This is a genomic window from Streptomyces sp. NBC_01296 (assembly GCF_035984415.1).
Taxonomy (GTDB): Bacteria; Actinomycetota; Actinomycetes; order Streptomycetales; family Streptomycetaceae; genus Streptomyces.
This window is the reverse complement of the sequence record NZ_CP130720.1, coordinates 5,005,381-5,463,067: the sequence shown is the minus strand read 5'-3', so window position 1 is coordinate 5,463,067 and position 457,687 is coordinate 5,005,381. Positions and strand designations below refer to the sequence as shown.

The window sequence follows — 457,687 nt, the reverse complement described above, 5'->3', positions numbered from 1 at the left end:
GTCCACCACACCTGGTGCACCACCAGCAACAACACCACCACGCCCACGGTGACGGCCAGTTCGGCGACGCCCCACAGCACCCCGGCGAGACCGACCCCCCGCCCCCGCCGTCCACCCCCCTGCACCACCACACGCATGTGATCCCGCACGGGCCGCACCTTAAGTCCTCCCCCTTCAACAGACCAGCGGCAGTACGGTGTGAACCATGCGCCCTGACACGCCTGCCGAGCACATTGCCGAAGCCGAGCGCCTCATCCGCACGGCGACCCGTTACCCCGAGGACCAGGAGCCTTTGCTCCTCCAGGCCGCGGCCCACCTCGAACTGGGTGACGCCCGGGACCGCGCCAGCGCGCTGTACGACCAACTCCTCGCCGCCTCACCCGCCGACCCCCACCTGATCAAGGCGCTCCAGGCCGCGAACCTGTGGGAGTACGGCCACGAGCCCGAGGCCCGCGCCCTCATCCAGGGCATCCGCGCGGCCGCGCCCGCGGACCCGGCCCCCTGGGAGGTCATCGCGGAAGCCCTCGAGGCCCACGACGAGTTGACCACCTCGGAGGAGTGCTTCACCCAGGCGGCCACCCTCCTGATCACGGAGAGCGCACCCTTGACCCCCGCCACGACGGCCCTCCTGACGGGACGCCACCGGGTCCGCCGTCTCCTCGGACTCCCGCACGACGACTGGGACATGGTCGCCGACACCCGCCACATCGGCCCGATCCCGCTGGACGAGCTCCACGACCCGAAGCGCATCTGGGCCCTCGGCTCCGACGACCCGGCCGAGCTCCGCGCCGAGATCGCCCGCCTCCGCGCCGAACTGGGCGACCGCCGCGCCGCCCTCTCCCGCCCGTTCCCGGTGGCCATCCTCCACTGGCCCCAGCGAGAACTGGCCGAGCTCCTCACGTCGTACCCCACCCTGGCGGCGGAATACCCCTCGCACGCTGCGCACCTCGCGCACATCGAGACGTCCCTGCGCGCCCTGGCGGCCTCGGGCACGACGAACCTCGGCATCGTGACGGCGAGCGTCCCCTCGTACGAGGCCTTCGCGGCATCGGAGAAAACCTCCCCGGCCTCCCCGTCCCTCCTCCCGGAGTACGCCACGACCCTGGCAGCCCGCGGCAAAGCCACCTCCTGGCCCCCCACCCCCACATCCCCGTGCTGGTGCACCTCGGGCAAGCCGTACGCGGAGTGCCACGGCACCTGAGTGCGCGCCCTCAGCGACCGGCGGGTGACCGTTCGCCATTTCCCCCTGCCCACGGCCTGGCATGAGCACTACGCTCATGCCAGACACAGATCGACTTCAGGGCAGGAAATGACCGATCGTTGGCAGTTCGAGGTACCGACCAACGGAACCAAGCACCTTCCCCCGGATGCCCGCTACATGAAGGCGCTGAGCAGCCAGGGATACGGATTCGAGGCGGCGATCGCCGACCTGGTCGACAACTCGATCGACGCCGGTGCACGCGACGTGGTGATCCACTTCCTGCGTGATGCCGACCGGCTCGTGAGTCTGCTCGTGATCGACGACGGCAAGGGCATGACCGAGGAGGAACTCGACGTCGCCATGACCGTCGGTGGCCGGCGCGACTACGACGCCAAGGCCCTGGGCATGTTCGGAACCGGTCTGAAATCCGCCTCGCTGAGCCATGCCTCCGCGGTCACCGTCGTGACCAAGACGCGTCGCACCCGAGCGGTGGGACGGCGGTGGCTCATGGAGCGCGCCGTGAGCGGCCACCAGTGCGACATCGTCGACCAGGACTACGCGCAGACTCTGATCGACCGCTATTCCGAGCGGCCGATCGTCTGGCAGGGCACTGTCATCCGCTGGGATGGGGTGAAGAACTTCCCCCAGCACGGCGGAGGCGGACAAACCGACCGATATCTGCATCGCACGATCAATCGGCTGGGGCTGCAGCTGGGGCTTTGCCTCCACCGCTTCCTCGCCCGCGACGACTTCAACATCACGATCGCCGTGGAAGACGTCAACACCGGCCTCGAATACATGAACTTCGGAGTCGACCCGCTGGATCCCTTCGGGTACCCCAAGGCCGGGCACCCGGCATACCCGAAGACGTTCACCGCCTCGATCCCCTCGGTGGGGGAGGTGCCCCTCCACGCGCATGTCTGGCCGGCCAAGTCCACCCTGGACGAGTACAAGGCGGTCGGCTCCGTGCTGGACCGTCAGGGGTTCTACTTCTACCGCCACAACCGCCTGGTCCAGGCGGGCGGCTGGAACAACTTCCGGCAGCCCGACCAGTACCTCTCGCTTGCGCGCGTGGCCGTCGACCTGCCCGACACGGCAGACGATGTCTTCCGGCTCACCGTGAAGAAGGAGGGAGTCGACACCTCTCCGGAATTCGCCGACGCCCTGAACGAGGCGGTCGACACCGAAGGGTGCCGTTTCACCGAATACATCGGCGCCGCCGATGCCGCGTACCGCGAGGCCCGGAGGAGGGCCGGCACGACACGCAAGGCAGTGATCGGACCGGGAAAGGGATTCGACCCCTCGCTGCGCGAGGCCATGGAGGACGAGCTCCCCTTGATGCAGGGCGAGGAGCCCATCTCCGTCCGCTGGCAGAAGCTCGACAACGGGAACTTCTTCGACATCGACCGCGAGGATCGGGTCATCGTGCTCAACCAGCACTACCGTTCCGCGGTGCTGGGTGGGCGACGTGGCGGGCTCAACGACGCCCCGACGGTCAAGTCGCTGATGTTCCTGCTCCTGCACCAGATTTTCGAGAAGGAGTACAGCGGCTCGCGGGAAAAGGACAACCTCCAGCTGTGGCAGTCCATCCTGGTCGCCGCAGCACGCGCCGAGCTGGAGCGTATGGCAGACGATGAGTGACCCGGCATCGTTCCCGCAGCTCGCCTGGTCCACCGTCGAGCACTATCTCGGCGTACGGCAGGAGACCAGCTACCCCCTGTCGCCGCCGAGGTCGGAACGACTGGTCTCCTACGAGATAGGCGACGGCGGCCACGGGATCTCCCTCCACGTCGAGCTGGACCGGAACCAGTCGCCGCCACGGTCTCCCGTGCCGTCGATCACGATCGACCAGGTGGCCCACCGCGGCAGGCGGATGGCCCGCGTCCGCACGACCCAGACCGAGCTCATGCGCGACTTCCACGATCTGCTGATGGCGGTCGCCGATCGAGTCGTCACCGGCGACCGCGATCTCGGGCGGGCACTGGACGAGACCGTCGATGCCTGGGCCGGGCTCCTTCACCGGCCCCGCGGACTCGGAGCCGAACGACGCATCGGCCTGCACGGTGAACTGGCGGTGCTGCGCGCGGTGGCCCGTGTGCGGGGCTGGGAGAGTGCAGTCGACGCCTGGACCGGGCCACGGGGAGAACAGCACGACTTCGGTCTGCCCGATTCGGACGTGGAAGTGAAGACGACCTCGTCCGAGGACCGGCAGCACACCGTGCACGGCATTCGGCAACTCGAGGAATCACCCGGACGCCCGCTGTGGCTGGCTTCCCTGCAAGTGACCCGTGGCGGCGCCGGCGGTCGGACCCTGGGCGAGTCCGTGGCCGCCGTCGTCCGGGACGCCCACGCCGCGAGCCGCATCGCCGGCGCACGTCTCGAAGCCGCGATCAATCGATCCGGTTGGAGCCCGACCGAGCAGGACGACGAACGGTGGACCCTGCGCGGCGACCCGCTTCTCGTCCCCGCCGACAGGGTTCCGCGTCTCACCCACGCCGTGCTGCCGCCGGATGTGCGTGATCACATTCTGTCGGTCGACTACCGCATACGCCTGAATCACCTGTCCCCCGAGCCGGGGGCTCCGGTTGACCTGACCGACTTCCGTCTCCCGTGACGAACCGAGGACCCGCGATGACCGCCCCCGACGAGCTGCGACTCGAACTGCACTGCGCCGTGTTGGCCGACCTGGACGGCAGCCGGCCGAAAAGCCTCGAAAAGGCGCTCGTCTATCAGGTCGACGACATGGCTCCGGAGGCGGAGGCGCATGCCACGGAGACCGACTTCCGAACGGCTCTGTCGTCAGCCCACGCCACCGACCGATTGGTCGAGCTCTGGCGACGCCAACTCACCACGTGGGACTACGCCGAGGCGCCCGCCTGGTCTACGACCTCGCCGCGCACCGACGAACGGCGGTCGGAGGTCTACGGTCTGCTGAGGATCGAGCGCGGCACCTGCACCCTCCTCGACAACCTCATCCCCGTGGTGAAGGCCGCGGGCCCCGTGGTCATCAGCGACACCTTCAAACCCTGGTACACCCCGGAGTCACAGCGGAGCCGTTCTTACTACTGGCCGGCGTATCGCAGGCTGCTCACGGACAAGGGCTGGCCCGCACAGGCCGTCGCCGATCTGGACACCGCCACCGACCGGGTGGTCGAGCGGCTCTCCGATCCGACCGGAGAGGAGGCCTACCAGTCCAAGGGCCTCGTCGTGGGCTACGTGCAGTCGGGCAAGACGGCGAACTTCACCGGCGTGATCGCGAAGGCGTTCGACGCCGGGTATCGCCTCGTGATCGTCCTCGGCGGCACCATCAACACGCTCAGGGCCCAGACACAGCGGCGGCTGGACATGGAGCTCGTGGGCCGGGAGAACATTCTCCGAGGCAGCGCCGAATCGGAGTCGGACTATGCCGACGACCCGGCCTGGCGGGAGGGGCGGTTCCTCGCCTTCGGGGATCTTCCATCGGCCCTCGGTGCGTTCGACATCGTCCGGATGACCACGCGCGACAACGACTACAAGAGCCTGCTCCAGGGCATCACCGCGTTGGAGTTCCACAAACACAAGCCCGGTCGGCCGCTGTACGACCCCGACAACCTCCACGGCTGCGCGGCGCGGCTCATGGTCGTGAAGAAGAACAAGACCGTGCTCGCGAAGCTGGTCAAGGACCTCGGCAAGATCAAGACTCCACTCGATCAGATCCCCGTCCTGATCATCGACGACGAGTCGGACGAGGCGTCCGTCAACACGACCAAGCCGGAGGTGGAGAAGCGGAGCGCCATCAACGAACAGATCGCGAAGCTCCTGAAAATGCTCCCGCGCTCCCAGTACGTGGGCTACACGGCAACCCCGTTCGCCAACGTCTTCGTGGATCCGAGCGACACTGAGGACATCTTCCCCAAGGATTTCATCCTCTCTCTGCCGCGCCCGGCCGGGTACATGGGCGCCCGTGACTTCCACGACCTGGACTCCGCGCTGGAACCGGGCGAGGCCACGTTCGCCAACTCCAACGAGAAGGCGCACGTCCGTGTCATCGGCGCCGGCGCCGATGACGACGACACGTGTCTTCAGGAGGCCATGGACATGTTCGTCCTCACGGCCGCCGTGAAGCTGTACCGGGAACGTGTGGACGGGCTCCAGGACGGCCACTTCGAGCACCACACCATGCTGGTCCACGAGTCCGTGCGCACGAACGACCACAGAGAGCTGCACGACAGGATCCTCGGCCTTTGGGACAATGCCGGGTACACCGGGCCCCGCGGTCACGGCCGCCTCCGCAAGCTGTTCGAGACCGACATCGCGCCGGTGTCCGCCGTACGCGCAGACGGCCATGCCGTGCCCGAGACGTACGAGGAGCTGATGCCCTTCGTCGGTGTCGCGGCCATGCGCATCGGCAGGGACGGCAAACCGGTCATCGTCGTCAACGGTGACAAGGATCTGGAGACCGGCGACGCCGACTTCGACAAGCGGCCGATCTGGAAGATCCTCATCGGCGGTCAACTGCTCGCCCGCGGCTTCACCGTGGAAGGGCTCACCATCTCCTACTTCCGGCGTCGGGCCGGAAACGCGTCGTCGTTGATGCAGATGGGTCGCTGGTTCGGCTTCCGGCGCGGCTACCGTGACCTGGTCCGTCTCTACCTGGGACGCAGCGAGGCCATGGGCGACAAGGAGATCGACCTGTACGCCGCGTTCCACGCGCTGTGCCTGGACGAGGAGTCGTTCCGCGGCGAACTGGAACGCTACGCGGTGCTGGTGGACGGATACCCGCAGATCACACCGGCACAGGTTCCGCCGTTGGTGTCGCAACACCTTCCGTGGCTGAAGCCGACGAGCCCCAACAAAATGTACAACGCGCGCCTGAAGCTGGTGCGATCCGCCGGGCGATGGGAGGAGCCGACGGCCTACCCGCAGAAGAAGGCGTCCCTCGTTCGCAACACCGAACTGTGGGTGCCCGTGCTCGAGTCCCTCGACCGGGACGCGAGCGCATACGCCTACCACTTCGCGGAGGAGAACACGGTCCACCGCTACCGCGCGCTGACCGGAACGCTCGCTGCCGACGGCCTGCTGTCGATCCTCGGCCGCCTGGAATGGGAGCATCCTGATCACTTCTCCCCCCATCTGCGCTACATCGAGGAGATCACGAAGAACGGTCTCGTCGAGGACTGGGTGGTGCTCGCGCCCCAGCACGCAGGTGCCCACGGGAAGGCCCTGAGGCTCGGCTCGGAGGGGCGTCGGTACTCCTGGTTCGAGCGGGACCGCCGACGGGACCGCCACGGCCTCTTCGGCGCGATCAGCGACAAGAAGCACCGCGGGGTGGCGCACCGCATCGCCGGTGCACCGGGCCACTCCGGTGACCCGACAACGGAGTCCCTGGTCGCGGAGCGGAGGGGGGCACTGGTCCTCTATCCGATCGTGGAGCGCCTCCACCGAGATGCGTTCGACGGCGAGCGCATCGATCCGGGCAAGGTCGTGTTGGCCTTCTCGTTCGTGGCACCTGCCGCCGCCCGCGGTGCAAACGGCCAGGTTGTCCAATTCACGACGATCTCCCCGACCGCCGATGCGATCATCGACGTCACGGAGATCGACCACGGTTGATCTCCACGTGGGGGTTCGGCGGAGATCACCGGGGGCGGGATGAACGAGTCGGGAGGGGAACGCTTGCGCTCCCTGGACGTGTGCTCCGGGGCGGGGGGCCTGACACTCGGGCTGGAGCGAGCCGGATTCGATCCGGTGATCGTTCTCGACAACCGGGACGTCGCGTGCGAGACACTGCGGCTGAACCGGCCGCAGTGGGACGTGCACGAGACGGATCTGCTGTCCTTCGATCCGTGCGAGCACACCCAGACGTATGACGTCGACCTGTTGTCTGCCGGGCTCCCCCGGGTCAAGGCGACGGCCTCCGTCAACCGGAGGGACAGTGACGCCGAGACCAGACTGCTCGAGGCGACCATGCTGCTGCTGCACGGCGTACAGCCGCGAGCGGTGCTCCTCGAGAACGTTCCGCACCTGGTGACCAGGCCGGAGTACCAGCCCCTTCGCGATCACATTGCCGAGGAGCTGGACCACCTCGGGTACCGGCACCGGTGGTTCGTGCTCAACGCCGCCGATTTCGGGGTGCCTCAGGTTCGCCTCCAGGGAATCATGGTCGCGTTCAAGGGCGATGCACTGGACGCGTTCCTGGAACCTGCGCCGACCGTGGAGCACCATCGAACGGTCGGAGAGGCGCTTGGCTCCTCGATGCAGGCCCGCGGCTGGCCGGAGGCCGATCGATGGGCCCGACAGGCGAACGAGCCGGCCCGCACCCTCGTCGGAGGGTCGTGGAACCGCGGTGGTGGCGACCTCGGCCCGAAGGGAACGAAGGCGGCATGGGCCCGCATGGGCATCGACGGCGGCACCGTGGCCGACGCCGTGCCGGACGCGTCCTTCGTGTGGGACCCCGCCCTGGGACGAAAGGGCATGCCGGCGCTCACCGTGGAACAGGCGGCCATTTTGCAGTCGTTCCCCGCGGACTGGACGTTCGCCGGACGCAAGACGGCCCGGTATCGCCAAATCGGACACGCGTCACCTCCGCCTGTCGGGCACGCCCTGGGAGCGGCGATCGCCGCGGCACTCCGCGCCTGAGTGTTCGTCCCGAGCTCCGACGAGCCCACGATCACAGCCGTTGGCGGTGACTACACTTGGCCCTCATGACCAGCACGCAGCCCCCCACATCACAATCCGGACAGATCAAGGTGATGGATCTGTTCGCCGGGGCTGGCGGATTTTCTGCCGGTTTTGGAGCGTATGCGCCGGAAGTGGGAGAGAATCCGTTCACCTCCGTCGCGGCCGTCGAGTTCGATGCGGCCGCCGCATCGACCTACGCGGCCAACTTCGGCGGGGCCCACGTCTACCCCGGCGACATCGCGCGGTTCGATCCCACGCCCTTCAAGGGGCAGGTCGACGTGATCATGGGCGGTCCGCCCTGCCAGGGCTTCTCCGGTCTCGGCAAGGAGGATCCCGACGATCCGCGCAACGATCTCTGGCAGGAGTACGTCCGTGTCGTTTCCAAGGTCCACCCCAAGCTGTTCGTCATCGAGAACGTCGACCGGTTCCTGAAATCCGCCCAGTACCGGGATCTGTGTGCCGCGTCGAACACCCCCGGACACCCGTTGCACGACTACACCGTGATCCCGGCCCTGCTGAATGCCGCCGATTACGGTGTTCCGCAGGCCCGCAAGCGGGTCATAGTCATCTGCACGCACAAGGACTTCAAGACGCCGCTCCACCACCCCGAGACGACCCACGACAAGAACGGATACGAGTCCGAGGCCGCCGCCGACGCGCAGGCTGCGCTCTTCCGGCCCGACGGCGACGGATCTCGCAAGCCCCGGTGGGTTTCGGTGAAGGGGATCTTCCAGAGGTCCGAAAAGCTTCAGGTCGAGACCGGTCTCCGCGAACCTCGCGAGGGGGAGGCCCCGCTCTCGCACGGCGTACCGGGCCACTACCTCACGACCGATCTCCATTTCGGACGCAACCCGGTCGAACTCTCCAGGGCCCGGTACGCGGCGATCCCTCCGGGTGGGAATCGAAAGAATCTCCGAGGAATCCACTACCGACTCAACGGAAAGAACGAAATCGTACTCTCCACCGATCCCGGATATCGACGCCTGAAGAGCCAGGAGCACTATCTTTCCACGGAAAGCTGGGACAATCACAATTCCGGTTCGGGCGATGTGATGGGACGTCTTCGAGTGAACTCACCCTCGGTCACCATTCGCACCGAGTTCTACAAGCCGGAGAAGGGGCGCTATTTGCACCCCCGGGAACCCCGTCCCATCACGCACTACGAGGCGGCGCTGATTCAGGGCTTCCCCGAGAGGTTCAAGTGGTTCGGGACGAAGACGGACATCGCGCGGCAGATCGGCAACGCCGTGCCCGTCGGACTCGGCCGGGCACTGGCCGAGTCCATCCACCGATTCCTCGCGGACCAGGACTGATCTTCCGGGTCCCGGCAGTCAGTGTCCGTCGGTCGCCTTCACCAGCGACACTCCTTCGGGAAGGCGCGCCGCCGGGACACTCCGCCGCCTCGACCGGTCGCGCAGCGGCGCCTCGTCGAGGAGCCGCTCGAAAATCGGGATCAGATCGTCGATCGAGCGGCTCAGCACCCGTCCGTCGTCCGGGCCGTCGGGCAGGGTGTCCCAGGGCACCGGTGGAGCGTCCTCCGAGTCGTCGATCCAGTCCCGCAGGGCATCCGTGTCCGGTGCCTCGTCAGGCGCCAACACGTCGTACACCAGGGTGCTCCCCGCCGCATTGACGGCTGCGGAAAGGGCGTTGACCTGATCCCCGGGGCGCGCGGCGCCCTTCGCAAGGCGGCCTTCTATGACCCTCACCATCGCCTGGGCCGTCGGCCTGTGGTCGACCACGTCCATGCGCATCGTGGTCTGGAGGAAGTCCTGAACCCGGCACACGCCCTCCACCGGGCCGTAGTCGGAACCGTTGCGGAACAGCTCCGCCGCCCACCACAGACGCGAGAACGCCTGCGTGTAGTGCGCTCCTCGGAAGCGAGCCGCCGGCACTGTTCCCCGATCTTCTTCCGAGTCTGCACCCCGATGGCGCCAGACCACGTAGTCGGGGGCCACGACCATCGCGAGGAAGTTCCACAGGCGGCTGTCGGCGGCCTCCGCGCGCGTCATGCGCAAAGTCGCGTGCAGGCGCGGGGCCAGCCAGCCGTCGGCCTCTGTTCGCCGCACGTCGAAACGCTCCATGGCCTTGTCGACCAGCTCTCGCACGGGCTCTGCCTGCCACCGTCGGGCGCTTCCGAGCACCTCCGATGCCCGGCGGAGCGCGACCTGCGGAGGTCTCTGTTCCCCGGTCTGCACCACCAGGGACAGGTGCCGGGCAGCCGCCATGTCGGGAAGCAACCCGAGAGTCGGCGGAATATCGTGGTTCCTCCGGCTCACCGGGGCTCTCCTGCCTCGCCTGCGGCGCCCAACGAGCGGACCGCGGTCGTCAGATGCCGGCTGTTTCGGCTGCGCCGACCCGCCGCGAATTGCACGCTTGTCTGAAGCTCCGCCCAGCCGTAGCCCTTCTCCCGGCGCTGCAGAATTTCGTGCAGGGCGTCGGTGGGCTGCTGCCCCGGCAGCACGTCCGGCAGCATGGACCGCAGAACGGCCTCCCGCCAGCCGCTCGGCATGATCGGCGTCCCGTCCTCGTCCGTATCCAGATCGCCCGCCGCGCTGTGGAACATGGCGATCCAGGCGTCCTGGGCAATCATGCTGTGGGTCATGTCCCGGAGTGCGCGCTCAGACGGCATCCCCCCACGGCTGTGGAGGAGCGCCATCAACCCCTCCACGGAACCGGTGTTCAGGTAGATCGTGGGCATGTCACCGGTCGTATCGACGACCCAGGCCGAGTCCTGGTAGGCGCGCAGCCACTCGTGGGCACCCTCACGGAAGTCGGCCTCGACGATCTCGATCTCCTGACGCCGCTCCGGCGCCGACGCCCGAAGATCGACGTACCAGGAGTCCTTGGCGGAGCCGATCAGACGTCCCGGAACGTCGCCGACGGTCGCGACCACGGATACGGCCAGCGTGACCCGGTCGTGGTGCCGCGCCCGGGCCAGTTCGACGGTGCCCTCGACGGTCCCGTCGTCCGTCCGCCTCAGTACGGCGGTCGTCCGGGCATTGGTGGACTTCTCGGACAGGACCGCGAGGAAAACGACATCCGACCAGGGACCCTCGGCCAACTCGCCCTGCGGAAAGTCGACTGCGACCCGGAGCCGGGCCCGTTCCCAGGACTCGCGCCCTGCCCTGTGCAGGGCGACGGTCCTGTCCGACGCGGAGATCATCGTGTAAGGGAGCTCATCGCCGTCGACCCTCACGGACAGGACTCTGACGGTGACGTCGCCGAAGAGCACGGTGTAGGGGAAGGCAACGGTCACGCGACACCTCCACGAGCCTTCTGGACCTCGATGACGAGACGGGCCAAAGCCCCGCGCACAGGGTGTGTGGCCGGGTCGGTGACACCGTGGAACACCGCCCGCCGCACTCCGGCATCGACAGCGAGATTGCCGCGCTCGAGGCGGCAGTTGTCCGTGGCGGCCAAGCTCGCCCAGTCGACCACCGGCCTCCCACCCGAGCGCACGTCGAACTTCGCGACCGGCGTCAGCAGCCAAGGGTCGTCGGCATGGGGAAGCTTCACCGTCACGGCCACGCTCCACGCTCCGGACGGCTCCAGCGTGGCGTTGAGCCGGTCCACGATCGGGAAAGGCGCGGAACGGCGCTGCGTGGGTCCGCTGTAGTCCAGGCGCAGCAGTTCCCGCAAACCCGCCGGGCCCTCCGCACGCGGAGCCGTCTCCCGCTGAACCAGGCCTCGTGCGGCCTTGTCGATCTCGGCCCGAAACTCCTTCAGCCGCGTGAGCGCCCCCCGCACGTACAGCGAGGTGAGCTCTTCGGTTCGATCCCATCGATCGTGTTCCGGCGGTTCCGACGCCCGGAGGAACGCCTCGGCGAGAGCAACGTCCTGTCCGTCCCGCTCGGTCGCGTATCCGGCGAGGAGTACCGCTTGGAAGGGAATGGAGCCCGGAGGCAGCTCACGCGGGCGGTGCTCGGTGATCGTCATGCGGTTGCCCCGCATGCACACGACCCGGCTGTGCTTCTCGTCCCCGTCGGCAGCGGGCGTCAGCAGCAGCACCGCAGCATGCCGGATCCCCTTCTCCCCAACCTGCCCCTTGCGCGGCGACACCACGATCGGGACCTCGACCGCGGCCACCTGTTCCTCGGAGGTGAGAGCGTCGACCGTCTCCTCGTCGAGGTACGCCCGGAGCGCCCGACACAGGGCGGGGTGCCTCGCGAAGGGATCGACCCGCTCCTCGGGAACAACCACTTGGCCGTCCCTCAGGGTCCGCACGGTCGCCTCCAGCAACGGACCGGCGCGCCGGCCGCCGACCATGGCGGCCCAGAACCCGTCCGCCAGGGACCTGACGATTTTGTCGTGGATATCGCGAAGATCCTCGGCATCCCCCGACGCGTCATGGGCGCCGACGATGAGGAACGACGTGCCTGGGGCGGCGCCGCTGCGTTCGAGATGCAGGTCCCGCACGGTGTCTTCGGCGGCCCACCACGAACGGGCCACGTTTCTGTGATCCGGGGCGGTGTCGGGCTCGCCGAACCAGGCGGGCCCGGCATAGGCGGCACCGTCGACCTCGTGCCACGGAAGGTCGAGTCGACCGATCACCCGTCGCTCGGTCCGACCCTCGTGAGCCTCGGACAGAGTGGAGTTGACCAGAACGAGACCGAAACGGCTGGTCGCCCACAGGGTGGCCTTGCCCAGGCCGTACGAGCCGCCCGCCCGACTGCCGGATGTCTTGTGGCTGTCCAGCTGTCGACGGACGACTGCCGCGAAGCGGCCGTCCGCGTACTCCGGGCCGGTGAGGCCGGTCGCGTTGCAGTCGTCCACCCGAAGCAGGAGGAGGGAATCCCCGGTCGCTAGGTCGTCCAGCGCCGCGCGGAGGCTGCGGGACACCTTCTGCGGCGCGCCCGCAGCCTGCTCGTAGTGCGGGAGGAGCTCGTCCCAGTGCAGCGCGTCGAGGAATTTCTTCAGGCGGCTGCCGGTGAGCTCGTGGAGCGTGTACGCGACCCGGACCGGAGCCCCTGTGTCCAGTCGTTCGTCGAGCGAGTTCTGGGTGGCCTCGCGGGTGAGGACCGCCATGTCTGCGTCGAAGGCGAATGCGGCGGCGTTTCCGTACTCGCGGCCGCCGTCGGCATGCGCCCGTCGGTGGTGCCAACGCAGGGGCAAAGTGGTGACGACGTCACTCACGCGAGCCTCCAAGGATGCCGCATCCGTTCCGAATACCTCGGCGAGGAGCCGTTTCGTGTCATCCCTGGGTTCCGAACGGCCGTTCACCCAAGCAGAAACCGCCGCGCGCGTGAGGCCCACACGGTCGGCCAGTTCGTCCTGGGATATGTCCATCCGACTCAACTGACGTGCCAGCCAAGGCCCGAACTCCTCACCGCCCACTCGAACGGATCCCCTCCCCCGTCACCGCCATGCAAGACGATCGGCAATGCGCAGCCTAACAGCGGTATTTGACATTCTCTCTCTGTCAAATAACTTCGCTGCGGCCATTTCTCACAGGGGCACCGAGCGCCTCACGACGTTCCGCAACCGTGGCGATGACCCGCTCCGCCGCCTCGGCCGGGTCGTCGTGCTCCCAGATCCGCACGGAAAGCCAGCCGGCATCGGAAAGGCGGGCGTCCGTGTCGAGGTCCCGGCTCCGGTTGCCTTCGATCTTCTTCCGCCAGAAGTCTGCGTTGTTCCGAGGCCAGGTCGCATGCTCCGGGCAGCCGTGCCAAAAGCAACCGTCGACGAAGACCGCCACACGCGCGGGCCCGAACACGATGTCCGCCTCCCGGCGAACGCCCTTCACGGGGCGCCGGTGAATCCTGTAACGCAGCCCGGAGCCATGCAACAGCTTGCGCAGGGCAACCTCGACCCCGGTGTTGCGGCTCTTCTGGCGGCTCATGCGCCGACGCACCACGGCCGTCGTCTCGAGTGTCTCCACACATCCATTGTCGCCGCCCCGAACCGCTTGATCACCACCCGAGGGGAAAGGCCAGCTGTTGGTGGCCGCGGGCTTGGGCTGTGGGTGGGGTGGGGCGGGTGGTGGCCAGGGTGAGGAGGGTGCGGAGGGCTGCGATGACCTCGGTGGGGGTGTCGCGGATCATCGACGGGGTTGCGCTGATCACCAGGATGCCGTGGGACTCCAGGCACAGGCGGCGCAGGAGGGTGGCGTGCCAGGCGTCGCGGGTGTAGTGGTACTCCGCCGAGTCGATCTCCAGGGCTACGCCCTCGTCGGGCCAGTACGCGTCCGGGCTGGCCAGGAAGGTGCCGTCCGGGGTGTACAGGCGGGCGTTCCACAGCGGGGTCGGGAGGTCCGTAGCCGTGAGGGTGTCCCGGGCCAGGGCCTCGGCGATCGAGCGGACCCCGGCGACGAGTTCCGACGCGGCGGCGCGGATCGCCGGGCGGGTGAGGAGGCGGGCCGCGCGGAGCTCGGCGTGCAGGTCCTGCGGGTGGCACCAGCCGGCCTGGACGACATGGGCCAGGGTCGAGCGGATGCGCGCCGGATCCCCGGCCCGGGAGGCGAAGTCGGCCGCCGCCCGCACCGGGCGGGTGCTCGGGACGCCGGACACCGCGATGGTGCGCGGCCAGCGCGCGGTGGCCAGCGGGCGGACCTCCGGGATGCCGGTGAGCCGGCGCGGGGCGCGGACCAGGACGTCGGCCGGTGTGTGCGGGACGTCGCGGATGCCGAGGAGGGCCAGGGCGGCGGCGCCGGTGAGGACGGCCGTCTCGCCGGACAGCGGGTCCGCGGCGGGCTCGGCGGCGTACAGGACGGCGGCGAGGGCGCGTTGGCGGTGGTCCGGGGGCCCGGTCTGGAGCAAGTAGACCCGCGGCAGTAAGCGTTGCCAGGGCCCGCCCGGGCGGGTGCGGGAGGTGATCGTGCCGTCCGGGATCCCGGACGCGGCGAGCTGGTGGCGGGTGGCCAGGTTGAGTTGCCTGCGCAGCAGCGGCTTCGGTGTGATCATGCCGCGGGTATGCCCGGCGTGAGCCGCCGACACCCCCGGGCCGGCCTTCCGGTCACGCCCGGTCACGCCGGATCAGCCCTGGTCGTTCGGTGCTCGTATCGGCGCGCTTCGACGACGGCACAACGGCGCGAGGTGTGTCGCGTCGGGCCGAAGACACCTCCCTAGCGGCCCGGGTGGTCCGGGGACAGGAAGACGATCACCCCTGTCTGCGTGCCCGGCCGGGCCGTGACCTCGTGCCAGCCCAGGCGCCGGTACGTGGCCACCGTGTCGGTCGCCAGGCGGGAGGTCAGCAGCCAGGCCCGCCGGTCCGGGGCGTCGGCGGTGATCTCGGTGAGCAGGGCCCGGCCCGTGCCGTGGCCGCGCGCGTAGGGGCGTACGGCGAGCTCGCCTATCTCCAGCGCACCCGTCAGGAGTTCCCGCACCCGCTCCGGGCCCAGCTGCGCCGCGACCTGGGTGTACCCGCGGGCCTTGGGGAAGGACGCCGGGGTGAGCCAGCCCGTGGCGAAGCCGTCGATGCCGGCCGTCGACTGGGCGAGAGCCGTACGGAAACCGCGGCGCCGGGCGTCGGCCTGGAGGCGGACCGCGAACTGGCGAATGGTTTCTTCGTCCTCGTTCCACGGCGGAGCGGAGAAGACGTCGGCATAGGCGTCGACCAGTTCGTCCGCGAGGTCGAGGACGGCCTGTCCGTAGCAGATCACGATGTCCGAGCTCCTCTTTTTCCCGTTTGGGATGGGAGAGTCAATCTATGCCGGACCGGTTCCTGGAGCACGTATCGCACGGATCCGGCGAGTGTGCGACAAATCCCCTCCCCGCACTCCGTGTCGGGGGGACCCGCGGCGCGTTGAGCAACCCGTGTACGGACTCGACAGACTGCTTCGGGCCACCGGCCGGTGCGTGCTCGCCTTCCTTCTCGTCCTGGGCGTGGTGGCACTGCTGCCGCGCGCCGTCAAGGACGCCGTGCCGGACGGTGTGATCGGCGGGGCCGTGCTCGTGCTGGGGGCGCTGGGGGCCCGCCGGGTGGTCAAGCCCCCGCGTTAGCCTCGTAGCACTCGCAGGAGCAGTACAAGTGAGATCCGTCAGATCAGACGACTTGAGGAGTGGGCAAGTGGGCATGGCGCGCGTACCGAGTTCCGCAGTGGCGGCCGCCGGACTGGTCGGCGGGTACGCCGTCGCCCGGTGGACCAAGAAGCGTCCGCTGGGCGGTGTCGTGCTCGGCGCCGCCGGGCTCGCCGCCGGGCGGGAATGGCACCGGCGCGGCGGCACCCCCGCGGCGGCCGGGCTCGGCGCGCTGTACCTCGCCGGCTTCGCGGGCGCGCACCCGCTGGCCAAGAAGGTCGGGGCCTGGCCGGCCGTCCTCGGGGCCGCGGCCGTCGTGGCGACCGCGTCCTGGGCCGTCGCCGACCGCGGCTGAGGCAGCCGGGCCGGGTGGGCGGCGGCTGCCCGGCTACGCGCCGAACGCCTGCGACACCGCGTAGATCAGCAGTCCGGCCAGGGCGCCGACCACCGTGCCGTTGATGCGGATGAACTGCAGGTCCCGGCCGATGTGGGCCTCGATCTTCCGCGATGTGTGCTCGGCGTCCCACCCGGCCACCGTGTCCGTGATCAGCGAGGTGATCTCGGCCCGGTAGTTCGTCACCACGTACACCACCGCGCCCTCGATCCAGCCCTCCACCTTGTCCTGGAGCCGGCCGTCCGTCGCCAGCCGCGCCCCCAGCGACAGCAGCGAGGAGCGGACCCGCAGCCGCAGCTCGCTCTGCTCGTCCTCCGCCGCCGAGATGATCATCGACCGGATCGCGGTCCAGGCGGAGGCGATCACGTCCTGGACCTCCTCGCGCTGCAGGATCTCGGACTTCAGGCGCTCCACCCGGGCCCGGGTGTCCCTGTCCGACTGGAGGTCGGCCGCGAAGTCCGTCAGGAACCGGTCCACCGCCCCGCGCGCCGGGTGCTCCGGCATGTCCCGCATCTCGGTCAGGAAGCGGAGCAGTTCCTTGTACACGCGCTCGCCGACCTTGCGGTCCACGAACCGCGGGGTCCAGCCGGGCGCGCCGCCCTGGACCGCGCCCATCACCGACTCCCCGTGCGTCACCAGCCAGTCGTGGGCCTTGACGCAGACGAGGTCGACGACGCGGCGGTGCCCGCCGTCCGCGACGACCTTCTCCAGCGTCTTGCCGATCCCCGGCGCGATCTCGGCGGTCTCGGCCCGCCGGGTGATGGCCTCGCCCACGACGGCCTGCACATCGGAATCGCGCAGTACGGTCAGGGCTCCGCGCAGCGCGGTGGCCAGCTCGGCCGTGACCCGGTCCGCGTGCGCGGGCTCGGCCAGCCAGGCTCCGAGCCGGCTGCCGATCCGGAGGGCGTGCAGGCGGGCGCGGACCACGTCCGGGGAGAGGAAGTTCTCGCCGACGAACTCTCCGAGGGAGACGCCGAGCTGGTCCTTCTTGGTCGGGATGATCGCGGTGTGCGGGATGGGCAGGCCGAGCGGGCGCCGGAACAGCGCGGTGACGGCGAACCAGTCCGCGAGCGCGCCGACCATGCCGGCCTCGGCGGCGGCCCGGACGTAGCCGGCCCAGCCGCCGGCTCCGGAGTGCTCTGCCCAGGTGGTCAGTACGTAGACCAGCGCGACCAGGATCAGCAGACCGGTGGCGGTGGTCTTCATCCGGCGGACGCCGCGCCGGCGCTCCTCGTCGGCCTCGCTGAACACGAAGCCGCCGGTTCCAGTGCCAGTGCCTACGGCGTTGGTGCGGTTGTCCATGTGCTCCTCCCTTCCCCCGGGCGCCGGTGTCTGCATAGCATCCGACTCCCCGGAGGTCCGAGGAGTTCCCGGCACGCCGATTTCACCGCCCGCGAGGGGCCGGGCGGCCCGTACGGCCCGACCGGGCTCGGCGACACACGCCCCCGCCCCGATCCCCGCTACAGCTCCTTGCGGAGGTTCGGGCCGCCGGGCAGGGGTTTGGGGCGCTTGGGGGATTTGGTTTTGATCTCGACGCCGCCCCAGAAGGCGAAGCCCGTCACGACCACCCGCGGGGCACCCGGGGCGACCGGGCCCGGGGTGTCGCGCTGATCGAAGGCGCCCATGAAGCCGAAGCCCCGGACGTCGACGTCCACGCCCGGCGGGACGGTGATCTGGATCCCGCCCATGATCGCGACGCAGTTGATGACCACCTCCCGCTGCGCGAAGTTCGCCTCGCGCAGGTCGAGCTCGCCGCCGCCCCAGAACGCCACCGCGTCCAGGCGGGCGGGCACCGTCCAGTTGCCCTTGCGCTGGAACGACGACATGACCGCGACGGCCGGCGACGATCCCGCCGGCAGACCGGCGCCCCCGATCCTGGACGTCCACGAGCCGTCCCCCGAAGCAGGCACCGGGGCCGGGCCCGACGCAGCAATCGCCATCGAGGGTGCGCCCGGTGCCGGCAAGTCGCTGGTCAGCGGTTCCAGTTCGGCGTACGTCTTCGACTTGTACGCAGCCTCCAGCCGCTCCTCGAACTCCTCCATGTCGATCCGGCCCTCGGCGACGGCGTCCCGCAGACGCTCCACCACCCGGTCACGGTCGGCGTCCGACGCCCTCAGCTCCGGCAACGGCTTCTCCGGCCGCTCGTCAGTCATGGGGAACAGCCTATGCAGCCACGCAAGGGAGTTGTATGGCCCCAGCCCTGGCTCCGACCCCCGCTCGCCCCTGATTTATCCCTTATCCCTTAGCCCTCAGCCCTTAGCCCTTAGCCCTCAGCCCGGGCCACCGGCCCCCCGGGCCACCCGGACCGCTCCCGCCCCCTCACCCCCGCCCCGCGTACATCCGCGCGATCACGTCCTCGATGTCCGGCTCCCGGACCGACAGGTCCAGCAGCGGGTACCGCGCCGCCACCTCCGCCACCAGGGGCGCCGCCGAGGTCCCCGCCGGGAACGCCAGCCACTGCCGCGGGCCGTCCACCTTCACCACCCGCGCCCCCGGCACGCTGATCTCCGGAAGCTCCCGCTCCAGGTCCACCACCAGCGTCCGCTCGCCGCCGCCCTCCCCCATCGAGTGCAGACCGCCCAGCGCCCCGTCGTACATCAGCCGCCCGTGGTCGATCACCATCACCCGCTCGCACAGCTGCTCGATGTCCTGCAGGTCATGGGTCGTGAGCAGCACGGTCGTGCCGAGCTCCGCGTTCAACTGCCGCAGGAAGCCCCGTACCTTCGCCTTGCTCACCACGTCGAGCCCGATCGTCGGCTCGTCCAGGTACAGCACGTCCGGATCGTGCAGCAGCGCCGCCGCGATGTCCCCGCGCATCCGCTGGCCCAGCGACAGCTGCCGCACCGGTACGTCGAGCAGCTCGGCCAGGTCGAGGCGGTCCACGCAGCGCTCCAGGTTCTCCTTGAACCGCGCCGCCGGGATCCGGTACATCCGCCGCATCAGCCCGTACGAGTCCTTCAGCGGCAGGTCCCACCACAGCGTGGTCCGCTGCCCGAACACCACCCCGATCCGGTGCGCCAGCCGCATCCGCTCCCGCGCCGGGTCGATCCCCGCGACGCGCAGCCGGCCGCCGCTGGGGGTGAGGATGCCGGTCAGCATCTTGATCGTGGTCGACTTCCCGGCGCCGTTGGGCCCGATGTAGCCGACCACCTCCCCCCGCGCCACCTCGAAGCTGATCCCGTCAACCGCCCTGACCTGCCGTTTCTCCCGCCGCATCAGGCCCACCCGGCGCCGTACGTCGAAGACCTTCTCGACCCCGTCCAGCTCGATCAGCACATCCGTGCCCACAGCCGCTCAGCTCCCCGTACTCCGGTACGAACGAAGACCCGCACGCCACACCAGCGACGCGGGTACGAACACCACCACCGCCACCAGCGGGCTCAGGAACGCCACCCACCCCGGCAGCCCCAGCGGATCGGGCCGCCCCAGCACGTACAGGGCGGGCAGCCAGTTCACGAAGGCCAGCGGCACGACGAAGGTGACCCCGCGCAGCAGGTCCTTCCCGAACACCGTCGGCGGGTACTGGAGCATCGTGTTCCCGCCGTACGTGAAGGAGTTCTGCACCTCCGCGGCGTCCCCGGCGACGAACTGGAACGCCGCCCCGGCCACCATCACCGCCCCGAAGATCGCCGCCCCGGCCACGACCATCACCGGCATCAGCCACACCTTCCCGGCCGTCCAGTCCACGTCCAGCTCGGAGACCGCCCAGACCAGCACCGCCAGGCCCTGCGCGATCCGCCCCACCCGCCGCAGCGCGAAGCGGTCCGCCGCGACCTGCGCGAGCACCGGGACCGGGCGCACCAGCATGGTGTCGAGCGAGCCGTCGCGGATCCGGACGCCGATGCGGTCCGTATTGCCGAGGAGCAGGTCCGCGAGGCCCAAGGAGGCCGAGGCGGAGCCGTACAGCAGGGCGATCTCGGGCAGCGCGAAGCCGCCGAGCACGTCCACGTGCGAGAACATGATCCAGATCGCGACGAAGTCGAGGAGCGTGATCGCCGCGTTCCCGAACGTGGAGAGCAGGAAGGACGTCCGGTACGTCATCGTCGACCGGACCCACATCGCCACGATCAGCCCGTAGCCGCGCAGCCCCTCCACGGTCCGGTTCCGCGGCGGTACGTCCGCGAGTTCCCCGGGCCGCCGCGCCGCGGCCACCACCGCCTCAGCCACCCTGGACCACCACCTTCCGCGTCGCCGCCGACTGCAACAGCCGTCCCGTGCCCAGCAGTACGAACGCCCATCCCGCCTGGAAGCCCAGCGCCCGCACCGCGCCCCCGGCGCCAAAGTGCACGCCCATCAGCACGTCCAGCGGCACCTGGATCATCGCCGCCCACGGCAGGACGCGGACGATCTCGCCGAAGCCGCCCGGGAACACCGTCAGCGGCAGCAGCATCCCGGAGCAGAAGATCGTGACGACGACGGCCATCAGGTTGATCCCGGTCCCGTCCATCAGCCAGAACGCGGCCAGCCCCAGCAGGTACCGGATCCCGAAGCTGACGACCAGCGCGAGCAGGACGGACACCAGGAACAGCAGCCAGCGCACCGGATCGACGGGCAGTGCCAGCTCGAACGCCAGCGCCCCCGCGAGCAGCGGCACCACCCCGCGCCCGAGCAACTGGAAGCCCGCGCGCCCCAGATCGGCCGCGAGCCACCACATCTGCAGATCGGCCGGCCGGTACAGGTCGACGGCGATGTCACCCGTACGGATGCGCTCCTGCATCTCTTCCTGGAAGCCGCCGCCGATGAGCGCGCCCGCGGCGAGCAGCGACTGGCTCACCCAGACGAACGTCAGCGCCTGCGCCTGGTCGTAGCCGCCGAGTCCGGGCCGCTCGTCCCACAGCGCGATGTACGTGTACGCGAGGATGAAGCCGAAGACGGTGTTGGTGAACACCCCTGCCGCCGTCGCCGTCCCGTACGTGGCGTAGCGCCTGAACCCGCCGGCCGCGACGGCCGGATAGAGCCACGCTCTGCGAGCCATTGCCTGGCGCACCGTATCCCTCCGTTTTCCCCGGTCGTTCCTACGTCGGCCAAAGCGCGCGAGCTTAGTGCGGAGGGGCGATCCACGCGACCGATTTACGCCCGTCCGAAGCGGAATGAGCGGTCATCAGGTAGACAACACGGAGTACAGATGTGGATATTTCGTACGGCGTCGAGGAGTCCTGGCGATGAGCGACCAGTCACCACCACCGGGCTGGACCCCTCGTGACCCGGACACCCCCGCAGGACCTCCCGCGCAGGAGTCGCAGCAGCCGAGGAAGCCGCAGCGGCCGTCCGGCGAGAAGCAGTCGCGCAGAGCCGCCGAGAAGGCCGAGCGGAAACGGAAGCGGACCGGCTGGCGCCGCCTCGTCCCCACCTGGCGCATGGTCCTCGGCGCCGTCCTGCTGCTCGCCCTGCTGGTCATCGGCGCCCTCATCGCCGGCTACCTGCTGGTCCGCATCCCGCCCGCCAACGCAGCCGCCACCGCTCAGTCCAACCTCTACCTCTACGCCGACGGCTCCCAGCTCGCCCGCGACGGCGAGGTCAACCGCGTCAACGTCCCGCTCTCGCAGATCCCCCGCACGGTCCAGGAGGCCGTACTGGCCGCGGAGGACCGGGACTTCTACTCCGAACGGGCGGTGGACCCCAAGGCGATGATCCGCGCCGCCTGGAACACGGCGACCGGCAAGGGCACCCAGTCCGGCTCGACCATCACCCAGCAGTACGTCAAGAACTACTACCTGGGCCAGGAACAGACGATCACGCGCAAGGTCAAAGAGTTCTTCATCGCGATCAAACTCGGCCGCGAAAAATCGAAGGACTACATCCTCGAGGGCTACCTCAACACCAGCTACTTCGGCCGCAACGCCTACGGCATCCAGGCCGCCGCCCAGGCCTACTACGGCAAGGACGTCGGCAAACTCACCACCGCCGAAGGCGCGTACCTCGCCACGCTCCTCAACTCCCCCAGCGCCTTCGACGTCGTCGCGCACCCCCAGAGCCGCACCCGCGCGCTCGCCCGCTGGAACTACGTACTCGACGGCATGGTCAAAAAGCAGTGGCTGCCCGCGGGCGAGCGGACCGCGACGCAGTTCCCCGAACCCGGCAAGGTCCGCCCCGCCGCCGGCCTCTCCGGACAGCGCGGCTACCTCGTCGAGGCCGTCAAGGACTACATCGTCGAACACAAGATCCTCGACGAGAAGACCCTCGCCGAGGGCGGCTACCGCATCACCACCACCATCGACAAGCGCCGCCAGAACGCCTTCGTCGACGCCGTCGACGAGAAGATGGTCAGCAAACTCGACCCGGAAGCCCGCAAGGCCGACCGCGTCGTACGGGCCGGCGGGGTCTCCATCGACCCGGCGACCGGCAAGGTCGTCGCCATGTACGGCGGCATCGACTACACCAAGCAGTACGTCAACAACGCGACCCGGCACGACTACCAAGTGGCCTCCACCTTCAAGCCGTTCGTGTTCGCCGCCGCTGTCGAGAACGACTCGCGCACCCAGGACGGTCGCCTGATCACCCCCAACACCCTCTACAACGGCGACAACAAGCGCCGCGTCGTCGGCACCCGGACCCCGTACGCCCCCGAGAACGAGGGCCAGTTGTCGTACGGGAACATCCCCGTCACCACCGCCACCGACCTCTCCGTCAACGCCGTGTTCGCCCAGATGGTCGTCGACGTCGGCACCGCCAAGGTCAAGAAGACCGCCATCGACCTCGGCATCCCCGAGAACACACCGAACTTCGTGGCGAGTCCCGCCATGGCCCTCGGCACCATGCAGGCCAGCGTCCTGGACATGACCCAGGCCTACGCGACCCTCGCCGACCACGGCCGCTACACCCCGTACACCCTCGTCGAGAAGGTCACCAAGGGCAGCGACAGCATCCGCCTGCCCGACCGCACCCCGAAGCAGGCCGTCAGCCGCGAAGCCGCCGACACCACCACGTCCATGCTGGTCAGCGTCGTCGACAACGGCACCGGTACGGCCGCCCTCGCCGCCGGACACCCGTCCGCCGGCAAGACGGGCACCGGCGAACTGGACCGCTCCGCCTGGTTCGCGGCGTACACCCCGGACCTGGTCACGGTCGTCTCGATGATGGGCCAGGACCCCGACACCGGCGCCCTGGAATCCCTGTACGGGGCGCTCGACGAGGCCCGGATCGGGGGCGGCGGCTACCCGGCCCGGATCTGGGCGCAGTACACGAAGACCGCCCTGGAGGGCAGCGACCCGCTGGACTTCGACCTCGAACTCCAGCCGGGCGCCGCCCCGTCCCCGCCGCCGTTCATCCCGAGCAGCCCGGAACCGACGCCGGACGAGAGCGCCCCGGAGTCCCCGGCACCGCCGAGCCGGCCGAACCGCCCGAACCGCCCGAACCGGCCGACACCGCCGGACGGCGAACAGGACCAGGGCGGCCGGAACCAGGGGCAGGACACCGAGGGCGGGACCACGGAAGGCGACACGACCGGAGGCCAGAGCAACGAGGGCACCACCACCGGGACGACCACCGGGACCACCGGGACCACCGGCGCCACGACATCGGGCACCACGACCGGCGCCGCCGCCGGCGCCCTGGGCGGCGTCACCGGCGGCCGCCTGCGCAGCCGCCCCCCGTCGGAATACCTGGAATAGCCGCAACAGCCGCAGCAGCCAAAATCCCGGAAGTACCCCGAACGGGGGGCGACGGATCAGTGACCGGAGGTCGCCTTCAGCCCCACCACGGCGACCAGCAGCAGGCAGATGAAGAAGATCCGGGCGGCGGTGACGGGCTCACCCAGCACCGCCATGCCCAGCACCGCGGCACCGGCCGCACCGATGCCCACCCACACGCCGTACGCGGTACCGATCGGCAGGGTCTTGGCGGCGTACGAGAGCAGCACCATGCTGGCGACGATCCCGGCACCTGTGAACACGCTCGGCCACAGCCGGGTGAACCCCTCCGTGAACTTCATGCCGATCGACCAGCCGACTTCGAGCAGGCCGGCGACGAGAAGCAGAACCCAGGCCATGACAGGCACCTCCGGAACGAGAGCGAACGGGGTGCGTCGTCTTGTCGTACAGCCACGGCTACCCGGTACGGCGCGTCTCGTCGGGGGTTCCCCACCACCGTAGCAAAGCGCAGGCAAAAGGGCCGGTGACCCCGGTCACCGGCCCTTCGACGATCGATCCACTACAGGTACAGCCCGGTGGAGTCCTTGGACCCCTCCAGCCTCTCCGCGGCCACGGCGTGCAGATCCCGCTCGCGCATCAGCACGTACGTCGCACCCCGCACCTCGACCTCGGCCCGGTCCTCGGGGTCGTACAGCACCCGGTCCCCCGGCTCCACGCTGCGTACGTTCTGCCCGACCGCGACCACCTCGGCCCAGGCCAGCCGCTTGCCCACGGCAGCGGTCGCCGGAATCAGGATGCCGCCGCCCGAGCGCCGCTCACCCTCCGGCAAGTCGGACTTCACGAGCACACGGTCGTGCAGCATGCGGATGGGCAGCTTGTCGTGGGTGGTGGTGTTGTCGCTCACGCCACGAACCTACCCGTCCGCGCCCGGTCCGTGCGCCGCAGGGTCATCAGCGCTTGCGCCGCGCCGACGCCACGAGCAGGCCGACCACACCGACCGCGACCAGCGCGATGGGCGCGATCCGCTCGAAGCGCGGGGCGCCGTCCTCGTGGCGCAGGCTGTCCCGTACGTCCGTCAGGAGGCGGTTCACGGCGACGACGGCACGCCCGGCGGTGTGGTCCACGGTCGAGGCGACCCTGGCCTTCGCGTCCCCGATGATCGTCTTCGGGTGGAGGCGCACGCCGATCTCGTCGAGCGTCTCGGCGAGCTGCTCGCGGCGGCGGACGATGTCCGCCTCGATCTGTGCGGGGGTCCTGGCTTCGGGCACGGGCACCGCGCTGCCTCCGTCGTCGTCGGGTTCGAATAGGGGGCGTAGCCCACCATGAACAGTCTGTCAGCTTAGTCTCGGACCGTACCGATCCCCTCCCGAGGAGACTGTTGACATGAGCGAGCGACTCCAGCCGGGCGACACCGCCCCCGCCTTCACCCTGCCCGACGCGGACGGCAACGAGGTCTCGCTCGCCGACCACAAGGGCCGCAAGGTGATCGTGTACTTCTACCCCGCGGCGCTGACGCCGGGCTGCACGAAGCAGGCCTGCGATTTCACGGACAACCTGGCGGTGCTGGCCGAGGCCGGCTACGACGTGATCGGGGTGTCCCCGGACAACCCGGAGAAGCTGGCGAAGTTCCGCGAGAAGGAGCACCTGAAGGTCACCCTGGTCGGCGACCCCGAGAAGAAGGTCCTCGAGACCTACGGCGCGTTCGGCGAGAAGAAGCTGTACGGCAAGACGGTGACCGGGGTCATCCGCTCCACGGTGATCGTCGACGAGGAGGGCAAGGTCGAACGCGCCCTCTACAACGTCAAGGCCACGGGCCACGTAGCCAAGATCATCAAGGACCTCGGCATCTGACGACACTCACCCTCCCCGGCAGCGGCCCGCACCCACCCGGTACGGGTCGCTCCGCTTATCGGACGAAACAACCCGTAACTGTCCGACTATCGCCCCGCTACTCCGTACGAGAGCCGCACACGTGGCCGGGAACGGAGGGGGCCGGGATGCCGATCAGCCCGTACACGGAGGAACGCCTGGCGGAGGCGGCGAGGACGTCGCGGACGCTGACGGAAGCGCTGGAAAAACTGGGGGTGGACCCGAAGAGCGGCTCGCGCCGCTACCTCCACGATCGGATGCGGCGACTGGGGGTGGACGTCTCGCACTTCGAGCAGGAGGGCGCGAAGTGGACGAAGGAGGTCCTCCAGGAGGCGGTATCCGCTTCGACGAACATGTGCGAAGTACTGCGGCGCCTGGGGCTGGAGAACGTGGGCGGCCACCACACGCACATCAGCCGCAAGGTGAAAGCCCTGGCGCTAGACACCTCGCACTTCACGACGGCTTCCGGTGCAGGCCGGTACCACCCCCGCAGGACGCCGGAGTCGCTCCTCGCGGAACAGACACCCGAGCGGGCTCGCCGGGTCCCCGGCGAACGGCTCAAGCGGGCCATGGTCGCGCTCGGCGCCGAGGAGCGCTGCGCCGATTGCGGCACCGAGCCCGTCTGGCTGGGCGAGCCGCTCCCACTGGAGGTGGACCACATCAACGGCGACTGGCGCGACAACCGCCCGGAAAACCTGCGCCTCCCGTGCCCCAACTGCCACTCCACGACGGACTCGTACCGAGGGCGCGGGAAGGTCGGCCGATGAGCCGCAGCAATGGCTACACGCGGGACGTGCCGGCCGATGCCGCCGCGCGATGCGGCGGCATCGACGAGGTGATCGCGCACCTCGGCACACCGCCGTACGGGTACCTCGGGCGATACCTGATGAAGCGCTTCGCCCACTTCGGCATAGACGTCTCCCATTTTCGGCCGTCGGGTGGTCGCGACCGCCCTTCCAAGGAGCTGCTCCGACAGGCGATAGCCGAGTCCCTCAGCATCGCCGGAACTCTTCGACGACTTGACTGGCCGGACACCAGCCGACAACGCGCACGCCTGCACGGTTGGGTCATGGACGACGGCCTGGACACGTCGCACTTCCTGGGGCAGGCGCACCAGCGCGGAAAGCCCGGCCCCACACCGGTCAAAACGGCGGAAGCCATTCTCGTCAGGCATGAGGGCAAGCAGCGCACAAAGACGCGACTGCTGCGCCGGGCCCTCCACGAGACCGGCGTCCCTGAGGGGTGCGACCGCTGCGGTACGGCTCCGGAATGGCGGGGGCGCCCCATGACGCTGGAGGTGGACCACATCAACGGCGACTGGAGGGACGACCGTCGCGAGAACCTGCGACTACTCTGCCCCAACTGCCACGCCATCACCACCACATGGTGCCGGGGAGGCCGGCGGCGCAATGATGTCGACCGCCAGACCTCCGCAGTCGTAGACTGAGCGCAGCCAGTCTGACCCAATGTCCGAATTGGTCAGATATTGGCGGCCGTGGTGGAATTGGCCTACACGCAACTTTTAGGTAGTTGTGGGAGAAATCCCTTGAGGGTTCGAGTCCCTCCGGCCGCACCCTGAACGAAGGCCCCGTGCGCGAGTACCGCGTGCGGGGCCTTCGGCGTGTTCGGGGGACGGGCTCAGCCCAGCAGGGCGCGGATGAACGGGACCAGGGCGCGGAAGGCCTTGCCCCGGTGGGAGATGGCGTTCTTCTCCGCCGGGGTGAGTTCCGCGCAGGTGCGGGTGTCGCCCTCGGGCTGGAGGATCGGGTCGTAGCCGAAGCCGCCGGTGCCTGAGGGGGCGTGGCGGAGGGTGCCCAGAAGGCGGCCTTCGACCACGCGTTCGGTGCCGTCCGGGAGGGCCAGGGCCGCCGCGCACGCGAAGTGGGCTCCGCGGTGTTCGTCGGCGATGTCCCCGAGCTGGGCCAGCAGCAGGTCCAGGTTCGCCTTGTCGTCGCCGTGCGCGCCCGCCCACCGCGCCGAGAAGATGCCGGGGGCGCCGTTCAGGACGTCCACGCAGAGGCCGGAGTCGTCGGCGATCGCGGGCAGGCCGGTGGCCTGGGCCAGGGCGTGGGCCTTGAGGAGGGCGTTCTCCGCGAAGGTGACGCCCGTTTCCTTGACGTCCGGGATCTGCGGGTACGCGTCCGCGCCGACCAGCTCGTGCGGCAGGCCGGCGTCGGACAGGATGGCGTGGAGCTCGGCGATTTTGCCCGCGTTGCGGGTGGCGAGGATCAGGCGGCTGGTCATGCCGCCCATTATCCGGCCCCCTTCGAGCGGGGGTGGCGGCTCAGCCCGGGGTGCAGACCTTCGACAGTTCCTTCGCCGCGTCGGCGACCGGCTGGATGTCCGGGGTGGCGTTGCCGTTCTCGATGGCCGTGCGGACGTTCTTCACCGCCGTGGTCATGGAGGAGACGGCCTTGCTCAGGTCGGCGTTGTCCGTCTGGTCGCCGACCTTCTTGAGGTTCGTCTCGATCTGGTTCAGCGCGTTCTGGGCGTCCTGCGGGCTGTTGCCGGCCTGGGAGACCGCCTGCTGGAGGTCGTTCGCGCCGTCCGTGATGGCCACCGCCGTGTTCGCGCAGTCCATGGCCGTCGAGATCGCGTCACAGGACGTCAGCGCCGGGACGGCGAGAGCCGCGGCGAGCACGACCGCCGCTATGCGGTGCTTCGGGTTCATGGTTCGGGTCTCCCGGGGATCGACACGGATGCGAGGACGGGCGCACGGCTTTGACACCGTGCGCCCGTAACCAGGGGGACGCAGCAGCGGCCCCTGTGGTTCTGTCTAGAGCTGGAGCGCGCCGAGCTGGATGGCCTCGAGGTCGGCGCAGCCGCCGGCGGCCAGGTCCAGGAGGGCGTTGAGCTCCTTGCGGTCGAAGGGCTCGCCTTCGGCGGTGCCCTGGACCTCGACGAAGCGGCCGTCTCCGGTGCAGACCACGTTCATGTCGGTCTCGGCGCGCACGTCCTCCTCGTAGCAGAGGTCGAGCAGCGGCTCTCCGTCGACGATGCCGACGCTGACGGCGGCGACGGTGCCGGTGAGCGGCTTGCGGCCGGCCTTGATCAGCTTCTTCTGCTGGCCCCACGCGACGGCGTCGGCCAGCGCCACGTAGGCGCCGGTGATGGCGGCGGTGCGGGTGCCGCCGTCGGCCTGGAGGACGTCGCAGTCCAGGACGATGGTGTTCTCGCCGAGCGCCTTGTAGTCGATGACGGCGCGCAGGGAGCGGCCGATGAGGCGGGAGATCTCGTGCGTGCGGCCGCCGATCTTGCCGCGTACGGATTCGCGGTCGCCGCGGGTGTTGGTGGAGCGGGGCAGCATCGAGTACTCGGAGGTGACCCAGCCCTCGCCGCTGCCCTTGCGCCAGCGGGGGACGCCTTCGGTGAAGGAGGCGGTGCAGAAGACCTTGGTGTCGCCGAAGGAGATGAGGACGGAGCCCTCGGCGTGCTTGCTCCATCCTCGTTCGATGGTGACCGGGCGGAGCTGTTCGGGCGTGCGGCCGTCGATGCGAGACATGCGTCCGAGCCTAGTCGGTACGCGGATACGCGAAGACCCCGTCCGGGTACGTGCGGGACGGGGCCTCGTGGAGGGGTGTGCGAGCGGGAACTCGGCTCACACCGTGCTCATACCGTGCTCACATCATGTCTTCGATGTCGGCGGCGATCGGGTCGGCGTCGGTGCCGATGACGACCTGGATCGCGGTGCCCATCTTCACGACGCCGTGGGCGCCGGCGGCCTTCAGGGCGGCCTCGTCGACCTTGCTGGGGTCGATGACCTCGGTGCGCAGGCGGGTGATGCAGCCCTCGACCTCTTCGATGTTGTCGATGCCGCCGAGCCCGGCGACGATCTTCTCAGCCTTGGTGGCCATGTGTTTCTCCCTGAGTTCTACGAAGAACGAGTCTCGGCGGCCCTGTTCCAGCCAGCGCGGTCCGCTTTGTCACGGTAGCCCACTGTTGGCCCAGCTACGCGAGCGCGGGTCCCGCTTCTGTCGAATGATGACGATCAGCAGCAACCTGCCCTCCGGGCGGGTGAATGCGACCGCATCATAAGTGGTCTACACCAGTGTGCCGCACCGGACGCACGTGCCCAAACGGGCCTGCCAGGGAGGACGCCGATGAGCGCGAGCAGCGCCGCAGCAGCACCGCAGCCGAAGTGGTGGAGCGGCTTGTACCCCGGGCTGCAGAAGATGGGGCGGAGCCTCCAGCTGCCGATCGCGGTGCTGCCCGCGGCCGGGCTCCTCAACGGGCTGGGGCAGCCCGGCGTCTTGGGCGAGGACGGCCTGAACTGGACGATCGTGGCCAAGGTGATGGTGGCCGCGGGCGGCGCCCTGCTGAACGCGGACATCGGGCTGCCGCTGCTCTTCTGCATCGGTGTCGCGATCGGCATGGCCAAGAAGGCGGACGGTTCGACGGCCCTCGCGGCGGTGGCGGGCTTCCTCGTCTACCGGGGCGTGCTGCACGCCTTCCCCAACATCTGCCCGGTCGGCACCACGGACATCGGCGGCGGCTGTCTGGGACCGAACAACACCTTCGTGGAGTTCACGTACCAGAACCCCGGCGTGTTCGGCGGCATCATCATGGGCCTGCTGGCCGCCTGGTTCTGGCAGCGCTTCCACCGGGTGAAGCTGGTCGACTGGCTGGGCTTCTTCAACGGCCGCCGGCTGGTGCCGATCATCATGTCGTTCGTGGCGATCGGGTTCGCCGCGCTCTGCCTGTGGATCTGGCCGCCGGTCGGCAGCGCGCTGGAGAGCTTCTCCGACTGGCTGGTGGGGCTGAGCTCCTGGGGCGCCGGCATCTTCGGTGTGGCCAACCGCGCGCTGCTGGTGATCGGCTTGCACCAGTTCCTGAACGTGCCGGTGTGGTTCCAGTTCGGCAGCTACACCAAGCCGGACGGGACGACGGTGCACGGTGACATCAACATGTTCCTGGCGGGCGACCCGAACGCCGGGCAGTTCCTGACCGGCTTCTTTCCGATCATGATGTTCGCGCTCCCGGCGGCGGCGCTGGCGATCACCCATTGCGCGAAGCCGCAGCGGCGCAAGGAGGTCGCCGGCCTGATGCTGTCGGTCGGCCTGACCTCGTTCGTCACGGGCATCACGGAGCCGATCGAGTACTCGTTCCTCTTCGTCGCGCCGGTGCTGTACGCGATCCATGCGGTGCTGACGGGCGTGTCGATGGCGGTGACGTGGGCGCTGGGCGTCCACGACGGGTTCAGCTTCTCGGCGGGCCTGATCGACTACCTCATCAACTTCGGCCTGGCGACGAAGCCCTTGCTAATCATTCCGATCGGCCTGTGCTTCGCGGTGGTGTACTACGCCGTATTCCGCTTCGCGATCACGAAGTTCGACATCCCGACCCCGGGCCGGGAATCGGACGAGGAGATCGCCGCGATGGAGGCGGACAACACCAAGGCGTAGGGCACGAAGGGGTAACGAACCCCGCGCCGCGCAAGGCCCTCGGATCCACGGATCCGGGGGCCTTCCGCTTGTCCCGGACTCCCGGTCGCCCCCGTGGGTCAAGTGTGGCGTAGACCACAGGAAATCGAAGGTTCCTTATCTATCCCCGACCATGCTACAACTGGTCTACACCACGGATTGGTGTAGACCACGCAGGCCCGGTTCGGAGCTCGCGTACCCCCATTTTGAGACGCCGCCATCCCCCGTTTGTACTCCCTGGGCGGCGCCTTGCCTTCTGGAGGAACCTCATGTCCACAGCCACCGCTGCGGAAAAGAAGAAGGGCGCGGGCGTGATGGCCGTCATGCAGCGCATCGGCCGGAGCCTCATGCTCCCCGTTGCGGTGCTCCCGGCCGCCGCGTTGCTCGTCCGCCTCGGCGACAAGGACATGCTCGGCGACCCCTCGCTCCCGGGCTTCCTCACCAAGATCGCCGGTTACATGTCGGCCGGCGGCGGCGCGATCCTCGCCAACATGGCCCTGCTGTTCGCCGTCGGCATCGCGATCGGCTTCGCCAAGAAGTCCGACGGCTCGACCGCACTCGCCGCGGTGACCGGCTACCTGGTCTTCTCCAAGGTCCTGGGCACCTTCACGGACCCGAACCTGCCGCAGGTCGAGACGGTCGTCGACCACAAGGTCGCCCTCGTGGACGCCCCCGTCGACGCGAAGGTGCTCGGCGGTGTCGTGATGGGCATCGTCGTCGCGCTGCTCTACCAGAAGTTCTACCGGACGAAGCTGCCCGAGTGGGCGGGCTTCTTCGGCGGCCGCCGCCTGGTACCGATCCTCTCCGCCTTCGCCGGACTCGTCATCGGCATCGTCTTCGGCCTGATCTGGCCGGTCCTCGGCACGGGTCTGCACAGCTTCGGTGAGTGGCTGGTCGGCTCCGGCGCGGTCGGCGCGGGCATCTTCGGTGTCGCCAACCGTGCGCTGATCCCGGTCGGCATGCACCACCTGCTGAACTCCTTCCCGTGGTTCCAGGCCGGCGACTACCAGGGCAAGAGCGGCGACATCTCCCGCTTCCTGGCCGGCGACCCGAGCGCCGGCCAGTTCATGACCGGCTTCTTCCCGATCATGATGTTCGCCCTCCCGGCGGCCTGCCTCGCGATCGTCCACTGTGCCCGCCCCGAGCGCCGCAAGGTCGTCGGCGGCATGATGTTCTCCCTCGCGCTGACCTCTTTCGTCACCGGTGTCACCGAGCCGATCGAGTTCACGTTCATGTTCATCGCCCCGGTCCTGTACGCGATCCACGCGGTGCTGACCGGTGTCTCCATGGCGCTGACCTGGGGGCTCGGCATGAAGGACGGCTTCGGCTTCTCCGCCGGCGCCATCGACTACCTGCTGAACCTGGGCAAGGCCACCAACCCCCTGGGCCTGGCGGTCGTCGGCCTGTGCTTCGCGGTGGTCTACTACGTGGTCTTCCGCTTCGCGATCACGAGGTTCAACCTCCCGACGCCGGGCCGCGAGTCCGACGAGGAGCTCGCGGAGCTGCTCAAGGCCGAGGCCAAGTAGGCAGACCGGCCGTACGTACGACGAAGCCCCCGCTCTCCCGGAAGGGAGGACGGGGGCTTCGTCGTACGGCGGTACGGCGGTACGGCGGTACGGCGGTACGGCGGTACGGCGGTGCTCAGACCTCGTAGACGGCGCCCGCGTACGCGAGGTCGACCGGGCCGTCGTGGACCGCGCGGGCGTCGGCGAGGTTCTGGCGGGCGTCCGTCCACGGCGGGATGTGCGTCAGGACGAGCCGGCCGACCTTGCCGCCGCGCGCGAACTCCCCGGCCTCGCGGCCGTTGAGGTGGAGGCCCGGGATGTCCTCCTTGCCGTGCGTGAAGGAGGCCTCGCACAGGAACAGGTCCGCGCCCTCGGCGAGCATCCCCAGCTCGGGGCAGGCGCCCGTGTCGCCCGAGTACGCGAGGGAGCGGCCGCCGTGCTCGACGCGGATGCCGTAGGCCTCGACGGGGTGGGCGACCCGCTCGGTGCGGACGGTGAAAGGTCCGATCTCGAAGCTGCCGGACTTCAGGGTCCGGAAGTCGAAGACCTCGCTCATGGAGCGCTCGTCGGGGACGTCCTCGTAAGCGGTCGTCAGGCGCTTCTCGGTGCCTTCGGGGCCGTAGACGGGGATGGTGCCGCAGCGGCCGCCCTCGTGCCGGTAGTAGCGGGCGACGAAGTAGGCGCACATGTCGATGCAGTGGTCGGCGTGCAGATGGCTCAGGAAGATCGCGTCGAGGTCGTAGAGACCGACGTGGCGCTGCAGCTCGCCCAGGGCGCCGTTGCCCATGTCGAGGAGCAGCCGGAAGCCGTCGGCCTCGACGAGGTAGCTCGAACAGGCCGATTCCGCGGACGGGAACGACCCCGAGCAGCCGACGACGGTGAGCTTCATGGAGCGAGAACCTCCGGGGACGGTCCGTGGACGGAATGCGGGCCGTGCGTGGGTCGAGCGTAAGGCGCGAAACGTCAGGTCGCTCCTCCGCGGCAGGCCGTTGTGGGGGGAATCACCTGTGCTGTCACCCGGGGGAGCGACGGTGGGCACGGGCGTGCCGGTACCTGCCGTGCTGAGGGGTCCGGGCGCGGCTACCTTCGGAATATGGACACGTCCTGGTGGCCCGCGGCGGCCGCGGTGGTGGCCGTGGTGCTGGTGGTGCTGGTCGCGGGGCGTCGGCCGGGGATGCCCCGGCGGGCCCCGCCGCCGCACGGGCCGGGTGCGCCGCCGCGGCCGCGGGCGGGTGAGCTGTGGTGTCTGGCGGACGGGCGGCTGTGCCTGGTGCTGGCGGTGTCGTCCGTACGGGCCCACCGGGCGCGGGTCGCGTGGATCACCGGGAAGTACGACGACCGGCGGGCCGGGGTGATCCCGCTGCCGCCGGGGACGGTGGGTGCGCAGGGCCGGGCGAGCTTCCTGGAGGCGGACCGGCCGGCGGAGGTGTGGGTGTGGGAGTTCCGGAGCCGGCTGGGGGTGCTGGACCCTGCGGTGTGGGACGAGGTCAAGGGGCTCGGAGGTGGCGGCTGATGGGGCGGGTGCGGCGGGTGGTGCGAGTGCGGCGGGTGTACGACCCTCCGGCGCCGGAGGAGGACGGCGTACGGGTCCTCGTGGACCGGCTGTGGCCGCGGGGCCTGGCGAAGGCGGTGGCGGGCGTGGACGAATGGCCCAAGGCGGTGACGCCGTCCGGGGAACTGCGCAAGTGGTACCACGGGGGCGGGGGCACGGCGCAGGAGTTCCGGGCCCGCTACGAGGCGGAGCTGGCGGCGCCGGAGGCGGTGGCGGAGCTGGACCGACTGCGCGCGCTGGCCGCGGATGGCCCGATCACCCTCCTGACGGCGGTCAAGGACCCCGCGTCGAGCCACGCCGCCATCCTGTCGGACCTCTTGTCCGGCTGATTCCCGGCACAGGTATCCCGGCCGGGCCGTCCGGACCCCCTTGCGTGTGAGGCGCGGGGGCCGGCCCCGAACCCCGCGCCTCACACACCGGCGGGGCCGGGTTCCACGAGGCGGGGGATCCCGGGGCCGGGGCCCCTTGCGTGTGAGGCGCGGGGGCCGGCCCGGCGGTGCGAGGGGGGCCTGCAGGACCAGGGGCTACGCCCAGAGCTGGCCCTGGAGGGTTTCGATCGCTTCCTCCGTCGTGGCGGCGGTGTAGACGCCCGTCGAGAGGTACTTCCAGCCGCCGTCGGCCACGACGAAGACGATGTCCGCCGTCTCGCCGGCGTCCACCGCCTTGCGGGCCACGCCGATCGCCGCGTGCAGGGCGGCTCCCGTGGAGACGCCCGCGAAGATGCCCTCCTGCTGGAGGAGTTCCCGGGTGCGGGTCACCGCGTCCGCCGAGCCCACCGAGAAGCGGGTCGTCAGGACCGAGGCGTCGTACAGCTCCGGGACGAAGCCCTCGTCCAGGTTGCGCAGGCCGTACACGAGGTCGTCGTACCGCGGCTCCGCCGCGACGATCCGTACGCCGGGCACGTGCTCGCGCAGGTAGCGGCCTACGCCCATCAGGGTGCCCGTCGTGCCCAGGCCCGCCACGAAGTGGGTGATCGAGGGGAGGTCCCGCAGGATCTCGGGGCCGGTCGTCGCGTAGTGGGCGCCCGCGTTGTCCGGGTTCCCGTACTGGTAGAGCATCACCCAGTCGGGGTGCTCCGCGGCCAGCTCCTTGGCCACCCGGACCGCGGTGTTCGATCCGCCCGCCGCCGGCGACGAGATGATCTCGGCTCCCCACATGGCCAGGAGGTCACGCCGCTCCTGCGAGGTGTTCTCCGGCATGACGCACACGATCCGGTAGCCCTTGAGCTTGGCCGCCATCGCGAGCGAGATGCCGGTGTTGCCCGAGGTGGGCTCCAGGATCGTGCAGCCGGGGGTCAGCCGGCCGTCCTTCTCGGCCTGCTCGACCATGTGGAGCGCGGGGCGGTCCTTGATCGAGCCGGTCGGGTTCCGGTCCTCCAGCTTGGCCCAGATGCGGACGTCGTCCGAGGGCGACAGGCGGGGCAGCCGGACCAGCGGCGTGTTGCCGACGGCGGCCAGCGGGGAGTCGTAGCGCATCAGACGGAGCCGCCGGCGACCGCCGGGAGGATGGTGACGGAGTCGCCGTCCTTGAGGGCGGTGGAGATGCCGTCGAGGAAGCGGACGTCCTCGTCGTTGAGGTAGACGTTCACGAAGCGGCGCAGCTTGCCGCCGTCGACGATGCGCTCCTCGATGCCCTTGTGGCGCGTCTCGAGGTCCGCGAAGAGCTCGGACAGCGTGGTGCCCTCACCGTTGACGGCCTTCTCGCCGTCGGTGTAGGTGCGGAGGATGGTCGGGATGCGGACCTCGATGGCCATGGCAGGCTCCAGTTGTGAAGTAAAGCGGGAGGGGCTAAGGGCGCGCGGCGCATGGCCCCCGCGCGAGGGCCTGTGGTGCTCAGGCGGCAGGACAGATGCTGCTGGCGAGGCGGCACAGGTCGACGTGCAGCCGCGCCACAAGCAGCAGCCTGCTGGGCGTCTCGATGCTCACGTCGTGGGGAACCATGCGGTCATGTTAACGATTCCCGGTCCCCCGTTTGGAGTGTGATCCCGCATCGTGGACGCAAACCGCTCACATCGTGGTCAGTAGGCCTCTACGACCTGCACTTCCTCCTCCGTGATGACCCCTTCGACGATCCGGTACGAGCGGAACTGGAACTCCCCGAGGCCGTCGGTGTCCCGCGTGGAGACCAGGACGTAGTGGGCGCCCGGCTCGTTCGCGTACGTGATGTCCGTACGGGAGGGGTAGGCCTCGGTCGCGGTGTGCGAGTGGTAGACGATCACGGGCTCCTCGTCCCGGTCGTCGAGCTCGCGGTACAGCTTCAGCAGATCCTTCGAGTCGAACTCGTAGAACGTGGGCGAGCGGGCCGCATTGAGCATCGGGACGAACCGCTCGGGGCGGTCGGTGCCCGCCGGTCCGGCCACGACACCGCACGCCTCGTCCGGGTGGTCCTTGCGGGCGTGCTCGACGATCTGGTCGTACAGCGCCTGGGTGAGGGTCAGCATGAGCGACAGGATAAGCAGACGGGCCCTCCCGTACCGAGGCGTGGTACGGGAGGGCCCGGATGCTGGACAGGATCGGTCAGGCGACCGGCTCCGAGGCCCTGTCGGCCTTGTTGAAGGCGGCTCCGGCCGGGTTGCGCTTCTTGAGCACCAGGTAGGAGACGCCCAGGATCAGGCCCCACAGCGGCGCGCAGTACAGCGAGACGCGGGAGTCCTTGTCGATGCCCATCATCACGATGACCATGCCGATGAACAGCAGGGCGAACCAGCTGCTCCACGGGGCGCCGGGCGCCCGGAACGGGGACTGCGGCAGCTCGCCGCGGTCGGCCTTGGCGCGGTAGCGGATCTGGCAGACGAGGATCATGATCCAGGCCCACATGCCGGAGATGGTGGCGAAGGAGACGACGTAGTCGAAGGCCTTGCCCGGGGCGACGTAGTTGATCCAGACGCCCACCAGCATCAGCGCGGCGGAGAAGGTGGTGCCCACGAGCGGGGTGCCGCTCCTGGTGAGCTTGGTGAAGAACTTCGGGCCCTGGCCGTTGAGGGCGAGGTCGCGCAGCATGCGGCCGGTGGAGTACATGCCCGAGTTGCAGGAGGACAGCGCGGCGGTCAGGACGACGAAGTTGACGATCGCGGCGCCGACGCCGAGGCCCATCTTCTCGAAGGCCAGCACGAACGGGCTCTCGCCCGCCTTGAAGTTGGACCACGGGATGACCGACATGATCATGATGAGGGCGCCGACGTAGAAGACGGCGATGCGCCACGGCACGGTGTTGATGGCCTTGGGCAGGGTCTTCTCGGGGTCCTTGGACTCGCCGGCGGTGACGCCGACCAGCTCGACCGCGAGGAAGGCGAACATGACGATCTGCAGCGTCATCAGCGTCTCGCCGATGCCGTTGGGGAAGAAGCCGCGGTCGCTCCACAGGTTGGAGACGGAGGCGGTCGCGGCCGCGTCGGAGAAGCCGACGGTGAGGATGCCGGCGCAGATCAGGATCATGCCGACGATGGCGGTGACCTTGACCATCGAGAACCAGAACTCGAGCTCGCCGAAGAGCTTCACCGAGATCAGGTTGGCGGCGTAGAGGATGACCGTGAAGATCAGCGCGTAGGCCCACTGCGGGAAGCTGTCGTGGGTCCAGTACGACATGTACTTGGCCGCCGCGGTCACCTCGGTGATACCGGTGACCACCCAGAAGAGCCAGTACGTCCAGCCGGTCGCGTACCCCCAGAAGGGGCCGAGGAACTCTCGGGCGTAGTCCGAGAAGGAGCCCGAGACCGGGCGGTACATCAGCAGCTCGCCCAGGGCGCGCATGATGAAGAAGATGACCAGGCCCGCGATGGCGTAGGCCAGGATCAGGCTCGGGCCGGCCTTCGAGATGGCCTTGCCGGCGCCCAGGAAGAGGCCGGTGCCGATGGCTCCGCCGATCGCGATCATCTGGATCTGGCGGGCTCCGAGTGCGCGGTGGTAACCCTCGCCGCCCTCGGCCGCGGCGTCCTCGCCGGGCGTCCTGTCGTGCTGCTCGACCTGCACAGAGGTCATGTCTTGGTGCGCCTTTCTCCACGCCGACCCGCGCCTTCGAAGGCAGCGGATCGGGTCCTCGATCCCCCCGGATACGGATGGAGTTGCACCCGGCGGTCAGCCGGTTCAAGCGGCCGGGGGACATGGGTGGCGCCCCGTCGGCGGTCGTGAAGATTTATCACGGGCTTACGGGTGGCCGCGGCGCGGAAAAGTGACCTGAGGCACATCGAATTCAGGACAAAGATCCAAAAAAGAATCAGATCACCGCATCGCGGTGATCTGATCGTTATCCGGATTTGAGCGTCCGCTGAGCGAACACTGCGCGAACAGTGTTCGCATTTGAGGCTTTCCTGAGGGTTCCGAGGGTTCTCAGAGGGTTTCGATGAGCGTTTCCTGGAGGCCGCCGAGCCACAGGTAGGCCATCACCATCGGCTTGCGGGGGTCGTCGTCCGGCAGCCGGAAGAGCATCGCGCCCTCGTCGTCCTCGGTGATGTCCAGGCGGGCCGCGATGGTCAGGCGCAGGTCGTTGAGCGCCCCCAGCCAGCGCAGCGGGAGCTCCCCGGTGAGCTCGAGCACGGCCGCCCCGTCACCGCCGGGGGTGAGCGCGTCCAGGCTGCGCACGACGGCCAGCGCGTCCTCCCGCTTGCGGCTGCGCAGGTCGTTCTCGGTGAACCGGCGGAATTCCGCCGACCGGGCGGCGAGCTCCTCCGGGTCCACCTTCCGGTCCTCGGGGCCGGGGCCGCCGTAGGCGTCGGGGAAGAGCCGGATCAGGGCGGGGTCGGAGGGGCGCTCGGTGGGCCCCTCGTTGCCTTCGGCGAACAGCACGGCCAGCGGGTCGGCGTCCTCGTCGGGCTCGGGCGCGCCCGGACCGATGAGCTCCAGCAGCTGGACGGCGAGGGAGCGCAGGATGGAGATCTCGATCTCGTCCAGCGCGACGGTGGCGCCGCCGCCCTCGAGGGCTTCGAACATCCCTGCGGACCGCCCCATCAGATGCGGTCCTGGGAGAGGGTCGCCCACAGGCCGTAGCCGTGCATGGCCTGCACGTCGCGCTCCATTTCCTCGCGGGTGCCGCTGGACACGATCGCCCGCCCCTTGTGGTGGACGTCGAGCATCAGCTTGTGCGCCTTGTCCTTGGAATAGCCGAAGTACGCCTGGAACACGTACGTCACGTAGCTCATGAGGTTGACCGGGTCGTTGTGCACCAGGGTCACCCAGGGAACGTCGGGTTCGGGGACCGCGAAGGTCTCTTCGGCCGACTCGGTGCGTTCGATCTCAATGGGAGCAACACTCACTTGTCCCATGCTGCCACTGCGACCGGCCGGTCGCACAAACGGGTCCCGAGATCTCGTCACTTTGACGAAATGTGCGCTAGCATCCGTGACATGAACCCTGCGGACCTGGGCCTGCCGGTGGACGTGCCGTCGACAGCGCTCTTCACGGATCATTACGAGCTCACGATGCTGCAGGCCGCCCTGGCGAACGGCACCGCCGACCGCCGGTCGGTCTTCGAGGTCTTCACCCGGCGGCTGCCCGAGGGGCGGCGCTACGGGGTGGTGGCCGGCACCGGCCGCGTCCTGGACGCGGTGGAGAACTTCCGGTTCGACAGCGCGGTGCTGGAGTTCCTGCGCGAGCGGGCCGTCGTCGACATGCGGACCCTGGACTGGCTGTCCTCGTACCGCTTCTCGGGAGACATCTGGGGCTACCCGGAGGGCGAGGTCTACTTCCCCGGGTCGCCGGTCCTGCGCGTCGAGGGCAGCTTCGCCGAGTGCGTGCTGCTGGAGACGGTCATCCTGTCGATCCTCAACCACGACTCGGCCATCGCGGCCGCGGCCTCGCGGATGGCCTCGGCGGCCGGCGACCGGCCGCTGATCGAGATGGGCGCGCGGCGCACCCACGAGCTGGCGGCGGTGGCGGCCTCGCGCGCCGCGTACGTCGGCGGCTTCACCTCCACCTCGGACCTGGCGGCCGGCTTCCGGTACGGGATCCCGACGGTCGGGACCTCGGCGCACGCCTTCACGCTGGTGCACGACACCGAGCGGGACGCCTTCCAGGCCCAGGTGGCCTCGCTGGGCAGCGGGACGACCCTGCTGGTGGACACGTACGACGTGGCGGAGGCCGTGCGGACGGCCGTCGAGGTCGCCGGTACGGGGCTGGGGGCGGTCCGGATCGACTCCGGCGACCTGCTGCTGGTCGCGCACCGGGTGCGGCAGCAGCTGGACGAGCTGGGGGCGACGGCGACGAAGATCGTGGTCACCTCCGACCTCGACGAGTACGCCATCGCCTCGCTGGCGGCGGCCCCGGTGGACGCGTACGGGGTCGGCACGCAGCTGGTGACGGGCAGCGGGCACCCGACGTGCTCGATGGTCTACAAGCTGGTGGCGCGGGCCGCGTCGGCGGACCCCAAGGCTCCGCTGGTGCCGGTGGCGAAGAAGTCCACGGGCGGGAAGACCTCGATCGGCGGCCGCAAGTGGGCTGCGCGGCGGGCGGACGCGGAGGGGGTCGCGGAGGCGGAGGTCGTCGGGACCGGGCAGGTGCCGACGGCGCTGGCGGACACGCAGCTGCTGGTCCAGCTGGTCAAGGGCGGTGAGGTGGTGGCGCGGGAGTCCCTGGAGGCCGTGCGCGAGCGGCACCGCGAGGCCCTCGCGAGCCTCCCGCTCTCCGCGACGCAGCTGTCGCGGGGCGAGGCCGTGATCCCCACCGAGTACGCGTAGCGGCCCGCCCGGGGACCGGGGGCGGCGCCCCCGGTTTCGGGGAGGGGCGGGGCGGGGGAAGAGCCCGCGCAGCGGCACATACGACAACCGAAGGACACGCGACATGCACCGCGCACTGATCGTCGTCGACGTACAGAACGACTTCTGCGAAGGCGGCAGCCTCGCGGTCACCGGAGGGGCCGACGTCGCCGCCGCGATCACCGAGCTGATCGGCCAGGCCACGGCCGGCTACCGGCACGTCGTCGCCACCCGCGACCACCACGTCGACCCCGGTCCGCACTTCGCGCACCCCCCGGCCGAGCCGGACTTCGAGACCTCCTGGCCGGTGCACTGCGTCGCCGGCACCGAGGGCGTCGGGTTCCACCCGAACTTCGCGCCCGCGGTCGCCTCCGGGGCCGTCGCCGCCGTCTTCGACAAGGGGGCGCACGAGGCCGCGTACAGCGGGTTCGAGGGCGCCGACGAGAACGGCACCCCGCTCGCCCGGTGGCTGCGCGACCGCCAGGTCACCGAAGTCGACGTCGTCGGGATCGCCACCGACCACTGCGTGCGCGCCACGGCCCTCGACGCCGCCCGCGAGGGCTTCGCCACCCGCGTGCTGCTGGACCTGACGGCCGCCGTGGCCCCCCACACCGCCGCGCGGGCGGTCGAGGAGCTCCGGACGGCCGGGGTCGGGCTCGTCGGCGAGAGCCCCCGCCAGAGCCCGTGACGGCCTAGCCGCCCAGCAGGGCGCGGATCGGGTGCCAGAGCTCCTGGGCCCGGTCCGGGGCTCCGCGCCACAGCAGCCCGTCCGGGTGGTGCAGGACGGCCGTGACCTCGTCGGGGGTCGGCGGCTGCGCGTTGCCGCGCAGGTACACGGCCCGCATCCCGAGGTTCCGCAGCCTGGTCAGGGCGCGGGCCCGGTTCGCGGCGTGTACCAGCACACGGACGTTTCCGCCCTCGCCGCACGGCCTCGGCAGCGTGAGCGCGACCACCACGCTGCCGCCCGGCAATCTGACGAAACCTCCACCTGGCATGATCTTCAGCTCCCCCGTCAATAAGAAAACTCGCACCCGCATCTAAACGCGATCGGCCGCCGCCCGCTAGAGGGCGACGGCCGATCATGCTTTGACCTGCAGGTTTACCGAATTACTTGGCGGCGGGGCCGACCTCGACCGTCATCTGGAGACCGTCGTACGGCTCCTTCACGATCTTGATCTTGGTGTTGGTGTCAGCGACCTTCACCGAACCGGTCGGGTTCTCGTCGTAGTAGTACTTGCCCTTGTGGTCGTCGAAGACCAGGTTCGTGGGCTTCGGCTTCAGGAACAGCGACTCACCGTTCTTGTGCAGGGTGAACGCGTCCGTCGAGTACGCGCTGAACGTCGCGTCGTACGGCTGGATCTTGTTGCGCAGCAGGGTGCCGTCCGCCCACTTCATCGGCTTGGCGTTGGCGTCGATCGGGAGGATCAGACCCGAGCCCGGGTGCTGGCTGGTGTTGTTGTCCTTCTGGGACTTGTCCCACAGCCAGATCAGCAGGCCGTCCTGGTACGGGTAGTGCTCGACCCAGCCCGGCTTGGAGTTGGCCCAGCCGAAGTTGTACGGGCCCACCTTGAGGGTGGAGTCGTACGAGACGTAGCGCCGGTTCTCCGCGATGTAGTACTGCGGGTACTCCTTGGTGAACCCGGAACCGACGCGGGAGAAGCCCTTGCCGGTCCAGCCGTTGTCGCCGTTCTCGGCGCCGTCGGTGAACAGGGTCTGGCCGTCCGCGGTGATCGCGAGGGCGTCGGCGGTGAAGCCCTTGCCGCCCGCGCCGCCGTCCGTCTGGTAGCGGAAGCGGAGGTCGATCTTCTTGCCGGCGTAGGCGTCGAGCGGGAACTTCAGGTCCTGCCAGCCGCCCGAGACGTCGGTCAGACCGGCGTTGCCCGCGGCGTCGGCCGGGATGGCCTTGCCATTGGCGGTGCCGTTCAGGACGGTCCAGGTGGCGCCCCCGTCGGTGGACACCTCGGTGTAGAGGTAGTCGTAGTCCTTCTCGATGTCCCACCAGCCCTTGAGGCCCAGTGCGGCGGAGGACTTGCCGGTCAGGTCGACCGAGCGGGTGAGGGTGTTCTTGAGGTCGTCACCCATGTTGCTCCACCACTGCGAGGAGCCCTCGGCGGGAGCGACGATGTCGGTCTTGACCTGCTTCTTCGGCAGCTCGACGACCAGCGCCTGCTTGTCCTTGGTGTTGAACTCCGAAACACCCAGCTTGTGGGTGGACTTCGTCGCGGCCTTGGCCGTGTCGTAGTTCAGCCAGCCCAGCTGGAGCTTGTCCCAGGCGGTCATGTCGCCCGGCATGTCGCCTATGGAGTCCTTGCCCTCGCCGAGCCAGGAGCCGGCGGACATCAGGGACCAGAAGCCGACCGAGTTCTCGCCGCCACCGGAGGTGTCGTAGAGGTCCGGCAGACCGAGGTCGTGGCCGTACTCGTGCGCGAAGACGCCGAGGCCGCCGTTCTCCGGCTGCATCGTGTAGTCGCCGACCCAGATGCCGGTGTCGCCGATCTGGGTGCCGCCGGCCTTGTTGCCGGCCGGGCCGGTCTTGCCCGCGTCGGTGCCGTAGGCGTACCAGCGGTGCGCCCACAGCGCGTTGGTGCCCTGGACACCGCCGCCGGCCGACTCGTCCTCGCCCGCGTGGACGATCTGGAAGTGGTCGATGTAGCCGTCGGGCTCGTTGAAGTTGCCGTCGCCGTCGAAGTCGTTGCGGTCCCACTGGTCGTACTGCGCCAGCGTGGCCTTGATCTCGGCGTCGGTCTTGCCGGCCTTCTTCTGGCCGGCGACCCACGCGTTGACACCGTCACGGACGGTGTCCCACACGTTGGCGCAGTTGGTCTGACCGCAGTAGTTCGAGCCGTAACGGGCCTCGTTGTTCGGGATCTTGACCCAGTCGGCGACCTGGCCGTCGACCGAGTAGCGACCCGAGGAGGTCTTCTCGTAGTAGGTCTTCAGCGAGTCCTTGCCCTGACCGGTACCGAAGTACAGGTCCTGGAAGTAGTCGCGGCTGAAGTCCTTGCGCCAGGCCGTGCTGTTGTTGTTGGCACGGTCGGGCTGCGCGATGGTGTTGTGCAGCGGACCGGGGGTGCCGCCGTACTTCGGGACGGCCGGCTTCGGGCCGTCCGGACCGTCCGGGTCGAACATGGTCGTGCTGTCGACCTGGTCGCCGAACTCGACGAGGATCGTGAAGATCTTGTCGGTCTTCTCGCGGCCGAGCTCGACGTACTTCTTGTCGTCGAGCTTGACGACCTTGGAGGCGCCCCGCTGCTCGACGGTCTTCTTGCCCGACAGCACCTGGTCAAGGGCGGCTTCGCGGGCCTGGGCCTGCTGGTCGCTGAACGGGCCCTTCAGGTTGTGCTGGACCTGCTCCTTCGCGGGGGCGGCCGGGTCCTGGCGCTCCACGGTGGCCGCGGTCGACGGCTTGTCGGAGGCCTGGGCAGTGACGAGGAAGGCGCCGGAAGCCGCAGTCGCGGCCAGGGTCACACCGACGGCTGCGGCACGCAGCGCTCGTCGACGGCTGGAATTGCTGGTCACTTGATGTCGTTCCCCTCCCGCGGCCGCGACACAGGTCGGAACGTCTCCAAAGGAGTGGGGGGTTCCGCGCGGCGCGCGTCTCAAGTGACGACATTTGACCGGAGAGTCTAAAGAAAAGACAGACCTTGACTTCTTCCTTACAACTGCACTATGCGGTCAGGGAGTTCCGGTATCCGGACGTTCCTCTGCCATATAGGACGAAGGGCGCGTCCTGACCACACTGTGGGACGGGTGGGTGAACCCGTGCGCCCCCCGTGCTCCGGGCACCGTGGGTTAGGTCACGCTTACTGGCGGTTCCGCTCGGGAATCCCCCGACGTAGAGTCGCTTGACGCGCGACCTAGTTGAGCAGACTCCCCCTCCCCGCCTTGAGGACGGATACCGCCATGCCGCGTCCGACTGCCGCCCAGTTGTTCTACGGGTCCGCCACCGTCGTCGTGTCGACGATCGCCATGCTGCTGCTCTCGCAGACGGGCACGGGGCGCGGGATCGCCGTCATCACCACCGCCGCACTGGCCCTCGGACTGCTCGTCGCGCTCACCGCCGCGAGCCCCCGCCGCCGCGGCCGGCACGCCGCCCCCGCCGGAGCCCCCGCCCGTACCCCTGCCGTTTCCCCCGGTGTTGCCGAAATCACGCCCGAACCGGTCCCCGTGGGCCCCGCGGACGCGGCGGCCGCCCGGGTGCCTGAGCCCCGGGCGGCCGCCGTCGAACAGCCGGTGCACCACTGAGCCGCAGGACGCCCAGCCGCACGCCGGTCCTCCTCGTCGCTACGCCGCACTCACCACCACGGTCTTGCCCACCTTGTCGTGCAGGCCCTGCTTGTACGGTTTGTCCACGAGGATCGACACGATCAGCACGATCTGCCACAGGCAGGGGCAGCACAGGAGCGCCGGCAGCCAGAGCATGGCGGCCCGCCCGAGGGCCGCGCCGGACTGCGGGACGCTGCCGTCGTTGAGCATCGCGACGCGCAGCCCGAGGGCCTTCTTGCCGATGGTCCTGCCGTCCTTCTTGGCGAACCACCAGTCGTAGCCGACGAACAGGACGATCGAGATCAGCGTCATGGCCAGACCGCTGCCGCTGTACGACTTGGTGAAGACCTGGCTGACGTCCTCCCCCTTGTTCGTCTCGACCGCGTAGCGGTTGGTGCCGAACGCCAGCTGGATCAGGAACAGCGGCACGAGCACGATGACCACGTCGATGATGCGGGCCCCGAGCCGCTTGCCGAAGTCGGCCAGCGGGGGCATCCCCGCGAGCGGATCGGGCATGCCGTAGCCGCCGCCCCCGCCGTACGGGTCACCCGGGCCGCCGCCGTGCGGGGGCGGCGGGGGCGGGTATCCGCCGCCGCCCGCGCCGCCGTAGGGGCCTCCCGGCGGCGGAGGGGCGCCGCCCGGGGGCGGGGTCGGGCCTCCCGGCGGCGGGCCGTACGGCGAACCGCCCGACGGAGGCGTCGGTTCCTGGGGCTTCTTGAGGAACGGGTCGTCCTCGGGCGGCTGGCCCGGCGGCGGCTGATCGGTACTCATGGCCCGAGTCGAACCCGGCCCCGCGAACCCTGCAACGGGACGGCGTCCGTTCGGGGGAAGGCGCCCCCCGGCGGCCGCCCCCGGCGTCCCCCCGCGGCCCCCTGCCGGGCCTCAGCGGGCCACGTACGTCCTGGCCGCCCGGTCGTGCCAGCCCCGGCGGCGGGGCCGGTCCACCAGGCACCAGAGGCTGCCGGGGAGCCCGAGGAACGCGTACACCAGCCAGCGGCGCAGGGCCGCGCCGAACGTGGGCGGGCGGAGCGTGGCGGCGGACAGCACCCGGATCCCGAGGAGCTTCTTGCCGGGGGTGCGGCCCCAGCGGGCGGTGGGCAGCGCCTCGTAGAACACCCCGAAGAGCAGTACGGCGCCCAGGACGAGGCCGAGGTATCCGGCCATGGTGCTGTCGAACAGCCACACGGTGGTGGTCCGGCCGCTGCCCTTCGCGGCGTCGACCTTGGCCTCGAGATGGGCGGTGGCCGCGGGTACGAGGGGCCAGGCGGTCCCCACCGCGACCGCGCCGAGTACGAGGGTGTCCAGCGTGCGGGCGAGGGCCCGGCGCACCAGCCCGGCGGGGCGGACGGCCCGCTCCGCCATCCGCTCGAAGACGGCCCGCTCGGTGGGCCGGGGGGCCGTGCGGCCGGCTTCCGGTGCCGCCGGCGCCTCGAGGTCGTGATCCGCCTCGGCGGGGGCGGCCGCCTGCCGGGGGGCGGGGGCCGAAGCCGGGGCGGACCCTGCGGCGGGCCGACGGACCGCCGGGGCCTGCGCAGACGGCGACGGCGACGGCGACGACGGCGCATGCACGGACCGGGCCGCTGCCGAGGCGGCGGCAGCCGGGTCGCGCCGGACCGGCGTCTCGGGCTCGGGGCGCGCCACCGGGTCGCGGAGCATCGGGGCCTCTGGCTCAGGCCGCGCGTCCCAGGCCGCCGGGGCCTCGGGCTCGGGCCGGGGCGCCACCGGGTCGCGCCGCGGTGCCGGGTCGCGCCGCAGCGGGGTCTGCGGCCACGAGGAGGTGAGCCCGGACGGCCCGGCGCCGGCGCCGGGGGCGGCGGGCCACTCGGGCTCGACGGGAGCGGGAGCAGGCGCCGGGGCCGGGGCCGGAGCAGGTGCGGGAGCCGGAGCAGGCGCCGGGGCCTGGGCGGCCGGGGAGCGCGCGGACAGGATTCCCACGCCCTCGGCGGAGCCCCGCGCCGCGGCCTGCGCGGGGAACCGCTCCGCGGTGGCCGCCGCCGCGGCGGACGGCGTACGGGCGAAGGACACCCCCGGCCCGCGCTCCGGCCGTTCGGCCGCGTCCAGGGGCTCCGGGCGCGGCCCGCGGCCCAGCGAGACCCCCGCCGAACGGGCCGGCGCGTGCCCCGGGTCGGGCTCCGGCAGCGGCGGGCTGCCCCAGGACACCCGGTGGTCGCGGGGCCCGCCGAAGCCGGACTGGTGCAGCGGGTCGGCCTGCCAGGCGGGCGTCGCCGCGGGTGCGGGTACGGCGGGCCGGGCGACGGGTGCGGGCTCGGGTTCGAGCTCGGGTTCGGGCAGCGCCTCGGTCACGCCGGTCTCGTCCAGGAACACCGGGCCCGTCTCGTCGGACCGGGCGGCAGGGCGGCTCGTACCCGGGACCCAGTTGAGGCCGTTCCAGTACCGGACGAACCCGGGGATGGACGGATCGGGGTAGTAGCCCTCGCGGGCCGCGTGCTCGCCGTCACCAGGGGAGGCCGTCAATGTCCCCAACTCCGATCGTGGCTTGAGGCTTGTGCAAGGGGAGGACCATAGCCAAGAACCGTGCCCCGACAGGTCCGGTAACGGGAGAAACCAAGCCTTTGAGCGAACGCCGCCCCATACGGCTGTTTTCGGTCACCCAACAGGATCCGGCCAATCCCCGATTCGGTGCGCGAAGTCGCGTCATACCCGGGCACATCGGCGCTCTCACCGGGTGTGGGGCGCGAACCCGGCCCTGCGACACGAACCGGAGATCCCGAAGTGAGGCCGCCATGCACCACCCCGTCATCGAGCGCGAGCTGGAACTGAAGCTGGTCCTGTCCCCTGAGCGCAGCGTCGCCGTCCCCGCCCGGCTGGTCTACCTGACGGACGACCCGTACGCCGTGCACGTCACCTTCCACACCGGCTCCAGCACCCCGGTCAACTGGACCTTCGCCCGCGAGCTGCTGGTCGAGGGGGTGTTCCGTCCGTGCGGCCACGGAGACGTCCGGATCTGGCCCACGAAGGTCGACAACAAGGCCGTCCTCTGCATGGCCCTGACCTCCCCCGACGGCGACGCGCTGCTGGAGGCCCCGGCCGGCTCGGTGTCGGCCTGGCTGGAGCGCACGCTGCGCGTGGTCCCGCCCGGCACCGAGGCGGACCGGCTGGGCCTGGACGACGCGCTGGCGGAGCTGCTCACGCCGACCCCGGCCGACGACCTGTGGATGCGGGACCCGTGGCCGTCGGACGAGTCGGCGGACGGCGACCTGTGATGCGGATCCGCCATCTCAGCCTCGTGCGTTCCATACCCGGCGTACGGTCAGAAGAGCTTGCCGGGGTTGAGCAGGCCGAGTGGATCGAAGGCCTGCTTGACCGCTCGCTGCATCTCGAGTCCCACCGGCCCCAGTTCCCTCGCGAGCCACTCCTTCTTCAGGACCCCGACCCCGTGCTCGCCGGTGATGGTCCCGCCGAGCGCCAGTCCCAGCGCCATGATCTCGTCGAAGGACTCGCGGGCCCGGCGTGTCTCGTCCTCGTCGGCCGGGTCGAAGCAGACCACCGGGTGGGTGTTGCCGTCGCCGGCGTGCGCGCAGACCCCGATGAGCAGGTCGTACCTGTGGGCGATGGCGGCCGTGCCGTCGAGCATCTCGGCGAGCCGCGAGCGCGGTACGCAGACGTCGTCGATCATCGTCGCCGGCCGCAGGGTGTCCAGGGCGGTCAGCGACATCCGGCGGGCCTGGAGCAGCAGTTCGGACTCCGCCTCGTCCTCGGCGGGGACGACGGCGGTGGCTCCGGCGGCCGTGCACAGCTTCCCCACGGCCGCGAGGTCGTCGGGCGCGTGCGGGGTGTCGAAGGCGGCCAGGAGCAGGGCCTCGGTGGTGTCCGGCAGGCCCATGTGGCCGAGGGCGTTGACGGCGCGGACGGTCGTGCGGTCCATCAGTTCCAGCAGCGAGGGCGTGAGCCCGGCCTCCATGACGGCGCAGACGGCCGCGCAGGCGGCCGCGGCCGAGGGGAACTCGGCGGCCAGCGCGAGCTGCCGGGGCGGCGCAGGGCGCAGCGCGAGGACGGCCTGGACGACGACGCCGAGGCTGCCCTCGGAGCCGACGAAGAGCCGGGTGAGGTCGTACCCGGCGACGCCCTTGGCGGTACGCCGGCCCGTGCGCAGCAGCCGCCCGTCGGCGAGGACCACGTCGAGGCCGAGCACGTACTCGGCGGTGACCCCGTACTTGACGCAGCACAGGCCGCCGGACGCGGTGCCGATGTTGCCGCCGATCGTGCACTGCTCCCAGCTGGAGGGATCGGGCGGGTAGTACAGGCCCTGCGCGGCGACGGCCCGTGAGAGCACCGCGTTCACGACGCCGGGTTCGACGACGGCGATGCGGTCGACGGTGTTGATCTCGAGGATCCGGTCCATCTTGACGAGGGAGAGCAGGATGCAGCCGTCGGAGGCGTTGGCGGCGCCCGACAGACCCGTGCGGGCGCCCTGCGGGACGACGGGGACCCGTAGGGCGGTGGCGGTGCGCAGCACGTGCTGCACCTGTTCGACGGTGCGGGGCAGGACCACGGCCGCCGGGGTGCCGGCGGCGCAGAAGTTGGCCATGTCGGTGGCGTAGGAGGCGGTCACCTCGGGATCGGTGAGGAGGGCCTCGGCGGGGAGCCCCTCCAGGAGGCTCGCGCGCAGACGTACGGAGAGATCGTCGTCCATGACATCCATGGGCCCAGCGTGACACCGGGGGCCATCGGTGTGAACACGGCCGCGACGGGCTTCGGACACCTCGGCTAACTCATCATATTGACGCACAGTGACCCCATGGACCGTATCGACCGAATCGACGAGGAAGCGCAGCAGCCCGCGCCACCCGTGACCTTCACCGGCCGCAAGACGCTCGTGGCGGCCGGGGTCGCGGTGGTCCTGATCGCCGGGGCCCTGCTGATCCGGCCGGCCCGCCAGGGCGACGACGCGCGCCCGCCCGGGCCCACCGAGCGGGCCGCCTCGGCGGTCGGCATGGGTGCGCCGGCGGCGGCGGTGGACCTGACGGCGCTGGTCGCGGACCGGGAGAAGTGGGTCGCGGGGCACGAGAAGGACGACGCGTCCTGGGCGGTGCTCGGGGCGGCGTACCTCGAGCAGGCGCGCCGGACGGCGGAGCCGGCCTGGTACCCGAAGGCGGAGAAGGCGCTGAAGCGGTCGCTGGAGATCCGCCCGGCCGAGAAGGGCAACTTCGACGCGATGACGGGCATGGGCACGCTGGCCAACGCCCGGGGCGACTTCGGGACCGGGAAGAAGTGGGGCGAGCTCGTACGGGCGCAGGCGCCGAAGCGGTGGACGGCGTACCCGGTGCTGGTGGACGCGTACACGGGCCTCGGCGACTACAAGGCCGCCGAGCGGTCGATGGAGCGGCTGGTGGACCTGCGGCCGGGGCTGGCGGCGTTCATCCGGGCCTCCCAGGTGTACCGGGACCGCGGCTGGCGCGAGGACGCGACGATGGCGATGGAGCACGCGGGAGGCGCGGCGAAATCGCCGGCGGAGAAGGCGTACGTGCTGTTCCGGCTCGGGGAGCTGGCCTGGGAGCGGGGGGACGCCGCGGAGGCGCTGCGCCAGTACGAGGGTGCGCTGCGGGCGGACCCGGCGCAGGCGCAGGCGCTGGGCGGCCGGGGCAGGGCGCTGGCCGGGCTGGGCCGGGGCGGGGAAGCGGTCCGGGACTACCGGATGGCGCTGGGCCGGGCGCAGGAGCCGCGGCTGGCGCTGGAGCTGGGCGAGCTGCTGGATGCGCTGGGGCGCGGCGAGGAGGCGAAGGCGCCGTACGAGATGCTGCGTGCTGCGGCCGGGCGGGGCGCGGCGGACGGGGTGAACGAGGCGGTGGTCCTCGGCCTGTTCGAGGCGGACCACGGGGATCCGGGGGTGGCCGTGCGGCGGCTGACGCAGGAGTGGTCGCGGCACAAGAACATGCAGGTGGCGGATGCGCTGGCGTGGGCGCTGCACAAGACGGGCGACGACGCGGGGGCGCTGGAGTACGCGAAGAAGTCGACGGAGCGGGGGGCGCGGAGCGCGGACTTCGCCTACCACCGCGCGATGATCGAGCGGGGTCTGGGCGACGACGCGGGGGCCCGGCGCCACCTGCAGGAGGCGCTGCGCACGAACCCGCGGTTCTCCCCCGTCCGGGTCCCGCTGGCGAAGGAGGCACTCGCCTCGATCGGCCAGCCGCCGGCGGGCGGCCCGGAGAACATGCAGCCGACCAAACCATGGGTGGCCCCGGACCTCCCGAAGGCGGCCAAATCCAAGCCCCCGGCCCCGGCGGCCAAACCGAAACCGAAGCCGAGCCCGTCGCCCGGCAAACCCAGCCCAGCCAAAGCCTGAGGCAGCCGGCCGATCCGGCCCCGCCGGCGCTCGAGGCGCGGGGGTCTGGGAAGCCCCCGGCAACGGCAGAGCCCCCGGCGCCGAAGGCAGCGCCAGGGGCCCGGGACCCGCGACCTAGAGGTTGCCCCGCTTCTCCTGCTCCCGCTCGATCGCCTCGAACAGCGCCTTGAAGTTGCCCTTGCCGAAGCCCATCGAGCCGTGCCGCTCGATGATCTCGAAGAACACCGTCGGGCGGTCCTGCACCGGCTTGGTGAAGATCTGCAGCAGGTAGCCGTCCTCGTCCCGGTCGGCCAGGATCTTCAGCTCGCGCAGCTCGTCGATCGGCACCCGCGTGTCACCGACCCACTCGCCGAGCGTGTCGTAGTACGAGTCCGGGACCGACAGGAACTGCACGCCCGCCGCGCGCATCGTGCGCACGGTCGCCACGATGTCGTTCGAGGCCAGCGCGATGTGCTGGACGCCGGGGCCGCCGTAGAACTCCAGGTACTCGTCGATCTGCGACTTCTTCTTCGCGATCGCCGGCTCGTTGATCGGGAACTTGACCTTCTTGGTCCCGTCCGCGACCACCTTCGACATCAGCGCCGAGTACTCGGTCGCGATGTCGTCGCCCACGAACTCCTTCATGTTCGTGAAGCCCATGACCTTGTTGTAGAACGCGACCCACTCGTTCATCCGGCCGAGCTCGACGTTGCCCACGCAGTGGTCGATCGCCTGGAAGGTCCGCTTGGCCGGCGGCGCCACCATCGGCTCGACGGCGACGTAACCCGGCAGGTACGGCCCGGTGTAGTCGGCGCGCTCGACCAGCGTGTGGCGGGTCTGGCCGTAGGTCGCGATGGCGGCCAGCACGACGGTGCCGTGCTCGTCCTTCATCTCGTACGGCTCGTCCAGCCCGCGCGCGCCCTGCTCGACGGCGTACGCGTACGCCGCCCGCGCGTCCGGGACCTCGATCGCGAGGTCGATGACACCGTCGCCGTGCTCGGTGACGTGCTCGGCGAGGAAACGGCCGTGGTCCGTCGTCGGCTTGATCACCGAGGTCAGGACGAAGCGCGCGGAGCCGTTGGTCAGGACGTAGCTGGCCGTCTCGCGGACGCCGTTCTCCGGTCCGGAGTAGGCGACGAGCTTCATGCCGAAGGCGGTGGAGTAGTAGTGCGCGGCCTGCTTGGCGTTGCCTACGGCAAAGACGACCGCGTCCATGCCCTTCACCGGGAAGGGGTCTGCCTCACGCGCGGTGTGCGGGGTGGTTTCGAGGTTCGTCAGAGACTCAGTCATGAGCGCAGAGTCCCGCCGATCCACAAGCTGCGCAATAGTTTCCTGTTTGGCTGTACAGACTGACCAGCCGAGGCGGAGGATGGCTGAGAGATCTGTGCAGTATGACCAGCCGATCGAGGGAAGGCTTCCATGGGCATCGACGAACTCGACGGCCGGCTCATCGTCCTGCTCGCCCGGGAGCCCCGGATCGGGGTCCTGGAGGCCTCGCGCCGGCTCGGCGTGGCCCGCGGCACCGTGCAGGCCCGGCTCGACCGGCTCCAGTCGAACGGGGTCATCCGCGGCTTCGGCCCGCAGGTGGACCCGGCGGCCCTCGGGTACCCGGTGACCGCGTTCGCGACGCTGGAGATCAAGCAGGGCCAAGGGGCGGACGTGCGGGCGCACTTGAACGGCGTGCCGGAGGTGCTGGAGCTGCACACCACGACCGGGCACGGGGACATGCTGTGCCGGCTCGTGGCCCGGTCCAACGCCGATCTGCAGCGGGTGATCGACCGGGTCGTCGGGTTCGAGGGGATCGTGCGGGCCTCGACGGCCATCGTCATGGAGAACCCGGTACCGCTGCGGGTCATCCCCCTGGTGGAGCAGGCGGCGCACGAGGGCTGAGCCGTCCGGGTGGTTCCCAGAGGTTCCAAAGAAGACGTTGCAAAGAAACCCTTGCATAGAAGTCTTTGCAACTCTACGGTTGAGCCATGCCCGAAGAAGCGAACACAGAAGGACCCAAGGTCCGTACCCTCGACGCCCGCTCCCTGCGCGGCCTCGCCCACCCGCTGCGCATCCGCATGCTGGCCACACTGCGCCACGAAGGCCCGGCCACGGCTTCGCAACTGGCGGAGCGGCTCGGGGAGTCCAGCGGCGCCACCAGCTACCACCTGCGCCAGCTCGCCGCGCACGGGTTCGTCGAGGACGCGCCGGAGCACGGCAAGGGCCGCGAACGCTGGTGGCGGGCCGTCCACGACGGCACTCGGTTCGACGAGCAGCTGATGTACGCCGAGGACCCGGACACCCGCGGTGCGGCGGACCTCTTCCTCCACGAGATCGCGACGATCCACACGCAGGAGCTGAGCACCTGGCTCGGCACCGCCTTCAGCTGGCCCCAGGACTGGCGGCGCGCCTCGGAGGTCAGCGACCACACGCTGCGCCTGACGGCCGACCAGACCCTCGAGCTGATCCTCCGGATGCACGACTTGATCAACAGCTACCGCGACCTGCCGCCCTCGGACGACACGAAGACGGTCCGCCTCCACTCGCACGTCTTCCCGCGCTCCGGCGAGTAGCCGCAACCTCGCCCCCGCCTCGCCCCCGCTTTCCTCCCGTTCCCGCAGAAGGAGTCCTGCCGTGCACGCCTTCCCGCCCGCCGAGATCCACGCCGAGACGCACGCCGCCCGTACCGCCGAACTCGCCGCCGCGGCCGCCGCCTGGCACCTCGCCCGCGAGACCGCCCCGGCCGCCCCCTCCCTGCGCAACCTGCTCGGCGAGGCCCTCGTCAGCGCCGGGACCCGGCTGATCCAGCCTGCCCACCTCCACGCCCGCATCCCGCACGCCGCATGAGCCGTCGCCCGTTCGCGGCCGTCCTCGCCGCCAACACCGTTTCGATAGCCGGGAGTTCACTCACCCTGATCGGCGTCCCGTGGTTCGTGCTCCAGACCACGGGCAGCGCCGGCCGGGCCGGGGTCGTCGCCTTCTGCGCCACCCTGCCCGTCGTCGTCGCCGCGCTCGTCGGCGGCCCCGTCATCGACCGGATCGGCCGCCGCCGGGTCTCGGCGGCCTCCGACCTCATCTGCGCCGTCTCGGTCGGCGCGATCCCGCTGCTGCACTACGCGGGCGCGCTGGAGTTCTGGATGCTGTGCGCGCTGATGGCCGTCGGGGGCCTCGTCCACACGCCCGGCCTGACCGCCCGCGGCGTCCTGCTGCCGGACCTCGCCGAGCACGCCGGCACCACCGTGGCCCGGGCGGCGAGCCTGTACGACGCCGTCTCCCGCGGAGCCCGGATGATCGGGGCCGCGCTGGCCGGCGTACTGATCGCGGTGTTCGGGGCCGAGTCCGCCCTGCTGCTGGACGCGGCCACCTTCGCCGTGTCGGCGCTGCTGGTCACCGCGTTCCTGCGCGGGGTCCCGGCCGCGGAGCCGCAGCGGGCCACCGGGAAGATCTCCTTCGCCGGCTACCGGGCCGAACTGGCCGAGGGCTGGAGCTTCCTCACCCGCTCGCGGCTGCTGGCCGGCATCACCGTGATGGTGATGATGACCAACGGCCTGGACCAGGGCTGGTCCGCGGTCCTGCTGCCCGTGCACGGCCGCGAGGCCCTCGGCGGCGCCGCCGCGGTCGGCCTGCTCGTGTCCCTCTTCGGCGGCTTCGCGCTGCTGGGCGCCCTGCTCTACGGGGTGTGGGGCGAGCGGTTCTCCCGCCGGACCGTGTACACGACGGCCTTCCTGCTGTGCGGTGCGCCCCGGTACGCGGTGGCCGCCTTCACCGACACCCCGCTGCCGCTCGCGGTGACGATGGCGCTGTCCGGGTTCGGTGCGGGCATGCTCAACCCGATCCTGACCACCGTGCTGTACGAGAGGGTCCCGGACGAGCTGCGCAGCCGCGTCTCGGGCGTGACCACCGCGGGCTGCGAGCTGACCATGCCGCTGGGCGGGCTCGCGGCGGGCCTGCTCGTCGACGGGCTCGGGGCGACGCCGGCCCTGCTGCTGTTCGGCGGCGTCTATCTGCTGACCACGCTCGCGCCGCTGGTCTTCCCGGCCTGGCGCACGATGGAGCGCGCACCGGAGCCGGTCGGCTCCGCCGCCGCCACCGAGGTCAGCAGGACGGAACCGGCTCTCCCCGGCTGAGCGCACGCAGCGCCTGCACCGCGTCCGTCAGCGTACGGACGGGGACCAGCCGGAGCCCCTCGGGGAGTTCGGTCTGCGCGTCGGCGCACTCGGCCTCCGGTACGAGGAACACGCTCGCCCCGTCGCGCTGCGCGGCCTGGGTCTTCAGGGCCACGCCGCCGACCGCGCCGACCTTGCCGTCCGCACTGATGGTGCCCGTACCGGCGATGGTGCGGCCGCCGGTCAGATCGCCGCCGCTGCCGTCGCCGTCGAGCTTGTTCACGATGCCGAGGGAGAAGAGCAGGCCGGCGCTCGGGCCGCCCACATCGGCGAGGTTGAGCTGGACCTTCACGTCCTTCGGGTCCTTGTGGAGGTAGCCGAGGGCGGCCTGGGTGGCCGCCGACTGCGACGTGGCCATTTCCTCCAGGTTGTGCGCCTCGATCTCCTTGTCGCTTCCGCCCGAGGGGTAGACCGCCTCCTTGGGCATGACCGCCCGGCTGCTGTCGAACCAGTCGTCGACGAGCTCGGGCAGGGTCACGGTGGTGGAGGGACCGGTGGCCTGGATGGTGGTCATCCGGAGCTGGCCCGTGGTCTGCCGGGTCGGGGCGCCCGTCACGGTGATCACGGGCTTGCCGTCGCGGGCGCCGAGCACGTCGGCCGTGAGGCCCGGCTGGGCGATCACGAAGGGCAGCGGCGCGAAGGCCGCGGCGGCGAACAGCCCGAGCACGGGCACGGCGCAGACGGCCAGGGCGGCGGGACGCGGCAGACGTGTGAGGCGAGAGAGCACCCGCCCAATCTATCGGGCGTCCCCGACGCGCCCACGCCCCGCCATCCCGCCACCCCCCGGCGCAGGGCGTCAGCGCAGGGCGTCGGCGACCTCGCGGGCTGCGTCCACGACGCGCGGGCCGACCCGCTCGGGCACGGCGTCGGCCAGCATCACGACGCCCACGCTGCCCTCCAGTCCCGTGATGCCCACGAGGGGCGCTGCCGCGCCGCTGGCGCCCGCTTCGAGCTCCCCGTGGGTGAGCGTGTAGCCGGGCTCGGTGAGCGTGCCCTGACGGGCCGCCAGAATGGCCCGCCCGGCTGCCCCGCGGTCCAGCGGGTGACGGAATCCGGGCCGGTAGGCCACGTGGTAGTCGGTCCAGGTCGGCTCGACGACGGCCACGGCGAGCGCCTCGGTGCCGTCGACGAGGGTCAGGTGCGCGGTGGCGCCTATGTCCTCGGCGAGGGACCGCAGCGCCGGCAGGGCCGCCTCGCGCACGAGCGGATGCACCTGCCGCCCGAGCCGCAGCACCCCGAGCCCGACGCGGGCCCGGCCGCCGAGGTCGCGGCGGACCAGGGCGTGCTGCTCGAGGGTGGCCAGCAGGCGGTAGACCACGGTGCGGTTCACACCGAGGCGGTTGGAGAGCTCGGTGACGGTCAGACCGTGGTCGGTGTCGGCGAGCAGTTTGAGGACTCTGAGCCCTCGGTCCAGAGTCTGGGAGGTTTCCGCGGTCACGACGCCTCTCCCTCTCTCGGTGAGCGGCGGTGACTCTCGGGATGGAACGACGCCGGTCCCACGGCGACGCACGGAGAGGCCGCCGGTAGCGGCCATGGCACCGGCTGCGCTCCCGCGGCGGCGCTGCCACGGGGCGTTCGATGCGGGGACAGTAGCGAGCGGGTCCGCTCAGCGGAAGGCCTCGTCCAGAATCCGGGCGCCAACTACCCCTTTGTGCCGGTTCAGGATCGCCCGCGGAGACGATTCGTGACCTCGGCCCGCCGGCGGTGCCTGTGCGATCCCCCCGACGCCGGTCCCGAGTCCGCGACCCCCGCAGCGCCGTACGCGGACCCGCCGGCGGACACGTAACGTGACCGGGGTCCGTGCGAACCTCCGCACGGACCCCGGGTCACAGTCCGTACGAACAGAGGACGGAAGGACGGAAGGACGGGAAGAAGGGGACGACGGGCTCACCGCATCCGCGTGGCCCACTCCTGCACCTTCTTGATCCGCTCCCGCAGCTGCCCCGCCGTCGCCTCCGCGCTCGGCGGCCCGCCGCACACCCGCCGCAGCTCGGTGTGGATCACGCCGTGCGGCTTGCCGCTCTGGTGGACGTACGCCCCCACCATCGTGTTCAGCGACTTCCGCAGCTCCAGCAGCTCCTTGTGCGAGACCACCGGCCGGCGGTCGGCCGGCAGCTCCAGCAGGTCCGCCTCCGCGTCCGGCTTGCGCCGGCTGTGCGCGATCTGCCGCGACTGCCGCTTCTGCAGCAGCATCTGCACCTGGTCCGGCTCCAGCAGACCCGGGATGCCGAGGTAGTCCTGCTCCTCCTCGCTGCCCGGGTGCGCCTGCATGCCGAACTCGGCGCCGTCGTAGAGCACCCGGTCGAAGACGGCGTCGGACTCGAGTGCCTCGAAAGACATCTGCTCGTCCTCGCCGGTGTCCTCGTCCTCCTGCCGGTTCGCCTCGTCCATCTCCTTCTCGGACTCGGCGTACGGGTCGTCCTCGCCCTTCTTCTTGGGCTTGTCGAGGACGTGGTCGCGTTCGACCTCCATCTCGTTGGCGAAGCCGAGGAGATAGGGAATGGTCGGGAGGAACACGGAAGCCGTCTCGCCGCGCCTGCGCGACCGCACGAAACGCCCGACGGCCTGGGCGAAGAACAGCGGGGTCGAGATAGTCGTCGCGTACACGCCGACCGCGAGGCGCGGTACGTCGACGCCCTCGGACACCATGCGGACGGCGACCATCCAGCGGTCGTCGTTGGCGCTGAAGGTGTCGATGTTCTTCGAGGCGCCGGTGTCGTCGGACAGGACGAGGGTGGCCTTCGTCCCGGTGATCTCGCGGATCAGCTTGGCGTACGCGCGCGCCGAGTCCTGGTCGGAGGCGATGACCAGCCCGCCCGCGTCCGGGATGCCCTTGCGGACCTCGGTCAGCCGCTGGTCGGCGGCGCGCAGCACGTTCGGCATCCAGTCGCCGCGCGCGTCCAGCGCGGTGCGCCAGGCCTGGGAGATGGCGTCCTTGGTCATCGGCTCGCCGAGCCGGGCGGCGATCTCGTCGCCGGCCTTGGTGCGCCAGCGCATGTTGCCGCTGTAGGACAGGAAGATCACGGGCCGGACGACGCCGTCGCCGAGGGCGTTCCCGTACCCGTAGGTGTAGTCGGCGGAAGACCGCCGGATCCCGTCGTTCCCTTCCTCGTACGTGACGAAGGGGATGGGGTTGGTGTCGGACCGGAAGGGCGTACCGGTCAGCGCGAGGCGCCGGGTCGCCGGGTCGAAGGCCTCGAGGCAGGCCTCGCCCCAGGACTTCGAGTCACCGGCGTGGTGGATCTCGTCGAGGATGACGAGGGTCTTGCGCTGCTCGCAGCGGTTGCGGTGCAGCATCGGCCGCACGCCCACACCCGCGTACGTGACGGCGACCCCGTGGTAGTCCTTGCTCAGCGGCCCGGCGGAGTACTCCGGGTCCAGCCGGATGCCTATCCGGGCGGCGGCCTCGGCCCACTGCTTCTTCAGGTGCTCGGTCGGCGCGACGACGGTCACCTGCTGCACGACATGGTGGTGCAGCAGCCAGGAGGCGAGCGTCAGCGCGAAGGTCGTCTTGCCTGCGCCGGGCGTCGCGACCGCGAGGAAGTCGCGGGGCTGGGTCTGGATGTACCGGTCCAGCGCACCCTGCTGCCAGGCGCGCAGCTTGCTGGCGGTACCCCAGGGGGCACGGCCCGGGAAGGCGGGTGAGAGGTGGTGGGAGGCGGTAGTAGTCACGGTCTCCGGTTCGGGCTCTCGGCGGCTGGCGGCGGCGGTCGTACGTAGGACAACCGGGCCACCCTACCGGGGCCGGCCGGCCCCTCGCGGAGGGACAGGCCCGTGACCTCGGCGGGTGCGGTGAGCGTCACATCCGGCGCAACCGCTCGGCGATACGGGCCACATCGGCCTCGCCGCCGGCCGCGCCGTCGATGACCAGGCCGTACGCGGCGTACCGGACATCCGGGCCCGCGGCCGGTGCACGGCGGACTCCAGCAGACGGGATGCGCGCAGCGCGACGCTCTGAGCGCCGGCGAGACAGCGCCCCGGGCCGGATCCGGCACCTCGGCGTGGATCAGACGCCGCACGCCGCATGCCGCATGCCGCACGCCGATCCCGATCCCGATCCCGATCCCGGTCACGGTCACGGTCACGGTCACGGTCACGGTCATCCGGCCCGCCGGGCCGATCCAGCCCCGCCGGCGTTCGAGGCGCGGGGGTCCGGGGGCGGAGCCCCCAGCGGCCCGCGGCAGGGTCCGCCTACGCCTGCGCCTGCGCAGGCACCGGCCCGGGTCGGGACCCATCGGCGTGGAGGCGGGTCGCAACCCAGGCCCCCACCAGCGCCACCGCGGCCATCGGCAGGAACACCACGACGAACGCCCCCGGGTGCGAACCCGACGCCGCATCACCGGTCACGGCATGTGCGGCCCCCACCGCTCCCCCGCCCAGCGCGGCGAACGCCGCGCCCCCCGCCGCCAGCAGCACCACATTGGCCAGCGCGTCCGAGATCTGCAGCGCAGCGGAATTGGCCCCCGCCTCCTCCGGCGCCGAGAGCTTCAGCAGCAGCACGCTCGTAGAGCCGATCACCAGCCCCATCCCCAGGCACCCCACCGCCCACGCGGCGGCCAGCGTCCACACCGGCACGGACTCGATCAGCACGGCCGGGGCCGCGGCGATGGCGAAGGCCACGAGCACCATGCCTGCGACCATCAGCCGTTCCCGGTACGGCGCCATCCGTCCCTTCGACTGCAGCCACGAGCCGCCCGCCCAGGTCACCCCGCCCGCCGCCAGCGAGAACCCGGCCAGCGTCGGGCTCAGCCCCCGCTGGGTGACCAGCATCAGCGGCACGAAGCTCTCCGCCGCGATGAACGACCCCGCGGCCACCCCGCGCAGCAGCACCACCGACGGCAGCCCCCGCCGCGCCAGGTAGGTCCCGCGCGGCAGCAGCCCCCGTACGGCGGGCACCAGCAGCGCCGTACCGGCCGCGGCCGGGAGCAGCGACAGCCACCGCAGGTCCTGGGCGGCGTACTGCAACAGCCCCGCCCCGACGGAGATCCCGAGCGCCAGCCGGATCCGCCGCCGGTCGAGGGCGGCGGGCGGCGCGTCCGGATCCACCGGCCCGGACGCGGTCCGCCGTATCGCCGGCAGGGCCACGACCAGCGGGACGACGACCAGCGCCGGTATGCCGAGGAACACCCAGCGCCAGCCGAGGTGCTCGGTCACGGTCCCCGCGGCCAGCGGTCCGACGATCGACGGCACCACCCAGCTCGCGGCGAAGGCGGCCATGATCGCGGGCCGCAGCCGCTCCTCGTACGCCCGGCTCACCACGACGTACAGGGCGACGATGACGAGCCCGCCCCCGAACCCCTGCACGGCCCGCCCGAGGACGAACACCCACATGTCCCCGGCGGTGCCCGCGAGCACCAGCCCGGCGGCGAAGCCCCCGATCCCGACGGTCAGCGGCCGCAACGGCCCCTCCCTGTCGGCCCACTGCCCGGACAGCACCATCCCGAAGAGGCTGGTGGTGAAGTAGGCGGAGAAGGCGAAGGCGTACAGCCCGATCCCCTCCAGCTCCCGCGCGGCGACGGGCATGGCCGTCCCCACGGCGGTCGCCTCGAAGGCGATCAGAAAGATGACGGAGATGATCCCGATACTGAGCGTCCGGTACGCGGACCCCAGAATCCCGCCCTGGGGCTGGGGCGGGACCGGCACGCTGCGCTGTGGCACGCGGGGTTCAAGGGCACTCATCGCCCCAGAGTAAGGCGCAAGCCTGGGTTGCGCCCCTGTCAATTCGGCGGATTCCCCGGTAGGCCGCGGGACCTAGGACCACACCGACCACGAACGCAGCACGGCAGTCGCATTGCACCCCCGGCGCCCCCTTCCCACCCCCCGGCACGCCTCGTACGGCCATAGTGCTGTCGGTTCTCTACCCGGCCGGGACGGCGCCGGCGCCGGGTGTCGGGCTCGCGCCCGATTCGGGTTCCGCTTTCGGCAGGCCTTCGGGACGTTCGGGCAGGCCTCCCCGGGCATCGCAACCCAGCTCCTTGGCGACCGCGAGCGCCGCGGAGTGGGCCAGCGCCACATAGTCGGGGGCAAGAGCGGGTTCGCCCGCCCGCCCCTTGTCCCATTTGCTGTGGAATTCGGCAGTGATCCGGAGAGGGACCCCGCTCGTGGAGCCGACGCGGGAGCTGACGCAGTCGAATGCGACCGTGTACTCGCGGAAGCCCGCCCAGCCCTTCGTGCCCGCGTCCTTGGCTCCCGGCATGTAGTCCGGGACATCCGCGTCCTTGCTGGTGGCGCGGAAACGCAGATAGGCCGTCGGGTAGTACCTGTCGGAATCGACATCCTTGACAGCACCGGAGATGTCGCACGACGGGATGGACGTATCGCGCACCTTCCTGCCGTCGCGGTAGGCGCTCTCCAGCGCCTTCGCGATCGAGGAGACGTCCGCGTTCTCCTTGTCCTCCCGGATCACGAAGCGGGAGGACTCCAGGACCCTCTCCAATGACGGACCGGCGGCCGGGGAGACGAGACCACCGCCGCAGACCTGTATCGCCGAGACCTGTTCGGGCTCGCTCGGCGTCGGCGTTTCGTCCGGCGTGGACCCACTGCACCCTGCGGCCGCCAGGCCGAGTACCACCACCCCGACCGCGGTGGACGCCGCGTACGGCAGCCTTCTTCTGCTCGTCACTCCTTCTTGCCCGTCTCGGGGGCGTGCCCCTGCTGCTCCGCACGTGAGTTGCCCGCCTGGTACCCGGCGAGCATCGACTCGGTCAGGTCGTTGCCGAGGACACTGGTCGGAGCGACGGCGTGACGCTCCATGAACTCCTTCATGGGCGCTCGGGCACTGTGCTCCCCGGCCTGGTACATCGCCTTGGTGGTGGCGTGTGTCTTCTCTTCGCCGTCGTCCTTGTGCTTTTCCACCGCACCGTCCGACCATTCGCCGACCACCTGGGAGGCGACCTGTTCCACTGCGCCACTGCCGAGATCCACCGCCAGCGGAACCACGATCGCCGCGGCACCGGCAGCCACCGCCGTGGCCGGCAGGAATGCCACGCCGCCCGCGATGGCCGCGGTCGTGCCGAACTCCACCCACGCCGACTGCTTCTCGTGTGCCTTCTCGTACTCCTCGTGCTGCTTCTCACCCATGGCCTTGACCTGTTCGGCCCGGGACTCGTCGAGCATGCCCTGAATTTCGGCGCCCGTACGGATCGACGCACGGGCTCGGCCCTCGTCGACCTGGCCGTCGTGAAACCCTTGCGTCTCCAGCACACTGGCCGAGTAGATGCGCTCCGCCGTGGACACGGCGGCGTAGGAATCCGGGTGTTGGCCCAGGGCGCTCAGCAGGTTCCGCGCGTCCTCCAGTTCGAGGTCCACGTGGCCGGCCTTGGCCGTGGGCTCGAAGACGCTCTCCCCGTCCTGGTTCGCGATCGCCCGGTTGACGTCGTCGATGTAGCCCGCGGTCATGTTGCCCACGCTGTCCGCAAGTGACTCTTGGGCCTTGAGAAGACCGGCATCCCCTCCGTACTTCTGCACGACCGCCTCCATCACCCTGGCGCCCTGCTCGGTCCGGTGGAGGTCCGGCCTCGGGTCGTCCCAGGCGTGGCCCAGGGTTGCCGCCTCCAGGGCATGGCCGAGGGCGTCCGGCATGTACTGCTGGACTTTCTTCAGGTCGTCCGGGTTCGTGCCCTCCATGTCGATGGTGAAGTCGTACTTCGCGTTGCCGAAGAAGTCGAGGTAGTTCTTGATCGGCTTCTTGCCCGCGCCCTTGCCCAGGTCGGCGGGGCCGGACTTCTCCGTGCCGTCCTGGTTGTACGTGTGCGGGGGCCGGTCGGGGTCGAAGAACTGGGCCGACGCCTCCGGGCTGTGCCCCAGTGCCTCCAGGAAGCTGACCACCGGGTCGTAGCCCGCGCCGTTGACCCCTGAGGGGTTGAAGAGGTTCTTGCCGTAGCCGTTCAGCTGCCGGGTCTGGTTGAAGAAGTCCGGATCCTTGGCGTGGATCTGCGTGGCGTGCTCGGCGATCGGGACCAAGAACTTGGGGTCGTAGTTCCCGTACCGCATGATGCCGCCGAGCAGCTGGTACCCGTACGGCGGGTGCTGGTCGTACTTCGCGAGCGGGATGTGCTGGGTGCCCAGCTTGCGCAGGTCCTGCGCGAAGCTGTCGGGCAGGTGGGGCTCGCTCTTGGAGTTGGTGGCGGTGGCGAGGTTCAGTCCCAGGTTCTTCTGGAGCTCCTGGACGTCCTTGAGCCGCTGCTCGTCGAGCTTCGAGTAGTCGTACGTGTCCGTGGACATGTACCCGAAGAACTGGAGGGCGCCCTTGGGGCCGAGTGTCTCGTAGAAGTCCTTGGAGAACTCGGGGGCCTTGGCGTTGTCCGCCAGCAGTTCGTTGAGCTCGACGAGCTCGGCGTGCGTCAGGTCCCGGCCCTTCTTGGCCAGGTCTGCGGCATGGCCGGCCTGCTCGGCGTCGAGGCCGGCGTACTTGGGTCCGCTGAAGTCGTGGCCGTCGGTGACATTGGCGGCGAGCAGGCGAGCCAGCGACTGGTCGACGTCGTCGCAGTTGTCGATGATGTCGTCGATCTTCTTCTGCCACAGCCCGCGGTTCTCCCGGATGGACTGCTGGTAGTCGGGATCGTGGCGTGCCGCGTTCCGCTCCCCCTCGGTGGCGAGCGGGGTGGCGGAAATCCGCCCGCCCGCGTCCACCTGGAAGCCGGCTGCCGGTGCCTCCTCGGCTGCGATCTTCTTCAGCTGCTCCTTGGAGGACTTGAAGACGGCGAGCCCCTCGGTCAGGGCCTTGTGGATGCCCTTGGCCTCTTTGGCCGCGTCTTCGAACTCCTTGGCCGTCTTGTCGACGAACCCACGCGCCACGCCGGCGGTGACACCGCTCCACTGGGCCTTGTCCGACTTGGCCTTCATCCCGTTGCGGGCCGACTCGGCCAGTTCGTCGAGCTTGCCGGCCATCGCCTTCCAGTCGGTGACGGCCGTCTGGAGCTTGTCGACGGGCGCGTTGAGCACGTTCTCGTACGTCAGCATCGTGGGCCTACTTGAGGTACTTGTCGATGGCGGAGGCCGTGAAGTCGGCTTGGAGCTGCTGCTCGTCCTTGGCATGGGAGGAGAGCGAGTAGTTCAGTCCGTTGGAGACGTTCGCGCAGGCGGCCACCAGGGTCTTCACCTGGCCCTCCCACGCGGTGTTGGCCTTGGCCAGAGCGGCACCGCTGGCGAAGCTCTCCTTGGAGAGCGCCCCGGCCGCCTCGGCCGAGGATGCCGCGGCGTGCTTGCCGTCGGTCAGGAGCCGGGAGTGCAGCTTGTAGGCCTCGGTCCCGATGGCGCCGATGTGGTCCTGGTTGATCTCGAGATCACCACCGCCGGGATCGGTGGGGACGTGGTTGAGTCGCGTCGAGACGCTGGCCGCGGCGGTGGCGCGCGCGGTGGACCATTCCTCGTCGAACGACATCGCGTGCTTTTCTCCTCGTGTCACATCAGCGTCTAACACGTTGAACGGTGCTTGTGGTTACGGCTCCGGCTCCGGCTCCGGCGATGAGCAGGCAGGCTCCCATCCCGGGGGCGGCCCGGGGAAGGCCTGGGGAAGGCGCCTGCTGGTGTCTGTCTGGTTCTGTGCGTGGGGTGCGGAGGCGGGGCCGGGTTGCGTCGGCCTGGGGCCGGTGAAACGGGTGGCATGGATGCCGCCGTCTCGGAGACGTCCGCCGGATCTGGTCGCCGGGGGTCTCCCCGTCGCCGACCGCGGGAAGGATGGGCTTGCCCTCGTGCAGGGCGTACGGGACGGCCTCGCTCTGACCCGGTCCGCCGACGGAGTCCACCGTGCAGCGGATCGCCTCGGTGCTTCCGCCGCCTATGGGGACGCGGAGCGGGTGGATTTCCCGCCTCCTGGGGCCCGGTCGCTTACCGGTGCCCGCGCTCGTCGCCGTCGTACCCGTGAGAGACGTCCCCGGACAGGAGCAACTGGCCCTCGAGTGCGGGGATCCGGCCGAGGCCGGTGTCCATGACGCCCTTGCCGGTGCTGGTCTTCCAGGTGTCGATGGGCTTCACGGCATCGAGATGCCGCTGCTGGGGCCGAACCGTCTCGGCGCGGGCGGCCGGGGCGACCCCGGCCGGCAGGAGAACCGCCGGGCCGAGATCGTCCCTCGCATCCGCGTCGGGCGCCGTCAGGAGTTCTTGCGCCGGACCACGACCGCGGTGACGGCTCCCCCGATGAGGACGCAGGCTCCCAGGCCGAGCCCGATCCAGAGGAGGTTGCTGCCGCCGTCCTTCTTGGCTTCTGCCTGGGGTGCGCTGGACTCGGGCTTCTTGCCGTCGGCCGACGGGGCCGGCGAATTCTTCCCGTCCGCCGCCGCCAGGTCGGGCAGCGGGAAGACATCCGCCGGACCGGGGTCGCCGGGCGTGGGCACGGCGATCCGGGGCCGGACGATGCCGTAGCCGATGTAGTCGTTGCGCGGAGCACCGTCATTCGGCTTACCGGCGGTGTTCAGGAGGACCCGGAGGACCTGATTGTTGGTCCAGTCGGGATGCGCGGACCAGAGCAGGGCGGCGGAGGCGGAGGCGAGGGCCGTAGCGTCGCTGGTGCCGTGGGTGGTACACAACCCTGTCTTGCCCTTGCAGGCGGTGACGATGTCGATGCCTGGGGCAGCCATGTCGATCTGCGAACCGTGCTGCGATTCCTTCGTCGCCTCGCCCTTCGCGTCCACGGCGCCGACAGCCACTACTCCGGGGGTTGCGGCGGGGTACTTGATCTCGTTGAGCGTATCCCCGTCATTGCCGGCACCGGCAAAGATCAGCTTCCCCTTCGAAAGCGCATACTTCACCGCTTCACGACGAGCTTCGTCGTCCTTCGGCGTGCCGACAATGGCCAGGGAAATATTGATGATCTTGGCGTCCGAATCGGCCGCGTACCGAATGGCTGCGACCCAGGAGGGGGTGTTCAGCCCCTCCAGCATGTCGGGCACCCGGATCGGGAGGATCTTGACCCCAGGGGCAAGCCCGTAGGCCCCATCACCGCTCGGGTGCTTTCCAGTGGCAGCGATCATAGAAGCGACGCCGGTTCCGTGCCCGCCATAGTCGTTGTCTCTGCCAGTCGCAGCATCACCAACAGGAAAGGCCGTGCCCGGAAGGACCTGCCCTTCGAGCTCCGGGATCTGGTCGACACCGGTATCGATCACTGCGACGGTGACACCCTTGCCGTTGCTGATCTTCCAGATGTCTTCAGCCTTCATGGTGTCGAGATGCCATTGCTTCGAGCGAATGGTCTCCGCATGGGCCGGGGTCGCGGCGACCCCGGCCAGCAGCAGGCCCACCAGGGCCGCGGTCGCCTTGCGCATGTGCATCTCGTACAAAGTCCGTTCTGCTCAGTCGATCACCGGCGGAGCAACACGACGGTCGCCCTGCCAGGTCTCTTCGTCCTCGACCAGGTAGTCGGGGCGTTCGCCGCCCTGGTCCTCACGTCGCCTGCCCGGAGCATGCGTGCCTGCACCCGCGTGGCCCATGGCACTGCCGCTGTTGCGTACGAGACCCGAGCCGCCCTGGGTGAACGGCTGACCGCCGGTGGCCAGACGTCCGCCTGACGCAGCCTGCCGGCCGCCCACGATGCCGCCCGGCTCCGAGGCCAGCCGACGTGCCGTCGGGGAACCGCTCACGCCGCCGGCGTGGGCGCCGCCACCACCGTGGGGACCGCCCATCATGCCTCGGCCCGTCTGCGTGCCTTCGGTGCCGATGACCGTGCCGCGCGGGATACCCGCGTTGGGGCCGCTGGTCGGCACGGCGCGGCCGCCCATGATGCCGGAATCCCGCGGGGGCGGCCCAGCGATCGGGTTGACCTTGCTGAGGCCGTTCCCGCCGGGACCGAGGTTCGGCAGCTGACCGAGCCCCGGACCGAATCCGGGAATCGTCTTCCCGGTGATCGGAGGGAGCCCCAGGGGCGGGAGCGGAGCGACAGGGCCGGGTCCGGGGCCCACGGGGAGGTTGGGGACCGGTGTGCCCGTCGTCGGGGGCAGCGTCGTGGGCGGCGGCAGGGTCGCAACGTGGTCGAGGCCCACGTCCACGTTACGGTCCGGGATCCCGGGCAGGGTCGTGGGCACAGTCGTCTGAGGCGGGGTACCGTCCGCCTTCGGCTGATGGCCCGGCACCCAACCCGGTTCGTTCGAGGAGGACTCAGGGGCCGGAGGCGCGTACGAGTTCGAACCGGCAGATCCAACGCCTCCGCCGGATCCCGGCCGCTCCATGTCCTCGCTGCCGTAGACATCCTGCGGCACGAACCGCGCCGGCGGCGGCGGGAAGGTCGGGATCTCCGCCTTGTTCATCTCGCCGTACGACAGCTCGTACGACTGCGCCAGGTTGTTCATCAACCTGATGGACTCATTGTGTTCTTTGTCGAGCTTGCTCCGCTCCTGCTGGGCAATCTGCTGCGCGTCCGGGTCGTTGTGCGCCTTGAGAGCTGCTGCCAGGTTCTCGGCGGACCTCGTGTCGTAGGCGGGCATGTCCCGCGCCTCGATCATCTTCTGAACGGTCTCACCCATCCAATGGGCGCCCGTCGCGCTGTATTCGCTCAGCCGTAGCGTCGCGTTGCCGGCCCGGCCCACCCATTCCTGGAAGACCGTGGCCGCTTCGCCCTCCCAGCCGGTGACGCGGTGGTTCTTCAGCTTCTCCGCGATCTTCGCGATGTCCTTTGACGCCTGCTGCAGGCGGTCGGCACGGTCCTTGACCGCAGTCGGGTCCAGCGAGGCCCTCATCTCGCGCAGCTTCTGGTGCGAGTAGCCTTCAAAACTCGTTGCCATCAGTAGGTACCCCCCTTCGCGTTGCCACCGGTGCCAGGAGTTGCGGGGCCAGGGTGCTGCGAGGCCGCCAGCTTGCGCTGCTCCTCCGGATACGGATCGCGCTCCCGAACGTAATGTGCCTCTGCCTGCTTGGCGATGGCTACCATCCGTCGCTGCGTTTCATCGTCCACACCGCCGTAGCCTTTGCCCGCCGTCAGGATCGCGATGCCCAGGCCCTCGATCTGTTCCGCCAGGCCCTTCGAGAGCTTCTGCAGCTCCGTGATGACCGTGCCGTACGACTTGAAGAGGGCGTCCGCCTCAGGGAATCCCGTGCCGAGCTTGCCCGCCGGCAGGGTGTCGTTCGCCAGCTTCTTGTGGTCCGCGTTCGAGCCGGTGAGGTCGTCCAGCAGGTCCTTCACCATGTTCTGGTACCCCGACAGCGTGTCGTATTCGACCTTCAGCGCTGCCGCTTTCGCCTGCGACGCAGCCTGCGCCCGGATCGCGTCCGCCACACCCGTAGTCATGCCGCCCAGACCCGCCAGCCCGCCCGGCGCCTGCTCCTCTGCCACGATGGCCTCCCCGACTCCCCGAAATCCCCGTGGTTGCAGCGTTTCCGCTGCTCCCCGTCCCCGTTCGCACCCGTTCGCACGCGCACGTACTACGTCTTAACCGATCACTCTAGCGACCGGTTCCGACAGCCCCAAGCTCGGGGTTGCACGTGCAATGGGGGTCACACGGTCATGAGTTGGGCGCCGCGACCGCCGCCGAGGGGCGGATCGGGAGCCTGTTGACCGGGCGGCCCGTGGCCGACCGTACCGCCGAGGCTACCGCTGCCGGGGCCGTCACCACAGGGATCGCGCTGGCCGCTTTCGCCCCGAACGGGGCCACCACGTCCCGCTCTTCGACCAGTTTGACGATGCGGACCACCGGGGCGTCCAGCGCCGTCGGCAGCGCATAGCCCGTCAGGTCGGGGTGGCGGATCAGGCCCGAGGCCGAGCGGAGGTTCTCCGTCAGCGCCGCGCCCACGCCCTGCGTGACGCCCGCTTCGATACGGGCCTCCAGCTGGCGGGGGTTGAGGATGCGGCCCACGTCCTGGGCCACGGCCAGTTCCACCACACGGACGGCACCGAGTTCGATGTCCACGTCCACCACCGCGCGGATCGCGCAGAAGGCCAGGCCCACGAAGGCGTCGCCCTGGCCGTCGCCGTCCAGGGGCTCCGTCGGGTGGGGGCGGCACTGGGCCGTCGCCCAGAGTTCCTTGCCCGCCATGGCCTCGGAGACCGTCGTGGAGAAGGCTCCGTCGTACGAGGTGATCCGGCCGTCCTGGATCTGGAGGAGTTCCGTCGACATGCCCAGCTTGTGGGCCATCGGCTGGAGGAGTTGGGTGCGGACCATCTTGGCCGCCCGCTCGACCGCGCCCCCGCTCACCCACGTGTGGCGGCCGTGCGCCGCCGGGCCCGCCGGCGGCTGGTCGGTGTCGACCGGGGCCGTCACCACCTCGTCCACGCCCAGCGTCTCCTGGACGATCTGGCGGGCGAGGGTGGAGAAGCCCTGGCCGGTGTCCACCGCCGCGCAGATGACCGTCGCCGACCCGTTGACGACCTTGACCGTCGCCGTCGAGACCTCGTCCGTCCCCTCCGCGCCGAGCATGTGGACCATGCCCACGCCGTACCCGACGCCGCGCCGCACCGCGCCCGGCTCGCCCGCGCCCTCCGGGCCGCCCGGCAGCAGCCACTCGTCCTCCGGGGTGTCCTTCGGGAGGGAGGGGAGTTCGACATCGCGTACCGCGCGCAGGAGCTCGGCCACGGGGGCCGGGCAGGTGACCGTCTGGCCCGTCGGGAGCAGGTCGCCCGTCGCCAGGACGTTGCGCAGGCGCAGTTCGGCGCCGTCGATGCCGAGCGCCGCGGCCAGTTTGTCCATCTGGCCCTCGTACGCGGCGCAGACCTGCATCGCGCCCTCGCCCCGTACGTGGCCGGAGGGGGGGTTGTTCGTGCGGACCGCCCAGCCTTCCACGAAGGCGTGCGGGACCACGTACGGGCCGCACGCGAACGCCACCGCCGCGGCCAGCGATTCGGAGGACGAGTCCGCGTACGCGCCCGCGTCCATCAGGATCTGGGCCTCGACCTTGACCAGGCGGCCGTCCGCGTCCGCGTGGTGGCGGTAGCGCAGCAGCGTCGGGTGGCGGTGGGTGTGGCCGAGGAAGGACTCCTCGCGGGTGGCGGCCAGCTTCACCGGGTGGCCGGTGCGCAGGGCCAGCAGGCCCAGGGGGAGCTGGAAGGCCGCGTCCTCGCGGTCGGCCGTGGCGCCCGGGACTCCGGTGACGACGACGCGGACGCGGTCCGGTTCGAGGCCGAAGCACGCCGCCGCCAGGTCGCGGTCCAGGTGGGGGTCGGTGGAGGCGGTGTAGATCTCCACGCCGCCGTCGGGCCGCGGCACGGCCAGCCCGGCCTCGGCGCCGATGGGCGCGGGGTCCTGGCGGCCGATCCGGTACAGGCCCTCGACGACGACCTCGCCGGTGGCCTCCGGGTCGCCGTAGCGGAGCGGGATGTGCCGGATCAGGTTGCCGTCGGGGTGCAGGGCGGGGGCCCCGAAGGACTGCTCGGGGTCCGTCACCGCGTCGAGCAGCTCGTACTCGACGGCGATCGCGGCGGCGGCGAGGCGCGCGGTGTCCGGGTGGTCGGCGGCGACGGCGGCGATGGGCTCGCCGTGGTGGCGTACGACGTCGTGCGCGAAGACGGGCCGGTCGGCGATCCGGCGGCCGTGGGTGGTCGCGCCGGGGACGTCGGCGTGGGTGACGACGGCGCGTACGCCGGGCATGGCGGCGGCCGCGGAGGTGTCGACGGAGAGGATGCGGGCGTGGGCGTGCGGGGAGCGCAGCACGGCGGCCCACAGGAGGCCCTCGGCCCACAGGTCGGCGGCGTACGGGAAGGTGCCCTCGCTCTTGGCGCGCGTGTCGGCGGCCGGTACGGAGGCTCCGATTCCGTGCGGTACCTCCTGCTCGCCCGCCTCGGGCGGCGCGGCGGCCGAAGCGCTCGTGGAGACCGTTACCGTCGCCGTTGCCGTGGCCGCGTCGTGCCCGCTCACGCCATGCCTCCGTGGTGGTGGATCCCGCCCTCGCCGGGCGGCGCCTGGTGCGGAATGCGCGCCTCCGGGCCAGAGCCGTTCCCGTTCCCGGTCCCGGCCCCGCTCCCGGACGCAGGCGCGTCGGCCGCTGCCGTCGCCCCGCGCTCCGCGACGACCTCGCGGACGGCCTCGATGACGCCCTTGTAGCCGGAGCAGCGGCAGAGGTTCCCGCACAGGGCCTGCCGGGTCTCCAGCTCGCTGGGGGCGTGGTTGCCCTCCAGCAGATCGTGGATCGTCATGGCCATGCCCGGCACGCAGAACCCGCACTGCACCGCACCCGACCTGCACAACGCCTGCTGCACGTCCGAAAGTTCCCCGCCGCTGGCGAGCCCCTCCACCGTGCGGACCTCGCTGCTCGCCGCCGTCGCGGCCGGGACCAGGCAGGAGGCCACGAGCCGCCCGTCGACCTGCACCGCGCACGCACCGCATTCGCCCTGCGAGCAGCCGTCCTTGGCGCCGGCGAGGCCGAGGCGCTCGCGCAGCACGTAGAGCAGCGACTCGCCGATCCACGCACCGGTGACGGGCCGGTCCGCGCCGTTGACGCGCAGGACGTAGGAAGCCAGCGGGTGCTCGTGATGGGCGACGGCCTCGGCAGTCGCTTCTTCTTCGTACGTCGGCCCCCCGATCGGGGGACCTCCGGCCGTTCCCGCGTCCGGCGTCGCCACGGCGCTGTCGGCGGTGTCCGCACCCGGCGCGGCCGCAGCCCCGGCTTCGCCGGGCTCGATTCCGCGTCCGGGCCCGGCTGCGAAGCCGCGCCCGTCCGTGCCGGCGGGCTCCGCCGTGAACCCGTGTTCACCGGGCTCACCGGCCGGCCCGGGCTCCGCCCCGGCGGCGCCGTGGCCGGATGCCGTGAAACCGTGCCCGTTCGTGTCGCCGGGCTCGGCGAAGCCGCCGGTGCCTCCGACGCCGCCGATGCCGTCTGCGCCCGGACCACCCGCGAGGGCGTACTCCGCCGCCGCGACGGCGCTCACCACGCGCTCGCGCTCCGCGGCCGGCTCCGCAGCCCCGGCCGCGTCCGCCCCGGGCGCGCCCACGGCCACCGCCGGCAGCTCGGGGGCCTCCGCCCCCGGATGCGGCCGCTCCGCCGTGACCGGCGTGGCCGCCGGGCCGTGGGCGGCCTCGATGTCATGCGGAGCCGGATGCGCCGGCTCCCCCTCCGGGAGCGTGCCCACGCCGGGCCCGCCCAGCACCCTCGGGCCGCGCCCGGGGCCGCCGACACCGGGGCCGCCGAGCCGCCGCAGGCCCGCGCCCGAGGTGCCCGCGTCATCCGCGTCGGACCGCGCGTCGGGCAGCACGCCCGAGCTCATCACAGCACCCGGAACAGCACCCGCAGCGGCATCCGCCGCGGTACCCGGACGCGCGGCTGCCGCGGCCTCGAAGTCGGGGTGGCTCGCCCAGGGGGCCGCAGCTCCGCCCGGCAGCGTCGCCGGAGCCTGGCTCCAGTCGGCCTCCAGACCGCCGCGCCGGAACTCGCCGGTCTCCTCGGCGAGTTCCGGGAGGGTCCACTGGCCGGTGGTCACGGGCTCGGAGTCCTGCACGGCCTCCGGGAAGCGCCACTCGGCGGTCGCGCCGGGATCGTGCCCGGCCTCGGCCGAAGCCGGACCGTGCCCCGCAGCCTGACCCTGACCCTGGGCCTGGGCCTGGGCCTGGGCCTGGGCCTGGGCCTGGGCCTGGGCGTGAGCCCGGCCCTGCCCGAACTCCTGGCCGTGGCCCGAAACCTGCCCCTGCCGCTGATCCGCGAACGCCGCCGCCACCGACGCCGGAATCGGGATCGAGGCCGGGATCGGCCCGCCGACCGGCGCCGGAGCAGGCGCGCCCGCACCACCGCCGCCGCCGGCCCCCGTACCGGCCTGAGGCGTCGTTCCCGCCTCCGGCCACTGCACCGGGATCGCCCACGTCCCCGTCGCCGCCGGATCCGCACTGGCGGAGCCCAGCGGCACGATCATCGGCGGCGGCACGTAGCCGTGCCCGGGCGCCGCGAGCGGCTCACCGGTGCCGAGCGCGTCCAGCATGTCCTGCGGCAGCTTCACGAAGGCCGTCGCGTCGGAGTCGTACTCGCCGCCCTGCGGCACCGGCTCCCAGCCCCAGCCGGCGTCGGTCCGGCCCGCAGGCCCTGCGGGTCCCGCGGGACCCGCCTCCCCCGTCGTTCCGCTCACGTTCTCGTTCTCACTCATGAGGTCAGCGCCCTCCCCAGGGCCCTCCGTGCCAGCACGGCCACCGTCCGCCGCAGATGCAGTACACCGGGAGCCACCGGTTCCCCCTGGTCGGGCACGCAGGCGGCCGCGACGTACTCGCCGAAGGCCTCCAGCGCCTCGGGGGCCAGTGTCCGCCCCCCGTCCCAGTCGATCAGCGAGGCCACCCACTGCTCGGCCTCCAGCGGCCGCAGCGGCATCGGGGCGACCGCGCCGATCGCGCAGCGCACACCGCGGCGCGCGGGGTCCAGGACGAGCCCCACGGACGCCACGGCGCGCCCCGGCCCCGTACGGCCCGTGGCCTTCAGGAAGACCTGCGGCGCGTGCAGCAGCGGCACCCGTACGAAGCCGATCAGCTCGCCGGGCCGCAGCATCTCGCGGCCGGCCAGCAGGTGCGAGACCGGGATCTCCCGGCGCGAGCCGCCCGGGCCGTGGATGACGAGGATCGCCTCCAGCGCGGCCAGTACGGGCAGTGCGTCGCCCGTCGGCGCGGCGGTGGCGATGTTGCCGCCGAGGGTGCCGGCGTTGCGGATCTGCGGGGGCCCGGCGGCGCGTGCGGCCGCGGCCAGCGCGGGGATCAGAGCGGCGAAATCCGGCCGTCCCATCCGCGCGTGGGTGAGCCCGGCGCCGAGCAGGGCGTGCCCGTCCTGGTACTGCCAGCCGCGGATCTCGTTGATCCGGCCCAGGCCCACCAGCGCGGCGGGCCGCAGCAGCCCGGCGTTGACGGCGGCCATGAGGTCGGTGCCGCCGGCGACGGGCACGGCAGCGGGCATGGCGGCGAGCGCCGCCACGGCCTCGTCGAGCGAGGCCGGCAGCGTCACGGACTGCGCCGCCTGCGGCCCCTGAGATGAATGCAGTGCATGCGGTGCGTGCGTGGTCAACCCAGCTGCCCCTTCCCGATGTCCCGGTCCCGGCGCTCACGCCTGTCCGCCGTACGGTACGTCCTCACCGCCGGGACGTGGCAACTCTGGCACATCTTCCCCACCGCCCGGCGCCAGGGTCCGGCGGGCGCCCCCTGGAGCTCCAAGCCGTCCGGTTTCCCCCGTATCCACCGAATCAACCGAATCGGAAGTATTCGCCGAATACACCGAAATCGAGCAAGAGTTCCCGACAACCCCCAAGGACGAAGGACGTCCCGGAAGCCTCCGGAGTTCCGCAGAAGTCCGAAGGATTCCGAACAGCTCCGAACTGTCCGGAAGGCCGTACGAGGCCCCCGCGAGCGCCGCGCAAGGGGCGTGCGAGGGCACGGGAGGTGCGCGGAAGGGCACACGAGGGCGCGGAAAGGTTCCGGCCACCGGCCGCCGCCCGTCCCCATCCGCGTCACACGTTCGGGGGCTCCCCTTCGATCGGACGCCCGAGCACCCCGGGCCGCCGCTGCCACGGCAACGGGCCGCCAGGCGGCCGGTAGTCCACGCCCAGCGCGTCCAGCCGCCGGTAGTGCGTGCCCATCCTGGCCTCGAAGCCCGCGTAGTCCCGCTCGCCCGGCTCCGGCAGCCGGGACCACACCACCTCCGCGAAGGCCGCCAGCCGCGGGAACACCTGGTAGTCGACGCGGCCCTGGTTCTCCATCACCTCGGTCCACACGTTGGCCTGCGCGCCCAGCACGTGGGACGCGGCCTGCGGCGACAGCTTCGGCGGCACCGGCTCGAAGCGGTACACGTCCTCCAGCGAGCGCACGTACCCGATCGGCATCGGCTCGTCGGGACCGTCCGCCTGACGGTGGTCCAGGTACACCTGCTGCTCGGGGCACATCACCACGTCGTGCCCGGCCTCGGCGGCGGCGATCCCGCCCGCGTACCCGCGCCACGAGGACACCGCGGCGCCCGGCGCCAGCCCGCCCTCCAGGATCTCGTCCCATCCGATCAGCCGCCGCCCGCGCTCCGCGAGCCAGCCGTCGAAGTGCCGGATGAACCAGGACTGCAGCCCGTCCTCCCCGTCCACCCCCAACTCCCGGATCCGCTCCTGCGCGAGCGCCGACGCGCGCCACTGCTCCTTGGGGCACTCGTCGCCGCCGACGTGCACGAACGGCGAGACGTCCGCCGGGAACAGCTCCAGCAGCTCCTCGAACACGCCCTCGTAGAAGCGCAGCACGGCCTCGGTCGGCGCGAGCACGTTCTCGTTGATCCCCCAGTCGTCCCACACCTCCAGCGCGCCGGTGTCCACGACGTCGGTGTTCCCCAGCTCCGGGTACGCGGCGATCGCGGCCTGCGAATGCCCGGGCACGTCGATCTCCGGGACCACCCGCACGTGCCGCTCGGCGGCGTACGCGACGATCTCGCGGATGTCGTCCTGCGTGTAGAAGCCGCCGTGCGGGGTCTCGTTCCACAGCGGCGAGGCCCGGTGCCCCCAGCGGCTGCGCGGCCGCCACGCGCCGACCTCGGTGAGCCGCGGGTGGCGCTTGATCTCGACCCGCCAGCCCTGGTCGTCCGTCAGGTGCAGGTGCAGCACGTTGAGCTTGTGCGCGGCGAGCAGGTCGACGTACCGCAGCACCCCGTCCTTCGGCATGAAGTGCCGGGCCACGTCGAGCATCATCCCGCGCCACCCGAAGCGGGGCCCGTCCTGGACGCCTCCCACCGGCAGCCGCCACTCGCGGCCGGGCGCGGCGGGCGCGCGCCGGTGGGCCTCGGGCCCGAGCAGCTGACGCAGCGTCTGCGCGGCGTAGAAGAGGCCCGCCGGGTCGGCGCCTTCGAGCAGCACCCACCGCTGCGTGACGTGCAGCTCGTACGACTCCGGGCCGACGCTGCGCGCGAGCTCGGGGCGGAGCACCAGCCGGATCACCGCGCGTTCGCCACAGGCTTCCCCCGCCGCGGGCGCGGGCAGCTCCCAGCCGGTGGCGGGGCCGAGCTCCCGGCGCAGCCAGCGGGCGGCGCCCTCGGCGCCGGGGCCGACGTCGAGCAGCGGATCGTCCAGCACGCACGTGCCGGCGTCGCGGGCGAATCGCGCGTACCGCGGCTCCGGAATCAACTCGGGCATGGCCTCGGCCCCTCCACCGTCCGGGCGTTGCAGTATGCGCAACGCGCGTTTCGCATGGCGCGCCTGACGCCTGCGCTGCGGCCGACCCTAACCCTCCCCCCGGGCACGGCAAAGGCCCCCGGACGCGCACCTGCGCATCGGGGGCCTTCGAGGGCCTCGCCCCTGCCGAAGAGGGGGCGGAACGGACCGGACCTACTTGTCCTTGCCGCCCTTGTCCTTGTCCTTGTCCCCGCCGGGACCCATCGACTCGTAGATCTCCTTGCACATGGGGCAGACCGGGTACTTCTTCGGGTCCCGGCCCGGCACCCAGACCTTGCCGCAGAGCGCGACGACGGGGGTCCCGTCGAGGGCGCTCGCCATGATCTTGTCCTTCTGGACGTAGTGGGCGAAGCGCTCGTGGTCGCCGTCGCCGTGGGACACCTGCGGCGTCGGCTCTACGAGGGTCCCCGTACCAGTCCCGCGCTCGGGCTCAAGAGTGCTCATAAAAGCCAGGGTACCGACCCCCGAGCGGGTCAGTTGAGCGACGGGTCGTCCGGATAGGTGGCGACCATCGCGAGCTCGCTGCGCTGGCGGCGCAGCACCGCGCGCCACAGCCTCTCCGGGTCCGGGAAGGACACGTCCCCCGGCTCCGACTCCACGACGTACCAGGCGCCGTCGCCGAGCTCGACCTCCAGCTGGCCCGGGCCCCAGCCCGAGTAGCCGGCGAAGATCCTCAGCGAGCCCAGGGCCGCGGCCAGCAGCTCCGGCGGGGCCTCCAGGTCGACCAGGCCGATCGCCCCGTACACGCGGCGCCATCCGAGTGGCCCCTCCTCGCCCGGGATGACGGCCACCCCGAGGGCCGAGTCCAGGCCCACCGGGCCGCCCTGGAAGACGACGCCCGGATCGCCGGCCAGCGTCGCCCAGGGCAGCAGGATGTCGCCGACGCCCACGGGGGTGGGCCGGTTGAGGACGACGCCGAGCGAGCCCTGCTCGTCGTGGTCGAGCAGGAGCACCACCGCGCGGTCGAAGTTCGGATCCGCGAGGGCTGGGGTGGCCACGAGCAGCCGCCCTGTGAGGGAGGACACCTCGGTCATGCCGACATGATCTCGCACATTCGCCCTTCAGGGGGAGCGGGCGGAGGGATCGGATCGAACGCAGCTCAGGGCGCACGGCAGCAGGAAGGAGCGCGCGGGGCCGGTACGGGCGGAATGCGACACTCCGCCACGGGGTGGGCACTGAGGGTGTTGTGGCTAATTCATGACAGTCCTATGGCCGCGTCGACCTTACGAACAAGGGGGTCGCGCCCCTTACCCTTTTCCCTGGCCCCCTGCCCACCCTCCTCTGGCTTCGCCGGGGGAGCCCCTCTCCGGAACGCGAGATTCATGAGCGGCACAGACAGAGACGACGTACTACTTGTCCATGGCGGTACCCCGCTCGAGGGCGAGATCCGTGTCCGCGGTGCGAAGAACCTCGTGCCCAAGGCCATGGTCGCCGCTCTGCTCGGCAGCGAACCCAGCCGGCTCCGCAACGTTCCCGACATCCGCGACGTCCGGGTCGTGCGCGGGCTGCTCCAGCTGCACGGGGTGACCGTGCGCCCCGGCGAGGAGCCGGGCGAGCTGGTGCTCGACCCGACGCACGTCGAGAGCGCGAACGTTGCGGACATCGACGCGCACGCGGGCTCGTCGCGCATCCCGATCCTGTTCTGCGGCCCGCTGCTGCACCGCCTCGGCCACGCGTTCATCCCGGGCCTCGGCGGCTGCGACATCGGCGGCCGGCCGATCGACTTCCACTTCGACGTGCTCCGCCAGTTCGGCGCGACCATCGAGAAGCGCGAGGGCGGCCAGTACCTGGAGGCCCCGCAGCGCCTCCGCGGCTGCAAGATCCGCCTGCCCTACCCCTCGGTCGGCTCGACCGAACAGGTGCTGCTGACGGCCGTCCTGGCCGAGGGCGTCACCGAGCTCAGCAACGCCGCGGTGGAACCGGAGATCGAGGACCTCATCTGCGTCCTGCAGAAGATGGGCGCCATCATCTCCCTGGACACCGACCGGACCATCCGGATCACCGGTGTGGACCGTCTCGGCGGCTACAACCACAAGGCGCTCCCGGACCGCCTGGAGGCCGCGTCCTGGGCTTCCGCGGCGCTGGCGACCGGCGGCAACATCTACGTGCGCGGCGCGCAGCAGCGCTCGATGATGACCTTCCTGAACACGTACCGCCGCGTCGGCGGCGCGTTCGAGATCGACGACGAGGGCATCCGCTTCTGGCACCCGGGCGGCCCGCTCAACGCGATCGCGCTCGAGACGGACGTGCACCCCGGCTTCCAGACCGACTGGCAGCAGCCGCTGGTGGTGGCCCTGACCCAGGCCGCGGGCCTCTCGATCGTCCACGAGACGGTCTACGAGTCCCGGCTGGGATTCACCTCGGCCCTCAACCAGATGGGTGCACACATCCAGCTGTACCGGGAGTGCCTGGGCGGCAGCGCCTGCCGCTTCGGCCAGCGCAACTTCCTGCACTCGGCGGTCGTCTCCGGCCCGACGAAGCTGCAGGGCGCCGACCTGGTCATCCCCGACCTGCGCGGCGGGTTCTCGTACCTGATCGCGGCCCTGGCGGCCGAGGGCACCTCGCGCGTCCACGGCATCGACCTCATCAACCGCGGCTACGAGAACTTCATGGAGAAGCTCGTGGAGCTGGGAGCCAAGGTCGAGCTCCCGGGCGGCGACCTCGTCTGAGGCGTCTGCGAGGCGAGTTCGAGGCGGGCGCCCCCGAGTGCGGCGCCCGCACCTCGCGCCGCCGGCCCCGGCAAGGGCCCGCCAAGGCCCTGCAAGGGCCCCTGGACAGGCCGAAGGGCGGCCACCCACCCGGGTGGCCGCCCTTCGGCGTTCTCTGCGTACTGCTGCCGTCCCGAGGGCCGGTGCGGCCCTCGGCACAAGGGCGGACTACTTGCCCTTGGCGGCTTCCTTGAGCTTGGAGCCCGCGGAGACCTTCACGCTGAAGCCGGCCGGGATCTGGATGGGGTCGCCGGTCTGCGGGTTGCGCGCGGTGCGAGCGGCACGGTGGGTGCGCTCGAAGGTCAGGAAGCCGGGGATGGTGACCTTCTCGTCGCCCTTGGCGACAATCTCGCCGACGGTCTCGGCGAGCGCGGCCAGAACGGCGTCGGCGTCCTTGCGGGTCACCTCGGCGCGCTCGGACAGAGCGGCCACCAGCTCACTGCGGTTCATGTTGTACTCCCGTGTTCAACTTGCCTTAGAGGCGTGAGATCGAAGCCGATGCTGCCAGGGCCCTCGGACAGTCCCCGGACCCGGGTCTGAACGTCAGACCCTCTCGCCCGGTTACGCATCCTGCCCCCACCAGCGGCGGGAAAGCCAATCCGGCACCCGCCAGGGTCACACGAAAAGCGCCACAGTCACGCCGCGGTGACGCTCCGTCCGCACTTGGTGGATGCGGACCGCGGACCTCGCGGGCATCCCCGCAACCCTAGAGGCGGCCCGGCGGGCCCGCATCTCGCGACGCGCCGGGATCGGCAAGCCGTGAGGGCCGTCACAGCGGCCCCCCACGCCCCTTGCCGGACCCTGCGTCAGATCGCCGAGGCGGCGGCCTTGCGGACGGCTCCGGCGACCGCGCCGGCCACCTTGTCGTTGAAGACCGACGGGATGATGTAGTTCGCGTTCAGCTCGTCCTCGCCGACGACGTCCGCCAGCGCAGTCGCCGCGGCCAGCATCATGTCCGTGTTCACCGTGCGGGACTGAGCGTCCAGCAGGCCGCGGAAGACGCCCGGGAAGACCAGCACGTTGTTGATCTGGTTCGGGAAGTCGGAGCGGCCGGTGGCCACGACGGCGGCGGTCTGGCGGGCGATGGCCGGGTCCACCTCGGGGTCCGGGTTCGCGAGCGCGAACACGATCGCGCCTTCCGCCATGGCGGCCACGTCCTCGCCGGACAGCACGTTGGGGGCCGAGACGCCGACGAACACGTCCGCGCCGACCACGGCCTCCTTCAGAGTGCCCGTGTAGCCCTCGGGGTTGGTGTTGTCGGCGATCCAGCGCAGCGGGGAGTCGGCGTCCGCGTCGACCAGGTCGGGGCGGTCCGCGTGCACGACACCGTGGATGTCGGCGCTGACGACGTTCTTGACGCCGGCCGCCAGGAGCAGCTTGAGGATGGCCGTACCGGCCGCACCGGCCCCCGACATGACGACCTTGACGTCGCCAACTGCCTTGCCCACCACGCGAAGTGCGTTGGTGAGGGCGGCGAGGACGACGATGGCGGTGCCGTGCTGGTCGTCGTGGAAGACGGGGATGTCGAGGGCCTCGCGCAGGCGGGCCTCGATCTCGAAGCAGCGCGGCGCGGAGATGTCCTCGAGGTTGATGCCGGCGAAGCCCGGGGCCAGCGCCTTGACGACGGCGACGATCTCGTCGGTGTCCTGGGTGTCCAGGCAGATCGGCCATGCGTCGATGCCGGCGAAGCGCTTGAAGAGGGCCGCCTTGCCCTCCATGACGGGCAGAGCGGCCATGGGGCCGATGTTGCCGAGACCCAGGACGGCGGAGCCGTCCGTCACGACTGCGACGGAGTTGCGCTTGATGGTGAGGCGGCGCGCGTCCTCGGGGTTCTCGGCGATGGCCATGCACACGCGGGCGACGCCCGGGGTGTAGATCATCGAGAGGTCGTCGCGGTTGCGGATGGGGTGCTTGGACGCCATCTCGATCTTGCCGCCGAGGTGCATCAGGAAGGTTCGGTCGGAGACCTTGCCGAGGCTGACGCCCTCGATCCCCCGGAGCTTGCCGACGATCTCGTCGGCGTGCGCGGTGGAGGTCGCGGCGATGGTGACGTCGATACGGAGCTTCTCGTGACCGGAGGCGGTCACGTCGAGGCCGGTGACCGACCCACCGGAAGACTCCACGGCGGTGGTGAGCTGGGAGACCGCGGTTCCGCTCGCGGGCACTTCCAGGCGGACCGTCATCGAGTACGAGACGCTGGGCGCCGTTGCCATGGCCGTGTTCCTCTGTTCTGTCCCTGGTTCTTCTGTACACACAGGGTCCCGCTGCACGCCGGGTGCGGCAGGACCTGTTGTCCGATCGTCCCACCTACCAGCCAGTACAAGGTAACCAGCTACAAATTTCGGAAAGACACTTCCACCATACGAGATAGACGGGGTGCGGGGAAGCGTAGCCGCGTACGAAAAAGGTCCGCGCCCCTCGGTGACCGAGGGGCGCGGACCTGTATGAACGTCTATGACACCGACCCGCCATGCTCGCCTCGCGGCAAGTGGTCGCTCTAAGCGACGAAGGTTGGGCCCGGGGGCTTGGATCGAGTCGGTGCCGTACCCAGGCTAACAAAGGATCGCCGGAAGCGATCCCCCTCCAGGGGCTTGACCTCGCCCCACCACGCCGTTGGCTGCGAGCCATCCGGTCGTACGGGGCGGGTCCGGCCGGTCTACGGCCTCAGCAGCGCGGGCACGCCCGCCGCGTCGGGCTCGTCGCGGCCCGTCGAGACCACCGTCAGCTGCTGCGTCGCGCGGGTCAGGGCCACGTACAGGACGCGCAGGCCCGCCGGGGACTCGTCCCCGATCTCCGCCGGGGAGACGACCACCGTGGCGTCGTACTCCAGGCCCTTCGCCTCGAGGCTGCCGAGCGCCACCGCCCGCTCCCCCAGGTCCGCCAGCCAGCCCGCGGCCTCCGTACGCCGGTCCATGGCCACGACCACGCCGACCGTGCCGTCCACCTGCTCCAGCAGCCGCCGGGTCTCCTCCCGGACCGCCGCGCGCAGATCGGCCCCGGCAGCCGTGAAGCGGGGCTCCAGGCCCGTGGAGCGGACCGCCGTCGGCGGCTCCATGCCCGGCATCGCCAGCCGCAGCACCCGGGCCGCGACCTCAGCGACCTCCGCCGGGTTGCGGTAGTTCACCGTCAGGGTGAACCGCCGGCGGGGCCGGGACCCCAGGGCCTCGTCCCGCGCGGCGGCGGCCTCGTCCGGGTCCGTCCACGAGGACTGCGCCGGGTCGCCGACCACCGTCCACGTGCCGTGCCGGCCGCGGCGGCCCACCATCCGCCACTGCATCGGCGTCAGGTCCTGCGCCTCGTCCACGATCACGTGCGCGTACTCGGTACGCTCCGCCGCGATCCGCTCCGCCCGCTCCCACTGGGTCTCCTCGCGGGTCGGCATCAGCTCCTCGAGCCCGCTGAGCTGGTCCAGCGGGTCGAGCTGCCGCTTGCGCTTGGGCCGCGCCGGCGCGCCGAGCAGCAGCTGGAGCTCGTCCAGCAGCGCCACGTCGTGCACCGACAGCGGACCCTTGCCGTCCGGGCCCACCCGGCGCAGCGAGCGCGCCAGCTGGCGGGTCTCGCGCGGGTTCAGGACCCGCCGCGACCAGCGGCCGAGCCGGCGCTCGTCGGCCATCGCGGCCAGCACCCCGCGCGGGGTCAGCTCCGGCCACCAGGCGTTCAGGAAGTCGATGAAGGCGTCCTCGGTGGAGATGTCCTCGTCGAACGCGGAGCGCAGCTCGGCGGCCAGCTCCGGATCGCTGTGCCGGCCGGCCCCGCCGGATCTCGAGTACAGGGCGTCGAGGAGCAGCTTGCGGGCGCGCGGGCGCAGCAGGTTCACCGGCGCGGTGCCACTGAGCACGTTCTGCCGGATCCGGTTCAGCTCGTCGGCCTCCAGCTCCTGGCGCCGCCCGAAGGCCACGACGCGCAGCCGCTCGGGGGCGGCACCGAGTTCCAGTGCGCCCCGTACGGCCTTGTGGAGCACCTTGCGCATGCGGGAGGAGCCCTTGACCCGGGCCACGGCCGGTTCGTCGTACGTCGTCGCCTCCGCGCCGTCGACCAGGGAGCCGAGCGCCCGGATGGCGACCTGGCCCTCCTCGCCGAGGGAGGGCAGCACGCCCTCGGTGTACGCGACGAGCAGCGGGGTCGGCGAGACGATCAGGATGCCGCCGGAGTAGCGGCGCCGGTCCTGGTAGAGCAGGTAGGCGGCGCGGTGCAGGGCGACGGCGGTCTTGCCGGTGCCCGGCCCGCCCGCGACCTCGGCGACCGAGGCGGCGGGGGCCCGGATCACCATGTCCTGCTCGGCCTGGATGGAGGAGACGATGTCCCGCATCGAGTGCGTACGGGCCCGCCCGAGCGCGGCCATCAGGGCGCCGTCGCCGATGGCGGGCAGCTCCCGGCCGTCGAGGGAGGCGGTGATCTCCGGGCGCATCAGGTCGTCCTCGACGCCGAGCACCTTGCGGCCCTTGGAGCGGATGACGCGGCGCCGCACGACCCGGCCGGGGTCCTTGGGCGTGGACCGGTAGAACGGTGCGGCGGCCGGCGCGCGCCAGTCGATGACCAGCGGCGCGTAGTCGGCGTCGAGCACGCCGATGCGCCCGATGTGGAGCGTCTCGGCGATGTCGGCGGTGAGGTCCTCGCGGATCGCGTCGTCGGCCGGCTGGACGGAGGTGTACGCGCCGTCCGGGCCGCGCTCCCCGTCCTTGCCGAGGACCAGGTCGATCCGGCCGAAGAGGAAGTCCTCGAACTCGTTGTTCAGCCGATTCAGGTGGATGCCTGCCCGGAAGACCTGTGCGTCGCGCTCGGCGAGCGCGCCGGGCGTGCCGACCTGACCTCGCTTGGCCGCGTCGTTCATCAGGAACTCGGCCTCGTCGATCTTCTCCTCGAGGCGGCGGTACACCTGGTCAAGATGCGTCTGCTCGACCGCGATCTCCCGATCGCGGACGGAATCCGCCGTGCTGTCGACAGCGGCATTCTGCGCGGCCACCAAGGCCCCCTTCTGACGTGCATGGGCGACCGTCAACCGTACGCGAATCCGCACCCTGTCCGCACGCCCGTTCCGGTGACCGGGCGAAGATCACTGTCCGGCGGCTACCCGGGGCGGGCCGCGAGGACCCTGCGGCGGTGCCGGGCGACCCGCTCGCGGTTGCCGCACAGCTCGCTGGAGCACCAGCGCCGCCGGTGCCCGCGCGAAGTGTCCAGGTAGACGCGGGTGCAGCCGTCCCCTTCGCAGGACCGCAGCAGGGCCCGCTCGCCGGGGTCGGTGAGCAGTTCCACCGCGTCCCGGGCGACGGCGGCGAGCAGCGCACCGCACTCCACCCCGCCGCACAACTCCCGTACGAGGTGACCCTCTTGGTCCTGTACGGCACACAGTCCCGGGGGTGGACCGGCCGCCAGCGCGTTGACCCGGGCCAGCGCGCCCTCGTCGGGACCGGCCCCGGCGAGCTCGGCCCGCACGAGGCTCCCCAGGTCGCAGCGCAGCGCCCGGAAGGCCTCCACCCAGTCGGGGCCCACCCGCGCGATCGGCGTCCGGTCGGGCACGAGCCCGGCTCCGGCGAGCCACAGCCGCAGCTCGTCGCCGTCCTGGATCTCCTCGGCGCCCGCGGGGGCGGCGAAGGTGGCCACCAGGTCCAGGCAGACCCGCCCGGAGTCGAACCACATGCCCGTCACCGCCTCTTGCGCCGGACACCCCCTGGGGGCGTGCCTCTCAGAGTGCCGCGCGCGGCTTCGATGCGGAACCCCCCGTACGGGGGCCAGGGAGTCCCCTAGAGGGGCGGGTCGTCGTGCAGGAGGCGCTGGAAGAGGCGGTGGTCGCGCCAGGCGCCGTCGATGTGCAGGTAGCGGGGCGCGAGCCCGTACTGCTCGAACCCGGCCTTGGCCAGGACGCGCTGCGAGGCCACGTTGTCGACCAGGGTCCCGGCCTCGACGCGGTGCAGCCCGAGCTCTTCGCGGGCGATCCGGCAGACCTCCTCCAGGGCGGCGGTGGCCAGCCCCTTGCCGGTCCAGGCCCGGTCGACCCAGTAGCCGACGCCGCCGCTGCGGAAGGGCCCGAGGGAGATGCTGCCGAGGTTGATCGTCCCGATGGGCGCGCCTGTGTCGGCCTCGACGAGCACGTACGGCGCGACGCGCCCGCCGTCGCGCTCGGCGAGCAGCGCCTCGACACGGGCGATCTGGCCCTCTTTGGTGAAGAACACCTCGGACCGCCACGGCTCGAAGGGCGCCATGTACGCCCGGTTCCGCGTCAGCACGTCGGCCAGCCCCCCGGCATCCCCGACCTCGACGCCCCGCATCTCCACCCCGTCAATGATCATGCCCGCATCATCGCAGCGCCGACGCCGAAAATCAGCCCTGCCGGAGCCGGAGCCAAATCCAGCCCCGCCGGCGTTTGAGGCGCTGGGGGCGCCTCCCAGCGGTGGCCGGGGGAGGTCCGGGGCGGAGCCCCGGCAACGGCGCCGCACCCACCCCGTTCAACCGGCGGAGCCGGTGGCGCACTCCCCCGCGTCCAGGGCCAGCCGGTATCCCCTCTTCACCACCGTCTGGATGAGGTTCGCCGCGCCCAGCGCCCCCCGCAACCGCGCCATCGCCGTCTCCACGGCATGCTCGTCCCGCCCCGCCCCCGGCAGCACCCGCAGCAGCTCCGGCCGCGCCACCACCCACCCCGGCCGGCGCGCCAGCGCCCGCAGCAGGGCCATCCCCGCCGGCGGCACCGGCCTCAGCTCCGCGTCCACGAGCACCCCGTGCCCCCGGATCTCCAACCGGTGCCCGGCCACCGGCAGCACCCGGGCCCGCCCCGGCAGCTCCTGGCACAGCAGTTGCACGAGCGGGCCCAGCCGGAACCGCTCCGGCTGCACGGTGTCCACCCCGCGCGCCTGCAGCGGCAGCGCCGTCACCGGCCCCACGCACGCCGAGAGCACGTCGCCCCGCAGCCCCGCGAGCACCGCCTCCGCAATCCCCCGCTGCTGCGCCCGGGACAGCAGCGAGGCGGCCGCCGGAGCCGAGGTGAAGCTCACCGCGTCGACCCCGCCGCAGGCCACCGCGTCGAGCAGCCGGTCCAGCGGTCCGAGGTCCTCCGGGGCCATCCACCGGTACACCGGGACCACGACCACGTCGGCCCCGCCGGCCCGCAGCGCCTCGACGAACCCGGGCAGCGGTTCCCCGTGCAGCTGGAGCGCGATGCGCCGCCCGGCGACCCCGGCGGTGAGCATCCGGTCGAGCACCTCGGCGAGGGACTCCGACTCCGGGGACCAGGTCTCCACCAGCCCGGCGGCCCGGACGGCGCCCTTCACCTTCGGTCCGCGCGCCAGCAGTTCGGCGGCCCGCAGCCGCGCGAGCAGCTCCTCGCCGATGCCCCACCCGTCGGCGGCCTCGATCCACCCGCGGAATCCGATCGCGGTGGTGGCGACCACCGTGTCCGGTGCGCAGTCGATCAGTTCCTTCGTGGCGGCGAGCAGTTCGCTGTCGTCGGCCAGCGGCACGATCCGCAGGGCCGGGGCGTGCAGGACGGTGGCGCCCCGCCGGCGCAGCAGGGCGATGAGCTCGTCCGCCCGCCGGGCTGCGGTGACTCCCACGGTGAATCCCGCCAGCGGGCCCGCCGTCGGGGCGATGCCGGTGTGCGTGTCGTCCATGGTGACCTGCCTTGCCCAGTGGGTCGGTATCACATCGCGCGATCACGTGTCGCGTGAACGGGACCGAGCCTGTCAAGTCGGCATGTCAGGCTCGGTTCCGTCGTATTTCGTGTCCGTAAACCGCCGTTACACCGAGGTGAGCTGCGGCTTCGCCTCCGCCCCGGCCGCCGGGAGCGCCGTGGGGGCGGGCCGGCGAAGGTATACCGCCCACGTCACCGCGCAGCAGGCCGCGTAGAAGCCGAGGAACGTGACGAAGGCGGCCGTCCCGGAGCCGGAGGTCGAGAACGCCTCCCGGAACACCAGGTTGATGCCGAGTCCGCCGAGTGCGCCCACCGCTCCGATGAGCCCCATGGAGGCCCCGGACAGCCGGCGCCCGTACGCGGCCGCGGCTTCGGCGTCCAAACCCTGCGCCAGCCCCTTGGCCTGGAAGATGCCGGGGATCATCTTGTACGTGGAGCCGTTCCCCAGCCCGCTCAGCACGAACAGGGCCACGAATCCGACGAGGAAGACGGACAGCGACTTCTGACCGGAGGCGTAGACGACGACCCCGGTCGCGGCGGCCATCGCCACGAAGGTCGCGAGGGTGATCCGCGCCCCGCCGAACCGGTCCGCGAGGGCCCCGCCGACAGGCCGGATCAGCGAGCCGAGCAGCGGCCCGATGAAGGTGAGCGAGGCGGCCTGCAGCGGGGTGCGGCCGAACTGCGTCTGGAGCACGAGCCCGAAGGCGAAGCTGTAGCCGATGAAGGACCCGAAGGTGCCGATGTAGAGGAAGGCCATGATCCAGGTGTGGGCGTCCCGGGCCGCCTCGCGGACGGCGCCCCCGTCGCCCCGTACGTGCACCAGGTTGTCCATGCGCAGCAGGGCCAGCGCGGCCGCGGCCACGATCAGCGGCAGGTAGACCGCCAGCAGCAGCCTCGGGTGTCCGGCCCCGGCGGCGGCGATGACCAGCAGGGCGACGAGCTGCACCACGGGCACGCCGATGTTGCCGCCGCCCGCGTTCAGGCCGAGCGCCCAGCCCTTCTTGCGCAGCGGGAAGAAGGCGTTGATGTTGGTCATCGAGGAGGCGAAGTTCCCGCCGCCCACACCCGTCAGCGCGGCCACCGCCAGGAAGGTCCCGTACGAGGTCCCGGGCTCCATGACGACCAGTGCGGCCACCGTCGGCGCGAGCAGCAGCAGGGCGCTGACGACCGTCCAGTTCCGGCCGCCGAACCGGGCGACGGCGAAGGTGTACGGCACCCGTACGAGGCCGCCCACGAAGGTCGCGGTCGCGATGAGGAAGAACTTCCCGGCCGGGTCGATCCCGTACGCGGGGCCCATGAACAGGACCATCACCGACCACAGGGACCAGATGGAGAACCCGATGTGCTCGGAGAGCACGGAGTAGAGCAGGTTCCGGCGGGCGATGCGCTCCCCGGACTCCTTCCAGAACGTCTCGTCCTCGGGTTCCCACCGCTCGATCCAGCGGCCCCCCTTGCGCGGTGCGGTCGTACCGTTCATCACACGCCTCCACAGCTGTCGCGTCCGTGGTGACGACCGTAGGGACGGCGCGTTTCGGCCCCGGTCCCCGCCGCATGACCGGTGGGAAACCTTGCACTCACCCGCCGCCGGGAGCGCCTGTGAGCGCGGCGGGGCGCCAGCTCGCCGGGGGCACGTCCAGCCAGCCGCGCTCGGCGGCGATCCCGGCCGCGGCCTGGTGCAGCGCGTCGAGCCCGGGGTGGCTGAAGCCCTTGCGCCAGACCATCGACAGCGGGGAGAGCGGCAGCGGCTCGACCAGCGGCCGTTTCACGCACCCTGGCAGATCGAGGAAGTCCACGGTGACCAGGACCGGATTGCGGGTCTTGGCCATGACCCGGCGGAACTCCTCCTTCCCGATCGCCACGGGTGCGGGCGGCGCCAGGGCGATGCCGCGCCCGGCGAACAGTTCGCGGGCGAGCCCGGTCCACTCCAGGGTCCGCGGGTTGCCGGCCCCCGCGTACACGGTCTCGCCGGCCAGCGCATCGAGCGGTACCTCGGCCCGCGTGCCCAGCGGGTGCCCGTCGGGCAGCAGCACCGCGAGCGGCTCGTACCGTACGGGCCGGTGCGCGAGGCGGGCCCGCAGCGCCGGGTCCAGCCCGTGCGCGTACCCGAAGGACACGTCGAGGCGCCCGGCGGCGACCTCGGCGGCGGCGTGGGTGAGCCCGCTCTCGAAGCGGGCCATCAGCTCGCAGTCCGGGGCGAGCTCCCGGGCCCGCTCGAGCACCGCACGGGCGGTGCTCGGCCCGTCGGTGTTCAGATCCACGAGCAGCGGCCTGGGGCCCGCGCAGGCGAAGGCGGCGGCGAGCGCCTCGTGCGCGGCCAGCACGCGCCGGGCCAGCGGCAGCAGCCGCTCCCCGTCGTCGGTGAGCTCGACGGCGCGGGTCGTCCGTACGAACAGCCCTGCGCCCAGGGCCGCTTCGAGCCGCCGTACGTCCCGGCTGAGCGCCTGCTGGGCGACGTAGAGGCGGGCAGCGGCGCGGGTGAAGTGCAGCTCCTCGGCCACGGCGACGAACCCGCGCAGCAGCCGGGGTTCCACATCACGGGGATTCACCCGAGGAGACTAACAACGGAAGCGGGTGAATGGCCCCGGAACAGGTGTTGGACGCCCGGGCACCCCTGGCCGGAGCCTTGGATCATGCCGCAGACCACCTCCGCCCCGCTGATGACCGTGACCGGTTCCACCCTCGTGATCGCCCCCGCCCCGCGTCGGCGGGAGGCCCGCGCGCCGGGCCCGTACGGGCGCCTGTTCGCCCTCCCCGGCACCCGCGCCTTCACCGCCGGGAACCTCATCGCCCGCCTCCCCATGGGCATGTTCGGCATCAGCGCGGTCATGATGATCGCCGGCCAGCGCGGCTCGTACGCCCTCGCCGGCGCGGTCACCGCCACCGGGCTGGCCGCCACCGCGCTGGTCGCGCCGTGGACGGCCCGCCTGGTCGACCGGTACGGCCAGGCGAGGATCGCCGTCCCGGCGACGGTGATCGCGGTGCTCGGCTCGGTGGCGCTGATCCTCTGCGTCCGTACGCAGGCCCCCGCATGGACCCTCTTCGCCTGCTACGCCGCCACCGCGACCACCCCCAACATCGGCGGCATGTCCCGGGCCCGCTGGACCCACCTGCTGCGCGAGTCCCCCGCCGCGCACCACACGGCGATGTCGTTCGAGCAGGCCGCCGACGAGCTCTGCTACATGTGCGGCCCGGTGGTGGCGGCGTTCCTCTGCTCGGCCGTCTTCCCGGAGGCGGGCACCCTCACCGCGGCCGCCCTCCTGCTCATCGGCATGCTGCTGTTCACGTCCCAACGGGCCACGGAGCCGCCGGTGTCGGCGCCCGGCCAGGGCACCTCACCGCTGCGCGCGGTCCGCCCCCTCCTCGTGCTCTTCGTTCCGCTGGGCCTGCTCTTCGGCTCGATGGAGGTCACGTCGATCGCCCACCTCGACGCCCGCGGCCTGGGCGCCGCCACCGGCCTGGTCCTGGCCCTCCAGGCGGCGGGCTCCTGCGCGGCCGGCCTGCTCTACGGCGCCTTCCGCCCGCGCAGCCTGCGCACCTGCCTGATCGCCCTGACCGCGGCCCTGACCCTCCCCTGGGCGGCGGCGGCCACGGGCTCCCTCCCCCTCCTGGCCGCCGCCCTGCTCCTGGCGGGCATGGCCACGGCCCCGACGATGGTCACGGCGATGTCCCGCATCCACGCGGTCACCCCGGAGGGCCGCCTCAACGAGGGCATGACCCTGGCGGTCACGGCGATCCTGGCGGGCATAGCCCTGGGCTCGGCCGCGGCCGGCACCCTGATCGACCACCTGGGCCCCACGACCCCCTACGCCCTCCCGGCGGCGGCGGCCCTCCTGGCGCTCATCGTCAGCCAGACGGTACGACTTTCCGGTACGAGTCAGGTACCGTGAAGTGGTACCACTACCGGAGGAGCGGACCGTGTCCATAAGCGCCAGTGAAGCCAGGGCGACCCTGTTCCCGCTGATCGAACGGGTCAACACCGACCACGCCCCGGTGCGCATCACCTCCAAGAACGGCGACGCCGTCCTGATGTCCGCCGACGACTACGACTCCTGGCAGGAGACCGTCTACCTGCTGCGCTCCCCGGCCAACGCCCAACGGCTGATGGAAGCCGTGGCGCGCGACCGCGAGGGCGCGGCGTCGGTCGCCAAGAGCATGGACGAGCTGAGGCAGTTGGCCGGAGGGGAGGAGTGAGGAGTGTTCACTTCGACCCGGCCGCGTGGGAGGACTTCCTGTTCCGGCTGTCCTCCGACATGAAGATGGCCCGCCGGATCACCCGCCTGATCGGCGAGATCCAGCGCGACCCGTTCACCGGGATCGGCAAGCCCGAACCGCTGAAGGGCGAACTGTCCGGCTACTGTTCCCGCCGCATCGACGACGAACACCGCCTCGTGTACCGGGCGGACGACAAGGAAGTGAAGGTGCTCAAGGCCCGCTATCACTACTGACACGGCGGACGCTTCGGGCATGACGAAGGCCCCGCAGCCTGGCGGCTGCGGGGCCTTCGCCCACATGGGATGAGTGGAGATGGCGGGAATCGAACCCGCGTCCAACGGTGCAGAAGCAGGGCTTCTCCGAGCGCAGTCCGCTGCGCTTTTCTCGGCCCCGGAGATCACACGGACAAGTCTCCGACGGGCTCAGTCACTGTTTGGTTTCCCTCCAACCCCCGTGACCGGGGCTAGAGGTTTAGATCCCTAATTGACGCCAGGATCCGGACCGGGACCACTTCCGGGCTGACGCTCCTCACAGAGGCTTCAGCTCACTGTTATTAGGCAGCGAGGGTGAAGCGGGAGTTATCGCTCTTGGAGTTGGCGATTATTTTTTGCGACATGTGGTTAGCGAGATCATTGCCGCTTCCTCGGCTCGCTTCCCCTGCATCGACATCCGCTGTCGAAACCGATCATCCCCATGTTTCACGCTGTTCAATTAGATACTTCACAAGCTGCTCCGACCCCGAAGGGGCGGTGCTGACGCCATGGTACGCGAAGTGGACCACGGGATGCCAGGAGATTACAGCTGACCGCGCTCCTTGCGCTTCACGGCCGAGATCACCCGGTTCGTCTCGCGCGTGTCCTGCTTCTCGCGCAGGGCCTGGCGCTTGTCGTACTCCTTCTTGCCCTTCGCCAGCGCGATCTCGACCTTCGCCCGGCCGTCCTTGAAGTACAGCGAGAGCGGCACGATCGTGTTGCCCGTCTCGCCGGTCTTCGAGTCCAGCTTGTCGATCTCCTCGCGGTGCAGGAGGAGCTTGCGCTTGCGGCGGGCGCTGTGGTTGGTCCAGGTGCCCTGGCTGTACTCCGGCACGTGCACGTTGTAGAGCCAGGCCTCGCCGCTCTCCACCGACACGAAGCCGTCCACCAGCGAGGCACGGCCCTGGCGCAGGGACTTGACCTCGGTACCCGTGAGCACGAGGCCGCACTCGTAGGTGTCGATGATCGCGTAGTCGTGCCGCGCCTTCTTGTTCTGGGCGATCAGCTTGCGCCCTGTTTCCTTAGCCATAGTGAGGTCATTTTCGCACTACGGACCCACCCCGAGGCCACCCAATACCGTGCGGGCCCGTTCCTCGGCGCCGTCGCCCGCCGCCAGGTCCGGGGTGATGCCGCTGCCGTCGAGGCTGCGGCCCGCCGGCGTGCGGTACGTGCCCACCGTCAGCTCCGCCACCGAGCCGTCCGGGAGCGGCGTCGGCATCTGTACCGAGCCCTTGCCGAAGGTCCTCGTGCCCACCGCCACCGCGCGGCCGCGGTCCTGGAGGGCGCCGGTCACCAGCTCCGCCGCGCTCATGGTGCCGCCGTCGACCAGCGTCACCAGGGGTGTCGCGGTGTCCCCGCCCGGGCTGGCGTACAGGGCGCGCTGGGCCCCCCGTACGTCGTACGTGGCCACCAGCCCGCCGTCCAGGAAGGCGGAGGCGGCGGTCACGGCCTCGGTGACCAGGCCGCCCGGGTTGCCGCGCAGGTCGAGCATGAAGCCGGCGCCGGCCGGGGCCGCGCGGACGGCGGCCCGGACCTGTTCGCCCGAGCCGCGGGTGAAGGAGACGACCTTGATGACGGTGATCCCGCCCGGGAGCTCTCGTACGGTCACGGGCTCGGCGTGCAGCTGCTCGCGGCGCAGGGTCTCGGTGCGGTCGACGCCGTCCCGGGTGAGGTGCAGGACGACGGGGGTGCCGGCCTCGCCGCGCAGCAGGGCGACCACGTCGCAGACGCGCAGGCCGGTGACGGCGTTGCCGTCGATGCTCAGCAGCCGGTCCCCGGCGCGCAGGCCGGCCCGGGCGGCGGGGCTGCCGGGCTGGACCTTGTCGATGTCGATGCGGCCGTCCTGGCGGCGCTCGGTCCAGAGCCCGACGCCGGTCCAGCGGCCGTCGAGGTCGTCGGTGAAGGCGGCGTACTCGCCCTGGTCGTAGACCATGCCCCAGCGGTCGCCGCTGCGGCTGACCACCTCCTGGGCGGCCTTCTTGCCGGACTTGCCCTCGGCGACGGCCTCGGCGGCGGCGCGGGCCACGGCCTCGCGGTCCGCGGTGCCGCCCTCCCGGGGCGCCTCGGACACGGCCGCCGCGGGGGTCTGCGTACCGGCGGCCGTTAACCCGCCGCCGGCGGCCCCCACGGCGTCCGCGCGGTCCCAGCAGCCGGTGCCCGCCGCGGCGCCGACGGCCGCGATGAAGGCGAACGTCAAAACGGCCCCGCGACGCAGGTCGCGGGGCCGGAGACAAGAGGCGGCAATACTCGGCAAGCCCAGCATGGCGCCGAGTCTAGGACAAGCCCCGTGGAGGCACGGCGCGTTGGCCGGACCTCACACGGGGCGCTTGTCACACCTTCAGGTACTTGCGCAATGCGATGAAGGCGGCCAGCGAGGGCATCAGCACCCCGATGACCAGCACCAACGGCAGCTTGGTCAGGACGGAGTCCCAGCCGATGAAGTTGATCAGCTCCATCTTGACGCGCAGCGAGGCGCCGTGGTCGATGACGAAGTACTGGCCGGCGCCGAGCATGACGCAGGCGAACACGCCGCCGATGAGGCCCGCGAAGGCGGCCTCCATGATGAACGGCACCTGGATGTAGAAGCTGGAGGCGCCGACGAGCCGCATGATCCCGGTCTCCCGCCTTCGGCTGAAGGCGGAGACACGCACGGTGTTGACGATCAGCAGCAGGGCCACGATCAGCATGATCAGCATGATGCCGAGGGCGGCCAGGTTGAGGTAGCCGAGCATCGTGAAGAGGTTGTCGAGCTCCTGGTGCTGGTCCTCCACCGACTGCACGCCGTCGCGGCCCGCGAAGGCGGTGGTGATGACCTTGTACTTCTCGGGCTGCTCCAGCTTCACCCGGAAGGATTCGGGCATCTGGTCCGGGGTGATCACCGAAGCGAGCGCGGTGTGCCCGAAGCGCTCCTTGTAGTGCTTGAAGGCCTCGTCCGAGGACTCGTAGTGGACCGTCTCGACGAGGTCCATCTTCTTCAGGTCGGCCTCGATCTGCTGCTTCTGCTCGGGCGTGACCGCGCCCTTGGCGCAGGCCTTGCCCCCGCTCTCGCTGTTGTCCTCCGCGTCACTCTTGTTGCAGAGGTAGACCGAGACGTTGACCTTGTCGTACCAGTAGCCCTTCATCTGGCTCACCTGGTCGCGCATGAGCAGGGAGCCACCGAACAGGGCCAGCGACAGGGCCACGGAGATGATGACCGCGAAGGTCATGGTGAGATTGCGACGGAGACCGACGCCGATCTCCGACATGACGAACTGGGCGCGCATGACGTCTCAAAGCCCTTCAGTGCTGGTAGCCGTAGACGCCGCGCGACTGGTCGCGTACGAGTCGGCCCTGTTCGAGTTCGATGACGCGCTTGCGCATCTGGTCCACGATCTGCTGGTCGTGCGTGGCCATGATCACGGTGGTGCCGGTCCGGTTGATCCGGTCCAGCAGCTTCATGATGCCGACCGAGGTCTGCGGGTCGAGGTTGCCGGTGGGCTCGTCAGCGATCAGGAGGGCCGGCCGGTTGACGAAGGCGCGGGCGATGGCCACGCGCTGCTGCTCACCGCCGGAGAGCTCGCCGGGCATCCGGTCCTCCTTGCCGCCGAGGCCCACGAGCTCCAGGACCTGCGGGACGGCCTTGCGGATCTCGCCTCTCGGCTTGCCGATGACCTCCTGGGCGAAGGCGACGTTCTCGGCCACGGTCTTGTTGGGGAGGAGGCGGAAGTCCTGGAAGACGGTCCCCAGCTGGCGCCGCATCTGCGGGACCTTCCAGTTGGAGAGCTTGGCGAGGTCCTTGCCGAGCACGTGGACCTGGCCGTGGCTCGCCCGTTCCTCGCGCAGCACCAGCCGCAGGAAGGTGGACTTGCCGGAGCCGGAGGAGCCGACCAGGAAGACGAACTCGCCCTTCGCGATGTCCAGGGAGACATCTCTGAGTGCAGGACGGTTCTGCTTCGGGTAGGACTTGGAGACGTTGTCGAATCGGATCACGGGTGCACCACGGTCGCCGGGAGTAGGTGTGCGGAGTCGGTGTGCGTGACCATACGCGAACGGGCGGTGGGTGGGGACCCGGCGTCCGGAGTTGCCCGATATATCCCCTGGTCCGGGAGGGGCCGGGCCGTGATTGCCCGGACGGGCCGCGCCGAATGTCGCGAGAGCTGGCACAGTGGTAGGGGAACGGACTCGTTCCGTCAGGCGTTGTTCAAGGGGACGAGAGGAGGAGAGCGCATGACATATGACCGGCTCGTGTGCGCGAACTGCGCCGCGCCCGTCAGTCAGGGTCGCTGCCCGGTGTGCCGGGCGAACCGGGAGCGCCTCCAGCAGGAGCGCCCTTTCGCCGGCCTGAACCCCATGGCGCTCATCTTGCTCCTGGTGGTCCTCGTGGCGGCTCTGGCCTGGGTGGCACAGCAGACGGCGTAGCCTCCCCGCGTTCCGATCATGACGTTCCGGTACGGGAAGGGCCCGGACACCTGAGGTGTCCGGGCCCTTCCCATGCCGTTCGCCTGCCGTTCGCCGCTTTACGCGGTCTGCTCCTGCTGCTTGCGCCAGCGGATGCCGGCCTCGAGGAAGCCGTCGATCTCGCCGTCGAGGACCGCCTGCGGGTTGCCGACCTCGAACTCCGTCCGCAGGTCCTTGACCATCTGGTACGGGTGCAGGACGTAGGACCGCATCTGGTTGCCCCAGGAGCTGCCGCCGTCCTTGAGGGCGTCCATCTTGTCCTTCTCCTCCTGGCGGCGCCGCTCGAGCAGCTTGGCCTGGAGGACGTTCATGGCGCTGGCCTTGTTCTGGATCTGCGAGCGCTCGTTCTGGCAGGAGACGACGATGCCGGTCGGCAGGTGCGTGATGCGCACCGCCGAGTCGGTGGTGTTGACGCCCTGGCCGCCGGGGCCGGAGGCGCGGTACACGTCGACGCGCAGCTCGGCCTCGTCGATCTCGACGTGGTCGCTGGTCTCGACGACCGGCAGCACCTCGACGCCCGCGAAAGAGGTCTGGCGGCGGCCCTGGTTGTCGAAGGGCGAGATGCGCACGAGGCGGTGGGTGCCCTGCTCGACGGAGAGGGTGCCGTAGGCGTACGGGGCCTTGACCACGAAGGTGGTCGACTTGATGCCGGCCTCTTCCGCGTACGAGGTCTCGTAGATCTCGGTCGGGTAGCCGTGGCGCTCGGCCCAGCGCAGGTACATGCGCTGCAGGCGCTCGGCGAAGTCGGAGGCGTCGACGCCGCCGGCCTCGGCGCGGATGTTGACCAGCGCCTCGCGCTCGGCGTACTCGCCGGAGAGCAGGGTGCGGACCTCCATCTCGTCCAGCGCCTTGCGGACGGAGGTCAGCTCGACCTCGGCCTCGGCGAGGGTGTCCGCGTCGTCCATCTCCTGGGCGAGCTCGAACAGCACCGCGAGGTCGTCGATCCGGCCGCGCAGGGTCTCGGTCTTGCGGACCTCGGCCTGGAGGTGCGAAAGCTTGCTCGTGATCTTCTGAGCGGCCTCCGGGTCGTCCCACAGGGACGGCGCGGCGGCCTGCTCCTCGAGCACGGCGATTTCTGCCCTCAGCTTGTCGAGGTCCAGGACGGCCTCGATCGACCCCATGGTCGAGGAGAGGGACTTCAGCTCTTCGGAAACATCGACGACTGCCACGGGTCCAGCGTAGCCGGTCCGCGGACGGCGCCGTCCGGGCAGGCCGGATCACCCGTTCTGATGAACAGGGGAACGGGCGTACGCTCACGGTATGACTCTCCTCCTCGTCAAGCGCCGCCATGTGGATCACATGCGTGTCACGACGACGAGCTGTCTGCCGCCGGACCATCCCCAAGCCTGATCCATCCCGATCCGACTTGGTCCTGTACGCGGCCCAAGCGGCTCCGGCGCCATCCCTGCCGGCGGCCCTCCCCATCCGCTGCCCCGACACCCTTTGGGGAACAGGACCCCGTGACATCCGAAACGGAGCCGTCATGCCGTCCGCGCACACCTCTCTTCCCGTCATCGATCTCTCCCAGGCCGACGACCCGACCCAGCGGGCCGACTTCCTGAAGCAGTTGCACGCGGCAGCCCGGGGCACCGGCTTCCTGCACCTGACCGGGCACGGCATCACCGATGCGGAGACCGCCCGCATCCTCGAGCTGACCAGGGCCTTCTTCGCCCTGCCCGAGGCCGATCGGCTCGCCGTGAGCAACCTGAACTCGCCGCACTTCCGCGGCTACACCCGCATCGGCCACGAGCTGACCGGCGGGGCCTCCGACTGGCGCGACCAGCTGGACGTAGGCGCCGAGCGGACTGCGCCGGTGGTGGGCCCCGACGACCCGCCGTACCTGTGGCTGGAGGGCCCGAACCAGTGGCCGCGGGCCCTGCCGGAGCTGCGTCCGGTCGTACTGGAGTGGCAGTCCCGGCTGGCCGCGGTGGCCCACCGCCTGCTGCAGGAGCTGCTGACCTCGATCGGCGCCCCCTCCGACTTCTTCGACGAGGCCTTCGCGGACCGGCCGCACCTGCACACGAAGCTGATCCGCTACCCCGGCTCCTCCCCGACCGGCACCGACCAGGGGGTCGGGGCCCACAAGGACTACGGCTTCCTGACGCTGCTGCTGCAGGACTCGGTGGGCGGCCTGCAGGTGCGCCAGGGCGACGGGTTCCTGGACGTCCCTCCGATGCCGGGGGCGTTCGTGGTCAACCTGGGCGAGCTGCTGGAGATCGCGACGGAGGGGTACCTGGTGGCCACGGACCACCGGGTGGTCAGCCCGCCGGGGGCGGTGGAGCGGTACTCGGTGCCGTTCTTCTACAACCCGCGGCTGGATGCGGTGGTGGAGACGGTCCCGGGCGAGTACCTGCGGTCGGCGCCGGGGGTGGCGCACGATGCGACGAATCCGCTGCACGCGGAGTACGGCCGCAACGAGCTGAAGGGCTGGACCCGGGCCCACCCGGCGGTGGCCCGCCGCTGGCACCCGCAACTGGTCCAGGCCTAGCTGCCGCTGCGCGGGGCCTCTCCCGCCCCGGACCCCGGTCCGGGGCGGAGCCAGGGGAGCGGTCCGGCTACGGCTTCGGCTTCGACGGGGCCGAGTGCTTGCCGTCCTGCGGCGGTGGCGGCTCGTCGCCGGAGGTGGCCAGCCAGGTGCCCACGCCCAGCGCGGCGGCCAGCGCGACGGCCCCGGCGGTCAGCGCCAGGCGGCGCTTGCGGGCCGTCTCCGCGCGGTGGCGGGCCGAGCCCGGCCGGTGGCCGCCCGCGGGGCGGGGGACGCGGGCGGTGCCCAGCGCGCCCCCGGCCAGCTCGTCCGGCCCCGGCACCCGCATCGAGGTGTGCGTGTCCCGGTTCGAGTCGGTCGCGGAGCCCGGCACCAGCGGGACCACCCCCCGGCGGCGGACCGGGCCGTCGGCTTCCACCGGCTCCGCCGATTCCGGCTCCGGGTCCGGTTCGTCCGGCTCGTCCACGTCCAGCGGCGGCATGCCGGCCAGGAGGGGGAGCAGGTCCCGCAGGCGGACCGACAGCTCCGACGCGCGCAGCCGCGAGGCCGGCGCCTTCGCGAGGCACTGCACGATCAGCTGCCACAGCTCGTCCGGGATGCCGGGGAGCGGGACGACGGTTTCGGTCACGTGCCGGCGCAGCACCGCGCCCGGGTGGCCCCCGCCGAACGGCGTGAAGCCCGCCAGCAGCTCGTACAGCACGGTGGCCAGGGCGTATATGTCCACCGCCGCCCGCGGCGGCAGGCCCTCCACGATCTCCGGCGCCAGGTAGTCCGGCGTGCCGATGATCCGGGTCGTCGGGGCCGAGGCCCGCGCGCCCGGCGCCGCGGCGGCCCGGCGCGGCGAGTCGATCAGCTTGGCCACGCCGAAGTCGGTCAGCAGCGCCGGATGCGATCCGCCCGGCCCCAGCGGACCCTGCATGTCCAGCAGGACGTTCTCGGGCTTCACGTCCCGGTGCACGACCCCGGCCGCGTGGGCTGCCGCCAGCGCGTCCGCGACGTCGGCGACGATCGCCACGGCCGCCTCGGGGGCGAGCCGGCGCTCCCGGTCGAGCCGCGTGCGCAGGTCCGTACCGCGTACGAGGTCCATGACCAGGGCCAGGTCGTTGCCGTCGACGACGAGGTCGCGGACGCAGACGATGTGCGGGTGGTCCAGGCCGAGCAGCGCGCTGCGCTCCTGGACGAAGCGTCCGACCAGCTCCTGGTCGGACGCGAGGTCCTCGCGCAGCAGTTTGACGGCGACGGGCCCGTCCGGCCCCTCGCCCAGCCACACCGTGCCCGCGCTGCCGCGCCCCAGGATCTGGTGCGCGGTGTACCGGCTGCCGATCTTCCGTGCCACGACTGCTCCCTCAGCGGCTGGCGTACGCACCAAAGCTACGCGGCCGGGTGGGGGTTGGACGCCCCGGAACACCGTGACCTTCACTTCTGGGCGCGAAATCACGTCCCAGAAGTCGACAAATCCACGAAGTCGGCTCTACGAGGGCCCGGTTCAGGGCGTGCCGCCGCCCGAACCGCCGCCCGTGGAGTCGCCGATCGCGCCGACCCAGTCGACGATGTCGGAGCCCCAGGTCCACAGCTGGTCCCACCAGCCCTTGCCGGTGCCGACCCACTCCTGGAGCGGGGTGAGCTCCCAGACCAGCCAGCCCGCCACGACGAACAGCAGGATCAGGACCAGGCAGCCCTTGAGGCAGCCCAGGCCCGGGATCTTGACCGGGTTGGCGCTGCGGCGGCGCGGCTCTCGCGGCTCCCGGGGGGCGCGCTGCTGCGGCGGCGGGCCCTGCGGGGGCTGCTGCTGCGGGGGTGCCTGGCGCTGGGGCTGCCGCTGGGGCTGCTGCTGGTACGGGGGCTGCTGCGGCTGCTGGTACTGCTGGGGCGGCGGCTGCGGCTGGTAGTACGGCTGCTGCTGCGGGGGCTGCTGGTACTGCGGCGGCTGGGGGCGCTGCTGCTGGTACGCCTGCGGCGGCGGGCCCTGCCGGTACTGCGGGGGCTGCTGCGGCCGTTGCTGCGGCGGCGGGGGCGCCTGGCGCTGCGGGCGCCGGCGCAGCGGGTCCTCGCTCGGGTCGAGGTAGTGCATCTGCGTCTGCTCGTTGCGGTCGCGCGCGGCCTGCATCTGCGACTGCCACGGGTGCGGCTGGTCCGGCTGCTGCACCGGGGGCATGACGGAGGTCGGGTCCGCGCCGGGGCCGCCGGGGCCGCCCGTGCTGGGCAGCACGGAGGTGGCATCGGCGGCGCCGATCGGCGGGAGCACGCTGGTCATGCCGTTCGGGTCGTACGCGCCCATCGGCGACGCGGCGGCGGCGCGGCCCGGCAGCACCTGGGTCGGGTCGGCGGCTGCGCCGCCCGCGGTCTCGGGGACCGGCGCGGGCGAAGGGTCGGGCGCGAGCAGCGCGCCGACGCCGAGGGCGGCCTCCACCTCGGCGGGGGCGCTGTGCACGCCGATGCCGGAGGCGACCACGCGCAGTCCGCGGGCCAGGTTCTCGGCGCTGGGGCGCTCGTTCGGCTCCTTGCGCAGGCAGCGCTCGATGACGATCCAGAGCGGCTCGGGCACGTTCGGCGGGCGCTGCGGGTCCTCGCTGAGGTGGCGGTGGAGCACCTCGAGGGCGGTGCCGCCGGCGAACGGCGGGCGTCCGGTGACCAGTTCGTAGAGCAGGATGCCGGCGCCGTAGATGTCGACGGCGGAGGTCTGCGGGCGGCCCTCGGCGGACTCGGGGGCGACGTAGGCGGGGGTGCCGACGAACTCGTGCGTGCGGGTCAGGCCCGGGGAGTCGGCGAGGCGGGCGATACCGAAGTCGGTGAGCATCGGCTTCATCTGGCCGCCGCGCTCGTCGAGCAGGACGTTGGCGGGCTTCAGGTCGCGGTGGACCACGCCGTCGGCGTGGCTGGCGGCGAGCGCGTCCGCGATCTGGGCGGTCAGCAGGCTCGCGGCGACCGGCGTGAAGGGGCCGTTCTGCCGGATGTACTTGTGCAGGTCCGGGCCGTCGATCAGGTCCATGACCAGGGCGAGGAGATCGCCCTCGACGACGAGGTCGCGGGTGCGCACGATGTTGGGGTGCGTCAGGCGCAGCAGGACGGAGCGCTCGCGCAGGAAGCGCATGACGATGTCCGCGTCCTGGGCCAGCTCCTCCTTGAGGACCTTGATGGCCACGGTCTCGCCGGGCTGCCCGGCGACGGCCGCCTCCGCACCGGCGGTCTCCCGCTGGCGGGCACGCCAGACGGTGCCCGTGGCGCCGCGTCCGAGCGGCTCCTCGAGCAGGTACTTGCTGCCGACTGGCCGCACGTCTCGCGCTCCCTGCTGTCGTCCTGCTGTGGTTCGTTTTTCCGGCCCACTCTAGGGGGTGTCCCCGGGGAAGACGCGGGGTGCCGGAGGTTGGTTGCCGCACATATGTGCGAAGAGTGACGTTTGACGGGGTATGCCGGGGGCGATTTTCCCCCGGGTTGCCCGGCGCCCCCGGCCTTCGTCGGCTTGTATGTCCGGATGCCTGCCTGGACGAATGCCTCGCACGGACAGAGGGGTGCGATCATTCAAGATCATTTATTGGCCGGTGCCGGGCGTGTTGTCCGTGACAGGTGCGAGGATGCACCCGTACGGAACGGCCGGGACGGGAGCCCCGCCTTCCGGGCAGACCTGACCGGACGACGCGCCGTGCCGGGTGGGGGGTTGATCGGGCAGGCATGCCCGTCGTACCCCTGCCGGGCGCACGCACCGCGCACCGCGCAGAAGGGACCGCTGACGGCGATGCAGATCCGGCTGACCGTCCTTGGGTCGCGCAGCGGCCACCAGACCGCGCCCGCCGGCTGTGACGTGCTCGTCACCGCGCCCGTGGGCACCGCGCTCGCCGCCGTGGCCTCCGGCCTGGCGGCGACCGTCGGCGGGCCCGACACCGGCGGCACGGTCGTGCTGTACGCCGGTACGGAGCGGCTCGACCTCCAGCGGCGGGTGCTCGGGGAGCCGCCGCTCGTGGACGGGGCGGTGCTGGGGCTGCACGCGCCGGTGCCGGACGTCCTGCCGGACGGGACGGACGGCGCGCAGCTGCACGTGGTCGCGGGCCCGGACGCGGGCGGGGTGCACCTGCTGCACCCCGGGGCGATCAGGATCGGGCGCTCGGCCGATGCCGATGTGCCGCTGGACGACCCGGACGTGTCGCGGCTGCACTGCGCGGTGACGGTGCTGCCGGACGGGCGGGTGGCCGTGGCCGACCTGGACTCGACGAACGGCACGACGCTGGACGGCGCGGTGGTCGGGGCCCGGCCGGTGGCGCTGGCGCCGGGCGCGCTCCTCCGCATCGGCGAATCGACCCTCCGCCTGGCTCCCGACGCGGCGTCCCCGCTCCCGGTCGTCCCGGACCTGGAGGGCCACCTCTCCCTGGCGGGCCCGCCCCGGGACACCCCCGCCGAGCCCGGCCCGGGCCGAGAACCCGGCGCGGGCCGGACCGGCGGGCACGGCGCGCCGGCCGACGGGGACCCGGCGCCCTCCCGGCCGGGGACGGCCGGCTCCGGATCGCTCCCCCACCCCGCCCCCTCCCGGAGCGGGGGCTCCGCCCCCGACCCCACGGGGCCCCGACCCGCCCCGGCCGCGGCCCCCGGCCGCCCCTCCGGGGCAGCCCGGACCGGCGAAGCAGGACCCCGCCCGGGCGGGGCTCCCGGCGCCCCCTCCGGGGCCGCTTCGGGCACGGTCCGGGCACCCGGCACACCGCCCGGCGCGGGCCACGGGCTCGGCCCGGGCTCGGCTCCCGGCGGGCCCTCGGGGGCCACTTCCGGCGCGGGCCTGCACACCGGCGCAGCCGGCACAGCCGGGGAATCCGGCGCCGGCGGGCAGAAGGCGGGGCGGAAGCGGGGGATCGGAGCCTGGGCCCGGAAGTGGGTGCGGGGGGAAGAGGGACCCGCGTACGGGAGTGCGGCCGCCGCGCCGGCCGTCGCCGCGCCCGATGCCGATGATCCCGCCGCGCTGCTGCTGGCCGCGCTCGGGCCGACCCGGCGGTTGTGGTCCCGTACCCGGGGGCAGCTCGACGTCGGCCTCGGGGCCGGGAGCCGGATCGCGTTCCAGGACGTCGGCTCGCTCGGCATCGCCGGGCCCCGCGGACGGCTGACCGGGGTCGCCCGGTCCGTCGTCGCCCAGCTCGCCGGGCTGCACGCGCCCGGGGAGCTGGAGATCGTGCTCCTCGCCGCCGACCGGGCGCGCGGTGTCGCCGAGCGGCGCGGCGACTGGGGGTGGCTCGGCTGGCTGCCGCACGTGCGCGCCGCGCACGGCCAGGACTGCCGGCTGCTCCTGGCGTACGACCGCGACCAGGCCACCGCCCGCACCGGTGAGCTGACCCGGCGCCTCGACGACAGCCCCCTCGGCCCCCACTGGGCCGCCGCCGACCCCCACAGCGTCCGCGAGGCCGCGTACGCCCACCAGGGCCCCTACACGCTGCTCGTCGTCGACGGCGATCCCGGCTCCGGGGCGCTGCGCGACATCACCGGCCGACTCGCCTCGCACGGGCCGGCCGCCGGGATCCACGTCCTCGTGCTCGCCGAGACGCCGGCCGCCACGCCCGCCTCCCCGCTCGCCGAGACGTACGAGGCCGCCTGCGCGAGCAGCCCCGCCTTCCGGGACTGCGGCGCGGTGGCCCTGCTCAGCGGCGATGTGGCCACGACCGTCAGGACGTTCACGGTGACCGGCGGCAGGCCGGCCCCGCCCGGCACCACCGCCACCGCCGACGCCGTCTCCGCGGCCTGGGCCGAGCGGTTCGCCCGGGCCCTGGCCCCGCTGCGCGCCGAGCCCTCCCCCGCCGCGCCCCGGCGGGCCGTCGCCGCCGCGCTGCCGAACACCGCCCGGCTGCTGGACGAGTTGGGGCTGGCCCGGGCCACCCCGGCCTCGCTGATGGCCCGTTGGGCCGCCGCCACCGACCAGGGGCAGGAGGTGGGCGGCCGCGCCGAGCTCGTGCTCGGCAGCGGGCGGCGCGGGCCCGTCGGGGCCGAGCTGGTCCAGGACGGGCCGCACCTCCTCGTCGAGGGGCCCGCCGGCAGCGGCCGTACGGAGCTCCTGCGGTCGGTGGCCGCCTCCCTCTCCGCGGCCGCCCGGCCCGACCGGCTGGGCCTCGTCCTGCTGGACGGGGCCGGCGGCGAGCGCGGCGACGGGCTGCAGCCCTGTACCGAGCTCCCGCACGTCGCCGCGCACCTCGTCGCCTCCGACCCCGTCCGGATGCGGGAGTTCGCGCAGGCCCTCGGCGCCGAGCTGAAGCGCCGGTCCGAGCTCCTGGACGGGATCCCGTTCGCCGAGTGGCACGCCCGGCACGAGGTGTCCGACCGGATGGTCTCACCGCGCCGGCCCAGCCCCGGCGAACTGCTCGGCGACGTCGACCCCCAGCGCACGGGCACGCTCCGGCTGCGCACCGCCGCCCCGCGCACCGACCCGGCGGGGCCGAGCCCGCTGCCCCGGCTGGTGGTGCTGGTGGACGACTTCGACGCGCTGGTCGCGCCCGGGCTCGGCAGTACGGGCCGCCCCGCCGCCGGCTCCGTCGTACGGGCGCTGGACGCGGTGGCCCGCGACGGCGCCCGGCTCGGCGTGCACCTGGTGGCCGCCAGCGCCCGCCCGGACCGTACGGCCGACAGCGAGCTGTCCCGTACGAACCCGCTCCGGATCCATCTGGACGCCCCCGACCAGCCGGGCCCCGGCCGCGGCCTGCTGCGGTACGCCGACGGGCGGACGGTCCCGTTCCAGGCCGGCCGGGTGACCGGCCGGATCCCGCGGACGGCGACGCAGCGGCCGACCGTGGTGCCGGTGGAGTGGGAGCGGATGGGTGATCCTCCGGCCCGCCGCCCCGTGCGCGAGCTGGGCAACGGCCCGACCGACCTGGCGCTGCTGGCGAGCGCCCTGGACCGGGCCTCGCACCTGGTCTCGGCGATACCCGTGCTGTTCCCGCCGGCCCCGCCGGCCCCGCCGGTCGCCCCGGCGCCGTGAGCCCCGAGCTCCGGGCCCTGCGCCGCGCGCCTTGGGCCCGCGACACGCGGCGACACGGCTGAGGCGGTATTGCGGGGGTGCGCGGCTCGGCGTAGACCTTGTGGGACCAGTCACACCACGGGCATCGGGGGCAGAGCCATGCGCAGGCAGGGAACGAGCCGTACGACGAACCGTAGAAGCAGCCACGCCGCCGCCTGGACGGCACTCGCGGCCGCGGGCGCGCTCGTGCTGAGCGCGTGCGGGGACGGCGGGGACAAGAAGGACGGCCCGCCGCAGGGCGGGGAGGCGACGGCCGGGCAGCGGGTGGAATTACCGAAGCTGACCGGCCAGAAGCTGGAGGTCGCGGCGGTCTGGACGGGCCCGGAGCAGGCGAACTTCACGAAGGTCCTGAAGGAGTTCGAGAAGCGGACGGGTGCCACGGTCACCTTCGTCCCGGCCCAGGACCCGATCGTCACCTTCCTCGGCACGAAGATCGCGGGCGGCCAGCCGCCGGACGTGGCGCTGCTGCCGCAGGTCGGTGCCCTGGTGTCGGCGGTGCAGAACAAGTGGGTGCAGCCGGTCGGCCCTGAGGCCAGGGCGCAGCTCGACAAGAACTACTCGGACGGCTGGAAGAAGCTGGGCGCGGTCGACGGCACCCAGTACGGGGTGTACTACAAGGCCGCCAACAAGTCGCTGGTCTGGTACAACGCAAAGGCCTTCGAGGCGGCGGGCGTGCAGCCCCCGAAGACCTGGAAGGAGCTGCTGGCCGCGGCCGACACCCTCTCCGCGTCCGGTACCCCGGCCGTCTCGGTGGCCGGTGCGGACGGCTGGACCCTGACGGACTGGTTCGAGAACGTCTACCTCTCGCAGGCGGGCCCGCAGAAGTACGACCAGCTCGCCAAACACCAGATCAAGTGGACGGACGACAGCGTCAAGCAGGCGCTGACCACCCTCGGGGAGCTGTTCGGGCGCAAGGACTTCCTGGCGGGCGGCCCGAGCGGGGCGCTGGCCACCGAGTTCCCGAAGTCGGTGACGCAGACCTTCACCGGGGGCGACCGGCCGGCGGCCGCGATGGTCTACGAGGGCGACTTCGTGGCGGTGAACATCGGGCAGACCGAGGCGAAGGTGGGCGAGGACGCCCTCGTCTTCCCGTTCCCGGCGGTCGGGGCCAAGGCGCCGGTGGTCTCGGGCGGCGATGTCGCGGTCGCGCTGAAGCCGTCGACCGGGGCGCAGGCGCTGCTGACGTTCCTGGCCTCCCCGGACGCGGCGGAGATCCAGGCGCGTGAGGGCGGTTTCGTCTCCCCGAACAAGTCGGTCGACCCGAAGGCCTATCCGAACGACATCCAGCGGAACATCGCCAAGGCCCTGATCGCGGCGGGCGACGACTTCCGCTTCGACATGTCGGACCAGGCCCCGGCGGCGTTCGGAGGGACGCCGGGCGCGGGCGAGTGGAAGGCGCTGCAGGACTTCCTGGCGAACCCGTCGGACGTGGCGGGCATCCAGGCCAGACTGGAGGCGGACGCGGCCAAGGCCTACGGGAACTGATCCCGTGCCGGCCACCGGGTCAGCGGCCGCCACGGCCGCCTCTCCCTCACGGTCCGCGGAGGCCCGGCGCCGCCGCCTCGTCGCGGCGGCGTTCCTCCTGCCCGCGCTGGTGCTGCTCGGCGCGCTCGTCGTGCACCCGATCGGCTACTCGGTCTACCGCAGCTTCTTCGACCGTTCGGGTGACACGTTCGTGGGCGGCGGCAACTATCGGGAGATCCTGCACGACGACACGATCCGCACGGCCCTGAGGAACACGGCCCTGTGGGTGGTGCTGGCGCCGACCACGGCCACCGCCCTCGGCCTGATCTTCGCGGTGCTCACCGAACGGGTGCGCTGGGGCACGGCGTTCAAGCTGCTCGTGTTCATGCCGATGGCGATCTCGATGCTGGCGGCGGGCATCATCTTCCGGCTCGTGTACGACCACGACCCCGACCGGGGGGTCGCGAACGCGGTCTGGGTCGGGGTGCACGACACGTTCGCGGAGTCCTCGGCCTTCCCGAAGGCCCGTCCGGGCCGCGACTCCCCGCTGGTCCCGGCCACCGGAGCCGCCGCGGGCGGCTTCACCACCCGGGATCCCGTACGGGCGGGCGCGGCGGTGCTGCTCCCGCTGGTCGGCGTGGCCCCGGAGGACCTGCCCGAGGGGACCCGTACGGCCCGGGCCGCGCCCGCGGAGCCCGGCAAGGTCACCGGGACGGCCTGGCAGGACTTCACCCGGGGCGGCGGCGGCCGGACGAACGCGGTCGACCCGACCGAGTCCGGCTTCGCGGGGATGCGGATCGAGGCGGTCAAGGACGGCAAGGTGGTCGACTCGGCGACGACCCGCGCCGACGGCACCTTCACCCTGTCCGCGAAGGCCGACGGGGCGCTGCTGCGGCTGCCGGCGTCGAACTTCAGGGAGCCGTACGCGGGGGTCGAGTGGCTCGGCCCGACGCTGGTGACCCCGGCGGTGATCGGGGCGTACGTCTGGATGTGGGCCGGCTTCGCGATGGTGCTGATCGGGGCCGGGCTGGCCGCCGTACCGCGGGAGCTGCTGGAGGCGGCGCGGGTGGACGGGGCGAACGAGTGGCAGGTTTTCCGCCGGGTCACGGTGCCGCTGCTGGCGCCCGTGCTGGCGGTCGTCCTCGTCACCCTCGTCATCAACGTGATGAAGATCTTCGACCTGGTCTTCGTGATCGCTCCGGGCTCGGTGCAGGACGACGCGAACGTCCTGGCCCTGCAGCTGTACCGCACCTCCTTCGGCACCGACGCCGATCCGGGGCTGGGCAGTGCCATCGCGGTGCTGCTGCTGGCGCTGGTGCTCCCGGTCATGCTCTACAACATCCGCAGGCTGCGGAAGGAGGGTTCCCGATGAGCACCTCCGCCCAGGCCCGCCGGGGAGCACGACCCGGTGCCCGCCCCGCTCCCCGCGCCGGTGCGCGGGCCGGCCGGCTCGCGGCCGGCGCGGCGGCGGGGGCCGTCCGCGTGTTCCTGGTCCTGGCCGCGCTGTTCTGGCTGCTGCCCACGCTCGGGCTGCTGATCTCCTCGTTCCTCTCCCCCACCGACCTGAACAAGGGCGGCTGGTGGCAGGCGCTGACCGCGCCGACGCGGCTGACGGCCGACAACTACGAGCGGCTGCTGACCAACGACACCATCACGAACGCGCTGCTCAGCACGGTGGCCATCGCGGTCCCGGCGACCGTGCTCGTGGTCGCCCTGGGCTCGTTCGCCGGATACGCCTTCGCCTGGCTGGAGTTCCCGGGACGGGACTGGCTGTTCCTGGTCGTGGTCGGGCTGCTCGTCGTCCCCGTGCAGGTGGCGCTGATCCCGGTGTCGCAACTCTTCGGCGCCATCGGACTGTTCGAGACCACGGCGGGGGTGGTCCTGTTCCACACCGCGTTCGGGCTGCCGTTCGCCGTCTTCCTGCTGCGCAACTTCTTCGCGGAGATCCCGCGCGAGCTGCTGGAGGCGGCCCGTCTGGACGGCGCGGGCGAACTGCGGCTGTTCGCCCGGGTGGTGCTGCCGCTGGGCGCGCCCGCCATCGCCTCGCTCGCCATCTTCCAGTTCCTGTGGGTGTGGAACGACATGCTGGTCGCGCTGGTCTTCGCGGATTCGGCGCACCCGCCGGTCACGGTCGCCCTCCAGCAGCAGGTCCGGCAGTTCGGCAACAACATCGACGTGCTGGCACCCGGCGCGTTCCTGTCGATGGTGGTGCCGCTCGTGGTGTTCTTCGCCTTCCAGCGGCAGTTCGTCACGGGGGTGATGGCGGGGGCGGTCAAGTAACTCCCACAACCCCGTTGACGTGCGGCGTTGACGCTCGGTAACCCGAATGCCACACGCTGCGTAACCCGATCGCCACGCCGGGGGTTCCTTGGGGGCAACCCCCGGCGGTGGCCGGGGGAGCCATATGCCCGCGCCGACCCCTGGATGTGCCGTGCCCCGGTTCAGCGTCATCGTGCCCGCGTACAAGGTTCAGGCGTACCTCCAGGAGAGCCTGGACTCGGTCCTGTCCCAGTCGTACCCGGATCTGGAACTGATCGCGGTGGACGACGCCTCCCCGGACGCCTGCGGCTCGATCATCGACGAGTACGCGGCGCGGGACCCGCGGGTCACTGCCGTGCACCTGGCGCACAACCTCGGCCTGGGCCCGGCCCGCAACGCGGGCCTGGCCCGGGCGACCGGCGACTACCTGCTCTTCCTCGACGGGGACGACACCCTCGCCCCGGGCGCCCTGCAGGCCATCACCGACCGGCTCAAGGACACCGGCTCCCCGGACGTCCTCGTCTACGACTACGCGCGCACCTTCTGGACCGGGGAGCTGGTGCGCAACCGGCTCGCGCACCGGCTGTCCGAGGAGGGCCCGGCCAGCTTCCGGCTCACGGACCGCCCGGCCCTGCTCGGCATGCTGATGGTCGTCTGGAACAAGGCCTACCGCCGCGAGTACGTGGAGCGCGAGGGCCTGGAGTTCCCGCCGGGGTTCTACGAGGACACCCCCTGGACCTACCCGGCGCTGCTGGCCGCCGAGTCCCTCGCCGTCCTGGACCGGGTGTGCGTGCACTACCGCCAGCGGCGCACCGGCTCGATCCTGACCACCAGCAGCACCCGCCACCTGGACATCTTCGACCAGTACGACCGGGTCTTCGGGTTCCTCGCCGGCCGCCCCGAGCTGGAGCGCTGGCGCCCCACCGTGCACCGGCGGATGGCCGAGCACTTCTGCGCCCTGTACGCCGACCCGCGCCGCCTCCCGCGGACGAGCCGCGCCGAGTTCTTCCACCGGGCGTCGGGACTGCTGCGCCGCTACCGGGCCGCCGGCTCGCGGCCGCTGTCCCTGTCGCGCACCGACCGGATCCGGCACACCCTGATGCGGTTCGGGGTGCGCCGGACGTACCGCACGCTGTCGCTGCTCCGCTCGGCCGCGCTGGCGGCGGGGCGCGCGGGGGTGTCGCTGTGGCGGGGCCTGCGCGAGAGCGCGCTGCGCCTGCACTACCGCGTCCAGCGGCTGCTGCCGCTGCGCCCGGAGCTGGCGGTCTTCTCGGCGTACTGGCACGGCGGCTACGCCTGCAACCCGGCGGCCGTCGAGGCCAAGCTGCGCGAGCTCGCGCCCCGGATGCGCACGGCGTGGATCTGCGACCCGCAGCACGCGGCGACGCTCCCGCCGCAGACGGCGATGCTCCGCCCGGGCTCCGCGGCCTACTGGACGGCGCTCGCCAGGGCCACGTACCTCACCACGAACGTCAACTTCGACCGCGCCCTGGTCAAGCGGCCGGGCCAGGTGCTGCTGCAGACCCAGCACGGCACCCCGCTCAAGCGGGTCGGCCTGGACCTCCAGGACCGGCCGGCGGCCACGCCCACCACGGATTTCGCGGGCCTGCTGCGCGGCGCGGACCAGTGGGACTACCTGCTCTCCGCGAACCGGCACTCCACCCTCGTGTGGGAGAAGGCGATCCCCTCCTCGTACGCCACGCTCGAGTACGGCTACCCGCGCAACGACGCCTTCCACCGGGCCGGCCTGGACGACGTCCTGGCGCTGCGCGAACGCCTCGGCATCCCGGCGGGCGGGGTGGCGGTCCTGTACGCGCCGACCCACCGCGACTACCGGCGCAGCCGGCCCGAGCACCTCGACTTCGAGCGGGTGCTGCGCGATCTGGGCCCGCGCTTCACGATCCTGACGCGTACGCACCTGACGTACGGGGACGCACCCTCCGGGCCGGTGCGCCACCCGCGCCTGGTCGACGTCTCCGCGTACCCGTCGGTGGAGGAGCTCTGCCTGGCCTCGGACGCACTGGTGACGGACTACTCGTCCCTGATGTTCGACTACGCGGCGCTGGACCGGCCGATCGTGATCCACGCGGACGACTGGGAGGCGTACGAGGCCGCCCGCGGCACCTACTTCGACCTGCGGTCGTGCCCGCCGGGTGCGATCGCCCGGACCGAGGACGAACTCGTGGACATCTTCGCCACCGGCCACTGGCAGGGCTCGCGCTCCGCGCAGCTGCGGGCGGCGTTCCGCTCGCGGTTCTGTTCGTACGACGACGGCCACGCGGCCGAGCGCGTCGTCCGCCGCGTCTTCCTGGGCCAGCCGGCGGCGCTCCCGCCCGTCGTCCCGCTCGCGGAGCGCAGCCCCGCTCCGGCGGCCCCTTCCCCGGCCCCGTCCGTCACCCCGGAACCCACACTGGCCCCGCTGACAACTCCCGGTCTCCGGCCCTAGCCGTCCCGTTCTTCCGTTCCGATTAATCCGCCCGCGGACCGGCTTCTTCTGGGCCACTATGGGAGCGCCTTGCTTGTGTGTTGATCGTCGGGCGTCCCCACACGGAAGAGGTATCACCATGGCGTTGACCGGACCGTGGAACGCTGAGTTAGCCAGCCAACTCGTGGAATCGAACTTCGTTCAATGGCAGTACGGTGCGCGGTTCCTGCCCACCGCGTCCGTCCCCCTGCACCCGGCGGTCGAGGAGGCGAGCCGGCTGGTCCCCGAAAGCGGGGTCGAGCGGCACCCGTTCTTCGCCCTGGCCGGGGCGTCGCGGCCGGCCCTGGAGTTCTGGGTCGCGCAGGAACTGTTCGTCACCGGGGTGTTCGCACAGCTGCTCGGCCTCACGTCGAGCGCGCTGGTCAACGTTCACCAACGGGCCCGTTTCAACCTGGTGTTGCAGGGGGAGCACGGAGGCGTGAAGGACGGGATCGCACGCGCGTCGCACCCGTGGCTGCTGCACAAGCTGGCGGACAGCATGGGCATCGCGCCCGACTCCGTCGCACCGGCCGAACCGACCTACGAGTTCCTGCGGGACCTGGCGTCCTCCATGAGCTCCCCGATCAGCGCGCTGGGCGCGCTCGGAGTGGGAAACGAGCAGATGCTGGTCCCCGAATACGGGGCCGTCAAAAGCGCTTTCGAAAGCGCGGCACCGGACGTGGACCACGGCGATTTCCTGAACGCCAACATCTATGAGGATACGGAACACTCGGCGCTCATCGCGCATATAGCATCCGAGCTGATCGCGCACGATCCGTCACTGGCCGAGGACTACTTGACGGCCGCCCGCAGCTCTGTCACCGCGCGGATGCGGTATTACGACAGGTTGGCCGATCTCTTCACATGACCATCAGTCACTATCCGACGTTTGGGGTATCGCGTGGCCGATCTGGGAAAGATCCTCGTAACGGGCAGCAGCGTGGCGCAGAAGCACCTCGACCGGCTGTCCGAGTCCGGCTTCCGGGTGCACTCGGTCCCGGGCCTGCTCAGCGAGGACGAGCTGGGCACGGAGCTGGAATCGTGCACCGCCTATCTGCTGGGGGGGGATGAGTTCGCCTCCCGCGCGGCGCTCACCCGGGCCAAGTCGCTGAAGGTCGTCGGCTTCCTCGGGGTGGGCTACCAGTCCTTCGTCGACGCCGACGCCGCCGCCGAGCTCGGCATCGCCGTGACGAACACCCCCGGAACCCTCACCAACAGCGTCGCCGAGTTCACGGTGGGCCTGCTCCTCGCCCAGCGGCGGCAGATCCCCTCGTACGCCGACGACTTCCGCTCCGGGCGCTCCGGAGGCGAGGAGAAGCAGCACGACCTCGCCGGGCACCGGCTCGGCATCATCGGCCTGGGCGCGATCGGCACCCGCATCGCCGAGATCGGCGCGCTGGGCCTGGCGACGGAGACGGCGTACTACTCCCGGACCCGCAAGCCGGAGGTCGAGGAGCGCTTGGGCATCGCGTACAAGGACCTGCCGAGCCTGCTGTCCTGGGCCGAGAACGTGGTCGTCATGGTGCCGGACACGGCCGAGACGCGCGGCATGATCGGCGTGGACGAGGTCGCCCTGCTGCCGGCCGGCGGGATCACCCTCGTCAACACGGCGCGGCCCTCCGTGGTCAGCCCGGCGGCGCTGCTGCAGGGCCTGAAGAGCGGGCGCATCCACACGGCGGCGTTCGACGGCTTCTACGACGCGGACGTCCCCGAGACGGCGGAGCTGCTGGCCCTGCCCGCATCGAAGCTGCTGGTCACCGGACACATCGGGTCGCTGACCCATGACGCCCGCGATGCGATGGCCGTCAAGTGCATCCAGTCCATCGTCAACGTGGTGACGGGAGAACAGGACTCCTACGTCGTCAACCGGAGCAGCTGAGCATGGGCTCCGCACTCGTCGTCGTCGGAGCGGGCGTCATAGGCTGCGCGGTCGCCGCCGCGGCGAGCGACCTCTTCGACAAGGTCGTGCTCCTGGACGCCCGGCCGGACACCGGGCTGGCGGCGAGCTGGGCGGCCATCGGCGGGATCACACCGCAGAGCGACGACTTCTGCCGCGGCCCGCTGCGGCAGTTCGCCGAAGCGAGCCGGCGGATGTACCCGCAGTGGCTCGCGGGGCTGGAGGCCGGATCCGGGATCGCGGTGCCGTTCCTGGACTCCGGGCTCCTCCAGGTGGCCCTGGACCCCTCGGAGCAGCAGCGGGTCAAGGAGCAGCTGGTCCCCCAGTGGGTGGAGCAGGGCTTCCGGGTCGAGCAGCTCGATGCGCGGACCACGGCGCACGCCGAGCCGCTGCTGTCGCCGGCGGTGCTGTCGGCCGTACGGCTGCCCGGCGAGGGGGCCCTGGAGCCGCGGGTGCTGATGTCCGCGCTGCGCGAGGTGCTGCGCCGCAACCCCCGGATCGAGGTCGTGGCCCGGGCCCGGGTACAAGCCGTCACGCCGGGCGCCGGGGGGGTCGAGGTGCTGCTGGAGGGCGGCGGCGTCGTCCGCGGGGACCGGTGCGTGGTGGCCGCGGGGGCGTGGAGCTCGGAGCTCGTGCCGACCCGGCCCGGCGGGCAGTTCCCCGTACGGGGCCAGGCCGCCGAGCTGGTGGTGCCGGGCGGCGGGGGCTACCCGCTGCGCCATCACGTGTACTGCAAGGTCGCCCTGGACGACACCACGGTCTCTTCGTACGTGGTCCCGCGCCACGACGGCCGGGTGGTGGTCGGCGTGACGTACGACCAGGGCCGCTGGGACGAGGAACCGGAGGACCATGCGACCGAGCGGCTGCTGGCCGCGCTGCGGCTGGTGGTGCCGGCCTCGCGGGACTGGAGGCTGACCGGTTCCTGGGCCGGGATCCGGCCCGGGACGGCCGACGGCTACCCCCTGGTGGGGAACGCCGACGCGGACGGCAGGGTCGTCATGGCGACCGGGCACTTCGGCGTCGGGATCACTCTCGCCCCGATCACGGCGGCGCTGGTACGGAGCATCCTGTCCGGGGCCGCGCTGACGGCAGGCCAGGCGGATGCCCTGCGTGTGATGGACCCGCGGCGATTCCTGTGAGGTGCGTACCGAGTGGCGGCAGCAGATCTGAAGGCCATATGGCGTAGCGGGGCGATGCGCTGGGGGCTCCTGGCCGCGGTGGTCCTGCTCCTGTCCCTTCCGCTGTGGGGGCTGAAGCCGTACGGGGGCCACTTCGACCACGACACCGCGGGGACGTGGGGGGACTGGGTCAGCGGGGCGGGGCAGGTCGGCGCGGTCACCGCCGCCGTCGGCACGGTGATCCGCTCCGAGAATCGGGAGCGCCGCAGGCAGCGCACCGCCGCGGCCGCGTGGATGACGGTGCTGTCCGACGCGGGCCAGCCCTACTGGGCGGTGCAGGTGGAGAACTCCACCGCCCTGCCGGTGTTCCGGTGGCGGGCGGACAGCCCGGACGGCTCGGTGCACCTGTGCCACGAGGACCTGGGGCCGCTGGTCCCGGGCCGGTCGGACTACGAGGTCCCGCTGGACGTGCAGGCGGACCAGAGCCGGGCGCTCCCGCTGAAGTTCGTGTTCGTTGACAGTGATGGGCGGTTCTGGAGCCGGTCGGAGCTGGGGGGCATCACCGCCGTCCCCGAGCCCGTGTCCTGGCATCCGGCCGGCCCGTGATGGGTGAGTGAGGTGACATGGCCCCTGAAGAGGGTTCCGGGCCCCAGGACACGCGCCGGGCCCGGCGCATCGACCCGTCGGCGCCGCGCGGGGCGGGCGGCCGCGTACCGGACCAGCCGGCCCCGGCGGGTCCGGCGGCCCCGGCAGGTCCGGCAGATCCGGCGGGCCCGGCCGCGCCTGCGCCCGCCGCGGCAGCGGGCCCCGCGCCGGACACGGCGGCGCCGCGCGAGCTCCCCGTGGAGCTCGTCCACTACCTGGGCGCGTTGCGCGCCCTGTCGGCGACCAGCCAGGAGGGCGCGGAGGCCGTCGCCTTCCCCGACCGTCCGCTGGATGCGGTCTGGATCCCCCGGGAGGTGCGGGAGATCGACGCCCTCGCCCGGACCGCCCCGCCGGGCGACGAGGACACGCCGGGACTGCCCCTCGACGGCATCGTCCTGCACGGCGCGGGCCGCTCCGTGGTGCTCATCGGGCCGCCGTGCTCCGGGCGCACCTCGATCTGCACGCACTACGCCTCGCTGCTCGCGGAGCGGGCGCTGGACGGCGACGCGGAGGCGCCCGTACCGCTGCTCGTCAACGCCCTCGACGTGCCCGCGCAGGGCGATTTCGCGGCGACCGCCGAGGCCATCACGGACGCCGCCGTCACCCGTTCCGGGATCGGGGTCTACGGCGGCACCGCACGCACCCTGCTGCGGGGCTCTCTCGACCGGGCGTTCCTCTTCGTGGACGGCGTGGAGGACGTGCCCCTGCACGGCCACGCGAGTTCCGCCAACTGGTCGCCGCGCACCGTCCTGCAGACCCTGGCGCAGCTCCACGTGCACTACCGGAACCTGCGCGTCCTCGTGACCATCTCGGATTCGGGCTGGTTCTCCGCCGAGTGCGCGAGGGCGCGCGACGTCAGCGCCTATTTCCTCCGGCCGCCCAAGCAGCGCGACCTCGAGAACTACATCACCGGATGGTTCACCGCCTGATGACCCCTCACGAAGGAAAGCTCTCGGAGCGGCTCATCGCCGCGATCCGGGGCGACAGCGCTCTCGCCTCGGCCGCGCGCGTCCCGTACCTGCTGCACCTCCTGGTCGTCTCCACGGAGCGCAACCACGAGGTCCCCACGTCCGTCGGGCACTTCTGCCGGCTGGCCTCGGAGGAGTTCCTGCACAAGCGTCCCCGCAGGCGCGCCGCGGCCGCCGCGGAGCCGTGCCTCCTGCGGCCCGGTTACGACACCGAGATCCAGCGGATCATCGAGGAGGTCGGCTTCTCCATCACCTCGTTGAGGTCCGCGCGGCCCGGGGCGAACTCCATCTCCGCGGCGGCCGTCCACGAGCCGATCCTGCGGGCACTGGGCGAGGAGCGCGAGTTCCTCGACGCGTACCCGGCCGTGGTCGACTACGTGCAGTTCCTCAGGAAGGGCCACGGCATACTCGCCGTCGACACGGCCACCCAGCTCTCCTTCAGGGAGAACCTCTTCCGCGACTACTTCGCCGGCTGCGCGCTGGCGCGCCGGGACTCGGAGACCATCGTCGGCCTGTGCCGCGATGCCATCTGGCACGCCCCGCTGCGCTACTGGGCCAGCGCCCAGACCACGGCCGAGGGGCACCGCCTGGTCACCGGCACGGCCGCCGAGCTGGCGGGCGCCGCGGAGGAGGCCGGGGACGAGGGGCTGCCGCTGTGGCTGCTCGCCGGGGAGCTCCTCGTGATCCTCGCGGCGGCCCGGCCGAACGCGGAGCCGTCCGGGCTCGTACGGCAGCTGCGGCGCTCGGTCTCGGACGCCGTCGCCGTCGCCCGCGGGGACCGGGGGCAGGATCTGGAGACCCGGGCGCGCGCGGCCACCGTGCAGGCGCAGCTCAACCCGTCCACGTGGGAGGAGAGATCGCGCTCGTTCCTCGCCCGGAGCTGTGTCATACCGGCGGGCGAGTACCCCATCGGCTCCACGACCCCGCTCAACTCGCAGGACGACAAGTACCGGCACATCGACTGGTTCCCGCAGCGCATCGAGACCATCGGCTCCTTCCGGATCTCCACGCTGCCCGTCACCAACCGGGACTACGCGCAGTTCGTCGCCTCGGGCGGGTACCGGGACCTCGACTGCTGGCCGGACGGACCCGCACGGCTGTGGGTCGGACACGACCCGTCCTTCATCGACGCGCCGGACGGACCGCGCGCCGGGTCGACGGACACCCAGCGGATCCATCTGAGCAAGGAGATGCGGGAGGGCATCGTCGACGAGGAGTCCCTCCAGGAGTACGTGGACCAGCTGCTGCTGCGGCAGGTGCCGCTCTACTGGTGGGACCCCCGCTACAACCAGCCCACCCAGCCGGTCGTCGGGGTCAACTGGTGGGAGGCACTGGCGTACTGCCGCTGGCTGACGAAACGGCTGCGCGAGCGGAACGTGCTGGACGAGCACGGCTACGCGGACATCCCCACCGAGGCCGAATGGGAGTGCTCCGGCCCGGGCCGGCCGGCGTCGGACCCCTATCCGTGGGGGAACGAGTGGCAGGAGGGCATGGCCCATGTCCGCACGGCGCAGGGCTGGACCCAGCGCTCCGTGCCCGTGGGCCTCTTCCCCTGGGCGGCCCGGGAGGGCGGGCCCCAGGACATGATCGGCAACGTGTGGGAGTGGACGCGGTCCCTGGCCTGGTCGTACGACGACACCCGGCCCGGCCGCGAGGACCTGCGGGCCCCGGGCGACCGGATCGTCCGCGGGGGCTCCTGGTTCTCCCGCGAACAGCGCGCCCGCATGATCCAGTTCCGCTCGTACGACCCGCCCCAGAACGCGTACGTGGACCTGGGCTTCCGCGTGGCGTTCTACACCCGCTAGCCCCCGGCTCCGGCGGCCCCCGTCGTCTGCGTCAGGACGCGGACGACGTGGCCGTCAGGCCCGCCACCGCCGATCGGGCCAGGTCGTCCAGGTACTCCGCCGGCACGGCGTCGCGTACGACCACCTGCCGCCAGTAGAGCGGGCCGATCGCCAGGTCCAGTGCCCGGCCCGGATCCGTTCCCGCCGCGAGTTCGCCCCGCGCCACCGCCTCCGACACGATCCCCTCGGCCATCCGCCGCTCCCCCTCCAGCAGGGCGCCGCGCACCGCGTCCGCGATCTCCGGGTTGCGGGCCGCCTCGACCAGCAGGTCCGGGATCACCGCCGAGGCGACGGGGTGCCGCAGCACGTGTGTCATCACCTCGAGCAGGGCCCGTACGTCCCCGTACAGCGATCCCGTCGCCGGCACCGGCAGGCCGTCCACCGCGAAGGCCCCCACCAGGTCCAGCACCAGGTGCAGCTTCGACTTCCAGCGCCGGTAGACGGCCGTCTTGCCGACGCCCGCGCGCCGGGCGATCCCTTCGATGGACATCCGCGAGAACCCGACCGCGGCCAGTTCGTCCAGTACCGCGGCCCGGATCGCCTCGGTCACGTCCTCGCGCAGGACGGCGGCCCCGGCGGGGGCGCGGCGGGCGGGGGCGGGGGCTGGGGCGGTGCCGGCGGCGGGGTCGGTGGTCATGCACAGAGCATAGCCGGGCACGCCGGGACCAGCTCGTCACGACGATACGGTTGCGTTCCGACGTGTTGCGCCCTAACCTCGCCGTAGCGACGATACGGACCCGTCCCATCGCTGGACAGCCGACGCCCTGACCCCCGTCGAAAGCGACCCCCGTGACCTCCGTGACCGAGACCACCCCGCCGGCGGAACCCGCCGCGCCGGCTGCGGCCGCCGCGGCCGCCCTGCCCGCCCCGCCCGCCTCGCCCGCCTCGCTCGCAGAACTGGCGGCGGCCCACGGCCTGACCATCAGCGGCGCCCGCCCCCCGCTCCCGAGCTACGTGCGCCAGCTCTGGGGCCGCCGCCACTTCGTCACCGCGTACGCCACCGCCCGGATGCACGCCACGTACAGCACGGCCAGGCTCGGCCAGGTCTGGCACCTGGTGACCCCGCTGCTCAACGCGGCCGTCTACTACTTCATCTTCGGCATCGTCATGAACGCCAGCCACGGCGTGGCGGACTACATCCCGTTCCTGATCACCGGCGTCTTCGTCTGGGACTTCATCGGCAGCTCCATCAACGCCTCGACCCGCGCCGTGCACAGCAACCTCGGCCTGGTCCGCGCCCTGCACTTCCCGCGCGCCAGCCTGCCGCTGTCCACCGTCGTCCAGCTCTTCCAGCAGCTGCTCGTCACCATGGGCGCGCTCGTCCTGCTGCTGCTCGCCTGCGGCCAGACCCCGACCCTCAAGTGGCTGACGGCCGCGCCCGCGCTGGCCCTGATGGCCGTCTTCTGCGCCGGCGTCGCCCTGGTCATGGCCCGCATCGGCAGCAAGAGCCCGGACGTCAGCCAGCTGATGCCGTTCATCCTGCGCACGTGGATGTACTCCTCCGGGGTCATGTGGTCCATCGACCAGATGCTCCGCAAGGACCACCTCGCGCACTGGGTCACCGTCGTGCTCAAGACCAACCCGGCAGCCGTCTACATCGACCTGATGCGCTACGCGCTGATCGACAGCTTCGACGCGCACGCGCTCCCGCACCACGTGTGGGCGATCGCCGTCGGCTGGGCCCTGCTCGCGGGCGTCGGCGGATTCATCTACTTCTGGAAGGCTGAGGAGGAGTACGGCCGTGGCTGACACCGCAACCACCCCCGCACACCGCGCACCGTCCGTGGCGGTGCCCGACACCCGCGTGCCCACCGTCATCGCCGACGACGTCCACGTCGTCTACAAGGTGCACGGCTCCGGCGCCCGCAAGGGCGGCGCCACCGCAGCCCTCAGCCGGATCTTCTCCCGCAAGCCCGCCCCCGGCATCCGCGAGGTGCACGCCGTCAAGGGCGTCAGCTTCATCGCGTACAAGGGCGAGGCCATCGGCCTGATCGGCACCAACGGCTCGGGCAAGTCCACGCTGCTCTCCGCTATCGCCGGCCTCCAGCCCGTGGCCCGCGGCAGGATCTACTCCCACGGCCAGCCCTCGCTCCTCGGCGTGAACGCCGCCCTGATGAACGACCTCACCGGCGAGCGCAACGTGGTCCTCGGCGGCCTCGCGATGGGCATGTCCAAGCAGCAGGTCCGCGAGCGCTACCAGGGCATCGTCGACTTCTCCGGCATCAACGAGAAGGGCGACTTCATCTCCCTGCCCATGCGCACGTACTCCTCCGGGATGGGCGCCCGGCTGCGCTTCTCCATCGCCGCCGCCAAGGACCACGACGTCCTGATGATCGACGAGGCCCTCGCCACCGGCGACGCCGCCTTCCAGCGCCGCAGCCAGGCCCGCATCGAGGAGCTCCGCGAGCACGCCGGCACCGTCTTCCTCGTCAGCCACGGCATCGGCACGGTCCGCGAGACCTGCGACCGGGCGATCTGGCTGGAGGCCGGCGTCCTGCGCATGGACGGCCCCTCCGCCGAGGTCTGCGACGCGTACGAGGAGTTCACCGCGGGCCGCTGAGGCCGGGGCCGCCCTACGGAAAACGGGCGGCCCCGGGACCATCAGGTCCCGGGGCCGCCCGTTTTGCCGTTGCGGCCGAGCGCAGCGGCTAGGCGTGGGTCCGCAGCAGCGAGCGCATCGTCCGCATCGCCACGGACAGGTTCGCCAGGTCGAAGTCGTCCGATCCCCGGATCTCGTCCAGGGTCGTCCGGGCCCGGCCGATGATCGCCGCGTTCTTCTCCTCCCACGCCTTGAAGCGCTCCTCGGGAGTCGAATCGCCGTTGCCCACCGCCAGCACGTCGGCGGTCAGCGCGGCGTGCGCCGCGAACAGGTCCTCGCGGATGGAGGCGCGGGCCATGGACTGCCAGCGGTCGGCCCGCGGCAGATCGATGATCCGGTCCATCAGCTGCGTGATGTCCAGGCGGTCGGCGAGGTCGTAGTACACCTCGGCGACACCCAGCGGGTCGACGCCGGTGCGGTCCGAGATCGCGACGATGTCCAGCGTCGGGAAGGCCGAGGAGAACCCGGCGACCTTGGCCGCCAGCTCCTCCGGCACGCCCTCGCCGATCAGCTCGTCCATGATCGACTGGTACCACTCGAGGTCGGCGCCGCGCACCAGCTTGGGCAGCTCGTCCCAGACCTGGCCCACCCGGTCACCGAAGAGCTCGATGGTCTCGGTGATCTGGAGCGGCTGCGGCCGGTTGTTCAGCAGCCAGCGGGTACCGCGCTCGACCAGGCGCCGCGAGTGCAGCCGCACCCGGGTCAGGACGTCGGCCGCGACCTTGTTGTCCAGCGCCTCGACCGCGTCCCACACCCCGGCCAGGCCGAAGATCTCGCGGGCCGAGAGCTGCGCCCGGACGATCTCCTCCGTGGAGGCCCCGGTCTCCTCGCGCAGCCGGTGCAGGAAGGTCGAACCACCGGTGTTCACCGTGTCGTTGACCAGCAGCGTGGTGACGATCTCGCGGCGCAGGGCGTGCGAGTCGATCTGCTCGGGGAACGTCCCGCGCAGGGCGGCCGGGAAGTACGCGTGCAGCAGGCGGCGCAGGTACGGGTCGTCCGGCAGCTCGGTGGCGATGAGCTCGTCCGCCACCGTGATCTTGGTGTAGGCGAACAGGACGGCCAGCTCCGGCTGGGTCAGGCCCTTGCCGTTGTTCAGCAGCTCGCGGATCTGCCGGTCGGTGGGCAGGAACTCCAGGCTCCGGTCCAGCAGACCGGCCGACTCCAGGCGGCGCATGAAGCGCTGCTGGGCGTGCAGCAGGCTCGGGGCCTGGGCGATGCCGTTGGCGAGGGCCACGTTCTGCGCGTAGTTGTTGCGCAGCACCAGGTGGCCGACCTCGTCGGTCATCTCCGCCAGCAGCTTGTTGCGCTGCTTGACGGTCATGTCCCCGTCCGTGACCACCGCGTTGAGCAGGATCTTGATGTTCACCTCGTGGTCGGAGGTGTCCACGCCCGCGCTGTTGTCGATGGCGTCGGTGTTGACCTTGCCGCCCTCGCCGCCGGCGCCGATCCGGGCGAACTCGATCCGGCCGAGCTGGGTCAGGCCCAGGTTGCCGCCCTCGCCGATGACCTTGGCCCGGACGTCCCCGCCGTTGACGCGGATGGCGTCGTTGGCCTTGTCGCCGACGTCCATGTGCGTCTCGGTCGACGCCTTGACGTACGTACCGATGCCGCCGTTCCACAGCAGGTCCACGGGGGACTGCAGGATCGCCTGCATCAGGTCGGCCGGGGTCATCTTGGTGACGCCGCCCTCGATCCCGAGGGCCTCGCGGACGTGCGCGTTGACCGGGATGGACTTCGCCGAGCGCGGGTGGATGCCGCCGCCCGCGGAGAGCAGCTCCGCCTTGTAGTCGGCCCACGAGGAGCGCGGCAGCTCGAACAGGCGCCGGCGCTCGGCGTACGAGGTCGCCGCGTCCGGGGTCGGGTCGAGGAAGATGTGCCGGTGGTCGAAGGCTGCGACCAGGCGGATGTGCTCGGAGAGCAGCATGCCGTTGCCGAACACGTCGCCGGACATGTCGCCGACGCCGACGACCGTGAAGTCCTCGGTCTGGGTGTCGTGGCCCAGCTCGCGGAAGTGCCGCTTGACGGACTCCCAGGCGCCGCGGGCGGTGATGCCCATGCCCTTGTGGTCGTAGCCGGCCGAGCCGCCCGACGCGAAGGCGTCGCCCAGCCAGAAGCCGTACGCCTCGGCGACGCCGTTGGCGATGTCGGAGAAGGTCGCGGTGCCCTTGTCGGCGGCGACGACGAGGTAGGTGTCGTCCTCGTCGTGGCGGACCACGCCGTTCGGCGGCACGACCACGCCGCCGACCATGTTGTCGGTGATGTCGAGCAGCGCCGAGATGAAGATCTTGTACGAGGCGATGCCCTCGGCGAGCCACGCGTCGCGGTCCACCGACGGGTCCGGCAGGTTCTTGGCGACGAAGCCGCCCTTGGCGCCGACCGGCACGATGACGGTGTTCTTGACCATCTGCGCCTTGACCAGGCCGAGGATCTCCGTACGGAAGTCCTCGCGGCGGTCGGACCAGCGCAGGCCGCCTCGGGCAACCTTGCCGAAGCGCAGGTGGACGCCCTCGACGCGCGGGGAGTACACCCAGATCTCGAAAGCCGGGCGCGGAGCCGGGAGCTCCGGGATGGCCTGCGGGTCGAACTTCATCGACACGTACGCGTGCTGCTCGCCCGCGTCGTTGAGCTGGAAGAAGTTGGTGCGCAGGGTCGCGTTGATCAGGGTGAGGAACGACCGCAGGATCCGGTCCTCGTCCAGCGAGGCCACCTGGTCCAGTGCCCCGGCCAGCTCCTCCAGCATGGCGTCGATGAGCTCGGTGCCGGCGGACTGGCGGCCGGGCGACAGCCGGGCCTCGAAGAGCGAGACCAGCAGCCGGGTGGTGTGGACGTTGTTGCGGAGGGTGTCCTCCATGTAGTCCTGGCTGAAGTTCACGCCGGCCTGGCGCAGGTACTTGGCGTACGCGCGCAGCACCACGGCCTGGCGCCAGGTGAGCCCGGCGCTCAGCACCAGGGTGTTGAAGTTGTCGTTCTCGGCGTCGCCCTGCCAGACCGCGGAGAAGGCGTCCTGGAAGCGCTCGCGGGCGTCGTCGCCGAGGTAGGTGTCGCCGTTGCCGGCGGGCAGCGGCATCCGCAGGCCGAAGTCGTAGATCCACGCGTTGGTGCGGTCGCTGCAGCGCAGCTCGTACGGGCGCTCGTCGGTGACCTCGACGCCGAGGCGCTGGAGCACGGGCAGCACCGCGGACAGCGAGACCTGCTCACCGGTGCGGTAGATCTTGAACCGGCGCTCGCCGGGGGCCGCGCCGACCGGCTCGTACAGCGAGAGGGCGAACTCCCGGTCGCTGGCGGAGAGCCGCTCGAGGTGGCAGAGGTCGGCCACGGCCGCGCGCGGCTTGTGGTCGGCCTTGTAGCCCTCGGGGAAGGAGGTGCCGTACTTGCGCAGCAGCTCGGCGGCGCGCTCCTCGCCGACCTCGGAGACCAGGGCCTCGCCGAAGCCGTCGGCCCAGGAGCGGGCGGCCTCGACCAGGCGGGTCTCGAGGCGCTCGACGTCGGCGTCGGTCAGGGCGGGCAGCTCGGTGCCCGGCGGGACGCGGACGACGAAGTGGATGCGGGAGAGGATCGACTCGGTGTTCCAGGCGGTGAAGTCGACGTTGGTGCCGCCGAGCTCCTCCTTCAGGATGTCCATGAGGCGCAGCCGGACGCCGGTGGTGAACCGGTCGCGCGGCAGGTAGACGAGCGCCGAGTAGTAGCGCCCGTACTCGTCCTGGCGCAGGTACAGCCGCAGCCGGCGGCGTTCCTGAAGGTACAGGACCGAGGTGGCGATCTCGCGGAGCTTGTCGACCGGGGTCTGGAACAGCTCGTCGCGCGGGTAGGTCTCCAGGATCTGCAGCAGGTCGCGGCCGTCGTGGCTGCTCGGCGAGAAGCCGGCGCCTTCGAGGACCTCGGCGACCTTGCGGCGGATGACCGGGACGCGCCGCACGGACTCGGTGTACGCGGCGGAGGAGAACAGGCCGAGGAAGCGGCGCTCGCCCACGACGTTGCCCTCGGCGTCGAACCTCTTCACGCCGACGTAGTCGAGGTACGAGGGGCGGTGCACGGTGGAGCGGCTGTTGGCCTTGGTCAGCACCAGCAGGCGGTGCTCGCGGGCCTTGGCGCGGGCGTCGGCCGGCAGCCGGTTGAAGGACGGCGAGACCGGGTGGCCGTCGTCCTTGCCGCTGTGGTGCGGGTCGGAGCGCAGGATGCCGAGGCCGGTGCCGGGGACGGCGGCCAGCGAGTCGCCGTCGACCAGGTTGTACTCGCGGTAGCCGAGGAAGGTGAAGTGGTCGTCGGAGAGCCAGCGCAGCAGCTCACGGGCCTCTTCGAGCTCGTACTCGCGCAGGTCCGGGGCGACCGGCTCGTCGGGCAGGGCGTCGGCGATGCGCAGCGCGGCGTCGCGCATCTTCTCCCAGTCCTCGACGGCCTCGCGTACGTCGGACAGGACGCGCTTGAGGTCGTCGGTGATCTGCTTGAGGTCGGCGCGGTCGGTCTCGCGGTCGGTCTCGACGTGGATCCAGGACTCGACGAGGGCGTCGTGGGGGCGCGCGGTCTTGGGGCCGTGCGCGTCGCAGTCGGGTCCGAGGATCTCGATCAGCTTGCCGGTGAGGTCACGGCGGACGACGACCTGCGGGTGGATCACGACGTGGATTCCGCGGCTCTGCCGGGACAGCTCGTTCGTCACGGAGTCCACGAGGAAGGGCATGTCGTCGGTGACGACCTCGACGACCGAGTGGCTGGACGTCCAGCCGTTCTCCTCGACCGTGGGGGTGTGCACCCGCACGTTCGCGGTGCCCTGCGGCCGGTTCTCGGCGAGACGGTAGTGCGAGAGCGCCGCCCCGAACACGTCGACCGGGTCCCGGTCGAGGAGGTCCTCCGGGGCGGTGTGCAGGTAGTAGCGCTGGAGGTAGGCGAGAGTGGTGTCCCGGTCGGGGCGCTCTCCCTGCTCGGACCCAGTCGGAAGTAGCCCCCCGGCCGGGCTGTGCTCAGCTACCCGGGCCGCCCGCGCGAGCAGCTCGGCCTTTGCTTCGTCCAGCTTGGTCTGCATGTCCTCTGGCTCCTGTCGCGCGCCATTGCGTGACGTAGGTGAAGGAAGGAATGGCGTGGCGCCGCGACGCGGGGTGACCGCTGGGGATCGGCGCTCTGCCGTGATGAGAGGCGACCGGGAAGGAACTGGCCATGATCGGCTGCGGCTCCCGGCAGCAGGGATCAGCGAAGGCCCGGGCACGGTCGTGCGCCGGGCGCTGGCCGGGGGCGTCAATGCCCCCGATGACTATCGCGCTGATCACGGGTACCAGGCTATCTCGCCGGACCCCCTGTCCGTCACGCACTGGATCTGTACAAAAGCAGGTCCTGAACTTTGACGTTGTGCGCAGTGACGGGGGCATATTCTGGGCGTACTTATTCAGCCAGTCGGCGAGCAGCGGATACGGCTTCTGCCAGCGTGTCGACGACGGCGACACCCGCCGATTCCAGACTGCGTCGGCTGTGCGAACCACCCGTGTAGAGGACGGCTCTCGCACCCACGTGCGCGGCGGCCAGGGCATCGTCCACGGCGTCCCCGATGAGGACCGTACGGGTGGCGGTCACGCCCGTCTCCTCCAGGGCCGCCAAATGGCGTACGAGATGTCCTGCCTTGCTGGTGTGCGAGGGGCCGGTCCGGCCGTCGACGCGCAGGAAGTGCCGCTCGATGCCGTGCGCCTGCACGAGCGGTACGAGCTTCTCGTGGGGCGCGAGGGAGAGCAGGGACTGCGTGAGCCCCTCGGCCTGCCAGTCGCGCAGGAGCTCGCGAGCCCCCTCGGTGAGCCCGGCGGCATCGGCGGCGGCCCAGTAGTACCGGTGGAAGGTGGCGTCCATGACCTCCCACTCGGCGTCGGTGGGCAGCCGTCCCATCAGCCGCTCGTAGAACTTCGGCACGGGTACGACGTACAGCTCGCGGTAGCGCTCCAGCGTGATCGGCGCGAAGCCGAACTCGGCGAAGGAGGCGTTGGTGGCCGCGATCACGGCGTCGATGTCGTGCAGCAGCGTGCCGTTCCAGTCCCAGACTATGTGGACGGGGGCGGCGGCGGGGTCGCCCGGGGTACGGGAAGCGCTCACTTCAGCAGCCCCGGGATCTCCTGGATGCCGAACCACAGCAGCTCGTGGTCCTCGGCGCCGTCCACGGTGAACCGTGCGTCGTCGTCCCCGCCGTCCGCGGCCTCCAGGGCAGCGGCGGCGGCCGTCACGTCGCCCAGGGCGTCGTCGGCGTCCACGTGCACGGCGGCGGCCACGGAGAGCCGTACGGCCCCGGCGAGGGTCACCTGGCCGAGGGTGGCCTCGTCGACCCCGGGGGTCGCGGCGGCGGCCTTGTCGTCCACGTCCACGGCGACGACGACCCGCTTGCGCGGGGCGGCCCCGTCCTCGGCGAGCATCCGCAGGGAGGCCGCGGCGGCCCGGCCGAGGGCGGCGTACTCCAGCTCCTCCAGGTCGTCCGACACGTACCACTCCCGCAGGCCGGGCGTGACGGCGTACGCACGCAGCGGGGCGGGGCCCAGCTCACCCGCCTGGTGCGCCTCGGCGAGCCCGGGGAGGGTCAGGGGGACGTACACGCGCATGGCCGGCTGCTTTCGGTAGTCGGAAACGCCCTCAGGATACGACTTGGCGGAACTCCGCCGGGTGACGGCGCCCGTCCCCCTTCGGGCTGCCGAGCGACGGCCGGGTTCCGTCCACCGCGTGCCGCTCACAGGCGCGGGGACCGGCCGGGGGCCGCGCAGCGCCCACTCGGATAGGTGAACGGGTCCCGGCCCGCGCGGCCCGCGGAGCGGCCGTTGCGGAGGGTGGTCACGGACCGTAGAAGTCCCCTAACAAGTTACCGCCCGGTACCGCTCCGGGCCCGGACTTCTCGGGGACGACCGCCATGACCAGGACCAGGAACACCACCCGGCCCCCCGGCCGCCACGACCAGCGCCGCCCGCACACCCCGCGGGGCCCGCACGACTGGTTCGCGGAGCGGCTGCTGGCGGTGGTCAGCGGCCAGCGGCCGGTCCACTCGCTGCTGGGCCACACGGTCGGCCCGGCCTACGACCAGCTGGTCACCCTGGCCCCCACGGGCCCTTCCCCGCGCCCTTCGGGCTGGGCAGACCCCACGCGCGACCGGCTCCGCCCGGTCCTGCGCCAGTGCGGCCGCTTCCACCCGGGCCCGGGCGTGATCGAGGCCTTCGCCCGCATCACGACGGGCGACCGCGTCTCGGCCATGGCGTTCCGCCTGGAACAGGGCCCGGACCTCCGATGGCGCTGCGCAGCCGTCGAAATGGCCCCTCTGCCGTGACCGGGAAAAGCCGGCGGGGCCGGACACCGTGTGGTGTCCGGCCCCGCCGGGGGTGCCCGTACGGGCAGGGGTCACTTCTTGCGGCGGCGGCCGCCTGCGGCCTTCTGGGCCTTGCGGCGCTCGGCCCGGGTCATCCCGTCGCCGGCCTCGTCGGCGTCGAAGTCGCCCTCGACGACCCCGCCCTCGCCGTCCACCGTCGGCGCCGAGAAGTGCAGCCGGTCCGGCCGCTGCGGGGCGTCGAGCCCCTTGGCCCGGATCTCCGGCTTCGTCAGCGACGGCGCCGCGTCCTGCACCGGAAGCTCCTCGACCTGCTGCTCGACCTGGACCTCCAGGTTGAACAGGTAGCCGACGGACTCCTCCTTGATGCCCTCCATCATGGCGTTGAACATGTCGAAGCCCTCGCGCTGGTACTCGACCAGCGGGTCCTTCTGGGCCATCGCCCGCAGGCCGATGCCCTCCTGCAGGTAGTCCATCTCGTACAGGTGCTCACGCCACTTGCGGTCCAGCACCGACAGGACCACGCGCCGCTCCAGCTCGCGCATGATGTCGGAGCCCAGCGCCTTCTCGCGCTCCTCGTACTGCTCGTGGATGTCGTCCTTGACCGACTCCGCGATGAACTCGGCGGTGATGCCCGCGCGGTCGCCCGCCGCGTCCTCGAGCTCGGTGACCGTGACCTTGATCGGGTAGAGCTGCTTGAAGGCGCCCCACAGCCGGTCCAGGTCCCACTCCTCGGCGAAGCCCTCGACCGTCTCGGCCGCGATGTACGCGTCGATCGTGTCGTCCATGAAGAAGCGCACCTGCTCGTGCAGGTCCTCGCCCTCCAGGACGCGGCGGCGCTCGCCGTAGATGACCTCGCGCTGGCTGTTGAGGACCTCGTCGTACTTCAGGACGTTCTTGCGCGTCTCGAAGTTCTGGGTCTCGACCTGCGACTGGGCCGACGCGATCGCGCGCGTCACCATCTTGTTCTCGATCGGCACGTCGTCCGGCACGTTCGCCATCGACATGACCCGCTCGACCATCTGCGCCTTGAACAGGCGCATCAGGTCGTCGCCCAGCGACAGGTAGAAGCGGGACTCGCCCGGGTCGCCCTGACGGCCGGAGCGGCCGCGCAGCTGGTTGTCGATACGGCGCGACTCGTGCCGCTCGGTGCCCAGCACGTACAGCCCGCCGAGCGACTTGACCTCTTCGAACTCGGCCTTCACGGCCGCTTCGGCGCGCTTGAGCGCGGAGGGCAGGGCGTGCGCCCACTCCTCGATGTGCTCTTCCGGGTCCAGGCCCTGCTGGCGCAGCTCCGCCTCGGCCAGGTCGTCCGGGTTGCCGCCGAGCTTGATGTCGGTACCGCGGCCGGCCATGTTCGTGGCGACCGTCACGGCGCCGCGGCGGCCGGCCTGGGCGACGATCGAGGCCTCGCGCTCGTGCTGCTTCGCGTTGAGCACCTCGTGCGGGATGCCCCGCTTGGAGAGCTGCTGCGAGAGGTACTCGGACTTCTCGACCGAGGTGGTGCCGACGAGGATCGGCTGGCCCTTCTCGTGCTTCTCCGCGATGTCGTCGACGACGGCGGCGAACTTCGCGACCTCGGTCCGGTAGATCAGGTCCGGCTGGTCCTTGCGGACCATGTCGCGGTTGGTCGGGATCGGGACGACACCGAGCTTGTAGATCTGGTGGAACTCGGCGGCCTCGGTCATGGCCGTACCGGTCATGCCCGACAGCTTGGAGTACAGGCGGAAGAAGTTCTGCAGGGTGATCGTGGCGAGGGTCTGGTTCTCGTCCTTGATGTCCACCCCTTCCTTCGCCTCGATCGCCTGGTGCATGCCCTCGTTGTAGCGGCGGCCGGCGAGGATACGGCCGGTGTGCTCGTCGACGATCATGACTTCGCCGTCGATGACGACGTAGTCCTTGTCCTTCTTGAACAGTTCCTTCGCCTTGATGGCGTTGTTCAGGTAGCCGACGAGCGGGGTGTTCACCGACTCGTAGAGGTTCTCGATGCCGAGCCAGTCCTCGACCTTGGCGACACCGGCCTCGTGGATGGCGACCGTGCGCTTCTTCTCGTCGACCTCGTAGTCGCCGGTCTCCTCGATCCCCTTGAGGGGCTCGCCGGGCTCGCCCTTCTTCAGGCGGGTGACCAGCTTCGCGAAGTCGGCGTACCACTTCGTGGCCTGGTCGGCCGGGCCGGAGATGATCAGCGGGGTGCGGGCCTCGTCGACCAGGATCGAGTCGACCTCGTCGACCACGGCGAAGTTGTGGCCGCGCTGCACCAGCTCGTCCGCCGACCACGCCATGTTGTCGCGCAGGTAGTCGAAGCCGAACTCGTTGTTCGTTCCGTACGTGATGTCGTTGCCGTACTGCTCCCGGCGCTGGGCCGGGGACATGTTCGCCAGGATGCAGCCGACCTCGAGACCGAGGAACTTGTGCACCCGGCCCATCATCTCGGAGTCGCGCTCGGCGAGGTAGTCGTTCACCGTGATCAGGTGGACGCCCTTGCCGGACAGCGCGTTCAGGTACGCGGGCAGCGTGCCGACGAGGGTCTTGCCCTCACCGGTCTTCATCTCGGCCACGTAGCCGAGGTGCAGCGCGGCACCGCCCATGATCTGGACGTCGTAGTGCCGCTGGCCGAGGACGCGCTTGGCGGCCTCGCGGACGGTCGCGAAGGCCTCGGGCAGCAGGTCGTCCAGGCTCTCGCCGTCCTGGTAGCGCTGCTTGTACTCGTCCGTGAGCGCACGCAACTCGGCGTCGGAGAGGTTGACGAAGTCCTCTTCGATGGAGTTGACCTGGTCCGCGATGCGGTGCAGTTTGCGCAGGATCTTGCCTTCGCCTGCACGCATGAGCTTGTTGAAGACGGACACCGAGGTTTGTCTCCTTGCCGGTCGGGCCTGGCACTGGTTCGTACACGGGCACGGAGGGTGGGCCCCACCGCAACGGCCATCGTAAGCGAGGACGCGGTCGCGTCGGGAGGTCCGCACCTTCCGCAGGGCGCGAGCGCCCGGAATGAGAACGTACGGGGGACACGGAAGGTGCCGTTGCGGGCGAAAACCGCTCGCCCGGGTTACCCGGGGCGCCCCACAATCCGTCCATGGAGCCGACCACGCTGACCACCGAACGCCTCTTCCTGCGCCCCTTCGCCCCCTCGGACGCCGAGGAGGTGTACGCGGCCTGCCAGGACCCCGACATCCCGCGCTGGACCATGGTCCCCTTCCCGTACGAACGCGATCACGCCCGCGGCTTCGTCGGCGAGCTGGTCCCGCGCGGCTGGCGCGACGACACCGCCTACTCCTTCGCCGTCCGCCTCGGCCCCGGCGGCCCGCTGGTCGCGGCCGTCGGCGTCCACGTGCACGAGGTCTTCGGGACGAGCGCGTACGAGATCGGCTTCTGGGCGGTGAAGGAGCACCGCGGGCAGGGCTTCATGACCGAGGCGGTGACCGCCGTCGCCCGCTGGGCCTTCACCGAGCTGGGCGCCGCCCGCCTGGAATGGCGCGCCGAGGTCGGCAACGCCGCCTCCCGGGCCGTCGCCGTGAAGGCCGGCTTCCGCATGGAGGGCCTCCTGCGGGCCTCCCTGCACCGCACCGACAGCGTCCGCGACTGCTGGGTCGGCGCCCTGCTCCCCTCCGACCTCGGCCTGCCCTCCCGGCTGCCCTACCTGCCCGCTGTCAGTGGCACGGCCTAGGCTCGCGGCATGACCGAGACCGTGCTCGCCCTGTCCGCCGACGACGCGCGTCGGATCGCCCTGCGCGCACAGGGCTTCCTCGGGGCGCCCGACCGCCGGGGTGGGGGTACCCCCGGCGGAGCCAGGGGGAGGGTCCGGGGGGTGCTGCGCCACCTGGGCGCCGTCCAGCTCGACACGATCTCCGTGCTGGCCCGCTCGCACGAGCTGATCCCGTACGCGCGCCTCGGCGCGGTCGGCCGCCCGGCCGTCGAGGCGGCGTACTGGTCGGACCGGCACGCCTTCGAGTACTGGTCGCACGCGGCCTGCATCCTGCCCATCGAGGAGTGGCCGCACTTCGCCTTCCGCCGCCGGATCAAGCGCGCGCACGGCTACCGCTGGCACAGGATGAAGGACAAGGAGGGATCCTGCCGCCTCGTCCTGGACCGGCTGCGCGCCGAGGGCCCGCTGACCTCGACCGAACTGGGCGGCGCGAAGAACGGCGGCCCGTGGTGGGACTGGTCCGAGACCAAGATCGCCGTGGAGTGGCTGCTGGACGCCGGCGAGGTGGTCGTCACCGAGCGCCGCGGCTGGAAGCGGGTCTACGACCTGCCCGAGCGGGCGGTCCCCGGCGCGCTGCTCCACGACGACCTGGACGACCGCGAGTGCCTGCGCCGCCTGGTCGCGCTGGCCGGCCGGTCCCTCGGCGTCGGCACCCGCGCCGACATCGCGGACTACCACCGCCTCAGGGGCGAGCAGTTCGACGCCGTGGTCGAGGACTCCGGACTCGTCCCGGTCGAGGTCGAGGGCTGGTCCAAGCCGGCCTGGGCCGACCCCTCGGCCCTGGCGACGGCGCCGCGCGGCCGCCACCGCACCACGCTGCTGTCCCCGTTCGACTCCCTGGTCTGGGACCGGCCCCGCACCGAGCGGGTCTTCGGCTTCACGCACCGCCTGGAGGCGTACGTCCCCAAGCCCAAGCGGATCCACGGCTACTTCGCGATGCCGCTGCTCGCGGGCGGGCTGCTCCAGGGCCGCGTCGACCCGGCGCGCGAGGGCACCACCCTGGTCGCCCGGCAGGTCTCGCTGACGTCCCCGAAGGCCGCCGGTCCGATGGCCCGGGCCCTGCGGGAGGCCGCGCAGTGGGTCGGCTGCGACGCGGTCCGTGTGGAGCGCGCCCAGAGTCCCGGGGAGGCCGCCGCCATCACGGCGGAACTGGCCGCCCTGTAGGCGCGGCCGGGGGCCGGGGCGCCCCGGCCCGCCCGCGCGCTTCGGCTAGCGGATCTCGAGGATCTTCTCCCGCATCGCGTAGACCACGGCCTCCATCCTGGAGTGCAGCTGCAGCTTCTCCAGGATGTTGCGGACGTGGTTCTTCACGGTGTTCTCGGAAATGAACAACTCCTTCGCGATGTCGCGGTTGTTCATCCCGGTCGCCACCAGCTTCAGCACCTCCAGCTCGCGGTCCGTCAGCCTCGGCGCCGGCACCAGCCGCCGCTCGTCCGTCCGCTGGATCATCGACTTGAACTCCGTCAGGAGCTTCGAGGCCATCGACGGGCTGATCTGGGACTGCCCGTCGGCCACCGCGCGGATCGCCGTGGCCACCTCGTCGGTCGAGATCTCCTTCAGGAGGTACCCGGTGGCGCCCGCCTTGATCGCGTCGTAGAGGTCCGCCTCCTCGTCACTGATCGTCAGCATGATGATCTTCGCGGAGGGGGCCACCTCCTTGATCGAGGTGCACGCCTCGATACCGCCGCGCCGGGGCATCCGCACGTCCATCAGAACGATGTCCGGCAGCAGGTCCGCCGCCTTGTCCACCGCCTCCGCGCCGTCCCCCGCCTCACCGACGACCTGGATGTCCTCCTCCTGCGCGAGGACGATCTCCAGCCCGCGCCGGAACAGGGCGTGGTCGTCGACGACGAGCACCCGGATCGGCTCGCCGCCCTCATCACCGCGCACCGGCCCGAAGCTGTCCGCCATCGTTCCTCCCCCTGCATGTACCGAGCTGCCGAGTCAACCGGACCGCGATCCGCGGCGGTTGACTGCCCGCCATGATTCCATGCCCGCGCCACCCGGCGGGGAGCCTGCGACGGCCACCTGGCGCATACGAGTCATACAGGGGCCTCCGGGGACGCTGCTGCATCCCCGGAGGCACTCACCGAAATTCAGGACGCGGCGTCAGCCACCGAGCGCCCCGCCCGCGCCGGAGCCGGGCTCACCCGAGCTGGAGGCCTGGTCGGAGTTGAGGTGGATCACGCCGTAGTCATAGCCGTGGCGCCGGTAGACGACGCTGGGCATCTTGGTGTCTGAGTCGACGAACAGATAGAAGTCGTGGCCGACCAGTTCCATTTCGTACAGAGCCTGGTCGAGCGACATGGGTGCTGCCGAGTGCGTCTTCTCGCGGACGATGAGCGGGCCTTCGCCCTGCACTTCCAGCGACCCGATCCGGGTGGTCGGGATCGCCTCCGCCTTCTCCCCCGTGAACAACTCGCCGTTCCCGTTCAGCTGGGCCACGCCCGGCACCACGTCGGCGACCTCTGCCGCCGAGAGCCGGCCGTTGCCACGGCGGGTGTAGCGCTTGTCGTGCTGCTTGCGCAGCCGGGCTTCAAGCTTCTCCTGTGCCAGGTCGAGCGCCGCATACGGGTCCGCGGCGGCGGCCTCGGCACGGATCACCGGGCCCCGCGAAATCAGAGTGATCTCCACGCGGTCGGAACGGTCGGCCTGGCGCGGGTTGTGCTCCTTGGACACCTCGACGTCCAAGCTGATCACCTTGGCGTCGAGCTTCTGGATCCGCTCCGGATTCAGCTTCTCGGCCACGTGCTTGCGGAACCGCTCGGGCACCTCGGTCTTGCGGCCCTTGACGACGATGTCCACGCAGAACTCCGTTCCCGGATAGCTCCGCCTCATGGGGCGAAGCGTCTCCCTTTCGCACCAGGCCCCGGTGAACACCGGAGCCCCGGACTGGCGACTTTCACCTCCGAAACGTGCGATCCGATGCCTGTAGCCAGGACTCGCCAGTTCCTTACAACCGAACATATCCCTCCATGCCGGTTGTCGGCACCCGCTACCGGACCGTACCTCCGTTCAGGTGGCTGTTCTCTCTTACTACCTGCAACGATGCGCCTTCCCCAAGAGTTCCAAATCTATTCACAAGAGGGTTGCTCTGTACGGGTTGTCGACCGATTTCTTACGAAGGATCCCGTCGGAGCCGCCACCACGGCCGCCCCCGCCACCGCTCCGGCCGCCGTCACCGCCCGCACCGCCCGGGCCGCCTCCGCGAGCGTGGCTCCGGTGGTGATCACGTCGTCCACCAGCACGATCCGGGCACCGGCCGGCAGCCGCACCGCGCCCCCGCGGCGCACCCCCATGGCCCCTGTGAGGTTCTCCCGCCGCTCCCGGGCCCCCAGGCCCGCCTGATCGGCCACGGGCCGGACATGGCGCAGTACGGGCGCCACCCGCGCGGGAAAACCGGCCCGCCGCAGCCGCGCCGAGGCCGCCAGGGCGATCCTGCGCGCCGGATCGTGCCCGCGCGCCCGCACCTGCCGCCGCGCCGACGGCACCGGGACGAGCACCAGCTCCTCGCGCGCCGCCCACGCCCGGCCCCCGCGCACTCCCCCGCCGAGACACCCGCGGACGGCCGCCGCCAGGGCAGCGCCGAGCGGCCCGGCCAGCGGCAGCACCCCGCGCTCCTTGTGGGCCAGTACGGCCTCCCGTACGGCGCCCTCGTACGCGGCGGCCGCATGCACCACGGGCAGCCCCGCAGGTCCCGCAGACGGCCGCACACACCCCGCCGCGGCCCCGCTCAGCGCCTGCGCGCAGCCCGCGCACAGCAGCACGCGGGCAGCCCCGCAGCCGGTGCAGTCGACCGGCAGGACCAGCCCGGCGAGCTCCTGCCACCACCCCCGCATGCCCACCACTGTGCCGGGCCGGCCGGGCACTCCGCCACCCCTGTGGACAACCGGGAAACCGGTATGAAAGCGCAGGTCAGCCGGGGTAGACCGGAGCCCGGCCGCCCGCCGCCACCGTGCGCCACTGCGCCCCCGGCGGCAGCCACACGATCCCGTCCTCCTCCGAGTACGCGACCACCGGCTTCTTCTCGTCCTCCGTCGCCGCGACCGCGTCCAGCCCGGTCGCCCCGGGCAGGCTCGCCGCGACCATCGAACCGTCGGCCAGCATGTACCGGGCCTGCACGACCCCGCCGCTCTCCCGGCCCACCACCAGCAGCCGGCCGCGCGGCGCCCAGCTCAGCGCCGTCACGCTCGCCATCTGCGGGGCCGCCGGACGCAGCTCGCGCACCGACACCGGCGCCGCGTCGCCCTTGCCCTCGGGCCGCTCGATCCGCCCGATGTAGAGGTTCTTGCGGCCGTCCTTCTCCACCAGCAGCGCGATCCGCACCCCGTCCGGCGACGCCTTCAGCGCCCTGATCCGCCCGTTGTCGAGCCCGGCCACGTCGATCTTCTGCGGGGCCCCGGTACCGCCCGGCACCCGGTACAGCCCCGCACTCTGCGGGTCCTGGTCCGCGATCCACAGGTCGCCCGCCGTGTCCCAGCTCGGCGCACCCAGCCCGTTCGGCTTGACACCCTTGCTGGTCAGCACCGGCTGCGGCACGGGCCCGGCCGTCGTCAGGTTCACCAGGTACAGCCCGTGCTGGTCCTCGGAGACCACCGCCGCGCGCTTCTCGTCGTACGAGACGGCCGCGGAGCCGACCTTGAACCCGGGGCTCGTGGCGGTCGGGGACAGCGGCCCCGGCACCGGCTCGGGCTTGTACTGCTGGTCCTCGCTGGAGATGTCGAGCTTCATCCGCACGAGCCGGCTGTCGCTGTCCACGTAGTACTGGTACTCGGGGCTCGGCGCCCGGTGGGCGATCCCCCCCGCCATCGCATCGGTCACCGAGCACAGCGAGGACCGGTCCGAGCGCAGCAGCTCGACCCGCGCCAGCCGGGAGGCCGTCAGATCCTGCACGGTGTACAGGAGTTGCGCGGCCATCTTCTGGCACTGCGGCTGCGCGACGTTGTCGGCCTTGTCGTTGAGCGGCACCTTCAGAGCGTTCTGGCCGTCGTACGCAAGGGACTTGGTGCCCTCGCGCAGTTCCGTCCCGGTGGGGAAGCTCGAAGTCACCACGGGCCCCAGCCACTTGGAGGGCCCCGCCAGCAACGACTGCACGGTCTGCGTGGTCGGGTCCATCCGCGAGTCGGGGTCGCTGCGCTGGCGCACGTACACCGGATCGGCGACGAGGCTGCCGCCCGCGAAGTAGTACTTGTTGACCGGCATGTAGATGCGCTGGAAATCGGACTCGCTGAGCACGAGGCTGCTCGGCGGCGTCGCGATCCGCCACTGCTTGTTCTCCTGGACCAGCTGGAGGAACTCCTCGTAGCGCGCCCCGGTGGTCTCCGGCTGGTACGCGCTGCGTTCGTCCACCGTCGCGAGCTTCGTGCCGGTCATCTTCCAGCGGGGGCCCGCGGGGTCCTTCTCGCCCTGCACGGAGAACCGGTCGATGCCCGCGGAGAGCACGGTGACGGCGGCGCCGGGCTTCCAGTTCTTCGCCGCCTCTTCGGTGAGGTACTTCCGGGCGGTCTGCAGCTGCGGGTCGTCGCTGGTCATGGCCTCCAGGAAGCCGTCGACGATGTCGGCCGCACTGGCCTTGTCGGCCGGCGGCACGCCGAACACCCGCACCTGCGAGTCGACGCCCTGCGAGGCCCGCACCTCGCGGATCTCGCCGTGGTCGGGCATGGAGGCGCAGCCGGCCAGCAGCAGCCCGGCCGCGCCGAAGGCGTACGCCCGCACCGCCCGCCACCGGCGGCGGCCGTCCCTGCGTACCCGTGCGGGGTCAGCGTCCACCTGCTCCATCCTCCTGTGCTGCTGCCTGGTCGGCCGCGTCGGCCCGGTCGGCCGCTGCCCGGTCTGCCGCCGCTCGGTCCGCCGCCGCCTGGTCGGCCGGGCGGGCCACGACGCGGGCCCCGTTGCCCGGCAGGGCCGTCGGGTCCGCGGGCACCGGCAGCGCCCCGGCGACCGCCGACCGGGGCGGTATCGGCGAGCGGTCGGCCCGCCCCGGGGCGGGCGGCGCCTGCGGGGGCGTGCGGGAGCCCGCAGCCTCGGCCGCGGCCCTGGCCCGGTTGCCCCGGGAATCCTCCGGCTCCAGCGGGATCGGGGACCCGCGCAGCGGCTCGTCGGCGGTCCGCGGCAGGGTCAGCCGGAACTGCGAACCGCCGCCCGGCTCGCCCCAGGCCTGGAGCCAGCCGCCGTGCAGCCGCGCGTCCTCGACGGCGATCGACAGGCCGAGGCCCGTGCCGCCGGTGGTGCGGGCGCGGGCCGGGTCGGCCCGCCAGAAGCGGTTGAAGACGCGGGTGGCCTCGCCGGGCTTGAGCCCGACGCCGTAGTCCCGTACGGCCACCGCGACTGCCCCGCCCGCCGATGCGAGCCGGACCACCACGTCGCGGCCCTCACCGTGCTCCACGGCGTTGACGACGAGGTTGCGCAGCACCCGCTCCACACGCCGGGAGTCGGCCTCGGCTATGACGGGCTGGGTGTCGCCCAGCACCCGGATCCGGGTGCCCTTGTGCTCGGCGAGCGGTTCGGCGCCGTCGATGACCCGGCGTACGACCTCCCGCAGGTCGATCGGCTCCGCCTCCAGGGCCGCGGCCCCCGCGTCGAACCGGCTGATCTCCAGCAGGTCCGCGAGCAGCGACTCGAAGCGGTCGAGCTGCCCGGCGAGCAGCTCGGCGGAGCGGGCCGTGATCGGGTCGAAGTCGACCCGGGCGTCGTGGATGACGTCGGCTGCCATCCGTACAGTCGTCAGCGGCGTGCGCAGCTCGTGCGAGACGTCGGAGACGAACCGGCGCTGCATCCGCGACAGGTCCTCCAGCTGCTGGATCTTGAGCTGGAGATTCTGGGCCATCTTGTTGAAGGCCTCGCCCAGACGGGCGATGTCGTCCTCGCCGGTGACCTTCATCCGCTCCTGGAGCCGCCCGGCCGAGAGCCGCTCGGCGATCCCGGCGGCCATCCGCACGGGCGTCACGACCTGCCGTACGACGAGCCACGCGATCGCGCCGAGCAGCACGACCACGAACACGCCGGCGGTGGCGATGGTGACCTTGATCAGGTTGAGGGACTCCTCCTCCTGCGTGAGCGGGAAGAGGTAGTACAGGTCGTACGGGTCCCCGTTGATGTCGGTGAGCCGCTTGCCCACGACCAGCGCGGGCTCGGGCGCCTTGTCCCCGGCCCCGGCGGTGTACCGGATCTGGGAGAAGGTCTTGAAGGTCCCGGTGGCGTGGTTGACCTCCCGCCGCAGCTGCGGGGGAACGCTCGCCGTCGGGTCCACGTTGCCGGAGGCGCGGGCGCCCTTGACGCCCGAGACGGTGGGCCCGTCGGGCTGTCCGCCCGCGCCGGGGCCGGCGCCGAGCGCGACCACCTCGAAGGCGGTCTGGCCGCCACTGGCGAGCTGCTTGACCAGCGAGTTCATCCAGGTGCTGGCGTCCCGCCCGACCTTGTTGTCGGTGGCATCGGGCCCGTCCACCGTGGAGGGCGTGTTGGCCTTCTCCTGTGCGACCGCGAACCCGCCCGCCGCCTGGCTCTGCGCGGCCTCCTCCTTGGCGTCGAGGAGCCCCTTGCTGACCTGCGCGATCACGACGAAGCCGAGCGAGAGGACCACGGCAAGCGACATCAGCAGGGTGGCCGCGACCACCCGGAGCTGGATGTTGCGCCGCCACAGCCGGACAGCCGGAAGCAGCGGTCGGCGTACGAGGCGTACGAACAACCGCAGCACAGGGCCGCCGGGCGCTCCGTCGGCCATCTGACGGAGCTGCCGGCCGCCCCTCAGGGCCCCCCAGCGGGACCCGCGCCGGGGCCTGCCGGGCTGCACGTCAGCTCGGTCCGGCCTTGTAGCCGACACCGCGCACCGTCACGACGATCTCGGGGCGCTCCGGGTCCTTCTCGACCTTGGAGCGCAGACGCTGCACATGCACGTTGACCAGGCGGGTGTCCGCCGCGTGCCGGTAGCCCCAGACCTGCTCCAGCAGCACCTCTCGGGTGAACACCTGCCAGGGCTTGCGCGCGAGGGCGACCAGCAGGTCGAACTCGAGCGGGGTCAGGGCGATCGAGGCACCGTCCCGCTTGACCGAGTGCCCGGCCACGTCGATGACCAGGTCACCGATGGCCAGCTGCTCGGGCGCGGGCTCCTCCGAGCGGCGCAGGCGGGCCCGGATACGGGCCACCAGCTCCTTCGGCTTGAACGGCTTGACGATGTAGTCGTCGGCCCCGGACTCCAGGCCCACGACCACGTCCACCGTGTCGCTCTTCGCGGTGAGCATGACGATCGGTACGCCGGACTCGGCCCGGATCAGCCTGCAGACCTCTATGCCGTCCCGTCCGGGCAGCATCAGGTCGAGCAGCACGAGATCCGGCTTCGCCTCGCGGAAGGCCGCCAGCGCCTTGTCGCCGTCCGCTACGAACGACGGCTCAAAACCTTCTCCACGCAGCACAATGCCGAGCATCTCGGCCAGCGCGGTGTCGTCGTCGACGACAAGGACTCGTCCCTTCATGCTTGACATCATCCCATTAGCTAATCGTTACCTGTCGGTGAGCTGTCCCACAGCCAAAAGGGCTGGAAATCGCCCCTCGGACCTGCGTGGAGATCAGACCGACCAGTCTGCCCCGGATCCGGGCGACAATTGAAGGCGCGGGCCGCCGGAGTTCCGGGGGACGGCCGGTCCGCTCAACGTTCCCACGTGGCACGATGGCAGCCGAATGGGGGGGTGTCTTGTGCGTCGGGCCGGAACCGGGCGCCGCGAGCCCGGCCCGACCCGCAAGACACCCCCTTGACGCCCCCGCCCCGCAGTGCACGTGAAGGAGCGACGATGAACGACTCTCCGGGCTGGGCCGTGCCCGGACCCTCCCCGTCCGACGGCGAGCGGCCGGGCGCATCCGACGGCCGGGACGGCGCCGAAGGCGGCACACCGCCGCCCGCCGGCGGACCGAAGTGGTCCGCCGAGCAGCCGCCCCCCGGCGAGTGGTCGAGCCCCGGCACCCCCCAGGCCCCGAAGGCCCCGCAGCAGCAGCCGCAGCCGGGCGCGGGCTGGGGATCGTACGGCGGCCCCCAGGGCCCGCAGGGCGGCCAGTACGGCTACCCGGGCACCCCCGGCCGGTGGGGCAAGCCCCCGGCCGCCAAGCCCGGCGTGATCCCGCTGCGCCCCCTCGACCTGGGCGAGATCCTCGACGGCGCGGTCGCCACCATGCGCACCCACTGGCGGACGGTCCTGCCGATCACGCTGGTCGTGGCCACCGTCGTCCAGGTCATCAGCGTGTTCGTGCAGAAGTACACGTCCGCCGACCTCGCCGTCACCTCCGGCCCCGGATCCGGGGACAGCCTGAAGGACGTCGTCGACTCCCTCGGCGGCAGCATGGCGGCCCTGCTCGCGACCGGCTTCGTCCAGCTCATCGGGACCATCGTCGCCACCGCCATGCTCACGATGATCTTCAGCCGTGCCATTCTCGGCCACGGCTCCTCGATCGGCGAAGCCTGGCGCGAGTCCCGCCCCCAGCTGCTCCGCCTGCTCGGGCTGACCCTCCTGCTGGCCCTCGGCGGCATCGTCATCGTCCTCGTGCTGCTCCTGCCCGGCATCGCCCTGGGCAGCCGCGGCATCGCCGTCGTCGGCGGCGTCGCCGCCCTCCCGCTGCTCCTCTGGCTCGCACTCAAGTTCAGCCTGGCCTCGCCCGCGCTGATGCTGGAGAAGAGCAGCGTCATCACCTCGCTGCGCCGCTCCTCGCGGCTCGTCGAGGGCTCGTGGTGGCGCATCTTCGGCATCACCGCCCTGACCGCGCTCATCACCACGTTCGTCTCGGCGATCATCGTCGGGCCGCTGACCGCCGTCGGGCTCGCCATCGGCCTCGCCGACAGCGGCGTGGAAGGCCTGGAGAACGGCACCGCCGCCACCGGCTGGGCCGCGCTGATCCTCTCCGCGGTCGGCGCGGTCATCGCGCAGACCGTCACCATGCCGATCCAGTCGGGCGTCACCGTCCTCCTGTACGTCGACCAGCGCATCCGGCGCGAGGCCCTCGACCTGGAGCTGGCCCGGGCGGCAGGCCTGGAGAACTACGGCCAGGACGCCACCGCACCGCCGACCGGAGGCTGACGCACGGATGATGAGCACGGGGGGCCTCATCACACTCTCCGCGGCGCTCCTGCCGGCCGCGGAGCAGCCACCGGTGACGACACCGCGCGACCCCGCCCGCGAGGCGGCCGAACGCGAACTGTCCAAGCCGATGTACCACCAGGACGACCCGGGGCTGTTCCAGCGCGCCCTGGACCGGTTCTGGGAATGGGTCGGCAACCTCTTCGACCACGCCTCGGGCGCCACCCCCGGCGGCACCCTGGGCCTGGTCGCCATCGCCGTCCTGGCCGCCCTGGCCCTCGCCGCCCTGTGGTGGCGGCTCGGCTCCCCCCGCCGGACCGCCACCGCGTCGGCGGGGGTTTTCGGCGAGACCCTGCGCAGCGCCGCCGACCACCGCACCACCGCCGCCGCGCACGCCGCCGCGGGCCGCTGGACCGAAGCCGTCCAGGAGCGCATGCGGGCCGTCGTCCGCTCCCTCGAGGAACGCACCCTGCTGGACCCGCGCCCGGGCCGCACCGCCGACGAGGCGGCGGCCGAAGCCGCGCTCTCCCTCCCGGACCACGCCGCGGCCCTGCGCACGGCCGCCCGCACCTTCGACGACGTCACGTACGGCGGCCGCCCCGGCGACGAGGCCATGTACGCCCGCCTCCACACCCTCGACACCACCCTGGCCCGCACGAAGCCGATCCTGACGGGACCCCCGGCATGACCGCCCCCGCCCCCGGCCCCGGCACCCCCGGCAGCACCCCGGGTACGCACGTCCCCGCCCCGCCAGCCGCCCCGCAGCCGGGCGACAGCGGCGCCGCGATGCCCGCCACCGCCCCGCTCCCCGGCGCAGCCCCCGGCACGCCGTACGCGGGCAGCGCCCCGCCAGCCGCCGCGGCACCCGGCCCAGCCGCCGGCCCGCGGAGGACCGCAACCCCCGCCCCGGCATCCGCACCCACACCCGGCGGAGCAAGCGGCACGGCCGCCCGGGGGACCACTCCCGCCGCCGTGTGGCGGCGCTCGCGCGGCGTGCTCATCTGCCTCGGGATCCTGCTCGTCGGGGCCGTCGTCCTCGCCGCCCTCGGCTCCGGGAGCCGGCACGGGCGGCTCGACCCCCGCTCCGCCGACCCCGACGGCAGCCGGGCCGTCGCCGAGCTGCTCCAGGCCCGCGGGATCACCACCCGCGTCGTCACCAGCGCCCGCGAGGCCGCCGCCGCGGCCGGCCCCGGCACCACACTGCTGGTCACCGACCCCGACCGGCTCGGCGACACCCAGCGCCGCGCCATCCGCTCCGCGATCGACCTCTCCGGCGGCCGTACCGTCCTGCTCGCCCCCGGCAGCATCAGCCTCCCCGACCTGGCCCCGGCCGCCCGCACCAAGGGCGACGCCCTCGACGGGAACCTCGACCCCGGCTGCGCCCTGCCCGCCGCCGTCACCGCCGGCCGCGCCACCACCGGCGGCGGCCACCGCTACACGAGCACGGCGGCCGCCTCGGCGTGCTACCCCAGCGGCGGCCACCCCACCCTCCTCGTCCTCCCCTCCGGCACCAGGGGCGGCGACACCGTCCTCCTCGGCTCCGAGACGCTCCTGCTCAACAAGAAGCTCGCCTCCGAGGGCAACGCCTCGCTCGCCCTCCAACTCCTCGGCTCCCGCCCCGACCTCGTCTGGTACCTGCCCTCCCTCACGGAGGTCCAGGACGAGGACCCCGCCCAGGAGAAGGGCTTCTTCGAGCTCGTCCCCCGCGGCTGGGGCTGGGCCCTCCTCCAGCTCTTCACCGCCGCCGCCCTCGCCGCCCTCTGGCGCGCCCGCCGACTCGGCCCCCTCGTCACCGAGAAGCTGCCCGTCGCCATCCGCGCCTCCGAGACCACCGAGGGCCGCGCCCGCCTGTACCGCAAGGCCGGCGCCCGCGACCGCGCCGCCACCGTGCTGCGCGCCGCCGCCCGCGAACGCCTGGCCGCCCTGGTCGGCGTACCGCCCGCCCGGGCCCACGAACCCGCGGCCCTGCTCCCCGCCGTGTCCACCCGCCTGACGGACGGACAGACGGACGGACGCCGGGACCTGACCGCCCTCCTCTTCGGCACCACACCCGCCGACGACGCGGCACTCGTCGCGCTCGCCGACCACCTCGACGCCCTCGAAAGAGAGGTCCGCACCTCATGACGGCCACCACGGACAGCGCCCGCTCCTCCCTGGAAGCGATCCGCACCGAGATCGGAAAGGCCGTCGTCGGCCAGGACTCGGCCGTCACCGGTCTCGTCGTCGCCCTCCTGTGCCGCGGTCACGTCCTCCTCGAAGGCGTACCCGGCGTCGCCAAGACCCTCCTCGTACGGGCCCTGGCCGCCTCACTCGCCCTCGACACCAAGCGCGTCCAGTTCACCCCGGACCTGATGCCCAGTGATGTCACCGGTTCGCTCGTCTACGACGCCCGCACCGCCGAGTTCTCCTTCCAGAACGGCCCGGTCTTCACCAACCTCCTCCTCGCGGACGAGATCAACCGGACCCCGCCCAAGACCCAGTCCTCCCTCCTCGAAGCCATGGAGGAGCGCCAGGTCACCGTCGACGGCACCCCGCGCAAGCTGCCCGAGCCGTTCCTCGTCGCCGCCACCATGAACCCGGTCGAGTACGAGGGCACTTACCCCCTCCCCGAAGCCCAGCTGGACCGCTTCCTCCTCAAGCTCACCGTGCCCCTGCCCTCCCGCGCGGACGAGATCGGCGTCCTGACCCGGCACGCCGCCGGCTTCGACCCCCGCGACCTGCAGGCCGCCGGCCTGCGCCCGGTCGCCGGCGCGGCCGAACTCGAAGCCGCCCGCGACGCCGTCGCCAAGGTGTCCGTCTCCCCGGAGATCGCCGGGTACGTCGTCGACATCTGCCGCGCCACCCGCGAATCGCCGTCCCTCACCCTCGGCGTCTCCCCGCGCGGCGCGACCGCCCTGCTGGCCACCGCCCGCGCCTGGGCCTGGCTCACCGGCCGCGATTACGTCACCCCCGACGACGTCAAGGCCCTCGCCCTGCCCACGCTGCGCCACCGCGTCCAACTCCGCCCGGAGGCCGAGATGGAGGGGGTCACGGCCGACGCCGTCATCACCGCGATCCTGTCCCACGTCCCCGTCCCGCGCTGATGGCCCTCACCGGACGCGCCGCCCTGCTGGCAGCCCTCGGCAGCCTCCCCGTCGGCCTCCTCGGACCGAGCTGGACGGGGATGCTCGCGGTCAACGGCGCCCTCGCCCTGGCCTGCGCCGTCGACTACGCCCTCGCCGCTCCGGTCCGCAGGCTCAACCTCACCCGCACGGGTGACGCCTCCGTCCGCCTCGGCGAACCGGCGCAGGTCCACCTCACCGTCACCAACCCGGGCAGCCGCACGCTCCGGGCCCGCATCCGCGACGCCTGGCCCCCCAGCAGCTGGCTACCCGGCACCGAGTCCGAAGCCTCCCGGCACACCCTGACGGTCCCGGCCGGCGAACGCCGCCGGATCACCACCCGGCTGCTCCCGACCCGCCGCGGGGACCGCCGCGCCGACCGCGTGACGATCCGCTCGTACGGACCGCTCGGCCTGCTCGCCCGCCAGGGCACCCACAGCGTCCCCTGGACGGTCCGGGTCCTGCCGCCCTTCACCAGCCGCAAGCACCTCCCCTCGCGCCTGGCCCGGCTGCGCGAACTGGACGGCCGTACAAGCGTCCTGACGCGGGGTGAGGGCACCGAGTTCGACAGCCTCCGCGACTACGTCCCCGGCGACGACACCCGCTCCATCGACTGGCGGGCCACCGCTCGCCGGCACAAGGTCGCCGTCCGCACCTGGCGTCCGGAACGCGACCGGCACATCCTGATCTGCCTGGACACCGGCCGCACCTCGGCGGGCCGCGTCGGCGACGCCCCCCGCCTGGACTCCGCAATGGACGCGGCCCTGCTCCTGGCCGCGCTGGCCTCCCGCGCGGGCGACCGCGTCGACCTGCTGGCCCACGACCGCCGCACCCGCGCCCAGGTCCAGGGCCGCTCGGCCGGCGACATCCTCCCGGCCTTCGTCAACGCCATGGCCACCCTGGAACCGGAGCTCGTCGAAACCGACGCCCGCACCCTGGTCTCCACCGTCCTGCGAAACGCCCCGCGCCGGTCCCTGGTGGTCCTTCTGACGAGCCTGGACGCGGCCCCGATCGAGGAAGGCCTGCTCCCCCTCCTCCCCCGCCTCACGCAACGCCACACGGTGCTGCTGGCCTCGGTGGCCGACCCCCACATAGAGGAGATGACCAAGTCCCGCGGCACGCTCGACGCGGTCTACGGGGCCGCGGCCGGCACCCAGTCCCAGGCCGCCCGCCGCCGCACGGCGGAGCAGCTGACCCGCCACGGAGTCCACGTGGTGGACGCCACCCCGGACGCCCTGGCCCCCGCCCTGGCGGACGCCTACCTGTCCCTGAAGTCCGCCGGCCGCCTCTAGACAGGTCGTCCGGCTGGATACGCTGGCGGTGCACCCACCAGGAGGACACCATGGCCGACCTCACCCCCGAGCAGATGCGCCGCATGCACGATTTCGCGGAGCAGCTCGCTGAGCTGGCCGAGCACCAGGAAGACCAGTGGAAGGTGCAGACCACCGACGGTCAGATCTTCCTCACGATGATGAGCCCCACGGCTCCGCACGGGCTCAATGTGGTGCGGCTGCGCCGTCAGATCGAGGCTCAGACGCCCGAGGTCATGTCTCTCAACGACACGAACATGGGCGACCCGGTGACCGGCCTGACCAAGGTCCCCGACCTCATGGTCATTGCGGAAGAGGACACCGACGACACGGCGAAGGTCGTCAACTCCCGCGACGTCCTGATGGTGGTGGAAGTCGCCTCCCGCACGAATTCCCTCACCGACATCCGCGACAAGCTGCACGACTACCCGCGCATGGGGGTCCCTCTGTACGTCGTCGTGGACCCCCGCAAGGACAAGAAGACCGTCACGGTGCACAGCGACCCCTCAGAGGGACCCGACGGCACCCGCTACCGCAAGAAGGTCCCGTACGCCTTCGGCGACACCGTCACCGCCGGCCGCTGGACACTCGACACCAGCACCCTCAAGAGCTATCCGGCCGACTGGTAAGGCAGTGGGCGCCGCGCCGCGCCCACACCAATCTGCCCGTAAACGCAGAAAAGCCCCGTACCGGATCCCGGTACGGGGCTTTTCTACAATGATTGTTCGGCGGCGTCCTACTCTCCCACAGGGTCCCCCCTGCAGTACCATCGGCGCTGAAAGGCTTAGCTTCCGGGTTCGGAATGTAAACCGGGCGTTTCCCTAACGCTATGACCACCGAAACACTATGAAATTTGAACGCTGGCCGACAACACAGCTGTTCGTTATTTCAGAACTAACACAGTGGACGCGAGCAACTGAGGACAAGCCCTCGGCCTATTAGTACCAGTCAGCTCCACCCGTTACCGGGCTTCCACATCTGGCCTATCAACCCAGTCGTCTACTGGGAGCCTTACCCTCTCAAGGAGGTGGGAATACTCATCTTGAAGCAGGCTTCCCGCTTAGATGCTTTCAGCGGTTATCCCTCCCGAACGTAGCCAACCAGCCATGCCCTTGGCAGGACAACTGGCACACCAGAGGTTCGTCCGTCCCGGTCCTCTCGTACTAGGGACAGCCCTTCTCAATATTCCTACGCGCACAGCGGATAGGGACCGAACTGTCTCACGACGTTCTAAACCCAGCTCGCGTACCGCTTTAATGGGCGAACAGCCCAACCCTTGGGACCGACTCCAGCCCCAGGATGCGACGAGCCGACATCGAGGTGCCAAACCATCCCGTCGATATGGACTCTTGGGGAAGATCAGCCTGTTATCCCCGGGGTACCTTTTATCCGTTGAGCGACGGCGCTTCCACAAGCCACCGCCGGATCACTAGTCCCGACTTTCGTCCCTGCTCGACCCGTCGGTCTCACAGTCAAGCTCCCTTGTGCACTTACACTCAACACCTGATTGCCAACCAGGCTGAGGGAACCTTTGGGCGCCTCCGTTACTCTTTGGGAGGCAACCGCCCCAGTTAAACTACCCATCAGACACTGTCCCTGATCCGGATCACGGACCGAGGTTAGACATCCAGCACGACCAGAGTGGTATTTCAACGGCGACTCCACAACCACTGGCGTGGCTGCTTCAAAGTCTCCCACCTATCCTACACAAGCCGAACCGAACACCAATATCAAACTATAGTAAAGGTCCCGGGGTCTTTCCGTCCTGCTGCGCGAAACGAGCATCTTTACTCGTAGTGCAATTTCACCGGGCCTATGGTTGAGACAGTCGAGAAGTCGTTACGCCATTCGTGCAGGTCGGAACTTACCCGACAAGGAATTTCGCTACCTTAGGATGGTTATAGTTACCACCGCCGTTTACTGGCGCTTAAGTTCTCAGCTTCGCACGCCCGAAAGCGCACTAACCGGTCCCCTTAACGTTCCAGCACCGGGCAGGCGTCAGTCCGTATACATCGCCTTACGGCTTCGCACGGACCTGTGTTTTTAGTAAACAGTCGCTTCTCGCTGGTCTCTGCGGCCACCCCCAGCTCACGGAGTAAATCCGATCACCAGTGATGGCCCCCCTTCTCCCGAAGTTACGGGGGCATTTTGCCGAGTTCCTTAACCATAGTTCACCCGAACGCCTCGGTATTCTCTACCTGACCACCTGAGTCGGTTTAGGGTACGGGCCGCCATGAAACTCGCTAGAGGCTTTTCTCGACAGCATAGGATCATCCACTTCACCACAATCGGCTCGGCATCAGGTCTCAGCCTTAATGAGGGACGGATTTGCCTACCCCTCGGCCTACACCCTTACCCCGGGACTACCACCGCCCGGGCTGGACTACCTTCCTGCGTCACCCCATCGCTTACCTACTACAAGTCTGGTTCGTCGGCTCCACCACTTTCCTTTCCCCGAAGGGTCCGGAACGGCTTCACGGACTTAGCATCGCCTGATTCGATATTGGGCGTTTCAAAGCGGGTACCGGAATATCAACCGGTTGTCCATCGACTACGCCTGTCGGCCTCGCCTTAGGTCCCGACTTACCCTGGGCAGATCAGCTTGACCCAGGAACCCTTAGTCAATCGGCGCACACGTTTCTCACGTGTGTATCGCTACTCATGCCTGCATTCTCACTCGTGAACCGTCCACAACTAGCTTCCGCTGCTGCTTCACCCGGCACACGACGCTCCCCTACCCATCACAGCGGGCGTTGGCCCTATTGCTGCAATGACACGACTTCGGCGGTACGCTTGAGCCCCGCTACATTGTCGGCGCGGAATCACTTGACCAGTGAGCTATTACGCACTCTTTCAAGGGTGGCTGCTTCTAAGCCAACCTCCTGGTTGTCTCTGCGACTCCACATCCTTTCCCACTTAGCGTACGCTTAGGGGCCTTAGTCGATGCTCTGGGCTGTTTCCCTCTCGACCATGGAGCTTATCCCCCACAGTCTCACTGCCACGCTCTCACTTACCGGCATTCGGAGTTTGGCTAAGGTCAGTAACCCGGTAGGGCCCATCGCCTATCCAGTGCTCTACCTCCGGCAAGAAACACGTGACGCTGCACCTAAATGCATTTCGGGGAGAACCAGCTATCACGGAGTTTGATTGGCCTTTCACCCCTAACCACAGGTCATCCCCCAGGTTTTCAACCCTGGTGGGTTCGGTCCTCCACGAAGTCTTACCTCCGCTTCAACCTGCCCATGGCTAGATCACTCCGCTTCGGGTCTAGAGCGTGCAACTCAATCGCCCTATTCGGACTCGCTTTCGCTACGGCTTCCCCACACGGGTTAACCTCGCTACACACCGCTAACTCGCAGGCTCATTCTTCAAAAGGCACGCAGTCACGACCCATTGGGTAAACCCAATGAGCGACGCTCCCACGGCTTGTAGGCACACGGTTTCAGGTACTATTTCACTCCGCTCCCGCGGTACTTTTCACCATTCCCTCACGGTACTATCCGCTATCGGTCACCAGGGAATATTTAGGCTTAGCGGGTGGTCCCGCCAGATTCACACGGGATTTCTCGGGCCCCGTGCTACTTGGGAGATTCTTAAGCAAGCCGCTGATGTTTCGTCTACGGGGGTCTTACCCTCTACGCCGGACCTTTCGCATGTCCTTCGACTACATCAACGGTTTCTGACTCGCCGACCGGCCGGCAGACCGATCAAAAGAATTCCCACAACCCCGCATGCGCAACCCCTGCCGGGTATCACACGCATACGGTTTGGCCTCATCCGGTTTCGCTCGCCACTACTCCCGGAATCACGGTTGTTTTCTCTTCCTGAGGGTACTGAGATGTTTCACTTCCCCTCGTTCCCTCCACACTGCCTATGTGTTCAGCAGTGGGTGACAGCCCATGACGACTGCCGGGTTTCCCCATTCGGACACCCCCGGATCAAAGCTCAGTTGGCAGCTCCCCGGGGCCTATCGCGGCCTCTCACGTCCTTCATCGGTTCCTGGTGCCAAGGCATCCACCGTGCGCCCTTAAAAACTTGGCCACAGATGCTCGCGTCCACTGTGTAGTTCTCAAACAACGACCAGCCACCCATCACCCCACCAGACAAGCTGGCGAGTTCACTGGGGCCGGCACTGAAGACATGACCTTACGGCCGTACCTTCAGGACCCAACAACGTGCCAAGCACGATCCCCTCCACTTCACTGTTTTCCACGCCGAAGCAGTACTTACAGAGAGTTTTGGAAACCGTGCCAACTAATCAACGTTCCACCCATGAGCTGACCGTGCAGAACGTTTGTCTGCAATCGGTACTGTGCTCCTTAGAAAGGAGGTGATCCAGCCGCACCTTCCGGTACGGCTACCTTGTTACGACTTCGTCCCAATCGCCAGTCCCACCTTCGACAGCTCCCTCCCTTACGGGTTGGGCCACCGGCTTCGGGTGTTACCGACTTTCGTGACGTGACGGGCGGTGTGTACAAGGCCCGGGAACGTATTCACCGCAGCAATGCTGATCTGCGATTACTAGCAACTCCGACTTCATGGGGTCGAGTTGCAGACCCCAATCCGAACTGAGACCGGCTTTTTGAGATTCGCTCCACCTCACGGTATCGCAGCTCATTGTACCGGCCATTGTAGCACGTGTGCAGCCCAAGACATAAGGGGCATGATGACTTGACGTCGTCCCCACCTTCCTCCGAGTTGACCCCGGCGGTCTCCTGTGAGTCCCCATCACCCCGAAGGGCATGCTGGCAACACAGGACAAGGGTTGCGCTCGTTGCGGGACTTAACCCAACATCTCACGACACGAGCTGACGACAGCCATGCACCACCTGTATACCGACCACAAGGGGGGCACTATCTCTAATGCTTTCCGGTATATGTCAAGCCTTGGTAAGGTTCTTCGCGTTGCGTCGAATTAAGCCACATGCTCCGCTGCTTGTGCGGGCCCCCGTCAATTCCTTTGAGTTTTAGCCTTGCGGCCGTACTCCCCAGGCGGGGAACTTAATGCGTTAGCTGCGGCACCGACGACGTGGAATGTCGCCAACACCTAGTTCCCAACGTTTACGGCGTGGACTACCAGGGTATCTAATCCTGTTCGCTCCCCACGCTTTCGCTCCTCAGCGTCAGTAATGGCCCAGAGATCCGCCTTCGCCACCGGTGTTCCTCCTGATATCTGCGCATTTCACCGCTACACCAGGAATTCCGATCTCCCCTACCACACTCTAGCTAGCCCGTATCGAATGCAGACCCGAGGTTAAGCCTCGGGCTTTCACATCCGACGTGACAAGCCGCCTACGAGCTCTTTACGCCCAATAATTCCGGACAACGCTTGCGCCCTACGTATTACCGCGGCTGCTGGCACGTAGTTAGCCGGCGCTTCTTCTGCAGGTACCGTCACTTTCGCTTCTTCCCTGCTGAAAGAGGTTTACAACCCGAAGGCCGTCATCCCTCACGCGGCGTCGCTGCATCAGGCTTTCGCCCATTGTGCAATATTCCCCACTGCTGCCTCCCGTAGGAGTCTGGGCCGTGTCTCAGTCCCAGTGTGGCCGGTCGCCCTCTCAGGCCGGCTACCCGTCGTCGCCTTGGTGGGCCATTACCCCACCAACAAGCTGATAGGCCGCGGGCTCATCCTTCACCGCCGGAGCTTTCAACCCCCGCCCATGCAGGCAGGAGTATTATCCGGTATTAGACCCCGTTTCCAGGGCTTGTCCCAGAGTGAAGGGCAGATTGCCCACGTGTTACTCACCCGTTCGCCACTAATCCACCCCGAAGGGCTTCATCGTTCGACTTGCATGTGTTAAGCACGCCGCCAGCGTTCGTCCTGAGCCAGGATCAAACTCTCCATGAATGTTTACCCGTAATCGGGTGCACACGCACTTAGAGCGGGTCAATCATGTCGGAATATGACCGACTGACCACTGCGTCCTCGCTGTGTAATTGCCTGCAAGCATCACGGCGAACCGCGACCTCACAGGTCTTTTTCAAAGGAACCTCATCCACCGAAGTGGACGGGGTATCAACTTCTGGCGTTGATTTTTGGCACGCTGTTGAGTTCTCAAGGAACGGACGCTTCCTTTGTACTCACCCTCTCGGGCTTTCCTCCGGGCTTCGTTCTTCGTTTCCGACTCTATCAGACTCTTTCGTGTCCGATTCCCGGTCGAAGCGGGGTTCGCTTTCCAGGTTTTCGCTTTCGCGTTTTCCCTTTCCGGCGATGCCGACTCTATCAGAAGTTTTCCACCGGATTTCCCGGCTTCGGATTCCTGGATGAGGAGTCGACGGTGCCCCAGTGGAATTCAATTCCTTGGGGGCGAGAGAGATGTTAACCATCGCTGCCGAACTTTGTCCAGTTCGAGGCAACCGTTGAAATCTACCTCCCCACGGCGCCTGTGTCAACAGTCGCTGCGGGACGACGAGGAGACTAGCAGCTCAGCGGGGTCGTACGCACATCAGGCCGCGGTCGGCAGCGTCGCCGTCCGGTCGGCGGCCTCCACGTCGCCCGCCTCACCGGTCCGCGAGGCCCGGCCGCCCAGGACGTAGACGTACGTCAGGAACGCGGCCTCGGCGGCCACGCCGATGGCGATGCGGGCCCAGGTCGGGAGGCCCGAGGGGGTTACGAAGCCCTCGATCAGGCCCGATATGAACAGGACCACCGCCAGGCCGATCGCCATCCCGAGCGCGGCGCGGCCCTGCTCCGCGAGCGCGACGCGGCGGGTGCGGGGGCCCGGGTCGATGACCGTCCAGCCGAGGCGCAGGCCGGTGCCCGCGGCGACGAAGACCGCGGTCAGTTCGAGCAGGCCGTGCGGCAGGATCAGGCCGAGGAACACGTCGAGGCGGTCGGCCGAGGCCATCAGGCCGAAGCCGGTGCCGAGGTTGAGCATGTTCAGGAAGAGGATCCAGAGGACCGGAATCCCCAGGAACGCGCCCAGGACCAGGCATATCGCGGCCGCCTGCGCGTTGTTCGTCCAGACCTGCGCGGCGAACGAACCCGCCGGGTTGCTGGAGTAGTACGTCTCGTACCCGCCGCCCGGCTTCGTGAGCGCCTTCAGGTCGTCCGGAGCCGCGATGGCGCCCTGGACCTCCGGGTGGGTCGCTATCCACCAGCCCATGAGCACCGCGACCGCGACGGAGACCAGGGCCGTCGGTATCCACCAGCGGCGGCTGCGGTAGACCGCGGCCGGGAAGCCGACGGTGAAGAAGCGGGCCGCGTCGCGCCAGCCGCCGCGGCGGGCGCCCGTCACCGTGGCACGGGCGCGGGCGACGAGCTGGGTCAGCCGGCCCGTGAGCCCGGGGTCGGGGGCGCTGGACTGGATCAGGGAGAGGTGCGTGGAGGCCCGCTGGTAGAGCGCGACCAGCTCGTCCGCCTCGGCGCCCGTCAGTCGGCGGCCGCGGCCCAGCAGCTGTTCGAGGCGGTCCCATTCCGCCCGGTGGGCCGTCACGAAGACGTCGAGATCCATCCGGTTACCGCTCCCCTGCCCCAGGACCCTGCTTCTGCTTACTCCTACCGTGGTCAGCTTGGCAGACTGGACGACCACGGGGCGGGTCCGGTCACGGGAAGGGTGTGCAGGGTGAGCGATCTGGTGACGGGGGACGCGGTCGTCCTGGGTTTGCGGCCGGCGAGGCTGCCGAGCCGGGCGCTGGCGATCTTCCTCGACCTGCTCGTGTACCTCACCGGGTACCTGATCATCTCGATCGGGCTGACCATCGCGACCGCCTCGCTGGACGTGGCCGCGCAGGCCGCGGTGTCCGTGGCGAGCTTCGTCCTGGTGCTCGTCGGCGTTCCGATCGCGGTGGAGACGCTGTCGCACGGGCGCTCGCTCGGCAAGCTCGCCTGCGGGCTGCGGGTGGTGCGCGACGACGGCGGGCCGATCCGCTTCCGGCATGCGCTGGTGCGCGGGGCGATGGGGGTCGTCGAACTGCTGGGGACCTTCGGGGCCGTGGCCTGCATCGCGTCGCTGGTGTCGGCGCGGGGGCGGCGGCTCGGGGACGTGTTCGCGGGGGCGCTGGTCGTCCGCGAGCGGTCGGCGGGGGCTCCGGTGATGCCCATGCCTCCGCCGCCGCCGTGGCTGGCCGGGCGGTTCTCCGGGCTGGACCTGTCGGCCGTGCCGGACGGGCTGTGGCTGGCGATACGGCAGTACCTGACGCGGATGAACCAGCTGGACCCGCAGGTGAGCGCCGCGATGGCGGCGAAGCTGGCGGACGATCTGGTGGCGCGTACGGGGACGCCGCCGCCGGTGGGGGTGCCGGCTGCCGCGTTCCTCATGGCGGTGGTGCACGAGCGTCAGACCCGGGACGCGGCCCGCGCCTTCGGCGCCGGTCCCGGTGCGCCCGGGGCGGTGGCGGGCCTGCGCCGGATACCTCCGGGGATGCCGCCCGCATGGGGGCACCCGGCTCCCGGGGCGTCCGTACCCCAGGCCGTACCGCACTCGGGTCAGCCGGCCCCGGTCCCGGGCGGGGCACCCGCAGTGCCTGCCGCCCCGGTGGTGGCGCCCGCTCCGGCGGCTCCCGTGCCTCCGCGGCCCGCGACCGGGTTCGCGCCCCCGGCGTGATCGCCTAGCCTGCGCGGCATGTCTGCGAACATCTCGTTCACCTTCCGCGTCACGGGTATCGAGGACGAGGCCCGGGCGCGGGCGGTCGTCGAGGAGCTCCGGGAGCTGATGCGGGACGAGAGCATCGGCCGCCAGGTGAGCATCGGCATCGTGCCGGAGGGCGGCGGGCACGTCGTCACCGGCGGGACCGACTTCCCGGTCTCCGTCAGCCGCGCCGACCTGTGGTGCCCCAAGTTCGAGAATGACCTCGCCTGGTACGCGAAGGAGGCCGCGCCTTCGGCTGCGTGCGCGGTCGAGTGGAGCCACCCGGACGAGGAGCACTGACGCGGGGCCGGGCCACGGAGCCGGGCCGGGAGGTGCCGGGCCGGGGAGTGCCGGGCCGCTTCAGTCCTCGGGGAAGGCCGAGGGCGGGCTCTCCAGGTGCTCGAGCTCGATGCCCGGGGCCGCGAGGACCACGTCCCCCGCGATGTGGACCGTGTGGACCTCGCCGGTGTCCAGGGCGGTGACCCGGTACTCGTCCACCACGAGCGGCCCGCTGTCCGTCGCGTGCTCGGCGCGCCCGAGCAGCGCCCAGGCCTGGTCGACCGTACGCGGCGCCAGCACCGGGTCGGTGAGGGCGACGAGCCGGACCCGGGTGGCGGGGGCTCCGGGGGTCAGGCGCAGCAGGCGGGCCGTCGCGACGAGGAACGCCGGCGAGGTGCCCGTGAAACCGGCGGCGGGGACGTTGCCCTCGGTGGCCTCGGTGCCGGTGGGGTCGGAGCGCACCCAGGTGACTCCGTCGATGGCGGCGCCGCGGACCTGCCAGCTGGAGGCGTTCACCTCGAGGCGGATGGGGCGGCCGAGTTCGTCGACCGCCAGGTCGACCGAGCCGCGGTGGTCGCCGTCCGGGCCGGTGAGCTGGGAGACGTAGCGCCAGCCGGAGGGGCCGGGGGCGCAGTGGAAGTGCTCCTCGCCGAGGGGGGTGTGGTCGTGCGGGTCGTGGAGCGAGTAGCGGCCGCGGGGCATCGTGTCGGTCCTTGCCTGAGTACGGGGCAGGCCCCCGGCATCTGAGCCGGGGGCCTGCGTGACGTGCTGTCGCTCCTGCCGCGTGCGGATCAGTAGCGGTAGTGGTCCGGCTTGTACGGGCCCTCGATCTTGACGCCGATGTAGTCGGCCTGCTCGGGGCGGAGCGTGGTGAGCTTGACGCCGAGGGCGTCGAGGTGGAGGCGGGCGACCTTCTCGTCGAGGTGCTTGGGCAGCACGTAGACGTCGGTCGGGTACTCCTGCGGCTTGGTGAAGAGCTCGATCTGCGCCAGGGTCTGGTCCGCGAACGAGTTCGACATCACGAACGACGGGTGGCCGGTCGCGTTGCCCAGGTTCAGCAGACGGCCCTCGGAGAGGACGATCAGGACCTTGCCGTCGGGGAACTTCCAGGTGTGGACCTGCGGCTTGACCTCGTCCTTGACGATGCCCTCGATCTTGGCCAGGCCGGCCATGTCGATCTCGTTGTCGAAGTGGCCGATGTTGCCCACGATCGCCTGGTGCTTCATCTTGGCCATGTCCGAGGCCATGATGATGTCCTTGTTGCCCGTGGTCGTGATGAAGATGTCCGCCGTCTCGACGACGTCGTCCAGCGTCGCGACCTGGAATCCGTCCATCGCCGCCTGCAGCGCGCAGATCGGGTCGATCTCGGTGACGATGACGCGCGCACCCTGGCCGCGCAGCGACTCGGCGCAGCCCTTGCCGACGTCGCCGTAGCCGAACACGACCGCGACCTTGCCGCCGATGAGGACGTCGGTGGCGCGGTTGATGCCGTCGATGAGCGAGTGGCGGCAGCCGTACTTGTTGTCGAACTTCGACTTGGTGACGGCGTCGTTCACGTTGATCGCCGGGAACAGCAGCGCGCCCTCGGACATCATCTCGTACAGGCGGTGGACACCCGTGGTGGTCTCCTCGGTGACGCCGCGGATCTCGGACGCGAGCTGCGTCCACTTCTGCGGGGTCTCGCCGAGGGTGCGGTTCAGCAGGGTGAGGATGTGGCCGTACTCCTCGGAGTCCGCCGTGGACGGGTCCGGGGCGGAGCCGACCTTCTCGAACTCGACGCCCTTGTGGACGAGGAGGGTGGCGTCACCACCGTCGTCGAGGATCATGTTCGGGCCGCCGGTGGGGGTGTTCGGCCAGGTCAGCGCCTTCTCCGTGCACCACCAGTACTCCTCCAGCGTCTCGCCCTTCCAGGCGAAGACGGGGACGCCCTGCGGGTTCTCCGGGGTGCCGTTCGGGCCGACGGCGATGGCGGCGGCCGCGTGGTCCTGGGTGGAGAAGATGTTGCAGGAGGCCCAGCGGACGTCGGCGCCGAGGGCGACCAGCGTCTCGATCAGGACGGCCGTCTGCACGGTCATGTGCAGGGAGCCGGTGATGCGGGCGCCGGCCAGCGGCTGGGTCTCGGCGTACTCCCGGCGGATCGACATCAGGCCGGGCATCTCGTGCTCGGCCAGGGTGATCTCCTTGCGGCCGAAGGCGGCGAGGGAAAGGTCTGCGACCTTGAAGTCCATGGGTGCTGCTCCTCATGGTTCGAGAGGGTGGGTACGGCTGAGCCGCGCATCGCCTGTGGGGACGGTGCACCGAGCACTCAGTCCGTCGGGGGCCCTCTCTCCCCTCGGCCGGTCGCGAGGACCGCCCGACCGCCATCAGCAGCGACGCCTGACACTGATGACGAATCTACACCGATCGGCCGAGCGCGCCCCAGTGGGCAGGGGAAGAAGTCGCCGCATGAACGGCCGCATCGACGGCCGGATCGACGGCCGGATCGACGGCCGCGTCGACATCCGGGCGAACAGCCGCGCGAAGAGGGGCCGTCCGGCGGACGGATATCGAGCGTCTTTCGGTCTTTTGAACCGCCCTTGCCTGTTGGACGATGCCGGGGGATCACTCGTATGCGCGTGGACGTGAAGGAGATTTCAGTGACCACTCCGGCCGACTCTCCCGGTAACGGGACCGCGGGCGTGCGCAGGCGCCCGAAGCTGCTCGCCGTCACCGCGTGCCCCACCGGGATCGCGCACACGTACATGGCCGCGGAGAAGCTCCAACAGGCCGCCGCCCGCCTCGGCGTCGACATGAAGGTGGAGACGCAGGGCTCCATCGGAGCCGAGAACGTGCTCTCTGACAACGATGTCAGCGAGGCGGACGGGATCATCATCGCCGCCGACAAGGAGGTCGACCGCGCGCGGTTCGCCGGAAAGCGGGTGCTGTCCACCGGCGTCGCCGACGGCATCCGCCGGCCCGAGGAGCTGATCGAGCGCGTGCGGAGCGCGCCGGTGCAGGAGGGTACGGCGGCCCCCGCGGCGGGCGGTGGCGGCGGCAAGGAGCGCAGCCTCGCGTACAAGGCCCTGATGAACGGCGTCAGTTACATGATTCCGTTCGTGGTGGTCGGCGGTCTGCTGATCGCCGTTTCGCTCGCGCTGGGCGGGCACGCCACGTCCGAGGGGTACGTGATCCCCGAGGGCACGTTCTGGGCCCACGTGAACGCCATCGGCGGCATCGGCTTCCAGCTGATGATCCCGATCCTGTCCGGCTACATCGCGTACGCCATCGGCGACCGGCCGGCGCTCGTGCCCGGCATGATCGGCGGTTTCATCGCGAACACCGGGTCGCTGTACGACTCCAAGGCGGGCGCGGGGTTCATCGGTGCCATCGTGACGGGCTTCCTGGCCGGCCACCTGGTCCTGTGGATCAAGAAGGTCAAGGTCCCCAAGGCTGTCCGGCCGGTCATGCCGATCATCGTGATCCCGATCGTCGCGACGACCACGCTCGGCCTGTTCTTCGTCTACGTCATCGGCAAGCCGATCTCCTGGGTGTTCGAGAACCTGACGAACCGGCTGTCGGGCATGACCGGGACCAGCGCGGTCCTGCTGGGCGCGATCCTCGGCCTGATGATCGCCTTCGACATGGGCGGGCCGGTCAACAAGACGGCGTTCCTGTTCGGTGCGGGGCTCATCGCCTCCGGGAACCATGCGGTGATGGGCATGTGCGCGGCGGCCATTCCGGTCATGCCGCTGGGCCAGGGCCTGGCGACGGTGCTGCGCCGCGGGCTGTACTCCGAGCAGGAGCGCGAGACCGGTATGGCGGCGCTGTTCATGGGGATGTTCGGCATCTCGGAGGGTGCGATCCCGTTCGCGGCGGCGCGGCCGGCGATCGTCATCCCGGCGAACATGCTCGGTGGTGCGGTGGCCGGCGCGATCGCCGGTGTGGCGGCTGTGGGCGATCACGTGCCGCACGGCGGGCCGGTCGTGGCGGCGCTGGGTGCGGTCGGCGGTGTGGGCTGGTTCCTGGTCGCGATCGTGGCCGGCACCGTGGTCACTGCTCTGACCACCAACGCGCTCATCGACGTCACGGAGCGCCGGGGCGGGGTCGCCGCCCCGGTGGCCACGGCGGCGCCCCCGGCCCCCGAGCCGGTGCTCGCCGGCGTCGGCACGGGCACGGGGACCGCGACGGCTACCGCAGCCGCTGCCGCCCCCGCCGCCGCTCCGGCCGGTGCGCCCGAGGCGCTTTCCGGGTATCTGACCGCGCTGACCGTGAAAACCGGGCTGGCGGCCGGCTCGAAGGAGGCTGCCATCCGCGAGATGGCCGAGATGCTGGCCGCGACCGGCAACGTACGGGACGTGGACGAGCTCGTACGGGTCGCCCTCGACCGCGAGGCCCGGGGCACGACGGGTCTCGGCGAGTCCATCGCGATCCCGCACGCCAAGACGGATGCGGTGGAGCGGCCCACGGTGGGCTTCGCCCGGTCCGACGCGGGCATCGAGTGGGGCTCGCCCGACGGGACGAGGGCCCGGCTGGTCTTCATGATCTCCGTGCCGGAGGCCGCCGCCGGCGACGAGCACCTGCGGATCCTGGCGCTGCTGTCCCGCAAGCTCATGGACGCGGACTTCCGGGACCGGCTGCAGTCGGCCCCGGACGTCCCGGCCGTCCTGGACGTGCTCCGCGAGATCCGGTAGCCCGTACGACCTCCCGCGCACGGACCGGTGACGGGCGACCACCGCGGCGACTCGAACGCACCGCCGGCCCCGTACGGAGAAAGGCCCCCGCCGGGCGCGGTCTGCGCGCGGCGGGGGCCTTCGTACGGGTGTGGCGGGGGGTCAGGTCTTCGCGGAGGTGTCCGACTCCGCGTGGTAGATGTCCGGCTCCAGGTAGATCACGCGGGCGATCGGGACCGCCTCGCGGATCCGGGCCTCGGCGGCGTTGATGGCGTCCGCCACCTGCGTCGCGGTGTCGTTGCCCTCGACCGCGATCTTGGCGGCGACCAGGAGCTCCTCCGGGCCGAGGTGGAGGGTGCGCATGTGGATCACGCGGGTGACGACATCGCCGTCGACGAGCGCGGCCTTGATCTTCTCGACGTCCTCCGTGCCCGCGGCCTCGCCGAGCAGCAGGGACTTGGTCTCGGCGGCGAGCACGACCGCGATGAGGATCAGCAGGGCGCCGATGCAGAGGGTGCCGATGCCGTCCCAGACGCCGTCGCCGGTCGCAAGCGCGAGGCCGACGCCGACGAGGGCCAGGACCAGGCCGACGAGGGCGCCGAAGTCCTCCAGCAGGACCACCGGCAGCTCGGGTGCCTTGGCGCGCCTGATGAACTGGGTCCACGACAGCGCGCCGCGGATCTCGTTCGACTCCTTGATGGCCGTACGGAAGGAGAACCCCTCCGCGATGACCGCGAAGACGAGCACGCCGACCGGCCAGTACCAGGCCTCGATGGGATGCGGGTGCTGGACCTTCTCCACGCCCTCGTAGATGGCGAACATGCCGCCGACGGTGAAGAGCACGATGGAGACGAGGAAGGCGTAGATGTAGCGTTCGCGCCCGTACCCGAAGGGGTGTTGCGGCGTCGCCTCGCGCTGGGCCTTCTTTCCGCCGAGGAGCAGCAGCCCCTGGTTCCCGGAGTCGGCCAGCGAGTGGACGCTTTCCGCGAGCATCGACGACGAGCCGCTGAAGACGAAGGCCACGAACTTGGCTACAGCGATGGCGAGGTTGGCGGCGAGTGCCGCCACGATCGCCCTGGTACCGCCCGACGCGCTCATGGGTTTCCGGAGTCCCTTCCTCGGTACGGCGCCCCTGCCCGGGGCGCCGCGCTACGGCGGCACATTGTTGCAGTCGTAGCGCCGGACGCCACGTCAGAGGGCGACGGTGGCACGGAAGATCGTGCCGATTCCGGACAGTTCGGTCTTTTCGCCTGCCGGGACGAAGACCGATTCTCCGGGGGACAGCGTCACTTCGCCGGCCTTCGGGCGGCCCGTCGTGCACAGCAGGATCTGCGGGGCGTCGTCCGGGAGGGCGTGCGGGGCGGCGCCGGCGGCCAGGGCGAAACGGGAGAGCTGGAATTCGTCGATGGGGCTCTCGTAGACCTCCTCGCCGTTGCCCTCGGGGCGCTGTACGGCCGGGTCGCCGGGCTCGAACCGCACGATCTTCAGGAGCTCGGGCACGTCCACGTGTTTGGGGGTGAGACCGGCGCGCAGCACGTTGTCGGAGTTGGCCAGCAGCTCCACGCCGAGGCCGTCGAGGTAGGCGTGCGGAACGCCGGCGCCGAGGAACATGGCCTCGCCGGGCTGGAGTCGGACGTGGTTGAGGAGCATGGCCGCGATCACGCCCGGGTCGCCCGGGAAGTGGTGCACGAGCGAGGCGTACGGCGCGTACGGGCCCCCGAGGCGTTCGATCGCGGCGCCGGCCTCGGCCACCGTACGGGCCATCTCGGCGCGGTCCGCGGTCAGTACGGCGGTGAGCATCTCGCGCAGCGCCGCCTCCTCCGGGTGGGCCCGGAGCAGGTCGACGTACGGCACGAGGGAGTTGACTCCGAGGCCCGCGAGCAGGTCGGCGGCCTCCAGCGGCGGGCGGAAGCCGCACAGGCCGTCGAAGTGCGTGAGCGCGCAGACCATCTCGGGCTTGTGGTTGGGGTCCTTGTAGTTGCGGTGGGCCGCGTCGACGGGGACCCCGCGGCGCTCCTCGTCGGCGTAGCCCTCCTTCGCCTGCGCGAGGTCGGGGTGGACCTGGAGGGAGAGCGGTGCCCCGGCCGCGAGGATCTTGAGGAGGAAGGGCAGCCGGGGGCCGAACCTGGCGACGGCGGCTGCTCCGAGCTCGCGCTCGGGGTCGGCGGCGATGACGTCCGCGAGGGTGGTCTCGCCGGCGCCGCGGTCGAGGCGGGACGGGGCGCCCGGGTGCGCGCCCATCCACATCTCGGCCTGGGGCTCCCCGGTGGGTGCGACACCGAGGAGCTCGGGGATCGCGGTGGTCGACCCCCAGGCGTAGGGGCGGATCGTGTTCGTCAGGCGGTCCATCTTCGTCCGTCTTCCTGGATGAAGGGCCGGCACGGTGGTGTGCTCAGCCGTGTCCCCTGGTCGCCAGCGCCAGGTAGGCGGTGGCGAAATCCGTGACGGCGAGGAGTTCGGCGAGCTGTTCCAGTTCGCTGCCTTCCTCTGGTTCGAGCTCGCTGATGGCCGTGTCGTGGCTGAGGGCGAGCTCGCGCGCGGCCGGGGCCGCGGTGAGGCCGCCGGCGGGCCGGTCGCGCAGCAGGACGATGCGGGCGCGGAGGGCCTGGGGCTCCTCCACCCGGTCACGGAAGAAGTCTTCGGGATCGGCGCCGGCGGCGAAGGAGCCGGCGAGCAGGACCCCGTGGGCGGGCAGCGCCTCGGGGAGGTCGGCGGCCAGTGCGGGGCGGCCGGCGAGTTCGGCGAGCGTGGCGGCGAAGCGGCGGCCGGCCGGGCCCGCGCCGGCGCCCTCGCTCCAGATGAGCGGGAGGGTGTCGGCGAGCTCGGCGGCGAGGGTCTTGGCCGGGTTGGAGTACGTGGCGATGGCCGGACCGCAGCGCTCGGCGGTGCGGTCGAGCCGGTCGGCGACGCGCTGGAGGGTGTCCGGGGCGGCGGTGATCAGCCCGACCTTGTCGAGGAGCAGCAGCAGCGGGGTCAGCAGGGCCCACAGGGCGCCGGGTCCGGCCGCGGCGGATTCGTCGTACTCCTGGTACGGCGCCTTGGCCATCGGTACGAGGAGCCCGTGCGCGCCGTCCACGGCCTCGCTCAGCGGGGAGCGCTCGGGCGCGACGGCGACGACGGTGCAGCCGCGCCGGTAGGCCTGCTCGGCGAGGACGGCGAGCCCGGGTTCGGTGCCGTCGGTGGTGGCGAGGAGCAGCAGGTCGACGGAGCCGGCCCAGCCGGGCAGCGCCCAGCGCAGGGCTCCGGCGGCGTGGGCGACGCCGGTGGGGTGCAGTCGGGTGACGGGCGCGGAGGCTCCGGCGAGGGCGCCGAGCAGGTCGGCGACTCCGGTGGCGGCGGTACCGGGCCCGGCGATGAGGACGGAACGGGGCCGGCCGTCGGGGCGCAGGTCGGCGAGGCCGGCCTCGGTCGCGTGCCGGGCTGCGGTACGAACTCTGGCCCCGGCCTCGGCGGCGCCGCGGAGCAGGCCGCGGCGGTCGGCGCGGGCGAGTTCGTCCGGTGCGTCGAGGAGCGACTCGTCGAGCATTGCGGCCTCCGGCTGACAGCTGGTTCAGAAGGGCGGGCGACTCGGTTGCTCGGGCGCCCGGCGCTGCGACGGGCGCCCCGTGGTGCCTGTGCGGTGCCCGCGCGGCCTGGGGCTGGACGCCCCGGGTGCCGGGCGGCGGCCTCAGGCGGGGCGGCGGGCCTCGTCGACGAGGAGGACCGGGATGCCGTCGCGGACCGGGTAGGCGAGGCCGCAGTCCCGGCCGGTGCAGATCAGCTCGGGGGCCGCTTCGTCGGCCGACTTGTCCTCGAGGGGCGCGTGGCAGGCGGGGCAGGCGAGGATCTCCAGAAGGCCGGCTTCGAGCGGCATGGGGCGGTTCCCTTCGAACATGCGGATTGGGCGAGGTCAGCGTACCGCCGGGCCGCACGTCGCGCGGCCCGGCGGTGACACGGTGCTGAAGAGACGGCCTAGGCGCGGACGAGGGCGAGGACCTCGTCGCGGACCTTGGCGAGGGTGGCGGGGTCGCGGGCTTCGACGTTGAGGCGCAGCAGCGGCTCGGTGTTGGAGGCGCGCAGGTTGAACCACCAGTCGGCGGAGCTGGCGGTCAGGCCGTCGAGCTCGTCGAGGGTGATGCCCTCGGCGGTGCCGTACGCGGCCTTGACGGCGGCGAGCCGGTCGGCCTGGTCGGCGACGGTGGAGTTGATCTCGCCGGAGCCCTCGTAGCGGTCGTAGGAGGCGACCAGCTCGGAGAGCGGGCCGTCCTGGCCGCCGAGGGCCGCGAGGACGTGGAGCGCGGCGAGCATGCCGGTGTCCGCGTTCCAGAAGTCCTTGAAGTAGTAGTGCGCGGAGTGCTCGCCGCCGAAGATGGCGCCGGACTTGGCCATCTCCTCCTTGATGAAGGAGTGGCCGACGCGGGTGCGGACGGGGGTGCCGCCGTGCTCGCGGACGACCTCCGGGACGGACCAGGAGGTGATCAGGTTGTGGATCACGGTGCCGGTGCCGCCGTTGCGGGCCAGCTCGCGGGCCGCGACCAGGGCGGTGACGGCGGACGGGGAGACGCCCTCGCCGCGCTCGTCGACGACGAAGCAGCGGTCGGCGTCGCCGTCGAAGGCGAGGCCGAGGTCGGCGCCCTCGGCCTTCACGCGGGCCTGGAGGTCGACGATGTTCTTCGGGTCGAGGGGGTTGGCCTCGTGGTTCGGGAAGGTGCCGTCCAGCTCGAAGTACATCGGGACGACGTCGAGGGGCAGGCCCTCGAAGACGGTCGGGACGGTGTGGCCGCCCATCCCGTTGCCGGCGTCCACGACCACCTTCAGCGGGCGGATGCTGCTGAGGTCGACGAGGGACTTGAGGTGCTCGGCGTACCCGGTGAGGGTGTCCTGCTCCGTGACCGTGCCCGGGACTGTGCCGGCGGCGACGGCCGGGGCGCCCTGGTCGGACCACTTCTCGGCGAGCTCGCGGATGGCGGTGAGGCCGGTGTCCTGGCCGACGGGGGCGGCTCCGGCCCGGCAGAGCTTGATGCCGTTGTAGCGGGCCGGGTTGTGCGAGGCCGTGAACATCGCGCCGGGCAGGTCCAGCGTGCCGGAGGCGTAGTACAGCTGGTCGGTGGAGCACAGCCCGATCAGGGTGACGTCGACGCCGCGGGCGGCGGCGCCGCGGGCGAAGGCGCCGGACAGGGCGGGCGAGGAGGGCCGCATGTCGTGGCCGACGACGATCGCCGCGGCGCCGGTGACCTCCACGAAGGCGGCACCGAACAGCTCGGCCAGCGACTCGTCCCACTCGTCCGGTACGACACCACGTACGTCGTACGCCTTGACGATGTTCGAAAGATCTGCGGCCACTGCCTGCCCTCCTGAGGTGCTGTGCGTGGGGCAAACCTACCCTGCACGGAGAGCGACTTTTCAGACCATGTGTATGTCAGGAGTCGGGCGAACGCAGGACGCGCAGGTGTCCTCGACGGGTCTCCCCGGTGTTGCCGCCGCCGCTGCCCGGACGGGTTCCGCCGGCCTCGGCGGCGCGGTCGTGGGGGCGGGCAGCCTCACGGACGGCATTGGCCAGGGCTTCGAGGTCGTCGCCGCTCGGGCGGGACGGCGCGGAGCCGTCGGTGAGGCGCACGACGTCCCAGCCGCGCGGGGCGGTCAGGCGCTCGGAGTGCTCGGCGCACAGGTCGTAGCAGTGGGGTTCTGCGTAGGTGGCGAGCGGGCCGAGAACTGCGGTCGAATCGGCGTAGACGTACGTCAGTGTCGCGACGGCAGGGCGGCCGCACGCAGTGCGCGAACAGCGACGTACAAGGCTCACGACGTTGGACGGTACCGCACTCTTGACCGGGCCGCGACGACTCTCCCGCGGGCCACTCCCCCGTGTCGTGCCTGCGGCGGGGCGCGGCGGGTCCGGAAACCCCCGGGTGGGAGGGGTTGCGGGGGCTACGCTGCGGGGGTGACGGACAGCCCCCTGCCCCCCGGCCCGCCCCGCCCTGCCGAGCCTCCCGCCGAGCCGCGGCCCCGGCGTCGCGACCGGCACGGGCGCGGGATGCGCGGGCCGCTGGCCCCGCCGCAGGTGCCGCTGTCGGCGAGCCGGGCGGAGCTGTTCGGGGACCTCGTACGGGACTCGGTCGAGCGGCTGGAGCGGCGCTGGCCGCAGCTGGCGGAGGTGGAGTTCGTGGTCGCGGACGTCCCGGGGCCGCCGGGCGGTCCGGACGCCGGCTGGAACGACGAGGCGGTGCCGCTCGGGGCGCTGTCGGAGGCGGCGGGGACGGAACGGCCGGCGCGGGTCGTGGTGTTCCGGCGGCCGGTGGAGATCCGCACGAAGAGCCGGGACGAACGGGCGCTGCTCGTGCACGAGATCGTGGTGGAGCAGGTCGCGGAGCTGCTGGGGCTGTCCCCGGAGACGGTCGACCCGCGGTACGGCCAGGACTGACCGGCCGTACCGCGGGCGCGAACCGCCAGGGCCTGTCCTAGTCGGTCAGGACCGTGAGGTCCTGGGTGGCCTTGGGGACCGAGACCATCGCGTGGTCGTCCGACAGCGGCTGGATCGTGAACATCGGCGTGCCCTCGTGGGGCAGGGTCAGGGTGCGGGCCGCGTACACGGGGCCGCCGGAGACGGTCTCGACCGTCAGCGCGTAGGCGCCCTTGGCCCCGGCCGGGGCCAGCGACACCGTCTGCGTCGTGCCCGCCTTGACCGTGACCTCCTTCGACGCCGGCTCCCCGGCCTCGGTGCCCGGCGAGGCCGTCACCTTCACTTTCGCATCGGCGCCGCCCGCCGCCGTCAGCGAGAGCACCGTCGCGTTCTCGTCGGCCCGGTTGTCGGCGACCGTCGCCCGCGTCCCCACCGGCCCGGTCGCCGGGACGAAGCCCAGGTCCTGCTTGGCGCCGCTGCCGCGGACCACGCGGACGGCCGCCACCACCGGCACGGCCTTCTTGCTGTTCGCCGGGGCCAGCAGCAGCGAGCCCGCCTCGCCGCGGGTCACGTCCTTCAGGTCGAGGCTCGCCGTCATGCCGCCCTTGAGGTGCAGCTGCTCGTTGCCCGCCGGGCTGATCGAGCCGTTCGGCCCGGCCAGCTTGACCGTGAGGTCCGCGTCCTCCTCGCCCGGCGCGAAGGCGACCAGCCGTACGGAGGTGGCGTCCGCCGGGATCCCGGGCAGCACCAGCGAGCCCGCCGGGTCGGTGGAGGCCGGCAGCCAGTCGGCGCCCACCCCCTCCTCGCCGACCTGCACGGAGGCGCCGACCCGGCCCGCCCGGGTCGTCACATGGGCGGTGACGTCCGCGAGCTGGGCCCCGGGGGCGAGGGAGGCCAGCGAGACGGACTTGGTGGACTTGGGGTCGATCCGGATGTTCTCGCCGGTGCCGCCCTCGGACTTCACCGCCCCGTCCGGGCCGAACATCTTGATGTCGATCACGGCCGCGGTGTCGTCCGGGTTGGTGAGGTGCACGTAGTCCTCGCGCCCCTTGGCCGTACTCGCGCCGGGGAACCAGAAGTCGGTGCCGGGCGCGGTGCAGCCGACGCCGAGGACGCCGCGCGCCCGGCCGACCGAGACCTTCGTGGTCTGCTGCGCGGTCCAGCCGGGGGCCAGGATCCCGTCGGCGACACCCACCAGTGCGGGCGCCTCCGCGCCGGAGGCGGCGGCCCCGGCCGGCTTGCCGCGCTCCTTGAGCTCGAGCACCGGCTTGGCCTCCTTGGTCGCGCCGAGGAGGCGGGCCGTGCCCTTGCCTGCGCCGGCGGCGCCTGGGGTGATCGCCGTGTACGTGGTCTCCGCGATGTCCGAGGAGCTGGGCGCCGGGCAGACCAGCGCGGACCGCTCCACCGGCATCCGGGCCGCGGCCGCCGTCCGGGCGTCGGCGGCCGGGGCGGCGGGGGCGGTGAGGTATCCGACGCCGGTGACGGCCGCCAGGGCCGCGGCCACCGCCGCCAGCGTCAGGGGTGCGCGCTGCTTCACTGCTGGGGGCTCCCGTCCGGACGCGGGTCGTGCTGTCCGTAGGTGTCGTACGGCTGCTCGTACGGCGGGTAGGGGTACGGCTGCTGCTGCGGCTGCTGCGGGTATCCCTGCGGGTCGTCGTAGCCCTGCTCCGGGTAGGGGTACTGCTCGTAATCCGGGGCCTGGGCGGGCGCCGGCACGTACGGCTGCTGGGGCTGCTGGTCGTACGCGTAGCCCTGGTCGCCGTAGGCCTGGTACGCGTACGTCTCCTCCCCGTACACCGGCTGCGCCGGGATCTGCGCGTACGGGTCGGCGACCGCGCCCGAGGGCTCCTCGGCGGCGGCCGTCGCGGCAGCCGCGGACTCCGCCTCCGCGCGCAGCCGGCGGGCCCGGCGGCCCTCTCCGGCCTCGCCCGCGGCGGACCGGTCGGCGGCTTCCGCCTCCTCCTCGGGCAGGTCGTCGTCGAGGCTCGCCCGGCGGCCGGGCAGGGCCATCACGAGCAGCACCAGTGCGAGCAGGCCCTGGGCCCAGTGCCAGGCGGTCCGGGTCAGCGCGTCCTCGTGGACGAGGTCGAGGCGGCCGCCGGCGGCGGGCAGTTCGAAGCCCTGGGCCCAGCCGTCGAGGGTCTTGGGCTTGAGGGGCTTGCCGTCGAGGGTGGCCCGCCAGCCGGGGGCGGCCCGGTCGGCGATGCGCAACACCCGACCGGCACCGCCCGCCTCGCCCGCCGGGATCTTGGTGTGGGCCTCGACGGGGCCGGAGGCGACCGGGATGGGGGCCTCGCCCGGCTTGCCGGAGACGATGGCGGCGCGGGCGACCTGGCGGTCCACGCGCCACAGGGCGCTGCCGTCGAGCTGGCTGAGGCGGCTGAGGCCCGGGGTGGCGTCGAGGACCTTGCGCATCTGCTGCGGGGCCCCGTCGCGGACCAGGATGTAGCGGATGGCGAAGCCGCTGAGCTGGTCGGTCTGGTCGGCGCCGGAGCCGGCGACGAGGCTGGAGACGACCTTGTCGAGCTGGGGGCTGCTGCCGGCCGCGGCGGCGAGTTCGGCGTCGCCGAGGCGGCCGCCGGAGCCGCGGACCAGGGTGTAGGAGACCGTGGCGGGCGAGGTGCCGCCGAGGACGAGGGTGCGGGCCTGGTCGCGGGTGCCGCTCTCCTCGGCGACGAACGCGGGGACCTGGACCGGGTCGCGCCGCTCCAGCGGGCCGTCGGCGCCGCTGATCATCCAGCCGGCGGCGCCGAGCAGCGGGCCGGCGACGGCGCCGAGCGCGATCAGCGCGGCCAGCGGCTGGCGCCAGCCGAAGCTGCTGGCGGCGACCCGCTCCTTGGCCCCCTCTGCGCCGACGGCGGCGGCCGCGAGGAGGGCCAGTCCGTAGACGAGGGTGGCGGGCCCGGCCCAGCCGGTGCGGTTGACGACGACGGCCAGGAGCAGGGCCGCCAGGGCGGTGGCCCAGGCGGTGCGGACGGCGAACCGGCGCTCGGCGCGCAGCAGGGCGGCCAGGGCGGCGAGGACGATGCCGATGAGGAGCAGGCCGCCGGCGGTGCGGGGGCCGCCGGGACTGATGCCGAGGAGGTCCAGGGCGGTGGCCGAGCCGGATCCGTACGGCAGGCCGGCCTCGTGCAGGAGCCGGCCGGGGTGCATGAGCAGGGTCAGCGACCAGGGGGCGAGCACGAGGAGCGGGACGGCGAGGGTGGCGAGCAGCCGCAGGCCGTACGTCTTCCACCGGGCGCGGCGCAGCACGAGGGCGGCGGTGCCGAGGACGGCGGCCAGGAGCCACACGACGGGGGTGAAGGCGGTGGCCAGGGTCAGCAGGAGGGTGTACGTCCACACCGGGCGCCAGCCGGACCGTTCGCCTTCGGATTCGGCGGAGCCGAAGGCGAAGGCCGCGACGGCCGAGCGGGCGATGAGCGGGAGCAGGATCGCAAGGACGGCGGTGCCGAGGCGGCCGCCGGCGAGGGCGCCGGTGACGGCGGGCAGGAAGGCGTAGGCGACGGCGGCCCAGGCGCGCAGCAGCCGGGAGTCGACGAGCGGCCGGGAGGCGAAGTAGGCGGTGAGCCCGGCGAGCGGGACCGAGCAGACCAGCAGCAGGGTCAGCGCCGCGCTGGTGGAGCCGAACAGCACGGTGGCGAAGGCGCCGAGGACGGCGAGGTACGGGGGCGCTCCGGCGGTGGAGCCGGCGGCGACGGGCTGCCAGTCGTCGGTGTAGCTGCGCCAGAGGGCGAGCCCGCTGTCGGGGGCGGGCAGCAGGGCGCCGCCCATCAGCGAGCCGCCGCCGAGCAGGGCGCGGCAGGCGATGACGGAGACGAGCAGGAGGAGGGCGAAGAGGACGGGCGCGGGGTTGCGGGCGATCCGCTTGAGGCGCGCGAACTGTTCGATCTCGAGGTAGTCGGCGTCGTCGCCGCCGGGGCCGGACTCGACGGCCCCGCCGTGCCGGCCGATGGCGGCCGTGTCGGTGTCGCGGTCGCCGCCGAAGTACCCGGCGAGCTGTTCGGCGTTGGCCCGCAGGCTCGCGCCGGGCGGCGGGAACAAGGGGCGCAGTTCCTTGGCGGGGACGGCGGGCCGGCCCCGTCTGCGGCGGGCGCCGAGGATCCGGCCGGGGCGCAGCAGGGTGGCGAGGAGGCCGGTGATCTCGTCGACGGCCTGGCCGGGTGCCTTGCCGACGAGGTAGGCGAGGGTGCGGAGCACGGTGCCGACGAGGAGGCGCAGCAGGACGTACGGCAGGGCGCCGGCGGAGCTGTTGGCGAGCACGGTGTAGACGGCGCCGGCCTTGTCCACGCGGTGCGGGCTGGCGCTCGTACGTCCGGCGCAGTCGACGGTGCGGCGCTCGCGGGCGGAGGCCTCGGCGTGCCGCAGGACGGCGTCGGGGGCGACGAGCACGGTGTGGCCGGCGCTCTGGGCGCGCCAGCAGAGGTCGACGTCGTCGCGCATGAGGGGCAGGCGGCGGTCGAAGCCGCCGAGGGCCTCGTACACGTCGCGGCGCACGAGCATGCCGGCGGTGGAGACGGACAGGACGGGGCGGACCTGGTCGTGCTGGCCCTGGTCCTGTTCGCGGCGGTCGAGGCCGGTCCAGCGGCGGCCGCTGCGGGCGATGGTGACGCCGGCCTCGAGGAGCTGCTTCTTGTCGTACCAGCCGCGCAGCTTGGGGCCGATGACGGCGGCGTCGGGGTTCTCCTCGGCGACGCGCAGCAATTCGGTGAGGGCGTCGGGTTCGGGGGCGCTGTCGTCGTGGAGCAGCCAGAGCCACTGGACGGGGTCGCCGTGGGGGAGTTCGGGGAGGTCGTAGGCGTCGTCGCGCCAGGTGCGGCTGACGGGGTCCCAGCCGCTGGGGCGCTTGAGGTACGGGAGGTCCTCGGGGCTCAGGGTGCCCGCGCTGCGGGCGGCTTCGTCGACGGCGGCGCCGAAGCCGGTGCGGCGGGCGAGGTGGAGGACGCGATCCTCGCCGAGGGCCTCGCCGAGCAGGCGCGCGGATTCGTCGGCGCTGCCGGTGTCGGCGGCGACGTGGCTCTGCGCGGGGCGTTCTTGGCCGAGGAGGCCGGCGAGCGTCCTGGGCAGCCAGCGGGCGCCGTCGTGGGCGACGAGCACCGCGGTGACGACGTGCCGGGGGAACTCGGGTGTGGCGGCAGCCTGGTAGGAGGCCGTCGACTGGCTGTGCAGGGACATCGCTCTACTGGCCCTCCGGCCTGGGGGTCCCCCCGGACGCGGTCCGGGGAGTGGGTCCGGGGGTGGTTGTGCTCCCGGAGGCTGCTGGACAGCGCCCCACACTAACGGCTGGGAACACAGCGGTCCGCCTCCTGCGGGGAAGGTGCAGGAGGCGGACCGTTTGCTCTGCTCATTGCTTTGTTCTGAAGCTTTGTTCCGAAGCGTGTTCTGCGTACCGACCGGTGTTGCCCAGTGTTGCGCTGTGTTGCTCCGTGTTGCGCTGTGTGCTCAGACGGCTGCTTTTTTCAGCCGTCGGCGTTCGCGCTCGGACAGGCCGCCCCAGATGCCGAATCGCTCGTCGTTGGCGAGGGCGTACTCGAGGCATTCGGAGCGGACTTCGCAGGCGAGGCAGACCTTCTTGGCCTCGCGGGTGGAGCCGCCCTTCTCGGGAAAGAAGGACTCGGGGTCGGTCTGGGCGCAAAGAGCACGCTCCTGCCATCCGAGCTCTTCGTCCGCCTCCTCGACCAGCAGTTCCTGAAACAGCTCGGTCATGTGCGCCCCTCGCTCTGTCTGTGCGTCCCCGTGGTGGTGCCGTTACTGATCGCTACGTAACGACACGAGTGAAATTACAAGTGGGCCGCTCCAGCGCAGTCAAGCCGAGATCTGCTATTGGGCCCCTTATTCACTCTGCGGAACCAAGCGTATGCAGAAAGTGTTCATATCGCCAAAAATCGTGACACATGCCACTGGCGCCCCACTGTGCCCCTGTTCACCCGCAATCGACGTGCCCCTCCGCGGCGTGGTTGCGATCAAGCCAAAGAAGCGGCGCAGATCACATTCCGGTCACGGAGCGGCGTGTCGTCGTCCGGGCGGTTCGGGTGGGCTCCGGTGTGACGTGGAGCGCCACCTCCCCTACATCGGAATGCACAAACCTTTCTCCGAGCACAGCAACCGGATCAGATGAAACTTTCGCGACAAACGAGGCATTGGGTTGACAGTCCGGCCTACGACCCGGTCTCCTTGTCCCCATGTCAGTGACCTCAGCAGCCACCCGGACCCCCATTCGTGGGTTCCTGTGCGCTGCCCAGGTTCGCTGTTGCTGTTGCTGCTGTTGATGCCTTCGGAGCCCCCGGCTCCCCTGAGCTCCGGCCACCCCCACAGCGACCGCCAGCACGACTGACATCCATCGAGGACTCCCCGATGAACACCACTCCCGTAACCGTCGAGAGCGACCTCCAGATCGCCGGCGACATCCTCTCCGTCCAGCACCTCCTGCAGCCCGCCCGCGAGCACCCGGCCACCGTCTCCGAGTTCGTCGGCCTCGCGCGCACCATCGCCGCGAACCGCGCCGAGTGGGAGCACCTGGTCGAGTACGACGCCACCACCCGCTGGTACCACCGGCTGCGCACGGGCCCCGGCTACGAGGTCTGGCTGCTCAGCTGGGTCCCCGGCCAGGGCAGCGGCCGGCACGACCACGGCTCCTCCTCCGGCGTCCTGACCGTCCTCGACGGCGAGCTCACCGAGCACGGCCCGCGCGGGCCGCTCGCCCTGGGCGCCGGCTCCCAGCGCGTCTTCGCCCCCGGGTACGCCCACGAGGTGGTCAACGACGGCCTCGACGGAGCGGTCAGCCTGCACATCTACTTCCCGGGCCTGACCGAGATGCCGATGCACACCTGCTCCCCGGCCCGGCCCGAGGCCCTTTCCGTCTGACGCGGCCGGACCGCGTCCGCCTCGGCCGGGCCTGACCGTCCCGCCCGTCACCCGACCACCGCCTTCAACGGCAGCCTGCGGCTGACAGACTGTCCGCATGCGCATTGTTGTTCTGGCCGGCGGCATCGGCGGCGCCCGTTTCCTCCGCGGACTGAAGTCGGCGGTTCCCGACGCGGACATCACGGTCATCGGCAACACCGGTGACGACATTCACCTGTTCGGGCTGAAGGTGTGCCCCGATCTGGACACGGTGATGTACACCCTCGGCGGTGGCATCAACGAGGACCAGGGCTGGGGCCGCACCGACGAGTCCTTCACCGTCAAGGAGGAGCTCGCGGCGTACGGGGTCGGACCCACCTGGTTCGGCCTCGGCGACCGCGACTTCGCCACCCACATCGTCCGTACGCAGATGCTCGGCGCGGGCTACCCGCTGAGCGCCGTCACCGAGGCGCTCTGCGACCGCTGGCAGCCCGGGGTCCGGCTGCTGCCCATGTCCGACGACCGCGTCGAGACCCACGTCGCCGTGAACGACCCCGACACCGGCGAGCGACGCGTCATCCACTTCCAGGAGTACTGGGTCCGGCTGCGCGCCTCGCTCGACGCCGAGGCCGTCGTGCCCGTCGGCGCCGAGCAGGCCAAGCCCGCTCCCGGTGTGCTCGAGGCCGTCGCGGCCGCCGACCTGATCGTCCTCCCGCCGTCCAACCCGGTCGTCTCGGTCGGCACCATCCTCGCCGTGCCCGGCATCCGCGAGGCCGTGGCCGCCGCCGAGGCGCCCGTCGTCGGCCTCTCCCCCATCGTCGGGGGCGCTCCCGTGCGCGGGATGGCCGACAAGGTGCTCGCCGCCGTCGGCGTCGAGTCGACCGCCGCGGCCGTCGCCCTGCACTACGGCAGCGACCTGCTCGACGGCTGGCTCGTGGACACCGCCGACGCGGACGCGGTCGCCGCGGTGGAGGCCGCCGGGATCGCCTGCCGCGCGGTGCCGCTGATGATGACCGACCTGGCCGCCACCGCCGCGATGGCCCGCGCCGCGCTGGAGCTCGCGGAGGCCTCCCGGTGAGTCTCCCTTCCGTTCCCGCCGTTCCCTCGTACGAGGTGCGCGCCGTCGCCGGGATCCCGGAGGTCCGCCCCGGCGACGACCTCGCGCGGCTCATCGCTGCGGCCGGGCCGGAGCTGCGGGACGGGGACGTCCTGCTGGTCACCTCGAAGATCGTCTCCAAGGCGGAGGGCCGGATCGTCCGCGCCGACTCCCGCGAGGACGTCATAGACGCGGAGACGGTACGGGTCGTCGCGCGCCGGGGCCCGCTGCGGATCGTCGAGAACCGGCAGGGGCTGGTCATGGCGGCGGCCGGCGTCGACGCCTCGAACACCGAGCCGGGCACGGTGCTGCTGCTGCCCGCGGACCCCGACGCCTCGGCCGCCGCGATCCGTGCCGGTCTGCGCGAGCTGCTGTCCGTCGAGGTGGGCGTCATCGTGACCGACACCTTCGGGCGGCCGTGGCGCACCGGGCTCACGGACGTGGCGATCGGCTCGGCCGGGGTGCGGGTCCTGGACGACCTGCGCGGCGGTACGGACGCCCACGGCAATCCGCTGAGCGCGACGATAGTGGCCACGGCGGACGAGCTGGCCGCGGCCGGAGACCTGGTCAAGGGCAAGGCGGCCGGGCTGCCGGTGGCGGTCGTACGCGGGCTGGGGCACGTACTGGGCGAGGGTTCGACGGCGGCCGACCTGGTGCGCTCGCCGGCCGACGACATGTTCCGGCTGGGCACCTCGGAGGCGGTACGGGAAGCCGTGACGCAGCGCCGTACGGTACGGGCCTTCACGGCGGACCCGGTCGACCCGGGCGCGGTCCGCCGGGCGGTGGCGGCGGCCGTGACGGCCCCGGCGCCGCACCACACCACACCGTGGCGGTTCGTCCTGCTGGAGTCGGCGGCGGCGCGGCTCGAGCTGCTGGACGCGATGCGGGACGCGTGGGTCGAGGACCTGCGGCGGGACGGCAAGTCCGAGGAGTCCATCGCGAAGCGGGTACGGCGCGGGGACGTGCTGCGCCAGGCCCCGTACCTGGTGGTGCCGTGCATGGTGACGGACGGCGCGCACGACTACGGGCACGCCCGGCGCGATGCGGCGGAGCGGGAGATGTTCGTGGTCGCGATGGGCGCGGGCGTGCAGAATTTCCTGGTCGCGCTGGCCGGGGAGCGGCTGGGCTCGGCGTGGGTGTCCTCGACGATGTTCTGCCGGGACGTGGTGCGCAAGGTGCTCGGGCTGCCGCAGGGCTGGGACCCGATGGGCGCGGTGGCCGTGGGCCACGCCGCGGCGGCTCCGGCGCAGCGGCCGGCGCGGTCGGCGGAGGACTTCATCGAGGTCCGGTAGGGCGCCCGGTCACAGGCGCCCGATGTCCGTCTTCCGCATCTTCGGGGCGCGGCGGGGCGGTGCGTGGCCCGCGAGGAGGATCAGGCGGGCCGCGCGGTGGCGCTGGCCGGCGTACGGGGCGAGCAGCTCCAGCATGGCGTCGTCGTCGGCGTCCCGGTTCCCGGCGAGGGCGTAGCCGATGATGCCGGGCAGGTGCAGGTCGCCGGTGGTGACCGCGTCGGCGGCGCCGTTGCTGCGCTGGAGGGTCTCGGCGGAGGTCCAGGGGCCGATGCCGGGTACGGCCTCCAGCCGGGCGGCGGCCTGCGGGAGCTCCATGGCGGCGGCCTCCTCCAGCCGGTTCGCCACGCGGGCGCAGCGGACGATCGCGGCGGAGCGCTTGGCGTCGACGCCGGCCTTGTGCCAGTCCCAGGACGGGATCAGCGCCCAGGTCCGGGCGTCGGGCATGACGTACAGGCCCTGCGGGCCGTGCTCGGGGCCGGGGGCGGGCTCCCCGTACTGGCACACCAGGCGCCGCCAGGCGCGGTACGCCTCGTCGGTGGTGACCTTCTGCTCCAGGACGGTCGGGACCAGGGACTCCAGGACCAGTCCGGTACGGGTGAGGCGCAGGCCGGGGCGGCGGCGGTGGCTGGCGTGCAGGAGGCGGTGGCGGGGGACGAAGGCGGCGGGGTCGTCGCCGTCGCCGAGGAGGGCGGGGAGGCTGTCGAGCATCCACTCGGCGCCGGGGCCCCAGGCCTCCGCTTCGGCGGCACCGGCGCCTCGGCTCAGTGCCACGCGGAGGGTGGCCGGGCCCTGGGGGGTGCGGCTGGTCTTCCAGACGGAGCCGTCGGGGGTGGTGCGGAAGGTGGGGTCGGCGGGGCCGCGTCTGAGCGGGCCGAGCGTGAGCCCGAGGTCGACGACCCCCTCGGGCGTCCAGGTTCGGGCCAGGGCCCGGGCCCGCGCCCCGGTCGGGGCGGTGCCTGCCGAGGTTCCGGTGCCTGCGGGCACGGTGGTGCGGCCGCCGCGGACGGCGGTGCGGGTGAGGGGGTCGAAGCGGCCGGCCATGCCATTGAGCGTAGCCCTGCGGCGCCGGTCCCCCACCCGCCCTTCCGCCTTTCCCCGGGCTCCGCCCCGACCCGTTCGGCCGCCCGCCGCGGCCCCGCCATGATCCGGAGGACACCCCCTAGGGGCGGCCCTGGAGCTTGGCCGATGAGGTGCGGGTCGGGGGGAGTTGGCCGTACAGGAGCTTGCCCGGGCATTCCGTGGCGAAGCCGTCGCGGTGGCCCGAGATGACGTTCAGCTTCACGTTCGTGCCCTTCGCGAAGAGGTTGCCGCCGCCCGACTTCAGCGTGGTCTTCGCCCGCGGGTCCCGGTTGAACAGCCCGAGCTTCCACGCCGTCAGCTGGGCCACCGCCTTCACCGCGGCGGCGGGCGGTGCGGTGGTCGTGTACGTGCCGATCACCGCGATGCCCATGCTGTCCGTGTTGAAGCCCATGGTGTGCGCGCCTTGCACCGCCTTGGCGACTCCGCCCGCCCGGCCCTCGTACACCGTGCCGCACTTGTCGACGGCGAAGTTGTAGCCGATGTCGCGCCAGCCGCTGCTGACCACGTGGTAGCGGTACAGGCTGCGCAGCACCTTCGGGGCGTCCTTGCAGGTGTAGTTGTTGCCCGAGGCGCTGTGGTGGACGAAGGCCGCCTTGACCGTGCTCGTGTAGACGAAGCCCGCCTCGCGCAGGGATTCGTCCGCGCCCCAGCCCAGCCGCGTGACGATCCGCGGCCGCGGGCCGATGTACGGGCGGGCCGCCGCGCTGAGGGTGCCGTCGCTGGCGAGGACCGCGTCGGCGGTGGAGTCCGCCTTGTTGAGCGCGGTGATCTCCTTCGCCCCGAGGGGGGCCAGCGGGACGTTCGCGGAGGAGGACTCCGCCGTCTCCATGGTCATGCCCGGCAGGGCCTCCACGTCGCCCTTGTCGTCGCCTTCGGGTTCGTCGGAGGTGCCCGAGGCGCCGTTCTTGGCGTCGATCACCGTCACCGGGTCCGTCGCCCCCGGGTCGACGAGTTCGATCCGCATGCCGGACGGGAGCCGGGCCGCCGCGCGGGTGGCCGGGGCTCCGGGTTCCGCCTGGACGCGGACCTCGACCCCGTCGGAGTCGCCGACCCACAGCGGGGCCGTGCTGCCGCGGACCCGGCCGGTGCCGCTCTCCGCGGTGCCGAGGTCGGGGGCGTGTTCGCTGTTGTGGGTCTCTAGGTCCTGCCAGTCGGACCAGGTCCCGGTCGCCACCGCGCGGGTGCGGACCTGGACCCGGCCGAACAGCTGGGTGCTCGCGTCGTCCCAGACGACGCCGACCAGCGAGAACCTCTTGACCTCGCGCGGCGGCAGACCCCGGGTCTCGGGCAGCCGGGGCGAGGTGCTCATGCCGGGGACGCCGGGGGACCGGTCGGCCGCGGGACCCAGGGGGGCGAGCGGCAGCGACTGGGTGGACCCGGCTGGGGCCACGGGGGCGGCCGCGCTCATGGACGGCGCGGCCAGGGCCGGAGTGGAGAGCGCGAGCGGCAGGGCCAGGGCTGCGGCTGTCGCGACACCGATCGAGGAAGCAAGGAATCCACGCATGAAAGCGATGCTGAGCACAGTCACCACGAAGCGCCATCGGAGAACTGACGGCCCGTCCGATGCGGGGCGCGTGTGGCTCGCCCGTACGGAGGAGCCGGTGCCCGCCGTACGGGCGAGGGCCCGCGCGTAGGCTGGGGCGGGTGAACGCCACTGACCGCACCCCTGCCGACCTGCTGCGATCCGCGCTCGCCGCCGATCCGGGCCGCCCTCTCGTCACCTTCTACGACGACGCCACGGGCGAGCGCGTCGAATTGTCCGTCGCCACCTTCGCCAATTGGGTGGCCAAGACCGCCAATCTGCTCCAGGGCGACCTGGGCGCCGAGCCCGGTGACCGGCTCGCGCTGGTGCTCCCCGCGCACTGGCAGAGCGCCGTGTGGCTGCTCGCCTGTGCCTCGGTGGGGGTCGTCGCCGAGGTGGGCGGGGATCCGGCCGACGCCGATCTGGTGGTGAGCGGCCCCGACACCCTGGAGGAGGCCGCGGCCTGCTCCGGCGAGCGGGTCGCGCTCGCGCTGCGGCCGCTGGGCGGGCGGTTCCTGCAGCCGCCCGCCGGGTTCGCGGACTACGCGGTGGAGGTGCCGGGGCAGGGCGACCGGTTCGCCCCGTTCGTCCCCGTGGACGCGAACGGCCCGGGGCTGGTGGTCGGCGGCGAGGAGCTGTCGTACGCACGGATCGTCGAGCGCGCCCGCGAGGACGCGGCGAAGCTCGGCCTCGGCGCGGGTTCGCGGCTGCTGTCCGGGCTCGGCTACGACGGCTGGGACGGGCTGTCGGCAGGGCTTTTCGCCGCGCTGGCTGCGGGCGGGTCCGTGGTGCTGTGCCGGAACCTGGACCGGCTGTCGGCGGACGGCCTGGCGCAGCGGATCGAGAGCGAGCGCGTCACCCACACCGCCGCCTGACGAGGCCTGTCGCCGGGCTGCGCCGTCACCCACTCCGCCCAACCGCAAGGCCGGGCGATCTGTCACCCGCATGGCCCTAGACAGGGGCCTGCCCCCGGGCCGCCCCGACGGGCCGGGGGCACGATCGGCAGAGGCCGTGCATCCACCCGTACGGCCCGCACATGTCACCGACGCAGCCGGTGCGGCGAGGGGACTGAACGCGAGTGACGGACAGCGCAGGCATACCGGGCGGCACCCGGGCCGGCGGAGGCTCATCGAAGCCTCCGCGCGGCCGCCGGCGCCGCCTGCTGCGCTGGATCGGGCTCGGGCTGGCCCTGCTGGTCCTGGCCGGGGCGGCCGTCGGCTGGTGGCTCTACCTCAAGCTCGACGGGAACATCACCGAGGACACGTCCGCGGCGGCCGAGCTCGAGCGCTACGAGCGGGAGCGCCCCACGCACCTCGTGGGCGGCGCGCAGAACATCCTGCTGATCGGCTCGGACTCGCGCTCCGGCAAGGAGAACGCCCGGTACGGGCAGGACGGGGGCACCGAGCGCTCGGACACCGCGATCCTGCTGCACCTGCCCGCGGACCGCAGGAGCGCGACGGCGGTCTCGATACCCCGGGACCTGATGACGCGGATCCCGGCCTGCCTGACGGAGGGCGGGAGCCGGACCGGCGAGCGGCTCGCGCAGTTCAACTGGGCGTTCCAGTGGGGCGGGGCCGCCTGCACGATCCGTACGGTGGAGAAGCTCACCGGAATCCGCATCGACCACCACATGGTGGTGGATTTCGGCGGGTTCAAGAAGATGGTCGACGCGGTCGGCGGGGTGGAGATCTGCCTCAAGCAGCCGATGAACGACCCCGAGGCGAAGCTGAAGCTCCCGGCCGGACTGCAGACCCTGCACGGGGAGCAGGCCCTGGGCTTCGTGCGCGCCCGCTACAGCCTGGGCGACGGCAGCGACACCGAACGGATGGAGCGCCAGCAGCAGTTCCTCGGCTCGCTGGTCAAGAAGGTGCAGAGCAACGGGGTCCTGCTGAACCCGGGCCGGCTCTACCCCCTGCTGGACGCGGCGACCTCCTCGTTGACCACGGACCCGGGGCTGGCCTCGCTGCGCGATCTGTACGAACTGGTTCGGGGCATCCGGGACATACCGGCCGAGCAGGTCAAGTTCCTGACGGTGCCCCGCCGCCCGTACGCCGCCGACCGGAACCGGGACGAGCTGGTGCAGCCGGCCGCGGCCCAACTCTTCGAGCGGCTGCGGACGGACAGGCCGCTGACGGTGACCCCGCCGACGGCCGAAACCGAACAGTCCCGTAAGACCGCCCGCGCCGCCGAGTCCGAGGCCGCCGCACCCCCGTCGGGAACCGGTTCCACCCCGACCCCCGTCCCCACCTTCACGGGAACCACGGCGGGCACGGCCGATTGCCGGTAAAGCAATCCCAAAAGGCGGTGCCCGAACAGAAGGGGTTGGGGGGTTTGACCCGCTATAAGGGGAGTGGAATTTGTCACCACCATGGTTTGCAGTTGACGTGGGCGGATAGGGTGAGCGATCCGGTGCCCCGGCCAGCAAAGAGGCCGTGCACCAGCAGCCGGATCGTTGACCGGGCGTCTTGGGGGAGACGCGTCGCGAGGCACCGACGGAGGATTCGAGCAACCGTGGATGCGCAAAGCCGTGGGCGGGCGGACGAAATCGACCCCGCAGACCAGTGGGTGCTCAACCCCCGCACTGGCAACTACGAACTGCGACTGGACCGTTCCGCTGCGCAGCAGCCCTCGGTCGCCGCACCCCGCAGACCGTCGTCGGCCCGCAACGGCGCGCCCGGAGCCCCGGCAGCCCCCAAGGCCCCGTCACCGGCGGTCCCCGGGCCGCGGCGCGGCGACGGCCCGCCCGGGCGGCGCGGCGGGCGGCCGCGCAAGGGCGGCGGAGGCGGCGGCCGGCGCAAGAAGGCCCTGGTCGTCACCGGCGGCACCCTGGCCTTCCTGCTGGTCGGCGGTTCGGTGGGCGCGTACCTCTACTACGACCACCTGAACAACAACCTCAAGGTCACCGACGTCGGCGATGCGGGCACGGGCGGGTTCAAGAAGGACCAGCCCATCAACATCCTGGTCATCGGCACCGACAAGCGCAGCGGCGCGGGCAACGAGGGCTACGGGGACGCGGACAGCGTCGGCCACGCCGACACCACGATCCTGTTCCACGTCGCCAAGGACCGCAGCAACGCCACCGCGCTGTCCATCCCGCGCGACCTGATCACGAACATCCCCGCGTGCCCGACGAAGCAGCCGGACGGTACGACGAAGACCATCCCCGGCGAGAAGGGGACCCGGTTCAACATCAGCCTCGGCCAGGAGGGCCGCGACCCGGGCTGCACGATGCGTACGGTGAAGGACATCACCGGGGTCACCATCGACCACTTCATGATGGTCGACTTCAACGCGGTGAAGGTGCTGAGCACGGCGGTCGGCGGTGTTCCGGTCTGCCTGGCGAAGGCCGTGGACGACGAGGACTCCAAGCTGAAGCTGGACGCCGGCGAGCACCGGCTGCAGGGCGAGCAGGCCCTGGCCTTCGTACGGACCCGGCACTCGTTCGGCAACCACGGCGACCTCGACCGGATCAAGACCCAGCAGCAGTTCCTGGGATCGATGATGCGCGAGATGAAGTCGAAGGAGACGCTGACCAGTCCGAAGAAGTTCTTCTCCCTCGCGGAGGCGGCCACCAAGTCGCTGAACGTGGACTCGGGCATAGGGTCCATCGACAAACTCACCAACCTCGCCGGTGAGTTGAAGGACATGGACCTGAAGAACATCACCTTCACCACGCTCCCGGTGCTCGACAACCCGGCCGAGCCCGAGGGCAAGAAGGCGACCGTCGTCATCGAGCACGGGTCGGCCGATCCGCTGCTGAAGATGATCCAGGGCGACGTCTCGCTGACGGAGGTCGAGAAGAAGGAGCAGGCGGCGAAGGACGCGGCCGACGCGGAGGCCAAGAGCAAGGCGGACGCCCTGCTCCAGGGCAACCGCGCCCCGGCCGGCGACGTACGGGTGGACGTCTACAACGGCGGAGGCCCCAGCGGCTCCGCGTCCACCACGCTGGCCTGGCTGCAGAACAGCAAGGGCGTGAACAAGGCCAGCAACCGAGGCAACGCGCCCGCCAAGGTCGACACGACCCAGCTGGAGTACGCGCCCAACCAGGCCGACCAGGCCCGGGCGCTGGCCGACATGATGGGGCTGCCGGCCACGGCGCTGAAGATGGGTTCGGCCGACGCCGCGCCCAAGACCCCGATGAAGTTGACGCTCGGCGCCGACTTCAAGGGGGCGGGGGTCTCGCTGAACGCGCCGCAGAAGGCGCCGGAGGACATCCAGCGGGTCGAGGCCGACAAGGCGATCTGCGCCAAGTAAGGCGGCCGAGGCAGGCAGGGACGCAAGGACGCGGGCGCGCGGACGGGCCGGCCGGGAGCCGGCCCGCCGGCCGCGGCGCCGCACCACGGCAGGGCAGGCGAGCCGAGCACGACCGAGCAAGGCCAGCAGCCGGGCCGGCAGGGCCGGTGGAACCGACACAGGCACCGACACCGGCACACCACGACACGAAGTGAATCTTGAGGGGGACGTGTGAGGGACAGCAGCGTGCGAGGGGAGGGGGCGCCCGCCCGGTCCGGTGAGATATCCGGCGGTGGGTCCGGCGAGTCCGCCGCCGTCCCCGGACCGAGAGGCGGGGCCGGCGACGGCGCCCCCCAGCGCCGCGGCCGGCGGCGGGTGCTGCGCTGGGTGTCCTCCGTACTGTCGCTCCTCATACTCGTGACGGCGGCGGGCGGCTACCTCTACTACCGCCACCTCAACGGCAGCATCAAGACGGACGTCCTGAACCTCGGCGAGAACAAGCTGGGCGGCTCCAAGCCCAACGCCTTCGGGCAGACCCCGCTGAACATCCTCCTCATCGGCTCCGACGCCCGTGACGACGCGGCCAACCAGGCCCTCGGCGGGGCCAAGGAGACCTTCGACGGCCCGCCCCTCGCGGACGTGCAGATGCTGCTGCACCTGTCGGCGGACCGCAGCAACATGTCGGTCGTGTCGATGCCGCGCGACACGATGCTGATGATGCCGAAGTGCACCGAGCCGGGCGGCAAGGTCCACCAGGCCAGCAGGGGCCTCGTCCAGACCAACGAGTCCCTCAGCCGGGGCGGGCCGGGCTGCACGGTCGCCGCCTGGCAGGAGCTCACGCACATCCCGATCGACCACTTCATGATGATCGACTTCAAGGGCGTGGTGACGATGGCGGACGCCATCGGCGGCGTCCCGGTCTGCGTCCAGCAGAACGTGGAGTCGCGCACCAAGGACGGCAAGGGCTCCGGCCTGAAGCTCCCCGCCGGGACGAACACCATCCAGGGCGAGCAGGCCCTGCAGTGGCTGCGCACCCGCTACGGCTTCGAGGACGGCACCGACCTCGGCCGTACCCACGCCCAGCACATGTACATGAACTCGATGGCCCGCGAGTTCCGCAAGAACGCCAAGCTCAGCAACCCGGTGAAGCTCAACAGCCTGGCGCAGGCGGCCATCAAGGCCATGGTCGTGGACCCCGGCCTCAACAAGATCGACAAGCTGTACGACCTCAGCATGGAGCTCAAGAAGGTCCCCACCGGGCGGATCACCATGACCACCATGCCGTGGGTGTACAGCACCCGCGAGGAGGGCCGGGTCGAGCCCAAGCCGGGCGAGGCCGAGGACGTGTTCCGGATGGTCCGCGAGGACATCGCGCTCGACGGCAAGGGGTCCGGGAACCCGGCCGCCGACCCGTCGGCGCCGGCCGCCTCCGGCACCCCCGCGGCCCCGTCCCAGCCGGCCGCCGACCCGGCCGCGCCTGCGGCGAAGATCCCGGTCACCGTGCGCAACGCGACCGGCGGCAAGGACGGCGCCCAGACCCGGGTCAAGGGCCGGGCCGACGACGTCGCCGCGATCCTCGTCGGCAAGGGCTTCACCAAGGCCCTCGCCAACACGCAGACCGCGGCCGAGGACACCACCGTGGTCCGCTTCTCCAGCCCCGACCAGGCGGGTGACGCGGCGGCCGTGGCCACCGCGCTCGGCCTGCCGGCGAGCTCCGTGGAGAAGTCGGACGACGTCACCGGGATCGTCCTGTTCGTCGGCAAGGACTGGCGGACCGGCAACGCGCCGACCCCGCCGCCGCCGGCCCCGACCAAGGCCCCGGACTCGGCCCGCCCGCTCAACGGCGACGACGACAAGGAGTGCATGGCGATCCAGCCGGGCTTCACCTGGTAGCGCCTGCACGTGAAAGGGCCCGGGGTGCTGTCGGCCGACAGCGCCCCGGGCCCTTTCGTGTCCTGCGTACGCGGCTGTCGCCGGCCGGCTCAGACCTCGCTGGCGAGGTCGCGGCGCACCGCCGGGCGGCGGCTCGCGATGACCTTGGCCGCGAGCGAGCGCGGGCTGGTCAGGAAGCCGAAGCCCCAGGACATGTGCATCGTGGCCATGGCCACCGGGATCTGCGCCCGCGCCTTCGGGGACAGGCCCTTGCCGGCCGGGATCGAGCCGACGGTGATCGCCGCGAGGTAGCCGGCCGGGACCACGAAGCCCCACGGGCTGACGACCGCACCGGCCAGCACGCCGGCCACGATCGCGCACAGGGCGGTCGGCGAGGCCAGGTAGCGCAGGTTGATCGAGCCCGAGTGGTAGCGGGCCACCACGTGCCGCCAGCGGCCGTAGTCCTTGTACTGCTTGGCGAGCGCCCGTACGGACGGCCGCGGGCGGTACTGGACCTTCAGCTCGGGCGAGAACCAGATGAGCCCGCCGGCCTCGCGGATGCGGAAGTTCAGCTCCCAGTCCTGGGCGCGGATGAACTCCTCGTTGTATCCGCCGGCCAGCTCCAGCGCCTCGCGGCGGAAGACACCCAGGTAGACGGTGTCGGCCGGACCGGCCTTGCCCCCGGTGTGGAAGGCCGCGTTGCCGACGCCGATCTTCGAGGTCATCGCGGCGGCGACGGCGTCCTCCCAGGCGTTCTCGCCCTCGGCGTGCATGATGCCGCCGACGTTCTGCGCACCGGTCTCGTCCAGGAGGCGGACCGCGGTGGCGATGTAGTTCGGCGAGAGCATGCCGTGGCCGTCGACGCGTACCACGACGGGATGGCGTGAGGCCTTGATGGCGGCGTTGAGGGCGGCCGGGGTGCGGCCGGAGGGGTTCGGAACGGTGACGACGCGGGGGTCTTCGCGTACGAGCTCGGCGGCGATCTCGTCGGTGCGGTCCTTGGACGGCCCCAGCGCGATCACCACCTCCATCTCACCGGCGTACTCCTGTCCGAGGATGTGGCGGACGGAGTCACGCAGATGGCGCTCCTCGTTGAGCACCGGCATGATCACCGAGACTGCGGGCTGCTGGGCGGGCATGTGGTCCTTCAAGGTCGGGTATCGGTGTCACGTTACCGCGTACGGGGGAAACGGGTGCGCGCCGCATGATCGGTAGGGACAGAGGCTGATCGTATGGGCCTACTGTTCTGACGATCTGCCCGCTGTGTCTGGTTCGTTCCTGTCGGCCCCTGCTGCCCCCGCGGAGGTGTCCCCCGTGCCCCAGCCACACCGCCCCACCCGACCCGCCCGGCCCCCGCAGCCGCAGCGCGCGCGGCGCGGCGGTGGTCCGGCCCGGCACCGGGCGGACCGGCCGCGGTGGGGGGTACGGCTGGCGGCCGGGCTGGCCGTGGCGGTGCTGGGCTCCGGGGCGATCGGGCACGCGGTGATGACCGGCCTGGACACCGGGATCGAGCGGGTGGACCCGTTCAAGGACATGAAGAACCGGCCGCAGGCCGGGCACGGCCTGAACTTCCTGCTGGTCGGCACCGACGGCCGGGACAAGATCACCCCGCAGGACAAGCGCGAGTACCGCCTCGGCGGCGCCCCCTGCCACTGCACCGACACCGTGATGCTGGTGCACCTCTCCGCGAACCGGCAGCGGGCCAGCGTCGTCAGCCTGCCCCGCGACAGCTACGCCGAGCTGCCCGCGCACCGGGACGATTCCAGCGGCAAGCAGCACGGGCCGCACGCCGTGAAGCTCAACGCCGCGTACGCGGAGGGCGGGCCGCAGCTCACCGTGCGGACCGTCGAGAACATGACGCGCGTGAAGATCGACCACTACCTGGAGGTCGACTTCAGCAGCTTCATGAAGACCGTCGACGCCATGGGCGGTGTGGAGGTCTGCACCGCGAAGGCCCTGCACGACCAGAACACCGGCCTGGACCTGCTGCCCGGCACCCACCGGCTCAGCGGCGGACAGGCCCTGCAGTACGTGCGCTCGCGCCATGTGGACGGAGCCGCCGACCTCGGCCGCATGCAGCGCCAGCAGCGGTTCGTCGCCGCCCTGGTCAAGCAGGCGACCGGCGGCGGGGTGCTGCTGAACCCGGTGAAGTTCAAGGAGGTCAGCTCCACGCTGCTGGGCTCGGTCCGGGCGGACCGGGGCTTCGGATCGGAGCAGATGCTGGCCCTGGGCCAGGCCCTGCGCGATTTCACCCCGGCCTCCTCGGAGTTCGCCTCGGTGCCGATCGGGAACACCTCGTACCCCGTCAAGGGCATCGGCTCGACGGTGAAGTGGGACGAGCCGAAGGCCGCGCAGCTCTTCGAGGCGCTGCGCCAGGACCGGCCGCTGGCCCCCGCCGCACCGGGGCAGGGGCCGGGGCAGGGGCAGGAACAACGGCAGCCCGGGCGCCGGGCGCAGCAGCAGCCGGCGGTGCCGGTGGACGTGCCGCCGCAGCAGATCCGGGTGCAGGTGGAGAACGGGACCCGGATCGACGGGCTGGGCGGGCGCGTGGACACGGCGCTGCGCGCCACCGGCTTCGACACCACCCGGGCCCCGGTGGGCGGCGCGAGCCGCGACGTCAAGCGCACGGTGATCGCGTACGACCCGCGCTGGGACCGCTCGGCCCGTACGGTCTCGACCGCGCTGCCCGGCAGCGAGCTGCGGGCGGTGGCGGGCCAGGGCCGGACGGTCCTGGTGATCGCCGGGGCGGACTACCGCAAGGTGGTCCCGGTCCGGCCGGAGGACCCCTACCAGGGCCAGTTCGGGGTGGTCACGGGCGACCAGGTGGTCTGCGGCAGGTAGCCCGACCGGGGGCCGGGCTCAGTCGTGGTCGAAGCCCTGGGCCGCGCGCTCCTCGCGCAGCGCCATGATCGCCCGGCGGCGGGCGAGCCGGTGCGTGCGGCGGATCTGGGCCTCCTGGTTGCGGCGCCGGTCCTGGTCCGTCTCGGGGAGCACCGGCGGAACCGTACGGGGCTTGCCCTCGGCGTCCACGGCGGTGAAGACGAGGTAGGCGCTGCCGACCTGGGTGGCGGGGGTGGACTCGTTCCACCGCTCGGCCAGGACCCGTACGCCGATCTCCATGGAGGAGCGGCCGGTCCAGTTGCACTGGGCCTTCACGTGGACCAGGTCGCCGACGCGGACCGGTGCGAGGAAGGCCATCTCGTCCATGGACGCGGTGACGGCGGGCCCGCCCGAGTGGCGTCCGGCGACGGCGCCGGCCGCGTCGTCCACCAGCTTCATGATCACACCGCCGTGCACCGTTCCGAGGAGGTTGGTGTCGTTGGCCGTCATGATGTGGCTGAGGGTGGTCCGCGAGGCCGAGATCGGCTTGCCCTGCAGGTCGCCAGCCGTCTCGCCCGGTATCTCTGTCATACGGACACCTTAAAGCCGACGCCGAGGCATCAGCTCTGCAACAGCACCGGAACGAAGCCCCGCCCGGACTGTCGGCCACCCCGCCCGGCCAGGCATCCTAGGCGGCATGAGTGAGTGGCCCCAGGGGCGCAACGACAGCGGCGACGACCGGTACGGACACGGCAGCGCGCAGGCGCAGCCGGAGGGTGCCCGGCGGATGCCGCACGTCCAGCGCCGGCAGCAGCGGCCGGTGCCGCCGCAGCAGCAACCGCAGCGACCGGCGCAGCCGCCGGCCCGGCCCGGGCAGCCGCCCGCGCACGGGGTACCTCCGCAGCAGGCCCCGGGCCACGACACGTACGACGGCTACGACAGCGGCTACAACACCGGCCACGTCTACGGGCGCCCGCAGACCAGCCCCGCGGGCCCGGGCGGTCCGGGTGCTCCGAGCGGGCCCGGTGGCCCGGGGGGTCCCGGCGGGCCGGGCCGCCGACCGGCCGGGCCGGCCCCGGACTGGCGCAAGCGGATCAAGATCGGCTCGATCGTGCTGGTCACGGCGCTGCTGGCGACCACCGTCGGGACCTACTTCTGGGCCGACTCCAAGGTGCGCCGCGAGGTCGACCTCTCCAAGGTCATCGAGCGCCCGAAGGAGGGCGACTGCACGACGTACCTGGTCGTGGGCTCCGACAGCCGCGAGGGCCTGTCCGACGAGGACAAGAAGAAGCTCCACACCGGCTCGGCCGAGGGCAAGCGCACCGACTCGATGATGATCCTGGCGGCCTGCTCCAGCGGCAACACGATGATCTCGCTGCCGCGCGACTCGGACGTGGAGATCCCGTCCTTCGTCGGGTCCGAGTCCGGGAAGAAGCGCGAGGGCACGGGCCGGCACACCAAGCTGAACGCGGCGTACGCGGAGGACGGCCCGACCCTGCTGGTGCGGACCGTGGAGCACAACACGGGCCTGCGCATCGACCACTACGCGGAGATCGGCTTCGCCGGCTTCGCGAACATCGTGGACGCGCTCGGCGGTGTCGACATGAACATCGAGAAGGGCTTCAAGGACGAGAAGTCGGGCGCCGACTTCAAGGCCGGCGAGCAGACCCTCAACGGCAGCCAGGCGCTGGCCTTCGTCCGGACCCGGTACGCGTTCGCCGAGTCGGACCTGGCGCGTACGAAGAACCAGCAGAAGTTCCTGTCGACGCTGGCCAACCAGGCGGCGACGCCGGGCACGATCCTCAACCCGTTCAAGCTGTACCCGGTGCTGGGCGCGGGCCTGGACACGCTGATCGTGGACAAGGACATGTCCCTGTGGGACCTGGCCGACATGTTCTTCGCGATGAAGGGGATCAGCGGCGGCGAGGGCGTGTCGATGAACATGCCGATCGCGGGCGAGCGGGGCGGCAACCTGCTCTGGGACAAGCCGAAGGTGCAGCAGCTCGTCAAGCAGATCCAGAACGACGAGAAGGTCACCGTCACGGCCGACTAGCCGGACATGACGATGCCGCCGACCCGGGGGTCGGCGGCATCGTCGTACGTCAAGACCGGTCGGAGGAGAAGCGGACTGCCGCGGAGGGCAGTTCGGCCCCGCACCACACCCGCGCGCCCGCGCGCAGTTCGTTGTCCGAGCCGACGACGGCCCCGTCCCCGAGGACCGCGCCGTCCAGTACGGTGCGCGTTCCCACCGAGGCGCCGACGCCGATCAGGCTGGCGCGGACCTGGGTGTCCGGGCCGATGACCGCGTCGTCGAGCACGATGGAGCCCTCGACGACCGCGCCCGCGGCGATACGGGCCCCGGCGCCCACGACGGTGCCTCCGGAGAGCTTGGCCCCGGCGGCCACCTCGGCGCCCGGGAGCACCAGGGACTCGCCGCGCGGTCCCGGGACGGCCGGGGAGGGGACGACTCCGCGGACGAGGTCGGCCGACGCCTGGACGAAGGACTCGGGCTTGCCGAGGTCCAGCCAGTACGTGTTCTCGGTGACCCCGTGGAGCCTGGCCCCGGAGGCGAGCAGGCCGGGGAAGGTCTCGCGCTCGACGGAGACGGGACGCCCGGCCGGAATCGAGTCGATCACGCTGCGGCGGAAGACGTAGCAGCCGGCGTTGATCTGGTCGGTGATGATCTCCTCGGGGGTCTGCGGCTTCTCGGTGAAGGCCAGCACCCGCCCCTCGGGGTCGGTGGGGACCAGGCCGAAGGCCCGCGGGTCCTCCACCCGCACCAGGTGCAGGGAGACGTCGGCCGCGGCCGCCCGGTGGGAGTCGACGAGCCCGGCGATGTCCAGGCCCGTGAGGATGTCGCCGTTGAAGACGAGGACGGAGGAGTCCGGTCCGCCGGTGAGCCGCTGCGCTGCGTTGCGGATGGCTCCGCCGGTGCCGAGCGGCTCGTCCTCGACGACGTACTCGAGCGAGACGCCGAAGGCGGAGCCGTCACCGAAGTACGGCTCGAAGACCTCGGCGAGGTAGCAGGTGGCCATCACGATGTGCGTGACGCCTGCGGCGGCGGCCCTGGCTATCTGGTGGGCGAGGAAGGGAACCCCGGCCGCGCGCACCATCGGCTTGGGGGTGTTGACCGTGACGGGGCGCAGACGCGTCCCCTGCCCCCCGACCAGCAGGATGGCTTCCAAAATTGTTTCTCCCCACCCGGTTCGGGAGTCCGAAGGTCTCCCAAGTTAGCCCATCCGGGAGGCGGCACAGGCCGGAGGCGGCCGAATTGTGCTCGCCGCCTCCTGCAGACAGGTGCTGACGCCCTCCTGAAAGCCCGCCAGGGTCCTTCTACTGGAAGCTGAGCCGGTGCGGATGCGTAGGGGTGGCGGGGCAGGTGTGGACGCGCATGAGGCCGCGGCCGAGGTAGACGCCCGCCGGGTCACTGATCCGGTCGTCCGGTACGGAGTCCTGGTCCTCCAGCGGGATCCAGCTCTCGCAGGCTCCGTCCCATTCACCGCCGGCCACGGTGAGCAAGGGAGGCATCATTGTTCCGCAGACCCCGCAACCGATGTGCGCCGGGTCGGTGAGGTGCCACGATGCGAAGCCGCCGACCTTCCAACCGGGTGCGATGGACAGGTCGCCCCGGTAGGTGACCTCCTTCTCCCCCTCCTCATCCGCGCGCGCGGCGGCCATGGCGGCCTCGTACTCCTCGTACGTGTCGAAGCTGGAGGGGGCCGAGGACTCGAAGGCGTCGTCGTCCTCTTCGTCGTTTCCTTCCTCCCACGCTTCGATGGCCTCCTGAAGGTCTTCGTCCAGCAGACCTTCGTACTCGTGCTCCACCACTTGTTCGGGGTGGAGCTCGCACGTGTTCGGAACGCATTCGGCCCTGCCCACCACCACAGGCTCCGGGATCACGGCGAGGACCTCGCCCACGTCTTGGGAACGCCGCCACTTCAGCACGACGTCGATGGTCCGGCCGGGGCCGTGCACTTCGAAGGGGCACCAGAGGACCTGGAGGAGGTCACAGCCCTCCGGTCCGGTGAGGTCGGGGATGTCGCGTGCGAAGAGCTGCGCGGCGGCGAGCAGCGGAATCGGGTCCGCGTCGTCGATCTGGGGCGCGTGCGGTCCTGGCCGAAGGGTGTCCAGGACCGCACGTTCGGCGTCCGTGGGACCCACCCCGGGATCCCGGTGCCAGGCCTCGTCGAGGATCCGCCGCTTCAGGCGCACGTCTGACAGCCGATGGCCCCAGCCCTTGGGGTGGACCACGGTGCACACAGGCCACGGTTCGTTCGCGGGCCACAGAAACGGGCCGGCCACCGAACTGTCGTCAGCCTTCGGGGAGCCGTGGCGCGGGTGCAGGCGGGTGCTGGTACGGCGGTGGCCGGCGAGTGCCGGGAACAGGCCCTCGGCATCGACCGGGCGGGGCGGGGTGGTGCGGGTCATGTGGTCCTCACTTGCTGTTCGGGGCGAGTGCTACACACCGGTCCTGACGCCGGCCGCAGGGTTCTCGAGGCTGTGGGTGAAGGTGAAGCCCTTGTTTCCGAAAGCTGTGAAATCCAGACGGATGGGTATGGGGTTGGCTCCCGCGTAGACGGGCTTGATGCTGTACTGGATGACTTCACCATTGCCCTTCTTGACCGCGTCAAAGATCACCTGTTCTACCTGGTCCCGCTGGTCCGGTGAGTTCGTGGGGTCCTGCGTCTGTGTGACCAGGTTGTGATAGGCCTTCGTCCCGGTCCCGGCTCCGCCGAGCCGATCGGCCAGCAGATGGCCACGCGCCTCGTTGAAGTCCGTTCCGTTGCCACGCCAGCCCGGGGGCTTGAGCTTGCCGGCGGCCGTCCCCTTCTTCGCGTCCAGGATTTCGGGGCGAAGGCAGGCATAGACGCCGGTAGGGCGTCCGAGGTGGTCGAGACGGCCGTAGCGGATGCTCCCGTCCCAATCGTATGCGTCCATCTTGCAGCGCTTGGGTGCCAGACCCAATGGGTCGCTCCACGCCCATGGGTTGAGGACATACGTCGAGGGGTTGGGCGCTGGTGACAGGCCGAGCGGGTCGGGGCTGGTGTAACGGGCGGTGTCCGGGTCGTAGTGGCGGAAGTAGTTGTAGTGCAGACCGGTCTCGGGATCGGCGTACTGGCCGGGGAAACGCAGCGGGGTGTACGCGGTTGCGTCCTTGCCCCAGCCGGTCGTGCCCCAGCAGGCCGAACGGGCCCGCCACGCCGTCTCGCCGGACTCGGCCACCAGCTCGGTCGGCGCACCGACCAGGTCGGTGATGATGGCGAAGAAGCGGCTGTCGACCTCTGCGTCGTCCAGTTCCCGGCGCTCGTACTGGCTCAGCGGGCGGTGGCCCTCGTACTCCCAGGTGAGCACGGTCCGGGTGGCGGAGTCGGACTGCTCGACCAGCAGAGATCCGTCCCATGTGAACTGGACGGTCTCGATGACCGCCACGCCGTCGGGGGACATGCGGTGTTTGGCGGTACGCCGCCCCAGTGGGTCGTACGAGTAATGCCACACGGCGCCGTCCGGGGTGGTGCACGAGACCAGACGGTCTTCGGCGTCGTAGGTGTAGCGCCATATGTCGGGCTTGCGGGAGAGTCTCGTGCACCGTCGCATGACCACGCGGCCCGCCGCGTCGTGTTCGTAGGTGACAGCACCTGCGGATGTCACACGGGTTCCGGCGTACGTGCGAGACCCGCGGGCCTCGCTGTGGCCGGCTGCTCTCGGCCAGTCGGCCTGCGTCTGGTTGCCCGCGCCGTCGTACGCGTACGTCTCCGTCCAGCCGGGTGCTTCGATGCTGAGCGGACGCCCCACGGGATCGAGTGAGATCTGCTTGTCCCACCTGGCCCCGGCTACCGACTCCGTGATCCGCACCGGATACCCGTCGGCGCGATACGCGTAGTTCCGGACGGGTGAGGCGGTCCCGCCGCTGGCCACGGACTGACTCACGGGCCGGCTGCGGTTGTCCCACGCCGTATGCAGGGAGATGGGAGCTGACTCAGATCCCCAAGTGCGGGTCAGTTCACGGCCGAGCACGTCGTGGGTGAAGGCGATCGTGTGTCCGTCGGTCGTGAGTGAGAGGCGGTCCCCCGCTTCGCCGTAGGTGGTGTGGCTGACAGCACCCGAGGGTGTTGTGCGGGAGACGCAGCGGCCCAGCAGGTCGTAGCTGTAGCGGCTGGTTCGGCCGTCGACGGTTTCGGAGATCAGCCGTCCCATGGCGTCGCGTTCCATGACGACGGCGGAGGCCGGCGACCGGGCGGAGACGAGCTCGCCGGCCCGGTCGTAGGCGTAGCGGACGAGGTGTCCTTCGACCTCCCGGGAGGTCAACCGGTCCATGGAGTCCCAGGTGTACGCGACCGACACCCCCTGAGAGCTCGTACGGCAGGTCAGACGGCCCGCCTGATCGTAGGCGTAGCTAGTCCGGCGGCCGTCGAAGTCGTCCTCGGCAACGAGCCGTCCCGCGCGGTCGTAGGTGTAACTCCATTTTTGTCCGAGCGGGTTGGTCACCTGGGCCAGACGCAGTTCGGTGTCGTAGCGCAGCTCATGGCGGGCCCCGTCTGCCGCGATACGGGCGAGCGGCTTGTCGAAATGACCGTACTCGGTGGCCGAGACACCACCATGGGCATCAGTGTGGGCGAGGCAGTTGCCCTCAGGATCCCAGCGCCAGGACTCACGGCTGCCGTCGGCGGTGACGCGGTGCAGCAGCCGGTCGTCCGCATCCCAGGTGAACTGCTGCGCGCTGCCCGCGGGATCGGCGATGCGGGTGGGGCGGCCCCGGTGATCGCGCTCCACGGTGGTGACACCCCCGTCGGAGCTGGTGATCTCCACGGGAAGTCCCGCGCGGTTGGCGCGGATGTGCGTAGTGGAGCCGAGAGCATCCGTGAACGACGCGACCGCACCGGTGCGGTCGTGGGTGAATCGGGTGAGAGCGTGGTCGGGCCCGCGGGTGCCGGTGCAGTTGCCGAGTTCGTCGAAGTACTGCTCCCATACGGTGCCGTCCGGGGCCCTGACCTCGACTGGCTGGTTCAGCGCGTTGTAGCGCGCCGTGGAGACCGAACCGTCCGGGAGTCGGACGGCGGTGAGATTCCCCGCTTCGTCCCAGGTCAACTCGGTTGTCTGACCGAGCGGATCGGTACGGCTCAGGGGGCGGTCGTATGCGTCCCAGGTCAGCTGGGTCGTATGGCCGAGCGGATCGGTCTCGGAAACGACCTGGAGCCGGTCGTTGAGGTGGAGGACCGTGGTGGCGCCGGTGGAATCGGTGTAGCAGGTGACCCGGTGCCCTGTCTGAGGGTGTACGTCGTAGGTGAAGTGTGAGGAGAGGATGCCGTCGGGGCCCACGGTGCTGCCGACACGGCCGTCCGCGTCGTAGACGTACCGGAACGTGGACAGGTTCCGGTCGGTCCACGAGGTAACGCGACTGTCGGCGTCGTAGGTGAACCGCATCGGGGGGGTGTCGAGACTCTCCGGACCGGTCAATGAAGTAAGGTCACCGGCCTCGTCGTAGCCGTAGCGGAGGACCGTTTCTGCGCCCTCCGGCCCTTCAAGGGCGAGCGCCGTGACGCGGGAGGTGTCGGCCGCGACTCTGACCGTGTATCCGCCGGAGTGGACAACCGAGAGGGGGGCTCCGTCGGAACGGCGGTTGAAACGGATGCGGTTGCCGTTGCGATCGCAGACTTCGGACAGCCAGTGGGCGGGAGAGTCTCGGTAGGGGCTGCCGGTGAACGTTCGAGTGCCCCCGCTGGCCGCGTCGAAGACCGTGTACCGACTCTCGCCCTCGTCTTCGCCGTCGTGGACAAGAGGCAGCCGATCCCCTTCCAGCGGCATCACCTGCTCCCCATCCGGACGGGGAAGCCGCGGGTAGACCAGCAGTGAGCCGTCCTCCCGGACCCAGACAGCACCGAAGCCGACCGGGTCGACTTCGATCCGTTCGTCGAGAGTGGAGGCCCAACTGCGGCCGAACCAGTGTCCGTACCGGTACGTGGACACATGTGTACGGCGAAGTGCCATGGGCAGTACAGCAGGCAGGGTCAGGTCCGTCTGCGGGAGCAGCATCTTGCCTGTGGCCACGTCGACGGGATCGTTTTTGCAGACGGTCTTGTCGAGGGAAATGGCGTTGCTGCGCGGGGCGTCCTTGGCGTCCTGAGCCGAGTTCGGCTTGGTACGGGCCGAGTCCTCACCCTTGCCGTAGCCGGCCGGATCCTTTCCTCCCGGCCCCTTGCCGCCGTGGCCGCCCTTGCCCTTCAGGCGGTTGAAGTCGTCATGGAGAGCCTGGTCGTTCTTCTTGTGGTCGGCGGAAATCTGTTTGACGGCTTTGGGCAGGGTGGTGCCGACGTGGTCGCCCATGGCCTTGGTGGCCTTGGTGAGGGCTGCCATGGCCTTGTCTGCGACCGGATCGATGGCCCGGGCGATGGAGTCGCGGCCCCGGGTGCGGCCGTGGTGGTGCTTGGCCTTGGTCAGTTTCGCGGTGGTCTTGCCGTGGATGTTGGTGCTGACATGGTTGAGGTTGGTGCCGGCACGGGTGTGCTCGGAGTGCTCGATGTGGAGGTCGACCAGGCCGGTCCCTCCACCGTTTCCGGAACCGCTGCCGTCTGCGGAGGCGAGGTGGAGGGACTCCTTGCCGGACTGGACGCCGTCGCGGAAGCCGTCCTTGCCTGCGTTCTTGGTCTGGTCGAGGTCGACACCGTCCTGGAAGCCGAGTGCCATCGAGCCGAGCTGGACGACGAGGTCGGCGGCCATGCCCTCCAGGGCCGCGACGGCCGGTTCGGTCATCGCTGAGACGATGTAGCCGACGGCTTCCTCGACACATTCCTTGATGAGGCGCTTGATGACCTCTTGGGTTGCGCGCATGGCCCCTGCGCCGATCAGCATCGACAGACCGCCGGTGACCGGAATGAGGGAGAGCGCGATACCCGCTTCGGAGGCGAGGTACCCGAGCTGCACCAAGGCGGCGGTCTTCATACCGACAACCGCACCGGCGGCCAGATCCATCGCCCCAGCGATGGTGCGGGCCGCACCTGCGATGTCCTTGAAGTGCTTTCCCTTGACCTTGTTCCAGTGCTCGTTCAGGGCCTCGATCGACTCGCCTTTGCTGGCCGACAGCAGGCGCTCGACATGGTTGTTGGCCAGCTGGCCGTCATCCAGGAGGTCGTCCGCGAACTCGCGGAGCGAGTCGGCCATCTCCCGGTAGGCGTCCTCGTCGACATTCGGCCAGGACACACCGATCAAGTCCAGCAGCGTGTCGGCCCAGTCAGGCAGCGTGACAGACATCCCCCACCCCCGTGGTTGAACCAGAACATCAATCGAACAGTCCTACCACGTAACGAACCTGACGGATAATCCGATGACCCGGCTGCGGACTCGCGGCCACCTTGTCGGCCAAGGGCACGTACGCCACCGGGCAGCCCGAATAACGCGAACGGCCCCGGCAGCAGCCAGCAGTGGCTGTTGTGGATGGAGCAGGACCGGAAGCTGTCGGCCCGGACCCGGCACCAGCGGTTCTCGTTCTTCGCCGGGATGACCGATCGATGCTCTGGCTCATGGCGGGATGCGGTCTCCGCATCCCCTGACCCAGCCCGCACGAAAGGCCCCCGGCATCACGCCGGGGGCCTTCTCGTTTGTGCAGGTCAGGGCAGGTTTAAAAGACCAGCGTCCGCCCAGGATTCCCCCAGCATGACGCCCAAGAAGGGACCCGACCGGACCGGAACGGACCGGAACGGACCGGAAGCTGATCACAGCTCCCGGATCACCCGATCGGGCCGCTGACCTGCGAAAACCTTGCTAAGGCAGGTTCCTCGCCATGACGATGCGCTGGACCTGGTTCGTTCCTTCATAAATCTGGGTGATCTTCGCGTCGCGCATCATGCGCTCGACCGGGTAGTCGCGGGTGTAGCCGTAGCCGCCGAGGAGCTGGACGGCGTCCGTGGTGACCTCCATGGCCGCGTCCGAGGCGAAGCACTTCGCCGCTGCGCCGAGGAAGGTGAGGTCGGCGTCGCCGCGCTCCGAGGCGGCGGCCGCCTGGTAGGTCAGCGCGCGGGCGGCGGCGATCTTCATGGCCATGTCCGCGAGCATGAACTGCACGCCCTGGAAGTCGCCGATCGGCTTGCCGAACTGCTTGCGCTCCTGGACGTAGCCCTTGGCGTAGTCCAGGGCGCCCTGGGCGATGCCGAGCGCCTGGGCGGCGATGGTGATGCGGGTGTGGTCGAGGGTCTTCATCGCGGTGGCGAAGCCGGTGCCCTCGGCGCCGATCATGCGGTCGGCCGGGATCCGCACGTTGTCGAGGTAGACCTCGCGGGTCGGGGAGCCCTTGATGCCGAGCTTCTTCTCGGGGGCGCCGAAGGAGACGCCCTCGTCGGACTTCTCGACGACGAAGGCGCTGATGCCCTTCGACCGCTTCTCGGGGTCCGTCACGGCCATGACCGTGTAGTACTCGGAGACGCCCGCGTTGGTGATCCAGCGCTTGACGCCGTTGAGGACCCAGAAGTCCCCGTCGCGCACGGCGCGGGTCTTCATGCCGGCGGCGTCGGAGCCCGCGTCGGGCTCCGAGAGGCAGTACGAGAACATGCCGTCGCCCTTGGCCAGCGGGCCGAGGTATTTCTTCTTGAGGTCCTCGGAGCCGGAGAGGATCACCGGGAGCGAGCCGAGCTTGTTCACGGCCGGGATCAGGGAGGAGGAGGCGCAGACGCGGGCCACCTCCTCGATCACGATCACGGTGGCGAGGGCGTCGGCGCCGGCGCCGCCGTAGATCTCGGGAACGTGGACGGCGTGCAGGTCGTTGGCGACGAGCGCGTCGTGGGCCTCCTGCGGGAAGCGCGCCTCCTCGTCGACCGCGGCTGCGAACGGCAGGATCTTCGCCTCGGCGAGCGAGCGGACGGACTCGCGGAGCATGTCGTGCTCCTCGGCCGGGCGGTACAGGTCGAAGTCGGCAGAACCCGCCAAGACTCTCACTCCCCAAGTGTGATGCGCGTGCGATGTGTGTGCGCTGCGTCATGCTAACTACCGTTAAGTAACCCAAATCTTAGTGTCCGGCGTCCTGGCAGCGATATGTACGGGGTACGTGAGCTGCGTGACAGCCGGGTCTCCTGGGGAACGTCCCCGCGGACCGGCCCGACTATGCTCAGTGGCCGCAAACGGCCCCGCACCTCTGGAGCACCCATGGCCCCCCTCAGGATCACTGTGATCGGCACCGGCTACCTCGGCGCGACCCATGCCGCCGCGATGGCCGAGCTGGGCTTCGAGGTGCTCGGGCTGGACGTGGTCCCGGAGAAGATCGAGATGCTGTCCGCCGGCCGGGTGCCGATGTACGAGCCCGGGCTCGAGGAACTCCTCGCCCAGCACGTCGCGGGCCTGCCGGGCTCCACCGGGCGGCTGCGCTTCACGCAGTCCTGGGAGGAGGTCGGCGCCTTCGGCGACGTCCACTTCGTCTGCGTGAACACCCCGCAGAAGCACGGCGAGTACGCGTGCGACATGAGTTACGTCGACTCCGCGATGCAGTCGCTGGCCCCGCACCTGACCCGGCCGGTGCTGGTCGTCGGCAAGTCCACCGTGCCGGTGGGCTCGGCGGAGCGGCTCGCCGCGAAGCTGGCCGAGCTGGCCCCGGCCGGCGACGGGGTCGAGCTGGCGTGGAACCCGGAGTTCCTGCGGGAGGGCTTCGCCGTGCAGGACACCCTGCACCCCGACCGGATCGTGATCGGCGTCCAGGGCGAGCGCGCCGAGAAGCTGCTGCGCGAGGTGTACGAGACGCCGATGGCGGAGGGCACCCCGCTGGTGGTGACCGACTTCCCGACGGCCGAGCTCGTCAAGACCGCCGCCAACTCCTTCCTCGCCACGAAGATCTCCTTCATCAACGCGATGGCGGAGGTCTGCGAGGCCGCCGGCGGCGACGTGGTCAAGCTGGCCGAGGCCATCGGCCACGACGAGCGGATCGGCTCGAAGTTCCTGCGCGCCGGCATCGGCTTCGGCGGCGGCTGCCTTCCCAAGGACATCCGGGCCTTCATGGCGCGCGCCGGCGAGCTCGGCGCGGACCAGGCGCTGACCTTCCTGCGCGAGGTCGACTCCATCAACATGCGCCGCCGCGGCCACATGGTCGAGCTGGCCCGCGAGGCCGTGGGCGGGTCCTTCCTCGGCAAGCGCGTCGCGGTGCTGGGCGCCACCTTCAAGCCGGACTCCGACGACGTCCGCGACTCCCCCGCGCTGAACGTGGCCGGGCAGATCCACCTCCAGGGCGGCCAGGTCACCGTCTACGACCCGAAGGGCATGGACAACGCCCGCCGCGTCTTCCCGACGCTCGGGTACGCGGACTCGGCGCTGGAGGCGGCCCGCGGCGCGGAGGTCGTCCTGCACCTCACCGAATGGCGCGAGTTCCGCGACCTCGACCCGGTGGAGCTGGGCGAGGTCGTCACCGACCGCCTGATCCTCGACGGCCGCAACGCCCTCGACACCGACCGCTGGCGCGCGGCCGGCTGGACGTACCGTGCGATGGGCCGCCCCCGCGCCTAGGGGGGTGCCACCCGCCCTACGCCGGTCTGCGGTGCTGGGCGGCTCGGGCCGTGAACTCCGCGTCGCGTAGCACCCGCTGGGCGTTGTCCCAGGTCAGCAAGGCCAGGTCGGTCTCCGACCAGCCCCGCTCGAGCAGCTCCGCGATCAGCCGCGGATAGCCCGAGGGGTCGGTCAGGCCGGCCGGCCGGGGCGCGCCCTGCTCGGAGCCGAAGGTGGCGCCGAGGCCCACGCAGTGCGGGCCCGCGACGGCCCGTACGTGTTCCACGTGGTCGGCGACGGCGTGCAGCGAGTCCCCGGTCTGTTCGGCGTCGAAGGTCACCATCGCCAGACCGTTCGCCGCCCGCAGGGCCAGCAGGACCTCGTCGGTCACATTGGCCGGATGCCGGTTCAGCGCGGCCGCCGCGGTGTGCGAGGCGATCACCGGGGCCTTGGAGGCCCCCGCGAGCTGGCAGGCCACCTCCGGCGTACAGCCGGTCAGGTCCACCAGCATCGCCAGCCGGTTCATCTCCCGGACCACCTCGTGGCCGAAGGGCGTCAGGTCATGGTCGGCCCAGGGCGCTCCCGCGGGCGCGAGGACCCGTACGCCCAGGGCGTGGAACGCACGCAGGGCGCCCAGCGAATCGGTCAGCGTACGGCCGGACACGGGGCCCAGGAACGAGGCGATCCGGCCCCGGTTGCGGGCATCGGCCATGTCGTCCGCGGTCAGCGCGAGGCACAGGCCGTCGGGATAAAGGCGCATCAGGGTGAGCGCCACGTCGATCTGTTCGAGGGCGTCGGCCACCACCTGGTCGCCGGCCGCGGCCTCGTGCGGCAGCAGCAGCGACCAGAACTGGGCGCCGACCCCGCCGGCGCGCAGCCGCGGGATGTCGGTGTCGACTCCGCTGTCCGGGGTGTCGATGTCGTGGTACGGGCTCTGGCGCAGGGTCCAGACCAGTGTGTTGTGCCCGTCGGCGACGGGATGCACGGACAGCAGGGCGACGGCCCGCTCCAGGGCGCTGCCCGGTACCGCGGCGGGCAGGTCCTCGGCTCCGGCGGAGCCGGGGCCCGCGGGGGCCGTATCGGCGGTGTAAGCGGTGTGCGCGGTGTACGCGGCGTTCTGTTCATCCTGCAGGTCGGCCATGGCGTTCGCTCCGGTCTCGGCGGCAGCAGGGAGGGATGCTGCCACCGTGACACGCCGGACGGCCCGATCGCCCGGCGGATGTGGCGTTCGGGTGTAACCCGCAGGTCACACCCCTCGCCACAGCCGCCGGGTGGCGGCTACAGGACCGCGTTGGACGGGCCGCGGGACGCGGAGAGCCCGCGCGCCACCGCCTCGGCGTCGCGCAGCGCCCGTACCGCGTTGGCCCAGGTCAGCTTGGCCAGGTCGGCGTGCGACCAGCCGCGCGTGAGCAGCTCCGCGATCAGGTTCGGGTAGCCGGCCACGTCGTCCAGCCCGGCCGGGGTGAAGGCCGTGCCGTCGTAGTCGCCGCCGATGCCGATGTGGTCGACGCCGGCCACCTCGCGCATGTGGTCGAGGTGGTCGGCCACCGTGGCGGCCGTGGCCACCGGGCGCGGCCGCTGCGCCTCGAAGGCGCGGTGCAGGGCCATCGCCTCGGGCGAGGTGTCCAGGTGGTGGAAGCCGTGCGCCCGCAGGTTCTCGTCCGCGGCCAGGGTCCACTCGACCGCTGCCGGGAGGATGAACTTCGGTACGAACGTGGCCATCGCGACGCCGCCGTTGGCCGGCAGCTGCGCCAGCACGTCGTCCGGGATGTTGCGCGGGTGGTCGCACATCGCCAGCGAGGACGAGTGGGAGAAGATCACCGGCGCGGCCGAGACGGCGAGGGCGTCGCGCATCGTCGTCGCGGCGACGTGCGAGAGGTCGACGAGCATGCCGATGCGGTTCATCTCGCGGACGACCTCGCGGCCGAAGTCGCTCAGGCCGCCGTGGCGCGGCTCGTCGGTCGCCGAGTCCGCCCAGTCGATCGTGTCGTTGTGCGTGAGCGTCATGTACCGCACGCCCAGCTGGTGCAGGGCGCGCAGCGTGGCGAGCGAGTTGTTGATGGAGTGGCCGCCCTCGGCGCCCATCAGCGAGGCGATCCGGCCGTCGGCGCGGGCCGCCTCCATGTCGTCCGCCGTCAGCGCCCTCACCAGGTCCGCCGGGTAACGGTCGATCAGCTGGGCGACGGCGTCGATCTGCTCCAGGGTGGCGCTGACCGCCTCGTCGCCGGCGAAGTCGGAGCGGACGTAGACCGACCAGAACTGCGCGCCGACGCCGCCGGCGCGCAGCCGCGGGATGTCGGTGTGCAGCAGGCCGCGCTGGTCGCCGGCGATGTCGCGCTGCGCCAGGTCGTAGCGGACCTGCTCGCGCAGGGCCCACGGCAGGTCGTTGTGCCCGTCGACCACCGGGTGCTCGGCGAGCAGCTCGCGGGCCTCGGCCAGGCGGTCCGACGCCACGGACGTCTGCGCCGCGCTCACTTGCCGAACCCGAAGGACTCCGCGCCCGCGACCTTCGTCCGCAGCCGCTTGCCCTTCTCGGTGGCCTGGTCGTTCAGCTCCTGCTGGAAGTCCTTCATCCGGGTGAGGAGCTCGGGGTCGTGGGCGGCCAGCATCCGTACGGCCAGCAGCCCGGCGTTGCGCGCCCCGGCGACGGAAACGGTGGCGACGGGAACCCCTGCGGGCATCTGGACGATCGACAGCAGGGAGTCCATGCCGTCGAGGTACTTCAGCGGCACGGGGACGCCGATGACGGGCAGCGGGGTCACCGAGGCGAGCATGCCGGGCAGGTGGGCGGCCCCGCCGGCGCCGGCGATGATCGCCTTCAGGCCGCGCTCGGCGGCCTGCTCCCCGTACGCGACCATCTCGCGCGGCATCCGGTGCGCGGAGACGACGTCGACCTCGTACGGGATCTCGAACTCGTCGAGGGCCTGGGCGGCGGCCTCCATGACGGGCCAGTCGGAGTCCGAGCCCATGACGATGCCGACGACGGGACCTGCGGGGGAGGTGCTCATGCGGTGATCGTTCCTCTGAGGTAGCCGGCTGCGTGGCGTGCGCGTTCCAGCACATCGTCCAGGTCGTCGCCGTAGGTGTTGACGTGGCCGACCTTGCGGCCGTGTTTCACGTCCTTGCCGTACATGTGGATCTTGAGCTGCGGGTCGTGGGCCATGCAGTGCAGGTACGCCGCGTACATGTCGGGGTAGTCGCCGCCGAGCACGTTCGCCATGACCGTCCAGCGGGCCCGGGGGCGGGGGTCGCCCAGGGGGAGGTCCAGGACCGCGCGGACATGGTTGGCGAACTGGGAGGTGATCGCGCCGTCCTGGGTCCAGTGGCCGCTGTTGTGCGGGCGCATCGCCAGTTCGTTGACGAGGATCCGGCCGTCGGCGGTCTCGAACAGCTCCACGGCCAGGTGGCCGGTGACGCCGAGCTCCTTGGCGATGCGCAGGGCGAGGGCCTGGGCCTCGCCCGCGAGGGCCTCGGAGAGGTTCGGGGCGGGGGCGATCACCGTGTCGCACACGCCGTCCACCTGGACGGACTCGACGACGGGATAGGCCACGGCCTGGCCGTGCGGGGAGCGGACGATGTTCGCCGCGAGCTCGCGGACGAAGTCGACCTTCTCCTCCGCCAGGACCGGGACGCCCGCCTTGAAGGGGGCCTCTGCGTCCTCGGGGGTGCGCACGAACCACACGCCCTTGCCGTCGTAGCCGCCGCGCACGGTCTTGAGGATGACCGGGAAGCCGCCCACCTCCTGCGCGAAGGCGGCCGCGTCCGCCGGATCGCTCACGATCCGGTGGCGGGGGCTCGGGACGCCGATCTCGTCGAGCTTGGCGCGCATCACCCCCTTGTCCGCGGCGTGCATCAACGCGTCGGGCCCCGGGCGGACGGGGATGCCGTCCGCTTCCAGGGCCCGCAAGTGTGCGATGGGCACGTGCTCGTGGTCGAAAGTGATCACATCGCAGCCGCGCGCGAAGGCGCGCAACGTCTCCAGATCGCGATAGTCGCCGATGACGACATCGCTCACGACCTGGGCCGCCGAGTCCTGTGGGGTGTCACTGAGGAGCTTGAATCTGATGCCGAGGGGGATGCCCGCCTCGTGGGTCATGCGGGCGAGCTGTCCGCCGCCGACCATGCCGACTACCGGGAACGTCACCCCTCCAGAGTATCCGCCGGTATTCCGCCATCCGGACATGGCCCTGGCCCGTACTCATCGGCGCGCGTCGTCGTCACGCCCTCGTGTGCCGTGCGTCGCACGGTGTGCGAAGGCACAGACGGGCCGGTGGGACGACACTTAGCATGGCTGGGTTGACCGAAGGCGGCAGACGCCTCCACGGACGCCTCCGCGCGGGGCGGCGAAGGACAGGACCGATCCATCACATGAGCACCCCGCAGCAGGGATCCGCACTCGACCGCCTCCGCGGCCTGGGCCGCGAGGTCGCGAAGTTCGGGGCCGTCGGCGGCGTGGGCGTGCTCGTCAACCTGGGTGTCTTCAACCTCATCCGCCACACGACGGACCTGCAGGTCGTCCGGGCGAGCGTCATAGCCACCGTCGTGGCCATCGTCACCAACTACATCGGCTTCCGGTACTTCACCTACCGCGACCGCGCGCGCACCGGGAGCTCCCGCGAGCTGCCGCTGTTCGTGGCCTTCAGCGTGATCGGCCTGGTGATCGAGAACGGCGTGCTGTACACGGCCACCTACGGGTTCGGCTGGGACGGCCCGCTCGCCACGAACGTGTTCAAGTTCATCGGCATCGGCACGGCCACCGTGTTCCGCTTCTGGTCGTACCGGACCTGGGTCTTCAAGGCCCTGCCGGAACCCGCGCAGGCCCCGGCCGCGGCCCAGGCCCCGGCCTCGGCGCTCGCCGCGCCGCGCGGCGGAGCCGAGAGCGGCCCGAGCGCCGCACGGGCCCCCGAGCCCGCCGGCAAGTAGCCGTACGCGCCCCTGCGGGCGTCCGCCCGGCTCGGCGCACCGGTCCACCCGACTCGGCCACCGTCCGCCGGCTCGGCACACCGTCCGCCGCTCAGCGGACCGTCTGCTCCGGTTCCGGCCGCGCCGGCGCCGTCCGGCTCAGGAACAGCGCGAACACCGGCGGCTGCGTCTGCAGCAGCTCCAGGCGCCCCCCGTCGGCCTCCGCGAGGTCCCGGGCCACCGCCAGACCGATCCCGGTGGAATTGCGGCCGCTGATCGCCCGCTCGAAGATCCGGTTGCCGAGGTCCGGCGGGACCCCCGGCCCCTCGTCCGTGACCTCCAGCACCGCCTGGTTCCCGATCACCCGGGTGCGCAGCGCGACCGTGCCGCCCCCGTGCATCAGCGCGTTCTCCACGAGCGTGGCCAGCACCTGCGAGACCGCGCCCGGGGTGCCGACGGCCCGCATGCCCGTCTTGCCGGAGCGCACGATGGCCCGGCCCGCGCTGCGGTAGGCCGGCCGCCACTCCTCCACCTGCTGCTTGACGACCTCGTCCAGGTCGAAGGGGACCGCCGAGCCCGTCCGCGGGTCCCGCGAGTTCGTCAGCAGCCGTTCGACCACGTCCGTGAGCCGCTCCACCTGGGTGAGGGCGATGCTCGCCTCCTCCCGCACGGTCTCCAGGTCGTCGGTGACCGTGATCTCCTCCAGCCGCATCGACAGGGCCGTGAGGGGGGTGCGCAGCTGGTGCGAGGCGTCCGCGGCCAGCCGCCGCTCGGCGGTCAGCATCCGGCCGATCCGCTCGGCGCTGGAGTCCAGCACGTCCGCGACCCGGTCCAGCTCGGGGACCCCGTACCGCTTGTGCCGGGGCCGCGGGTCGCCGGAGCCCAGCCGCTCGGCCGTCTCGGCCAGGTCGGTGAGCGGGGAGGCCAGCCGGTTGGCCTGCCGTACGGCGAGCAGGACGGCCGCCACGACGGCGAGCAGCGCCACCGCGCCGACCACGGCCAGGGTCCGCCCGACCTCGCGGGTCACGGTCGAGCGGGACTCCTCGACGACGACGATCTCGCCCTGCTCGCCCTTGGCGGTGCCGCGGATGACGCTGTCGGGGATCCGGTCGCCGACGTCCACGGGCGACTGCCCGGGGACGGTGATCCGGGCGTAGCGGCCCATGTCCAGCTGCTCGGCGAGGGCCTGGGCGTCGATGGGCTTGTGCTCCAGGACGCTCGCCTCGACGATGCCGACCAGGCGCAGCGCCTCGGACTCGATGCGGTCCTGGGCGCTGCTGGTGATCGTCCGGGTCTCCACGATCACGAGGGAGATCCCGAAGACGGCGATGACGACGAGCACCACGGCGAGCGTGGAGTTGATCAGGCGGCGGCGCATGCTCCGGTGCCGCTAGCTCTTCTCGAAGCGGAAGCCGACGCCCCGGACGGTGGCGATGTAGCGCGGGTTCGCGGCGTCGTCGCCCAGCTTCTTGCGGAGCCAGGAGATGTGCATGTCGAGGGTCTTGGTGGAGGACCACCAGGTGGTGTCCCACACCTCGCGCATCAGCTGGTCGCGGGTGACGACCCGGCCGGCGTCGCGGACCAGGACCCGCAGCAGGTCGAACTCCTTGGCCGTGAGCTGGAGCTCCTCCTCCCCCATCCAGGCGCGGTGCGACTCGACGTCGATCCGTACGCCGTGGGTGGCGGGGGACTGGGTGGCGTCGTTGGCGCCGCGCCGCAGCAGGGCCCGGACCCGGGCCAGCAGTTCGGCGAGGCGGAAGGGCTTGGTCACGTAGTCGTCGGCGCCGGCGTCCAGGCCGACGACCGTGTCGACCTCGTCCGCCCGGGCGGTGAGCACCAGAATGGGGAAGCCGTGGCCCTCGGCGCGCAGCCGGCGGGCGACCTCGAGGCCGTCCATGCCGGGCAGGCCCAGATCCAGGACGACGAGGTCGACGCCGCCCTGCAGTCCTGCGTCCAGGGCGGTGGGGCCGTCCTCCCGGACCTCGACCTCGTACCCTTCCCGGCGCAGGGCGCGGGCCAGGGGCTCCGAGATGGATGCGTCGTCCTCGGCGAGCAGTACACGCGTCATGTGGGTGATGGTAGTCCGCGGGGACGATGTGGAGGGGCGCACCTGCACACCCCTGCCGATCTGGTCTTATGTCCGAGGGCGGCCTTCGAATGTGGCCAAACGGTTCCCTGTCTGCCTGTGATCCATGTCTCAAGTCCATTCATATGCCGCAGTGTCGTGTCGTATGGTGGCGAGACGCCTGATGCACTACCTCTGAGACCTTTGCGCCGAAAAGCGAGCCGAAGGTCTCGATTCTGTCCGGATCGATCAGGGGGTCTTGACGACCTGCCTCTTCGACTTCGGTGACAGTGAATGACCTGTGGGCCGGGCCCCGCGCGCGAAGGATGCGCCTGGGGCGTGGATCCCGGTTACGGATATCCCGCTGCCCCCCTTCCTCACGGGACGGGGGCAGACCCCTGGGCGTGGGGTGGGACACCCGTCGCCGGTGCCGGCCACCCCCCACCGGGCGCTGTTCCGCTCACGAAGCGAAGCGTCCCGACCAAGCAAGGATCGACGATGGCTTCCAGCCTGACGAGGGATTCGGCCGCTACCGGCGAGAAGACCTTCCTCGGCCACCCCACCGGCCTGGCCTTCCTCTTCATGACCGAGATGTGGGAGCGCTACAGCTTCTACGGCATGCGCGCGCTGCTCGTGCTCTACCTGGCCACGAACGTGGCCGACGGTGGTCTCGGGATGAACGACGCGACCGCGGTCGCGATCTACTCCGTCTACAACGCGATGGTCTACCTGCTCGCCCTCCCGGGCGGCTGGCTGGGCGACCGCGTCTGGGGTGCCCGCAAGGCCGTGGCCGTCGCGGGTGTCGTCATCATGACGGGCCACTTCCTGCTGGCGGTGCCGGCGACCGCCTCGTTCTTCATCGGCCTGGCGCTCATCGCAGCCGGTTCCGGCGTACTGAAGGCCAACATCTCCACGATGGTCGGCCAGCTGTACCGGGACGCGAACGACCCGCGCCGCGACGGCGGCTTCACGATCTTCTACATGGGCATCAACCTCGGCGCCTTCGTCGCCCCGCTGACCATCGGCTACGTCGGCCAGGAGGTCAACTGGCACATCGGCTTCGCCATGGCCGGTGTCGGTATGGCCCTGGGTCTGCTGTTCTACTTCTTCGGCTTCCGCCACCTGAACCCGGTCTCGAACCAGGTTCCGAGCCCGCTGAGCGCCGAGGAGAAGTCCTCGGTCGTCAAGAAGGGCCTGATCTGGCTGGGCGTCGCCGCCGCTGCCTACGCGATCATCGGCCTGGCCGGCATCTTCACGATCAACTACGCCCTGTGGCCGCTGACCATCGCCGGTCTCATCCTCCCGGCGTGGGCGATCCTGCGGATCAAGCGCGACAAGGACCTCTCGGTGGTCGAGCGGTCCCGCATGTCGGCGTACGTCTGGTTCTTCGCCGCCGCCGCGATCTTCTGGGCGATCTACGACCAGACCGGCTCCACGCTGGCCCTGTTCGCGAAGGACAGCACGGACAGCACGCTGTTCGGCTTCGAGTTCCCGGAGAGCTGGTTCCAGTCGCTGAACCCGCTGTTCGTGATGGCGCTCGCGCCGGTCTTCGCCTGGCTGTGGGTTGCCCTCGCCCGTCGCTCCAAGGAGCCGACCACCCTCGCGAAGTTCTCCTTCGCACTGGTCATGATCGGCGCCTCCTTCGGCGTCATGATGGTCGCCCAGGGCCTGGCCGGCGGCGACACGAAGGTCAGCCCGATGTGGCTGGTCGGCGTCTACTTCATCCAGACCGTCGGCGAGCTCACCCTCTCCCCCGTCGGCCTGTCGCTGACCACCAAGCTGGCGCCGCAGAAGTACGCCTCCCAGATGATGGGTGTCTTCTTCCTCGCGGTCACCGCCGGTGACTCGACCATCGCGCTGCTCCAGCTGCTCGGCGCTCCGACGGACACCCAGGGCTGGTTCGCCACCCAGGGCGTGCTCGCCGTCCTCGCCGGCATCGCGATCTACATGTACCGCAAGAAGGTCCAGCCCCTCATGGGCGGCGTGCACTGACGCACCCCCCGTACGCGCGCAGCGGCCCGGCACACCTCCTGGTGTGCCGGGCCGTCGGCGTTGTACGGCAGGAGCTGATTCAGGCGCCCTTCACCTCGGAGGTGAACCCCACGAGGAACGACTTGAAGCCGCACCCGACCTTGGCCTTCGATCCCGTCGACGTCCAACCGCTGTGGTACGTGCGGCGGACCACGTGTTCCCGCACACCCTGCACCGTGTCGCACGTGATCACGGCGCGATGCACCGCACCGGAGGGAAAGCGTCCCTTGCAGGCGGACGTGACGTCGGGCCGGCCCAGCCGGTCCATGTCGGCGGTCGCGCGACAGCCTCCGTCCATGCCGCCCGCAGGCGCGGCCGCGGCGATCGGGGCGCCGGACACGCCCAGGACCATGGCGGCGGCCACTGCCGCGAAGACGGATGTGAGCTGCATGCATGGCTCCGTTCATCCAGCGGATTCCGACGTTCCGCTCTGGCGGCCGAAGCTATCCGGCGCAGCGCCGCCGCGACCGCAAAGCCGTGCGCGCCACACCCGTACGGGGGACGTGCACGGCTTCGGCCGCTCGTGCCGATGCGGCTACCGCGTGCCGCGCAGGCGGCGCCACGGGGTGAAGGTGAAGACCGCGCCGCCGAGCAGGATCACCGTGCCCGCGACCAGGGCGAGGGCCTTGATGCCGCCCTCGTCGCCGGCGCCCGTCTCGGCCAGGCCGCCCGAAGCGGTGGTGGAGCCGGTGGTGGTCGGCGAGCCGGAGCCGCCTTCCTGGGCCGTGGTGTCGAGCTCCAGCGAGACGCCGCTGCTGGCCGCCTTGCAGGGCACGTTGATCGGCGTGGCCCCCGGGGCCATCGTGACGTCGATCGTCAGCTGGTCCGGGCTGAGCGTGACCTTGCCGGTCTTGCCGGGCTTGTAGGTGCCGGTCATGTCGCTGAGGCTGACCGGGGCCTTGTCCGGGATCGGTTCCGCGTTGGCCGGGCCGGAGACCTTGACCATGCCGCTGTCGGCGCCGCCGAGCTTGATGTTCATCGAGGGCTTGAGGGCCCCCGCCGGCAGGGCCATCGGGCTGGCCATGGCGCCCTTGGCGGTCTTGACGGTCAGGTCGTAGCTGCCGCCGTTCTTCTTGGCGTTGATCGTGACCGGGGTCTTGATGCCCCCGGGGACGACCGGACCGCAGTCGAAGGCGACCTCGACGGGCTTGCCCGGGAAGTCGGTCTGGCCGCCGCTGCCACCGCTGGTGGATCCGCCGCTGGTCGATCCACCGTTCGTGGACCCGCCGCTGGTCGATCCGCCGTTCGTGGCACCGCCGTTCGTGGCACCGCCGTTCGTCGTACCGCCGCTGGTGCCGGCCGCCACGTCGATGGTGGCCCCGACGCCCACGTCACCCGTGGGTGCGCACTTGGTGACGAAGGTGCCGAAGGAGAAGGTGACCGCGACGTCGTACTTGCCGGGGGTCAGCGTGATCTTGCCCGGTTTGGTGAGCTTCAGCTTCCCCTTCATCGTCGACATCTGCATGGGGGCCTTCTTGGGGATCGGCGGGTTCTTCTTCTCCCCGACGACCTTCAGCTCGCCGCCCCCGCCTCCCACCGTGATCCAGCCGGTGGGCTGGACCGAGTCCTGCGGGATGTCCATCAGGTCCGTGTTGTTCGAGGCCGGCTTCACGGTCTCCCAGGACACGTCGACCTCGTCACCCACCTTCGCCGAAGCCGGAGCGCTGACCTTGGCGGTGGTCTCACCCTCCACCGGGTCGCCGCCGCCTGCCGGCGGCACGCACTTGACGTTGAACTTGGTCTCGGCCGCCTGGGCAGGAGTGGCCCCGATGGCTATGCCGGCGCCGCCGAGCAGCAGCGCGATCACGGCCGCGCTCACCCTCCGTTGGGTCTTCACAAATGTCCTTTCGTCGTCGGACTGTTCTCAGACGGTGCGGACGCCTGTGGTACGTGTGGGGACCTCGGCCCCGGCGCGCTGTCCGGGGTGAACCACGGCAGGACCGCCGTGGGGCTCTGGGGAGGCGCCGCGCCGGCAGCCGCAGCCGCCGGCCCGGACCCCGCGTCGGGCACCGGCGCCTGCGCGCCCCGGTGGCGGCCGCCGGCCGGCGCCGTACGCGGCCGGACCCGGTCGACAACGGCCATGCCGATCCGGAAGACCGCGGCCGGTATCACCAGCAGGAGCAGGCCCCAGAACAGCAGCACCCCGTACGGGCGGTCCACGCCCCAGGGCTGGGTGGCCACGACCGTGTCGCCGTACTTGAGGGAGACCGTGTAGTCCCCGTGGGCCCCCGCCGCGAGGCTGACGTCCAGCCGGACCTCCGCCTTGCCGCCCGGCGGGATCGTGCCCTTCCACCGGACCTCGTCCCACAGCGGTGCGAACACCCCGTGGGCGGTGCCGAGCTGGAAGACCGGGTCCTTGACCGGGGCCGAGCCGAGGTTGCCGACCGTGACCGTGAACTTCCGGCCGGGCGGGGCGCCGAACCAGGTCAGCACCCCGTCCTCGCCCTCCAGCCGGACCCCGGTGAGCATCGCCAGGCGCGCCGTGCCGGATTCGGCCGGCAGCTCGGCCACCGGGTGGTCGGTGATCTTCAGGGGCGCGGCGACGGTGGACTGGTCCCCGTTGACGGAGGTGACGTTCACGACGCACGGGCAGGGCTTGGGCGGGGCCACCACGGGCAGCCGGGCGGTGAAGTGCCCGTCGTCGCCGACCGAGACCGCGGTTCCGTCGGCGTTGGCGCAGCTGTTGGTGCCGCCGATCATGTTCTGCCCGCAGACCAGCAGCATCACCAGGGTCTTGGCCCGCCAGCCGGTGCCGGTGACGGTGATCTCCGTGCCCTTGGCGGCCTCCTGGAGCGAGAGCGCCACGGCGGGCTTGCCCTCGGCGGCCGTCGCGGCCGTCGCGGCCGGGGCCGGGAACAGGACCAGCGCGCACAGCGCCAGCCCCGCCGCCAGGAGGGCCCCGACCTTGCCGCCGACCGTTCCGCCGCCCGTGGCGCTCACCTGGATGCTCCCGTCAGCTCGTGTTCCGGTGCCCGGTTCCCCGCGGGTACGGGCTCCTCGTGCGCCGGCGGCTCCCTGCGGCTGCGCCGGCTGCGTACGAGGAGCAGCGCGGCCGTGGTGAGCCCGCCGAGGCCGAGCAGCCCGGCGCCCGTCCGGGCCGCGAGCCCCCAGGGCACGAACCACGCCGAGGCGGTGGCGGTGGCCGGGGCCGCGCCGGGGGCGGTGACCGTGAGGGTGAGGTCGATGTCGTCGAGGACCGGGGCTGCGGGCCAGGGCTCGGTCAGCGACACCCGCTGGCCGGGCAGCAGCTCCACCGGCAGGGCGCGGGCGGTGCGGCCCGGGACGCCGCCGAAGAGGCCCTCGGCGCGGAGGGCCAGTTCGGGGGCGAGGGCCACGTTGCCGCGGTTGACCAGGGTGTACGCGATGACCGCGCGGGCGCCCTTGCCGCGTACGGAGACGTCCTCGACCGTGAGGGCGGCCAGCGTCGGGCCGCCGACGCGCAGGTGGACCCGTACGCCCACCTCGCGGCCGCCCTCGGTGGCGACCACGGCGGCCGGGTGGTCGCCGGGGAGGGCGGCGGGCGGCAGCGTGACGGTGAAGGGGACCACCGCGCGGGTGCGGGGCGGGATCTTCACGGTGGCGGCGGCCCCGAAGCTGATCCAGGACCCGGCGCCGGCCGAATCCTGCACGGGGCGCACGGCGAAGGCTCCGTCGGCCGTGTTGTAGGCGTCGGCCCCGCGCAGGATGACGGTGTGCTCCCGGTCGGAGGTGTTGGTCAGGGCCAGCCGGTCCTCCAGGACGGTGCCGGCGGGGCCCGCGAGGTAGAAGGACGGCCGGGCCGCTGCGGCGCTGCCCGCGGCGGGCTCGGCGGTCCAGCCGGGCTCGTCCGCGGCGGCGGCGCCCGGGGCCCCGAGCAGCAGGGCCGCGGCGAGCAGCGCGAGACACAGGCGCCGGACGGAGCCGATGGTGTGGAGCACGGGCATGGCCGGGGGTGCTCCGTTCAGGACCGGGCCCGCTGACCGCGCCGGGTCAGCCAGAGCACGCCGGCGGCGCCGGTGAGCAGCACGGTGCCGCCGAGGGTGCCGAGGGCGAGGGCGGAGTCGGTGGGTCCGGTCTGCGGGAGGGTGTCTTCCGGGGTGCCTGCGGACTGCGGACCCGCCGTCACGTCCAGCTCCAGGGAGGGCTTGGGGCTGTTGCCGGGGGTGCAGGTGGTGGTGGTCCCCAGCGCCTTGATGGTGAGCACGCCCGCGGTGAAGGTGACCTTGCCGCTCTTCTTGGGGGTGTAGGTGCCCGAGAGGTCGGTGATCTTGATGGGCGTGTTGGCGGGCACGGCCTCGGGGTTGGGCGGTCCCGACACCGGCACGGAGACCTTCTCCGCCCCGTCCGCCAGGATGACGGCGCTCGGGCTCATCGCGCCCTTGCCGAGTTCGACGGGGCTCGACGAGACGCCCTTCTGGAACGACATCGTCAGCTTGTAGCCGTCGCCCTCCTTGACGGCCTTGATGTCGATGGGCGACACCGCCGACTTGTCCCCGATGGGGGTCTTGCAGTCGTACGCGACGTCGACGACGTCCGCGTGGGCTGCGGGGGCGGCCAGCAGGACCGCCGCCGCGGCCAGCGCGGAGGCCAGCGCGAGCGCGGTGGAGCGTTTCCGGTCGGTCACCTTCGTCTTCCCCTCGGGCCACAAGTTACTGACGACACATCAGATTGGTGGCTCAAGGTACGCCCGGGACCTTACGGAGGGAAGACACGGGACAGGCCTGGATCCACGGCCTTTCGGCCGCCTGGATTCAGGCCATGTCCGGGCGTATCGGCGGTCGTTCAGGCGGCGCGGACACCTCGCTGCCAGACGGCGGAGACGAGCGGGACACCGGGCCGGTAGGCCAGGTGGACGTGGCTCGGGGCCTCCAGGAGGGCCAGGTCGGCGCGGGCTCCGGGGGCGATCCGGCCGATGTCGGTGCGGCGCAGGGCGCGCGCACCGCCGGCGGTGGCCGCCCACAGCGCCTCGTCCGGGGTCATCCGCATGTCCCGGACCGCGAGCGCGATGCAGAACGGCATGGAACTCGTGTACGAGGAGCCCGGGTTGCAGTCGGTGGACAGTGCGACGGTGGCGCCCGCGTCGATGAGGCGGCGGGCGTCGGGCCACTGGGCGCGGGTGGAGAACTCGGCGCCGGGCAGCAGCGTCGCGACGGTGGTGTCCGCAGCCTGGACGAGGGCGTCGACGTCGGCGTCGGTGAGGTGGGTGCAGTGGTCGGCGGAGGCGGCCTCCAGCTCGACGGCGAGCTGCACGCCGGGGCCGTAGGACAGCTGGTTGGCGTGCACGCGCGGGATCAGGCCGGCGGCCGCGCCGGCGGTGAGGATCGCGCGGGCCTGGTCGCCGTCGAAGGCACCCTTCTCGCAGAACACGTCCACCCAGCGGGCGTACGGGGCGCAGGCGGCCAGCATCTCGCCGGTGACGAGGTCGACGTAGCCGGCCGGGTCCTCGGCGTAGTCGGGGGACACGATGTGCGCGCCGAGGTAGGTGACCTCCTCGGTGTGCGCGGCGGCGATGCGCAGGGCGCGGGCCTCGTCCTCGACCGTGAGGCCGTAGCCCGACTTGGTCTCGAACGTGGTGGTGCCCTGGCGGCGCGCCTCGTCGAGGTGGCGCAGCAGGTTGGCCTCGAGCTCGGCGTCGGTGGCGGCGCGGGTGGCGGCGACGGTGGTGCGGATGCCGCCGGCGGAGTAGCTGCGCCCGGACATCCGGGCGTTGAACTCGGCGGTGCGGTCGCCGGCGAAGACGAGGTGCGAGTGGGAGTCGACGAACCCGGGGACGAGGGCGCGGCCCTGCGCGTCGAACGCGGAGTCGGCGGCAGGCGCGCCGTCGGCGGGGCCGACCCAGGCGATGGTCTCGCCGTCGATGACGACGGCCGCGTTCTCGATCAGGCCGAGGGGGCTGCCGTCGCCGAGGGCGGGGTCGTTGGTGACGAGGCTGCCGATGTGGGTGACGAGGGTGGTGGTCATGATTCCTCTCGAGGTTTCTCTCCCCGCCCCGCCCCTGCTCCGTTTCCCGGGCTCTGCCCGGACCCGCGCCTCAAAACGCCGGCGGGGCTGAAGCTTGGGGCGGGGTGGGGGACGGCAGCGTCAGCCGCGGACGGCCGCGATGGACTCGGACAGGGCGGACGGGACGTCCGGGACGAGGGTGTGGGCGCCGTCGCGGACGATGTGGCGGCCGCCGACCACCGTGTGGCGGACGTCCGAGGCCGTGGCCGCGAAGACGGCCGTCTCGGCGCCGAGCCGCGGCACGGGTCCGGCGGTACGGACGGAGTCCAGGGCGATCGTGGTGAAGTCTGCGAGCGCGCCCGCCTCCAGGCGCCCCGCGTCGGCCAGACCGAGGGCCGCGTGGCCGTCCGCCGTCGCCGCCGTCAGCAGCGCGTTCGCCGTCCAGTGGCCCCGGGTCCGGCTGCGCAGGCGCTCGTTGAGCTCCATCGCCCGCGCCTCCTCCAGCAGGTCGATCACCGCGTGGCTGTCGCTGCCGAGCGAGAGCGGGCTGCCCGCTTGCTGGAGCTGCCGGGCCGGGCCGATGCCGTCGGCGAGGTCCCGCTCCGTCGTGGGACACATGCACGTACCGGTGGTGGTACCGCCCAGCAGCGCGATGTCCCCGTCCGTCAGGTGCGTGTTGTGGACGCCGGTGGTCCGCGGGCCGAGCACCCCGTGGTCGGCCAGGAGCTGGGTCGGGGTACGCCCGTGCGCGGCCCGGCAGGCCTCGTTCTCGGCGGTCTGCTCGGAGAGGTGGACGTGCAGCGGGGCCTGCCGCTCCTCGGCCCAGCGGGCGACCATGGCCAGCTGCCCGGCCGGTACGGCGCGCACGGAGTGGATCGCCGCCCCGATCAGGGCGTGCTCACGGGGCTTGAGCGCCGAGACGCGCTCGGCCCAGGCATCGGCCGTCCCGTCGGAGAACCGCAGCTGGTGCGGGTTCGGGGCCTGGCCGAAGCCCGACGACAGGTACGCCGTGTCCAGCAGCGTGATCCGGATGCCCGCCGCCGCGGCCGCCTCGATCAGCGCCTCGCCCATGGCGTTCGGGTCCGCGTACGGAGCGCCGCCGGGCGCGTGGTGGACGTAGTGGAACTCGCCGACGTTGGTGATGCCGGCCAGCGCCATCTCCGCGTACACGGCCCGCGCGAGCGCGAAGTACGTGTCGGGGGTGAGGTTCTGGGCCACCTGGTACATGAACTCGCGCCAGGTCCAGAAGGTCCCGGAGCCCACCTGCACCAGGGAGCGCAGCGCCCGGTGGAAGGCATGGCTGTGCGCGTTGGCCAGCCCGGGGACGGTCAGGCCGCGCAGCACCTCGGCGCCCGGCGGCGGGGCCTGGACCCCGGTCCGCAGCGCGGCGATCCGCCCGTCCGCGCCCGCCTCCAGGGCCACGCCCGGCTCGACGTGGGTGCCGAGCCAGGCGTGTTCCAACCAGTACGTCTTCAGCGGCACGCGAGACCTTCCAGTACGTCGGCGAGGGCGAGGACACCGGCCACGCAGTCGTCCTCCGGGGCGAACTCCTTCGGCGAGTGGGAGACGCCGGTCGGGTTCCGTACGAACAGCATCGCGGTCGGCACGGCCGCGGAGAGGATTCCGGCGTCGTGTCCCGCCCCGGTCCCGAGGACGGGGACGGAGCCGCCGAGGATCCGGTTCATCTCGTCGCGCAGGGCGTGCTCGAACTCGACGACCGGGGTGAAGGACTCCCGGACGACGGCCAGGTCGATGCCGTCCTGGTCGGCGCGCTCGCGGGCGGCCTTCTCGATGGCGGTGACCACGGTGTCCAGCGTCGCCTGGTCGGCGGCGCGGGAGTCGAGCCAGCCGCGCACCAGCGAGGGGATGGCGTTGACCCCGTTCGGCTCGACGGCGATCTTGCCGAAGGTCGCGACGGCGCCGGCGAGGGTCGCCTCGGTACGGGCGGCCAGGACGGTCGCCGCGTACGTGAGCATCGGGTCGCGCCGGTCCACGAGGCGGGTGGTGCCGGCGTGGTTGGCCTCGCCGTGGAAGTCGAACCGCCAGCGGCCGTGCGGCCAGATCGCGGACGCGATGCCGACGGCGTCGCCGGACAGGTCCAGGGCCCGGCCCTGCTCCACGTGCAGCTCGACGAACGCGCTGATGCGGGCGAGGCGCTCCGGGTCCGCCCCGATGGTGTCGGGGTCGTACCCTGCGGCCTCCATGGCCCGGGGCAGGCTGATCCCGTCGGCGTCGCGCAGCTCGTACGCCTTCTCCTTGGTCAGCTGCCCGGCGGCGAGCCGGGAGCCGACGCAGGCGAGGCCGAAGCGGGCCCCTTCCTCGTCGCCGAAGTTGGTGATGGCCAGGGGCCTGGAGAACTCCGCGCCCCTCCTGCGGAGTTCGTCCAGGGCCGCGAAGGAGGAGACGACGCCGAGGGGGCCGTCGAAGGCGCCGCCGTCGGGCACGGAGTCCAGGTGGGAGCCGGTGACGACGGCGTCACCGGCGAGGGGGTCGCCGAGCCAGGCCCACTGGTTGCCGTTGCGGTCGGTCTCGTACGTGAGGCCGCGGGCCTCCGCCTGGGCCTGGAACCAGCTCCGGCAGTCGGCGTCGGCACCGGTCCACGCGTAGCGGCGGTACCCGCCGGAGCCGGCGTGCCGGCCGATGGGGGCGAGCTCGTTCCACATGCTGTGGAACGAGGCCGCCCCTGCGGGGTTGTCGCTCACGCGTCGTCGCCCTCGCGCATGGGGACGCGGACGCCGCGCTCGTCGGCCACCGACTCGGCGATGTCGTAACCCGCGTCGACGTGGCGGATGACGCCCATGCCCGGGTCGTTGGTGAGGACGCGGCGGATCTTCTCGCCCGCGAGCTTGGTGCCGTCGGCGACGGTGACCTGGCCCGCGTGGATCGAGCGGCCCATGCCGACGCCGCCGCCGTGGTGGATCGAGACCCAGGACGCGCCGGAGGCGACGTTGACCATGGCGTTGAGCAGCGGCCAGTCGGCGATCGCGTCAGAGCCGTCGAGCATGGCCTCGGTCTCGCGGTACGGGGAGGCCACGGAACCGCAGTCCAGGTGGTCGCGGCCGATGGCCAGCGGGGCGGCCAGGGTGCCGTCGGCCACCATCTCGTTGAAGCGCTCGCCGGCCTTGTCGCGCTCGCCGTAGCCGAGCCAGCAGATGCGCGCCGGCAGGCCCTGGAAGTGGACGCGCTCGCCGGCCATCTTGATCCAGCGGTGCAGCGACTCGTTCTCCGGGAAGAGCTCCAGCATCGCCTTGTCGGTCTTGTGGATGTCCGAGGCCTCGCCGGACAGGGCGGCCCAGCGGAACGGGCCCTTGCCCTCGCAGAACAGCGGGCGGATGTACGCCGGGACGAAGCCCGGGAAGGCGAACGCGCGGTCGTAGCCGGCCAGCTGGGCCTCGCCGCGGATGGAGTTGCCGTAGTCGAAGACCTCGGAGCCGGCGTCCATGAAGCCGACCATGGCCTCGACGTGCTTCGCCATCGACTCGCGGGCGCGGGTGGTGAAGCCGGCCGGGTCCTTGGCCGCGTACGCCGCCATGTCGTCGAAGTCGACGCCGACCGGGAGGTACGCGAGCGGGTCGTGCGCGGAGGTCTGGTCCGTCACGATGTCGATCGGGGCGCCCTCGGCGAGCATCTGCGGGAGGAGCTCGGCCGCGTTGCCGAGCAGGCCGATGGAGAGGGGCTTGCGGGCGTCGCGCGCCTCGACGGCCAGCTGGAGGGCGTGGCGGAGGTTGTCGGCCTTCACGTCCAGGTAGCGGTGCTCGATGCGGCGCTCGATGGCGCGCGGGTCGACGTCGATGCAGATCGCGACGCCGTCGTTCATCGTCACGGCCAGCGGCTGGGCGCCGCCCATGCCGCCGAGGCCGGCGGTGAGGGTGATGGTGCCCGCGAGGGTGCCGTTGAACTTCTTCGCGGCGACGGCCGCGAAGGTCTCGTACGTGCCCTGCAGGATGCCCTGGGTGCCGATGTAGATCCAGGACCCGGCGGTCATCTGGCCGTACATGGTCAGGCCCAGCTGCTCCAGGCGGCGGAACTCCTCCCAGTTGGCCCAGTCGCCGACCAGGTTGGAGTTGGCGAGCAGGACGCGCGGCGCCCACTCGTGGGTCTGCATCACGCCGACCGGGCGGCCGGACTGGACGAGCATCGTCTCGTCCTGCTTGAGGGTCCGCAGGGTGCGGACCATCGCGTCGTACGAGCGCCAGTCGCGCGCCGCCTTGCCGGTGCCGCCGTAGACGACGAGCTTGTCGGGGTGCTCGGCGACCTCGGGGTCGAGGTTGTTCTGCAGCATCCGGAGGGCGGCTTCCTGCTGCCATCCCAGGGTGCTGAGCTCGGTGCCTCGCGCAGCACGTACGGGGCGGGGTCCTGACATGGCGGTGCCTCCTCCGATGTTGGTCAATCTATTCACATCCTGACTTCCTGAATAGATTCAGTCAACAGCTGCGGGCCGACCCGCCGGATGATTGGCTGACGGACATGGCTGTCGAGACGCACACGGCGGCGGGCGCGGCGGACGCCGCGGCGCGCCGGGACCTGGCCGTACGGGCCGCCGTCGAGCAGGGTCTGGTGAGCGGGGCGGATGCCGCGCAGCCCCTGGTCTGCCTGCTGGACGTGACCGGGATCCGATCCTCCGCCACCGCCCTGACCAGCGCCTTCGCGGCCGCGCTGGCGCCCGGCACCCCCGTCCTGCACGCCTTCGCGGTGAAGGCGTGCCCGCTCGTGCCGGTGCTGCGGCTGCTCGCGGACTGCGGCCTCGGCTGCGAGGTCGCGAGCCCCGGCGAGCTGGCGCTGGCCCGGGCGGCCGGGGTGGAGCCGGAGCGGACGGTCCTGGACTCCCCCGCCAAGACCATGGCCGAGCTGCGCGAGGCGCTGGCGCTCGGAATCGCCGTCAACGCCGACAACCGGCAGGAACTGGAACGCCTGGACGCGCTGGTCGCCGAGGCTCCCACGGCGGCCCCTCTGGGGATCCGGATCAACCCGCAGACGGGCGCGGGCACGATCGACGCCCTCTCCACCGCCACCGCGACGTCGAAGTTCGGGATCGCGCTGCGGGATCCCGGGGCGCGCGAGTGGCTCGTACGGGCCTTCCTGGACCGGCCGTGGCTGACCCGCCTGCACACCCACTCGGGCTCCCAGGGCGTGCCCCTCCCCCTGATCGCGGAAGGGGTCCGCGCCCTCCACTCCCTGGCGGAGGAGATCAACGCGGCGGCCGGCCGCCGCCAGGTCGACACCCTCGACATCGGCGGCGGCCTGCCGGTGAACTTCGCGTCGGACGCCCAGACCCCGACGTACGCGCAGTACGTGGCGGCCCTCCGGGAGGCCGCCCCGGCCCTCTTCTGCGGCCGCTACGGCCTGGTGACGGAGTTCGGCAGGTCCCTGCTGGCCAAGCACGGGCTGGTGCTCTCCCGGGTCGAGTACACGAAGACCACCGGGGGCCGCCCGATCGCCCTCACGCACGCCGGGGTCCAGCTGGCGACCCGTACGGTCTACGCACCGGCGGCGTGGCCGCTGCGGATCCTGCCGTACGGCGCGAAGGGCACCCCGAAGACGGGCCCGCCGGTCGCCCAGGACATCGCGGGCCCGGCGTGCTTCGCGGGCGACCTGCTGGCCACGGGCCGGGAACTGCCGGAACTGGCTCCGGGGGACCTGATCGCGGTCCCGGACACCGGCGCGTACTTCTTCACGGCCCACTACGGCTACAACAGCCTCCCGCACCCGGCGGTCCACGGCTTCACCGTGACGGCGCCGGACGAGGTGCACTTCGCCCCGGTGCGCCCGGCGCAGCCGCTGTCCGCGATCGTGGCGGAGGCGGGCGGCGCCCGGCGCGACACGCTGCTCTGACCGGACCCCTCCGGGACCCGCCACCCGGACAGGCGATCTCGTCCTCAGGGCGGCCGGGCCGATGAGGCGCGGGCTGCGCTGCTGCGGTCCGCCTCCGCCCCTGCGGAGGCGGGGGACAAGGCGAGGGCCTTGCCGGCCACCCTCATGCCCGAAGGCATCCGCGCCCGGCCCGACCGCAGACGCGGCCGGCGGCCTCGGGGGCAGCTGTCGGCCGGCCGTCAGGCCGGGTCGGCCAACGTCGCCGCCAAGGCGGGCGTGAAGCCCGCCACCACCGCGTCAGGGGGCAGGGAGGTCACCGCGGGCAGGCGCAGCAGGTAGCGGGTCAGCCCGAGGCCGAGCAGTTGGGCCGCGACGAGGCCGGCGGCGCGGGCTGCCCGGTCGGGGCCGAGGGCCGCCGCCAGCGCCGGGGCGACCTGCGCCGCGAACACCTCCCGCATGCGCTCCGCCGCGCGCTCGTTCGTCACCGCCGACCGCAGCAACACCAGCAGTGCGTCGTCCGCCGGGTCGCCCTCCCACCGGTCCAGGAAGTGCCGTACGAGCGCGCCGGGCAGCTCCGCGGCGGGCACGGCCGTGAAGTCCGGCAGCCGCAGGTCCACCGCCAGCGCAGCCTCGAAGAGCTTCTCCTTGCTCCCGAAGTACCGCATCACCATCGACGGGTCGATCTCGGCGTCCGCCGCAACGCCGCGGATCGTCGTCCGCTCGTACCCCTGCGCCGCGAAGCGCTCTCGCGCCGCCCGCAGGATCGCCGCCTTGGTCTGCTCTCCCTGTGTCATGCCAACAAATGTAGGCCAACAACTGTTGACAGGCCAGAGAGGGGGGAGCACCCTGAAGTCAACAGTCGTTGGCCAACAATCGTTGACCCTCCGGAGGAGGACCCCATGTCCGCGTCACCGCTCCCCGCCAGGACCTCCGTCGCCATCGTCGGCGCAGGCCCCACCGGCCTCGCACTCGCCGTGACCCTCGCCGGAGCCGGCGTCGACTTCGTCCTCCTCGACCGTCAGGCCGAGGGCGCCAACACCTCCCGCGCCGCCGTCGTCCACGCCCGCACCCTGGAGGTCCTCGACGAGCTCGACGCGACCGGCGCCCTCTCCGCCGAGCTGGTCGCCCGCGGCATCCCGGTCGACCGGTTCCGCATCCGCGACGGCGGCCGGCTTCTGGCCACCGTCCCGTTCGACGGCCTGCGCACGGCCCACCCGTACGCGCTGATGGTCCCCCAGTACGAGACCGAGGCCGTGCTCCTGGCCCGCCTGCACGCCCTCGGCGGCGGCGTCCACCGGCCGTACGAGGTCACCGGCATCACCCAGGACCCGGACGGGGTCACCCTCACGACCGCCACCGGCGAGACCCTGCGCGCCGACCACGCCGTCGGCGCCGACGGCATGCACAGCGTGGTCCGCACGGCGGCCGGTATCGGCTTCACGGGCAGCGCCTACGAGGAGTCCTTCGTCCTCGCCGACGTGCTCATGGAGTGGGCCCCGGGCCCGCAGGAGGTCTCGCTGGCCTTCGGCGCGGCCGGGCTCACCGTCGTGGCCCCACTGCCCGGCGGACCCGGCGCCCGCTACCGCGTCGTCGCCACCGTCACCGAGGCGCCCGCCGAGCCGGGTCCCGCCTTCGTCCAGAGGCTGTTGGACGAGCGCGCCCCGGGCCAGGCCCGCGTCGACACGCTCGTCTGGTCGTCCCGGTTCCGGGTCCACCACCGGGTCGCCGACCGCTACCGCGCGGGCCGGCTGCTGCTCGCCGGGGATGCCGCCCACGTGCACAGCCCGGCCGGCGGCCAGGGGATGAACACCGGGATCCAGGACGGGTACGCCCTCGGCCGCGCGCTCGCCGCAGGCGACCCCGGCGCCTACGAGGCCGCGCGCCGCCCCGTCGCCCTGCACGTGGTGGGCCTCACCGACCGGATGACCCGGATCGCGACCACCCACAACCCGGTGCTGCGCGCCGTGCGCAACACCGCGCTGCCCCTGCTCGCCCGCGTCCCCGCCCTGCGGACCCGCCTCGCCACCGAGCTGGCCGAGCTCAACTACCGCTGACCGGCCGCTACTCCACGAACAGCCCCCGCGCCGCGGCGCGGGCGTCGAAGGCTTCCAGGCGGGCCTGTGCGTCCGGGAGGGCGTCCGCCATCGCCTCCAGCAGGACCCGGCCCAGCAGCATCGGCGCGCACGCCGTGTCGAAGGCCAGCCCCGTCCCGACGGGCGCCGGGATCAGCAGGTCCGAGGAGCGGGCCACCGGGGCGAACGCCGAGTCCGCGACCGTCACCACCTTCAGCCCGGCCGCCCGCGCGTGGTCCAGGGCCTCCGCCACCTCCCGCGGATGCCGCGGCAGCGCGAAGCACAGCAGCGCCGAGGCCCCGGCCCCGGCGGCCGCGTCGATCCGGTCGGCGAGCATCGAGCCGCCCTCGTCGAGGAGCCGTACGTCCGGGTGCACCTTGGCGGCGAAGTACGCGAACCCGCGCGCCTGCGAGGACGCCGCCCGCAGCCCCAGCACGGGCAACGGCCTGGACGCGGCGAGCACACGGCCCGCCTCCTCGACCGGCGAGGGGTCGGCGAGCATCGCCGACAGCTGCCGCAGGTTCTCGATCTCGCCCTGGACGGCCTGCTGGTACTCGTTGTACGCGTCCTCCTGCGCGGCCGCGGCGGCGCGCTCGGCGGGAGCCACCTCGCGCAGGTGCCGGCGCAGCGCCGGATATCCGTCGAAGCCGAGCGCCACCGCGAAGCGGGTCACCGAGGGCTGGCTCACCCCGGCCAGCTCGGCGAGCTCCACGCTCGACAGGAAGGGGACGTCCGCCGCACCCCGGACCATGCAGTGGGCGATCCGCCGCTGGGTGGGCGTCAGCCGGTGCCCCTCGAACAACTTCTGCAGCCGCGCTGCCGGGCTGTCGCTCATCCCGACCCCTCCGTCCCCATGAATATTCAGTCACCGAGCACTCTGCATGCGGTTATGCAGCACGGCAAGCCGCGGACCGCTCCGCGAGACGGCGCGGGACGGCGCGGGAAGCTCGGGAAGAGGGCGGCCCGGGGATACGGGGGCTATCCCCAGTGCCGGGGCCGGCGCCCGTTCCTACGCTGGGCGCATGGAGTCCCAGGAGCTGAAGAAGGAACTCGACGCGACGTTGGACGCCCGGCGCGAGCTGGGGCCGGACTACGAGGCCGCGCTCGTGGACTCCTTCGTGGAGAAGGTCGACACCCAGGTCCGCCGCCGGCTGGCCGAGGAGCGCCTGGCCGCCGTCCGCGGGGGCCGGGGCGGCGGCGCGCTGTCGCCGCTGGACGGCGGCTTCGGCGAACGCTTCGGCTTCGCGATCATCACGCTGGTCCTGGCGATCCCGCTGTCGGCCATCGGGGCCGCGCAGGCGGGGTTCAAGGGCCTGCTGGTCGCCTGGGCGGGCATCGTCGGCGTGAACTTCATCCACGCGGCGAAACGCCTCCGCCACCACTCCTGACCGCAGCGCCCCGGAGGCGAGCCGCGCCCCGGGAAAGGGTGTGCGCGGGGACCGCCGCACCCTCGCGAGCGCGAGGGGCGGGACGACGGCGGTCCCCGCGAAGGACACGGGCCGGGTCAGGACCGGCCGCGTCCGTGGCGTCCACGCGGTCCGGGAGCCGCTCCGGAATCGCGCCAACGCCGTTCGGTGGTGCCGGCCGGGGCGTTTGCGCTCCTGCCGACAACCACCACTGTGCCGGAGTCGTGTTAAGCCGGTGCTGCCGTCACATGACGGGCCCGTACCTTTTGCACGACATGCCGACACGGCGTCATCCCGTCGCCGGCAACGGCTACTTCGCGCCCTTCGCGAGGAACGCCAGCAGGTCCTGGCGGCTGACCACACCGGTCGGCTTGCCCTCGACCAGCACGATGGCCGCGTCCGCCTCGCCCAGCACGGCCATCAGCTCCGACACCGGCTCGCCCGAACCGACCTGCGGCAGCGGCCGGCTCATGTGCTTCTCCAGCGGGTCGGACAGCGAGGCCTGCTTCGCGAAGAGCGCCGCCAGCAGCTCCTTCTCCACGACCGAGCCGATGACCTCGGCGGCCATCACGTCCGGGTGGCCGGCGCCGGGCTTGACGATCGGCATCTGCGAGACGCCGTACTCGCGCAGCACCTCGATGGCCTCGCCCACGGTCTCCTCGGGGTGCATGTGGACCAGGGACGGCATGGCGCCCTCCTTGTCCGCGAGCACGTCGCCGATGCGCGCCGCCGGGCCCGCCTCCTCGAGGAAGCCGTGACCGGCCATCCACTCGTCGCTGAAGATCTTGCTGAGGTAGCCGCGGCCGCTGTCCGGCAGCAGGACGACGACCACGTCGTCCGGGCCGAGGCCCTCGGCGGCCTTCAGCGCCGCGACGACCGCCATGCCGCAGGAGCCGCCGACGAGGAGGCCCTCCTCCTTGGCGAGGCGGCGGGTCATCTGGAAGGAGTCCTTGTCGGACACCGCGATGATCTCGTCGGTGACGTTCGGGTCGTAGGCGGTCGGCCAGAAGTCCTCGCCGACGCCCTCGACCAGGTACGGGCGGCCGGAGCCGCCGGAGTAGACCGAGCCCTCGGGGTCGGCGCCGATGACCTTGACCTTGCCGCCGGACACCTCCTTGAGGTAGTTGCCGGTGCCCGAGATCGTGCCGCCCGTGCCGACGCCCGCGACGAAGTGGGTGATCTTCCCGTCCGTCTGCTCCCACAGCTCGGGACCGGTGGTCTCGTAGTGCGAACGGGGGTTGTTCGGGTTGCTGTACTGGTCGGGCTTCCAGGCGCCGGGCTCTCGCGCGAGGCGGTCGGACACGTTGTAGTACGAGTCCGGGTGCTCGGGGTCGACGGCGGTCGGGCAGACCACGACCTCGGCGCCGTACGCGCGCATCACGTTGATCTTGTCCATGGACACCTTGTCAGGGCAGACGAAGATGCACTTGTAGCCCTTCTGCTGGGCCACGATGGCGAGTCCTACACCGGTGTTGCCGCTGGTCGGCTCCACGATGGTGCCACCGGGCTTGAGGGCACCGCTCTGCTCGGCGGCCTCGATCATCCGGACGGCGATCCGGTCCTTCACGGATCCGCCGGGATTGAAGTACTCGACCTTGGCAAGGACGGTGGCCTGCAGGCCTTCGGTCACACGGTTGAGCTTCACCAGCGGGGTGTTGCCGACGAGGCTGATCATCGAGTCGTGGAATTGCACCATGTTCTCCAGGGAGGGGACTCCACGGGTTCTCCGGGAGGTCCGGCCAGACTATGCGGAAAGGGATTGGCCGACCGGCAGTACGGGGCAGGTAGGTCATCGAGGCCAGGCAGCAAAGCGAGGTGGCTCGAGAGGTGTCCAGGGCGAGGACGGCCCGCCGGATCGCGGCGGGCGCGGCGTACGGCGGCGGCGGGCTCGGGCTGGTCGGAGCCGCCGCCGTCGGGCTGGTGCTGGCGGAGGTCCAGTTCGCCAAGCGGACCGTGGGCACCGGGCTGGGCGATCCGCCGCGGGCGGACGGGCTGTACGGGAGCGAGTTCGCCAGACCGGAGGCGGGCCCCGGGCTGGAACCGGCCACCGTCCCGCTGCGGCTCGCCATGCTGGGCGACTCCACGGCCGCCGGGCTCGGTGTGCGCCGGGCCAGACAGACCCCGGCCGCGCTGATGGCCTCGGGGCTGGCGGCGGTGGCCGAGCGCCCGGTGGAGCTGCGCAACGTGGCCGTCTCCGGGGCCATGTCCAATGACCTCGACCGCCAGGCGGGCCTGCTCCTGGACGGCGAGCTGCCGCCGCCGGACGTGTGCGTGATCATGATCGGCGCGAACGACGTGACGCGGCGCATGCCGCCGACGCAGTCGGTGCGCCACCTCACCTCGGCCGTACGCCGGCTGCGGCTCGCCGGCTCCGAGGTGGTGGTCGGCACCTGCCCCGACCTGGGCACCATCGAGCCGGTGTACCAGCCGCTGCGGTGGCTGGCCCGCCGGGTCTCGCGCCAACTGGCCGCCGCGCAGACCATAGGGGTCGTCGCCCTGGGGGCCCGTACGGTCTCGATGGGAGACCTCCTGGGCCCGGAATTCGCGGCGAACCCCCGCGAGATGTTCGGCCCGGACTCGTACCACCCGTCGGCGGAGGGGTACGCGACCGCCGCCATGGCCGTCCTCCCCACGCTGTGCGCGGCGCTGTCCCTGTGGCCGGAGTCGGACCGGCTGGAATTGGCGCGGAACGAGGACATGCTTCCGGTGGCCAAGGCCGCGTCTGCCGCTGCCGGGCAGGCGGGCACCGAGGTCACGGCCGCCCGCGGCCCCTGGGCGCTCCTCAAGCACCGTCGCCGCCGCCGGGTCCCGACCGAGGACGTGTCCGCTCCCCCGCCCGACCCGGACCACGTCCCGGGCCCCCAGGTGGCAGGCACCTGACCGACCGGGCAGATTCTGCCCCGCCGGGGGGCGGAACAGGAGGTCGGAGGCGGGCGTTGTACCCGCGGAGCGACCGGCATCACATGCCGAAGTCGATGACCTCGACCGTACGGGGCGGTAACTTCGCATGCGGTCCCGCAACGACGCACCCCTTGGAGTCCCGATGCCCGAAGCCGTCATCGTTTCCACTGCCCGCTCTCCCATCGGGCGCGCCGGCAAGGGATCCCTCAAGGACGTGCGTCCGGACGACCTGACCGCCACGATCATCCAGGCCGCCCTCGCCAAGATCCCCGAGCTGGACCCGCGCCAGATCGACGACCTGATGCTCGGCTGCGGCCTCCCCGGGGGCGAGCAGGGCCACAACCTGGCCCGCATCGTGGCCGTGCAGATGGGCATGGACTACCTGCCCGGCACCACGATCACCCGATACTGCTCCTCCTCGCTCCAGACCTCCCGCATGGCGCTGCACGCCATCAAGGCCGGCGAGGGCGACGTCTTCATCTCCGCGGGCGTCGAGACGGTCTCCCGGTTCGCGAAGGGCTCCTCGGACGGCCTGCCGGACACGCACAACCCGCTCTTTGCCGACGCGGAGGCCCGTACGGGCGCCGTCGCGCAGAGCGAGGGCTCCTCGTGGCGCGACCCGCGCGAGGACAGCCTGATCCCGGACGCCTACATCTCGATGGGGCAGACCGCGGAGAACCTGGCCCGGCTCAAGGGCGTGACCCGCCAGGACATGGACGAGTTCGGCGTCCGCTCCCAGAACCTGGCCGAGGAAGCCATCAAGAACGGCTTCTGGGCCCGCGAGATCACCCCGGTCACCACCCCCGACGGCACCGTCGTCTCCACGGACGACGGCCCGCGCGCCGGCGTCACCCTGGAGGGCGTCTCGGGCCTCAAGCCCGTCTTCCGCCCCGACGGCCTGGTCACGGCCGCCAACTGCTGCCCGCTCAACGACGGCGCCGCCGCGCTGGTCATCATGAGCGACACCAAGGCCCGTGAGCTCGGCCTGACCCCGCTGGCCCGGATCGTCTCCACCGGCGTCACCGCCCTCTCCCCCGAGATCATGGGCCTCGGCCCGGTCGAGGCGTCGAAGCAGGCCCTGAAGCGCGCCGGCCTGACCGTCGGCGACATCGACCTGTTCGAGATCAACGAGGCCTTCGCGGCCCAGGTCATCCCGTCCTACCGGGATCTGGAGATCCCGCTGGAGAAGCTGAACGTCAACGGTGGGGCCATCGCAGTCGGTCACCCGTTCGGGATGACCGGTGCCCGCATCACCGGCACTCTGATCAACAGCCTGCAGTTCCACGACAAGCAGTTCGGCCTCGAGACGATGTGCGTCGGCGGCGGCCAGGGCATGGCCATGGTCATCGAGCGCCTGAGCTGAGCCGGAGCGGAGGGTAGGGGTCGCCACGACCGCATCGACATGCGGCTCCGCCGCGTGGCGAGCGGCGGCACCTGCCCGCAGCGGTGGCGAAGATCAGCGCGACCACAAGAGGCGAGCGTCTCAGCTAGGCGCCGTCCAGGCGCCGCAAGGGATCTGCTTGATCCCTTGCGGCGTACTGACACCGAATCTAACCCCGTCGCGGCCGACCTGTGACCGAATCTCCCCCAGGATGTGACCTTTGTCCTGGGGTTTTGCCATTTCCCCAGGTCAGGGCATATTCGCAAGCCCCCGGTGTGACCAACGACCTGTCCAATTCGTGACGTAATGCACTGCACGCCATTCCCAGGTCGGGACACTCTGATGTAGGAAGTCGGGGGATCGAATCAATCAGGAGTTAGTCAGTGAGCGCCATGTCTCTTGCCCTGCTGCTGACCACGGCCGCCGCCGCGGCCGTGGGCGCTGCTGCGCTGCACGCTGTACACGGCCTGCGCAAGCAGGTGGCGGCCCTCCGCGGTGAGCTGGCTTCGCCGGCCCACGTCCGCGGCGGTACGACCGTCCCGCACGCCCGCAGTGCCGTGCATTCCCCTGCCGCCGAGATACGAGCCGCCGTGGCCGAGGCCCTGGCCGAGGAGCGCGAGCGCGAGCTCGCCGAGGCGCGGGCCTTCTGGGCCGCGCAGGAGGCCCGTGACGCCTCCGACGCTTCCCCCCTCTTCGCCGGGGAGACCCCCACCTCCCTGCTGGGCGGCCTGCCCGGGCTCGGTGAGGACGGCCCGGCCGTCTTCCTGCCCCGCCAGGCGGACCTGGTGGGTCTGGAGCCGGTGCTCGGCGACGAGGAGGCCGCGGGAGACTACCCCGAGGATTCCGCCGAGCTGGCCGCCGCCCGCCGGCGCCACCCCTCGCACCCCGACTTCGTACCGGTCCAGGCCTCGGCCCCCGGCGCCGACCACGAGCGCACGGTCTCCCGCCTGGAGGAGCTCGCGGAGGCCCGTACGGCCCTCGCCGACGTCCGCCCGGGCCCGCTGGGCACGCTCGACGTGTACGTCTTCACCGACGGCACCACGCTGTGCATGACCCCGGGCCACCGGGAGACGGCGGAGCGCCTCGCCGAGGCCCTGCGCTCGGGCACCGCGCCGGTCCTGCTGGGCGGCTCGGGCATCTCGGGCGCCTATGCGCTGACCTTCTCCTGCGGTGACTCCCAGGACCCGGACAACAACGTCTACATCCTCGCGGACCGCGTCATCGCGTCGCTCTGACCGCAGCCCGTTCCACCAGCCGCACGGCCTCGTCCAGCATCTCGGACGGGGCCTTCGCGCTTTCCGCGGGCTCCTCGGCAGCCGCGGCGCGCAGCGCCTCGGCGAGGTCCAGCCCGGCCACCGCGACCTGGTCCCCGACCACGAAGACCCCCGCGTCGGGCATGTTCCGCGCCGGAGCCGCCCCCCGGCCCTGCTGCGGCGCCTCCAGCGCCTGGGCCCGTACGGAGAGCTCCCTGGCCAGCTCCAGCGCCTCGGCGGCGGCCCCCTGCTGGAGACGGCTCTGCGGCATGGCCCGCAGCCGGTCGGCGAAACGTTCCACGGCGGCGGTCAGGGGCGAAGTATCAAGCACCCGGCCGACCTTACGCGCCGCCGCGGCACCATTGCCAACGGGCGAACTCTCCGGCACGGTGGCATGAAGAGAACAGCACAGCACGGCGATACCTCCGGAGGCGCCCATGTCCGTAGAGTTCTCCGAGCAGACCCACCGGAACATGATCGACAGAATCCCCGAGACCACCGGTCGTGAAGTCTCCGACTGGCTCCGCGCGGTGGACGACGGCCCCTCCCTCGTCCGGTTCGAGGAGAAGGTCAGCTGGCTGCGCGGCGCGCACGAGCTCTCGTACGGCCAGGCCAAGGCGATCATCCACGAGTACGACCTGCGCAGGGCAGCCCGCAAGTTCGGCTGAGCCCTCCCCGTCCCGATCCCTCGATCCCCCGTTCCCGAGACATCGTTCCCGTCCCCGATTCCTGCCCCGACCCCGTACCTCCTCCGAGACGCGGGAAGGCCCCGCGAGCGGTGAGCTCGCGGGGCCTTCCCCACGGTGTCTGCGGGCGCGGTACGACCGGCCGGTACGACTAGTCGTCGCCGGAGAGGATCGAGAAGAGCCGCAGCAGCTGCATGTAGATCCACACCAGGGTCACGGTCAGGCCGAAGGCCGCGAGCCAGGCCTCGTCGCGCGGCGCGCCGTACGCGATGCCGTCCTCGACCTGCTTGAAGTCCAGGGCGAGGAAGCAGGCGCCGAGGACGACGCCGATGACGCCGAACAGGATGCCGAGGCCGCCGCTGCGGAAGCCGAGGCCGTCACCGCCCGCGAAGACCGAGAACAGCAGGTTCGCGACCATGAGCAGCATGAAGCCCATGGCGGCTGCCATCACGAAGCCGTAGAAGCGGCGGGTGACGCGGATCCATCCCATCTTGTACGCGAACAGCACGGCGGCGAACACGCACATCGTGCCGAGCACGGCCTGGACGACCACGCCGGCACTGAGGTAGGTGCTGGTGGCCGCGCTGAGGACGCCGAGGAAGAAGCCCTCGAAGGCCGCGTAGCCCAGGATGATCGCCGGGGAGGCCTTGCGCTTGAAGCTCTGGACGAGTCCGAGGACCATCGCGACGAGAGCGGCGCCGATGGCGATGCCGTACGACTTGCCGAGGTTCGCCGGGTCGACGGGCACGGCGATCCACGCGATCGTCGCCGTGAGGATGACCATGCCGAGTGTCATGGCCGTACGGCTCACGACGTCGTCCATCGTCATGACGCCGGCGCGCGCGGGCGCCTGCGGCATGCCGGTGGCCACGTCGGTGGCGTAAGGATTCGTCGCGTACGGGTTGGTCCCGGCCTGCTGGTGCTGCGCGTCAAAGCCCGCGTAGCCCCCGCTGTCGCGGCTGAACCCCCGTCGCGAGAAGACCGGGTTGCTGCTCCTCATCTCACTCCTCCATGGCCACCGTGCGCAGCCTTGCAACAAGAGTAATGCGCTCGCAAAGAAAGCACCCTACTGCTGGAGGAGGATCTTAGGAGAAGGCACGGCGAAGCGCCGGAGATATTCAGGAGGGTGCGGGAGTGCCCGGAGCCGGACTTGAACCGGCACGGCCTAAGGCCAGCGAGGTTTAAGCTCGCCGTGTCTGCATTCCACCATCCGGGCAGGGCGTAGCGGCTCCCGTTGAAAAGCACTGAACGCTGCGCCGAGCCTATCGGGAACGCCCAGGTCGCCAGCGGGGTCTCTATCCGATGTTGTCTGATTTTATTGGCGCTTGAGGGGCCGTCAGGCACGAGAACACACGGTGGGCCCGTTACGGGCGGCGATCACCCCCGAAACGGGAATGACGGGATTTCGATGGCTCGCGCCACCCTGCCCGCCACCCTTCCCGCCACCCCGGGCCACCCCGGGCCGCTCGCCCCGCCCCCGAGCAGCGCCGGGCACCCGGCCCGCCCCTGAGGACCGCCCGGCCGGCTGTCATACCAGAGGAGGAGGCGGGCCGCCCCGCGATCAGACTCCAGTGGGCCAGGGAACGGGCACCTCGGCTGATCCCCTGGGCGACGGGCGCGGCGACGATGGAAGGGTCCCGCCGATCAGCAGACCGCACCCAGGTCCGCAGCCCGAGGAGTCGCTTCCGTGACCACCATGAACTACGCCCCCCACACCACCCAGGCCGTGGCCGCCCGGGCCACCGGCCTCTCCAAGGTGTACGGGCAGGGCGAGACCCAGGTGGTCGCCCTCGACAACGTCTCCGTGGACTTCGGGCAGGGCCAGTTCACCGCGATCATGGGCCCCTCGGGCTCCGGCAAGTCCACCCTGATGCACTGCGTCGCCGGCCTGGACACCTTCTCCGCCGGCTCCGTCCGCATCGGCGACACCGAGCTCGGCACCCTCAAGGACAAGCAGCTGACCCAGCTGCGCCGGGACAAGATCGGCTTCATCTTCCAGGCGTTCAACCTGCTGCCGACGCTGACGGCGCTGGAGAACATCACCCTGCCGATGGACATCGCGGGCCGCAAGCCCGACAAGCAGTGGCTGGACAACGTGATCAGCATGGTCGGCCTCTCCGACCGGCTCGGCCACCGCCCCACCCAGCTCTCCGGCGGCCAGCAGCAGCGCGTGGCCGTGGCCCGCGCCCTGGCCTCCCGCCCCGAGATCATCTTCGGTGACGAGCCCACCGGAAACCTGGACTCCCGCTCCGGCGCCGAGGTCCTCGGCTTCCTGCGCAACTCCGTCCGCGAGCTCGGCCAGACCGTCGTCATGGTCACCCACGACCCGGTGGCCGCCTCCTACGCGGACCGCGTCATCTTCCTCGCCGACGGCCGCATCGTCGACGAGATGCTCAGCCCCACCGCCGACGGGGTGCTCGACCGCATGAAGGCCTTCGACGCCAAGGGCCGCACCAGCTGAGGGACTGCCCCTCCGCCAGTCCTCCTCCGCTGACCCCCGACATCCTGGACTCCTCCACCATGTTCCGTACCGCCCTGCGCAACGTCCTTGCGCACAAGGCCCGGCTGCTGATGACGGTGCTCGCCGTCACCCTCGGCGTCGCCTTCGTCTCCGGCACCCTCGTCTTCACCGACACCCTCAAGAAGTCCCTCTCCGGCCAGTCCGCCAAGAGCTACGAGGGAGTGGCCGTCTCCGTCACCTCGTACGGCCAGGGCCGCAACGAAGCGGGCGAGAAGGAGGGCGAGCCCGGCCTCAGCCAGCAGACCCTCGACAAGGTCAAGGCGCTCCCGGGCGTCGGCTCCGTCTCGGGGCGCGTCTTCGGCTTCGCCGGCGTCGGCGACGAGAACGGCAAGCTGATCGGCTCCGGCTGGTCCAACCAGGGCGCCAACTACACGCCCGTCAAGGACGGCAAGGACCCGCGCTACACCTTCACCCAGGGCGCCGGCCCGGCCAAGGCCGACGAGATCGCACTCGACAGGGCGACGGCGGACAAGGGCAAGTACAAGGTCGGCGACAAGGTCCGCGTCGCGACCAACGGCCCGGTCAAGGAGTACTCCCTGGCCGGTGTCTTCACCACCGAGGACGGCGCCGTCCAGGCCGGCGGCAGCCTGGTGCTCTTCGACACCAAGGTCGCCCAGGAGCTCTACCTCAAGCCCGGCTACTTCATGGAGCTGTCGGTCGCGGCCAAGGACGGCACCTCCGCCGACAAGCTGCTCGCCGACATCAAGTCACTGGTCGACAGCAAGCACACCAAGGCGCAGACGGGCGCGGCCCTCGCCAAGGAGCAGGCCAAGGACATCGAGAAGGGCCTCGGCCAGATGGGCACCATGCTGCTCGTCTTCGCCGGCATCTCGCTCTTCGTCGGCATCTTCCTGATCTACAACACCTTCACCATGCTGGTCACCCAGCGCACCAAGGAGCTGGCCCTGCTGCGCGCCGTCGGCGCCAACCGCGGTCAGGTCATGCGCTCGGTGCTCGCCGAGGCCCTGGTCGTCGGCGCCGTGTCCGCCGTCGTCGGCTTGATCAGCGGCGTCGGCCTGGCCGTCGCCATGCGCTCCCTGATCGGCACCTTCGGCGCCAAGCTCCCGGGCGGCGACCTGGTGATCGCACCGAGCACCGTCGTCGCGGCCCTGGTCATCGGCGTCCTGGTCACGACGATCGCCGCGGTGCTGCCGGCCTGGCGCACCGGCCGGATCGCCCCGGTCGCCGCCATGGGCAGCGCCCACCTGCCGGCCACCGCGAAGTCCCTGGTCCTGCGCAACGTCCTCGGCTCCGTCATCAGCGTCCTCGGCATCGGCCTGGTCGGACTCGGCGTGTCCATGGGCGGCGACGACGGCCGCATGTCCATCGGCGCGGGCGCCTTCTTCATGCTCATCGGCATGATCGTGCTGCTGCCGCTGCTCTCCAAGCCGGTCATCGGAGCCGTCCGCCCGCTGCTGCAGAAGGTGTTCGGGATCCCCGGCAAGCTGGCCTCCCAGAACGCCGTCCGCAACCCGCGCCGCACCGCCGTCACCGCCGCCTCGCTGGCGATCGGCCTGACCCTGGTCACCACCCTGTCGGTGCTCGGCATCACCGTCGGCAAGGTCGTCGACCGGATGAGCACCGAGAAGCTCAAGGCCGACTACAAGGTCTCCATGGCCGGCGGCATGGGCTACCTCGACAAGTCGGTGGCCGAGACCCTGACCAAGACCCCCGGCATCAAGGCCGTCTCCCCGCAGACGGCCGGCTACTTCATGGTCGGCAAGGACTTCCGGTCCGCCTCCGGCGTCAACCCGGCCGCCATCGGCCGGCTGCTGAACATCGAGACCGTCAGCGGCTCGGTGGACTCCCTCGGCAAGGGCGAGGTCCTGGTCGCCGAGAAGACCGCGAAGAGCCAGAACCTCGCCGTCGGCTCCACGCTGAAGGTGAAGTACGACGACGGCCAGGAGGGCACCCTCAAGGTCGGCGCGGTCTACAAGGACATGGAGGGCCTGCTCTCCCCGTTCGTCCTCGACGACAAGATCCTCACCCAGCACAGCGAGGAGAGCGCCGTCGCCGAGGTGTACGTCAACGTCGAGGGCGGGGCGTCCAAGGCCGGCCAGCAGAAGGTCGTCGACGCACTGGGCAAGAACCCGGCCATCAACGTCGCCACCCAGCAGGACATGCGCAACGAGATGGGCGGCATGATCAACACCATGCTGAACGTCATGTACGGCCTGCTCGGCATGGCGCTGATCATCTCGGTGCTCGGTGTGGTCAACACCCTGGCGATGTCCGTCTTCGAGCGAACCCAGGAGATCGGCATGCTGCGGGCGATCGGTCTCGACCGGGGCCGGGTCAAGAACATGATCCGCCTGGAGGCCGTGGTGATCTCGCTCTTCGGAGCGACCCTGGGCGTCGCCATCGGCGTCTTCCTCGCCTGGGCGGTCGGCACCACGATGGCGAAGTCCATGCCGAACTACGAACTGATCCTGCCGTGGGACCGGATCGGCATCTTCCTCCTGCTGGCCGCCGTGGTCGGCGTCCTGGCCGCCATGTGGCCGGCCCGCAGCGCGGCCCGGCTGAACATGCTGACCGCCATCAAGACGGAGTAACCCCCGCGAGGGCGAGGGCGAGGGACACGGAAGGGCCCCGGGGCACACGCCCCGGGGCCCTACCCCGTTGTACGCGGGCCTGTCGTACGAGGACCTGCCGTACGGGGTCTGCCGTACGGGGTCACGCGCCCCAGGTGCGCAGCCGCAGAGGCAGACCCGAGCGGCCGGCCGCCGCGGACTTCACCGCGAGGACCTGGTTGACGCCGAGCCTGCCGTGCTCGAAGCCCAGTGCCGAAGCCGCCATGTACAGCCGCCAGACCCGGGCCCGCCCGGGCGAGGTCAGCCGTACGGCGGCCTCCCAGTGCTCCTCCAGCCGGGCCACCCAGGCGCGCAGGGTCAGCCCGTAGTGCTCGCGCAGCGCCTCCACGTCGCGGACCTCGAACCCGGCGCGCTCCAGCTCGCCCACCGTCGTGCCCAGCGGGGAGAGCTCGCCGTCGGGGAAGACGTAGGCGTCGATGAACTCGTCGACGCGGTACGCCTCTTCGTCGGGCTCCGGCGGACGCGCGATCTGGTGGTTCAGCAGGCGGCCGCCGGGGGCCAGCAGGGCGTGCAGCGTGCGGGCGTACTCGCGGTAGCGGTCGGCGCCGACGTGCTCGGCCATGCCGATGGACGAAATGGCGTCGTACGGGCCGTCCTTGACGTCCCGGTAGTCCTGGATCCGGATGTCGACCCGGTCGGCCAGGCCCTCCTCCGCGGCCCGCTTGCGGGCGTACACGGCCTGCTCGCGCGAGAGGGTGATGCCGGTGACGCGGACCCCGTACTCCCGGGCCGCGTGCAGGGCCATGGAGCCCCAGCCGCAGCCGACGTCGAGGAGCCGCAGACCGGGCTCGAGGCCCAGCTTCCGGCAGACCAGGTCGAGCTTGTCCCGCTGGGCCTCCTCCAGGGTGGAGCCGGGGCTCCAGTAGGCGCAGGAGTACACCATCGAGGGGCCGAGGACGTGCTCGTAGAACTCGTTGCCGACGTCGTAGTGGTGGCTGATGGCCTGCCGGTCGCGGTTCCTGGTGTGCAGCGGGCCGCCGCGGCGGGGGGCCTCCTCGGGCGGCGGCGCGGGCGCCGGCCACGGCCGGGCCAGGGCGACGAGGTCGCGCAGGGCGGACCGGGCGGCCGGGTCGCGCAGCAGCGCGGCGGTCCCGGCGGCGCCCGCCGCGGCCCGGTCGGGCAGGTGCGGGCGCAGGGCGGCGAGTTTGCCGAGCCCGGAGCGGCGGACCGCCGGCTCGGCCTCGGGGGCGGCGGCGGGATCCCGCGCCCAGAGCAGGCCGGCCACCCGGTCCAGCAGTTCGAACAGGTCGCCCTCGACGGTGATGTCGCCGGCGACCCAGGCACGGGCCAGGCCCAGTTCACCCGGTCGCCACAGGACGCGGCGCAGGGCGCGCCGGTTGGCCAGCACCAGGGTGGGGCCGGTGGGCGGTCCGGCCTCGCTGCCGTCCCAGGCGCGAATCCGGACGGGCACGGGGGCGCCCAGCAGTGTCTCGGCAAGAGTGGCCAGCCGCGGCGCGGCGTCGGTCATCGTAGGCACCTCCAGAACGATCCGACCGATCGGCCTACCCATTTCCGGGGCCCGTCAATCGGACACCGCTCCATCGGGGCACCGCCGGAGGAACCGCCGGAGGGGCCGGCCGGAGGGGCCGCCGGAAACGCCCGAAGGGGCCGCCCGCACCACGGATGGCGGGCAGCCCCTTCGGGGACGTGCTGGAGGAGTTGCCGGTCAGGCCCGGGTCAGGAGGCCTTGGCCTTCGCCGCGGGGGCTGCAGCGGCGGCCGGAGCCGGCGCCGGCTTGGCGGCCTCGTAGAACTCCTCGCGCGGGGTCTCGAGCGCACCGAGGGAGACGACCTCGCGCTTGAGGAACATGGCGAGGGTCCAGTCGGCGAAGACGCGGATCTTGCGGTTCCAGGTCGGCATGGCCATGCCGTGGTAGCCACGGTGCATGTACCAGGCCAGCCGGCCCTTGAGCTTGATCTTCGTCTTGCCCATGACGATCATCGCGACGCCCTTGTGGAGGCCGAGGCCTGCCACCGCACCCTTGTTGGAGTGCGAGTACTCGGCCTGCGGGAAGCCCCGCATGCCCGAGATGACGTTGTCGCCGAGGACCTTGGCCTGACGCAGCGCGTGCTGGGCGTTCGGCGGGCACCAGGCGTTCTCGACACCGGCCTTGCGGGAGGCGATGTCCGGAACCTGGGCGTTGTCGCCGGCGGTCCAGATGTAGTCCGTGCCCGTGACCTGGAGGGTCGGCTGGGCGTCCACGTGGCCGCGGGGGCCCAGCGGCAGGCCGTAGCGGGCCAGCACCGGGTTCGGCTTGACGCCGGCGGTCCACACGATGGTGTTGGAGTCGACCTCGAGGCCGTTCTTCAGCACCACGTGGCCGTCCACGCAGGAGTCCATGGAGGTGCTGAGGTAGATCTCGATGCCGCGGGACTCGAGGTGCTCCTTGCCCCAGGTGCCGAGCTTGGGCCCGACCTCGGGAAGGATCTTGTCGGCCGCGTCGACCAGGATGAAGCGCATGTCCTCGCGCTTGATCGTGGAGTAGTACTTCGCGGCGTCGCGGGCCATGTCCTCGACCTCACCGATGGTCTCCGCACCGGCGAAGCCGCCGCCGACGAAGACGAAGGTGAGGGCCTTGCGGCGGACGTTCTCGTCCGTCGTGGACTCGGCCTTGTCGAGCTGCTCGAGGACGTGGTTGCGCAGGCCGATGCCCTCTTCGACGCCCTTCATACCGATGCCCTGTTCGGCGAGGCCGGGGATCGGGAAGGTGCGGGAGACGGCGCCGAGCGCGATCACCAGGTAGTCGAAGGGCAGCTCGTACGCCTCGCCGACGAGCGGCGTGACGACGGCGACCTTGCGGTCCTGGTCGATGCTGGTGACCCGGCCGGTGAGAACCTCTGCCTTGGGCAGCACGCGTCGCAGCGGGACGACGACGTGCCGAGGCGAGATGCTGCCTGCGGCCACTTCGGGGAGGAAGGGCTGGTAGGTCATGTACGACCGCGGGTCGACGACCGTGACGGTCGCCTCGCCATAGCGCATCTTCTTCATGATCCGCTTGGCCGCGTACAGGCCTACGTACCCACCTCCTACAACGAGGATCCTGGGACGCTCCGTGGTGCTCATGGAACGAGTATCCAGCACCCAAAGGGGTGTTGCTCGTGAGCCCCTTCACAAGGTGCCGGAAGGCCTCTGTTACACTGCGCGGCCCACGTGACGGAGGTCATGGCGCCGAACGGGAACCAGGGTGTAACGGGAGTCGTTGTTCACCCGTCCTGAACTGGCCTCCAAGCCCATAAGCGGAGTAGACCACCGGGTTGGTGGATACCTACCGACGAGGCCGGACCGCGCCCTCGAAACGCACGAACGCACACGAAAAAGAGGCCTGCGAGCCCCGGGAGCCCCCCAAAGAGACCTTCCCGCGGCCCATCAGGCCCCTTTTCCTTGTGAAGAACTTCACGAACTTTCTGCGGAGGGTGGGACCTAAGGCCCCCGTAAAGGCCCCCAGAGGTCCCCGGCAGGCCTCCCGCGACCCTCGCACAAGCCCCGCACAAGCCCCCCGCGACCCACCCGTCAGGCGATGGACCAGGCGATTGCGCCCGCCATCCCCCTGAACCCGCACCCGTGTTGCGGCCACGGGAAGCGCGCGTACACACCCAGGCGTACACTACGGCCATGAGTGAGAACACGGTAACCGTGCGTGAAGCCCGGGCCCACCTCGCCGACCACATCAACCATGCCGAGCAGGGCTCCCCGACGATCATCACGCGCAACGGTGCCCCCGTGGCCGCCCTCGTTCCCATCGCCGACTTCAACGCACTGGAAGATGCGGCCGACGAACTGCTCGCCCGCGAGGCCGAGGCGGTTCTGGCCGAAGAGGGCCCGACGGTGACGATGGCGGAGCTGCTCGCCGACCTGTTCACCGAACGAAGCGACGACGCGGCGTGAAGTACGCCTTCCGCTTCACCACCGCGGCGCAGCGGCAGCTGCGGGCGATCGAGCGGCCGGCGGCCATGCGCATCCTCACCGCGCTGACCGCGCTCGGAGACGACCCCTACCGCGAGGACTCCGACATCAAGAAGCTGACCGGCCCGTCCGGCCTCTACCGACTCCGGGTCGGCAGCTACCGGGTCGCTTACCAAGTCCTTGACGGCGAGCTCGTCATCCTCGTCGTCAAGGTCGGCGACCGCCGCGACGTCTACAAGACCCTCTGACGCGAAGCATGATCGGGCCGACCGGAACCGAACTGCTCCGGCCGGCCCGATCTGCCGTCCACGGGCTGCCATCACCCGTCAGGCGATGGACCAGGCGATTCCGTCGAGGATGTCGTGCTCCGAGACCACGACTTCCGAAGCACCGATGCGCTCCATGATCGCGAGCAGCACGAGGGTGCCCGCTCCGATGACGTCCACCCGGCCCGGGTGCAGGACCGGGATCGCCGCGCGTTCGGCGTGCGTGGCGGTCAGCATCCGCCCGCTGATCTCCCGGACCGTCTCGTACGGGACGCGCGCGTGGTGGATCGCCGAGGAGATGTACTCCGCCAGCCCGAGGGCGATCCCGGCGACCGTGGTCACCGATCCGGCCAGGCCCACCAGCGTGCGCGCCTCGGAGAGCGGGACCGTCTGCTCGACGCGGTCCAGCGCCGCCTCGATGTCGGCCCGTATGGCGGCGATCTGCTGCGCGGTCGGCGGGTCGGTGACCGCGCCGTCCACCACCAGGTGGCGCTCGGTCATGCGGACGCAGCCCACGTCGACCGAGAGGGCCGCCCGTACGTGCTCCTCGCCGACCACGAACTCGGTCGAGCCGCCGCCGATGTCCACCACCAGGAACGGCTTCTCCATGTGGGTGGTGCCCGTCAGCTCCTTGGTGGCGCCGATGAAGGAGAACTCCGCCTCCTGGTCACCGGAGATCACCTCGGGCTCGACGCCCAGGATGCCGAGGACCCCCTGGACGAACTCGTCCCGGTTCTCGGCGTCGCGCGAGGCCGAGGTCGCCACGAAGCGCAGCCGCTGCGCACCCAGCTCCTTGATGACCGCCGCGTACTCGCGGCAGGCCGCGAAGGTGCGCTCCAGCGCCTCCGGGGCCAGCCGGCCCGTTTTGTCCACGCCCTGGCCGAGGCGGACGATCGTCATCCGCCGGTCCAGCTCGACCAGCTCGCCGGTCGTGGGGTCGCAGTCCGCGACGAGCAGGCGGATGGAGTTGGTACCGCAGTCGATGCCGGCGACCCGGGTCACGCGTCGGACTCCTTCGTCTGCGCCTTCTCCGCGCACGGCGTGACGCAGGCGCCCTTGGCCCACCACTCCGGCAGCATCGCCAGCGCCTCGTCGCCGAACGGGTTCACCCCGGGGCCGGCGGCGAGCGAGTGGCCGACCAGCACGTGCAGGCACTTCACCCGGTCCGGCATCCCGCCGGCGCTCGGGAAGCCCTGGAGCACCTCGATGGCGTCGCGGCGACGGATGTAGTCCTCGTGCGCGGCCTGGTAGGCGGCGGCCAGTTCGGGGTCCTCGGCGAGCCGGGCCTGCATCTCCTTCATCACGCCGTTCGCCTCGAGGGTGCCGATCGCGGAGGCCGCGCGCGGGCAGGTGAGGTAGTACGTCGTCGGGAAGGGCGTGCCGTCGGGGAGGCGCGGGGCGGTCTCCACCACGTCCGGCTGGCCGCAGGGGCAGCGGTGGGCGATGGCGCGCAGCCCGCGCGGCGGGCGGCCGAGCTGCTGCTCGAACGCCTCGATGTCCGCGTCGGTCGGCTCGGTCCGGTCGGTCTGGGGCGGGGGCGTCTGCATGCCTGGAGGAAGTCTCTTCGTTCTCGTGGGTGGGTGCGGTGCTCGGGGTGCGGTACTCGGAGTGCCGTTGCCGGTCACTCGCCGGGGCGGTCGGCCTTGTCGACGCCGTCCCAGACGTTCGAGTACCAGGGCCGGTCGGATCCGGCCGTTCCGGTGCGGTGCCGCTCGGCGGCCCCGGCCCCGGGGTCGGTCATGATGTAGCTGATCTCGCCCGGGCGGACGAAGTGCAGGTGCTTGCGCGCCTGCTGCTCCGCGTACGCGTTGTCCTGCCAGCGGGCCTTCTCGTCGCGCAGGCGCTCGAGGCGCCGGCTCGCGGCCTCGGCGGCCCGCTGCTGCTTCGCGATCTCCGAGCGCTGGGAGACGTACTGGCGCATCGGATACGCGAGGGCGACGACCAGCGTACAGAGGACGAGCACCAGGAGCGCGGCCCGGCCGGTGAGCCGGCTGCGGCGGACCTGACGGCGCGTCTGCGAGCGGTAGACGTGGGCGGCGGTCCGCTCGCCGAGCTGCTTGAGCCTGGTCGCGGTGGAGAAGGTGGAGAACCGATCCCGGTTCCCGGCCATTGATCCCGCCTCCCCTTGTACGCGGTACGCACTACGCAATACGTCCCCGCACACGGTACGGGACCGAGTGCGGGGACGTACGGAAGCAAGAGCGTGGTTAACCCTTAGCCCTTGAAGCGCGGGAAGGCGGAGCGGCCCGCGTACACCGCGGCGTCGTCGAGGATCTCCTCGATGCGCAGCAGCTGGTTGTACTTGGCGACGCGGTCCGAGCGGGCCGGGGCGCCGGTCTTGATCTGACCGCAGTTCACGGCGACGGCGAGGTCGGCGATGGTGACGTCCTCCGTCTCACCGGAGCGGTGCGACATCATGCACTTGAAGCCGTTGCGCTGGGCCATCTCGACGGCGTCGAGGGTCTCGGTCAGCGAACCGATCTGGTTCACCTTGACGAGCAGGGCGTTCGCGGAGCCCTCCTCGATACCGCGGGCCAGGCGCTCCGGGTTGGTGACGAAGAGGTCGTCGCCGACGATCTGGACCTTGGTGCCCAGCTTGTCGGTGAGGGTCTTCCAGCCGGCCCAGTCGTCTTCGTACAGCGGGTCCTCGATGGAGACCATCGGGTACGCGGAGACGAGCTCCTCGTAGTACTCGGTCATCTCGGCGGCCGAGCGGGACTGGCCCTCGAACTCGTACTTGCCGTCCTTGTAGAACTCGGACGCGGCGACGTCGAGCGCGAGCGCGATGTCCTTGCCGGGGACGTAGCCGGCCTGCTTGATGGCCTCGACGATGAGGTCGAGCGCGGCGCGGTTGGACTCCAGGTTCGGGGCGAAGCCGCCCTCGTCGCCCAGGCCGGTGGACAGGCCCTTGGTGTGCAGGACCTTCTTGAGGGTGTGGTACACCTCGGCACCCCAGCGCAGCGCCTCGGAGAAGGACTCCGCGCCGATCGGGGCGATCATGAACTCCTGGATGTCCACGTTGGAGTCGGCGTGCGACCCACCGTTGAGGATGTTCATCATCGGAACGGGCAGCAGGTGCGCGTTCGGGCCGCCGAGGTAGCGGAAGAGCGGGAGGTCCGAGGCCTCGGACGCGGCGTGCGCGACGGCGAGGGACACGCCGAGGATGGCGTTGGCGCCGAGCGAGCCCTTGTTGTCGGTGGCGTCCAGGTCGAACATGGCCTGGTCGATCAGGCGCTGCTCGGTGGCGTCGTAGCCGACGAGCTCCGGGCCGATCTGCTCGATGACCGCGAGGACGGCCTTCTCGACACCCTTGCCCATGTAACGGTTGGGGTCACCGTCACGGAGCTCAATGGCCTCGAAGGCACCGGTGGAGGCGCCGGACGGAACTGCAGCACGGCCGGTGCTGCCATCGTCGAGGCCCACCTCGACCTCGACCGTGGGGTTGCCTCGGGAGTCCAGGATTTCCCGGGCTACGACGACGTCGATGGACGGCACGAGCATCTCCTTCTGGGATGTGACGCTGGGTGTGCGGTGGCATGTCAGGCCGTGGGATGGCCCCGCCGACTAGAGCCTAACCGGCTCCGGGCACTCGGCCAGCCGACCGCCCGCCTCCTGGGACGAAAAAGGGCCCGAATACCCGCCTTCCGGTACATAGGACTCTCGACTGCCGGCGTCCCGGCCGGGTCCGTGGCGGGACGGGGGAGGGGAACAGGAGGGGCTCGGGCCGGACAAACGCCGCCGCCCGGCGCGTGGGGGGAAGACGCGCCGGGCGGTGGGGATGCTGCGTGTTGTGCTCGCTGCCGCAGTTGTTGCGGCAGGGTTCAGCTGAGCTTCAGCTTCTGACCCGGGAAGATCAGGTCGGCGTCCGAGACGATGTCCTTGTTGAGCTCGAAGAGCTTCTCCCAGCCGCCCTTGACGCCGTTGGCCTCGGCGATGGTGCCCAGGGTGTCGCCGGGCTTGACCTCGTACGAGCCGTTGCCGGTCTTCGGGGCCAGGGCCTCGGAGCGCTCGGAGCGGGTCGTCGGAGCCTCGGAGCGCTTCGTCTCCTTCTTCGGCTCGGTCTTCTTCGGCTGGGTCTTCTTGGTCTCGGTCTTCTGCTCCGTCTTCTTCGGGGTGTCGGTCGTACCACCGCCGGTGTAGGAGGAGTTGGAGAGGCCGACGCCGCAGGACGGCCACGCGCCCTTGCCCTGGCCCTTGAGGACCTTCTCGGCGATGGCTATCTGCTGCGACTTGGAGGCCTGGTTGGCCTGCGCGGCGTAGGCCTTGCCGCCGTACGCGGCCCAGGTGGAGGACGAGAACTGCAGGCCGCCGTAGTAGCCGTTGCCCGTGTTGATGGACCAGTTGCCGCCGGACTCGCACTGCGCGACGCGGTCCCACTCACCGGAGGTGGCGGCGGAGGCCGAGCCGGCCGCCATCAGCGGGGCGGCGACGGCGACACCGGCGACGCCGGCGAGCGTGACGATGCGGGTGGTCCGCTGAATGGCCGTGGCGCGGCGGTGCTTGCCCTTGCCGGAAAGCAGCATGGAGTTCTCCTCACCGACGCCTACGAGGTGAGCTGTCGGGTTCGGGCTGATGAGTGCCCGGCCGTGCGACGTGGCGCACGACTTAACCCCTAGCCGTTTCCGCGGCCGTCTCTCAACGGCCGGTCCCGGCGCCTACCTTGGTTCCCCCGCTCCTGCCTTCGGCGCTTGACGCGACGACTGTTCCCCCCGTCCGCCGGCAGGATTCGGCGATGCGGTCGAAGGAGCCCGCGGTGGCGGGCGACTCAGAAGGTAGACACGTCTCTCCCCGATGTTCAACGAGGAACACCGGGGAGATGCGGCCCCTACTTGCGCTCCCTTTAGGGCCGTTTGCGCAGGTGAGGACGGGGTTTGCGGAAGGCTCCAGGCGGGACACGCCAGTTGACCGGAAGAGACACATGTCTCACTTGCAGATAACGGACATTCAGCTCTTTACGGATGCCCGAAGTGCCGTTATTTCTGCCTTAGATCCAGATTCTGACCGGGCTTGATCAGATCGGCGTCATTGCCGATGACCTGCTCGTTGGCCTGGTAGAGCGCGTTCCAGCCGCCCTTGAGCCCCTTGGCGGACGCGATGGTGGCCAGGCTGTCGCCCGCCTGGACGGTGTACGAGGGGGCCGACGCCCCCTCAGATGCCGCAGGCAGTTCCGGCGCGGGCGTACCACGGTGCTTGCCGGTGCCGGAGGTGTCCGGGATGGCACTCGGGTCGGTGGAGGCGCCCGGGGTGCCCGGGGCCGCGGGGGTGCCGGGGTTGGCCGGGACGACCGGAGCGGTCGGGTCCGCCGGGTTCCCGGGCGTGGTCGGGCTCCCCGGGGTCGTCGGCGCGGTGGGCGTCGTCGGGGCCGTGGGGGTACCCGGGTTCGCGGTCGGGTCGCCCGGGAGCACCGGGACGGTCGGCGACGTGGACGGCAGGTCCGGGTCGGGCATGACGGGCAGTCCGCTGTTCGGCGCGAGCGGCGCCGGCGGGATCGTGAAGTCCGGGGCCGGGGTCGGGGCGCCGAAGTCCAGCGCCTTCACTCCGGAGCCGCCCTTCGGGACCGAGTGGTCGGGGCGCGAGGGGCTCGGGGCGACGGGGCCGAGCGTGCCGGGCAGGCCCGGATCCACGGTCGCGGCGGGGGCCTGCTGGGTCAGCCCGGCCGACTCCGAGCACTGCCCCCACGCCTGGGGGCCCTGGCTGCCCAGCACCCGCTCGGCGACGGCGATCTGCTGCGAACGGCTGGCGAGGTCGGGGCGCTCGGCGAAGTCGAGGCCGCCCGAGGAGTTCCACTGCTCCTGCGTGAACGAAAGTCCGCCGTAGGACCCGCTGCCGGAGTTGGCGCTCCAGGAGCCGCCGCTCTCGCACTCGGCGACCTTGTCCCACGTGGAGGTGTCCGCCGCGCTCGCGCCGGTGGCAGCGAGAAGTGGCAGGGCCAACGCGGAACCGGTGACTCCGGCGGTGACGACTATCGCGGGTACCTGGCGGGGGCGTCTGTGGCGGCCGTTCCCGGAACGCATGAGCTGCACCTTTCGCATAACGGCTGGGTAACGGCAGAACCTAGCCTTCTTGGCATGCAAGTCACAACTCTTGGCGTGCGCTGACTTCCGGTCAGGGGACGTTCAGGTGTTTCGGGGTGTGAACCGGACGGGAAGAGTGCGCAGGCCACGCATGATCAGACCCCCGCGCCAGCGAAGCTCGTTGGGCGGAAGAGCGAGTTCCAGATCCGGCAGACGCGTCAGCAAAGTCGCAAGCGCCGTCTGCCCCTCAAGTCGTGCGAGCGGAGCACCCAGGCAGTAGTGGATGCCGTGCCCGTATCCGAGGTGCTGGTTGTCGGTGCGGGAGAGGTCGAGGGTGTCCGGATCGGCGAACCGCTCGGGATCCCGGTCGGCCGCGGCGAGGACGACGAGCACCGGATCGCCGGCCGCGATGTCCTGGCCCCCGAGGGTCAGCGGCTCGGTGGCGAAGCGCCAGGTGGCCAGCTCCACGGGGCCGTCGTAGCGGAGCAGCTCCTCGATGCCGGTCTCCAGCAGGCCGCTCTCGCCGGCGGCGAGCGAGTCCTGGAGGCGGGTGCGCTGATCGGGGTTCATGAACAGGGCATGTACCCCGTTTCCGATCAAATTGACCGTGGTTTCGAAACCCGCGAACAGGAGGATGAAGGCCATCGCCGTGGCCTCGGCCTCCGTCAGGTGGTCCCCGTGGTCGCTCGCGCGGATCAGGTCGGAGATGAGGTCATTGCCCAGATCATCCCTTTTGCGGTGGATGAGTTCACCGAGATAGGTCCGCATCTGCTTCACGGAGCGGGCGACCCCGCCGCGCGGGCCGCCGCCGTGCCGGATCATCATCCCGGCCCAGTCGCGGAAGTCGTCCTGGTCCTCGCGCGGTACGCCGAGCATCTCGCAGATGGCGTAGATGGGGAGCGGGAAGGCGAACTCGTGGATGAGGTCCGCCTCCCCCTTGCTCACGAACTGGTCGATGAGGTGGTCGGTCAGCTCCTGCACCCGCGGGGTGAACTCGGCCACCCTGCGCGGGGTGAACGCCTTCGACACCAGCCGCCGCAGCCGGGTGTGGTCCGGCGGGTCGATGTTGAGCAGATGCGTCATCAGCTCCGCCTTGCGCTCCCCCGGGATCCCGGTCTTGCCCTTGGCGTGCGCCGGCTCCGCGTGGTGCGCCGGGTTCTTGCTGAGCCGCTGGTCGGCGAGGGCCTGGCGGGCGTCGGCGTACCGGGTGACCAGCCAGGCCTCGACCCCGCTGGGGAGCTTGGTGCGGTGCACCGGGGAGTGCTCCCGCAGCCAGGCGTACGCCGGGTACGGATCGGTCGCGAACTCCCAGTCGAACAGGGTCGGGCCCTGGGGAGGAGTGCTGTCTGCGGGGGCTGCGGAGGTCGGCTCGTGCACCCGCTGACCGTATCCCGCGGGCAGGCCGCCATCCCATATGGGTCGTTCGCCGCGGCTGTCCGTAGATCCGCCATCGCTTGACCTCGCGTTCCCCGGTCCTCCTACTTTCGGTTCTGTGGATGCGAGGATCTTGAAGAGCAGTTTCGCGGTGGTGGAGAGAAGGGCCGAGCACGCGGTCAAGTACTTCTACTCCCACCTCTTCTGGCACAACCCCGGGATCCGTGAGCTCTTCCCGGCCTCCTCCGAAGACATGGAACGCCAGCGCGACCGGCTCTTCGCCGCACTGACCCACGTGGTCGCCCACATGGACGACGAGGGCCTCCTCCCCTATCTCCACGACCTCGGCCGCGACCACCGCAAGTTCCTCGCCAGGCCCGAGCACTACGCGGCCGTCGGCTCCAGCCTGCTCGCCGCGCTCGCCCGGACCTCCGGCGAGGCCTGGACCCCGGGCGTGGAGAAGGCCTGGTCCGAGGCGTACCAGGTGGTCGCCGACGCCATGATGGAAGGAGCCGCTTCGAGCGAGGACCCGCCGTGGTGGGACGCCGAGATCGTGCGCCACCTCCAGTACGGGCAGGACATGGCGGTGCTGACCCTGCGCCCGCACGCCCCCTTCCCCTATCTCCCCGGCCAGTACGTGAGCGTGAGCAGCGAGCGGGTCCCGAGGATCTGGCGCACGTACTCCCTGGGGAACGCCCCGCGCCCGGACGACACCCTCGACCTGCACGTCAGCCGCATCGAGCAGGGCCGGCTCAGTACCGCCCTGGTCCGCGAGGCCCGGCCCGGCGAGATGCTGCGGCTCGGCGCGGCCGGCGGGCAGCTGACCTTCCGCCGCGCCGACCGGCCGGTCAGCCTCATCGCGGCGGGCACCGGCTGGGCCCCGATCCGGGCCATGCTCGAGGAGCTCGCCGGGCAGCCCCCCGATCAGGACGTACGGCTCTTCGTCGTCGCCCGGGACGCCGCCCACCTCTACGACCGGCCGCTGATCGACGAGTACGCCGCCGCCTTCGGCTGGCTCGGCGTCACCTACATCACGCCCGCCCCCGGGCAGCACCGCAACCAGGCCACCGGGCGGCTCGCGACCGCGCTCGGCCACCGGGCGCTCTGGCCCGACCAGGACGTCTACCTCAGCGGCCCGCCGCCGTTCATCGACGAGACCGCGTACGTGCTCCGGGAGCTCGGCGCCCTCCCCGGGCGGATCTTCCACGACTCCGTACCCGCCGCCGGCACGGGCCACGGCCCGAACGGCCGTCCCCTGGGCTTCGGGGAGTGGTTCCTGGGCCGCCCCGCACCGCACTGGCACAACCCGTCGGGGCGCGCGCCCCGCTAGGCATGCGCTACTCGCCGACGCCCTCGGCGGCGCGGATCGCGTCCCGGTAGACGCGGGCCGCGGCGCGCAGCGCGGTCTCGGGGTCGACGCCCGCCGCCTCGGCGCGCGCCGCCAGTTCCAGCAGTTCGTACCCGATGCCCTCGCCGCGGGGCAGCTCCACGGGCACGCCGCCCGTGCGGACCCGGCCGGCGAGCTTGGCCGCGAGCGCGAGACCGGGCTGGGCCAGCGGGATCCCGTCGGTGACCGACTCCCGCTGCTTCTCGACCGCCTTGGTGCGCTGCCAGTGCGCGCTGACGTCCTCCGGGGTCTGCGCGTCCGCGTCCCCGAAGACGTGCGGGTGCCGGTGGATCAGCTTCTCGACGAGGCTGCCGGCCACGTCGTCGATGGAGAACGGCTCTGCGCCGTCGCCGGGACGGCCTTCCTCGGCGATGCGCGCGTGGAAGACGACCTGGAGGAGTACGTCGCCGAGCTCCTCGCGCAGCGCCTCGCGGTCCCCGTCCTCGATGGCCTCGACCAGCTCGTACGCCTCCTCCGTGGCGTACTTGACCAGTCCCTCGTGGGTCTGGCGCGAGGTCCAGGGGCATTCCCGGCGGACCCGGTCCATCACCTGGACGAGGTCGAGCAGGCGGGCGCCGGGCAGATCGTAGGAGCCGGGCAGCAGCTCGAGGTCGGGCATGTCGACGCGGCCGGAGCCGGCGAGCCGGGCCAGTCCGTCGGTGAGCCGCTGGTCGCCCTCGCCGCCCGGGATCACCACGATCGTGCGGCCGCCGGCGCAGGCCTCGACCAGCGCGTGCGCGTCCGGGGTCTCGTGCGCGACGTCGACGCCCGCCTCGCGCAGGTACGGCAGCTGCGGGTGGCCCGGGTCGGCGCACAGCACCCGGTCCGCGGCGTGCAGGCTCTGCCAGGCGGGCCAGGACAGCAGGCCGGGGGCGACCCGGTGGCTGGCGGTCAGCAGGACGATCCGGCCGGCGGCGGTGTCGCCGGCAGCGGCAGGACCGGCGGCGGGCACGGCGGGGGCGGGTTCGGCGGCGTGGTCGTTCACCCTCCGAACCTACCTCCTCCCCCAGCCTCCGGCCGGGGGTGCCCCCAGGCGGCTCAGGCTCCGGCGGGGGCCTGCTCGGGCCGGGTCCGCTGGACGATCCAGGGGGTGTCCTGGTCGCCGAGCACGATCTGCTGCGCGTCCCAGACGCCGTAGCGCGGGTTCACCTCGATGTGCAGCGCCTTCGCGGCGGAAGCGAGCTTCTCGACGGCCTTGTCCTGGCTGCCGTAGTGGTCGAAGAGCTTGTCGCGCAGCAGCTTGAAGCGGGCGTCGGCATCGAGCTGGCCGGGCGCCAGCTGGGCCTGCTCGAGGGCGGCCGCGGCCAGCTTCTCGCTGCCGCCGGCCTTCTCCAGCTGGGCCGTGCGGAAGTCCTGGACCTCCTTCTCGCCGACGCTCACGCCCGCCTCCTTCGCGGCGCGTTCCAGGACGACGGTCTGGATCATCTTGTTGAGCTTGACGCGCTCCAGGCCGGGCGAGGCCTGGATGAGCTGCGCGGCGGTCGGCCCGGACTCGTTCTGCGCCGCGCGGACGTCGCCCACCTGGGCCTGGAGCGCGGAGGTGGTGATCCGTTCGCCGCCGACGACGGCCGCGGTGCCGGGGCGGGCCTGACCCGAGCAGGCGGACAGCAGGGGGGCCGCCGCGAGCAGGGCGGCGGAGACGGAGAGCGCTGTGCGACGGTGCAAAGGAGCCTCCAGGGCCGGGAGATTGTGCGTCGGTGCACAAGGGCCGTGCGGTGATCGATGGTATGCAGTCAAGCGGTTCCGAGCCACCGCTTCGACCAACGATTCCCGGGGTGTTGGGGTACGCGTCTGTTGATGTCACCGCCACCCCCCGGCCACCCTTTGGTCCACCGGCGCTGCCAAAGTCGGCCCACCATGTCGACACCGCACCGCTCGCCGCGCCGCCGGAGCCTGCACGGCTCGGCCCTCGCCGCCCTGATCACGGTGGTGGCCGTGTGCGCCGGGGACGCGGCCGCCCGCGTGTTCCCGTACGGGCACCGCCACCGCAGCATCAACGACCTCGGGAACCAGTTCGTCCCCTTCCACGCCCACCTGTGGGACCTCCTGCACGGGCGGGCGCAGGGCGGGCTGCTGCTCAACTGGCAGTCCGGCTACGGCACGAGCTTCCTGCCCGATTTCGGCACCTACCTCTCGAGCCCGTTCGCGGTGCTCGTCGGCCTGTTCCCGCGCGAGGACATCGACCTCGCCGTGTACGTGGTCACCGTGCTGAAGATGGCCGCCGCCGCGGCGGCGATGGCCTGGCTGCTGCGTACGCTGCGCCGCGGGCCCTGGTGGGCGGCGGGGCTGCTGGCGGCCTCGTACGCGCTGTGCGGCTGGTCGGTGATCGAGGCCTCGTACAACCCGATGTGGCTGGACGGGCTGATCGCGTTCCCGCTCCTGTGTCTGACGGGTGAATGGGCGCTGCGGGGGCGCCGGCCGGCGGTCGCCGTCCTCGTGGTGGCGGTGTGCTGGACGGCGAACTTCTACACGGCCTACATGGCGACGCTGGGCGCGGCGCTGGTGCTCCTGTTGCGGGTGGTGCTGACGCGCCAGGGGGTACGGGAGCGGCTGCGGGTGCTCGTCCGCGGGGCGGGGACGACCCTGCTGGGCATCGCGGTCTCCGCCCCGGTGCTGGTCCCCCTCTTCCTGAGCTCGAAGCAGGCGTACCCGGGGTGGACGCGGCAGTTCGCGCCGGTGTCCTGGCCGGACGTGTTCGCGCGGGTCCTGCCCGCCACGTACTCCTTCTCCTCGCCGGCGCTCTTCGTGGGTACGGGCACGCTGCTGCTGGTGGCGGCCCTGCCGTTCCACCGGGCGGTGCCGCCGGCCACCCGCCTGGGGTGGGCGGGGCTGACGGCGGCCGTCCTGCTCTCCTTCCAGTGGACGCCGACGCACCTGGCCTGGCACGTGTTCGCGACCCCGAACGGAAGCCCGTACCGGCAGACGTTCGTGCTGGCCGGGGTGGCCGTGATCGCCGCGTGGACCGGGCTCGCGACGGCCGGGCTGCCCGGGCCGCGGGCGCTGGCGGGCGGGGCGGCGGTGCTGGCCGCGGCGGCCGTGGCGGCGAGCGGCAGCACGCTGGCGACGACGTGGGGGTTCGCCCTGTTCTGCGGCGGGCTCGCGCTCGCGGCGGCGGCCTGGTGGTGCCTGCGCCACCGCAGGCTGGTCCTCCCGGCGGCCGGGGTGCTGGCGCTGGTGCTGGTCGGCCAGGCCGCCGCGACGACGGCGTTCGGGCACAAGGGCAAGTTGGGCGGCCTGGACGACTACCCCTCGTGGGGGGCGGCCCACACGGCGCGCGCCGAGGCCCTGGCCGGCGCCGAGGGCTGGCCGGCGTACCGCACGGACCCGAGCCGGCCGGCGCTGTCGGGCAACGATCCGCTGCTGCTGGGCGGGGAGGGCGGCGCGTACTACAGCAGCCACACCCCCGACGTGTTCACGCGGACGATGGTGGCCCTCGGGGCGGGCTGGACCTCGCGCGGGCGCAACGTGCAGAGCATCGACAACCCGGTGACGGACGCCGTCTTCGCCGTCGGCGCCCGCCTGCGGCCGGACGGCACGATCGGCCGCGCCCAGGTGCCCCCTCTGATCACGATCCGTCCGCCGGGGCCCACGCCGTCGTACGCCGACGGCGACGGGCCGCCCTTCGCCGACCAGGAACTCCTGCTGGGCGCCCGGGTGTACGAGGACCCCGTCTCCCCCGGGGTGTGCCGCGCGGGCACGGAGGCCTACCTGTGGGCCCCGGAGTACAACGCGACGGCCCGCCTCGCGGACGGCCCCGCCTTCCGGCTGAACGGCAACTCCCCCCGCAACCGGGCGGCCCTCCAGCCGCTGGGCGCCTCCCGGGGGGCCTCTTCGGCGCTGGTCTTCGACGCTGCCGCGCCCCCGCGCTGGGCCCTGTCCTGCCTGGACCGCGCCCGCCTGGACCCGGCGGTGGCCGCGCTCCGCGCGACGGCGCCGACGTCCCTGCGGGTCGGCTCGTCGACCGTGCGCGCCACCGTCCCGGCGGGCACCACGGGCACGGCGGTCCTCTCGTCCCCGGCGATCGCGGGCTGGACCTGCAACGACCGCCCGGCGACGCCGTACCTGGGCCTGGTCTCCGTCCCGGTGACCCCGGGCACCACCACGATCAGCTGCTCGTTCCGCCCCCCGGGGCTCCTCCCGGGCACGGCCGTCGCGGGAACGGCCCTCCTGCTGCTGGGCGCGTTCCTCGCGGCGCAGCGGCGCCGCAGGCCCCGGAGCGGCCGACCGGACGTGCCGGGCACCCGGGAGGCCGACGCCTCCGCGGAGCTCGCCGCGACCGGGGCCCGGGCCGCGGGCGTCAGCGGACCTGGCTGAGCCAGTGCAGGGTGCGGCGGACCTCGGTCGAGAAGGGGTGCGCCGGGCCGTGGACGCGCTCCGCGTCGAACAGGAGGCGGGCCAGGGTGTCGTGGGCCGCGGGGCGGTCGCCCATGGAGAGCAGCAGCTGGGCTATCCGGCGGCGGACCTCCAACGGGAGGCCGGGGTCCGGGTTGGCGTAGTGGTTCTCGAACAGCGGGAGCAGGGAGCGGTATTCGGCCAGGGCGGCCCCGGGGGCGCCGAGCTGCTCCAGGCACTGGGCCGCGTCGTAGCGGAACCGCAGGGACTGCGGGTCGCCGGCCGGGAACTCGTCGGCGAGGCGGCGCAGTTCGGGCAGGGCTCGGCGGTACTGGCCGTCGTCCATCAGCGTGGCGGCGTACTGCTTGCGCAGCGAGCGGACCACCGGTGAGTGCTCGCCGTGCTCGGCCTCCGCGGCCGGGAGGATCCCGCCGAGGATGTCCACGGCCTGGGTGAGGCGGCCCTCGTCCAGGAGGCTGCGGGCCTCGTCCACCGCGGCCGGGATGTCCGGCTTGCGGGGCGGCGTCGGCGGGACGGTCGGCTGCGGCGGGATGGTGGAGGCGCGGTCCGGCCAGGGGGCGTGGGGGCGCAGGAAGGGGCGGGTCGGGTCGAGCGTGCCCGCCGGCGTGCCCTCCTTGGGCAGCAGCGACGCGAGGGCCTCGTACACGTGCTGTGCGGAGGCGGGCCGGTCCTGCGGGTCCTTCGCGAGCAGGTGGAGCAGGACCGCCTCGAGCTGGTGCGGGATCTCGGGGCGCATCCTGCGGACCGGGACCGGCGGCTCGTACAGGTGGCGGTGCAGTACGCCGAGTGCGGTGGACCCGGCGAACGGGACGTTGCCGCTGAGGAGTTCGTACAGCAGCACGCCGAGCGCGTAGAGGTCGGTGTGGGGGCCCACCGCGCCGCCCATCGCCTGCTCGGGCGCCATGTACGCCGGGCTGCCGATCGGGGTGCCGGTGCTGGTGAGGCGGGTGGTGTCGGTGTCCATCACCGAGGCGACACCGAGGTCGAGGACCAGCACGGTGCCGTCCGGGCGGATCATCACGTTGCGCGGCTTCAGGTCGCGGTGCACGATCGGCACCGCGTGCACGGCCGACAGCACGCCGCACAGCTGCGCGACCACGGCGACCGCCCACGGCCAGGGGTACGGGTCGTGCTGGGCGAGGTGGTCGGCGAGGTCGGTGCCCTCGACGTAGCCCATGACGAGGAACAGCTCGTCGCCGTCACTGCCCGCGTCGTGGACGGTGACCAGGCCCGGGTGGTCCACCTGGGCCGTGACCCGGCATTCGCGCACGAAGCGGCGGCGCAGCTCGTCGGCGACGGAGCCGGGGCCGGCCACCTTGTCGGGGCGCAGCAGCTTGACGGCGACGCGGCGGTCCAGCCGCTGGTCGTACGCCGTCCAGACCTGGCCCATGCCGCCCTGTCCGAGGATCGAGGCGAGCTGGTAGCGCTCGCCGATGATCCGGTCGTCGTCCGTCACCGGGCCGGGCCCTCACCCTCGTTGCCGGGCGTGTTCGGGTTCGCCTGCGGGTTCGGGTGCGGGTGCGGCGTCTGCTTGCGCAGCAGTTCGCTCAGCTCGTCGAGCTCGGCGCGCACCTGTCCGATCCGCGGCGGGGTGGCCGGCCCGGGAGCCGGTGCGGGGGCCGGGGTCGGCGTCGGGGTCGGGGTGTGCTGCTGGGCCGGCGGGTATCCGTACGCCGGGCGGGCCTGCTGCTGCGGCGGAACGTACGGCGCGGGCTGCGCCGGGTACCAGGGGGCGGTCGGGACGGCCGCCGCCCGGGATCCGTAGTGGCGGATGTCGGCGACGAGGAAGTACACGCAGGTCAGGAAGCCGGTGATGATGATGCCGAAGGCTCCGGTATTGCCCTGCCAGCCGTCGGTGTTGGGCGTCGGGTCGGCGCCGATCAGCGCGATCCAGGCGACGCTGAGCGCGCAGTTGACGGCCAGCAGCCACCAGTCCCGGGGCTTGCGGGTGACGACCGCGAGCCGCAGCATCGTGCCCCAGGCCAGGAAGCCGCAGCTCAGGACGGGCAGCAGGGCGAACAGCACGCGCAGTGCCACGATTCCCCCGGTACTGGGCTGGGGGCCTTGCTGCGGCGGGAGGCCGGGGCCGTGCATCGCTGCTCCTGACGGACCGTGTCGACGAAGTTTCGGGTCTGAGCGTATACAGCGTTTCCGGCCGCCAGTGAGGGGATGCGCGCAACCGTTGCAGGGTCGCCGCACACCTCCGGCCGCCGCGGGCCGCGCCGCCGGGGCGGAAATCGTCGAGGCCCCCTGACCGGCGGCGACTACCCTCGGCAGTCGAGTTGTTGTTCCAGGGGGGAATCCACATGCGGAGCCGGACCATCGGTGCGTCGGTACTGGCCACGACGGCCCTTTTCGGGCTGACGACGGGCTGCCTGCCGGGGGGCGGGGGCAAGGCCGCCGACATCGGCAGGGCGGCCCGCGCCGCCGAGCAGGCCCCGGGCGGGGCCACGCCGTCGCCGACGGCCAAGGGCAAGGACAAGAGCACCGGCGTGCTCGCCGACCTGTCGGGCGCCGAGATCCTGAGCCAGTCGTACGAGGCCATGCGCAAGGTCGAGTCGGCGCACGTCGTCGCCAAGATGCACGACGACGCCCGGCAGGTGGAGTTCGATCTCTCCCTCGACAGGAAGAACGACTGCAACGGCGCGATCCGGTACGAGGGAATGGGCAAGGTGGACCTCATCAAGTCCACCGACCTCATGCATTTCAAGGGGGACGCCGACTACTGGCGGGCCGTGGCCGCGAAGAAGCACACCCCCAAGAAGCAGACGGATGCGATGGTCACCATGCTCGCCGACCGCTGGCTGAAGATGCCGCTCTCCGATCCCGAGGCCACTTCGATCGCGCACGTCTGCGACCTGGGCAAGCTGACGGGCGGCGGCAGCAAGCCCAGCCCGCTGGCCCGCAAGGGCGAGACGGTCGCCATCGACGGCAAGCAGGCGCTGACGATCACCTCGGCGGCCAAGGAGGGTACGGAGATCGACTACATAGCCGCCCAGGGCACCCCGTACCTGCTCAAGTCCACGATTTCGGGGGACGCGTCCGGAGAGATCCTCTTCTCCGCCTTCGGTGCTCCGGTCGACACGGCCCTGCCGGAAGGCGCGGACGTCCTGGACCTGTCGAAGCTGCGCGACGGCGCCCCCGGCGAATCGGTCTGAGCGCGACCTCGACGGGCGGATCCCCGAGAACGCGCGTAGCGTCGCACAAGGGATACGGAAGGGAGCTCTCGCATGGGGATCCTCGACAAGGCCAAGGAACTGCTGCACGGCCACGGCAAGCAGGCGAAGCAGGCGTCCGACGCCGCCGAGCAGCAGATCAACCAGCGCACCGGCGACAAGTACGCCAAGCAGGTCGACCAGGGCCAGCAGCAGGTCGAGAAGCAGCTGGGCATCGACGACGACCCGAACCGGTAGCCCGCGCCCGACCGGCCCGCGGCGCGGCCGGGGACCCGCAGGTCACCGGCCGCGCGCCTGGCCGTACGGAGGCGCTTACGACCCGAGGATCGTGGTGAGGAACTCCCCGGTCCAGGCCAGCAGTTCCCGGCCGACGAGCGGCTTCCCGCCCACCCGGGCGGTCTTCGGCCGCGGGATCAGCACCTGCGAGGTGGCCGGCTTGAGCACCGCGCCGGGGTAGAGCCGCTTGAGCCGCAGCTCCTGCGATTCGCGCAACTCCACCGGCCCGAAGCGGATGTTGGCGCCCTGGAGGGTGATGTCGCCGACCCCGCAGGCCCGCGCCAGCATCCGCAGCCCCGCCACCAGCAGCAGGTTCTCCACCGGCTCCGGCAGCTTGCCGTAGCGGTCGTGCAGCTCCTCGCGCACGGCCGTGACGTCCGCCTCGGAGTTCGCCGACGCGATGGAGCGGTACGCCTGCAGGCGCAGCCGCTCGCCGGGCGCGTAGTCGTGCGGGACGTGCGCGTCGACCGGCAGCTCGATCTTGACCTCGAGCGGCGGCTCCTCCTCCACCCCGCCCTCGACGGCGGCCCGGTAGTCGGCCACGGCCTCGCCGACCATGCGGATGTAGAGGTCGAAGCCGACGCCCGCGATGTGGCCGGACTGCTCGCCGCCGAGCAGGTTGCCCGCGCCGCGGATCTCCAGGTCCTTCATCGCCACGTACATGCCGGCGCCCATCTCGGTGTGCTGGGCGATCGTCGCGAGCCGCTCGTGCGCGGTCTCGGTCAGCGGCTTCTCCGGCGGGTAGAGGAAGTACGCGTACCCGCGCTCGCGCCCGCGGCCGACGCGGCCGCGCAGCTGGTGCAGCTGGGAGAGGCCGAAGTTGTCGCCGCGCTCCACGATGAGGGTGTTGGCGTTGGAGATGTCGATGCCGGACTCGACGATCGTCGTGGAGACGAGGACGTCGAACTTCTTCTCCCAGAAGTCCACGACGACCTGCTCCAGGGCCTGCTCGGACATCTGGCCGTGCGCGGTCGCGATCCGCGCCTCGGGGACGATCTCGCGCAGCTTGGCGGCCGCCCGGTCGATGGACTCGACCCGGTTGTGGATGTAGAAGCACTGGCCCTCGCGCAGCAGTTCGCGCCGGATGGCCGCGCCGATCTGCTTCTCCTCGTACGGGCCGACGAAGGTGAGCACCGGGTGGCGCTCCTCGGGCGGGGTGGTGATGGTCGACATCTCGCGGATGCCGGTCACCGCCATCTCCAGGGTGCGCGGGATCGGGGTCGCGGACATGGTCAGCACGTCGACGTTGGCGCGCAGCTTCTTCAGCTGCTCCTTGTGCTCGACGCCGAAGCGCTGCTCCTCGTCGACGATGACCAGGCCCAGGTCCTTGAACTTGGTCTCCTGCGAGAAGAGCCGGTGCGTGCCGATGACGATGTCCACGGAGCCCTCGCGCAGGCCCTCCAGGGTGACCTTGGACTCGCTGTCGCTCTGGAAGCGGGAGAGCGCCTTCACGCTGACCGGGAACTGGCTGTAGCGCTCGGAGAACGTCCCGAAGTGCTGCTGCACGAGCAGCGTGGTGGGGACGAGGACGGCGACCTGCTTGCCGTCCTGGACCGCCTTGAAGGCGGCGCGGACCGCGATCTCGGTCTTGCCGTAGCCGACGTCGCCGCAGATGAGGCGGTCCATGGGGACGGACTTCTCCATGTCCTCCTTGACCTCGGCGATGGTGGTGAGCTGGTCGGGCGTCTCCGCGTACGGGAAGGCGTCCTCCAGCTCGCGCTGCCAGGGGGTGTCGGGGCCGAAGGTGTGGCCGGGGGCGGCCATGCGGGCGCTGTAGAGCTTGATGAGGTCGGCGGCGATCTCCTTGACCGCCTTCTTGGCGCGCGCCTTGGTCTTGGTCCAGTCGGCGCCGCCGAGCCGGTGCAGGGTCGGGGCCTCGCCGCCGACGTACTTGGTGACCTGCTCCAGCTGGTCGGTCGGGATGTAGAGGCGGTCGCCGGGCTGGCCGCGCTTGGCGGGGGCGTACTCGACGAGGAGGTACTCGCGGGTGGCGCCCTGCACGGTGCGCTGGACCATCTCGATGTAGCGGCCGACGCCGTGCTGCTCGTGGACGATGTAGTCGCCGACGCCCAGGGTGAGGGGGTCGATGGACTTGCGGCGCCGGGTCGGCATCCGGCCCAGGTCCTTGGTGGCGGTGCGCTGGCCGGTCAGGTCGGTCTCGGTGAGGACGGCGATCTTGAGCGCGGGGTCGAGGAACCCGTTGTCGAGCGAGCCGCACGCCACGTGGACGATCGACGGCTCCAGGGTGCGCAGATCGGCCTCCAGGCGGGCCGCGATGCCCTCTCCGCCGAGCACCTCGACGGTGCGGGCGGCCGGGCCGTGGCCCTCGGTGAGGTAGACGGTGTGCCAGCCGTCGGCGATCCAGCCCTTGGTGTCGGCGAGCGCGCGGGCGGTGTCGCCGCGGTAGGCCTCGGGAGCGTGCATGCCCAGTTTCAGGGTGTCCCCGGCGCCGTTGACCTCGTCGGCGGCGAAGGGGGACACCGACCACCACATCATGCCGAGCTCGCGCGCGTGCTCCCGTACGTCCGCGATCCCGCGCAGCGAGGCCGCGCCGACGTCGATCGGGGCCTCGCCGCCGCCGGCGGTGGCGGCCCAGGAGGCCATCAGGAACTCCTGCGAGGTCGCCACCAGGTCGGCGGCCCGGGTGCGCACCCGCTCCGGGTCGCACACCACGGCCATGGACCCGGCCGGCAGGACGTCGATCAGCAGTTCCATGTCGTCGACCAGGACCGGGGCGAGGGACTCCATGCCCTCCACCGCGATCCCCTCGGCGATCTTGTTCAGCAGTTCGCCGAGCTCGGGGTGCTCCTCGGCGAGGGCCGCGGCCCGCCCCCGCACCTCGTCGGTCAGCAGCAGCTCCCGGCAGGGCGGAGCCCACAGCCCGTGCTCGGCGACCTCCAGGGACCGCTGGTCGGCGATCTTGAAGTAGCGGATCTCCTCGACCTCGTCGCCCCAGAACTCCACGCGCAGCGGGTGCTCCTCGGTGGGCGGGAACACGTCGAGGATGCCGCCGCGCACGGCGAACTCCCCGCGCTTCTCGACGAGCTCGACGCGGGAGTACGCGGCCGCGGCCAGCGCCTCGGTGATCTCCCCCAGATCGGCGCTCACGCCCTGCCGCAGGCTCACGGGGACCAGCTCCCCGAGCCCCTTGACCTGCGGCTGGAGCACGGATCTGATCGGCGCGACGACGACGGAGACGGGCCCTGCGGCCGGGTCGTCCTTGCTCGGGTGCACGAGGCGGCGCAGTACGGCGAGGCGCCGGCCCACGGTGTCGCTGCGCGGCGAGAGCCGCTCGTGCGGAAGGGTCTCCCAGGACGGGTACTCGGCCACCTCGTCGGGCGGCAGGAACGAGCGCAGCGCGGCGGCCAGGTCCTCGGCCTCCCGCCCGGTGGCGGTGACCGCGAGCACGGTCCGCTCGGTTCTGGCGGCCAGCGCGGCGATGGCGAAGGGCCGTGCGGCGGGCGGTCCGACGAGGTCCACGTGCATGCGGTTGCCGTCGCCGGCCGCGGTGACCGCCTCGGCGAGGGCCGGGTCCCGGGTGACGGCGTCGAGCAGTCCGTGCAGGCTCATGAAAGGAGGCTTCCGTCCGGTGGAGGGGCAACGCGAAGGGCCCGACACGTCTCACGGGCCGGGGCTTCCCACCCTACGACGCCGCCCCCTCACCCGCGCGAGGGATTGCGGTCACTCCGCCGAGTGACACGGTGTGAACAGCGGACGGCCCCGGCCGGCCCGGAGGGGCCGACCGGGGCCGTCGGCCCCCCGTACGACCGCGCAGCTACTCGCTCGCGATCGCGTTCAGTACGTTCATCCGCCCTGCCCGGAAGGCCGGGACCAGTGCGGCGAACAGGCCCACGAAGGCCGACCCGGCGAAGACGCCGATGATCGTCGGCCAGGGGATCTCCAGCACCTTCAGGCCCTGGAGGGCGAGCAGCTGCTGCGCGGTGGCTCCCCAGCCCATGCCCAGGCCGAGGCCCAGGAGGGCGCCGAAGAGGGCGATGACCACCGACTCCAGGCGGATCATGCGGCGCAGCTGGCGGCGGGAGAGGCCGATGGCGCGCATCAGGCCGATCTCGCGGGTCCGCTCGACCACCGAGAGGGCGAGGGTGTTCACGACACCCAGGACCGCCACGATGATCGCGAGGGCGAGGAGCCCGTAGACCATGTTCAGCAGCTGGCCGACCTGGTCCTGGAGGTTCTTCTTGTAGTCGGTCTGGTTGCGCACCTTGTACTGCGGGTACTCGGCGAGCGCCGTCTTGACCGACTGGTACGCGGTGGCGTCGGACTGCCCGTCCTGGGCGCTGGCCAGCAGCATGAAGGGGAGCGGCAGCCGGTCGGCCGGGACGTTCGCCCGGGCCACCTCGGTGCTGATGTACTTCATGGTCTTGTCGAGGTTGCCCTCGTCGCTGGTGATCGCGGCGACCTTCAGCTTGACCGTGTTGCCGCCGGTGAAGGCGACCGTCAGCTGGTCGCCGACCTTGACGCCGTGCTTGGTGGCGTATTCGGAGCCGACCGACATCGCGTTCGCCCCGTACGCCGCGGCGTGCTCGCCGGCGACCATCTTGCGCCGGATGTCCTTGGCGTACGTCGGGTCGGTGGCGCCGAGACCCACCTCCTCGGAGGTGCCGTCGGGGGCGGTGACCTTGGCCGCCACCTCGCGGTAGGCGGTGACGTGGTCGAGGCCCTTGGTGGCGCGCAGGGCCTGTTCGGCCTGCGGCAGCACGGGCTGCCCGGTCCCGGAGTCGACGATGTAGTCCGCGCCGACCGACTTGTCGAGCTCGTCGGTGGCGGAGGCCACCATCGAGGAGCCGACCACCGACAGACAGGCGACGAGCGCCAGTCCGATCATCAGCGCGGCGGCGGTGGCGCCGGTACGGCGCGGGTTGCGCAGCGCGTTGCGCTCGGCGAGGCGGCCGACGGACCCGAAGGGCCGCAGGACCACGCCGGAGAGCAGCCGGACCACGCCGCCGGCGAGCAGCGGGCCGATCACGATGAAGCCGATGAGGGTGAACAGCACGCCCATGGCCAGCCAGAGCGAGCCGGGCGCGGCCTTGTCGGCGGCCGCGGCGAGGAACAGGCCCGCGCCGCCGATGCCGGTCAGGACCAGGCCCAGGACCGCCCGGATGCGGCCGGCCTTCTTGTCGCCGGGGGTGCCGGCGTCGCGCAGGGCGGCCATCGGGGAGACCTTGCCGGCCCGGCGGGCCGGGATGAACGCGGAGACGACGGTGACGATGATGCCGAGCACCAGGCCCACGACCGGGGTGGTCCAGGCGACGGTCAGGTCGTCGGTGGACAGGTGCATGCCCATCTGGCCCATGAGCTTCATCAGGCCGACGGCCAGGCCCACACCGGCCCCGACACCGAGGAGCGAGCCGACGAAGCCGAGCAGCAGTGCCTCGACGACCACGGACTTGAGCACCTGCCCGCTGTCGGCGCCGATGGCGCGCATCAGGCCGATCTCGCGGGTGCGCTGGGCGACCAGCATCGAGAAGGTGTTGAAGATCAGGAAGATGCCGACGAGGAAGGCGATCCCGGCGAAGCCGAGCATCACGTACTTCATGACGTTCAGGAAGGAGCCGACGTTCTTGCGGTTGGCGTCCGCGGCCTCCTTCGCGGTCTGCAGCTTGTACGTGTCCGCGCCGACGGCGGCAGCCACGTTCTGCTTGAGCTGCTCGTCGCTGACCCCGTCCTTGGCGGTCACGTTGACGTGCGTGAAGAGGCCGGGTCCGCCGAGCAGCTTCTCCTGCGCGGTGGCGGTGTCGAAGTAGACGATCGCGGCACCCGGGTTGGTCACGGTGAAGGTGGCGATACCGCTGATCCGGGCGCGGATGTCGCCGGTGACGGCGATGGTGCGCAGCTCGTCGCCCAGCTTGAGGTGGTGCTTCTCGGCGGTGTCGGCGTCGACCATCATCTCGGTCGGGCCGCGCGGGGCCTGGCCGGAGGTGATCTTCATCGACTTGAGCTCGTTGTCGTTCCAGTTGCCCGCGATGGTCGGGGCGCCGGTGGTCGAGCCCAGGTTCTCGTTCTTGGCGTTGACGACCGTGACGGACATCGAGACGACGCCGCCCTCGGCGCCCTTGACCCCCTCGGCCTTCTTGACCTGCTCGACGACCGAGGCGGCCAGCGCCTCGGGCTTGCCGCGGTCCGGAATGTCCTCGCCGCCCCCGGCCGCCTTCGGAGTGACCGTGACGTCGGAGTTGGTGACGGCGAACAGCTTGTCGAAGGTGGTGTTCATGGTGTCGGTGAACACCAGGGTGCCGCAGACGAAGGCGACGGAGAGCAGGACGGCGACGGCGGAGAGCGCCATCCGCCCCTTGTGCGCGACGAAGTTGCGCCGCGAGGTCTTCAGGACGGTGTTGCTCACGAGGTCCGCCCGCGCGCGTCAAAGTCCTTCATGCGGTCGAGGACCTGGTCGGCGGTGGGCCCGTACATCTCGTCCACGATCCGGCCGTCGGCCAGGAAGATCACGCGGTCCGCGTACGAGGCGGCCACCGGGTCGTGCGTGACCATCACGATGGTCTGGCCGAGCTCGTCCACCGAGCGGCGCAGGAAGCCGAGGACCTCGGCGCCCGCCCGGGAGTCCAGGTTTCCGGTGGGCTCGTCGCCGAAGATGATCTGCGGGCGGGCCGCGAGGGCGCGGGCCACGGCCACGCGCTGCTGCTGGCCGCCGGAGAGCTCGGTCGGGCGGTGCTTGAGGCGGCCCGCGAGGCCGACGGTCTCCACGACCCGGTTCAGCCACTCCGCATCGGGCTTGCGGCCCGCTATGTCCATGGGGAGCGTGATGTTCTCCAGGGCGTTGAGCGTCGGCAGCAGGTTGAAGGCCTGGAAGATGAAGCCGATCCGGTCGCGGCGCAGCTGCGTGAGCTTCTTGTCCTTCAGGCCGGTGATCTCGGTGTCGTCCAGGTGGATCTGCCCGCTGGTCACCGTGTCGAGACCGGCGAGGCAGTGCATCAGCGTGGACTTGCCGGAGCCGGAGGGGCCCATGATCGCCGTGAACTGGCCGCGCTTGATGTCCACGTCCACCTCGTCGAGGGCGACCACGCGGGTCTCCCCGGCGCCGTAGGCCTTGACGACCTTGCGCGCCCGGGCCGCGACGGCTTCATGCCCTCCAGTACCCCCGTGCCTGGTTTCGGTCATAGCCGTTGTCACGGTGCTTCCCCCTCGTTCGTTCGCGTTGCCGCGCATGTGGCCGGATCCTGCGTACCGGCCGGATCCTGCGTGTGGTGCCGTCGTGAAGTCTGCGGGGCGGAGGCGGCCGGCGCGCTGGTGCCCATCGCCGTATCCACCGGGGGGTTAACCCCACCCCCGCTCGTATGAACCAGTTAAGGACCTCCCGGAGCCGTTCTCCTCCTCCGCCGGGACGAAAGGCCCCTGGACCCTTGTGAGGAGCAACCCTTAGGGGTTCTCCACCCTTTGGGGGATCAGCTCTGGGGGATACCGCCGGATACGCCGTGATGAGAGGGTGTTCCCCGCAGGTACGTGCACGGTGAAAGGATCTTGGTGGGCGCGGAGGAGAGCACGGGCGAGCGCACCGGGGACCCCGCCGGGGACAGCGGCGACGCCGTCGCCGGGCGGGCGGTTTCGGCCAAGACGGGCGCAGTCGGCGAGGAGCCGGGGGCGGCTCCCGGGAGCGGCAGCCGGCCGCCCCGCACCGCGCTCGTCGCCGCCCTCATGCTGAGCATGGCCCTCGTCGCCCTCGACAACGCCATCGTCTCCACCGCCGTCCCCCAGATCGTCGGCGACCTCGGCGGGTTCTCCGTCTTCTCCTGGCTCTTCGCCGGCTACCTGCTCGCGATCACCGTCACCCTCCCCGTCTACGGGAAGCTCTCCGACACCTTCGGCCGCAAGCCGGTCCTGCTCTTCGGCATAGCCCTGTTCATCGTCGGCTCGCTGCTGTGCGCGCTCGCCTGGAACATGGCCGCCCTCATCGCCTTCCGCATCGTCCAGGGGCTGGGCGGCGGCGCCCTCCAGGGCACCGTGCAGACCCTGGCCGCCGACCTGTACCCGCTCAAGGAGCGCCCGCGGATCCAGGCCAGGATGTCCTCCGTGTGGGCCGCCTCCGCCGTGGCGGGCCCCGCGCTCGGCGGACTCATCGCCTCGTACGCCGACTGGCGCTGGATCTTCCTCCTCAACCTGCCCCTGGGCGGCCTCGCCCTGTGGATGCTCGCCCGCCACCTCGTCGAGCCCGTACGGTCCCCCGGGCGCCGCGGCCCGATCGACTGGGCGGGCGCCCTCGGCGTCTTCGCCTGCGGCGGACTGCTGCTCTTCGCGCTGGTGCAGGGCGGGGTCGCCTGGCCCTGGCTGTCCGCGCCCTCGCTCGGACTGCTGGGCGCGAGCGCGGTGCTGGCGGCCGTGGTCGTGCGGATCGAACGCCGGGCCGAGGAACCGATCATTCCCGGATGGGTCTGGCGCCGGCGCACCATCGCCGCCGTGAACCTGGCCCTCGGCGCGCTCGGCCTGCTCATGGTCGCCCCGATGGTCTTCGTCCCCACGTACGCCCAGTCCGTGCTCGGCCTGGGGCCCGTCAGCGCCGGGCTCGTCACGTCGGCGATGACCCTCACCTGGCCCGTGTCCGCCGCCTTCAGCCAGCACGTCTACCGGCGCATAGGCTTCCGCAACTCCGCCGCCGTCGGGATCTCGCTGGCCGCCGTGATCCTGTTCTCGTTCACACTGCTCCCGCATCCCGCCCGGCCCTGGCAGCCCACGCTGATCATGCTGCTGCTGGGCGCCGCCCTCGGCCTCTTCCAGCTGCCGCTGATCGTCGGGGTCCAGTCCACCGTGGGCTGGTCCGAGCGGGGGACGACGACAGCCTCGGTGCTGTTCTGCCGCCAGGTCGGCCAGAGCCTCGGGGCCGCCCTGCTGGGGGCCGTCGCCAACGCGACCATCGCCGCCCGGCTGGCCGACGCCCCGATGGCCGGGCTGCCGGAGCACCTCGACGACGTCTCCAAGACCCTCGACCGGCCGGAACTGCTCCCGCGGGCCGCCGCCGACTACCTGCGCGAGGCGGTGGCCGCCGCCGTGGACCACATCTTCCTCTGCGCGACCGCCGCGGCCGTGGCGGCTCTGCTGATCCTGCTCCTGGTGGCTCCGCGACGGTTCCCGATACTGGCGGAGCACCGAGAGGACCGGACGTAGGCAGACGCGCCTGTCAAGCCACGGGATCGCGGGACCTGACGCGACGCGGGTGCCGGGGCCTACTTGAGACCGGTGGTTCACACCCCTTCCGCCCCACCGCCTCAAGGAGAACTCCCATGACCCACGTCCTGCGGACCCGGCGTTTCCTCGTCCTCGCCGCCTCCTCCGCCCTGGCTGCAGGAGCCGTGCTGCTGCCCACCGGGGCATTCGCCGCCACTGCGGCCTCCACGCACACCGTCGCGGCCGACGGTGACCCCGCACCGGGTGATTGCAACGGACCCGGGAACCCGGCCTGCAGCGCACGCACCGATCCCCTCCTCCCCCCGGCCGGCGAGCCCGACGGCCAGGGCCCCGTCCTCGTCATCAACCCCGAGGTCACGCCGCCGGACGTCAAGACCGACCCGGGCAAGCACGGCCAGGGCAAACACGGCCAGGGCAAGGGCCACCCCGGCAAGACCGGTCGCACCGGCGGCGGCGTGGTGGTGGTGCAGACCCCCAACACCCGCGACTGGGTCTGCGACGTCGCCCCCTGCGGTCCCCCGACCCATCCCCAGATCGAGGCCTTGTAGACGCCCCGGTGACCCGCGGCGCACCCCACCCCCGCTTGTCCGCTTGTCCGCTTGTCATGACCCCGGTCAACGGAGTAGACCTCGGAGTCCTGAATCCGAGATCCGTTCCGGGGGGACGACATGGTTTCCGCACTCTTCGCACTGGCCTTACTGGCCGCCGTGGCCGGGCCGATCGGCCTGCGGCTGCGCCGCCGTCCGGGCTTCGTCACCGGCCGCGACGGCCGGCTCTCCACCTCCACCACCCTGGCACTGGCCTGGACCGTGATCCTGGTCTGGCTCCTGCTCACGATCCTCGCGTACGGGCTCACGGCCGGCGGCGGCGCCGACTGGTTCGCCGGGGAGCACGGCCCGCTGTCCTCCTTGACCACCGTGTACCTGCCGCTGCTCGGGGGCCCGTACGTGGCCCTGATCGCGGCGAAGACGGTCGTCGGCATCCGCCTGGAGAACGGCAGCATGGCCAAACCGGCCCCCAAGCCGACGGACTCCGGGAAGCGGCCGCTGCGCGAGCTGATCGCGAACGACAGCGGGCGCACCGACCTGGTGGACCTCCAGTACGTGGCGCTGAGCGCGGTCACGATGCTCTACGTGGTGCTGTTCTTCCTCTCCGACGTGGGCGGCGGGCTCCCCCACCTCCCCGCCGAGATCTGGGCGCTGACGGGCGCACCGGCCGGGGCGTACCTGGTGAACAAGATGGCCACCCGCGCGAATCCGGTGATCACGGGCGTGGCGGTGCAGGGCGCCGCCCTGGTGGTGGAGGGCGGCGGCTTCGGCCCCGAAGCCCGGGTGGAGCTCGACTCCACCGCCCTGGCCACCGAGTTCGCCCCGGCCACGGGCACCCTGACGGCGCAGCTGCCGGCCGCCGCGCCTCCCGCCTTCACGGTGGTGGTCGTCTCCCGCGGCCTGCGCAGCGACCCGTACCGCCACGCGGCGGCTGCGGCCCCGGTCCCGGCTCCGGCTCCGGCTCGGCAGCCGGCGGGGTAGTACGCCCGGGTCGGGTCACGGGAGCTTCGCGAGGAACTCCCCGATCAGCGGGGCGATCTGCGCGAGGTGGGTCTCCAGGGCGAAGTGCCCCGCCCCCTCGAAGACGTGCACCTCGGCGTCCGGCGCATCGCGCAGGTACGCCTTCGCCCCCGCCGGGGTGAAGAACGGGTCCCCCGCGCCCCAGACGACCAGGACCGGCACCCGGGCGGCGCGCAGCCAGGCCTGCCAGGCTGGGTAGTGGGCGAAGTTCGACGCGTAGTCGAAGGCCAGGTCGGCCTGCGCGTCGGCGCGCCCCGGCAGGCCGAGGTAGTGCACGTCGAGGGTCCAGCCGTCCGGGGAGATCAGGCTCGGGTCGGCGACGCCGGTCTCGTACTGGAAACGGGTGCCCTCCGGGGTGAACAGCCCCCGCACCCGCTCCTCGTGGCCCGGCACGTCCCGCCGCAGTCCGGCGAACTCGCGGGCCGCGTCGGAGAGTCCCTCCTCGTACGCGTTGCCGTTCTGCACGATCAGGCCGGTCACCCGTTCGGGCCGCCGCGCGGCGAGCCGCAGCCCGACGGGGGCGCCGAAGTCGAAGACGTACAGCGCGAAACGGTCCAGCCCGAGGGCGTCGGTGAAGCCCTCCACGATGTCGGCGAGCCGGTCGAAGCCGTACGTGAACCCCTCCGGGGCCTCGGTGCGGCCGAAGCCGGGGTAGTCCGGGGCGATCAGCCGGTACGGGGTGTCGCCGAGCGCGTCCATCAGCCGGGCGAACTGGTGCGAGGAGGTGGGGAAACCGTGCAGGAGCAGCAGGACCGGGCCGTCGGCGGGACCGCTCTCGCGGTAGGCGACGCGGACCCCGTGCACCTCGGCGGTGCGGTGATGGACGAGCTGCATCACATGCCTCCAATGGCTGGGTTCCCATTAGTCTCACCGGAGATCTCTAATGGGTCAAGCGTTTCGCGTACCATTAGGCCCATGACGTTCCCGCTCACCGGTGAGCCCCTCGCCCTGGACCTCCTCAACACCCGGCCCGCCGGCGCGGGCGACCTGATCGCCGGCCCGGAGGGGCTCGCGGCCTGGCTGGCCGTCCAGGAAGGCCGGCTCGGGCCGGTCGGGAAGGCGGGCCCGGCGGAGGTGGCGGCCGTGCACGCCGTACGGGAAGCGGCCGGCGCGGCGCTCGCGGCCGCGCGGCGCGGCGAGCAGCCCCCGGCCGGTGCGCTGCGCGCGCTGAACGAGGCCTCGGCGGCCGCCCCGGCCCACCGCACGCTCGCCTGGACCCCGGAAAGCGGCCTGACGGTCGCCCCGCACCGCACGGGCACCCCGGCCCGGCGACTCGCGGCGCAGCTGGCGGACGCGGCGGCCGACCTCCTGACGGACCCCCGGGTGCAGGACGTACGGGAGTGCGAGGGGGCCGACTGCGTCCTGCTGTTCCTGCCGGCGCACCCGAGGCGGCGCTGGTGCGTGGCCTCGACCTGCGGCAACCGCGCCAGGGTCGCCCGCTACTACGCCCGCCACAAGTCCTGACCGGGCGGCGGGGCCGGGCTCGGGACGCAGGGCGCAGGGCGCAGGGCGCAGGGTTCAGGGCTCCGGGCTCAGGGCTCCGGGCTCCGGGCTCGGGGCTCGGGGCTCAGGGCTCGGGGCTCAGGGCTCGGGCGCCCCGCCCCGGGATCCGCCCGCCGGGTCAGCCCTCCGCCGGGGCGCGGCCCGTCAGGGCGGCAAGGCTCGAGCGCACGTGGTTCATGTGCGCCCGCATCTCGTCCTGCGCCTCCGCGTGCTCCCGCAGGATCCGGTCCGTCTCACGGCCGGTCCGCTCCTCCCACACCCGGGCCTCCGCCAGCAGTTCCGCGGCCCGCGCCTCCGCGTCCTCCTGCCCGTGCCGCGCCGACTCCTCCGCCTCCGCGTATCCGCGGCGCGCCTCCGCCAGCCGGCCCTCCGCGTACCGCTCCAGCTCCACGAGGCGCGCCTCCAGATCGGCCTCCCGGGACGCCAGCTCCCGGTCCGCCGCGTCCCACCGCTCCCCGTGCTCCTGCTCGCGGTCCGCCAGCAGCGCGTCCGACCGGTGCCGCATCTCCGCCAGCGCCGTCTGCGCCTGCGAGCGCCACTCCGCCGCATCGTCCCTGGCCTCCGCCCGGACCGCGTCGGCCTCCCGCTCCGCCCGCAGCAGCCCCTGCCGCGCCCGGACCTCCGTCTGCTCGCGCACCGCCTCCGCGTCCTGCCGCGCCAACTCCGCAACCCGGTCCGCGTGCGCCTCGGCCGCGCCCGTCGCGTCCAGCGCGTCGGCCTGCGCGTCCCGGCGCACGGCGTCCGCCTCCTCCTCCACCAGCAGCAGGATCCGCCGGGCCCGCTCGCTCAGCTCGTCGTACGTCTGCGGGGCCAGCTCCGCCACCGCGCCGCGCAGCCGCCCCGCCTCCGCCTCCATCCGCTTCGCCAGGACGGTCAGCCGCGCCACCCGCTCCCACGCCTCGTCCCGGCTGCCGGAGAGCCGGGCGAGATACCGGTCGACCTCTTCCGTGCGGTAGCCGCGACCTCGTACGGTCGCGAAACCCGGTCCGTGAGGTGACATGGGTGCAGTCATCCTGGAAGCGCCTCTCTCGGGGGGATTCCTGTCAAGGATGCGCCATTTGCTCTCAGAAGCCGGAATGGCCGGGCCGAGACCCTGTACGAGGGTCCCGGCCCGGCCATTCAACTGATCATCCGATCAGAGCAATCCGTCCCACATCTGCTCCAGGAGCACCGACCACCAGCTCTCCGGCGACGCCAGCGCCGCACTGTCGAGCCCGGCCAGATTCGTCTGGAAATCGACGGTCCAGCGCCCTGCCTGCTCCGGCGTCAGATGCTGGCGCAGCCGCCACATGTGACCCAGCATCGCCAGCGAACGCGCGAACTGCGGCAGGCTCGAGTTCACGAACTGCGGCGGCACCGGCGCACCGCCCGGACCGGCCTCCACCGGAACCGCCACTATGTGCGCCGTCCCGTACTGCACGCACAGCGCCTTGCCGAAGTCGCTGCCCACGACCAGGTAAGAGCCCGCGTCCGGCGCCGGCTGCACCTGCCGCTGCGCGGCCAGCTCCGCCAGCGTCGGCACCGGCTGGCCCGGCACCGCCTGCGCCCAGAAGAACGGACCGAAGTCCGTCGGCAGACCCGCCCACACCAGCGTCTGCGCCACGATCTCCGGCACACCCTGGCGGGACACCGCCCGCTGGTCGAAGCGGAACACGCCTTGCGGACCGAACGCCCCGGCCAGCTCCGCGCCGATGGCGTCCAGCGGGATCGCCGGCTGGAGCGGCACCTGCTGCAGCGGCGCCCGTACCGGCGCGGGGCGCGCCGGGCCGTCCGCCACCTGGTGCAGCTCGCCCTGATGGGTCAGCAGATGCCGCATGCCCTGCTGACGGCCCGCGTGGTCCTTGCCGTACGGGGCCACGCTCGTGATCCGGACCTGCGGCCAGGTCTCCCGGATCATCCGCGCGCAGTAACCGCCGGGCAGCTCGCACGACTCGAGCTCGGTGTGCAGTTCCAGCACCTGCTGCGGCGGCACGTTCATCGCCCGCAGCTCGTGCAGGATCTGCCACTCCGGGTGCGGGGTCCCCGGCGCGGAACGCCGGATGAGCTGCTGCTCGGAGCCGTCGGGCGCGCGGTAGCGGAGCACGGCCTGGTAGCCCGGGCCGACCGTGGGCACACCGGTGGGCGCCGGGGGCTGCGGCGCGGGACCGCCCTGCGGCTGCCCGGGCGGGCCGGGAGGCGCGGGCGGCTGACCCGTCACGGCCGGACCGGCCAGCATCGTCGCGGCATGGTCGAGCCCGCCCCCGGGCGCACCGGGAGCCCCCGGCGGACCGGGAGGCTGGGGTACGCCGGGACCGGCGAGCATGGTGGCGGCCTGAGGGGCCGGGCCGCCGGGGGCCCCGGGCGGGCCGGGAGGCGCCGGCGGCCGGCCGGCACCGGGAGCACCGGGAGCACCGGGCGGACCGGGAGGCGCGGGCTGACCCGTCACGGCGGGACCGGCCAGCATCGTCGCGGCATGGTCCAGCCCACGCCCCAGCGAACCCGGAGCACCGGGCGGACCGGGAGGCGCCGGGGGCTGACCCACACCGGGAGCACCCGGAGCCGCGTGGGCCCCGGGCGGACCCGGAGGCGCCGGCTGACCCGTCACGGCGGGACCGGCCAGCATCGTCGCGGCATGGTCCAGCCCACGCCCCAGCGAACCCGGAGCACCGGGCGGACCGGGAGGCGCCGGGGGCTGACCCACACCGGGAGCACCCGGAGCACCGGGGGCACCGGGCGGACCCGGAGGCGCCGGCTGACCCGTCACGGCCGGACCGGCCAGCATCGTCGCGGCATGGTCGAGCGCGCCGCCCGGCGCACCGGGAACGCCGGGAGCCCCCGGCGGGGCGGGCGGCGTCACCGGCTGCGCGCCCGGCCGGGAGACCTGGGCCTTGCTCGTCGGCGCATCGGCGATGGACCCGGAATCCGGGCCCGCGTCGGCCCCGAGGTGCAGCGCCGGCGCGATCGCCGTCCTCGGGAGCTGGCTGCCCCCGGCCATCAGGGTGGTCTTCGCCTCCGAGGCCCCGCCGGACGGCGGCGCCATGTCCTCCAGGTCCGAGCCCGACAACGGCGGCGCGAACACCGTCGCGGGCAGCGGTACGGACACGTCGTCCGCGCCCGGGTTCACATCGGTCCCGGCCCACGGCGTGGCCCCGACGGGCACCCCGTCGTTGGCCGTCGGCTCGTACGGCACCTCGCGGCGCAGCGGCACCGCCTCCACCGGCTCGGGCGCGGACGCCTGAACGGGAGCCGGCGCAGCCGGAACCGCATACTCCGGAGCAGACACAGGGGCAGGGGCAGGTGCTGCCGGCGCAGGCGCCGGAGGAATCCCCGCCCGGTCCGCCGCCTCCTGCAGCCACTCGGGCGGACTCAGCATGAACGAGGTCTGCTCCGAGTCGATCCGCGGCGTCGGCACCGAAGCCTCCGCCACCGGCGCGGCCGCAGCCCCGTACTCCTCCTCGTACCGGCGGATCACCTCACCCACCGGCAGCCCGGGCCACAGCGTCACCTCACCGCTGTCCCGGGCGATGACCAGCCGCTGCCGACCGCCACCGGACACCGGCCCGGCCGCACGGTCCTCCGCCCACACCACGAACCCGAGCCCGAACTCCCGTACGCGCACCTCACGGTGCTGGTACGCGGGCACGTCCCCGTTGATCCACTCTTCGGCGCGCTCCTGCGCCTGCGCAAACGTCACCATCGCGCCGTCACCCCTCCACCGGTGCCGCACCCGGCCCCGCAACCGACCCGGACACGGGAACCGAGCGTGCGAATCCGCCGTCCACCATCAGACCGGCCACCGTCTCCAACTCCGGCGGGTTCCCCGCCAACCGCTCGAGGAAGGCATCGAAATCGGCACCGCACGGCAGCAACAACCGCTCCACGCGCTCCTGCACCGACCAGCCGTCCCGGTCGCGGGCGTCGTCGTACGGCGAGAACCACACCGAGCCGATCGCCTCGCCCTTCACCTTCACCGCGAGCAGACCCCCCTGGACGAAGGCCACGCACAGGTAGTCCTTCGTCAGGTGGTCCCGCAGACACTTGTTGACGTAGACGAGGTCGTTGACCGCCGCCTCCTCACGCACCGTGAAGAAGGGCTGGTCCACCAGCAGACCGAGCTCCACGTCGAGCCCCGCGCCCACCGGCGCACAGCCGCCCGCAGCCTTCAGGAACGCGCGGTACGCCTCCGGCAGCCGGTAGCCGAGGTCCTCCTCGACACCCTGCACCGCCTCCTCGGACACCGACACCACCGACTTCGGCAGCCCCAGGTGCACCGGGCGTACCTCCTGCAACGGCCGCGTCCCACGCTTCCCGTGGTCGACCGGCGCCGTCACCAGCCCCGCGTGATGCCGCAGCAGCGCCTTCACCTCGACCGGGACCAGCTCCATCCGCCGCGTCTTCGCCACGTGGTGCCAGGTCCAGCCGTGCGGGGTGGCCACCGGTCCGACGGTGTCCCACAGCGCATGGCCGGCCGCGTGCATCGCCGCGTTCGCGGACACGCAGTCCGTCAGCCGCAGCTCGTCCACACCGAAGCCCTCCGGCGGCTCGGCGATCTCCACCGCCGCACGCGCGTACGGGGAGAGGTCGGGATGCCCGTCCCCGTCCATCCGCACACCGTGGGGATGCCGAGCGGCCCGGACCGGGTCCGGGAAATGCACGACCTGCCCCGAGTACGCGGCGTTGGGTGGCGCGGCCTGCTGCCCGAGCCGACCTGTCGTCATGGCGGTAGCCCCCTGCTGGATCTGGCTGGTTCACCACAGCCTATGTGCTCCGGCAAGAGCGTCACCCGCCTACAACCCCCGCACCCACGCGAGGGCCAGGAACATCCGAATTGATACGAATATTCGACCCCGCTTCCACACGACAGGTGACATTTGACAGGCTGTCCCCTCAGCACGGGGGCGTGCGCGACAGCGGCCACCACCGCCGCCACGGGAGGGAAGACGCGACCATGCAGAACACCGCCACACGCACAGACACGGCCGACGGCGCCTCAGGACCGGGCGGACAGGCCGCACAGGACGGAGCGAGCGCCGGGCCGACGGGCGGACCGGCCGGCGACCCGCGCCTGCGCTGGAGCAGCGCCGACGGCCGGCCCGCCGCCCCCGTGCTGCGCTTCCGCCGCGACGGCATCCTCCCGACCGTCGCCGCAGCCCTCTCCGTACGCGGCGAAACCCTCACCGGCACCGCCGGCAAGGCCGATCAGCCACCCGCGCTCCACCCGCTCGTCCAGGACTTCCTCGACACCCTCACCAGCGGCCAGCGGGAACGCTTCACCGGCCGCTGCCCCGAGGCGATCCTGCTCTCCCGCCACCTCACCGCCGCGGAAGGCGCCCGCAGCCGCCGCGCCTCCCGCAAACCCCTCACCGCGAACGAAGCCCGCCGCTCGCTCAAACACTCCAAGATCACTGCCCGCCACATCCGCGAAGACGGCGACCCGCTCCACGGCAGCTACGCACCGCCCTGCCGCTCCTGCGAAGCCCTCCTCGCCCACTTCGGCGTACGCGCCGTCGACCTCACCCCCGCGTCAGAGAAGGCCTGACCCCCGACACCATGACCACCTCCTCCGCCTCTTACGACCGCTCCTCGGCCACCCGCTTCCCCGCCGCCGTGGACACCGCCCTGCGCACCGCCGGCTGGGAGCCCGGCCGCTGGGACATCAAGCAGGCCGAGTTCTGGGCCGACGCCCTGCGGGACCACACCACCCCCGCCGGGCACCGGCACACCGTCTTCCCCGCGGCCGTCGAGGCCTGGGCCGAATTCGGCGGGCTCACCGTCACCGCCCCCGGCCCGGGCCGCCAGATAGCGCCCGTCCCCGTGCGCCTGGACCCCCTCACCGGACTCCACCTCGCCCGCACCTTCGCCGATCTCGGCCGCGCCCTGTCCACCGAGCTCTGCCCCCTCGGCGTCGACGCCGACGCCGGCTCGCACCTCGCCATCGACCGCGAAGGCCGCGTCTACGGCATCGACCACACCGGCGACTGGTACCTCGGCGGCGCCGTGGACGAAGCCCTGACCCTGCTCCTGACCGGCCTCCAGCCCACCCGCCTCACCACGGCCCACTGACCCCCGCCCCGCCCGGGGCCCGGCCCCGGGACGGCCGGCCGCCCCGGGGCGGGCTCAGGCCTGCCGGGGGTCGCCCGGCAGGACCGCCGAGACCTTGAAACCGCCCTCGTCCGTCGGGCCGGACACGAACACCCCGCCCAGCCCGAGCACCCGCTCACGCATCCCGACCAGCCCGTTCCCGCCACTCGGCAGCCCCGGCTGCACCCCGTCCGCCCCGCACGGTCCGTTCTCCACCTGCATGGCCACCTCACCCTCCCGATGGGCCAGCCGCACCACGACCCTCGCGCCCGGCGCATGCTTGTGGCAGTTGGTCAGCGCCTCCTGCACCACCCGGTACGCCGTCTGCTCCACCTCCGCCGGATAACCCGCCCCCGCACCCCGGACATCCAGCTCCACGACCATCCCGGCCGCCCGCGACTGCCCGACCAGCGCCTCCAGCTCTTCCAGCGAAGGCCCGGCCCCGTCCTCGAAACTCCCCACCAGCGCAGCCACCGGCACCACCGCAGGAGCCCGCTTCGGCGATTCGGCCGCCCGCAGCACCCCCAACATCTCCCGCAGCTCGGTCAACGCCTGCCGCCCCATGTCACCCACGAGCGCCGCGTTCTTCGCCGCCCGCGCCGGATCCTTGGCCGCCACCGCCTCCAGCGCCGCCGCATGCACCACCATCAGCGAGACCCGGTGCGCCACCACGTCGTGCATCTCCCGCGCGATCCGCGTCCGCTCCTCCGTACGGGCCCACTCGGCCCGCTCCTCCGCCCGGTCCGCGAGCAGCGACAGCTCCCGCTCCAGCGAGTCCGCCCGCTCCTGCAGGCTCTCCATCAGCCGCCGCCGCGCCCCTATGTACAGGCCCAGCAGTACCGGCGGCACGGTCAGCGCCACCGCCACGAACACGGACAGCACGATGACGAGCGACTGCGAGGCCCCCTGGTCCCCGCTGGTCCGCACGTACATCACCACGAAGGTCGCCACCAGCGACATCGAGGTCAGCGTCGCGGTGATCCGCCGCGGCACCTCGCAGGCGGCCAGCGTGTACAGCCCCACCACCCCGAGCAGGAACCCCATCGCAGCCGGCGACACGGCGATCCCCACCAGCACCACCGCGATCGGCCAGCGCCGGCGCAGCACGAGCGTGGACCCCACCAGGAGCCCGAACAGCACCCCGACCGCCACCGGCACCCCGGCCTCGCGCGCGAAGGGCACCCCCTCGACGGCGCACTCGACGGCGGACACCGCCGCCAGCGCCACATCGAGCACGGCCCCCCGCCGGCGCTCCCACCACAACGGCCCGTCGCGCCCGGCCCCGCCCCGCTCTTCCCCCGTAATGGTCATGCCGTCCAGCGTACGCAGGGCCCCGGGCACCCACGCGAGCGCAATTCCGTGCGTGCGCGTACTACAAGGCGCGGATCTTTACCGTCGCATCGAGGGGTGGTGGTGCGGCATAGTAGTGCCGTCGACTCGACCACAAAGACGTAATGTCCGGTTCAGTCATAAATAGTCCCCTGTGGTGTAATTGGCAGCACTGAGGCTTTTGGTGCCTTATGTCCGGGTTCGAGTCCTGGCGGGGGAGCTTTTGTCAGTTCGGGTCCTGGCCGGTCGGTCGGGACCCGGCCTCGTTCCCGGGGCGTAACACCCCGGTATCCTTCACGGGTCCACCACCCGAAGCCGAAGGGCACACCCGTGAGCGCCAACCGCCCGGCAGCCGTCGTCGTACTCGCAGCGGGTGAAGGCACCCGCATGAAGTCGGCCACTCCCAAGGTTCTGCACGAGATCTGCGGGCGCTCGCTCGTGGGCCACGTCGTCGCCGCCTCGCGCGAGCTGGACCCCGAACACCTCGTGGTCGTCGTCGGCCACGCCCGCGAGCAGGTCACCGCGCACCTCGCCGAGATCGACGCCGCAGTCCGCACCGCCGTCCAGTACGAGCAGAACGGCACCGGGCACGCCGTCCGCATGGCCCTCGAGGAGCTCGGCGGCCGGCAGTCCGGCACCGTGGTCGTCGTCTGCGGCGACACCCCCCTGCTGACCGGCGAGACGCTCGAGCAGCTCGCGCGGACGCACGAGGCCGACGGCAACGCCGTCACCGTGCTCACCGCCGAGGTGCCGGACTCCACCGGCTACGGCCGGATCATCCGCGGCGCGGACGGGGCCGTCACCGCCATCGTCGAGCACAAGGACGCCACCGACTCCCAGCGCGCGATCCGGGAGATCAACTCCGGGGTCTTCGCCTTCGACGGCGCTCTGCTCGCCGACGCCCTCGGCAAGGTGCGTACGGACAACAGCCAGGGCGAGGAGTACCTCACCGACGTCCTCGGCATCCTGCGCGAGGCCGGTCACCGTGTCGGCGCGGCGGTCGGCGCCGACCACCGCCAGATCCTGGGGATCAACAACCGCGTACAGCTCGCCGAGGCCCGCGCCCTGCTGAACGCACGTCTGCTGGAGCAGGCGATGCTCGCGGGCGTGACGGTGGTCGACCCGGCGAGCACGTTCGTGGACGTGACGGTGACGTTCGGGCAGGACTCCCTGATCCACCCGGGTACGCAGCTGCTCGGCGCGACGCACGTCGCCGAGGGCGCCGAGGTCGGGCCGAACACGCGGCTCAAGGACACACAGGTGGGCCCGCGGGCCCGCGTGGACAACACGGTGGCGGACACGGCGGTGATCGGCGAGTCGGCGTCCGTCGGCCCGTACGCGTACCTGCGCCCGGGTACGAACCTGGGCGTGAAGGCGAAGGCCGGCACGTACGTCGAGATGAAGAACGCGACGATCGGCGAGGGCACGAAGGTGCCGCACCTGTCGTACGTGGGTGACGCGACGATCGGCGAGTACACGAACATCGGCGCGGCGAGCGTGTTCGTGAACTACGACGGCGAGCACAAGCACCACACCACCGTCGGCTCACATTGCAAGACGGGTTCGGACAACATGTTTGTGGCGCCCGTCACGATCGGGGACGGCGCGTACACGGCCGCCGGATCGGTGATCACGAAGGACGTCCCGCCGGGTGCGCTGGCGGTGGCCCGTGGTCAGCAGCGGAATATCGAGGGCTGGGTGGCCCGCAAGCGTCCGGGAAGCGCTGCGGCGACGGCGGCCCAGTCGGCGGTCCAGGAGGACTCCGACCCCCGTTGAGGCCTCGTTGAGGTGAACTGACCGGAAACAGGTAGGCCCGGCAGGGCGTACCGTGATACGTGCACGCAATTCGGCTGGCTCACCGTGTGCGGGACGGACGCACACGGGGGCGAGCAGCTTTCAACACGTCTGAGGAGACTGTGCTGTGACCGGGATCAAGACGACCGGCGAGAAGAAGCTGATGCTCTTCTCCGGCCGCGCCCACCCCGAGCTGGCCGAGGAGGTTGCGCATCAGCTGGGCGTTGCCCTCGTGCCGACCAAGGCTTTCGACTTCGCGAACGGTGAGATCTACGTTCGCTTCCAGGAGTCGGCTCGTGGCGCGGACTGCTTCCTGATCCAGAGCCACACGGCTCCGATCAACAAGTGGATCATGGAGCAGCTGATCATGATCGACGCGCTGAAGCGCGCGTCGGCTCGCTCCATCACCGTGATCATCCCGTCCTACGGGTACGCCCGCCAGGACAAGAAGCACAAGGGCCGCGAGCCGATCTCGGCCCGCCTGGTCGCCGATCTGCTGAAGACGGCGGGTGCGGACCGCATCCTCACGGTCGACCTGCACACCGACCAGATCCAGGGCTTCTTCGACGGCCCGGTGGACCACCTGTCGGCGCTGCCGGTCCTCGCGGACTACGTGGGCGCGAAGGTGGACCGTTCGAAGCTGACGATCGTCTCCCCGGACGCCGGCCGCGTGCGCGTCGCCGACCGCTGGTGCGACCGTCTGGACGCGCCGCTGGCGATCGTGCACAAGCGCCGTGACAAGGACGTCGCGAACCAGGTGACGGTCCACGAGGTCGTCGGCGAGGTCCGCGGCCGCGTCTGCGTCCTGGTCGACGACATGATCGACACGGGTGGCACGATCTGCGCCGCTGCCGATGCGCTGTTCGCGCACGGTGCGGAGGACGTGATCGTGACGGCCACGCACGGCATCCTGTCGGGGCCGGCTGCGGACCGTCTGAAGAACTCGAAGGTCAGCGAGTTCATCTTCACGAACACCCTGCCGGACCCGTCCGACCTGGAGCTCGACAAGATCACGGTCCTGTCGATCGCCCCGATGGTCGCGCGCGCCGTGCGCGAGGTCTTCGAGGACGGTTCGGTCACGAGCCTGTTCGAAGAGCAGCAGTAACCGGCAGTACAGAGATCCTTTTGGGTGCGGCCTCCGCGCCGGGTAGACTCTACGAGTTGCTCGGCGAGGGAGGCCGCACCTTTTCGGTGTCGGCGCTCCGTTATCGACGCGCTCTTCGTAGCAGGCCGTTCAGGCCGGGTGACCGCTGTCCCTTTCCGTCACCCCACGAGGAGTGCGCATGTCCGAGGTCAAGATTTCCGCCCAGCTCCGCAACACCTTCGGCAAGGGCTCTGCCCGCCAGGCCCGTCGCGACGCCATGGTTCCCGGCGTCATCTACGGCCACGGCAACGAGCCGAAGCACGTCAACGTCGAGGGCCACGCCCTGGCGCTGGCGCTGCGTACCCCGAACGTCCTGCTCTCCCTGGACATCGCGGGCGAAGGTACCGAGCTGGTCATCCCGAAGGCCGTGCAGAAGCACCCCCTGAAGCGCTCGATCTCCCACGTCGACTTCCTGATCGTCAAGAAGGGCGAGAAGGTCACCGTCGAGGTCGCCGTCGTCACCGAGGGCGAGCTGGCCGCCGGCAGCAACATGCTGGAGACCCTCCTCAACACCATCACGGTCGAGGCCGAGGCCACCCACATCCCGACCGAGGTCACCGTCTCCATCGCGGGCCTCGAGGCCGGTGCCTCCATCCACGCCAAGGACCTGGTCCTGCCGGCCGGCACCACGCTGGCCGTCGACGGCGACACCGCCGTCCTGCAGGTCGTCGCCCCGCAGGCCGAGGAGCCGACCGCCGAGGCCGCCGAGGGTGCAGAGGCCTGAGCCTCGCCTTTCCCCCTCAGCACTTGCTGATCGACCGCCGTCCGGCTCCACTGGGAGCGGGACGGCGGTCGTCCTCGTTAAGGAGCATGGATGTCGGACGACGCGGCGCCGTGGCTGATCGTCGGCCTCGGTAACCCCGGTGCGGAGTACGCGGGCAACCGCCACAACATCGGGTTCATGGTGGTGGACCTGCTGGCCGAGCGGATGCGCGGGAAGTTCAAGGCGCACAAGGCGCGGGCGCAGGTGGTGGAGGGCCGGATGGGTCCTCCGGGTCCGGCGAACCGCCGGGTGGTGCTGGCGAAGCCCATGTCGTTCATGAACCTGTCGGGCGGACCGGTGACGGCGCTGCGCGATTTCTACAAGGTGCCGGTGGACCGGATCGTGGCGGTCCACGACGAGCTGGACATCGACTATCCGACGCTGCGGCTGAAGCTGGGCGGCGGGGACAACGGGCACAACGGCCTGAAGTCGATGACGAAGTCGATGGGTGCGGAGTACCACCGGGTGCGGTGCGGCATCGGCCGTCCGCCGGGCCGTATGCAGGTCGCGGACTTCGTGCTGAAGGACTTCTCGTCGACGGAGCGCAAGGAGCTGGACTGGTTCGTGGACCGGGCCGCCGACTCCGTGGAGTGTCTGATCGCGGAGGGCCTGGAGCGGGCCCAGTCCACGTACAACTCCTGACCGCCGCTACATCTCGTCGAGCCCGTCGAAGTCGATTTCGGCGGCGAAGGGCCGGTCGACGCTGAACGGCTTGGTGTGGATCCCCTTGCAGACGTAGGCACGTGTGTGGGGGTCCAGCTCATAGAGGTACACGACCGGTTCGACCGCTTCGTCGCCCTCGATCTTGACGATCCAGTAGTTCGGGAGGCCGGCAGCGGCATACTTGTGCAGTTTCGTTTCGGTGTCCCGGGCTTCGGACTCGGGCGAGACCACCTCGACTGCGAGCAGGACGTCGGCGGCATAGAAGTGGGTCTGCCTGGGACTCGTACAGGCTTCTCGCCGCACGACTGAGATGTCCGGTTCGGGCCCGTTGCGCTTGTCGATCACCACGGTCATCTCTCGCGCGACCTTCGTGTGCCGGGGGGGCGGTCAGCCGCAGCCGGGTGACAAGGAAGTCGATCAGATCAGAGTGGATGGAGCGTTGCGGGCTCACGAAGACCAGGCTCCCGTCGATCAGCTCGGTGTGTCGCGGGAGGTCCGGCAGCGTCAGCAGGTCGTCCACCGTGTACCCGTCCAACGGAGGCCTCGACCAGTCGTGTACGGGCTCGGCAGTCATGGTTGCTCCCATGGACGGGATTGCGGTCCTGGACGTCCACGGTAGCGGCCGGTATCCGTGTCCGTCATCACAAAGGGTGACGGACACGGATACCCGGCGGCGTCAGCCGGTGTTGCGCAGGCCCGCGGCCACGCCGTTGACCGTGAGCAGCAGGGCTCGGGCCAGCAGCGGGTCGGGGTCTTCGCCGCGGGCGGCGGCCGCGCGCTGGCGGGCCAGCAGGGAGACCTGGAGGTAGGAGATCGGGTCCAGGTAGGCGTCGCGGACGGCGAAGGTCTGCTGGAGGACCGGGTTGGAGTCCAGGAGCTTGTGGCCGCCGGTGATGCGCAGGACCTCGCGGACGGTGAGCTCGTGCTCGGCCTCGATACGGGCGAAGACGTGCTTGAGGTCGTCGGGGACGAGGGTGTCGACGTAGTGGCGGGCGATCCGCAGGTCCGTCTTGGCCAGCGTCATCTCGACGTTGGAGAGGAAGTTGCGGAAGAAGTGCCAGCGCTCGCCCATCTCGGCGAGGGCGGCTTCGCCGCCGGCCTCGCGCAGGGCCTTGAGGCCCGAGCCGACTCCGTACCAGCCGGGGACGATCTGGCGGGACTGGGTCCAGCCGAAGACCCACGGGATGGCGCGCAGGCCGTCGAGGCCGGCGCCGGAGTCGGGGCGGCGTGAGGGCCGGGAGCCGAGGTGGAGGTCGGCGAGCTGGTCGACCGGGGTGGCGGCGAAGAAGTACGACGGCAGGTCCGGGTCCTCGACGAGCTCGCGGTACGCGGTGTGGGCGGCGTCGGAGACGGTGTCCATGGCCGCGTCCCAGCGGGCGAGGTCGTCCTCGGACTGGCGGGGGGCGGTGTGCAGGGCGGAGGCCTGCAGGGTCGCCGCGACGGTCAGCTCGAGGTTCTCGCGGGCCAGGGACGGTACGAGGTACTTGTCGGAGATGACCTCGCCCTGCTCGGTGACCTTGATCTCGCCCTCGAGGGTGCCCCAGGGCTGCGCGAGGATCGCGTCGTGGGAGGGGCCGCCGCCGCGGCCGACGGTGCCGCCGCGGCCGTGGAAGAGGCGCAGGCGCACCCCGTAGCGGTGGGCGACGTCGCGCAGGCGGCGCTGGGCCCGGTGGATCTCCCACTGGCTGGTGGTGATGCCGCCGAACTTGCTGGAGTCGGAGTAGCCGAGCATGACCTCCTGGACGTCGCCGCGCAGGGAGACGAGGCGCCGGTAGGAGGGGTCGGCGAGCATGGCGTCGAGGATGACGTCAGCGGCCTTGAGCTCGTCGGTGGTCTCCAGGAGCGGGACGATGCCGATCTTGGCCCAGCCGGCGTGGAGGTCGATGAGGCCGGCTTCGCGGGCCAGGACGGCGGCGGCGAAGACGTCGTCGGCGCCCTGGCACATCGAGATGATGTAGGACTCGATGACTTCGGGGCCGAACTTCTCGAAGGCGTCCTTGATGGCGAAGAAGACGCCGAGGGTCTTGTGGCCGGCGGCGTCCAGCGGTGCCGGGGTGGGCGCCAGCGGGCGGCGGGAGCGCAGCTCCTTGGCGAGGAGCTTCTGCCGGTAGTCGCGCGGCATGTCGGCGTAGCGCCACGACTCCTCGCCGAGGCGGTCGAAGAGCTGGCCGAGGGCGTGGTGGTGGGCGTCGGCGTGTTCGCGGACGTCCATGGTGGCGAGCTGGAGGCCGAAGGCGGCCAGCGTGCGGATGGTGCGGTCCATGCGGCCGTCGGCGAAGAGGGCGCCGCGGTGTTCGCGCAGGGAGGTCTGGACGAGGGTGAGGTCGGTGAGGAGCTCGGCGGTGCCGAGGTAGTCGCGGCCTTCCTCGTGGAGGGTGCCCTTGGCGAGGCGCTCGCGCGTGTTGACGAGCTTCTGCCGGATGCAGGTGGCCTTGAGGCGGTACGGCTCCTCCGCGTTCAGCCGCTTGTAGCGCGGGCTGATCTCGGGGAGGCGCTCCAGGTCGGCCTGGAGGGAGGAGAGGAGCTCCTCGGTGGCGCCGGTGTAGCGGATGGAGTTCGACAGCAGTCCGCGCAGGTAGTCGACGAGTTCGAGGGCGTCGGTGATGCCGTGCTCGTGCTGGAGGATCAGGACGTCGCGGGTGACGTCGGGGGTGACGTTGGGGTTGCCGTCGCGGTCGCCGCCGATCCAGGTGCCGAACGTGAGCGGGCGGGTGCCCGCGGGCAGCTCGACGCCGACGCGCTGGAGTTCCGCGGCGAGGTCCTCGAGTACGTCCCCGACGGCGCCGGCGTGCAGCTCGTCGAGGTAGTAGATGGCGTTGCGGGCCTCGTCGGCGGGTTCGGGCCGCACGACGCGGAGCTCGTCGGTCTGCCACACGAGGTCGATGTTCTCGGCGAGCCGCAGGTCGTGGCGGCGGCGTTCGCCGGCGCCGGAGACGGGCTCTTCGAGGAGGGCGGCGATGCGGCGCAGCTTGTTGAGGACGCTGCGGCGGGCCGCCTCGGTGGGGTGTGCGGTGAAGACGGGTCGGACGTTGAGGTTCCGGACCGTCTCGCGCAGGTGTTCGGGATCGGCGTCCTTGAGCATGTCGGCGGTCCGGGCGAGCAGCCCGCCCTCGGCGGCCCGGTGGGCGCGCAGCTCCTTGCCGCGGTGCACCTGTTCGGTGACGTTGGCCAGGTGGAAGTAGGTGGAGAAGGCCCGTACGAGCTTGGCGGCGGTCTCCAGGTCGGTGTCGCCGAGCAGTGCGGCGGCGGCTTCGCCGTCGGTGCGCGTCAGGGCGCGCACTTGTTCGACGAGGTCGAGGAGGTCTTGGCCTTCCTGGCGGACGAGGGTCTCGCCGAGGAGGTCGCCGAGGCGGCGGATGTCCGCCCGCAGCTCTGCGTTGGCGGCGACGGCGGTGGCCTGGGCCTTGGCCGGGGTGGAGGAGGCCTGGTCAGCACTGCTCACAGGTGCGGCTCCTTGCAGTGTTCGAGCGCTACTGGGAGGTGGGCTCCGGGGTGCGCGGGGGTGTGCGTCCCGGAATTCCTCCCCCAGCCACGGCTGGGAGGGGGCCCCGGGGGTGTCCCCCACCTGATGCGCAGCTCGGCTGCCCGTGCGGACCGCGCTGTCCGACGACACCAGGATAGGTGTCATCGGCTCGCGGCCCGCTAAACGTCTCACCAGGCGGCGCGCGGGCCAGGGCGGGCGCCGTTTCGAGCGCCCCGGGCCCGCCGTGCTCCCCTTGTCCCCGGCCGCGGCTTTGCCATACTTACGATGCCGTAGGTTACGCGTCCGTAGCCGGGGCAGGCGCCCAGGGCGCCTGCCGATTCCTCACCCCCCAGGGGACCCTCATGACCACCAGTCCCGAGCTGATCGAGGACGCCTCCGCGACCTCCGATTCCGATTCCCCCGCGCCCTCCGCGACCCTCGGAGGCGAGAGCAAACGGTCCGTCGAGCAGATCGCGCTGCTGCTGTTCATCGCCGTTCCCTTCCTGGCGCTGCTGGCGGCGATTCCGCTGGTCTGGGGCTGGGGGGTGAGCTGGCTGGATCTCGGCCTGATGGTGTTCATGTACTTCCTGGCCTGCCACGGCATCACCATCGGCTTCCACCGGTACTTCACGCACGGTTCCTTCAAGGCGAAGCGGCCGCTGCGGATCGTGCTGGCCGTGATGGGTTCGATGGCGGTGGAGGGGCCGCTGGTGCGCTGGGTGGCCGACCACCGCAAGCACCACAAGTTCTCCGACCACGAGGGCGACCCGCATTCGCCGTGGCGGTTCGGGGAGACGGTCCCGGCGCTGATGAAGGGGCTGTGGTGGGCGCACATCGGATGGCTCTTCGACGAGGAGCAGACCAACCAGCAGAAGTACGCCCCGGACCTGGTCAAGGACCCGGCGATCCGGCGGATCTCGCGTGACTTCGTCCTGTGGACGATCGTCTCGCTGGCGATCCCGCCGCTGGTCGGCGGCCTGGTGACGATGTCGTGGTGGGGTGCGTTCACGGCGTTCTTCTGGGGCTCCCTCGTGCGCGTGGCGCTGCTGCACCACGTGACGTGGTCGATCAATTCGATCTGCCACGCGGTGGGCAAGCGGCCGTTCAAGTCGCGGGACCGCTCCGGCAACGTGTGGTGGCTGGCGGTGCTCTCGTGCGGGGAGTCCTGGCACAACCTGCACCACGCGGACCCGACGTCGGCCCGGCACGGCGTCCTGCGCGGCCAGGTCGACTCCAGCGCCCGGCTGATCCGCTGGTTCGAGCTGGCCGGCTGGGCGACGGACGTGCGCTGGCCGTCCAGGGACCGCATCGATGCCCGGCGCAGGGAAAACGCGTCGAACGCGGCATGATGGGGGACGTGGCGATCGACGGCAGCAGTTCCAGCAGCGACAAGCCCCGGCGCGGCCGCCGGGTCCGGATGACGGGCGCCGAACGGCGTCAGCAACTGCTGGACATCGGCCGCGCCTTGTTCGCCGAGAAGGGCTTCGAGGGCACGTCGGTGGAGGAGATCGCGGCGAAGGCCGGGGTGTCCAAGCCGGTGGTGTACGAGCACTTCGGGGGCAAGGAGGGCCTGTACGCGGTCGTCGTGGACCGGGAGATGCGCCAGCTGCTGGACGGGGTGACGGGCGCGCTGACGGCCGGGCATCCGCGGGAGCTGCTGGAGCAGGCCGCGTTCGCGCTGCTGGACTACATCGAGTCGTACACGGACGGCTTCCGGATCCTCGTCCGGGACTCCCCGGTCGCCCAGTCGACGGGTACGTTCGCCTCGCTGATCAGCGACATCGCCACGCAGGTCGAGGACATCCTGGGGCTGGAGTTCAAGGCGCGCGGGTTCGACCCGAAGCTGGCCCCGCTGTACGCGCAGGCGCTGGTCGGGATGGTCGCGCTGACCGGGCAGTGGTGGCTGGACGTGCGCCGGCCGAAGAAGGCGGAGGTCGCGGCGCACCTGGTCAACCTGGCCTGGCACGGGCTGGACGGGCTGGAGTCGAAGCCGCGGCTGGTGGGCCACCGCAAGAGCTGAGCCCGCGGCCGCGGTGGGTACGACGCGACGGCGCCCCGTCACCGGAGATCCGGTGGCGGGGCGCCGTCGCGTTGCACCGTGCCCGGCGGAGGTCAGGCCAGGGGCTCCGGGCCGCGCGCTTCCAAGAACTCGATCCGGTTGCCGACGGGGTCCTCGGAGTAGAAGCGGCGGTGCCCCGGCAGGTTGTCGTCCCAGACGACCTCGGCGCCCCGTTCCTCCAGTCTGCGCGCGTACGCCTCGATCCCGGTCACCCGCAGCCCCGGGTGCGCCTTGCGGGCGGGCCGGAAGTCCTCCTCGACGCCCAGGTGCAGCTGCACCGGCCCGGCGGCGAACCAGCAGCCTCCGCGGGCGGCGAGGACGGGCGGTTTGGGGACCTCGGCCATGCCGAGGACGTGGGTGTAGTACGCGCGGAGCCGGTCCTCCGAGCCGGGGGGCGCGGCGAGTTGGACGTGGTCGACTGCGGTCAGCACGGTCAGAGCTCCTTGCGGGCGACGGCGAAGATGCGGCGGAACGGGAAGACCGTGCCGCGCGGGCCGGGCGGGTAGGCCTCGCGCAGCAGGTCGCGGTACTCGGCGAGGAAGGCGTCCACGGCGCCCCGGTCGTTCCCGAGGGCGGTCAGGACGGGCCGCAGGGCGGTTCCCTTGACCCAGTCGAGCACCGGGTCGGAGCCGGACAGCAGCTGGTGGTACGTCGTCTCCCAGGTGTCGACGGCGCAGCCCAGCTCGGTGAACCGGGCCAGGTACTCGGCGGGTTCGAGGAGGTGGATGTAGCGGGCGCCGTGGCCGGCGAGCCGGCCCCGCCAGCGCGGGGTGTCGCACAGCTCGGCGAGCAGGGCGTGGCTGGGGGCGGTGAAGTTGCCGGGGATCTGGAGGGCGAAGGTGCCGCCGGGGCGCAGTCCGTTGATCCAGGCGGCGAAGGAGCCGGGGTGGCTCGGGACCCACTGGAGGGCGGCGTTGGAGACGATCAGGTCGTACGGCTCCTCGGGGAGCCAGCTCGCGAGGTCTCCGTGGTGGAAGTCGAGGCTGCCGCCGCCGGCGGTCTTGCCCGCGTACTCGTCGGTGGCGCGCCGGAGCATTTCGGGGGAGAGGTCGAAGCCGGTGATGTGGGCCTCGGGCCAGCGTTCGGCGAGCAGCGCGGTGACGTTGCCGGGGCCGCAGCCGAGGTCGGCGATGCGGGCGGGGCGGGTGGGGAGTTCGGGTATCCGGTTCAGGAGGTCGAGGAAGGGGCGGGTTCGGTGTCCGGCGTGCCGGAGGTATTGCTGGGGGTCCCAGGTGGGCGCGGCGTGGGTGGTGGCCGTGGGGATCCTTGCCGACGCGATATCGGAATGCATGTTCGAGCCTCCCTACTGGCGGGGCGGGCGGAAGCGGAAGCCGTTCCGGCCCCCTCCATGCCCATCGTCGCCCAAAATATATCTTGACGTCAAGATTCCCGATCTCGAGATATCCATGGCCGAGATCCTCGATTTGAAGAGACTTCACGTCGACAGACCCCTTACACTGATCGGCATGGAGGACGAGGTCGACCGATTGGTCGCGGCATGGCGGCGGGAGCGCCCTGACCTCGACGTGGAACCGCTCGAAGTGCTGAGCCGCGTCAGCAGGCTCGCCCGGCACCTCGACCGCGCCCGCAGGCTCGCCTTCTCCGAGCACGGCCTGGAGCCCTGGGAGTTCGACGTCCTGACGTCGCTGCGCCGCGCCGGCGCGCCCTACCAGCTCTCGCCCGGCCAGCTGCTGACGCAGACGCTGGTCACCTCCGGCACCATGACGAACCGCATCGACCGGCTCGCGAAGAAGGGCCTCGTCGAGCGGCTGCCCGACCCCAACGACCGGCGGGGGGTGCTGGTCCGCCTCACACCGGAGGGCCGCGACCGCGCCGACCAGGCCCTGGCCGGCCTGCTGGCCCAGGAGCGGGCGATCCTCGCCCAGCTCTCCCAGGCCCAGCGCGGCGACCTCGCGGCGCTGCTACGCCAGTTGACCGCTCCGTTCGACAACATCCCCGGCTAGATCGGCCGGCCGCACCCCGGCCCGCCGGGCCAGTGCCACCGCCGCCAGCGTGGAGTGCACTCCGAGCTTGCCCAGCACGTTCTGCATGTGCGTGCGGACGGTGTGCGGGGACAGGAACAGCCGCGCCGCCACGTCCTTGCGGCCCAGCCCCGCCACCATGCAGCGCAGCACCTCGTGCTCCCGCGGCGTGAGGGACTCGACGAGCCGCTCGCTGTCCGTACGGTGCTTGCGCGCAGCGGTCAGTTCGCGGAGTACTCCGGTGAGCAGCGCGGGCGGGAGGTGGGTCTCCTCGCGCAGGACCCCGCGGATGACGGCGAGCAGCCGCGAGAGCGAGCAGTCCTTCGCCACCCAGCCGGAAGCCCCTGCCTGCAGGGCGAGCGCGGCCCGGCGCGGGTCGTCGCGCTCGGCGAGCACGACGGTGCGGACCCCGGGGTGGGACACCCGCACCCCGGCGACCAGCGCGATCCCGTCCGCGCCGGGCGGTGGCCCGGAGCCCGATTCGCGCTGGGCGGGCACGGCCCCGGCGGCGGCGCCGAGATCGGCGTCGACCAGCAGGACGTCGAAGCGGCGGCCCTCGGCCACCGCCCGTTCGAGGCAGCGCAGCGCGGCGGGGCCGCTGCCGGCCGCGGACACGTCCACGTCGGGCTCGGCCGCGAGCGCGGCTGCGAGCGATTCGGCGAAGATGCGGTGATCGTCGACCACGAGAACCCGGATGCGAACCACAAAACCCCCAAGGGTCGGGGAACGGACGACTGCGGGTACGGCGCCCGGACCGGGTGATCCGCAGCTGCCGCGGCCGCCGCCGAGACATCTCTGCACTACCCCGGACCGGACGCCGTACCCGGCGTGTCTCGACCCCTGAATCAACACCGGCCCCCACCGGCGTCACGCATCAGCGTAGAACGGGTCACGGCTCGCGGTTGGCCGAATAGCAGAAGTTTTCCGAGCGATTTTCCGGCTGGGCAGTGACGAACGCGGTGCGGGGTGGCCTGAATTCGACGGTCCGGAAGGTCTGGAAGGCGGTTTCCGACCGGCGTGTGCCACGGGCAGTTGCACGGAGGGCATTTCACCCGGCGTGTACACGCCGGGCGCCCGCGCACCGCGCCCGCCCACGGCGCCGACCCGCGCGCTCGCGCTCCCTGCGCACGCCGCCCCACGCGCCGCGCCCCCCGCACCGTCGGGTGCGGGGGGCGCGGTGAGCGGGTGCGGCAAGGAGTCAGGAACGGTGCTTGCGCGTGAAGTTCCAGGCGTCCGTGATGATGCCGGTGAGGTCCGAGCGGGCCGGGGTCCAGCCGAGCTTCTCGTGGGCGGCGCGCGCCGAGGCGACGAGCACCGCCGGGTCGCCGGCCCGGCGCGGGGCGACGACCTCGGGGATCTCCGCGCCCGTGACCTTGCGGACCGTCTCGACGACCTCGCGGACCGAGAAGCCGTTGCCGTTGCCGAGGTTGCAGATCAGGTGCTCGCCCGCGGTGGCGGCCTCCAGGGCGGCCAGGTGGGCCTCCGCCAGGTCGGCCACGTGGATGTAGTCGCGGACGCAGGTGCCGTCCGGGGTCGGGTAGTCCTCGCCGAACACCGAGATCGACTCCCGCTCGCCCAGCGCGACCTGGAGCACCAGCGGGATCAGGTGGGTCTCGGGGTCGTGCCGCTCGCCGAACTCCCCGTACGCGCCCGCCACGTTGAAGTAGCGCAGCGAGACCGCCGCGACGCCGTGCGCCGCGCACTCCCCCGCGATCATGTGGTCGACGGCCAGCTTCGAGGCGCCGTACGGGTTGGTGGGCTTGGTGACCGATTCCTCGGTGAGCAGGCCCTCGGTGGGCTCGCCGTAGGTGGCGGCGGTGGAGGAGAACACCAGCTTGCGCACCCCGGCCCCGCGCATCGCGGCGAGCAGGGCGAGCGTGCCGCCGACGTTGTTCTCCCAGTACTTGCCCGGATTGACGACGGACTCGCCGACCTGCGAGGACGCCGCGAAGTGCAGCACCGCGTCGTAGGAAGCGTCCAGGTAACGGTCGGCGTCCTGGATCCGGCCCTCGATGAAGGCCGCGCCCGCCGGGACTCCCTCGCGGAAGCCGGTGGAGAGGTCGTCGAGGACCGTGACCTCGTGCCCGGCCTCCAGAAGGTGCGCCGCGACGACGCTGCCGACGTATCCGGCGCCGCCGGTGACCATGTACTTAGATGACGCCGTCTTGCTCACTCGCCTACTGCCTCTCGCAGGGGGATGCACGCGGGGTGCGTGCACATGCCGGTCACTGGCTTACCGGATTACGGGCCTCCGGGGAAATCGGCGGCCACCGGCACCGGCCCCGCCCGGTCCAGCAGACCGGTCCGGGCGGCCAGCGCGGCCGCCTCCAGCCGGGAGCCGACGCCCAGTTTCATCAGCACCCGCTGGACATGCGTACGGGCGGTGCTCGGTGCGATCTCCATGCCCGCGGCGATGAGCCGGGTGTCCTCGCCCTCGGCGACCCGGACCAGCACCTCCACCTCGCGCGGCGTCAGCAGCCGCAGCAGCCGGCTGCCCTCGTCGTCGGGCTGGGCGGCGGGGTTGAGCAGCTCCGCGAAGGCCCCCTGGAGCAGCTGCGGGGAGATCGCGACCTCCCCGGCGCGCGCCTTGGCCAGCGCCCGCTCCACGCCTTCGATCCGCTCGTCGTGGCGTACGTACCCCGAGGCGCCGGCGGCGAAGGCGGCCGCGATCCCGCGCGGGCTCGGCACCGGGCCGAGGACGACGACGGCGATCTGCGGCCGCTCCCGCTTGATGCGGACGACCGGCTCGAAGACCCCCGGCTCCGCGGGCGTGGCGGTGCCCAGCAGGCAGACCTCCGGCGCCCGGCTGATGACCAGCTCGGCGGCGCCCGCGGCCGGGGCGGCCGCGGCCAGCACCCGGTGCCCGCGCAGCTTGAGAGCCGAGGCCAGCGCCTCGGCCAGCAGCCGGTGCTCGTCGAGCACCATGACCCGTACGCCCATCGCGCACCCACCCCCGACCCTTCTGCCCCGGCAAGCTACACGCTTGTTCGACGGTGCGCGGCGGTTACCGCGCAGAAGCCCCCGGAAGGCGGACCTTCCGGGGGCTCGAGCCGTCTGCGGGGACCGGCCGGGATCGGCCGGGGATCAGCTGGCGCTGAAGGAGACGAACAGGTACTCGGGGTCGCCCTTGTCGGAGTACGGCTTCCTGGCCATGGTCCGGGAGATGAAGAGCTTGCCGTTGTGGTAGCGGTATTCGGAGTAGTCGGGCGAGTAACCGGTCTCGGCGGTCCGGCTGGCCTTCTCGGCCGGGTTCTCCATGAGGACGGTCTCCTTCATCGTCGTACCGTCGATGCTGACGATCTGGCCGCCCTTGTCGTAAGGGGGCTCCTTGTACGCGATGACGTTCGACCCGTCCATGCGGAGCGGGAACAGGGTGTACTTCTCGCCCGCGTCGGCGCGGTCGGTGGTCTCCTTGCCGGTCTCCAGGTCGAAGGAGAGCAGCTCGTTGGTGTCGCCGCCCGACTCCTTGCCCTGGTGCTCGATCGAGGGCAGGTAGAGCTTGCCGTTGCCGACCACGAAGCCGTGGCACTTCTCGACGTCGGTGCCGTTGCACTTGCCGCCGAAGTTGCCGGAGGCGAGCGAGATGCGTGCCTTCAGCTCGCCCTTGGGGTCGACGACGAAGAGGTCGCTGACGCCGGAGGCGTTCTTGGCGGCCTTGCCGACGTCGGCGGCGACGATGAGGGGCTTCGTGGAGACGATCGACGCCCACTCGATGCCCGGGGAGAGCTTGTACGAGGCCGTCTGCGCGCCGGTGGCCGGATCCAGGGTCTGGGCGTACAGCGTCTGGTTGTCGCCGCGGCCGCACTTGCGGATCACGCCGAGGGCCTCGCCGCCGGCGTAGCCGCTGTCGTAGCAGCCCTCGCCATCGGTCTTGGGCGTCCACAGGGACTTGCCGTCGGCGAGGTTCCAGGCGGCGCCGCCGCTGGTGCCGCCCGCGGCGACGGTCTGGCCGCTGATCGTGACCTCGTCGAAGAGGGCGGGCTTGTCGCCGGTGGTGGCGCCCTTGGCGTTGCCGGACCACAGGAGCTTGCCCGCGTTCAGGTCGATGACGCCGACCTCGGTGCACGCCGGGTACTTGACCTCGGGCGTGGGCTTCGCCGGCCGGAAGAGGACCGCCGTCTTGTTGTCGCTGACGTGCTTGGTCGCGCCGCAGAGCTCGCCCGGGAAGGGGATCTCCCACTTCTTGCCGCCGTCGACGGTGTTGTAGCCGACGACCTTCGCCACGTCGGACTTGACGTAGGTGGAGTCGGTGAGCCAGGAGCCCTCGACGTTGACGACATCTTCCGGGGTCGGGCTCGGCTGGTTGAACAGCGGCTTCGACTTGACGTTGGCGGGCGCCTTCTCCGAACCGGGCGTGCCGGCCTGCGCCTTGGTGCTCTGGCTGCCGTTCGGGGTGGGCTGCTTGCCGTCGCCGTCGTCGCCGGAGACGGACCAGAAGCCGGCTCCGACGATCAGGGAGACGGCCACGACGGCCGCGCCGACGATCATCAGCTGGGTGCGCTTTGCGTTGCCGCCGCCCGGGGCCGGGGGCCGGGCCGCCTGCATGGGGGCCGTGGGCGCGCCGAACTGCGGCGGGGCGCCGGCATCGGGGGCCGGCTGCTGCTGCGGGTAGCCGTAGCCCTGCTGCGGATAGCCGTAGGCCGGCTGCCCTTGCGGGGGCACGGCCGGCGTGGCCGGCATGGTGGGCGGTACGGGCGGCTGCTGCGGGGGCGCCGGCGGTACGGGCGGGCCCGGCTGCGGCGCGCCGAAGCCCCCGGGGTGGGGATCCTGCGGCGCTCCGAAGCCGCCGGCGGGCGGCTGGTTGGGGGGCGGCGGGGTACTCATGGCTTGCTACTGCCTCTCGGTGGGCGGCTCGGTGGACTCGTTCACTTGCCGAAGACCATCAGGAGCTTCTCGTCCTTGCCCTGGGCGAGAAGGCGGGTTTGGGAGATGAACAGCCGCCCGTCCACGTAGTCGACCTTCGGGGTGTAGAAGCTGCTCTCGACGGGAGCGGAGGATCCCGACGGGTTGCGCAGCAGCGCGGTGGGCGTGCCGCCTGCGGCCGGGATCGAGACGACCTCGCCGCCCTGGTCGGAGGTGGCCTTGCGGTAGGCGAGCAGCTGGCCGTTCGCGGCCCCGATCGGGGTGAGGGTGCGGCCGTCGCCGGCGGGGGTGCGCCACTTGACCTTGCCGGTGCCCAGGTCGAAGGCGACGATCTCGTTGGCCTTGCCGGATGCGGCGACGGTCGGCATGTAGAGGGTGTTCGCGTCCACGGCGGTGGTGGAGCAGACCTCGACGGAGCGGAAGAGGCCGCCGTCGCACTCGGTGGCGAAGCTGCCCTCGCCGCTGACGGTGGCGGTCTGCTTGCCGTCGGGTCCGATGACCACGATGGCGCGTTCCTTCTTGTCCTGGTTGCCGATGTCGAGGACGAGGGGGTCCAGCGAGTAGATGGCGGCGACCTTGTACTTCGCGGGCAGTTTGAAGGTCCAGCTCTTCTTGCCGGTGACGGGGTCGGCGGCCGACACCTCGCTGGAGAGGTCGTCGTCGTAGCAGGTGGAGACGGCGACCATCTTGCCGTTGTTGACGACGTACGAGTCGGGCTTGCAGCCCTCGGCGGTGGCGCTGCCGAAGAGCTTGTCGCCGGTGCTGACCTTGAAGGCGCTGGCGGTGCCACTGCGGCTGACGGCGACGGTGTCGCCGGTGATGCCCAGGCTGGGGCTGGTCATGATGTCGAAGAGGCCCTCCTTGGGGACCTCCTTCGTCCAGCCTTCCTTGCCCGCCTTGAGGTCGACCAGCTTCATCTGGTTGCAGGTGGCGCGGTCGCCGTCGCCGTCCTTGAACATGACGACGGTCTTGCCCTCGGCGGTGGTCTGCCGGGTGACGGAGCAGATAGGAGTGGGGAACGCGAGCGTCCACTTCTCCTTGCCGTCGGTGGCCCCGTAGGCGGTGAGGTTCTTCCAGACGCTCTTGACGACGGTGTCGCCGACGATCCACTGGCCGGCGGACTCCACGCCCATGCCGGGGCCGTCGATCTTGGCGGTCCTGAGCCAGAGGGCCTTGTCCTCGCCCTGCTTGCGGCCGGCGTTGAGGTCCTCGCCCGCCTTGGAGCCGCTGCCGCTGCCGTCGCCCTTGTCCACGTCGGCGGAGGGCTTGGCGTCGGTCGGGGCGGAGCTCTGCGCGACGGGCTTCTTCGGGTCCTCGCCGCTGCTGCCGGCGAAGGCGAAGTAGCCGCCGGTACCGAGGACGAGTACGCCGGCGGCGGCTGCGGCGATGACCACGGCCGTCTTCTTCTTGGGCGCCGCGCCCCCGGCCTGCTGCATCGCGGCGGTCGGCGGCCCGGGCGGCGGCGGGAGGTAGCCCTGCTGCGGCATCGGCGGCGGGGGCTGCATCGGGTGCATCGGCTGCGTCGGGGGCTGCTGGGCGTACGGGTTGTCGCCCTGCTGCGGGTACCCGTACCCGGACCCGGACTGCGGCGGGCCGGGCAGGTGGCCGTAACCGGAAGGTGTGGGCGGCTGGTTCGGCGGCTGGGGCGGCTCGGTCATCAGCGCATACCTTCGGCGTCGGGTGGCGTAGGGGGATGACCTTTCTATCACTGACAGCGCTCATACATCGGGCCGGTCCAGCCCCTGTTCCCAAGGGAGGACCGGCCCGTGACAACGCCGTTATCAGGTCAGTTGACCGCGAAGGACGGCCACATCCACGACACCCCTAGGCGTCCTCGGCCAGCTCGAGCCAGCGCATCTCCAACTCGTCGCGGTCCGAGATGAGTTCGCGCAGCTCCGCGTCGAGCTTCGCGACCTTGTCGAAATCGGTCGCGTTCTCGGCGATCTGGGCGTGCAGATTCGTCTCGCGGTCCGCCATCTTGTTGAGCTGGCGCTCGATCTTCGCGAGCTCCTTCTTCGCCGCGCGCGAGTCGCCCGAGGCAGTCGACTTGGCGGCGGCCGGGGCGGGCGCCGGGGCGGCCGCCTCGATCATCTTCTGCCGGCGCTCCAGGTACTCGTCGAGACCGCGCGGCAGCATCCGCAGGCTGGCGTCGCCCAGCAGCGCCATCACCGTGTCGGTGGTGCGCTCGATGAAGAACCGGTCGTGGGAGATCACGATCATCGAGCCCGGCCAGCCGTCGAGGAGGTCCTCGAGCTGGGTGAGGGTCTCGATGTCGAGGTCGTTGGTGGGCTCGTCGAGGAAGAGCACGTTGGGCTCGTCCATCAGCAGGCGCAGGATCTGCAGCCGGCGCCGCTCACCGCCGGAGAGGTCGCCGACGGGCGTCCACTGCTTCTCCTTGGTGAAACCGAACTGCTCGCACAGCTGACCGGCCGTCATCTCGCGGCCCTTGCCGAGGTCGACGCGGTCGCGTACGCGCTGCACCGCCTCCAGGACCCGCAGGGACGGGTCGAGTTCGCCGACCTCCTGGGAGAGGTACGCCAGCTTGACCGTCTTGCCGACGGTGACGCTGCCGGCGGCCGGCTGGACGTCGCCCTGGGTGCGGGCCGCCTCCGCGAGCGCGCGCAGCAGGGAGGTCTTGCCCGCGCCGTTGACGCCGACGAGGCCGACGCGGTCGCCGGGGCCGAGGTGCCAGGTGAGGTGCTTGAGCAGGGTCTTCGGCCCGGCCTGGACGGTGACGTTCTCCAGGTCGAAGACGGTCTTGCCGAGGCGGGCGTTGGCGAACTTCATCAGCTCGGACTTGTCGCGCGGCGGCGGCACGTCGGCGATGAGCTCGTTGGCCGCCTCGATGCGGTAGCGCGGCTTGGAGGTCCGGGCGGGGGCGCCGCGGCGCAGCCAGGCCAGCTCCTTGCGCATCAGGTTCTGCCGCTTGGACTCCTCCGTGGCGGCGATGCGGTCGCGCTCGGCGCGGGCGAAGACGTAGTCGCTGTAGCCGCCCTCGTACTCGAACACGGCGCCGCGCTGCACGTCCCACATGCGGGTGCAGACCTGGTCGAGGAACCAGCGGTCGTGGGTGACGCAGACGAGCGCGGAGCGGCGTTCCTGGAGGTGCTTGGCCAACCAGGAGATGCCCTCGACGTCGAGGTGGTTGGTGGGCTCGTCGAGGACGAGCAGGTCCTGGTCGGCGATGAGCAGTTGGGCGAGCGCGATGCGGCGGCGCTCACCGCCGGAGAGCGGGCCGATGACGGTGTCGAGGCCCTGGCCGAAGCCGGGGAGGTCGAGGCCGCCGAAGAGTCCGGTCAGCACGTCGCGGATCTTGGCGTTGCCGGCCCACTCGTGGTCGGCCATGTCCCGGATGATCTCGTGCCGGATGGTCGCCGAGGGGTCGAGGGAGTCGTGCTGGGTGAGCACGCCCATGCGCAGGCCGCCGCTCTGGGTGACCCGGCCGGTGTCGGGCTCCTCGAGCTTGGCGAGCATGCGGATGAGGGTGGTCTTGCCGTCGCCGTTGCGGCCCACGACACCGATCCGGTCCCCCTCGGACACGCCGAGGGAGATGCCGTCGAGCAGGGCACGGGTTCCGTACACCTTGCCGACTGCCTCGACATTGACCAGATTGACGGCCATCAGGAGCGCTCCAGGTGGGGGTCCCCCCGGACGGGTCCCGGGGGAGGGTGTGGATCAGCCCCCCAGCCTAACGCTCCGGGCCGCTCCGGAACGTTCCACCAGGAGCCAGCCGCCCAGCGCCATGGCGATCGCGGCGGGCGCCGTGACCGGAAGGGCGATCAGGGTGGCGCTGTGGCCTTCGAGGAGGCCGCCGAGCCCGGTCGTGGACAGGCCGAGGATGCCGAGCAGGCACAGGGTGGTGCCGAGGGCGGCCAGCGGCCCGCTGCCGGGCTCGGCCCCGGTGCGCACCGGGGCTTCGAACCTGCGGAAGAGGGCGACGAGTACGGCGGTCAGCCCGGCGGCGGCGAGCAGCCGCAGCGGCACCTGGGCCCACCAGGCGGCGGAGGCGGGCACGGGGAGCGCGATGCCGAGCGCGAGCTGGGCCGCGTAGACGGCGAGCATGGCGGTGAGGTGCCAGAGGAAGGCGGTCATGGCGATGCCGTTGGCGGCGACGACCGTGCGCCAGACGCGGGGGCGGGCGAGCCAGGCGGTGGCGGGGGCCGCGAGCAGCTGCACGGCGCCGACGAGCCACATCCCGTGCGCCAGCAGGGCGAGGGTGGGCGGGGCCATGTTGGAGACCTTCTCGCCGGGCATCCCGACCATGGACAGCGGGTACGGGCCGTACGCGACGAGCAGTACCGCGCCGGTGAGCCCGGCGGCGGCGAGCAGGCCGGGGCGGGTGATCCGGCCGTCGGCGCGCAGGAAGCCGAGCTGGTGCACGGCGAGCCAGACGAAGGCGAAGTTCAGGAACTCGACGTACGGAACGGCGAGCGCGAAGCGGAGCACGTCGACGGCGGCCGCGGACCCGGCGAGGAGGGCGAACGCCCCCCAGCCCCACCGCTGGTGGAGCGCCAGGAGGGCCGGGGTGAAGGCGACCATGGCGAGGTAGATCCCGATGAACCACAGCGGCTGGGTGACCAGCCGCAGGGCGGCCCCGGTCAGCCGCCCGTCCCCGCCGCCGGCGAGCTGCACGGCCAGCGCCCCGGCGGTCCAGACGAGGACGAACACGAGGGTGGGGCGCAGCAGCCGCTGGAGCCGGGCCCGCAGGAAGGCGGCGTAGACGGGCCGCCCTTCGGCCTTCCTGGCCAGGGACCGGTACGACAGGGCGTGCGAGAACCCGCCGACGAAGAAGAACACCGGCATGATCTGCAGGCCCCAGGTGAGCACCTGGAGCGCGGGGACGAGGGCGAGCAGGTTCCCTATGCCGTCGCTGCTGACGGCGGCCATCAGCCAGTGCCCGAAGAGCACGGTCCCGAGCGAGGCGACCCGCAGCAGGTCGACGTACCGGTCGCGGTCGGCGGGGGTGGCCTCGGCCATGGCCCGTGCGGTGGCTGTCATACGGCTTACGCTGCCGTGCGACCGGACGTCGCAACAGGGCGCGGATACTCACCCCGGGAGTGAGTAGCCGGCGCTGCCCGGTCAGCCGAGCCATCACACTCGGCTGTCCGCCTCAGCCTAGCCCCGGCTCAGGCTTCGTGAAGGACCGTTGCGCCCGCTGCCGGGGAGCCGGCCACTCGGGTCGTGCGGCAGGTGCCCGAGGCTTCGAGGGCCGCCGCCACCTTCTCGGCCGACTCCGCGTCCCGGCACAGGAAGGCCGTCGTGGGGCCCGAGCCCGAGACCAGCGCGGCGAGCGCACCGCCGTCGGCGCCCGCCGCCAGCGTCCCGGCCAGCTGCGGGCGCAGCGAGAGCGCCGCGGGCTGGAGGTCGTTGGCCAGTGTGGCCGCCAGCGCGTCCGCGTCGCCCGAGGCGAGGGCCGCCAGGAGCGCCGGGGAGGCATCGGGCTCCGGGATCTGCGTACCCTCCGCGAGGCGGTCGAACTCGCGGAACACCGCCGGGGTGGACAGGCCGCCGTCGGCCACCGCGAACACCCAGTGGAAGGTGCCCGCCTCGACCGGGGTGAGCAGCTCACCGCGGCCGGTGCCGAGCGCGGCCCCGCCGACCAGGCTGAAGGGGACGTCGCTGCCGAGCTCCGCGCAGATGTCGAGGAGCTGCGCACGCGGGGTGTTCAGACCCCACAGGGTGTCGCAGGCCAGCAGGGCCGCCGCGCCGTCCGCGCTGCCGCCCGCCATGCCGCCGGCGACCGGGATGTTCTTCGCGATGTGGAGGTGGACGGCGGGTTCGATCCCGGCCCGGGCCGCGAGGATCTCGGCGGCGCGCGCCGCGAGGTTCGTGCGGTCCAGCGGGACCTGGCCGGCGTCGGGTCCGGTGCAGCTGACGGTCAGGGCATCGGCCTCGGTGACCGTGACCTCGTCGTACAGCGACACCGCGAGGAAGACGTTGGCCAGGTCGTGGAAGCCGTCCGGCCGCGCCGCGCCCACCGCCAGCTGGACGTTGACCTTCGCGGGGACCCGTACGGTCACGGCCCGGCGGCTCTCGACGTGGTTCACAGCGCGGGCCTCTCCTGCGCGGGCTTGTGCTCGGCGATCGCCGCGAACTCCTCCACCGTCAGCGACTCGCCGCGCGCCTGCGGGGAGATCCCGGCGGCGACCAGCGCCGCCTCGGCGCCCGCCGCCGAGCCGGCCCAGCCGGCCAGCGCGGCGCGCAGCGTCTTGCGGCGCTGCGCGAAGGCCGCGTCCACGACGGCGAAGACCTCCGCCTTCGTGGCGGTCGTCTTGATCGGCTCGGCCCGCCGCACCAGCGACACCAGGCCCGAGTCCACGTTCGGCGCGGGCCAGAAGACCTTGCGGCCGATGGACCCGGCGCGCTTGACGTGCGCGTACCAGTTCGCCTTGACGGAGGGCACCCCGTACACCTTGTTGCCCGGCTCGGCGGCCAGCCGGTCGGCGACCTCCGCCTGCACCATCACCAGCGTGCGCTCGATGGTCGGGAAGCGGTCCAGCATGGTCAGCAGCACCGGTACGGCCACGTTGTACGGGAGGTTCGCGACGAGCGCGGTCGGCGGCGGGCCCGGCAGCTCCTCGACCAGCATCGCGTCGGAGTGCACCAGCGCGAAGCGGTCCTTGCGCGCGGGCATCCGCGCCTCGATGGTGGCGGGCAGCGCCGCGGCCAGGACGTCGTCGATCTCGACGGCGATGACCCGGTCGGCGGCCTCCAGCAGCGCGAGCGTCAGCGACCCCAGCCCCGGGCCGACCTCGACGACCACGTCGTCGGGCCGCACCTCGGCGGTGCGCACGATCCGGCGCACCGTGTTGGCGTCGATGACGAAGTTCTGGCCCTTCTGCTTCGTCGGCCGTACGCCGAGTACGGCGGCCAGTTCCCGGATCTCTGCCGGTCCGAGAAGGGCGTCGGGGGGCGTGCTGGTCGAAGGCTCGGGCTGCTGCTCTGCGGTGCTCACCGGTAAAGCCTACGGCCGCAGTGGGGCCACGGAGTCGCGCCCCGTTGTACGTAGAGCTTCTTCGCCCGGTACGTCTGTTCCGCGCCCGGGGCGTCCTGCGGGCGTCCGGAGCCGCCGAGGCTCTGCCAGGTGCGGACGTCGAACTGGTACAGGCCGCCGTACGTGCCCGAGGCGTCGGTGGCTGCGGGGCGGCCGCCGGACTCGCACTGGGCCAGTGCCCCCCAGTCGAGGCCGTCCGCCCCGGAGACGGAGGACGGCAGCGGCTTCGTGCCGACCTTGACCAGCTGGGTGACGGGCTCGCGGACGACCTCCTCGGCGATCTTGCGGGGCTTCTGCTGCACCCCGTTGACCGTGCGCAGGGCGTACGTGACCCGGCGCGCTCCGGGGCGGCCCGCCCGCTCGACGAGCTCGGTGCCGGCGAACAGGTCGGCGTCCTCGGACTGCTCGGTCTCGTACGGGATGCGCTCCTCGCGGACCTCGCGGGTGCCGGTGATGCGGAGCACGGTGACGGTCTGGCCGTCGCGCGGGAAGGAGTCGGGCGGGACGGAGGTGGTGTCCTGGCCCTGGAGGGTGATCCCGGCCTGGCCGAGGGCCTCCCGGACGGTGGCCGCGTTGGTGCGGATGGTGCTTTCGCGGCCGTCCGACATGAAGGTGACGCTGCGTTCGGTGCGGACGGCGAGAGCGAGGCCGGCGCGGGGCACGGGGGCGGTGCGCGGGGCGGAGAGGTAGGCGCCCTCGACGCGGACGCCGAACTGGCGCAGCGCGCCCTCGACGGTGCCGGCCGTGGTCCACACCTGGCGGCTCTGTCCGTCGAGGGTCAGGCGCACGGGGCGGCCGTAGCGCACGACGATCTCGTCGCCGTCGTCGAGGGCTTCGGTGCGGGCGGGGGCGACGAGGTCGTGGGGGCCGACGCCGACCCCTTCGGCGGCGAGGAGCTCGTCGACGTCGCCGGCGAAGGTGTGCAGCGTCCGGGGCTCCCCGTCCACGGTGAGGCGGACCGATTTGTCGGCGGCGACGAAGGCCGTGGTGCCGCCGGCCAGGAAGGCGACGACGAGCGCCTGCGGGACGATCCGCCGCCAGCTGTCGCGCCCCGCGGCCGTCGTGGCGGGGGCGGTACGGCGCCGCCGGCCGGTCCCGGCGGGGACGGCTTGGATGCCGGTGGCGGCGCCGAAGCCGGGGGCTCGTCCGGGGCCGGCGGCTGCGCCGGTGCCCGGGGGCGGCGGGCCGGGGTCCGGGCTGCGGCGGCGCCCGGTGCCGGGTCCGGCGGGCGCCAGGAGTTCCGCGCCCGCGGCGGGCGCGGCCCGGCGCCGCCCGGTGGGGGCGGGCGGCGCCGCGGGTACGGGGCCGGCCTCGACGATCCGGCGGCGCCGGGCGGCCCGCCGGTCGCCGGTGCGCGGGGCGGGTACCACGGCCGGGTCCGGGTCCGGGGCGGCTTCGTCCCCGTACGCCCCGGTGAAAGAACTCTCGCTCACGACGCTCGCTCCACTGGTCCGGCCCCATCGGTTCGGGCACGGCACCCTAGCGGACGTCCGTCACTCGACAAAGTCGAGCGGCTACCCAGCGTGTCGGCCGTCTCTGCGGGCTCGGCGGTCCTCAGTAGGCGAAGGCGCGCGCCGTGTTCGCCGCCAGGGCGGTGGCCATCGCGTCTTCGTCGATCCCCCGTACCGCCGCCATCGCCCGTACGGTCAGCGGAATGAGGTACGGCGCGTTGGGCCGTCCGCGGTACGGCGCCGGGGTGAGGTACGGGGCGTCCGTCTCGACGAGCACCAGCTCCAGCGGGGCCACGGCGAGGGCTTCGCGCAGCGGCCGGGCGTTCTTGAACGTCACGGTCCCGGCGAAGGACATGTAGTACCCGGCGGCGGCGCATGCGCGGGCCATCTCGGCGTCCCCGGAGTAGCAGTGGAAGACGGTCCGCTCGGGCGCACCCTCCTCGCGCAGGATGCGCAGGACGTCGGCGTGGGCCTCCCGGTCGTGGATGACCAGGGCCTTGCCCTGCCGCTTCGCGATCTCGATGTGGGCGCGGAAGGAACGCTCCTGCGCGGCCATGCCGTCGGGACCGGTGCGGAAGTAGTCGAGTCCGGTCTCGCCGACGGCCTTGACGTGGGCGAGCTTCGCGAGCTCCTCGATCTCGGCCAGCGCCTCGTCGAGCGCGGCCTCGCCGCCGCCCGCCCGCGCGCCCTGGCGGGACCACCCGTCGGGATCCCCGAGCACGATGCGGGGCGCTTCGTTCGGGTGAAGGGCGACGGCCGCGTGGACGTTCTCGTACGCGGCGGCGGTCTCGGCCGCCCAGCGGGAGCCCTTCACGTCGCAGCCCACCTGGACGACGGTGGTCACCCCGACCGAGGCGGCCTTGGCGAGGCCTTCCTCGACGGTGCCGCCCTGCATGTCCAGATGGGTGTGGGAATCGGCGACCGCCACCCGCAGGGGTGCGGGCAGCGGCGGCGGGGTGTCCTTCGTGGCGTCCTTGGCGGCAGTGCTCATACGGCCGATCTTATGACCGGCGGAAGATCCTCATCAGGCGGGAGAGCCAGCCCCCGCGCTCCTCGGCTTCGTCCACCGGGACGGGCCCGGGGGCGTCGTGCAGCGGGATCCTGCGCTGCTTCGGGGCCCGCGGGACGTTCGCGCCGGCCGGCACCGGGCCGGCGATCCCGGGCGAGATGCGGTGGTGGTAGATCTTGTCGATCGTACCGAGCACCGACGACACCTGGCCTTCCCGCATGATCCGCACCACGTGCCCGCCGCAGTTGTGGCAGGTCGGGTTCGACAGCGGGGAGGGCACCCGCTCGCCCTTGACGGTGTAGATGATGAAGGGCTGGCCCTTGCCGTCGACGTGGTGCTCGATCTCGTAGCCCTGCTCCCAGGCGTACCCGCACTTCATGCACGCGAACGAGTAGGCCTCGTGCACGGTGTGCACCGCGGGCCTCGGTACGGAAACGGGTGCTGCGGGGGCGGGGACGGAGGCGGGGACGGGTACCGAGGTGTCTGCGATCTCACTCATGCCAGCTCCTCTTTTTCCACTGGTGCCATTGCCAGTGGACGCCTCTTCGGGCGGGAGCGCATCAGGCCCTGTCCAGTGTTGGACGGCCTTTGGGCGACTCATGTCCCAAAGCGCCCGGTGCGCGGTCTGAGCTTTGCTTTTCAGGTTAGCTCTTTACCGTCTTACAGCACCTTTTGAGCCGCATTCTTTGCCGCGACCACTGCGTCGAAGACCTCCCGCTTGGGTACTCCGGCCTCGGCCGCGACCGCCGCGATGGCTTCTTTTCGCCGCTCCCCGGCCTCCTCGCGCACGCGCACCCTGCGCACCAGCTCCTCGGCGTCCACATCACCGGGCCGGGCCGCCGGTGCGCCCTCCACGACGACGGTGATCTCCCCGCGCACACCCTCCGCGGCCCAGGCCGCCAGCTCGCCGAGCCCGCCGCGCTTGACCTCCTCGTACGTCTTGGTCAGCTCGCGGCACACGGCGGCCCGCCGGCTCGCGCCGAAGACCTCGGCCATCGCGGCGAGGGTGTCGTCGAGCCGGTGCGGGGCCTCGAAGTAGACGAGCGTGCGCCGCTCGCCCTCGACCTCGCGGAGCCGGCCGAGGCGCTCGCCCGCCTTGCGCGGCAGGAACCCCTCGAAGCAGAAGCGGTCCACCGGCAGCCCCGACAGGGCGAGCGCGGTGAGCACCGCGGACGGCCCGGGCACGGCGGTGACCTTGATGTCCTTCTCGACGGCGGCGGCGACCAGCCGGTAGCCGGGGTCGGAGACGGACGGCATGCCGGCGTCGGTCACCAGCAGCACCCGCTTGCCCTGCTCCAGCGCCTCGACCAGCTCCGGGGTGCGCGCCGATTCGTTGCCCTCGAAGTACGAGACGACGCGCCCGGTGGTGTGCACGCCGAGCCCCTGGGTCAGCCGGCGCAGCCGCCGGGTGTCCTCGGCGGCGACCACCTCGGCCCGCTCGAGCTCGGCCGCGAGCCGGGGCGGGGCGTCGGCGAGATCGCCGATCGGGGTGCCGGCGAGCACGAGCACTCCGGCGGAGGAGGAGGTCGCGGAGGGGGTTTCGGAGCCGGTGGGCTGGTCAGTCGTCACCCGCCCATCCTCTCAGCCGTCCTGCCCGGCACACGTCATCCGTCCCACCCGGCACACGCACCGAGGGTCCCCGGCGCTGGGGTTCGCACAGGTGCGTTCCCTACGATGACCCGGTGACCAGTACCGCGACGCCGCCGCCCAGCCCCGCGGGGGCTCCGCCCGCCCCTCCGGCGGGGCGCGAAGAACAGCCGTCCACCTGGCTGCGCCGCCTGCGCGGCTTCGGCTACGCGCCGCCCGCCGACGCCCGGCGGCGCCCGGACGTCCGTGCCCGCCTGGTGCCCCCGTACGCCCGGCCCTCCGAGCAGTTGTGGACGGCGCTCGGGATCCCGCCCTCCGCGGTGGACGCCTGGCAGCGCGTACTGGCGTGGGCGGGGCCGGTGCTGGTGGCGCTGGTGGCCGGGGTGCTGCGCTTCGCGCACCTGGGCAGCCCGAAGGCGGTGATATTCGACGAGACGTACTACGCCAAGGACGCCTGGGCCACGATCCGGCAGGGCTACGAGGCGAGTTGGCCCAAGGACATCGACAAGTCGATCCTCGCCAACCCCGACGGGGTCGCCCTCCCGCTGGACCCCGGCTACGTCGTGCACCCGCCGGTCGGCAAGTGGGTCATCGGGCTCGGCGAGTGGATGTTCGGCTTCACGCCGTTCGGCTGGCGGTTCATGACGGCCCTGCTCGGCACCCTGTCGGTGCTGATGCTGTGCCGGATCGGGCGCCGCCTGTTCCGCTCCACCTTCCTGGGCTGCCTGGCCGGCGCGCTGCTCGCGGTGGACGGCCTGCACCTGGTGATGAGCCGCACGGCCCTCCTCGACCTCGTCCTCATGTTCTTCGTCCTGGCCGCTTTCGGGGCGCTGCTCATCGACCGGGACCGGACCCGGGCCAGACTCGCGGACGCGCTCCCGGTGAACGAGGAGGGGCGCACCCTCCCGGACGTCGACGTCGCCGAGACGCTGCGCCTGGGCTGGCGCCCGTACCGGATCCTGGCGGGCGTGTGCCTGGGCCTGGCCTTCGGGACGAAGTGGAACGGCCTGATCGTGCTGGCCTTCTTCGGTGTGCTGACCGTCCTGTGGGACGCGGCCGCGCGCCGCACCGCGGGCGCGGGCGCCCCGTACGCGGCGATGCTGCGCCGCGACGCGCTGGCGGGCTTCCTGTCGACGGTGCCGGTGGCCATCGCGGTGTACCTGGCCTCGTGGACGGGCTGGATCCTGTCCCCCGACAACGGCAAGGGCGGTTACTTCCGCGACTGGGCGGCCAAGAACGACCAGGGCAGTTCACTGTCGTTCCTGCCGGAGTGGCTGCGCAGCCTGTGGCATTACGAGACCGAGGTCTACAAGTTCCACGTCGGCCTGACCTCGGGTCACACGTACGAGTCGAACCCGTGGAGCTGGCTGGTCCTGGGCCGTCCCGTCTCCTATTTCTACGAGTCCCCCGACCCGGGTGCGGACGGCTGCCCGGCGACGGAGGCGGGCAAGTGCGCGCGCGAGGTGCTGGCCCTGGGCACGCCGATGCTGTGGTGGGCGGGCTGCTTCGCGCTGCTGTACGTGCTGTGGCGGTGGTTCTTCCGGCGCGACTGGCGGGCGGGCGCGATCGCGTGCGCGCTGGCCGCGGGCCTGCTGCCCTGGTTCAACTACCAGGAGCGGACCATCTTCTTCTTCTACGCGGTGGTCTTCGTCCCGTACCTGTGCCTGGCGGTCGCGATGATGATCGGCGCCCTGCTGGGCCCGTCGGGCTCGACGGAACGCAGACGCGCGCTGGGCGCGATCGCGGCGGGCGTGCTGGTCCTCCTCATCATCTGGAACTTCATCTATTTCTGGCCGATCTACACGGGCCAGCCGCTCCCGATGGACTCGTGGCGCGGTCGCATGTGGATGGACAGCTGGGTGTAGCGGTCCAGCCTCCGGGGCCCGCCGGCGCGGGGGCACGGCCCGTCACCGCTCGCGGGGGTGGCGGGCCGTGCCCATGCTGGAAGGAGGAGGTGAAGAGTCATGCGCATACGACGACTGCTCGGCCTCGCTCTCGCCACGGCGGCCCTGGCCGGCTCGAGCGCCCTTGGTGCCGCCACGGCCCAGGCGGCGGCGTCCCCGACCATCACGTCCCCGGAGTGCACGGCCCAGGGCGGAACGGTGGTCAACCAGCCCTACGCCGGAACCGTGTGCGTGCTCCCCGACGGAAGCAAGTTGGTGGTCAACTGACCGGCCGCGGTGTTCCGGTCCGGTAACAAGCTGTACGTGGTCCACTCGCACAGCGTAAGGTCCGCACCAGAGGTTCTTTGAACACGTTCAGAGAATTCGGGGATCTGGGGAGGACGTGCGTGAACGGGGCGGCGAAGGGTGCCATCGTCGGCGGGGTGTTCCTCGCGATGGTCGGCGGGGCCGGGTACGGGGTGTACGCGCTGGTCGACGACAGCGGCGGCGACGGCAAGGGCGGCGGTGACACCGTCAAGACCGAGAAGGCCGCCGGACCGGTCACCGACAAGGAGGCCGCACAGACCGCGAAGGCCTTCCTCGCCGCCTGGGCGGCCGGGGACGCCCGCGCGGCCGCGGAGCTGACGAACAACGTGCAGGCCGCGCAGACCGCCGTGGCCGATTACCGGGCGAAGGCCTACGTGTCCAAGGCCGTGATCACTCCGGGGGCGCAGACGGGTACGACCATCCCGTTCAGCGTCGCCGCGGAGATCACGTACGAGGGCGCCGGCAAGCCGCTCGCGTACGAGTCCAAACTGACCGTCGTGCGCGGAGTGACCAGCGGGAAGCCGCTCGTCGACTGGCAGGCCTCGGTGATCCACCCGCAGCTGCAGAAGGACGAGAAGCTGCGCGCGGGCGCCCCCGCGGCTCCGCCGGTCAAGGCCGTGGATCGCAATGGCGAGGAGCTGAGCGCGGAGAAGTACCCCTCGCTGCGGCCGGTCCTCGACCAGCTGCGCCAGACGTACGGCAGCAAGGTGGGGGGCAAGTCCGGGGCCGAGCTGTGGATCGAGCCGGCCGCCCAGGACGCGCCGAAGCGGACCCTGCTGACGCTGGTGGAGGGCGAGCCGAGCACGCTGAAGACGTACCTGGACGCCAAGGTGCAGGCGGCGGCCGAGAAGGCCGTCGCCAAGTACCCGGAGTCCTCGGTGGTCGCCGTCCAGCCGAGCAACGGACACATCCTGGCCGTCGCCAACAACCGCAAGGACGGGTTCAACGCGGCGATGGAGGGACGGCGGGCGCCCGGCTCGACGATGAAGATCGTGACGGCGGCGATGCTGATCGACCGGGGCAAGGCGGCGGCCGACCAGCCCGCGGAATGCACCAAGGACGCCTCCTGGGGCGGCCGCACCTTCCACAACCTGAACAACTTCGAGCTGCCGGGCGCGAACTTCGCGACCAGCTTCGCCAAGTCCTGCAACACCGCCTTCATCAAGCAGATCGACAACGTCGAGGACGACGCGGCGCTGGCGAAGGAGGCCCGGGACGTCTTCGGTCTCGGGCTGAACAACTGGAAGACGGGCATCCGCTCGACCGACGGCCAGGTGCCGGAGGCGACGGGCGCGGAGGCGGCCGCCGAGTACATCGGGCAGGGCCGGATCACCATGAACCCGCTGAACGTCGCCTCCTTCACCGCCACCGCGGTCAGCGGAGCCTTCCACCAGCCGCTGATCGTCTCGACGGAGCTCGACGGGCGGCCCGTCGCGCAGGCCGCGCGGCGGATGAAGCCGTCCGTGCAGCAGCAGCTGGTGCGGATGATGAAGCTGACGGCGACCAGCGGCACGGCCCGGGAGGCGATGAGCTCGGTGGGCGGCTCCGACAAGGGAGCCAAGACCGGCTCGGCGGAGGTCGACGGCGCGGGCAGCCCGGACAGCTGGTTCACGGGCTTCAGCGGGGACGTGGCCGCGGCGGCGATGGTCGAGGCCGGCGGCCACGGCAGCGACGCGGCGGGCCCGATCGTCGCGACGGTCCTGAACGCCTCCTGACGCGCCCCACTCCGGTCCGCCGGCCGGTGCCCGGCCCGCGCCGGCGGCCAGGCCGGTCCGGTCCGGTCCGGCACCGTTGCGGGGGCGGGCAGCGGGCCGCGGACGCCCGGACGGGGTCAGAGTGCGGACTGGACGGCTCTGACCAGGGACTGGGCCCGGGGGTCGGCGGTGACCGACTTGGCGTGGGCGTTCGTCACGTAGCCGAACCCGATCCCCGTCTCCGGATCCGCGAAGCCCAGCGAGCCGCCCCGCCCCGGGTGGCCGAACGACGCCGGGGACATCAGCGGCGAGGCCGGGCTGTGCAGCATGTAGCCCGGGCCGAAGCGCGTGTTGACCACCAGCACCCGGTCCGGCCCGGACGAGAGCTCCGTACCCGCCAGCCGGGCCGTCTGCGGGGTGAACAGCCGCGTGCCGTCCTCCGTGTCGCCCAGCAGGACCGCGTACAGGCCGGCCAGGCCACGTGCCGTGCCGATGCCCGCCGACGCCGGGAGTTCGGCCGCCCGGAACGCCGGGTCGTTCTCGTCGGGCGGCGGCGTGATGGCCGCGAACGCCCGCCGCGTCAGGGACGACGGGTCGGCGTACGCCTCCGAAACGTTTCTCCGGGGGCGCGTCCGAAGACCCCCCGCCGTCTGCGGCGGGTCCACCGGGCCCACCCGGCCGACACGCGCCCTCTCCGCCTCCGGCAGGCCGATCCAGAACTCCAGCCCCCGCGGGCCGGTGACCTCCTGCGCCAGCCACTGCCCCAGCGAAGCCCCGGTCACCCGCAGCACCAGCTCCGACAGCAGCCAGCTGTACGTCTGCGCGTGGTAGCCGTGCGCGGAGCCCGGCTCCCAGAAGGCCTGCTGCTCGGCGACCGCGCGCGCCCCGGAGAGCCCGTCCTCCGCCTCGGCCGGGGTCAGCGGAACATCCAGCGCCGGCACCCCGGCCCGGTGCGCGAGCAGGTCCCGGACCAGCGCCCGCTCCTTGCCGCCCGCCTTGAACTCCGGCCAGTACGCCGCCACGGGCGCATCCAGGTCCAGCAGCCCGCGCTGGTGCAGCAGCAGCGGTACGACGGCGGCCACGCCCTTGGTGGCCGACCGCACCACCTGCGCGGTCCCGGCCGCCCACGCCTCGCCGCCGCCGTCCGCGCCATCGCCGTCACCGCCGTCGACGTCCCCAGGGCCCGCCCACAGGTCCACGACCTTGCGGCCGTCCCGGTACACGGCCACCGCCGCGCCCCGGTCCCCGAGCACCTCGAAATTGCGTACGAAAGCGTCCCGGACGGCCTCGAAGCCCTCCGCCACGGTCCCGTTGACGTCCACGTCCCTGCTCCTCGTTCACCGCGGGTGCCGCTGGTCGGTCCGCCTGAAAGAGTCCAACACGGACCGGATCCGCGTCCTTCCCCGGGGCCGGCAGGGAACGGCGACCGGCTGACCGGCGGACGGAGTCCGACGCAGCGGGCCGAAGCCCGGGAGGCGCCCCGGCGCCGATCAGTGCGAGGGCTGCGTCAAGGAGGGCGTGCGCGGGTCGAACCCGAACGGGAGCTCCAGCCGGTGGGCCCGCATCAGCTGCTCGTCGCACAGCAGGTCCTGCGTGCGCCCGTCGGCCGCGATGACGCCCTCGCTGAGGATCACCGCGCGCGGGCACAGCTCCAGCGCGTACGGCAGGTCGTGGGTCACCATCAGCACCGTCACGTCCAGCGAGCGCAGGATGTCCGCGAGCTCGCGCCGCGACGCCGGGTCCAGGTTGGACGAGGGCTCGTCCAGGACCAGGATCTCCGGCCGCATGGCCAGTACGGTCGCCACCGCGACCCGGCGGCGCTGCCCGAAGGACAGGTGGTGCGGCGGCCGGTCCGCGAAGGCCTCCATGCCGACCTGCTCGAGCGCCTCCCGGACCCGCGTCTCCAGTTCCGCTCCCCGCATCCCGGCGGCCGCCGGCCCGAAGGCCACGTCCTCGCGCACGGTCGGCATGAACAGCTGGTCGTCCGGGTCCTGGAAGACGATGCCGACCCGGCGCCGGATCTCGGCGAGGTTCCGCTTCTCGACCGGCAGCCCGGCCACCGCCACCGTGCCGACCCCGCCGTCGAGGATGCCGTTGAGGTGCAGCACCAGCGTGGTCTTGCCGGCGCCGTTCGGGCCGAGCAGGGCCACCCGCTCGCCCTGTCCGACGGTCAGGTCCACCCCGAAGAGGGCCTGGTGCCCGTCCGGGTAGGCGTACGCGAGGCCGGACACCTCGAGGGAAGGCGCAGGAGTCACAGGCGCAGGAGTCACAGCGGTCACAGGGTCCATCCCATCAGACAGACGGCGAGCGCCGCCGCCGGGAGTACGGCCGCGTACGCCCACTGGGCGCGGGTGGCCACGACTTCGTCGATCACCGGCATCGAGCCGTTGTAGCCGCGGCTGACCATCGCGAGGTGGACCCGCTCACCGCGTTCGTAGGAGCGGATGAACAGGGCTCCGGCGGTCTTGGCCAGCACCCCCCAGTGCCGGATGCCGCGGGCCTCGAACCCGCGCGAGCGCCGGGCGATCGACATCCGGCGCAGCTCGCCGGTGATCACGTCGCCGTACCGGATCATGAAGGAGGCGATCTGCACCAGCAGCGGTGGCAGCTTCAGCCGCTGGAGCCCGAGCAGCAGCGCCCGCAGTTCGGTGGTCGAGGCGAGCAGGACGGACGCGGCGACCCCGAGCGTGCCCTTGGCCAGTACGTTCCAGGCGCCCCACAGGCCCGAGACGCTGAGCGACATGCCGAGCACCTGAACCCGCTCGCCCTGCGCCACGAACGGCATGAGCACGGCGAAGGCCACGAACGGGACCTCGATCAGCAGCCGCCGCAGCAGGAAGCCGGCCGGGATCCGGGCCGCGGCCGCGACCGCCGCGACGAGGACGGCGTACAGCCCGAAGGCCCACACCGCCTCGCGCGGGGTGGAGACGACGACCACGACGAAGGCGAAGGCCGCGGCCAGCTTGCAGTGCGGCGGCAGCGCGTGGACCGGCGAATGCCCGTGCCGGTAGAGCTTGTGGGAGTGGCCCGCGCCCACCTCAGACCGCCGAGGTCGAGGCGGCCGTCAGGTCCTGCGCGCGGCGGCGGCGCACGGTCCAGAAGATCCCGGCGGCGACGGCGACGGTCGCGCCGACGCCGATGACACCGGCGAGACCGCCGGAGAGCCGGGCGTCGCCGACGTCCTTGACGCTGTAGTCGGCGAGCGGGGAGTCGGCGGCGGCGTGCTCCTTCACGTTCTGGTCGATGCCCTTGTCGGCGGCGACCTTCTCGAGGCCGTCGGGGCTGGCGGAGGCGTAGAAGGAGACGAAGCCGGCCAGTACGAGGGCGGCGGCCAGGCCGGTGATCCACACGGGCTTCGTCGACCGGGCGGCCCCGGCCGCGGGCACCGCGGCCGCGGCGGCGGCCGGAGCGTCGACCAGCTCGCCGCCGATGCGCAGCTTCAGCGGCGCGGCCAGCCCGCGCGCGCCGTGCACCAGGTCCGGCCGGACGGCCAGTACGGCGCCCACGGTCGCGGCGGTGATGGCGGCCTCGCCGATGCCGATCAGCACGTGCACGCCGACCATGGCGGTGAGCACCTTGCCGAGCGGCACGTCGGTGGTCCCGCCGAGGGCGTACAGGAGGGTGAACATGACGGCCGCGCCGGGCACCGAGAGCAGTGCTCCGGCGAAGGCGGCGACGGTGACCGAGCGGCGGGTGTCCGGCAGGAGCTTCAGCAGCCCGCGGAACACGGCGTAGGCGACGACCACGGTCACGACGGCCATGTTCATGACGTTGACCCCGAGGGCGGTCAGCCCGCCGTCGGCGAACAGGACGCCCTGCATGAGCAGCACCACGGACACGCACAGCACACCCGTGTAGGGGCCGACGAGGATCGCGGCGAGCGCGCCGCCCAGCAGGTGTCCGCTGGTGCCGGCGGCGACCGGGAAGTTCAGCATCTGCACGGCGAAGATGAACGCGGCGACGAGTCCGGCGAGCGGCGCGGCCTTCTCTCCCCCAGAGCCTTCGGCCTGGGAGGTACCCCCAAGCTCCCGGCGGGCGCCGCGCAGGCTGACGGCCACCGCGCCGGCGGCGGCGACACCTGCGGCGATGGAGACGGGGGCGTCGATGAAGCCGTCGGGCACATGCATGGGGCTGCTCCGCTTCCTGCGGTCTTTGAGCTGGCAAAGTCTTTAACCGCTCAAGAATAGTGCCCAATTGCAAATGCTTGGCAAGAGCGTCCACATCACAAATACAGCCGCGCAGATTCGTGGGAATGTGCGAGGCTGGGGTCAATACGGACTCAAATGTTCCGATTTGAGGAGTCTTGTCGTGTCAGCCACCGCCGAGAATCCCCCCACGGCCTCCGCCGCCACCGCCGTCGCCACAGCCGTCGTCGCCGCCGCCGTCGAGGAGCGCGTCACCGCCCGCGTGATCACCGACGACCCGCTCTACCGGAAGATCCCGGTCGCCCTGCGCTTCGCCCCCGCCGAACCGCTCGCCGTACGGATCGTCTTCCCCGCCGGGCTCTCCCCCGAGGGCACCGACAACGAGTGGGTCTTCCCGCGGGCCCTCCTCGAGGCGGGCCTCCAGGCCCCGACCGGCACCGGCGACGTACGCGTCTGGCCCTGCGGCCGGGTCCAGGCGGTCGTCGAGTTCCACTCCCCCGAGGGCGTCGCGGTGATCCAGTTCGACATCGCCGCGCTGCGCCGCTTCCTGCGCCGTACGAACGCCCCCGTCACCCAGCCGGCCTAACGGGACGAGACGAAACGGGACCGGGCTCGACGCGACCGGACACGAACGGGCCCGGCCCCGCACCTGATGATCAGGTGCGGGGCCGGGCCGACGTGCGCTGCGGGTCAGGCGTTGACCAGCTCGCGGTCCTTGTCCGGGCCCTCCGCCTCCGGGGACCCGTCCGCACCCTCGAGGTGCTTGCGCAGGCTCTCGCCCTCCACGTCGACGTTCGGCAGCAGCCGGTCCAGCCAGCCCGGCAGCCACCAGGCCTTGTGGCCGAGCAGTGCGAGCACCGCCGGGACGATCGTCATGCGGACGATGAAGGCGTCGAAGAGGACGGCGATGGCCAGACCGAAGCCGATCATCTTGATCATCTGCTCGCTGGCGCCGATGAAGCCCGAGAACACCGCGATCATGATGACGGCGGCCGCCACGACCACCCGAGCGCTGTACTGGAAGCCGGTCACCACGGCCTGGCCCGGACGCTCGCCGTGGACGTACGCCTCACGCATCCGGGTGACGAGGAAGACCTCGTAGTCCATGGCCAGGCCGAACACGACGCCCACCATGAAGATCGGCATCATGCTCATGATCGGGCCGGTCTGCTCCACCCCGAAGACCGAGCCGAGCCAGCCCCACTGGAAGACCGCGACGACCGCGCCGAGGGCGGCGACCACCGAGAGCAGGAAGCCGAGGGCCGCCTTCAGCGGAACCAGGACGGAGCGGAAGACCAGCATCAGCAGCAGGAAGGCGAGGCCGACCACGAGCGCCAGGTAGGGCAGCAGCGCGTCGTTCATCTTCTGCGAGAAGTCGATGTTCATCGCGGTCGCGCCGGTGACGAGGACGTCGTCCCCACTGCCGTCGCGGATCGTGTGGACGAGGTTCTCGGTCTCCACGGAGGACGGGCGGTCCTTCGGGATCACCGTGATCACCGAGGCGTCGCCCGCCTCGTTCGGGGCCGGCGGGGTGACCGCGGCCACGCCCTCCAGGCCCTTGATCCGGGCCTCGGTCTCGTCGGCAAGCTTCTTGTCACCGTCGACGACCACCATCAGCGGACCGTTGAAGCCCGGGCCGAAGCCCTCCGACAGCAAGTCGTACGCCTTGCGCTGGGTGGTGGAGACCGGCTGGGCGCCGTCGTCCGGCAGGCCCATCTCCAGCTTGCTCGCCGGGATCGCGATGATGCCGAGGCCGATCACGGCGACGAGCAGCACCATGATCGGGCGACGCAGCACGAAGCGGGCCCAACGAGTACCGCCGTTGGCCTTGGGCTCGGCTCCGGCGGGCTTGCCCTTGCCGAACAGCTTGCTCTTCTTGCCCGCCGGCAGGACCTTCTTGCCCGCGAAGCCCAGGATGGCCGGGACCAGCGTCAGGGCGACGAGGACGGCGATGACCACGGTGCCCGCGGCCGCGAAGCCCATCTTGGTCAGCATCGGGATGTTGACGACGGCCAGGCCCACGAGGGCGATGACCACGGTGAGACCGGCGAAGACGACGGCGGAGCCGGCGGTTCCGGCGGCCCGGCCCGCGGCCTCGTCCCGCTCCCGGCCCTCGGCGAGCTCCACGCGGTAGCGGGAGACGATGAAGAGCGCGTAGTCGATGCCGACCGCGAGGCCGATCATCATCGCGAGGGTGGAGGTGGTGGAGCCGAGGTCCAGCACGTTGGCGAGCGCGGTGATGGAGGAGACGCCGATGCCCACGCCGATCAGCGCGGTCAGCAGCGGCAGCCCGGCCGCGATCAGCGAGCCGAAGGTGATGACCAGCACGATCGCCGCGATCGCGATGCCGACGATCTCGCCGGAGCCCGTCTCGGGGGCCGTCATCAGGGCGTCGCCGCCGATCTCGACGGTGAGCCCGGCGCCCTGGGCCGCGGTGCCGGAGTCCTTGAGCGCGTCGCGCGTCTCGTCCTTCAGCTCCATGCCGCTGACGGTGTACTTGACGCTGACGTACGCGGTGGAGCCGTCCTGGCTCACCGCCTGGGCCTGGTACGGGTCGGTGACCGAGGCGACCTCGGCCTTGCCCGGGCCGTCCTTCAGACCGGAGACGATCTTCTCGACCTCGGTCTTGTACTTCGGGTCGTTGACCGAGGCGCCCGCGGGCGCCTTGACGACGATGCGGGCGGTGGCGCCGTCGGCGGCCATGCCCGGGAACTTCTTGTCCAGCACGTCAAAGGCCTTCTGGGCCTCCGTGCCGGGTATGGAGAACGATCCGGAGGTGGGTGCGGACGCCGTCGCCGCGCCGAAGCCGGCGGCGAACAGCAGTGCCACCCAGACGAGGGCGACGAGGCCGCGGCGCCGGAAGGCGCCCCTGCCGAGTCGGTAGAGGAAGGTAGCCACGGAGGCGGTTCTCCCGTTCAGGTCGTGGGATGGATCCGGGATGGATCAGGGCGTGGAAAGCCGGCCCGACGACGAGAGCGGCGTGTCAGGAGCAGCAGGAAGGAGTGCGGGCGGACTCAGACGCCGAGGGCGGGGAAGACCACGGAGTCGATGAAGTCGGCGAGGAACGCCTGGTCCACCGATCGGTCCTCCATCAGCGGCAACGCGATGAAGGCGCCGATCAGCATGTGCGGCACGAAACGGATTGCGGGGCAGTCCGGGGCGACCTCGCCCCGGTCCACGGCCCGCCGCAGGATCTCGTCGAGGCCGGAGATCTCCGGCTCCATGAGCAGCCTGCGCAATGCCTGGTGGAGTTCGGGACTCGTATGGACGGCGTGGGCGAGCCCCCGCAGGAGCGCGGTGTCCTTCGCCATCTGCGCGTTGTCGGAGTGCTCGACCATGCGGTGGAAGTCGCCGCGCAGCGTGCCCGTGTCGATCTCCCGGAGGGAGGTCGGCTGGGTGCAGCGCAGCGCCCTGGCGACCAGCTCGGGCTTGCTCCCCCACTGGCGGTAGAGGGTGGCCTTGCTGGACTTCGTACGGGCGGCGACCGCATCCATGGTCAGCGCCTCGTAGCCGACCTCGCGGAGGAGGTCGAGGACCGCCTCGTGGAGTTCGGCTTCCCGCTCGGGGGTGATCCGGCTGCGCCGCGACGAGACTTCTTCGGGCATCTCCGGCACCTCCCTTCCGAACGAAACTGTTTCGTACACCGATGACGATACCCCGGTCGCTAACGAAACGAAACCGTTCCGTTTCGCTGAGGGGAGTGGCATGGATCACCTGTACGAGTTGCCAGGGCCCCTCGGCGCGGAAAGCATTGTGGGGTGAGTCACGACGGCGCGTACCTCCGCTTCCCGCACCTCCACGACGATCTGCTGTGCTTCGCCACCGAGGACGACCTCTGGGTCGCCCCGCTGGTCCCCGAAGGCGGAACTCCCGGCCGGGCCTGGCGGATCACCGTCGACCGGACCAGAGTCGGCCATCCCCGCTTCTCCCCCGACGGACGCCACATCGCCTTCACCACCTGGCGCAGCCTCGACCCCGAGGTCCACCTCGCCCCGGTGGACGGCGGCCCGGCCCGCCGGCTCAGCTACTGGGGCGCCACCGACACCCGTGTCTGCGGCTGGACCCCGCCCGACAAGGACGGCCACAGCGACATCCTCGCCGTGTCCTCGCACGGCCAGCCCTTCTCGTACTACGCCTGGGCCTACAGCCTGCCGACCGACGGCTCGCCCGGCGGCCGGCTCCCCTGGGGCCCGGTCTCCGACATCGCAGTCCATGAGGACGTCCACGACGGGGAAGGCACCGCAGAGCGGCGCACCCTGCTGCTGACCGGCAAGCCGCCGCACGAGCCCGCCGCCTGGAAGCGCTACCGCGGCGGCGCCACCGGGCGGCTCTGGCTGCACGGCAAGCAGCTGCTGGAGGACCTCGAGGGCCACCTCGACGCCCCGATGTTCGTGGACGGCCGGATCGCCTTCCTCTCCGACCACGAGGGCATCGGCAACCTGTACTCCTGCCTGCCCGACGGCACCGACCTGCGCCGGCACACCGACCACGAGGAGTTCTACGCCCGGCACGCCTCCAGCGACGGCTCCCGGGTCGTCTACCAGTGCGCCGGTGACCTCTGGCTCGTCGACTCCCTCTCCCCCGGCGCCGCCGCGCGCAGGCTCGACGTCCGCCTCGGCGGGCCCCGCGCGGGCCGCCGCACGTACCAGGTCCCGGCCGCCAGCCACGTCGACTCGCTCTCCGTCGACGCCACCGGCCGGGCCAGCGCGGTCGTCATCCGCGGCAGCCTGTACTGGCTCACCCACCGCGACGGGCCCGCCCGGACCATCGCCGACACCCCGGGCGTGCGGGTGCGGCTGCCGGAGATGCTCGGCAGCAGCGGGCAGGTCGCGTACGTGACGGACGCGGAGGGCGAGGACGCGATCGAGATCGCTTATCTGCCGCGGGCCTCCGGGGACCGGGAGCCGCGTCGGCTGGCCTCCGGCGAGCTGGGCCGCGTACTGGAACTGCTCTCCGATCCGGACGGGGAGCGGCTCGCCATCTCCTCCAACGACGGGCGGCTGCTCCTGATCGACGCAAGCGAGGAGTCCAACGGCGAGGTCACCGAGCTGATCCGGTCCATCAACGGGCCCGTCACCGACCTGGCGTTCTCGCCCGACGGGGCCTGGCTGACCTGGTCGCACCCGGGCATCGGGCGCTCGCTGCGCCAGATCAAGATGGCCCGGATCTCCGGCTCCGGCCCCCGTTCGATCGTCGACGTCACCAACGGCCGCTTCGAGGACGACCACCCGGTCTTCACCCGCGACGGCCGCTACCTGGCCTTCCTGTCCTGGCGCGGTTTCGACCCGGTGTACGACGTGCACACCGGCGACCTGTCGTTCCCGCTGGGCTGCCGCCCGTACCTGGTGCCGCTGTCCTCGGCGACCCCCTCGCCCTTCGCGTTCACCCCAGACGGCCGCCCGGCGGCGGGCGGGCTCGACCCGGGCGAGGGCGAGGCCGCCGAGGCCGCGGAGGGCGACGGCGCGGTCACGGTGGAGGTGGAGGGGCTGGAGAGCCGGGTCACCCCGTTCCCGGTGACGGCGTCGAAGTACTCCGCCCTGTACCCGGTCCACGGCGGCGGGCTGGTGTGGCTGCGCTGGCCGATCTCGGGCGCGCTCGGCGAGACCTTCGCCAACCCGACCGACACCAGCGGCAAGCCCACCCTGGAGCACTTCGAGATCACCAAGGCGCGCAAGACCGAACTGGCCTCCGGGCTGGACTGGTTCGCGGTCAGCGGCGACGGCACCCGGCTCGTCGTCAACGACGACGGCGACCTGCGCGCGGTCCCCTCGACCGAGTCCGGCGACAGCGACTCCACCGTCTACCTGGACCTGCGACGCATCCTGCACGAGGTGGACCCGGCCGCCGAGTGGCGCCAGGCCTTCGAGGAGGCCGGGCGGCTGATCCGCGCGTACTTCTGGGAGCCGGACATGTGCAACATCGACTGGGACGGGGTGCTGCGCCAGTACCGCCCCCTGGTCGAACGGGTCGCCTCGCCCGACGAGTTCGCGGACCTGCTGCGCGAGGTGCTCGGCGAGCTCGGCACCTCGCACGCGTACGTCTCGCCCGCGCGCCGCAACGAAGGCCCGCCGCACTACCAGCGGCCCATCGGGCTGCTGGGCGCCAACCTCGTGCCCCGCGACGAGGGATGGGTGCTCAGGCGGATCCTGCCGGGCGAGTCCTCCGACTCCAAGGCCCGCTCCCCGCTCGCCGGCACCGGCATCCGGGAGGGCGCGGTGCTCACCCACGTCGACGGACGGCCGGTGGACCCGGTGGCCGGGCCCTATCCGCTGCTCTCGGCCGCCGGGGGCACCACGGTCGAGCTGACCTTCAAGCCCGCGGAAGGCGAGGGCCGGGCCCGGCGGGTGGCGGTCGTGCCGCTGATCGACGAGCGGCCGCTGCGCTACCAGGACTGGGTGTCCAAGCGGCGCGCGGTGGTCCGCGAGGTCAGCGGCGGCAAGTGCGGCTACCTGCACATCCCCGACATGGGCGGCTCGGGCTGGGCGCAGTTCAACCGGGACCTGCGGATGGAGATGTCCCGGCCCGCCCTGATCGTGGACGTACGCGGCAACGCGGGCGGGCACATCAGCGAGCTCGTGGTCGAGAAGCTGACCCGCTCGATCCTCGGCTGGGACCTGACGCGAAACGCCCAGCCGGTGTCGTACGCCTCCAACGCGCCCCGGGGGCCGATCGTGGCGCTGGCCGACGAGGCGACCTCCTCGGACGGCGACATGATCACGGCGGCCTTCAAACTGCTCGGGCTCGGCCCGGTGGTCGGCCAGCGCACCTGGGGCGGGGTGGTCGGCATGACCGGCCGGCACACCCTGGGCGACGGCACGGTCATCACGGTGCCGATGAACGCCGCCTGGTTCCCGGAGTACGGGTGGTCGGTGGAGAACCACGGCGTGGAGCCGGACCTCGCGATCCTGCGCACCCCGCTCGACTGGGCGGAGGGGCGGCACGCCCAGCTGGACGACGCGGTGTACCTGGCGCTGGAGCTGCTGGAGCAGGAGCCGGCGGCGGTGCCGCCCGGCTACGCGGACGTACCGGACCTGCGGCGCCCGAAGCTGCCGCCGAGACCGTAGGGGGCCGAGGCCGTAGGGCCGAGGGCATGCGCAAGGGGCGCGACCCGTCGTCGAATGCGACGGGTCGCGCCCCTTGCGGCGTTGCGGCGTACGGGCGTCCGGGCGTCAGAAGTCCCAGTTGTCGTCGAGCTCGTCGTGGACCTTTTCCTTCTTCTTCTTGGCCGGCTCGGGAGCTTGCGCGCCGCGCTCGGACGCCTCGTCCTTCGCGCCCTGCTGGGCCGCCTTGGCCTTGTCCTTGAGCTCTTGCGCCTTGTCCTGGAACTGGTCCTTGATGCCCATGCTGTTCACTCCTGGAAGGGTGTGGGGGACGGGGCCTCGACCAGATTTGCACGACCGGACAAAGCTCGCATTTCGATCAATGGCGCCCGGTGTCCTGCGTGCGCTCCTTCTCGTCGGCGGCCCCTCCGGCCCCGACAAGTCCCCTGGAGACACTCGTCAGCCTGGGTTCGAAGCGCTTCATCTCCCGCTGCCCGACGGTCGCGATGATCCCGGGCAGGTAGCCGCGCACGCCCTGCATCCCGCGCAGCCACCACTGCGCGTACACGTGCGGCGAGCGCCGCTCGATGCCGGCCACGATCCGGTCCACGGCCGGGCCCAGCGGGTACGTGCGGTTCGACGGCCAGGGCAGCCGCTGCCGCAGCTCCCGCATGACCTCGTCCTGGTCGGCGCCGCGCACCATGTCGGTGTCGGTCCACGAGAGGTAGCCGACGCCCACCTTGACGCCCTTGTAGCCGACTTCGGCGCGCAGGCAGTGCGCGAAGGCCTCGACGCCGGACTTGGAGGCGCAGTACGCCGTCATCATCGGCGCCGGCGTGATCGCGGCGAGCGAGGCGATCTGCAGGAAGTAGCCGCGGCTCTCGGTGAGTACGGGGAGGAACGCGCGGGCGGTGACGGCCCCGCCGATCAGGTTGACCTCGATCACCCGGCGCCAGGCGTCGGGGTCGGAGTCGGCGAACGGCCCGCCGGCGGCCACGCCCGCGTTGGCGACGACGATGTCGACCTTGCCGAAGCGCTCCTTGACCTCCTGAGCGACCCGGGCCATGGCCTCGTGGTCGGTGACGTCGGCGTGCCAGTGATCGCTGTCGGTGTGCAGCCGTTCGGAGACCTCCTTGAGGGCCTCCGGCTCCAGGCCCACGAGCGCCACCTTCGCGCCGCGTGCGGACAGCTTGCGGGCGAGCAGCTCGCCGACCCCGCGTGCGGCGCCGGTGACGACGGCGACCTGGCCTTCCAAACTCCTGCGCGCACTCACTGCGTGACCTCCTTCAAGAAGTGCGCGCTCAGCTCGCGCACGGCGTTCGTGACGGCCTCGGGGGCCTCGATCGGCGTCATGTGCCCCATGCCGGTCAGCTCGGTCAGCCCCACGCAGTGCGGCAGCGCGGCGGCGAGCCCCCTGGCGTGCACGATCGGGGTCAGCCGGTCGTTCTTGCCGCCGATGACGGCGGTGGGCACGGTGAGCGCCGCCAGGTTCGCCTCGAGGTCCAGCCCGGCCAGCACCTCGGACCAGGCGTAGCGGACCCCGGTGGGGCAGGCGTGCACGATACGGGCGCAGGCCTCGACCCGGTCGGGCGCGGACCCGGGGCCCATGGTCGCGTACTTCAGCACCCGCTTGGCGACCGGCGTGACGGGCCCGAGCGGGGCGCGTGCGCCGAGTACCGCGCCGGTGATACGGGTCCGAACGCGCCCGGGGCGCAGCGGCACGACCAGCGCCTCCGCGACCAGTCGGGCGCTGCCGGTGCTGCACAGCAGCGCGGCCGCGGCGTGCTCGGCGAACTCCGGCCGCCCGGCGGCGGCCATGATCGTCATCCCGCCCATGGAGTGTCCGGCGACGACCGCCTGCCGGCCGGGGGCCAGGGTGGCCCGCAGGACGGCGACCAGGTCGTCGGCGAGGGCGGTGGTGTCGTAGCGGGAGGCGGCGGGGCTGCGCCCGTGGCCGCGCTGGTCGTACGCGATGACCCGGTGGTCCCTCGAGAGCTCCCGGATCTGCGCGGCCCAGAAGGCGGTGGAGCAGGTCCAGCCGTGCGCCAGCACCACGGCCGGCGCGTCCTCGTCCCCGTGCTCCTCGACGTGCAGCCGGGCCCCGTCGGCGGAGACCGCGACCAGTTCCCGCCGGGCGGCGGGGGGTGCGTACGGCCCGGAGGTGACGTGCGCGGGCCGGCTCATGCGGCGCCCTCCTCGGCGGTCGCCTGCGCCGCCCGGGCCGGGACGGGCTCGCGCTCGGCCTCCCGGAGGCGGATGACCTCGTACTCGGACAGGTCCACGCTCCGCGTCTCCTTGCGGAACTCGCCGGTGGTGCCCGGCCAGACCGTCGTGTTGCGCCCCTGCGCGTCCAGGTACCAGCTGGTGCAGCCGCCGGTGTTCCACACGGTCCGCTCCATGCGGGTCTGGACCTGCCGGTTCCACCGGCTCACGGCGGAGGGCCGGGCCGCGAGCGCGACCTGCCCGCCGAGCACGCCCAGCTGGCGCAGGTAGTCCGCCATGTAGTTCAGCTGCGACTCGATCATCAGGATCATCGAGCTGTTGCCGAGCCCGGTGTTCGGCCCGATGATCGTCATCCAGTTCGGGAAACCGGCCGCCGTCGCCCCGCGCAGCGACTGCATCCCGTCCTTCCAGTGGTCCGCGAGGGTCCGCCCCTCCGCGCCCACCACCCGGTCGGCGATCGGCATGTCCGTGACGTGGAAGCCGGTGCCGAACACGATCGCGTCGGCCTCGGTCTCGGTCCCGTCGGCCGCGATCAGGGTGTTGCCGCGGATCTCCCGGAGCCCGGAGGCGACCAGGTCCACGTTCGGCCGGGCGAGCGCCGGGTAGTACTCGCTGGACAGCAGGATCCGCTTGCAGCCGATCCGGTACGCGGGCGTGAGCTTGGCCAGCAGCGCCGGGTCCTTGATCGAGCGCGCCATGTTGGCCTTGGCCAGCGACTCGATGAGCCCGAGCCGGTTCGGCCGCTTGGTGAACGCGCTGACCTGGAGCTCCCGGATCCCCCACAGCAGCCCGCGGCGGGCCGCCCGGGTGAACGGCAGCTGGCGGTGCAGCCAGCGCTCCACGCTGCTGATGGCCCGGTCGGTGCGCGGCATCACCCACGGCGGGGTCCGCTGGAACAGCGTGAGCCGCTCCACGTCGGGCGCGATGGCCGGCACGATCTGGATGGCCGAGGCGCCGGTGCCGATCATGGCGACCCGCTTGCCGCGCAGGTCGTAGTCGTGGTCCCAGCGCGCGGAGTGGAAGACCTTGCCGGGGAACTCGGCGAGCCCGGGGACCTCGGGCATCTTCGGGTCGGACAGCGGCCCGGTGGCGGAGACGACGACATCGGCGGTGAGCTCCCCGGCCGAGGTCTCGATCTCCCACCGCAGCCCGTCGGCGTCCCAGCGCATCATCCGGACCTCGGAGTCCAGCCGGATGTGCGGGCGCAGCCCGAAGGTGTCTGCGACGTGCTCCAGGTACGCCCGGATGGCCGGCTGCCCGGAGAAGGTCCGCGGCCAGTCGGGGTTGGGAGCGAACGAGAACGAGTACAGGTGGGAGGGGACGTCGCACGCACACCCGGGGTAGCTGTTGTCGCGCCAGGTCCCGCCGACGGAGTCGGCCCGTTCCAGTACGACGAAGTCCGTGATCCCCTCGCGCCGCAGCCGTACGGCCGCACCCAGCCCGCCGAACCCGGACCCGATCACTGCCACTCGTACGTGTTTGCGCTCGCCCATGCCACCCATGCCCCGCCGCCTTCCGCATCCGCGCCTGCAACACTGCCAGCAATCACTGGCACAATCGCGAGAGTAGAGCAGCCCCGTACTCGCGGGTAGGGGTCACGCCCGGAAAGTTACCGGCGGTCTCACGCGAAGACTCCGACTTCGGGCTGGGATTGGAGCGCGCGGGCGCGAGATGCCATGAATAGGCACTTCCGATCATTTCTGACGTTTGACTCCATCGCGACGAGATGCGGTCGTACGGTCTTGCGTGTGCAGCTCCGCTACAACTACCGGGTATATCCGGACGCCCGACAGCGCTCCGCATTGGCGCAGGCGTTCGGGTGTGCTCGTGTGGTGTGGAACGACTGTCTGCGTGACCGGAGGGAAGCGTATTCGGCGGGGCTGCCGTATGTACCGTCGGGGGAACTTTCGAAGGTGCGGATCACGCAGGCCAACGTTCGCCGTCCTCTCCGACGGCACGAAGATCTCCTCCCCAAAGTTCCTACGACGAGCGGAGAAGAAACTCAAACGCCTCCAACGCGATCTGTCGCGGAAGGCGAAGGGGAGCAAGAACCGGGCGAAGGCCCGGATAAAGGTCGCTCGGCAGCATGCCCGGGTGGCCGACCGGCGCAGGGACTGGCACCACAAGGCTTCTACGCAGATCATCCGCGACAACCAAGCGGTGTACGTGGAAGACCTCTCGGTATCCGGCCTCGCACGTACCCGCCTGGCCAAATCCGTTCACGACGCGGGATGGATGCAGTTCATCAACATGCTGGAGTACAAGGCGGCCAAGCACGGTCGGCACTTCGGGAAGATCGGCCGGTTCGAACCGACCTCCCAGGTCTGCTCAACCTGCGGGATCAAGGACGGCCCCAAACCCCTCCACATCCGGGAATGGACCTGTAAGGGGTGCGGAACGCTCCACGACCGCGACGAGAACGCAGCACACAACACCCTGGCCGCCGGACGGGCGGACAGGCTAAACGCCTCGCGGAGCGCAGGTAAGACCAGGATGAAAGTCCCGGCACCGCGCGTTGAAGCAGGAAGCCACCCAGACGGCCGCCCAGCCGTGGCAGGAATCCCCGGCCTTGCGGCCGGAGAGCACGTCAATGCCGGTACGCCATAGGCTGCGGCTGTGGCGAAGGAAGAGACGGAAGCGAAGACAGTGCGCGAGTACCGTACGGAGGAACTGGCCGAGGCGGCCGGCATCCCCGTCCGCACCCTGCGCTTCTACCGCGAGCGCAAGCTCCTGCCGGCGCCGCGCCGTGAGGGCAGGATCGCCTGGTACGACGACCACCACCTGGCCCGGCTGCGCACCATCGCCGCCCTGCTGGAGCGCGGCCACACCCTCGGCGGCATCGCCGAGCTGACCGCCGCCTTCGAGAACGGCCGCGACGTCGGCCAGCTCGGCGAGCTGCTCGGCATCGGCTGGTCCGAGGAGACCCCGGTACGCCTGACCCCGGAGGCCCTCGCCGACTACTTCGAGGGCGAGGTCACCCCGGAGAACCTGGCGGCCTCCCTCGACCTCGGCTACCTCGCCACCGACGGCGACGAGATCGTCCACGTCAGCCGCCGCCTGCTGGACGTCTCCTCGGCGCTGGTCCGCGAGGGGGTCCCGCTCTCCGCGGTCCTGGAGACCGGCCGCCGGGTCCGCGAGCACGCGGACGCCATGGCGGCCCTGTTCACCGAGCTGATCTCCACACACCTCACGGAGGAGGCCATGGCGCGGCTGCGCCCGCTCGCCAAGAGCGTGGTCGAGGCGGAGCTCAGCATGGCGATGGACCGCCTGCTGGCGTCAGGGGCTCAGGACCCCAGCTCGTAGACCACGGTCACGGGCGCGTGGTCGGACCAGCGCTCCGGATGCGTCTCGGCCCGCTCGACGAAGGCCTTCACGGCCCGGGCGGCCAGCCCCGGGGTCGCGACCTGGAGGTCGATGCGCCACCCGGCGTCGTTGTCGAAGGCCCGCCCGCGGTAGGACCACCAGGAGTACGGCCCCTCGGTGTCGGGGTGCAGGCTCCGTACGACGTCCACGTACCCGGCGGCGTCGTACACCTCCCCGAGCCACTCCCGCTCCTCGGGCAGGAAGCCGGCGTTCTTGCGGTTGGTCTTCCAGTTCTTGAGGTCGGCTTCCTGGTGGCAGATGTTCCAGTCACCACAGACGACGACCTCCCGCCCCTCCCCGGCGGCCCGCGCCCTCAAGGCGCTCAGATAGGGCAGGAACTCCCCCATGAACCGGTACTTCTCGTCCTGCTTCTCGGTACCGGCCTCGCCGGAGGGCAGGTAGAGGCTGGCCACGGTCACGCCCGGAAGATCCACCTCCAGGTAGCGCCCGCTCGTGTCGAACTCGTCGCTCCCGAATCCCACCTGCACCCGCTCGGGCTCGCGGCGCGTGTACAGCGCGACCCCGGCCCGCCCCTTGGCGGCGGCCGGCGCGAAGACGGTGTGCCAGCCCTCGGGCGTGCGGACCTCGTCCGGAATCTGCCCCTCCTCGGCCCGCACCTCCTGGAGGCAGACCACGTCGGCATCCGACCCGGCCAGCCACGGGGAGAACCCCTTCTTGGCGGCGGCGCGGATCCCATTCACATTCACGGAGGTCACGGTGAGCATCCGAGCACCATAACGGGAGCGTTCCGTACGATGTCCGGATGTCTCACGGGATCCAGCTCCGCGCCGTGCCGTACGACCACCCGGACGCGGTCAAACTCAACGACCAGGTCCAGTGCGAGTACCAGGTGCTCTACGGCGGTGAGGGGGACGTCACACCCCTCGACCCGGCGATGTTCGCTCCGCCGAACGGGCTGTACCTGCTGGCGTACGACGCCTCGGACACGCCGGTGGCCAGCGGCGGCTGGCGCAGCCAGGACGAGAACGACGAGGGCTACGCGGACGGCGACGCCGAGCTCAAGCGCATGTACGTCGTCCGCGAGGCCCGCGGCCTGGGCCTGGCCCGCCGCATCCTGGCCGAACTGGAGTCCGACGCCCGCGCGGCGGGACGCACCCGCATGGCCCTGGAAACGGGCGACCGGCAGCCGGAGGCGATAGCCCTCTATCTCTCCTCGGGCTACACCCTCTCGGCAAAGTTCGGCCACTACCGCCACTACGACTCGAGCCGCTGCATGACCAAACCGCTCCACCCCTGACGCGTCCCTCGCACCGCCTCGCGGGTTTCGGGCCGCAGCGGCCCGGCAGGGCTACCGCGGGAGCCACTGCGCCTGGTCCGTCCCCCACCGGGACGGCCCCCGCCCCCACTGCCCGAACGGCAGCGGCGAGCCCGCGCACCGCAGCGCCCCGTACCCCGAGTCCACCTCCCGCAGCCACGGCTCCGCCGCATACGGCTCCCCGGAGGCACCGGCGCGGCCGTCCGCCGGAACCTCCCGCACGAGCCACGACGCCGTCCCCGCCAGCGAGAACCGCAAGGACCGCCCACCCCCCGCGGCCAGCGCCCTCAGCACGCCGGCCGCCACCAGATACCCGGTCCCGTGGTCCAGCGCCTGCGCCGGCAGCACCCCCGGCGCCCCTGGCGCCCCCGCCGCCCCACCCGCCCCGTCCCCGTACGCCGCGGCGACCCCGTACCCCGCCTGCACCAGCGAGTCGAACCCCCGCCGCCCCGCCCACGGCCCCTGCCACCCCCACGCGCACAGCTGCGCCACCACCAGCCCCGGCCGCCGCTCCAGCAGCTCGTCCGCGCCGAGCCCGTACCGCTCCAGCGCCCCCGGCCGGTACCCGGTCACCACCACGTCGGCCCCGGCCAGCAGCCCCTCGAAGACGGCCCGCTCCCCCGCGTCCGCCAGGTCCAGCAGCGCCGACCGCTTCCCGAACCCGGTGTCCGCGTACGCGTCGTCCGACTCCGGCAGCCGCGGCGAGTCGATCCGCAGCACGTCCGCCCCCAGCAGCCCGAGCGTGCGCGTCGCGACCGGCCCCGCGATGACCCGGGTCAGGTCCAGCACCCGCACCCCGGCCGCGGGCAGCGCCGCCGGCCCGAGCTCCCGCCCGGCGCGCCCCGCGCCCCCGGACTCCTGTACCTCCACCAGCGGCTGCGGATCCCCGTACCCGTGGGCCACGGCGACGGCCAGCCCGCCCTCCCCGTACGCCAGTTCCTGCACCTCGACGGCCCCGCGCCCCGCCACCGCGGCCCGCAGCGCCTCGGGCGTCGCGGACGGCAGTCCCAACGCCCGTACCAGGGCGTCCCGGTGATGCGGATAGTTGGCGTGCGTCCGCACCCAGCCGTCCGCCGCCCGCCAGAACCCCGACAGCGGCGCGAAGTTCACCGGCTCGCGCCCCGCCACCCGCAGGTGCCGCTCGCTGACGAATGCGGTGGCCACGGCCCCCTCGTCCACCACCAGCGGTTCCACCTCGTCCGCCGCGCCGCCGGCCCGTACCGCGGCCAGCTCCGCCGCGGCCAGCGCGCACGCGCCCACGGTGGCCCGCGCCAGCTCCCGTACGGGCAGCGGCCCCTCCCCCAGCCCGCCGGCGCCCCGGTAGGCCACCCGCCCCGCCAGCTCGTCCGCCCCGCCGAGTGCGCCCCAGGCCTGCCGCGTCCCACCGTCGAAGATCGTCATGGGCCCATTCTCCGAAGATCCCGCAAAAGCAGAAGATCCCGCCCGATCCTCGCGATCGGGCGGGATCCCCCGTCAGGCAGTGCGGATCCGGGTCAGGACGTGAAGAACCCGTTCAGGTCGGCGATCACGTCGACGCTGCCCGCGTTGTTGAAGAACGTCACCCGCCCGTCCACCACGGGGACCACCACCAGGTTGGAGACGGTCTGCCCCGCCCGGTAGTTGAGGTTCGAGACGCCGGGGCGCTCGACACCGTGCGGGTAGACGATGAGGTGGCTGTCCTGGGTGGGGTTGGTGACGGTGACGTTGAGCACCACCGCGCTCACCCCGGTCAGCGGCACGCCCTCGACCCCGGCCACGTTCAGGCTGACGACCCCGCCCTGGCCGACCGCCCCGGCGCGCGCGCCGAGACCCTCACGCGTGTCCAGCAGCCGCACCGGCGAACCCGCCGAGAACGCAGACCCGGTGGCCGCGTAGTACCCCGTGACATCCGCGATCAGATCGACGGAACCCGAGTTGTTGCGCAGGTCCACCTTCCCGTTCACCACCGGGACCGTCACCAGGTTCGGCACGATCTGCCCGGCGGTGAAGTTGAGGTTGGAAACCCCCGGCGCCGCCTGCCCGTTCGGGTAGACGGTCACATGCCCGGCCTCCGTCGGGTTCACGGCGGTCACGTTCATCACGACCGCGGTCACCCCGCTCGCCGGAACGCCCTTCACACCGGCCACCTGGAGCGTGACCACACCGCCCGGGCCGACCCGCTGCTTCGTCGCCCCGGTACCGTCCCGGGTGTCCAGGAAGCGGGCGGGCGTGATCGGCGTCAGCGCGGACCCCGTGTCCGCCTTGTCGGTGAAGTACCCGGTCACATCCGCGATCAGATCCACCGACCCGGCGTTGTTGCGCAGGTCCACCTTCCCGTTGACGACCGAAACGGTCACCAGATTGGGCACGATCTGCCCCGCCGAGAAATTGAGGTTCGACACCGCGGGCTTCGGCTGACCGTTGGGGTACACCATCACGTGCCCCGCCTCGGTCGGATTGACGGCGGTCACGTTCATCACGACCGCGGTCACCCCGCTCGCCGGGACCCCCTTCACACCGGCCACCTGGAGCGTGACCACACCACCCGGGCCGACCCGCGCCTTCGTCGCCCCGACACCGTCACGGGTGTCCAGGAACCGCGACGGCGTGATCGGCACGAACCGGCTCTTCGTCACCGTCGCCGCCGCCGTCACCGTGTACGCCTTCGGCAGGTAGCCCGGGGAGGGCTGCCCGGGGTTGGGCGCGTAGCCGTCACGCGCCACGTCGTACGTGCCCGGCGCCAGAGCGTTGGTGTCGACCAGGACGTCGAGCGCGGTGCCGTCGGCGTTCACCGACAGCACCTTCATGACCGGCTTCGGGTCGCCCCACGCATCGCTGCGCACCAGGTGGAGCTTGGTGTCCAGGGTGAGCCCGGTGCCGCGGACGACGGCGTGGGTCTGCGTCCCGGCGGCGCCCGTAGCGGGGCTGATCGAGGTCGGCACCGCCCCCGGCTGCGGGTAGACGCACTCGGAGTCGCACAGTCCCTGCATGCTGTACTCCACGGGCGTGGCGCTCCGGCCGGCGCTCATGAGGAATACGGCCTGGCCGCCCTCGGCGTTGCCGAGTGCCTGGCACCGAGCGCCGAACGCGCCCCATGTCTGGCCGCACTGGTACTCGAGGTTCGTGCTCGTCCACTGAGCGGCACCGTGCAGGTTCAGGGACGGTTGCTCGCTGGTGGTCGAGCTGCTGTTGCCGACGACCTTGAAGGCCTGACCGGGCTTCACGTCGACCACGGCGCAGTAGCCCGTCGAAGACTCGGAGAGCACCCCGCTCCGTGCGGGGAAGCCGTTGACCGAGAGGGGGTTGGCCGTGCACTCCGGTGCCCAACCGGTCGCCGTGCCGACCTTCCAGGCGTCCACGTTCGTGTGGATCGGCTTGTCCTTGTACCCGGAGGCCAGCACGACCGCGAGGTACGAGGTCGAGCCGGTGACCCGGCAGGAGACGCCCCACTGACGGCAGACGTACTTGCCGTCGGCGTCGACCGCCATCATCAGGGTGGAGGGCTCGTAGCGCGCGTCCCCGAGCGTCCGGGAGCTCAGCCAGAACTTGTCCTTCGCCGCTGCGGTGACCCGCACGCAGCGGGCGTCGAGCGCGGAGGTCAGGTCGAGCGGGGTCGACTTGCCGCCGACGGCGGTCGAGGACGGCGTGAGGCACTTCGCGGTCGCCGAGACGTCCCGGCGCACCAGCTTGTACGTGTCCGGCTGCCAGCCCGTGAGGATCAGCATGGCCGTGTACGGGACACCGGCCGCGAGGCCGCACATGGTCGTGGACGAACCGGCCGTGGAACAGACGGTGGTACCGGTGGGGTCGACCAGCTGGACCGACGCGTTCACCTTGTTGTTGAGGTTGGCGTAGTCGAGCATCTCCGCGGTGGAGTGCCGGTCGGCCGCGATGGCCAGGCAGCGCATCGGGTCGGCCGGGGTCTGCGAGACCTCGGCGCCCCAGGTGCCGTCGAAGCCCGTCTGCTGCCACGGGGTGCAGCCCGCGGTCTCACCGGTCCGGTGGACGACCAGCCCGTACGCCTGGGACGGCGTGCCGCTGAGCACCGCGCGGAACGGAGCGGTACCGGTCAGCTTGCAGACGGCGTAGGCGCGGGCGTCGTCCTCGCACTGCTTGGCGCCGGAGGCGTCGTAGACCACGACAGTGGCGGCGGTGCCCTCGGCGGGCGGCCGGTTGAGCAGGTAGACGCCCTTGCCGGTGGCGGTCGGCAGCGTCAGGCAGAGCTTCTGCCCGGCTCCGCCGAAGGTGCCCGTGGCCGGACCGGCGACCAGCCCGTTGTCGTGGGTCGCGGTGCAGCCCCGGGCCTCCTTGGTCGAGAGGAAGGCCATCCCGAAGGCGCCGGCCTCGGTGCTCCGCGGGTCGACCACCCAGGTGTGGTCACCGGGGGTCAGGTCGCAGGCGCCCTGAGCACAGCCGGCCATCGGCGCACCGTCGGCCGCGAACAGCCCGCCGTAGGGGGCGGCGCCGGAGGAGACCGGCTCGAAGGCGTACGCGCCGCCCTGCGACACCCGCAGGGTGCGGCAGCGCACCGTGGAGCTCAGGTCCGGGGAGACCCCGAACGCCTGCGGCTCCACCACGGTGCAGCCCTCGGGCTTGGAGAGCCGGGCCACCGTGAGGTCATAGGTCTCGGCAGCCCCGGAGAACTGCAGCACCGACATCCGGTACGGCGCGGTGCCCGTGAGCTTGCAGTCGAGGGCGTCGCTCTCGTGGTCCCGGGAGGAACAGATCTGCGTGCCGGTGGCGTCGTAGACGCTCTGGGTGACCCGGTACGTGGAGGCGTAGCCGCGCAGTACGTCGTTCGTGGCCAGGTCCAGCGTGTAGCAGTCGCCCGCCGAGCCGGCGGCCGGTGCACCGTGGAACACGGTCGGCGCACCGAGCTTGCGGTCGGCGGCGCCCACCGCCTTGCAGGAGGTGGAGGAGAGCAGCGGGACGTACGACACCGAGATGTCGTTCTGCGAACCGCTGTTGCTCCAGACCTGCAGGGTGTAGGCACCCGCCTTGCCGGTGGCGCAGCGCTGGGCCCCGTACCCGAAGCTGCTGCCGAACGCCGGCTCACAGGTCACCGCGGCGCCGTCCGGCCCCACGAGCTTGGTGTAGACCGACCCCTGGGCCGAGACGGCCTGGAGCAGCAGCAGGTCCTTCTGCTGCGGCAGGGTGAGCGCGAAGGACGCGGTCTTGTTCGGCTCCACCGTGCAGTTGACGGTCGTGTGCGGAGCGAGCGCCGCAGGGCAGTCCTCGGCGGCGTCGCTCTGGCGCAGCGCCCGCACGGCGGCCTCGTGGTCGGCCTTCGGGTCCGCCTTCGGGGGCGCCTTGGGCCCGGCCGGGGCCGGCGCGGTGGTCTCGGCCTGCGGTGAGGCGCCGGCCGCGGGCGGCGCGGCGGCCGCGAACGCGGATCCGGTCTGACCGGTGAACGCGGTCAGTACGGCGAGCAGCAGGGCACCGGAGGCAACCGCCCCGCGGCCTCTCCCCCGTCTTTCCCGCACTCTTCTGCCGATCGGCAGCAAACTCATGAACCCCCCAGTTCAAACGGCCCGACCCGGATGACCATCACACGGGTTACGGGCAGGCGGAGTTTAACCACCGCCTACAGGGGAGGCCCAAGGGGATTATCGAACCCGGGAAGCGCGAAGATCCCGCCCGATCTTGCGATCGGACGGGATCTTCATCGTCTGTGGACCTGTGGGGATTTGAACCCCAGACCCCCTCGATGCGAACGAGGTGCGCTACCAGACTGCGCCACAGGCCCTTGCGACGTGTGAAACATTAGCACCCCCGCGCGGGTGCTCCAAAACCGATACCGGGGAGCGTCCGTGCAGGTCCGGTCATTCGTTCGCGGCGCGGGGGCGGTCGTCGCTCTCGTACTGGTCGAACAGCGGCGTGCGGCCGCGGCCCTGGCCGCGCGGGCGGGCGTTCGGCTGGGGCTTGTGGTCCGGCTTCGGCTCGGCCTTCGGGGCCGGCGACGGCTGGGCGCGCAGGCGCGGGTCCGTCGGCTCGGCCGTGCTCGAGCGGGTCGCGCTCCAGGCGTCCGGGGTCGCAGGACCGGTGGCGCGCGGGGCGACCGGCGCCGTCACGTACGTCGGCAGCGGGACCGGGACCGGCTCCCAGCTGTCACCGCGGGCGGGGCCGCGTTCGCGTTCGCGCTGCTGGTCCACCCACTCCGCGTGGTCGGTCTGCTCGACCAGGGCGCGCCGTCCGGCCTCCTGCGGGGAGACGGGTGGCGCAGGGTCCGGTTCGGATCCCGCCGCGGCCTCCGGCTCACGGCGGCGCGGGCGGTTCTCGCGCAGCTGACGGGCGGCGGCCTCGGCGCGCCGCCGGTCCATGGTGAACTCGTAGCGGCGCCGCTCCTGGACCCGCAGGTGCACGATGTACGCGCTCAGCAGCAGGGCCGGTACGGCGGGCGCCCAGAGGTAGCCCAGGCCGCCGACCGCCGCGACGACCGCACCGAGCGTGAAGATCAGGAAGAGGAGTGCGGTGGTGCGCCGGCGGCGCGCGAGCACCTGCAGGCGCTGCTCGCGCCGGTGCCGCTCCGCCACGGCCGACCTCGGCTCCGCCCTGGTCGGGGGCACGCCGACGGCCCGGGCGTCGGCGTCCACGGAATTCACCGTTTCCGTCGCGGCGTCCGGGTCCGCGCGGTGCTCGGGCTCGGCCTCCTGGTCGCCGCGTTCACGCAGCCCCTTGGCGTAACGGCGCTCCATTCCCGCCCGGCCGGAAAGCAGCCGAATGGCAGTGGAGAAGCGTTCCGTCGGACGGGCTTCGTTCAGCTCGTCCTGCCTCCGGAGCCACATGGGCACCAAGTAGGCGGCCCAGGCCCCGACAATGACTGCGTAGATGAGGCCGCTGCTGCTCACACCTCACACCGTAGAGGGGCGCGGCCGGGCGGATCCGCCAATTGGACCGGTGTGTCGCACGAACTGGCTGATATCACGGACTTTTTTTGTGATTCTTCGGATCAGGTTATGGGCGAATCGGTTTCCCGACCCGATAATTCGAACAGTTATTCGTTTACCGAGCTTCGGCCGGCCGCTGCCCGCTACGCCGACGAGGTGCCCTGCCTGTGTCCGCGGTGCCAGCGGCGCAGCAGCCCCTCCGGGACCTCCTCCGCCGTCAGCGCGTACACGAGGTGGTCGCGCCAGGCGCCGTCGATGTGGAGGTAGCGCGGCCGCAGCCCCTCCTCGCGGAAGCCCAGCTTCTCCACCACCCGCCGGCTCGGCCCGTTCTCCGGGCGGATGCACACCTCGATCCGGTGCAGCCCGACCTTCGCGAAGCAGTGGTCCACGGCGAGCGCGACGGCCGTCGGCACCACGCCCCGGCCCGCCACCTCGCGGTCCACCCAGTAGCCGACGTGGCCCGCGCACATCGAGCCCCAGGTGATCCCGGCGACCGTCAGCTGGCCGACGAGCCGGCCCTGGTACTCGATGACGAACGGCAGCATCCGCCCGGCGTTCGCCTCGGCCCGCAGATGGCGGACCATCTGCCGGTACGTCGGCCGGTGGATCACCGGCCCCCACGGCGCGGGCGGCGGAATCGTCGCCTCCCACGGCCGGAGCCAGTCGCGGTTGCGCCGGTTGACCTCGCGCCAGGCGCCCTGGTCCCGCAGCTTTATCGGCCGGAGCGTGACGTCGCCGTCGGTCAGCACCACCGGCCAGGAGGGTCCGTTCAGCTCGGGCTCCCGGAGGATCTGCCCGGGGGCACGGGGTGGTCGCCGCCCCGGATCTGGTCCACGGCGTGCGGCAGGATCCGCGTGAGGACCGCGAGGCCGTCGCGGACGCCCCCGGTCGAGCCGGGCAGGTTCACGATCAGGGTGTGGCCCGCCACGCCCGCCAGGCCCCGGGACAGGGCCGCGGTCGGCACGGTCGCCAGGCCCTCGGCCCGGATGGCCTGCGGGATGCCCGGGATCTCGTAGTCCAGCACCCGCGCGGTGGCGTCCGGGGTGCGGTCGGTCGGCGAGATGCCGGTGCCGCCGGTGGTGAGGATGACGTCGTACCCGGCGGCCACGCCCTCGCGCAGCGCCTGCTCGACGGGATCCCCGTCGGGGACGACCCGCGGGCCGTCCACCGTGAAGCCGAGCTTCTCGAGCCCCTCGGCCAGCAGCGGTCCGCCCCGGTCGGCGTACACGCCCGCCGAGGCGCGGTTCGAGGCGGTGACCACGAGCCCGCGCAGGGTGCGCCCGGGCTCCCGGGCCGCGCCCGCGGCGTCCGGTTCGGCCGCCCGGGTCCCGCCCGCCGCCGGCGGGGCGGGTACGGGGACGTGGCTGAAGGCGTCGCCGCCGCGCGGGGCGTTCACGCGCGCGTCCAGTCGCCGGACTTGCCGCCGGTCTTCTCCTCCACCCGGACGTCCGTGATGACGGCGCCCTTGTCGACGGCCTTCACCATGTCGATGACGGTGAGCCCGGCGACCGCCACGGCGGTCAGCGCCTCCATCTCGACGCCCGTGCGGTCGGTGGTCTTGACGGTGGCGAGGATCTCGACGGCGTCGTCGGCGACCGAGAGGTCCACCTTCACGCCCGATACGGCCAGCGGGTGGCAGAGCGGGATCAGGTCGGGGGTCTTCTTCGCGCCCATGATCCCGGCGATCCGCGCGGTGGCGAGGGCGTCGCCCTTGGGCACGCCCTCGCCGCGCAGCAGCTCGATCACCCGGGCGGAGACGAGCACGCGCCCGCTGGCCCGTGCCGTCCGCGTCGTGACGTCCTTCTCCGAGACGTCCACCATCCGGGCCGCGCCGGCCTCGTCGATGTGCGTCAGCCTGCTGTGCTCAGGGGGTCCGGGGGTCGCCCCCTGGGAAAACGCTGCCATAGGTTCGTGCCGCTCCCGCTCCGGGCCCCGCAAGGGCCTGTGTGGTGCAACACGCTACCCGCACCCGCAGGACTTCAGCCGAGCAGGACCACTTCCAGCTCGGCCCCCGGCTCCACCGAGGTGACGTCCTCCGGTACGACCATCAGCGAGTCGGCGTGGGCCAGGGCCGCGATCAGGTGGGACCCCGATCCGCCGACCGGGCTGACCGTGCCGCTCTCCGCGTCGTACGTGCCGCGCAGGAACTGGCGGCGGCCCGCCGGGGAGCCCAGCGCCTTGTCGGCCTTCAAGGCCGCCCGCACGCTGGGCCGGTTTACGTCCGCCAGGCCCATGAGTGCGCGGATCGCGGGGCGTACGAACAGCTCGAAGGAGACGTACGAGGACACCGGGTTGCCGGGCAGGGCCAGCAGGGGGGTGTGGTCCGGGCCGACGGTGCCGAAGCCCTGCGGTTTGCCGGGCTGCATCGCGAGCTTGCGGAAGTCCATCCGCCCGCCGTCGGGCTCGTCCTCGGCGGTGCCCACCGAGGACAGCGCCTCCTTGACCACGTCGTACGCGCCGACGCTCACGCCGCCCGTGGTGACCAGCAGGTCGGCCCGGATCAGCTGGTCCTCGATGGTGGAGCGCAGCGTCTCGGCGTCGTCGGCCACGGCCCCGACCCGGTAGGCGATCGCCCCGGCGTCGCGCGCCGCGGCGGCCAGCGCGAAGCTGTTCGAGTCGTAGATCGTCCCCGCGGCCAGGGACTCGCCCGGCTGGACCAGCTCGCTGCCGGTGGACAGCACGACCACGCGCGGGCGCGGCCGCACCCGTACGGTGCCCCGCCCGATGGCCGCGAGGAGCGCGATCTGCGGCGGGCCGAGCACCGTGCCGGCGGCCAGGGCGAGGTCCCCGGCCTGGACGTCGCTGCCGCGCGAGCGTACGTGCGCCCGGGCCTCCGCGGCCCGGTGCACCCGCACCTCGCCGCCCGCGCCCTCGGGGGCCGCGCTGGCCGGGGTCATGCCGGCGGCCGCGCCGCCGCCGCTGCCGCCGTCGGTCCACTCGACCGGCACGACGGCCTCGGCCCCCGGAGGCAGCGGGGCGCCCGTCATGATGCGGGCGGCCTGGCCGGGGCCGACGGTGGGCAGCTCTCCGCTGCCCGCCGCCACGTCCCCGATGACCGTCAGCACCGCGGGGAACTCCTCGCTCGCGCCCTGGACATCGGCCGTGCGGACGGCGTACCCGTCCATGGAGCTGTTGTCGAAGGGCGGGAGGGCGACGGGCACGGTGACGTCCTCGACCAGGACACAGCCCTGGGCGTCGAGCAGCTGGAGCTCGATGGGCTCCAGCGGCCGGATGGCGGCGAGGACGTCCGCGAGGTGCTCGTCGACCGACCACAGGCGCTGGGCGCCGTGGCCGGTGTCCTGCGGTGCGCGGCTGCTCAAGGTGCTACATCTCCTCCGTGACGTAACGGTGAAGCCAGGTGCGGAACTCCGGGCCCAGGTCCTCACGCTCGCACGCGAGACGGACGATGGCCCGCAGGTAGTCGCCGCGGTCTCCGGTGTCGTAGCGGCGGCCCCGGAAGACCACGCCGTGCACCGGGCCGCCCACGGTCTCGTCGGCGGCAAGCTTCTGCAGGCCGTCGGTGAGCTGGATCTCCCCGCCGCGGCCCGGCTCGGTCTCCCGCAGTATGTCGAAGATCGCGGGGTGCAGGACATAGCGTCCGATGACCGCGTAATTACTGGGCGCGTCCGCCGCGTCCGGCTTCTCGACGAGGCCGGTGATCCGGACGACGTCCTCCTCGTCCGTGGCCTCGACGGCGGCGCAGCCGTAGAGGTGGACGTTGGCGGGGTCGACCTCCATGAGGGCGATGACGGTGCCGCCGGTGCGGGCGTGGACGTCGGTCATCTGGCGCAGCAGCGGGTCGCGGGGGTCGATCAGGTCGTCGCCGAGCAGGACGGCGAAGGGCTCGTCGCCGACGTGCGGCTCGGCGCACAGGACGGCGTGGCCGAGGCCGCGCGGGTCGCCCTGGCGGACGTAGTGCATGGTGGCGAGGTCGCTGGACTCCTGGACCTTCTTGAGCCGGTCGTCGTCGCCCTTGGCGATGAGGGCCGATTCCAGCTCGTAATTGCGGTCGAAGTGGTCCTCGAGTGCGCGCTTGTTACGCCCCGTGATCATGAGAACGTCGTCCAGGCCCGCCGAGACGGCCTCCTCGACGACGTACTGGATGGCCGGCTTGTCCACGACCGGGAGCATTTCCTTGGGCGTCGCCTTCGTCGCCGGAAGGAAGCGGGTGCCGAGACCTGCGGCCGGGATCACGGCCTTCTTGATCACAGGGTGCAACTGAGTCATGGGCAGAACGATAGTGGGTCTCACGGACCGCTCCGGGTTTGATTCCGGTGAATAGATCCGACTTCGCCCCGATTTGAAAGGAAATCAGAGTCAGCTGTGGTATGGAACCCGCCGAACCCGTCCGAAAAGGCCGGGCTGCGCCGAGAACTCCTGGCCGCCCGCCGCGCCTTGTCCCCCGCATTCCTGCGTACGTCGGCCCTCGCGCTCTCCCGCTCCGCTCTTGAACTGCCCGAGCTGGCCGATGCGCACACCGTGGCCGCGTACGTCTCCGTCGGCGCCGAACCCGGCACCCGCGATCTGCTGGACGCCCTGCGCGCGGCCGGGAAGCGGGTGCTGCTGCCCGTCCTGCTGCCCGACAACGACCTCGACTGGGCGGCGTACGAAGGCCAAGGCAGCCTCGCCGGGGCCGCCCACCCCGGAAGGATGCGGCTGCTGGAGCCGGCCGGGCCCCGGCTCGGGCCGGACGCGGTCGCCGGCGCCGACGCCGTCCTGCTGCCGGGGCTGGCCGTGGACGGCCGCGGGATGCGCCTGGGGCGCGGCGGGGGCTCGTACGACCGGGTACTGGCGCGCCTGGAGCGCGCCGGGGCGCATCCCGCGCTGGTCGTGCTCCTCTACGACGAAGAGGTGGTCGCGCGGGTCCCGGAGGAACCGCACGACCACCCCGTTCAGGCGGTGGCCACCCCGTCGGGGGTGATCAGATTCACGGCTTGAGCGTCAGCGTCTCCGCCGTCGCCTTGTCCACGGCCTCCTTGCCGAAGGGCCAGTCCAGCAGCTCGCCCTTGGCCCACATGTCCGTCTGGTCGTAGTAGTTGTCGTGGTACGCGTGGCCCGAGGCGCCGGTCAGGTTGATCCAGCGGGACTTGTCCAGGTCACTGAGGTTCACGATCATGCGCATCGACGGGACCCAGGTGACCCCGTACCCGCTGGAGGCGTTCCAGCCGGTCGCGTTCACGGTGGCCTCGCCGCCGCCCAGGTTCCACGGGCCGCGGTTGAGGAGCCACTGCATGAAGCCGGGGCCCTCGGTGCCTATGGTCTGGTTCTTCAGCGTCAGCTGGTGCAGGCGGCCCCAGCTCCAGGTGGACTGGTCCTTGCCGAGCTTGGCGGTCAGCTCCCAGCGGGCGTCCTTCATGGCCCGCGCGAACAGCTGGTCGCGGGTGGCGGTCGCCGGCTGGTTGCGGGCGGCGGGCGTCTGCCACCAGGCCGACTTCTCGTCCTTGACCAGGCGCCGGACCACCTCGAACCAGCGGTCGCCGCCGTCCGGCTGCGCCGAGTCGGAGTCGCGCGTACCGCATTCGCGGACCGTCTTGGCCAGGTCGTCGACCGGACCGCCGCTCTCCTCCCGGACGTTCATGCAGCTGCCCTCGATCCGCAGCTCCTTCGGCATCTTGTCGCCGAAGGACAGCTTGAGGATGTTGCGCCAGACCGCGTTGAAGTACGCGGCCGCCGCCGAGTCGGGCTCCTGCGTGTAGTTCCAGCCCTCCAGCAACTTCTGCGCGGAGCGCACGTCGGGGTCCGAGACCTCGATCTTGGCCAGCATCGGGGTGAGCAGCGCGGCGATCTCGCTGCTGTTGTCCATCTGCATGGTGCGCATGTCGTCGGTGGAGATCTTGCCGTTGTCCTTGATCTTCGCCTCGATGAGGTCGTTGATCCGCTGGCTGCGGGCGCCGTAGCCCCAGTCGGTGGTCAGCACGTACGGGTACTTGCCCGCGCCGGTCCCGCTCTCCACGACGGCCTGGTTCGCGGTGACGATGTAGCCGCGCGCCGGGTTGTAGTCGTACGGCATCTCGTCCTGCGGGATGTATCCCGCGTTCCCGTCCTTGCCGCCCTTCCAGGCGTACTTGGAGTCCCAGCCCGGGGCCGGCATGCGGCCGTCGCCGGAGCCGCGCATCGGGATGCGGCCCGGGGCCTGGTAGCCGATGTTGCCCTTGGTGTCGGCGTAGATCAGGTTCTGGGACGGCACCTCGAAGTCGCGGGCGGCGGCCCGGAAGCCGGCGAAGTCCTTGGCCCGGTCGAGGGCGAAGACGGCGTCCATCGACTTGCCCGGGTCCAGGGCGGTCCAGCGCAGGGCGACGGCGTAGCCGTTGCCGCGGTCGGGGGCCGAGCTGGAGACGGGGGCGCGGCTGCCGACCGTGCCGAGCTCCTCGCTGCGGTCGGAGATCAGCGGGCCGTTGTTGGTGGTGCGGACGGTGATCTTCTTGCTGGTGCCGCCCGCGATCTTGATGACCTCTTCACGGGTCGTGAAGGGGACCACCTTGTTGTCGTAGACGTAGCCCTCGGGCTTGACCTGCTCGAGGTAGAGGTCGGTGACGTCGGCGCCGAGGTTGGTCATGCCCCAGGCGATGTCGGCGTTGTGGCCTATGACCACGCCGGGCATGCCGGAGAAGGTGTAGCCGGCGAGGTCGTACTTGCACTGGTTCGAGACCGCGCGGCAGTGCAGGCCCATCTGGTACCAGACCGAGGGCAGCTGCGGGGACAGGTGCGGGTCGTTCGCGAGCAGCGGCTTGCCGGTGGTCGTGTACTGGCCGGAGACGACCCAGGAGTTCGAGCCGATGCCGCTGCCGTTGGGGCCGAGGATCGCGGGGACCTTGTCCAGGGTCTTGGCGAGGGAGGTCAGCGAGTTGCGCAGGCCCACGGTGGCGCCCTGGGCGGTGGTGTCGTCCGCGAGGCCGGTGGGCGAGGGCTGCGAGCCGGTGGTCGAGGCCTGCGAGCCGGCGGCGCTGCCGGAACCCTTGCCGGAGCCCGTTCCCGTGGAGCCGGCGGCCGCGCCGCCGCCCTGCGGCGTGTACTTCCCGCCGTCGATCTTGCCGCCGTCGACGATCGCCTTGTTCCGGTCGAAGGGGTACGGCGGGTAGAGCTCGTCGATCTGCGCCTGCGTGAGCTTGTTGGACATCAGCGCGCGGTCGATCTCGTCCTGCATGTTGCCGCGCAGGTCCCACGCCATCGCCTTGAGCCAGGCCACCGAGTCCACCGGGGTCCACTGCTCGGGCCGGTAGTCGTCGCTGAGCTTGAGGGTGGCGTGCTCGACGGAGAGGTCCTTGCCGGACTTCCCCTTCAGGTACGCGTTGACCCCGTCGGCGTAGGCCTGCAGGTACTTCTTCGTCTCGGCCGAGAGCTTCGTGTCGTACTCCGCCTGCGCGACCTGGCGCCAGCCGAGCGTGCGCAGGAAGGCGTCGGTCTCGACCTGGCCGGACCCGAACATCTCGGAGAGCCGGCCGGAGGTCATGTGGCGGCGGACGTCCATCTCCCAGAAGCGGTCCTGGGCGTGGACGAAGCCCTGGGCGCGGAAGAGGTCGTCGTCGTTGTCGGCGTAGAGCTGGGGAATGCCGTGGGAGTCGCGCTTGACCTCGACGGTCCCGGTCAGGCCGGGGACCTTGAGGGTGCCGGTGGCCTGGGGGAACGAGGCACGGACGTTGTCCATGCTCCAGTACGTCCCGTACCCGAAGCCCGCGAGGAGCGCCAGGACCAGCACGAGCACGATCAGACGGGCGCGTCGTCCCCTCTTCTTGACGGGAGGAGCGGTTTCGTTGGCGGGCATCGCTGTCCTTAGAGGGGCAGGGTGGTCCTGGGAGTGCTGGGAGCAACCATAGGCGCAGGACCGGGTCCGTTGATCCGCCAGGGGTCGAGGTGACGAGGACAGGGCCGAACAGGGGTTTCACAATGTGGTTATCGCGTAAAGGGCGCGTCAAATATTAGGTAAGGTAACGAAGTACCTGCCGATCTTGCCGGACTTGTCGCCTGGAGGAACGTTCCGCCTGGCGCCTTGAGGAAAGGGCCGCCCGCTGACCGTCCACACGCTCAATGAGCTCCTGCTGGTCTGCTCGCTCGTGCTGCTCGTCGCCGTCGCGGCGGTACGCATCTCTTCACGCAGCGGCCTCCCCAGCCTGCTCATTTACCTCGGCATAGGCATCGCGATAGGCCAGGACGGCATCGGCAACGTCGTCTTCGACAACGCCGAACTGACTCAGGTCATCGGTTACGCCGCGCTCGTCGTGATCCTCGCCGAGGGTGGTCTGGGCACCAAGTGGAAACAGATCAAGCCCGCCCTGCCGGCCGCGATCGTCCTGTCCCTGGTCGGCGTCGCGATCAGTGTCGGCGTCACGGCGGCCGGCGCGCACTACCTGGTCGGACTGGACTGGCGCCAGGCCCTGCTGATCGGCGCGGTCGTCTCCTCGACCGACGCGGCGGCCGTCTTCTCCGTCCTGCGCAAGGTGCCGCTGCCCTCGCGGATCACGGGCGTGCTGGAGGCCGAGTCGGGCTTCAACGACGCCCCCGTCGTCATCCTGGTCGTCGCCTTCGCGACCGTCGGCCCGGTGGACCAGTGGTACGTCCTGCTCGGCAAGATCGCCCTCGAGCTGGCGATCGGCGTCGCGATCGGCCTGTCGGTGGGCTTCATGGGGGCGTACGGCCTGCGGCACGTGGCCCTGCCCGCCTCCGGCCTCTACCCGATCGCCGTGATGGCGATCGCCGTGACGGCGTACGCGGCGGGCGCGATGGCGCACGGCTCGGGCTTCCTCGCCGTCTACCTGGCGGCCATGGTGCTCGGGAACGCGAAGCTCCCGCACTGGCCGGCCACGAGAGGGTTCGCCGACGGGCTCGGCTGGATCGCCCAGATCGGCATGTTCGTCCTGCTCGGCCTGCTGGTCACCCCGCACGAGCTGGCCCAGGACTTCTGGCCCGCCGTGATCATCGGGCTGGTCCTGACGATGGTGGCGCGGCCGCTGGAGGTCTTCGTCAGCCTCCTGCCGTTCCGGCTGCCCTGGCAGGAACAGGCCCTGATGTCGTGGGCGGGGCTGCGCGGCGCCGTGCCCATCATCCTGGCGACCATCCCGATGGTGACCGGGATCGAGGGCAGCGACCGCGTCTTCAACATCGTCTTCGTGCTGGTCGTCGTCTACACCCTGGTCCAGGGACCGACCCTGCCCTGGCTCGCGCGCAAGCTGGAGCTCGGCGCCGGCGACGAGGGCGCCGCCGACCTGGGGATCGAGTCGGCGCCGCTGGAGAAGCTGCGCGGGCACCTGCTGTCCTTCGCCATCCCGGACGCCTCCCGGATGCACGGCGTCGAGGTGAGCGAGCTGCGGCTGCCGCCGGGGGCGTCGGTGACGCTGGTGGTCCGGGACGCGAAGAGCTTCGTACCGCTGCCGTCGACCGTACTGCGGCGCGGGGACGAGCTGCTGGTGGTGGCCACGGATCCGGTACGGGACGCGGCGGAGGCCCGGCTGCGGGCGGTGGCGCGGGGCGGCAAGCTGGCCGGATGGCTCGGCACGGGCTCGAACGGGGCTTGAGCGGGGCCGGTCCCGGACTTGAACAGAGAGTTAGAGCGCCGTTCTAATTCTGTGTTTTCGGGGGTTTGCATGCCGTTTCACCCTGCTTTGAAGACCCGAGGAAGGCGAACTTCCGGTTAATCGCAGGTGAAGGCACATTCTGTCACCGGAATCACAGGACGCTACGCGCGTACTACCTGTACGATAAAGGCACACCACATCGAACCAACTCTGCCTGACGCAGAGCTGGCGCGACCGCAAAGCGGCCGTGGCTCCCTCCCGCAGTGGGCGCCCAGGTATCACTCGGTTCTGCGCAAGAGGACAGCTCTCGGGGCTCCCACATGTACGGGTGCGGTCGCTCACGAGGCGGCACACCGTCCGCAGACGGGGACGCTCTACCAGGCAGCGGAAAGGCCAGGCCGTGACATCCGCGGTCACGACCGACAAGTCCGCACGCCCCGGTTACGGGCAGCTCCTGCGCACGCCCGGCGCCATCGGCTTCGTTCTCCCGGGATTCGCCGCCCGGCTCCCGTTCGGCATGCTGACCATCAGCATCCTGCTGCTCGTGCAGCACACCACCGGCTCCTACGGCAGCGCCGGCATCGTCGCCGCCGTCACCGGTGTCTCGATGGCGCTGTCCGCCCCGGTGATGGGCAAGCTCACCGACCGCCGCGGCCAGAGCGCCGTCCTGGTCCCCGTCGTCCTCATGCACTCCGCCGCCGTCATCGCCCTCGTGGTGCTCGCGCTGCTGGGCGCCCCCGTGTGGGCACTGGCGCTGGCCGCCGTCCCGGCCGGCGCCTCCGTCCCGCAGGTCGGACCGATGGTCCGGGCCCGCTGGGCGGCCAGGCTCGAGGGCTCCCCGCTGCTGCCGACGGCCGCCGCGTTCGAGTCCGTCACCGACGAGTTCACCTTCGTCGTCGGCCCGGTGCTGGCGACCGCCCTGTGCACCGGCGTCCACCCGGCCGCCGGTCTGATCACCGAGGCCGCCCTCACGTTGGCCGGCGGTCTGGTCTTCGCGGCCCAGCGCGCCACGCAGCCCAAGCTGCACGCCGCCGCGGCCGAGGGCCAGAAGCATGCCTCCGCGCTGTCCTTCCCGGGCCTGCGCGTCCTGATCGTGGCCTTCCTCGGCATCGGCGCCGTCTTCGGCGGCATGCAGGTGTCGCTGGCCGCCTTCTCGAACGAGATCGGCAACCCCGGTGCGAACGGCCTGCTCTACGGCGTCTTCGCGGCCGGCAACATGACCGCGGGCATCGCCTGCGGCGCCATCGCCTGGAAGATCGGCCCGCGCCGCCGGCTGCTGCTCGGCTACGCCGGCCTCACCGTGGCCGCCTCGGTCCTGTGGACCGCCCACTCGATGGTCCTGCTGGGCGCGCTCGGCCTGGTCGTCGGCCTGTGCATCGCCCCGGCCCTGATCACCGGCTACACGATGATCGAATCGCTGATCCCGGCGAACGCCCGGACCGAGGCCTTCACCTGGCTGACCGGCGCGGTCGCCTTCGGTCAGGCCACCGCCGTGACCCTGGCCGGCCGTCTGACGGACGCGCACGGGTCCTCGTACGGCTTCCTGGTGCCCATGGCGGGCACCGTGCTGGCGCTGGCGACCCTGCTCGCGCTGCGCTCGAAGCTGGCTCCGAAGGCCCCGAGCCGGATCATCAGCTCGTCGGCGGGATCGCCTGCGGCCGCTGCTCCGGAGGTCCCTGGTGCGCGGGTGAACGAGCGTGGTCTCGGTCACCGCGTGCCGGTGACGGTGGACTGATCGGCCGGAATACGTCACCATGGAACGTCGTTAGCACTCATCGAGTCAGAGTGCCAGGAGGAAATTCGTGCCGACCTACCAGTACCAGTGCACCGAGTGCGGTGAGGGCCTTGAGGCCGTGCAGAAGTTCACCGATGACGCACTGACCGAGTGCCCGAACTGCCACGGACGCCTGAAGAAGGTGTTCTCCGCGGTCGGCATCGTCTTCAAGGGATCCGGTTTCTACCGGAACGACAGCCGTGGCGCTTCGTCGAGCAGCACCCCTGCCTCGAAGCCGTCGACGCCTGCCGCCCCGGCCGCTTCGTCGACGTCCGCCGCGTCTTCGACGTCGAGCTCGAGCAGCAGCTCCACGTCGGCTGCCTGATCTCCGATCCCGTCCGTTCTTCGCAAGGCCCCGTCGCCCCTTCCGGGCGGCGGGGCCTTGTGCATGCCCGGTTAGGGTGGCCGCATGGCTAACGCAGAGATCGGTGTCATCGGCGGCTCGGGGTTCTACTCCTTCCTGGAGGACGTCTCCGAGGTCCGGGTGGACACCCCGTACGGGCCCCCGAGCGACTCCCTCTTCTTCGGCGAGCTGGCCGGGCGGCAGATCGCCTTCCTCCCGCGCCACGGCCGCAGCCACAAGGTCCCGCCCCACAAGATCAACTACCGGGCCAACCTGTGGGCGCTGCGTTCGGTGGGCGTACGCCAGGTGCTCGGCCCGTGCGCGGTCGGCGGGCTGCGCACCGAGTACGGTCCGGGCACGCTGCTCGTCCCCGACCAGCTGGTCGACCGTACGAAGTCCCGCGCCCAGACCTTCTTCGACGGCGAGCCGCTGCCCGACGGCACCGTGCCGAACGTCGTGCACACCACCTTCGCCGACCCGTACTGCCCGGTGGGCCGCTCGGTGGCGCTGGCGGCGGCGCGGGGCCGGGCGTGGGAGCCCGTGGACGGCGGCACGATGGTCGTGGTCGAGGGCCCGCGCTTCTCGACGCGCGCCGAATCGAAGTGGCACGCGGCGATGGGCTGGTCGGTCGTCGGCATGACGGGCCACCCGGAGGCGGTCCTCGCGCGCGAGCTGGGGCTCTGCTACACGTCGATGGCGCTGGTCACCGACCTGGACGCGGGCGCGGAGACCGGTGAGGGCGTGTCCCACACGGAGGTCCTGAAGGTGTTCGGCGAGAACGTGGACCGTCTGCGCGAGGTCCTCTTCGACGCGGTGGCGGCGCTCCCGGCGACGGAGTCCCGCGCCTGCCTGTGCACCCACGCCCACGACGGCTGGGACCTGGGCATCGAACTCCCGTAACGGGCCCTGCCTGCCTGCCGCCACGAGGATCCCGGGAGGAATCCGAGGCGGGCTGTCACATTCCGGAGGGCTGTCCGGTCTCGGCTGGTGAAGGACCGCCGAGACCGACCCTCCAGGAGGCGACCGCCATGTCGCGCATTTCGCTCACCCCGCCCCGCACCCTCCTCATGCGCATCGGCGCCTGGTACTCGCGCCGCAGGTACGGCAAGGTGCTCGACCCCGGCCAGGCGTACGGGCACAACGCGCGCGTGCTGTTCACGTACGTACGCCTCGAGCAGCAGGCGGCGAAGTGGCACGCCCTCGACGCCGGGCTCAAGCACCTCGCGGTGATGGCGGCGGCGGCCCGGATCAACTGCTCGTGGTGCATGGACTTCGGCTACTGGGAGGGCCTGGAACGGGGGCTTTCGGCGCGGAAGATCGGGCAGGTGCCGCGGTGGCGGGAGAACCGCGGGGCCTACACGGAGCTGGAACAGCTGGTCATGGAGTACTCCGAGGCGATGACCGAGACCGAGCCGTCGGTGACGGACGAGCTCGCCGCCGAGCTGATCGCGCGCCTGGGAGAGGCGGCGTTCGTCGAGCTCACCGCGATGGTCGCGCTGGAGAACTGGCGCTCGCGGGCCAATCGCGCCTTCGGCCTGACCAGCCAGGGTTTCTCCGAGGCCTGCGAGATCCCGGCCCGGCCGTGAACCGCAGCGTGGCGGGTCCGGGCGGGCGGTCAACGGCCCCGGGCGGGCCTCACTCCCCCGCGACGCGGAGCAGCAGCTTGCCGGTGGTGGTGCGGGTGTCCATCAGGCGGTGCGCCTCGGCGGCCCGGTCGAGGGGGAACTCGGCGGTGACCGGCAGTTGGACCTTGCCGCTCGCGGCGAGCCGGAAGGAGTCGGCGGCGAGGGCGCGCAGCGCCCCGGGGTCGTCCTGGGCGAGGGTGAGGACGGAGAAGCCGCCGACGGAGAGTCCGCGCGGGTTGAGCTCGGGCTGGCCGACCTGCCAGGGTGCGGCTCCGCCGGCGTTGCCGTAGGCGACGAGGCGGCCGTAGCGCGCGAGCGAGTCCAGGCTGCGGCGGAAGGTGTCGCCGCCGACGGGGTCGAGGGCGAGGTCGACTCCGCGGCCGCCGGTGGCACGGAGCACGTCCTCGGTGAAGCCGTCGCCGACGAACACCTCGTCGTAGCCGTACTTGAGGGCTTCCGCGGCCTTTTCGGGGCGGGAGACGACGCCGTAGACGGCGCGGGCTCCGGCGAGCCGGGCGACCTGGGCGGCAACGGTTCCGATGCCGCCGGCCGCGCTCTGGACGAGTACGGTCTCCCCGGCGCGCAGCCGGCCGACCTCGTGGACGAGCCCCTGGACCGTGGGCAGGACGGTCGGCAGGGTGGCGGCGGTGCGCAGGGAGATGCCCTCGGGGAGTGCGAAGACGGTCGCGGCGGGGGCGACGGCGACCTCGGCGTAACCGCTGTGCGAGGTGAGGGCGGCGACCTCCTGTCCGGGGCGCAGGCCCGCGACTCCGGGGCCGACGGCCCGGATGCGGCCGGAGATCTCGAGGCCGGGGCGGAAGGGCAGGGCCGGGACCCGGTAGCCGTGGGCCCGGGCCAGGACGTCGGCGAAGTTGACTCCGGCGTAGGCGACGTCGACGGTCACCTCGCCGTGGGCCGGCTCCGGTACGGGGACCTCGGTGGCGTGGAGGACCTCGGGTCCGCCGAACTCGTGGAACTCGACTGCGTGCATGGCTGTACCCCCGGCTAGACTGTTCGATGAAAAGCGAACACTGCGGTGACGTGACTGTACGGTTTTCATCGAACATTCCGCAAGAGCGCAAGCACTGCAGGGAGGAACCGCGATGGGGAACCGGGCCGAACCCGAGCACACCCACCCCGACGACGTGCCCGTCCAGGCGGCCCTCGCCGCGCTCGCCGACCCGGTGCGGATGCAGCTCGTACGGGAACTCGCGGGTGCGGGCGACTGGGAGCGCAGCTGCGGCACCTTCGACGTGCCCGTGGGCAAGGCGGCCCTCAGCCACCACTTCGCGGTGCTGCGCGGCTGCGGGCTGCTGGAGCAGCGCGACCAGGGGCGGGGGCGCGTCAACCGGCTGCGGCGCGCGGAGTTCGAGGCCCGCTTCCCGGGGCTGTTGGGCCTGGTCCTGCGCGAGGAGAGCACCGGGGCCTGACGGGCACTCACCCCTGTGGGTGACGACGTTGTCCACAGGCTGGGGATCATCCACAGGCGCGAGCGGGATACGGCGGGGCGGCGGATCGTGAGGGGTGTCCGGGCGCCGGCCCGGACACCGGAACTCAGCTCACTGGTGGTGGCCGTCATGTCCAATACCTCGCGCCTCTCTTCCCTCTCGAGTCCGCCCGCTCCTTCCGCTCCTTCCGCTCTTTCCGCCCCCTCCACTCCCTCTCCGTGTCCCCCTGCGCGCCCGGTCCCGTCCTTTCCCCCGCTTCGCGTCGGCCGGGGCGGGGACCGGCTGCGCCGCGCGGTACGCCGTCGGCGGCGGGCCGCGTCGGCCGGGCTGGCCGTCCTGGCGGCAGCGCTGGCGGTGGTGGGCGGGACGGAGGCACAGGCTTCGCGGGGCGCCGCGCCGCCGGAGGTGAAACCGCCGCCCGCGGCGGTGCGGTGGGTGTCGGCGCCGGTGCGCATCGCGGACGCGGCGACGGTGCGGCTGCTGCGGCCCGGGGACCGGGTGGACGTGGTGGCGGCGGAGCGCGCCGGCCCGCCGCGGGTGGTCGCCGCGGGCGCCCGGGTGGTCGAAGTGCCCGAGCCGGAGAAGGGCGTTGGGGACGGCGGGGGGCTGGTGGTCCTGTCGGTGCCCCGGGACACCGCGCGGGCTCTCGTGGGGGCGGGCGCTGTGGCACGACTGGCGGTGACGTTGTGCTGAATCGGACGGCCGTGCAGTCAAGTCACCACAAGACGGGCACCGATTGGACACGCCGTGCCCGGACTGCCGTAGCTTTCGGAACCGTTGGCTCCATGTTCGGCGGATTCGAAGAGAGGCTCAGTGGTGAGCGAGAAGAAGAAGGAGAGCGTCCTGGCAGGCTTCAAGGCCTTCCTGATGCGCGGCAACGTGGTCGACCTGGCGGTGGCGGTCGTCATCGGCGCCGCGTTCACGAACATCGTGAACTCGGTGGTGAAGGGGATCATCAGCCCGCTGGTGGGCGCCGTCGGCACGAAGAGCCTGGACGGCTACACGTCCTGCCTGAAGGACCCTTGCGGCATCGACGCGAAGGGGGAGCCCACGGGCGTGAACATCCTCTGGGGTTCGGTGCTGAACGCCGCACTGACCTTCCTGATCACGGCCGCGGTCGTCTACTTCCTGATGGTGCTGCCGATGTCGAAGTACCTCGCCAAGATGGAGCAGCGCCGCCGGGCCAAGGAGGGCGTCCAGGAGACCATGGAGATCACCGAGCTGGTGGTCCTCAAGGAGATCCGGGACGAGCTGATCGCCCAGCGCAGCCAGAATGGCCAGGGCGGGTACGGCGGCCAGGGCGGCCAGGGCGGGTATGGGGGCCAGGGCGGCCAGGGCGGCCAGGGCGGCCAGTACGGTCACCCCGGCTCGGGGTACTAGCAGGTCAGATGTGGTGCGGCGGCTTCTCGTCGAGGAAGCGGGCCAGGTCTGCGGTGCTCCCGCCGGCGGGCTGCCGCTCGCCCCAACCGCGGTCGGTGTCGTCCGCGGACTGCTGGTCCAGCGGGTCGTCGAAGACGAGCCGGGGCCTGGGCTTCGCCGCGGGCGCGGCCTCGGGCCGGGAGGCGGGCTGCGAGGACTGCGGGTCGGAGGCGGGGGCGGTGCTCATGCCTCCAGGGTACGGCCGCTCCCGGCCCGCCCTCCGGCCCCGCCCCGGCTCTCGCCCGGGCACCGGCCCCGGCGCGGGGTCAGCTGGGAGCCTCGGCGCCCTTGCGGGCGTAGAACCACCAGCACACGGCCAGGCAGGTCGCATAGAAGCCGATGAAGAGGCACAGGGCGTTCGTGACGGCCATGGCCGCGAACATGGCGGGGATGAAGAAGAACCCGTAGGCGGCGATGGCGGAGGAGAAGCCGGTGACGGCGCCCGCCTCCCTCTCCGACTGCTTCAACGCTGCGGCCTGCGCCTGCGGCCCCTTCCCCTCGGCGTCCCGCATGTGCTGGTCCCGGAAGATCACCGGAATCTGCCGGAAGGTCGATCCGTTGCCCAGCCCGGAGAAGGCGAAGGCGGCGAGGAAGCCGGTGAGGAACGCCCAGAAGCTGCCCTGGTGGCCGTCCGAGGGCAGCGCGAAGATCACCACGGCCAGCGCCGCGGCCATGCCGGCGAAGGACAGCATGGTGACCCTGGCTCCGCCGATCCTGTCGGAGAGCCGGCCGCCGGCCCACCGCATGAGCGCGCCGACGAACGGGCCGATCCAGGCATAGGTGGTGGCCTGGTGGCCCTGCGCCTCGAAGTTGTTCTTGATCAGCAGGGGCAGGCCGGCGGCGAAACCGATGAACGACCCGAAGGTGCCGACGTAGAGCCAGGTCATCAGCCAGTTGTGCTTGCGCTTGAAGATGACCTTCTGCTGGCTGAAGGGGGCCGCGGACACCCTGAGGTCGTTCATCAGGAACCAGGCGAGCAGCGCCATGACCACCAGCAGCGGCACCCAGAGGAACGCGCCGTTCTGGAGCCAGATGTCGGTGTTCGCCTTCGCGTCGTGCTGCGGGCGGCCCGCCGGTGCGCCCAGCACGGCGGCGGTGACCACCAGCGGGGCGACGAGCTGGACCACGCTCACACCGAGATTGCCGAGGCCGCCGTTGAGGCCGTTGGCGCTGCCCTTCTCCCGCTTGGGGAAGAAGAAGCCGATGTTCGCCATCGAAGAGGCGAAGTTGGCGCCGCCGATACCGCAGACGGCCGCGATCAGGGCCAGCTCCCCGTACGGGGTGCCGGTGTCCTGGAGTGCGAAGCCCAGCCACAACATGGGCACGACCAGGATGACCGTGCTGAACGCGGTGAACTTCCGCTCGCCGAAGTTCGGCCCGATGAAGGTGTACAGGATCCGGAAGGTGCCGCCGGTGAGGCCGGGGATGGCGGTCAGCCAGAACAGCTGCGACTTGGAGAAGCCGAAGCCCACGTCGTTCAGTCTGACCACGGTGACCGACCAGACCTGCCAGACCACGAAGCCGAGCATCAGCGCGGGGACGGAGACCCAGAGGTTGCGCCGGGCGACCGTCCGGCCGGTGGACTGCCAGAAGTCCTCGTCCTCGGGCCGCCAGTCGCCGATGGTGGCACCGGGCCGGTAGCTCTCCCGGCGCTGGGAGCGCACCGGGGACGGAACGGGCGTGGGCGTCGGCGTGGACATGGTCATCGGTCCTTCGGGTCGAGGAGCCACAGTCCCAGCACGGCGAGGAAGGAAAGGACCAGGAATCCCGCCCCCCACCAGGCCGTGCCGGTGTTGCCCTCCATCCACTCGTCGACGGTCACCGTGAGCGCCCAGAGCTGGCCGATCACGACGGTGAGGGCCAGGGTCAGACGGAGACCGACCTCCCGGCCGGCGGGAGGGTCCCGGCCCCCGGCGGCTCGGTCGGACGCGGAGGCACGGGCGGGGGCGGCGGCTCGGCCGCGAGGACGTCTGAGGGCTCGGACACAGCACCACGCTAGGCGGTATGCACAGTGTGGGCCCGTTATGAGGGAGTTGTGGGTGGGCCGGACGGGTGAGGCCCGGACGGCTCAGACGGCGGTCTTCACGGCCGCCGGGTACGCGGGTGTGCAACACTCCCGCCCGGCTTGTCGGCGCACCCGGCGCCGGATCGGGCGCCTGCGCGCCTCGCCTGCCGGCCGGCGTACGGCTGATGTCCTGGCGGTATGACGTACGTACCGATGACCTCCCGCAGCCGGCACGAGAGCCACCGGGCCTCGACCCCGCTGGAGCTGTTCTTCGACCTCTGCTTCGTCGTCGCCGTGGCGCAGGCCGGCCGGCAGCTCGTCCACGCGCTCGCCGAGGGCCATTTCGGCGCCGGCATCACCGGCTACCTCTTCGTGTTCTTCGGGGTGTGGTGGGCCTGGATGAACTTCACGTGGTTCGCCTCTGCCTACGACGTCGACGACGTCCCGTACCGGATCGCGACCCTCGTGCAGATCGCCGGTGTGCTCATCTACTCGGCCGGGATCCCGCGCGCCTTCAACGACAACAATTGGACCATCTGCGTCCTCGGCTACGTGGTGATGCGGCTCGCGCTCACCCTGCAGTGGCTGCGCGCCGCCGCCGGGGAGCAGGGGCCGGCCCGGCGCACCGCGCTCACGTACGCGATCGGCCTGCTGGTCTGCCAGGCCGGCTGGGTGGCGCTGCTCGCCGCCCCCGAGCACTCCCGCAGGTGGCTGTTCCTGACCCTCGTGATGGTCGAGCTGCTGATTCCGGCCGTCGCCGAGCGCAGCTACCAGACCCAGTGGCATCCGCACCACATCGCCGAGCGGTACGGCCTGTTCACCATCATCGTGCTCGGCGAGACCATCGCCGCCAGCACGGTCGCGGTCCAGTCGGCGATCGACGAGCACGAGGCGCTGGGCGAGCTGCTGCCGATCGCCGCCGGCGGACTGCTGCTGGTCTTCGCGGCCTGGTGGATCTACTTCGCCGTTCCCGCGCACGACCGGCTGCGGGGCAATCGCGAGGCCATCCCGTGGGGGTACGGGCACTACGTGATCTTCGCCTCGGCCGCCGCCATCGGGGCCGGCCTCGAAGTGGCGATCGAGCACGCGGTCGGCAAGGCCCACATCTCGGCCCTGTCCGCCCATCTCGCGGTGTGCATCCCGGCAGCGCTCTTCCTGGCCTTCGTCTGGCTCCTGCACTCCCGCCACTTCAAGCGGGGCGCCGCCCAGCAGCTGGTGCTGCCGCTCACGGCGCTGGCCATCCTCGCCTGCGCGTGGACCGGCGCGCAGGCAGTGCTCTGGGCCGGGCTGGTCGCCTCGGCCTCCGTTGCGGTGGGCGTGACCTTGGCCCACCGGGAGCGTTCTGGTGCGTGAGGACGGCGGGCGCCGTGGCCGCGGCGGCCAGGGCGAGCGCGCCGGCGACAGGGAGAAGAAACGATGAAGGTCCCGGTACAGCGGTACGCGGACACGGGCGCGGCGGTGGCGGAGTACGGGGAGCTCGCCGACCCGGCGTTCTGGCAGCAACCCCCGGCGGCCCGGCTCGCGGCGTTCGCCCGGCTGCGGGCGCTGGAGTCCCCGGTCTACGTGCCCGAGGGCAAGGGCCGCGGGCACTGGGCCCTCGTACGGCACGCGGACGTACAGGAGGCGAGCCGGCTCCCCAAGGTGTTCGCCAGCGCGCCCGGCGTGACCACGCCCGAGCCGGCCCGGTGGGTGCGGGCGCTGTTCGGGGACTCGATGGTCAACCTGGACGGCGCCGACCACGCACAGCTGCGCAAGATCGTGCAGCGGGCGTTCACACCGCGGCTGCTGGCGGCGGCCGAGCAGGACATCCACGCGGTGGCCGCCCGGATCGTGGACGACGTACTGGCGGACGAGCCCGACGAGTTCGTCTCGGCCGTGGCCTCGCGGCTGCCGCTCGAGGTCATCTGCAACATGATGGGCATCCCGGAGCGCTACCGCGCCGAGATCGCCGACCGCGTCAACCACGCCTCGGAGAACATCGGCGTCGAGCGGGGCCTGGCCTCGCGGCTGCGGATGCCCGGTCGCGGGCTGCGGGCCCTGGCCAAGATGCAGCGGATGGTCGCGGGCATCGGCCGGGAGCGGCGCAAGCACCCCACCGACGACCTGATCTCGGCGCTGGTCTGCGCCGATGTGGACGGGCAGGCGCTGAACGCCCGCCAGCTCGGCGCGTTCTTCTCGCTGCTGATGGTGGCCGGGGTGGAGACCACGCGCAACGCGATCACCCACGGGCTGACCCTGCTGACCGACCATCCAGAGCAACGGGACCTGCTGCTCGGGGACTTCGAGACGTACGCGGACGGCGCGGTGGACGAGATGATCCGGCACTCGACGCCGATCATCCAGTTCCGCCGGACGGTGGCCGCCGAACACACCCTGGGCGGGCACCTGTTCCGGCCCGGCGACAAGGTGGTGCTGTACTACGCGTCCGCCAACCGCGACGAGGCCGTCTTCCCCGACCCGGACGCCTTCGACATCACCCGCTCGCCCAATCCGCACCTGGGCTTCGGCGGCGGAGGCCCGCACTTCTGCCTGGGCGCGCACCTGGCCCGGGTGGAGATGAAGGCCCTGTTCCGCGAACTGCTGACCCGTCCGGTCGGACTGCGGGCGGTGGGGCTGCCGGACCTGGCGGGCTCGAACTTCGACAACCGCGTCCGCTCGCTCCGCTTCGCCTTCGAACGCCCGTAGGGCCCCCGGGTCCCGCAGGTCCCCGGGAGGGGAGACCGGCCACCGGGCAGGCTGGGAGCCCGGCGGCCGGAGCGGGGGCTCCGTCCCGGGGGCCTGCTACTGCAGGCGCCGGACCGCGAGCACGCAGTGGGCGCTGCCCGTGAGCACGGCCTCGTCCCCGGCGAACTCCTGGAGGGTCTTCGGCTCGACCGGCTGGCCCGGGACGGCCTCGGGCCAGGCGCGCGTGGCGAACAGGAAGTAGGCCTGGCCGCTCTCGTTCGCCGCGGCGACCCACTCGTCCGGGGCGGTGCAGGTCGCGTTCAACCCGGGCAGGGTCAGCGCGACCTGGTTGTCCGCCAGCACGATCTGCACCGGGAAGGCCGCCGGGTTGCGGGTGCCGTCCATGACCACGTCACCGATGGGCAGGCCGATCTCCTCCAGCAGCCCGCGGGCGGCCTTCTCCCCGGCCTCCCGCCCCTGCGGACCGTCGCCGAGGGTGTAGGCGAGCAGGTACGGGATGTCGTGGCCCTCGGAGGGGTCGCCGATCCAGGCGAGCACGGAAAGGGTGCCGAGCTGGGACCGGTCGATTTCGGCTTGAGTTGAAGTCATGCGCCGCACCCTAGTGGTCTCTCCCGCGACCCTTTCAGGCCTTTCACCCGGGCGGGCTAGACGGCCCAGAATCCCTCTCCGGAATTCGCCTGCATGTTCGCGTCCTGATACTGGAGACGCACAATGCGCGCCTTTTCCGGGATTTCGAACACCACCCACCCCTCGGCCCGCTCACCGACGGCGAGGGAATCGAAGACGAGCGGTTTGCCCGTGGTCAGTTCGCCGGTCGCCGCCACCGGGTGGCGACCCCCCGCGCTGTCGTACGCCCACATGCGCCCGAGGGCCCCGTACGAGGCGCCGCCGACGTTGACGAACGACATCGAGGCGGCCACCCAGCGCTTGCCCGCGGGTGGCGCGTAGTCCTTCTCCACGCTGACCGCGGGGTCGACGTACGCGGTGAGCACGGCCTGGAGGTGCCGCCCCATCTGGCGGCCGTGGACCCGTACGGAGTCACCCACATGGGCATCCTTCGCGGCCTGGGCCGCCCCCGGGGCCGCGGCGGCCGGGTCCTCCTCGGCGCCCGGCGCGCCGTCGTCCACCGGGACGGCGGGCGCCGCGGCCGGGGCGAGCGCAGCTCCCTCGGGGGCGTCGGAACAGGCCGTGGCACCGAACAGCAGAAGGGGCAGGAGAGCGGCGGCGAGGACGGAAGCGGACTGGCGCATACGTGATCCCTTCGGGGACCTTCGGGAGGTATTCCGGCCAGTCTCACGCGCCCGAGCGGGCAATTGCACACACCGACACGAGTGTGCGGAAGGAGTTGCCCGCCATCTGCCAGCACAATGCGTTTCGGCGCTTTTGTGCCGACCCACCCCCCATGGAGGATTCATGCGCGTTTCCACCCGCCGGCTGGCCGTCACCGTGCTTTCCGCGCTGGCCGCGGCCACCGTATTCACCACTCCCGCCGGGGCCCGGTCCCACGGCGATGAGATTTCCGTACAGAAATTCGGTCACATCTCCGACGACGGCCACGTCACCCTGTTCGGCACCTACACGTGCCGGCCCTCGTCACCCCGTGGAGTGCAGATCCAGGTCACCCTCGTGCAGGACGGAACCCGCCTGGGCTTCGGCGGCGGGGAGGCCGTCTGCGACGGGGCGGAGCACGACTGGTCCGCCGGCACCTCGCTGCGCCTGACCCCCGACGTGCACCCGGGTGCGGCCGGCGTGGAGGCCCGGCTCCAGTCGGCGAGCCTGCACTCCCAGATGACCCTGCGCGTGTCCTACCTGGCGCAGACGGAGCGGGACGTCCAGCTGGAGGCCAGGCACCGCTGACCCGGCCCGACCCGGCCCGGGGCCGGTAGCCGCCGCTACCGGCAGGCGGGCGCCACGCCGGTCATCGACATGAACGCAACGGTCCGGCAGCCGGTATCGGGATGCGGGCGCCCCGTCGTACGGTGCGCGGCCGTCGGGACCCCGACGGCCACCAGGAGCAGCGCGAGCAGAGCGGTCGTGGCGCCCCTGCCCGGCCGCTTGTTCAGCCGGGGCACGGCAGGATCCGTGTCCATGCGGTCGTCCGTTCCATGGACCGCATCATCACTCCACCCCCGCCATCCCACAACTCGGCGTGACCATCCGGTCACTCCGCGCCTGTCACCCCCCGTGCCCGTCACCCCATGCTCCGGACGCTGCCCGCGACGTCGAACTCGCACCACACGGCCTTGCCGTCACCCCGGGACTCCACTCCCCAGTGCGTGGCCAGCGCGTCCACCAGCAGCAGCCCGCGCCCGGTGGTGGCGGCCTCGCCCGGGGTGCGCCGGCGCGGCCAGACGCTGGAGCGGTCCTTCACCCACAGCCGGATCCGCCGGACCGGCTCCGGCAGCACCTCCATGGTCAGCACCGCCCCGCCGTCCGTGTGCAGCAGGGCGTTGACCAGCAGTTCGCCGGCGGCCAGTTCCACGTCGTCGGCGAGCTCCGGCATGCCCCAGTCGCGCAGCGCCTGGCGCAGGGCGTAGCGGGCCTCCGAGAGACCCTCCGGGTCCGCCTGGTGGATGTACTGGTGGATCCGCGGGGCCCGGTGGGTGCCCGGGTCGGGGGCCCTGCGCAGCACGAGCAGGGCCACGTCGTCGCCGGAGCCCCAGCGCTCCCAGAGCCGGTCCGAGAGGTGGTCGGCGAGCGCCCCGGCCTCCTGCGGCCCGCTGCGCACGGCGTGCGAGAGGGCCTCCATGCCCTGGGTGATGGCCGTACCGGGCTCCTCCACCAGGCCGTCGGTGCACAGCACCAGCGTCTCCCCGGGGACCAGGTCGAGCCGGGTCTCGGGAAAGTCCTCCTGTTCGAAGACCGAGGCCAGGCCGAGCGGCAGCCCGCCGCGCACGTTGGGCCAGCCCGTGCGTCCGTCCGTGTGCCGGATCAGCGGCCCGAGATGGCCCGCGCGGACCGCCCGTACACCGCCGGTCTCCAGGTCCACCTGTGCGTACATGCAGGTCGCGAAGCGCTCGGTGTCCAGTTCGGCCAGGAAGCGCGAGGCCCGGGCCAGCACGGTCGACGGCGGATGCCCCTCCCCCGCGTACGCCCGCAGCGCGATCCGCAGCTGGCCCATGATCGCCGCCGCGTGCGTGTCGTGGCCCTGTACGTCGCCCACGACGATGCCGACCCGGTCGCGGGGCAGCGCGATCACGTCGTACCAGTCCCCGCCGACCTCCCGCCCGCTCCACGCGGAGTGGTAGCGGACCGCGATCTCGCCGCCGCTGATCTCCGGGATCCGGCGCGGCAGCATCGAGGCCTGCAGGCCGGTCGCGAACTCCCGCTCCTGGTCGAACAGGAGGGCCCGCTGGAGGGACTGCGCCACGATGCCGGCCAGGCCCAGGCACAGGTTGCGCTCCTCCGGGCTGAACTCGCTGCGCCGCCGGTAGAACAGCACGAGCCCGCCGATGGCCTTGGCCTGGGCGATCAGCGGCAGGTAGGCGGCGGCGTCGAAGCGGATCCGGCGCAGGTAGTCCGCGAGCAGCGGGAACTCACCCGCCAGGTCGGTGAGGGAGGTGACGAAGCGCGCCTTGCGGGTGAGCACCGCCTGCGAGAGCGGCAGCGAGCCGTCCAGCCGGGTGAACTTCCGCTCGCTGAGGATCTCCAGCGACTCCCCGCTCAGCGCGATGATCTTGATGGCGCCGTTCTCGACCAGCCCCAGGGCCAGCCCGTCGGCACCGAGCCGCTCCAGGGCTCCCGCCCCGGTCAGCGTGGCCGTGACGTCGTCCACGGTCACCGCCCGCGACAGCGCCTCCGTCGTCCGCTGCACGATGGTGGCCTGCTGGGCCCGCGCCGACTCCAGCTTGCGCAGGATGGTGGCGTGCGCGAGCTCGGCCGTCGCGTCCCGCACGATCCCGATGATCCGCTGGGGCCGCCCGTCGGGATCCCGCATGATCCGGCCCTGCGTGTGCGTCCACTGGTCGACGCCGTCGCGCCGCTGCACCGTGAAGTACGAGCCGTACGTCTCCGCGCCGCCGTCCAGGGCGGCCTGCGTGGATTCCGCCAGCAGGGCACTGTCGCCGGCGGGGATCCGCAGCCCCAGCCCCTCCGGGGTGTCGCCGAACTCCTCCCGCTCGAGGTCGAAGACCACGAGCCCGGCCGCGTCCAGCAGCAGCGTCCCGGCCTCCAGGTCCCACTCGAAGCTGCCCATGCCGTTGAGCGCGAGCCGCTCCCCGGGCCCGGTCACAGGGTCCCGCCGGCCCTGCTCGGATCTGTCGCGCTCCGCCGCTGCCACGAGAACACCACCTAACGGCCGGGCCAGCACGGCTGGGAGATCAGCCGCTCCCACTCCTCGTCAGGATGCCCCGGAAGGGTGCGCCCGGCCTCCTGCCAGCGCTTGACGAGGGACAGGTAGATGGTCGGCTGGTCCGGTGCCGCATGCGCGGGAGGGGCGTACGGCGAGGCGGTCCTGGGCGGGGCGGCCCGGGCCGTGGCAGCCCTGGGCCCGGCGGGCTGCTCCGCCCGGCTGGCGGGAATGCGCACCCAGCCACGGCCCTGTGCTCGCTGCTCCGCACTCATCGCGGACCCCTCTCGACCTCACCGCAGAGACGTCTTCGGATGCCCGGCACCGGCCCGGTCGGGCCGTACGGTCCCGGCGGAGCCCGCCGGCCTGCGCCGGGCGCCGAGGCGCTTTCGGACTCCTCCGACCAGTCTCCCCGCCGTGAACCCCGCACCGTGCACGAATCGCATGGAAGGGCCGAATGAGGGAGCCGTCAGCAGCCCCGCGAAGAACAGCCCGGGCCAGGAGGACTCGAAACCGGCGCTCAGCTCCGGCGTGCCGCTGTCCCCGACGGTGTCGAGGGCGGCCCGCAGCCGGGCGTCCAGCAGCTCCAGCCGGCCCAGGTGCGGGGTGAACCCGGTGGCCGCGACGACGTGCGCGACGTCGAGTACGACGGACTCCCCGGCCGCGGTGGTCAGTCCGAGCCGGGTCCGCTCGCCCACCGCCACCGCCCGGTGCAGCCGGTGCCCCAGCAGCACCGGGACGCTCCGCTCGAAGCGGTCCCGCAGCCACCAGGCCCCGGCGGGCCCGAGCGCGGTCGCGGCGATCCGCTCTCGGGTCGGCGCGGGCAGCCGGCGCACCGCCCAGGGCAGCTCCGACCACACCCAGCTGCGCCAGCCGGTGCCGAGGCCGCTGTGCGGATCCCGCAGGGCGCGCACGACCGGGCGCTCCAGCGGCTGGGGCACGGTGTTCCAGTTCAGCCGGGACCGGCGGGCGACGAGACAGGGCCGGGCCCCGTTCTCGGCCAGCAGGGCGGCGGTCTCCAGGGCCGCCTGCCCGGCCCCGACCACCGCGACCTCCCGGCCGGCGAACCGGGCCAGGTCGCGGTGGCCGCTGCTGTGCGAGCAGTGCCGGGGGGGCAGGTCCCGCAGCGCCTCGGGGAGGTGCACGAACGGCATCACCCCGACCGCGATCGCGACCGTCCGGGCGAGCAGCGGCGGCCCCTCGGCGGTGCGGATCAGGAAGCCGTCGCCCTGCGGGCTGACCTCGGTGACCGTCACCTCCTCCACCTCGGGCGCGGCGTGCCGGGCGAACCACATGCCGTACGAGCTGAAGGTGCCGATCGGGAGCGGGCTGCCGTGCTCGGCCGCCCGCCCCCGGGTGGCGCAGTACGCGGCGAGGGTGTGCCGTCCGCCGGGCGCCGACAGGTTGGAGGACCAGGGCTCCGACTTCAGGTACATGCCCTCGGGCATGTGGTCCCGCCACGAGGCCATGGGCCGCCCGAGCACCCGTACGCCGAGCCCCGCCGCCGCCGCGTGCGCGGCGATCGACAGCCCGTACGGCCCGGCGCCGACCACGACGAGATCGTCCACCTGCGTCACCCCTGTCCCTCGAGTCTCTTGGCCCCCCAGCCCGTGCCAGTGCCTCCGGCGGTACGCGTGACGGGCCCTCGCGGCGCCGGAGGCGGGGACGGGGGCCGGGGCGGGTGGCGCGGCGGGGGCGGGTGGCGCGGCGTCATCGGGTCACCAGTTCGTCCGGTTCTGCGGGGGCGGTCGGCGGGGTCAGGTCGCGGGCACGCTGGCGCGGGGCGCGGACCACGGCCCGGGCCGTGCGGCGGCCGTGCGCCGGGACACCGCGCAGGGCGCGCACACCCTTCCCCGCGCCCCGGCCCAGGAACGCGGCGAGCATCGCGAGGAACGGCACCGGGTCGTCGGCGGCGAACCAGGCCGCTTCCACCCGGCCCCGCTCCACCCGCGGCGTCACCCGCACCGGCCCGGGCCTGCCGCCCGCGGCGCGGCCCTGCCCGGTCCCGGCGTCCCCGGGTGCCGAAGGGGACGGGAGCGGCGGGCGGGCCGGGGACCGCCAGGGGAGCCGGCGGCCGCGGACCGACGCCAGCAGGGCGTAGTTCTCCGCGACGAACACCCGGCCCGGGCCGCCTGCGGGCTCCGGGACCCGTTGCCCCGTCAGATCCAGGTACATCGCCTGGACCACGTCCAGCCCGCCCGCGTCGGTGAACAGCCGGAACTGCGCGCCCGGCCGCGGGTTGAAGTCCACCAGCCGGAAACAGCCCTTCTCGTCCCGGCGGAAGTCCAGGTCCAAGATCCCCTGGTAGCCCAGCCGTTCGGCGAGCCGCAGCCCCGCCTCCTCCACCGCCGGGTCCGGCAGCCAGCGCCCCACCGCCGTCAGCCCCGTCCGCACCGGCCAGGACAACTCCTTGCGGCCCGACCCCGCGAGCAGCGGGTGACCGCCCCGGGCGAAGGCGCCGTGGAAGAACCAGTCCGTGTCCGTCCCGGCCGGCAGGAACCGCTGGAGCAGCAGCCGGCTCCCGGCCTCCGCCGTGCGCTCGTACAGGCGGCGCGCCTCGGCGGCGGTGTGGACGAGCGTGGTGCTGCGCAGCCCGCCGCCCGGGGGCAGCAGCCAGGGCCGGCTCCACTTGGCCACCACCGGCAGGCCGAGGCGCCATGCGGCCTCCGCCGCCTCGGCCCCGCTCGCCGGGATCACCGTCTCCGGATGCGGGATGTCCCAGCGCGCGCACAGCCGTGACAGCTCGGCCTTGTCCGCCACCCGCGCGGGCAGCCCGTCGGGTTGATGGGGGATCCGGAACCGCCCGTCCAGCATCGGCGCGATCCGCGCGACGGCGATGGCGCTCAGGTCGTCCATCGCGATGAGCACCGCCGGCCGGCCGATCCGCTCCGACACCCCGACCAGGCACTCCAGCAGCGTCTCCGGAGCCTCGGGGTCCAACCCCCCGGACGGCCCGGGATGTACGGCGTGCAGATAGCGCGAGCGCCCCATGGGACCTCCCCCGGCCTCGACGACGGCATGGACCTCCACGCCCCTGCGTCCAAGAGATCTGACGGCACCGAGGGTTCCGTGGTGGAACGGATTCCGATCGAGTCTGAGCACTACAGCGGGCACATGGCCGTCGAACGCGTGCATGGGAACGGTGTCTTTCACCTAGTCGGACCAAACGGGGAGGATGCGCAGCTGCGAATGGCCTATGCAGCGGTCACCGGACAGGCCATTCGTCAGATGTGATGCCTAACGTCTTCGACAAGCACACCGATTCAGGAAAGCTCGGGAGACGCCATGCCCAGACCTCACCGCCGACTGGCGAGCACCTGCATCGGTACGGTCACGGCCGGACTGCTCGCCACCGGGGCCGCACTCGCGGCCCCGGAGAGGGAACAGCCCAAGGGCTCCGACATCGCCATGGGCGCCTTTCTCGACTCCGGTCCGCCCGGAGTCGCCCGGATCCCGAACCTGTCGCGCTGGCTGGGCGGCAAGGAGATCCGGGTCGGCCACACCTATCTGCCCGGGGACCGCTGGGCCCGCATCGAGTCCCCCGACTTCCTGGAGGCGTGGGCCGAGTGGCGCCGCGCCAAGGCGGACCGGGTCTTCGTCCTCAACGTGCCCATGCAGGAGCACAACGAGGACCGGGTCCCCGACCGCCAGGTGGCCCAGCTGATCCGGGCGGGCGCGCAGGGCGAGTTCGACCGGCACTTCGAGAAGCTCGCCGAACGGCTGGTGGCACTGGGCGTCCCGGACACGGTGATCGTGCTCGGCTGGGAGATGAACGGCGCCACGTACACCCACCGCTGCGCGCCGGACCCGGAGGGCTGGAAGGAGTACTGGCGGCGGATCGTCAACACGATGCGCTCCGTCCCCGGTGCGGAGTTCAAGTTCGATTACGCCCCCAACCGCGGGTCGGACGCGATCGGCTGGACCAAGTGCTACCCGGGCGACGACGTGGTCGACATCGTCGGCATGGATTCGTACGACCAGGCTCCCGGCAGGACCTTCGACGAGATGGTCAAGCAGCCGTACGGGCTCCAGCAGCATGTGGATTTCGCGAAAGCGCACGGCAAAGACATCTCGTACCCGGAGTGGGGGCTGTTCCGGCACGGGGACAACCCGGAGTACGTCCGGCGCATGCTGAAGTGGATCGAGCAGCACAAGCCGCTCTACCACACCATCACGGACTACTGCCCGCACGGCGTGTGGCAGTGCAAGCAGAACCCGAAGTCCACGAAGGCCTTCCGCGGCGCGCTCGCGCCCCAGCGCCCGGACCCGGTCCCGACGCCCGTCGTGCCCACGCCGGTCATCCCGACGCCGGTCGTGCCCACGCCCGTCGTGCCGACCCCGGTCGTACCGACGCCGGTGATCCCGACCCCGGCCGTGCCGAGCCCGCAGATCCCGACCCCCCAGGTCCCCGTGCCCTCCCCGGCCTTCCCGTCGCCGGAGATCCCGGAGGTCCCGGTGATCCCGAGCCCGCAGGTCCCGGTTCCGGTCCCGTCGCCGCAGGCCCCGAGCACGAGCCCCGAGCCCGTGCCCGTCCCCGAGCCCGTCCCCGAGCCCGTTCCGGTGCCCGTGCCCTCGCCTGCCGTGCCCTCGCCCGAGGTCCCGGCACCCGAGAGCCCCGCCCCCGAGCCCGTGCCCGTGCCCTCGCCGGCGGTCCCGTCGCCCGAGACCCCGGTGAACCCGAGTCCGGACCCCGTCCCGGTCCCGGTCCCGTCGCCGGAGATCCCGGTCCCGAGCCCCGTCCCGAGCCCGGCCGTGCCGAAGCCCGAGCCCGTCGAACCGCCCGCCAACAGCACGGAGTGGTGCGTGCCGATCAACTTCGGCGAGTGGCTCTCCAAGCTGGTCGGCAAGCAGTCGGTCTGCGTCAAGATCGACTGGGGCAAGGACTCCGGCTTCTGGCCCTGGTAGACCCGTCATCGGACCCGCAGTTCGTTGAGCCGCGCCCGCCAGTCCCTGGCGGCCGGCAGGGCCTCGCGCAGCGCGTCCACCGCCCGCTCGCGCCCCGTCACCTGCGATTCGTGCAGGCGCAGCAGGGGCGCGAGCGACGTCCTGGCCAGCAGGAACCGCTGGTTGACCACCGTCTCGGGCCGCCAGTGGTTCTTGTACGGCTCGTTGCCGCGCAGGAAGCTCACCACCGGGCGGCCCTCCGCGATGGCGCGACCGGCCTCGTAGCGCAGCAGCAGCGTCGCCACGTCCACCTTCCGGGTCCTCAGGTCCGGGTCCGCCCCGTACAGGTAGCCGCCGCTGAGCGCCCCCGACAGCAGGGTGACGTTGGCCGCCACCACCTTCCCGTCCAGCCGGAACTCGGTCAGCCGGCCCTCGCCGACCCGCACCATCCGCCGGGTGGCCCGGGTCAGGTGCTCGGCGAAGCGCGGCCTCAGGTGCTCCGGGGTCACCCCGCGGCCGCGCCACTGCTTCTCGTGGAGCCGCAGCAGGGTCCGTACGGCACGCGGCACTTCCTGTTCGGTGACCTCGTGCTCCTCGATCCCGGCCGCGTCCGTCTTGCGCAGCTTGGCCCGGACCCGCTGGGCGCCGGAGGCCGGCATCCGCTTGACCAGCTCGTCGAACGGCAGCGCGGGCAGCTCCATGCAGGTGGAGTCGGCGAGCCGGCTGCGGATCCCGGGCCATTGCCCGAACAGCGCCTCGGCGGCGGCCCCGGGCCGTACCTCGCGCAGGTCGACGACCGCGCCGCGGGCGGCCCGGTGCAGGCCGCGGACCAGCGCCGGGACGACCTGGTCGGCGTACTCGGCGGCCACCAGGACGTCGAAGTAGTCGGTGATGCCGCCGCCGAGCGGTACCAGGAGCGGCAGCGGCCGGTGGACGAGCATCAGCGCGCACGCGCCGACGAGTTCCTCGCCGCGCCGTACGAGCACGATCCGCAGCCGCCCGTCCCGGCCGTACGAGAGCCACCAGGAGTGCAGCCAGGCGTGGCTCTGGAAGGGGGTGGCGGTGGGACAGGCCCGGAAGAGCCGGTTCCACGGCTCTTCCAGCGCGGCGAACTGCCGGGGGTCGCGGCACAGCGTCACCGACAGGGCCCCGGCGGAGCCCGAAGTCATCGCACGGACTCCTTCTCCTTGGTCTCGTTGTGGTCGCCCTGCGCGGGCAGGGAGGCGTACTCCTCGACGACCGGCTGCTCCTCGGCCCGGCCCTCGGGCCGCCGGCCGCGGCCGGGCCGGGCCAGCAGCCACAGCCCGCCGAGCAGTCCGCCGGCGCACAGCCCGACGGCCCCGCTGACGGTGGCGGACGGCGAGGCGGGGTCGCTCGGCGCGACGGCCTGGTTGAACAGCAGCAGCTGGACGCCGGTGTTCTTGGCGGCCTGATTGCTGCTCAGCGAGAGCGCGTCGGCCACGGCGTTGGCGATGTCCGCGGCCTCGGTCGGGCTCTTCGACGTCCCCGTGATGGCGATCATCGGGGACTCGGGGGAGGTTTCGGCGCGTACCTGCGTACGGAGCTGCCGGGCGCCGATGCCCGCGCGGGGCTGGGCGTACGCGAGGGTGGAACTGCTGGTGGCGATGCGCGCGTACGCCTGGGCGAAGCCGAGGGCGGTGGCCGGCTCGGTGGTGTCGTCCGGAACGGCGACGACGTAGCTGGTGGCGGCGTACTCGGGCGCCTTGAGCACCCCGTACGCCCCGCCCGCGGCCAGCCCCAGCACGGCGACGACGGGCAACGGCCACCACGCGGGCGGCGGCAGCAGCCGGGCCCTGCGACGACGGCGGTCGGTCTTCTTCTGATCGGCGGTGTCAGCCATCTACGTGCCTTCCTGGAGGAATGGAGTTCTTTCGGGCCCCGCGTCGGGAACCCCTTCGGCGGTGCGTGAATCAACCGGCCGGCGGCATCTCCAGCCCCGCCGCCGCCTGCGCCGCGGGGCCGGGGGCCGAATTCAGCCCCGTCGGCATTTGAGGCGCGGGGTCCGGGGCGGCGCCCCGGGAGTCCGGGCCGCGGCCCGGAGCCGACCGCACCGCAGCGGGTTCCATGGCGCAGCCCGGCGATTGCGGCCCCGCCGGCGATCGAGGCGCGGGGGCCGGGGAGGCGGCGGCGCCACGGGCGGACAGGGCCAGGGCGTACACCGCGAGGAGCTGGTCCGCGCTGCGGGCGATGTCGTAGCGGCGGACCACCGGTGGCGGCGGCAGCCGCCTCGCTCCCGCCTCCATGTGCCCGCGCAGCGCCGCGACCAGCTCTTCCGTGCCCGTACCGATACGGCGGGCCCCGGGCGCCTGCGCCGCCGGCAGGTCGTCGATCGCCGGACAGGTGACGTGCAGCACGGGCAGCCCCGCGGCCAGGGCCTCCACGACCGCCAGCCCGAACGCCTCCTCCCGCGACGGCGACACGAACACGTCCATCGCGGCCAGCAGCGCCGGGATCCCGGACGTGCGCCCGTCGGCGCTGTCGCCCAGCGGGTCCCGCTCCCCCAGCAGGTGGATCCGGCTCTGCGCGCCCAGCTCCGCGGCCAGCCGCCGCAGCGCGGCCCGCTCCGGCCCGTCCCCGGCCAGCAGCAGATGCGCGCCCGGCAGCGCCGCCACCGCCCGGACCAGCGAATCGAACCGCTTGCCCGGCACCAGCCGCCCGACCCCGCCGACCACGAACGCCCGCTCGGGCAGCCCGCTCCGGGCCCGCGTGGCCCGGCGCACTCCCTCGTCGAAGCGGAAGCGCACGGCCTCGATCCCGTTCGGTACGACGTGCACCCGCGCAGCCGGCACCCCCCACTCCTCCAGCCGCGCCGCCACGCTGTCCGACACCGCCACGGTCGCCGCGCCCAGCCGCTCACTGGCCAGGTACAGGGCCCGCACCCCGGCCGTCAGCCGCCGGCCCTCGATCTCGCCCTCGCCGAGGGAGTGCTCGGTGGCCACGGTGGCCCCGACCCCGGCGAGCCGGGCCGCGAGCCGCCCGTACACGCAGGCCCGGTACAGGTGCGTGTGCACCAGGTCGTACTGCTCGCGCCGGATGAACCGGACCAGCCTCGGCAGCGCCCCCAGGTCCCGGTTGCCCCGCATGCCCAGGTGCACCACCCGGACCCCGTCGGCCCGCAGCCCCTCGGCCACCGGCCCGGGGTTGGTCAGCGTCAGCACGTCGCAGCGCATCGGCAGGTGCCGCAGCAGCAGCCGCAGTTGCTGCTCGGCGCCGCCGACCCCGAGCCCCGTGATGATGTGCAGCGCCCGCAGCGACTTCATCGGTGCACCGCCCGCGTCAGCTCCCGCACCCGGTGCCGCAGCTGCTTGATCCGCAGCCGCCCGGCCCCGTCCGCCTGGCTGACGTGGGTGCGCGGCAGGGCGTGCGGCCCGGCCAGCCGCCCGGGGTCGATGGCGCAGGCGTACCCGTACCCCGCGGCCCGCGTCGCCTCGACGACCCGCTCGTCGAGGTGCCCGTACGGGTAGCAGAACCCCTGCGGCAGGGTCCCGGTCAGCTCCCGGATCAGCTCCCGGCTGCCCCGCAGCTCCTGCTGGAGGATGTCGTCGGGGGCCGCGGTGAGGTCCTGGTGGAGCAGCCCGTGCGAGCCGATCTCCTGTCCGGCGGCGGCGACTTCGCGGATGCCCTCGGCGGTCAGCAGGGACTTGCGCGGGCCCAGCGGGTCCCACACGTTGTCCACCCCGAGCCGCCCGGGCAGGACGAACAGCGTGGAGGTGCAGTCGTGGCGGCGCAGCAGCGGCAGCGCCCGGGTCAGGTAGTCGGTGTATCCGTCGTCGAAGGTCAGCCCGACGAGCCCGGCGCCGCGCCCGGCCGCATGGGCCCGGAGCAGTTCGCCGACGGACACCCCGCGCAGGCCCCGGGAGCGCAGCCACAGCAGCTGGGCCTCCAGCGTGCCCGGGGTGACGGTGATGCCGTACGGGTCCTCGGCGGGGTCGGTGAACTCGGCGACCGAGTGGTACATCAGGACCCACGGCGAGGCGGTCCGGCGGGCGGGGACCGTCCGGGCGGCCGGCGCCGTGCGGGTGTCAGCGGGCATTGCGGAACCTCTGGGTCATCTGGGTGATCTGGGCGGGCAGGGCGGTGATCTCGAGCGCCCGTATGGCCATGCCGCAGGCGCCGAACATGGCGGGGACGAGCAGGCAGCCCAGTGCGGCGCTGAGCAGCGGGTCGGGGATCATCGGCCCGGCGATCCAGCCGGTGCCGCAGGCGCCGACGGCGGCGACGGAGAGCCGGCCGATGCTGAGCGCGACCCGGCGGACCTGGATGGCGACGATCCGCGAGCCGAGCCCGGTCAGCAGCAGGACGGCGGCGGTGGAGATGCCGGCGGCGTTGGCGGCGGCAATGCCGTACGTGCCCCACCAGCGGACGGCGAAGGCTCCGGCGACGATGTTGACGAGGAGTCCGGCGCCCATCGCGAGCGCCGGGAACCAGGTGGGCCGGGCGGTCGAGAAGAAGGGCCGGGACAGCGCCCCGACGAGGCAGTGGCCGAGCAGTCCGAGGCCGTAGACCCGCATGACGGAGGCGGTGGCCAGGGTGTCGCGGTGGGTGAAGGCGCCGCGTTCGAAGAGGACCTGGATGATCTGGGGCGCGTACCCGATGACGAGGGCGCTGCCCATGAGGACGGCGAGGGAGGCCAGTGCGAGGTCCTGTTCGACGCGCCGCCGGGCCTTCTCGCGCTCGCCGCCGGCCATGGCCTGGGCGACGACGGGGAACGTGACGGTGCAGATCATCAGCGACAGCACCATCGGCATCTGCGCGACCTTCTGCGCGTAGTTCAGGTGCGAGATGGCCCCGGGCGGCAGCGAGGCGGCCAGGAACCGCTCGACCAGGACCTGCGACTGCCGGAACACCGCGAAGAAGATCACCGGGGCGATCAGCCCGAACGCCATCAGCGTGGGCCGGTCCCGGTCGCGCTGGCTGCGCGGCGCGCCCTTGACGCGGGACGGGCCGAAGCCCACGTTCCGGACGAACGCGGGCAGTTGGACCAGCACCATCAGCAACCCGCCGGCGGCGACCCCGGCGGCGGCGGCCCGCACCCCCCACGCCGCGTGCAGCGCGACCATCACCCCGATGATCCCGACGTTGTACGAGACGTAGATCGCGGCCGGTGGCACGAACGAGCGGTGCGCCCTGAGCGCGGCGCTGAAGTACCCCGCGATGCCGAACGACAGCACGGTCAGCGCGGTCATCCGGGTGCACTCCACGGCCAGGTCCGGGTCCGGCAGTCCGGGCGCGAGCACGGCGACGACGAGCGGAGCGGCAACGACGAGCACGGAGGCGACGGCGGCCAGGAACACCGCCAGCCGCGGCAGGGTCGCCCCCACGAGCAGCCGTACGGGGTCCTGCGACCGGGCCTCCTTGCGGGTGAGCCCTGCGCGGAAGGCCGCCCGCCGGGCCAGGGCATGGCTGAACGCGGGCACCATCAGCAGCGCCATGGCGTCCTCGATCAGCAGGGTCGAGGCCATCTCGGGCACGGTCCAGGCGATCAGGAAGGCGTCGCTGTCGTGCCCGGCCCCGAAGAGGTGCGCGATGGTCTGGTCCCGGACCAGCCCGAACACCGCCCCGGCGGCGGTCAGTCCGGCCGTGACGGCGGCGGCCCTGGCCAGGAACCGGCCGAGCGGAGCCGGACCCGTGCTCCCGCCCGGGGGGCCGGCCCCCCGGGGTGCGGCAGCCTGGTCGTCCTTTCCGGACCCCGGGCCCTCGGGCAGTTCGCGGCGCGCGGCCCGGGCCGCCACCCGGACACTGCGCTCTGCCCCGGCTCCGCCCGGGTACCCGGGCGGGCGCGAGGTGCCCGTTCCGGACGGCGGCTGGGATCCGCCGGAGCCGTGCGGGGCTGCGGGGGACGCCGGGGCCGGCGCGCCCGGGACGCGGGCGGGGCCCGCCCCGGCCGGGGGGCCGGAAGCGGGCCGCCAGGGCGTCGTATCGGTCACCGGCCGTCCGCACCCGGAACGACGCGCACTGCGGCCACGAGGCCGGTGCGCCCTCCCGCGGCAGCAGCCTTGCCCGGACCGCGTCCCGCGCCGAGGGCCGTGCGTGCCCCCGGCCGGCCGGGGCCGCCGGGAACCGCCTCCCCTGCGGAGGGCGACGGCAGGGCCCACCAGGCCGCCAGGCCGATGATCACCCCGGTCAGGACCGTGGAAGGACCGCCGATGTCCGCGTACAGGAAGTCGGTGAGCTGCCAGACGAACAGCCCGATCGCGATCAGCCCGCAGTCCTGGAGCCCAAAACCGCCCGTGACGCACCGCCGCAGACCCGCGACCAGCAGCGCCGCCCAGCCTCCCGCCAGCGCGGTCAGCCCGACCAGGCCCTGCTCGCTCAGCACCAGCAGGTACATGTTGTGCGGGGAGAGCAGCGGCTGGCGGATGTACGCCTGCCCCGCGCCGGCGGTGTCGCTGCCGGAGGACAGCCCCAGCGAGGAGTGCCCGTCCCGGTTGGCCGGGAAGCCCTTGAGGCCCACTCCGACCGCCGGCCGCTCGCGCCACATCGACTCGGCGGCGGCCCACATCGTGTAGCGGTCGGTCACCGACTGGTCGGGTGCGCTGGAGACCTGGGTGATCGAGGTCAGCCGCTCCACGACCATCGCGGAGCCGACCCCGAGCCCGCCCACCAGGACCACACCGGCCGCGGCCAGCGCGAGGAGCACCTTCAGGGCCCGCCGGATCCCGGCCAGCAGCATCACCAGCACCGCCGTGCCGGCGGTGGCGATCCAGGCGCCCCGGCTGAACGACAGCACCAGCGGCACCACCAGGACCAGGGCCGCGCCGCCCGCGAGCTGCCGTACCCGGCGCGGCAGGCCAGGAGCCAGCGCCGCGGCGGTCGCCACGACCAGCCCGTACGCCACCACCGTGGCCATGCCCATGACGTCGCCGGGGCCGAAGGTGCCGACGGCCCGGACGTCCGCGCCCTGGTACGAGGCCCCCGTGTGGGTGGCGTACTGCACGACCCCCACCGCGCCCTGCACCAGCGCCAGCACCACGAAGCACCCGGCGGCCAGCCGGAACTCCCCGGCGTCGCGCACCAGCAGCACGATCGCCGCCGGGACCAGCACGAACACCTGGAGGTAGCGCACGAAGCCGGGCAGCGCCGCGTGCGGGTCCCCGGCGGTCGCGGTCGCGACGGCCAGCCCCACGGCGGGCACGCCCAGCACCAGCACGCCCAGCGGGCTCAGCTCCCGCACCCGCCCGCGCAGCGCCTGCACCGCACACACGAACACCAGCAGCAGCGAGGCGGCATCGGCCGGGCCGACCTTGCCGGAGGTGCTCGCGTCGCCCGCCGCGATCGGGGCGAGCAGCAGCAGGACGGTCGCGGCGAGCGGCAGCAGCGGCCAGTGCCGCCGCAGCAGCCCCGCCGCGTCGGGCCGGGAGCCCACCGGGGACAGGGCGAGGCTCATCAGCTGCCCCCCAGCCGGAAGCGGAAGAAGGAGGACGCGGTGCGGGCGAGGATCCACAGGTCCTGCCACAGCGACCAGGTGTCGATGTAGTGGTTGTCGAAGCGGGCCCGGTCCTCGATGGAGGTGTCCCCGCGCAGGCCGTTGATCTGGGCGAGCCCGGTGATGCCGACGGGCATCCGGTGCCGGGCCTCGTAGCCGGGGTGCACGGCGGCGAACTTCGCCACGAAGAAGGGCCGTTCCGGCCGCGGTCCGACCAGGCTCATGTCACCCCGTACGACGTTCCACAGCTGCGGCAGCTCGTCGAGCGAGGACTTGCGCAGGAAGGAGCCGATGGGGCTCATCCGGTGGTCGCCCGCGACCGTCCACCGGGTGGCGGACTCGTGCTCGTCGGCCCGCAGGGTACGGAACTTCAGCAGCGTGAAGGGGCGCCCGTACAGACCGACCCGCTCCTGCCGGAAGATCACCCCGGGCCCGTCGGAGATCCGTACGGCGAGCGCGCACGCGCCCATCACGGGCGAGGCCGCGATCAGCGCGACCGCGGCCAGCAGGCCGTCGACGGCCCGCTTCACCCAGCGCTCCACCGGCCGGGACGGGCGGGGCAGCAGCGGCTGTACGGCGTACCCCCACAGCTGGTCGGCGGGCTGCGCCACCCGCATGCCGGTCACCTTGGCGGTGCCGGCCGGGTCGGCGAGCCAGAGCCGGCAGCCGTGGTCGTGGAAGAGCCGGACGAGCGAGGCGGTGCGCTCGTCGGCCTCCGGCGGGCGGGTGAACACCGCGTGCCGGACCGAGTTCTGGATGACCGCTCGCCGGATGTCCTCGTGGGTGGCGAGCACCGGCACGCTGCCGCTGCCCTCCTCGGCGGCGCCGGTGTCGGCGAGCCCGACGGGCCGCAGTCCGTACTCGGGGCGCCCGTGCAGGGCGGCGGCGACCGCACTCGCCCCGGCGCCGGGGCCGACGACGAGGGCGGAGGCGGGGTGCAGGCGGGCGGAGCGGCGGCGGAGCCGGTTGGCGAACCCTCGGCCCGTGCAGGTCAGGAGGAGCTGCAGGCAGACGGCGCCCAGCAGGGCGGACCAGCCCAGGGCCTGTCCCGGCGCCGCGGCGGCCACGACGGCCGCGGCCCCGCACCACAGGACGGCGGCCCGCGCGGCCAGCGCGGGCAGTTCGAGCAGCGCGGAGGGGGCGAGCCGCGGCCGGTACAGCCCGGCCTGCGCGTGCAGCGCGGTGGCCAGCACGGCGATCGGGGCGGCCGCCTCGGCAGGCAGCGCCGCCCCGGGCCGGGCCAGGGCCGTCGTGGTGAGTACGGCGGCCAGCGCATCGGCGGTCAGCAGCGGGAGTGCCCCTTCGCGGCGCCGGACCCGCTGGGGCCGCGCCAGGGGCCGGGCCTGGTCGGCCCTGGGCCGGCGTGGGGGGTGGATGGCGGTCACGGACCGTCGGACGGCTGCGGTGCCGGCGGTGCCGCCGGCGGGCCCCGTGCCGCCCTGCCCGGTGTGTCGGGCGGGTGCGCTGTCCATCGTCATCGGCTGATGCGCTCCTGGTTCAAGGGCCGGGGCCTGCCCAGCAGTTCGTGGTACAGACCGGTGACCGCGTCCGTGGTTCGCCGCACGTCGAAGTCGGTCCGGGCGTGCTGCTGGGCCTGCTCCCCGAGTTCGGCGAGCAGCCGCGGTTCGGCGAGCAGCCGTCCCAGGGCCTTGGCCAGCGCCGTCGGGTCCTCCGGCGGTACCAGGCAGAGCCGTCCCTGGCCGGGCGGCAGGCTCTCCCGGGCACCGCTGACGTCGGAAACCAGGACCGGTCGGCCACAGGCCATGGCTTCGAGCGGGGCGAGCGCCATGCCCTCCCACCGCGACGGCAGTACAACGAGATCGGCGGCCCGAAGCCACGGTCGGATGTCGCAGGCGGCCCCCGCGAAGAGCACCCCGGGCGGGGCGGTGCGGCGCAGCCGCTCGGTGTCGGGGCCGTCGCCGACGAGCGCGAGGCGGGCTTCGGGGAGGTTGCCGAGCACCTCCCGCCAGGCCCGGAGCAGGATGTCCTGGCCCTTCTGGTGGCAGAGCCGGCCCACGCAGACGGCGAGCGGCCCGTCCCCCAGGAAGGCGGCGGGCAACGGGAGTTCGGTACGCGCCCGGGCCCGGTCCGCGGCCCGGTCGGGGCCGCCGGGGCGGAAGTGGTCGAGGTCCACGCCGTTGCGGATCACCGACCAGTGGGCGGTGATCCCCTCGGCCTCGCCGGCCCGGCGTTCGGCCTCGCTGACACAGAGCACCCGGTCGGCCCAACGGGCCCCGAACCGCTCCCAGCGCAGGGCGAGCGCGGCGGTGGCCCCGCCGACGGCGTCGAAGGACCAGGCGTGCGGCTGGAAGACGGTGGGCACGCCGCCGCGGACGGCGAGCCGCCCGGCGAGACCCGCCTTGGCGCTGTGGGCGTGCAGGACGTCGGGCCGCAGCCGGCCGATCACCCGCCGGGCGCCGAGTACTTCGGCGGGCAGGTCGGGCCCGGGGGCCCGCCCGGCACGCCAGGTGAGCACCTCGGCCCCGGCGGCGCGGGCGGCGTCGGCGAGCTGTCCGCCGCGCGGACAGCCGACGGCGGTTCGCAGGCCGGCGGCCGTCTGGGCGCGGACGAGGTCGACGACGACGCGGGCGACACCGCCGTCGACGGGCTGGACGAGGTGCAGGACGGAAAGGGGGCGGGGAATCGGGTCCTGCGCAGGGGAGGACTGCACAGGGGGAGGCTGTTTCGGCACGCGGAGTGGTCTCCTACGTTCAGCGGCGCGCGTCTGTCTGAACGAAGAGCACGCCGAGGAATTGACCCTGGCTTTCGCCCGTGAACCTGAAGCTCAGGCTCCGGGCGCCACCGGACAGGGCGGGACTCAGGTCGAACACGTCCGCGTCATATCCGAGATTATTCACATGTTCGGGCTGTCGCACGAAAGAGTGATGTCCGAATTCCGTGATCGTGGAATTCATAACATCATTAAAAGGATTTTCAGCATCGCTGACGTTGATCCGGCGGCCACTGTCGGCAGTCACCGTGAGTGAGTCCCCGAGGGTCCCGCGGTCGCCGTCGTACGCGACCACCCCGGCCTTCCCCGCGGACCCGGCGGCCGCGTCCAGGCCGGCGATCTCGACCGTCTCGCCGGCCGCCTCGCCCGCACCCGCGGCGAGCGACTCGAAGCCGTCCCACAGCGAGATCCGGCGCACCGGCTCCTGCGGGTGTTCGTAGGCCACGACCAGCGTCCAGCCGCCCCAGGCACCCACCTCCGAGTTGCCCATCGCGATGTTCAGCTGGGCGACCGTCCACATCCCGGCGCCGCCCTCGCGGACGAGCGGGGTGACGTCGGCCGAGGCCTGGTAGGCATCGCTGCCCTCGTCCGAGCGGTGGCCGATCACGGTGTCGGCGAGGACCTCCTTGTACGCCCCGCCCGGCTCGGCGACCAGCACCCGGCCGTTGTCCTGCGGCGGCTTCTGCTCACCCACCCGCAGGTTCCCGCCCCAGTACAGGCGGGCGTACGAGACCTTCGCACCCTGCGGGACCCTGAGCTCGGCCCGGGTGGAGTTGTAGGTGTCCGGATCCTTGTCGACCTCGCTGTAGAACATGTCGAAATCGCCGTTGACCCCGGCCGCGCCGCGGTTGACCTCGGCGCACGGCTCGGCGTCCGGGGCCTCCTGCCGGCGGCAGGCGATGGAGGAGTTGGAGGCCCGGACCAGTCCGCCGCGCTGGACGGCCTGGTAACGCTGGGTGAACGGCACCTTGGGCATTTCCCGCACGGCGGGTGCCGCGGGGCCGGGCGGGGCGGCGGCAGCCACGGCCGCAGCGGGGACGTTGGCCGAAAGTGCGAGGCAGGACAGCAGACCGAGCGTGCCGAGGATTCTGCGGGACGAACCCATGACCCTGTCTCCATTTTCGATCAAGGGGACAAAACAGGATTGAACTTTGTCAGAAGTCGGGCGGGAAATCACGCCGGACTCGCTCGTACGGCCTTTTGGGCGATAACACGCACCCTCGCAGTCGGCGGGTCGTTATGCGGTTGCACCATCGTTCGAACCGAAAGGAAAGCCGGAGATGAAGAAGAGGCTGATGCGCGGCGCCACGATGGCGGTCGCGAGCGCTGCGGTCCTGGCGGGCGGCGCGGGCCTCGCCTCCGCGGACAGTGCGGCGGAGGGCGTCGCGGCGGGGTCCCCCGGCGTGCTGAGCGGCAACCTGGCCCAGGTCCCGGTCAACGTCCCGGTGAACGTCTGCGGCCTCACCGCCAACCTGGTCGGCGTGCTGAACCCGGCGTTCGGCAACACCTGCGTCAACGCCTGACCGTCACCCCCGCTGTCAACCGTGCTGCCCGAAACGACGGCATCTGAGTGAAGCCACGCAACCCGAACCGGGGCATGGGCGTTGATCCGGGTGCTCCACTACCGGGCAATCCAGCAAAAAAGGGACGACAATGATCAAGAAGATGATGGCCACCGCGGCTGCTGCAGCCTCGGTCGTGGGCATCGGTGCCGCCATGGCCCCGCAGGCGATGGCCATCGGCAACGACAACGGCATCAACACCGTCAACGGCAACGGCGCCTCGCAGATCTACGGCAACCAGGCCACGTACGGCACCATGAGCCCCCAGATGGCGCTCATCCAGGGCTCGTTCAACAAGCCCTGCATCGCGCTGCCGGCCAAGGTCAACGCCCAGTCGATCCTCGCGCTCATCAACGTCGGCGTCCAGGACATCCCGATCCTGTCCAACCCGATGAACCAGCAGTGCACCGAGAACTCCACCCAGGCCAAGGGCGACGAGCCGCTCTCGCACATCCTGGACAACATCCCGGTCCTGTCGGGCAACGGCGCCTTCGGCAGCTGACCGCACCCCGCGTCATTGAGGCCGCCGCACCCCCTCCGGGTCGCGGCGGCCTCGCCGCTTGTCGGCACGGCGAATAGCGGCGTAAATTCGCCGAGAATTCCGGTCGGCACGCGTTGGGGTGAATTGCGGAGCCGCCTGCAGAAACCTGCGGTTTCTTTTCCCCGGCCCACTCGTTGTTATTTCTGCAGTGGACACGCCCCTGCGGGAAGGATCGAAAACAAATGACGTACAAGAAGGCAGTGGTGCTGGCCGCCGGCGTTCTGATGGCCGCCGGTGCCGCCTCGCCCGCCATGGCCGACGCGGTCGCCGACGGCAAGGCCATCGGCTCCCCCGGCGTCCTGTCCGGCAACCTCCTCCAGGTGCCGGTCAACGTCCCGGTCAACGTCTGCGGCAACACCGTCAACGTGATCGCCCTGCTGAACCCCGCGTTCGGCAACACCTGCGTCAACGCCTGACGAAGCGCCTGCCCGCCAGGGCAAACCTCCTCGGAGTGGCCTCGGAGTGCACGGCGGTGCACTCCGAGGCCACCTTCGATTCAAAACCGGCGGGAGTGCCGGTAGACAGGGAAGGACCCATGCGACAGGTACTGAGCCGACAGGTACTGGGCAAGGGGGTGCTCACGGCGGCGGCCGCCTCGAGCCTGCTGTCGATCGCGACCGGCGCGGCCTACGCGCACTCGGGGGCGATGGCCGAGGCCTCGCATTCGCCGGGTGTGCTGTCCGGCAACAGCGTCTCGGTACCGATCACCCTCTCGCCGAACGTGTGCGGCAACAGTGTGGACGGCGGGGCGGCGCTCAACCCCTCGATGGGGAACACGTGCGCCACCACGACCGGTTCGGACGCACATGCCGACCACGACTACGGGCGCTACCTCAGCCCCGAGAACGCCGAGGCCTTCGAGCGCTACCTCGAGGAGCGCCAGGGCGGCCGGCACGCGCTGCCGGAGCAGCGCCACGAGGAGCCCCGTCACGAGGAGTCCCGCCGGCAGGCGCCGCGGCACGCGGCACCCCGCTACGAGGAGTCCCGCGACGAGGGCGGCTACGGCGGATCGGGCGAGGAGGGCGACCGGAGCCACGGCGGACCGGCCGACCACGGCGCCCACGGCGGACCGCGCGGCCACGGCGGCCCGGACGAGGAGGAGTGCGACGACCACCCGCACGCCCTCCCGGCCCCGGCGCCCGCGGCCCACCACGCGCCCCCGGCACCCGAACGGCCGCAGCCGCGGCCCCACCCGAAGCCGAAGCCGGAGGCGGGGCACCCGGCTCCGAAGCCGGCGCCGAAGCCCGTCCCCCACCCGGCCCCGAAGCCCGCCCCGGCCCCCGAGGCTCCCGTGGCGCACGCGCCCGCGCCGCCGCAGCCCGCGCCGGCTCCGGTCCCCGCCCCCGTGACCCTCCCGGCCCCGGTCGCGCAGACGCCCGTGACGCTCCCCGCGCCGGCTCCGGGTCCCGCCCCGGCCCCGGTCGCGCAGGCGCCCCGGCCGCTTCCGGCCCCCGCTCCCGTCGCCGAGGAAGCACCCGTCCCCGCCCCGCCGCACGGCAGCCAGTTCGTGGAGCACCCCGCCCCGGCCCAGGCCCCGGCGCCCGCTCCCGAGGTCGTCCGTCCCGCCGACCAGCCGCCGGCCGCCCCCGCCGGTGACACCCCCGTGCACCTGGCGCCGGCACCCGCACCGGCGCCCGTCCCCGCAGCCCCGGCCCCGGCCCCGGTCCCGGCCGCGCCCGTTCCCGCTCCCGCGCCGGCCCACGTCTCGGCGCCGGCGCTCGCCGAGACCGGCGCGGGTCAGCCCGCCGCCGCGGCGGCCCTCGCCTCGGCACTGATCCTGGGCGGCGCCATTCTGTACCGGAGGTCCCGTATCGCCTGACCGGCAATACCGGTAATCAGAAGAAATATCGGCCGGAGAATCCCCTGACGGATTCTCCGGCCGTTGCCGTACGCGTTTCCGGAACGGCGCGGAATCGTTACCCAGGACGAAAGCGGCGCGACGGTCGCCGCTGACGCGCCTGTCCACGAAAGAAGAGGATTTCGATAATGAAGCTCACGAAGGTCGCCGCGGTCATCGCCGGCTCCGTTGCCGCGCTCGGTGCCTCCGCTCCCGCCTTCGCGGCCGACGCCCCGGCCGCGCTGCCCCCCATGAGCCTGACGGGCGGGGCCACCGCGGCGGTCGACTCGCTCGCCCCGGTCACCGAGTCGCTCCCGCAGACCCTGAGCAACGGGGTGGCCGAGCAGGGCGAGAGCGTCACCCAGGTCGTGGACACCGCGCAGCGCGTCAACCAGTTCCGCAACAATGCGCCGGGCGAGGTGCTCGGCGCCGCGAACGGGCTCACGCAGGTGTCCCCGCTCCTCGGCGGTGTGAAGCTCAACGGCGGGGCGCACTGAGCCGGTCGAGTCACCGCCCCGGGCACACACCACTGTGGGCGCCACCGGCCTCGCCGGTGGCGCCCACAGTCAGGTGCGGCGACAGACGTCAGTCGTTGACGCAGACGTTGCCGAACGTGGGGTTCAGGGCCGCGATCACGTTCACGGTGTTGCCGCAGACGTTGATCGGAACGTGAACCGGGACCTGGGCCAGGTTGCCCGAGAGGACACCGGGGGAGCCCACGGCCGCGCCCTCGGCCGACGAGTCGGCCATGGCGGAGCCGGCGGCACCGGCCGCAGCGAGACCGGCGGAGGCCAGGACCAGGGCGGCCTTCTTGGCAGAGTTCATGGGAAGTGCACCTTCTGTTCGATGTTCTGCCCCGACGCGGGGCTCACAACGAGCGAAACGGTTCAGACTCCCAGACGACACGGCCTCGCGCGCAATCAGACCTGTTCAGCTCAATAGTCGTAACCACGCGCTATTTTCCGGCCCTCCTCTGCCACCCTGCCCGCCCGCTACGGGAGGCCGGGACCCTCCGGCACGATCTCCACCGGGGTCAGGACCGGGTTGGCCGGTGCCGGTGCCGGCCGCGCCGGGACGGCGGGCACGGGAAGCGCCGGCTTGGACACGGGCGCCGCCGGCTTCGAAACAGGTACCGCCGGCTTGGAGACGGGGAGTTCGGGGATCTCCGGAATCTCGGGAATCTCCGGGATCTCGGGAATCTCCGGGATCTCGGGGATCTCGGGGATGGAGGGGATCGGCAGCGCCGGGATCGCCGGGATCGCCGGGAGGTTCGGCAGCGTCGGCAGCTGGATCGGCGGCAGCGTCACCCCCGGCAGCAGGCCCTGGAGGGACTTGAGGAGTCCGTCCAGGGTCGCGGTGATCCCCGCGAGGAGGTCGTCGAGCGGGCCGGCCGCCGCCACACGGCGGTCGATCTGCTGCTGGGCGGCCGCGACTCGTTTCCTGGCGGCGGCTGCCGTGTCACCGTCCGCGGCGCCCGCGGGGGCGGCCGCGCCGGTGAGTATGACGACGGCGAGGGCCGACGGGACGAGGACGCGGCTGCGGAACGGCTTCGTACGGTGCATAGGGGTTCCTTCTCTGGTCGCGCAGAAGCGGACCCGAGCGATCCGCTTCCTTACCCACCGTGCGAACACCCTGCACGGAGCGCAACCGGAGGGTGCAGGATCCCGGTCGGCCGTACGGGCTGCGCACGGGCTTCGCGCACGCGTCCGCAAGAGGCTCACCCGGGGCGGGGAAAACCTCGAACCGGGCGGGCCGTTTGAGTGAAGCAGCGGAACCAACGCCCTGGCAGGGCAGTTGACCAGGGCGCTCCACTAGCGGGCACTCGTGCGACAAAAGGACCAATGATGCTCAAGAAGATCATGACTGCTGCCGCGGTCACCGCCGCCGCCGTCGGCGCGGGCGCTGCTGTTGCGGCCCCGGCCATGGCCATCGGCAACGACAACGGGATCAACACCATCAACGGCAATGGTGCTCAGCAGATCTACGGCAACCAGAAGACCCAAGGCGCCATGAGCCCGCAGCTCAGCCTGGTCCAGGGCACCCTCAACAAGCCCTGCGTCGGCCTGCCGGTCAAGGTCAACGCGCAGTCGATCCTCGCGGCCCTCAACATCGGCGTCCAGGACATCCAGGTCCTGTCCAACCCGATGAACCAGCAGTGCACCGAGAACTCCACCCAGGCCAAGGGCGACGAGCCGCTCTCGCACATCCTGGACAACATCCCGGTCCTGTCGGGCAACGGCGCCTTCGGCAGCTGATCTCCGCTCCCCCGCCTTCCGTGGTCCGGGCCCGCCGCGCCCGTGGAGCGATGTGACGAGGGCCCCGGCAGCCTCCAGCTGCCGGGGCCCTCGCGCGCGCCGGGCCGTCACCCGGTCCAGAACTCCCACCACCGGGTGAGGATCAGCATCCCGATCACGCCGATGTGCAGGGCGGGCGGGGCCCAGCCGAACTCGGTGAAGAAGATCCGCACCGGGCCGGGCGCGGGCAGTGCACGGGTGCGGACGTTGTACGCGGTGACCGCCCAGAACATCAGCAGGGTGGCCGCCCAGGTCAGACAGCACCACAGGCAGAGCGCGTTGATCTCGTACAGGGACTGCACCATCAGCCAGCTGCAGAAGCCGACTCCGAAGACGGTGCCGGCGTTCAGTCCCAGCCAGAACCAGCCGCGGTAGCGGGCGCCGGCCAGCAGGCCCGCGCCGACGCACACGACGGCCCCGTACGCGACCAGTCCCAGCAGGGGGTTGGGGAAGCCGAAGGCCGCCGCCTGGTCGCTCTTCATGACGCTGCCGCAGGAGACCACGGGGTTGAGGCTGCAGGCGGGCTTGAAGTCCGGGTCCTCCAGCAGCAGGAACTTGTCGAGGGTGATCACCCACGAGGCCAGCACCCCGGCGGCCCCGGTCAGTACCAGCAGCCAGGCCAACGCCCGTGGGGTGGCAGCCGGTTCGCCCTCGTGTCGACTCTGGGGCCGCCCCTGCTGGCGGGGAAGGCCCACTGTTTTCGTTGCCATACGGCCCATGTTCCCCCGCTCCGGCACAGACCCGGGCGAACCATGCGCATCCCTGCCCAAGTTGACCTGAAGGGGTGGGGGAACCCCTGATGCTTCCCGGACGTTTTACCGAACCCCGGACGTGATGTCAGAGCCAGGGGCTACGTTGAGCTTCCGCGAAGTCACTAGCTGCGACGGCCTGGAGACCCACCTTGAGCGATCCGTACGAGACAACCGAGGCGCACCTCGAGCGACTCCTGGGCCGCGCCCTCAACTCCTTCGACCTGCCGGACCGGTTGGTCGAGCGCCTCGGGACGGCGCTCGCCCACAGCTCCTCCCTTTACACCACCCACCACAGCCCGGCGGCGGGGCGGTGGCGGGAGACCCACCGGCACACGTACCTGCTGTCCGACGGCGGTTCGGCGTCCCTGTGGGAACTGGTGTACCGGCTGGAGGGCGACCGGACGATCCGGCACGAGGTCTTCGTGAGCAAGGCGGAGACCTGCCTGGCCGTGGCCCGGCTGTTCGGCGACGCCCCGGCGGAGGCCGCGTTCGACCCGGAGCTGGACCCGGCGTTCGCCGCCGCCGAGGAGGAGCCGGACACCGACGTGGCGGTGCTGAGCGCGCTGTTCGCGGCCGGTGCGCCGGCGCACCGGCACCGGGAGTACGCGGTGGGGGAGTCCGCCGACCATGCCCGCAGGGTGCTGCGGCGCGCGGAGAACCCGGACCGGCCGGGCGAGCGGACGGCGCTGTTGCTGAGATCGGCGTACGCGCACCAGATCACCCAGGCGTTCGGCACCCGGCCGTGCAGGGCGGACGGGCGCAGCGCCGGGTTCAGCCTGTACGAGCACTCGTTCGTACTGCTGGACGGGAGCGAGGTCAGCCTGTGGGAGGTCGAGCACACAGCGACGCCGGACGGACGGCACATGTGCGAGGTGTACGAGAACGAGGCGGCCGCCCGCGGGGCGATGGAGCTCCGCGCGCGGGTGAGATGAGGCGGCTCCAAGACACCCCCTAGGGGGTGCGGAGCTTCACGGCGTGGCGGGGGCGGACAGGCGCAGGTCCGGGGGCGGGTTCTCGCTGACGCGGACCGCCTCGGGGCGCAGGTCCGCGGGGACGGGCATGGCACTGCCGGGGAGCTGGACCGCGGCCGCGCCGTGGGCCAGGGCCGAGGCGAGGGCCGCCGGGCCGGTCCCGCCCGCGATCAGGAAGCCGGCGAGGGAGGCGTCGCCCGCTCCGACGTCACTGCGGACGGCGGCCACGGGGGCGGTGCCGTGGAAGGTGCCCTCGGCGCTCACCAGGAGCTGGCCGTCCGCGCCGAGCGAGGCGAGCACCGCGCCCGCGCCCCGGGTGCGGAGCTCCTGGGCCGCCCGGGCGACCTCGCCCAGGGTGGCCAGCGGGCGGCCGACCGCCTGGGCGAGCTCCGCGGCGTTGGGCTTGATCAGGTCCGGGCGGGCCTGCAGTGCGGCGGTCAGCGCCGGGCCGGAGGTGTCCAGCGCGACCTTGGCGCCGGCCTCATGGGCGCAGGCGATCAGGTCGGCGTACCACCCGGGCGCCAGGCCGCGCGGGAGGCTGCCGCAGGCCGCGACCCAGGCCGGGTCTCCGGTCACCGTACGGACGGTCTCCAGCAGGAGGCCGGATTCCTCGGCGGTGAGTTCGGGGCCGGGTGCGTTGATCTTGGTGAGGGTGCCGTCGGGTTCGACGAGCGAGATGTTCGACCGGGTCTGACCGGCGACCGTCACCGCGGTGACGTCCACGCCCTGTGCGCCCAGCAGTTCGGCGATCACCGTGCCCGAGGCGCCGCCGAGCGGGAGGACCGCCGTCGTGAGGAATCCCGCGGCGGCCACCGCGCGGGAGACGTTGACCCCCTTGCCTCCGGGGTCGACGCGGTCGCCGGTGGCGCGCAGCACGGCGCCGCGGTCCAGCGAAGGGACCTCGTACGTCCGGTCGAGGGAGGGGTTCGGGGTGACGGTGAGGATCATACGAGCACGACCTCTGCGGATCACGCGCCCACCGTACGCCCGTTCCGCAGCAAACCAAAGCAAACGGGCATGTCCGCCAACAGAAGCGGACATGCCCGTCAGGGGGAACGGCGTGGGGCTACCCGGCAGGGACGGCCTCCGGAGCGGCCGCGGCCTCGGCCTGCCTGCCGCCCTCGCGCTGCTCCATCGGGACCGACTTGCGCGGCAGCACGAACATCACCGCGAAGATCACGATCATCACGGCCACGATCCACCACAGCGCACCGTGGAAGGCCTCGACGTACGGCGGACCGAAGACGCGGTCGTCGTCCATCAGCCCGAAGAAGACGACGGAGGTGAGGCCGAGGCCCAGCGCGTTGCCCATCTGGCCGGTGGTGTTGATCAGGCCGGAGGCCGAACCGGCGTGCTCGCGCGGCACCTCGGACAGCACGGTGTCGTTCAGCGGCGCGACGATCAGCCCCATGCCGATGCCCATGAGGACGAGCGGTGCGGCCATCTGCCAGGAGGCGATCTCCATGCCGTAGCGCTGCGCCTCCCAGATGTAGAGGAGGATGCCCGCGGCCATGGTGAGCGCGCCCGCCTGGAGCACCTTGCGCCCGAAGCGCGGTACGAGCTTGCCCACGGACACGCCCGCGGCGGCCGAGACGGCGAGGGAGAACGGGATGCCGGTGGCGCCGGCCTTCAGGGCGCTCCAGCCGAGGCCCATCTGCATGTACATCGTCCAGACCAGGAAGAAGATGCCGGTCGCGATGCCGAAGGTCAGCTGGACGGCGATGCCGCCCGCGAAGCTCTTGACCTTGAAGAGGGAGAGCTCCACCAGCGGGGAGCCGTCCTTGCGGATCTTGTACTTCTCGTACGCGATGAAGGCGGCGAAGACGAAGGGCGAGGCGATCATGCAGACGAAGCCCCAGACCGGCCAGTCGTTCTCGCGGCCGTGCGTGAGGGGGAAGATCAGCATGACCAGGGCGAGGGTGGCCAGCACGACACCGACCACGTCCAGGCGCAGGGCCTTGGGGGCCTTCGACTCGGTGATGAACCGGCGGCCCAGGATCACGCCGGCGATGCCGACCGGCAGGTTGATCAGGAAGATCGGGCGCCATTCGAGACCGAGGAGGTTCCACTCGGTGAGCAGGGCGCCGAGCATCGGGCCGGAGACGGCGCCGAGGCCGACGATCGCGCCGAACATGCCGAAGACCTTGCCGCGCTCGTGGGGCGGGAACGTCACGTGGATGATCGCCAGCACCTGCGGGACCATCATGGCCGCCATGGCGCCCTGGAGGATGCGGGAGGCGACGAGCATGTCGGGGTTGGCGGCGATGCCGCAGAGCAGCGAGGCGGTGGTGAAGCCGGCGATGCCGAGGAGGAAGAGGCGCTTGCGGCCGTAGATGTCACCGAGACGGCCGCCCGTGATCAGGCCGGCGGCGAAGGCGAGCGCGTAACCGGCGGTGATCCACTGGATCGCGCTGGTGGAGGCGCCGAAGTCCTCGCGCATGCGGGGTATCGCGATGTTGACGATCGTGACGTCGACCAGGTCCATGAAGGCCGCGGTCATCACGATGGCGAGCGCCAGCCAGCGGCGGCGGTCGGCGGACGAGCTGGAAACTGCTTCGTCGTGGACGGTTTCGTTCCGCTCTTCTTGTACGGGCCCGTTCTCTCTCTCGGGCGATGTCTTGGACGTCTCGGTGCTCATGGAGAGAAACCTAGACGGCATGTAGGTCAGTTGGTGTCCTATTTGACTGGCAACCTGGATTACATGACGGACACCCCGGCACGGCTGCTCACCCTGCTCTCCCTGCTCCAGACCCCGCGCGAATGGCCCGGGAGCGAGCTGGCGCAGCGGCTGCGGGTGAGCTCGAGGACGATCCGGCGCGACATCGAACGGCTGCGGGAGCTCGGGTACCCGGTGGAGGCCACGCTGGGTGCGGAGGGCGGGTACCGACTGGTGGCGGGGGCCGCGATGCCACCGCTGCTGCTGGACGACGAGGAGGCCGTGGCCATCGCGGTGGGGCTGCGGGCGGGTGCCGGGCATGCGATCGAGGGGGTCGAGGAGGCCTCCGTACGGGCCCTCGCGAAGCTGGAACAGGTCCTGCCGGGGCGGCTGCGGCACCGGGTGGGCGCGCTGCAGTCGGCCACGATCGCGGTGACCCGCGGGGACGGGGCCAGCGTGGATCCGCGGACGCTGACCACGATGGCGTCGGCGGTGGCGGGGCCGGAGCGGCTGCGGTTCGCGTACCGGGCGCGCGACGGGCTGGACTCGCGGCGGCTGGTGGAGCCGTACCGGCTGGTGAGCACGGGGAGCCGGTGGTACCTGGTGGCGTACGACCTGGACCGGCAGGACTGGCGGACGTTCCGGGTGGACCGGGTGGCGGAGCCGTTCGCGACGGGCGCGCGGTTCACTCCGCGGGAGCTGCCGATGGAGGCGGCGGAGTTCGTACGGCGCGGGCTGCGGGGCGGGGAGACGTACCCGGTGGACGTGTCGTTCGCGGGCCCGGCGGAGGCGCTGCCTGGCTGGCTGCGGGCCGACGCCGAGCCCGTGGACGGGGGCTGCCGGGTGCGGTTCCCGAGCGCGGACTCCCCGGAGTGGGTGGCGGCCCGCCTGGCCCTGGTCGGCATCCCCTTCACGGTCCACGCCCCGGACGCCCTGGCGGCCGCGGCCCGTGCGCTGGCCGCCCGCCTGACTTCGGCGACGGCTCCGTAGCGGGGGCGGCTCCGCAGCCGGGGGCGGCCGGGAGCTTCGCCGCCGCAGGGCAGAAAGGGAGCCCCCGGCGTCTGGGGGGGGTAGACGCCGAGGGCTCGTTCCGGGGGGCTTCGCGCGGGCCGGGTCAGGCCACGGCGTCGAAGCCCGTGTCACGGGCCATGCGCTTCAGCTCGAGCAGCGCGTGCTTCTCGATCTGGCGGATCCGCTCCCGCGTCAGGCCGTGCTGCTTGCCGACCTCCGTCAGGGTCCGCTCGCGGCCGTCATCGATGCCGTACCGCATCTTGATGATGGACGCCGTGCGCTGGTCCAGCTTGCCCAGCAGGTCCTCCAGCTCCTCGCTGCGCAGGAGCGAGAGGACGGACTGCTCCGGGGAGATCGCGGAGGTGTCCTCGAGGAGGTCGCCGAACTGCGTCTCGCCCTCGTCGTCCACGGACATGTTCAGGCTGACCGGGTCGCGCGCCCAGTCCAGGACGTCGCCCACGCGCTTCTCCGTCGAGTCCAGCTCGGCGGCGACCTCCGCGTGGTCCGGGTCCCGGCCGTGCTCCCGGTTGAACTCCCGCTGGATCCGGCGGATCCGGCCGAGCTCCTCCACCAGGTGGACCGGGAGGCGGATGGTGCGGGACTGGTCGGCGATGGAGCGGGTGATGGCCTGGCGGATCCACCACGTGGCGTACGTGGAGAACTTGAAGCCCTTGGCGTAGTCGAACTTCTCGACGGCGCGCACCAGGCCCGCGTTGCCCTCCTGGATCAGGTCGAGCAGGGGCAGGCCGCTGCGCGGGTAGCGGCGGGCGACGGCCACGACGAGGCGGAGGTTGGAGCGGATGAAGATCTCCTTGGCGCGCTCTCCCTCGGCGGCCAGCGCTTCCAGCTCCTCGCGCGACGGCGTCTCGCCCTCGCGCTCCGTCTCGCCGTCGAGGATCTGCTGGGCGTACACGCCCGCCTCGATGATCTGCGAGAGCTCCACTTCCTTGGCCGCGTCGAGCAGCGGGGTACGCGCGATCTCGTCCAGGTACATGCCCACCAGGTCGCGGTCGGCTATCTCCCCGCCCACAGCGCGGGCGCTGCCCCTGGACTGACGACGGGCGACGGCGCGGGTTGCCATGCGTGCTCCCTTGCAATGAGTTAGGTCGCGGTGCGGCTGCTGGAACGCGGCTCTGCGTCCCTGGACACTCTCCCGAGTGCCCGCTTCCGAAGGAAACAACGACTGGAATCGGGACAGAATTCCCACGCCGGTCCCTCTTTTTCGAGATCTTGCAGTATCCTGCCCCGCCATCCCCCGCTCAAGGGGCGGGCGGGATACCGCCAGGGCCCGAAGAGGTGCAGGTCAGGCCCGCGTTCGAGGCCGGCCCGGAAGCCCTTGCCGCCCCGTACGGGCATCGCGTCCGTGAGACCGCCGTCACACGCAGCGACACGTGCCGTGGCTGCACTCCACCCCTGAAGACGGCCCTCGCCCGTTTCCGGTTGCCTGGACAACCGGCCCATTCCTAGCCGAACTGGACCGAACGCTTCGACAGACCCATCCAGAACCCGTCGACCGCGTCGGAGCGGCGGGCGAGGTCACCGGAGGCCTCCGCGGCGCCCAGGGTGACGAAGAGCGGGGCGAAGTGCTCCGTACGGGGGTGGGCGAGGCGGCCGGCCGGGGCCTTGGCCTCGAAGTCCAGCAGCGCGTCCACGTCGGACGCGGCCAGCGCCTCGCGGCCCCACGCGTCGAACTCCGCCGACCAGGACGGGACACCGAGGCCGGTGTGCCGCAGCGCGGCCAGGTTGTGGGTGAAGAAGCCGCTGCCGACGATCAGGACGCCCTCGTCGCGCAGGGCCGCGAGCTTTCGGCCGACGTCCATCAGGCGGCGCGGATCCAGGGTGGGCAGGGAGACCTGCAGGACCGGCACGTCGGCCTGCGGGAACATCTCCACCAGCGGGACGTACGCGCCGTGGTCGAGGCCTCGGTCCGGGACGTCCTGGACGGGGGCGCCGGGGGCGCGCAGGAGGGCCCGTACGGAGGCGGCGAGCCCGGGGGCGCCGGGGGCGTCGTAGCGGACCCGGTAGTAGCGCTCCGGGAAGCCCCGGAAGTCGTGGACGAGGGGGACCCGCTCTGTGGCGCCGAGGGCGAGCGGGGCCTCCTCCCAGTGCGCGGAGACCATCAGGATCGCGCGGGGGCGGGGCAGCGCGGCGGACCAGGCGGCGAGCTCGCCGGGCCAGACCGGGTCGTCGGCGAGCGGCGGGGCGCCGTGGCTCAGATAGAGCGCCGGCATGCGGGCCGGGGATTCGGCGGGGGTCGGGACGGTCGTCACGGGGCGCTCCTCGTTCGTCTGCGGGGGGCCGGACACAAGACTGACCCCGCGTCGTTCAAATTTGAACGACACGGGGTCGGCAGTCATTCCCGGGGTCCCCCGAGCCGCGTCAGTGGGCGATCACCGGGATCTTCACCTCGGCGTCGGCGCCCGCGCCGGCACCGGAGGCGACGGGGCCGCCCGCGCCCGGACGGCCGGTGTTGATCAGCGTCAGCGCGATGGTCGAGCTGGCGACGAGGATGCCGACCGCCCACCAGATGGCGCTGGAGTAGCCCTCCACCATCGCCTGGGCCTGGATCAGCTTCGCCGCCGCACCGCCCGCCGCGGCCTCGGCCGCGTGGTCGGTCAGGTACGCGGTGGTCGCCGAGGCGGCGATCGTGTTCAGCAGGGCGGTGCCGATCGCGCCGCCCACCTGCTGCGAGGTGTTCACCATGGCGGAGGCGACACCGGCGTCGGCCGGGTTCACCCCGTGCGTCGCCAGCGACATGGCCGGCATGAACGCCGTACCCATGCCGAGGCCCAGCAGCAGCTGCGCCGGCAGGATCAGCGCCGGGTACGAGGACCCGACCTCGAGCTGGGTCAGCATCAGCATGCCGGTGGCGGCGAGCAGGAAGCCCGGGCCCATCAGCAGCCGGGGCGGGACCCGGGTCATCAGGCGGGCGCCGATCTGCGTGGAGCCCGTGATCATGCCCGCGATCATCGGCAGGAAGGCGAAGCCGGTCTTGACCGGCGAGAACTCCTTCACGACCTGGAGGTAGTACGTCAGGAAGAGGAACAGGCCGAACATCGCGATGACGGCCAGGCCCAGGGAGAGGTAGACACCGCCGCGGTTGCGCTCCAGCAGGACGCGCAGCGGCAGCAGCGGGGACTTCACCCGGGACTCGACGAACACGAAGGCCGCGAGCAGCGCCGCCGAGGCGATGAACATGGCCACGGTGACCGTGTCGGACCAGCCGGCCGACTCGGCGCGGGTGAAGCCGTAGACCAGCGCGACGAGGCCGGTGGTCGACAGGATCACGCCGGGGATGTCGAGCGGGGCGCGGTTGCGGCCGCCCGCGGGCTCACGGATGACCAGCCAGGCACCCACGGCCGCGGCGATCGCGAACGGGATGTTGACGAAGAAGGTCCAGCGCCAGTTCAGGTACTCGGTGAGGAAGCCGCCGAGGATCAGGCCGACGGCTCCACCGCCACCGGCGATCGCGCCGTAGATGCCGAAGGCCTTGGCGCGCTCCTTGGCGTCGGTGAACATGACGGCCAGCAGGGAGAGCGCGGCCGGGGCGAGCAGCGCGCCGAAGGCACCCTGGAGGGCGCGGGCGCCGAGCATCATCGCCTCGCCATTGGCGGCGCCGCCGAGCGCGGAGGCCAGGGCGAAGCCGATGAGACCGACGATGAAGGCGTTCTTGCGGCCCCACTTGTCGGCGATGCGGCCGCCGAAGAGGAGCAGCCCGCCGAAGGCCAGCGCGTACGCGGTGATGACCCACTGGCGGTTGCCGTCGGAGATCCCGAGGTCGGTCTGGGCGGACGGGAGGGCGATGTTCACGATGGTCGCGTCGAGGACGACCATCAGCTGCGCCAGGGCTATGAAGACGAGTGCCTTCCAGCGACTGGGATCGGCAGCCGGCGCGAGGGTCGCGGCCGTTTTTGGCATGGGGGTACCCATTTCATCTGCGGAATGACTGAAAAATGATGTTCGAAACGTTCAAGAAGTTCGAGACGTTTCACATGTTCAAGACGCTTAAGCCGGGTTTACGACGCTAGCGGGCGCGACCCGGGGCGTCACATGGTTTTCTGCCTCAGGTCCTCGAGGGTGGCCGCCGAGCCGGGCAGCCGGGAGCGGGCCGGGGCCCGCAACCCGTCCAGGAACAGCTGGAGATGGCGGTGGACGAACCCCTCCACCTCGGTGCAGCTGATGCCCGGCAGGGGCCTGCTGAGCTGGGAGAGGGCGACCATCAGGTCGCCGACGCCGATGTCCGTACGGATCAGCCCGGCCTCCTGGCCGGCCGTCACCAGGGCCTCGACCGCTTCCGCCAAGGCCTCGCGGGCCGCGACGAGTTCGGGGTGCTCGCTGTCGAAGTCCCCGGCGAGCATGGGGCACAGGGCTCCGATCCGCTCGTCCGCGGCCGCGTGCGTGAAACGGCACAGCGCGGCGAAGGCGTCGGGCTCCTCGGCGAGCGAGTCCTCGGCCTGGGCCGTGACGCGGTCCATGACGAAGAGCACGACGTGGTGGACCAGGGCGGCCCGGTCGGGGAAGTGCCGGTAGAGCGTGGCGTTGCCGATGCCCGCCCGGCGGGCGACCTCGTCGAACGGTGCGCCCGAGCCCAGCTCCACGAGCACCTCGCGCGCCGCCACCAGGATCCGCTCGCGGTTGCGGACGGCGTCCGCGCGCGGACGCGGGACCCGCGTGGGGGCGGGCTCCGTGCCCGCCGGGCCCCCGGCCGCCTCCAAGGCGGCCGGGGCCGCCGCGAGGGTGGTGGAGCGCTTCATTCGAGGCCTCCCTGGGCCTGGGACTCGTACCCGCCCCCTCAAACGGGGAGCCGGTCCCCGCTTGGCGGGACTCCCGTACAAACGGGGATTGCGTCCCCGGTTATTTCACCCTCATGTGTGACCTGGCTCACTTCGGGGTTCCCGTTCGGACGCACCCGACGCGCGGGCGCGCCGCAGCCGACGGAGGGTGATCGCACAGAGCGCAGTCCGGGCCCGGCCGGCTGCCGCGGACCCGAAGGCGATCTCCATGCCGCAGACCCGCCACCGGATACGCACACCACGCCGCGCCTGCGCCTACATCGGCCTCACCGCGCTGGCCCTCGGCGTCACCGCCACCGCGAGCACCGGGATAGCCGACCGCAGCCGCTCCGCGGCCGGGCCCGTGGCCACCAGCGCCGAGTCCGCGCTGGCGCCCTGCCGGATCACCGGCGCGATGGGGGTGCAGATGTCCGAGGGCATGCCGACCCCGCCCGGGTACTCCCGCTCGACCGGCGAGATCCGGGCGCTGAACCTGATGATCGACTTCCCGGACGCCAAGGGCGAGGGCACGGCGCTGGACCGGCTCGCGGAGTTCTTCCCCCAGACCTCCGAGTGGTTCCACACCAGCTCCTACGGCCGCCTCACCTACCGCGCCGAGGCTCCGATACGGACCTGGCTGCGGATGCCGATGCCGTTCGCCGCGTACGGGATCGAGCGCGGCTCCGCGTACGAGCCGGGCTACCGGCAGCTCGTCGAGCACATCGCGAAGGCCGCCGACTCGGAGGTGGACTTCAGCCGCTACGACCTGGTCAACATCCTGGTCACGCCGAACGCCGGACCGTCCGCCCTGGACACCGTGCTCTCGGTGACGTTCTCCGGCAACGGCGAGGCCCCGATGGCCGACGGCGTGCCGCTCGCCAACACGTCCTTCGTCTACAGCCGCCAGGACGACGGCTCGGGCTCCTACCGGGAGACCGGCTACCGGGTGCTCCCCCACGAGAACGGGCACGTCTTCGGACTGCCCGACCTGTACACCTCCGACGGCGGGGGCGCGGTCGGGCACTGGGACGTCATGAGCGAGGACTGGGGCGCCAACAACGACCTGCTGGGCTGGCACAAGTGGAAGCTGGGCTGGCTGGACGGCTCGCAGATCAGCTGCGCCTCGAAATCCGGCGTCAGCGACCACACCCTGACCCCGCTCGGGGTGGAGGGCGGCACGAAGCTGGCCTTCGTGCCGGTGTCGGAGACCGCCGGGTACGCGGTGGAGGTGCGCACCCGGGCCGGGAACGACGAGGCCGTCTGCAAGCCCGGCGTACTGATCTACAAGGTGGACTCCCAGGTGGACACCGGGCGCGGGCCCGTGACCGTCTCGGACAGCGCGAACGGCAGCGGCGGCTGCACCCGGCGGCCCAACGTGCACGGGGAGCTGTCGGACGCGCCGTTCCGGCCGGGCGAGACCTTCACGGACGACAAGGCCGGCATCAGCATCTCGGTGGTGGGCGAGCTGCGCGACGGCAGCTTCCAGGTCCGGATCACCCGCCCCTGAGTCCGGGCCGTTGCAGGCCACGACAACCCAAGGAGAAACGGATGACGACCGGCACCCCCGAAGAGCGGCTCGCCGCGGCCGGGCACAGCCTCCCGAAGGCCCTCGCCCCGCTGGGCGCGTACGTGCCCGCCCTGGTCAACGGGCACCACGTGTACACCTCCGGCCAGCTCCCGATGGTCGACGGCGCACTGCCGCTGACCGGCAAGGTCGGCGCCGAGGTCAGCGCGGAGCAGGCCAAGGAGCTGGCCCGGCAGTGCGCGCTGAACGCCCTCGCCGCGATCGCCTCGGTCGCCGGTGACCTGTCCGCCGTCAAACGCGTGGTCAAGGTGGTCGGCTTCGTGGCCAGCGATCCGCGGTTCACCGGCCAGCCCGGCGTGGTCAACGGGGCCAGCGAGCTGTTCGGCACCGCCTTCGGCGACGCCGGCATCCACGTCCGCAGCGCGGTGGGCGTGGCGGTGCTGCCGCTGGACGCCCCCGTGGAGGTCGAGGTCATCGTGGAGCTGTACACCCCGATGGGCGTCTGAGGCGCCGGGTCACGCGGCTGCGCCGGACCGGTACTCCTCCCAGGTCCAGAGGAGTTGGCGGCGGGCCAGGACGCCGACGGCGTGGCGGCGGTAGCGGGCGGTGCCGCGGACGTCGTCGATCGGGTTGCAGGACGCGGCCGCGAGATCCCCGAACTGCTTCGCGATCGACGGGGTGACGACCTTGCGCGACTCCCAGAAGCCGCCCTCCTCCAGGGCCGCGGCCAAGAACTCCTCGGCCGTCTTCGCCCGGATCGGAGTGGGGGCCGCCGAGCCGATCCCCGTACGGACGGTCCGGGTCGCCGGGTGCAGGGCCAGGCCGAAGGCGCAGACGGCGATGACCATGGCGTTGCGGGTGCCGACCTTGGAGAACTGCTGGGGCCCGTCGGCCTTGGCCACGTGGACGGCCTTGATCAGCTCGTCGGGGGCGAGGGCGTTGCGCTTGACCCCGGTGTAGAACGCGTCGATCGGGATCAGCCGGGAGCCCCGTACGGACTCCACCTCGACCTGCGCGCCGGCCGCGAGGAGCGCCGGGTGCGCATCGCCCGCCGGGGACGCCGTGCCGAGGTTGCCGCCGACGCTGCCGCGGTTGCGGATCTGCGGGGAGGCGACGGTGTGCGAGGCGAGGGCCAGACCCGGGAGCTGCGTCCGCAGGTGCTCCATGATCTCCGTGTACGGGACGGACGCGCCGAGCCGTACGACGTCCTCGCCGATCTCCCATTCCCGCAACAGCCCGATGCGGTTCAGGTCCATGAGGTATTCCGGCCGGCGGTGGTCGAAGTTGATCTCGACCATCACGTCGGTGCCACCGGCGATGGGCACGGCGGCGGGGTGCTCGGCCTTGGCGGCGAGCGCCTCCTCCCAGCCGGCGGGGCGAAGGAAGTCCATGGGTGTCCCATGAACCGGGGCGTTCGACCTCAAACCGAAATCAGGCGGAATTCCCCCGGCCATCACGCCCCTGCGGGGACAGGTTGATGTTGAAATCCCGGCCCATGAAGACCTGGCTGTGGCTGTGGAACTCGCCGCCGGTGATCGTGTTCGCGATCGACGGGGTCTCCCGCCAGCCCGGGTTCACCTCGTCCAGCAGCTCCGTGAGCTCCCGTACGGCCGCCGGATCGGACTCGAGGACGGTGCGCAGGCGGTCCCGCCAGCCCTCCTCGAGCTGTTCCGCGGCGGCTTCGTCGCCGTCGGCGCGGGCCAGCAGCAGCTCGGCGCGCGAGGAGCGGAGCTCCGTGTCCGTGCGCCCGAGGAGGCGGGCCAGTCGCCCGCTCGTATAGGTCCACGCGTCCGAGGCCATCAGCCCGATGATGGTCGTCGCGCCCGCTGTCACCAGTGCCCCCACATCCATGCAGGCCAGGCTAAACCGTAGGCTGGCGGCGGCGTGAGCGGATCGGGGAAGCGGGGGGCACGGTGCGGGTGCGGACGGAGCGGGGGCTGCCGGACCGCCGGTGGCTCACGGTGCCGGCCACGCGCACGGTCCTCGGCGTCATCCACAACGTCACCTCGGCGACGCGGCTGCTCGACGTGCTCGCCGTCTTCGAGGGCGACCCGCGGGTGCGGGTGGTGTTCACGTGCACCGGGTCGTCGGAGCTGGACGGCGGGGTCGCGGAATTCGCCGCCGCGCACGGGCTTTTCCTCATTCCGTGGGAAAGGGCGCTGGCGCAGGAATTCGACCTGGCCGTGAGCACCAGCCGCGGTGGAGATCTGGAGGAGATCTCCGCACCGCTCATCGGCGCCCCGCACGGCGCCGGATACAATAAAAGGCTCAGCAGGAATCCGGAATCCGGAATCCGGAATCCGGTGCAGGGGCCAGGGCCGGGGCCGGGAGCAGGGCCGGGGCGTTCGGGCTCTCCGGCGAGTGGCTGCTCCACGACGGCGAGGTCGTCCCGTCCGCCATCGTCCTCTCGCACGAGGAACAGCACGCCCGCCTGCTCCGCGACTGCCCCGAGGCCGCCCCGTACGCCCACATAGTCGGCGACCCCTGCGCGGACCAGCTCGACGCCTCCGCGCCTTTCCGTACGGAATACCGCGCCGCACTCGGAATACGGCCCGGGCAGAAACTCCTCCTGATCACCTCCACCTGGGGCCCGGATTCCGTCCTGGGTGCCGCACCCGATGCCGTGCGCCGGGCCCTCGCCGAATTGCCGTACGACGAATACCGCGTCCTGGCCGCCGTCCATCCCAATGCCTGGTACGGCCATGGCGGCTGGCAGATCCGGAACTGGCTGAAGCCCTGCCTGCGCGCCGGGCTGATCCTGCCGCCGCCCGCCGGGGAGACCTGGAAGGCCGCGATCTGCGCCGCGGACGCCTTCCTCGGCGACCACGGCTCGCTCTCGCTGTACGCCGCCGCCCGCGGGCTGCCCGGGCTGCTCGCCTCCTTCGGCGCGGACACCGTCGCCCCCGGCTCCCCCATGGCCTGGCTCGGCGAGCGGCTGCCCCGCCTGGACCCGGTCCGCCCGCTGGCCGCCCAGCTGGACGGGGCCGTCGCCCTGCCCTCGGCCGCGGCGCGCATCACCTCGCGCCCCGGCCGCTCGCTCGCCCTGTTCCGCACGCTCTGCTACCGCCATCTCGCCCTGCCGGAACCGCAGTTCCCGTGCGTGCCGCGGCCCGTGGCGGTGCCGGAACCGGCCCCGCCCGGCACGCCGGTGGGTCCCGCGCTGTACGTCGACACCCGCGTCACCGGCCGGGAGGTCGCCGTACGCCGCTACCCGGCCGAGGCGCAGCGCGGGACCGCCGCCCACCTGGGCGCCGACGTGCACGTGGTGGCCGACGCCGCCGAGCCGGATCCGCGGCTGCGCGCCCTCGCCGACGTACTGGTGGCGCGGCCCGGGGCGGATCCGGCGGAGGTGCTCGCCCGGAACCCGGGGTGCGCCCTGGTGGCCGGGCCCGGGCCGCGGCTGGTGCTGCGGGGCGGGCGGGTGTTCGGGGTGCCGGGCGGGGTGGATCCCGCGCCGGCGGCCTCGGCGCTGCTGGCGCTGCTCGGCGAAGGCCTGGACCCGGAAGGGGAGTTCACCCTCCGGTTCGGCGGCGCCGTCTCAGCCCTGCGCCTGCTCCGGGCCCCCGCGGGCGAGGCGGATCCGGGCTTCCTCGGCCCGGATACTGCGCAATGACCCGTACAGCTCCAGCGCCTCCTGCCAGTCGGCCCGCGCGGCCGCCGGGTCGCCGAGGGCCGCGCGTACGTCTCCCCGTACGAGCACGGCGTCGGCCCGGTTGAGCGTGGGCGCGGCGAAGGCCTCCAGGGCTGCTTCGAGCGGTTCGACCGCCTCCCCGGGGCGTCCGGCCGCGAGCTGGGCCATGGCCTGGCGCAGCCGGGTCTTCGCCGCGTTCCCGGTGTCCGGCTCGGTGAGCGCCAGGAAGCCGCGCAACGCCTCGGCCAGGTGGGCGGCGGCCCGTTCGTGCCGGCCGGCCGCGCTCGCCGCGTTGCCCTGGTGGTACTCCAACAGGGCCCGGCCGCGCGGGTGTTCCAGGTCCCCGAGAGCCGCCAGGGCCTGCCCGTACAGCTCGGCGGCCGCCTGCGGATCGCCCTGCGCGACCGCGATCCGGCCGAGCCCCTCCAGGGCGGAGGACTCGGTCCGGGCGTGCCCTCCGGCGCGGCGGGCGCTCTCGCGGGCGGCGTCGTAGTGCGTGCGCGCGTCGTCGAGGTCCTCGGCGGAGCCGCGGTCGGTGAGGGCGAAGGCCAGCTCGAAGTGCATCCGGGCGAGGAGGAGCCCGTCGTCGACGGCGCAGTCCGCCGCCAGCCGCGCGATGCGGATCCACAGGGCGTGGTGGCCGCGGTCGAGGAACAGCCCGTGGACGGCCTCGGCGAGCAGGCAGAGCTGCGCCGGCTCGAGCCCCGGCAGTTCGGCGACGGCGACGAGGTTGTTCCGGTCGGGCTCCAGCGCCTCCAGGGCCTCGGCCTTGTCCCGGAACACGCCCGCGAGCGGGCCGGGTTCGGCGAAGAGGGCGCCGGCCCGCCAGCGCCCGGAGATCCGCAGCTCGGCGGCGACCGCCCGGCGCAGGTACCAGTCGATGACGCGCGGCCCGTCGGAGGGATCGGGGGCGGCCAGGATCTGGGCGTGGCCGTGCACGACCCCGTTGAGCCGGGAGCGCCGCGGCCCGGACCGCTCCAGCAGCCCGGCCGCGTAGAGGGGACCCCGTACGCCGGGCGCCAGCTCGTCGAGGAGGGCGTCGGCGAACTCCGGGGTGGGATGGACGCCCAGGAGGCGGAATCCGCGCTGCACCTGCGGGTCGAGGGCCTCGTACGCGAGGTCGAACAGGCGGCGGGGCATCCCGAGCGCCTCCAGGATGTTCTCCCGTGCGATCCGGGCCGCCAGACCCTCGACCCCGTCGGACGCCGGATCGGCGGCGCGGGCCGCGGCGATGCGTACGACGTACGGCAGCCCCGCCGACGCCCGCAGCACCGTACGCAGCGCCTCCCCGGCCGGTACGTCCTCCCCCGCGACGGTGCGGAACAGCTCGGCGCACGCCTCCTCGTCCAGCTCCGGCACCGCGAGCCGCACCGGCAGCCGCCCCTCGACGGCGCCGAGCCGGAACCTGCTGGTCATCACCACCATGCCGGCCGGATGACCGGGCAGCAGCCGCTCCACGTCCACCTGGGCGGCGGAGAGGACCCCGTCGAGGACGACGAGCGAGGGCCGCTCGGCACTCAGACTCCGAAACCGCGCGGCCAATGCCGCCTCGGTGGCGGGGAGTTCGGATCGGGGCGTGCCGAGCACCCCGATGAACGACTCGAGCACGGCGGCGGTCCCCGTGGGGTCTGCGAGCCCCTGGGGGCTCATGTCGGCGTAGAACACCCCGCCGGGGAAGGCGTCTTGGCGCTGTTGCGCCCAGTGCAGGAGCAGCCCGGTCTTGCCGACTCCGACGGTGCCGTGCAGCAGCACCAGCAGCGGCGCCCCCTGGCCGTCCCGCCCGGCGAGCAGCCCGTCGAGCCGGTCCCGCAGGACCTCGCGGTCGACGAACCCGTCGGGTCCGAAGGGCAGCATGCGGGGCACGGGCGGAGCCATGGGGCCGTGGTGGGCCACCCGGGAGTCCCGGCCCATGAAGACCGGGCCGTAGAAGGTGCCGCCGGAGATGTTGCTGCTGACCGAGTCGTCCACGGCCCGCAGTCTCCCAGCACCCCCACCCGCACGCCCCGCTCCTGCCGGATCATGGCCGATAACCGCCCCCGGGGGCCGCGGACCTCATCGCGAAGTCAGGCCTTTTCCCACGGTGTGGGATTCGGGCGACGGCGCCACCACCAGCCGCCGGCGACCTGTTCTGCGCAGACACCCGTCAGTTCTCTGCGAAGGCTCCCAGACGGGTCTTCCTCTGTCGCAGCGGCAAACCGCCGGTCCAACGGCTCCAGGGCCCTGCCCAGCAGCTCAGTGACGTCACCGGGCAGCCGGGCACCGATACCGGCCAGCTCGTCGCGGGCTTCGAGGCGCTCTCGATAAAGGTCGGCCGGATACCACCCCGATGGCGCCCACCCGCATTCCATTTGCGTGATGACCCTCTCCCACACCACCAGGTTGTTCTTCACGTACCAGACGGGGCTGCCCGTCCGGTCGTCGAGGGAAAGCCGCGCAAGGCCCGCGGCGGCCTGCCGCACTTTCTCCACCGATACCGCGAAGGCCCAGGCCACAGGCGTGTCCGGCCGCTGCTCCCGTACGATCTCGGCGAATCTCGTCACGATCGCCCGGGGCAGCCGAGGCACGGGCGCCTCGACGGCGGTGACCTCGTAAAGGGGAGGCTCGTCGTCGGAGAGTTCGAGCCGGGCACGAGTGAGAAGACCTTCCGGCGTCACCACCCAGTAGGCACTGGGCGGTGCTTCCTCCGCGGGAAACAGGACGGTCGTCATCGCGGCCTTCGCGAACCCCGCGGCAAGGTCGGACTCGAGCGGCTGGTCAGCAACGTGCTCCTGGGCATAGATGTCCAGCGACCAGGCCACCTCACCGCGGACCGCACGGTATTCGCACGAGACGGGCGCCTCCCAGTTCCGCAGGTCGGGGTCGCCGTCGGGGTCGGCCGTTTCCACGTCACCGACCGCGACACCCAGGCAGCCGGCCAGCGCGACGGCCATGGTCTCGGGGCTGACGGGGTCGACGGTGAGGAGGTTGTACGTCACGGATGCATCCCGTTGCAGACGGCATGGGGCGCGTCGGCCCCGGTTGGTCACCCCTGAAGCGAGTGGACGACGGTTTCCCGCACATTCCCGAACCACCGGCGCAGCCGCACCCCCGGGGGCGGGCAAACGCTGAGCCCGAGCGTCGCAGCCGACTTCTTGAGCAGTGAATCCGATTCATTGATGCTCAAGAATTCAAGGATTTCATTCGCCACGCTCCGGAGGTCGCTCTCCGAAACGCCCGAAACGTAGTCGTCCAGAGCCTCCTCGTCCGAGGCGTACTCCAACGAGAAATCCTGATGGAAGTAGGCTCCCAGCAGGTGCGAGAGAGCAGGAAAACGCTCTCTCCACTCCCACGCGGTTTGCGGAGGCAACGTGGAGGGGGCCACTGGCTCTGCGAGGAACTGCCGGAGGTGACCGCGCACCACGGCAAGGCATCTCTCGACCGTCTCCCCACGGGGAGGGTTGATGTGCGGCAAGAGATCGACGTCGTCCGCGATCTCGTCGCTGAACAGGCCGACTGCCAGGAGATCGTCGATTTCCGCTACGGCCTCCACCGCGCGCGCGGGATCGAGCGCGGCTTGCCTGAGGTACGCGGCGAGCGCGGCTCCGGGGCTGCCCTCTGTGTCATCGAAGGCGTAGCCGGTCACTTCATAAGAGCGCAGGAGCTGGCGCAGCTCACAAAAACGATCGTTCGACCGCGACACCTGTTCACGCCTCACTCTCGGGCAGAAGCCATTCGCCGACGATGGACCCGAGGGCGCGCAGGCAGCTCGGGCGCGGCCATTTCCACGTTCCGCACGATGGTATGCGAGCCGTTGAGTTGGGACCGCCGCACTGAACACCGGTCGCCGTCCGAGCGGTTGGGCGACGGCGAGGTCCCCTCGCCGGCAGCCCGTCACGTCCTGCGTCGGGCAGCGGACACGGCTCGTGCACGGGCCGGGGTCGAGCCTCGCTTATGGGGGCGCATCCGTGCAGCACGATCCGCTAGGCTGTCGGAGGTCAGGCCTTCGTAGCTCAGGGGATAGAGCACCGCTCTCCTAAAGCGGGTGTCGCAGGTTCGAATCCTGCCGGGGGCACACAGGGACAAGGGCACCTACTGGGTCAGTAGGTGCCCTTTTCCGTGGGGCGTCGCGCGGCTGACGGGGTGTCGGCGCCGGTCAGGGGGTCAGGTCGGCGTAGAAGATGATGTTGTTCGTGCGGTGGCCGTCCTTGATCTCGCCGCCGCAGGTCAGCAGGCGGAGTTCGGGGCGCTGCGTGTCGGCGTAGACCTTGTCGGTCGGGAAGTCCTTCTTGTTGACGTCCTCGATCTCGCGGATCTTGAACTTGGCGGTCCTGCCGTCCTCGCGCGGCACCTCGATGAGATCGCCCAGCTTGATCTTCTTGACGTCCTTCATCAGGGCCGGGCCGTGCTTGGTGTCGAAGTGCGCGACGAGGACGGAGACGCCCTTCTCGCCCGGGGTGACGCCCCCGGTCCACCAGCCGGGGCTGTTCGCGTCCGTGTCGGCGTTCGGCACGCCGAGTTCGCCGGTGGCGGCGTCCACCTCGAGGTCGACCATCCTCTTCGCGTCCACGCCCGCCGCGTCGATCTTCATAGCGGTCGGCTTCGACGGGGGGAGGGCCGCGGTGGTGTGCGCGACGGGGGCTGCGGAGGTGCTGGCGACCTTGGGGTCCGGGGGGAGCCGGGTACCGCAGGCGGTCAGGGCGGCCGTGACGGATGCCGCCAGGGTGGTCGTCACGATCAGGCGGCGCGTGCGCGGCACGAGGGTGCTCGGCATGGAGTTCTCCTGGCAGGGGCGGGCCGCCGGGCGGATGCCCGACGGCCGGGGTGGTGGCGGGGTCAGCGCTCGGAGCGGCGGCGGAACACCGTGAAGCCGAGGCCCGCGGCGCCCGCGGAGACCAGGCCGGCGCCGCCCGCGATCAGCGCTGCGCCGTCACCGGAGGCACCGGCCTTCTCGGCGCCCGCGCGGACGCCGCCCTTCGGAGTCGCCTTCTCGGGCTCCGGCTTCGCCGCGCCCCCGGTCCGCCCCTTCAGGCTGCCGTCCGGGTTCAGGACGAACTCCAGGTTCACGGTGCGCAGCGCCTCGCGCTCGATCGGCTGGGCCTCCGCGGAAGGGGTGTCGGCGGCGAAGGCCTGGGCGGCCGGGAGGGCCAGTGCCGTGACGGCGCCGGCGGCGCCGGCGGCGGTACGGAAGGTGGCGCGCATGAGTGGTACCCCTCGGGTCGCAGTCGCCTCTGGTCTCGGTCCGGTCCGACCGCATTCGGTGCGGTTCGCCCTGGCGACAACCCCGACGCTACGAGGGTCATGTTTTGGCCATCCGTCGGCAATGTAACAGTTGTCCGGATCCTGGCCCGCGTACCCACCAAGGACCAAAGTCCCTGATCGGAGACGTACGAAAGCCCTCCCGGCCGGAACCGGAAGGGCTGGCGTCCATCGACTGGCGACGTGGGGCGTGGGATCAGCTCAGGCCTCTGCTGCGTTCGCCGATGCGGTCACCCTGCGGAGTACCGGCCCGCTTGAGGGCCGCCTTCGTGTGCGCTCCGCCCTTGACCTTGCTCCGCAACCGCCCGTCGAAGTCGTGGCCTGCCGGGCGCGGCGGCCGATCCGGCTCCTGGGCCTGGTGGGCCTTTCGGAAATCCTGCTTCTGCTGCTCTTTGCTCATCCCGTCGTCAACTCCCTCAGGAAGCACCCAATCGGACTATTGGGATGGTATGCAGATATGCGCAGCAACGCACCCGGACCGTACGTAAAAAACTCCCGAGCAGCCCGATCCGGGCGAGCAGCCCGATCCGCCCGAGCCGCCTCCCGGTCAGGGACGCGGCGCCGCCGGACGCTGCGCCGCCCCCGCCGCCCAGCGGGTCAGCTCCTCCGGGCACGGCGTCCCCCGCGGCAGCTGGTACTTCGCCGCCACCCGGTACACCCCCGGCCCCGGCGCCAGCAGCTCCGTCCACACGTCGCCCTCGGTGTCCGGAGCGGCCTTGAACAGGCACCCGGCCGTGTTCGCGTACTCCTTCGGCAGCGTGCCCGAGCCCGAGCCGCCGCCCCCGCTGCGCGCCTTCGAGGCGAACGTCTCCTGCGGCGGCGGCACCGCCTTGCCCGCACCGTCCACCAGCCCCAGCCACGGCGAGTGCGGGATCCGTACGAGCACCCGCCCGGCCGCCTTCACGTCGACGACCAGCTGGTCCGCGCCGGCCCGCACCACCGTCGCCTGCCCGGACACCAGGTCCGTCGGCGCGTCCACCTTGAAGAGCCGCCAGTTCGCGTCGCCCCACACCTGCTGCAGGTACGGGAGCCCCGCGCGCACCAGCTTCGCCTCGTCTTCCCCGCCCGAATCGGGTTTGTCGGCCGGCAGCACCACGTAGTGCACGGCCCAGCGGTCCAGCCACTCCCGGTAGCTGTCGGCCGTGAGGGTGTCGTCGTAGAAGAGCGGGTTCCGCTCGAGGTCCGCCTGCCGGTTCCAGCCGCGCGCCAGGTTCACGTACGCGGGGAAGGCCGAGGACTCGCGGTGACTGCTGGCCGGGACCACCTCGACCCGGCCGCGGTCGGCGCCCTCCTTCTTCAGCTGGTCGACCAGCGGGGCCAGCTCCCGGTTCCAGGCGGCCACCGGGGTGGTGCGGACGATGTCCGTGATGCTGTTGGCGGTGATCCAGATGTTGATCCCGGCGAACGCGAGCAGCACCGCGTACCAGTGCCGGGTGCGCGGGACCGCGTACGGGAGGGCCGCGAGCAGCACGGCCCCGCCGAACAGCATGACCAGCCGGGTGACGTTCGAGCCGACCTGGGAGTCGATGGCCCAGGTCAGCAGGACCCCGAAGGCGTAGACCGCGGAGGCGATCCGGACCGTTTTCCACCGCTTCGGTACGAGGAACAGGATCGCCAGCCCGAACAGGAACGGCGGCGCGGCCGAGCCGAGCTTCATGGGCTGCGTCCCGGAGAACGGGAACAGCCAGGCCGACAGCCCGACCACCGCCGCCGGGGCCAGCCCCAGCGCGTACGCCCCGGGGCGCCGCCCGGACAGGAACAGAGCGGCCGCGATCACCCCGAGAAACAGCCCGGCGACGGGGCTGGAGGCGGTCGCGAGCCCGGCGAGCGGAGCCGCCACCGCGGCCTTGGCCCAGCGCCGCTCGGCCCATTTGCGGGGCCAGCAGAAGACGGCGGCGACGGCACCGAGGGCGAACATCGCCCCGAGGCCGAAGGTGACCCGGCCGGACAGGGCGTTGCAGAGCAGCCCGTACACCCCGGCCAGGGCCGGCCACAGCGGCTCGCGGACGGTACCGCGGCAGCGGGTCAGGATCAGCGCGAGCAGCCCGGCCGAGACCGTACCGGCGACCATCATCGTGGTCCGCACGCCGATCATGTACATCACGTACGGGGACACCACGCTGTACGAGACGGGGTGCATGCCGCCGTACCAGGCGAGGTTGTACGCCGAGTCCGGATGGCGGCCGACGAACTCGGCCCAGGCGTCCTGCGCGGCCAGGTCGCCGCCGCTGTTGGCGAAGCTGAAGAACCAGACGACGTGCAGGACCGCGGCGAACACGGTGGCCACCAGCACCGGGTGCCGGCGGGCCCAGCCGAGGACCCCCGCGGCCCCTATGCCGCCGGGCGCGGAAGCGGGAGCGGGAGCGGGGACGGAGCCGGAAGCGGAGCCCGGGCCGGCCTCGGGCACACCGGATCCGCCGGTGGCGGCTGGTGCGCTCCGGCTCTGGCTCTGGCTCTGGCTCTGCTGTTCAGCAGTGGTCACTGCCGTACTCCCCGGACTTCCCGGACTTCCCGGCACATCGATCGAACATCTGCGGCCCTTCTCGGGTCCCGTTCCCGGGTCGCTAGACGCGCGACGGCGCCCCGGGGTTGCCCGGGGCGCCGAATCACGCGGTCAGCTCACCGATGCCGGCGATCAGCCGACACGGGTCAGTTTGCTGCCGATGCCGGGCGCGGCGAGATCGCTCTGCAGCGCCACCGGCACCTTCACCTGGCTGGCCCCCTCGCCGACGGTCAGCACGCCGATCTCGGTGCCCGCCTTGGCGGTCTGCGGGAGCTTGCCGTCCCCGCCGGCCAGCTTGATGTTGACCGTGAGCGACGGCCAGCCGACCGCCTCCACGTCAGCGGTCGCGATGACCGGGGTGTGCCCGCCGAGGCCGTCGTCCACGTACCCGACGACGTCGCCCTTCTTCACGACGGGCGCGCTCACCAGCATCTTCTGCGTGGCCAGCATGACCTGCTTGCTCGCCGCGATGGCGGTGTCGAGGATGGGGACGCCGTACTGGCCGAGCACCGCGCCGACGATCAGCTGCTTGGTCTTGCCGACCTGCTTCTCGGCGGCGAAGAGCAGGTTGCCTCCGGCCTTGGTGGTGGAGCCGGTCTTGATGCCGAGCGCGCCGTTGCCCGGGATGAGGGTGTTGTAGTTGCGCCACTTCTTGCCGGAGGGGTCGATCCACTCACCCATCTTGGTGATGGCGACCAGCTCGGGCATCTCCACGACCTTGAGACCGAGCTTGACCTGGTCCTCGGCGGTGCTGACCGTGGTCGCGTCCAGGCCCGAGGGGTCCGTGTACGTGGTGTTGGTCATGCCGAGTTCCTTGGCGGCGTCGTTCATCTTCTTGACGAACGCGTCCTGGTCGCCGCCGGCGTCCCAGCGCGCGAGCAGCCTCGCGACGTTGTTGGCCGAGGGGATCATGATCGCGGCGAGGGCGTTGTACTCCGAGATCTTGCCGCCCGCCTTGAGCGTGTCGACCGTGGACTCGCCCTCGGAGCTCTTGGCGCCGTCCTCGACCGCCGTCTTGTCGACGTCGATCATCGGACCCTGCTCCCCCTTCTTGAGGGGGTGGTTCTTCAGGATCACGTACGCCGTCATCGTCTTCGCGACGCTGCCGATGGCGATCGGCTTCTGCTCGCCGAAGCTGCCGACGGTGCCGAGGCCCGCGGCGGCCATGTAGCCCTGGCCCTCCTTCGGCCAGGGCAGGACCGGGTTGCCGCCGTCGAAGGTGTACGAGGACTTCGCGGTCATCGTGAGCTTCGGCTCGGGCAGCGGGCGCACGAGCTGGACGACGGCGAGGATGATCACGAGAAGCGCGACCAGCGGGGCGTAGATCTTGAACCGCCGCACCGCCGTGCGCAGGGGGCTCGGCGGCGGGGGCGGGTTGTTGGTGAGGTCCGCGAGCATGTCGAGCGGCGGCTTGGGCGGCAGCGGCTGCTGCGTGGTCCGCTCGGTCCGCTCGGGGACGACCGGCTTCGGCGCGGCGGGCGCCGGGGCCGGGGCCTGGGCGGCCGGCGATGCCGACGCCGAAGCCGCGGGCTTGGCCGCCGGTCCCTGGTCCTTGCGCAGCGGTACGAACGTACTGGCCCGCTCCCCGCCGACCGCCTTCGGCGGCACGGGGCGGGAGGCGGCGGGCTTCTCCGGGGCCGGGGCCGGGGCCGGAGACGAGGTCGGGGCCGATGCCTTGGGCGACGCCTTCGCGTCCGGGGCCTTAGCGTCCGGAGCCTTCGCATCCGGCTTCACGGCCCGGAAGACGGCGGTGCGCTCGCTGTCGCCCGCCTCCTCGGCGGGCTTCCCGGCAGCAGCCGGGGCTGCCTTCGCGGCACCCGAAGCGGAATCCAACTTCGGCGCGCGGAAGACGGCAGTGCGCTCACTGTCCGCCGGCCCGTCGGAAGCCTTGCCCGCAGCAGGCGCCTTCGCGGCACCCGAAGCGGAATCCAACTTCGGCGCGCGGAAGACGGCAGTGCGCTCACTGTCCGCCGGCCCGTCGGAAGCCTTGCCCGCAGCAGGCGCCTTCGCGGCACCCGAAGCGGAATCCAGCTTCGGCGCCCGGAACACGGCGGTGCGCTCGCTGTCCCCCGCATCCGCGGGGGCCGCGCCCTTGCCGGCACCGGAAGCGGAACCCCCGGCAGGGCTCCGGTCGCCGTCGACCGGCTTCTTGGCGCCGGACGCCGGGGCACCCGTACCGCTCCCCGGCTTCACGGCGCGGAAGACCGCGGTGCGCTCGCTGTCGGCCGACGCCTTCGCAGCGTCTTCCGTCGGCTTGTCCGCGGCAGCGGCGTCCGTACCGCCCTTGGCCGCAGCCGAAGCGGACGCAGGCGACGATCCCGGCTTCACGGCGCGGAAGACCGCGGTGCGCTCGCTGTCGGCCGGCTTGTCGGCAGATGCCTCGGCAGCTGCCGGCCTCGAACCGGAAGCCCCGCGCGCGGCTTCCGCAGGCTTGTCCGCGGAAGCCGAAGCGGAATCCGAGATCGGCTTCTCGGCCGACGCAGCGGCGGCCGTCGGCTTTGCAGCCTCGGACGCGGGGGCATCCTTACCGCCCTTGGCGGCAGCCGACCCCGAGCGCGGCTTCTCGGCGTCCGACGGCTCGTCCGCAGAAGCGGGATCCGAGCCAGAAGCGGAATCGGCGTCGGGAGCGGAGCCGGCGTCGGCGTCATCCGCGGCTGCGTCCCGCTTCGGCGTGCGGGAGACCGCGGTGCGCCCGCTGTCGGCCGCGGGCTCGGAGTCCACCCGTCCGGAGGACCCGGCGCCCGGCTCCGGCTCCGCGGCGGAGCCATCGGCTTCCGCGTCGGTCGTCGCCACCCACGCCGCCACCGCCTCGCGCAGCGGATCGCGGCTCTTGCCTTCGCCCGAGCCGGAGCCCGAGCCGGAGCCCGAGCCCGAGCCGGAGCCCGAACCAGGGGCAGAGGCGGTCCCGGACTCGGGTTCCCGCGGCCGGAACACAGACAACCTCGGGTCACGCTCCGCGGAGGACATCGCCGCCCCCGACGCTCCTTCATCAACCGACTTGTCGGGGGACTCGCCCGCCACCAGTTCCTCCTCGATCGCCACCACGTCCGGCTGTCCGAATGTCTAACAGTGTCCCGTCTAGGGGGCATCGCCCCCGTGCTAGACGAGAACGACATAGCTGCGGGTTCCCCCACAAAGCGACCAGGCGCTCTCGACAGATGAATGTGAGAGGCGTCACCCTGTCACTCATCCACGCGGGGAGGCATGGATGGGCAGGAGCCGCAGAACAATTCCGGAGGAGCTTCTGCTGCTCGCTTTGGACCCGACCACGGGTACCACGGCGCAGCCGCAGTCGCTCGACCTCGGCCTGGCCGGGGCACAGCTAGTAGAGCTGGCTCTGGCAGGACGGATAGCCCCTGACGGGGATCGTATCGCCGTGGTGATGCCACGGCCGACAGGAGATCCGACTCTGGACTCCGCACTGGAACTGCTGCGCAGGCGCGGCAGCCCGGTACGGGCCGTCCACTGGATCGGCGGACCCCGGTTGGGGCTCCGCCAGATTTACCTCGCTCATCTGGAGCGTTGCGGCATGGTGCATGCCGTCGCGGGACAGATGTGCGGAGTGCTGCCGACGACTCGCTACCAGGCGACCGACACGGCGATCAGCCGGGAGATCCGCGCCCGGCTCGACAGTGCGATCCGCACCGGTGTACCGCCGGACCCGCGGACCGCGGCGCTCGCCGCACTGGCCCACGCGGTCGGACTCGGCAAGCACCTGTACCCCGGCAACGAGGGGCGGTCGTCCAGGTCCCGGCTGCGGGACCTGATCCGGCACGACCCGATGGGCGGACTCGTGGCGCATGCCGTCATGGACGTCCAGAACGGCGCGGCTGCGCAGCCGCGCCGTGACCGCGCACCGGCGCCGCCGCCGCCCGCCCGGGCCACGGCGAACGGCGTTCCGCTGCAGGCACGCCGGACGGGCGCGATGGCCCGCGCGGCCGCGCACTGATCCACGGCTTCACCGGTTCACGGCTTCACCGATTCACGGATTCACGGCACCACGGATTCACCGCTCCACCGAACCGCCATCGCCGCAACCGGCGTCCCCGATGACCCGGTTCGGGAGCCGCCAGCGCGCGGGATGGCGAGGCCGGTCCGCCGGCCCCGCCGTCCCGCGCGTCTGCGTTTCCGGGCCGTTCTCCGGCGCCGCCCCGCCCTTCGGTGGCAGTCTGCTCACCATCAGACACGCAGAGAGACAGAACCAGAAGAAGGCGGAGGTGCCGTTCAAGTGGCGTCCAATGTCAATCCCACCGTCCGACGCCGCCGACTGGGCATGGAGTTGCGCAAGCTCCGCGAAGACAAGGGCATGACGGCCGAGCAGGTCGCCGAGCGCCTGCTCGTCTCCCAGTCGAAGATCAGCAGGCTGGAGAACGGCCGCCGTTCCATCAGCCAGCGCGACGTCCGCGACCTGTGCGACGTGTACGAGGTCGAGGACCGCCGGCTCGTCGACTCCCTCATGCAGATGGCCAAGGATTCCCGCCAGCAGGGCTGGTGGCACGCCTTCGGCGACATCCCGTACAGCGTCTACATCGGCCTCGAGACCGATGCCGCGAGCCTGCGCACCTACGAACCCCAGATGGTGCCCGGCCTGCTCCAGACCCCGGAGTACGCCCAGGCCCTCATCCGCGGCGCGCTGCCCGAGACGGCCCCGGTCGACGTGGAGAAGCGCGTCCAGGTGCGGATGCACCGGCAGAAACGGCTCTCCGAGACGGACAACAACAACCCGGAGGTCGGGCCGCTGCGGCTGTGGGCGGTCATCGACGAGGCCGCGCTGCGGCGGCACGTGGGCGACCCCCAGCTGATGATCAGACAGCTCGAGTACTTGATAGAGCAGTCCGAGCAGCCGTACATCACGGTGCAGGTGATGCCGTTCTCGATGGGCGCCCATCCGGGCGTGAACGGCCAGTACGCCATCCTGGAATTCCCGGATGCCGCCGATTCGACGGTCGTCTACATCGAGGGCGTGACGAGCGATTTGTACCTGGAGAAGGCCAACGACGTTCAGAAGTACAGCGTGATGTACGAGCACCTGCGCGCACAGGCGCTCAATGTGGAACAGACACGTCAGTTCATCGCCGAGATCATCGGCGAGTATGCGGGCAAGGGGAAGTAAAACCGGAGGCAGCGGACACCGCGTGGGCGGGCAGGTGGCGAGGGGGCCGGTACGGTACACCGTCGCTCCCCGGCCACAGAAGTCCTGAATGGAATATGCCACTCGGTCGGGTGAATGACCCCTTCAGCCGTCGGAAGGTGCCGGTAGCGTCGATCACGTCGGCCAGGGAAACCGAAATGACCGACACATCACTGGCACAACTCGCTGAACCGGAGAGAAACATGGCTATTCGTCAGGGCGCCACGGACAACTGGACCAAGTCCTCCTACTCCGGCGGAAACGGCGCTTGCGTCGAGGTCAAGTCCCCCGTCATGGAGGCCATCGCGGTGCGCGACTCGAAGGTGCAGGACGGTCCGTCCCTCACCTTCGCGCCGGGTTCCTGGACCTCGTTCGTGGCCGAGGTCACCGAGGGCCGGCTGGGGCGCCTCGCCTGAACGTCGCGGCGTACGACCCCACCGATCCTCTCTCTGCACCACGCGCAACAACTGCGTTACAGGAACCGCCTGCATCACCTGCACCACTGACTGGAGCCCTCTCGACTGGCCCGCCGTCCCGGCCGAGGGGGCTCGGCCATGTCCGGGCCCGGATCCGGGGCCACTTACGGTTCAGCGCCCGGCTCCGGCCCCGGCTCGTCTCCGGCTAGCGGAGTTCGTTCACGTACCGGTCCGTCCCCGGCACCGTCGGGATGAACGGCGCCACCAGCTCCACCCGCCCCAGCCCGGCCTCGGCGACCTCGGTGTCCAGCCCCCGGAACCGGTCCCAGCAGGTGCGCGGATCGGCCTCCAGGAACCACAGCAGCGTCAGCCGGGTGTCGACCCCCTCGACCTGCTTGACGTACGTCATCCGGTCGCCGGGCAGTGGCGTCGGCCGGAAGACCGTCACCATCGCGGCCGGCGAGCCGTGCAGCCGCTTCGGCAGGGCGCGCGAGCGCAGCCACTCCAGCAGCTCCGCCCGCTGTTCGGGCCCGTCGGCGTCGACGACCTGGACGACGAGGCCGGCGTACGGGTGGTCGAGGGCGTGGAAGTCCCGCGGGCCGGCGGCACCGTCGCGGTAGACGGTGGCCTCGTGGTCCTGGAAGGACGTGAAGACGTGGGTGCGGTCCTGGTAGACGCGGCCGTCCCGGTTCAGCCGCTTGTTGATGCCGACGGTCCACTTCATGTGCTCGTCGTAGCGCCCCTCGGTGACCCAGTACGTGGAGATGTAGCACCCGGCGGTGACGGGCTGGGCGACGGCCGACTTCTCCGGATAGCGCAGTTCCTGGAGTTCACGGGTGGCGACCCAGCGGCGGCCCGCGTACATCCAGGGCATGGCCATGGCGCCGGCGTAGTAGTGGTCGTCCTCGTACCAGCGGTTGTACGCATACTCGTGGCCCGGGTGCGGCTCCACCATGGTGATCAGCGCATGGCCGGGCCGGACGCCGTACGGGCCCACGGCCGCCAGTTCGGCGTATGTGTCGGGGTGGGTGTCCTGGCTCTTTCGGTTTTCCGTCGTCATGGGGAACGGTCTAGCTGATGTCGCGTCAGATGGGGAGGGGTGCGTCGCACACGCCCCTTCCCTCCGGCGGCCGCACCCTCTAGCCTGACGGGTCGTCAGATACACCCTTCGCCGGGAGGCACGCGCATGCTGCTGCAAGGGAAGACCGTCATCGTCTCCGGCGTCGGGGCCGGGCTGGGGCATCAGGTGGCTGCGGCTGTCGTGCGGGACGGGGGGAATGCGGTGCTCGGGGCGCGGACCGAGGCCAATCTCGCCAAGTCCGCCGCCGAGATCGACCCCGACGGGCTCCACACGGCATACCTGCCGACGGACATCACGGACGAGGGACAGTGCGCGGCCCTCGCCGAGCTGGCGCGGTCACGGTTCGGCGGGATCGATGCCGTGGTGCACGTCGCCGCCTGGGATTCGTATTTCGGCGGGCTCGAGGACGCCGATTTCGGGACGTGGTCGCAGATCATCGACGTCAACCTGCTCGGCACGCTGCGGATGACCCGGGCCTGCCTGGACGGGCTCAAGGTGGCGGGCGGGTCCGTGGTCATCGTGGGCACGCAGTCCGCCGTGGCTGCGCCCAACGAGGTGCAGCAGGCCGCGTATGCCGCCTCCAAGGGGGCGCTGACCTCGGCCATGTACTCCATGGCCCGCGAGCTCGGCCCGCACCGGATCAGGGTCAACACCGTGCTGCCCGGGTGGATGTGGGGGCCGCCCGTGCAGGCCTTCGTGACCTTCAGCGCGCACACCGAGGGCGTCCCCGAAGCCGAGGTGCACGCCCGGCTGACCGAGCGGATGGCGCTGCCCGACCTCGCCACGGACGGGGACGTCGCCGACGCGGCCGTGTTCCTCGCCTCCGACCGGGCGCGGGCGATTACCGGCCAGTCCCTGCTGGTCAACGCCGGTGAGCTGATGCGATGAGCCACCTCGCGGCCGGGGCGTCGGATCGTATGCTCACCGCATGACGACTCCGACCGAAAACGCGATGCGCCGCGCGCTCAAGCGAGCCCGCGACGGTGTCGCGCTCGACGCGACCGAGGCGGCCGTACTCCTCCAGGCGCGCGGCGCGGACCTGGAGGACCTCGCCGCCTCCGCCGCCCGGGTCCGCGACGCCGGCCTCGCGGCCGCCGGGCGGCCCGGCGTCATCACGTACTCGAAGAGCGTGTTCATCCCACTGACCCGCCTGTGCCGCGACAAGTGCCACTACTGCACGTTCGCCACCGTCCCCGGCAAGCTCCGCCGGGCCGGCCACGGGATGTACATGTCCCCGGACGAGGTGCTCGACATCGCCCGCCGGGGTGCCGCGCTGGGCTGCAAGGAAGCGCTCATCACGCTCGGGGACAAGCCCGAGGACCGCTGGCCCGAGGCGCGCGAGTGGCTCGAGGCACAGGGCTACAGCGACACCGTCTCGTACGTCCGGGCCATTTCGATCCTGATCCTGGAAGAGACGGGGCTCCTGCCCCATCTGAATCCGGGCGTGATGTCGTGGGCCGACTTCCAGCGGCTCAAGCCGGTCGCGCCCTCGATGGGCATGATGCTGGAGACCACGGCCACGCGCCTGTGGTCCGAGCCCGGCGGGCCGCACTTCGGCTCCCCCGACAAGGAGCCGGCCGTACGGCTGCGGGTGCTGGAGGACGCCGGGCGGTCCTCCGTGCCCTTCACCTCCGGGCTGCTCATCGGGATCGGCGAGACCTACGAGGAGCGCGCCGAGTCGCTGTTCGCGCTGCGCCGGGTCTCGCGCTCGTACCACGGCGTGCAGGAGCTGATCATCCAGAACTTCCGCGCCAAGCCGGACACGGCGATGCGCGGCATGCCCGACGCCGAGCTGGACGACCTCGTCGCCACGGTCGCCGTGGCCCGGCACATCATGGGCCCCTCCGGCTGCCTGCAGGCCCCGCCCAACCTGGTCGACGGGGAGTACGCGCGGCTGATCGGCGCCGGCATCGACGACTGGGGCGGCGTCTCGCCGCTGACGCCCGACCACGTGAACCCCGAGCGCCCCTGGCCGCAGATCGACGTGCTGGCCGAGCAGTCCGCGGCGGCCGGCTTCGCGCTGCGCGAGCGGCTCTGCGTGTACCCGGAGTTCGTGCAGCGCGGCGAGCCGTGGCTGGACCCGCGGCTGCTGCCGCACGTACGGGCACTGGCCGATCCGCAGACGGGGCTGGCGAACCCGGACGCCGAGGTCGTCGGCCGTCCCTGGCAGGAGCCGGAGGAGGGGTTCGGCTCGTACGGGCGCACCGATCTGCACGCCAGCATCGACACCGAGGGCCGGACCTCGGACCGGCGCGAGGACTTCGACCACGTCTACGGGGACTGGGAGGCGCTGCGCGAGGCGGCCGCCCCCGGTATGGTCCCCGAGCGCATCGACACCGACGTACGGGCGGCGCTCGCGCAGGCCGCCGACGATCCGACGAAGCTGACCGACGCCCAGGCGCTGGCGCTGCTGCACGCGGACGGCCCGGCGCTGGACGCGCTGTGCCGGATCGCGGACGACCTGCGCAAGTCGGTGGTGGGCGACGACGTCACGTACATCGTCACGCGGAACATCAACTTCACGAACGTCTGCTACACCGGCTGCCGCTTCTGCGCCTTCGCGCAGCGCCGTACGGACGCCGACGCGTACACGCTGTCGCTGGACCAGGTCGCCGACCGGGCCGCCCAGGCCTGGGACGTGGGCGCGGTCGAGGTGTGCATGCAGGGCGGCATCCATCCGGACCTGCCCGGGACGGCGTACTTCGACATCGCGCGCGCGGTGAAGGAGCGGGTGCCGGGGATGCACGTGCACGCGTTCTCGCCGATGGAGGTCGTCAACGGCGCGACGCGGACGGGAATGTCCGTACGGGAGTGGCTGACGGCCGCCAAGGAGGCCGGGCTGGACTCCATCCCGGGCACGGCGGCGGAGATCCTTGACGACGAGGTCCGCTGGGTGCTGACCAAGGGCAAGCTGCCGACGGCGGACTGGATCGACGTCATCACGACGGCGCACGAGCTGGGGATCCGGTCCTCGTCGACCATGATGTACGGGCACGTGGACCAGCCGCGGCACTGGCTGGGGCACTTCCGCACGCTGGCCCGCATCCAGCAGCAGACGGGCGGCTTCACGGAGTTCGTGACGCTGCCGTTCATCCACACCAACGCGCCCGTGTACCTGGCGGGCATCGCCCGGCCCGGCCCGACGGTCCGCGACAACCGTGCGGTGACGGCGATGGCACGGATCCTGCTGCACCCGCACATCACCAACATCCAGACGAGCTGGGTGAAGCTGGGGGCCGAAGGCGCGGCCGAGATGCTGCGGTCGGGGGCCAACGACCTCGGCGGCACGCTGATGGAGGAGACCATCTCCCGGATGGCGGGATCGAGTTACGGCTCGTACAAGTCGGTACGCGACCTGATCGCCGTCGCGGAGGCCGCCGGGCGGCCCGCGAAGGCCCGTACGACGCTGTACGGGGAGGTGTCGCAGGAGCGGCAGCAGGCGGCGCGCGCCTCGGACGGGCACCTGCCGGAGCTGCTGCCCGTACTGGACTAGCAGGCGTACGGGAACGGCCCGGCCGGGAGCGACTGCGGCCGGGCCCTCGTCGTGGCCGGATCAGCCGACGAGGAGGTCCTTCCTGAGCTGCTTCAGCTCGCGGGCGTCGATGCCGAGCCCGTCCTTCAGGTAGCGGTCGAAGGTGCCGTACTTCGCCTTGACCTCGTCGTAGCCGGAGTTCAGGTACTCGGGGCGCACGTCGAGCATCGGCTTGTAGACGGCGGCCTGCGGGGCCGGCAGGTGCGACAGGATCGCGTCGTTGGCGGCCTTGCGATAGTCGTTGCTGGCCAGGTAGTCGGCCATGACGGTGTCGCTCGGCACGCCGAGGGCGGTCAGCAGGGTGGCGTTCGCCCAGCCGGTGCGGTCCTTGCCGGCGGTGCAGTGGAAGAGGACCGCGCGGTCGCGGTCGCGCTCCAGACCTTCGAAGACCTGGTGGTAGGCCTTCTTGCCGCCCTCGCCGCCGACCATCGCCTTCTCCGCGTCGACCATGACCCTGACGGCCTCGTCCGGGGACTTCGGCAGCGTCTGGAAGGAGCCGGAGCCGGCGAAGACGTCGGCGACGGTGTACGTGGCGCCGGCCGGGACCTTGTCGGGGTCCGTGGTGCGCTCGGTCTCCATGCGGAGGTCGAAGACGGTCTTCACGCGCAGGCGCTGGAGCTTGGCCAGGTCGGCCGCGGTCAGCTTGTTGAGGGCGTCGGAGCGGTAGACCTCGCCCATCTTGACCCACTGGCCGGTGGTGGTCCGGTAGCCGCCCGCGTCGCGGAAGTTGACCGCCCCCTCCAGCTTGATCAGGCGGTCGGCGAGGCGCAGGCCCTCGCCGCGGTCGGGCTGGAAGTCGAACCACTGGCGGTCGGCGGCGGGCAGCCCCGACACCACGGCGGCGCCCTCGGCGCCGCCCTTGGCGACGACCTTGCCGTTCGCCTTGATCTCGACCCGCTTGGCGCCCTGGGCCTTCCACTTCAGAGTGAACGCACCGTCGGCGCCGGCGGTGACGGTGGCCTCGGTGAAGGGTATGGCGGTCCGGCTGTGGTGGTGGCCGGTCCAGGGGAGGTCCCAGCCGGTGGAGGCCGAAGCGGCGGTGGCGGCGGGGGCTGCGACCAGGGAAGCGGTGAGCGCGGAGGCGACGACGGTCGCGGCGAGGAATGCCTTCTTCATGCCCTCGAGGCTGTTGGCCGCCGAAGAACTCTGCATGAACGAGACATGGCCGAAACCGACCGGCTCCAAGGCGAGTGGCAAAACGTGCCACTTATCGATCAAGGTGCACTACCTGCACTTCTGTCGACCCTTTCGGACCGGATGTGAACGAGTTGTCTGCAGGTCCCTGCACGCATTCCGGCCTTTCTGCGCACCCGTACGGGCCGCTGGACCGCCTCCCTCCGGATCCGATCGGACGTGTCCATTACAGTGCGCGCCAGAGCATGCCGGGGCGGTGCAGGGGGATCGCGATGGACCACACGACGACCGAGAAGCCGGCCGAAGAGCCGGCGGCACCGGCCGGGCCCGGCACCGGGGCACGGCCCGGCGCGACGCTCGGCGGGCGCTCCGGCGCGACGCTCGGCGGGCGCTCCGGCGCGGCGGTCGGGCTCTGGGGCCGCGTCGAGCAGCAGGACTTCCGCAGCCGCGTCCGCGGCACCCTCCTCGGCTCCGCACTCGGCGACGCCTTCGGCGCCCCCCTGGCCGACCTCCCCCTCGACGCCGTACGCGAGGCGCACGGCCCCCAGGGCCTGATCGAGCCCGCCCCCGCGTACGGGCGCCGCGGTACGGTCACCGCCGCCACGCAGCTCACCCTGTTCACCGTCGACGGGCTGATCCGCGCCCACGTACGCCGGGACACCGGCGCCTGGCACCCGCCCACCGACATCCACCGCGCCCATCTGCGCTGGGCCGCCACCCAGCACGACTGGGGCCCCGACGAGCGCCGCAAGGACAACGGCTGGCTCGCCCGGCAGGAGTGGCTGTACGCCCGCCGCGGCCCCGCACGAGCCTGTATGACCGGCTTCGCCGACGACGTCCTCGGCACCCTCGACCAGCCGAAGAACCCCACCGCCCGCGACGCGGCCGCCGCCACCCGGTCGGCCCCCTTCGGCCTGCTGGTCGGCTGGGATCCCGCCCTGGTCCTCCAACTCGCCACCGAGTGCGCCGCGCAGAGCCACGGCCACCCCGCCGCGTACCTCTCCGCCGGGGCCTTCGCCGTCATCGTCCACGGCCTCACCCGCGGCGACTCCCTCGACGCGGCCCTCCAGCGCACCCTCGGCCTGCTCGGCGCCCGCCCGGGCCACCAGAACGTCACCGACGCCCTCCAGCGCGCCGTCGCGGCGGTCCCGCAGGGGCCGCCCACACCGCAGGCCGTCGCGACCGTCGCCGCGGGCGAGGGCCACGGCGGTGGCGGTGGCGGGGGCGGGGGCGGGGGCGCCGAGGACGCCCTCGCCGTCGCCGTCTACTGCGCGCTGGTCGCCGAGGACGTCCCGCACGGCCTGCGCCTCGCCGTCAACCACGACGGCGACTCCACCGCCGCCGGCGCCCTCTGCGGCGCACTGCTCGGCGCCCTCCACGGCGAGACCGCCCTCCCGGGCGCCTGGCTCGCGGACCTCGAAGGCCGCGCCACCGTGCTGGAAATCGCCGACGACTTCGCCCTCGAGATGACCCAGGGCCCCACCCTGCACGGACCGGCGGTCCCCGCCTCCGGCTGGCCGGCCCGCTATCCCGTCGGCTGACGCCCCCTCAACAATCCGACCCGCAGGCCGTAGCGTGACCTTCGCCGGTCCCGGGCGCCACGGACCACCCGTACGCCGGGGGAACCCGCAGACCCGGACAGCCCGAAGAGCCACGGAGGTGCCCTCAGCCATGCGGATCGCCACGACCGTCTTCCTGACCGACCACACCGTCTCCCCCGTCCGCCTCGCCCGCTCCCTCGAGGAGCGCGGGTTCGCCGGGCTCTACCTCCCCGAGCACACCCACATCCCGGTCAGCCGCGACACCTCCGCGCCCATGGGCGGCGAGCTCCCCGAGATGTACGGGCGCACCCTCGACCCCTTCGTCGCCCTGGCCCAGGCCGCCGCCGTGACCGAGCGCATCACCCTCGGCACCGGCATCACCCTGGTCGCCCAGCACGACCCGATCGACCTCGCGAAGCGGATCGCCACCCTGGACCACCTCTCCGGCGGCCGCTTCACCCTCGGGGTCGGCTACGGCTGGAACGTCGAGGAAGCCGCCGACCACGGCGTCGAGTGGCGCACCCGCCGCGAACTGGTCCGGGACCGGATGGCCCTGATGCGCGCCCTGTGGGCCCCGGAACCCACCGCGTACGTCGGCGAGTTCTCCTCCGTCCAGGCCAGCGCCGCCCACCCCAAGCCGGTCCAGCCCCCGCGCGAGCTCGGCCCCGGCCACCCCCTGCACGGCCCCCGCACCCTGATCGGCGGCGCGGCCGGCCCGAAGCTCTTCGCCGCCGTCGCCGACCACGCCGACGGCTGGCTCCCCATCGGCGGCGGCGGGCTCTCCGAGTCCCTGCCGGTGCTGCGCCAGGTGTGGGAAACCGCGGGCCGCGACCCGAAGAGCCTCCAGGTGGTCCCGTACGCGGTCCACCCGAACCCGGGCAAGCTCGCCCACTACGCGGACCTGGGCATCGAGGAGGTCGTCCTCCAGCTCCCGTCGGCGCAGGAGGCCGAGATCCTCCGGGTCCTGGACGACTTCGCGCAGTACCTCTAATTCGTTCGACGCAGCCGCGCAGCCGGCCCGACGATGGCCCCCGAAAGGGGGCTGATCCACATGCCGGGCCAGCGCAAGCGCAGACGCAGCAGGGAGCGGGCCAGCCGCCGGGCGCAGGACCTACCCGGCCGCTGGGAACCGCTGTTCTCGACGCAGGAGCACGCGGAGCTGAAGGAGTACGTCCGCCGCCTCATCGCCGAGGGCAAGGTCACCGACCCCGAGCTCCTGCGGATCGACCAGTTCTGCGGCCGCCTCGTCCACCCGACGTCCTACCGGGTGAGCCTCTTCGTCCCGGACGGATCCGCCTGACCGTGCGGCGCGGCGCGGTCAGTCCGCGATGCGCCGCACGGGCTGCCCGGTGACGCGGGCGATGATCTCGAAGTCCCGGTCCTGGTGGAGGACGGTCAGCTTGTGATGCTGCGCGGTGACGGCGACGAGCAGGTCGACCGGACTCGCGCACTGGTGGCAGCCCTCGTCGGCCATCCTCTCCTGTAGCGCCGAGGTCTCCTCCCACACGGAGTCGCGGGCCACGAAGTACGGAAAGGTCTCCCGAAGCAGGCCATCGGCCTCGTAGTAGGCCGGACGACCGCCGACGGCACGCAGGAACTCCTGGCGAACCGGTTCGCACAGCCCCACGACTCCGGAGGTGACCACCTCGTCCCATGCGGGAGCGGCCTGCCTGCGGTAGAAGCGGATGAGTGCGCTCGTGTCGATCAGGAAGCTCTCGCTCACGCGGCCGATCGCCTTCCCGGCCCGTGCATGCCCCCGCCATCGCCGCCCTCGATCGTGGAGAAGTCGATCTCGCCGTCGTCGACCATCTGCCGCATCCGGTCCACCGCAGCCGCTCTGCGACGTCGATCGGCGATCTCCCGCAGGGCAGCGTTCACGGTGTCCCGCTTGGTCGTGGTGCCGAGGTGCCGGGCGGCTTCCGCCAGGGCTTCGTCGTCCAGGTCGATCACCGTTCGGGACATCACGGCCTCCAGATTACGCTTATATACGATTCCCAAAAAAGATATCACCGTCGGCCGAGCTCGGCCCAGACCGTCTTCCCGATCACGCGGTCCGCGACCCCCCAGTCGACGGCGACGGCATCGACGATCTGCAGGCCGTAGCCGCCCTCCGCCTGGTACGCGTGCGGCTGCAGGACGGGCCGCCGCTCCCGGCGGGCGTCGGACACCTCGATCCGGAGTACGCCCTCGAGGAGCGTCAGCCTGAGCTCGAAGTCCCGCCCGGCGGCGCGGCCGTGGGTCACGGCGTTGGCGGTGAACTCGGCGACGATCCGCTCCGCGTCCTCGGACAGCGGGGTGCGGTGCGGGATCCCCCAGTCGTGCAGCTCGACCATGGCGAGGCACCGCGCGAGGCGGGCGCCGCGCCGGGTGCTGCTGAAACGCTGCGTGAACACGCGTACGAGGGTCTGGGTGGGGCCAGAGGGTGCGGTCATGGGGCCAACGTCCCGCATGAACCGGGGAGTTCCCCAGCCACCGGACCGCTACTTTTCATCTGTACGAGTTCACGCTCTGGACAGTAGCGGTCACTGCCCGTGAACCTGGCATCCGGGAGGTGACCGCGATGGCGAGCCAGGACGACAGCGGTGACAGCGAGGCAGGACCTGACGGCGACCTGCGGAACTTCGGCGAAACCGTGAAGGCCTTCCGCAAACGGGCCGAACTCACGCAGGAGCAACTGGCAGAACGGGTCGGGTACTCGGTCCAGTACGTCGGCTCGGTCGAACAGGGCCGCCGGCACCCGTCCGTGAAGTTCGTGAACCGGTCGGAGGAGGTCCTGGACGCGTTCGGCGTCATCCGCATCGCCGCGAGGGAGCTGCAGCGGCGGCGGGGGCTGGCGTCTTGGTTCAGGCCTTGGGCGGAGCACGAAGAGGAGGCCATCGCGCTCAGCACGTACGAATGCCGTTCAGTCCCAGGGCTGTTACAGACGGAGACCTACGCGCGCGCACTGGTCAGTGCGGTGCTGCCGCCGCCCACAGCCGAGGAGGCCGAAGCCCGGATCGTGGCCCGCCTGAACCGACAGAAACTCCTGTACCGCACCCCGTACACGGTCTTCAGCTTCATCCTCGACGAAGCGGTCATCGAGAGGCAGACCGGCGGTCCCGCCGTAACCCGCCAGCTGATCGACCACCTCCTGGAGTGCGCGGAGCTACCCAATGTCGACCTGCAGGTCATGCCGAAGGTAAGCCCACAGCACGCAGGTCTCGGTGGCCCCTTCCGCCTCCTCGAAACCGGGGAGCACGAATGGGTGGGCTACAGCGAAGGGCAGCAGTCGGGCCGAGTCATCTATGACCCGAAAGACGTCAGTGTTCTCCACCAGCGGTATGCCAAACTTCGCATCCAGGCCCTCAACCCTGCTGACAGCGTGGGCCTGTTGATGCGAATGCGAGGATCCCTGTGAACAGCTCCCAGTTGCGGTGGTTCAAGAGCAGCTACAGCGGAAGCCAGGGCGACGACTGCGTGGAGGTCGCCCTCTCCTGGCACAAGTCGACGTACAGCAGTGGTGACGGAGACGACTGCGTCGAGGTGGCCTCGTGCGCCGACGCCGTCCACATCCGGGACTCGAAGCTCACGGCGAGCCCGGAGCTGGCCGTGCACCCGACGACCTGGACGGCTTTCCTCGGCGGGATCACCGGAGCCTGAGCTTCGGCTCGACGGCGTCGGAAGAGGCGCTGGGGGCTGCCCGTCAGTCTCACTGTCCTTCCGTGGCGTGCCGGTCCCTCAAGGGCGCTCCTACGTCGCGTCGCTACGCGATGGCCTTCGGCCACCCTTGACCGACCGGCACGCCACGGAATGCCAAAGACTGTCGGGAAGCCCCCGAAGGAACGGCATGGGGGACAGATAGGCACACGGGTCCATCAGAGATGCCCGACCTTGGCCCCCGGTCAGCCACAGCCCGCCCACCAGGACCACCGAGCCGGGACGGCGATGGGCATGCGGGGACAGCCATGCCTCCCCCAAGGGCCCATGCCCCCCCCTTCCGGACCCGGGCAGGGTCAACCCGCACCAGACAGCGAAGAGATGCCCATGCGGTGCCGGTCGGGCCGTGTGCGCATCGAATCGCTACGCGCTCCTGCCTGCGTGGCGTCCTCGCCCCGCCCCTGGCTGGACATAGACCGCCCATGACCGTCGGAGAGACGACCGGGCGCGCGACAGCGGGTTGTTTGTCCCTTTTTGGCGCCCAGTTGAGAGGTGAATGGGCGCTTGCCGGAGTGAGGGGTTGAGAAATCCGGCATCAGGCTCCCTCTCGCCCTCTCTTCACCCCAGATGGCCTGCAGACGCTCGAAAACCGCCCCTGGGAGGCGTCTGGGCGGCCTATGCCCAGCCCCAGACGGCGGCCGGACGCGAGAGATGAGAAGCGCGTAGCGATCTGACGCGTCCACGGGCCCAGACGGACTGCCATGGGTATCTGGTCGCTGTCTGGTGCAGGTTGACCCAGCTGGGGCACGGAAAGGGTGGCTATGGGCCCTTCAGGGGGCATGGCTGTCCCCGCGGGCCGATCACTGGCCCGGCTCGGTGGTCCTGGTGAGCGGACTCCGGGTGGACAGGGGGCCCTGCTCGGCATCTCTGATCTGGGCAGGTAGGAACCCTGAACCCCCGGCCATCCTTCGGGGGCTTCCCGGCAGTCTGTTGTCTTTCCGGGGCGGGTCGGTCGGTCAAGGGTGGCCGAAGGCCATCGCGTAGCGACGCGACGTAGGAGCGCCCTTGACGGGCCGGCACGACACGGAAGGACAGTGGACTGCCGGGAAGCCCCCGGACACTCCACCGACACCGATCAGCTCGGACCCCGCCCCCGGCATCCCGACCGACCTCTCCGACCCGCCCCCGCCGCCCCAACTCCGCCTCCCCGCCCCGAGTCCGCGCCTCCCGCCCCCACCCCCACCCCCACCCCCGTACCCTCCCCCCATGATCACTTCAGGCACCCACGTCCGTATCGCCCGGCCCTCCCTCGACCTCGCCGCCGCCGAGCGGTTCTACGTCGACGGGCTCGGGCTCGGCGTCCTGTGGCGGAGCACCGACATCGCGCCCGGGGAGCACGAGCTGGTGATGGTCGGGCCCGTCGGCGGGGGCTGGCACTTCGAGCTCACCCGGGACCCCGAGAACCCCCTCACGCCCTCCCCCACCGTCGACGACCTGTTCGTCGTCTACCTCGGCGAAGCCCCCGACGAAGCCCTCGTCCAGCGGCTCGTCGAGCACGGCGGGACCCGGGTCACCGCGCACAACCCGTACTGGGACGAGTACGGGGTCACCGTCGCCGACCCCGACGGCTACCGCCTCGTGCTCTGCTCCCGCACCTGGGGCTGACCGGCCTGGGAGGCGGGCCAGAACTGAGCCAGCGCCGCCTCCTTGTACGGGGCCGGGGTGACGCTGAGTTCCCCCGCGAAGGGGCGGTCCAGCGCCATCACCAGCAGCAGGCTGAAGCCGATCAGCGCCGCCACCGCCGAGACGAACAGCAGCTGCATCTTCAGGCTGCGCAGGCCGAACAGGAACGTGAGCGGGAGGATCACCAGCGCGCCCCCGTACACCAGCACCTGCAGCAGCACCGGCAGGGACGTTTCCGCCATCGTGATGCGGGCCCGGCGCTGCGCGGCGACGTCGTTGAGGCGGTCGGCGGCCTGCCCGTAGAAGGTCTCGCTGCGGGTGCCGGTGGGCTCGTACGCCTGGAGCGCCTGGTACAGCCCGTGCGTCTGCTCGGAGGTGGCCTCGTAGCTGGGCTTGCCCTCGCGCATGAGCGGCCACTGGGTTTCGACGACGGCGTGCACGTAGTCGCCCACGGCCCGCTCCACGCGGGCGCGTTCGGCCGGCGGGAAGGCCTCGGCGCTGCGGACGACGAGGGCGAGGTCGGTGGCCTCGGTCGCGACGACGGTCTGGGTGTTCTCCAGCTGGGTCCAGAGCGTGACGACGACGAAGGCGAGGATGATGCCGTAGATCGCGCCGAACATGCCGAGGGCGACGCCGACCATCTCGTTGTGCTCGCCGCCGGCCAGGTGCGGGAAGCGACGGCGGGCGGCGAGGCTGCCGCCCACGGCGAGGGCGACGAACCCGCCGACGAGGAGGATGCCGAGGGTGAAGGTGCTGAAGGTGTTGAGCAACCAGAGGATCATGGCCTGCTCAACGATCAACTCCCCCTGAGGGCCCGCCCGCGAGCCCCGCCTCCTGGGCGTCGATGAGCTCGTCCCAGTGCTCGCGCGTCCAGTCGCACGCCGCGTCCAGCGGGCCCAGGAGGCCGCGGCCGAGCGGGGTGAGGGCGTACTCGACACGGCGCTCCGGCGGCGCCTGCTCCGTCCGTACGACGAACCCGTCGCGCTCCAGGGCGCGCAGCGACTGGGTGAGGGACTTGGACGTGACGCCGCGCAGCGGGACCTTGAGCTCCGAGAAGCGGCGGGGCCTGTCCTCGAGGCAACGCAGGATCATCGAGGCCCACTTGTCGCCGATCCGGAACGGGACCAGCGGGGACGGGCAGATGGGGTCGAACATCTCCGGGTCCAGCGACTCCCGTTCCGCGGCGGCGCCGGCGGGGCTGGACTGGGCGGTGCTGAGCCCGGCCGGGGACTTCGCTCCCGAGCCGGAGCCCGGCGGCGGCTACGCGTTCGGCCCGGCCGACGCCGCCGACCGGATCGCGCACGCCGACTTCGCCCGGGCGGTGCTGGACGAGGTCCGGACCCCGACGGTCCACCGCGCCCACACGGGGGTGGCGGCGGCATCACGGCCGATCAGGCCCGCCCGGTCGGCGCGGCCACCGACAGCCCGGACCCCTGGGTCGCCGAGCACATCCGCCGCTTCGAGGAGACCGGGGGGCAGCCGCGGCCCGGGATCTCGGACCTGCTGCTGACCACGCGGGGGCGGCGGTCCGGGCTGCTGCGGCGCACGGCGCTGGCCTACGTCCGGGACGGGGACGGGGACGGGGAGAAGGAGGCGGGCGGGGCCGCATACGTCCTGACGGCGTCGAACGCGGGCGCCGACCGGCACCCCGCGTGGTACCTGAACCTGGCGGCCGATCCCGCCGTCACGCTCCAGGTCGGGACCGAGACCTTCCCGGCGATCGCGCGCCGGGCCGCCCCGGCCGAGGCGGACCGCCTGTGGCCGGCGGTGGTGGCGGCGATGCCCTCGTACGCGGCCTACCGGGCGGCGGCCGACCGCGAGATCCCGCTGGTGCTGGTCACCCGTACCTAGGCGGGGTGGAGGGTCAGCGGATCGCCGGGGCCTTCGGGAGTCGCTGCAGGGCGGTGCCCGCGCCGGAGAGCGAGGTGTCGGTGGCCTTGGTGGCGGACCCGGCGGCGGAGGTGGTCACGGCCACCGCGGTCTTCGTGTCCTGTACGGCCTGGCCCGGGTGGTTGGCGATGTCGCCGACGCGGTGCGCGAGCGGGGCGGCCGCCCCGAGGGTGGGCCCGTCGGCGTGGGCGGCGACGGGGGTCAGGGCGAGGGCGCCACCGGAGAGGACCAGGGCGGCAAGGCTGCGCTTCATGGCGTTCATACCGTCCAGAACGACCCGCCCCTGCCCCCGGTCACCGGGCACCTCCACTTTGGGGTGACGGTCCGTGCTCCACGGCCCGCCCCGTGCCCGCCCCGTCCCCGCTCCCGCCCCGCCCCCGCCCCCGCCGCCGCCGGCGGTCCGGCTCAGCCCGCCCAGACGATCGACTGCATCTCGCTGTACGCGTGCAGCGCGTACGAGCCCACGTCCCGGCCGACGCCCGAGCGCTTGAAGCCGCCGAACGGGGCCTCCATGTTCCGGCCGATCGTGTTCACGCCGACCCCGCCCGCCCGCAGCCGGCGCGCCACCCGGAAGCCGCGCGCCGCGTCCCCGGACCACACGTAGCTCAGCAGGCCGAAGTCGCTGTCGTTGGCCAGGGCCACGGCCTCCTCCTCGCCGCCGTCGAACGGGACGACCACGACCACCGGGCCGAAGATCTCCTCCCGGACCACCCGCATGTCGTTCGTGCAGTCCACCAGCAGCGTCGGCGCCACGTAGAAGCCGCGGCCGTCCCCGACCGCCGGCCGCTCGCCGCCGTAGGCGATCCGCGCCCCCTCCTTCTTCCCCAACTCGACGTACGACTCCACCCGGTCCCGGTGCGCCGCCGAGATCACCGGGCCCACCACGGTGCCGGCCACCGCCGGGTCGCCGACCTTCATGAAGGCCAGGTAGCCGGTCAGCTTCTCCACCAGCTGCTCGTACACCGACCGGTGCACGATCACCCGGGTCGGGGCCGTGCAGATCTGGCCGGAGTAGAAGGAGAAGGTGGTGCCGATCCCCATCACCGCCGCGTCCAGGTCGGCGTCCTCGAAGACGACCGCCGCGCCCTTGCCGCCGAGCTCCATCAGCTGCCGCTTCATCGAGCGGCCGCAGACCTCCGCGATGCGCTGCCCGACGCCCGTGGAACCGGTGAACGAGACCATGTCCACGTACGGGGAGTCCACCGCGGCCTCGCCGACCTCGACCGAGGCGCCGCAGACCACGTTCACCACACCGGCCGGGGCGCCCGCCTCGTGCAGCGCCTCGGCCATCTTGAACACCGACAGCGGATCCTGCGGGGCCGGTTTCACCACCACCGTGTTGCCCATGGCCAGGGCCGGGGCCACCTTGCCCGCCGGGTTCGCCCACGGGTTGTTGTACGAGGTGATGCAGGTGACCACGCCGACCGGCTGGCGCACCTCCAGCGCCCCCAGGATGCTCGCCCTCCCCATCGGCCCGGCCTCGGTGACCTGCGGGGGCAGCCCGCGTTCCACCGGTTCGAGGGCACCCTTCGCGTACCGCCGGAAGCGGGCGACCCCGACCCCGACCTGCATGCCGCGCGCGATGCCGGTCGGTGCGCCCGTCTCGGCGCGGGCGAGGGCCGCCCACGGCTCGTACTCGCGCTGCATGATGTCCGCGGCCCGGTCCAGGACGGCCGCCCGCTCCTCGGGGGCCGTACGGGACCAGCGCTCGAAGGCCTCCGCCGCCGCGCGCGCCGCTTCCTCGACCTGGGCGCGCGAGGCCTCGGGCGCGAGCCCGACCACCGATTCGTCCGCCGGGTTGACCACCTCGTAGTGCCCGGCGGCCGGCTCCACCCACTCGCCGCCGATGTAGAGCTTCTGCTGCACGGGCTCGCTCAACGGGTGCTCACCGTCCTCGTGTCGCGGCCCGAGCGGAGCACGATCCCGGGGATCGCCCCCGTGACCTGGTCGTCGCGGATGGTCTCCACGCCGTTGACGCGTACGGACACGATCCCGATCGCGCGGGCGTCCAGCCGCGGGCTGTCGCCGGGCAGGTCGTGCACGAGGGTCGCCGGACCGGCCTCGATCCGCTCCGGGTCGAACAGCACCAGGTCCGCGTGGAACCCCTCGGTGATGCGGCCGCGTTCGCGCAGCCCGAAGAGCTGCGCCGGGTCGTCGGTCAGCATCTTCACCGCCTGCTCCAGCGGCACCAGCTTGCGGCCGCGCAGGCAGTCCCCGAGGAAGCGGGTCGTGTACGGGGCCCCGCACATGCGGTCCAGGTGCGCGCCGGCGTCGGAGCCGCCGAGCATGACGTCCTCGTGCTGCCAGGTCTCGGCGCGCAGTGCCCAGCTGGCCGGGTCGTTGTCGGTCGGCATGGGCCAGAGCACCGTACGCAGGTCGTCGTGGGAGCAGATCTCGACCAGGCACCGGAAGGGGTCTTGGCCGCGCTCGGCGGCGATGTCGTTCACGACGCGGCCGGACAGGCCCTCGTTCTCCTTGCTGTACGTGTCCCCGATGACGTAGCGGCCGAAGTTGGCCAGGCGCCGGAAGACCCCGGCCTCCTTGCTGTCGGCGCGGCGCAGCATCTCGGCCCGTACGTCGGCGTCGCTCAGCTTCGCGATCCGCTCGGGCACGGGCAGGCCGAGGATCTCGCCCCAGCCGGGGATCAGGTTCAGGGCGCAGAAGGTGCCGAGCGACATGTTCATGGGGGTGAGGATCGGCATGGTCAGCGCGACGATGCGGCCGCCGGCCTTGCGGGCGCGCTCGCTCGGTACGAGCTGGCGCGGCACCCGTTCGGGGACGGCGGCGTCGATGGTGAGGACGTTCCAGTTCAGCGGGCGGCCGGCGGCGGCGCTCATCTCGACGAAGAGGTCGATCTCCTCGTCGGCGAACTGGTCGAGGCAGCCCGCGACGATGGCCTCGAGCTGGGTGCCCTCGTGTTCTGCGACGGCCTTCGACAGCGCGATGAGTTCGGCGGGCTTGGCGTGGCGGGAGGCCACGGGGGCGCCGTCGCCGTCGGAGTGGGTGGCGGACTGGGTGGTGGACAGGCCCCAGGCGCCGGCGTTCATGGCGTCGTGGAAGAGGTCGAGCATCTGCTGCATCTGCTCGGGGGTGGGCTGTCCGCCGACGGCGTCCGCGCCCATGACGTGCCGGCGCAGTGCGCAGTGGCCGACCATGAAGCCGGCGTTGACGGCGATCCGCCCTTCGAGGGCGTCGAGGTACTCGCCGAAGCCGGACCAGGTCCAGTCGACGCCTTCCTCGAGGGCTTTGAGGGCCATGCCCTCGACCTTGCTCATCATGCGGCGGGTGTAGTCGGCGTCCTCGGGGCGGTCGGGGTGCAGCGGGGCCAGGGTGAACCCGCAGTTGCCGCCGGCGACGGTGGTGACGCCGTGGTTCATGGAGGGCGTCGCGTACGGGTCCCAGAACAGCTGGGCGTCGTAGTGGGTGTGGGGGTCGACGAAGCCGGGGGTCAGGACGAGGCCGTGCGCGTCCTCGCCGGTCCGGGCCTCCTCCGTGACCGCGCCCGGTTCGCCGATGACGGCGATCCGCCCGTCGCGCAGGCCGACGTCTGCGACGCGGGCGGGGGCGCCGGTGCCGTCCACGACGGTGGCGCCCTTGATCAGGTGGTCGAGCATGACGTCCCCTTCTGCGTTGCGGTACGTGGTGCGGCGCGCGCCGTCACCTTGGGGCTCCGCCCCAGACCCCGCGCCTCAAACGCCGGCGGGGCTGGAATTGCCGCTGCGCGGCAACCAGCCCACCGGACGGCAGGCGCAAGCGCAGATCAGCCCAATCCAGCCCCGCCGGCGTTTGAGGCGCGGGGGTTCGGGGCGGAGCCCAGCGCCCCGGCCGGTGGCCGCCCGGCCGGGGCTGGTTCGGGGCGTCGGTCCGGGAAGACGTCGCCCCTGTTCCCCCGCCGGGTCAGACGGCCTGGCGGAAGCGGGTGGTGCGGTGGACCGGGTCCGTGTCGATCTTCGGGATCACGTGCTCGCCGATGAGCTTGACGGTGGTCATCGTGTCCTCGTACGAGACGCCGGTCGGCAGGCCGAACGACAGCTGGTCGGCGCCCGCCTGCTCCCAGCGCTTGCACTGTGCGAGCACCTCGGACGGGTCGCCGCAGATCAGCAGTTCCTCGGCGATCAGCAGCTCGATGATCTCCGCGTTGTACTCGGGCAGCGTCTCGGGCCACTGCGGGATCGCCTCGGGCCGCGGGAAGGTGTCGTGGTAGCGGAAGACGAGCGACTGGAAGCGGTTCATGTTCGCGTTGACCGCGATCTCCACCGCCTTGTCGTGCGTCTCGGCGCATATCGCGGTGGAGGTGACCATCACGTTGTCGTTGACGAACGCGCCGATGGCCTTGGCCTCCTGGATGGCCGTCTTGTACTGCTCCAGCACCCACTCCATGTCGGAGACCTTCTGGACGCTGAACCCGAGGACGCCGAGGCCCTTCTTCGCGGCCATCGCGTACGAGGAGGGGGAGCCGGCGGCGTACCACATGGCCGGGTGGGCCTTGCCGTACGGCTTGGGGAAGATCTTCCGCGGCGGCAGCGACCAGTGCTTGCCCTGGAACCCCTCGTACTCCTCCTGGAGGAACATCTTGGGGAACTCGGCGATGGTCTCTTCCCAGATCTCCTTGGTGGCGTTCATGTCCGTGATGCCGGGCAGGAATCCGAGGATCTCGTGGCTGCCCGCGCCGCGGCCGGTGCCGAACTCGAAGCGGCCCTTGGAGAGGTGGTCGAGCATGGTGACCTTCTCGGCCACCTTGACCGGGTGGTTCACGGGGGCGAGCGGGTTGAAGATGCCGGAGCCGAGGTGGATGCGCTCGGTGGCGTGGGCGAGGTAGGCGAGGAACACCTCGTTCGCCGACAGGTGCGAGTACTCCTCCAGGAAGTGGTGCTCGGAGGCCCAGGCGTACTTGAAGCCGGACTTGTCGGCCTGGATGACGTACTCGGTCTCCTCGACCAGCGCCTTGTGCTCTGCCTCGGGGTCGACCTTGGACCGCGCCTCAGGCACGTATCCCTGCACGAAGAGCCCGAATTCCAAGGGGGTTCACCGTCCTTTGATTTCTGACGTGTCGTCAGATTTGATGAGTCGACTGTTCCACCGCGGGAGCGGGAGCGTCAATACCTGACGCTCCATCAGATGAGCTCGGCCCGGCGGGAGATCCGGCGGGAGATCTAGAGGATGCTGACGCCGGCCATCCAGCCGCCGTCGATCACGAACGGCTGGCCGGTGATGTACGAGGAGTCCTCGCTGCTCAGGAACAAGGCCAGCTTGGCGACCTCGTCGGGCCGGCCCACCCGCCCCATCGGCACGACCCGCTGGTAGAGCTCCGCCATCGCGTCGCGCGCCTCGTCGCTCATGTTGGCCGGGTCCAGCAGGCCGGGATTGGCCATCGGGGTGTCCACGGCGCCCGGGCACATCGCGTTGACCCGGATGCCCTTGGCGGCGAGCTCCAGCGCGGCCACCCGGGTCAGGCCGACGATCGCCGCCTTGGTCGCCGCGTACGAGCCGACGAACGCCATGCCCGTCAGGCCGGTGTACGAGGAGGTGTTGACGATGGTGCCGCCACCGGCCGCCTCGATCTCGGGGGCGACCGTCTTGATGCCGAGGAAGGCGCCTACCTGGTTGACCTGGACCAGCTGCTGGAACTCCTCCAGCGGGGTCGAGACCAGCTCGTTGAAGCGCAGGATGCCCGCATTGTTGACCAGGCCGTCGATCGGGCCGAAGGCCTCCTTGGCGGCGGCCACGGCGGCCGCCCAGTCCTCCTCCCGGCTCACGTCCATCCGTACGTACCGGGCGCGGTCCTCGCCTATCTCCTTGGCGACGGCGGCGCCCTGCTCGTCCAGCACGTCGCCGAGGAGCACCTTGGCGCCCTCGGCGGCGAAGAGGCGCGCCTCCTGCTCGCCCTGACCGCGCGCCGCACCGGTGATGACGACGACGCGCCCGTCCAGCTTGCCCATGCCCGAACTCCTAGTCGTTGAGAAGCGGGCCGACCTCGGCCCCGAAAGCGGTGATCTGGTCGGTCAGTTCGGCGCGGTCGCGGCTGCGGAAGCGGACCTGGATCTGGTCCACGCCGAGCGCCCGGTACGCGCGGAGGGACTCGGCGAGGGCCTCCGCCTTGCCGGTGAGGGTCCGGCGGCCGGTGTCCCAGCCGGGCTCGCCGACGTACAGCGCCTCGGTGATCGCGCCGAACTCGATGGGGTCCGCGACCCCGGCCGCGGCGCGGAGCTCCTTGATCCGGGCGATCTGCGCGGGGAGCTTGTCGCGCGGGTCGCCCTGCGGGAGCCAGCCGTCGCCGCGCACGGCGGCCCGGCGCACGGCGGCGGGCGAGGAGCCGCCGACCCAGACGGGGACGCGGGCCTGGGCGGGGCGGGGCAGCTGGCCGAGGTCCTTGAAGGAGAACAGCTCGCCCTCGAACTGCGGGTACTCCTCGGGCCCGAGGGCGGCGCGCAGCGCGTCCAGGGTCTCGTCGAGGACGGCCCCGCGGCGGGTGAAGTCGACGCCGAGGACCTCGAACTCCTCCTGCACGTGGCCCGCGCCGACGCCGAGGATCAGCCGGCCGCCCGAGAGGTGGTCGAGGGTGGCGTACTGCTTGGCGCTGAGCAGCGGGTGGCGCAGGCCCAGGATCGCGACGTGGCTCAGCAGCCGGACGCGCTCGGTGATCCCGGCGAGGAAGGCGAGGGTGGCCACCGGGTCGTACCAGATGGTGCTCATGGGTCCGGCGAGGCGGCGCGGGATGGCCACGTGGTCGCAGGTGGCGACGTACCCGAAGCCGGCCCGGTCGGCGGCCCGGGCCACCTCGGCCAGGTCGACGGCGGTGGCCGAGGCCTCCCAGGGCTCGGCGTAGATGGTGCTCTGCGACTGGATCGGGAGCTGCATCCCGTAGACCAGCCGGCCCTCCGCAAACACGCGCGCCATGCCGCCACCGCCTCCGCTTCGCCTGTCGCCTGCGGCTGCCGATTCCGCGTCCCGTCGGCGCCGGGGGCCATCGTCGTAGCTGACGGACCGTCAGGCAAGGGGTTCGACCCACTCGACGGGTGCGCAGCCGTACCCTGGAGCGAGGGGAAGGAGCCCGACCATGCTGGATGCCGACATCCGCGTCCCCGCGGAAGCCAAGGCCGCACTCACAGCCCTGGCCGCCGCCGAGGGCCTGTCGCTGCGCGCCTGTCTCATTCGCCTCGCCGGGACGGCCGGTACGGCCGGGATGCCTCCGGCATCGGCCGAGCGCGCCTGCGAGGCACTGCACGCATGGAATGGCTACGCGCCGACGACCGCCGAGCAGCGGGCCCTGGACCGCGAGCTGGACCGGCGGCTGGCCGCGCACGAGGCGCAGGGGAGCGCCCGCGCCGGGTAGCCCGTATGCGGGGGATGTGCCGGCGGGGGCGCGTTGGCTAGGGTGCCGCGTGTGGATCTCTTTCTGACGCTGGTCAGCGGGGTGGCGTGGACCGTCGTGTACGTCGAGGCGATCCGGGTCGGGCTGCGGGACCGGACGTATGCGATGCCGGTGGCCGCACTCGCGCTGAACTTCGCGTGGGAGGCGACCTACGCTGCGGGCGAGTTCATGAGCAGGGTCTCCGCTCAGGGGATCGTCAACGTCGTGTGGGCGGTCGCCGACATTGCGATCATCTGGACGTACCTGCGCTTCGGGCGGGCCGAGCTGCCCGAGTTCGTGACGCGGCCGCTCTTCGCGGCATGGAGCGCACTCGTGTTCGGCACCGGTTTCGCCGTGCAGTGGCTGTTCCTCGCGCACTTCGGGACGCACGACGCGAGCCGGTACTCGGCGTTCTTGCAGAACCTGCTGATGTCCGGGCTGTTCATCGCCCTCTACGCCGACCGGCGCGGGCCGCGCGGGCAGTCCCTCGTCATCGCCGTCGCCAAATGGCTGGGGACGCTCGCCCCGACCCTGCTCTTCGGGGTCGTCGAGGACTCGCCGTTCATTCTCGGGCTCGGCATCATGTGCAGCGTCTTCGACCTGGCGTACATCGGGCTGCTGCTGCGGGGGCGGCGGGCGGTCGCCGCGCCGACCGGTCGGGAACCGGCCGGCGCGACGGTCTGACGCCGGCCGGCCGGAGGCCGGTCAGTCGGACACCGGCCGGTCAGAAGCCGGCCGGTCCCATCACGATGACCGGCTTCGCCGCCGGGTCCAGGGTGGTCAGGAGCTTCTTCATGGCCTGCTTCGAGATGCCGATGCAGCCCTGCGAGGGGCCGTTGTGGTCGACGTGGAGCCAGATGCCGCCGCCCTTGTCCTCGCCCTCCGGCTTGAACAGGTCCAGCGGGGAGACCCCCGTCCGGCGGTTGTAGTCGATCGCGATGACGTATTCGAACGCGCCCGTGAGGGATTCGCCGTTCACGCCCCGGCCGGTGGGGACGAAGAGCCGGTTGCGGTCGTACGGGAACTTCGTGCCCGGCGGCTTCTCCAGCAGACCCCCGGCGTCGCTCAGGGTGAACACGCCCACGGGGGTGGTGAGGTCCCCGTCCTCGCGTTCGGCTGAGTTCCAGCCGCCGGCGCCGTTGTGCGCGGGCCAGCTCTCGGTGGCCCGGACCCAGTCGGCGCCGGCCGCCGGCCGGGTGTAGAGAGTCGCCGTCGACTCCGAGGAGTCCCTCGCCTTGCCGGCGACGAGGAGGAGCTGGCGGGCGGTGGCCGGGATCCTGGCCAGCGTCTCGTCGCTGACGTCGGCCAGGCCTTGGGCGGGGCCGTCCGGGGCTGCGGGTGCGCCTGGGGCGCCTGGGGCGCCTGGGGCGCCGGAGGCTGCCTGCGCTCCGGGGGCGCCGCGTACGCCGCGGGTGGCGCGGGGTACGCCTGCGGGGCTGGTGGGGTTGCTGGGCTTGTTGGCGCCGGTACCGGCCGCTTCCCCCGGGCGGTCGCCGGTCCGGGCCTGGGCCGTGGCGCCGGAGTTGTCGTCCTGGGCCGTGTACGCCCATCCCGCCCCGAAGGCCAACAGGCCCAGGGCGGCGGCGACGGCGACCCGTCGGGGCGAGCGGACGGTGCGGGACGTGCGGGGACTGCGGGAGCGGGCGCGGGGGTGCTTGCTCATGCCTCCGACGGTACACATGGGATCATTCAGGACTCTTCAGGCGGCGGCCGGAGCGGCGCGGGTCCCACCGGAAAGCGGACCCTGACGGTCAGTCCGCCGTCCGGAGCGGGATTGGCCCGTGCCACCAGCTTCGCGCCGTGCGCCCGCGCGATCGAGGCCACGATGGAGAGCCCGAGGCCCGCGCCCTCCCCCGTCGTGTGCTGCCGCTCGGCCCGCCGCCGGAAGGGCTCCAGCAGCCGCGGTACGTCGGCGGGTTCGATCACCGGACCGGTGTTGGACACCGTCAGCTCCCCGTCGGCGCAGGTCGACACGCCGATCCGGCCGCCCGGCCGGTTGTGCCGTACGGCGTTGCCGAGCAGATTCCGCACCAGATGGCCCAGCAGCGCCCGGTCACCGGTCACGGTCAACGCCGCGAGGTCCCGTACGACGACGGGCCGCACGACGACGGGCCGCCCGGCGCCCGGGGCGGCGGCCGGGACGGGCTCCGGCTCGGCCCGGGCCGCCTCGGTGAGTTCGGTCTCGACCAGGGCCGCCAGGTCCACCGGGGCGGTGGCCTCCAGGCCCTCCTCCGATACCGCGAGCAGCAGCAGCGACTCGATGAGGTGCTCGCTGGAGTCGGCGACGCCGATCAGCTTGGAGCGGATCCGGGCCACCTTCTGCGGCGGCGGGTCCCCGGCCAGCCCGATCTCGGCGGCCGCCCGCTGGACGGCGAGCGGGGTGCGCAGCTCGTGGGCGGCGTTGGCGGCGAACCGGCGCTGCGCGCCCACCAGGCTCTCCATCCGGTCGAGCATGCCGTCGAAGGTGTCGGCCAGCCGCTTGAGCTCGCCGGGCGGGGCCTCGAGGCCGATCCGCTCGTGCAGGTTCTCCCCCGAAAGGCGGCGGGCCGTCTCGGTGATGACGCCGACGGGGCGCAGCACGCGGCCCGCCATCCACCAGGCCAGCCAGATCGACGGTACGGCGAACACGGCGAGGGCGATGAGCGAGACGATCAGCAGCTCGTGGAGGGTGGCGGACTCGACGGCGGTGGAGAGGTTGCGGGTGGCGGCCCACGTCCGGAGCTGCTCCTGGGTGGGCGTGGCGGCGCCGGGCGGGAGCCGCTGGGCGGGGACGGCGGGGAGCAGTTGGCCTTCGACGGCGGCGCGTTCGAACGCGGTGCCGGGGACGGCGGTGGTGACGGCTCCGCTGATGCGGGTGTAGAGGCCGCCCCGCAGCAGGATGTTGATCAGGGCGATCAGGCCGCCGCCGGCGAGGACGAGCAGCGAGCCGTAGAGCGCGGTGAGACGGGCGCGCTCGGAATGGAGCACTGCTCTCATCGCGGATCGGTGATCGGATCGGCGGACCCGCCAGTGGCCGGACCCGTCGCCGGACTTTTCGCCGGACCCGCGATCCGGTAGCCCGCGCCGGGCACGGTCTCGATCAGCGGCGGCTCGCCCAGCTTGGCCCGCAGCTTGCTGAGGGTCACCCGTACGGCATTCGTGCTGTACGAGGTGTCCTCCTCCCACACCTGCTCGATCAGGTCGTCGTTGCCGAGCACGGCGCCCTCGGCCCGCAGCAGCGCCTCCAGCACGGCGAACTCCTTCCGCGACAGCGCGAGCCGGTGCCCGTCGCGGGTCGCGCTCCGGCGGGCCGTGTCGACGGCGATCCCGCAGCGCTCCAGCACCGGCGGCAGGGCCGGCCGGGCCCGCCGGCCCAGTGCCAGGACGCGGGCGAGGAGCTCGTCGTACGCGAAGGGCTTGGTGAGGTAGTCGTCGGCGCCGAGGCCGAGCCCCTCGACCCGGTCCCGTACGGTCCCGGAAGCGGTCAGCATCAGGACGCGGGTCAACAGCCGCTCGCGCACCACCTGCCGGCAGACCTCGTCGCCGTGCAGGCCGGGCAGGTCGCGGTCGAGGACGAGGACGTCGTACTCGCCGAGGCGCAGGCGCCGCAGGGCCTCGAGGCCGTCGCCCGCCTCGTCGACGGCCAGCGCGTCGCGGCGCAGACCGTCGGCGATCATCTCCCGGAGGAATTCCTCGTCCTCCACCACCAGAACTCGCATGCCGCCCTCTTTACCGGAATCTCGTATTTCCTCGTCATAAGCAAGATCGGAGAGAGAAGCGAAACCCGCCTTGGGTACAGGGTCGGCCGCATGAATCGATCCATGACCATGACCACGGCCGCGGCCCTCACCGGGCTGACCCTCTTCGTCACCGCGTGCACGGGCGGTGTCGGTTCGGACGGGAAGGACGGGAAGGACGGAAAGAAGGACGGCTCCAGCAAGAACAGCGCTTCGAGCGGCGGCGGTAACGGCACGACCAGCGGCGCCGACGCCGACAAGGCGCTCAAGACGCGCAAGTGTCTGCGCGAGCACGGCATCGATGCGCCCGACCCGGAGCCCGGCCAGGACCCGCGCGGCATGACGCTCGGCTCGGGCAGCGAGGACCCGGAGGCGCTGAAGAAGGCCTTCGAGGCGTGCGGGCTGCAGGCCCCGGGGACGGGCCAGATGTCGCAGGAGGACAAGGACAAGGCCCTGAAGTGGGCCAAGTGCATGCGGGACAACGGCGTCGATGTCCCGGACCCGACCTTCAACGGGAGCGCGATGAGCGCGACCAAGATCCCCGAGGGTCAGGAGAAGGCCTTCGAGGAGGCCCAGAAGAAGTGCGAAGCCGCGTGAGGCGGCGCGGCAAGTGGCTGCTGGGCTCGCTGGCCGTCGTACTCGCCGTCTCGGGTGGCGGGTACGCGGTGACGGCCCAGCCGCGGGGGGACTCGGGCGGTTCGAAGGACCGGCGCACCGACGGGCTGCCGCAGCAGACGGCTCCGGTGACGCGCGGGGACCTCAGCTCCGGGCTCACGGTCGAGGGCACCCTCGGCTACGCCCAGGAGCGCAAGCTCGCCGCGGGCGGCCCCGGGGTGCTGACCTGGGTGGCGGGCGCCGGCACGGCGATCGAGCGGGACGGGAAGCTGTACGAGGTCAACGGCAAGCCGGTGCGGCTCATGTACGGGAGCACGCCCGTGTACCGGCCGATGAAGACCGGGGACAAGGGCGAGGACGTCAAACAGCTCAAGCGGAACCTCCAGGCCCTCGGGTACGGCACCGGGCTCGACCCGCAGGACGGCACCTTCACGGCGGGCACGGCGACGGCGGTCAAGCGCTGGCAGAAGGCGCACAAGGCGGCGGAGACGGGCGAGGTCGGCAAGGACGACATCGCCTTCGCGGCCGGACCGCAGCGGGTGCAGAAGAACGACACGGCGGTCGGCGACGAGCCGGCGCCGGGCAAACCGGTGTTGACCCTGACCGGAACCGAACGGATGGTCCGGTTCCAGTTGGATGTGGCCAAGGCGGGCGTGGCGAAGACCGGCGACAAGGTGACCGTGAACCTGCCGGGCGGCGCCGCGGCGACCGGGAAGATCGACTCGGTGGGCAGCACGGCCAACCCGGACGACCCGAACGGCGGCGGGGGCGGGCCCGGAGGCGGCGGGGGCGGCGGGGGCGGCGGCGGCGGTGGGAAGCCGAAGGTCGAGGTGAGCGTCTCCCTCGACAACGCCTCCGAGATCAAGGGCCCGGACCAGTCCCCGGTGTCGATCCGGCTGACCGGCGAAACCCGCAAGGGCGTGCTCTCCGTACCGGTCAACGCACTCCTCGCCCTGTCCGGCGGGGGCTTCGGCGTGCAGGTCGTCGAGAACGGCGCGGTCCGTGACGTCCCGGTCGAGCTCGGCATGTTCGGGCAGGGCCGCGTCGAGGTCAAGGGGGACGCCCTCGAGGAGGGCATGCAGGTGGGGATCCCGAAGCAGTGACGACGACAGCGGCCACTGCAGAGAACCGGCACGCCCGCGCCGTCGTGGAGCTGGCGGGCGTCACCAAGGAGTACCCCGGCGGGGTCAAGGCCCTGCGCGGGGTGGACCTCACCGTCCTGAACGGCGAGCTCCTCGCCATCGTCGGCCCGTCCGGCTCCGGGAAGTCCACCCTGCTGCACATCGTCGGCACCCTCGACCGCCCGAGCGCCGGCGCGGTCGCCATCGCGGGGCACGACATCGCGACCCTCTCCGACCGCGCCCTGTCGGCGCTGCGCTCACGCCATGTCGGCTTCGTCTTCCAGTCCTTCCACCTCGTACCGGGCATCAGCGCGCAGGCGAACGTCGCCGAGGGCCTGCTGTACTCCGGCCTCTCGCGCGCCGAGCGCGGCCGCCGGGCGGCGCGGGCGCTGGAGCGGGTCGGCCTCGGGGACCGGACGGAGCACCGGCCGCACGAACTGTCGGGCGGGCAGAAGCAGCGCGTGGCGATCGCCCGGGCGGTGGCCGGCGCACCGGACCTGCTGCTGGCCGACGAGCCGACGGGCGCACTGGACTCGGCGTCGGGGCAGTCGGTGATGGAGCTGCTGCACGAGCTGAACGGGGACGGGGCCACCATCGCCGTGATCACCCACGACCAGGAGATCGCGGCGAGCCTGCCGCGGCAGGTGCGGATCCGGGACGGGGAGATCGTGGCGGACGCATGGAACACGGCGGGGGCGGGAACACGATGAGGGCCTCCAGGAAGCTGACCCCGTCCCGCCTCGGCCCCCGGGACGTCCTGCACGTCGGCTCGGCGGGGCTGCGCTCGCGCCCGATGCGGGTGTTCCTGTCCGCGCTCGGGATCGCGATCGGCATCGCGACGATGATCGCGGTGGTCGGGGTGTCCTCGTCCAGCCAGGCCAAGCTCCTGCGGGAGCTCGACAAGCTGGGCACGAACATGCTGGTGGCGACGCCGGGCCAGTCGATGTTCTCGGGGCAGGAGACGAAGCTGCCGAAGGAGGCCCCGGGCATGATCTCCCGTATCGAGGGGGTCGAATCGGTGGGTACGACGGGCGACGTCGCGCAGTCCGTACGGCGATCGGAGAACATCCCGAAGGAGGAGACGGGCGGGATCGGCCTCAAGGCGACGAAGGACGACCTGCCGGAGGTGCTGCGCGCCCGGATGCAGAAGGGGACCTGGCTGAACGGGGCCACCGGACGCTACCCGTCGGTGGTGCTCGGGAACGTCTCGGCGGAGCGGCTGGGCATCACCGAGCCGGGGCAGCAGGTGTTCATCGGCGGCCGGTACTTCACGGTCATCGGCATCCTGGACCCGATCCCGCTGGCCCCGGAGATCGAGCGCTCGGCGCTGATCGGCTGGGAGGCGGCGGAGCAGCTGCTCGGCTTCGACGGCCACCCGACGGCGGTGTACGAGCGCTCGGCGGACGACCGCGTGGCGGCGGTCCGCAGCCTGATCGCCCCGACGGCCAACCCGCAGTCCCCGAGCACGGTCTCGGTGACGGACCCGTCGGCGGCGCTTCAGGCGAAGGCGGCCACGGAGGGCGCCTTCAGCACGCTCCTGCTCGGCCTGGGCGGGATCGCCCTGCTGGTGGGCGGGGTCGGCGTCGCGAACACCATGATCATCTCGGTCCTGGAGCGCCGCCACGAGATCGGCCTGCGCCGCTCGCTGGGCGCGACCAAGGGCCAGGTGCGCATCCAGTTCGTCACGGAGTCCCTGCTTCTGTCGGGCCTCGGCGGCCTGGCGGGCATCGCCCTCGGCGCGGCGGCCACGGCGGCCTACGCCCGCGCGGGCGACCTCCCCTGGGTGGTCCCCCTCTGGGCGGTGACGGGCGGCTTCGCCTCGACCCTGGCGATCGGCACCCTGGCAGGCCTCTACCCGGCAGTCCGCGCAGCCCGCCTGTCGCCGACACTGGCCCTGCAGGCGGGGTGAGGGGGGCGGGCGCCGGATGGCACCATCCGGTGTCATGGCAACCGACACCACGCATGACACCGGCCAGTACGAGGCAGGCCAGACGGGCCTCATCGTGAAAGTCCCCGAAGCCGAACCAGCCGTTCGCGCATGGCGCGAACGGCTGGACCCGTCGGCCGCCGCCGGGATCCCGGCACACGTGACGGTGCTCTTCCCGTTCCTCGAGGAGCGGCTCATCGACGCCGCCGTCCACGCGGCTCTCACCGAAACCGTGGGCGCGCACCGGGCCTTCGACGTCCGGTTCGCCGAGAGCCGCCGCTTCCCGGAGGTGCTGTACCTGGCCCCCGAGCCGGACACGGAGCTGCGGCTGCTCACCCGGGCAATCACCGCCCGCTGGCCGCAAGCCCAGCCGTACGGGGGCCGGTTCCCGGACGTCATCCCGCACCTGACGGTCGCGCAGCGCCAGGAGGCGGACGTACTGGCCGAGATCGAAGCCGACCTGACACGCTCGCTCCCCCTCACGACCCGCGTCTCGTCGGTCGACCTCATGGTCCACGACGGCACGGCATGGCGGGACCGGGCGTCGTTCGCACTGCGGGGGTGAGGGGCGGAGGGGCTGACCGGGGCGGGGGTGGGGGCTTGGGGGTTCATGTTCCGATAAGGGCCCATCAGAGATCCTGACCGGCAGCCCCCATCCATCCGCACCCAGCCCACCAGGACCACCGAGCCCGAGCACACGGACCCCGCCCCCCGCACCCCGGCCAACCGTTCCGACCCCCCAATCCCATCGACCCGCCCCCTCCCCCGTCGTACGCTGATCTGATGAGAACTCCCAGGCAGGCAGCCCGCATTGTGATCCTCTCTCCGACCGGTTCGGTGTTCCTCTTCCGCGAGAACAACATCGAGGTCGGGATCCACTGGCTGCCGCCCGGTGGGGGGATCGATCCCGGGGAGACTCCCGAGGAGTGCGTGCGGCGGGAGTTGCGGGAGGAGACCGGGTGGACCGACCTCGAGCCGCAGCGGCTGCTGTGCACCTGGGAGCACGACTTCACCCACGAGGGGATCCCCGTACGCCAGCACGAGCACATCTACGTCACCACCGGCCCGCGCCGCGATCCCGTCCCCGAGTCGCCCGACGCGCACTGGCGCTGGCTGTCGCAGCAGGCCCTGGCCTCGCTCGGGGAGCCGCTGTGGCCGCCGCGGCTCGCGGAGCTGCTGGCCGACGCGCCGGCCGAGCCGGTCCACCTCGGGCTGATGGGCTGACGTCGCAAGAGCCTCGCGACATCCCGCCGAAGAGGACGGGAACCGACCCACTTGGTGTCTAGAGTCCTGGCACTGCCATCGACAACGGCCCGAGCAGCCGAGGAGCGTCCATGTTGCGAGGTCTGACCACCGTCAGTTTCTGGGCCGCCGATCTGGACGCGGCCAAGGCCTGGTACACCGAACTCCTCGGCACCGCCCCCTACTTCGAGCGGCCGGGGTACGCCGAGTTCCGGCTCGGCGACTACCAGCACGAGCTCGGGCTGATCGACCGCCGCTACGCGCCCCCCGGCGCGCCGGCCGAGCCGGGCGGGGCCGTCGTGTACTGGCACGTCGACGACGTCGACGCGACGCTCGAGAAGCTGCTGTCCCTGGGCGCGAAGCAGTACGAGCCGCCCACGGAGCGCGGTCCGGGCTTCGTCACCGCCTCGGTGGTCGACCCGTTCGGCAACGTCCTGGGCTTCATGTACAACGCGCACTACCTCGACGTGCTCGGCGAGCGCCCCTGAGCCGGCCGCCGCGGCTCACCGGGCCGCGGAGGTCGCCTTCGCGTACAGCGTCGCCGCGTACTCGCCCAGGATCGTGCTCGTCGACACGTCGTCCGTGTCGCCGCCCGTCAGGATCCCGATGATCTTGCCGTCCTTCGCGAGCCAGGCGCTGCCGCTCGTGCCGCCCGGGAAGTCCGCGCAGTCGAAGCGCTGCTCCGCCTCGGTCTCGCGGATCGCCGACGCCGTGCACGTGCGCGGTACCTTGCGGTCCGCCGGGTAGCCGGTGACGGTGATCTCCTCGCCCGTGCGGCCCGTGGTGTCCAGGGTGGCCGCGCCCGTGACGTCCTCGATGTTGCGGCCGGCGGCGTCCGGGGCGAGGCGGGCGAAGGCGAGGTCGTAGTCGTCGTCCGTGCCCTCGGCCCAGCGGGGGTCCTCGAAGACCTCCTCGATCGTCCAAGCGCCGTACGGGGCTCCGCCGTTCGCGTACGCGGGTGCGAAGATCGCGCCCCCGTCGCCGGCCTTCCCGGCGAGCAGACAGTGCCCGGCGGTGACGATCAGGTTCTTCCCCGGGCTGTGCACCACGGTGGCGGTGCAGAAGTGGTCCCCCTGCACGCCGCCTTCGAACAGGGCCCCGGTGAAGGCGGCGGGGCTGCCGGGCCGGGGCGTGCCCGAGGTGTTCAACTGCGGCTGCTTCGCCGCTTGCGATCGTGAAGACGGGCTCGGTGAAGGCTTGGCCGGGGCCGCTGCCTTGACGTGCGGGGCCGAACCGCCCTCCGAAGCCGGCACCACCTTCGTCATGGCAGCGGACGCGCCCAGCGCCGCCACCGCGCACAACACCCCGGTCACCACGGTCCGCTTGTCCACCGCCACCGCCCCTCCTACTTTGCTCCGGCGAAGCATGCCTTGATGTTCGCCTTCGCCGCAAGGGGACCCCCGGGCTCCCGCCAACGCGCCCGCCCACGCGCCCGCCCACGCTCCCGCTTACGCGCCCGCCCACAGGCCTTCCGGCGTCAGGCCGAGGAGGTCGATCGCGTTGCCGCGCACGATGCGGTCCACCACGTCCGGCGCGAGGTGGGACATCTGGGCCTCTCCCACCTCCCGCGACTTCGGCCAGGTCGAGTCCGAGTGGGGGTAGTCCGTCTCGTAGAGGACGTTGGCCACGCCGATCGACTCCAGGTTCTTCAGCCCGAAGGGGTCGTCGAAGAAACATCCGAAGACGTGCTCCGCGAAGAGCTCCGACGGCGGGCGCAGCACCTTCTCCGCGACGCCGCCCCAGGCGCGGTTCTCCTCCCAGACCACGTTCGCGCGTTCCAGGATGTACGGGATCCAGCCGATCTGGCCCTCCGCGTACATGATCTTGAGGTTCGGGAAGCGTTCGAACTTGCCGCTCATCAGCCAGTCGACCATCGAGAAGCAGCAGTTGGCGAAGGTGATGGTGGAGCCGACGGCGGGCGGCGCGTCCGCCGAGGTGGACGGCATGCGCGACGAGGAGCCGATGTGCATGGCGATGACCGTGCCGGTCTCGTTGCACGCCTCGAGGAAGGGGTCCCACTCGTCGGTGTGGACGGAGGGCAGCCCCAGGTGCGGGGGTATCTCGGAGAAGGCGACCGCGCGCACGCCGCGCGCCGCGTTGCGGCGGACCTCGGCGGCGGCCAGCCGGGCGTCCCACAGCGGGATGAGGGTGAGGGGGATCAGGCGGCCGCGGGCGTCCGGGCCGCACCACTCCTCCACCATCCAGTCGTTGTAGGCCCGTACGCCGAGCAGGCCGAGCTCGCGGTCCTTGGCTTCGGTGAAGGTCTGGCCGCAGAAGCGCGGGAAAGTCGGGAAGCAGAGCGCCGACTGGACGTGGTTGACGTCCATGTCCGCGAGGCGTTCGGGAACCGAGAAGGACCCCGGGCGCATCTGCTCGTACGTGATCACCTCCAGCTTGATCTCGTCGCGGTCGTAGCCGACGGCGGTATCGAGCCGGGTGAGGGGGCGGTGCAGGTCTTCGTAGACCCACCAGTCGCCGATCGGACCGTCGTCTCCCCTGGCGCCCATCACGGGGGCGAACTTGCCGCCGAGGAAGGTCATTTCCTTCAAGGGGGCGCGGACGATCCGGGGGCCGGTGTCCTGGTATTTGGACGGGAGCCGGTCCCGCCAGACGTGGGGAGGCTCAACCGTGTGGTCGTCCACCGAGATGATCTTCGGGAAGGTCTCCATGGCTCCCACGGTAGCGTCAATCTGACGAACCGTCAGCTACTTGGACGGCGATTGGGAAGCGATCGGTCCGACACGGGCTGACGGGTAAGCGCAACACAGGGCAGACTGGCCCTTACACCGACGGAAGGCAGGGGGGACGACAGATGGACGGCATACCGGCCATCCCGCACCAGCGGAACCACCCCGAGGCAGCCCGGCGCCACTCCGCTGCCGCGCCGGACGCCACGGCGGGGATCCGGCCCGGCAGTCCCGCCGACGCGCCGGACACCGCGGGCGGTGCCCCTGCCGGTACTGCGCCCGCCGCTTCGGCCCGCACGCCGGGCGCCGCGTCCCCCGCCGACCCGGACGTGACCGGCGCCGACGACGCGCACCCCGCTCCCGCCCCCACCGCCACCCGCTTCGCCGTCCTCGGGCCCATCCGCGCCTGGCGCGGCAGCGAGGTGCTGCCCTCCGGCACCCCCCAGCAGCGCGCCCTGCTCGCCGCGCTCCTGCTGCGCGGCGGCCGTACCGCCACCGCGCCCGAGCTGATCGACGCCATCTGGGGCGAGGACCCGCCCCAGCAGGCCCTCGCCACCATCCGTACGTACGCCTCCCGCCTGCGCAAGGTCCTCGCGCCCGGCATGCTCGTCAGCGAGTCCGGCGGCTACGCCATCCGCACCCCCGCCGGCGCCCTCGACCTCGGCGTCGCCCGCAGCCTCGCCGCCGACGCCGACCGGGCCCGCACCGCCGGCGACCGCACCCTCGCCCGTACGCTGCTCGCCCGCGCCCTCGACCTGTGGGACGGCGAACCGCTCGCCGGGGTCCCCGGACCGCACGCCGAGACCGAGCGCACCCGGCTCGCCGAATGGCACCTCCAGCTGCTCGAGACCCGCCTCGACCTCGACCTCGAGCTCGGCCACCATGCCGAGGCCGTCTCCGAGCTGACCGCCCTCACCGCCGCGCACCCGCTGCAGGAACGCCTGCGCGAGCTCCTCATGCTCGCCCTGTACCGCAGCGGCCGGCAGGCCGAGGCCCTCGCCGTGTACGCCGACACCCGCCGGCTCCTCGCCGACGAACTCGGCGTCGACCCCCGGCCCGAACTCTCCGCGCTCCAGCAGCGCATCCTGCGCGCGGACGCCGAACTCGCCCGCGCCGAAGACCCGGCCCCGGCCGCCGCGCCCGCACACGTGAGGCCCGCCCAATTGCCCGCCACCGTCGCCGACTTCACCGGCCGCGCCACCTTCGTCAACGAGCTCGGCGAGATCCTGTCCGGCGTCGGGAGCCAGGTCATGGCCGTCTCCGCGCTCGCCGGGATCGGCGGCGTCGGCAAGACCACCCTCGCCGTGCACGTCGCGCACGCCGCCCGCCCGCACTTCCCCGACGGCCAGCTCTACGTCGACCTCCAGGGCACCGAGCCGCGGCCCGCCGAGCCCGTCGCCGTCCTCGGCTCGTTCCTGCGCGCCCTCGGCACCCCCGACACGGCCATCCCGGACACCGCCGCCGAGCGGGCCGCGCTCTACCGCTCCACGCTCGACGGCCGCCGCGTCCTGGTCCTGCTCGACAACGCCCGCGACGCCGCCCAGGTCCGCCCGCTGCTGCCGGGCACCGCGGGCTGCGCCGCCCTCGTCACCAGCCGGGTCCGCATGGCGGGCCTCGCCGGGGCCCATCTCGTCGACCTCGACGTGATGAGCCCCGAGGAGGCCCTCCAGCTGTTCACCCTGATCGTGGGCGCGGAGCGGGTCGGCGCCGAGCGCCAGGCCGCCCTCGACGTGGTCGGCGCCTGCGGCTTCCTGCCGCTCGCCATCCGCATCGCCGCCTCCCGGCTGGCCGCGCGCCGCACCTGGACCGTCTCCGTCCTCGCCGCGAAGCTCGCCGACGAGCGCCGCCGCCTCGACGAGCTCCAGGCCGGCGACCTCGCCGTCAAGGCCACCTTCGAGCTCGGCTACGGCCAGCTCGAGCCCGCCCAGCAGCGCGCGTTCCGCCTCCTCGGCCTCGCCGACGGCCCCGACATCTCGCTGGCCGCGGCAGCCGCCGTACTCGACCGGCCCGAGCACGACACCGAGGACCTCCTCGAAGCCTTAGTGGACTGCTCCCTCCTCGAATCGGCCGCGCCCGGCCGCTACCGCTTCCACGACCTCGTACGCCTCTACGCCCGCGCCTGCGCGGACCGCGACGAGCAGCCGCCGAGCGGGCGGGACGCCGCCCTGGACCGGCTGCTGGACTTCTACCTCGCCACCGCCTCCGCGGTGTACGCGGTGGAGCGCCCCGGCGACCGGCTCCCCGCGCACCTGTCCGCCACCCGCTACCCCGGCCTGTGCTTCGCCGAGCCGCGCGCCGCCCTGGACTGGCTCTACGCCGAGGCGGACCCGCTGCTGGCGTGCGTGCGGCAGGCCTCCGTGCGCTCGACCGGGCAGGCGGACGTGCTGCGCCGGGCCGTGGACCTGCTGTGGGCGGCCAAGGACCTCGCCGAGTCGGGGGCCAACTCCAAGCAGTACGAGTCCGCCGCCATGGCCCTGCGCGACGCCGCGCACGCCGCGAAGGACCCGCACGCGGAGGGCCGGGCCCGGACCACGCTCACCAACGTCCACCTGGTCGCGGGCCGGTTCGACGAGGCCGACGACGAGGCCCGGCAGGCGATGGTCCTGGCCCGCGAGGCCGGCGACCCGCTGCCCAGCTGCTGGGCGCCCAACGACCGCGGGATCATCGCCCTCTACCAGGGCCGGCACGCCGACGGCGAGCGGTACCTGCTGGAGGCCATCGAGAACTTCCGCGCCGACGGCAACCACATCGGCGAGGCCAGCGCGCTGTGCAACCTCTCCCGGATCCACGTCGAACTGGGCCGGCTGACGAGCGCCATCGACCTCGCCGAGCAGGGCATCGCCATATACGACCGGATGGGCCTGACCCTGCGCCTGGCCAATGGCCGCTACGCGCTCGGCATCGCCCTCACCCAGGCCGGCCGGCTCGGTGAGGCGCAGACGCAGCTCACCGAGGCGCTCTCGCTGTTCCACGACAACCGGCAGCCGCTGTGGGAGGGCGTGACGCACTTCCGGCTCGCCGTGGCCCACCTGGCCGCGCACCGGCCCACGCTGGCCGCCGCGCACGCCGAGCAGGCCATCGCGCTGCGCGGCATCGGCGGGGAGTGGCGGCGGGCGACCGTGCTGACGGTGCTGGGCAAGGCGCTGCGCCGGCTGGGGCAGCGGGACCGGGCGCGGGTGTGCTGGCGGGATGCCGAGGTCGTCTTCAAGCAGCTGAAGTCGGCCGAACTGGCCGAGGTCCAGGCCCTGCTGGCTTCCGAGATAGCGGCCTGAGCTGCACCGATCGGCGGATGAACGAGGCATTCATCGTTCGTTTATCGCCGCCCGCCACGATAGGTACATCGACTCACCGCGTCGGGGGGCGTGAGAGTCGGCTGGAGGACCGCCCGTTCGGCGGTCCGCGGGGGAATCGCCGAACGGGCCCGACCCATCCATCAGGAGAACCGATGACGACGAACGAGAACATCCTGCCGAACGACGGCGACATCAAGCCGATGGACAACCACGCGTCCGGCATCGAGATCAAGCCGCTCGACGACAGCCTTGCACCGGGCGTCGACATCACGCCGATGGACAATCACGCCTCCGGCATCGAGATCAAACCGCTCGACAAGAAGGCTTCGGACGAGGAGATCGTGACGCTGGACAACCACGCGTCCGGCCCGCGTCCGTAGAACGTCCCACGGGGGATACGGGGGACGGGGGGACGGTCCCACGGGGGATACGGGGGACCGGGACCAACGGAGGGACCACGGGGGATACGGGGTCCCGACGGAGGTCACGGGGGGACCGACGGGGGAGCACAACAAGGACGGCGGTCGCGGTGGCCCGGAGGGGGAGCCACCGCGGCCGCCGTCGCCTGCGTCCCCCACCTGGCCGGGGCCGTGTCATTAGGCTGGGCTCGTGTTCACTTCCCAGGGACCGACCGTCCGCGAGCTCGCCGTGCAGGCCCTCTCGTCCGTCGAGCGCGGGTACGACCTGCTCTCGCCCAAGTTCGACCAGACCCCGTTCCGCACCCCGGACCGCATGCTCGACGCGGTCGAGGAGACGCTCGCCCAGTACGAAGGCTCCTTCGGGGACGGGCTGGACGTGTGCTGCGGGACCGGCGCGGGGCTGGGGATGCTGCGGCGGCTGTGCCGGGACCGGGTGACCGGGGTGGATCTGAGCGCGGGCATGCTGGCCGAGGCCGCGCGGGCGCACCCCGACGAGCGCATCGACCTCGTACGGGCCGACGCGCGGGCGCTGCCGCCCGAGCTGGCCGGCTCGTACGACCTGGCCGTCAGCTTCGGGGCCTTCGGGCACTTCCTGCCGGCCGAGCGGCCCGCCCTCTTCGCCGGCGTCCACGCCGCGCTGCGCCCGGGCGGCGTCTTCGCCTTCCCGATCGGGGCGCCGATCCCGCCGACCTCCCCGGTGTGGTGGGCGGTGGCGGGCTTCGACGCCGCGATGCGGGTGCGCAACGCCGTGTGGCGGCCGCCGTTCGTCATGTACTACCGCACCTTCCCGCTGGGCGGCGTCCGGGCCGACCTCCGCGCGGCCGGCTTCACGGTGGAGACCCTCCCGCTGGAGCCCTTCGGCCGACAGGACGACGGAACCCCCCGCTGGCGGCTGCTCCTGGCCCGCAAGCCCTGACGCGCATCGGCCCGGCCCGCGAGTCCGGGGCCGGGCCGATGGGAACCGGGGCTCAGCGCAGGGTGAAGGGCGCCACGTGGGTCGTGGTGTCCGCTCCGCTGATGGTGAACTCGAGGTTGTAGTTGCCGTTCGGCAGCCCCCGCGTGCTGACGGGAAGGCTGTAGCCGGAGCTCAGCGAGCTGTAGAGCATCCGGGCGCCGACCGTCCTCGTGACGGGGCCGGTGATCCGGGTGGCCGTCACCGTGATGCCGGGGCCGGAGAGGTTGTTGCCGTTCGCGTCGCAGATCCGCAGGGAGATCACGACCTGGCCGAGCAGGCGGACCGGCCGGTTCGGGTCGTAGAGCAGGCAGATCCGGTAGGCGACGGTGTACGTGACGCTCTTGGTGGACGGGTTCGTTGCGACGTCCTTGGCGTTGACGGTGAACGTGTGCGAGCCCAGCGTCGAGGTGTCGACCGGGCTGCCGTTCGCCACCGTGCCGGTGCAGCTCGCCACTCCGGAGGTGGCGTCCGTACACGCGTAGGACGCGGTGACCGACTGGCGGTACAGGTAGGTGCCGGCCGCCGGGCGGACGATGGTGATCGACGGCGCCACCGTGTCGAGCCGCACCGTGATCGTCTGCGGCGCGGAGGTGTTCCCGGCGTTGTCGGTGGCGGCGTACGTCACCGTGGTCACGCCGTTCGTCGTGATCGGAACGGAGGCGCCCCCGCCGGACACGTCGGTGGATCCGATGGGCTGGGCGCCGCTCGCGCTGTAGGTGATCTTCTGGATGCCGGAGCCGCAGGAACCGTCAGCGGCGCTGATGGTGACGGTGGCAGGGCTGGTGGTGTTCCAGCCGGCGCCGTTCGGTGCGGGCGAGATGCTCGCCGTGACGGTCGGCGCGGTCGCGTCCGGGTCGTACGTGAACCGGTCGGCGGCGGTGATCGGGCTGGTGCCGTTGGGCGTGGTCACGGTGACGTCCACCGTGCCGCGTGCCTGCGGGGGCACTTGCGCGGTCAGTTCCTCCGGTCCGATGACGTTCACGTTCGCGGCCGCCGCGGAGCCGAAGCGGACGGTGGTGCCGCTCGTCGGGAACTCGGTGCCGCGCACGGTCACGGTGTTCACGCACTGGGCCAGTTCGGGGGCGTGGTTCGGGGTGACGCTCGTGACGGTCGGCGGGGACAGCGTGACGCGGTCCATCGCGGTGCCCCAGTCGCCGCCGAAGATCCCGGTGTTGCCGGTGGCTCCGATCTGCTGGACCGTCCAGACGTCCTTGGGGTTGCTCGGGTCGCGCGCGGTGCCCGAGTAGTCGCCCCAGCGGCTGTCGCCGTTGCAGCGGCATGCGAAGGCCTCCGTGCCCGCGGCGTAGAAGTCGCCGAACGTGGTGGCCGGGAAGTTGCCGCCCGGTACTCCGATCGCGACGGCCGTGGCGAACATCGTGGACGAGGACGCGGTGAAGCCCGAGAACAGGTCGTCCTCGTCGTTCAGGGTCAACGAGCCGTAGTAGATGTCTCCGCCCACGAGGCCGAGATCGAGGTTGGTCGCCAGGCTCTGGCCGCCGCCGGTCGCGATCTGGATGTAGCGCTGGCAGGTGTGGACCGCGGTGTCGCCCAGGGGGGTGCAGCTGACGTTGAAGACGCCCCACAGGTGGTTGTTCTGCCAGGCGACCGAGAGCATCCGGCCGTCGTTGGTGTTGATGGTGGCATCACCCCCGGCCGGCTGGACCGCGAGCGGCGGGGGGTCGGCGGTCCCGATGGCGATGGTGTTCAGGGTGCGGTTGACCGCGCTGACGCCGGGCACGCCGGTGATCGTGGACACCGTCACATTGGTGCCGTCGTGCTTCATCGAGAGCTGGTCGTTGATCGCCGACAGCGAGGTGGCGGGGACGGTGTCGTCCAGGCTGGTGTCCTGTGCGAACGTCGTGAAGTTGATCGTGCCGCCGGCCAGCAGGTCCGCCTTGTTGACGACCACGTTCACCGCGCCCAGGAACCCCTCTTCCTCGGGGGCGTCGAGATCGAAGTTGTTCCAGCTCAGCGTGACCTTGTCGTTGCTGTATCCGAGCAGCGGCCGGTCCTGCTGGATGTCGGCGGCGTTGCTCCCGATGTTGTAGACGGTCCAGTGCCCCCGGGGGTCGGAGCTGTCGCTGACCGCGACGTCGACCTCGTCGCCGTTCGAGAAGATCCCCTCGTACGAGGCGAAGAACCGGCCGGACCCCGCGTCGTAGTGCACCCGCGGATCCCCACCCGTGTCCGCCGCGAATCCGAAGAAGGCGCCCAGGTCGAAGGGCGTGCCCACCGCGCTGCCGGCCTTGTCGTAGATCTGGCCGGACCGATTCACGACCTGGACGATGTAGGTGGGCCCGACCGCGAGATTGGTGTCGGAGGGGGTGATGGTGTCGACGTTCCCGAGTGTGGGGAACGTCTTCAGCCGCTCCACGACGGCCGAGGAAGGCACCGCCTTCGGCGCCGTCGCGCCCTTCGGAGTCAGCAGCGCGGTGGTGACCGGCAGGCTCGGCTGTCGCATCGGTCCCACGGGCGCCCGCCGCTTCGGAGGGGTGAGGTTGGGCCGCGCCTGCGGCTCGGCGGTGCGCTTGGGCCGGGGCAGCGCCCGCACGTCCACACGCTTCTTCACCTCGGCCCGCGACAGCGTCCCCTCGCCTCCCGAGGGCGAGGGGACGCCGGCCGAGGGCGGGGCGCTGGGCCGTGGCTCGGCCGGCGCGGCGGCCGTCGGCGCGGCGGCGGTGAGCGTCACCGCGAGGGCGAGGAGCAGCGCACGCGGCCAGCCTCGCGCGGCGCGCATCAGGTGTCGGTTCACTCGGAGAATCCGTCTCGACGACACGGGCTCCCCCCTTCAGCCCTGGTCGGAAGTACGGTCCCGCCGGCGGATCGGCAGCGGGCGGTCGTGGTCCTGCGGTAGCCGATGATCACGACCGGCTATCTACCGGACGGACCCGCCGCCGGTCTCGGTCTGCGGCAGGGGTTGCCGACACTTCCCCCTTCCGGCCCACTTCGGTCCGCTTCGGTCCACTTCGGTCTACTTCGCTTCGCGCAGCTCCCGCTTCAGGACCTTTCCGCTCGCGTTGCGGGGTAGTTCGGTGACGAACTCGACGGTGCGCGGGACCTTGTAGTTGGCCATCTCCCGGCGGGACCAGGCGATCAGGTCGTCGGCCGTGAGGGTGGAGCCCGGCCGGCGGACCGCGTACGCCTTGCCGACCTCGCCGAGGCGGGGGTCGGGGACGCCGACGACCGCGACGTCCGCGATGTCCGGGTGCAGGCCGAGGAGTTGTTCGATCTCGGCGGGGTAGGCGTTGAACCCGCCGACGATGAACATGTCCTTGATCCGGTCGGTGATGCGCAGGTTGCCGTCGGTGTCGAGGACCCCGACGTCGCCGGTGCGCAGCCAGCCGTCGGGGGTGACGGCCGCGGCGGTCTCGGCCGGGTCCTCGAAGTAGCCCTGCATGACGTGGTGTCCGCGGACCCACACTTCGCCCGCCGTCCCGGCGAGCTGGGCGTACCCGTGCTGGTCGGCGATCTTCACCTGGGTGTCGGGGATGGCCCGTCCCGAGGTGGAGGCGATGGTCTCGGCCGGGTCGCCGCGGCGGCACATCGTGACGATGCCGCTGGCTTCGGAGAGCCCGTACGCGGTGAGCACGGTGGAGATGTGCAGTTCGCCGCGCAGCCGCTCGACGAGCCGGAGCGGGACGACGGCGGCGCCGGTGACGACCAGGCGGAGGGCGGACAGGTCGTGGTGGTCGCGCTGGGGGTGGTCGAGGAGCGACTGGTGGAGGGTGGGCGGGCCGGGGAGTACGGAGATCCGCTCGGCGGCGATGTTGGCGAGGACGGTGTCCACGTTGAAGACGGGCTGCGGGACCATCGTGGCCCCGCGCATCAGGCAGGCGATGATGCCGGCCTTGTAGCCGAAGGTGTGGAAGAAGGGGTTCACGATCAGGTAGCGGTCGCCCTCGCGCAGTCCGGCGAGCTCGCTCCAGACGTCGTAGCAGCGCAGGGACTGGGCGTGGGTGATGACGGCGCCCTTGGGGCTGCCGGTGGTGCCTGAGGTGAAGATGATGTCGGAGGGGGCCTCGGGGCGGATCGACTCGGCGCGCTCGCGCACGGTCTCGGCGCCGACGCCGTCCCCGCCGGCCAGGAAGTCCTTCCAGGTGCGGAAGTCCTGGGGGGCGTCCTCGGCGAGGACGACGACCTGCTCGAGGTGCGGCAGCCCGGGCAGCGGGCCGCGGCCGCCCTCCCCTTCGGCGGCGGCCCTGCGCAGGGAGGCGACGTACGAGGTGCCGAGGAAGGTGCCGGTGACGAAGAGGAGCCGGGCCCGGCTGCGCCGCAGGACGTACGCGGCTTCCGTGCCTTTGAAACGGGTGTTGAGGGGGACGAGGACGGCGCCCGCCGAGACGGCGCCGAGTGCGCAGACGATCCACTCCAGGGTGTTGGGGGCCCAGACGGCGACCCGGTCCCCCGGCTCGACCCCGGCGGCGATGGCGGCGGCCGCGGCGCGCTCCACGCGCTCGCCGAGCTGCGCGTAGCTGATGCGGACGCGGCCGTCGACGACGGCCTCGCGGTCGGCGTACCGTCCGGCGGCCGCGCGCACCAGTCCGGCGATGCTGCCCCAGCGCAGATCCCCCCGCACGTCTTCGCTCATCGCACACCCCTCCCAGTAGCTGACTATCCGTCAGATTAGCTGTAGCCTTCGCGGCTGTCAGTACTGGTGCAGCCCCGGAGGTGGCGATGGCGGCAACACTCAAGGACGCTACGGCGATAGTCGGGATCGGCCAGACCGCCTTTGCCAAACGGCTCCCCGAGTCCGAGAAGGAATTGGCCTGCCGTGCGATCCTGGCCGCCCTCGCGGACGCCGGGATCGCCCCTGCCGAGGTCGACGCCTTCTCCTCCTACACGATGGAGGAGACCGACGAGGTCGAGGTCGCCAAGGCCATCGGCGCCGGCGACGTCACCTTCTTCTCCAAGATCGGCTACGGCGGCGGCGGTTCCTGCGCCACCGTCGGCCACCTCGCGGCCGCCGTCGCCACCGGCCAGGCGAGCGTCGGCGTCGCCTGGCGCTCGCGCAAACGCGGCTCGGGCCCGCGCCCCTGGAAGAACACGGCCGTCCAGCTGCCCACCCCCGGCCAGTGGACCCGCCCCTTCGGGCTGCTGCGGCCGGCCGACGAGATCGGCATGCTGGCCCGCCGGTACATGCACGAGTACGGCGCCACCCGCGACCACCTCTTCAACGTCGCCATGGCCTGCCGCAACCGGGCCAACGAGAACCCGGCCGCGATGATGTACGAACGCCCGCTGACCCGCGAGATGTACATGACCGCCCGCATGATCAGCGACCCGCTCTGCCTCTTCGACAACTGCCTGGAGACCGACGGGGCGCTGGCCTGCGTGATCGTTTCCGCGGAGCGGGCCCGCGACTGCCGCCAGAAGCCGGTGTACGTCCACTCCGTCGCCCAGGGGCTGCCCGCCCAGCACCACGGCATGGTCAACTACTGGAACGACGACCCGCTGTCCGGCCCCGCCTGGACCGCCGCCCGGCACCTGTGGAAGCAGGCCGACTTCGGGCCGCAGGACGTGGACGTGGCCCAGATCTACGACGCCTTCACCCCGTTGATCCCGCTCTCCCTGGAGGGCTACGGCTTCTGCGGGCGCGGCGAGGGCGCCGCGTTCACCGAGGGCGGGTCCCTGGAGATCGGCGGCCGGCTCCCGATCAACACCGGGGGCGGCGGTCTGTCCGAGGCGTACGTGCACGGCTTCAACCTGATCAACGAGGGCGTCAAGCAGCTGCGGGGAATCTCCACCGCCCAGGTGCCGGACGCCGCGACCTGTCTGGTGACCGCGGGCGAGGGTGTCCCGACGTCCGCGATCCTGCTGCGAGCCTGAGGAGCGAGCGACCATGACGACGACCCCGGCACCGGCGACGCCTCCGGCCACGGCCACGGCCGGCGCAACGGCCGGCGCAACCGCCACGGCCACGGCCGACCAGCTGCTCCTGCCCGTTCCCGACGAGGACGGCGCCCCGTTCTGGGAGTACGCCGCCCAGGGCGAACTCCGCGTCCAGGCCTGCACCGCGTGCGGCCGGCTCCGCTTCCCGCCCAGACCCTGCTGCCCGCACTGCCAGTCGTTCGACTCCGAGTGGCTGCCGATGAGCGGCCGCGGCCGCATCTGGTCCTACGTACGGCCGCACCCGCCGCTGCTCCCCGCGTACGCCGCGCAGGCCCCCTACAACGTGATCCTCGTGGAGCTCGCCGACGCCCCGCACATCCGCCTCGCCGGGAACCTGGTCGCCTCCCCCGGCGCCCCGCTGAACTCGGTGGACCCGGCCCGGCTGCGCATCGGCGCCCGGGTCCAGGTGGTGTTCACCGAGACCGGCGGGATGACCGTGCCGCGCTGGGTGCTGGAGAAGCCGTGACCGTACGGGTGGAGCGGGACAAGGCGGCCGGGGTCGCGGTCGTCACCCTGGACCGGGAGCGCAGGCACAATGCGATCGACCTGGCGACGGCCGCCGAACTGGCGGCGGTGTGGCGGGAGTTCCGCCACGAGGACGACGTACGGGCGGTCGTGCTGACCGGCGCAGGACGGGCGGCCTTCTGTACGGGCATCGACCGCGGGGTGGAGGTCCCGCAGCCGCCCTCCCCGTACTCGGTCGACGACCCGCTGCTGTCCGTCGGCCCGAAGGCGAACGACCTGTGGAAGCCGGTGGTCGCCGCCGTCAACGGCATGGCGTGCGGCGGGGCGTTCTACCTGCTGGGCGAATCGGAGTTCATCGTCTCCTCCTCGACCGCGACGTACTTCGACCCGCACACGACGTACGGGATGGTCAGCGCGTACGAGGCCGTGTACATGGCGCAGCGGATGCCCTTCGGGGAGGCCGCCCGGATGTCCCTGATGGGGACGGCGGAGCGGCTCTCCGCGCAGCGGGCGTACGAGATCGGCCTGGTCTCGGAGCTGACGGCCCCCGAGGAGCTGCTCCCGGCGGCGCTGCGGGCGGCGCAGACCCTGGCCGGGTACCCGACGGAGGCGGTACAGGGCACCGTACGGGCCCTGTGGTCGGCGAAGCAGGCGGCGCTGCAGCAGGCGCTGGCCCAGGCCCCGGCGCTGATCTCGCTGGGGAACCTCTCCCCGGAGCGGCAGGCGGACCTGTTCACGGGGCGCCGGGCGGCCCCGGAGCCGCGGGTGCGCTGAGCGGCGTGCGCGCCTGCTGCGTCGGCCGCGCCTGCTGCTAGTCGATCCGGCCGACGACGCAGGTCTTCACGTCCGCCGCCTTGTCGTCGTGGATCATCGGGGCGGTGACGGTCTGGGTCTCGCGGGCCTTGAGCGTGACGCGGACGGAGGTCCGGTCGACGACGCCGTTCGCGCCCTCGAAGGTCATCGGGACATCTACGGTGCCCTGCTTGTCCACGTCGGAAGTCACCCTGAGGACGGCCTTCGGGCTGCCGGGGCCGGCGCAGGTGACGACCTGGGCGTGGGCGGGCGGGCCGGCGCTCTTGCTGGGCGACGGCGTCGACTTCCCGCCGCCGTTGCTGTTGTTGCTGTTGTTGTTGCTGTGGTAGGTGCTCTTCTTCTTCGAGCTGGAGCATCCGCCGCCGCTGCCGCTGCCCTTGCTCTTCGAGCCGTGCCCGTGCCCGCTCGACGAGAAACCGGTGAGCGCGAACACGACGCCCACCAGCACCGCGGTGAACCTGATGCGCCGTCCAGCCACCATGGCCCGAACCCCTTCCCTGACAACGGCGCGCCACGCTATCAGCCTTGGACCGCGGCGGGCAGGACCGCCGGGCCCGGCGTTGCCTGTCATGCATATGATCGGGGCCTTCCAACGGGGGAGATCCAACATGTCAGTGGATTCAGGCCATGAGCGGGACCTCGCGGGCACGGCAAGCCCGGACGAACTGGTGGGCATGCGGCTCAACCACGTGCCGCCGGAGCCATCGGGCGGGGCATCGGCTCCGCCCGTGTACGGGCCGTTCGCTCCGGGCAAGGGGGGCGGCGACTTCGCCTCGACGCCGGCCGAGAAGAAAGCCGCGGCCGGCACGATCGAGACCGAGCTGGAGCCCCACACGAAGAAGGCCGGCGACCACGCGGACGACGCCACCAGCGCCGCCCGGAAGGGCTTCGACGGCTGGGAGACGGCCGCGGGCCTGCAGAAGCTGGCGGAGCGGTGGGACCAGCAGGTGAAGAACCTGATGAGCCGCCTGGCGGCGGAGAAGACCGCACTGCGCGGGGCCACGGGCCTCTTCGTGGGGAACGACACCGGCCTGGGCAACCAGTTCCTGACCTCGAATTCGAAGCTGAACGGGCTGTCGGGAGATCCGCGGTGATGAACTACCACGAGGTCATGACCACGGACCTGGGCCTGTTGTCGACGGCCGCCGGCAAGTGGGACGAGATGGCCGGCGAGTTCAAGAAGGTCGAGACCCGCTACGGCGACACCGTCCAGAAGATCACCATGGGCGACAGTTGGTCCGGCGTCAGCGCCGGGACCGCCCACACGAGCTTCAAGGCAACCCGCTACGAGTACACCGCCGCGCAAGCCGAGGCGAAAGCCATCGCCGGCCTCTTGCGGGAGGCGCACGAGAAGTTCACCGATCTGAAGAAGAAGCTCGAAAGCGCGCGCGACGACGCGGTAGCCGCCGGCATGACGGTCTCGGAGCAGGGCCGCGTCGCCTTCGACTACGCCAAGCTCACGCCCGCCGAGCGCAGCGCCTACCACCACGACCCCGACGGCCAGAAGGCGATCAGCGACGCGGTCACCAAGTGGCAGCAGCACATCGACGACCGGGTCAAGGCCTTCGACGAAGTCGACCAGAGCGTCAAGACCGCCCTCGGCCACGCATCCGCCGACAGCAACAGGGACGCTTTCGGCAAGGGCGCGGACGAATCGCTCACCGGGTTCAACGCCCACCCCGAGACCACCCTGGCGAAGGCCGGGACGCCGGACAAGCCGGAGCCCGCGAAGAAGCCCGACGGCACCACGTTCACCGGGCCCGACGCCGGCTTCAGCATCTCCGGGACCAAGTACGGCAAGGAGGGCTCGATCAAGGCGTACGCCGACCTCTGGCACGCGACGGCGCAGGGATCGACGGACCTGGGTCCGATGCACCTCTCCGGGATCACCGACGTCTACGAAGGCGCCAGAGCCACCGGGAACTACGGTCTCACCGACAAGGGATTCGTGGCCAAGGCCGAGGCGTCCGCGGGACTGCGGGCCTTGGCCGAGGGCCGGGCGGAGCACGGGAACCAGAGTGTCTACGGGCGAGCCGAGGGGTTCGTCGGCGCCGAGGCCGGGGTCAACGCCAAGGCGACCAGGGAAGAGGCGACCGTCGGCGCCAAGGCGTTCGCCGGGGCGAAGGGCACGCTCGCCGCGGGTACGGAGACCGCCGGGATCGGCGTCGGCCTGACGGCCGAGGGATGGGCCGGTCCCGGTGCGGAAGCCTGGTGGGGCTACAAGAAGGACGACAAGACCGGCGATTACAAGATCGGCGGCAAGGCAGGGCTCTCGCCCGTCTTCGGCGGCGCCGTGGGACTCGAGATCACCGTCAATCCCGGCAAGGTGGCCAAAGCCGCCGGTGACGTGGCCGACACCGTCGGCGACATGGCCCACGAAGTCGGCAGCTGGTTCGACTGATCTACTACTCCGTGGAAGGAGGGCTCGACATGCCCACAACACTGCCGGTACCGATCGCGTTCCGCCTGCCCGAAGGCTGGCTTCCGGCCCACCCCGAGGGGATGGACCCGGGCGTGGCCTTCGCCGCGGTACATCCGCAGCCGGACGCCGGGTTCACTGCCAACATCACCATCGACGGCGGCTTCCCGCTGGACGAGGTGACGTTGGACGTGATCGCCGACAAGTCGGCGGAGCGCCTGCGCCAGGTCGCCGAGTCCGTGGTGGTCTCCCGCCGCCGGGAGGTCGGCCCCGACGACGCCCTCGCCCTGACCCAGCGGTTGACCTTTACGGCCGTCACCGGCGACACCCGCCGCGACCTCGTCCAAACCCAGGTGTACCTGACCATGACGGACATCGAGGATCCGCACAAGCGGGCCGTGATCCGGCTGGCTCTGACCGCCACCGCAGCCCAGCACGACGACATCCTGGGAGACTTCCAGGACTTCGTGCGCACCGTCCGTCCGGACAGCGGGGAAGCGGCCTAGCGATGGGCCGCATCCGGGACAGGTACATGGGCACCAGGTACCCCGACAGCGGCGTCACGGCGATCCCCACCACGGAGCTCCAGAGCGCGCTGCTCGCGCTGAACGGCACGGGTGTGCCGTTCAGCGTGCGCGAAGCCGCGGGGTCCGGGCTGCTGGCGGAGTGGCGGATCCTCGAGCCCGCGTGGGGCTCCGGCGTGTCCCGCCGGCAGGTGGAGCGGACCCTCAAGGTCTGGATGCGCCCGCTCCCCACGGAACGCGTGGTGCGGGCCATGGACGAACAGTGGTCGGTGACGCGGGCCGGGGATCCGCCCACGCTGACCGTGGGGCGCGAGCGCGGCCGTGGACCGATGCGCTCGATCCACAAGGAATGGACTTACAAGAAGGGGCCCGACGGCCGCAGGCACAAGGTCGAGACCTTCAGCCTCGACACCCGGGACATGAAGAACCCCCTGCGCGACGCGGTCCTCGAGTCGGGCTGGACGTGGCGCGGAGTGTACAAACTCTGAGCGACATGGCGGCGGCCCCGACCCCCGGTGAAGGGGGCGGGGCCGACCAGCCGGTACGGCGGGTGGTGCAGGCGGATCAGACCGCTTCGACGACGCCCGAGGCGGCGATCTCGATCTTGCCGCGAGTGGCGCCCGAGGGGGTGCCGAGCTTCTCGATCGCGTCGACGAGCTCGGAGCCCTTGACGACCTCGCCGAAGACGACGTGCTTGCCGTCCAGCCACGGGGTGACGACGGTGGTGATGAAGAACTGCGAGCCGTTGGTGTTGCGGCCGGCGTTCGCCATCGACAGCAGGTACGGGCGGTCGTGCTTCAGCTTGAAGTTCTCGTCGGCGAACTTCTCGCCGTAGATGCTCTTGCCGCCGGTGCCGTTCTGGTTGGTGAAGTCGCCACCCTGCAGCATGAACTGCGGGATGACGCGGTGGAACGGCGAGCCCGCGTAGCCGAACCCGTGCTGGCCGGTGGCCAGCTCGCGGAAGTTCTTCGCGGTCTGCGGGACGACCTCGTCGAAGAGGGCGAACTCGATGCGGCCGGCGGGCTTGCCGTCGATGTTGATGTCGAAGTAAACGTTGCTCATGGGGTCCATCCTGTCACTCCCGGTGCCGCACGCGACCCGGAGGGGCCCGAAAACCCTCACCCGGCCGTACGGGTCCCCGTTCCCTTGGCGGCGTCCAGGGCGTACACGCAGCGGTCCTTGCTGCATGCGTAGACCACGCCCGCCTCGGCCACCGGGGCGCCCGTGATCTCGCCGCCCGTGGCCAGCTTCCAGCGCAGCTGGCCGCCCGCAGCGTCCAGGGTGTACAGGCAGTGGTCGGCCGAGCCGAAGTGCACCCGGCCGTCCGCGACCGCCGGCAGGCCGGTGATCTCGCCGCCCGCGGCGAAGCGCCACTTCGGGGTGCCGGTGACCGCGTCGAGCGTGTACAGGGCGCTGCCCGCGCCGAGGTGGACGTTGCCGTTCGCTACCACCACCGGGTCCGAGGACGGCCGCGGCTCGGTGGCGATGCGCCAGCGGTCGCTGCCGGTGGCCGCGTCCAGGGCGTAGACCGTGCCCAGGTAGTCGGCGAGGTAGACCCCGCCGCCCGTGACCGCCGCGCCGGGCGCGAAGGCAGGGGCGGCCAGGAAGACCGCGGGGGCCTCGAAGTGCCAGCGGACCCGGCCCGAGGCCCGGTCCACGGACAGCACGCGGGTGCCGGCGGCGATGTAGACGTTGCCGTCCGGGGCCGGGGTGACCCGGACCGGGACGTTGCCGCAGGAGGCCGCGTCGCCGACCGGGTACGACCAGGCCTCACGGCCGCTGCGGGCGTCCAGGGCGCGCAGCCGCGCGTCCTGCCACACGTACACCGTGCCGTCGTGCAGGACGGGAGCCGCCTCCGGGGTCTCGAAATCGCTCTGGGCGCCGGTCAGCTCCCACAGCTTCTGGCCGTTGGAGGCCTCCCAGCCCTGTACGCCGCCCCCGCGCGTGGCGGTGACGACGGTGCCCCGCTCGGCGCGCAGGGCGTACACCCAGGCGTCGGCGTTCAGCCGCCAGCGCTCGGAGCCGTCGGAGGCGTCGAGCGCGTAGAGGGAGGGGCCGTCGGAGGCGTGGATGCGGCCGTCCGCGACGGCCATGGACCAGGCGACGTCGCGGGTCTTGAACTGGCGGCGGCCGCTGGCCACGTCCAGCGCGTGCACCTCGAAGGAGGTCACGTACAGCAGGTCTCCGGCGACGGTCGGGGTCCCCCAGACCTCGTTCGACATGCGGAAGCGCCACGGCCGCCAGCGGCCGCTGTCCGGGGCCGCGCCGGGGCTGGGCACCACGGCCGACACCGCGGAGGAGGCCGGGGCCGGTGCGGCGGCCGCCACACCGCCCGGCGGGCGGACCCAGCCGGTCGCCGAGGCGGCGGCGGGCGCCGCGGGCGCCGAGGCGCTCGCGCGCGGCCCGGGCCCGATCGGCACGGGGGAGCCCCCGAGGCGTACCGGCTCGCCGGACGGCGCGGGGGACGGCGCAGGGGACGTCGGCCTCGGCGGGTGCTGCGGGCGCTGCGGCACGGCCTGGCCGGTCCGCGGGTCGACCCACGGGTCGGCGCCGCCGCGCGGCTCGCGGCGGTGCGTGGCGGCCTCGGCGGCGCGCCCCGCAGGGCGGCCGGGCGCCGGGACGGGCGCGGCCGCCGTACGCTGCCCCGCCCGCCGGGCCTCGATCATCGCGACGGCCCGGCCCGGCAGCCACGCCGAGGCGGTACCGCTGTCGTCGCCGCCGTCGAAGAGGTGCGGGGCGAGCTGCGCCTGCAGGTCGGCCGGGGTCGGGCGCTGGGTGGCGTCCATCTGCATGCAGGAGTCGATCAGCGGCCGCAGCTCGTCCGGGAGCCCCTCCAGGTTGGGCTCGTCGCGCAGCAGCATGAACACCGTCTCCACCGGGTTGGCCCCGTGGTACGGCGGATGCCCGGTCGCGGCGAAGACGAGGGTCGAGCCGAGCGAGAAGACGTCGCTGGCGCCCTTGACGCTGCGCGAGTCCTTCGCCTGCTCGGGCGACATGTACGCGGGCGTGCCGACGGCGACGTTCGTCATGGTCAGGCGGGTGTTCGAGACGCCGCTGGCGATGCCGAAGTCGATCACGCGCGGGCCGTCCTCGACGACGAGCACGTTGGACGGCTTCAGGTCGCGGTGGACGAGGCCGGCGCCGTGGATGGACTGCAGGGCCTCGGCGATGCCGGCGGCGAGCCACCGTACGGCCTGGGCGGGCATCGGCCCGCACTCGTTGACGATCTCCTCCAGGGAGGG

Annotated in this window: 397 protein-coding genes, 5 tRNA genes, 3 rRNA genes, 1 other RNA gene, 2 pseudogenes and 2 riboswitches (2 of these 410 running past the window's edge); of the genes and pseudogenes, 166 read left to right on the top strand and 242 right to left on the bottom strand. The window is 71.9% G+C overall.

Going from position 1 to position 457,687, the window contains the following annotated elements:
- Positions 1-137 carry the 5' portion of a class E sortase gene (locus tag OG299_RS24820; protein ID WP_327364592.1) on the bottom strand. 640 nt of this gene lie to the left of the window's left edge, so the window shows 137 of its 777 coding nt (coding positions 1-137); the start codon lies at positions 135-137; its stop codon lies off the left edge, out of view.
- 68 nt (positions 138-205) lie between these two features.
- Between OG299_RS24820 and OG299_RS24815 the strand changes: the two genes are divergently transcribed.
- The 6 genes from OG299_RS24815 to OG299_RS24790 all read left to right on the top strand — a co-directional run bounded on the left by OG299_RS24815 (position 206) and on the right by OG299_RS24790 (position 9,171).
- Positions 206-1,201, top strand: coding sequence for an SEC-C domain-containing protein (locus OG299_RS24815; protein WP_327362659.1), 996 nt, complete (start codon positions 206-208; stop codon positions 1,199-1,201).
- Between the two features lie 108 nt (positions 1,202-1,309).
- The gene (locus OG299_RS24810; RefSeq protein WP_327364591.1) at positions 1,310-2,842 is read left to right on the top strand and encodes an ATP-binding protein; all 1,533 of its coding nucleotides are present in this window, start codon (positions 1,310-1,312) and stop codon (positions 2,840-2,842) included.
- Entirely contained in the window at positions 2,835-3,815 is a 981-nt protein-coding gene (locus tag OG299_RS24805; protein WP_327362658.1) for a PD-(D/E)XK motif protein, read from the top strand. The genes OG299_RS24810 and OG299_RS24805 overlap by 8 nt, the downstream gene beginning before the upstream one ends.
- Before the next feature lie 17 nt (positions 3,816-3,832).
- Complete coding sequence (locus OG299_RS24800) at positions 3,833-6,790, top strand: Z1 domain-containing protein (RefSeq protein ID WP_327362657.1); 2,958 nt, start codon at positions 3,833-3,835, stop codon at positions 6,788-6,790.
- A gap of 39 nt (positions 6,791-6,829) precedes the next feature.
- The gene (locus tag OG299_RS24795; RefSeq protein WP_327362656.1) at positions 6,830-7,816 is read left to right on the top strand and encodes a DNA cytosine methyltransferase; all 987 of its coding nucleotides are present in this window, start codon (positions 6,830-6,832) and stop codon (positions 7,814-7,816) included.
- Between the two features lie 65 nt (positions 7,817-7,881).
- Positions 7,882-9,171, top strand: a complete 1,290-nt coding sequence (locus OG299_RS24790; protein ID WP_327362655.1) for a DNA cytosine methyltransferase — start codon at positions 7,882-7,884, stop codon at positions 9,169-9,171.
- A gap of 18 nt (positions 9,172-9,189) precedes the next feature.
- On the opposite strand, the gene OG299_RS24785 is transcribed toward OG299_RS24790, so the two are convergent.
- The 6 genes from OG299_RS24785 to OG299_RS24760 all read right to left on the bottom strand — a co-directional run bounded on the left by OG299_RS24785 (position 9,190) and on the right by OG299_RS24760 (position 15,455).
- Positions 9,190-9,963 carry a DUF6339 family protein gene (locus OG299_RS24785; RefSeq protein ID WP_327362654.1) on the bottom strand — a complete coding sequence of 258 codons (774 nt, stop codon included), beginning with the start codon at positions 9,961-9,963 and terminating at the stop codon, positions 9,190-9,192.
- Positions 9,964-10,130: 167 nt separating this feature from the next.
- Complete coding sequence (locus tag OG299_RS24780) at positions 10,131-11,114, bottom strand: hypothetical protein (protein ID WP_327362653.1); 984 nt, start codon at positions 11,112-11,114, stop codon at positions 10,131-10,133.
- The gene (locus OG299_RS24775; RefSeq protein WP_327362652.1) at positions 11,111-13,144 is read right to left on the bottom strand and encodes a helix-turn-helix transcriptional regulator; all 2,034 of its coding nucleotides are present in this window, start codon (positions 13,142-13,144) and stop codon (positions 11,111-11,113) included. The genes OG299_RS24780 and OG299_RS24775 overlap by 4 nt, the downstream gene beginning before the upstream one ends.
- A gap of 133 nt (positions 13,145-13,277) precedes the next feature.
- The gene (locus tag OG299_RS24770) at positions 13,278-13,736 is read right to left on the bottom strand and encodes a very short patch repair endonuclease (RefSeq protein WP_327362651.1); all 459 of its coding nucleotides are present in this window, start codon (positions 13,734-13,736) and stop codon (positions 13,278-13,280) included.
- A 31-nt stretch (positions 13,737-13,767) separates the two neighbouring features.
- On the bottom strand, positions 13,768-14,757 hold the full coding sequence (locus OG299_RS24765) for a hypothetical protein (RefSeq protein ID WP_327362650.1): 990 nt from the start codon (positions 14,755-14,757) through the stop codon (positions 13,768-13,770).
- Between the two features lie 161 nt (positions 14,758-14,918).
- Positions 14,919-15,455 carry a GNAT family N-acetyltransferase gene (locus tag OG299_RS24760; RefSeq protein WP_266628964.1) on the bottom strand — a complete coding sequence of 179 codons (537 nt, stop codon included), beginning with the start codon at positions 15,453-15,455 and terminating at the stop codon, positions 14,919-14,921.
- Between the two features lie 154 nt (positions 15,456-15,609).
- Here OG299_RS24760 and OG299_RS24755 point away from each other — a divergent pair, with 154 nt between their 5' ends.
- Together OG299_RS24755 and OG299_RS24750 are read left to right on the top strand one after the other, a co-directional pair.
- A complete protein-coding gene (locus tag OG299_RS24755) occupies positions 15,610-15,795 on the top strand; it encodes a hypothetical protein (protein ID WP_266628962.1) in 186 nt (61 codons plus the stop codon).
- 73 nt (positions 15,796-15,868) lie between these two features.
- A complete protein-coding gene (locus tag OG299_RS24750; protein ID WP_266628960.1) occupies positions 15,869-16,168 on the top strand; it encodes a hypothetical protein in 300 nt (99 codons plus the stop codon).
- A gap of 33 nt (positions 16,169-16,201) precedes the next feature.
- Here OG299_RS24750 and OG299_RS24745 read toward each other — a convergent pair whose 3' ends face one another.
- The 5 genes from OG299_RS24745 to OG299_RS24725 form a co-directional block, all read right to left on the bottom strand.
- On the bottom strand, positions 16,202-17,509 hold the full coding sequence (locus OG299_RS24745; RefSeq protein ID WP_327362649.1) for a DUF445 domain-containing protein: 1,308 nt from the start codon (positions 17,507-17,509) through the stop codon (positions 16,202-16,204).
- A gap of 158 nt (positions 17,510-17,667) precedes the next feature.
- Positions 17,668-18,360: a DUF1707 SHOCT-like domain-containing protein gene (locus OG299_RS24740; RefSeq protein ID WP_327362648.1), complete on the bottom strand. Its 693-nt coding sequence runs from the start codon at positions 18,358-18,360 to the stop codon at positions 17,668-17,670.
- A gap of 166 nt (positions 18,361-18,526) precedes the next feature.
- Positions 18,527-19,495: an ABC transporter ATP-binding protein gene (locus tag OG299_RS24735; protein WP_266628954.1), complete on the bottom strand. Its 969-nt coding sequence runs from the start codon at positions 19,493-19,495 to the stop codon at positions 18,527-18,529.
- Between the two features lie 6 nt (positions 19,496-19,501).
- Positions 19,502-20,374: an ABC transporter permease gene (locus OG299_RS24730; protein WP_266628952.1), complete on the bottom strand. Its 873-nt coding sequence runs from the start codon at positions 20,372-20,374 to the stop codon at positions 19,502-19,504.
- The gene (locus OG299_RS24725; RefSeq protein WP_266628950.1) at positions 20,367-21,182 is read right to left on the bottom strand and encodes an ABC transporter permease; all 816 of its coding nucleotides are present in this window, start codon (positions 21,180-21,182) and stop codon (positions 20,367-20,369) included. The genes OG299_RS24730 and OG299_RS24725 overlap by 8 nt, the downstream gene beginning before the upstream one ends.
- 187 nt (positions 21,183-21,369) lie before the next feature.
- Between OG299_RS24725 and OG299_RS24720 the strand changes: the two genes are divergently transcribed.
- Complete coding sequence (locus tag OG299_RS24720; RefSeq protein ID WP_327362647.1) at positions 21,370-23,817, top strand: transglycosylase domain-containing protein; 2,448 nt, start codon at positions 21,370-21,372, stop codon at positions 23,815-23,817.
- A 56-nt stretch (positions 23,818-23,873) separates the two neighbouring features.
- On the opposite strand, the gene OG299_RS24715 is transcribed toward OG299_RS24720, so the two are convergent.
- The 3 genes from OG299_RS24715 to OG299_RS24705 all read right to left on the bottom strand — a co-directional run bounded on the left by OG299_RS24715 (position 23,874) and on the right by OG299_RS24705 (position 25,064).
- Positions 23,874-24,194 (bottom strand): DMT family transporter, encoded by a 321-nt coding sequence (locus OG299_RS24715; RefSeq protein WP_030158619.1) that lies wholly within the window; start codon positions 24,192-24,194, stop codon positions 23,874-23,876.
- 30 nt (positions 24,195-24,224) lie between these two features.
- Positions 24,225-24,303: riboswitch (guanidine-III (ykkC-III) riboswitch) on the bottom strand.
- 52 nt (positions 24,304-24,355) lie between these two features.
- Positions 24,356-24,700, bottom strand: a complete 345-nt coding sequence (locus OG299_RS24710; RefSeq protein WP_327362646.1) for a GroES family chaperonin — start codon at positions 24,698-24,700, stop codon at positions 24,356-24,358.
- 46 nt (positions 24,701-24,746) lie between these two features.
- Positions 24,747-25,064, bottom strand: coding sequence for a DUF3618 domain-containing protein (locus tag OG299_RS24705; RefSeq protein WP_327364590.1), 318 nt, complete (start codon positions 25,062-25,064; stop codon positions 24,747-24,749).
- A gap of 115 nt (positions 25,065-25,179) precedes the next feature.
- Here OG299_RS24705 and bcp point away from each other — a divergent pair, with 115 nt between their 5' ends.
- The 4 genes from bcp (at position 25,180) to OG299_RS24685 (ending at position 27,238) form a co-directional block, all read left to right on the top strand.
- Positions 25,180-25,647, top strand: coding sequence for a thioredoxin-dependent thiol peroxidase (gene bcp / locus OG299_RS24700; RefSeq protein ID WP_327362645.1), 468 nt, complete (start codon positions 25,180-25,182; stop codon positions 25,645-25,647).
- 146 nt (positions 25,648-25,793) lie between these two features.
- Positions 25,794-26,432 (top strand): HNH endonuclease, encoded by a 639-nt coding sequence (locus tag OG299_RS24695; RefSeq protein WP_327362644.1) that lies wholly within the window; start codon positions 25,794-25,796, stop codon positions 26,430-26,432.
- Positions 26,429-27,112: an HNH endonuclease gene (locus OG299_RS24690; protein ID WP_327362643.1), complete on the top strand. Its 684-nt coding sequence runs from the start codon at positions 26,429-26,431 to the stop codon at positions 27,110-27,112. The genes OG299_RS24695 and OG299_RS24690 overlap by 4 nt, the downstream gene beginning before the upstream one ends.
- Before the next feature lie 42 nt (positions 27,113-27,154).
- A tRNA-Leu gene (locus tag OG299_RS24685) sits at positions 27,155-27,238 on the top strand.
- A 65-nt stretch (positions 27,239-27,303) separates the two neighbouring features.
- Here OG299_RS24685 and rdgB read toward each other — a convergent pair.
- The 4 genes from rdgB to OG299_RS24665 all read right to left on the bottom strand — a co-directional run bounded on the left by rdgB (position 27,304) and on the right by OG299_RS24665 (position 29,570).
- Positions 27,304-27,909 carry an RdgB/HAM1 family non-canonical purine NTP pyrophosphatase gene (rdgB, locus tag OG299_RS24680; RefSeq protein ID WP_327362642.1) on the bottom strand — a complete coding sequence of 202 codons (606 nt, stop codon included), beginning with the start codon at positions 27,907-27,909 and terminating at the stop codon, positions 27,304-27,306.
- A 40-nt stretch (positions 27,910-27,949) separates the two neighbouring features.
- Positions 27,950-28,336 (bottom strand): hypothetical protein, encoded by a 387-nt coding sequence (locus OG299_RS24675; RefSeq protein ID WP_266628939.1) that lies wholly within the window; start codon positions 28,334-28,336, stop codon positions 27,950-27,952.
- A 105-nt stretch (positions 28,337-28,441) separates the two neighbouring features.
- Complete coding sequence (rph, locus tag OG299_RS24670; RefSeq protein ID WP_030158627.1) at positions 28,442-29,167, bottom strand: ribonuclease PH; 726 nt, start codon at positions 29,165-29,167, stop codon at positions 28,442-28,444.
- Positions 29,168-29,285: 118 nt separating this feature from the next.
- Positions 29,286-29,570 carry a PTS sugar transporter subunit IIB gene (locus OG299_RS24665; RefSeq protein WP_078987119.1) on the bottom strand — a complete coding sequence of 95 codons (285 nt, stop codon included), beginning with the start codon at positions 29,568-29,570 and terminating at the stop codon, positions 29,286-29,288.
- 195 nt (positions 29,571-29,765) lie between these two features.
- Here OG299_RS24665 and OG299_RS24660 point away from each other — a divergent pair, with 195 nt between their 5' ends.
- Both OG299_RS24660 and OG299_RS24655 read left to right on the top strand, forming a co-directional pair.
- Positions 29,766-31,067: a PTS transporter subunit EIIC gene (locus OG299_RS24660; protein WP_266628936.1), complete on the top strand. Its 1,302-nt coding sequence runs from the start codon at positions 29,766-29,768 to the stop codon at positions 31,065-31,067.
- A gap of 287 nt (positions 31,068-31,354) precedes the next feature.
- Positions 31,355-32,611, top strand: coding sequence for a PTS transporter subunit EIIC (locus OG299_RS24655; RefSeq protein WP_327362641.1), 1,257 nt, complete (start codon positions 31,355-31,357; stop codon positions 32,609-32,611).
- 115 nt (positions 32,612-32,726) lie between these two features.
- On the opposite strand, the gene OG299_RS24650 is transcribed toward OG299_RS24655, so the two are convergent.
- On the bottom strand, positions 32,727-33,479 hold the full coding sequence (locus OG299_RS24650) for an MBL fold metallo-hydrolase (RefSeq protein ID WP_266628932.1): 753 nt from the start codon (positions 33,477-33,479) through the stop codon (positions 32,727-32,729).
- Between the two features lie 204 nt (positions 33,480-33,683).
- Between OG299_RS24650 and OG299_RS24645 the strand changes: the two genes are divergently transcribed.
- Entirely contained in the window at positions 33,684-34,103 is a 420-nt protein-coding gene (locus tag OG299_RS24645) for a hypothetical protein (protein WP_266628930.1), read from the top strand.
- Positions 34,103-34,471: a DUF488 domain-containing protein gene (locus OG299_RS24640; RefSeq protein ID WP_266628928.1), complete on the top strand. Its 369-nt coding sequence runs from the start codon at positions 34,103-34,105 to the stop codon at positions 34,469-34,471. Before OG299_RS24645 ends, OG299_RS24640 begins: the two co-directional genes overlap by 1 nt.
- Before the next feature lie 195 nt (positions 34,472-34,666).
- Here OG299_RS24640 and OG299_RS24635 read toward each other — a convergent pair whose 3' ends face one another.
- The 7 genes from OG299_RS24635 to clpS form a co-directional block, all read right to left on the bottom strand.
- On the bottom strand, positions 34,667-35,617 hold the full coding sequence (locus OG299_RS24635; RefSeq protein WP_266628926.1) for a PLP-dependent cysteine synthase family protein: 951 nt from the start codon (positions 35,615-35,617) through the stop codon (positions 34,667-34,669).
- Positions 35,617-35,895 carry a MoaD/ThiS family protein gene (locus tag OG299_RS24630; protein WP_266628924.1) on the bottom strand — a complete coding sequence of 93 codons (279 nt, stop codon included), beginning with the start codon at positions 35,893-35,895 and terminating at the stop codon, positions 35,617-35,619. The genes OG299_RS24635 and OG299_RS24630 overlap by 1 nt, the downstream gene beginning before the upstream one ends.
- A gap of 79 nt (positions 35,896-35,974) precedes the next feature.
- Positions 35,975-36,082 carry a putative leader peptide gene (locus OG299_RS24625; protein ID WP_311318620.1) on the bottom strand — a complete coding sequence of 36 codons (108 nt, stop codon included), beginning with the start codon at positions 36,080-36,082 and terminating at the stop codon, positions 35,975-35,977.
- A gap of 77 nt (positions 36,083-36,159) precedes the next feature.
- The gene (locus OG299_RS24620) at positions 36,160-36,582 is read right to left on the bottom strand and encodes a M67 family metallopeptidase (RefSeq protein WP_266628922.1); all 423 of its coding nucleotides are present in this window, start codon (positions 36,580-36,582) and stop codon (positions 36,160-36,162) included.
- 76 nt (positions 36,583-36,658) lie between these two features.
- Positions 36,659-38,119, bottom strand: a complete 1,461-nt coding sequence (locus OG299_RS24615; RefSeq protein WP_266628920.1) for an amino acid permease — start codon at positions 38,117-38,119, stop codon at positions 36,659-36,661.
- A gap of 348 nt (positions 38,120-38,467) precedes the next feature.
- Positions 38,468-39,085: a DUF2017 domain-containing protein gene (locus OG299_RS24610; protein WP_266628918.1), complete on the bottom strand. Its 618-nt coding sequence runs from the start codon at positions 39,083-39,085 to the stop codon at positions 38,468-38,470.
- Positions 39,085-39,399, bottom strand: coding sequence for an ATP-dependent Clp protease adapter ClpS (gene clpS / locus OG299_RS24605; RefSeq protein ID WP_030866534.1), 315 nt, complete (start codon positions 39,397-39,399; stop codon positions 39,085-39,087). The genes OG299_RS24610 and clpS overlap by 1 nt, the downstream gene beginning before the upstream one ends.
- A gap of 81 nt (positions 39,400-39,480) precedes the next feature.
- Here clpS and OG299_RS24600 point away from each other — a divergent pair, with 81 nt between their 5' ends.
- A complete protein-coding gene (locus OG299_RS24600) occupies positions 39,481-40,809 on the top strand; it encodes a nicotinate phosphoribosyltransferase (protein WP_266628916.1) in 1,329 nt (442 codons plus the stop codon).
- 103 nt (positions 40,810-40,912) lie between these two features.
- Positions 40,913-41,515: an isochorismatase family protein gene (locus OG299_RS24595; RefSeq protein WP_266628914.1), complete on the top strand. Its 603-nt coding sequence runs from the start codon at positions 40,913-40,915 to the stop codon at positions 41,513-41,515.
- A gap of 4 nt (positions 41,516-41,519) precedes the next feature.
- On the opposite strand, the gene OG299_RS24590 is transcribed toward OG299_RS24595, so the two are convergent.
- Both OG299_RS24590 and OG299_RS24585 read right to left on the bottom strand, forming a co-directional pair.
- The gene (locus tag OG299_RS24590; RefSeq protein ID WP_266628912.1) at positions 41,520-41,822 is read right to left on the bottom strand and encodes a hypothetical protein; all 303 of its coding nucleotides are present in this window, start codon (positions 41,820-41,822) and stop codon (positions 41,520-41,522) included.
- Between the two features lie 112 nt (positions 41,823-41,934).
- Positions 41,935-44,346, bottom strand: coding sequence for an immune inhibitor A domain-containing protein (locus OG299_RS24585; protein WP_266628910.1), 2,412 nt, complete (start codon positions 44,344-44,346; stop codon positions 41,935-41,937).
- Positions 44,347-44,730: 384 nt separating this feature from the next.
- Here OG299_RS24585 and OG299_RS24580 point away from each other — a divergent pair, with 384 nt between their 5' ends.
- A complete protein-coding gene (locus OG299_RS24580; protein ID WP_266628908.1) occupies positions 44,731-45,072 on the top strand; it encodes a hypothetical protein in 342 nt (113 codons plus the stop codon).
- Between the two features lie 39 nt (positions 45,073-45,111).
- On the opposite strand, the gene OG299_RS24575 is transcribed toward OG299_RS24580, so the two are convergent.
- Both OG299_RS24575 and OG299_RS24570 read right to left on the bottom strand, forming a co-directional pair.
- Positions 45,112-45,864, bottom strand: coding sequence for an RDD family protein (locus tag OG299_RS24575; RefSeq protein WP_327362640.1), 753 nt, complete (start codon positions 45,862-45,864; stop codon positions 45,112-45,114).
- Between the two features lie 111 nt (positions 45,865-45,975).
- Positions 45,976-47,568, bottom strand: a complete 1,593-nt coding sequence (locus OG299_RS24570) for an RDD family protein (RefSeq protein WP_327362639.1) — start codon at positions 47,566-47,568, stop codon at positions 45,976-45,978.
- A gap of 269 nt (positions 47,569-47,837) precedes the next feature.
- Between OG299_RS24570 and OG299_RS24565 the strand changes: the two genes are divergently transcribed.
- A complete protein-coding gene (locus tag OG299_RS24565; protein ID WP_327362638.1) occupies positions 47,838-48,317 on the top strand; it encodes an SsgA family sporulation/cell division regulator in 480 nt (159 codons plus the stop codon).
- A gap of 47 nt (positions 48,318-48,364) precedes the next feature.
- Here OG299_RS24565 and OG299_RS24560 read toward each other — a convergent pair whose 3' ends face one another.
- Entirely contained in the window at positions 48,365-49,747 is a 1,383-nt protein-coding gene (locus OG299_RS24560; RefSeq protein WP_266633516.1) for an FAD-binding oxidoreductase, read from the bottom strand.
- A gap of 105 nt (positions 49,748-49,852) precedes the next feature.
- On the opposite strand from OG299_RS24560, the gene OG299_RS24555 reads away from it, so the two are divergent.
- Complete coding sequence (locus OG299_RS24555; protein WP_327362637.1) at positions 49,853-51,397, top strand: tetratricopeptide repeat protein; 1,545 nt, start codon at positions 49,853-49,855, stop codon at positions 51,395-51,397.
- 114 nt (positions 51,398-51,511) lie between these two features.
- On the opposite strand, the gene hppD is transcribed toward OG299_RS24555, so the two are convergent.
- Positions 51,512-52,666, bottom strand: a complete 1,155-nt coding sequence (gene hppD / locus OG299_RS24550; RefSeq protein WP_327362636.1) for a 4-hydroxyphenylpyruvate dioxygenase — start codon at positions 52,664-52,666, stop codon at positions 51,512-51,514.
- Between the two features lie 129 nt (positions 52,667-52,795).
- Here hppD and OG299_RS24545 point away from each other — a divergent pair, with 129 nt between their 5' ends.
- The 4 genes from OG299_RS24545 (at position 52,796) to OG299_RS24530 (ending at position 55,491) form a co-directional block, all read left to right on the top strand.
- Entirely contained in the window at positions 52,796-53,266 is a 471-nt protein-coding gene (locus OG299_RS24545; RefSeq protein WP_030299924.1) for an Lrp/AsnC family transcriptional regulator, read from the top strand.
- Positions 53,267-53,352: 86 nt separating this feature from the next.
- Positions 53,353-53,937 carry an ArsR/SmtB family transcription factor gene (locus tag OG299_RS24540; protein ID WP_327362635.1) on the top strand — a complete coding sequence of 195 codons (585 nt, stop codon included), beginning with the start codon at positions 53,353-53,355 and terminating at the stop codon, positions 53,935-53,937.
- A gap of 61 nt (positions 53,938-53,998) precedes the next feature.
- On the top strand, positions 53,999-54,211 hold the full coding sequence (locus OG299_RS24535) for a hypothetical protein (RefSeq protein WP_327362634.1): 213 nt from the start codon (positions 53,999-54,001) through the stop codon (positions 54,209-54,211).
- Entirely contained in the window at positions 54,208-55,491 is a 1,284-nt protein-coding gene (locus OG299_RS24530; protein WP_327362633.1) for an MFS transporter, read from the top strand. Before OG299_RS24535 ends, OG299_RS24530 begins: the two co-directional genes overlap by 4 nt.
- On the opposite strand, the gene OG299_RS24525 is transcribed toward OG299_RS24530, so the two are convergent.
- The 17 genes from OG299_RS24525 to OG299_RS24445 all read right to left on the bottom strand — a co-directional run bounded on the left by OG299_RS24525 (position 55,460) and on the right by OG299_RS24445 (position 77,583).
- Positions 55,460-56,257, bottom strand: a complete 798-nt coding sequence (locus OG299_RS24525; protein WP_327362632.1) for a S16 family serine protease — start codon at positions 56,255-56,257, stop codon at positions 55,460-55,462. The two genes, OG299_RS24530 and OG299_RS24525, sit on opposite strands and share 32 nt — an antisense overlap.
- Positions 56,258-56,326: 69 nt before the next feature.
- Complete coding sequence (locus tag OG299_RS24520; protein ID WP_266628887.1) at positions 56,327-56,968, bottom strand: IclR family transcriptional regulator; 642 nt, start codon at positions 56,966-56,968, stop codon at positions 56,327-56,329.
- Between the two features lie 449 nt (positions 56,969-57,417).
- A complete protein-coding gene (locus tag OG299_RS24515; RefSeq protein ID WP_266628885.1) occupies positions 57,418-59,202 on the bottom strand; it encodes a DEAD/DEAH box helicase in 1,785 nt (594 codons plus the stop codon).
- 519 nt (positions 59,203-59,721) lie between these two features.
- Complete coding sequence (locus OG299_RS24510) at positions 59,722-61,209, bottom strand: MFS transporter (protein WP_327362631.1); 1,488 nt, start codon at positions 61,207-61,209, stop codon at positions 59,722-59,724.
- A 178-nt stretch (positions 61,210-61,387) separates the two neighbouring features.
- Positions 61,388-62,152, bottom strand: coding sequence for a hypothetical protein (locus OG299_RS24505; protein WP_327362630.1), 765 nt, complete (start codon positions 62,150-62,152; stop codon positions 61,388-61,390).
- On the bottom strand, positions 62,149-64,491 hold the full coding sequence (locus tag OG299_RS24500) for a hypothetical protein (RefSeq protein WP_327362629.1): 2,343 nt from the start codon (positions 64,489-64,491) through the stop codon (positions 62,149-62,151). Before OG299_RS24500 ends, OG299_RS24505 begins: the two co-directional genes overlap by 4 nt.
- A gap of 7 nt (positions 64,492-64,498) precedes the next feature.
- The gene (locus OG299_RS24495) at positions 64,499-64,912 is read right to left on the bottom strand and encodes a hypothetical protein (protein WP_266628877.1); all 414 of its coding nucleotides are present in this window, start codon (positions 64,910-64,912) and stop codon (positions 64,499-64,501) included.
- A 446-nt stretch (positions 64,913-65,358) separates the two neighbouring features.
- Positions 65,359-65,505 carry a hypothetical protein gene (locus tag OG299_RS24490; RefSeq protein ID WP_327362628.1) on the bottom strand — a complete coding sequence of 49 codons (147 nt, stop codon included), beginning with the start codon at positions 65,503-65,505 and terminating at the stop codon, positions 65,359-65,361.
- 116 nt (positions 65,506-65,621) lie between these two features.
- The gene (mycP, locus tag OG299_RS24485) at positions 65,622-66,791 is read right to left on the bottom strand and encodes a type VII secretion-associated serine protease mycosin (protein WP_327362627.1); all 1,170 of its coding nucleotides are present in this window, start codon (positions 66,789-66,791) and stop codon (positions 65,622-65,624) included.
- A 27-nt stretch (positions 66,792-66,818) separates the two neighbouring features.
- A complete protein-coding gene (locus OG299_RS24480) occupies positions 66,819-68,243 on the bottom strand; it encodes a WXG100 family type VII secretion target (protein ID WP_327362626.1) in 1,425 nt (474 codons plus the stop codon).
- Complete coding sequence (locus OG299_RS24475; RefSeq protein ID WP_327362625.1) at positions 68,243-68,791, bottom strand: DUF2563 family protein; 549 nt, start codon at positions 68,789-68,791, stop codon at positions 68,243-68,245. The genes OG299_RS24480 and OG299_RS24475 overlap by 1 nt, the downstream gene beginning before the upstream one ends.
- 169 nt (positions 68,792-68,960) lie before the next feature.
- Positions 68,961-71,306 (bottom strand): xanthine dehydrogenase family protein molybdopterin-binding subunit, encoded by a 2,346-nt coding sequence (locus OG299_RS24470; RefSeq protein ID WP_442817530.1) that lies wholly within the window; start codon positions 71,304-71,306, stop codon positions 68,961-68,963.
- Positions 71,303-73,519, bottom strand: coding sequence for a (2Fe-2S)-binding protein (locus tag OG299_RS24465; RefSeq protein ID WP_327362624.1), 2,217 nt, complete (start codon positions 73,517-73,519; stop codon positions 71,303-71,305). Before OG299_RS24465 ends, OG299_RS24470 begins: the two co-directional genes overlap by 4 nt.
- Positions 73,516-74,418, bottom strand: coding sequence for an FAD binding domain-containing protein (locus tag OG299_RS24460; RefSeq protein ID WP_266628866.1), 903 nt, complete (start codon positions 74,416-74,418; stop codon positions 73,516-73,518). The genes OG299_RS24465 and OG299_RS24460 overlap by 4 nt, the downstream gene beginning before the upstream one ends.
- 439 nt (positions 74,419-74,857) lie before the next feature.
- Positions 74,858-76,510 carry a beta-N-acetylhexosaminidase gene (locus OG299_RS24455; protein ID WP_266628864.1) on the bottom strand — a complete coding sequence of 551 codons (1,653 nt, stop codon included), beginning with the start codon at positions 76,508-76,510 and terminating at the stop codon, positions 74,858-74,860.
- 192 nt (positions 76,511-76,702) lie between these two features.
- The gene (locus OG299_RS24450) at positions 76,703-76,993 is read right to left on the bottom strand and encodes a DUF3039 domain-containing protein (RefSeq protein WP_257556126.1); all 291 of its coding nucleotides are present in this window, start codon (positions 76,991-76,993) and stop codon (positions 76,703-76,705) included.
- Positions 76,994-77,022: 29 nt separating this feature from the next.
- On the bottom strand, positions 77,023-77,583 hold the full coding sequence (locus tag OG299_RS24445) for a YqgE/AlgH family protein (RefSeq protein ID WP_053784881.1): 561 nt from the start codon (positions 77,581-77,583) through the stop codon (positions 77,023-77,025).
- A 288-nt stretch (positions 77,584-77,871) separates the two neighbouring features.
- On the opposite strand from OG299_RS24445, the gene murA reads away from it, so the two are divergent.
- Positions 77,872-79,218: a UDP-N-acetylglucosamine 1-carboxyvinyltransferase gene (gene murA, locus OG299_RS24440; RefSeq protein ID WP_327362623.1), complete on the top strand. Its 1,347-nt coding sequence runs from the start codon at positions 77,872-77,874 to the stop codon at positions 79,216-79,218.
- A gap of 207 nt (positions 79,219-79,425) precedes the next feature.
- Here the strand turns inward: murA and OG299_RS24435 are convergent, their stop codons facing one another.
- The 8 genes from OG299_RS24435 to OG299_RS24400 form a co-directional block, all read right to left on the bottom strand.
- A complete protein-coding gene (locus OG299_RS24435; protein WP_030161324.1) occupies positions 79,426-79,707 on the bottom strand; it encodes an HU family DNA-binding protein in 282 nt (93 codons plus the stop codon).
- 356 nt (positions 79,708-80,063) lie between these two features.
- Entirely contained in the window at positions 80,064-81,470 is a 1,407-nt protein-coding gene (locus OG299_RS24430; RefSeq protein WP_266628858.1) for an NAD-dependent malic enzyme, read from the bottom strand.
- Positions 81,471-81,913: 443 nt separating this feature from the next.
- The gene (locus OG299_RS24425) at positions 81,914-84,220 is read right to left on the bottom strand and encodes a HelD family protein (RefSeq protein WP_266628856.1); all 2,307 of its coding nucleotides are present in this window, start codon (positions 84,218-84,220) and stop codon (positions 81,914-81,916) included.
- 104 nt (positions 84,221-84,324) lie between these two features.
- Positions 84,325-84,894, bottom strand: a complete 570-nt coding sequence (locus tag OG299_RS24420) for a CGNR zinc finger domain-containing protein (protein WP_266628854.1) — start codon at positions 84,892-84,894, stop codon at positions 84,325-84,327.
- 104 nt (positions 84,895-84,998) lie between these two features.
- Complete coding sequence (locus OG299_RS24415) at positions 84,999-85,544, bottom strand: GNAT family N-acetyltransferase (RefSeq protein WP_327362622.1); 546 nt, start codon at positions 85,542-85,544, stop codon at positions 84,999-85,001.
- Positions 85,545-85,700: 156 nt separating this feature from the next.
- Positions 85,701-86,858, bottom strand: coding sequence for a uroporphyrinogen-III synthase (locus OG299_RS24410; protein WP_327362621.1), 1,158 nt, complete (start codon positions 86,856-86,858; stop codon positions 85,701-85,703).
- 126 nt (positions 86,859-86,984) lie between these two features.
- On the bottom strand, positions 86,985-88,355 hold the full coding sequence (locus OG299_RS24405; protein WP_266628851.1) for a nitrate/nitrite transporter: 1,371 nt from the start codon (positions 88,353-88,355) through the stop codon (positions 86,985-86,987).
- Between the two features lie 97 nt (positions 88,356-88,452).
- On the bottom strand, positions 88,453-89,424 hold the full coding sequence (locus OG299_RS24400) for a LysR family transcriptional regulator (RefSeq protein WP_327362620.1): 972 nt from the start codon (positions 89,422-89,424) through the stop codon (positions 88,453-88,455).
- Between the two features lie 84 nt (positions 89,425-89,508).
- On the opposite strand from OG299_RS24400, the gene OG299_RS24395 reads away from it, so the two are divergent.
- From OG299_RS24395 to OG299_RS24385, 3 genes are read left to right on the top strand one after another with little or no spacing between them, the layout of a single operon-like run.
- Entirely contained in the window at positions 89,509-90,765 is a 1,257-nt protein-coding gene (locus OG299_RS24395) for an MFS transporter (RefSeq protein ID WP_327362619.1), read from the top strand.
- Between the two features lie 28 nt (positions 90,766-90,793).
- On the top strand, positions 90,794-91,069 hold the full coding sequence (locus OG299_RS24390) for a type II toxin-antitoxin system Phd/YefM family antitoxin (protein WP_053784891.1): 276 nt from the start codon (positions 90,794-90,796) through the stop codon (positions 91,067-91,069).
- Positions 91,066-91,323, top strand: coding sequence for a Txe/YoeB family addiction module toxin (locus tag OG299_RS24385; RefSeq protein WP_327362618.1), 258 nt, complete (start codon positions 91,066-91,068; stop codon positions 91,321-91,323). Before OG299_RS24390 ends, OG299_RS24385 begins: the two co-directional genes overlap by 4 nt.
- Before the next feature lie 71 nt (positions 91,324-91,394).
- Here the strand turns inward: OG299_RS24385 and ssrA are convergent.
- The 5 genes from ssrA to ftsE form a co-directional block, all read right to left on the bottom strand.
- Positions 91,395-91,783: a transfer-messenger RNA gene (ssrA, locus tag OG299_RS24380) on the bottom strand.
- 102 nt (positions 91,784-91,885) lie between these two features.
- Complete coding sequence (gene smpB, locus OG299_RS24375) at positions 91,886-92,371, bottom strand: SsrA-binding protein SmpB (RefSeq protein WP_327362617.1); 486 nt, start codon at positions 92,369-92,371, stop codon at positions 91,886-91,888.
- An 18-nt stretch (positions 92,372-92,389) separates the two neighbouring features.
- A complete protein-coding gene (locus tag OG299_RS24370) occupies positions 92,390-93,604 on the bottom strand; it encodes a S41 family peptidase (protein WP_327362616.1) in 1,215 nt (404 codons plus the stop codon).
- A 67-nt stretch (positions 93,605-93,671) separates the two neighbouring features.
- Complete coding sequence (gene ftsX, locus OG299_RS24365; protein ID WP_327362615.1) at positions 93,672-94,604, bottom strand: permease-like cell division protein FtsX; 933 nt, start codon at positions 94,602-94,604, stop codon at positions 93,672-93,674.
- Positions 94,605-94,620: 16 nt separating this feature from the next.
- On the bottom strand, positions 94,621-95,310 hold the full coding sequence (gene ftsE / locus OG299_RS24360; protein WP_030161344.1) for a cell division ATP-binding protein FtsE: 690 nt from the start codon (positions 95,308-95,310) through the stop codon (positions 94,621-94,623).
- Positions 95,311-95,547: 237 nt separating this feature from the next.
- Between ftsE and OG299_RS24355 the strand changes: the two genes are divergently transcribed.
- Positions 95,548-95,739, top strand: coding sequence for a hypothetical protein (locus OG299_RS24355; protein WP_266628833.1), 192 nt, complete (start codon positions 95,548-95,550; stop codon positions 95,737-95,739).
- Positions 95,740-95,837: 98 nt separating this feature from the next.
- Here OG299_RS24355 and prfB read toward each other — a convergent pair whose 3' ends face one another.
- Entirely contained in the window at positions 95,838-96,947 is a 1,110-nt protein-coding gene (gene prfB / locus OG299_RS24350) for a peptide chain release factor 2 (RefSeq protein ID WP_266628831.1), read from the bottom strand.
- Positions 96,948-97,261: 314 nt separating this feature from the next.
- Between prfB and OG299_RS24345 the strand changes: the two genes are divergently transcribed.
- Entirely contained in the window at positions 97,262-98,266 is a 1,005-nt protein-coding gene (locus tag OG299_RS24345) for an isopenicillin N synthase family dioxygenase (protein ID WP_327362614.1), read from the top strand.
- 67 nt (positions 98,267-98,333) lie between these two features.
- On the opposite strand, the gene OG299_RS24340 is transcribed toward OG299_RS24345, so the two are convergent.
- Both OG299_RS24340 and OG299_RS24335 read right to left on the bottom strand, forming a co-directional pair.
- Positions 98,334-99,599, bottom strand: coding sequence for a serine/threonine-protein kinase (locus OG299_RS24340; protein ID WP_327362613.1), 1,266 nt, complete (start codon positions 99,597-99,599; stop codon positions 98,334-98,336).
- A gap of 150 nt (positions 99,600-99,749) precedes the next feature.
- Positions 99,750-101,537: a serine/threonine-protein kinase gene (locus OG299_RS24335; RefSeq protein WP_266628826.1), complete on the bottom strand. Its 1,788-nt coding sequence runs from the start codon at positions 101,535-101,537 to the stop codon at positions 99,750-99,752.
- A 459-nt stretch (positions 101,538-101,996) separates the two neighbouring features.
- Here OG299_RS24335 and OG299_RS24330 point away from each other — a divergent pair, with 459 nt between their 5' ends.
- From OG299_RS24330 to OG299_RS24280, 11 genes are all read left to right on the top strand, one after another.
- Entirely contained in the window at positions 101,997-105,203 is a 3,207-nt protein-coding gene (locus tag OG299_RS24330; RefSeq protein WP_327362612.1) for an FtsK/SpoIIIE domain-containing protein, read from the top strand.
- A gap of 138 nt (positions 105,204-105,341) precedes the next feature.
- Positions 105,342-106,727: an ABC transporter substrate-binding protein gene (locus tag OG299_RS24325; protein ID WP_266628824.1), complete on the top strand. Its 1,386-nt coding sequence runs from the start codon at positions 105,342-105,344 to the stop codon at positions 106,725-106,727.
- Positions 106,728-106,731: 4 nt separating this feature from the next.
- Positions 106,732-108,078, top strand: a complete 1,347-nt coding sequence (locus tag OG299_RS24320; RefSeq protein WP_389873111.1) for a carbohydrate ABC transporter permease — start codon at positions 106,732-106,734, stop codon at positions 108,076-108,078.
- Positions 108,075-108,986, top strand: a complete 912-nt coding sequence (locus OG299_RS24315) for a carbohydrate ABC transporter permease (RefSeq protein WP_327362611.1) — start codon at positions 108,075-108,077, stop codon at positions 108,984-108,986. Before OG299_RS24320 ends, OG299_RS24315 begins: the two co-directional genes overlap by 4 nt.
- Positions 108,987-109,137: 151 nt before the next feature.
- Positions 109,138-111,411 carry a bifunctional glycosyltransferase/CDP-glycerol:glycerophosphate glycerophosphotransferase gene (locus OG299_RS24310; RefSeq protein ID WP_266628820.1) on the top strand — a complete coding sequence of 758 codons (2,274 nt, stop codon included), beginning with the start codon at positions 109,138-109,140 and terminating at the stop codon, positions 111,409-111,411.
- Between the two features lie 118 nt (positions 111,412-111,529).
- Positions 111,530-112,297 (top strand): iron-containing redox enzyme family protein, encoded by a 768-nt coding sequence (locus tag OG299_RS24305; RefSeq protein WP_327362610.1) that lies wholly within the window; start codon positions 111,530-111,532, stop codon positions 112,295-112,297.
- A 33-nt stretch (positions 112,298-112,330) separates the two neighbouring features.
- Positions 112,331-113,308, top strand: a complete 978-nt coding sequence (locus OG299_RS24300) for a 2-hydroxyacid dehydrogenase (RefSeq protein ID WP_327362609.1) — start codon at positions 112,331-112,333, stop codon at positions 113,306-113,308.
- Between the two features lie 2 nt (positions 113,309-113,310).
- Positions 113,311-114,465 carry an NAD(P)/FAD-dependent oxidoreductase gene (locus tag OG299_RS24295; RefSeq protein WP_266628814.1) on the top strand — a complete coding sequence of 385 codons (1,155 nt, stop codon included), beginning with the start codon at positions 113,311-113,313 and terminating at the stop codon, positions 114,463-114,465.
- 12 nt (positions 114,466-114,477) lie between these two features.
- Positions 114,478-115,050, top strand: a complete 573-nt coding sequence (locus tag OG299_RS24290) for a hypothetical protein (protein ID WP_266628812.1) — start codon at positions 114,478-114,480, stop codon at positions 115,048-115,050.
- A gap of 17 nt (positions 115,051-115,067) precedes the next feature.
- The gene (locus tag OG299_RS24285; RefSeq protein WP_327362608.1) at positions 115,068-116,018 is read left to right on the top strand and encodes an NACHT domain-containing protein; all 951 of its coding nucleotides are present in this window, start codon (positions 115,068-115,070) and stop codon (positions 116,016-116,018) included.
- Positions 116,018-117,862: an SUMF1/EgtB/PvdO family nonheme iron enzyme gene (locus OG299_RS24280; protein ID WP_327362607.1), complete on the top strand. Its 1,845-nt coding sequence runs from the start codon at positions 116,018-116,020 to the stop codon at positions 117,860-117,862. Before OG299_RS24285 ends, OG299_RS24280 begins: the two co-directional genes overlap by 1 nt.
- A gap of 31 nt (positions 117,863-117,893) precedes the next feature.
- On the opposite strand, the gene OG299_RS24275 is transcribed toward OG299_RS24280, so the two are convergent.
- Positions 117,894-118,538, bottom strand: a complete 645-nt coding sequence (locus OG299_RS24275) for a TetR/AcrR family transcriptional regulator (RefSeq protein ID WP_327362606.1) — start codon at positions 118,536-118,538, stop codon at positions 117,894-117,896.
- 152 nt (positions 118,539-118,690) lie between these two features.
- On the opposite strand from OG299_RS24275, the gene OG299_RS24270 reads away from it, so the two are divergent.
- A complete protein-coding gene (locus OG299_RS24270; protein ID WP_442817529.1) occupies positions 118,691-119,650 on the top strand; it encodes an ABC transporter permease in 960 nt (319 codons plus the stop codon).
- Positions 119,643-120,461: an ABC transporter ATP-binding protein gene (locus OG299_RS24265; protein WP_266628804.1), complete on the top strand. Its 819-nt coding sequence runs from the start codon at positions 119,643-119,645 to the stop codon at positions 120,459-120,461. The genes OG299_RS24270 and OG299_RS24265 overlap by 8 nt, the downstream gene beginning before the upstream one ends.
- Before the next feature lie 88 nt (positions 120,462-120,549).
- Here the strand turns inward: OG299_RS24265 and OG299_RS24260 are convergent, their stop codons facing one another.
- From OG299_RS24260 to OG299_RS24250, 3 genes are all read right to left on the bottom strand, one after another.
- Positions 120,550-125,517 carry an NAD-glutamate dehydrogenase gene (locus OG299_RS24260; protein ID WP_327362605.1) on the bottom strand — a complete coding sequence of 1,656 codons (4,968 nt, stop codon included), beginning with the start codon at positions 125,515-125,517 and terminating at the stop codon, positions 120,550-120,552.
- 353 nt (positions 125,518-125,870) lie between these two features.
- Positions 125,871-126,566 carry an HAD family hydrolase gene (locus OG299_RS24255; protein WP_266628800.1) on the bottom strand — a complete coding sequence of 232 codons (696 nt, stop codon included), beginning with the start codon at positions 126,564-126,566 and terminating at the stop codon, positions 125,871-125,873.
- Complete coding sequence (locus tag OG299_RS24250; protein WP_266628798.1) at positions 126,563-127,063, bottom strand: DUF6912 family protein; 501 nt, start codon at positions 127,061-127,063, stop codon at positions 126,563-126,565. The genes OG299_RS24255 and OG299_RS24250 overlap by 4 nt, the downstream gene beginning before the upstream one ends.
- A 302-nt stretch (positions 127,064-127,365) precedes the next feature.
- On the opposite strand from OG299_RS24250, the gene OG299_RS24245 reads away from it, so the two are divergent.
- Positions 127,366-127,776, top strand: coding sequence for an Rv3235 family protein (locus tag OG299_RS24245; protein ID WP_266628796.1), 411 nt, complete (start codon positions 127,366-127,368; stop codon positions 127,774-127,776).
- Positions 127,777-127,847: 71 nt separating this feature from the next.
- Here OG299_RS24245 and secA read toward each other — a convergent pair whose 3' ends face one another.
- Positions 127,848-130,619: a preprotein translocase subunit SecA gene (secA, locus tag OG299_RS24240; protein WP_327362604.1), complete on the bottom strand. Its 2,772-nt coding sequence runs from the start codon at positions 130,617-130,619 to the stop codon at positions 127,848-127,850.
- A 227-nt stretch (positions 130,620-130,846) separates the two neighbouring features.
- Here secA and OG299_RS24235 point away from each other — a divergent pair, with 227 nt between their 5' ends.
- Complete coding sequence (locus OG299_RS24235) at positions 130,847-131,437, top strand: GNAT family N-acetyltransferase (protein WP_327362603.1); 591 nt, start codon at positions 130,847-130,849, stop codon at positions 131,435-131,437.
- A 9-nt stretch (positions 131,438-131,446) separates the two neighbouring features.
- On the top strand, positions 131,447-132,640 hold the full coding sequence (locus OG299_RS24230) for a winged helix-turn-helix domain-containing protein (RefSeq protein ID WP_327362602.1): 1,194 nt from the start codon (positions 131,447-131,449) through the stop codon (positions 132,638-132,640).
- Between the two features lie 45 nt (positions 132,641-132,685).
- Here OG299_RS24230 and OG299_RS24225 read toward each other — a convergent pair whose 3' ends face one another.
- The 6 genes from OG299_RS24225 to mtrA all read right to left on the bottom strand — a co-directional run bounded on the left by OG299_RS24225 (position 132,686) and on the right by mtrA (position 139,956).
- On the bottom strand, positions 132,686-133,387 hold the full coding sequence (locus tag OG299_RS24225) for a response regulator (RefSeq protein ID WP_030300047.1): 702 nt from the start codon (positions 133,385-133,387) through the stop codon (positions 132,686-132,688).
- Between the two features lie 198 nt (positions 133,388-133,585).
- Complete coding sequence (hpf, locus tag OG299_RS24220) at positions 133,586-134,281, bottom strand: ribosome hibernation-promoting factor, HPF/YfiA family (protein WP_389875599.1); 696 nt, start codon at positions 134,279-134,281, stop codon at positions 133,586-133,588.
- A gap of 269 nt (positions 134,282-134,550) precedes the next feature.
- On the bottom strand, positions 134,551-135,315 hold the full coding sequence (locus OG299_RS24215; protein WP_327362601.1) for a ComF family protein: 765 nt from the start codon (positions 135,313-135,315) through the stop codon (positions 134,551-134,553).
- A 76-nt stretch (positions 135,316-135,391) separates the two neighbouring features.
- Positions 135,392-137,254 carry an LpqB family beta-propeller domain-containing protein gene (locus OG299_RS24210; RefSeq protein ID WP_266628783.1) on the bottom strand — a complete coding sequence of 621 codons (1,863 nt, stop codon included), beginning with the start codon at positions 137,252-137,254 and terminating at the stop codon, positions 135,392-135,394.
- The gene (mtrB, locus tag OG299_RS24205; RefSeq protein WP_266628781.1) at positions 137,235-139,196 is read right to left on the bottom strand and encodes an MtrAB system histidine kinase MtrB; all 1,962 of its coding nucleotides are present in this window, start codon (positions 139,194-139,196) and stop codon (positions 137,235-137,237) included. The genes OG299_RS24210 and mtrB overlap by 20 nt, the downstream gene beginning before the upstream one ends.
- A 70-nt stretch (positions 139,197-139,266) precedes the next feature.
- Positions 139,267-139,956 (bottom strand): two-component system response regulator MtrA, encoded by a 690-nt coding sequence (mtrA, locus tag OG299_RS24200; protein WP_189973359.1) that lies wholly within the window; start codon positions 139,954-139,956, stop codon positions 139,267-139,269.
- Positions 139,957-140,259: 303 nt separating this feature from the next.
- Here mtrA and OG299_RS24195 point away from each other — a divergent pair, with 303 nt between their 5' ends.
- Genes OG299_RS24195 through OG299_RS24170 form a run of 6 tightly spaced genes read left to right on the top strand, consistent with a single transcriptional unit; the run spans position 140,260 to position 146,574 of the window.
- Positions 140,260-141,534: a DUF7847 domain-containing protein gene (locus OG299_RS24195; RefSeq protein ID WP_266628779.1), complete on the top strand. Its 1,275-nt coding sequence runs from the start codon at positions 140,260-140,262 to the stop codon at positions 141,532-141,534.
- Positions 141,535-141,541: 7 nt separating this feature from the next.
- Complete coding sequence (locus tag OG299_RS24190) at positions 141,542-142,222, top strand: DUF4129 domain-containing protein (RefSeq protein ID WP_327362600.1); 681 nt, start codon at positions 141,542-141,544, stop codon at positions 142,220-142,222.
- Positions 142,219-143,658: a DUF4350 domain-containing protein gene (locus tag OG299_RS24185; RefSeq protein ID WP_327362599.1), complete on the top strand. Its 1,440-nt coding sequence runs from the start codon at positions 142,219-142,221 to the stop codon at positions 143,656-143,658. Before OG299_RS24190 ends, OG299_RS24185 begins: the two co-directional genes overlap by 4 nt.
- Positions 143,655-144,617 (top strand): AAA family ATPase, encoded by a 963-nt coding sequence (locus tag OG299_RS24180; protein WP_266628773.1) that lies wholly within the window; start codon positions 143,655-143,657, stop codon positions 144,615-144,617. The genes OG299_RS24185 and OG299_RS24180 overlap by 4 nt, the downstream gene beginning before the upstream one ends.
- On the top strand, positions 144,617-145,927 hold the full coding sequence (locus OG299_RS24175; protein ID WP_327362597.1) for a DUF58 domain-containing protein: 1,311 nt from the start codon (positions 144,617-144,619) through the stop codon (positions 145,925-145,927). Before OG299_RS24180 ends, OG299_RS24175 begins: the two co-directional genes overlap by 1 nt.
- Positions 145,928-145,977: 50 nt before the next feature.
- Complete coding sequence (locus tag OG299_RS24170; RefSeq protein ID WP_327362596.1) at positions 145,978-146,574, top strand: Uma2 family endonuclease; 597 nt, start codon at positions 145,978-145,980, stop codon at positions 146,572-146,574.
- A 94-nt stretch (positions 146,575-146,668) separates the two neighbouring features.
- Here the strand turns inward: OG299_RS24170 and rrf are convergent.
- The 4 genes from rrf to OG299_RS24150 all read right to left on the bottom strand — a co-directional run bounded on the left by rrf (position 146,669) and on the right by OG299_RS24150 (position 153,399).
- Positions 146,669-146,786, bottom strand: a 5S ribosomal RNA gene (rrf, locus tag OG299_RS24165).
- Positions 146,787-146,863: 77 nt separating this feature from the next.
- Positions 146,864-149,986: ribosomal RNA gene (locus OG299_RS24160) — 23S ribosomal RNA — on the bottom strand.
- A 282-nt stretch (positions 149,987-150,268) separates the two neighbouring features.
- Positions 150,269-151,793 (bottom strand): 16S ribosomal RNA (locus tag OG299_RS24155).
- The 16S, 23S and 5S rRNA genes sit together here, the layout of an rRNA operon.
- A gap of 598 nt (positions 151,794-152,391) precedes the next feature.
- Complete coding sequence (locus OG299_RS24150) at positions 152,392-153,399, bottom strand: stage II sporulation protein M (RefSeq protein WP_266628767.1); 1,008 nt, start codon at positions 153,397-153,399, stop codon at positions 152,392-152,394.
- A 111-nt stretch (positions 153,400-153,510) separates the two neighbouring features.
- Between OG299_RS24150 and OG299_RS24145 the strand changes: the two genes are divergently transcribed.
- Both OG299_RS24145 and OG299_RS24140 read left to right on the top strand, forming a co-directional pair.
- The gene (locus OG299_RS24145; RefSeq protein WP_327362595.1) at positions 153,511-154,491 is read left to right on the top strand and encodes an RDD family protein; all 981 of its coding nucleotides are present in this window, start codon (positions 153,511-153,513) and stop codon (positions 154,489-154,491) included.
- 18 nt (positions 154,492-154,509) lie between these two features.
- A complete protein-coding gene (locus OG299_RS24140; RefSeq protein WP_327362594.1) occupies positions 154,510-154,815 on the top strand; it encodes a hypothetical protein in 306 nt (101 codons plus the stop codon).
- A 60-nt stretch (positions 154,816-154,875) separates the two neighbouring features.
- Here the strand turns inward: OG299_RS24140 and OG299_RS24135 are convergent, their stop codons facing one another.
- Positions 154,876-155,496, bottom strand: a complete 621-nt coding sequence (locus OG299_RS24135; protein WP_266628761.1) for a hypothetical protein — start codon at positions 155,494-155,496, stop codon at positions 154,876-154,878.
- A gap of 89 nt (positions 155,497-155,585) precedes the next feature.
- Positions 155,586-157,022, bottom strand: coding sequence for an adenosylhomocysteinase (ahcY, locus tag OG299_RS24130; protein WP_327362593.1), 1,437 nt, complete (start codon positions 157,020-157,022; stop codon positions 155,586-155,588).
- Between the two features lie 217 nt (positions 157,023-157,239).
- Here ahcY and OG299_RS24125 point away from each other — a divergent pair, with 217 nt between their 5' ends.
- Both OG299_RS24125 and OG299_RS24120 read left to right on the top strand, forming a co-directional pair.
- A complete protein-coding gene (locus OG299_RS24125) occupies positions 157,240-157,419 on the top strand; it encodes a hypothetical protein (protein ID WP_327362592.1) in 180 nt (59 codons plus the stop codon).
- 11 nt (positions 157,420-157,430) lie between these two features.
- On the top strand, positions 157,431-159,464 hold the full coding sequence (locus OG299_RS24120) for a fructose-specific PTS transporter subunit EIIC (protein ID WP_327362591.1): 2,034 nt from the start codon (positions 157,431-157,433) through the stop codon (positions 159,462-159,464).
- A 141-nt stretch (positions 159,465-159,605) separates the two neighbouring features.
- Here OG299_RS24120 and OG299_RS24115 read toward each other — a convergent pair whose 3' ends face one another.
- From OG299_RS24115 to OG299_RS24090, 6 genes are all read right to left on the bottom strand, one after another.
- The gene (locus OG299_RS24115) at positions 159,606-160,541 is read right to left on the bottom strand and encodes a cation diffusion facilitator family transporter (RefSeq protein WP_327362590.1); all 936 of its coding nucleotides are present in this window, start codon (positions 160,539-160,541) and stop codon (positions 159,606-159,608) included.
- Between the two features lie 93 nt (positions 160,542-160,634).
- Positions 160,635-161,792: a mannose-6-phosphate isomerase, class I gene (gene manA, locus OG299_RS24110; RefSeq protein WP_327362589.1), complete on the bottom strand. Its 1,158-nt coding sequence runs from the start codon at positions 161,790-161,792 to the stop codon at positions 160,635-160,637.
- Between the two features lie 43 nt (positions 161,793-161,835).
- Complete coding sequence (locus tag OG299_RS24105; protein ID WP_266628751.1) at positions 161,836-162,969, bottom strand: SIS domain-containing protein; 1,134 nt, start codon at positions 162,967-162,969, stop codon at positions 161,836-161,838.
- Between the two features lie 141 nt (positions 162,970-163,110).
- Positions 163,111-163,296, bottom strand: a complete 186-nt coding sequence (locus OG299_RS24100; protein WP_266628749.1) for a Trm112 family protein — start codon at positions 163,294-163,296, stop codon at positions 163,111-163,113.
- 98 nt (positions 163,297-163,394) lie between these two features.
- Positions 163,395-164,765: a phosphomannomutase/phosphoglucomutase gene (locus OG299_RS24095; RefSeq protein ID WP_327362588.1), complete on the bottom strand. Its 1,371-nt coding sequence runs from the start codon at positions 164,763-164,765 to the stop codon at positions 163,395-163,397.
- Positions 164,766-164,841: 76 nt separating this feature from the next.
- Positions 164,842-165,222 (bottom strand): DUF3499 domain-containing protein, encoded by a 381-nt coding sequence (locus OG299_RS24090; protein WP_053791100.1) that lies wholly within the window; start codon positions 165,220-165,222, stop codon positions 164,842-164,844.
- 138 nt (positions 165,223-165,360) lie between these two features.
- Here OG299_RS24090 and OG299_RS24085 point away from each other — a divergent pair, with 138 nt between their 5' ends.
- Positions 165,361-165,840, top strand: a complete 480-nt coding sequence (locus OG299_RS24085) for a metallopeptidase family protein (RefSeq protein ID WP_266628743.1) — start codon at positions 165,361-165,363, stop codon at positions 165,838-165,840.
- 37 nt (positions 165,841-165,877) lie between these two features.
- Here the strand turns inward: OG299_RS24085 and OG299_RS24080 are convergent, their stop codons facing one another.
- From OG299_RS24080 to OG299_RS24070, 3 genes are all read right to left on the bottom strand, one after another.
- Positions 165,878-167,356 carry a DUF5719 family protein gene (locus tag OG299_RS24080; RefSeq protein ID WP_327362587.1) on the bottom strand — a complete coding sequence of 493 codons (1,479 nt, stop codon included), beginning with the start codon at positions 167,354-167,356 and terminating at the stop codon, positions 165,878-165,880.
- The gene (locus tag OG299_RS24075) at positions 167,353-170,991 is read right to left on the bottom strand and encodes a glycosyltransferase family 2 protein (RefSeq protein WP_327362586.1); all 3,639 of its coding nucleotides are present in this window, start codon (positions 170,989-170,991) and stop codon (positions 167,353-167,355) included. Before OG299_RS24075 ends, OG299_RS24080 begins: the two co-directional genes overlap by 4 nt.
- A 267-nt stretch (positions 170,992-171,258) precedes the next feature.
- Positions 171,259-171,522, bottom strand: coding sequence for a WhiB family transcriptional regulator (locus OG299_RS24070; protein ID WP_003983763.1), 264 nt, complete (start codon positions 171,520-171,522; stop codon positions 171,259-171,261).
- A gap of 648 nt (positions 171,523-172,170) precedes the next feature.
- Here OG299_RS24070 and OG299_RS24065 point away from each other — a divergent pair.
- The 3 genes from OG299_RS24065 (at position 172,171) to OG299_RS24055 (ending at position 175,047) form a co-directional block, all read left to right on the top strand.
- Positions 172,171-172,680, top strand: coding sequence for a cysteine dioxygenase (locus OG299_RS24065; RefSeq protein WP_327362585.1), 510 nt, complete (start codon positions 172,171-172,173; stop codon positions 172,678-172,680).
- Positions 172,681-172,777: 97 nt separating this feature from the next.
- Positions 172,778-173,737, top strand: coding sequence for a 2-phospho-L-lactate transferase (gene cofD / locus OG299_RS24060; protein ID WP_266628735.1), 960 nt, complete (start codon positions 172,778-172,780; stop codon positions 173,735-173,737).
- Positions 173,734-175,047 carry a coenzyme F420-0:L-glutamate ligase gene (locus tag OG299_RS24055; RefSeq protein WP_327362584.1) on the top strand — a complete coding sequence of 438 codons (1,314 nt, stop codon included), beginning with the start codon at positions 173,734-173,736 and terminating at the stop codon, positions 175,045-175,047. The genes cofD and OG299_RS24055 overlap by 4 nt, the downstream gene beginning before the upstream one ends.
- Positions 175,048-175,056: 9 nt before the next feature.
- On the opposite strand, the gene OG299_RS24050 is transcribed toward OG299_RS24055, so the two are convergent.
- Both OG299_RS24050 and OG299_RS24045 read right to left on the bottom strand, forming a co-directional pair.
- Entirely contained in the window at positions 175,057-176,088 is a 1,032-nt protein-coding gene (locus OG299_RS24050; protein ID WP_327362583.1) for a DNA-3-methyladenine glycosylase family protein, read from the bottom strand.
- Between the two features lie 118 nt (positions 176,089-176,206).
- Positions 176,207-177,631 carry a peptidoglycan recognition protein family protein gene (locus OG299_RS24045; RefSeq protein WP_327362582.1) on the bottom strand — a complete coding sequence of 475 codons (1,425 nt, stop codon included), beginning with the start codon at positions 177,629-177,631 and terminating at the stop codon, positions 176,207-176,209.
- A 140-nt stretch (positions 177,632-177,771) separates the two neighbouring features.
- On the opposite strand from OG299_RS24045, the gene OG299_RS24040 reads away from it, so the two are divergent.
- The 4 genes from OG299_RS24040 (at position 177,772) to OG299_RS24025 (ending at position 183,775) form a co-directional block, all read left to right on the top strand.
- Positions 177,772-178,524 carry a TIGR03089 family protein gene (locus tag OG299_RS24040; RefSeq protein ID WP_327362581.1) on the top strand — a complete coding sequence of 251 codons (753 nt, stop codon included), beginning with the start codon at positions 177,772-177,774 and terminating at the stop codon, positions 178,522-178,524.
- A 203-nt stretch (positions 178,525-178,727) separates the two neighbouring features.
- The gene (locus tag OG299_RS24035) at positions 178,728-179,936 is read left to right on the top strand and encodes an LCP family protein (RefSeq protein ID WP_327362580.1); all 1,209 of its coding nucleotides are present in this window, start codon (positions 178,728-178,730) and stop codon (positions 179,934-179,936) included.
- Between the two features lie 224 nt (positions 179,937-180,160).
- The gene (locus OG299_RS24030) at positions 180,161-181,903 is read left to right on the top strand and encodes an LCP family protein (protein WP_327362579.1); all 1,743 of its coding nucleotides are present in this window, start codon (positions 180,161-180,163) and stop codon (positions 181,901-181,903) included.
- A 225-nt stretch (positions 181,904-182,128) separates the two neighbouring features.
- Positions 182,129-183,775 carry an LCP family protein gene (locus OG299_RS24025; RefSeq protein WP_327362578.1) on the top strand — a complete coding sequence of 549 codons (1,647 nt, stop codon included), beginning with the start codon at positions 182,129-182,131 and terminating at the stop codon, positions 183,773-183,775.
- A gap of 89 nt (positions 183,776-183,864) precedes the next feature.
- Here OG299_RS24025 and OG299_RS24020 read toward each other — a convergent pair whose 3' ends face one another.
- A complete protein-coding gene (locus OG299_RS24020; protein ID WP_327362577.1) occupies positions 183,865-184,893 on the bottom strand; it encodes a glycosyltransferase family 2 protein in 1,029 nt (342 codons plus the stop codon).
- 175 nt (positions 184,894-185,068) lie between these two features.
- Here OG299_RS24020 and OG299_RS24015 point away from each other — a divergent pair, with 175 nt between their 5' ends.
- Positions 185,069-186,595 carry an LCP family protein gene (locus tag OG299_RS24015; RefSeq protein WP_327362576.1) on the top strand — a complete coding sequence of 509 codons (1,527 nt, stop codon included), beginning with the start codon at positions 185,069-185,071 and terminating at the stop codon, positions 186,593-186,595.
- 18 nt (positions 186,596-186,613) lie between these two features.
- Here OG299_RS24015 and OG299_RS24010 read toward each other — a convergent pair whose 3' ends face one another.
- Entirely contained in the window at positions 186,614-187,165 is a 552-nt protein-coding gene (locus OG299_RS24010; protein ID WP_266628720.1) for an acyl-CoA thioesterase, read from the bottom strand.
- 106 nt (positions 187,166-187,271) lie between these two features.
- Here OG299_RS24010 and OG299_RS24005 point away from each other — a divergent pair, with 106 nt between their 5' ends.
- Positions 187,272-188,627, top strand: coding sequence for an LCP family protein (locus OG299_RS24005; protein WP_327362575.1), 1,356 nt, complete (start codon positions 187,272-187,274; stop codon positions 188,625-188,627).
- A gap of 49 nt (positions 188,628-188,676) precedes the next feature.
- Here the strand turns inward: OG299_RS24005 and OG299_RS24000 are convergent, their stop codons facing one another.
- The 4 genes from OG299_RS24000 to OG299_RS23985 form a co-directional block, all read right to left on the bottom strand.
- Positions 188,677-189,762 carry a mannose-1-phosphate guanylyltransferase gene (locus tag OG299_RS24000; RefSeq protein ID WP_266633505.1) on the bottom strand — a complete coding sequence of 362 codons (1,086 nt, stop codon included), beginning with the start codon at positions 189,760-189,762 and terminating at the stop codon, positions 188,677-188,679.
- Positions 189,763-189,907: 145 nt separating this feature from the next.
- On the bottom strand, positions 189,908-191,002 hold the full coding sequence (locus OG299_RS23995) for a hypothetical protein (protein WP_327362574.1): 1,095 nt from the start codon (positions 191,000-191,002) through the stop codon (positions 189,908-189,910).
- A 30-nt stretch (positions 191,003-191,032) separates the two neighbouring features.
- Positions 191,033-195,820: a DUF6531 domain-containing protein gene (locus tag OG299_RS23990; RefSeq protein ID WP_327362573.1), complete on the bottom strand. Its 4,788-nt coding sequence runs from the start codon at positions 195,818-195,820 to the stop codon at positions 191,033-191,035.
- Positions 195,821-196,330: 510 nt separating this feature from the next.
- Positions 196,331-197,488 carry an acyl-CoA dehydrogenase family protein gene (locus OG299_RS23985; RefSeq protein WP_266628716.1) on the bottom strand — a complete coding sequence of 386 codons (1,158 nt, stop codon included), beginning with the start codon at positions 197,486-197,488 and terminating at the stop codon, positions 196,331-196,333.
- 216 nt (positions 197,489-197,704) lie between these two features.
- Here OG299_RS23985 and OG299_RS23980 point away from each other — a divergent pair, with 216 nt between their 5' ends.
- On the top strand, positions 197,705-199,048 hold the full coding sequence (locus OG299_RS23980) for a UDP-glucose dehydrogenase family protein (protein WP_266628714.1): 1,344 nt from the start codon (positions 197,705-197,707) through the stop codon (positions 199,046-199,048).
- 16 nt (positions 199,049-199,064) lie between these two features.
- On the opposite strand, the gene OG299_RS23975 is transcribed toward OG299_RS23980, so the two are convergent.
- The 4 genes from OG299_RS23975 to OG299_RS23960 all read right to left on the bottom strand — a co-directional run bounded on the left by OG299_RS23975 (position 199,065) and on the right by OG299_RS23960 (position 203,171).
- Positions 199,065-200,168, bottom strand: a complete 1,104-nt coding sequence (locus OG299_RS23975) for a dipeptidase (RefSeq protein ID WP_266628713.1) — start codon at positions 200,166-200,168, stop codon at positions 199,065-199,067.
- 137 nt (positions 200,169-200,305) lie between these two features.
- A complete protein-coding gene (locus OG299_RS23970; protein WP_327362572.1) occupies positions 200,306-201,502 on the bottom strand; it encodes a dipeptidase in 1,197 nt (398 codons plus the stop codon).
- The gene (purE, locus tag OG299_RS23965; protein ID WP_266628709.1) at positions 201,499-202,035 is read right to left on the bottom strand and encodes a 5-(carboxyamino)imidazole ribonucleotide mutase; all 537 of its coding nucleotides are present in this window, start codon (positions 202,033-202,035) and stop codon (positions 201,499-201,501) included. Before purE ends, OG299_RS23970 begins: the two co-directional genes overlap by 4 nt.
- Entirely contained in the window at positions 202,032-203,171 is a 1,140-nt protein-coding gene (locus OG299_RS23960; protein WP_327362571.1) for a 5-(carboxyamino)imidazole ribonucleotide synthase, read from the bottom strand. The genes purE and OG299_RS23960 overlap by 4 nt, the downstream gene beginning before the upstream one ends.
- A 224-nt stretch (positions 203,172-203,395) precedes the next feature.
- Here OG299_RS23960 and OG299_RS23955 point away from each other — a divergent pair, with 224 nt between their 5' ends.
- Positions 203,396-203,950: a GtrA family protein gene (locus OG299_RS23955; protein WP_266628705.1), complete on the top strand. Its 555-nt coding sequence runs from the start codon at positions 203,396-203,398 to the stop codon at positions 203,948-203,950.
- A 91-nt stretch (positions 203,951-204,041) separates the two neighbouring features.
- On the opposite strand, the gene OG299_RS23950 is transcribed toward OG299_RS23955, so the two are convergent.
- Together OG299_RS23950 and OG299_RS23945 are read right to left on the bottom strand one after the other, a co-directional pair.
- Entirely contained in the window at positions 204,042-205,307 is a 1,266-nt protein-coding gene (locus OG299_RS23950; protein ID WP_266628704.1) for a sensor histidine kinase, read from the bottom strand.
- A 12-nt stretch (positions 205,308-205,319) separates the two neighbouring features.
- Complete coding sequence (locus tag OG299_RS23945) at positions 205,320-205,997, bottom strand: response regulator transcription factor (protein ID WP_266628703.1); 678 nt, start codon at positions 205,995-205,997, stop codon at positions 205,320-205,322.
- A gap of 495 nt (positions 205,998-206,492) precedes the next feature.
- On the opposite strand from OG299_RS23945, the gene OG299_RS23940 reads away from it, so the two are divergent.
- On the top strand, positions 206,493-207,986 hold the full coding sequence (locus OG299_RS23940; protein ID WP_266628701.1) for a peptide MFS transporter: 1,494 nt from the start codon (positions 206,493-206,495) through the stop codon (positions 207,984-207,986).
- Positions 207,987-208,065: 79 nt separating this feature from the next.
- On the opposite strand, the gene OG299_RS23935 is transcribed toward OG299_RS23940, so the two are convergent.
- From OG299_RS23935 to hutU, 9 genes are all read right to left on the bottom strand, one after another.
- Complete coding sequence (locus OG299_RS23935) at positions 208,066-208,416, bottom strand: hypothetical protein (RefSeq protein WP_266628699.1); 351 nt, start codon at positions 208,414-208,416, stop codon at positions 208,066-208,068.
- Positions 208,417-208,560: 144 nt separating this feature from the next.
- The gene (locus OG299_RS23930; protein WP_327362569.1) at positions 208,561-209,844 is read right to left on the bottom strand and encodes a hypothetical protein; all 1,284 of its coding nucleotides are present in this window, start codon (positions 209,842-209,844) and stop codon (positions 208,561-208,563) included.
- 14 nt (positions 209,845-209,858) lie between these two features.
- Positions 209,859-210,965 carry a hypothetical protein gene (locus tag OG299_RS23925; protein ID WP_327362568.1) on the bottom strand — a complete coding sequence of 369 codons (1,107 nt, stop codon included), beginning with the start codon at positions 210,963-210,965 and terminating at the stop codon, positions 209,859-209,861.
- Positions 210,962-211,948, bottom strand: a complete 987-nt coding sequence (locus OG299_RS23920) for a COG1470 family protein (RefSeq protein ID WP_327362567.1) — start codon at positions 211,946-211,948, stop codon at positions 210,962-210,964. The genes OG299_RS23925 and OG299_RS23920 overlap by 4 nt, the downstream gene beginning before the upstream one ends.
- 17 nt (positions 211,949-211,965) lie before the next feature.
- The gene (locus tag OG299_RS23915) at positions 211,966-212,628 is read right to left on the bottom strand and encodes an LPXTG cell wall anchor domain-containing protein (protein WP_266628691.1); all 663 of its coding nucleotides are present in this window, start codon (positions 212,626-212,628) and stop codon (positions 211,966-211,968) included.
- Between the two features lie 158 nt (positions 212,629-212,786).
- Positions 212,787-213,965 (bottom strand): imidazolonepropionase, encoded by a 1,179-nt coding sequence (hutI, locus tag OG299_RS23910; RefSeq protein ID WP_266628689.1) that lies wholly within the window; start codon positions 213,963-213,965, stop codon positions 212,787-212,789.
- 120 nt (positions 213,966-214,085) lie between these two features.
- The gene (locus OG299_RS23905; protein WP_327362566.1) at positions 214,086-215,426 is read right to left on the bottom strand and encodes a formimidoylglutamate deiminase; all 1,341 of its coding nucleotides are present in this window, start codon (positions 215,424-215,426) and stop codon (positions 214,086-214,088) included.
- Positions 215,417-216,607 carry an allantoate amidohydrolase gene (locus tag OG299_RS23900; RefSeq protein WP_327364586.1) on the bottom strand — a complete coding sequence of 397 codons (1,191 nt, stop codon included), beginning with the start codon at positions 216,605-216,607 and terminating at the stop codon, positions 215,417-215,419. The genes OG299_RS23905 and OG299_RS23900 overlap by 10 nt, the downstream gene beginning before the upstream one ends.
- A gap of 35 nt (positions 216,608-216,642) precedes the next feature.
- Positions 216,643-218,307, bottom strand: a complete 1,665-nt coding sequence (gene hutU, locus OG299_RS23895; protein ID WP_266994921.1) for a urocanate hydratase — start codon at positions 218,305-218,307, stop codon at positions 216,643-216,645.
- Positions 218,308-218,411: 104 nt separating this feature from the next.
- Between hutU and OG299_RS23890 the strand changes: the two genes are divergently transcribed.
- Complete coding sequence (locus OG299_RS23890; protein ID WP_327362565.1) at positions 218,412-219,776, top strand: type III PLP-dependent enzyme domain-containing protein; 1,365 nt, start codon at positions 218,412-218,414, stop codon at positions 219,774-219,776.
- A 218-nt stretch (positions 219,777-219,994) separates the two neighbouring features.
- Here OG299_RS23890 and OG299_RS23885 read toward each other — a convergent pair whose 3' ends face one another.
- A complete protein-coding gene (locus OG299_RS23885; protein WP_327362564.1) occupies positions 219,995-220,549 on the bottom strand; it encodes a TetR/AcrR family transcriptional regulator in 555 nt (184 codons plus the stop codon).
- Positions 220,550-220,654: 105 nt separating this feature from the next.
- Here OG299_RS23885 and OG299_RS23880 point away from each other — a divergent pair, with 105 nt between their 5' ends.
- Positions 220,655-221,809 carry an FAD-dependent oxidoreductase gene (locus tag OG299_RS23880; protein ID WP_327362563.1) on the top strand — a complete coding sequence of 385 codons (1,155 nt, stop codon included), beginning with the start codon at positions 220,655-220,657 and terminating at the stop codon, positions 221,807-221,809.
- Positions 221,810-221,816: 7 nt separating this feature from the next.
- Here OG299_RS23880 and OG299_RS23875 read toward each other — a convergent pair whose 3' ends face one another.
- On the bottom strand, positions 221,817-222,662 hold the full coding sequence (locus OG299_RS23875; protein ID WP_266628678.1) for a MurR/RpiR family transcriptional regulator: 846 nt from the start codon (positions 222,660-222,662) through the stop codon (positions 221,817-221,819).
- A gap of 187 nt (positions 222,663-222,849) precedes the next feature.
- On the opposite strand from OG299_RS23875, the gene OG299_RS23870 reads away from it, so the two are divergent.
- Complete coding sequence (locus tag OG299_RS23870) at positions 222,850-223,215, top strand: hypothetical protein (protein WP_266628676.1); 366 nt, start codon at positions 222,850-222,852, stop codon at positions 223,213-223,215.
- 328 nt (positions 223,216-223,543) lie between these two features.
- Here OG299_RS23870 and OG299_RS23865 read toward each other — a convergent pair whose 3' ends face one another.
- Positions 223,544-224,926 carry a cystathionine beta-synthase gene (locus OG299_RS23865; RefSeq protein ID WP_327285670.1) on the bottom strand — a complete coding sequence of 461 codons (1,383 nt, stop codon included), beginning with the start codon at positions 224,924-224,926 and terminating at the stop codon, positions 223,544-223,546.
- A gap of 134 nt (positions 224,927-225,060) precedes the next feature.
- Between OG299_RS23865 and OG299_RS23860 the strand changes: the two genes are divergently transcribed.
- From OG299_RS23860 to OG299_RS23850, 3 genes are all read left to right on the top strand, one after another.
- Complete coding sequence (locus tag OG299_RS23860) at positions 225,061-226,113, top strand: SGNH/GDSL hydrolase family protein (protein WP_399851537.1); 1,053 nt, start codon at positions 225,061-225,063, stop codon at positions 226,111-226,113.
- A gap of 163 nt (positions 226,114-226,276) precedes the next feature.
- The gene (locus OG299_RS23855; protein WP_266628672.1) at positions 226,277-227,497 is read left to right on the top strand and encodes an acetyl-CoA C-acetyltransferase; all 1,221 of its coding nucleotides are present in this window, start codon (positions 226,277-226,279) and stop codon (positions 227,495-227,497) included.
- Positions 227,498-227,907: 410 nt separating this feature from the next.
- Positions 227,908-228,750: a hypothetical protein gene (locus OG299_RS23850; RefSeq protein ID WP_327364585.1), complete on the top strand. Its 843-nt coding sequence runs from the start codon at positions 227,908-227,910 to the stop codon at positions 228,748-228,750.
- Here OG299_RS23850 and OG299_RS23845 read toward each other — a convergent pair.
- Positions 228,734-229,099, bottom strand: a complete 366-nt coding sequence (locus OG299_RS23845) for a hypothetical protein (RefSeq protein WP_266628670.1) — start codon at positions 229,097-229,099, stop codon at positions 228,734-228,736. The two genes, OG299_RS23850 and OG299_RS23845, sit on opposite strands and share 17 nt — an antisense overlap.
- 106 nt (positions 229,100-229,205) lie before the next feature.
- Between OG299_RS23845 and OG299_RS23840 the strand changes: the two genes are divergently transcribed.
- Entirely contained in the window at positions 229,206-229,436 is a 231-nt protein-coding gene (locus OG299_RS23840) for a DUF4287 domain-containing protein (protein ID WP_266628668.1), read from the top strand.
- Positions 229,437-229,605: 169 nt separating this feature from the next.
- Here the strand turns inward: OG299_RS23840 and OG299_RS23835 are convergent, their stop codons facing one another.
- Both OG299_RS23835 and OG299_RS23830 read right to left on the bottom strand, forming a co-directional pair.
- Positions 229,606-230,454 carry a Bax inhibitor-1/YccA family protein gene (locus OG299_RS23835; RefSeq protein WP_327362562.1) on the bottom strand — a complete coding sequence of 283 codons (849 nt, stop codon included), beginning with the start codon at positions 230,452-230,454 and terminating at the stop codon, positions 229,606-229,608.
- 135 nt (positions 230,455-230,589) lie between these two features.
- A tRNA-Leu gene (locus OG299_RS23830) sits at positions 230,590-230,670 on the bottom strand.
- 480 nt (positions 230,671-231,150) lie between these two features.
- Between OG299_RS23830 and OG299_RS23825 the strand changes: the two genes are divergently transcribed.
- A complete protein-coding gene (locus OG299_RS23825) occupies positions 231,151-231,915 on the top strand; it encodes an ABC transporter ATP-binding protein (RefSeq protein WP_107093736.1) in 765 nt (254 codons plus the stop codon).
- A 59-nt stretch (positions 231,916-231,974) separates the two neighbouring features.
- On the top strand, positions 231,975-234,527 hold the full coding sequence (locus OG299_RS23820; protein WP_327362561.1) for an ABC transporter permease: 2,553 nt from the start codon (positions 231,975-231,977) through the stop codon (positions 234,525-234,527).
- A gap of 121 nt (positions 234,528-234,648) precedes the next feature.
- On the opposite strand, the gene OG299_RS23815 is transcribed toward OG299_RS23820, so the two are convergent.
- Both OG299_RS23815 and OG299_RS23810 read right to left on the bottom strand, forming a co-directional pair.
- Entirely contained in the window at positions 234,649-236,034 is a 1,386-nt protein-coding gene (locus OG299_RS23815; RefSeq protein ID WP_327362560.1) for a class I SAM-dependent methyltransferase, read from the bottom strand.
- A gap of 209 nt (positions 236,035-236,243) precedes the next feature.
- Positions 236,244-237,629: an NAD(P)/FAD-dependent oxidoreductase gene (locus tag OG299_RS23810; RefSeq protein ID WP_327362559.1), complete on the bottom strand. Its 1,386-nt coding sequence runs from the start codon at positions 237,627-237,629 to the stop codon at positions 236,244-236,246.
- Between the two features lie 549 nt (positions 237,630-238,178).
- Between OG299_RS23810 and OG299_RS23805 the strand changes: the two genes are divergently transcribed.
- Both OG299_RS23805 and OG299_RS23800 read left to right on the top strand, forming a co-directional pair.
- Positions 238,179-238,451, top strand: a complete 273-nt coding sequence (locus tag OG299_RS23805; RefSeq protein WP_327362558.1) for a type II toxin-antitoxin system Phd/YefM family antitoxin — start codon at positions 238,179-238,181, stop codon at positions 238,449-238,451.
- Entirely contained in the window at positions 238,448-238,717 is a 270-nt protein-coding gene (locus OG299_RS23800; RefSeq protein WP_266628656.1) for a type II toxin-antitoxin system RelE family toxin, read from the top strand. The genes OG299_RS23805 and OG299_RS23800 overlap by 4 nt, the downstream gene beginning before the upstream one ends.
- A gap of 78 nt (positions 238,718-238,795) precedes the next feature.
- Here OG299_RS23800 and OG299_RS23795 read toward each other — a convergent pair whose 3' ends face one another.
- The 7 genes from OG299_RS23795 to OG299_RS23765 all read right to left on the bottom strand — a co-directional run bounded on the left by OG299_RS23795 (position 238,796) and on the right by OG299_RS23765 (position 246,126).
- Positions 238,796-239,737, bottom strand: coding sequence for a Ppx/GppA phosphatase family protein (locus tag OG299_RS23795; protein WP_327362557.1), 942 nt, complete (start codon positions 239,735-239,737; stop codon positions 238,796-238,798).
- Positions 239,734-240,282 (bottom strand): DUF501 domain-containing protein, encoded by a 549-nt coding sequence (locus OG299_RS23790; RefSeq protein ID WP_266628653.1) that lies wholly within the window; start codon positions 240,280-240,282, stop codon positions 239,734-239,736. Before OG299_RS23790 ends, OG299_RS23795 begins: the two co-directional genes overlap by 4 nt.
- A gap of 74 nt (positions 240,283-240,356) precedes the next feature.
- Positions 240,357-240,845 (bottom strand): FtsB family cell division protein, encoded by a 489-nt coding sequence (locus OG299_RS23785; RefSeq protein ID WP_266628652.1) that lies wholly within the window; start codon positions 240,843-240,845, stop codon positions 240,357-240,359.
- Between the two features lie 104 nt (positions 240,846-240,949).
- Positions 240,950-242,236, bottom strand: coding sequence for a phosphopyruvate hydratase (eno, locus tag OG299_RS23780; protein ID WP_266628651.1), 1,287 nt, complete (start codon positions 242,234-242,236; stop codon positions 240,950-240,952).
- 320 nt (positions 242,237-242,556) lie between these two features.
- A complete protein-coding gene (locus OG299_RS23775; protein WP_327362556.1) occupies positions 242,557-243,258 on the bottom strand; it encodes a transglycosylase family protein in 702 nt (233 codons plus the stop codon).
- Positions 243,259-243,260: 2 nt separating this feature from the next.
- Positions 243,261-243,432: riboswitch (cyclic di-AMP (ydaO/yuaA leader) on the bottom strand.
- 276 nt (positions 243,433-243,708) lie between these two features.
- Positions 243,709-244,749 carry a LysM peptidoglycan-binding domain-containing protein gene (locus OG299_RS23770; protein WP_327362555.1) on the bottom strand — a complete coding sequence of 347 codons (1,041 nt, stop codon included), beginning with the start codon at positions 244,747-244,749 and terminating at the stop codon, positions 243,709-243,711.
- Positions 244,750-244,851: 102 nt separating this feature from the next.
- Positions 244,852-246,126, bottom strand: coding sequence for a cytochrome P450 family protein (locus tag OG299_RS23765; RefSeq protein ID WP_327362554.1), 1,275 nt, complete (start codon positions 246,124-246,126; stop codon positions 244,852-244,854).
- Between the two features lie 130 nt (positions 246,127-246,256).
- On the opposite strand from OG299_RS23765, the gene OG299_RS23760 reads away from it, so the two are divergent.
- Positions 246,257-247,453 (top strand): globin domain-containing protein, encoded by a 1,197-nt coding sequence (locus OG299_RS23760; protein ID WP_327362553.1) that lies wholly within the window; start codon positions 246,257-246,259, stop codon positions 247,451-247,453.
- A 7-nt stretch (positions 247,454-247,460) separates the two neighbouring features.
- Here OG299_RS23760 and OG299_RS23755 read toward each other — a convergent pair whose 3' ends face one another.
- Both OG299_RS23755 and OG299_RS23750 read right to left on the bottom strand, forming a co-directional pair.
- Positions 247,461-248,462: a nucleoside triphosphate pyrophosphohydrolase gene (locus OG299_RS23755; protein ID WP_327364584.1), complete on the bottom strand. Its 1,002-nt coding sequence runs from the start codon at positions 248,460-248,462 to the stop codon at positions 247,461-247,463.
- Between the two features lie 86 nt (positions 248,463-248,548).
- Entirely contained in the window at positions 248,549-249,175 is a 627-nt protein-coding gene (locus tag OG299_RS23750) for a SurA N-terminal domain-containing protein (RefSeq protein WP_266628645.1), read from the bottom strand.
- Between the two features lie 192 nt (positions 249,176-249,367).
- Between OG299_RS23750 and OG299_RS23745 the strand changes: the two genes are divergently transcribed.
- On the top strand, positions 249,368-251,824 hold the full coding sequence (locus OG299_RS23745; RefSeq protein ID WP_327362552.1) for a YfhO family protein: 2,457 nt from the start codon (positions 249,368-249,370) through the stop codon (positions 251,822-251,824).
- Here OG299_RS23745 and OG299_RS23740 read toward each other — a convergent pair.
- Both OG299_RS23740 and OG299_RS23735 read right to left on the bottom strand, forming a co-directional pair.
- On the bottom strand, positions 251,808-253,319 hold the full coding sequence (locus OG299_RS23740; protein WP_327362551.1) for a protein kinase domain-containing protein: 1,512 nt from the start codon (positions 253,317-253,319) through the stop codon (positions 251,808-251,810). The genes OG299_RS23745 and OG299_RS23740 overlap by 17 nt on opposite strands.
- Positions 253,316-253,900 (bottom strand): hypothetical protein, encoded by a 585-nt coding sequence (locus OG299_RS23735; RefSeq protein ID WP_323179064.1) that lies wholly within the window; start codon positions 253,898-253,900, stop codon positions 253,316-253,318. The genes OG299_RS23740 and OG299_RS23735 overlap by 4 nt, the downstream gene beginning before the upstream one ends.
- A 269-nt stretch (positions 253,901-254,169) precedes the next feature.
- Between OG299_RS23735 and OG299_RS23730 the strand changes: the two genes are divergently transcribed.
- Together OG299_RS23730 and OG299_RS23725 are read left to right on the top strand one after the other, a co-directional pair.
- A complete protein-coding gene (locus tag OG299_RS23730) occupies positions 254,170-255,021 on the top strand; it encodes a hypothetical protein (RefSeq protein WP_327362550.1) in 852 nt (283 codons plus the stop codon).
- Between the two features lie 72 nt (positions 255,022-255,093).
- Positions 255,094-255,276, top strand: coding sequence for an antitoxin (locus OG299_RS23725; RefSeq protein WP_266628637.1), 183 nt, complete (start codon positions 255,094-255,096; stop codon positions 255,274-255,276).
- A gap of 75 nt (positions 255,277-255,351) precedes the next feature.
- On the opposite strand, the gene mfd is transcribed toward OG299_RS23725, so the two are convergent.
- The 3 genes from mfd to OG299_RS23710 all read right to left on the bottom strand — a co-directional run bounded on the left by mfd (position 255,352) and on the right by OG299_RS23710 (position 262,449).
- A complete protein-coding gene (mfd, locus tag OG299_RS23720) occupies positions 255,352-258,885 on the bottom strand; it encodes a transcription-repair coupling factor (RefSeq protein ID WP_327362549.1) in 3,534 nt (1,177 codons plus the stop codon).
- Between the two features lie 205 nt (positions 258,886-259,090).
- Positions 259,091-261,619 (bottom strand): ABC transporter permease, encoded by a 2,529-nt coding sequence (locus OG299_RS23715; protein WP_266633493.1) that lies wholly within the window; start codon positions 261,617-261,619, stop codon positions 259,091-259,093.
- A gap of 53 nt (positions 261,620-261,672) precedes the next feature.
- Positions 261,673-262,449, bottom strand: coding sequence for an ABC transporter ATP-binding protein (locus OG299_RS23710; RefSeq protein ID WP_369778606.1), 777 nt, complete (start codon positions 262,447-262,449; stop codon positions 261,673-261,675).
- A 363-nt stretch (positions 262,450-262,812) separates the two neighbouring features.
- Here OG299_RS23710 and OG299_RS23705 point away from each other — a divergent pair, with 363 nt between their 5' ends.
- From OG299_RS23705 to OG299_RS23695, 3 genes are all read left to right on the top strand, one after another.
- Positions 262,813-264,447 carry an MFS transporter gene (locus OG299_RS23705; RefSeq protein ID WP_327362548.1) on the top strand — a complete coding sequence of 545 codons (1,635 nt, stop codon included), beginning with the start codon at positions 262,813-262,815 and terminating at the stop codon, positions 264,445-264,447.
- A gap of 116 nt (positions 264,448-264,563) precedes the next feature.
- Positions 264,564-265,016: a hypothetical protein gene (locus OG299_RS23700; protein WP_327362547.1), complete on the top strand. Its 453-nt coding sequence runs from the start codon at positions 264,564-264,566 to the stop codon at positions 265,014-265,016.
- 120 nt (positions 265,017-265,136) lie between these two features.
- Complete coding sequence (locus OG299_RS23695; protein ID WP_266628629.1) at positions 265,137-265,997, top strand: hypothetical protein; 861 nt, start codon at positions 265,137-265,139, stop codon at positions 265,995-265,997.
- 15 nt (positions 265,998-266,012) lie between these two features.
- On the opposite strand, the gene OG299_RS23690 is transcribed toward OG299_RS23695, so the two are convergent.
- Entirely contained in the window at positions 266,013-266,870 is an 858-nt protein-coding gene (locus OG299_RS23690; RefSeq protein WP_327362546.1) for an alpha/beta fold hydrolase, read from the bottom strand.
- Between the two features lie 81 nt (positions 266,871-266,951).
- On the opposite strand from OG299_RS23690, the gene OG299_RS23685 reads away from it, so the two are divergent.
- Entirely contained in the window at positions 266,952-267,500 is a 549-nt protein-coding gene (locus tag OG299_RS23685; RefSeq protein WP_327362545.1) for a CGNR zinc finger domain-containing protein, read from the top strand.
- Positions 267,501-267,657: 157 nt separating this feature from the next.
- Here OG299_RS23685 and OG299_RS23680 read toward each other — a convergent pair whose 3' ends face one another.
- From OG299_RS23680 to OG299_RS23670, 3 genes are all read right to left on the bottom strand, one after another.
- A complete protein-coding gene (locus tag OG299_RS23680) occupies positions 267,658-268,539 on the bottom strand; it encodes a coiled-coil domain-containing protein (protein ID WP_327362544.1) in 882 nt (293 codons plus the stop codon).
- Positions 268,540-268,674: 135 nt separating this feature from the next.
- Positions 268,675-271,215, bottom strand: coding sequence for an SUKH-4 family immunity protein (locus tag OG299_RS23675; protein ID WP_327362543.1), 2,541 nt, complete (start codon positions 271,213-271,215; stop codon positions 268,675-268,677).
- A gap of 7 nt (positions 271,216-271,222) precedes the next feature.
- A complete protein-coding gene (locus OG299_RS23670; protein ID WP_266628620.1) occupies positions 271,223-272,236 on the bottom strand; it encodes an SMI1/KNR4 family protein in 1,014 nt (337 codons plus the stop codon).
- Between the two features lie 230 nt (positions 272,237-272,466).
- Here OG299_RS23670 and OG299_RS23665 point away from each other — a divergent pair, with 230 nt between their 5' ends.
- Both OG299_RS23665 and OG299_RS23660 read left to right on the top strand, forming a co-directional pair.
- Complete coding sequence (locus OG299_RS23665; protein WP_266628618.1) at positions 272,467-273,057, top strand: YwqJ-related putative deaminase; 591 nt, start codon at positions 272,467-272,469, stop codon at positions 273,055-273,057.
- Between the two features lie 11 nt (positions 273,058-273,068).
- On the top strand, positions 273,069-273,581 hold the full coding sequence (locus tag OG299_RS23660; RefSeq protein WP_266628616.1) for an SUKH-3 domain-containing protein: 513 nt from the start codon (positions 273,069-273,071) through the stop codon (positions 273,579-273,581).
- A gap of 54 nt (positions 273,582-273,635) precedes the next feature.
- On the opposite strand, the gene OG299_RS23655 is transcribed toward OG299_RS23660, so the two are convergent.
- The gene (locus tag OG299_RS23655) at positions 273,636-274,910 is read right to left on the bottom strand and encodes a sensor histidine kinase (RefSeq protein WP_327362542.1); all 1,275 of its coding nucleotides are present in this window, start codon (positions 274,908-274,910) and stop codon (positions 273,636-273,638) included.
- A 166-nt stretch (positions 274,911-275,076) separates the two neighbouring features.
- On the opposite strand from OG299_RS23655, the gene OG299_RS23650 reads away from it, so the two are divergent.
- From OG299_RS23650 to pth, 5 genes are all read left to right on the top strand, one after another.
- Positions 275,077-275,148 (top strand) — tRNA-Gln (locus tag OG299_RS23650).
- Between the two features lie 110 nt (positions 275,149-275,258).
- Positions 275,259-276,704 (top strand): bifunctional UDP-N-acetylglucosamine diphosphorylase/glucosamine-1-phosphate N-acetyltransferase GlmU, encoded by a 1,446-nt coding sequence (gene glmU, locus OG299_RS23645; RefSeq protein ID WP_327362541.1) that lies wholly within the window; start codon positions 275,259-275,261, stop codon positions 276,702-276,704.
- A gap of 145 nt (positions 276,705-276,849) precedes the next feature.
- Complete coding sequence (locus tag OG299_RS23640; RefSeq protein ID WP_030156542.1) at positions 276,850-277,827, top strand: ribose-phosphate diphosphokinase; 978 nt, start codon at positions 276,850-276,852, stop codon at positions 277,825-277,827.
- Positions 277,828-278,005: 178 nt separating this feature from the next.
- A complete protein-coding gene (locus tag OG299_RS23635; RefSeq protein ID WP_266628613.1) occupies positions 278,006-278,590 on the top strand; it encodes a 50S ribosomal protein L25/general stress protein Ctc in 585 nt (194 codons plus the stop codon).
- 90 nt (positions 278,591-278,680) lie between these two features.
- A complete protein-coding gene (gene pth / locus OG299_RS23630; RefSeq protein WP_327362540.1) occupies positions 278,681-279,271 on the top strand; it encodes an aminoacyl-tRNA hydrolase in 591 nt (196 codons plus the stop codon).
- 6 nt (positions 279,272-279,277) lie between these two features.
- Here the strand turns inward: pth and OG299_RS23625 are convergent.
- Both OG299_RS23625 and ppc read right to left on the bottom strand, forming a co-directional pair.
- Positions 279,278-279,866, bottom strand: a pseudogene (locus OG299_RS23625) (Uma2 family endonuclease).
- A 102-nt stretch (positions 279,867-279,968) separates the two neighbouring features.
- On the bottom strand, positions 279,969-282,734 hold the full coding sequence (gene ppc, locus OG299_RS23620) for a phosphoenolpyruvate carboxylase (protein ID WP_389870510.1): 2,766 nt from the start codon (positions 282,732-282,734) through the stop codon (positions 279,969-279,971).
- A gap of 383 nt (positions 282,735-283,117) precedes the next feature.
- Here ppc and OG299_RS23615 point away from each other — a divergent pair, with 383 nt between their 5' ends.
- Together OG299_RS23615 and OG299_RS23610 are read left to right on the top strand one after the other, a co-directional pair.
- Positions 283,118-284,104 carry an acyl-CoA desaturase gene (locus OG299_RS23615; protein ID WP_327362539.1) on the top strand — a complete coding sequence of 329 codons (987 nt, stop codon included), beginning with the start codon at positions 283,118-283,120 and terminating at the stop codon, positions 284,102-284,104.
- A complete protein-coding gene (locus tag OG299_RS23610; protein ID WP_030297040.1) occupies positions 284,101-284,775 on the top strand; it encodes a TetR/AcrR family transcriptional regulator in 675 nt (224 codons plus the stop codon). The genes OG299_RS23615 and OG299_RS23610 overlap by 4 nt, the downstream gene beginning before the upstream one ends.
- Before the next feature lie 92 nt (positions 284,776-284,867).
- On the opposite strand, the gene OG299_RS23605 is transcribed toward OG299_RS23610, so the two are convergent.
- Both OG299_RS23605 and OG299_RS23600 read right to left on the bottom strand, forming a co-directional pair.
- Positions 284,868-285,245 carry a VOC family protein gene (locus OG299_RS23605; protein WP_266628609.1) on the bottom strand — a complete coding sequence of 126 codons (378 nt, stop codon included), beginning with the start codon at positions 285,243-285,245 and terminating at the stop codon, positions 284,868-284,870.
- 2 nt (positions 285,246-285,247) lie between these two features.
- The gene (locus tag OG299_RS23600; protein WP_327362538.1) at positions 285,248-286,105 is read right to left on the bottom strand and encodes a trans-aconitate 2-methyltransferase; all 858 of its coding nucleotides are present in this window, start codon (positions 286,103-286,105) and stop codon (positions 285,248-285,250) included.
- A 175-nt stretch (positions 286,106-286,280) separates the two neighbouring features.
- On the opposite strand from OG299_RS23600, the gene OG299_RS23595 reads away from it, so the two are divergent.
- A complete protein-coding gene (locus OG299_RS23595; protein WP_030297045.1) occupies positions 286,281-286,778 on the top strand; it encodes a MarR family winged helix-turn-helix transcriptional regulator in 498 nt (165 codons plus the stop codon).
- Here OG299_RS23595 and OG299_RS23590 read toward each other — a convergent pair.
- The 13 genes from OG299_RS23590 to rsmI form a co-directional block, all read right to left on the bottom strand.
- Positions 286,737-287,501, bottom strand: coding sequence for a response regulator transcription factor (locus tag OG299_RS23590; protein ID WP_266628607.1), 765 nt, complete (start codon positions 287,499-287,501; stop codon positions 286,737-286,739). The genes OG299_RS23595 and OG299_RS23590 overlap by 42 nt on opposite strands.
- A gap of 493 nt (positions 287,502-287,994) precedes the next feature.
- Positions 287,995-288,942 carry a UDP-glucose 4-epimerase GalE gene (gene galE, locus OG299_RS23585; RefSeq protein ID WP_266628606.1) on the bottom strand — a complete coding sequence of 316 codons (948 nt, stop codon included), beginning with the start codon at positions 288,940-288,942 and terminating at the stop codon, positions 287,995-287,997.
- A gap of 95 nt (positions 288,943-289,037) precedes the next feature.
- On the bottom strand, positions 289,038-289,736 hold the full coding sequence (locus tag OG299_RS23580; protein WP_266666338.1) for a response regulator transcription factor: 699 nt from the start codon (positions 289,734-289,736) through the stop codon (positions 289,038-289,040).
- 144 nt (positions 289,737-289,880) lie between these two features.
- Positions 289,881-291,620, bottom strand: a complete 1,740-nt coding sequence (locus OG299_RS23575; protein WP_327362537.1) for an outer membrane protein assembly factor BamB family protein — start codon at positions 291,618-291,620, stop codon at positions 289,881-289,883.
- Between the two features lie 41 nt (positions 291,621-291,661).
- Positions 291,662-293,317, bottom strand: coding sequence for an outer membrane protein assembly factor BamB family protein (locus tag OG299_RS23570; RefSeq protein WP_327362536.1), 1,656 nt, complete (start codon positions 293,315-293,317; stop codon positions 291,662-291,664).
- 166 nt (positions 293,318-293,483) lie between these two features.
- On the bottom strand, positions 293,484-295,280 hold the full coding sequence (locus OG299_RS23565) for an ABC-F family ATP-binding cassette domain-containing protein (protein WP_327362535.1): 1,797 nt from the start codon (positions 295,278-295,280) through the stop codon (positions 293,484-293,486).
- 54 nt (positions 295,281-295,334) lie between these two features.
- Entirely contained in the window at positions 295,335-296,657 is a 1,323-nt protein-coding gene (locus OG299_RS23560; RefSeq protein WP_327362534.1) for an acyltransferase family protein, read from the bottom strand.
- A 128-nt stretch (positions 296,658-296,785) separates the two neighbouring features.
- The gene (locus tag OG299_RS23555) at positions 296,786-297,706 is read right to left on the bottom strand and encodes a 4-(cytidine 5'-diphospho)-2-C-methyl-D-erythritol kinase (RefSeq protein WP_327362533.1); all 921 of its coding nucleotides are present in this window, start codon (positions 297,704-297,706) and stop codon (positions 296,786-296,788) included.
- Positions 297,703-298,614 (bottom strand): 16S rRNA (adenine(1518)-N(6)/adenine(1519)-N(6))-dimethyltransferase RsmA, encoded by a 912-nt coding sequence (gene rsmA / locus OG299_RS23550; protein ID WP_266628592.1) that lies wholly within the window; start codon positions 298,612-298,614, stop codon positions 297,703-297,705. Before rsmA ends, OG299_RS23555 begins: the two co-directional genes overlap by 4 nt.
- Positions 298,611-300,086: a resuscitation-promoting factor gene (locus OG299_RS23545; protein ID WP_327362532.1), complete on the bottom strand. Its 1,476-nt coding sequence runs from the start codon at positions 300,084-300,086 to the stop codon at positions 298,611-298,613. The genes rsmA and OG299_RS23545 overlap by 4 nt, the downstream gene beginning before the upstream one ends.
- 121 nt (positions 300,087-300,207) lie before the next feature.
- On the bottom strand, positions 300,208-301,095 hold the full coding sequence (locus tag OG299_RS23540; protein WP_327362531.1) for a TatD family hydrolase: 888 nt from the start codon (positions 301,093-301,095) through the stop codon (positions 300,208-300,210).
- 10 nt (positions 301,096-301,105) lie between these two features.
- The gene (locus tag OG299_RS23535) at positions 301,106-301,612 is read right to left on the bottom strand and encodes a hypothetical protein (protein ID WP_399851575.1); all 507 of its coding nucleotides are present in this window, start codon (positions 301,610-301,612) and stop codon (positions 301,106-301,108) included.
- Positions 301,613-301,773: 161 nt separating this feature from the next.
- Positions 301,774-302,682, bottom strand: a complete 909-nt coding sequence (gene rsmI, locus OG299_RS23530; RefSeq protein ID WP_399851577.1) for a 16S rRNA (cytidine(1402)-2'-O)-methyltransferase — start codon at positions 302,680-302,682, stop codon at positions 301,774-301,776.
- Between the two features lie 113 nt (positions 302,683-302,795).
- Between rsmI and OG299_RS23525 the strand changes: the two genes are divergently transcribed.
- From OG299_RS23525 to OG299_RS23515, 3 genes are all read left to right on the top strand, one after another.
- The gene (locus tag OG299_RS23525; RefSeq protein ID WP_405702493.1) at positions 302,796-304,565 is read left to right on the top strand and encodes a dolichyl-phosphate-mannose--protein mannosyltransferase; all 1,770 of its coding nucleotides are present in this window, start codon (positions 302,796-302,798) and stop codon (positions 304,563-304,565) included.
- A 99-nt stretch (positions 304,566-304,664) separates the two neighbouring features.
- Positions 304,665-304,871, top strand: coding sequence for a hypothetical protein (locus OG299_RS23520; RefSeq protein ID WP_266628588.1), 207 nt, complete (start codon positions 304,665-304,667; stop codon positions 304,869-304,871).
- Between the two features lie 119 nt (positions 304,872-304,990).
- The gene (locus tag OG299_RS23515) at positions 304,991-306,625 is read left to right on the top strand and encodes a penicillin-binding transpeptidase domain-containing protein (RefSeq protein WP_327362530.1); all 1,635 of its coding nucleotides are present in this window, start codon (positions 304,991-304,993) and stop codon (positions 306,623-306,625) included.
- A 116-nt stretch (positions 306,626-306,741) separates the two neighbouring features.
- Here OG299_RS23515 and OG299_RS23510 read toward each other — a convergent pair whose 3' ends face one another.
- From OG299_RS23510 to OG299_RS23495, 4 genes are all read right to left on the bottom strand, one after another.
- On the bottom strand, positions 306,742-307,926 hold the full coding sequence (locus OG299_RS23510; RefSeq protein ID WP_327362529.1) for a serine hydrolase domain-containing protein: 1,185 nt from the start codon (positions 307,924-307,926) through the stop codon (positions 306,742-306,744).
- A 168-nt stretch (positions 307,927-308,094) separates the two neighbouring features.
- Positions 308,095-308,892, bottom strand: a complete 798-nt coding sequence (locus OG299_RS23505) for an energy-coupling factor ABC transporter ATP-binding protein (RefSeq protein WP_266628582.1) — start codon at positions 308,890-308,892, stop codon at positions 308,095-308,097.
- On the bottom strand, positions 308,880-309,641 hold the full coding sequence (gene cbiQ, locus OG299_RS23500) for a cobalt ECF transporter T component CbiQ (protein WP_266628580.1): 762 nt from the start codon (positions 309,639-309,641) through the stop codon (positions 308,880-308,882). The genes OG299_RS23505 and cbiQ overlap by 13 nt, the downstream gene beginning before the upstream one ends.
- A gap of 1 nt (position 309,642) precedes the next feature.
- Positions 309,643-310,731 (bottom strand): energy-coupling factor ABC transporter permease, encoded by a 1,089-nt coding sequence (locus OG299_RS23495; protein WP_266628578.1) that lies wholly within the window; start codon positions 310,729-310,731, stop codon positions 309,643-309,645.
- Positions 310,732-310,912: 181 nt separating this feature from the next.
- Here OG299_RS23495 and OG299_RS23490 point away from each other — a divergent pair, with 181 nt between their 5' ends.
- Complete coding sequence (locus OG299_RS23490; RefSeq protein WP_266628576.1) at positions 310,913-311,335, top strand: SsgA family sporulation/cell division regulator; 423 nt, start codon at positions 310,913-310,915, stop codon at positions 311,333-311,335.
- 104 nt (positions 311,336-311,439) lie between these two features.
- Here OG299_RS23490 and OG299_RS23485 read toward each other — a convergent pair whose 3' ends face one another.
- Together OG299_RS23485 and OG299_RS23480 are read right to left on the bottom strand one after the other, a co-directional pair.
- On the bottom strand, positions 311,440-313,647 hold the full coding sequence (locus OG299_RS23485) for an MMPL family transporter (RefSeq protein ID WP_327362528.1): 2,208 nt from the start codon (positions 313,645-313,647) through the stop codon (positions 311,440-311,442).
- Positions 313,648-313,763: 116 nt separating this feature from the next.
- Positions 313,764-314,354: a TetR/AcrR family transcriptional regulator gene (locus tag OG299_RS23480; RefSeq protein WP_266628571.1), complete on the bottom strand. Its 591-nt coding sequence runs from the start codon at positions 314,352-314,354 to the stop codon at positions 313,764-313,766.
- A gap of 153 nt (positions 314,355-314,507) precedes the next feature.
- Here OG299_RS23480 and OG299_RS23475 point away from each other — a divergent pair, with 153 nt between their 5' ends.
- Complete coding sequence (locus OG299_RS23475; RefSeq protein WP_327362527.1) at positions 314,508-317,813, top strand: S41 family peptidase; 3,306 nt, start codon at positions 314,508-314,510, stop codon at positions 317,811-317,813.
- 105 nt (positions 317,814-317,918) lie between these two features.
- Here OG299_RS23475 and OG299_RS23470 read toward each other — a convergent pair whose 3' ends face one another.
- The 4 genes from OG299_RS23470 to OG299_RS23455 form a co-directional block, all read right to left on the bottom strand.
- Entirely contained in the window at positions 317,919-318,092 is a 174-nt protein-coding gene (locus OG299_RS23470) for a hypothetical protein (protein WP_327362526.1), read from the bottom strand.
- A 76-nt stretch (positions 318,093-318,168) separates the two neighbouring features.
- On the bottom strand, positions 318,169-319,062 hold the full coding sequence (locus OG299_RS23465; protein WP_266628565.1) for an SDR family oxidoreductase: 894 nt from the start codon (positions 319,060-319,062) through the stop codon (positions 318,169-318,171).
- On the bottom strand, positions 319,059-319,973 hold the full coding sequence (locus tag OG299_RS23460; protein ID WP_327362525.1) for an alpha/beta fold hydrolase: 915 nt from the start codon (positions 319,971-319,973) through the stop codon (positions 319,059-319,061). The genes OG299_RS23465 and OG299_RS23460 overlap by 4 nt, the downstream gene beginning before the upstream one ends.
- Positions 319,970-321,505 (bottom strand): flavin-containing monooxygenase, encoded by a 1,536-nt coding sequence (locus OG299_RS23455; protein WP_327364582.1) that lies wholly within the window; start codon positions 321,503-321,505, stop codon positions 319,970-319,972. The genes OG299_RS23460 and OG299_RS23455 overlap by 4 nt, the downstream gene beginning before the upstream one ends.
- 183 nt (positions 321,506-321,688) lie before the next feature.
- On the opposite strand from OG299_RS23455, the pseudogene OG299_RS42790 reads away from it, so the two are divergent.
- The 3 genes and pseudogenes from OG299_RS42790 to OG299_RS23445 form a co-directional block, all read left to right on the top strand.
- Positions 321,689-321,832 (top strand): annotated as a pseudogene (locus tag OG299_RS42790) (helix-turn-helix domain-containing protein); the annotation flags it as partial.
- A 31-nt stretch (positions 321,833-321,863) separates the two neighbouring features.
- A complete protein-coding gene (locus tag OG299_RS23450) occupies positions 321,864-322,619 on the top strand; it encodes an RNA-guided endonuclease TnpB family protein (protein ID WP_405702480.1) in 756 nt (251 codons plus the stop codon).
- A 9-nt stretch (positions 322,620-322,628) separates the two neighbouring features.
- A complete protein-coding gene (locus tag OG299_RS23445) occupies positions 322,629-323,315 on the top strand; it encodes a MerR family transcriptional regulator (RefSeq protein ID WP_327362524.1) in 687 nt (228 codons plus the stop codon).
- Here OG299_RS23445 and OG299_RS23440 read toward each other — a convergent pair.
- On the bottom strand, positions 323,297-324,100 hold the full coding sequence (locus tag OG299_RS23440) for an exodeoxyribonuclease III (protein WP_266628557.1): 804 nt from the start codon (positions 324,098-324,100) through the stop codon (positions 323,297-323,299). The two genes, OG299_RS23445 and OG299_RS23440, sit on opposite strands and share 19 nt — an antisense overlap.
- Positions 324,101-324,138: 38 nt before the next feature.
- Here OG299_RS23440 and OG299_RS23435 point away from each other — a divergent pair, with 38 nt between their 5' ends.
- Positions 324,139-324,633 carry a GNAT family N-acetyltransferase gene (locus OG299_RS23435; protein WP_266628555.1) on the top strand — a complete coding sequence of 165 codons (495 nt, stop codon included), beginning with the start codon at positions 324,139-324,141 and terminating at the stop codon, positions 324,631-324,633.
- Between the two features lie 51 nt (positions 324,634-324,684).
- On the opposite strand, the gene OG299_RS23430 is transcribed toward OG299_RS23435, so the two are convergent.
- From OG299_RS23430 to galU, 9 genes are all read right to left on the bottom strand, one after another.
- On the bottom strand, positions 324,685-326,052 hold the full coding sequence (locus OG299_RS23430) for a CoA transferase (protein ID WP_327362523.1): 1,368 nt from the start codon (positions 326,050-326,052) through the stop codon (positions 324,685-324,687).
- A gap of 92 nt (positions 326,053-326,144) precedes the next feature.
- Positions 326,145-330,140, bottom strand: a complete 3,996-nt coding sequence (locus OG299_RS23425) for a hypothetical protein (protein WP_327362522.1) — start codon at positions 330,138-330,140, stop codon at positions 326,145-326,147.
- 162 nt (positions 330,141-330,302) lie between these two features.
- Positions 330,303-330,376 (bottom strand) — tRNA-Ala (locus OG299_RS23420).
- 76 nt (positions 330,377-330,452) lie between these two features.
- A complete protein-coding gene (gene sepX, locus OG299_RS23415; RefSeq protein WP_327362521.1) occupies positions 330,453-331,478 on the bottom strand; it encodes a divisome protein SepX/GlpR in 1,026 nt (341 codons plus the stop codon).
- Positions 331,479-331,660: 182 nt separating this feature from the next.
- The gene (locus tag OG299_RS23410; RefSeq protein ID WP_266628547.1) at positions 331,661-332,269 is read right to left on the bottom strand and encodes a GNAT family N-acetyltransferase; all 609 of its coding nucleotides are present in this window, start codon (positions 332,267-332,269) and stop codon (positions 331,661-331,663) included.
- Between the two features lie 17 nt (positions 332,270-332,286).
- The gene (locus tag OG299_RS23405; RefSeq protein WP_266633481.1) at positions 332,287-332,790 is read right to left on the bottom strand and encodes a MogA/MoaB family molybdenum cofactor biosynthesis protein; all 504 of its coding nucleotides are present in this window, start codon (positions 332,788-332,790) and stop codon (positions 332,287-332,289) included.
- A 119-nt stretch (positions 332,791-332,909) separates the two neighbouring features.
- On the bottom strand, positions 332,910-333,422 hold the full coding sequence (gene moaC, locus OG299_RS23400; RefSeq protein ID WP_030302752.1) for a cyclic pyranopterin monophosphate synthase MoaC: 513 nt from the start codon (positions 333,420-333,422) through the stop codon (positions 332,910-332,912).
- A gap of 74 nt (positions 333,423-333,496) precedes the next feature.
- Entirely contained in the window at positions 333,497-334,837 is a 1,341-nt protein-coding gene (gene glp, locus OG299_RS23395) for a molybdotransferase-like divisome protein Glp (RefSeq protein WP_327362520.1), read from the bottom strand.
- Between the two features lie 4 nt (positions 334,838-334,841).
- Positions 334,842-335,744: a UTP--glucose-1-phosphate uridylyltransferase GalU gene (gene galU, locus OG299_RS23390; RefSeq protein ID WP_266628541.1), complete on the bottom strand. Its 903-nt coding sequence runs from the start codon at positions 335,742-335,744 to the stop codon at positions 334,842-334,844.
- Positions 335,745-335,840: 96 nt separating this feature from the next.
- On the opposite strand from galU, the gene OG299_RS23385 reads away from it, so the two are divergent.
- Entirely contained in the window at positions 335,841-336,455 is a 615-nt protein-coding gene (locus OG299_RS23385; RefSeq protein ID WP_327362519.1) for a 5-formyltetrahydrofolate cyclo-ligase, read from the top strand.
- On the opposite strand, the gene OG299_RS23380 is transcribed toward OG299_RS23385, so the two are convergent.
- Complete coding sequence (locus OG299_RS23380) at positions 336,445-339,279, bottom strand: penicillin acylase family protein (RefSeq protein WP_327362518.1); 2,835 nt, start codon at positions 339,277-339,279, stop codon at positions 336,445-336,447. The two genes, OG299_RS23385 and OG299_RS23380, sit on opposite strands and share 11 nt — an antisense overlap.
- 289 nt (positions 339,280-339,568) lie before the next feature.
- Here OG299_RS23380 and OG299_RS23375 point away from each other — a divergent pair, with 289 nt between their 5' ends.
- The 5 genes from OG299_RS23375 (at position 339,569) to OG299_RS23355 (ending at position 344,729) form a co-directional block, all read left to right on the top strand.
- Complete coding sequence (locus OG299_RS23375; RefSeq protein ID WP_399852002.1) at positions 339,569-341,026, top strand: potassium/proton antiporter; 1,458 nt, start codon at positions 339,569-339,571, stop codon at positions 341,024-341,026.
- Between the two features lie 400 nt (positions 341,027-341,426).
- Entirely contained in the window at positions 341,427-342,761 is a 1,335-nt protein-coding gene (locus OG299_RS23370) for an MFS transporter (protein WP_327362517.1), read from the top strand.
- A 67-nt stretch (positions 342,762-342,828) separates the two neighbouring features.
- Positions 342,829-343,125 carry an FmdB family zinc ribbon protein gene (locus OG299_RS23365; protein WP_266628534.1) on the top strand — a complete coding sequence of 99 codons (297 nt, stop codon included), beginning with the start codon at positions 342,829-342,831 and terminating at the stop codon, positions 343,123-343,125.
- An 84-nt stretch (positions 343,126-343,209) separates the two neighbouring features.
- Complete coding sequence (locus OG299_RS23360) at positions 343,210-344,043, top strand: S-methyl-5'-thioadenosine phosphorylase (protein ID WP_266628532.1); 834 nt, start codon at positions 343,210-343,212, stop codon at positions 344,041-344,043.
- Between the two features lie 128 nt (positions 344,044-344,171).
- Positions 344,172-344,729, top strand: coding sequence for a carboxymuconolactone decarboxylase family protein (locus OG299_RS23355; RefSeq protein ID WP_327362516.1), 558 nt, complete (start codon positions 344,172-344,174; stop codon positions 344,727-344,729).
- A 49-nt stretch (positions 344,730-344,778) separates the two neighbouring features.
- Here the strand turns inward: OG299_RS23355 and OG299_RS23350 are convergent, their stop codons facing one another.
- A complete protein-coding gene (locus OG299_RS23350) occupies positions 344,779-345,759 on the bottom strand; it encodes a quinone oxidoreductase family protein (protein ID WP_327362515.1) in 981 nt (326 codons plus the stop codon).
- Positions 345,760-345,871: 112 nt separating this feature from the next.
- Between OG299_RS23350 and OG299_RS23345 the strand changes: the two genes are divergently transcribed.
- The 3 genes from OG299_RS23345 (at position 345,872) to mscL (ending at position 347,596) form a co-directional block, all read left to right on the top strand.
- Positions 345,872-346,198 carry an ArsR/SmtB family transcription factor gene (locus OG299_RS23345; RefSeq protein ID WP_327362514.1) on the top strand — a complete coding sequence of 109 codons (327 nt, stop codon included), beginning with the start codon at positions 345,872-345,874 and terminating at the stop codon, positions 346,196-346,198.
- A gap of 147 nt (positions 346,199-346,345) precedes the next feature.
- On the top strand, positions 346,346-346,909 hold the full coding sequence (locus tag OG299_RS23340) for a hypothetical protein (protein ID WP_327362513.1): 564 nt from the start codon (positions 346,346-346,348) through the stop codon (positions 346,907-346,909).
- A gap of 123 nt (positions 346,910-347,032) precedes the next feature.
- A complete protein-coding gene (gene mscL, locus OG299_RS23335) occupies positions 347,033-347,596 on the top strand; it encodes a large conductance mechanosensitive channel protein MscL (RefSeq protein ID WP_266628522.1) in 564 nt (187 codons plus the stop codon).
- 4 nt (positions 347,597-347,600) lie between these two features.
- Here the strand turns inward: mscL and OG299_RS23330 are convergent, their stop codons facing one another.
- The 3 genes from OG299_RS23330 to OG299_RS23320 all read right to left on the bottom strand — a co-directional run bounded on the left by OG299_RS23330 (position 347,601) and on the right by OG299_RS23320 (position 349,484).
- Positions 347,601-347,822 carry a hypothetical protein gene (locus tag OG299_RS23330; RefSeq protein WP_327362512.1) on the bottom strand — a complete coding sequence of 74 codons (222 nt, stop codon included), beginning with the start codon at positions 347,820-347,822 and terminating at the stop codon, positions 347,601-347,603.
- Between the two features lie 79 nt (positions 347,823-347,901).
- Positions 347,902-349,335 carry a NarK family nitrate/nitrite MFS transporter gene (locus OG299_RS23325; RefSeq protein WP_327362511.1) on the bottom strand — a complete coding sequence of 478 codons (1,434 nt, stop codon included), beginning with the start codon at positions 349,333-349,335 and terminating at the stop codon, positions 347,902-347,904.
- A 2-nt stretch (positions 349,336-349,337) separates the two neighbouring features.
- Positions 349,338-349,484, bottom strand: a complete 147-nt coding sequence (locus OG299_RS23320; protein ID WP_327362510.1) for a hypothetical protein — start codon at positions 349,482-349,484, stop codon at positions 349,338-349,340.
- Positions 349,485-349,838: 354 nt separating this feature from the next.
- Here OG299_RS23320 and OG299_RS23315 point away from each other — a divergent pair, with 354 nt between their 5' ends.
- Complete coding sequence (locus OG299_RS23315; RefSeq protein WP_327362509.1) at positions 349,839-350,993, top strand: low temperature requirement protein A; 1,155 nt, start codon at positions 349,839-349,841, stop codon at positions 350,991-350,993.
- Between the two features lie 63 nt (positions 350,994-351,056).
- Complete coding sequence (locus OG299_RS23310; protein WP_266628507.1) at positions 351,057-352,325, top strand: cytochrome P450; 1,269 nt, start codon at positions 351,057-351,059, stop codon at positions 352,323-352,325.
- Between the two features lie 96 nt (positions 352,326-352,421).
- Here the strand turns inward: OG299_RS23310 and OG299_RS23305 are convergent, their stop codons facing one another.
- The gene (locus OG299_RS23305; protein ID WP_327362508.1) at positions 352,422-352,913 is read right to left on the bottom strand and encodes a DUF5949 family protein; all 492 of its coding nucleotides are present in this window, start codon (positions 352,911-352,913) and stop codon (positions 352,422-352,424) included.
- Positions 352,914-352,969: 56 nt separating this feature from the next.
- Complete coding sequence (locus OG299_RS23300; protein WP_327362507.1) at positions 352,970-353,575, bottom strand: DUF4352 domain-containing protein; 606 nt, start codon at positions 353,573-353,575, stop codon at positions 352,970-352,972.
- A gap of 163 nt (positions 353,576-353,738) precedes the next feature.
- On the opposite strand from OG299_RS23300, the gene OG299_RS23295 reads away from it, so the two are divergent.
- Entirely contained in the window at positions 353,739-354,182 is a 444-nt protein-coding gene (locus OG299_RS23295; protein ID WP_327362506.1) for a DUF6299 family protein, read from the top strand.
- 35 nt (positions 354,183-354,217) lie between these two features.
- Here OG299_RS23295 and OG299_RS23290 read toward each other — a convergent pair whose 3' ends face one another.
- The 5 genes from OG299_RS23290 to OG299_RS23270 form a co-directional block, all read right to left on the bottom strand.
- Complete coding sequence (locus OG299_RS23290) at positions 354,218-354,415, bottom strand: hypothetical protein (protein WP_327362505.1); 198 nt, start codon at positions 354,413-354,415, stop codon at positions 354,218-354,220.
- Positions 354,416-354,516: 101 nt separating this feature from the next.
- Positions 354,517-356,604: a SpoIIE family protein phosphatase gene (locus tag OG299_RS23285; protein ID WP_266628498.1), complete on the bottom strand. Its 2,088-nt coding sequence runs from the start codon at positions 356,602-356,604 to the stop codon at positions 354,517-354,519.
- An 11-nt stretch (positions 356,605-356,615) separates the two neighbouring features.
- The gene (locus OG299_RS23280; protein WP_266628496.1) at positions 356,616-356,888 is read right to left on the bottom strand and encodes a hypothetical protein; all 273 of its coding nucleotides are present in this window, start codon (positions 356,886-356,888) and stop codon (positions 356,616-356,618) included.
- A gap of 18 nt (positions 356,889-356,906) precedes the next feature.
- Positions 356,907-358,181, bottom strand: coding sequence for an NAD(P)-binding domain-containing protein (locus tag OG299_RS23275; RefSeq protein ID WP_327362504.1), 1,275 nt, complete (start codon positions 358,179-358,181; stop codon positions 356,907-356,909).
- Positions 358,182-358,323: 142 nt separating this feature from the next.
- On the bottom strand, positions 358,324-359,604 hold the full coding sequence (locus OG299_RS23270) for a carboxylate--amine ligase (protein ID WP_442817528.1): 1,281 nt from the start codon (positions 359,602-359,604) through the stop codon (positions 358,324-358,326).
- A 294-nt stretch (positions 359,605-359,898) separates the two neighbouring features.
- Between OG299_RS23270 and OG299_RS23265 the strand changes: the two genes are divergently transcribed.
- Positions 359,899-361,518, top strand: a complete 1,620-nt coding sequence (locus tag OG299_RS23265) for a glycoside hydrolase family 26 protein (RefSeq protein ID WP_327362502.1) — start codon at positions 359,899-359,901, stop codon at positions 361,516-361,518.
- Between the two features lie 5 nt (positions 361,519-361,523).
- On the opposite strand, the gene OG299_RS23260 is transcribed toward OG299_RS23265, so the two are convergent.
- From OG299_RS23260 to OG299_RS23220, 9 genes are all read right to left on the bottom strand, one after another.
- Positions 361,524-362,666, bottom strand: coding sequence for a GNAT family N-acetyltransferase (locus OG299_RS23260; RefSeq protein WP_327362501.1), 1,143 nt, complete (start codon positions 362,664-362,666; stop codon positions 361,524-361,526).
- Positions 362,663-363,358, bottom strand: a complete 696-nt coding sequence (locus OG299_RS23255) for a YveK family protein (RefSeq protein WP_327362500.1) — start codon at positions 363,356-363,358, stop codon at positions 362,663-362,665. Before OG299_RS23255 ends, OG299_RS23260 begins: the two co-directional genes overlap by 4 nt.
- Before the next feature lie 70 nt (positions 363,359-363,428).
- Positions 363,429-364,769: a glycosyltransferase gene (locus OG299_RS23250; protein WP_266633475.1), complete on the bottom strand. Its 1,341-nt coding sequence runs from the start codon at positions 364,767-364,769 to the stop codon at positions 363,429-363,431.
- A gap of 5 nt (positions 364,770-364,774) precedes the next feature.
- Positions 364,775-365,551, bottom strand: coding sequence for a polysaccharide deacetylase family protein (locus OG299_RS23245; RefSeq protein WP_266628489.1), 777 nt, complete (start codon positions 365,549-365,551; stop codon positions 364,775-364,777).
- A complete protein-coding gene (locus tag OG299_RS23240) occupies positions 365,541-367,445 on the bottom strand; it encodes a lipid II flippase MurJ (protein ID WP_327362499.1) in 1,905 nt (634 codons plus the stop codon). The genes OG299_RS23245 and OG299_RS23240 overlap by 11 nt, the downstream gene beginning before the upstream one ends.
- Positions 367,442-368,905, bottom strand: coding sequence for an O-antigen ligase family protein (locus OG299_RS23235; protein WP_266628485.1), 1,464 nt, complete (start codon positions 368,903-368,905; stop codon positions 367,442-367,444). The genes OG299_RS23240 and OG299_RS23235 overlap by 4 nt, the downstream gene beginning before the upstream one ends.
- Complete coding sequence (locus tag OG299_RS23230; protein ID WP_405702433.1) at positions 368,905-370,422, bottom strand: exopolysaccharide biosynthesis polyprenyl glycosylphosphotransferase; 1,518 nt, start codon at positions 370,420-370,422, stop codon at positions 368,905-368,907. Before OG299_RS23230 ends, OG299_RS23235 begins: the two co-directional genes overlap by 1 nt.
- Positions 370,419-371,615, bottom strand: a complete 1,197-nt coding sequence (locus OG299_RS23225; protein ID WP_266628483.1) for a glycosyltransferase — start codon at positions 371,613-371,615, stop codon at positions 370,419-370,421. Before OG299_RS23225 ends, OG299_RS23230 begins: the two co-directional genes overlap by 4 nt.
- Positions 371,616-371,655: 40 nt before the next feature.
- Positions 371,656-372,780 (bottom strand): DUF3344 domain-containing protein, encoded by a 1,125-nt coding sequence (locus tag OG299_RS23220; protein WP_442817527.1) that lies wholly within the window; start codon positions 372,778-372,780, stop codon positions 371,656-371,658.
- 175 nt (positions 372,781-372,955) lie between these two features.
- On the opposite strand from OG299_RS23220, the gene OG299_RS23215 reads away from it, so the two are divergent.
- The 5 genes from OG299_RS23215 (at position 372,956) to OG299_RS23195 (ending at position 376,112) form a co-directional block, all read left to right on the top strand.
- Positions 372,956-373,198 (top strand): chaplin, encoded by a 243-nt coding sequence (locus OG299_RS23215; RefSeq protein ID WP_323179060.1) that lies wholly within the window; start codon positions 372,956-372,958, stop codon positions 373,196-373,198.
- Positions 373,199-373,328: 130 nt separating this feature from the next.
- Entirely contained in the window at positions 373,329-373,739 is a 411-nt protein-coding gene (locus OG299_RS23210; RefSeq protein WP_327362496.1) for a rodlin, read from the top strand.
- A 221-nt stretch (positions 373,740-373,960) separates the two neighbouring features.
- Entirely contained in the window at positions 373,961-374,194 is a 234-nt protein-coding gene (locus tag OG299_RS23205; protein WP_327362495.1) for a chaplin, read from the top strand.
- Between the two features lie 119 nt (positions 374,195-374,313).
- Entirely contained in the window at positions 374,314-375,597 is a 1,284-nt protein-coding gene (locus OG299_RS23200) for a chaplin (protein ID WP_327362494.1), read from the top strand.
- Between the two features lie 167 nt (positions 375,598-375,764).
- Positions 375,765-376,112: a hypothetical protein gene (locus tag OG299_RS23195; RefSeq protein WP_327362493.1), complete on the top strand. Its 348-nt coding sequence runs from the start codon at positions 375,765-375,767 to the stop codon at positions 376,110-376,112.
- Between the two features lie 88 nt (positions 376,113-376,200).
- Here OG299_RS23195 and OG299_RS23190 read toward each other — a convergent pair whose 3' ends face one another.
- Both OG299_RS23190 and OG299_RS23185 read right to left on the bottom strand, forming a co-directional pair.
- On the bottom strand, positions 376,201-376,440 hold the full coding sequence (locus OG299_RS23190) for a chaplin (RefSeq protein WP_266628476.1): 240 nt from the start codon (positions 376,438-376,440) through the stop codon (positions 376,201-376,203).
- A 167-nt stretch (positions 376,441-376,607) separates the two neighbouring features.
- Complete coding sequence (locus OG299_RS23185; RefSeq protein WP_327362492.1) at positions 376,608-377,177, bottom strand: hypothetical protein; 570 nt, start codon at positions 377,175-377,177, stop codon at positions 376,608-376,610.
- A 282-nt stretch (positions 377,178-377,459) separates the two neighbouring features.
- Between OG299_RS23185 and OG299_RS23180 the strand changes: the two genes are divergently transcribed.
- On the top strand, positions 377,460-377,870 hold the full coding sequence (locus OG299_RS23180) for a rodlin (protein WP_327362491.1): 411 nt from the start codon (positions 377,460-377,462) through the stop codon (positions 377,868-377,870).
- A gap of 107 nt (positions 377,871-377,977) precedes the next feature.
- Here OG299_RS23180 and OG299_RS23175 read toward each other — a convergent pair whose 3' ends face one another.
- A complete protein-coding gene (locus OG299_RS23175; RefSeq protein ID WP_327362490.1) occupies positions 377,978-378,619 on the bottom strand; it encodes a vitamin K epoxide reductase family protein in 642 nt (213 codons plus the stop codon).
- A 191-nt stretch (positions 378,620-378,810) separates the two neighbouring features.
- Between OG299_RS23175 and OG299_RS23170 the strand changes: the two genes are divergently transcribed.
- Positions 378,811-379,593 carry a DUF6227 family protein gene (locus OG299_RS23170; RefSeq protein ID WP_266628472.1) on the top strand — a complete coding sequence of 261 codons (783 nt, stop codon included), beginning with the start codon at positions 378,811-378,813 and terminating at the stop codon, positions 379,591-379,593.
- Between the two features lie 36 nt (positions 379,594-379,629).
- On the opposite strand, the gene pfkB is transcribed toward OG299_RS23170, so the two are convergent.
- A complete protein-coding gene (pfkB, locus tag OG299_RS23165; protein WP_266628470.1) occupies positions 379,630-380,580 on the bottom strand; it encodes a 1-phosphofructokinase in 951 nt (316 codons plus the stop codon).
- 118 nt (positions 380,581-380,698) lie between these two features.
- Positions 380,699-382,270, bottom strand: coding sequence for an MFS transporter (locus OG299_RS23160; RefSeq protein WP_266628469.1), 1,572 nt, complete (start codon positions 382,268-382,270; stop codon positions 380,699-380,701).
- A 63-nt stretch (positions 382,271-382,333) separates the two neighbouring features.
- On the opposite strand from OG299_RS23160, the gene OG299_RS23155 reads away from it, so the two are divergent.
- On the top strand, positions 382,334-383,278 hold the full coding sequence (locus tag OG299_RS23155; RefSeq protein ID WP_327362489.1) for a helix-turn-helix transcriptional regulator: 945 nt from the start codon (positions 382,334-382,336) through the stop codon (positions 383,276-383,278).
- Positions 383,279-383,402: 124 nt separating this feature from the next.
- On the opposite strand, the gene OG299_RS23150 is transcribed toward OG299_RS23155, so the two are convergent.
- The 4 genes from OG299_RS23150 to OG299_RS23135 all read right to left on the bottom strand — a co-directional run bounded on the left by OG299_RS23150 (position 383,403) and on the right by OG299_RS23135 (position 388,053).
- Positions 383,403-384,380 carry a sigma-70 family RNA polymerase sigma factor gene (locus tag OG299_RS23150; RefSeq protein WP_327362488.1) on the bottom strand — a complete coding sequence of 326 codons (978 nt, stop codon included), beginning with the start codon at positions 384,378-384,380 and terminating at the stop codon, positions 383,403-383,405.
- A gap of 382 nt (positions 384,381-384,762) precedes the next feature.
- Positions 384,763-385,530, bottom strand: coding sequence for a dioxygenase family protein (locus tag OG299_RS23145; protein ID WP_327364580.1), 768 nt, complete (start codon positions 385,528-385,530; stop codon positions 384,763-384,765).
- Positions 385,531-385,678: 148 nt separating this feature from the next.
- Positions 385,679-387,217, bottom strand: a complete 1,539-nt coding sequence (locus OG299_RS23140; protein WP_266628463.1) for an MFS transporter — start codon at positions 387,215-387,217, stop codon at positions 385,679-385,681.
- A gap of 128 nt (positions 387,218-387,345) precedes the next feature.
- Positions 387,346-388,053, bottom strand: coding sequence for a TetR/AcrR family transcriptional regulator (locus OG299_RS23135; RefSeq protein WP_327362487.1), 708 nt, complete (start codon positions 388,051-388,053; stop codon positions 387,346-387,348).
- 247 nt (positions 388,054-388,300) lie between these two features.
- Between OG299_RS23135 and OG299_RS23130 the strand changes: the two genes are divergently transcribed.
- Complete coding sequence (locus OG299_RS23130) at positions 388,301-389,578, top strand: M6 family metalloprotease domain-containing protein (RefSeq protein ID WP_266628460.1); 1,278 nt, start codon at positions 388,301-388,303, stop codon at positions 389,576-389,578.
- Between the two features lie 41 nt (positions 389,579-389,619).
- A complete protein-coding gene (locus OG299_RS23125; RefSeq protein ID WP_266628458.1) occupies positions 389,620-390,102 on the top strand; it encodes a RidA family protein in 483 nt (160 codons plus the stop codon).
- Positions 390,103-390,111: 9 nt separating this feature from the next.
- On the opposite strand, the gene OG299_RS23120 is transcribed toward OG299_RS23125, so the two are convergent.
- Positions 390,112-390,987 (bottom strand): FAD binding domain-containing protein, encoded by an 876-nt coding sequence (locus tag OG299_RS23120; protein ID WP_266628456.1) that lies wholly within the window; start codon positions 390,985-390,987, stop codon positions 390,112-390,114.
- A gap of 40 nt (positions 390,988-391,027) precedes the next feature.
- Positions 391,028-391,447, bottom strand: a complete 420-nt coding sequence (locus tag OG299_RS23115; protein ID WP_327362486.1) for a hypothetical protein — start codon at positions 391,445-391,447, stop codon at positions 391,028-391,030.
- Positions 391,448-392,240: 793 nt separating this feature from the next.
- Between OG299_RS23115 and OG299_RS23110 the strand changes: the two genes are divergently transcribed.
- Complete coding sequence (locus OG299_RS23110) at positions 392,241-393,209, top strand: hypothetical protein (RefSeq protein ID WP_327362485.1); 969 nt, start codon at positions 392,241-392,243, stop codon at positions 393,207-393,209.
- Here the strand turns inward: OG299_RS23110 and OG299_RS23105 are convergent.
- The 3 genes from OG299_RS23105 to OG299_RS23095 form a co-directional block, all read right to left on the bottom strand.
- A complete protein-coding gene (locus OG299_RS23105) occupies positions 393,135-395,195 on the bottom strand; it encodes a tetratricopeptide repeat protein (RefSeq protein ID WP_327362484.1) in 2,061 nt (686 codons plus the stop codon). The two genes, OG299_RS23110 and OG299_RS23105, sit on opposite strands and share 75 nt — an antisense overlap.
- A 95-nt stretch (positions 395,196-395,290) precedes the next feature.
- Positions 395,291-396,202, bottom strand: a complete 912-nt coding sequence (locus OG299_RS23100) for a hypothetical protein (RefSeq protein WP_327362483.1) — start codon at positions 396,200-396,202, stop codon at positions 395,291-395,293.
- A 47-nt stretch (positions 396,203-396,249) separates the two neighbouring features.
- Positions 396,250-396,849: a contact-dependent growth inhibition system immunity protein gene (locus OG299_RS23095; protein WP_327362482.1), complete on the bottom strand. Its 600-nt coding sequence runs from the start codon at positions 396,847-396,849 to the stop codon at positions 396,250-396,252.
- Positions 396,850-397,205: 356 nt separating this feature from the next.
- On the opposite strand from OG299_RS23095, the gene OG299_RS23090 reads away from it, so the two are divergent.
- Positions 397,206-397,278, top strand: a tRNA-Arg gene (locus OG299_RS23090).
- Positions 397,279-397,359: 81 nt separating this feature from the next.
- On the opposite strand, the gene OG299_RS23085 is transcribed toward OG299_RS23090, so the two are convergent.
- The 5 genes from OG299_RS23085 to OG299_RS23065 all read right to left on the bottom strand — a co-directional run bounded on the left by OG299_RS23085 (position 397,360) and on the right by OG299_RS23065 (position 404,007).
- Positions 397,360-397,977 (bottom strand): sortase domain-containing protein, encoded by a 618-nt coding sequence (locus OG299_RS23085; protein ID WP_327362481.1) that lies wholly within the window; start codon positions 397,975-397,977, stop codon positions 397,360-397,362.
- A 62-nt stretch (positions 397,978-398,039) separates the two neighbouring features.
- Positions 398,040-398,405, bottom strand: coding sequence for a hypothetical protein (locus OG299_RS23080; RefSeq protein ID WP_327362480.1), 366 nt, complete (start codon positions 398,403-398,405; stop codon positions 398,040-398,042).
- 253 nt (positions 398,406-398,658) lie between these two features.
- Positions 398,659-398,862: a hypothetical protein gene (locus OG299_RS23075; RefSeq protein WP_327362479.1), complete on the bottom strand. Its 204-nt coding sequence runs from the start codon at positions 398,860-398,862 to the stop codon at positions 398,659-398,661.
- Positions 398,863-399,009: 147 nt separating this feature from the next.
- Positions 399,010-400,944 carry a DUF8823 domain-containing protein gene (locus OG299_RS23070; protein WP_442817526.1) on the bottom strand — a complete coding sequence of 645 codons (1,935 nt, stop codon included), beginning with the start codon at positions 400,942-400,944 and terminating at the stop codon, positions 399,010-399,012.
- A 153-nt stretch (positions 400,945-401,097) separates the two neighbouring features.
- Positions 401,098-404,007 (bottom strand): D-alanyl-D-alanine carboxypeptidase, encoded by a 2,910-nt coding sequence (locus OG299_RS23065; RefSeq protein WP_327362478.1) that lies wholly within the window; start codon positions 404,005-404,007, stop codon positions 401,098-401,100.
- 166 nt (positions 404,008-404,173) lie between these two features.
- On the opposite strand from OG299_RS23065, the gene OG299_RS23060 reads away from it, so the two are divergent.
- The 3 genes from OG299_RS23060 (at position 404,174) to OG299_RS23050 (ending at position 406,512) form a co-directional block, all read left to right on the top strand.
- The gene (locus OG299_RS23060; protein WP_266628406.1) at positions 404,174-404,914 is read left to right on the top strand and encodes a GOLPH3/VPS74 family protein; all 741 of its coding nucleotides are present in this window, start codon (positions 404,174-404,176) and stop codon (positions 404,912-404,914) included.
- Positions 404,915-405,193: 279 nt separating this feature from the next.
- On the top strand, positions 405,194-406,078 hold the full coding sequence (locus OG299_RS23055) for a helix-turn-helix domain-containing protein (RefSeq protein ID WP_266628404.1): 885 nt from the start codon (positions 405,194-405,196) through the stop codon (positions 406,076-406,078).
- Positions 406,079-406,299: 221 nt separating this feature from the next.
- Positions 406,300-406,512, top strand: coding sequence for a DUF397 domain-containing protein (locus OG299_RS23050; protein WP_327362477.1), 213 nt, complete (start codon positions 406,300-406,302; stop codon positions 406,510-406,512).
- Between the two features lie 205 nt (positions 406,513-406,717).
- Here OG299_RS23050 and OG299_RS23045 read toward each other — a convergent pair whose 3' ends face one another.
- On the bottom strand, positions 406,718-407,572 hold the full coding sequence (locus OG299_RS23045) for a hypothetical protein (protein WP_327362476.1): 855 nt from the start codon (positions 407,570-407,572) through the stop codon (positions 406,718-406,720).
- A gap of 126 nt (positions 407,573-407,698) precedes the next feature.
- On the opposite strand from OG299_RS23045, the gene OG299_RS23040 reads away from it, so the two are divergent.
- A complete protein-coding gene (locus OG299_RS23040; RefSeq protein WP_327362475.1) occupies positions 407,699-408,481 on the top strand; it encodes an SDR family oxidoreductase in 783 nt (260 codons plus the stop codon).
- A 40-nt stretch (positions 408,482-408,521) separates the two neighbouring features.
- Positions 408,522-411,086: a bifunctional FO biosynthesis protein CofGH gene (locus tag OG299_RS23035; protein WP_327362474.1), complete on the top strand. Its 2,565-nt coding sequence runs from the start codon at positions 408,522-408,524 to the stop codon at positions 411,084-411,086.
- 60 nt (positions 411,087-411,146) lie between these two features.
- Here OG299_RS23035 and OG299_RS23030 read toward each other — a convergent pair whose 3' ends face one another.
- The gene (locus OG299_RS23030; protein ID WP_327362473.1) at positions 411,147-412,277 is read right to left on the bottom strand and encodes a tyrosine-protein phosphatase; all 1,131 of its coding nucleotides are present in this window, start codon (positions 412,275-412,277) and stop codon (positions 411,147-411,149) included.
- A gap of 254 nt (positions 412,278-412,531) precedes the next feature.
- Between OG299_RS23030 and OG299_RS23025 the strand changes: the two genes are divergently transcribed.
- The 3 genes from OG299_RS23025 (at position 412,532) to OG299_RS23015 (ending at position 415,100) form a co-directional block, all read left to right on the top strand.
- Positions 412,532-413,800 carry an ADP-ribosylglycohydrolase family protein gene (locus OG299_RS23025; protein WP_327362472.1) on the top strand — a complete coding sequence of 423 codons (1,269 nt, stop codon included), beginning with the start codon at positions 412,532-412,534 and terminating at the stop codon, positions 413,798-413,800.
- Positions 413,801-413,930: 130 nt separating this feature from the next.
- The gene (locus OG299_RS23020) at positions 413,931-414,791 is read left to right on the top strand and encodes an LLM class F420-dependent oxidoreductase (protein ID WP_266628392.1); all 861 of its coding nucleotides are present in this window, start codon (positions 413,931-413,933) and stop codon (positions 414,789-414,791) included.
- Between the two features lie 60 nt (positions 414,792-414,851).
- Complete coding sequence (locus OG299_RS23015) at positions 414,852-415,100, top strand: hypothetical protein (protein WP_327362471.1); 249 nt, start codon at positions 414,852-414,854, stop codon at positions 415,098-415,100.
- Positions 415,101-415,118: 18 nt separating this feature from the next.
- Here the strand turns inward: OG299_RS23015 and OG299_RS23010 are convergent, their stop codons facing one another.
- From OG299_RS23010 to OG299_RS23000, 3 genes are read right to left on the bottom strand one after another with little or no spacing between them, the layout of a single operon-like run.
- The gene (locus tag OG299_RS23010; RefSeq protein WP_266628389.1) at positions 415,119-415,523 is read right to left on the bottom strand and encodes a PIN domain nuclease; all 405 of its coding nucleotides are present in this window, start codon (positions 415,521-415,523) and stop codon (positions 415,119-415,121) included.
- Positions 415,520-415,762 (bottom strand): type II toxin-antitoxin system VapB family antitoxin, encoded by a 243-nt coding sequence (locus OG299_RS23005; RefSeq protein WP_266628387.1) that lies wholly within the window; start codon positions 415,760-415,762, stop codon positions 415,520-415,522. Before OG299_RS23005 ends, OG299_RS23010 begins: the two co-directional genes overlap by 4 nt.
- Positions 415,763-415,806: 44 nt before the next feature.
- Positions 415,807-416,232, bottom strand: a complete 426-nt coding sequence (locus OG299_RS23000; RefSeq protein ID WP_327362470.1) for an ATP-binding protein — start codon at positions 416,230-416,232, stop codon at positions 415,807-415,809.
- A 128-nt stretch (positions 416,233-416,360) separates the two neighbouring features.
- On the opposite strand from OG299_RS23000, the gene OG299_RS22995 reads away from it, so the two are divergent.
- The 3 genes from OG299_RS22995 (at position 416,361) to OG299_RS22985 (ending at position 419,101) form a co-directional block, all read left to right on the top strand.
- On the top strand, positions 416,361-417,197 hold the full coding sequence (locus OG299_RS22995; RefSeq protein ID WP_327362469.1) for a helix-turn-helix domain-containing protein: 837 nt from the start codon (positions 416,361-416,363) through the stop codon (positions 417,195-417,197).
- Entirely contained in the window at positions 417,194-417,439 is a 246-nt protein-coding gene (locus OG299_RS22990; RefSeq protein WP_327362468.1) for a DUF397 domain-containing protein, read from the top strand. Before OG299_RS22995 ends, OG299_RS22990 begins: the two co-directional genes overlap by 4 nt.
- Positions 417,440-418,702: 1,263 nt before the next feature.
- Positions 418,703-419,101, top strand: a complete 399-nt coding sequence (locus tag OG299_RS22985; RefSeq protein ID WP_327362467.1) for a VOC family protein — start codon at positions 418,703-418,705, stop codon at positions 419,099-419,101.
- On the opposite strand, the gene OG299_RS22980 is transcribed toward OG299_RS22985, so the two are convergent.
- Complete coding sequence (locus OG299_RS22980) at positions 419,065-419,901, bottom strand: bestrophin-like domain (RefSeq protein ID WP_327362466.1); 837 nt, start codon at positions 419,899-419,901, stop codon at positions 419,065-419,067. The genes OG299_RS22985 and OG299_RS22980 overlap by 37 nt on opposite strands.
- 7 nt (positions 419,902-419,908) lie before the next feature.
- Positions 419,909-420,274 (bottom strand): winged helix-turn-helix transcriptional regulator, encoded by a 366-nt coding sequence (locus OG299_RS22975; RefSeq protein ID WP_327362465.1) that lies wholly within the window; start codon positions 420,272-420,274, stop codon positions 419,909-419,911.
- Between OG299_RS22975 and OG299_RS22970 the strand changes: the two genes are divergently transcribed.
- Together OG299_RS22970 and OG299_RS22965 are read left to right on the top strand one after the other, a co-directional pair.
- Positions 420,261-420,629, top strand: coding sequence for a Rossmann-fold NAD(P)-binding domain-containing protein (locus tag OG299_RS22970; protein WP_327362464.1), 369 nt, complete (start codon positions 420,261-420,263; stop codon positions 420,627-420,629). The two genes, OG299_RS22975 and OG299_RS22970, sit on opposite strands and share 14 nt — an antisense overlap.
- Positions 420,569-420,970: a nitroreductase/quinone reductase family protein gene (locus OG299_RS22965; RefSeq protein WP_327364578.1), complete on the top strand. Its 402-nt coding sequence runs from the start codon at positions 420,569-420,571 to the stop codon at positions 420,968-420,970. The genes OG299_RS22970 and OG299_RS22965 overlap by 61 nt, the downstream gene beginning before the upstream one ends.
- A 13-nt stretch (positions 420,971-420,983) precedes the next feature.
- On the opposite strand, the gene OG299_RS22960 is transcribed toward OG299_RS22965, so the two are convergent.
- From OG299_RS22960 to OG299_RS22935, 6 genes are all read right to left on the bottom strand, one after another.
- Entirely contained in the window at positions 420,984-421,271 is a 288-nt protein-coding gene (locus OG299_RS22960; RefSeq protein ID WP_327362463.1) for a hypothetical protein, read from the bottom strand.
- 143 nt (positions 421,272-421,414) lie between these two features.
- The gene (locus OG299_RS22955) at positions 421,415-422,887 is read right to left on the bottom strand and encodes an aldehyde dehydrogenase family protein (RefSeq protein WP_327362461.1); all 1,473 of its coding nucleotides are present in this window, start codon (positions 422,885-422,887) and stop codon (positions 421,415-421,417) included.
- The gene (locus tag OG299_RS22950) at positions 422,884-424,623 is read right to left on the bottom strand and encodes an N-acyl-D-amino-acid deacylase family protein (protein ID WP_327362459.1); all 1,740 of its coding nucleotides are present in this window, start codon (positions 424,621-424,623) and stop codon (positions 422,884-422,886) included. Before OG299_RS22950 ends, OG299_RS22955 begins: the two co-directional genes overlap by 4 nt.
- A gap of 283 nt (positions 424,624-424,906) precedes the next feature.
- Positions 424,907-426,028 carry an LLM class flavin-dependent oxidoreductase gene (locus OG299_RS22945; protein WP_266628368.1) on the bottom strand — a complete coding sequence of 374 codons (1,122 nt, stop codon included), beginning with the start codon at positions 426,026-426,028 and terminating at the stop codon, positions 424,907-424,909.
- A gap of 134 nt (positions 426,029-426,162) precedes the next feature.
- A complete protein-coding gene (locus OG299_RS22940; RefSeq protein WP_327362458.1) occupies positions 426,163-426,948 on the bottom strand; it encodes an SDR family NAD(P)-dependent oxidoreductase in 786 nt (261 codons plus the stop codon).
- Positions 426,949-426,958: 10 nt separating this feature from the next.
- The gene (locus OG299_RS22935) at positions 426,959-427,906 is read right to left on the bottom strand and encodes an LLM class F420-dependent oxidoreductase (protein WP_327362457.1); all 948 of its coding nucleotides are present in this window, start codon (positions 427,904-427,906) and stop codon (positions 426,959-426,961) included.
- A 160-nt stretch (positions 427,907-428,066) separates the two neighbouring features.
- Here OG299_RS22935 and OG299_RS22930 point away from each other — a divergent pair, with 160 nt between their 5' ends.
- Together OG299_RS22930 and OG299_RS22925 are read left to right on the top strand one after the other, a co-directional pair.
- Positions 428,067-428,342, top strand: a complete 276-nt coding sequence (locus OG299_RS22930) for a hypothetical protein (protein WP_327362456.1) — start codon at positions 428,067-428,069, stop codon at positions 428,340-428,342.
- A gap of 51 nt (positions 428,343-428,393) precedes the next feature.
- Positions 428,394-429,044, top strand: coding sequence for a transmembrane-type terpene cyclase (locus OG299_RS22925; protein ID WP_327362455.1), 651 nt, complete (start codon positions 428,394-428,396; stop codon positions 429,042-429,044).
- A gap of 40 nt (positions 429,045-429,084) precedes the next feature.
- On the opposite strand, the gene OG299_RS22920 is transcribed toward OG299_RS22925, so the two are convergent.
- From OG299_RS22920 to OG299_RS22910, 3 genes are read right to left on the bottom strand one after another with little or no spacing between them, the layout of a single operon-like run.
- Positions 429,085-430,023 carry a L,D-transpeptidase family protein gene (locus OG299_RS22920; protein ID WP_327362454.1) on the bottom strand — a complete coding sequence of 313 codons (939 nt, stop codon included), beginning with the start codon at positions 430,021-430,023 and terminating at the stop codon, positions 429,085-429,087.
- 26 nt (positions 430,024-430,049) lie between these two features.
- Positions 430,050-431,336 (bottom strand): sensor histidine kinase, encoded by a 1,287-nt coding sequence (locus OG299_RS22915; protein ID WP_327362453.1) that lies wholly within the window; start codon positions 431,334-431,336, stop codon positions 430,050-430,052.
- Positions 431,333-432,058, bottom strand: coding sequence for a response regulator transcription factor (locus OG299_RS22910; RefSeq protein ID WP_327362452.1), 726 nt, complete (start codon positions 432,056-432,058; stop codon positions 431,333-431,335). Before OG299_RS22910 ends, OG299_RS22915 begins: the two co-directional genes overlap by 4 nt.
- A gap of 102 nt (positions 432,059-432,160) precedes the next feature.
- On the opposite strand from OG299_RS22910, the gene OG299_RS22905 reads away from it, so the two are divergent.
- The 7 genes from OG299_RS22905 (at position 432,161) to OG299_RS22875 (ending at position 437,469) form a co-directional block, all read left to right on the top strand.
- The gene (locus tag OG299_RS22905) at positions 432,161-432,673 is read left to right on the top strand and encodes a hypothetical protein (RefSeq protein WP_266628352.1); all 513 of its coding nucleotides are present in this window, start codon (positions 432,161-432,163) and stop codon (positions 432,671-432,673) included.
- Positions 432,658-433,794 carry a peptidoglycan-binding protein gene (locus tag OG299_RS22900; protein ID WP_327362451.1) on the top strand — a complete coding sequence of 379 codons (1,137 nt, stop codon included), beginning with the start codon at positions 432,658-432,660 and terminating at the stop codon, positions 433,792-433,794. The genes OG299_RS22905 and OG299_RS22900 overlap by 16 nt, the downstream gene beginning before the upstream one ends.
- Positions 433,791-434,522, top strand: a complete 732-nt coding sequence (locus OG299_RS22895) for an ABC transporter ATP-binding protein (protein WP_327362450.1) — start codon at positions 433,791-433,793, stop codon at positions 434,520-434,522. The genes OG299_RS22900 and OG299_RS22895 overlap by 4 nt, the downstream gene beginning before the upstream one ends.
- Complete coding sequence (locus OG299_RS22890) at positions 434,492-435,721, top strand: ABC transporter permease (protein WP_327362449.1); 1,230 nt, start codon at positions 434,492-434,494, stop codon at positions 435,719-435,721. Before OG299_RS22895 ends, OG299_RS22890 begins: the two co-directional genes overlap by 31 nt.
- 34 nt (positions 435,722-435,755) lie before the next feature.
- Positions 435,756-436,304, top strand: a complete 549-nt coding sequence (locus OG299_RS22885; RefSeq protein WP_266628345.1) for a 2'-5' RNA ligase family protein — start codon at positions 435,756-435,758, stop codon at positions 436,302-436,304.
- A gap of 218 nt (positions 436,305-436,522) precedes the next feature.
- Positions 436,523-436,963 (top strand): NUDIX hydrolase, encoded by a 441-nt coding sequence (locus tag OG299_RS22880; protein ID WP_266628343.1) that lies wholly within the window; start codon positions 436,523-436,525, stop codon positions 436,961-436,963.
- A gap of 110 nt (positions 436,964-437,073) precedes the next feature.
- Positions 437,074-437,469, top strand: coding sequence for a VOC family protein (locus OG299_RS22875; RefSeq protein WP_327362448.1), 396 nt, complete (start codon positions 437,074-437,076; stop codon positions 437,467-437,469).
- A gap of 15 nt (positions 437,470-437,484) precedes the next feature.
- Here OG299_RS22875 and OG299_RS22870 read toward each other — a convergent pair whose 3' ends face one another.
- The gene (locus OG299_RS22870) at positions 437,485-438,318 is read right to left on the bottom strand and encodes a trypsin-like serine peptidase (protein WP_327362447.1); all 834 of its coding nucleotides are present in this window, start codon (positions 438,316-438,318) and stop codon (positions 437,485-437,487) included.
- A 111-nt stretch (positions 438,319-438,429) separates the two neighbouring features.
- Complete coding sequence (locus tag OG299_RS22865) at positions 438,430-439,650, bottom strand: amidohydrolase family protein (protein WP_266628337.1); 1,221 nt, start codon at positions 439,648-439,650, stop codon at positions 438,430-438,432.
- 143 nt (positions 439,651-439,793) lie between these two features.
- On the opposite strand from OG299_RS22865, the gene OG299_RS22860 reads away from it, so the two are divergent.
- The 3 genes from OG299_RS22860 (at position 439,794) to OG299_RS22850 (ending at position 444,296) form a co-directional block, all read left to right on the top strand.
- A complete protein-coding gene (locus tag OG299_RS22860; protein ID WP_327362446.1) occupies positions 439,794-442,940 on the top strand; it encodes an SARP-family global regulator AfsR in 3,147 nt (1,048 codons plus the stop codon).
- Between the two features lie 173 nt (positions 442,941-443,113).
- Complete coding sequence (locus OG299_RS22855) at positions 443,114-443,341, top strand: hypothetical protein (protein ID WP_266628333.1); 228 nt, start codon at positions 443,114-443,116, stop codon at positions 443,339-443,341.
- A gap of 229 nt (positions 443,342-443,570) precedes the next feature.
- A complete protein-coding gene (locus OG299_RS22850; RefSeq protein ID WP_266628331.1) occupies positions 443,571-444,296 on the top strand; it encodes a class I SAM-dependent methyltransferase in 726 nt (241 codons plus the stop codon).
- A 52-nt stretch (positions 444,297-444,348) separates the two neighbouring features.
- Here OG299_RS22850 and OG299_RS22845 read toward each other — a convergent pair whose 3' ends face one another.
- Positions 444,349-447,087: an OmpL47-type beta-barrel domain-containing protein gene (locus OG299_RS22845; RefSeq protein ID WP_327362445.1), complete on the bottom strand. Its 2,739-nt coding sequence runs from the start codon at positions 447,085-447,087 to the stop codon at positions 444,349-444,351.
- Between the two features lie 219 nt (positions 447,088-447,306).
- Entirely contained in the window at positions 447,307-448,923 is a 1,617-nt protein-coding gene (locus tag OG299_RS22840; protein ID WP_327362443.1) for a FadD3 family acyl-CoA ligase, read from the bottom strand.
- Positions 448,924-449,009: 86 nt separating this feature from the next.
- Here OG299_RS22840 and OG299_RS22835 point away from each other — a divergent pair, with 86 nt between their 5' ends.
- The 3 genes from OG299_RS22835 to OG299_RS22825 all read left to right on the top strand — a co-directional run bounded on the left by OG299_RS22835 (position 449,010) and on the right by OG299_RS22825 (position 451,463).
- A complete protein-coding gene (locus tag OG299_RS22835) occupies positions 449,010-450,161 on the top strand; it encodes a lipid-transfer protein (RefSeq protein ID WP_266628325.1) in 1,152 nt (383 codons plus the stop codon).
- Positions 450,162-450,264: 103 nt separating this feature from the next.
- Complete coding sequence (locus OG299_RS22830; protein ID WP_266633460.1) at positions 450,265-450,690, top strand: Zn-ribbon domain-containing OB-fold protein; 426 nt, start codon at positions 450,265-450,267, stop codon at positions 450,688-450,690.
- Positions 450,687-451,463 carry an enoyl-CoA hydratase/isomerase family protein gene (locus OG299_RS22825; RefSeq protein ID WP_327362442.1) on the top strand — a complete coding sequence of 259 codons (777 nt, stop codon included), beginning with the start codon at positions 450,687-450,689 and terminating at the stop codon, positions 451,461-451,463. Before OG299_RS22830 ends, OG299_RS22825 begins: the two co-directional genes overlap by 4 nt.
- A 37-nt stretch (positions 451,464-451,500) precedes the next feature.
- On the opposite strand, the gene OG299_RS22820 is transcribed toward OG299_RS22825, so the two are convergent.
- The gene (locus OG299_RS22820) at positions 451,501-451,983 is read right to left on the bottom strand and encodes a hypothetical protein (RefSeq protein ID WP_327362441.1); all 483 of its coding nucleotides are present in this window, start codon (positions 451,981-451,983) and stop codon (positions 451,501-451,503) included.
- A gap of 127 nt (positions 451,984-452,110) precedes the next feature.
- On the opposite strand from OG299_RS22820, the gene OG299_RS22815 reads away from it, so the two are divergent.
- From OG299_RS22815 to OG299_RS22800, 4 genes are read left to right on the top strand one after another with little or no spacing between them, the layout of a single operon-like run.
- Entirely contained in the window at positions 452,111-452,596 is a 486-nt protein-coding gene (locus tag OG299_RS22815) for a hypothetical protein (RefSeq protein ID WP_266628319.1), read from the top strand.
- Positions 452,596-453,903 (top strand): hypothetical protein, encoded by a 1,308-nt coding sequence (locus OG299_RS22810; protein WP_266628317.1) that lies wholly within the window; start codon positions 452,596-452,598, stop codon positions 453,901-453,903. The genes OG299_RS22815 and OG299_RS22810 overlap by 1 nt, the downstream gene beginning before the upstream one ends.
- Before the next feature lie 29 nt (positions 453,904-453,932).
- Complete coding sequence (locus OG299_RS22805) at positions 453,933-454,427, top strand: hypothetical protein (protein ID WP_327362440.1); 495 nt, start codon at positions 453,933-453,935, stop codon at positions 454,425-454,427.
- Positions 454,428-454,453: 26 nt separating this feature from the next.
- Positions 454,454-454,933: a hypothetical protein gene (locus tag OG299_RS22800; RefSeq protein ID WP_327362439.1), complete on the top strand. Its 480-nt coding sequence runs from the start codon at positions 454,454-454,456 to the stop codon at positions 454,931-454,933.
- 76 nt (positions 454,934-455,009) lie between these two features.
- Here OG299_RS22800 and OG299_RS22795 read toward each other — a convergent pair whose 3' ends face one another.
- Both OG299_RS22795 and OG299_RS22790 read right to left on the bottom strand, forming a co-directional pair.
- The gene (locus OG299_RS22795) at positions 455,010-455,507 is read right to left on the bottom strand and encodes a peptidylprolyl isomerase (protein ID WP_266628313.1); all 498 of its coding nucleotides are present in this window, start codon (positions 455,505-455,507) and stop codon (positions 455,010-455,012) included.
- 56 nt (positions 455,508-455,563) lie between these two features.
- On the bottom strand, positions 455,564-457,687 hold the 3' portion of the coding sequence (locus OG299_RS22790; protein ID WP_266628312.1) for a protein serine/threonine kinase AfsK. The gene runs 291 nt beyond the window's last position; the window shows 2,124 of its 2,415 coding nt (coding positions 292-2,415); its start codon lies beyond the right edge, outside the window; the stop codon is at positions 455,564-455,566.

Bases quoted from the DNA above. Each gene is read 5' to 3' on its own strand.
- OG299_RS24815 (WP_327362659.1), top strand. From the start codon at position 206: ATGCGCCCTGACACGCCTGCCGAGCACATTGCCGAAGCCGAGCGCCTC.
- OG299_RS24810 (WP_327364591.1), top strand. From the start codon at position 1,310: ATGACCGATCGTTGGCAGTTCGAGGTACCGACCAACGGAACCAAGCAC.
- OG299_RS24805 (WP_327362658.1), top strand. From the start codon at position 2,835: ATGAGTGACCCGGCATCGTTCCCGCAGCTCGCCTGGTCCACCGTCGAG.
- OG299_RS24800 (WP_327362657.1), top strand. From the start codon at position 3,833: ATGACCGCCCCCGACGAGCTGCGACTCGAACTGCACTGCGCCGTGTTG.
- OG299_RS24795 (WP_327362656.1), top strand. From the start codon at position 6,830: ATGAACGAGTCGGGAGGGGAACGCTTGCGCTCCCTGGACGTGTGCTCC.
- OG299_RS24790 (WP_327362655.1), top strand. From the start codon at position 7,882: ATGACCAGCACGCAGCCCCCCACATCACAATCCGGACAGATCAAGGTG.
- OG299_RS24775 (WP_327362652.1), bottom strand. From the start codon at position 13,144: ATGGACATATCCCAGGACGAACTGGCCGACCGTGTGGGCCTCACGCGC.
- OG299_RS24765 (WP_327362650.1), bottom strand. From the start codon at position 14,757: ATGATCACACCGAAGCCGCTGCTGCGCAGGCAACTCAACCTGGCCACC.
- OG299_RS24750 (WP_266628960.1), top strand. From the start codon at position 15,869: ATGGCGCGCGTACCGAGTTCCGCAGTGGCGGCCGCCGGACTGGTCGGC.
- OG299_RS24745 (WP_327362649.1), bottom strand. From the start codon at position 17,509: ATGGACAACCGCACCAACGCCGTAGGCACTGGCACTGGAACCGGCGGC.
- OG299_RS24740 (WP_327362648.1), bottom strand. From the start codon at position 18,360: ATGACTGACGAGCGGCCGGAGAAGCCGTTGCCGGAGCTGAGGGCGTCG.
- OG299_RS24725 (WP_266628950.1), bottom strand. From the start codon at position 21,182: ATGGCTCGCAGAGCGTGGCTCTATCCGGCCGTCGCGGCCGGCGGGTTC.
- OG299_RS24720 (WP_327362647.1), top strand. From the start codon at position 21,370: ATGAGCGACCAGTCACCACCACCGGGCTGGACCCCTCGTGACCCGGAC.
- OG299_RS24715 (WP_030158619.1), bottom strand. From the start codon at position 24,194: ATGGCCTGGGTTCTGCTTCTCGTCGCCGGCCTGCTCGAAGTCGGCTGG.
- bcp (WP_327362645.1), top strand. From the start codon at position 25,180: ATGAGCGAGCGACTCCAGCCGGGCGACACCGCCCCCGCCTTCACCCTG.
- OG299_RS24695 (WP_327362644.1), top strand. From the start codon at position 25,794: ATGCCGATCAGCCCGTACACGGAGGAACGCCTGGCGGAGGCGGCGAGG.
- OG299_RS24690 (WP_327362643.1), top strand. From the start codon at position 26,429: ATGAGCCGCAGCAATGGCTACACGCGGGACGTGCCGGCCGATGCCGCC.
- rdgB (WP_327362642.1), bottom strand. From the start codon at position 27,909: ATGACCAGCCGCCTGATCCTCGCCACCCGCAACGCGGGCAAAATCGCC.
- OG299_RS24675 (WP_266628939.1), bottom strand. From the start codon at position 28,336: ATGAACCCGAAGCACCGCATAGCGGCGGTCGTGCTCGCCGCGGCTCTC.
- rph (WP_030158627.1), bottom strand. From the start codon at position 29,167: ATGTCTCGCATCGACGGCCGCACGCCCGAACAGCTCCGCCCGGTCACC.
- OG299_RS24660 (WP_266628936.1), top strand. From the start codon at position 29,766: ATGAGCGCGAGCAGCGCCGCAGCAGCACCGCAGCCGAAGTGGTGGAGC.
- OG299_RS24655 (WP_327362641.1), top strand. From the start codon at position 31,355: ATGTCCACAGCCACCGCTGCGGAAAAGAAGAAGGGCGCGGGCGTGATG.
- OG299_RS24650 (WP_266628932.1), bottom strand. From the start codon at position 33,479: ATGAAGCTCACCGTCGTCGGCTGCTCGGGGTCGTTCCCGTCCGCGGAA.
- OG299_RS24645 (WP_266628930.1), top strand. From the start codon at position 33,684: ATGGACACGTCCTGGTGGCCCGCGGCGGCCGCGGTGGTGGCCGTGGTG.
- OG299_RS24640 (WP_266628928.1), top strand. From the start codon at position 34,103: ATGGGGCGGGTGCGGCGGGTGGTGCGAGTGCGGCGGGTGTACGACCCT.
- OG299_RS24635 (WP_266628926.1), bottom strand. From the start codon at position 35,617: ATGCGCTACGACTCCCCGCTGGCCGCCGTCGGCAACACGCCGCTGGTC.
- OG299_RS24630 (WP_266628924.1), bottom strand. From the start codon at position 35,895: ATGGCCATCGAGGTCCGCATCCCGACCATCCTCCGCACCTACACCGAC.
- OG299_RS24625 (WP_311318620.1), bottom strand. From the start codon at position 36,082: ATGGTTCCCCACGACGTGAGCATCGAGACGCCCAGCAGGCTGCTGCTT.
- OG299_RS24620 (WP_266628922.1), bottom strand. From the start codon at position 36,582: ATGCTGACCCTCACCCAGGCGCTGTACGACCAGATCGTCGAGCACGCC.
- OG299_RS24615 (WP_266628920.1), bottom strand. From the start codon at position 38,119: ATGACCTCTGTGCAGGTCGAGCAGCACGACAGGACGCCCGGCGAGGAC.
- OG299_RS24610 (WP_266628918.1), bottom strand. From the start codon at position 39,085: ATGGGGCGGTCCGCAGGGATGTTCGAAGCCCTCGAGGGCGGCGGCGCC.
- clpS (WP_030866534.1), bottom strand. From the start codon at position 39,399: ATGGGACAAGTGAGTGTTGCTCCCATTGAGATCGAACGCACCGAGTCG.
- OG299_RS24600 (WP_266628916.1), top strand. From the start codon at position 39,481: ATGAACCCTGCGGACCTGGGCCTGCCGGTGGACGTGCCGTCGACAGCG.
- OG299_RS24595 (WP_266628914.1), top strand. From the start codon at position 40,913: ATGCACCGCGCACTGATCGTCGTCGACGTACAGAACGACTTCTGCGAA.
- OG299_RS24590 (WP_266628912.1), bottom strand. From the start codon at position 41,822: ATGCCAGGTGGAGGTTTCGTCAGATTGCCGGGCGGCAGCGTGGTGGTC.
- OG299_RS24580 (WP_266628908.1), top strand. From the start codon at position 44,731: ATGCCGCGTCCGACTGCCGCCCAGTTGTTCTACGGGTCCGCCACCGTC.
- OG299_RS24575 (WP_327362640.1), bottom strand. From the start codon at position 45,864: ATGAGTACCGATCAGCCGCCGCCGGGCCAGCCGCCCGAGGACGACCCG.
- OG299_RS24565 (WP_327362638.1), top strand. From the start codon at position 47,838: ATGCACCACCCCGTCATCGAGCGCGAGCTGGAACTGAAGCTGGTCCTG.
- OG299_RS24560 (WP_266633516.1), bottom strand. From the start codon at position 49,747: ATGGACGACGATCTCTCCGTACGTCTGCGCGCGAGCCTCCTGGAGGGG.
- OG299_RS24555 (WP_327362637.1), top strand. From the start codon at position 49,853: ATGGACCGTATCGACCGAATCGACGAGGAAGCGCAGCAGCCCGCGCCA.
- hppD (WP_327362636.1), bottom strand. From the start codon at position 52,666: ATGACTGAGTCTCTGACGAACCTCGAAACCACCCCGCACACCGCGCGT.
- OG299_RS24545 (WP_030299924.1), top strand. From the start codon at position 52,796: ATGGGCATCGACGAACTCGACGGCCGGCTCATCGTCCTGCTCGCCCGG.
- OG299_RS24540 (WP_327362635.1), top strand. From the start codon at position 53,353: ATGCCCGAAGAAGCGAACACAGAAGGACCCAAGGTCCGTACCCTCGAC.
- OG299_RS24530 (WP_327362633.1), top strand. From the start codon at position 54,208: ATGAGCCGTCGCCCGTTCGCGGCCGTCCTCGCCGCCAACACCGTTTCG.
- OG299_RS24510 (WP_327362631.1), bottom strand. From the start codon at position 61,209: ATGAGTGCCCTTGAACCCCGCGTGCCACAGCGCAGCGTGCCGGTCCCG.
- OG299_RS24500 (WP_327362629.1), bottom strand. From the start codon at position 64,491: ATGCTGACGTACGAGAACGTGCTCAACGCGCCCGTCGACAAGCTCCAG.
- OG299_RS24495 (WP_266628877.1), bottom strand. From the start codon at position 64,912: ATGTCGTTCGACGAGGAATGGTCCACCGCGCGCGCCACCGCCGCGGCC.
- mycP (WP_327362627.1), bottom strand. From the start codon at position 66,791: ATGCGCAAGGCGACCGCGGCCCTGGTGGGCCTGCTGCTGGCCGGGGTC.
- OG299_RS24480 (WP_327362626.1), bottom strand. From the start codon at position 68,243: ATGGCAACGAGTTTTGAAGGCTACTCGCACCAGAAGCTGCGCGAGATG.
- OG299_RS24465 (WP_327362624.1), bottom strand. From the start codon at position 73,519: ATGAGTGAGAACGAGAACGTGAGCGGAACGACGGGGGAGGCGGGTCCC.
- OG299_RS24455 (WP_266628864.1), bottom strand. From the start codon at position 76,510: ATGCCCGAGTTGATTCCGGAGCCGCGGTACGCGCGATTCGCCCGCGAC.
- OG299_RS24450 (WP_257556126.1), bottom strand. From the start codon at position 76,993: ATGAGCACTCTTGAGCCCGAGCGCGGGACTGGTACGGGGACCCTCGTA.
- OG299_RS24445 (WP_053784881.1), bottom strand. From the start codon at position 77,583: ATGACCGAGGTGTCCTCCCTCACAGGGCGGCTGCTCGTGGCCACCCCA.
- murA (WP_327362623.1), top strand. From the start codon at position 77,872: ATGAGCGGCACAGACAGAGACGACGTACTACTTGTCCATGGCGGTACC.
- OG299_RS24435 (WP_030161324.1), bottom strand. From the start codon at position 79,707: ATGAACCGCAGTGAGCTGGTGGCCGCTCTGTCCGAGCGCGCCGAGGTG.
- OG299_RS24430 (WP_266628858.1), bottom strand. From the start codon at position 81,470: ATGGCAACGGCGCCCAGCGTCTCGTACTCGATGACGGTCCGCCTGGAA.
- OG299_RS24420 (WP_266628854.1), bottom strand. From the start codon at position 84,894: ATGTGGTTCGACTCCGGGCGGGTCTGCCTGGACCTGGTGGCCACCTTC.
- OG299_RS24415 (WP_327362622.1), bottom strand. From the start codon at position 85,544: ATGATCATTGACGGGGTGGAGATGCGGGGCGTCGAGGTCGGGGATGCC.
- OG299_RS24410 (WP_327362621.1), bottom strand. From the start codon at position 86,858: ATGGACGACACGCACACCGGCATCGCCCCGACGGCGGGCCCGCTGGCG.
- OG299_RS24405 (WP_266628851.1), bottom strand. From the start codon at position 88,355: ATGAACGGTACGACCGCACCGCGCAAGGGGGGCCGCTGGATCGAGCGG.
- OG299_RS24395 (WP_327362619.1), top strand. From the start codon at position 89,509: ATGCCGCAGACCACCTCCGCCCCGCTGATGACCGTGACCGGTTCCACC.
- smpB (WP_327362617.1), bottom strand. From the start codon at position 92,371: ATGGCTAAGGAAACAGGGCGCAAGCTGATCGCCCAGAACAAGAAGGCG.
- OG299_RS24370 (WP_327362616.1), bottom strand. From the start codon at position 93,604: ATGCTGGGCTTGCCGAGTATTGCCGCCTCTTGTCTCCGGCCCCGCGAC.
- ftsX (WP_327362615.1), bottom strand. From the start codon at position 94,604: ATGCGCGCCCAGTTCGTCATGTCGGAGATCGGCGTCGGTCTCCGTCGC.
- OG299_RS24355 (WP_266628833.1), top strand. From the start codon at position 95,548: ATGACATATGACCGGCTCGTGTGCGCGAACTGCGCCGCGCCCGTCAGT.
- OG299_RS24345 (WP_327362614.1), top strand. From the start codon at position 97,262: ATGCCGTCCGCGCACACCTCTCTTCCCGTCATCGATCTCTCCCAGGCC.
- OG299_RS24330 (WP_327362612.1), top strand. From the start codon at position 101,997: ATGCAGATCCGGCTGACCGTCCTTGGGTCGCGCAGCGGCCACCAGACC.
- OG299_RS24325 (WP_266628824.1), top strand. From the start codon at position 105,342: ATGCGCAGGCAGGGAACGAGCCGTACGACGAACCGTAGAAGCAGCCAC.
- OG299_RS24315 (WP_327362611.1), top strand. From the start codon at position 108,075: ATGAGCACCTCCGCCCAGGCCCGCCGGGGAGCACGACCCGGTGCCCGC.
- OG299_RS24305 (WP_327362610.1), top strand. From the start codon at position 111,530: ATGGCGTTGACCGGACCGTGGAACGCTGAGTTAGCCAGCCAACTCGTG.
- OG299_RS24295 (WP_266628814.1), top strand. From the start codon at position 113,311: ATGGGCTCCGCACTCGTCGTCGTCGGAGCGGGCGTCATAGGCTGCGCG.
- OG299_RS24285 (WP_327362608.1), top strand. From the start codon at position 115,068: ATGGCCCCTGAAGAGGGTTCCGGGCCCCAGGACACGCGCCGGGCCCGG.
- OG299_RS24280 (WP_327362607.1), top strand. From the start codon at position 116,018: ATGACCCCTCACGAAGGAAAGCTCTCGGAGCGGCTCATCGCCGCGATC.
- OG299_RS24275 (WP_327362606.1), bottom strand. From the start codon at position 118,538: ATGACCACCGACCCCGCCGCCGGCACCGCCCCAGCCCCCGCCCCCGCC.
- OG299_RS24260 (WP_327362605.1), bottom strand. From the start codon at position 125,517: ATGCAGACCAAGCTGGACGAAGCAAAGGCCGAGCTGCTCGCGCGGGCG.
- OG299_RS24250 (WP_266628798.1), bottom strand. From the start codon at position 127,063: ATGCGCGTGTACGTCCCCCTGACCCTCCCCGGGCTCGCCGAGGCGCAC.
- OG299_RS24245 (WP_266628796.1), top strand. From the start codon at position 127,366: ATGACCAGGACCAGGAACACCACCCGGCCCCCCGGCCGCCACGACCAG.
- OG299_RS24235 (WP_327362603.1), top strand. From the start codon at position 130,847: ATGGAGCCGACCACGCTGACCACCGAACGCCTCTTCCTGCGCCCCTTC.
- OG299_RS24230 (WP_327362602.1), top strand. From the start codon at position 131,447: ATGACCGAGACCGTGCTCGCCCTGTCCGCCGACGACGCGCGTCGGATC.
- OG299_RS24225 (WP_030300047.1), bottom strand. From the start codon at position 133,387: ATGGCGGACAGCTTCGGGCCGGTGCGCGGTGATGAGGGCGGCGAGCCG.
- OG299_RS24215 (WP_327362601.1), bottom strand. From the start codon at position 135,315: ATGCGGGGGTGGTGGCAGGAGCTCGCCGGGCTGGTCCTGCCGGTCGAC.
- OG299_RS24210 (WP_266628783.1), bottom strand. From the start codon at position 137,254: ATGGAGCAGGTGGACGCTGACCCCGCACGGGTACGCAGGGACGGCCGC.
- mtrB (WP_266628781.1), bottom strand. From the start codon at position 139,196: ATGGCCGACGGAGCGCCCGGCGGCCCTGTGCTGCGGTTGTTCGTACGC.
- mtrA (WP_189973359.1), bottom strand. From the start codon at position 139,956: ATGATGTCAAGCATGAAGGGACGAGTCCTTGTCGTCGACGACGACACC.
- OG299_RS24195 (WP_266628779.1), top strand. From the start codon at position 140,260: ATGAACGACTCTCCGGGCTGGGCCGTGCCCGGACCCTCCCCGTCCGAC.
- OG299_RS24190 (WP_327362600.1), top strand. From the start codon at position 141,542: ATGATGAGCACGGGGGGCCTCATCACACTCTCCGCGGCGCTCCTGCCG.
- OG299_RS24185 (WP_327362599.1), top strand. From the start codon at position 142,219: ATGACCGCCCCCGCCCCCGGCCCCGGCACCCCCGGCAGCACCCCGGGT.
- OG299_RS24180 (WP_266628773.1), top strand. From the start codon at position 143,655: ATGACGGCCACCACGGACAGCGCCCGCTCCTCCCTGGAAGCGATCCGC.
- OG299_RS24175 (WP_327362597.1), top strand. From the start codon at position 144,617: ATGGCCCTCACCGGACGCGCCGCCCTGCTGGCAGCCCTCGGCAGCCTC.
- OG299_RS24170 (WP_327362596.1), top strand. From the start codon at position 145,978: ATGGCCGACCTCACCCCCGAGCAGATGCGCCGCATGCACGATTTCGCG.
- OG299_RS24150 (WP_266628767.1), bottom strand. From the start codon at position 153,399: ATGGATCTCGACGTCTTCGTGACGGCCCACCGGGCGGAATGGGACCGC.
- OG299_RS24140 (WP_327362594.1), top strand. From the start codon at position 154,510: ATGTCTGCGAACATCTCGTTCACCTTCCGCGTCACGGGTATCGAGGAC.
- OG299_RS24135 (WP_266628761.1), bottom strand. From the start codon at position 155,496: ATGCCCCGCGGCCGCTACTCGCTCCACGACCCGCACGACCACACCCCC.
- ahcY (WP_327362593.1), bottom strand. From the start codon at position 157,022: ATGGACTTCAAGGTCGCAGACCTTTCCCTCGCCGCCTTCGGCCGCAAG.
- OG299_RS24125 (WP_327362592.1), top strand. From the start codon at position 157,240: ATGAACGGCCGCATCGACGGCCGGATCGACGGCCGGATCGACGGCCGC.
- OG299_RS24115 (WP_327362590.1), bottom strand. From the start codon at position 160,541: ATGAGCGCGTCGGGCGGTACCAGGGCGATCGTGGCGGCACTCGCCGCC.
- manA (WP_327362589.1), bottom strand. From the start codon at position 161,792: ATGGACCGCCTGACGAACACGATCCGCCCCTACGCCTGGGGGTCGACC.
- OG299_RS24105 (WP_266628751.1), bottom strand. From the start codon at position 162,969: ATGCTCGACGAGTCGCTCCTCGACGCACCGGACGAACTCGCCCGCGCC.
- OG299_RS24100 (WP_266628749.1), bottom strand. From the start codon at position 163,296: ATGCCGCTCGAAGCCGGCCTTCTGGAGATCCTCGCCTGCCCCGCCTGC.
- OG299_RS24075 (WP_327362586.1), bottom strand. From the start codon at position 170,991: ATGTCCCTGCACAGCCAGTCGACGGCCTCCTACCAGGCTGCCGCCACA.
- OG299_RS24070 (WP_003983763.1), bottom strand. From the start codon at position 171,522: ATGACCGAGCTGTTTCAGGAACTGCTGGTCGAGGAGGCGGACGAAGAG.
- OG299_RS24065 (WP_327362585.1), top strand. From the start codon at position 172,171: ATGAACACCACTCCCGTAACCGTCGAGAGCGACCTCCAGATCGCCGGC.
- cofD (WP_266628735.1), top strand. From the start codon at position 172,778: ATGCGCATTGTTGTTCTGGCCGGCGGCATCGGCGGCGCCCGTTTCCTC.
- OG299_RS24050 (WP_327362583.1), bottom strand. From the start codon at position 176,088: ATGGCCGGCCGCTTCGACCCCCTCACCCGCACCGCCGTCCGCGGCGGC.
- OG299_RS24045 (WP_327362582.1), bottom strand. From the start codon at position 177,631: ATGCGTGGATTCCTTGCTTCCTCGATCGGTGTCGCGACAGCCGCAGCC.
- OG299_RS24020 (WP_327362577.1), bottom strand. From the start codon at position 184,893: ATGCCCGCCCAGCAGCCCGCAGTCTCGGTGATCATGCCGGTGCTCAAC.
- OG299_RS24010 (WP_266628720.1), bottom strand. From the start codon at position 187,165: ATGACAGAGATACCGGGCGAGACGGCTGGCGACCTGCAGGGCAAGCCG.
- OG299_RS24005 (WP_327362575.1), top strand. From the start codon at position 187,272: ATGAGTGAGTGGCCCCAGGGGCGCAACGACAGCGGCGACGACCGGTAC.
- OG299_RS23995 (WP_327362574.1), bottom strand. From the start codon at position 191,002: ATGACCCGCACCACCCCGCCCCGCCCGGTCGATGCCGAGGGCCTGTTC.
- OG299_RS23990 (WP_327362573.1), bottom strand. From the start codon at position 195,820: ATGTCTGTCACGCTGCCTGACTGGGCCGACACGCTGCTGGACTTGATC.
- OG299_RS23980 (WP_266628714.1), top strand. From the start codon at position 197,705: ATGGCCCCCCTCAGGATCACTGTGATCGGCACCGGCTACCTCGGCGCG.
- OG299_RS23975 (WP_266628713.1), bottom strand. From the start codon at position 200,168: ATGGCCGACCTGCAGGATGAACAGAACGCCGCGTACACCGCGCACACC.
- purE (WP_266628709.1), bottom strand. From the start codon at position 202,035: ATGAGCACCTCCCCCGCAGGTCCCGTCGTCGGCATCGTCATGGGCTCG.
- OG299_RS23955 (WP_266628705.1), top strand. From the start codon at position 203,396: ATGAGCACCCCGCAGCAGGGATCCGCACTCGACCGCCTCCGCGGCCTG.
- OG299_RS23950 (WP_266628704.1), bottom strand. From the start codon at position 205,307: ATGCGCCGCCGCCTGATCAACTCCACGCTCGCCGTGGTGCTCGTCGTC.
- OG299_RS23945 (WP_266628703.1), bottom strand. From the start codon at position 205,997: ATGACGCGTGTACTGCTCGCCGAGGACGACGCATCCATCTCGGAGCCC.
- OG299_RS23940 (WP_266628701.1), top strand. From the start codon at position 206,493: ATGGCTTCCAGCCTGACGAGGGATTCGGCCGCTACCGGCGAGAAGACC.
- OG299_RS23935 (WP_266628699.1), bottom strand. From the start codon at position 208,416: ATGCAGCTCACATCCGTCTTCGCGGCAGTGGCCGCCGCCATGGTCCTG.
- OG299_RS23920 (WP_327362567.1), bottom strand. From the start codon at position 211,948: ATGCCCGTGCTCCACACCATCGGCTCCGTCCGGCGCCTGTGTCTCGCG.
- hutI (WP_266628689.1), bottom strand. From the start codon at position 213,965: ATGACCACCACCCTCGTCACCCACATCGGCAGCCTCGTCACCAACGAC.
- OG299_RS23900 (WP_327364586.1), bottom strand. From the start codon at position 216,607: ATGTGGAACGAGCTCGCCCCCATCGGCCGGCACGCCGGCTCCGGCGGG.
- hutU (WP_266994921.1), bottom strand. From the start codon at position 218,307: ATGTCAGGACCCCGCCCCGTACGTGCTGCGCGAGGCACCGAGCTCAGC.
- OG299_RS23890 (WP_327362565.1), top strand. From the start codon at position 218,412: ATGGCTGTCGAGACGCACACGGCGGCGGGCGCGGCGGACGCCGCGGCG.
- OG299_RS23885 (WP_327362564.1), bottom strand. From the start codon at position 220,549: ATGACACAGGGAGAGCAGACCAAGGCGGCGATCCTGCGGGCGGCGCGA.
- OG299_RS23880 (WP_327362563.1), top strand. From the start codon at position 220,655: ATGTCCGCGTCACCGCTCCCCGCCAGGACCTCCGTCGCCATCGTCGGC.
- OG299_RS23875 (WP_266628678.1), bottom strand. From the start codon at position 222,662: ATGAGCGACAGCCCGGCAGCGCGGCTGCAGAAGTTGTTCGAGGGGCAC.
- OG299_RS23870 (WP_266628676.1), top strand. From the start codon at position 222,850: ATGGAGTCCCAGGAGCTGAAGAAGGAACTCGACGCGACGTTGGACGCC.
- OG299_RS23855 (WP_266628672.1), top strand. From the start codon at position 226,277: ATGCCCGAAGCCGTCATCGTTTCCACTGCCCGCTCTCCCATCGGGCGC.
- OG299_RS23850 (WP_327364585.1), top strand. From the start codon at position 227,908: ATGTCTCTTGCCCTGCTGCTGACCACGGCCGCCGCCGCGGCCGTGGGC.
- OG299_RS23840 (WP_266628668.1), top strand. From the start codon at position 229,206: ATGTCCGTAGAGTTCTCCGAGCAGACCCACCGGAACATGATCGACAGA.
- OG299_RS23835 (WP_327362562.1), bottom strand. From the start codon at position 230,454: ATGAGGAGCAGCAACCCGGTCTTCTCGCGACGGGGGTTCAGCCGCGAC.
- OG299_RS23825 (WP_107093736.1), top strand. From the start codon at position 231,151: ATGAACTACGCCCCCCACACCACCCAGGCCGTGGCCGCCCGGGCCACC.
- OG299_RS23820 (WP_327362561.1), top strand. From the start codon at position 231,975: ATGTTCCGTACCGCCCTGCGCAACGTCCTTGCGCACAAGGCCCGGCTG.
- OG299_RS23815 (WP_327362560.1), bottom strand. From the start codon at position 236,034: ATGACCGACGCCGCGCCGCGGCTGGCCACTCTTGCCGAGACACTGCTG.
- OG299_RS23810 (WP_327362559.1), bottom strand. From the start codon at position 237,629: ATGAGCACCACGGAGCGTCCCAGGATCCTCGTTGTAGGAGGTGGGTAC.
- OG299_RS23805 (WP_327362558.1), top strand. From the start codon at position 238,179: ATGAGTGAGAACACGGTAACCGTGCGTGAAGCCCGGGCCCACCTCGCC.
- OG299_RS23790 (WP_266628653.1), bottom strand. From the start codon at position 240,282: ATGCAGACGCCCCCGCCCCAGACCGACCGGACCGAGCCGACCGACGCG.
- OG299_RS23785 (WP_266628652.1), bottom strand. From the start codon at position 240,845: ATGGCCGGGAACCGGGATCGGTTCTCCACCTTCTCCACCGCGACCAGG.
- eno (WP_266628651.1), bottom strand. From the start codon at position 242,236: ATGCTCGTGCCGTCCATCGACGTCGTCGTAGCCCGGGAAATCCTGGAC.
- OG299_RS23775 (WP_327362556.1), bottom strand. From the start codon at position 243,258: ATGCTGCTTTCCGGCAAGGGCAAGCACCGCCGCGCCACGGCCATTCAG.
- OG299_RS23770 (WP_327362555.1), bottom strand. From the start codon at position 244,749: ATGCGTTCCGGGAACGGCCGCCACAGACGCCCCCGCCAGGTACCCGCG.
- OG299_RS23745 (WP_327362552.1), top strand. From the start codon at position 249,368: ATGTCGACACCGCACCGCTCGCCGCGCCGCCGGAGCCTGCACGGCTCG.
- OG299_RS23730 (WP_327362550.1), top strand. From the start codon at position 254,170: ATGCGGAGCCGGACCATCGGTGCGTCGGTACTGGCCACGACGGCCCTT.
- OG299_RS23725 (WP_266628637.1), top strand. From the start codon at position 255,094: ATGGGGATCCTCGACAAGGCCAAGGAACTGCTGCACGGCCACGGCAAG.
- mfd (WP_327362549.1), bottom strand. From the start codon at position 258,885: ATGAGCCTGCACGGACTGCTCGACGCCGTCACCCGGGACCCGGCCCTC.
- OG299_RS23715 (WP_266633493.1), bottom strand. From the start codon at position 261,619: ATGGCGCTCTCCGCCGTCGCCGTCCTGCTCTCCGTCGCCTTCGTCTGC.
- OG299_RS23710 (WP_369778606.1), bottom strand. From the start codon at position 262,449: ATGACCGAAACCAGGCACGGGGGTACTGGAGGGCATGAAGCCGTCGCG.
- OG299_RS23700 (WP_327362547.1), top strand. From the start codon at position 264,564: ATGACCCACGTCCTGCGGACCCGGCGTTTCCTCGTCCTCGCCGCCTCC.
- OG299_RS23695 (WP_266628629.1), top strand. From the start codon at position 265,137: ATGGTTTCCGCACTCTTCGCACTGGCCTTACTGGCCGCCGTGGCCGGG.
- OG299_RS23690 (WP_327362546.1), bottom strand. From the start codon at position 266,870: ATGCAGCTCGTCCATCACCGCACCGCCGAGGTGCACGGGGTCCGCGTC.
- OG299_RS23685 (WP_327362545.1), top strand. From the start codon at position 266,952: ATGACGTTCCCGCTCACCGGTGAGCCCCTCGCCCTGGACCTCCTCAAC.
- OG299_RS23680 (WP_327362544.1), bottom strand. From the start codon at position 268,539: ATGTCACCTCACGGACCGGGTTTCGCGACCGTACGAGGTCGCGGCTAC.
- OG299_RS23675 (WP_327362543.1), bottom strand. From the start codon at position 271,215: ATGGTGACGTTTGCGCAGGCGCAGGAGCGCGCCGAAGAGTGGATCAAC.
- OG299_RS23670 (WP_266628620.1), bottom strand. From the start codon at position 272,236: ATGACGACAGGTCGGCTCGGGCAGCAGGCCGCGCCACCCAACGCCGCG.
- OG299_RS23665 (WP_266628618.1), top strand. From the start codon at position 272,467: ATGCAGAACACCGCCACACGCACAGACACGGCCGACGGCGCCTCAGGA.
- OG299_RS23660 (WP_266628616.1), top strand. From the start codon at position 273,069: ATGACCACCTCCTCCGCCTCTTACGACCGCTCCTCGGCCACCCGCTTC.
- OG299_RS23655 (WP_327362542.1), bottom strand. From the start codon at position 274,910: ATGACCATTACGGGGGAAGAGCGGGGCGGGGCCGGGCGCGACGGGCCG.
- OG299_RS23635 (WP_266628613.1), top strand. From the start codon at position 278,006: ATGTCCGAGGTCAAGATTTCCGCCCAGCTCCGCAACACCTTCGGCAAG.
- pth (WP_327362540.1), top strand. From the start codon at position 278,681: ATGTCGGACGACGCGGCGCCGTGGCTGATCGTCGGCCTCGGTAACCCC.
- OG299_RS23615 (WP_327362539.1), top strand. From the start codon at position 283,118: ATGACCACCAGTCCCGAGCTGATCGAGGACGCCTCCGCGACCTCCGAT.
- OG299_RS23610 (WP_030297040.1), top strand. From the start codon at position 284,101: ATGATGGGGGACGTGGCGATCGACGGCAGCAGTTCCAGCAGCGACAAG.
- OG299_RS23600 (WP_327362538.1), bottom strand. From the start codon at position 286,105: ATGCATTCCGATATCGCGTCGGCAAGGATCCCCACGGCCACCACCCAC.
- OG299_RS23595 (WP_030297045.1), top strand. From the start codon at position 286,281: ATGGAGGACGAGGTCGACCGATTGGTCGCGGCATGGCGGCGGGAGCGC.
- galE (WP_266628606.1), bottom strand. From the start codon at position 288,942: ATGGTCACCGGCGGCGCCGGATACGTCGGCAGCGTCGTCGCGGCGCAC.
- OG299_RS23580 (WP_266666338.1), bottom strand. From the start codon at position 289,736: ATGGGCGTACGGGTCATGGTGCTCGACGAGCACCGGCTGCTGGCCGAG.
- OG299_RS23575 (WP_327362537.1), bottom strand. From the start codon at position 291,620: ATGAGTACCCCGCCGCCCCCCAACCAGCCGCCCGCCGGCGGCTTCGGA.
- OG299_RS23570 (WP_327362536.1), bottom strand. From the start codon at position 293,317: ATGACCGAGCCGCCCCAGCCGCCGAACCAGCCGCCCACACCTTCCGGT.
- OG299_RS23565 (WP_327362535.1), bottom strand. From the start codon at position 295,280: ATGGCCGTCAATCTGGTCAATGTCGAGGCAGTCGGCAAGGTGTACGGA.
- OG299_RS23560 (WP_327362534.1), bottom strand. From the start codon at position 296,657: ATGACAGCCACCGCACGGGCCATGGCCGAGGCCACCCCCGCCGACCGC.
- OG299_RS23540 (WP_327362531.1), bottom strand. From the start codon at position 301,095: ATGAGCACTGCCGCCAAGGACGCCACGAAGGACACCCCGCCGCCGCTG.
- OG299_RS23535 (WP_399851575.1), bottom strand. From the start codon at position 301,612: ATGAGTGAGATCGCAGACACCTCGGTACCCGTCCCCGCCTCCGTCCCC.
- OG299_RS23520 (WP_266628588.1), top strand. From the start codon at position 304,665: ATGCGCATACGACGACTGCTCGGCCTCGCTCTCGCCACGGCGGCCCTG.
- OG299_RS23505 (WP_266628582.1), bottom strand. From the start codon at position 308,892: ATGGACCCTGTGACCGCTGTGACTCCTGCGCCTGTGACTCCTGCGCCT.
- OG299_RS23495 (WP_266628578.1), bottom strand. From the start codon at position 310,731: ATGCATGTGCCCGACGGCTTCATCGACGCCCCCGTCTCCATCGCCGCA.
- OG299_RS23480 (WP_266628571.1), bottom strand. From the start codon at position 314,354: ATGCCCGAAGAAGTCTCGTCGCGGCGCAGCCGGATCACCCCCGAGCGG.
- OG299_RS23470 (WP_327362526.1), bottom strand. From the start codon at position 318,092: ATGGGCATCAAGGACCAGTTCCAGGACAAGGCGCAAGAGCTCAAGGAC.
- OG299_RS23460 (WP_327362525.1), bottom strand. From the start codon at position 319,973: ATGAGCCGGCCCGCGCACGTCACCTCCGGGCCGTACGCACCCCCCGCC.
- OG299_RS23455 (WP_327364582.1), bottom strand. From the start codon at position 321,505: ATGGGCGAGCGCAAACACGTACGAGTGGCAGTGATCGGGTCCGGGTTC.
- OG299_RS23440 (WP_266628557.1), bottom strand. From the start codon at position 324,100: ATGCTCACCGTGACCTCCGTGAATGTGAATGGGATCCGCGCCGCCGCC.
- OG299_RS23435 (WP_266628555.1), top strand. From the start codon at position 324,139: ATGTCTCACGGGATCCAGCTCCGCGCCGTGCCGTACGACCACCCGGAC.
- OG299_RS23430 (WP_327362523.1), bottom strand. From the start codon at position 326,052: ATGACGATCTTCGACGGTGGGACGCGGCAGGCCTGGGGCGCACTCGGC.
- OG299_RS23425 (WP_327362522.1), bottom strand. From the start codon at position 330,140: ATGAGTTTGCTGCCGATCGGCAGAAGAGTGCGGGAAAGACGGGGGAGA.
- moaC (WP_030302752.1), bottom strand. From the start codon at position 333,422: ATGGCAGCGTTTTCCCAGGGGGCGACCCCCGGACCCCCTGAGCACAGC.
- galU (WP_266628541.1), bottom strand. From the start codon at position 335,744: ATGACTCAGTTGCACCCTGTGATCAAGAAGGCCGTGATCCCGGCCGCA.
- OG299_RS23380 (WP_327362518.1), bottom strand. From the start codon at position 339,279: ATGCCCGCCAACGAAACCGCTCCTCCCGTCAAGAAGAGGGGACGACGC.
- OG299_RS23360 (WP_266628532.1), top strand. From the start codon at position 343,210: ATGGCTAACGCAGAGATCGGTGTCATCGGCGGCTCGGGGTTCTACTCC.
- OG299_RS23355 (WP_327362516.1), top strand. From the start codon at position 344,172: ATGTCGCGCATTTCGCTCACCCCGCCCCGCACCCTCCTCATGCGCATC.
- OG299_RS23350 (WP_327362515.1), bottom strand. From the start codon at position 345,759: ATGCACGCAGTCGAGTTCCACGAGTTCGGCGGACCCGAGGTCCTCCAC.
- OG299_RS23345 (WP_327362514.1), top strand. From the start codon at position 345,872: ATGGGGAACCGGGCCGAACCCGAGCACACCCACCCCGACGACGTGCCC.
- OG299_RS23340 (WP_327362513.1), top strand. From the start codon at position 346,346: ATGTCCAATACCTCGCGCCTCTCTTCCCTCTCGAGTCCGCCCGCTCCT.
- OG299_RS23330 (WP_327362512.1), bottom strand. From the start codon at position 347,822: ATGAGCACCGCCCCCGCCTCCGACCCGCAGTCCTCGCAGCCCGCCTCC.
- OG299_RS23325 (WP_327362511.1), bottom strand. From the start codon at position 349,335: ATGTCCACGCCGACGCCCACGCCCGTTCCGTCCCCGGTGCGCTCCCAG.
- OG299_RS23315 (WP_327362509.1), top strand. From the start codon at position 349,839: ATGACGTACGTACCGATGACCTCCCGCAGCCGGCACGAGAGCCACCGG.
- OG299_RS23310 (WP_266628507.1), top strand. From the start codon at position 351,057: ATGAAGGTCCCGGTACAGCGGTACGCGGACACGGGCGCGGCGGTGGCG.
- OG299_RS23305 (WP_327362508.1), bottom strand. From the start codon at position 352,913: ATGACTTCAACTCAAGCCGAAATCGACCGGTCCCAGCTCGGCACCCTT.
- OG299_RS23300 (WP_327362507.1), bottom strand. From the start codon at position 353,575: ATGCGCCAGTCCGCTTCCGTCCTCGCCGCCGCTCTCCTGCCCCTTCTG.
- OG299_RS23295 (WP_327362506.1), top strand. From the start codon at position 353,739: ATGCGCGTTTCCACCCGCCGGCTGGCCGTCACCGTGCTTTCCGCGCTG.
- OG299_RS23290 (WP_327362505.1), bottom strand. From the start codon at position 354,415: ATGGACACGGATCCTGCCGTGCCCCGGCTGAACAAGCGGCCGGGCAGG.
- OG299_RS23280 (WP_266628496.1), bottom strand. From the start codon at position 356,888: ATGAGTGCGGAGCAGCGAGCACAGGGCCGTGGCTGGGTGCGCATTCCC.
- OG299_RS23270 (WP_442817528.1), bottom strand. From the start codon at position 359,604: ATGGGGCGCTCGCGCTATCTGCACGCCGTACATCCCGGGCCGTCCGGG.
- OG299_RS23265 (WP_327362502.1), top strand. From the start codon at position 359,899: ATGCCCAGACCTCACCGCCGACTGGCGAGCACCTGCATCGGTACGGTC.
- OG299_RS23260 (WP_327362501.1), bottom strand. From the start codon at position 362,666: ATGACTTCGGGCTCCGCCGGGGCCCTGTCGGTGACGCTGTGCCGCGAC.
- OG299_RS23255 (WP_327362500.1), bottom strand. From the start codon at position 363,358: ATGGCTGACACCGCCGATCAGAAGAAGACCGACCGCCGTCGTCGCAGG.
- OG299_RS23245 (WP_266628489.1), bottom strand. From the start codon at position 365,551: ATGCCCGCTGACACCCGCACGGCGCCGGCCGCCCGGACGGTCCCCGCC.
- OG299_RS23235 (WP_266628485.1), bottom strand. From the start codon at position 368,905: ATGAGCCTCGCCCTGTCCCCGGTGGGCTCCCGGCCCGACGCGGCGGGG.
- OG299_RS23230 (WP_405702433.1), bottom strand. From the start codon at position 370,422: ATGACGATGGACAGCGCACCCGCCCGACACACCGGGCAGGGCGGCACG.
- OG299_RS23220 (WP_442817527.1), bottom strand. From the start codon at position 372,780: ATGGGTTCGTCCCGCAGAATCCTCGGCACGCTCGGTCTGCTGTCCTGC.
- OG299_RS23215 (WP_323179060.1), top strand. From the start codon at position 372,956: ATGAAGAAGAGGCTGATGCGCGGCGCCACGATGGCGGTCGCGAGCGCT.
- OG299_RS23210 (WP_327362496.1), top strand. From the start codon at position 373,329: ATGATCAAGAAGATGATGGCCACCGCGGCTGCTGCAGCCTCGGTCGTG.
- OG299_RS23205 (WP_327362495.1), top strand. From the start codon at position 373,961: ATGACGTACAAGAAGGCAGTGGTGCTGGCCGCCGGCGTTCTGATGGCC.
- OG299_RS23200 (WP_327362494.1), top strand. From the start codon at position 374,314: ATGCGACAGGTACTGAGCCGACAGGTACTGGGCAAGGGGGTGCTCACG.
- OG299_RS23195 (WP_327362493.1), top strand. From the start codon at position 375,765: ATGAAGCTCACGAAGGTCGCCGCGGTCATCGCCGGCTCCGTTGCCGCG.
- OG299_RS23190 (WP_266628476.1), bottom strand. From the start codon at position 376,440: ATGAACTCTGCCAAGAAGGCCGCCCTGGTCCTGGCCTCCGCCGGTCTC.
- OG299_RS23185 (WP_327362492.1), bottom strand. From the start codon at position 377,177: ATGCACCGTACGAAGCCGTTCCGCAGCCGCGTCCTCGTCCCGTCGGCC.
- OG299_RS23180 (WP_327362491.1), top strand. From the start codon at position 377,460: ATGCTCAAGAAGATCATGACTGCTGCCGCGGTCACCGCCGCCGCCGTC.
- OG299_RS23175 (WP_327362490.1), bottom strand. From the start codon at position 378,619: ATGGCAACGAAAACAGTGGGCCTTCCCCGCCAGCAGGGGCGGCCCCAG.
- pfkB (WP_266628470.1), bottom strand. From the start codon at position 380,580: ATGATCCTCACCGTCACCCCGAACCCCTCCCTCGACCGGACGTACGAG.
- OG299_RS23160 (WP_266628469.1), bottom strand. From the start codon at position 382,270: ATGAGCACCGAGACGTCCAAGACATCGCCCGAGAGAGAGAACGGGCCC.
- OG299_RS23155 (WP_327362489.1), top strand. From the start codon at position 382,334: ATGACGGACACCCCGGCACGGCTGCTCACCCTGCTCTCCCTGCTCCAG.
- OG299_RS23150 (WP_327362488.1), bottom strand. From the start codon at position 384,380: ATGGCAACCCGCGCCGTCGCCCGTCGTCAGTCCAGGGGCAGCGCCCGC.
- OG299_RS23145 (WP_327364580.1), bottom strand. From the start codon at position 385,530: ATGCCGGCGCTCTATCTGAGCCACGGCGCCCCGCCGCTCGCCGACGAC.
- OG299_RS23140 (WP_266628463.1), bottom strand. From the start codon at position 387,217: ATGCCAAAAACGGCCGCGACCCTCGCGCCGGCTGCCGATCCCAGTCGC.
- OG299_RS23135 (WP_327362487.1), bottom strand. From the start codon at position 388,053: ATGAAGCGCTCCACCACCCTCGCGGCGGCCCCGGCCGCCTTGGAGGCG.
- OG299_RS23130 (WP_266628460.1), top strand. From the start codon at position 388,301: ATGCCGCAGACCCGCCACCGGATACGCACACCACGCCGCGCCTGCGCC.
- OG299_RS23125 (WP_266628458.1), top strand. From the start codon at position 389,620: ATGACGACCGGCACCCCCGAAGAGCGGCTCGCCGCGGCCGGGCACAGC.
- OG299_RS23120 (WP_266628456.1), bottom strand. From the start codon at position 390,987: ATGGACTTCCTTCGCCCCGCCGGCTGGGAGGAGGCGCTCGCCGCCAAG.
- OG299_RS23115 (WP_327362486.1), bottom strand. From the start codon at position 391,447: ATGGATGTGGGGGCACTGGTGACAGCGGGCGCGACGACCATCATCGGG.
- OG299_RS23085 (WP_327362481.1), bottom strand. From the start codon at position 397,977: ATGCCGAGCACCCTCGTGCCGCGCACGCGCCGCCTGATCGTGACGACC.
- OG299_RS23080 (WP_327362480.1), bottom strand. From the start codon at position 398,405: ATGCGCGCCACCTTCCGTACCGCCGCCGGCGCCGCCGGCGCCGTCACG.
- OG299_RS23075 (WP_327362479.1), bottom strand. From the start codon at position 398,862: ATGAGCAAAGAGCAGCAGAAGCAGGATTTCCGAAAGGCCCACCAGGCC.
- OG299_RS23060 (WP_266628406.1), top strand. From the start codon at position 404,174: ATGGGCAGGAGCCGCAGAACAATTCCGGAGGAGCTTCTGCTGCTCGCT.
- OG299_RS23050 (WP_327362477.1), top strand. From the start codon at position 406,300: ATGGCTATTCGTCAGGGCGCCACGGACAACTGGACCAAGTCCTCCTAC.
- OG299_RS23045 (WP_327362476.1), bottom strand. From the start codon at position 407,572: ATGACGACGGAAAACCGAAAGAGCCAGGACACCCACCCCGACACATAC.
- OG299_RS23040 (WP_327362475.1), top strand. From the start codon at position 407,699: ATGCTGCTGCAAGGGAAGACCGTCATCGTCTCCGGCGTCGGGGCCGGG.
- OG299_RS23035 (WP_327362474.1), top strand. From the start codon at position 408,522: ATGACGACTCCGACCGAAAACGCGATGCGCCGCGCGCTCAAGCGAGCC.
- OG299_RS23030 (WP_327362473.1), bottom strand. From the start codon at position 412,277: ATGCAGAGTTCTTCGGCGGCCAACAGCCTCGAGGGCATGAAGAAGGCA.
- OG299_RS23025 (WP_327362472.1), top strand. From the start codon at position 412,532: ATGGACCACACGACGACCGAGAAGCCGGCCGAAGAGCCGGCGGCACCG.
- OG299_RS23020 (WP_266628392.1), top strand. From the start codon at position 413,931: ATGCGGATCGCCACGACCGTCTTCCTGACCGACCACACCGTCTCCCCC.
- OG299_RS23015 (WP_327362471.1), top strand. From the start codon at position 414,852: ATGCCGGGCCAGCGCAAGCGCAGACGCAGCAGGGAGCGGGCCAGCCGC.
- OG299_RS23005 (WP_266628387.1), bottom strand. From the start codon at position 415,762: ATGTCCCGAACGGTGATCGACCTGGACGACGAAGCCCTGGCGGAAGCC.
- OG299_RS23000 (WP_327362470.1), bottom strand. From the start codon at position 416,232: ATGACCGCACCCTCTGGCCCCACCCAGACCCTCGTACGCGTGTTCACG.
- OG299_RS22995 (WP_327362469.1), top strand. From the start codon at position 416,361: ATGGCGAGCCAGGACGACAGCGGTGACAGCGAGGCAGGACCTGACGGC.
- OG299_RS22985 (WP_327362467.1), top strand. From the start codon at position 418,703: ATGATCACTTCAGGCACCCACGTCCGTATCGCCCGGCCCTCCCTCGAC.
- OG299_RS22980 (WP_327362466.1), bottom strand. From the start codon at position 419,901: ATGATCCTCTGGTTGCTCAACACCTTCAGCACCTTCACCCTCGGCATC.
- OG299_RS22970 (WP_327362464.1), top strand. From the start codon at position 420,261: ATGGGGTCGAACATCTCCGGGTCCAGCGACTCCCGTTCCGCGGCGGCG.
- OG299_RS22975 (WP_327362465.1), bottom strand. From the start codon at position 420,274: ATGTTCGACCCCATCTGCCCGTCCCCGCTGGTCCCGTTCCGGATCGGC.
- OG299_RS22960 (WP_327362463.1), bottom strand. From the start codon at position 421,271: ATGAACGCCATGAAGCGCAGCCTTGCCGCCCTGGTCCTCTCCGGTGGC.
- OG299_RS22950 (WP_327362459.1), bottom strand. From the start codon at position 424,623: ATGCTCGACCACCTGATCAAGGGCGCCACCGTCGTGGACGGCACCGGC.
- OG299_RS22940 (WP_327362458.1), bottom strand. From the start codon at position 426,948: ATGGGCAAGCTGGACGGGCGCGTCGTCGTCATCACCGGTGCGGCGCGC.
- OG299_RS22935 (WP_327362457.1), bottom strand. From the start codon at position 427,906: ATGGCGCGCGTGTTTGCGGAGGGCCGGCTGGTCTACGGGATGCAGCTC.
- OG299_RS22930 (WP_327362456.1), top strand. From the start codon at position 428,067: ATGCTGGATGCCGACATCCGCGTCCCCGCGGAAGCCAAGGCCGCACTC.
- OG299_RS22920 (WP_327362454.1), bottom strand. From the start codon at position 430,023: ATGAGCAAGCACCCCCGCGCCCGCTCCCGCAGTCCCCGCACGTCCCGC.
- OG299_RS22915 (WP_327362453.1), bottom strand. From the start codon at position 431,336: ATGAGAGCAGTGCTCCATTCCGAGCGCGCCCGTCTCACCGCGCTCTAC.
- OG299_RS22910 (WP_327362452.1), bottom strand. From the start codon at position 432,058: ATGCGAGTTCTGGTGGTGGAGGACGAGGAATTCCTCCGGGAGATGATC.
- OG299_RS22905 (WP_266628352.1), top strand. From the start codon at position 432,161: ATGACCATGACCACGGCCGCGGCCCTCACCGGGCTGACCCTCTTCGTC.
- OG299_RS22890 (WP_327362449.1), top strand. From the start codon at position 434,492: ATGGAACACGGCGGGGGCGGGAACACGATGAGGGCCTCCAGGAAGCTG.
- OG299_RS22885 (WP_266628345.1), top strand. From the start codon at position 435,756: ATGGCAACCGACACCACGCATGACACCGGCCAGTACGAGGCAGGCCAG.
- OG299_RS22880 (WP_266628343.1), top strand. From the start codon at position 436,523: ATGAGAACTCCCAGGCAGGCAGCCCGCATTGTGATCCTCTCTCCGACC.
- OG299_RS22875 (WP_327362448.1), top strand. From the start codon at position 437,074: ATGTTGCGAGGTCTGACCACCGTCAGTTTCTGGGCCGCCGATCTGGAC.
- OG299_RS22865 (WP_266628337.1), bottom strand. From the start codon at position 439,650: ATGGAGACCTTCCCGAAGATCATCTCGGTGGACGACCACACGGTTGAG.
- OG299_RS22860 (WP_327362446.1), top strand. From the start codon at position 439,794: ATGGACGGCATACCGGCCATCCCGCACCAGCGGAACCACCCCGAGGCA.
- OG299_RS22855 (WP_266628333.1), top strand. From the start codon at position 443,114: ATGACGACGAACGAGAACATCCTGCCGAACGACGGCGACATCAAGCCG.
- OG299_RS22840 (WP_327362443.1), bottom strand. From the start codon at position 448,923: ATGAGCGAAGACGTGCGGGGGGATCTGCGCTGGGGCAGCATCGCCGGA.
- OG299_RS22835 (WP_266628325.1), top strand. From the start codon at position 449,010: ATGGCGGCAACACTCAAGGACGCTACGGCGATAGTCGGGATCGGCCAG.
- OG299_RS22820 (WP_327362441.1), bottom strand. From the start codon at position 451,983: ATGGTGGCTGGACGGCGCATCAGGTTCACCGCGGTGCTGGTGGGCGTC.
- OG299_RS22815 (WP_266628319.1), top strand. From the start codon at position 452,111: ATGTCAGTGGATTCAGGCCATGAGCGGGACCTCGCGGGCACGGCAAGC.
- OG299_RS22810 (WP_266628317.1), top strand. From the start codon at position 452,596: ATGAACTACCACGAGGTCATGACCACGGACCTGGGCCTGTTGTCGACG.
- OG299_RS22805 (WP_327362440.1), top strand. From the start codon at position 453,933: ATGCCCACAACACTGCCGGTACCGATCGCGTTCCGCCTGCCCGAAGGC.
- OG299_RS22800 (WP_327362439.1), top strand. From the start codon at position 454,454: ATGGGCACCAGGTACCCCGACAGCGGCGTCACGGCGATCCCCACCACG.
- OG299_RS22795 (WP_266628313.1), bottom strand. From the start codon at position 455,507: ATGAGCAACGTTTACTTCGACATCAACATCGACGGCAAGCCCGCCGGC.